The following is a 461,373-nucleotide window of genomic DNA, read 5'->3' as shown; positions in this document are numbered from 1 at the left end:
TACAATGGCTGGTACAACGAGCAGCAATCCCGCGAGGGGGAGCAAAACTTGAAAGCCAGTCCCAGTTCGGATTGTAGGCTGAAACTCGCCTACATGAAGTTGGAGTTGCTAGTAATCGCGAATCAGCATGTCGCGGTGAATACGTTCCCGGGTCTTGTACACACCGCCCGTCACACCATGAGAGCCGGTAACACCCGAAGCCCGTGAGGTAACCGTAAGGAGCCAGCGGTCGAAGGTGGGATTGGTGATTGGGGTGAAGTCGTAACAAGGTAGCCGTAGGAGAACCTGCGGCTGGATCACCTCCTTTCTAGGGAGAATGGAAGCAAAGCTTCCAGACTGGAAACCTGATTCTGTTTAATTTTGAAAGACTAAGTCTTTCAAGAAATTGTTCTTTGAAAATTGCACAGTGATAAAGAAACGAATTAATAAGATTAGAAATAATCTAAACCTAGACACTAATGAAAATTAGTAGATGATGATAGATCAAGCTACAAAGGGCGCACGGTGAATGCCCTGGCACTAGGAGCCGATGAAGGACGCGATAAGCTGCGATAAGCTACATGTAGGCGCACATAGCCTGTGATATGTAGATTTCCGAATGGGGAAACCCATCTAGCTTTGCTAGATACTGTATACTGAATACATAGGTATATGGAGGTACACCTGGGGAACTGAAACATCTAAGTACCCAGAGGAAGAGAAAGAAAATTCGATTCCCTAAGTAGCGGCGAGCGAAAGGGGAAGAGCCCAAACCAGGAACTTGTTCCTGGGGTTGCGGATAGATCACAACGCTTTGATTTCTTTAGTTGAAGAGAGCTGGAAGGCTCCGCCATAGAAGGTAATAGCCCTGTAAGCGAAAAGGAAAGAAAAGTAGATCTACTCCAGAGTACCACGAGACACGTGAAACCTTGTGGGAAGCTGGGAGGACCATCTCCCAAGGCTAAATACTACCTAGTGACCGATAGTGAAGCAGTACCGTGAGGGAAAGGTGAAAAGAACCCCGGGAGGGGAGTGAAATAGAATCTGAAACCGTGTGCCTACAATCGGTCGGAGCACATTAAAGTGTGACGGCGTACTTTTTGTAGAACGGGCCAGCGAGTTACGATGTGCAGCAAGGTTAAGCACTTATGGTGTGGAGCCGAAGGGAAACCGAGTCTGAACAGGGCAACTAGTTGCATATTGTAGACCCGAAACCGGGTGACCTATCCATGGCCAGGATGAAGCGGAAGTAAAATTCCGTGGAGGTCCGAACCACGTTGGCGTTGAAAAGCCATGGGATGAGCTGTGGATAGCGGAGAAATTCCAATCGAACTCGGAGATAGCTGGTTCTCCTCGAAATAGCTTTAGGGCTAGCGTCGGGTAATTAAGTAGTGGAGGTAGAGCACTGAATGGGCTAGGGGCTGACAACAGTTACTGAACCCTATCAAACTCCGAATGCCATATACTTGTACCCCGGCAGTCAGACTACGAATGATAAGATCCGTGGTCAAAAGGGAAACAGCCCAGACCATCAGCTAAGGTCCCAAAGTGTAAGTTAAGTGGGAAAGGATGTGGGATTTCTAAGACAACTAGGATGTTGGCTTAGAAGCAGCCACTCATTTAAAGAGTGCGTAATAGCTCACTAGTCGAGAGATCCTGCGCCGAAGATGTAACGGGGCTCAAACTTACCACCGAAGCTATGGATGTATACTTTGTATACGTGGTAGAGGAGCTTTCTGTACAGGTTGAAGCCATACCGTAAGGAGTGGTGGACAGTACAGAAGTGAGAATGCTGGCATAAGTAGCGAAAAACAAGTGAGAATCTTGTTGACCGAATATCTAAGGTTTCCTGGGGAAGGCTCGTCCTCCCAGGGTTAGTCGGGACCTAAGCCAAGGCCGAAAGGCGTAGGTGATGGACAACTGGTTGATATTCCAGTACCACCATAATGCGTTTGACAAATGGGATGACGCAGGAGGATAGGATGTGCGCACTATTGGATGTGCGTCTAAGCACTTAGGGTGTTAAGTAGGTAAATCCGCTTAACATTAAGCCTGAGGTGTGATGGGGAGTCATTTTTGACGAAGTATCTGATTCCACGCTGCCAAGAAAAGTCTCTATGGAGCAAAATGGTGCCCGTACCGCAAACCGACACAGGTAGATGAGGAGAGAATCCTAAGGTCGTCGGAAGAATTACTGCTAAGGAACTCGGCAAATTGACCCCGTAACTTAGGGAGAAGGGGTGCCTACGAGAGTAGGCCGCAGTGAATAGGCTCAAGCAACTGTTTATCAAAAACACAGGTCTCTGCTAAAGCGTAAGCTGATGTATAGGGGCTGACGCCTGCCCGGTGCTGGAAGGTTAAGGGGAATAGTTAGCGTAAGCGAAGCTATGAACTTAAGCCCCAGTAAACGGCGGCCGTAACTATAACGGTCCTAAGGTAGCGAAATTCCTTGTCGGGTAAGTTCCGACCCGCACGAATGGCGTAATGATTTGAGCACTGTCTCGGCAGTAAATCCGGTGAAATTGTAGTGCAAGTGAAGATGCTTGCTACCCGCGGTTGGACGGAAAGACCCCGTAGAGCTTTACTGTAGCTTAGCATTGAATTTCGGTATTGTCTGTACAGGATAGGTGGGAGACTTAGAAGCCAGGGCGTCAGCTTTGGTGGAGTCATCCTTGGGATACCACCCTGATAGTACTGGAATTCTAACTGGAGGCCATGAATCTGGTCACAGGACATTGCTAGGTGGGCAGTTTGACTGGGGCGGTCGCCTCCTAAAAGGTAACGGAGGCGCCCAAAGGTTCCCTCAGCGCGGTCGGAAATCGCGCGTAGAGTGCAAAGGCAGAAGGGAGCCTGACTGCGACACATACAGGTGGAGCAGGGACGAAAGTCGGGCTTAGTGATCCGGTGGTTCTGTATGGAAGGGCCATCGCTCAACGGATAAAAGCTACCTCGGGGATAACAGGCTGATCTCCCCCAAGAGTCCACATCGACGGGGAGGTTTGGCACCTCGATGTCGGCTCGTCGCATCCTGGGGCTGTAGTCGGTCCCAAGGGTTGGGCTGTTCGCCCATTAAAGCGGCACGCGAGCTGGGTTCAGAACGTCGTGAGACAGTTCGGTCCCTATCCGCCGTGGGCGTAGGAAATTTGAGAGGAGCTGTCCTTAGTACGAGAGGACCGGGATGGACCAACCTCTGGTGCACCAGTTGTTCCGCCAGGAGCACAGCTGGGTAGCTATGTTGGGAAGGGATAAACGCTGAAAGCATCTAAGCGTGAAGCCCACCTCAAGATTAGATTTCCCATAGCGTAAGCTAGTAAGACCCCTGAAAGACTATCAGGTTGATAGGTTGGAGGTGTAAGTACAGTAATGTATTCAGCTGACCAATACTAATAGGTCGAGGGCTTGATCAAATAATTATTATCGCTGTGCAATTTTGAAAGAATAATTCAAAGATTCTTTTAAAATTGTCAACAACAATATAGATTTTATCTGGTGGTAATGGCTTGAAGGTAACACCCGTTCCCATACCGAACACGAAGGTTAAGCTTCAAAGCGCCGATGGTACTGCACTGGAGACGGTGTGGAAGAGTAGGTCGTCGCCAGGTAATGGATCTTTAGCTCAGTTGGTTAGAGCAACCGGCTCATAACCGGTAGGTCCGGGGTTCGAGTCCCTGAAGGTCCACCATTTGGGGGTATAGCTCAGTTGGGAGAGCACCTGCCTTGCACGCAGGGGGTCAAGAGTTCGAATCTCTTTATCTCCACCAAATTAAAAGAGTAGTCAAATATGACTACTCTTTTTTCGTTTGTTCAAATTTATTTAAGTATAGTATAATTTAATTAAGTATATTATAAGGAAGGCAAATATATTATGATTCAGAGAGTAAAACAATTTTATATGGCTATTACATGTAAAATAACTGATGAGGATAAAAAATTTATAGAAACATATTTAAATAAAAATGAAAAAGAAGTGTTTTATAAACTATCAGTAAGTGAGCAATGCCACTGTGTTAGAGTTGCAAAAGATATTAAGAATTGTATGTCTAATAAAACTAATCATTTAAAATATCAACTTTCTAAAGAAGAACTAATTAAAGTTGCATTGCTTCATGACATAGGAAAAATAAACTGTAATTTAAATGTCTTTGAAAAATCTATACTTGTGTTATTAAATAAATTTACAAAAGGAAAATTAAAAAAATTTAATAATATAAAAAAAGTAGATGTTTATTATAATCACGGCATTATGGGAAAAAACATCTTAAATAAAATGCAATATAGTGAAAGATTTTTGTATTTAGTTAAAAACCACCATAATAATGATATAATAGAAGATATGGAATTAGATATGATAAAAAAATGTGACGATAGAAATTAAGGTGGTGAAATAAGTGGATTCAGAAAAAAGAAGACAACACATAAAGGAAATGCTAAATAATAATATTGAGCCTAAAAAAGGTCAAGACATTGCGAGTGAGCTTGGTGTAACAAGGCAAGTTATAGTAAAGGATATAGCAATATTAAGAGCTACAGGTATGAATATAATAGCAACTCCCCAAGGATATGTTATACCTAAATCTCAAAATAATACTATAGAAAAGATAATTGCAGTACATCATGAAAGAGAAGATATAGATGAAGAGATGCAATGTATTGTAAAGTATGGTGGCATTATAAAAGACGTTATTGTGGAACATCCATTCTATGGAGAAATAAAGGCTATGATGATGGTTAAAAACCTATATGATGTTCAAAAGTTTATAAAAAATCTAAATAGCAATAAGGCACAACCTTTATTAGCACTTACTAAAGGAGTTCATTTACATACAATTGAAGTTGATAAAAAAGAAAATATGGATAAAATCATTGAGGAATTGAGTAGCAAGGGGTTTATAATTAAATAACAAGAGGAGGAATTGAATGAGAAAGAACAAGGTACTTATTGGATTATTTTTTTGTATTGCATTAACAGTAATTTTTTTAAAAAAAATTGTTAATGTAATAATTAATATTAAATGGTTTAGGGAAGTTGGATACTTATCTGTATATTTAAAAAGATTTACTTCTGTAATTTCACTATTTATATTAGTATTTTTAATATGTTTTGTAGCTATTAAAACTTATTGTAGAAGTATAAAGAAAAATTTAAGTAAAAATGAATCTTTTATAGATGTGGATATAGAGTCAAAATCTAAAGGGAAAAAGATTATTAATGCTTTAACTTTAATTATATCTTTATTTATAGCTTTAAATTTTTCATTAGGATATTGGGATAAGATATTAGAGTTTATGAATAGTTCTAAGTTTAATGTGAAAGATCCTATTTTCAATATGGATATATCATTTTTTATATTTAAACTGCCATTAATAGAATCAATTTATAACAGTCTATTATCATTATTAATACTTTTAGCTGTTATTACTGTTATTGTATATATGTTTTTAAATATTAAAGATAGGGTTACTTTAGGACACAAAATAGACAGAAATTTTATAAATATCAATAATTTTAAAAGTGGAATCACTAAATTTGCAGGAAAACAACTAGCTATCTTAGGTGCCTTACTTTTATTATGTATATCAGTAGGATATTTAATAAAGGCTTGGAATTTGTCATATTCCCCAAGAGGGGTTGCCTTTGGGGCAAGTTATACTGACACTAAGATAACATTAAAATTTTATATAGCAATATCTATAGTATCTATAATTTCATCCATAATTGTAGCCTTTAGTATATTAAAATCAAAAGTTAAACCAATTATTTCATGTGTTATTTTAATAGCTGTACTGGTAATTTCAGAAAGAGTAGTATCTGGTGCGTGGCAAATGTTAGTTGTTAAATCTAATGAAAGACGTCTTGAAACACCTTTTATAGAATATAACATGAAGTACACTAAAAAGGCTTTTGGAATTGCAAACGTAAAGGAACAGCTATACCCATTAACTAATGTTCTTAATAAGAAATCTTTAGAGAATAATAAAGAAACAATAAACAATATAAAAATAAATTCAGTTGGTCAGGCCTTAGAATTTTATAATCAAGTTGAAAGTAAGAAGAATTATTATATCTTTAATGACATTGATATAGATAGATATAAGATAAATGGAAAATATAATCAAGTGTTTATAGCTCCTAGAGAAATAGATTATGAAAAGCTACAAGAGAAGGCAAATACATGGCAAAATAAGCATTTAACATATACTCATGGATATGGGGTTGTTATGAGCAAGGTTAATTCTGTAACAGCTGAGGGAAAACCTGATTTTGTAATAAAAGATATGCCGCTTGTAAATACCTCTGGAGTTGAAATAAAGGACCCTAGAATTTATTATGGTGAAAAAACTAATGAATATGCAATAGTAAACACTAAATTAAATGAAATGGATTATTTAAAAGATAGTGGAGAAAATGCAACAAAAAATTATGATGGAGATTCAGGAATAAAAATGTCTTTTATTAATAGAATATTATTTGCTATTAATAAGGGGGATATGAAGTTCTTATTATCAAGCGACATAACAAGTGATAGCAGAATTTTAATGAATAGAAACATAGTAAATAGAGTTAAAAAAATAGCTCCATTTTTAAAGTATGATAATAATCCTTATATAGTTATAAATAACGGGAAATTATATTGGGTAATAGATGCTTATACTGTATCAAATGCATATCCTTTCTCAGAACCTATAGGAGATATTAATTACATGAGAAATTCTGTTAAAGTAATAATTGATGCAGTAAATGGAACAACTAATTTTTATATTATAGATAAAAACGACCCTATTATATCTACTTATTCTAAAATATTTCCTGGGTTATTTAAAAATGAAAGCGAAATAAAAGAAGGATTTAGAGAACATTTTAAATATCCACAAGATTATTTTGCTATTCAGTGTAAAGCTATGGAAAGATACCATGTTAAAAATTCAGGCACATTTTTCTCAGGACAAAACGTATGGGATGTTGCAAAGACACAGAAAGATATAGATGGAAAAAAATCAGTAAATGAAGCATCTTATTTAATTATGAAATTACCTGGTGAAAAGAATGAAGAGATGATTTTACTTCAATACTTTAATCAATATCAAAGGGAAAATATGATAGCTTTATTTGGAGCTAGAATGGATAATTCCAACTATGGAAACCTAGTATTATATAAATTCCCAACAACTAAGAGTGAAACTGTAAATAGCCCTATTTTGTTTAAGCAAAAGATTAAGCAAGACACTACAATATCAAAGGAACTTTCACTTTGGGATGCTAAAGGTTCTCAGGTTCAATTTGGGGATACAATGATAATACCTATTGATAATTCTCTTCTTTATGTAGAACCTCTTTATTTAAGAGCAGATTCAGAGAGAAGTATTCCAGAGATGAAAAGGGTAATTGTAGCTTACGGAGATAAGTTAATTCTAGCAGAAAATATAGAAAAGGCACTATCACAGTTATTTGATTATGATAAAAAAAATGATGCTAAAGAAGAGGTAATTTTAAATAAAAAAGAGAGCGTTCCAGATGAGTTAAAAGACGCTAAAGAATTATATGAAAAAGCTATTGAAGCACAGAAACAGGGAAACTGGGCAGAATATGGAGAAAATATAAAGCGACTTGGTGATATTTTAAACAAATTAAACCATCCAAAATAAGTAAAAACAAAGAAAAATATAGTAGATACAAGGAAAAAGTATACGGTTATATACATAAACCGTATACTTTTTATGCGTTTAAGAAACAATTTATAGAAAAATTTTTGGTCTAATGTTAAAATTATATTAAAGAAGGTTTTAGAAAGGAAATCGATATGAAAACTAAAAATTGTTTATATATTGATAATGAAAAACTGAGATTAAAAAAAACATTTATATTTATAAAAGAAGCTGCAATGGAAACTTTAAATGAAGATGGTAAAATTATAGTAATTACGGATAATTCGTTTTTTTATGAAATTAAAGATGCTTTTGAAGATGAAATGAAGAGTTTAATTGAAAATATATATGCTGGAAATATATTTCTTGAGATGTGCAATAATTATGAAATGTATTCTGAACATTTATTAAACTTGGTTGATAGTATTTACAATGTTGACCAGAACATACTTATTATATGGAATTTAGATAATGTTAAACAAGATAAAGTTGTTAGTAAGTTTAGCAATTTAATGTTACATTTTGAGAATAGGAATATAAGAAATTTAGTATACATAAAAAACAAAAAGTATGATTTTGATACATTTTATAAGTTTTCTAATAGTTTTGATGAAATGGTTATATATAACAATAATAAAGAACTTGTATTTAATAAAAAAGAAGAGTTCTATAAAGCTATAAACTTTATATGTTCTTATAGTGAACTTAAATATCAAAATGAGAATTTACTTTTTTTCAATAATCTTATGACTAATATTCCTATGAATTATCATAAAGATGATTTTCAAGAAAATATAATGAGTAAATTAATAGAACTGTGGAATTTGAGTTTTTGTTGTATGTATGTATCAAGTAGAGAGCATGAAAATCTCATAGCTTTAGAGAATTATTATGGTATTACTAAAGAACATAAGTACTATTTAGTTAATGATGAAGATATAATAGCTTTTCAAATTAATACAAATAATAAAATAAAGAAAATAAAAAGTAGCTTATACATAAATGTAAATGATATAAATAATAAAAATGTTAGAGAAAAATTTTTAAAACTTTCTATTAAGGAAATGATAGGGGTTTATGTTCAATACCATAATTATGTTGAAGGTGTAATTTGGATAGGAAAATATAATAACTCAGAAGGCAGTATAAAAAAAGAGTTAGATTACATAGAATCAATTTGTAAAACAGTATTTTCATTAATGCAAGAACAGACGAAGTTTTTTAATCTTAGAAGTAAGTTTATTGAAAATGAAAAACTTAAAAATATGGGGGAAATGGCAGCAGGCATAGCTCATGATATAAATAATATTTTAACTCCTATTATAGGGTCTGTGGAATTATTAAAAGATAGATATGAAGATGATAAGGTAATTTCTAAACAATTAAAGGTAATAGAAATGTGTACTTATGATGTTACAAATATAATTAGTAAATTAAAGAAGTTAACTGTAAGTTACAACAGTGATGATGTTATAGATGTATTTAATGTGAATGAGGTTATTTTAGATGCCATTGCATTAACTAAGAATAAGTGGTTAAATGAAAGTATACTAGATGGTGTAAAAATTAACATATTTACTAATTTGGATTCAAAAGAAAGAATTCAAGGAAATATAACTGAAATAAGAGAAGTTATTATAAACATAATAAGCAATGCTGTAGATGCAATAAAGAAGGACGGTCAAATCAGAATTTCTACAGTAGATGAGAATGGTTTTGTTGTAATGGAAATAGAGGACAATGGTATAGGAATAAATGAAGGTATAGAAAAAAGAATATTCCAGCCATTCTTCACAACTAAAGGGAAAAAAGGTTCGGGTCTAGGACTTAGTATTGCACATAAAATAATACAATCTATTGGTGGGAATATTAGTTGTAAAAGTGCTGAAAACAAGGGTACTAAGTTTATAATAAAAATGCCTATATGTAATATAAAGAAGATAGAAGAAAACAAGGTTTCTAAAAAAGTTTGTGATAGTTTTTCTAAGAATGTACTTGTAATTGATGATAATAAAGATGTACGTAACGTTTTATTTCAAATAATAAAATCTGTTACACAGTGTAAGGTTAGAACTTGTGATGTTAATAGTCTTCAAGATGTTGAAATGGAACTCGCTAGAAGAAAATACGATATTGTTATTTGTGATTTTTCTATGCCAAACATAAATGGACTTGAGGTTGCAAGGAAAGTAAAGGAACTTGATAAAAATATATATTTTTGTTTAATGACTGGGTGGATAGGCAATTTGAATGAGGAAAAAATGATTTTTGTTGATGAAATTTTAAGTAAACCACTTACAAGAGACGTAATTGAAAACTTATTTATTAGGTATGAAAATACATATTCACTTAGTTAGTTTCTTTTGCTTAGGAGGAATATTTATGGATTATGATGTACTTATTTTAGGTGGAGGGCTAATTGGTTGTGCTGTTGCCTATGAACTATCAAAGTATAGTTTAAATATAGCACTTATTGAAAAAGATTATGATATAGCTGATGATGTGGCTCTAGTAAACTCATCAATTATTTTTGATGGTATACAAACTAAAGATAACATAATGTCTAAGCTTGAATATATGGGAATGAATATGATTAAGGATTTAGCTAAGAAATTTGATATTCCCTATAAAAGTGTAGGTTCTCTTATAATCGCTAAAAACGAAAAAGAAGAAAAAGAAGTAAATGAAATTTATAATAAGGCAATAGAAAATGGAATTCCTAATATTCATATGTTACAAAAGGATGAAATAAAAAAGCTTGAACCAAATTTAAATATAAATGCTACAAAGGCTGTATATTCTAAAAACACAGGAGTTATATGTCCATATGATCTTGCTATAGCTTATGGAGAAATAGCTTTTGATAATGGAGTATCTTTTAAGTTAGAAGAGATAGTTGAAGATATAAAGCCTACAAATAAAGGATTTAAAGTCGTTACAAATAAAAATAAATTTACATGTAGAATGGTTATAAACACTACTCCGGAGGATTATAATTTTGATGAGTTTTCGGAGAAGAAATGCAAGCATAAAGGGTATTTAAAGTACTTCTTAATAGAAGGAACTCCGGATAGTAAGCTTAATAATATAATTTTTACTAGAAGGGGAGGAAGTAATGAAATAATTCACACTTACCCTACAGTGCAAGGCAATTATATAGTTTCAGTAAATACAGAGAATAATATTACTTATAGTGAATGTTATAATATTGTTAGTAAACTTATAAAAAATATAAAGCCTGTTGATGTTAACACTTTTTATAATTCACATTTTTATAATGACCTTATAATGATTGATGATAGTTTGGTTGATAAGGGATATATAAAAATTTCAGGGAAAAATTATGCGGAAGTTACTATGACCGCTTCAATTTCAAGAATAATTTGCGAGACTGTAGAGAATAATCTAAAATGTAAGTTAAAGAAAGACTTTAATGATAAAGTTAGAGAAACTTATAAATTTAAAGATATGACAAATGGAGAAAGAAATAATTTAATAAAAGTAGATAAAAACTATGGTAAAATTATATGTGCATGTAACATGGTAACTGAAGGTGAGATTGTGGATGCTATAAGAAGACCTTTAGGTGCTAGAACTGTTGAAGGAATAAAAAGAAGGACGGGTGCAGGAGCAGGTACATGTAATGGTGCTCATTGTTTAAATAAAATAGTATCAATTTTAGCTAGAGAAACTAACAAAAGCATGACTGATATAGTTAAGGATTCAAAAAATTCTAAGATATTATTAAACAGAATAAAAGAGTTTGATGATATGTAATAGGTTGGTGTTAATAGTGTGTGTGGCTAAAAAAATATTTACTTCTGTAGTAAGAATAAAAGGTTCAAAACGTAATGTTGTTCCAGTGAGAAGTAGCGCTCCAATAAGTAAAGATCTTTTAATTGAATGTTCAAAGGCATTAAGTAGAATACACGTTGGAGTACCAATAAAATCTGGAGATATTATATGCAGAAATATTTTAAATACTGGTGTTGATATAATTTGCACAAGAAGCATATGTAGTTAGATTTTTATAAAAAGTCTTTTTATGTAAATAATTTATTGACATTTACAAATATTATACTTATAATTAATTAAAAATTGATATTTAAACCATTGAAGAGAATAGTAGCAATATATTTTAGTTTTAGAGAGTGAATGGGTGGTGCAAATTCATACTAAAAGTTTTGTGAATCCAACTCTGAGGGATTGTGATAAACAATACGGTAAAACCGTTAATATTTAAAGTGGGTTTATTTATAAACCAATTAGGGTGGCAACGCGGAGTCCTTTCGTCCCTACATTAATGTGTAGAGAAGGGCTCCTTTTTTGTGTCATTATATATAATAATACTAGATTTAATGAGGAGGAAATTCATATATGTTAGATTTAAAAAGAATAAGAAACAATCCAGAAGAAATCAAACAAATAATGCAAAACAGAGGAGAAGATTTTGATAATAAATTAATTGATGATGTTGTTGCATTAGATGAAAGAAGAAGACAAATATTAGTTGAGGTTGAACAATTAAAGAGTAAAAGAAATAGCGAATCATCTCAAATTGGTAAGCTTAAAAAAGAAGGAAAAGATACAAGTGCTATAATGGCAGATATGAAAAAGCTTTCTGATGACATTAAAGCATTTGATGTAGAGCTTAATGAAGTAGATGAAAAAATAAAATATATAATGCTTAGAATTCCAAACATTCCAAACCCAAATGTACCAGATGGAGAAACTGATGAAGACAATATAGAAATTAGAAAATGGGGAGAACCAACAAAATTTGATTTTGAATCAAAGGCTCACTGGGATATTGGAACAGACCTTGATATTCTTGATTTCGAAAGAGGCGGAAAAATAGCTGGTTCAAGATTTACAGTTTATAAAGGATTAGGTGCAAGACTTGAAAGAGCTATTATAAACTACTTCTTAGATATGCACACAATAGATCATGGATATACAGAAATACTTCCACCATACATGGTAAATAGAGATAGTATGACTGGTACAGGACAACTTCCTAAATTTGAAGAAGATGCATTTAAAGTAGAAAACAACGGATACTTTTTAATTCCTACAGCTGAAGTTCCTGTAACAAACATGTATAGAAATGAAATATTAAATGGAGATGACCTTCCAATAAAACACGCTGCATATAGTGCATGCTTTAGAGCTGAAGCAGGTTCTGCAGGAAGAGATACAAGAGGACTTGTACGTCAACATCAATTTAACAAAGTTGAACTTGTTAAGTTTGTTAAACCAGAACAATCATATGATGAACTTGAAAAATTAACAAATGACGCAGAAGATGTATTAAAGGGACTTGGATTACCTTATAGAGTAGTTAGAATATGTAAAGGTGATTTAGGATTTACAGCAGCTCTTAAATACGATATAGAAGTTTGGATGCCAAGTTACAATAGATATGTAGAAATATCAAGTTGTAGTAACTTTGAAGATTTCCAAGCAAGACGTGCAAATATAAGATATAAAGAAAATGGAAAAGGAAAACCAGAATTTATTCATACTTTAAATGGATCTGGTGTTGCAATAGGAAGAACTGTTGCTGCTATCCTTGAAAATTATCAAAATGAAGATGGAACAGTAACAATTCCTGAAGCTTTAAGACCTTATATGAGAAATTTAGACGTTATAAAATAAATTTTTAAAAAGTAGTTGACAGTGTGACGATATGTTGTTATAATATATATCGTCGCAGCATGGAGAGATGGTCGAGTTGGTTTAAGGCACCGGTCTTGAAAACCGGCGTGCGTGAAAGCGCACCTAGGGTTCGAATCCCTATCTCTCCGCCATTAAAAAAATAATAAGAAGTTATTGACAAACTTGTATATATATATTATAATATACAAGGAAATACGGAGAGATGGTCGAGTTGGTTTAAGGCACCGGTCTTGAAAACCGGCGTACGTGAGAGCGTACCTAGGGTTCGAATCCCTATCTCTCCGCCATTAATTTTATTACAATGTAGGACTTGGAGAAATACTCAAGAGGCCGAAGAGGCGCCCCTGCTAAGGGCGTAGGTCGGGTAACCGGCGCGAGGGTTCAAATCCCTCTTTCTCCGCCATAACACTCAATATCATATTGAGTGTTTTTTAATGGTGTATAATTCCCATGCAGCATAGGGGCTATAGGTGCATAAACTTAATCTGCAGTAATAGTTTAATGTTTGATTTTTGGTAGTTCCTATGTTAAAATATATATAGATATGCGTGAGTAGCTCAGTTGGATAGAGTAGCTGGCTACGAACCAGTTGGTCGGGGGTTCAAATCCTCTCTCACGCACCACAAGCTCAGTAATCACAATGGTTACTGGGTTTTTTATTTTATATATTAGTGAATTTTACCCCGTTTTTTACCCCTTATAGCTTTTACATATAAAAAAAAGAGGGTTATTTTACCCCCACATTAACGTATAAAGTATCTAGTTTACTTACAGCCTTTTCTTTTAAACTATCCAATACATGAGTATAAGTGTCTAAAGTAATAGAAATATTACTATGTCCTAGTAAGGTCTGAACTGTCTTGGCTTCTTCTCCTAATTCGAATAATCGTGTAGCATATGTGTGCCTTAAATCATGGAATTTCCTATCATTAAGGTTATTATCATTTAATATCTTCTTAAATTTTTTAAGCACATTTCCACTATCCAAATACTTGCCAAATTTATTGCAGAAAATAAGTGTGTTATCTTCATATAAATTAGCTAGTTTTAATTTTAAAGTCTTTTGTAATAATTTATGTTGTTTTAATTTGTCTATTAAATGTACTGGTATAGGCACAAGTCTTATGCTATTACTAGTCTTAGGTGTCTGAATAATATTTTCATATTTTCCTGTAGATATATTCCTTATACTCTTAAATGATTTATTTACGCTTATATGCCTAGTATCTAAATCTATATCATTCCATGTTAATGCAAATAACTCTCCTTGTCTTAACCCAGTATCAAGAGCAGTGAGGAATAACATTTCTAATTCATGCCCTTTAATAGCTTCGATAAATTTAAGTTGTTCTTCTAAAGTAAATGGCTTCACATCACTAGACTTTTTCAACTTGGTATCTTCCTTATCCTTAGGAATTATTATAGCTCTAGAAAAATCCTTCATGATCCTATTACTATCATAAGCGTATCTAATAGATGGAGCTATAAGCTTATGTAAGTTTTTTATACTGGAGATACTTTTCCCTCTAGTAACTAACACATTGTAATAGTTTTGTATATCAGATGGGTTAAGTTCTTTTAATTTAATATCATATATTATACTATCTTCTATGTAGTTTCTAAATATACTATCATATCTTTCAATAGTTGAAGGCTTCTTATTTATCATGTGAGTGTTATATAGCCAGTCCTTAAAGAAAGCTCCAAAGTATTCTTTGTTATTAGTAATGTTATTATCAAGTTCTTTTATTATCATCTTTATTTTGCTATCAAGTTCTTTAACTGTTTTGGCGTATATGTCCTTAGGCTTTTTTAAATTTTTATGTCTTAAGCGATAAAAATAATATTCTTTATTATTTACTGTCTTTTTTCTATAAGTTGTTTTAGCCATAGGTATAACTCCTTTCTTTTTTTTATTTTTGCAAAAACATCTGTACTATCTGTACTATCTGTACTAATCAAGTAATATCAATGGTTTGAAGGCAGTACAGATACAGTACACATCAGTACACAATCTGTACTGTTTTATATATCTCTATTAGAATTAGTGTCATTATTGTATAATATTAACATATTTGTCAAAAAATCATGGAGCATTTTCCCATTCATTATGTTTATCAAACTTTCATCTGTTGAGTTTTGTCTCCAATTTATAAAAAGATAATCAAGTAAATATTTAAAACAATTTAAGGCTTTTTCTGAATCATCATTAGGAACAAATTTAAAATTCTTTAATATATTTTCAGCTTTTTCAATAGCCTTCAAACTTTCTTCATCATTAAATGTTAATCTATATACTGGTATTCCAAGGGCATCAGCTATTTTTTCTAAAACTTGCATTGTCGGTTGTCTGTGACCCTTTTCATATCTTTGAATTGTGTTAGTGGCTAAATGTGTTTTTTCAGCCAATTCGCTTTGTGTTAATCCCTTTTCCTTTCTATACTTTCTAATATTTTCACCAACGTTCATACTTTTCCCTCCTAATGTTATTTAAGTATATTATACACCAATATGAACTAAAATACACCTAAATGGGTTAAAAAAATATATTGACTTATAACCTAAATGGGTGTATTATGTTTTTTAGACAACCAAATGGTTGTGAGTCAATATCATTTATCATGAGTGATATTAAACTAAGTCATATCTTAAGCCAAAATTGGTTTTACTCAATTCTAAGAATAAAAAAATAGGAGGTAATTGCATGGGAAATAATGACTCAATATTAATAAGCCCAACACAGGGTATGAAGGTTTTAGGAGTAGGCAGAAATATGATGTATGGTGATTTGTTAAAAAGAAAAGATTTTCCTTGCATAAGAATAGGGAAAAAACATTTTATAAATCGTGAGCTACTGCAAGAGTGGGCAAATAAACAATGTAACAAAAAGTAGGTGATTATATGGGAAACGAGTTTAATATAATGAAAAACTTATTTCCAAGAGTTCCATTGGTTAATTATTCAAAGATTCCAATTATACCATGGAAAGATGAAAATAACTGGGTAAATAATATTGACGCAGTTCAATCTTTAGGAAGTATATATAAAAAAGAGATAAACGGAGAAACAAAAGGTGGACAACTTACTGGATATTCTCTTTTATGTGGTAAGACTAGCAATATTATTGTAATAGATATTGATGTTAACCATGGGGATAGCTCTATTGATGGAATTCAAAATTTTAAGGAATTTATTAAAGAGTTCTCAAATGAAGATAAAAAAAGGATACTTAATACATTTGTTGTTATAACTCCAAGGGGTGGAATGCATTTATATTTTAAGTATAAAGAAGGATTAAAGAATAAGGCTAATTATATTCCTGGTGTTGATGTAAGAACTGATGGAGGTTTAATTGTACTTCCAGGTAGTCAAGTGAAAGTTGATGGAGAAATATTAGAATATAAGGCAAATGGAAAAGATATTCAATATATGCCACAGGTGTTGTTTGATAAATTATTAAAGTTAGACAAACCTTCTCAGAAAAAAGAAACTTCAAAGAAGATACAAAAAGATTTTAAGGCTGACAAATATTATAAACCAGTTAAAGAAGGAGAAGGACGTGACAATACCTTAATTAGTTGGTTAGGATATATGATTAAAAATAATCCTAATATGAGAACTAAAGAAGCATTACTACCACAGGCAGTTATGTATAACAGATGTTGGTTTGAACCACCATTATCGTTTGAAATAGTGGAGAAAAAGATTGAAAGTGTTATTAAATATGCTCTTCCATCTTATTGTGATGAAAAAGGACATATTAATAACTGGGCATTGGTTCAATACATAATTAAAGAACAACCAAGTTATACAAAGGGGAATCTATGGTTCATATATGATACTGAAAAAGGATTTTATAAATATATGGAGCTTAGAGAAGTTCAAAAGATGTATTTTAAATATGCTTTAAATGATAAAGATAAAACCGTTACAAGGTCAAAGAATTTTGCAGAACTATTAATGTTAAACAGTTCAGATGCAAGGGATATACATGACGAGAAAAAATATATTAATTGTCTTAATGGAATCATTGATATAGAAAGTGATGAACTTTTGCCACATGATCCAAAGTATAAAACAGAAATACAATTTCAAGCTAACTATATAAGTGAGTGGAAAGATAAGTTTAATAACTCAGAGTTTAAAAAGTTTTTAGATACTACACTTGATGAAGGTAGCATAACAACACTACAAGAATCGTGGGGATTGATGTTATCACCACATAGCCGAGAAGTTCAGAATTGTTTTATATATAAAGGAGAGGGCAGTAATGGAAAGTCAGCCACCTTTGATATACAGGAGGCTCTTATAAAGGATAATAAATATATTTGTAGCATAGGTCTAGGTGATTTTGGCGAACCCTTTGTAATTTCAATGGCAGAGGGAAAACACGTTAATATAGTTCGTGATGATGAACTTAGTGGAAAAACGGTTAATAAGTTTTTTAAGTCTATGGTATGTGGAGAGCCAATTCTAGTAAATAGAAAAAATAAGGATTTAGTTAGGTTAGGTTTCAATATGACTATGTTCTTTGGATTAAATAGATTACCAAGTGCAGCAGATAAGTCTACAGGGTTTTTTAGAAGACCTATTATCATTCCTTTTAATGTTTCTTTTGGTACTGAAAAAGAAGTTAAAGAGGGTACTAGAGATAAATTAAAAGATACTCAATTAGCTGACAGAATTATTCAAAATGAGTTAGATTTAGTTTTTATGTGGGCTTATGAAGGATTAAAAAGGGTTAAATCTAATAAGTGGAAAGTTACAGTAAGTGAATCATCAGAGCAAGAAATGGAAGAGTATAGGCAAGAAGTAGACAGCTCGTATGCATTCTTTAAAGAAAAGTTAAAAATTGAGCCTAAGAGTGGAGAAAAGATATTAAAGGATAATGTATATAACAGATACCTTCAATGGTGTTCTGAGAGCGATATAACACCTATGAATAAGGTACAATTTGGAAGGCAGTTTAAGAGTTTTGGGGTTAAAGAAAAGGTTAGTAACAGTAGAAGGTATTGGATAGATATATGTTTTATAGATTTAGAAGAAGTACAAGACGGGAAATATCCATTTAAATAAAAAAAAGTCCATTCCGACAGGAACGAACTAAACTAAAAAACCTACAAGTTTAGTTTAACCTTTTGGAGTGAAAAAAACAAGAGGAGAATGTAAAAAATGAACAAAAAAATAAAGAATATAGTTAATAAGACAATAGAGAATGAATTTCATCATGTAACAGGTAAAATTGATGAATTAAATAAATTTGAGGATTATAAAGAACTTGATTATAAAAATGGGGAAATTCAAAACAAAGTCTTTGAAGTAATTCCAGAACAATACCACGATTTAATAAATGAGCTTATAGAATCATTTACCTTATTAAGTGGAACAGAGTCAAAATTTGCATTTAAAAAGGGAGTCATAGCTGCATTAACAAATTTAAAGTATTTAGAAGAGATAGGGGAAGAAATAATATTAATATAGGAGTGTGATGTAATGGTTAGTTTATATAAATATACAGATAAGGAGTTAAAAGAAATCCTTGATAGTATGGTTGTGCTTATAGATACAAGGGAGCAACAAAATTCACATATTATTAGTTATTTAGAAAAGCAGAAAATAAAGTACAAAATATTAAAACTGGACCATGGAGATTATACATTTTATATTCCTAAAAATATAGAATTGGGAATACATAGAGACTTATATTTTAATGACATTGTAACTATTGAGCGTAAGGGTTCACTTGAAGAATTAAGCAATAATTTTACTGTTGGCAGAGCTAATATTGAGGAAGAGTTTACAAGGAAGAAAGGAAAAATGTATTTGATGATTGAAGATGCCAACTACGATAGCATTGTAAAACATCTTTATAATACTAAATACAACCCTAAAAGCTTTGTGGCAACTCTAAAGACGTTTGAGGCTAGATATAATATAAACACTTGTTTCATAAGTAAGGTGGGTGCCGGGAATTGGATATACTATACGTTCCTGTACCATTTAAGAGAATTTTTAAAACAAGGATTATTCTAAAATAAAGGGGAGATAAAAATGGAGAATGTAGAGAATCAACAAGTTGAAGAAGTTCAACAAGAAATTGATTATAAGGCAGAATATGAAAGAATGATAGCTGAAAGAGAAGAATCAAAATTGAATAGTTTAATAAATGATTTTAATGCCCAATTAAATGATACTTTTACAGATGAATTTTTAAAAATGGTAACTGAAGATTTAAAGACAAAGGATTATGATAGTGCTGAAAAAACAATAAATTTAATCAAGGAAGCATCAGACTTAAAAAATCATAAAACTAAGTTAAGGATTGTGCCTAATAGATTAAATGATGGGGAAGCTTTAGAACCTAACGAAGAAAGAAAAACATTTCAAGATATTATATTGATGGAAAGGAAGAATAGATAATGAGTGGACAAGTATTAAAGGCTGATAAAGATTTTATAATGAATAATTTAATGGGGACTATACCAACAGAAATAGCAAATGACGTTATAAAGGGAATAGTTAAAGAATCAACTGCATTTAGAATATGTAAGCATATACCAATGCAAAGCAATAAGAAAACACTTCAATTATTAACTGATACGGGAACTGCTTACTGGACAGAAGAATCGGAAAGGATAGGAACTTCGGTAATGAATTGGGAATATCCAAAGTTACAGGCTAAAAAATTGGCAGTAATAGTTCCAACAACAAAAGAAAAAATAAAGGATTCAGTTATAAATGTAATGAGTGAAATAAAAGATGGTATAAAAGATGCTTTTACTAGAGCAATAGATTCTGCAATCTTATTTGGAACCAAGAGTCCATTTGATACAAATATATATGATGCAGCTAAAAGTAATAATGTAAAACAAACTGGAAAAATAGATTTAGATATATCAAATGCTATGGCGTTAGTAGAAAATAGTGATATATCAGTAAATGCAATTATAACGCATAATGGAATAAAGAACTCATTAAGAACTTTAAGAGATAGTAATGGTAATGCTTTAATTATTCCAGGTGGATTAAGTGGAACACAAATATATCAAACTCCTATTTATATACCAAGTACAAAATCATTTGATAAAGAAAAGGCTACATTTTTGATAGGAAACTTTGATAATGCACTTATAGGTACTAGAGAAGATATGGAGTATGAGGTTTTAACGGAAGCTACATTATTTGATGAAAAGGGTGTCCCGGTCTTGAACCTAGCTCAAAATGATATGTTAGCCATAAAAGTTACTATGAGATTTGGATTTAATGTAATAACAAATAAAGCATTTTCATGTATAACAGCTAAATAAACCAAAAGGTTTAAGGGGGTCGTCATAAAACCGACTCCTTTTTCAATATAAAAAAATATAGAAAGGAAAATTTTATGTTAACAGATAAACAGAAGTTATTTTGTAAAAATTATTTAAAGACAGGCAATGCCACAGAGGCATATATGAGGGCTTATAAATGCACTTCTAAAACTGCAAATAGTAATGGGAGTAAGTTGTTAAGCAATGATAAAATCAAAGCTTATATTGATGAAATAGAGCGTACTGGTGGCTATGAAGAAGCTACTGAGAAAGAAATAAGACAGTTTTTTACTGAAACTATGAGGGATAAAAAAGCACCTTTACATTTAAGAATGAAATCGGCTGAAATATTAGGTAAAAACTTTGGGTTAACGGTTGAGCAAAAACCACAAAAGACCCAAGTTATAAGAGTTGTTGAGGGTGGTGACATTATAAATGAGTAAAGAAATAGTAATAAAAGATTATATAAATATGATATTGCCAGTATACAGACCATATTTTAAAGATTATTCAACTAGGATAAATGTATTTTATGGTGGAGCTGGAAGCGGTAAAAGTAAATTTGTAGTTCAAAAGATGTTATATAAGTTATTAAATGAAAAAAGAAAATGTTTAGTAACTAGAAAAGTAGGGTCTACAATTAGAGAGAGTATATTTCAGGAATTTAAAACCTTAATAGGTGATTTAGGTATTTATAATCAATGCAATATTAATAAAACAGATATGACTATAGAATTACCCAATGGTAGTACGTTTATTTTTAAAGGATTAGACGATAGTGAAAAAATAAAGTCCATAAGTGATATAAGTGATATTGTCATAGAAGAGGCTACCGAGCTTACATTATTAGATTTTACACAACTAAACTTAAGAATGAGAACTAAACAAAAGAATCAACAAATACATCTAATGTTTAATCCAGTAAACAAGGTTAATTGGGTATATAAAACTTTTTTTGAACAAAAGTATGATGGAGCTTTAATTGTAAAAACAACTTACAAAAACAACCCATATTTACCCAAGGATTATGTAAAGGAGATAAAACAGTTAAAAGAAACTAATTATACTTTGTATAAAATATATGCAGAAGGAGAATTTTCGTCATTAGACAAGAGAATATTTACTAATTGGCAGCCTTTAGATTTTGATATATTAGATATTAAATATGAAAAAGTTAAGAATAAGCTCAAAGAAATGGGGATTGATGATAATATATTAAAATATGTATCAAGTCCTATATTTCAAAAATTACTTAAGGAAAGGGAGTGCTATTTTGGTTTAGATTTTGGCTATACTAATGATCCTAGTGCATTTATAGCTTTTATGGTAGATAAAAAAACAAAAGAAATATGGGTATTTGATGAATTTTACTTGAGTGGATTAACTAATGAAGATATTTTTAAGGAGATAAAGTATAAGGGATATAGTAAGGAAATAATAACGGCAGATAGTTCGGAACCTAAGAGCATAGAGGAGTTAAAAAGATTGGGGTTAACAAGAATTAAGGCTGCAAAAAAGGGAAAGGATAGTATTTTGAATGGAATTCAGTATTTGCAGAGTTATAAAATTTATATTCATCCAAAATGTAAGAATACTATTATGGAATTTGAAAACTATACATGGCAGAAAGATAAGAAGACAGGAGAGTATATTAATAGACCTATAGACAAATATAATCATCTTATAGATGCTTTTAGATATGGAATCGAACAAGCTAAACGAAATAAATGGTTAGTATAAAGTACAGATAAGTACACATCAGTACAGATAGTACAGATAGTACAGTACAGATGAAAAATGTGTACTAATCCACTTATATCAAGGGTTTGAGGGGATTTAAGTACACATCAGTACACATTGATAAGTACAGATAAAAAATGTGTACTAAGCTAGTAATACCAACGGTTTCAAGGAAAAACAGTACAGATAGTACAGATGTTTTTGCAAAACTCAACTTTTTTATGATATTATTATTTTAGGTGCTTTTTTTTCGGGACAATTAATGTCCCATATAATATAAAATTGATGCTATTCTTGCTAGATTATTTTTAAAGGTTGAGATGAGCGAGAGAAAATAAAAAAATTAAAATATTAAAAATTTACCCCCTTTTTTACCCCTTATAGTTTAAACTTAATAGGGAATAAACGGTTCTAATTAAAAAATAGAAGTGACGTTTTATAAGGGTTTAGGGACTATTTAACACTATTTAAATTTTTACGTTGCGACCCAGTTGGCCGGGGGTTCGAATCCTCTCTCACGCACCAGAAACCTTTGAAATATTATATTTCAAAGGTTTTTTTATTACTTAAAAGGAGACTTAAATGGTGAAACATTTCGTAAATGAATTAAAGGGAATGGTTGATGACTTTAAATATGGCTGGAGTGAATTTTTTAAATACGAGATAGTAACAAAGCTTATACTAACTATACTTATAATTCCTATATTTTCGTTCCTTATAAATGTGCTTATGAAAAATAAGGGTTTTTCTGTTATTTCAAATAATCAGATACTAAAATTCGGAATGTCAAAACAAGGTGTTCTTGCTATCTTTATATTTTATATAATGGCTGTTTTTGTGATTTTAATTGAGATAGGTGGACTTATTGTTATAGGAAACCAGATACTAACTAAAAAAAAGAAATATAAATTTTATTCTATATTAGGATTTTGTTTAAAAAAGAGTCCGAAATTCATAGGAATTGGTGGAGTTTATGCAGTATTTTTTTATCTAGTCTTTGCAAACTTAATTGGAATTGAGTCTTATTCTGTTTTTGGGATACCGTTAAAGGTTCCAGGGTTTATACAAAGTTATATTGATGAAAATTTATGGATGTTTATAACTGAGATAATTATATTAGTATTAATATTAATGATTTTTATAAGCTGGATATTTACATTTCACTTTATAATACTTGAAAATAAATCTGCAAAGAATGCTCAAAGGGAAAGCTGGAGACTTATTAAGAATAATTTTAGAATATTTATAAAACACTTTCTCATAATTGCAATCTTTACTGGTTTTATATTTTTAATTTCTTATGTAACATGGATGATAATATTACATCAACTAATGTATAGAGTGAATTACAATGTTTACTTAGGAAAGGTATTTATAATAGCTATAATTTTAATAAGAAAATTTTTAGGAATTTTAGTGTTTTTCATATTAACTCCAATACAAATTCATTGGATAACACGATTGTTTTATATATTAAGAAACAAGGAAGATAAAAACATTATTAACATAGATCTTAAAGTTAAAGAAAGACCAAGCTTATTAGATAAGATATTTTTAAGAAAAAAGATATTTATATTTATTTTAAGCTTAGTGTTAATAATCCTTAGTTTAAGTATAGGTCTTGTAATAGATAGTGCATTAGATATGATGTATGACGTTAAAGTTACTTCCCATAGGGGAAATGTAGAAAGGGCTCCTGAAAATACTCTAGCATCTGTGAGAGAGGCAATTAAAGCTAATGCTGATTTTGCTGAAATTGATGTTGTAGAAAGCAAGGATGGGGAGATATTTTTGTGCCATGATATTAATCTAAAAAAGAATATAGGTATAGATAAGGAAGCGTGGCAACTTAATTATGATGATATAAAGGATTATAATAATAAGGTTAATCCTACTAGAACCTATGAAGATAAAAAAATGCCACTTTTAACCCATTGTATTGACCTTGCAAAGGGAAAAATCAAATTAAATATAGAAATAAAGGCAAGTCCCAATGAAAAAGATATAGTAAAAAAAGTTGTGGATATAATAAAGGAACACAATTTTGAAAAAGGCTGTGTTATAACTTCTCTAGATTATGAAACAATCCAAGAAGTTAAAAGGTTGGATCCTAAAATTAAAGTTGGATATATTATGTTTTTAGCAAAGGGAGATATAGAAAAATTAAACGTAGATTTTTACAGTATGGAAGAATCATTAGTTTCTCCAGATACAGTTTATATAGCTCATTCTATGGGAAGAGAAGTTCATGTTTGGACTGTAAACAACATAAATAACATGAAAAGATTTATAGATATGGGAGTAGATAATATAATTACTGATAAATCAGAGGAACTTATATATCTTTTAAAGGAATTAAAAAGTGATTCGCCCCATGAAAAGTTTTTTAAGATGATAACAAAATAAATATAGTTATATTAAAGCAAGGATATTAGTAAAAACGGGTCCTTGCTTTTAATTTATTTAAACATATGTTATATTTTAAATAATTAAGAATTAATTTCAAAATAAACACACTAAGAAATGTATTCTATAAGAAGTAAATTAGAAAATAGTATAAGCTATTTTGTTTTCCTTTTATATATTAGGGAAGTATATAAATATATTTTAATTAAATACTGGGTTAAAGGAGAGAATTTTATGAAGATAACAGTAGTAGGATACTGGGGAGCATTCCCTGAAAAAGATGAAGCTACAAGTGGATATTTACTTCAAAGTGGAGATCATAACATACTAATTGATTGTGGATCAGGTGTATTATCTAAAGTTCAAAACTATCTGCCGCTTTCAAAAATAGATGCTGTAATACTTTCGCATTATCATGGAGACCATGCAGCTGACATAAAGGCACTTCAATATTCAGCTCAAATTGATATAAAGAATGGAACTCGACAAAATGAACTTCAAATATATTCACATGATTTAAGTGATGATTATAAAAGTTTAACATTAGAAGGTATTTCTAAATGGCACAAAATAGATGATGCTACAGAAATTCAAATAGGAGATCTAAATGTTAGTTTTAAGTGGGGAAAACACCCTGTGCCATCTCTTGCTATGAGATTTGAGGAAAATGGTAAGCTGTTTGTATATAGTGGTGATACTGAATGGTGTAATGGTATTTTAGACATATCAAAAGATGCTGATTTATTTATTTGTGAAACCAACTTTTTAAATAAAGATACTGGACGTGGAAAAGGCCATCTTACATCAGGTGAGGTAGGTAAGATAGCCAATATGAATAATGTAGGTAAATTAGTATTAAGTCATTTACCACATAACACAGATTTAAATGAACTTTTAAATGAAGCAAAAGAAGAATTTAGTGGACAAATTTATAAAGCTTATTCTGGAGAAGTATTTGAGCTATAATTTAGTTCCTATTTTTTCACCCATTAGAACCTTACATTCAAATCCTTTTTGAGTTTGTTCTACAATATCTTTATCCACTATAATTTTATCTTTTTCAAAAAATAAGATTATAGTGGAACCACCAAATTTAAAGTAGCCTTTCTCATCACCTTTTACAACATATTCATTTGGAGTATATGTTTGTATAATAGAACCAACACAAGTTGCACCCACATCAACATATAAAACATCTCCAAAGTGTTTTGAGTGGAATATACTATATTCTCTTTTGTTTTCACAGAATAATTTAGGCACCTTTTCAAGGGCAATTGGATTTACAGAGTAATAAGATCCAGAAATTTTAACGGCTTCTTCGCAAATTCCATCATCTATAAAATGAAATCTATGATAATCAACAGGAGCAAGTCTAAATAAAAGACAAGTACCACCAATATATTTTTCTGCAAGTTCTATGTTTTTTAAAAGCTCATCTAATGAATAAGTAAGACCCTTAACTTGAATTAAGTTATGTATATCTATATTTTCATAGGCAAATAATCTTCCATCAGCAGGGGAGATTAATATATTTTCATCATTAATTATTGGTCTTGCATCATTGTTAAGCTTTCTATAAAAAAAGTCGTTAAAGGATTTAAAATCAGATTTTTTTAAAGTAAATTCCTTTTCATTAATATTAAAATCGTCAATGAATTTAGATACTTTTTTTGCACTGTGCTTTGAATCGCAGTATTTTCCGTATAATTTTGAAAAGAACTTTTTCTTTATCATAAGTTCTAAAAAATTTAGTCCAACTGGAGAAGAATAAATCCATTTTAAATAGTTATCTCCAGCAACCTTTTCAATGTCATATATTTTTTCTTTTCTATTAAAAACTTTTATCATGTCTTTCACCGTATCCTTAATTTAGTTTCAGTATTATATAAATATTAACATAAAAAAATTGTATAATTAAGTTCTGTATTTATTTTTAAAGGGAATATATAGTATATAAAAGAAAAAGAAAAAACTTAACAGGGTAGATATACAAATAAATAATTCATTTTTAGGTATAAAATTAAATGAATATAAATTAGGGTTTTCTCTTAAGTAGCAGTAATTTGAGTTTGTTAGGTAGTTTACTTTTATTGTTACAGCAAAATACAATGAAGTATATATTAATGTCTTTTTTAGTGAATTTAAATTGGGTCTGTATTTGTGGACAAATATCATAAATAAAACTGAGATTACAATACCTCCGTGAGATATAAAAAATTGAATAAATATATAATGAGGAAATGGATACAGGGTAGTATCGTGAAAAATTAAAGCTATACTAGCACCACCAAGTCCCCAAAAGTATAGAATATCAAAGAGGTTTTTAGATTTATTAAATAGCATTATTATTGATAGAATTATGGAAATTCTACAAGGGTATAGTGGAAGACACTCCTGTAGTACAAGTTTGTTGTTTGATATATACCAAGCGTATATAGAAACTTGATGTAGAATTAGGATATATGCTATTGCGTGGGAAATAAATTTTTCCTTTGAGTGTTCCACAAGAGAGTTTCTGTATATATAAATAAAAATACATAACAAAGTAATAATTATTAAACTTATAACATGAGCATGGGAAAAAAGACTTATGCTTTTACTTTCATCTAGTGCTTTCCAAAATACATACAAGTTTTTCAAGCAGGTCACCTCTTAAAAATGTTTATATAGTAAGTATGATAAAATGAAATATTTTTATACTAATTCATATACAGTGAATACTTTCTAAATATACCTATATATATATTATTTTTATAAGGTTGACATTAAATTAAAACTGAATTAAACTAATAGAGTAAAATGCAATGAGCATCCGTAGCTCAGTAGGATAGAGCGTCCCCCTCCTAAGGGGAAGGCCGGGGGTTCGATTCCCTTCGGGTGTACCAGACTGCAACAATTATATTGTTGCAGTTTTTTAATATAAAAAAGGAGTATTTATGGATAAGAAGTTTATGGAAATTGCTTTAGATGAAGCTAAGATAGCAGCTTTAAAAGATGAGGTTCCTGTTGGTGCGGTAATAGTTAAAAATGGAGAAGTTATTGCATCTGCACATAATCTTCGAGAAACTTTAAATGATCCAACAGCTCATGCTGAGATTTTAGCTATAAAAAAAGCAAGTAGTATACTTAAAAATTGGAGACTTAATGAATGTGAAATGTATGTTACTTTAGAACCATGTCCAATGTGTTCTGGAGCCATATTACAATCAAGAATAAGAAAACTTTATATAGGTACAATTGATCCATCTATGGGATGTTGCGGTTCTGTTGTAGATTTAGTGCAAAATAGATACTTAAAAACAGCTTTAGATATTAAGTGGTTTAATGATGATAGATGTAGTAGTATACTAACTAATTTTTTCAGAAGTAAAAGGAAATAAGAAATTATACGATATATAAGTAAATAGTTAATATCATATAATATTTAAAGAGGGTAAAAAAATGAAAAAAGTAATTTCAGTATTAATAACCTTATGTATAACTGCAGTGGCTTTAGTTGGTTGTGGTAACAAAGAAAATCATAAAAATAAGGATCTTGATATAGTAAAACGAAAAATAGAACAAAATGCATCTAATAGTGGAAACAGTGCTTCTACAGGTGGAGGTGTGTCAACATCCATAGTAACATCTAATAATTCTAATAGTGAGGCAGTAAAGAAGTTAAATGATTTTGAAAATACTATTAAGCAAAATAATGAACTTTTAAAAAGTGCATATAAGGATAAAATAGAAGCCGAGAAAAGTTCCATGGAATTAAGACTTAATGAAAAATTACAACTAGATTTACAAAAATTAAAACTTGGTATGGATAAAAGTTTAAAAAAGGATGCAACACTTGAAGATAAAAATAAAAAACAAATTGAATTAAAGGACAAATATAAAGAAGAATTAGATAAACAAAGAAAGTTATATGAAGATAAGAAAAATAATTTAAAAAAGATATTTGATGACTATGATAATAAAATAAAAGATGCAGAAGGAAAAAGAGATTCTGTAATACAAGCAATGAATAGTGAAGAAAAAACTTCAAAAGAAAATGCTGATGTAAACTCTCAAAATAAAGAAAAAGAAGCTAGTGTAGCTGAATTTAAAAAGTATAAAGATAGCATAAATGAAGTGGTTAAATGGAGAAATGGTGAATTAAAAAAGATAAAATAGGTTAATGTTATATAATATAATTTAATATAAAATGTATAAATAAATATAAATTTACATAAAGTTATTAAGGTTAAAAAATTATATCTATTGAAATAAATATTAATAAATAGTATAATAGTCTTTGCTTAATATAATAATATAATAGCAATATCTTATGGAGAGATGTCCGAGAGGTTGAAGGAGCACGCCTGGAACGCGTGTGTAGGGGAAACTCTACCGAGGGTTCGAATCCCTCTTTCTCCGCCAATTGTCGTGCTAGACGGGAAGTTAGCGGTGTCCTGTACCTGCAATCCGCTATAGCAGGGTTGAATTCCTCGTTGAGGCTTTAAAATGGGAGGTCTGGCTTATATAAGTGGCGTTGAGAATTGGGCCCTACGCAATAGGAACTCATGAACCCCGTCAGGTCCGGAAGGAAGCAGCGGTAAGTGAGAACTCCTATGTGCCGTAGGTAAACCTGGTTTGAGTTAACTATATAAGTAACGCTTCTGTTTTACTGTCAATGCGAGGTGCACGACTTTAAAAATGGATACTAAGACGCAGTTTAAGCGTCTTTTTTTTATATAAAAAATTATAAATTAGTATGATATAATATTTAGTAAATAACTAGAATATCGTTTAAATAGATAAGAGGTGTTATAGTGGGGTATACTGCTTTATATAGAGAATGGAGACCTCAAACTTTTGATGAAGTTGTAGGTCAAGAACACATAACTTTAACATTAAAAAATCAAATGAAAAACAACAGAATAGCACATGCATACCTTTTTTGTGGTACGAGAGGAACAGGAAAGACCTCTACTGCAAAGATATTTTCAAAGGCAGTTAATTGTTTAAATCCCCAAGATGGAGAACCATGTAATGAGTGTGAGATGTGCAAAAAAATAAGTGCAGGACTTTCAATAGATGTATCTGAAATGGATGCTGCATCACATAACAAAGTAGATGATATTAGAGATCTTATAGAAGAAGTTAAATATCCACCACAAGAGGGAAGATATAAGGTATATATAATGGACGAAGCCCATATGTTAACTCAAGGTGCAGTAAATGCCTTTCTAAAGACATTAGAAGAACCACCAGAAAACGTGATATTTATACTTGCAACAACAGATCCGCAAAAATTACCTATAACCATATTATCAAGATGTCAAAGGTTTGATTTTAAAAGAATAAAAAGTGACGATATATTAGGTAGACTAATAAAAATAACAAAGGAACAAGGGATTTTCGGTGACAATAAAAGCTTAAAACTTATAGCAAGAATGTCAGATGGTGCTATGAGAGATGCGTTAAGTATACTCGATCAGGCAATATCCATGGGAAATGGTAAGGTTGATTATGAACAAGTAATAAATATGTTAGGTCTTGTTACAAATGAAAATTTAATAAAACTTACAAACACAATAATAGATAAAGATGTTGAAAACTCAATTAGAATTATAGATGATGTAGTTTACGCAGGAAAAGATATAAATTTATTTATAAAAGATATGATTCATCATATGAGAAATTTAATGATGGCAAAAGTAACTCAAAAGCCAGAAGATGTACTTGATATGTCTGAAGAAAATATAAACTTTCTAAAAGAACAAGCAAATAAAATTAGAATAGAAGAAATAATGAGATGTATAAGAATACTTCAAGAATGTGAAGAACAATCAAAGTGGAGTAAACAAGGAAGAATATACTTAGAACTTGCAGTAATAAAAATGTGTAAAATAGAATATGATACATCAAAGGAAGTACTATTATCTAGAATAAATAACTTAGAAAAAGCTATAAAAGAAGGAAATATAACAGTAAACACTAAGACTACAAGTAGTGTAGAAAAACCTAAATTAAATAGTCAAAGTAAAACAATCCAACACAAAAATCAAGTTATAAAGGATACTAATGTAGAAGAAGGAAATGAGGATTCAAAAACTACATTAGATGATGTTAAAAAATCATGGAAAGATATACTTGAGATTTTTAAAGCAAGAAGACATATGGTACTTTACGCATCCTTAGTAACAGGAAAAGTAGAAGATTGTAGTAGAGGCATAATAACAATAAAGTATGATCCTCAATATTCATTTAACATAAGAAGGCTTGAAAAAGAAGAAAATAGAAAAGTAATAGAAGAAATCTTTTCAGAAGAACTAAAAGACAACATAAGAATAAAATATATTGTAGACAAAAAAGAGGAGAAAAAATCTCCTGAAGATATATTAAAAGAGGCATTTGGAGAAGATTTAGTAGAAATAATTGATGAATAAATTACTAAATGATAAAATAAGAAGTATTAGAAAAAAGACTATAGAATAGAAAAAAATAAATGAAATACAGGAGGTAGTAACATGGCAAGAGGTGGATTCCCAGGAATGGGCGGAGGAATGAATATAAATAATTTAATGAAACAAGCACAAAAAATGCAACAACAAATGCAAAAAGTTCAAGGTGAACTTGAAGAAAAAGAATTTGTTGCATCAGCAGGTGGCGGTGCTGTTACAGTTAAAGCAAATGGAAAGAAAGAAATATTAAGCATAAATATAGAACCAGACGTTGTTGATCCAGATGATGTTGAAATGTTACAAGATTTAATATTAGCTGCATGTAATCAAGCGTTAAAAACAGCTGATGAAGAAACAGCAAATGAAATGAAAAAACTAACAGGTGGATTAAACATGCCTGGAATGTTCTAGGCCGAGGTGAATGAATTGGATTTTTATCCTGTAGCTATAGAAAAATTAATAGAGGAGTTTGCAAAATTACCTGGTATCGGGTACAAAACTGCTCAAAGATTAACATTACATGTTTTAAATCTTCCTAGTGATGAAGTTAGAGAATTTGCAAATGCTTTAGTTAAAGCAAGAGGAACTATAAAATATTGTTCTATTTGTGGAAACTATACAGATAGTGATCCTTGTGCTATATGTTCAAATCCTAACAGAGATGAAAGCATAATATGTGTAATTGAACAGCCTAAAGATATAATGTCTTTAGAAAAAATAAGAGAATACAATGGAACCTATCATGTACTTCATGGGGTAATATCGCCAATGTCTGGTAAGGGTCCAGAAGATATTAATCTAAAAGGACTTATAAGAAGAATTAATGAAAATGTAAAAGAGGTTATTGTAGCAACAAATCCAAATGTAGAAGGAGAAGCTACAGCCATGTATATATCAAAGATTCTAAAACCTTTAGGTGTAAAGGTAACAAGAATTGCACATGGGGTACCAGTTGGTGGAGATCTAGAATATGCTGATGAAGTTACCCTATCTAAAGCGTTAGAAGGAAGAGTAGAATTATAGTGATAAATATTAAAACTTCTATTTTATTTTAAAATAGAAGTTTATTTTTTAACCTAATATTAATCATATTACATTTAAACCAGTATAATATAAATGTATAATAATATATAAGGGGAGGTATGTTATGGAATACATAGGAAGTTTTATAGTTGGTATTATATTGTTGTATTTAGTTGTAAAACTATTATCCTGGCCTATAAAGGTTCTATATAAACTTATTGTAAATGGAGTTTTAGGAGCTGTTCTTTTATTTGTTGTAAATTTAATAGGGTCACAAATAGGAATATCAATAGCTATTAATGCTTGGTCTGCCCTAATCGCAGGTTTCTTTGGAATACCAGGAGTTATATTCCTAGTAATATTTAAAATGTATTTATAAATGGTGTATAATAGTTTAAATCTAAAATTTTTAGTTGAAATGAGGTGAATTTTATAATTATATGAACAAGAAAATAAGCAAGGTAGTAGGTATATTTTTAGGTGTATTTATAATCTTTAATATTATTACTGTAATAAGATTTAATAATATAACTGAAGATATAAATAGAAATTTTAATAAGTTAAATTATTTAGAACGAAGCATTGATGAGCTTTCGGAAAATGTAAATAAAATAAATTCAAAACAAGATTGGATTACAAATAAGGATTATAAGGTATTGGAGTTAGATAAGGATTATAAAAATATTACCATTATGATATATGGTAACTTAAAGGAATTAGAGAATAACTCTAAGTTATATCTTTTGTATGGTAAAGTTGGCAAAACAACTTCAGATGAAATTGAGTGGAATAAGGTTCCGTTAGATATATCTTATGGTCTTAAATTTAGTAAAACATTAAAATTACCTTATAACGAAGATTATAGATTTAAAATATTAGCAGAAGGACCTGTAAGATCAAGAAGTGAAGAACTTCTGTATGTTTATTTTAAAAATGAAATAAAAAATAGAATTTCAACTCACATTTTTGAAAATACTAATGCAGATGATAAGGACAATGTAAGACTGGATGTTAACATAGATAATAACTATAAATCACAAGAAAAATTTAAAATTAGAAACATACTAGTTAATGTATATTCAAATAATACATTAAAGGACACTATAAATATCTATTCACAAGGGAAGAGCTTAAAGAATAATAATATAAAAGAAGTACCTATATATGATAAAAATAATAATTTAATAGAAAAAGATGATGGTAAGATAGAAAAATTAAATTATAATTTAAGGATTAAAAAAGATGAGAATAATGCTATCAATAATAGGTTTGAAATTGTAATTGAAGATTATATGGGAGAAAAATTTACAGAAGAGTATCCTAAAAAGAAATAAATAACAGTAAAAATAAGCTGAGAAAGGTAAATTTTCTTGGCTTATTTTTATGCTTCTCCAATTACGCAACCAGGTGTGTCACATACAAAAAAATTAAGAGAAAATAAGTAATGAAAAGTATTTTAAATTTATTTTACGAATATAAGAATATAGTTCAATATTGTATTGTATTTTTGTGATAGTATATTCCTTGTCGTTGAGAGAAACGACAAATTAAATTAGTCAAAACTTAATAAAACAAATTAACTTAAAAAAGTTAAAAAAGTTTTAAAAAAGTTATTGACAAAGATTTTTTAAATTGATATAATGAATAAGCCGTCGAGAGATGGCGAAAGAGAATGGTCTTTGAAAATTAAACAGAATATAGGTAATAAACCAGTCAATAAATTTGAGTAAGATTAAACTTTTAAATTGAGAGTTTGATCCTGGCTCAGGACGAACGCTGGCGGCGTGCCTAACACATGCAAGTCGAGCGATGAAGCTTCCTTCGGGAAGTGGATTAGCGGCGGACGGGTGAGTAACACGTGGGTAACCTGCCTCAAAGAGTGGGATAGCCTCCCGAAAGGGAGATTAATACCGCATAACATTATTTTACGGCATCGTAAAATAATCAAAGGAGCAATCCGCTTTGAGATGGACCCGCGGCGCATTAGCTAGTTGGTGAGGTAACGGCTCACCAAGGCAACGATGCGTAGCCGACCTGAGAGGGTGATCGGCCACATTGGAACTGAGACACGGTCCAGACTCCTACGGGAGGCAGCAGTGGGGAATATTGCGCAATGGGGGAAACCCTGACGCAGCAACGCCGCGTGAGTGATGAAGGTTTTCGGATCGTAAAACTCTGTCATTAGGGACGATAATGACGGTACCTAATGAGGAAGCCACGGCTAACTACGTGCCAGCAGCCGCGGTAATACGTAGGTGGCAAGCGTTGTCCGGATTTACTGGGCGTAAAGAGTATGTAGGTGGGCATTTAAGTCAGATGTGAAATTCCCGGGCTTAACCTGGGAGCTGCATTTGATACTGGGTGTCTAGAGTGCAGGAGAGGAAAGTGGAATTCCTAGTGTAGCGGTGAAATGCGTAGAGATTAGGAAGAACACCAGTGGCGAAGGCGACTTTCTGGACTGTAACTGACACTGAGATACGAAAGCGTGGGTAGCAAACAGGATTAGATACCCTGGTAGTCCACGCCGTAAACGATGAATACTAGGTGTCGGGGGGTACCACCCTCGGTGCCGCAGCAAACGCATTAAGTATTCCGCCTGGGGAGTACGGTCGCAAGATTAAAACTCAAAGGAATTGACGGGGACCCGCACAAGCAGCGGAGCATGTGGTTTAATTCGAAGCAACGCGAAGAACCTTACCTAGACTTGACATCTCCTGAATTACTCGTAACTGAGGAAGTCCCTTCGGGGACAGGAAGACAGGTGGTGCATGGTTGTCGTCAGCTCGTGTCGTGAGATGTTGGGTTAAGTCCCGCAACGAGCGCAACCCTTATTGTTAGTTGCTACTATTAAGTTAAGCACTCTAACGAGACTGCCGCGGTTAACGTGGAGGAAGGTGGGGATGACGTCAAATCATCATGCCCCTTATGTCTAGGGCTACACACGTGCTACAATGGCTGGTACAACGAGCAGCAATCCCGCGAGGGGGAGCAAAACTTGAAAGCCAGTCCCAGTTCGGATTGTAGGCTGAAACTCGCCTACATGAAGTTGGAGTTGCTAGTAATCGCGAATCAGCATGTCGCGGTGAATACGTTCCCGGGTCTTGTACACACCGCCCGTCACACCATGAGAGCCGGTAACACCCGAAGCCCGTGAGGTAACCGTAAGGAGCCAGCGGTCGAAGGTGGGATTGGTGATTGGGGTGAAGTCGTAACAAGGTAGCCGTAGGAGAACCTGCGGCTGGATCACCTCCTTTCTAGGGAGAATGGAAGCAAAGCTTCCAGACTGGAAACCTGATTCTGTTTAATTTTGAAAGACTAAGTCTTTCATTACAAATGTGGGGGTATAGCTCAGTTGGGAGAGCACCTGCCTTGCACGCAGGGGGTCAAGAGTTCGAATCTCTTTATCTCCACCACATGGGTCTATAGCTCAGCTGGTTAGAGCGCACGCCTGATAAGCGTGAGGTCGATGGTTCGAGTCCATTTAGACCCACCACTTTCTTAATTGAATATCTCAATTAAGTGAATTGTTCTTTGAAAATTGCACAGTGATAAAGAAACGAATTAATAAGATTAGAAATAATCTAAACCTAGACACTAATGAAAATTAGTAGATGATGATAGATCAAGCTACAAAGGGCGCACGGTGAATGCCCTGGCACTAGGAGCCGATGAAGGACGTGATAAGCTGCGATAAGCTACATGTAGGCGCACATAGCCTGTGATATGTAGATTTCCGAATGGGGAAACCCATCTAGCTTTGCTAGATACTGTATACTGAATACATAGGTATATGGAGGTACACCTGGGGAACTGAAACATCTAAGTACCCAGAGGAAGAGAAAGAAAATTCGATTCCCTAAGTAGCGGCGAGCGAAAGGGGAAGAGCCCAAACCAGGAACTTGTTCCTGGGGTTGCGGATAGATCACAACGCTTTGATTTCTTTAGTTGAAGAGAGCTGGAAGGCTCCGCCATAGAAGGTAATAGCCCTGTAAGCGAAAAGGAAAAAAAAGTAGATCTACTCCAGAGTACCACGAGACACGTGAAACCTTGTGGGAAGCTGGGAGGACCATCTCCCAAGGCTAAATACTACCTAGTGACCGATAGTGAAGCAGTACCGTGAGGGAAAGGTGAAAAGAACCCCGGGAGGGGAGTGAAATAGAATCTGAAACCGTGTGCCTACAATCGGTCGGAGCACATTAAAGTGTGACGGCGTACTTTTTGTAGAACGGGCCAGCGAGTTACGATGTGCAGCAAGGTTAAGCACTTATGGTGTGGAGCCGAAGGGAAACCGAGTCTGAACAGGGCAACTAGTTGCATATTGTAGACCCGAAACCGGGTGACCTATCCATGGCCAGGATGAAGCGGAAGTAAAATTCCGTGGAGGTCCGAACCACGTTGGCGTTGAAAAGCCATGGGATGAGCTGTGGATAGCGGAGAAATTCCAATCGAACTCGGAGATAGCTGGTTCTCCTCGAAATAGCTTTAGGGCTAGCGTCGGGTAATTAAGTAGTGGAGGTAGAGCACTGAATGGGCTAGGGGCTGACAACAGTTACTGAACCCTATCAAACTCCGAATGCCATATACTTGTACCCCGGCAGTCAGACTACGAATGATAAGATCCGTGGTCAAAAGGGAAACAGCCCAGACCATCAGCTAAGGTCCCAAAGTGTAAGTTAAGTGGGAAAGGATGTGGGATTTCTAAGACAACTAGGATGTTGGCTTAGAAGCAGCCACTCATTTAAAGAGTGCGTAATAGCTCACTAGTCGAGAGATCCTGCGCCGAAGATGTAACGGGGCTCAAACTTACCACCGAAGCTATGGATGTATACTTTGTATACGTGGTAGAGGAGCTTTCTGTACAGGTTGAAGCCATACCGTAAGGAGTGGTGGACAGTACAGAAGTGAGAATGCTGGCATAAGTAGCGAAAAACAAGTGAGAATCTTGTTGACCGAATATCTAAGGTTTCCTGGGGAAGGCTCGTCCTCCCAGGGTTAGTCGGGACCTAAGCCAAGGCCGAAAGGCGTAGGTGATGGACAACTGGTTGATATTCCAGTACCACCATAATGCGTTTGACAAATGGGATGACGCAGGAGGATAGGATGTGCGCACTATTGGATGTGCGTCTAAGCACTTAGGGTGTTAAGTAGGCAAATCCGCTTAACATTAAGCCTAAGGTGTGATGGGGAGTCATTTTTGACGAAGTATCTGATTCCACGCTGCCAAGAAAAGTCTCTATGGAGCAAAATGGTGCCCGTACCGCAAACCGACACAGGTAGATGAGGAGAGAATCCTAAGGTCGTCGGAAGAATTACTGCTAAGGAACTCGGCAAATTAACCCCGTAACTTAGGGAGAAGGGGTGCCTACGAGAGTAGGCCGCAGTGAATAGGCTCAAGCAACTGTTTATCAAAAACACAGGTCTCTGCTAAAGCGTAAGCTGATGTATAGGGGCTGACGCCTGCCCGGTGCTGGAAGGTTAAGGGGAATAGTTAGCGCAAGCGAAGCTATGAACTTAAGCCCCAGTAAACGGCGGCCGTAACTATAACGGTCCTAAGGTAGCGAAATTCCTTGTCGGGTAAGTTCCGACCCGCACGAATGGCGTAATGATTTGAGCACTGTCTCGGCAGTAAATCCGGTGAAATTGTAGTGCAAGTGAAGATGCTTGCTACCCGCGGTTGGACGGAAAGACCCCGTAGAGCTTTACTGTAGCTTAGCATTGAATTTCGGTATTGTCTGTACAGGATAGGTGGGAGACTTAGAAGCCAGGGCGTCAGCTTTGGTGGAGTCATCCTTGGGATACCACCCTGATAGTACTGGAATTCTAACTGGAGGCCATGAATCTGGTCACAGGACATTGCTAGGTGGGCAGTTTGACTGGGGCGGTCGCCTCCTAAAAGGTAACGGAGGCGCCCAAAGGTTCCCTCAGCGCGGTCGGAAATCGCGCGTAGAGTGCAAAGGCAGAAGGGAGCCTGACTGCGACACATACAGGTGGAGCAGGGACGAAAGTCGGGCTTAGTGATCCGGTGGTTCTGTATGGAAGGGCCATCGCTCAACGGATAAAAGCTACCTCGGGGATAACAGGCTGATCTCCCCCAAGAGTCCACATCGACGGGGAGGTTTGGCACCTCGATGTCGGCTCGTCGCATCCTGGGGCTGTAGTCGGTCCCAAGGGTTGGGCTGTTCGCCCATTAAAGCGGCACGCGAGCTGGGTTCAGAACGTCGTGAGACAGTTCGGTCCCTATCCGCCGTGGGCGTAGGAAATTTGAGAGGAGCTGTCCTTAGTACGAGAGGACCGGGATGGACCAACCTCTGGTGCACCAGTTGTTCCGCCAGGAGCACAGCTGGGTAGCTATGTTGGGAAGGGATAAACGCTGAAAGCATCTAAGCGTGAAGCCCACCTCAAGATTAGATTTCCCATAGCGTAAGCTAGTAAGACCCCTGAAAGACTATCAGGTTGATAGGTTGGAGGTGTAAGTACAGTAATGTATTCAGCTGACCAATACTAATAGGTCGAGGGCTTGATCAAATAATTATTATCACTGTGCAATTTTGAAAGAACAATCTGGTGATTATGGCTTGAAGGTAACACCCGTTCCCATACCGAACACGATGGTTAAGCTTCAAAGCGCCGATGGTACTGCACTGGAGACGGTGTGGAAGAGTAGGTCGTCGCCAGGTCTCTTTGGCTCCTTGGTCAAGCGGTTAAGACACCACCCTTTCACGGTGGTAACAGGGGTTCGATTCCCCTAGGAGTCACCATTTAAAAACTTATATGTGCAGGTGTGGCGGAATTGGCAGACGCACTAGACTTAGGATCTAGCGCCTTTGGCATGGGGGTTCGACTCCCTTCACCTGCACCATTTATATTTTATACGCGGGTATGGTTCAATGGTAGAACGTCAGCCTTCCAAGCTGAACACAGGGGTTCGATTCCCCTTACCCGCTCCAAAATTGCGTCTTTAGCTCAGCTGGATAGAGCAACGCCCTTCTAAGGCGTGGGCCAGGAGTTCGAATCTCTTAAGACGCACCATATTATTGGGATATCGCCAAGCGGTAAGGCATAGCACTTTGACTGCTACATGCGTAGGTTCGAATCCTGCTATCCCAGCCAGTTTTTTAAGTTCTTTTATTAAAGAACTTTTTTGCACAGTTAAATATAATTATGGCTTCTTGGTCAAGAGGTTAAGACATCGCCCTCTCAAGGCGGGATCAGGGGTTCAATTCCCCTAGAAGCTACCAAAATCATGCTTTTAAATTTTATAGAAGCATGATTTTTTATTTGCGTAAAGAAATATATATAAAAGTTATACACATTGTTGATAACTTTTTATAATTGTTGTGGAAAGTGAATTAATAATATAGCTATAAAAGAATATTAATTATTGTGGATAAAGTATATAAATCTTATTAAGCTTATATACTGATAAATAAAAAGACTGTGTAACTTAAAAATTAATATGAATTGAGGGGAACGGAATGAAAATAAATAATGTTTTAACAGCAAAGTTTATAAAAAGACCCAATAGATTTGTAGCTTATGTATATTTAAATAATGAAGAAGTAAAAGTTCATGTTCCTAATACGGGAAGATGTAGAGAAATTTTAATACCAGATACAACGGTTGTATTAAGAGAGGGAACAAATCCTAATAGAAAAACAAAGTATGATTTAATTGCAGCATATAAGAATGATAAATTAATAAATATTGATTCTCAAGTTCCTAATGCTGTTGTGGAAGAAGCTTTAAAAAATAAAAAAATACAACCTCTAGTAAAATTTAATAATATAAAAAGAGAGCAGACATTTGGAAATAGTAGATTTGATTTTAAACTATGGGATGATAGTAACAATAAATACTATTTAGAAGTTAAAGGAGTTACTCTTGAAGATAAGGGAAACTGTATGTTCCCAGATGCACCTACAGAAAGAGGAACTAAACATATTTTAGAGCTTATAGAAATAAAGGAATCTCATATGGGAGCTGGTATTTTATTTTTAGTACAACTAAGCGGGGCAAAGACATTTTCTCCACATAAAGAAATGGATAAAAAGTTTTCAGAAGCTTTAACATTAGCACATAAAAAGGGAGTAGATATTTTTTGTTATGACTGTAATGTGGGTGAGGATTATATAGAAATAAAAGACCCTGTTGAGATTATCCTATAAATTCATTAAAAGTGTTACATTAATATAATTAACTATACTAATAAATGTAAATAGACTATAATTAAGTTATAAGTTAACACTTATTTTAGGGGGTAAATGATATGATTTATAAATTTTGTCCTATATGTGGAAACAAACTAGAACTTAGAGATAGTTGGGATGAGGGGTATGTACCTTATTGTCCTGTAGATGATAAAATGTTTTTTGAGTTGCCAAAACCTTGTATAGTTGTTGCTGTATTAAAGGAAGATAAGGTTCTTTTAATGAAACAGAGTTACATATATAAGGATTCTAAAGTGTTAATTTCAGGATACGTAGACATTGGAGAGGAAGTAGAAGATACAGTTATACGTGAGGTTAAAGAGGAAACTGGTATAACGGTGAATAACGTTAGATATTTGGGAAGTGATTTTGTAGAACCAACAGAACTTCTTATGCTTACCTTTAGAGCTGATTATTTAGATGGAGAAATATTAAAATCTGATGAAGTGGAATGGGTAAATTGGGTTCATATAAAAGATGCTTTACCACAAATGACAGAAGATAAAATAGGAAAAAGAGTAATAAGAAAGATCTTAGATGAAGATGGATATAATTAATTTGTAAGTGTTTTGTATATTGGAGGTATGAAGTATGTCAGTTATTCAAAATAACTGTGAAAGATGCACAGAATATAAAAATAACAGATGTGATACAAAGGTAACTGATTGCATGTGCAAGGGATGTCCTAGAAATTTAGGAGAATGTTTGATTACAAGATATTGTAGAGAAACTGAATCAGTTATATGCGATGATGATGAATACTATTATTAAAGATATAGAATAATTTTTCTATATCTTTTTTTATTTATACTAAAGTAAATTAATTTATAATTTTATGGGTTATAGTAAATTTTAATGTAGTAGTGTATTTTTTAGTGACCTTAGGGCAAAATATGTATTAACACAGAATAACATTCTAAGGCGGTGTTAATATATGATATCTAATAGTATGAAGATGATAGTGGCACAAAATTGTGTTGGTTATAATCCTAAGTATACAATTGCATCACTAAGTATGTTAAGTAATTCCGAGAGTTGTTCTAATTGTAAAAATTTTATAGGAGGAAAATGCACCAAGGGATTGTTTGATGAAGTAATAGATGTAATAGGCAGAAATTAGTTCTAATATTAAAATATAAAATAAATGAAAATAAATTTATTTGTATAGTAAAAATAAATTGTGTATAATATTTAATGCTAAATAATTTTTAAACTGCGAAATAATTCGCAGTTTTTTTAGTATAATAAAGGTATGTGGGTACCAAAAAAACATATAGGGGATGAAAAGAACTTATGGGAAATTGGTTAATAAGAACAGAAAAGATATTAGGAGTAGATAATATCGAGACACTAAAGAAATCTAAAGTGGTTATATTAGGTGTTGGGGGAGTAGGAGGATTTGTTACAGAAGGCATTGCAAGAAGCGGTGTTGGAAATATAGTATTGGTTGATAAAGATGTTGTAGATGAGAGTAATATCAATAGACAAATAATTGCTACTACAAGTACTATAGGAAAGTCTAAAGTAGAAGTTATGGAAGATAGAATAAAAGATATTAATCCAGAATGTAATGTAACATCACATAAAGTATTTATAAATCAAGATAATTTAGGGGAATTAATTGATTTAGATACTGACTATGTAATCGATGCTATAGATACTGTAACTTCAAAAATAGCAGTAGCTGTTTGGTGTGAAAAGAATAATATAAAGCTTATAAGTAGCATGGGAACAGGAAATAAACTTGATCCAACAAAGTTACAAGTAAGTGATATATATAAAACCAACGTTTGTCCCTTAGCTAAGGTTATGAGAAGAGAATTAAAAAGATTAAATGTAAAGCATTTAAAGGTTGTATACTCTGAAGAACTACCAATAAAACCACAAATAAGAGAAGAAGAGAAAAACGAGAGAAAACAGTCTCCAGGTAGTGTTTCATTTGTTCCTTCTGTTGCAGGACTTATTATTGCAGGAGAGGTTGTAAAAAATTTAATTAAAAAGGATGAATGATATGACCAAGAAGAGTATTGAAGTAAAAAAGTTTATTCCCATAGTATTTGTTTTTATAATGATGATTTTAGTAGCTATGTATGATAACGTAAGAGGACCTTTTGTACCAGCTATTAAAAGTGATTTTGCTGTTAACAATAAAGAAATTTCATGGACACTTTTAGCATGTTCGCTAGGATATATGGTTTTCACATATCTAGGCGGATTTTTAAGTGAAAATATAGGACATAAAAAGGTTTTTATATTAGGATTTTTATTGATAGTTTTATCGCCAATAGGGTTATTTTTATCTAAAAATTTTGCAATATATATGCTAAATTTATTTATATTAAATGCAGGGCAAGCTCTCATTGCCATAGGCGTAAATACTATGATTCCGTTAATTGCTGTTGGGTTTCAGGCAGTTTTAATGAATTTAACACATTTTTTCTATGGACTTGGAGCAACAATAACTCAAAGATTAACAGGGGTTATGTTATATAATGGAATGACTTGGAGACAAGTTTATTTAATTATTGCAATAATATCAGCTGTTATATTTGTAGGATTTATATTTATAAAGATGCCAAGTGCAACAACTACTACAAAAGCTGAAAAAATAGATTACAAGAGTATATTAACTAACAAGTTAGTTTATTTTTATATGGGAACACTAGGATTTTATATAGCTGCTGAACAAAATACAGGAGCTTGGTTTGTAAACTTTATGTATGACAATTATGGATTTAACGAAAAGAAATGTTCATTTTATGCTGCATTATTCTTTGGAATGTTAACTATTGGAAGACTGCTAGGAGGATTTGTAGTTGAAAAGATAGGATATTTTAAAAGTGTTTTAATTTCCGTAGCTATTGCATTAATATTATATTTATCAGGATTAGTGTTAGGAGAAAGTGGTATAATTATAATATCAATTTCAGGATTATTCTTTGCTATAGTATTTCCTACAATGGTTGTAACTTTAAGCCATGTATTTAAGAAGAATGTATCTTATATTACTGGATTAGTTGTAACTGTAGGATCTTTTATAGGAATGGTTATGAATCTTTTAATAGGATTTTTAAACGATGTCATAGGCGTATATAAGACTTATTATGTAATGCCAACATGTTTATTATTATGTCTTATTTGTGTTTTCTTAATTTATATAAATACTAGAAGCTTAGCGGATAGAGGGTAATAGGAGAGAGAAAAATGTTTAAACAAAATGGTGTTGAAATTATAAAAGCTAATGGGAAAAATACAGAATATATTATAAAAGATACATATGGAATTAATATGGGTAGAATATATATATTAGATTTTAACAAGGAAAATAAGTATTGCTGTATAAGAATGAAATTCTACAAAAAAGATGACAAGTATGAAAACCATTTAAAGCAATCAATTGTTATGATCATAGATAAGATATGCAAAGAGCAATTAGTTCACAAAATGACTTTTATAACTAATGAAGATATAAATGTTTCGCCATTTGTACAACTTGGATTTATGCTAGAGGGTATGATTCAAGATAGTGTAATTAATAATGGTGTATATGAAAATGAATTGCTTTTTGGCATCGATATTAAAACCTTTAAAAATTGTAATAATATAAATGTATTTAGACTTAGGGGAAATAGAATAGAGCTTAAGATTTTAACACCAGAGGATTCTAAAGATGTATACGAGTACTATGTTAGAAACAAAGATTATTTAAAACCATTTGAACCATCTAGAGATGCGGATTTTTATACATTAAAGGGTCAAAGAGAACTTTTAATGGAAGGATACAAACAGTTTTTAAATGGTACAAGTGTTAACTTTGGAATATATAAAGATAAAAAGTTTATTGGGAAAATTCAACTTAGCAATATAGTTTTAGGAGTATTTCACAATGCCTTTGTTGGATATTCTATAGATGAGAAGTATCAAAAGAATGGATATATGAAAGAAGCTTTAAATTTAGTTTTAGATTATGCCTTTGATGATATGGACTTACACAGAATAGAAGCAAGTACATTAGTGGATAATATTCCGTCTCAATGTGTACTAAAAGGTTGTGGTTTTGAGGAAGTTGGAGTTAGTAAAAAGTATTTATTTATTAATGGAAAATGGAGAGATCACAAGATATTTTATATAACAAAAGAATAAATATATTTAATCCCAATGGCATTTTGCTATTGGGATTATTTTTATTAATGTATACTTATCCTGGAGTGTCTATAATATAAATTTTAAGAAAAATGAAGAATCATGGAGAAAAAAAGTTGTAATTTGTCATAATAAATAAATTGTATAAAACATGATAATTATTATTCTGATAAGATATTCCTTGTCGTCACGAGAGACGATACGAAATCAAGGAAACAACTTAATAAATGATTTTAAGAAATTAAAAAAGTTTAAAAAAGTTGTTGACAAAGAGATTTCAAATTGATATAATGAATAAGCTGTCAAGAGATGGCGAAAGAAAATGGTCTTTGAAAATTAAACAGAATATAGGTAATAAACCAGTCAATAAATTTGAGTAAGATTAAACTTTTAAATTGAGAGTTTGATCCTGGCTCAGGACGAACGCTGGCGGCGTGCCTAACACATGCAAGTCGAGCGATGAAGCTTCCTTCGGGAAGTGGATTAGCGGCGGACGGGTGAGTAACACGTGGGTAACCTGCCTCAAAGAGTGGGATAGCCTCCCGAAAGGGAGATTAATACCGCATAACATTATTTTACGGCATCGTAGAATAATCAAAGGAGCAATCCGCTTTGAGATGGACCCGCGGCGCATTAGCTAGTTGGTGAGGTAACGGCTCACCAAGGCAACGATGCGTAGCCGACCTGAGAGGGTGATCGGCCACATTGGAACTGAGACACGGTCCAGACTCCTACGGGAGGCAGCAGTGGGGAATATTGCGCAATGGGGGAAACCCTGACGCAGCAACGCCGCGTGAGTGATGAAGGTTTTCGGATCGTAAAACTCTGTCATTAGGGACGATAATGACGGTACCTAATGAGGAAGCCACGGCTAACTACGTGCCAGCAGCCGCGGTAATACGTAGGTGGCAAGCGTTGTCCGGATTTACTGGGCGTAAAGAGTATGTAGGTGGGCATTTAAGTCAGATGTGAAATTCCCGGGCTTAACCTGGGAGCTGCATTTGATACTGGGTGTCTAGAGTGCAGGAGAGGAAAGTGGAATTCCTAGTGTAGCGGTGAAATGCGTAGAGATTAGGAAGAACACCAGTGGCGAAGGCGACTTTCTGGACTGTAACTGACACTGAGATACGAAAGCGTGGGTAGCAAACAGGATTAGATACCCTGGTAGTCCACGCCGTAAACGATGAATACTAGGTGTCGGGGGGTACCACCCTCGGTGCCGCAGCAAACGCATTAAGTATTCCGCCTGGGGAGTACGGTCGCAAGATTAAAACTCAAAGGAATTGACGGGGACCCGCACAAGCAGCGGAGCATGTGGTTTAATTCGAAGCAACGCGAAGAACCTTACCTAGACTTGACATCTCCTGAATTACTCGTAACTGAGGAAGTCCCTTCGGGGACAGGAAGACAGGTGGTGCATGGTTGTCGTCAGCTCGTGTCGTGAGATGTTGGGTTAAGTCCCGCAACGAGCGCAACCCTTATTGTTAGTTGCTACTATTAAGTTAAGCACTCTAACGAGACTGCCGCGGTTAACGTGGAGGAAGGTGGGGATGACGTCAAATCATCATGCCCCTTATGTCTAGGGCTACACACGTGCTACAATGGCTGGTACAACGAGCAGCAATCCCGCGAGGGGGAGCAAAACTTGAAAGCCAGTCCCAGTTCGGATTGTAGGCTGAAACTCGCCTACATGAAGTTGGAGTTGCTAGTAATCGCGAATCAGCATGTCGCGGTGAATACGTTCCCGGGTCTTGTACACACCGCCCGTCACACCATGAGAGCCGGTAACACCCGAAGCCCGTGAGGTAACCGTAAGGAGCCAGCGGTCGAAGGTGGGATTGGTGATTGGGGTGAAGTCGTAACAAGGTAGCCGTAGGAGAACCTGCGGCTGGATCACCTCCTTTCTAGGGAGAATGGAAGCAAAGCTTCCAGACTGGAAACCTGATTCTGTTTAATTTTGAAAGACTAAGTCTTTCAAGAAATTGTTCTTTGAAAATTGCACAGTGATAAAGAAACGAATTAATAAGATTAGAAATAATCTAAACCTAGACACTAATGAAAATTAGTAGATGATGATAGATCAAGCTACAAAGGGCGCACGGTGAATGCCCTGGCACTAGGAGCCGATGAAGGACGTGATAAGCTGCGATAAGCTACATGTAGGCGCACATAGCCTGTGATATGTAGATTTCCGAATGGGGAAACCCATCTAGCTTTGCTAGATACTGTATACTGAATATATAGGTATATGGAGGTACACCTGGGGAACTGAAACATCTAAGTACCCAGAGGAAGAGAAAGAAAATTCGATTCCCTAAGTAGCGGCGAGCGAAAGGGGAAGAGCCCAAACCAGGAACTTGTTCCTGGGGTTGCGGATAGATCACAACGCTTTGATTTCTTTAGTTGAAGAGAGCTGGAAGGCTCCGCCATAGAAGGTAATAGCCCTGTAAGCGAAAAGGAAAGAAAAGTAGATCTACTCCAGAGTACCACGAGACACGTGAAACCTTGTGGGAAGCTGGGAGGACCATCTCCCAAGGCTAAATACTACCTAGTGACCGATAGTGAAGCAGTACCGTGAGGGAAAGGTGAAAAGAACCCCGGGAGGGGAGTGAAATAGAATCTGAAACCGTGTGCCTACAATCGGTCGGAGCACATTAAAGTGTGACGGCGTACTTTTTGTAGAACGGGCCAGCGAGTTACGATGTGCAGCAAGGTTAAGCACTTATGGTGTGGAGCCGAAGGGAAACCGAGTCTGAACAGGGCAACTAGTTGCATATTGTAGACCCGAAACCGGGTGACCTATCCATGGCCAGGATGAAGCGGAAGTAAAATTCCGTGGAGGTCCGAACCACGTTGGCGTTGAAAAGCCATGGGATGAGCTGTGGATAGCGGAGAAATTCCAATCGAACTCGGAGATAGCTGGTTCTCCTCGAAATAGCTTTAGGGCTAGCGTCGGGTAATTAAGTAGTGGAGGTAGAGCACTGAATGGGCTAGGGGCTGACAACAGTTACTGAACCCTATCAAACTCCGAATGCCATATACTTGTACCCCGGCAGTCAGACTACGAATGATAAGATCCGTGGTCAAAAGGGAAACAGCCCAGACCATCAGCTAAGGTCCCAAAGTGTAAGTTAAGTGGGAAAGGATGTGGGATTTCTAAGACAACTAGGATGTTGGCTTAGAAGCAGCCACTCATTTAAAGAGTGCGTAATAGCTCACTAGTCGAGAGATCCTGCGCCGAAGATGTAACGGGGCTCAAACTTACCACCGAAGCTATGGATGTATACTTTGTATACGTGGTAGAGGAGCTTTCTGTACAGGTTGAAGCCATACCGTAAGGAGTGGTGGACAGTACAGAAGTGAGAATGCTGGCATAAGTAGCGAAAAACAAGTGAGAATCTTGTTGACCGAATATCTAAGGTTTCCTGGGGAAGGCTCGTCCTCCCAGGGTTAGTCGGGACCTAAGCCAAGGCCGAAAGGCGTAGGTGATGGACAACTGGTTGATATTCCAGTACCACCATAATGCGTTTGACAAATGGGATGACGCAGGAGGATAGGATGTGCGCACTATTGGATGTGCGTCTAAGCACTTAGGGTGTTAAGTAGGTAAATCCGCTTAACATTAAGCCTGAGGTGTGATGGGGAGTCATTTTTGACGAAGTATCTGATTTCACGCTGCCAAGAAAAGTCTCTATGGAGCAAAATGGTGCCCGTACCGCAAACCGACACAGGTAGATGAGGAGAGAATCCTAAGGTCGTCGGAAGAATTACTGCTAAGGAACTCGGCAAATTGACCCCGTAACTTAGGGAGAAGGGGTGCCTACGAGAGTAGGCCGCAGTGAATAGGCTCAAGCAACTGTTTATCAAAAACACAGGTCTCTGCTAAAGCGTAAGCTGATGTATAGGGGCTGACGCCTGCCCGGTGCTGGAAGGTTAAGGGGAATAGTTAGCGTAAGCGAAGCTATGAACTTAAGCCCCAGTAAACGGCGGCCGTAACTATAACGGTCCTAAGGTAGCGAAATTCCTTGTCGGGTAAGTTCCGACCCGCACGAATGGCGTAATGATTTGAGCACTGTCTCGGCAGTAAATCCGGTGAAATTGTAGTGCAAGTGAAGATGCTTGCTACCCGCGGTTGGACGGAAAGACCCCGTAGAGCTTTACTGTAGCTTAGCATTGAATTTCGGTATTGTCTGTACAGGATAGGTGGGAGACTTAGAAGCCAGGGCGTCAGCTTTGGTGGAGTCATCCTTGGGATACCACCCTGATAGTACTGGAATTCTAACTGGAGGCCATGAATCTGGTCACAGGACATTGCTAGGTGGGCAGTTTGACTGGGGCGGTCGCCTCCTAAAAGGTAACGGAGGCGCCCAAAGGTTCCCTCAGCGCGGTCGGAAATCGCGCGTAGAGTGCAAAGGCAGAAGGGAGCCTGACTGCGACACATACAGGTGGAGCAGGGACGAAAGTCGGGCTTAGTGATCCGGTGGTTCTGTATGGAAGGGCCATCGCTCAACGGATAAAAGCTACCTCGGGGATAACAGGCTGATCTCCCCCAAGAGTCCACATCGACGGGGAGGTTTGGCACCTCGATGTCGGCTCGTCGCATCCTGGGGCTGTAGTCGGTCCCAAGGGTTGGGCTGTTCGCCCATTAAAGCGGCACGCGAGCTGGGTTCAGAACGTCGTGAGACAGTTCGGTCCCTATCCGCCGTGGGCGTAGGAAATTTGAGAGGAGCTGTCCTTAGTACGAGAGGACCGGGATGGACCAACCTCTGGTGCACCAGTTGTTCCGCCAGGAGCACAGCTGGGTAGCTATGTTGGGAAGGGATAAACGCTGAAAGCATCTAAGCGTGAAGCCCACCTCAAGATTAGATTTCCCATAGCGTAAGCTAGTAAGACCCCTGAAAGACTATCAGGTTGATAGGTTGGAGGTGTAAGTACAGTAATGTATTTAGCTGACCAATACTAATAGGTCGAGGGCTTGATCAAATAATTATTATCACTGTGCAATTTTGAAAGAACAATCTGGTGATTATGGCTTGAAGGTAACACCCGTTCCCATACCGAACACGATGGTTAAGCTTCAAAGCGCCGATGGTACTGCACTGGAGACGGTGTGGAAGAGTAGGTCGTCGCCAGGTAAATATGATTCACTAGCTCAGTCGGTAGAGCACATGACTTTTAATCATGTTGTCCGGGGTTCGATTCCCCGGTGGATCACCAAAAGACGCATCTTTAATTAAGATGCGTCTTTTTTATATAAAAAAATATAATATAATAAATAATATTGTATTATAGGAGGGGAACAATGGACGAAGCACAAGAAGTACTTGAAACTACCGTAAAAACCATAACTATCCTTGGAAGAAGAGTTAGTATAGATACCTTAAAGTACATAGGCATAGGAATAGCAATATTTCTAATGTTTTTAGTATTAAGAAAGTTAATAACAAAACTTATATTAAAAATATCTATAAAAATAAGTAAAAGAACAAAGACGCAATTAAATGTAAAGATAACTGAAGCTTTTCAAGAGCCATTAGGTGTATTCTTTATTGTTATGGGTATATATTTTGCCATATTATATCTAGGAAAAGCATTTTCATATAACTTAGATAGCAATACTCTTTTAAATAGATTGTTAAATTCTTCAGTTATAGCATTAACAAGTTGGGGTTTTTGTAACTTAACAGCAGAATATTCATGGTTATATGATAGATTGTCTGGAAAATTAAATTCTAAATTAGATAAAATAGTATTTTCATTTTTAGCAAGGATAATGAAGTTTATCATAATTAGCTTTACTGTAATTATGATACTAAGCGAATGGGGATACAATGTAAATGGATTTTTAACTGGAGTTGGAATTGGTGGTGCTGCCATAGCTTTTGCTGCTAAAGATGCACTTGCCAATATAATTGCAGGCTTCATGATTATATTAGACAAACCGTTTTCTATTGGGGATTATATAAGAACTCCTAATGTAGAAGGTATTGTTGAGGACATTAACTTTAGAAGTACAAAGGTTAGAGCATTAGATAAAAGTATAATAATTGAACCAAACTCAACTATAGCAAATGGTACAATATTCAACTTAACTAGAAGAAAATCTAGAAAAATATATTTTACAATAGGACTTTCATATAGCACAACTAAAGAGCAAATAGAAATGTGTTTAACTGAAATTAGAAAAGTACTTATTAATAATAAAAATATAAGAAATGAAAATTTATATGTGAATTTTCATGAGTTTGCAGATAGTAGCTTAAATATAGTTATAAATTGTCTTACTAATACAGCAGAATATGCAAAGTATTTAAAAATAAAAGAAGATATAAACTTTCAAATATTAGAGATTGTGGATAGGGTGGGAACATCAATGGCATTTCCAAGTACTAGTATTTATTTTGAAAATCCTTTAGTAAAGGAAGACAAGGAAAAAGACAATTACAACAGCTTAGACAATGATAATATTGAAGAAAAAAATAATGCTAAAGAAATTAATACTGAAGAAACTAGTGAAAATAATAAATAACAATTGATAAAATGAGAATATAGTATATATAGTTTAAGACTTGATGAGTTTCATCAAGTCTTTTTTTAATAAAATAAGTCTTTACTTAAAACATAATGTAGTTTTATGGTAAAATTGTAGATATACATAAAAGTGAGGGGATAACATGAAAAGAGTAAAAGTTGTTTTATTATCTATATTAGTGCTACTTACATTTTCGGCATGTAAAAATAAAAACATAGATAATAAAAATGAAATAGTTTCTAAAAAAGTAGAAGCAAATGCGGCTATGAAAGCATTAGAAAAAGCTAAAACTAATGAAGATATTGAAAAATTAGAGACGGATTCTAAGGAAAAGGAAAAAATACAAGAAGCTAAAGAGGGTAAACAGTTAGAGAAAGAAAATAAAAATGAACAATCTAAAGAAATAAAAGAAGATAAAACTTTAGATAAAGCATCAAAAGTAAAAAATTCAAAAAATGTAATAGTGTTAGATCCTGGTCATGCAAGCAGGGGAGATTCAAATAAAGAACCAGTATCTCCAAATTCATCTGTTAAAAAAGCAAGACAAACAAGCGGTGCAGATGGAGTTGTAACAAAAACACCAGAGTATAAAGTAAACATGGATGTAGCGGTAAAATTAAAAAAATATTTAGAGCAAAAAGGTTTTACTGTTATTATGACGAAAACTGATAATAATAAGACTATGAGTAATATTGAAAGGGCAAAGGTTGGTAACAATGTAAATGCAGCTCTTGTTATAAGAATTCATGCAGATTCTTCAGAAAGTAAGTCTACAAACGGTGCATCAATGTTAATACCATCAAATGGTGGTAGTACAAAAGCTATATACAATCAAAGTAGAGTTTATGGAGAAAAGTTAATAAGCACATTAACAAGAGAAGTTGGAATGAAAAATAGAGGTGTTATAGAAAGAAAAGATTTAACAGGATTTAACTGGTCTACTGTTCCTGTTGTATTAGTTGAAATGGGATTTTTGTCAAATCCAGAAGAAGATAAAAAGTTAAGTACAGATTCCTATAAAGATAAGATAGCTAAATCACTTGCAAATGGAGTAAGTGAAATATTTAAATAAATTAAAAGAAACCGTGAGTAATTCAGGGGGGAGTTATCTACACGGTTTCTTTCATTTCGGGTTTATTTACATTATGTACAGTTACGAAAAAAATATACACTAAATCAAAATAAAAATTTTAAATTCATAATAAAATTTAAGCAGGAGGGATAGTGTGGATAATAAAGAACTATTAAAAAAACTAACTTTAGCTCATGCTCCAAGTAGTAGAGAGGATAAGTTATATTCATTAATAAAAGATAATTTTAGTGAATTTGGCAAAGTTACAATAGATGAAATGAACAATATTATAGTTCATAAAAAAGGCACTAAAAAAGGTAGCATAATGATAATGGCTCATGCAGACGAAATCTTTCTAATTGTAAATGACATATTAGAAAATGGTACTTTAAAATTTAAAGGTGTTGGAGTTGATCCCAAGGCAATAGTAGGTAGAGAAGTTACAATACACGGAAAAGAAGATATACTTGGAGTTATAAATACAAGTAAAGATACGGATAAGGCAGTTACAGCAGATGATTTAGCTATTGAAACAGGGTATTCAAAAGAGAATATAGAAAAAATAGTTCGTATAGGAGACTTTGTAACTATAAATGGAAAGTTTGTAGAGCTTTTAAACAATGAAATTGCCTGCAAGACTATAGATAATAGAGGAAGCATTGTTTCTATGTATCAGTGTGCAAAGGAACTTCAAAATATAGAACATGATTTAGATGTTTATTTTGTATGCTCATGTCAAGAGGAGGTTGGACATAGAGGGGCCAAAATGGTAACTTATAATTTAAATCCTGACATTGGAATAGCAATAGATACAACCTTTGATAGTGGTGCCCTTGGTACTCATGATAGAGAAAATGTAATAGGCAATGGACCTGTAATATGTCATGGACCAAATCTTCATCATAAGTTAAATAAAAAAATTATAGAAATAGGCGACAAATATAAAATACCTTATGGAGTAGAAGTTGAGCCAGGAAATACAGGAACAGATGCATGGGATATACAAGTTACAAGAGAAGGAGTACCCAGTATGCTTGTATCAATTCCAATAAAATATATGCATACTCCAGTGGAACTTGTAAGTATGGATGATATAAATAATACTGGAAAGATTATTGCAAAATTAATAGAAAACTTAAAAAGTGATGATTTGGAGGAATTATTATGCTTCTAGAAAAACTTTGTAATTCAGTGGCACTTCCTTCTTATGAAGATGAAGTTAGAGACTTAATAAAGAATTCAATAAAAGATTTTGTTGACGAAATAAAAGTTGATAGAATGGGCAATATAGTAGCTCATAAAAAAGGTAATGGTAAAACTGTAATACTAGATGCCTACATGGATGAGGTTGGATTTATTATTACTGCATTTAATGATGATGGAACATTAAAATTCACAACACTTGGAAGTGTAGATGAAAAATCTATTCCATGTAAAGATGTTATAATAGGTGATAAAAGAATTAATGGTGTTATAGGATTTAAGGCAATTCATCTTCAAGGAAAAAAAGAAAGAGAAGAAAATATTGATATTGAAAAATTATCTATAGATATTGGAGCAAAATCAAAAGAACAAGCTAAAAAATATGTATCTATAGGAGATTACGTATCATTTACAAGTAAGTTTTCAAAGCTTGGAAATAAACTTGTAAAAGGAAAGGCACTTGATAGCAGAATTCCATGTTATATATTAATAGAACTTTTAAAGGAAAATTATAATGCTGATATATATGCTATATTCTCCGTTCAAAAGCAAGTTGGAAATAGAGGGGCTATTGTATCTTCATATAATAAAAAAAGTGATATTACAATTGTTTTTGAAGGTGGATTAAGTAAGAATAATGATAATGTAATAGATAAAGGGCCTTCATTATCAAGAATAGATGGTAATGTTGTTTGCAATAATGATGTTATTAATGATATAAAGACTATTGGACAAAAAGAAAGCATACCATATGAAATAAAAAATAATAAAAATAAGGGAAATAGCGGAGATTCTTATGTAGAAAATGGTTCAAAGCTTGTTACAGTATCAGTTCCATGTAAATACATGAATTCTGCAATTTCAGTTTCTTCAATAGATGACATTGAAAATACCATAAAATTAATTAGGGGATATTTAAAATCTTTATAATTAAATTGGAGGAGTTATTTTGGAAAAGTGGCAATTTTACTTTATGATAGGTAGTGGAATTTATTTATTATTATTAGGAATAACTATGGTAATAAAAAAGGGGTTATCAAGAGGTATTGGGGTATACAATGTTTTAGTTGGTATATTATCAATAGTTGGAGCGGTAGTTGCAAAGTCTAAAGGTGATTCTAGTGGAAAGATTTTTTCAGTATTTACAGTAGTGTTAGTAGTATCTTTCCTAATGTTCGCTATTTTAAAAGGTGCTATGAAAAAAAGATAATTATTGAAAAGGGTGATTAAGTTATGGATAAATTAATAGAAAGTTTAATAGATTCATTTGGGGTTAGCACTAAAGAAAATAAATTAAAGAGCATAATAAAAGAACAAATAAATTTAATACAAGAAAATAAAAAGGTAAATATAGATGTATTAGAAGATGATATGGGTAATTTAATTGCTAAAATGGGAAATGGCAAGGAGAAACTTATGCTATGTACTCATATGGATAATACAGGACTTATGGCAACTGAAATAGATGATAGAGGATTTGTTAAGGTAATTCCTATAGGAGATGTAAATTTAAAAAATATTTCAGGAAGCTTTTTTAAGACTGAAGATGGAAAAGTTGCAAGAATAGGATTTTTAAAGGAAGATTCATCTAAAGATAACTTATTTGTAGACTTTGGAGTTTCAAACAAAGAAGCTGCAAAATCAAAAATAGCTGAAGGGGAAGCACTTGAAATTTTAGGACAAAAGATAGAGGTTGAAAATAAAATAATAGCACCTAATATTCATAGTAGAATAGCATGTTATGTACTTCTTAAAGTAATGGAAAACATGGATATTTATAAAGTGGATAAGGAAATCTTATTTGTTTTCTCTGTTCAAAAGGAATTAGGGTTTAAGGGTGCAAAAATATCAGCTGTTAATATAAAACCAAATACAGCAATAGTATTAGATTCAATGGAGTCAGGTGATAACAAAGGTGGAGATTTAAAAATATCTCTAGAAAATGGACCTGTTTTATCTGTTTTTGATAGAAGTCTTGTAATTCATCATAAGGTTAAAGAACTTATAGAAACTTCAGCAGAAGATTTAGGAATAAAGCTTCAATATAGTATAGGTATGGGACAAAATGAAGGTGGACTTATACATAAAGAAGTTGGAGGAATAAAAACTGGAATGATAGCATTACCTTGTAGATATATGAATACTTCAGGTGAGATGATGTCATTAAAAGATGTACAAGAGACTATTGATCTATTAGGAAAAATCATAACTAAATAATAAAGATATGAATAATATATAATATTATATTAGAGTATGATGTAAAACATCAAATTAAAATATTTTAAGATTATAAAAAAGAAGCCTTAAAGACTATAAAGTTTTTAAGACTTCTTTTAATTTTAACCAATCATTTTCATACATTGCTTTAAATTCATCATTCTTATTGTAAGTTAGTGCAGATGGGTGATACATAGGGAATACATATCTTTTTAAAGATTCATTATAATAAAGATTTCCGTGGCAATCACCTATGCTTTTAAATTCTGTAAGTCTTTTTAATGGAACATTACCTAAAGTAATGATTATTTTAGGATTTACAAGATTTATCTCATCATCTAAAACTTCACGAAATAAATTAACTTCAGAAACCTTTGGAGGTCTATTACTTACAGTAACTCTACCAGTTTTCCCTGTTTTCCTTTTAATAGGACGAAAAAAGCAAGTGTTAGTTATTCTTATATTACTTCGATCAAGTCCAATAGACTTTAGATAGTTACTAAAAGTTTCCCCTGCCATTCCTACAAAAGGTTTCCCTTGTTCCACTTCATTTTTACCAGGAGCTTCTCCAACAAACAAAATATCACTTGGTATAGGACCATCTCCAGTTATAAAGCCACCAGTTTCATCAGAGTTATATTCTTCAACTATTTTTTCTATTCTAAGTTTTAATTCATCATTAATGTTTATATTAAAAACCTCCTTTGTGAAAATAATGTTATGGTTATTATACACTTTTTTTATTGAAAATAATAATATAAGCATCAGTAATTAACATATAGGTTAAATTAAAAGTGTTTAAAAAATATTCATCAAAACTGTTATAATATAATTTATAGGAAAGAAAGGGGGCGTGCAGATGGATATATTAGATAATATGGGAAATTTAAAAGTAGCAAGTTGTGTAAGCATTATGGAACCTAAGGTTATGGAATACAAAGAAGGAGAAAGTTTAACGCTTTCATTTCCTGTTCTAGAGAAATATTTAAATCCACTAAAGTGTATGCAAGGAGGATTTATAACAGCTGCATTTGACAATACATTTGGGATATTTTTTATAATGGAAAGTGGAGGAGAAGCACTAACTACAATAGATATTTCAACCAGTTATCACAGACCTATATTCTTAGGAGATGAACTTATAATTACAGTATACATAAAGCAAATGGGAAATACTATAGTTCATATGTATGGAGAAGCACATAATAAAGAAAACAAGCTAATTGCAACAGGAAATACTAATATAATGCGTATCCAAAATAGGATTAACAATTAAAACTTTGATATAGGGCTATATGCGCTATATCTTTTTTATATAAAATTTGCAAAGGGTATTGACTAAAAATAACTAGTGTATTAATATATTAATACACTAGTTAAATGTTACGCACATCAAAAGCTTTTGGAGGAAAAATATGAATATAAAATTTGATGAGAAAATTCCTATATATGTTCAAGTTATGGATATTATAAAAAAGGATATTATTTCAGGTAAGTTAAAAAAGGGTGATAAGTTATCATCCGTAAGAGACTTATCAGAGAAATTAAAGGTAAATCCTAATACAGTACAAAGGGCATATAAGGAACTTGAACGGGAAAATCTAGCGTATACCCAAAGAGGTATGGGAACTTTTATAGTTGAAGATGTGGATATAATTAATGATTTAAAAAGGAATACGGCAAAGGATATTATGAAAAAATTTATTGAGAGTATGAGAAGTTTAGGCTTTGAAGATGAAGAAATAATAGATCTCGTAATAAAAAGTTTAAAGGGGGAAAAGTAAAGTTGGATATTATATTAGAAACTAAAGATTTATGTAAAAATTATTTTAACAAGAAAGCTTTAGATAATTTTAATTTAACATTAGAAAAGGGAAAAGTTTTTGGATTACTTGGACCTAATGGAAGTGGTAAAACAACATTTATAAAAATTGCAACTGGGCTTTTAAGACAATCTAGTGGAGAAATCTTAATAGATGGAAATAAGCCAGGTGTTAAAACTAAAGAAATAGTATCATATCTTCCAGATAAAAATTATTTGTATAAATGGATGAAGATAAGTGATGCAATAGAATTATTTAAGGATTTTTATAAGGACTTTGATGAGAATAAGTGTAATGAGCTTTTAGAGTTTATGAAGCTTGATAGAAGTTTAAAGGTAACAGCATTATCAAAGGGTATGCTTGAAAAGTTAAATCTTACTTTAGTGTTATCTAGAAAAGCTAAACTTTATATATTAGATGAGCCTTTAGCGGCAGTAGATCCTGTTGCAAGAGAGCAAATATTAGATGCTATTATAAAAAATTATAATGAAGATAGTTCTATGATTATAACAACGCATCTTGTACATGATATAGAAAGAATTTTTGATGATATTGCATTTATAAAGGATGGAAGTATAGTGCTTCAAGGAAATGCTGAAGATTTAAGATGTCAAAAGGGTAAATCCGTTGATGAATTATTTAGGGAGGTATTTCAATAATGGGGAAGTTAATTAAATATGAGTTAAAAGGAAATTATAAAACATTTTGTGCTTTGTTTGCTATAATTATATTATTACAAGGATTATTTTTAACAAGAATAGGACATTGGAAGTCTGGTTCTATTATAGGTATTACAGTACTCGTAAATACTATTTTATTTATAACTGTATTAATTTTTGTCGAAAAATCTTTTGCAAATGAAATATATGAAGATAGAGGATATTTAACATTTACTTTACCTGTAAGTGGATATAAGGTATTAGGTTCAAAAATTATAATTGGAGTGTTATGGTTTTTAATTTCAGGATTTATAAGTTTTATTTCATTTAAAACTATAATAAATGCTTTAAGCGGAGAAGATTTAATTAAGATTCTAAGTTCAAGAATAGATATAAAACAATTCGTATTAATTGGGATAATATATGCTATCATTGTATTAATAATGTTATTGCTTACAATATATTTTTCTATAACATTAACAAGAGTTGCTTATAAGGGAAAGAAGATAAGTGGATTTATAGGATTTATAGTATTCATAGTTTTAAACTTTGTAATAAGCTATATATCATATAAAGTTGGAGATGTTTTTCCTCATGAGATGAAAATTTCATTGGACATGGTAAATTCATTAGGTTCAACTGGAATTATAAATGATGGAACTGTAACTATTACACCAGAATATTTCACAATAAATATTGCAAGAAGTATATATATGTTAGTTGTTTATATAGGAATGTTCTTTGGAACAGGATATTTATTAGAAAATAAAATGAATATATAGATTTTTAAACTTAATAAATAAGATTAGTAGAACTGCTGGTTTTTATCAGCAGTTTTTTGTTTACATAAAAAATTTTTGTGAAAAATATACATATGGTAATATAGTAATAGTAGGGGGATGAGGTGTTGAATGAGGAATATAATAAATCAGATGCTTTAGTTAAGATTGTTTCATTATGTATTATTTATTTTGTAATTGCTAGTATCTTAATGCAAATTCTTATTAACTTCTTAGGAAAAAATATATTTAATATAGAAGATAATTATGATATGTATTCTAAAGTTACTAAATACCTTTTAAACACAGAAACAGGTACACTATATATTAAAGTATTAGAATCAATTGGTATATTTCTAACTTTGATGTTGTTAATTAGAATTTTTGATAACAAAGGTATTAAGGATATAAGGTTTTTTCAAGGTGTTAATAGAGGGAGAAACATATTAATTGGCTTAGGATTAGGAGCTTTATCAATAACCGCGGTGTTTTTAACTTTAATCTGGACTGGAGAAATAACTCTTAAAAATTCATTGAAGTATCCAAGTATAGATAAGAGTATTTTTTTAGGTGTTATAGTTTTTATTCTAGTGGCAGTAAATGAAGAAGTTTTATGTAGGGGATATATTTTAAATACATTAGACATTAAGAATAAACCTGTAAGGGCATCTATAATATCTTCTTGTTTGTTTTCTATAATGCATACATTAAATCCAAATGTAAAAGTTATGGGACTTATTAATATATTCTTAATAGGAATGTTGTTTTCTTATATGTATATAAAGACGAAAAATCTTTGGATGTCGATTGGATATCATATAACTTGGAACTATTTTCAGGGAAATGTTTTCGGATTTCCTGTCAGCGGACAAAGTCAATTTCATTCTATTTATTTAATTAAATATATTCATGAAAATATAATAACAGGTGGAAAGTTTGGACCAGAAGCAGGAATTTTAGTAACTTTAATTATAGGAATAAACTTTATTATAGTGTGGAAGTTTATAAATTGTAAAAAATAAAAGCATATACTTTGCCTGGAGTATCAATATAAACAAAAGTTAATAATAAGTAGTAATTAAGAGAATACTAGTTATAAATTAATAAAATGATATTTAATGAAAAACATAATGTGACTTATTTTGATAAGATAGTCCATGTCGTCACGAGAGACGGCAAGAAATCAAGTAAACAATTAAAGAATTTAAGTAATTTGAGAAAATTAAAAAATTCAAAAAGTTGTTGACAAAGAGATTTCAAATTGATATAATTAACTAGCTGTCAAGAGATGGCGAAAGAAAATGGTCTTTGAAAATTAAACAGAATATAGGTAATAAACCAGTCAATAAATTTGAGTAAGATTAAACTTTTAAATTGAGAGTTTGATCCTGGCTCAGGACGAACGCTGGCGGCGTGCCTAACACATGCAAGTCGAGCGATGAAGCTTCCTTCGGGAAGTGGATTAGCGGCGGACGGGTGAGTAACACGTGGGTAACCTGCCTCAAAGAGTGGGATAGCCTCCCGAAAGGGAGATTAATACCGCATAACATTATTTTACGGCATCGTAGAATAATCAAAGGAGCAATCCGCTTTGAGATGGACCCGCGGCGCATTAGCTAGTTGGTGAGGTAACGGCTCACCAAGGCAACGATGCGTAGCCGACCTGAGAGGGTGATCGGCCACATTGGAACTGAGACACGGTCCAGACTCCTACGGGAGGCAGCAGTGGGGAATATTGCGCAATGGGGGAAACCCTGACGCAGCAACGCCGCGTGAGTGATGAAGGTTTTCGGATCGTAAAACTCTGTCATTAGGGACGATAATGACGGTACCTAATGAGGAAGCCACGGCTAACTACGTGCCAGCAGCCGCGGTAATACGTAGGTGGCAAGCGTTGTCCGGATTTACTGGGCGTAAAGAGTATGTAGGTGGGCATTTAAGTCAGATGTGAAATTCCCGGGCTTAACCTGGGAGCTGCATTTGATACTGGGTGTCTAGAGTGCAGGAGAGGAAAGTGGAATTCCTAGTGTAGCGGTGAAATGCGTAGAGATTAGGAAGAACACCAGTGGCGAAGGCGACTTTCTGGACTGTAACTGACACTGAGATACGAAAGCGTGGGTAGCAAACAGGATTAGATACCCTGGTAGTCCACGCCGTAAACGATGAATACTAGGTGTCGGGGGGTACCACCCTCGGTGCCGCAGCAAACGCATTAAGTATTCCGCCTGGGGAGTACGGTCGCAAGATTAAAACTCAAAGGAATTGACGGGGACCCGCACAAGCAGCGGAGCATGTGGTTTAATTCGAAGCAACGCGAAGAACCTTACCTAGACTTGACATCTCCTGAATTACTCGTAACTGAGGAAGTCCCTTCGGGGACAGGAAGACAGGTGGTGCATGGTTGTCGTCAGCTCGTGTCGTGAGATGTTGGGTTAAGTCCCGCAACGAGCGCAACCCTTATTGTTAGTTGCTACTATTAAGTTAAGCACTCTAACGAGACTGCCGCGGTTAACGTGGAGGAAGGTGGGGATGACGTCAAATCATCATGCCCCTTATGTCTAGGGCTACACACGTGCTACAATGGCTGGTACAACGAGCAGCAATCCCGCGAGGGGGAGCAAAACTTGAAAGCCAGTCCCAGTTCGGATTGTAGGCTGAAACTCGCCTACATGAAGTTGGAGTTGCTAGTAATCGCGAATCAGCATGTCGCGGTGAATACGTTCCCGGGTCTTGTACACACCGCCCGTCACACCATGAGAGCCGGTAACACCCGAAGCCCGTGAGGTAACCGTAAGGAGCCAGCGGTCGAAGGTGGGATTGGTGATTGGGGTGAAGTCGTAACAAGGTAGCCGTAGGAGAACCTGCGGCTGGATCACCTCCTTTCTAGGGAGAATGGAAGCAAAGCTTCCAGACTGGAAACCTGATTCTGTTTAATTTTGAAAGACTAAGTCTTTCAAGAAATTGTTCTTTGAAAATTGCACAGTGATAAAGAAACGAATTAATAAGATTAGAAATAATCTAAACCTAGACACTAATGAAAATTAGTAGATGATGATAGATCAAGCTACAAAGGGCGCACGGTGAATGCCCTGGCACTAGGAGCCGATGAAGGACGTGATAAGCTGCGATAAGCTACATGTAGGCGCACATAGCCTGTGATATGTAGATTTCCGAATGGGGAAACCCATCTAGCTTTGCTAGATACTGTATACTGAATAAATAGGTATATGGAGGTACACCTGGGGAACTGAAACATCTAAGTACCCAGAGGAAGAGAAAGAAAATTCGATTCCCTAAGTAGCGGCGAGCGAAAGGGGAAGAGCCCAAACCAGGAACTTGTTCCTGGGGTTGCGGATAGATCACAACGCTTTGATTTCTTTAGTTGAAGAGAGCTGGAAGGCTCCGCCATAGAAGGTAATAGCCCTGTAAGCGAAAAGGAAAGAAAAGTAGATCTACTCCAGAGTACCACGAGACACGTGAAACCTTGTGGGAAGCTGGGAGGACCATCTCCCAAGGCTAAATACTACCTAGTGACCGATAGTGAAGCAGTACCGTGAGGGAAAGGTGAAAAGAACCCCGGGAGGGGAGTGAAATAGAATCTGAAACCGTGTGCCTACAATCGGTCGGAGCACATTAAAGTGTGACGGCGTACTTTTTGTAGAACGGGCCAGCGAGTTACGATGTGCAGCAAGGTTAAGCACTTATGGTGTGGAGCCGAAGGGAAACCGAGTCTGAACAGGGCAACTAGTTGCATATTGTAGACCCGAAACCGGGTGACCTATCCATGGCCAGGATGAAGCGGAAGTAAAATTCCGTGGAGGTCCGAACCACGTTGGCGTTGAAAAGCCATGGGATGAGCTGTGGATAGCGGAGAAATTCCAATCGAACTCGGAGATAGCTGGTTCTCCTCGAAATAGCTTTAGGGCTAGCGTCGGGTAATTAAGTAGTGGAGGTAGAGCACTGAATGGGCTAGGGGCTGACAACAGTTACTGAACCCTATCAAACTCCGAATGCCATATACTTGTACCCCGGCAGTCAGACTACGAATGATAAGATCCGTGGTCAAAAGGGAAACAGCCCAGACCATCAGCTAAGGTCCCAAAGTGTAAGTTAAGTGGGAAAGGATGTGGGATTTCTAAGACAACTAGGATGTTGGCTTAGAAGCAGCCACTCATTTAAAGAGTGCGTAATAGCTCACTAGTCGAGAGATCCTGCGCCGAAGATGTAACGGGGCTCAAACTTACCACCGAAGCTATGGATGTATACTTTGTATACGTGGTAGAGGAGCTTTCTGTACAGGTTGAAGCCATACCGTAAGGAGTGGTGGACAGTACAGAAGTGAGAATGCTGGCATAAGTAGCGAAAAACAAGTGAGAATCTTGTTGACCGAATATCTAAGGTTTCCTGGGGAAGGCTCGTCCTCCCAGGGTTAGTCGGGACCTAAGCCAAGGCCGAAAGGCGTAGGTGATGGACAACTGGTTGATATTCCAGTACCACCATAATGCGTTTGACAAATGGGATGACGCAGGAGGATAGGATGTGCGCACTATTGGATGTGCGTCTAAGCGCTTAGGGTGTTAAGTAGGCAAATCCGCTTAACATTAAGCCTGAGGTGTGATGGGGAGTCATTTTTGACGAAGTATCTGATTCCACGCTGCCAAGAAAAGTCTCTATGGAGCAAAATGGTGCCCGTACCGCAAACCGACACAGGTAGATGAGGAGAGAATCCTAAGGTCGTCGGAAGAATTACTGCTAAGGAACTCGGCAAATTGACCCCGTAACTTAGGGAGAAGGGGTGCCTACGAGAGTAGGCCGCAGTGAATAGGCTCAAGCAACTGTTTATCAAAAACACAGGTCTCTGCTAAAGCGTAAGCTGATGTATAGGGGCTGACGCCTGCCCGGTGCTGGAAGGTTAAGGGGAATAGTTAGCGTAAGCGAAGCTATGAACTTAAGCCCCAGTAAACGGCGGCCGTAACTATAACGGTCCTAAGGTAGCGAAATTCCTTGTCGGGTAAGTTCCGACCCGCACGAATGGCGTAATGATTTGAGCACTGTCTCGGCAGTAAATCCGGTGAAATTGTAGTGCAAGTGAAGATGCTTGCTACCCGCGGTTGGACGGAAAGACCCCGTAGAGCTTTACTGTAGCTTAGCATTGAATTTCGGTATTGTCTGTACAGGATAGGTGGGAGACTTAGAAGCCAGGGCGTCAGCTTTGGTGGAGTCATCCTTGGGATACCACCCTGATAGTACTGGAATTCTAACTGGAGGCCATGAATCTGGTCACAGGACATTGCTAGGTGGGCAGTTTGACTGGGGCGGTCGCCTCCTAAAAGGTAACGGAGGCGCCCAAAGGTTCCCTCAGCGCGGTCGGAAATCGCGCGTAGAGTGCAAAGGCAGAAGGGAGCCTGACTGCGACACATACAGGTGGAGCAGGGACGAAAGTCGGGCTTAGTGATCCGGTGGTTCTGTATGGAAGGGCCATCGCTCAACGGATAAAAGCTACCTCGGGGATAACAGGCTGATCTCCCCCAAGAGTCCACATCGACGGGGAGGTTTGGCACCTCGATGTCGGCTCGTCGCATCCTGGGGCTGTAGTCGGTCCCAAGGGTTGGGCTGTTCGCCCATTAAAGCGGCACGCGAGCTGGGTTCAGAACGTCGTGAGACAGTTCGGTCCCTATCCGCCGTGGGCGTAGGAAATTTGAGAGGAGCTGTCCTTAGTACGAGAGGACCGGGATGGACCAACCTCTGGTGCACCAGTTGTTCCGCCAGGAGCACAGCTGGGTAGCTATGTTGGGAAGGGATAAACGCTGAAAGCATCTAAGCGTGAAGCCCACCTCAAGATTAGATTTCCCATAGCGTAAGCTAGTAAGACCCCTGAAAGACTATCAGGTTGATAGGTTGGAGGTGTAAGTACAGTAATGTATTCAGCTGACCAATACTAATAGGTCGAGGGCTTGATCAAATAAATTATTATCACTGTGCAATTTTGAAAGAACAATCTGGTGATTATGGCTTGAAGGTAACACCCGTTCCCATACCGAACACGATGGTTAAGCTTCAAAGCGCCGATGGTACTGCACTGGAGACGGTGTGGAAGAGTAGGTCGTCGCCAGGTAATAAGGCTGGATAGCTCAGTCGGTAGAGCAGAGGACTGAAAATCCTCGTGTCCCTGGTTCGATTCCTGGTCCAGCCACCAAAACACTAGTATAATTACTAGTGTTTTTTTATTGTTTTAAATACTATGATATAAAAATTATACTTTGAAGTTATAAGAGTATTTGTGGAATAAGCGATCATTATTTATATAAATGAATATATAAGATTACCAAAATGGACTAAAGATTAATAACCAAATTAGTTCAAATATAATTGTAGAAATATAATTTTATAAGTGAAAATTCATAGAGGATATTTCATAGAAGATATATTTTAATATTTTATATTATATTTTGTATGCTTAAATGTTAATAAGGAATATAAATAATGTATTTTTTTCGTAAAAGTTAAAAAATATATAAAAAATTAGGATATAATATTGACATATGAATAGAAGTTTGATATAATTTGTACCTGTAGTAACGAAAAAACAAATCTGGTGATTATGGCTTGAAGGTAACACCCGTTCCCATACCGAACACGATGGTTAAGCTTCAAAGCGCCGATGGTACTGCATTGGAGACGATGTGGAAGAGTAGGTCGTCGCCAGGTAATAAGGCTGGATAGCTCAGTCGGTAGAGCAGAGGACTGAAAATCCTCGTGTCCCTGGTTCGATTCCTGGTCCAGCCACCAAAGCACTAGTATAATTACTAGTGCTTTTTTATTATTTAAAATTAAATATATAAGAGCATACTAAAGGAGTATAAAATTATTTTAAGTTTATATAAAATCATATTAATTTTTAATATAATTTTTGTAATAAGATAAATATAATTGGCGTAAAAGCAAGACTGTATGCGGGTTTTAAAAATAAAATAAAATTAATAAAAAGATTATAAAAATATGTTGACATATTAATATAACCTTGATATAATATCAATTGTGTTCGACAGGAACATATATGATTCACTAGCTCAGTCGGTAGAGCACATGACTTTTAATCATGTTGTCCGGGGTTCGATTCCCCGGTGGATCACCAAAACGCATCTTTATATAAAGATGCGTTTTTACTTTTTTTGAATAATAAAATTAACAACGAATTTTATATAAAGTAAATGAATTATTAGTAAGTAAGTTACTTAATGGATATAAATAGGTTATTTATGATATATGACCTATTTTTTTTGTATAACTATATGTTATTATAGAATGGTAGGTCAATGGGCTTAAATAAAATACTTATGTAAAAGGAGTTTAGCTATGGAAAATAAAGTTTTAGCTACAGTTAATGGAAGAGAAATAACAGAAAATGATATTCAAGAATCAATAAAAAGATTTCCAAAAGAACAACAAGCTTATTTAGCAACTGAACAAGGTAAAAAACAATTATTAGAACAATTAATATCTTTTGAGGTTTTCTATAATTATGGAAAAGAAATGGAATATGACAAAACAAAAGAATATACTACTGCTATAGAAATAATGGAAAGAGATGCTTTAACACAATTATCAGTAAACAAAGTACTTTCACAAGTAGAACTTACAGATAAAGAAGTTGAAGACTATTACAATGCTAATAAGTCTAATTTCGTTGTTGGAGAAATGATCTCAGCAAAACACATACTTGTTGATACTGAAGAATTAGCTAAAGAAGTTGCTGAAGAAATAAAAAATGGAATGACTTTTGGTGATGCTGCAACTAAATATTCAACCTGTCCTTCAAAAGCTCAAGGCGGAAACCTTGGAAAATTCGGTAAGGGTCAAATGGTTCCTGAATTTGAAGAAGCTGCATTTAACTTAGAAATAGGAAAAGTAAGTGAACCTGTTAAAACTCAATTTGGATATCATTTAATACAAGTAGAAGAAAAGCAAGAAGCTACTGAAAAGTCATTTGATGAAGTTAAGGATCTAATTAGAACTAACTTACTTCAAGAAAGACAAAAAGTAAAATACGCAACAACTGTAGAAGAATTAAAGAAAAAATATAACGTAGAAGTTAAGTAGTAAAAAATATATTTATTATTATATATAATTTAGTGGTTTAACTAAATTTGAAGAGCTGATTTTTAATTTTATTAGAAATTGGCTCTTTTTACTTTTATAAAAATACAAATGTTTATATATTTTCAATTGTTTTAGAGTATTTCTAAGAAAAAGCTTAGTCAATATAATGCATATGAGAATTTAAGAGCTTATACTTTACCAGGAGTATCAATATGTATAAATATAAGAATTATATAGAAATAAAGAGTATTATAGATTTAATTTAAAATTAAACAGTCAAGTTGTTTTTTACTAGTGAATAATATTTGATACAATACTCCATGTCGTCACGAGAGACGACAAGAAATCAGAAAAACAACTAAAAAACAAAATAGTTTTTAAATGAAAATTTAAAAATAAAAAGTTAAAAAAAGTTGTTGACAAAGAGATTTCAAATTGATATAATTAACTAGCTGTCAAGAGATGGCGAAAGAAAATGGTCTTTGAAAATTAAACAGAATATAGGTAATAAACCAGTCAATAAATTTGAGTAAGATTAAACTTTTAAATTGAGAGTTTGATCCTGGCTCAGGACGAACGCTGGCGGCGTGCCTAACACATGCAAGTCGAGCGATGAAGCTTCCTTCGGGAAGTGGATTAGCGGCGGACGGGTGAGTAACACGTGGGTAACCTGCCTCAAAGAGTGGGATAGCCTCCCGAAAGGGAGATTAATACCGCATAACATTATTTTACGGCATCGTAAAATAATCAAAGGAGCAATCCGCTTTGAGATGGACCCGCGGCGCATTAGCTAGTTGGTGAGGTAACGGCTCACCAAGGCAACGATGCGTAGCCGACCTGAGAGGGTGATCGGCCACATTGGAACTGAGACACGGTCCAGACTCCTACGGGAGGCAGCAGTGGGGAATATTGCGCAATGGGGGAAACCCTGACGCAGCAACGCCGCGTGAGTGATGAAGGTTTTCGGATCGTAAAACTCTGTCATTAGGGACGATAATGACGGTACCTAATGAGGAAGCCACGGCTAACTACGTGCCAGCAGCCGCGGTAATACGTAGGTGGCAAGCGTTGTCCGGATTTACTGGGCGTAAAGAGTATGTAGGTGGGCATTTAAGTCAGATGTGAAATTCCCGGGCTTAACCTGGGAGCTGCATTTGATACTGGGTGTCTAGAGTGCAGGAGAGGAAAGTGGAATTCCTAGTGTAGCGGTGAAATGCGTAGAGATTAGGAAGAACACCAGTGGCGAAGGCGACTTTCTGGACTGTAACTGACACTGAGATACGAAAGCGTGGGTAGCAAACAGGATTAGATACCCTGGTAGTCCACGCCGTAAACGATGAATACTAGGTGTCGGGGGGTACCACCCTCGGTGCCGCAGCAAACGCATTAAGTATTCCGCCTGGGGAGTACGGTCGCAAGATTAAAACTCAAAGGAATTGACGGGGACCCGCACAAGCAGCGGAGCATGTGGTTTAATTCGAAGCAACGCGAAGAACCTTACCTAGACTTGACATCTCCTGAATTACTCGTAACTGAGGAAGTCCCTTCGGGGACAGGAAGACAGGTGGTGCATGGTTGTCGTCAGCTCGTGTCGTGAGATGTTGGGTTAAGTCCCGCAACGAGCGCAACCCTTATTGTTAGTTGCTACTATTAAGTTAAGCACTCTAACGAGACTGCCGCGGTTAACGTGGAGGAAGGTGGGGATGACGTCAAATCATCATGCCCCTTATGTCTAGGGCTACACACGTGCTACAATGGCTGGTACAACGAGCAGCAATCCCGCGAGGGGGAGCAAAACTTGAAAGCCAGTCCCAGTTCGGATTGTAGGCTGAAACTCGCCTACATGAAGTTGGAGTTGCTAGTAATCGCGAATCAGCATGTCGCGGTGAATACGTTCCCGGGTCTTGTACACACCGCCCGTCACACCATGAGAGCCGGTAACACCCGAAGCCCGTGAGGTAACCGTAAGGAGCCAGCGGTCGAAGGTGGGATTGGTGATTGGGGTGAAGTCGTAACAAGGTAGCCGTAGGAGAACCTGCGGCTGGATCACCTCCTTTCTAGGGAGAATGGAAGCAAAGCTTCCAGACTGGAAACCTGATTCTGTTTAATTTTGAAAGACTAAGTCTTTCAAGAAATTGTTCTTTGAAAATTGCACAGTGATAAAGAAACGAATTAATAAGATTAGAAATAATCTAAACCTAGACACTAATGAAAATTAGTAGATGATGATAGATCAAGCTACAAAGGGCGCACGGTGAATGCCCTGGCACTAGGAGCCGATGAAGGACGTGATAAGCTGCGATAAGCTACATGTAGGCGCACATAGCCTGTGATATGTAGATTTCCGAATGGGGAAACCCATCTAGCTTTGCTAGATACTGTATACTGAATACATAGGTATATGGAGGTACACCTGGGGAACTGAAACATCTAAGTACCCAGAGGAAGAGAAAGAAAATTCGATTCCCTAAGTAGCGGCGAGCGAAAGGGGAAGAGCCCAAACCAGGAACTTGTTCCTGGGGTTGCGGATAGATCACAACGCTTTGATTTCTTTAGTTGAAGAGAGCTGGAAGGCTCCGCCATAGAAGGTAATAGCCCTGTAAGCGAAAAGGAAAGAAAAGTAGATCTACTCCAGAGTACCACGAGACACGTGAAACCTTGTGGGAAGCTGGGAGGACCATCTCCCAAGGCTAAATACTACCTAGTGACCGATAGTGAAGCAGTACCGTGAGGGAAAGGTGAAAAGAACCCCGGGAGGGGAGTGAAATAGAATCTGAAACCGTGTGCCTACAATCGGTCGGAGCACATTAAAGTGTGACGGCGTACTTTTTGTAGAACGGGCCAGCGAGTTACGATGTGCAGCAAGGTTAAGCACTTATGGTGTGGAGCCGAAGGGAAACCGAGTCTGAACAGGGCAACTAGTTGCATATTGTAGACCCGAAACCGGGTGACCTATCCATGGCCAGGATGAAGCGGAAGTAAAATTCCGTGGAGGTCCGAACCACGTTGGCGTTGAAAAGCCATGGGATGAGCTGTGGATAGCGGAGAAATTCCAATCGAACTCGGAGATAGCTGGTTCTCCTCGAAATAGCTTTAGGGCTAGCGTCGGGTAATTAAGTAGTGGAGGTAGAGCACTGAATGGGCTAGGGGCTGACAACAGTTACTGAACCCTATCAAACTCCGAATGCCATATACTTGTACCCCGGCAGTCAGACTACGAATGATAAGATCCGTGGTCAAAAGGGAAACAGCCCAGACCATCAGCTAAGGTCCCAAAGTGTAAGTTAAGTGGGAAAGGATGTGGGATTTCTAAGACAACTAGGATGTTGGCTTAGAAGCAGCCACTCATTTAAAGAGTGCGTAATAGCTCACTAGTCGAGAGATCCTGCGCCGAAGATGTAACGGGGCTCAAACTTACCACCGAAGCTATGGATGTATACTTTGTATACGTGGTAGAGGAGCTTTCTGTACAGGTTGAAGCCATACCGTAAGGAGTGGTGGACAGTACAGAAGTGAGAATGCTGGCATAAGTAGCGAAAAACAAGTGAGAATCTTGTTGACCGAATATCTAAGGTTTCCTGGGGAAGGCTCGTCCTCCCAGGGTTAGTCGGGACCTAAGCCAAGGCCGAAAGGCGTAGGTGATGGACAACTGGTTGATATTCCAGTACCACCATAATGCGTTTGACAAATGGGATGACGCAGGAGGATAGGATGTGCGCACTATTGGATGTGCGTCTAAGCGCTTAGGGTGTTAAGTAGGCAAATCCGCTTAACATTAAGCCTGAGGTGTGATGGGGAGTCATTTTTGACGAAGTATCTGATTCCACGCTGCCAAGAAAAGTCTCTATGGAGCAAAATGGTGCCCGTACCGCAAACCGACACAGGTAGATGAGGAGAGAATCCTAAGGTCGTCGGAAGAATTACTGCTAAGGAACTCGGCAAATTGACCCCGTAACTTAGGGAGAAGGGGTGCCTACGAGAGTAGGCCGCAGTGAATAGGCTCAAGCAACTGTTTATCAAAAACACAGGTCTCTGCTAAAGCGTAAGCTGATGTATAGGGGCTGACGCCTGCCCGGTGCTGGAAGGTTAAGGGGAATAGTTAGCGTAAGCGAAGCTATGAACTTAAGCCCCAGTAAACGGCGGCCGTAACTATAACGGTCCTAAGGTAGCGAAATTCCTTGTCGGGTAAGTTCCGACCCGCACGAATGGCGTAATGATTTGAGCACTGTCTCGGCAGTAAATCCGGTGAAATTGTAGTGCAAGTGAAGATGCTTGCTACCCGCGGTTGGACGGAAAGACCCCGTAGAGCTTTACTGTAGCTTAGCATTGAATTTCGGTATTGTCTGTACAGGATAGGTGGGAGACTTAGAAACCAGGGCGTCAGCTTTGGTGGAGTCATCCTTGGGATACCACCCTGATAGTACTGGAATTCTAACTGGAGGCCATGAATCTGGTCACAGGACATTGCTAGGTGGGCAGTTTGACTGGGGCGGTCGCCTCCTAAAAGGTAACGGAGGCGCCCAAAGGTTCCCTCAGCGCGGTCGGAAATCGCGCGTAGAGTGCAAAGGCAGAAGGGAGCCTGACTGCGACACATACAGGTGGAGCAGGGACGAAAGTCGGGCTTAGTGATCCGGTGGTTCTGTATGGAAGGGCCATCGCTCAACGGATAAAAGCTACCTCGGGGATAACAGGCTGATCTCCCCCAAGAGTCCACATCGACGGGGAGGTTTGGCACCTCGATGTCGGCTCGTCGCATCCTGGGGCTGTAGTCGGTCCCAAGGGTTGGGCTGTTCGCCCATTAAAGCGGCACGCGAGCTGGGTTCAGAACGTCGTGAGACAGTTCGGTCCCTATCCGCCGTGGGCGTAGGAAATTTGAGAGGAGCTGTCCTTAGTACGAGAGGACCGGGATGGACCAACCTCTGGTGCACCAGTTGTTCCGCCAGGAGCACAGCTGGGTAGCTATGTTGGGAAGGGATAAACGCTGAAAGCATCTAAGCGTGAAGCCCACCTCAAGATTAGATTTCCCATAGCGTAAGCTAGTAAGACCCCTGAAAGACTATCAGGTTGATAGGTTGGAGGTGTAAGTACAGTAATGTATTCAGCTGACCAATACTAATAGGTCGAGGGCTTGATCAAATAATTATTATCGCTGTGCAATTTTGAAAGAATAATTCAAAGATTCTTTTAAAATTGTCAACAACAATATAGATTTTATCTGGTGGTAATGGCTTGAAGGTAACACCCGTTCCCATACCGAACACGAAGGTTAAGCTTCAAAGCGCCGATGGTACTGCACTGGAGACGGTGTGGAAGAGTAGGTCGTCGCCAGGTAACTTAAAGCACTAAGCTAATCAGCTTAGTGCTTTTTTATTTTTTGAATTTGTAAATAAATAAAATATAAACTTTTAAGTTTATGTATGTATTTATTTCTCTAAGTAAATAATATCTTATATATGTTTTTTTAAACTTGTATATTTTAACAACTTAAGGTATTTACTTAAAGGAGAGAAATTATATGAAAAGAAATTATAAATTTTTATTATGTATATGTTTAGTTTTTGTTGTATTATATTGTATTAATAAAGTTAAAGGAACTGAATCTGTTGAAGCTATTACTTTTAATTTTAATAAAAACATTGAAAGATATATTCCAAAAGGAACAGAACTAAAAAAACCTATGTACCCTAAAAAAGCTAAATATATCATGTATGATGATTTATATGGAGATAAAGAAAAAGAAGTTATAATTACATTAAAGGACAAAAAAGATGAAAATACAGGCGGATTTATAGTTTTAAAAAATTATGGAGATTCCTATAAAGAAGTATTTAAAGAGTATGAAAAAAATAAAAATATATATGAAGTAACTTTTGCAGATTTAGATGGAGATAACAAAGATGAGCTTTTAGTTGGTTTTTCTACTGGAGAACCTTTAAAAAATATATTAAAGGTATACAAATATAATGAAAAAGAAAATAAACTAAAGGAAATAGATAGTTATAAGTATTCTAAATTAGATGTTAAGTTAATGGAAAAGGATAATAGAAAGAGTAATATAAAGAAAATTGCAATTTGGAATAATCTCGATGGTGATGTTTATATTGTAAATGTATTAAAATATGATAAAGGAAAACTTGTAGAATCTAAAGAAGATTATCCTCGTTACTTTAATAAGGTTGTTAGTTATTATAAATCAAAGCTTCGAAAGAATAATAATAAAAATAGTGCAACTATGTGGTACTATTTAGTTGATGCACAGATTAAAGCAAATAAACAAAAGGAAGCTTTAAATAGCATCTATGAAGTAAAAAAAATAAAACCAAATGGATATGAAAACATGGAAGAGATGTTTAAGGCGTTAGAGAAATCCATAGTAGATAATTTTAAATAATATATGAGAACATAAATAAAAATAAAAGTTTTAAATAAAAAATAATTACTTGTTAAAAAATAATAGTTTATTAGAAGTATTAATTATAAGTAATTTAGCACAATAATCAATAGATATGGATTTTGATTAAAAAAACAAAGTAGATGTATAATAAATTAAAGATTTATATATCTACTTTATTTTTATGTGTATAATTATAGTAAAATGGAAAATATAATTAGGAGATGAGTTGTGTGGATAAAATTCAAAAATTAAAAGATATTATTAATGAAAGTTCAAGGATAGTATTCTTTGGTGGAGCTGGGGTTTCAACAGAAAGTAAAATTCCCGATTTTAGATCTGAAACAGGGCTTTATAAAACAAAACATAATTTCACATATTCACCAGAACAGATGTTAAGTCATAGCTTTTTTATGAAAAATACAGAAGATTTCTTTGAGTTTTATAAAAAGAAAATGGTATATAAGGATGCAAAACCAAATGATGCACACATAGCACTTGCAAAATTAGAAGAAATGGGCAAATTAACAGCTGTTATAACTCAAAATATTGATGGACTTCATCAAATGGCTGGTTCTAAAAATGTGTTAGAATTGCACGGTTCTATACTTAGAAACTACTGCATGAAGTGCGGAAAGAGTTTTGATTTAGATTATGTAATGAATAGTAAAGAAGCTATACCTTACTGTGATGCTTGTGGAAAGATTGTAAAACCTGATGTTGTGTTATATGAAGAAGAATTAAATATGGATGTAATGTATAGTGCAATTAAACATATAAAAGAGGCTGATACTTTAATTGTAGGAGGAACATCATTAGTTGTATATCCTGCAGCTGGACTTATACAATATTTTAACGGCAAAAATTTAGTTTTAATTAATAAGGCTGAAACTCCTTATGATGATAAAGCTAACCTTGTAATACATGATAGTATAGGAAAGGTTTTAAAAGAAGCCTTATAAGTTTTATAATGATTTATTGTGTTAATTTTATAAATAAATTTTATCCAATATGAGAGGTTAAAGTATATGTTTATATATACATTTTAACCTCTTACTTTTTAGAAATATCTATTGTATACTATGTAGGTGACTATATTTTTATGAACACATATGGGAGGGAAAAACTTGAAAGAACACAGTAATAGAGAAGGATTTTCATCGGGGCTTGCAGCGTTCTTTGCAACATTAGGTTCGGCTGTTGGATTGGGGAATATATGGAAATTTCCTTACGTGGTAGGTTCTAATGGAGGGGCTGCGTTTTTATTAGTTTATTTTGGATTTATCTTGTTTATAGGACTTCCAATTATGATTAGTGAATTCTACATAGGAAGGAAAACCAGAAAAAATGTTGTTGGAGCTATAGATCAGTTCACAACTAATAAGATTTGGAAGGGAATTGGCGGACTTTCCATATTGGGTGCATATTTTGTATTGTTTTTTTATAGTACAGTAGGTGGATGGGTTTATTCATATGTATTTAAATCTATTAGGGGAGTATTTAATGGGTCAACAACAGAAAGTGTAAGACAAGAATTTTTAGGTACTACAAATGCAATGATTAGTCCAATAGTATGGCAGCTTGTAGTTATAGTTGTTGTTTCTATTATTTTAATATTAGGTGTAAAAAACGGTATAGAAAAAATAACAAAGACACTTATGCCTGTATTGTTTATACTTATTTTGGCTTGTGATATTAAAGCATTAACATTACCTGGTATGGGTAATAGTTTTAAATTCTTATTTAAAGCTGATTTTTCAAGCTTAACTACACAGGGAATTTTAATGGCAATGGGATTGGCTTTCTTTAAAATGTCTGTAGGTATGGGGGCTATGGTTACTTACGGAAGTTATTTTACAAAGAAGGACAATATGATAGGCACTGCAGTTAAGGTAGCGATTTCAGATACTATAGTATCTCTTTTAGTTGGATTAGCGGTATTTTCTGCTGTATTTACTTTTAACATGAAACCAGCAGGAGGTCCTGGACTTTTATTTATGACAGTGCCTCTAGTGTTTACAAAGATACCATTTGGTACAGTATTATTAGTAGCATTTTTTATTTTAGCATCAATTGCTGCAACAATGGCTATGACATCTATGTGTGAGGTTGTTGTTGTTTATCTAGTAGAGCAAAAAGGAATGTCTAGAACAAAATCAGTTATATTAAATGCTTGTATAATTTTTGGATTTGGAATTTTTGCAACACTTTCATCAAATTCGGGTGCTGTATTAGGTGGATTTACAATAGCAGGACTTAGAATTTTTGAGATTTTTGATTATTTATCTTCTAATATAATTTTACCATTGGGAGGATTTTTCATAGCTATATTAATTGGATACTTTATTCCTAAGAAGGACTTTCAAGAGGAACTTTCTAATAATGGTGAACTTAAAAATCGTAAAGTAATAAGCATATGCAGATTTATATTAAGATATATTACTCCAGTGCTAGTTTTAGTTGTATTTTTAAGTTCCATTGGGATAATAAAATAGAGTAAAATAAAAAAAACTTCCTATATGCTAGGAAGTTTCAGATTGTTCAAAAAGCCCCCAACAATTGGGGGCTTTTGTTTACGCCAAAATTCTTTTATGCGATAGCATTCGAAAAATATTTATTATGTATGTTAATTTGGAATAAATTTGAATTAATGTACACAAAAAATAATGCGATAGCACCATGGCTATCTTTTTCATATTCTGAACTGCCGCTGTAAGTAGGCACTGCTCAGAAACATTTTTAATTCCTCGCATGCGACAATAACGTAGCCCATGTAATTCTTTTGAATCAGCAAAGCTACGCTCAATCTTTTCTTTACGTCGTTTGTAAATACTTTTACCTTTTTCTGTTTTAGTAAATCTAAAAATTTGATCTTTATAGTCTTCCCAAACATGACGACGTATAGTTCTATTAATGGATTTATCAGATGTTAAGCAATTATTTTTATATTTGCAATAAGCACAATGCTCCGCATTACTTAAATATTCTTTATAACCTTCCCTCGTAGTAGTTCTATATTTTAAAAAGCAATTATTAATACACACATATCCATCTAATTCTTTAACATACTGAAATCTATATTTTGTATATTTTCCTTTAACATGGGGTCCTAAACGGAACCCAAAAACACCTTGATAATTTTTGTCTGAAATTTGTTTACAAATAGGATTCGTAGAATATCCGGCATCTGCTACTAAATATTTTGTATTAAAATTAAACTTTTCTATTTGAGTTTCTATTCTTTTAACATAAGGATCTACATCGTTTATATTCCCGGGAGTAACATGAACGTCTGTTATAATATTATACTTTCCGTCAACAGTTCTATGATCTAAATAAAAAAAGCCTTTAGGTTTTCCATCTCTAACCATATATCCACTGTCTGGATCAGTTGTACTTACTTTTATTTCCTTAGTTTCAGCTATTTTAGTCTTTTTTTTTAGAGGCTTTTTATTATGATTAATTCTATCTTTATTAATGTCATTCTCTAATTCATCAAAGTATTCCTTTGTGGATTTAGTTATTTCTTTTTTAATAAATTTATGTTTATTAGCGTTAGCTTTTAAGTGAGTAGAATCAGTATATAGAATTTTGCCATCAACCAAGTTTCTATTAATAGCTTGAAATACAATATTATCAAATATTTCTTGATGTATATTTGTATTACTAAATCTTTTTGTTCTATTCTGGCTTATAGTGGAATGACTTGGTATTTTATCAGTAAGTCCATATCCTAAAAACCATCTGTAAGCTACATTTACCTGGATTTCTTTTACAAGCTGACGCTCTGAACGTATACCGAATAGGTATCCTATAAAAAGCATTTTAAATAATACAACTGGGTCTACTGAAGGTCTTCCATTATCAGGACAATATAAATCCTTAGTTAAATCTCTTATAAATGAAAAGTCTATGTATTTATCTATCTTTCTAAGTATGTGATTTTCAGGTACTAAATTTTCTATATAAACTAGTTCTAATTGATTTTGTTTTCTTTCATTATTAGTAAGCATTTTTCCTCCGTATGAGCCCTAACGGGCTAAAAGATTTATTGTTCTAAAATATATATTCTACATAAACACTAAAAATCCTTTTTGTAATAAATGTAAAAAGGCTGTTGACAAATTATGTTTATCAACAGCCTGAAACTTCCTATATGCTAGGAAGTTTTTTATTTTACTACTGGTTCTAATATATATAATTTATTATTGTTACAGTTAATTACACCTCTTGCTCCTATAGGTAGTGTAAGTTTTGGATAATCATGTCCTGACATAAAGTTTGAAATTGTAGGTTTTCCTAAAGATAAAATTTTATCTTCTAATATTTCTTCTAAAGTTAAACTTCTTTCATAGTGAGGTAAAGTACATTTAGTAAATTGACCTATTATAAATCCACTACAATCTTTAAGTTTACCTCCAAGTTCTAATTGGGATAACATTCTATCTATTGAATAAGGCTCTTCGTTTATATCTTCAATAAATAATATATTATCTTTAGTATCTATTTCATATGGAGTTCCCATAGTTGAAGCAATTAAAGATAGATTTCCTCCTACAATTTTTCCTTCTGCTATTCCTGGAATGTTACAGAAAGTATCTATGTTCTCTGGATTAATTAAATCGTAAGGTCTAGTACCAGTCATAAGTGTGGTAAATAAACTATTATATGTTTCCTTATCTTTAAGGTTTGATGTAGCCATAGGACCATGAAAAGTTATAAAATCACAATTTGATGATATTGAGTTTAAAAGAACTGTTATATCACTAAAACCAACTAAGATTTTAGGATTTTCTTTTATTTTTTCATAGTCAAGGTATGGAAGTATTCTCATAGCACCATAACCACCACGAACACAAAGTATCATAGAAACTTCATCATCTAAAAACATATTCATAAAATCTTCAGCTCTATTTTTATCAGTACCTGCAAGATAACCACGTTTATCGTATAGGTGTTTTCCTTCCTTTATCTTAAATCCTTGTTCTTTTAAAAAAGCTATTGATTCTTTAATTTTATCAGGATTTTCTGGACTTGATGGAGAAACAAGACCTATTGTATCCCCAGGTTTTAATTTATTACATAACATATAATCACATCCTATAATATTTACTTGTTAAACAAGTATAGTACACATTAACAATTTATTATTTTATATTTATCTTTAGAACATATTTTTTTTGTTTAAGAAATAAATACTTCCAATAGCACTAATTAAAATAGCACTTATAACTATACTAAAACCATGACCTGCTGGAGCACCTGACCATGGAAGGCCTGTAACGTTCATACCAAATATACCTGAGAATATATCAGGAATGGACATAACTATAGTAACTGATGCTAAAAGCTTCATAACTAAGTTTAGATTATTAGATATAACGTTAGCTGAAGCATCCATAGTAGCATTTAAAATATTTCCGTATATACCAGTCATCTCTATTGCCTGTTTTATTTCTATTATTACATCTTCTAGTATATCTGTATCTTCCTCATATTTTTGCATTATAGAAAGTTTAAGCATTTTCTCTAAGGTTACTTCATTTGCTTTAAGTGAAGTAGAGAAATATACTAAAGAGTTTTGTAGAGATAGTAATTGCATAAGAACTTGGTTTGTCATAGATTTATGTAATCTTTTTTGAATCATTAAACTCTTTTTGCCTATTTGTCTAAGGTATAACAAAAAGTATTTTGAAACCCTATAAAGTATTTGTAATATAAATCTTGAGCGTTTAAATGTATAAAAAGAACGGATATTTCCTTCTATAAAATCTGTTAGTATTTTGCTATTTTTAAGGCATACAGTTATAAGTACGTCTTCTGTATGAATTATTCCAAGGGGGTATGTATCGTATGTTAAAGAGTTTTCCTCCATTTCTGTAAATGGAATATCGAATATAAAAAGAGAATTATTATCTTCAATATCTATACGGGAAGTTTCCTCTTCGTCTAAAGCAGCATTTAGAAATTCTACTGGAACTCCTGTTTTTTTAGAAATTAAAAGAATTTCTTGTTCTGATGGGGATATTAAGTTTATCCAACATCCAGGTTCTATAGAATCTAATTGTTCCAAATGTTTATTTGCATCATTAGATGTTTTATATATACAGATCATAAAGTCAATCCTTTCTAATTGTTATTAAACTTAATTTTAGTCTATATAAATAACACAATTATTTATTATATTATTATAACGTACTATTAAATGTTTCTACAAATAAATTAAGACAATATATTTTAACAAAATAACAACTTAAAGCATGTACTATTACTATAACAATACAGTTTAAGAGGAAAATAAAGTAAAACGAGAAAATGGGTTAAAACACTATCTTTTTATCTATGTAATCGTTAGAAATTATAAAAAATTACCTTAAATCATCATAAAAAGCGAAAAAACAACTTGTAATACTTAATATAAAACTAGTATAATCTCTATGTGAAATGAATCAATTTATGGAGGAGAGAAATGTATAAAGAAACAGTAACAAGAAAAAAGGTATCTAGTATAGTGGTTATAGTAATGTTATTGACTGTTTCTATAGTATTAACGGATATGAGTAGAAATATGAGGTTAGGACAATTTGGATCTATCTTAACAATTTTATTGACTGCATTCATATTTGTGCTTATATTAAAACAAATACACAAATGTAGTATAAAATACAAATACTCTATAATTGCAGATGAATTAATAATTTATAAACTTAAAGGTTATAAAGAAGAAGTAATGGAAAGTATTAAAATAAAGGATATACAATCCATAAAGAAAACAAACAGATTCAATTTACTGATAAACATGATATTAAGTAAAAGCTATAGTGGATTAAATTTAACGCGTGAAATATACGCTTGCAGATATAAAAATAAACACATAAATAAGAAATTTTATTTTGAGCCAAGCAGTAAATTAGTGGAGAAACTTCACTTATTAAGAGAAGGCAATTAATAAAAAGTAGCTAGATGCAATTTATCTAGCTACTTTTTATTATTTAAGAGTTTCTTCTTTTACTTCTTTAAGTAAATTTTCATTGTTTATTAAATCATATCCAGTTAGTGCAAGTGCTTTACTTACATCAATAACCTTGTGTCTAGCAAACTCTGATAATGTTGCCTTTGCAAAGTCTTCAGATGGGAATGAAACTGAATCATCATCTGTTATCTTAACTAAGTATTTTAAAGTTGGTACTATTGAAGATACATTTCCAAGACTTAATCCGTAAGGCACTTCAATGTCCTCATCTAAATCTATAATTCCTGATTCCTTTAAATTGTGTGAAAAAATTCTTGATAAATTACAATTGCCTTTAAAGTTTTCGCAAGGAACTTCTGGCATAGTAATAGATGTTTTTATGTTTAACAATTCTTCTACGTGTTTTATGATTATACTTATTTTTTCTTTAATTTCCTCGGCAATAGCCATACTAGGCGCTTTTATATAGAATGTAGTGATTATATTATTTGGTGGCACAATACGAGCTGAGTGACCATCTATTTTAATTTTATCTATACTACAATCTTTAGCATACCCCTTTACTATTGTGTTTATAGAGTTAAGTGTAAAGAGACAAGCATCAAAAGGAGTAAAAAATTTGTTCTTTTGACATTGACAGTTACAAGAACAATCATACTTTATTGTTATTGGTAATGTTGCTGGAGAAGAACAACAGTTAGCATTAATTATACTAGGGTGAGCGGATAAAACTACATCAATATCATCGAAAGCTCCTTGTTTTGACATTATAACTTTTGAACCACCTAAAAACTCTCCAGGACAACCTAATACTATAACGCTTCCCTTAGTTTTAGGTATTACTTTAGATAGTCCAATAGCAGCACCTATAGACATACTTGATACTAAGTTGCTTCCAACGATGTGACCTTTTTTACATCCACAATCATATTCACAAATATAACAAATCTTAGGGTGACCATCTCCGAATTTCGCCATAAATGCAGTAGGAATATCTAAGAATTTTTCTTTTATTTCAAAGTTGTTTTGTTTAAGGATATTAATTAAGTAATCGTGAGCTTTATGTTCACAAAAGCTTTCTTCAGGATTTTCATATAAATATTTAGATATGTTAAATAAATCATTTTCCATAGAAATTATATGCTTTATAATTTCTTGCTTCATAAAGAAGACACCTCCTTTGTAACGATTATTTATTAGTATACCCTTAGAGAAAAAATATATTGATAGTGGTTAATAAATTCATAAAACTATTGAAAGATATATATAAAAACCATATAATAAGTTGTATGCCTTTAATGGAATAAAATTCAAAAACAAGGAGGTGCATATAATAATGAAAAACTTAGCTAAAAAAATAGCCAAATTATTCATAATGGCTTTTGCTGTAGTTATAGCTGGATTTACAACTAAAGCCTATGCTATATCAGGTATTCCTCAAGTAGATAGAATTGTAGCAGAATATGCAGGAGTACGTGAAGGACAAACACAAACATTTGATTTACTATCAAAAAGTTCTTGTAACATACAATATAGGGTTTGGATATGCAACAAAAATGATAAAGTGTGGCAAGATATAACGAATGGTTTTACACCACCTATGCAACCTAAATCAGTATATAGTGTTAGAACACCTAAATTAAAGGAAGGACAATACACAATTTCTGTTTGGGTAAAAAGATATGGAGTATCAAATACCATAGACAAAAGAGGATTTGATAATTATCTTGCAACTAATATGAACTGTTTAAAGGATGATGGAAAAGGACCATACTTAACTATAAACAACTTTACTCATAACTATGAAGTTGGACAAACTGTATCAATATCAAATAAAAATGGGACAAACTATTTATATAATTATAATGTTTATGATCTTATAAATAGAAGAAATGTTACTACATCTGAAGAATATAAGGATACAGTAGCATGGAAGCCAAGTAAAGAGGGCTTATATCTATTAAAAGTTAATATGAAATCTGCAGAAAAAGTTCCAGTAGAGATAGAAAGTCCAGATGAAAATAAGGATGATGCTAATATTAGCAAAGAAGATGTTAAATCTAATAATGATGAAAGCAATAATATTAATAATAAAAATAAAGAAAATGAATCTTCAAATGTTGATGAAGCTAAAGACAGTAGTAAGGTAGAAGAAAATAATAGCAAAGTTGAAGAAAAATCTGATTCTAACGATGAAGATAAAAATAAAGATGTAGCAGATGATAAGGCTAAAGATAAAAACAAAGAGGCTGAGCAAGCTAAAAAGGAAGTTACAAAGAAAATTGAATATAAAGAAGTTGAAAAAAATACAACTACTTTTAGATTGATAGCTGTAGGAAATCCATATAGAGAATTAATAAAATCATCACAAGTTACACCATCAGCACCAAGAACAAGTTTAACTGGCAAAGGTTCAAATGCTATACATGTTAAATCTTTAGTAGTTGGGAACGCTGGTGAAGGACAAACTATTTATATAAAATCTTCACCAAGCCAAAGAGCTTCTAATGTAGGATACTTCTATGGTAGCTTACAAGGAGTTGATATATTAAAAACTGTAGGAAATTACTACTATATTGAAACAAAAGATTATAAGTCTTTAAACAATGTAAAGGGATATGTATTAAAATCTCAACTAAAAACAATTAGACCAAATCAAACTTACACAATAACAGTTAAACTAGAACAACAAAAGGTTTATATTTATAAGGGAGATAGTTTAATAAAGACATTTACATGTTCAACAGGTAGAGATTCAACACCAACACCTACAGGAGTTTATGTAATAGGTTCTAGAGGAAGCTTATTCTATTCAGGTTCTTCAGTAATCTGTTACAACTGGGTAAGATGGAATAACAATTTCCTATTCCATAGCGTGTTGTATGATAGAAATGGAAACTTAATATTATCTGAGTATAAAAAACTTGGAACAAAAGCTTCTCATGGGTGTATTAGACTTCCTTTAGGAGATGTAAAGTGGATATATAATAATATTCCATCAGGAACTGCGGTTATTATTCAAAGATAAATAATAATTTATAAAAAAACGCTAAATTTATTTTAGCGTTTTTTATTTATAGGATATATTATATGAATGTGGGATTATTGAGGAAGAACTCTTCTAAATATTTCTTCTACCTCATTTGTAAATTCAGAAAAAGGTCTGCCAGATTTTAAGCCTTCTCCTACTTTAGATATTCTTGTAAACACATCTGCATCTGAACTTACAGCAACTGATGTAAGACTTTTGTCTGCTGCTTTAGCTGCCTTTTCAACTTCATTTTTAACCTTATTTGTTTTAGCAGCTTCAATGTTTGATTGCATATTGATTCCTACTAATGCTCTATCACCTGTAATAACTACGGCTGAACTTTTAACTTCTTTTATTTTATTTACTGCATCTTCTACTTTTTTTACTCTTTCAGATGAGTAATCTCCAAGTTTGTTCATTCCGTTTGTGTTACCGTTAGTGTTTTGTTTAACTTCTTGTTTAGTTGTTTCATTAGTAGTATTCTTATTATTTTTTGTTGAATCAGGAGTACCACAACCAATTAAGGATAATGAAAGTACTACAGCTGATACAACAGCTATAATGCCTTTTTTCACAATAATCACCTCAAAAATATTATGCGCAATTTAAAAATTAATATAAGTAAATAAGCAATAATATAAAATTTTAAAAAATAATTTAAAAAATCCATAAAAATTTTTGTGGACAAAATAAAATTACATGTAGTATTGAATAGACTATAGTAAAGGGGCAATAATTTTAGATAGTTTTAGCAATTTATCTAAGGAGGTAATTATGCAAAAACGTAAATGTATCATATGTGGAAAGCCTCTAAATGATGGTATAATGATAAATGGGAGAGGAATATGTAGAAACTGCGAAGAAAGACTTATATATTCTCAGTCGGGAACGGATTTTTATGAATATTATATAAACTGTATAAAAAAGACCATTCCTAGTAATGTCAAAAGGAGAGTGAATTATAAGTGGGGAAATTACCTCTTGTAGAAGGTGTATTAAGATACTTTAATGAAAACAATGTAAGATTTTCTATGCCAGGGCATAAGGGAAAAAGAGGTTTTGAGACAACAGACATAGGAAGAAAAATGATAAAAAATTTTATTGATATAGATATAACTGAAGTTGATGGAGTAGATAATCTTCATGATGCAAAAGAAATAATAAAAGATGCACAAGAGTTATTATCTAATTATTATGGAAGTAAAAAATCTTATTTCTTAGTAAATGGAAGTACCAGCGGAAATTTAACAATGATATTTTCAGCCTTTAACGAAGGAGATAAGTTAATCGTTGAGAGAAACTGTCATAAATCAATATTTAACGGAATTATTTTAAGAAAGTTAAAACCTGTATATATAAAAAATAAAATAAATTACAAATACAATGCTCCTCTTTCTATAGATGAGGAGCATTTTTTAAAAGTTTTAAATGAAAACCCAGATGCTAAGGGGGTCGTTGTAACTTACCCTAATTATTATGGAGTTTGTCCTAATTTAGAATTTATAATAAGTGAGGCAAAAAAGAGAAACATGAAAGTATTAGTTGATTCGGCTCATGGTGCTCATTTTGGAGTAACTGAAAGTTTACCTAAAAGTGCAGTAAGCTTTGGAGCTGATATTGTTGTTATGAGTTCTCATAAAACACTTCCAAGTCTTACTCAAACGGCATATCTTCATGTAAATGATGAGACGATTTTAGATAAGGTTGAATTTTATCTCCATAGCTTTTTAAGTACAAGTCCATCCTATCTTTTTATGTGTACCATGGATTATGCTAGATTTTATTTAGAGGAATATGGCAAGAAAGATTATGATAGTTTAATAAAACTTGCAAATGAGTACAGAGAAAAAATAAATAAAATAGAAGGAATGCACATTATAGGCAAGGAAGATTTAAATGATAGAAGTTTAGATTTAGATGAAACAAGATATGTAATAAGTCTTGAAAAAGGTTATAGCGGTGAAAAATTATCAAAATACCTAAGAAAAAATAAAATCCAAGTAGAGATGAATGATAGTCAAAATGTAGTCCTTATTTTAGGGCCGTTTAATGATGAGAATGACTTTAAAATCTTATATAATGCCCTAAAAAAATGTTCATTGGAACTTCTAAAAGATGAATATTATGATGTATTGAATTATAATATACCAGAGATTAAGTTTACTCCATGTGATGTAATAGATAGAGAAAAAGAGATTATAGATATGGAAGATACTTTAGGTTGTGTGTGTGGAGAGAGTATAGTTCCATACCCTCCAGGAATACCTATAGTGAATATTGGAGAAGTAATAGATAAACAAGTAATAGAGCAAATAAAACACTACTTAAATAGTGGGGTAGATGTAATCGGAGTAAAAATTAAAAATAATAAGATACAAATAAAAGTTTTAAAGGATAAAAGGTAGTCTTTAAAAAATTGGGAGGAAACATCAGTGAACAAAGGAGCATTTATAACATTAGAGGGGCCAGAGGGTTCAGGAAAGACAACAATAGTTAAAATGATAGAAAAGTATTTAAGTGAAAATAATATAGAATATATATCAACAAGAGAACCAGGTGGTATTAATATATCAGAACAAATAAGAGATGTAATATTAAATAAGGATAACGTAGCTATGGATGCAAGAACAGAAGCGCTTCTTTATGTAGCATCTAGAAGACAGCATTTAGCTGAAAGAGTTATTCCAGCTATAAAAGAAGGAAAAGTAGTTATATGCGATAGATTTATAGATTCATCTTTAGCATATCAAGGGTATGCAAGAGGCATTGGTATTGATGAGGTTATGGCAATAAATGAGTTTGCAATAGATGGTTATATGCCTGATTTAACATTATATCTTGATATAGAACCAGAAGTAGGACTAAAGAGAATATCAAAAAACAATGAGAGAGAAGTAAATAGATTAGACCTTGAAGCATTAGACTTTCATAAAAAAGTAAGGGAAGGATATTTTAAACTTTTAGAAAAATATCCAAACAGAATAAAAAAGATCAATGCAAATCAACCAGTAGATAAGGTTTTTGAAGAGGTAAAAGGTTTTTTAAAGTAACCTTTATATGTTAAAATATAAATATAAGTATAAGTATAAGAGTATTTATATTTTAGTGGAGGTATATCTAAGGGGGTATAAAAATGAAACTTGTAATTGCAGTGGTACAAGATAACTACGCTGATGATTTAATTGACGTTATAACAGAGGCTGGACATGGAGTAACTAAACTTGCAACAACAGGAGGATTTTTAAAGTCTGGAAATACAACACTTATGATAGGGGTAAAAAAAGAAGAAGTTGAAAAGGTTATTTCAATAATAAAAGATGTATGCAGAAAAAGAAATCAAGTTATTACAACGCCTTCACCAGTAACTGCAACAACAGGAGTATATGTACCATATACAGTTGAAGTAGAAGTTGGCGGAGCGACAGTATTTGTAGTAGACGTTGATCAATTTATAAAGATATAGTTTTGGAGGTATAAGATGAGTTTTGAGAGTATAATAGGTCATGAATTAATAAAAAAAGAAATAGAAAATTCAATAGATACGGGAAAGTTTTCTCATGCTCATCTTATTGTAGGAGAAGATGGAATAGGAAAAAGTCTACTTGCTAGAGAGATTGCATTAAAGGTTTTAGGAAAAGATGAAGACAGAGATTACGTAGACATAATAAAATGGAAGATAGAAAAAAATAAGCAATCTATTGGAGTAGATAGCATAAGAGATATAATTAAAGAAGTAAACAAGAAGCCTTATGAGGGAGATAAGAAAGTAGTAATAGTATACAATGCAGAAAAGATGACAACAGAGGCTCAAAATGCTTTTTTAAAGACTATAGAAGAACCTCCCAATGGAGTTTTAATAATATTACTTAGTCAAAATTTAGAAATGATGTTAGAAACTATAAGGTCAAGATGTCAAATACATAAACTTAAAAGACTATCATCGAAGGAAATGGAAAGCTACATAAGATGCAATTTCCATGATTTAAGTGAAGATGAGGTAAAACAGATAATAATATTTAGTGATGGTATTCCAGGTCGATGTAGAGTATTTTTAGAGGACCATAGTTTTAAAGATATAAGACAGAGTACCTTAGATATATTATTTTTATTGCAAAAGAAAGATAAATACATTGTAAAAGAGTATGAAAAGTTTTTCTTCAAATATAAAGGTGATTGGCAAGAAATTCTTAGTTCTTTTGTTTCATATATAAGAGATATAATATTATATAAGGAGCTTGGAACTACAGAAATAATTATAAATAACGATGTTGTGGAAAAAATAAAGGAACTTTCAAATATATATTCATTAAAACAGTTAAATAAATTTATAGATGTAATAACAGATGTAAGAAAAAATTTAGAAAACAGGGTAAATCCAGCATTAGCTTTTGATGTAATGTTATTAAATATGCAGGAGGTTTAAGATGATAACAGTTGTAGGAATACGATTTAAGAAATCAGGTAAAATATATTATTTTAGTCCAAATGGAATAGATATAAAAAACGGTGATTGCGTAATAGTAGAAACAGTAAGAGGAGTAGAATTTGGTCATTGTGTTATAGGACCAAAACAAATAACAGAAGAGGCAGTTGTAACACCTCTTAAAAATGTTATAAGAAAAGCAACTGAAGAAGATATAGAAAAAGATAGAGAGAATAAAGAAAAACAAAAAGAAGCCTTAGATATATGTTTAAGCAAAATTGAAAAACATGATCTTCCAATGAAACTTATAGATGTAGAATATACTTTTGATAATAACAAAATTATATTTTATTTTACAGCAGAAGGAAGAGTTGACTTTAGAGAACTTGTAAAGGACTTAGCTTCTGTATTTAGAACTAGAATAGAATTAAGACAAATAGGGGTTAGAGATGAGGCAAAAATGATAGGTGGTCTTGGACCTTGTGGTAGAAGTATGTGTTGCTCATCATTTTTAGGAGATTTTGTACCTGTTTCAATTAAGATGGCAAAAGAACAAAACCTATCTTTAAATCCTACAAAAATATCAGGAATATGTGGAAGACTTATGTGTTGTCTTAACTATGAACAAGAAACATATGAAGAAATTAAAAAAGAACTTCCAAAGGTAGATTCTATAGTAGATACACCATATGGACAGGGATTAGTTGTAGGAAATTCCGTAGTAAACGAAAGTGTTAAAGTTAAACTTAAGGACATTGATGGAGAAGATATAATAAAACAAATAAAGATTAAAGATTTAACTTTAGTATCAGGAGAATATGAGTATTCAAATAACATTAATGATGAAGATATTAAATTAGAAGTTGAAGATATAGAAGATAAATCTATAATAAAGGAACTACTTAAAGAGGACTAGGGAGGAAAAAATATGAGAGAAGTTATTAATGTTTCAAATATTCGTTCCCAAAAAGATGTAGCTAGTATAACAAAATGTTTAGGAAAGAAAGAAGGAATTATTGCTTGCTATGTAAAAAAAGAAAATGGCAAAGTAGATGTAGTATATGATAATTACTTTATAAGCTTAGATGAAATAAGGGAATTGATAGAAGATATGGGATATGCCCTTGTATAAAAATTTATCTTTAAAAAAGTAATGAAACGTGATAGAATGTTAATAGCATGTACATAAAATATGGGCGTGCATTTAAAGTTTTAGGGAGGTGTTTTTCATGGCATTTAAAATAGGTGATTCTTGTGTAAGCTGTGGATCATGTGCTTCTGAATGTCCAGTTGGAGCTATAAGCCAAGGAGATTCTCAATTCGAAATCGATGCAAACTCTTGCATAGATTGCGGAAACTGCGCAAACGTTTGTCCAGTTGGAGCTATCGCAGCTGAAGAATAATATTAAAAAAAGAAGTCGTCTTTTAAGACGGCTTTTTTTATTTTAATATCATATTTATTAAGTTATATATTAAAGGTGCAAGAAACACAGTAGCAAGACCCGCGATTCCAATACATAAGCTACTCATAGCACCCTCTGTTTCTCCAAGTTCAACAGCTTTCGTTGTTCCCACAGCATGAGATGCAGTTCCAATTGCAATTCCGATTGCAATTTTATTTTTAACTCTAACTAGTCCTAAAACAGTAGGTCCGATTACAGCTCCAAGTATACCAGTTAATATAATAGCACCAACTGTTACTGCTGATATACCACCTAGTTGTTTAGAAATTTCAATTCCGATAGGTGTTGTAACAGACTTAGGAAGCATAGATATTGTAATAGGGCTATCAAGTCCAAACAATCTAGATAATAATATTACACTTGTTATTCCAAGACAACAACCACTGCATATTCCAACGAATATAGGTATAATATGTTTCTTTAATAAGTGTATTTTCTTGTATAAAGGTACTGCTAAAACAATTGTTGAAGGTCCAAGGAAAAATGATATTATATGACCTCCTTGATTATAGCAATCTAAACTTATGTGAAACTTAACTAAAAATATCATTGTAAGAATAATACTTATAAGCAATGGATTTAAAATAGTAAGCTTTGTTTTTGAATAAAGCATACATCCAATTTCAAAAGTAATTAACGAAATCAAAACTCCAAAAATAGGACTTGATGTAAGTTCGCTCATTTTGTTCTTCCTTTCATCATAAATTCTACTATTATACCAGTACATGAAATTATAATTACAGTAGATATTAAAGAAACTGATACGATAGCAAGTATTTTACCCTTTAATATAGAAAAACTAGCAAGTAAGCCTACCCCAGCAGGTATGAAGAAGAAAGCTAAATTATCCAATAAAAAATTACTTATCCCTTCAATCATTTCAATCTTAATAATACCAGTACATAATAAAACAAGAAGTATTAGCATACCAATAACACTTCCTGGTACAGGAAGACTAAATGCTCGTTGAATTATTTCACCTAAAAAATAAAGTCCAAGAATTAATGCTGCTTGACGTAATAATTTCAAATCGTCACCTCATTTCTTATTTAATAACCAGAAATAATTGCGAAAAAAATTATTTGGTTAATAAAATATAGTTATATAATATAACTTTTTTTCGTGAAAAGGTCAATTGTTTGAAAAGTAAATAAATAAAATATTTTATTAACAATTTAATAGTATATAGGTTATAATATTACCTAAAAGTAAGATTAGTATAAATTTTTAATAAGTGGTGATATAAGTGGACTTATCTTTAGTAAAAAATGAAGAAACTTTAGACGATTTACAATTAAATGGAATACATGTTATTCAAAAAAAAGAAGGATTTAGATTTGGAGTAGATGCAGTATTACTTGCCAATTTTGCAAATGTAAAAAAAGGATTTAATGTAATAGATTTATGTAGTGGAACAGGAATAGTTCCATTTATTGTTGCTGGAAAAACTGAAGCTTCAAATATAACAGGAATAGAAATTCAAGAAGAAATGGTAGAGATGGCAGATAGATCTGTTAAATTTAATAAATTAGAAGAAAGAGTTAGATTTATATGTGAGGATTTAAAAAACATAGAAGCTTTAAAGAAATTACCTAAAGCAGATGTTGTAACTGTAAATCCACCATATAAGTTAGCAAATTCGGGAATAGTAAACCCTAGTGATAAAATGGCTATAGCAAGACATGAGGTTTGTTGTAATCTAGAAGATGTAATAATAGCCTGTAGAACGCTTTTAAAAGATAATAAAAGAATGTATATGGTACATAGACCAGATAGACTTGCAGATATTATAACGCTTATGAGAAAGCATAAAATAGAGCCTAAAAGAATACAAATGGTTCATCCAAATACAAAAAAAGCACCTAACATTGTTTTAATAGAAGGGCAAAGAGATGGAGGAGCTTTTTTAAAGTGGGAACCACCTATATATGTTTATGATGATAATGGAGGATATTCGGACCAAATTGAGAAGATATATTGTAGAAAATAAAAAAAATATGAGGTGTTTATTGTGAATGGAAAGCTATATGTAGTACCTACCCCTATAGGAAATTTAAAAGATATAACATTAAGAGCTTTAGAAGTTTTAGAAAATGCAGATGTAATAGCAGCAGAAGATACACGTCAAACATTAAAGCTATTAAATCATTTTAATATGAAAAAACAAATGATAAGTTATCATAAATTCAATGAAAATATAAAAAGTGATGACATTATTAATATGTTAAAAAATTGTAAACAAGTAGCGTTAGTTTCAGATGCTGGTACACCTGGAATCTCTGATCCGGGAAGTGTAATTATAAAAAGATGTATAGAAGAAAATATAGAATTTGAAGTTTTAACAGGAGCTACAGCAGTTACTACAGCCCTTGTATATTCTGGGCTTGATACTACTAAGTTTTTGTTTAGAGGATTTCTTCCAAGAGAAAACAAAGACAGAAAACCTATAATTGAGGATTTAAAAAATAGACAAGAAACATTAATATTTTATGAATCACCTCATAGACTTATAAAAACTTTAGAATTTTTGCGTGAAAACCTAGGAAATAGAAGGATTGCAATATGTAGAGAGCTTACAAAACTTCATGAAGAAATACTTAGATTAACTTTAGAAGAAGCAATTGATTACTACAGCGAAAATGAAACTAGAGGGGAATATGTTCTAGTTGTAGAAGGAAAGAGTATAGAAGAGGTAATCAAAGAAGAACAGGAAGCTTGGGAGGAGTTATCAATAGAAGATCATATAAAAAAATACATAGATCAAGGGTTAACTAAAAAAGAATCCATAAAAAAGGTTGCGAAAGATAGAGGGGTTCCAAAATCAGAGATATATAAACATTCTTTGAATTTGTAATAAAAAATTAACAAATATGTATTGTGTGTACTACTTGAAGAAAATTAATATACTATTTCCACTGTAAATGTTGCCTATTTGATGGTATAATAAAGAATAGAGTATATGGAAAATGTAAAAAGATTGGTAGAGGAGATGATTTAAAGTGCATAAGAAAATAGCATCTGTTGTAGCTACAGCGGTATTGTTAGTTACAATGAGTACAACATCAGTTATTGCAAGTCCATTATCTGATAAATTAAAACAACAACAAAATAGCTTACAACAAAATCAAATAAATTATAAAAACGCTCAAGATAAAGTTAGTGCATTAAATTCTAAAATCGAAAGTTATGATAATCAAATAGAAAACTTAATGAGAGAAATCGAAGCAAATAAATCAAAAATAAGCTCATTACAAACTGATATAAATAAATCACAAAAGGATATCCAAAAGGCTAAAGCTGATATCAAAGAAGAACAAGAATTATACAACCAAAGAATGAGAACTATGTACATGAATGGTGGTGTAGGTGGATACCTAGATGTAATTCTTGGAGCTGAAAACCTAGGAGACTTATGCCAAAAGGTACAAGCTGTTAAAAGAATAAGTGATTTAGATAAGAAAATAGTAAAACAACTAAGAACTAAACAAGCAGATTTACAACAAAAGCAGGACAAGCTTAAAGCAGAACAAAATAAGGTTGTTACACTAAACAAAGCTCAAGAAGAAAAAGTTAAAAAGTGTGAACAAGATAAAAAAGCTCAAGATGCAATAATACTACAAGCTAAAAAAGAAGAAGCTTTATATGCTGGAAAATTACAAACAGACCAAGCACAAATAAATTCAACAATGAAAGCAATTGAACAAATGAGACAACAAGCTGCAGCGTCTGCTAGTGTAGCACCAGTAGCAACTAAAAGCTCAACAAGTTCATCTAGTAGTAGCAGAGCACAAGTTAGTTCATCACAAGCTTCAAAACCTGCTTCAAGACCTGCATCAAGACCATCAAGAGGAAGTTCTGCACCAGCTTCAGGAAATGCAATAGTTAGTTATGCATATAATTTCCTAGGAGTACCATATAAATGGGCAGCAAATGGTCCGAATTCTTTTGACTGTTCAGGATTTACTTGTTATGTTTATGCACACTTTGGAATAGGACTTCCAAGAACATCAGGTTCTCAATCAGGTACAGGAAGTTATGTATCAAGAAATAGCTTACAACCAGGGGATTTAGTATTCTTTGGTAGCCCAGTTCACCACGTTGGTATATATGTAGGAGGCGGATGTTACATACATGCTCCAAGAACAGGTGATGTTGTTAAAGTAAGTTCATTATCAGGAAGATCTGACTATGCTTGTGCAAGAAGAGTTATGTAATTAAAGAAAATTAAATATAGTAAAAAAGGTATCTAATATTTTATATTTTAGAATATTAGATGCCTTTTTTGGGTTAATGGTATATAACTCAATAAGTTAAGTAAAGCATAAAAAAATTAAAACCCCTTAATTGAAAAATTAAGGGGTTTTTATAAAAAGATCTATTTAGCTTCTTCTTTTAAAGTTTCTAAGCAGTTTCTGCAGATGTTTTTGCCTTTGTAGTTTATAACATTTCTAGCATCTCCACAGAAAATACAAGCTGGTTCATATTTCTTTAAGATGATTTGTTCACCATCTACATAGATTTCTAATGCGTCTTTTTCAGCTATATCTAAAGTTCTTCTTAATTCTATTGGGATAACAATTCTTCCTAGTTCGTCTACTCTTCTAACTACTCCTGTTGATTTCATTACAAAATCCTCCTTGATATATTTAAATAAGTTTTTTACATAGTTCGACATTGGTCTTTTTAAATAATAACAAATATGACAAAACAAGTCAATATATAAAATGATGTTTTTTTGATTTTGTTACAAATTTCTTATCAAATTCCATCTAAAGTTAATATACTACCAATTTATTCAAAAGTCAATAGAATTTTTATATTAATATACAAAAATTTACTATTGTGTGAAGCCTAGATAAATCAATGATTTGTGAAAAATTTATTAAAAAACTATTAAAAATTAAGTAATATATTGTAAAATCTAATATGTGTGTTTTTGAACGAATAAAATAGTAATTTAATGGATAATGATTTTCGCAATGTCGAAAAAGTAATATTATATGTAAAATAATAGTTTGAAAATAAGGATAAAGTATATACTTATGGAATTTATAGTATATTAACAGGAAATAAATCTCAATAAATTACTGGCAATGCAAACGGTTACACATTGTATATAGTGAACTTTTTGTTAATTGTAAAAAATAAGAAAAATTTTATTTGAAGTTAATAACTAAATAAGAGTAGTTTTGTATAAATTAAGTTGTGTTTTATTATATAAAGGGAACCATATATATTATGGTATAATTAAAAATTATATAATTGGTAGGTGGAAGTATGGTAAATATAATTGAAAACATAAAAAAGGCAGTAAAGGAAGTTGGTGGAGAGGTTTATATAATAGGAGGATACATAAGAGACAAATTATTAAATACAAAGGAAGCCTCAAAAGACTTAGATATTATATATAATGGTGACATTAAATTATTTTTAGATAAATTAACAATGGATGGGTTTCATATAGTTACTTTAAAAGATGAACAACAAATATATAGGGCTATTTTAAATGATATTACTGTTGATATTGCACTGATTAAGGGTGAATCAATAGAAGAAGATTTAAGTAAAAGAGATTTTACTATTAATGCGATAGCTTTAAAGCTTATAGATAACAAAATAATTGATCCCTTTAATGGAAGAAGGCATTTAAATGCTAAACTTATTCATACTGTAAATGAAAATAGTATAAGTGATGATAGTGTAAGGATTTTAAGAGCCTATAGATTTGCTATTAAATACGGCATGCATTTTAGTAAAGAATGTGAAAAACAGATTATAGACAATAAACATAATATAATGAAGTTTCCAAAGGAAAGAATTTTTAATGAATTTATGCAGATTATTAAATGTGATAAATTCGGAAGAGCTTTTGAAGAATTAGATACTCTTGGAGTGTTAAAGAACTTACTTCCATACATAGATGAATTAAAAACTGTGGGAAGATGTAAATATCATATAGAAGACGCATTTACGCATATGAATTTAGTATATAAAAATTCTAAGGCATTATTAAATGGGGAGCTTTTTATAGAAGGATTAGAATTAAATATATTTAATAATAATATAGGAGAGTTTTTAATAAGTGAATATTTTTCCTTTGCAGCCTTTTGTCATGACATAGGTAAGTTTGTTTGTCATAGAGAGAAAGATGGCAGAGTAAGCTTTATAGGTCATGATAAAGAAGGGGCAAAAATTATGATGGATATATGTAATAAATTTGGTTTTCCAAAGGAAGCTAAAAAGTTTATATGTAGTTTAATTGAAGCTCACATGTATCCTTTAGGATTATGTAAAAATAATGTAAAAAACTATAAAAAAAGTTTTTATAAATTCTTTTTACGATATAATAAATATGTAGAATATATTTTAGCACTTTCATTTTGCGATATGCATGCTACTAAAATGTTATATGATCCAAATAATGAAGAAAAAATATTTAAAAGCTTTTTAGAAAGGCTATATAAAGAGTATAATGAATTTAAAGATGCTATAAATTCTGATTGGATAGATGGAAAATTAGTAATCGAACTTACAGGAGCAGAAGGGGAAGAAATAAAAACAATTTTAAACGATGTTTACAAAAAGATGTATTATAAGGAACTAAATAATAAAGAGGATGTTTTAAAATATTTAAATAAAATAAATCTTTAATCAAGAGAGGGGTCTTTATAATGAAAATTTTTATTGATACAGCCAATGTGGAGGAAATTAAAAGAATAAGCAAGTGGGGAATATTAGATGGTGCAACAACTAATCCATCATTAATTGCAAAAGAAGGAAGACAACTTAAAGAGGTTGTAGAAGAAATATGTTCTATTGTAGATGGACCAATAAGTGCTGAAGTTATTAGTTTGAATTGTGATGCCATGGTAAAGGAAGCAAGGGATCTTGCGAAAATTCATAAAAATATAGTTATAAAGATACCCATGTGTGAAGAAGGGATTAAAGCTGTAAATATTTTATCTAAAGAGGGAATAAGAACAAATGTAACGTTAATATTTTCACCTCAACAAGCATTGATTGCTGCAAAGGCAGGAGCAAGTTTTGTAAGTCCTTTTGTTGGAAGATTAGATGATATAGGTATGGATGGGGTAAGCAGTATTAAAGACATAGCAGAAATCTTCAAAATATATGATATAAAAACAGAAATCATAGCAGCAAGCATAAGACACCCTATGCATGTACTAGAAGTTGCAAAAGCAGGATCACATATTGCAACAGTTCCATATAAGGTATTAATGCAGATGATAAAACATCCGTTAACAGATATAGGAATAGAAAAGTTTTTAGAGGATTATAATAAAAGTAAATAACTTTAACTATGAGCCTACACCAAGTGTAGGCTCATAGTTAAAAAGTACATAAGGGATTTTATTGTAAACATTTACTATAAATAGTATACTAGAACTGAATATTGAATTAAATCGACAGAATGGACACAATTATGGGAAAAATGAAAGAGATTACTCAAAATCAATCGAATTATTCCACATTTTTTTAACAAGTTATCCACATTGGGTTGTGGACAATGTGGATAAGTGTATGAAATTTACATATGAAAATATTGGGAAACGTAGTTAATAACAGTTTTGTACAAGTTATCCACATAAAGTGTGAATAACTTGTACAAAAAAGTGAATAATTCATATTAGGAATTTATTGGATGAAAAATGCAATTAATATTTCAAGGTTTAATAAACTTAAATATTATGTTGAATTTTGGATACTATAAAGAAATATAAAAGAAACTTATAAAAACTTGTAATAAGTTTATAATTACCGTACAATATACTTTATATAAATTGTTATTATATACATAAGAACACTTATAATAGATAGGTAATTAGCATAATTATACAGAAGTTTGATTAGCATCATTAGCAAAATAGAAACATGGAGGTATTATAAGTGAAGAATAGTCAAGAAGTTTTAGAAAATATAAGTAAGTTTGCAAAGGAAATATCTAAAAATAGTTTAGTTACATATGAGGACTTACCACAATACTCTTTATTTTTATCTCAAGTTATAGATTATTTAAATGATAGATTTGAAGAAGAAAAGTATACAAATAATATAGTTCAAAATTATATAAAAAATGAAGTAATATCTAAACCGGAAGACGGCAAAAAGAGAGGATATACAAAATTACACTTAACTCAACTGGTTCTTTTGAGTTATATGAGACCTATATTAACTACAGATGAAATAAAAAAGGTATTTGCACTTGCATTTAATCAAATAAATGACAGAAGTGATGATATTATTTCTTGGGAAAAAGCGTATAAAATTTTTGATAAAATACAAAATGATAGTTTTGATAACTTTATAAATGTAGATTTATTTAATGAAGATAAACTTAGAGAATTTATAGGATATGATGAACTAAAAGAAACTGATGAAGAGAGAATATTAGTATTCTTGATAGTAATGAGTTTAATTGCAAAAGCTAGTGCCATAAAGAAGATAGCTAAAAAGATAGTAGATGAATATGGAGAAAAAAATAGTAATTTATAATTAATATGCATACCTACTTTTAGAGGGTAGGTGATAATTTGTGGAAGCTTTAATAGGATTGATAGGAAATGTAGGGTTTCCTATAGGAGTATCTGTTTATTTATTAGTTAGAATAGAAGGAAAATTAGAAAACCTTACATTAAGTATTAATAAATTATCTAATGCTATAAACAAAATATCAAAAACTGATAGTTAATTAAAGAGCCAGAAAGTATCTGGCTCTTTGTTATATAATTAATAAAATTTATTTAAGGGGGCTTTTTAAATGGTAAATTTAAAGGGAAGAAGTTTACTTACACTAATGGATTATTCTAAGGAAGAAATAGAATATCTATTAGATTTAGCACTTAAACTTAAACAGGATAAGAAAAATGGAGTGATTTGTGATGAATTAAAGGGAAAAAATATTGCTTTAATTTTTGAAAAAGATTCAACAAGGACGAGATGTTCTTTTGAAGTTGCAGCACATGATTTAGGGGCAAATACTACATATCTAGGACCACTAGGTTCTCAGATAGGAAAAAAGGAATCTATAAAAGATACTGCAAGGGTACTTGGAAGAATGTTTGATGGTATTGAATATAGAGGATTTGGACAAGAAGTAGTTGAAACCTTAGCTGAGTTTGCAGGGGTTCCCATTTGGAATGGTCTTACAAATGAAGATCATCCAACTCAAATACTAGCTGATTTTTTAACTATAAAAGAGCATATAAATAAGCCTTTAAATGAAGTTTCATTTGCTTATATTGGAGATGGAAGAAACAATATGGCAAATGCACTTATGATAGGAGCCACTAAAGTTGGAATGAACTTTAAGATAATTGCACCAAAAGAATTATTTCCAGATGAAACTTTGGTTAAAAAGTGTATGGATGAAGCTAAAAAATCAGGATCAAATATAGAAGTTACAAATGATATAAATAAAGTAAAAGGAATGGATGTAGTATATACAGATGTTTGGGTATCTATGGGTGAGGAAGAAAGTGTATGGAAGGATAGAATAAATCTTTTAAATCCATATCAAATTAATATGGACATTATAAATAAAACAGAAAATCCTAATATTAAATTCATGCACTGCTTACCAGCTTTTCATAATACAGAAACTGTAATTGGAAAAAAGATATATGAAAAGTTTAAATTGAATGCATTAGAAGTTACAGATGAAGTTTTTGAAAGTAAGTATTCTATAGTATTTGATGAAGCTGAAAATAGACTTCATACAATAAAAGCTATTATACTTGCAACTCTTTAAGGACATTAAAGTTTAAACTAAAGATGAGTATATGCACATATATTATGACTTTTATAATAATAAAGAAGTAAATCTATAAATACAAATGTCTTGTTTAGATTGACACATATGTAAAAAATTAATTATAATTAAAATGAAGTTTAACATAATGGAGTTCTTCTATGGGGCTAACAATGATGAGAATTCACTTAATAGGGGGGTTATTGTTAGAGAGAGGAGTTTAATTGTGTCTAAAGAAAACAAAAGAAGGACATTATCACAAGGTGCATATGAGAAAATACCTGGAAATGAGTATGAACCATATGTATCTGCAAGCTTAAATATGCCAGAACTTACAGTACAAGCTATTATTTTAGGTATGTTTTTAGCTATTGTATTTGGTGCTGCCAATGCATATTTAGGATTAAAACTTGGACAGACAGTTGGTGCATCAGTGCCATGTGCTGTGACTTCAATGGCAATACTTAGAGGAATACTAAAAAGAGGAACTATACTTGAAAATAACATGGTTCAAACTATTGGTTCAGCAGGTGAATCAGTAGCAGCTGGAGTAGTATTTACAGTACCAGCCCTTATGATTTGGGGAATGAAAGTAAATATTTTTAATATAGCTGTAATGGCATTTTTAGGAGGAACTCTAGGTGTTTTAATATTAATACCACTTAGAAAATACTTTGTATCAGATCAGCATGGAGAATTACCTTTCCCAGATGGAACAGCATGTGCTGAAGTTCTAGTAGCTGGAGAAGCTGGAGGAAATTCTGCAAAGGTTCTATTTGTTGGGGGAGGACTTGCTGGTTTATATACGCTTTGTTCTAGCGGATTTCAACTTTGGAAAGAAGAAATTGGAGTTGGAATAAAAGGACTTAAAAATGGATGGATAGGAGCACAAGCTGTACCAGCCCTACTTGGAGTTGGATATGTTATGGGACCTAGAATTTCAGCTGTAATGCTTGGTGGAGCTGTACTTGGATGGTTAGTGCTTATACCTACAATATCTTATTTTGGTTCTGGTGTTGCATCTCCAATAGCACCAGCGACAGATTTAATTTCAACTATGGATGCATATGCTGTTTGGGGAAATTATATAAAATATATAGGAACTGGAACAGTTATATTCGGTGGAGTATGGAGTTTCATTAGAATACTACCAGTTATGATTAATAGTTTTAGAATTGGATTCAAGCAACTTTCAAAAAGTACACATGATTCAGGGGAAAAGGTCATAAGAACAGATGAAGATATCAATATGGGTATAGTATTTATATTAATTGTAGCCATATTCATATTTATAGCCTTTTGTCCACCTCTAAAATTAGGTATTGTAAGAGGATTATTAGTATTAGTATTTTCTTTCTTATTTGTACCGGTTGCCGCTAAGATGACAGGTCTTACATCTAATAACCCAATTTCAGGTATGACAATAGCAACTTTACTTGTAACTTCTCTTATTTTAAAGGGAATGGGAGCTAAAGGTGAAGCTGGAATGGCAGCAACATTAATGGTTGGTATTATAGTATGTATTGCAGTTGGAATAACTGGAGATACATCACAAGATTTAAAGACAGGTTTCCTTGTTGGAGCTACTCCAAGAAAACAACAAATTGGAGAAATTATAGGGGTTTTAATATCAGCTATATTTATAGGAATTACTATAAAAGTGTTAGTAGGTGCATATGGACTTGGAACAAAGGCATTACCAGCACCACAAGCAGTTCTTATGGCATCATTAATTAAAGGAATTTTTACAGGAAACTTACCATGGATACTTATATTTATAGGTGTTGGTATAGGGGTTGTAATAGAAATGATAGGAATTCCTGTACTTCCATTTGCAATAGGATTATATCTTCCAATTTCTCTATCAACTCCTTTAATAATAGGTGGTATAATTAGAGGAATATTAGAAAAGAAGAAGAAAGGATATGAACTTGCATTAAGACGTGAAAGTGGAATATTATTTGCTTCGGGTTTTGTTGCAGGAGACTCATTAATGGGAGTTATTCTTGCTATTTATTCTTACTTTGATACTCAATATAAGCTTGGCAATCCTTTAGCTTTTGGTAAGGATATAGAGATTCTTCATAATGGATGGTTTACTTTAATTCCATATGTATTATTGATAGTTATGTTATATTATTATTCTAATATAAGAAAGCCGGAAGAACTTAATGAACAAGAAGGATAATAATTTATTAGAATTTATACCTTATAAAAATCTTTCTTATATCAGTGATAGGGAAGAGGATAATAATCGTATAACTATTATAATTAAAAGAAATAGTAAAATAGATAAGATTATTTTAAAAATATTTAGAAAAGCGCATAAAGAATTGTATGTTCATCTTGATGAGATTGGAAGTTTCATATGGAGAAATATAGATGGGAAAAAAACAGTATTAAATCTATGTGAAGTTTTCATGAGGGAACATAATGTAGAACAAAGTGAAGCTATAAACAGAACTGTGTATTTTTTGAAAATATTAAAAAATAATAAGTTTATAAAATTTACTGTTAATAGATAATAAAGATTAAGACATCTCAAATGTTATGTTTGAGGTGTCTTTTAATTTATGCGTAAAAAGTATGGTTTTTTATAAATTAATAATTTATACATAAAAAAATTAACATTCTAATAAATAACAATTGTAATATGGAATGTTTTTTGATAATATGTTATATATGCTTATTAAAAATTAATAAATTAATAAAAAAATACTATAAAATAATAAAAATACTAAAGAGGGGGAAGGATATATTGGAACTATTAGCAAAATATATATCATCAATTAACAATATATTATGGTCCTATGTTTTAATAGCGCTACTTATTTTAATGGGACTTTATTTTACTATTAAATCTGAATTTGTTCAAATAAGATATTTTAAAGAAATGTTTAAACTTTTAGGTGAAGGGGCAAGTAAGTCCATGTCATCAAATAAAGAAGAACACCATGGAGTATCATCATTTCAAGCCTTTTGTATAAGTACAGCATCTAGAGTAGGTACAGGAAATTTAGCAGGTGTTGCCATTGCAATTTCAACTGGAGGTCCAGGAGCTGTTTTTTGGATGTGGATTATTGCATTAATCGGAGCAGGTTCGAGTTTTGTTGAAAGTACACTTGCACAAGTATATAAAACTAAAGACAAACACGGTTTTAGAGGCGGTCCTGCATATTACATGGAAAAAGGTCTTAATAAAAGAAAACTTGGAATTGTCTTTTCTATATTAATAACTGTGTCTTTTGGTCTTATATTTAACTCAGTTCAAGCAAATACTATTTCGTTAGCATTTGAAGAAGCATTTGGAATAAAAAGAATAGTATTTGGTGTGATTTTAGTTTCTGTAACTGCATTAATCATATTTGGTGGAATAAAAAGAATAGCTAAAGTTGTAGAAGTTATCGTTCCAGTTATGGCTATAGCATACATATTAGTTGCTTTATTTGTTGTAACTAAAAATATAACGCATATACCTGAAGTGTTTGGACTTATATTTAAAGATGTTGCTTTTGGAATTAGACAAATAGCAGGTGGTACTCTTGGAGCAGCAGTATTAATGGGAATTAAAAGAGGATTATTCTCAAATGAAGCTGGTATGGGAAGTGCTCCAAATGCAGCTGCAACAGCAGGGGTAACTCATCCTGCAAAACAAGGTCTTATTCAAACTTTAGGTGTATTTACAGATACTCTTTTAATTTGTAGCTGTACTGCATTTATAGTTTTAATATCAGGAGCTTATACGGATAAAAAGTTAGAAGGAATAAAACTTACTCAAAATGCATTAAGCTCACAAATTGGACATTGGGGAAATACATTCATTGCATTATGTATACTTTTATTTGCCTTTAGTTCAATAGTTGGTAACTATTATTATGGAGAAAGTAATATAGAGTTCCTTAAAGGTAGTAAAAAGTGGCTTGCAGCATATAGAATTTCAGTTTTAGGAATGGTTCTATTTGGTTCAGTTGCTAAAATTCAAATAGTTTGGGATTTAGCAGATTTATTTATGGGATCTATGGCGATTATAAATCTTATTGCTATTTGGAAATTAAGTCCTTTAGCATTTAAGGTATTAAAAGATTATACAAGACAGAAAAAAGAAGGAAAAGATCCTATATTTAAAGCTAGTCATATAGAAGGATTAGTAAATGCAGAGTGTTGGGAAGACTAAGATAAAAATATATAAGAATAATAAAGATTAAATATATAGTAGGCTGTTGATAAATGTTGTTTATCAATGGTCTTTTTTAATTAATGTAAATTAACTTAAAAATAACACTGTAAATTAGCTTAACCTAATACTTATGAATATTGAATGGTAAAAATTACAAAATGCTATTTACTAATTTTTGGAAATGAATTATAATGGAATAAATTGGAATACACAAACAACATATTATAATCCATTATAGTATATAAAATAAGGGGGATAAAAATTAATGTCAAAAGGAAATAATATTGTAGATTCTTTTTCTGTACAAGTAATTGATGATGGTTATGCAGACACAAAATCTAGGGGAGAAGACACAAATATGATAGTAACACCTTCTTATGTGACATCGTGGAGACCATCATATAATAAGGATAATGATTTGCAGGAAGAAAAGATAGATAAGTTAAGCAGAATAGAAGTTAAGGTCAATGGATCTAAATATTTGGTTGGACAATGTGCTGTAAAGCAGGATAGAAATATTCAGTGGAATGGTGCAGCGGACAAGCATGATGATACTTCCTTCGATATTCTTTTAAAAACTCATTTAAGCCTTTTAAACAAGAAGCCTATGAGTAGAGTAAAACTTGTTATGGGACTTCCTGTAAGTGCTAGTTTAGATAAAGAAAGAATAGAAAAGATGAAAGCTAAGGTGTTAAGACAACATAATTCAGCATTAAGATTATATGGTGACAAGGACTTTCAAAATAAAATAGTAAAGGTAGAAGATTTAATAATAAAAGCACAACCTCATGGTACATTATGTGATCTTATATTAGATAGCTCAGGTAATTTAACAAATAAAGACCTTGCAAGAAAAGTCAATGCAATATCAGATATAGGTGGCAAAACTCATAATTTATATCTAGTAGATGCATTAGAACCATTGTCTGATTTTTGTGATACAAAAAATAGTGGAATGTATATAGCTTATATGTGGATTAAGAATTACATAGAACAAGAGCTTCACTTGAATGTATCAGATGGACAAATTCAATATATAGTTGCAAGTGGACAAATAAAAGGATACGATTTAACACCTGTAATTCAAAAAGCATATAGAAGTCTTGCAAGAAAAATAATACTCGAAATAAGAACTGTTTGGGAAAATGCATTTCCGTTTATAGATAACATTATATTTACTGGTGGAGGGGCAACAGTATTAAAGCCTTATCTTCAAGAAGAATTTAAAAATGCCATGTATTTAACTAGAAATCAAAATGCATCAGGTTTATTTAAGCAAGGAATTAGAAAGTGGAAGAGGAAAGCAGTTTAGGAGGTGGGTGCTATGCAAATTTCTCTGTATATAGGGGAACGAAAAAAAAAGGATAGGATAGTCAATGAAGAACTTCTAAAATATATTGAAGGAGATAGAAGTGACAGAATAAAAGATTTGATATTAAAGGGACTTATATTTGAGGGCAATAAAGGTATAGATGAAAAACTTTTAGATATGAGATATATGTATGGTAGTCATGAGTTTTCAGCTATTACAACATTAGAACCTGAAAGCATGGGAATTACAAGTAAACCACCTATAATGTCAAAGCCCGAAAATGATATAAATGAGGTCAAGCCTGATTTCAGTAACATTAAAGTAACTAGGACGGCAATAGATGATGAAGAATTAGAGAATAGGATATAATTTAGGGTGCATTTGCACCCTAAATTTGTCTTTTAAGGATCTTTTTAAGAGTTTCTTCGTCTATATCAAGATCAACATCGAAATCTTTTGCATAGTTAATTCCCCATGAATAAATAGAATACAACACGGGGATTATATGTTTTCCGTAGTCAGTTAGACTATATTCTACCTTTGGTGGAACTTGAGGGTAAACAGTTCTATTTACAAGCCCATCTCTTTCAAGTTCGCGCAACTGTTGAGTAAGCATTTTTTGAGTTATGCCATCAAGTCTTCTTTTTAATTGACTAAATCTAAGAGTTCTGTTTCTAAGGTGCCATAAGATAACAGTTTTCCATTTACCACCTATTACATCCATGGTTAATTCCATACCGCAAGAATAGGTCTTTTCATATATTTTTGACATTGGATATACCCCCTAAATAATAGTATAGATTATATACTATACAACTTTTTATGTACTATAGTAAAAAAGAATACCTATATTATATATACCACAATAGAAATATAGGTACAAGCCTATATAAAAATCATGTTGTAAAGTTTTTATAAAAAGGTAGATAATTTTTAAGATAAGCATATTTACTACATGAAGGAAGTGGTAGATATGATTAATGTTAGAAATTATAAAAGCTCGTTAGTACTTAAATACCTTGCTGGAGCTGATGAAAAAGGTAGAGATGTTTTTAAAACTCAAAAACTTCAAAAATTAATTCCGGAAGCAACAGATGAAGATGTATTTGATATTGCACTTGAAATAAAGAAACTTTTAAGATTTGAAGATGTTAGAGTTTTTAGAGAGAACAACACTATATTAACTAAAAATTAGATTAAGCTTAAATGACTTTATTAAGGAGGTATGAAAATGAGTAAGTTATTAGTAATGAATTTTATAACTAATAAAGGAAAGAAAATGAATATAAAAGTTAAAGATATAAAGCCTGACATAGAAGAAGAAACAGTAGCAGAAGTTATGAATGCTATAATTGATAAAAATGTATTTTTAAGTGCGGCTGGAAAACCAGTAGAAATAGCTTCAGCGCAGGTAGTAGAAACTACAGTAACAGATATTGATGTATAGAAAAAAAGTCCTTCATGTTGAAGGGCTTTTTTATTTTTCATTTATAAGGCAAATACTTTGACTTGATATGCCAAGCCCTTCTCCTGTAAAACCAAGTCCCTCTTCAGTAGTAGCTTTTATGTTTACTTGATTTTCATTAATACATAATGCAGAGGCTATATTTTTTATCATATCTTTAATATAAGGTGCCATTTTAGGTTTTTGAGCAATTATAGTGGCATCTATATTTATAATTTCATAGGAATTTTCATTAAGTAATTTTCCTACCTCTTTTAAAAGAAGCATGCTTGAAATTCCCTTATATTTATTGTCTGTATCTGGAAAGTGTTTTCCTATATCTCCAAGAGCTGCTGCACCAAGTAAACTGTCCATTATGGCATGTATAAGAACATCTGCATCAGAGTGACCTAAAAGTCCTAGTTCATAAGGAATTTCAATTCCGCCTAATATTAATTTTCTGTTTTCACACAATTTATGGACATCATATCCCATACCAATTCTCATATAAAGATCCTCCTAAAGTTAATTTATATAATTATTAATTATAGTATAAGACAAATTTAATTAATAAGACATAAGGTAATAAAAAAAACTGCAATTACAAAATTGCAGTTTAAAAAGAGTTGGTATACAAATGCGAATGAATATTTTATACTTTTTATTATAACACAAATATACAGAAAATTTAGAAAATAATGAAAATAAATATAAAATTATATAAATATAAAAGCCCTAGTTAGTATTTAACTAGGGCTTTTAAAAGGTTAAAAAGGGAATTACAGAGGTTTTTATACTTCATTATATTTAATAAGCTTGAAAAGTGTTAATAAATATTTTAAAAGTATAAAAATTATTTATATAGAAATTATTAACATATTATACACAGGTTTGTGGACAACTTTATTTATTTTATATAAATTTATATAAAATAAATAAAAATTTAATTAAATACGTTCAAAAATAGAACAAATTGAAATAGGATGTATTAGAAATTAACATAAAATAAACAAGTTATACACAGGTAAAATGTGGATAATGTGGATATGTATATAAAAATTCAGATAAATTATCCTTTTGAGTAATAAAAAATATACAATTAACATAAAATATACAGCTTATCCACAAAAAAATGCAGTAATTGTGGATAACTTTTTAAAATTGATGAAAAATAGTTTTAATTAAATTTTTTTCATTTAACTTACCCTTCTTTTGAATCATTATGTATATGTAGGGGTGGAGAGAAAAAATCTCTCCAATCAAAAAATATTATTTTGATAATTCTGGTTCATAAGGATAAAGAGTAGTAGATGCAATTTCATCATCAATTTTCCATTTACCATTTTCTAAAATTAAATTATAGGTTATTTCTTTTGAGTAAATTTTATTGTATTGTACTCCAGCTTTAGCTAACTCACAATCTTTAGAAAAATGACTATATTCAGATAATCTATTTACTGAAACTTTACAAGTAGTAAAATCTTTATTGAATTGAAGATAATTATAGTTTTCAATTCCAGCAAAGTGTTCTACTATTTCTATCTTCTTGCAAGCATCAATAATTACTTGATTAGCATGTTCCTTACCACCATATTTCTTTTGAAGATTTTTACTATACATTTCAAATTGAGGATCACCTTTTACTGTTTTGTAATCAACATTTTCTCCAATTTTCAAATAATTAAATATAAATTTTGAAATAGCTTTAGCTTCTGGCATATCCATAGTATAGTAAACCTTCTTCTCATTTTTTTCACCGAATACTCTATAGCATGCGGTTTCATTTTTAGTCTCAAACTTTTTTGATTCATTAATTTTTTTAGAACTATCCTCTTTATTAACTTGTTTTTGTTCCTTGTCTTGCTTTTTTACTTGTTCTTGTTTTGTAGGTGCATTAGTGGTTTTAGTTTTCTTGCAACCGGTTAAACCAATACAACTAAAAATAGTTGCTATCATCAAAATTGATACTAAAAATTTCTTGTTCATAATAAAACTTCCTTTCGGTTTAATGTAATGTGTATTTTTACATATTATATCAAATTTAGACTTGTTTGTGTTATTATGTATTTATAATGTAAATTTACAATAATGTGTTATTAAATATTCAAGGAGGTTATACTATGGTTAAAAAAATAATAAATAATATTTTTATACAAAAAGATTTAGTAAATAAAATGATCTTTTCAGTAAGGAGATTTAAAGAATCATTTTAATCACTATTTTTTAATAAATATAAAACTTTTCAAAATATTTTTGATATTAATATGAAGTAGGCTACATTATGATGTTAAAGAAAATGATGAGATCTACAATTTTATTTGTTGTATTATTTATAGGGATATGTACAACAACAAATTATGCTTATACACTTTCAAATGATTGTAAAAAAGGAGTAGATAATCTTTTCATTGATTATCAATTTAAACATTTTGCAGAAAGAAAAAATGGTTTAACTGTTGACAATGATAAAGTATGGACAATAACATTTAATCATAAGATTAAAATAGATAATAATTCTTATAATTTTATTTATATTTTAGATGAACAGAATAAAAAGGTACCAATTGAATTAAAAAATAAAGATGAATATAATATTCAAGTTATTCCTAAAAAATTATATGTTTACGAAAAACAATATAAATTAGTATTGGATAAAGGACTAAAAGGATTTAATAGTATACTTCCTAAAAAAGATGTTAAAAATTTTAGAATTGCTCCTAACGTACAAGCATTTTCTATATATCAGAAACGAGAAACTGTAGATTATGGTGGGACATGCAATGATGATGATTTACAAAATCACTTTAATGATTTTGGAGATACATGTACTTTTATTTTAGAAAAACTAAATAAAAATGATTTTTCTAAAGTTTTACATTGGCCTGTTACTTGGAATGAAGATGATATTAAAAAAATTCCAACTTTTCAATATAAACCTATCCCAACTTTGACATTTACTAGAGTGAAAGCAGGAACTTATTATATACTTGGTGTATTAAGTGGTTTTGATCCAAAATGCTCTAAATTTACACTTATGCAAAAATTAACAATAGAAAAAGAGTAAAAACAAGATTTATATAAATGAATAAAAGAATGTCTTAAAAACGAGAGTACTTTTTTGAACTTACCTAACAATTTTTTAACTTCGTTTCCTGTAAAGTTTAAGTTAAAAAATTGTTAGGTAAAATGTTATTATAGTATATAAATATCATCTATATCATTTCATTACTACATCTACACATTTTTCACAATCCTTAATGCCATGGACTTCGTTATAGGATATGGTTCTTAAAAGTAAATTTGTCGAAGCTATTTTTGAGCTTTTAATTAGTTGATTTCCTTTTCTGATGTGGAGAGAAAAAATCTCTCCTATTAAATATTAATTTTGTGAAGAATTAGGTTGGAAAGGATAAAAAACTTTGGCTACTTTTTCTTTATCAATTTTCCATTCATTATTTTCTCGAATTAAATTAAAAGTTGCTTCATTAGAATAAATTGTATTTAATTTAACATTTGATTTTGCTAGTTTACTTTCTTTTGAGAAATTTTTAAATAAAATCAATCTATCTACAGATACTTTACAAGCAGTAAAGTCTTTATTGAATTCGATACAATTATATCCATTAAAACCAATTAATTTTTCGATTAATTTAATTTCTTTAACACCATTTACATTGTTTTTATCACAATGTTCTTTTCCACCATATTCTTGTTCAAGTCTTTTACTATAGTACGGAAATTGAGAATCATTTTTTACAGTATTGTAATCAACATTATCACCAGCTTTCAAATAAGTTGTTACGAATTTAGTAACTTCTTTAGCTTCTGGCATATCCATAGTATAATAAACCTTCTTTTCATTTTTTTCACCGAATACTCTATAGCATGCGGTTTCATCTTTAGTTTCAAACTTAATTGATTCAGCAATTTTTTTAGAACTATCTTCCTGTTTAACTTGTTTTTGTTCCTTATCTTGCTTCTGAACTTGTTCTTGTTTTGGAGTTGCAGTAGTGGGTTTAGTTTTCTTGCATCCGGTTAAACCAATACAACTAAAAATAGTTGCTATCATCAAAATTGATACTAAAAATTTCTTGTTCATAATAAAACTTCCTTTAGGTTTAATGTAATGTGTGTTTTTACATATTATATCAAATTTAGACTTGTTTGTGTTATTATGTATTTATAATGTAAATTTACAATAATGTGTTATTAAATATTCAAGGAGGTTATACTATGGTTAAAAAAATAATTAAACCAATATTATTATCAATGTTAATGTTACTGTGTATATGTAATAAATCATTTGCATATCAAATATCAGATGATAGTGAAAATATAACAGATACACCTTATTATGTAGACTATCAATATGCTCATTCTGATTATTTGGTAACAAAAGAAAATAAGGTATGGACAATAAAATTAAATGATAAAATAACTATTACTAACAACACTTATAAATGTATTTATGTTTTAGATAATAAAAATAATAAAATACCTATTATTTTAAAAACTAAAAATAATAAAAAAAGTGATAATGAAATTTTAGTGTATCCTAAAACAAATTATTTATTTGAAAACAAATATCTTCTAGTTGTAGATAAAGGACTAGAAGGTGAAAATAATACAGTAACTAAAGAAAAAATAATAAAAAAATTTCAAATAGTACCTAAAGCTACGTATGGTTTTCCACGTGGTTGTGATATATTAAGTAGCAATAGACAATCTTTAAAAGATAGTTTAAAAGAAGATTACGTATATTTGAATTTACCAGAAGGTAATTCTGTATCATGGCTACCGATAGAATGGCATTATGAAGATATTGATCTTATTCCAATTTATTGTACAGATGCTAGAGTTCAAGCATATACAAGTGAAGAAGGAGTTTTTTATATAAGAGGAAGATTAGCCGGATTCGATCCAAAAGAACCTGCATTTAATTTTAAATTTAGAATGAATATAACTCACTAAGTTAATAAGATAAACTTATTCTCTAATTTGTATAAAATATAATACAAAAAAGGTCTGTATGGGTTTTTTACGTACAGACCTTTTTTATAATTATGTAGGTGAAGAGAGATAAATTTCCCCCAATAATTAATTAATGTTTTTCTTTATTTTTTCTATGATATTCATCTAACTTACTTAAATCTACTATAGTATGTCCATTTTTATCTACTCCTATAATAGCGACATCAAAGGAATTTTTTTCTTTAGGGGTATGATCTATTATTCTATAATTTTTTTTGGTATTCTTTATATCTTCATCTATCAATCTTTGTAATTCTCTACGAATTTCTCTTTCTTCTAAATCCGAATTGTTAGCATTTTTATTTGTGGTAATTTTTTTAGAAGTGGATTTTTTTGGAGAAGTTTTTTTAATAATAGGTTTTTTTTGAGTTGTTTTAACAACGTTGTTTGAAATAATAGGTTTTGAATCTTTGATAACTGGTTTTGAACATTTGTTTAAATTAACTTGCTTTAACTTTTGATTTTTTTGATCATTGTTGTTAATTATGCTTTTTTGTTTTGTAACTTTATTTTTGTTATCTACATTCGTATTGTTATTAGTTGCTATTTTAGTATCTAACTTTTGTAATGTTGGTTTGTTATTTAGCTGGTTACTCTTTTTCTTATTTTATTCATAAATAAAACCTCATAGAATTTTATGTAATAATTATGATTTCCTAAAATTCAATTTTATCTTTAATTACCTAACTGCACTAAAATTTAGAACTAATTTATTAAATTAATATTTATATACGATTATTGTAGAATATTATGATATTACATCCCCTTTGGTTGTATAATATCATAATAATTTTAATACATCAATATTTATACTATATAGTTAAATTGTTACATAAAATCTTTGGAAAGTTTTATAACTCAATTAAAGAATATCTATAGTAAGTTAAAGACATCTATTTATTAGGAAAAGTAGTTTAAAACATGTAAATATATTATACTATTTAATGGAATTAATTTATTTATAAAGAAAATAATGTAGTTGATACATAGAAAGGAGACAATAAAAAGATAATATGAAACAACAAAATCAAAAAAAACTTTTTGAAGGAAGTATATTAAGAAATCTACTTAAAATGTCCATTCCTACAATGCTAGGATATTTATTTCAATCTGCTTATGATTTAGTTGACCTTATATGGATTGGAAAGATATCATCCTCAGCAGTTGCAGCGGCAACTATATTTACTACTATATTTTGGACTGTGGATATATTAAATGAGATAATTGGAACAAGCTCTGTTTCTGTAATATCACAAAGCTATGGGACTGGAGATAATGAAAAGACTACCATAGCTATAGAGCAAACATTGATATTTAAAGCTTTAGTAGCGGTTATAGCGGCAATATTAATGTTTATATTTTTAAAGCCACTTATAGGATTTTTTACAAAGGATCCAGTAGTTAAGGAGAGTGCATTACAGTATGGATATATAAGGATATTTTTCCTGCCAATTATGTTTTCATCATTTACAATAAATACTGCTTTTAGATGTATTGGTGATGCTAAAAAGCCTATGATTGTTATGATTGTAGCTGCTATATTTAATGTTATATTAGATCCATTATTTATGTTTGAAAAGATACCTGGGACAAGTATACCAGGACTTAATATGGGCATATTTGGAGCGGCACTTGCAACTGTAATATCTACAACAATTGCTTTTATATTAGCTTTAATTATTTTTATAACACAGGAAAAGCATATAAAATTAAACTTTAAAAGGCTTTTTAAATTAAATTGGAGCATAGATAAAAAACTTTTAACAATAGGAATATCAAGTGGATTTCAGATGTTATCTAAAAATTTAGCAGGAATTATAGTGTTGAAGTTTGTTGCACTATATGGAACGGCAGCTGTAGCAGCTATTGGTATAGGAAATAAGTTAATTAATTTTACCAATATGCCTATAGTAGGGTTAGCAATGGGTTCAAGTGCTATAGTTGGACAATGTCTTGGTGCAAACAAGGTGGACAAGGCAAAGGAATCTGCTACGAAGGCATGTATTTTAGGCGCTTCTATAATGACGGTTTTAGCTATTATCATATTTATATTTCCAGAGTTTATAATGAAGGTATTTATAAATAATGAAGAAGTTATAAATATAGGAATAACTATGCTTAGAATAATAAGTATAGGACTCATTGCCATGGGAGCAACTATGGGTATAGGTTCTGTATTTCCAGGTTCCGGATACAATTTTCCGTACTTTAGTGCAAGTGTCATAGGAAGATGGTGTTGTCAAATTCCACTTTTGTTTATAGTTGTAAAGGTGTTTAAGTTACCTATTATGTGGGTTTGGGTAGTATTTTGTATAGGTGATTTTATTGAAATGTTCGTTGTTTTTATATTCTACAAAATAGGAAAATGGCAAATAAGTAGAGTTTAAATTATGTTCCCATGTATCATAATGTATGGGAATATGCATTAAAGTTGATACCGATTTCAGTAAAGTTTTATAAAAAATTTTTAAAAATACTATTGAATTATTATTAAGAGTTTATTATAATTATACAAAAGCTATGAAGGGTAGCAGTAAATAAACTTTCATTTTAAGAGAGTGGATGTTTGGTGTGAATCCATAATGAAACTTATTGAATCCGACCTGAAGCTGCATTGGAGTAACAACCGATGCCGGAGTTATCCGTTACATAATGAGGCTGCAATAAAGCAGTAAACTAAGGTGGTACCACGTAGATAACTAAGAATATATCTCCGTCCTTGAATTTTCAAGGACGGAGATTTTTGTTTTGGGGCAAAAACATAAATAACATACGAATAGTATTATACAGGGGAAAATATACAAAAATTTAAAAAACAGAATATTAAGAATATACAATTAATTTAAATGGGGGGTTTTATATATGAGTACAAAATTATTAATGACACCGGGGCCAACGAATGTGCCAGATAGAGTTTTAAGAAAAATGGGTGAAGCAGTTCTTCACCATAGAACAAAAGAATTTGGGGCAATGTTTGGAGAAATGAGTGAGAGACTTAAATATATATTTCAAACTAAAAATCCAGTATTAACATTTCCAGCATCAGGAACAGGTGGACTTGAGGCAGCAATTGTAAATATGTTTTCAAAAGGAGATAAAGTTTTAGCTGTATCTTGTGGGGTATTTGGAGATAGATTTATAACAATTGCAAAAATATATGGGGTTGATGTAGAAGTATTAGAAGTTCCATGGGGAACAGGGGTAAAGTTAGAAGAGATACAAAATAGATTAAAAGATTATCATAAAGCACTTATAGTAACTCATAATGAAACATCAACAGCTGTAACTAATAATATTAAAGAAATAGGGCAGTTTATGAAAGGTAAAAAGCAATTATTTATAGTTGATGGAGTTAGCTCTATTGGGGGAATAGAAGCTAAAATGGACGAGTGGAATATTGATGTTTTAATTACAGCATCTCAAAAGGCACTTATGTCACCTCCAGGATTATTCTTTGCAGGGGTTAGTGATAAGGCATGGGAAGCTTGTGAAAAATCAGATATACCAAAATACTATATGGATTTTAAAAGGGCAAAAGAGTTTTTAGAAAAGCCAACACCACAAAATCCATATACACCAGCAGTATCATTAATAGCTGCAACTAATGAAGCACTAAAAATGATACAAGAAGAAGGATTATATAACGTATATAAAAGACATGAAACTTTAGCAAATAAGTTTAGATGTGAAGTAGAAAAAATGGGACTTAATATATATACTGATAAAAATTACTTATCAAATACAGTTACAGCAATAACATTTGATAAGGATGGAATAGCAAATCAAATTAAAACTAGACTTGAAGAAGAGTTTAATATTGTAATAGCCGGTGGACAAGGTGAACTAAAGGGGAAAATGATAAGATTTGGACATATGGGATGTGTCAATGAAGAAATGATAGATGTAAGCTTAGAAGCTTTAAAGAAATGTCTATAATTTTTAAATATTAATCTTAAAATTTTGATATAACGAATATATTTGATAATTAAATAAATAGGGGGTTTTATATATGAATAAAGGAAGAGTATTAATAGCTGAGAGTATTGATGAAGCAGGGGTTAAGCTTCTACAAAAGGAAATGGATGTTGATTTATTAATTGGTATAAAAAGAGAAGATTTATTAGAAAAAATTCACGAGTACGATGGGCTTATTATAAGAAGTGATAATAAAGTAGACAAAGAACTTATGGAAAAGGCACCTAATCTTAAAATTGTTGGAAGAGCGGGAAATGGTGTTGATAACATAGATATAGAAGAGGCAACAAAGAGGGGCATTATAGTTGCAAATACTCCAGATAGTAATACAATTTCTGCATGTGAGATAGCAATTGCACATATGCTTGCTGGGGCAAGAAACTTTACTTATGCAGATTCATATTTAAAGTCAGGAAAATGGGAAAGAGATTTGTTTATGGGAAGTGAACTATATGGCAAAACTCTAGGAATAATCGGACTTGGAAGAATTGGGGCATTAGTAGCTACAAGAATGAAAGCATTTGGAATGAATATAATAGCATATGATCCATATATAGCTGATGAAAGATTTAAAAGATATGGGGTAGACAAAAAAGAAACTTTAGATGAACTTGTACAAGAAGCTGATATTATAACGATTCACACTCCAAGAACTAAAGAAACAATAGGAATTATTGGAGATCGTGAAATAGAACTTATGAAAGATGGGGTTAGACTTGTAAATGCAGCTAGAGGAAAGCTTATGGATGAGGATGCACTTTATAGGGGATTAAAAAGTGGAAAGATAAAAAGTGTTGGACTTGATGTTCATGCTGTAGAACCAAGACATGAAAGTCCATTATACGAATTTCCAAATGTAACTGTAACACCACACATTGGGGCAACTACTTTTGAAGCACAACAAAATGTAGGATTAACTATAGCACAGCAAGTTATTAATGGTATAAAGGGAGAAATAGTTCCTAATGCAGTTAACCTACCTGGAATAAACAGATTAGAACTTAAAGATTTAAAACCATATATTGAACTTGTAGAAAAACTAGGTAAATTATACTATCAATTAAATAGTGAACCTGTAAAATATGTTGATGTAACTTATTGGGGCAATGTTACAAAGTTTGATGTTGATGCTCTTGAGATAGCATTTTTAAAGGGACTTCTTCAACCTGTAAGTAATGATAGAGTTAATTATATTAATGCAAGAATAGTAGCAGAGCAAAATGGAATAGGAATAAAACAGCAAAAGATAGAGGAACAATATAAAAACTATTCAAATCTTATTACTATAAAAATAACTAATAATAAGATGGAAGAATTCACTCTTGCAGGTTCAGTTTCAAGTAATCATGAAGGAAAGATAGTTGAAATTCAAGGATATGAAGTGGATGTTAAACCAAGCACTCATATGGTATTTGTTCAAAACAAGGACGTACCAGGGGTTATAGGTCAAGTTGGTACTATAATTGGAATGGAAGGAATTAACGTTGCTACAATGCAAGTTGGAAGAAAAGCTAAGGGTGAAAATGCTCTTATGATATTAAATGTAGACAGCGAAGTTTCTGATGAATCTATTAAAAAGTTTAAAGAGGTTCAAGACATTATTGAAGTGAAAGCAACAAGAGTATAATAGAAATTAACTTAAATATATAAATTTAAATAGGTATTAGATGTATAAATGTACATCTAGTACCTAAATTATTATTGGGGTGATTAATATGAAAATAGGATATGCTGCATCAGCCGGAGAAACAGAAGTTTTTGATACTATAGATTATGCTTATAAAAATGGATTTTCAGCTGTAGAACTTAATATAAATATGCCTATATTTTTTCCAGAGAAATTTAATAAAGAAAAAAGAGAAGAAATAAAAAACTATAGTAAAGAAAGAAATATAGAAATTACATTTCATGCACCAGAGGATATATCACTTCTTCAACTACAAAGTGAAATTAGAAAAGCTGGTATAAACAGAATAAAAGAGGTAATTGATTTTGGATATGATGTAGGTGCAACTAGAATTACAATGCACATAGGACCTGCTGTTTGTTTTACATTAACAGATAAAAAAGTATATTTAGATGAATTATATTATAATGAATACAAAAATGTATTAGAAGAAAGTCTAAAGGAGCTAATAGAATATTCTAAAGGAAAAATAAAGCTTTGCATTGAGAATTCAGGGCGTTTTCCTGAAAAGTTAGTGCAGGAAACCTTAAATAAGTTATTAGAAACTGAAGAAAATTTATTTTTAACATGGGATATAGGACATTCTTATGAAAACAAATATAATGAAGTGGAATTTTTCCTGAACCATGTAGAAAAAATAAGAACCTGTCATGTTCACGATAATAATGGGGCAAGTGATCATCAAGTAGTGGGAATGGGAAATATAGATTTTAAATATCATTTTGAGAAGATGAAGGATTCAGATATTGTTTATATTATAGAAGTAAGACCAAGAGATAAAGCAAAGGAATCACTTCCTAGATTATTAGAAATAATAAAATAAATACATTATATAAAATCATACCATAGTTTAAGGTATGATTTTGTGTTTTAAAAGAGGATATTATATATAAAAAATGGAATATGTATAATTGTGGATTTTAATGAAAACATTCTTGTATAAAAATACATAAAGTAAATACGATAATACATTATTATATAAAATCATGGGGGGATAAGATGTTGAAAAAAAGAAAAGTACTTTATAAAATGCTAATGACAATAGGCATGTTTTTATGCATTTCTAAGACAAGCTTTGCTGTTGATATTAAGGAAGTACCTGCAAAATCAAATGTAAAGGTAAATAAGGCTTGGTGTGTAAAATTAAATCAAAAGTTAGATGCTTCCACAATTAATACAAATAATATAGTAGTGAAAAGTAGTAACGGAAAGAAACTAAATATATCTGTTTGCAGAGGAAGTGATGCAAATAGTATAATGGTGTATCCTCAAGTTGGAGGATATGTTCCGGGAAAAAGTTATTACTTAGAGCTAGGAACAGGAGTTAAAAGCAGTAGTGGGAAACCACTATCAAAGGTTACAAGGATGACTTTTAATACATCTAAAGAACTAGTAGACTTTACTAACTATGAGTCTTTACCGAGTATAAAAACTGTTGAAATAATAGGAAAACCTGTTATTAAAAATAATAGTACAAGCTTTAAGATTACTTCTAATTTTAAGGAAGCAGTACAATATAGAGTATTTATATTTAAGTATCCTGATGAAATTTTTGATAATGCTAGTAATGAGCGATATTCAAGTGTGTCTTATGAAGAAATTACAAATGGATACAGTTCTAATATGAATCCTTCCAATCCTTATATAGTTAAAAAAGAGCAAGGTTTAGATTCTGGAAAATATAAGGTTATAATTTATGTAAAAGAATCAAATAGACGAGGAATGCACATGGATAGTAATACAGACTACGATAACTATAGTAGTATATATTTTAAAGTGCTTAATAAAAACATAACAAATGAAAAGAATCCAAATGAGATTTTAAAATATACAAATTATAATAAAACAATATCTGAAGCTACTAAAAATCAATTAAAGGATGGAGATCCTAAATATAGTGAGGGAAGTAATTGGATTAGAAGTAGTGAGAGCTTAATTAAGTATTACATGGATTCAAATAATTTTCTTGATGATTTAGGTAAATACCAATTTTTAAACTTAAACTACATGGAAGGTGTTACTCCAAAGGATTTAAATAATATATTAAATGGAAAAGGTATATTAGAAGGAAAGGGAGAAACATTTTTAAAAGCAGCTAAAGAAAGTAATATAAATCCTATTTATTTAGTTTCTCATGCATTACTTGAAACAGGAAATGGAAAGTCTCAGCTTGCAACTGGAGTTCTTGTAAGTTCTGTTGATGGAAAAACTGTTGCACCTAAGAAAACATACAATATGTTTGGGGTTAGGGCAGTAGATAATAATGCACTAAAAGGTGGTTCTGAGTATGCATATAAAAAGGGGTGGTTCACTCCAGAAGAAGCTATAATAGGAGGAGCTGAATTTATAGGAAATGGTTATATAAATAGTCCTAAGTATAAACAAAATACCCTATACAAAATGAGATGGAATATAGATGTTACATGGCATCAATATTGCACAGATATTGGATGGGGTTATAAACAACTTAAAAGAATAAAAGACCTTATGGAACAATGCAAAGATGCAAAGCCTGTATTTGATATTCCAAATTTTAAATAATAGTTTAAACCGGAGATAATATTATCTCCGGTTTATTTTATTCTGTCACTTCCATCATAATTAATTTTATATTTTAGTTTTCTGTCTTTAAGATACTTTTCAAAAGAAGATAAATCCATAGAGTCATTGTTTTTTGATGTGTAGATTATTATGCTATTATCTTTATTTTCTATGTATTTATCATTTAAAACGTCTTTTTCTTTTGCAGAATCTATTATTTTTTCAAGGGCATTATTAAGAGGAAGATTTTTTAATTTAACACCTATTAAGATGTTTCTTCCAGCTTCTTTTGTAGCAGAGGCTTCCACTACTTTATTCCAGTTGTTTACTTTAAGCTGAATTGTAGGAGGAATAATCATTGTAATTACTGCTTTAGGTTTATTGTATATATAAATATTCCTGCAAAATACTACTGCCATTAGTACTATTGCAAGGGCTATAAATATTCTCAATGTTTTAGAGTGATTATGTGCAATATTTCCTGAATATATATCTCCTACATTTGGTGTATAGTCTTTAATTTTAATATTAAAAATTTCTCCGTTTACAGTTTTTATAGAGACATAATTCTTAAAAACTTTAATTACAACACCTGTTTTTCGTTTCATGTATTCACCTACTTATACAAAAAGTTAAATGTTATATATATTATATCAACTTATTGAAAGCTTGTCCTAGAATATTATATTAATAATAAGTTAAAAAATAAGGGAGCAGAATTACTGCTCCTTTTATTATACTAAAGTTATTTTAGAATACGGCTTTTTTTCTATAAAGACTGGAACTGAAGCATCGCCTTTAAACTCTTTACCATTTTCAATTACCACATTTTTATCTATTATTACACCGGTAAGTTTTGCATTTTCTTTGATTTCACAATTGGCAAGAATAATACAGCCATCTACAGAAGCACCTTTGTGGATCACAACTCTTCTTGAAATTATACTATTTTTAACTGAACCTTCTATAATACAACCATTGGCTATAAGAGAGTTTGATACATTTGAGCCATTTTCATATTTAGTAGGAGGTGCATCTGTTACCTTTGTGTAAATTGGACGAGAACCAAAGAAAAGTTCTTTATTTATTTCATAATTTAACATATCCATATTAGTTTTGTAGTAAGAGTCCATTGAATTTATGCATTCTAAGTACCCAGTGTATTCGTAGCCTTTTATATTAAGCGTTAGATTTTTAGAGTATACACAATCCTTTAATGAAGTATAGTATCCTGTGGATATTGATTCATTTATAAGATTTATAAAAGTTTTCTTGCTCATAATAAACATATCCATTGATATATTAGCGTTAGGATTTACTCCTATATTGTTTCCAACACTTATTACATCATTGTCAGAATCTAAATTTAAAACATTGCAGTTCATAAAGCTTGTATTTGCATTGTTTACTTTTTTATATATTATTGTTATATCGGCTTTTTGTTCTTCGTGAAATTTTATTGCTTTTGAATAGTCTATGTTACAAATCATATTTGAAGATGAAAACAATATGTTTTTTTGTTTACTTCTATAGAGATAGTCAATATTATCTTTTAATAAATATATGTCATTAGTTTTTGAATGAGTGAAATTAAAGTTAAATAAAAATAGACCATTTATTTTTCTATCTAAATCCCAAGGTTTCCCGGCTTGAAGATGATGTAGCAATGATCTTGAATTGCTTTGGGTGTATATACCTACATTAGTTATGTTGGAGTTAACCATATTAGATAAGGTAAAATCAATTAGTCTATATCTTCCCCCAATAGGTACTGCTGCAAGAGGTCTACTAGAAGTTAAATTAGTTAAATCTTTATCGTCTTCATTAAGACTTATTATTCCCATATAATCCTTGAACATATAATACCCCCTAATTTTTAATTATAGAGTTTGTCTTTATTTTTTCTCCATCTCCAATAACTGTTATGTCATCGGAGTTCCCAATAACGCTATTGTTTTCTATAATTGTGTTACTTCCGATTATGCATTTTCTAATAATTACGTTCTGTCCAATCTTTACGTTACTCATTATTACGGAATCTTGAATTATACTGTTTGATCCAACTTCAACTTCTGGGAATAGTACAGAGTTTTGAATTTTGCCAAAGACAGCACAACCTTCTACTACAAGGGAATTTTGAATTATAGCGTTTGGACCTGTATATTGAGGAGGTTTTGATGGACTTACAGAGTATATTTTCCAGTTTTTATTATAAATGTCTAGTGGATTTTTAGTATCTAATAAATCCATATTGGCTTGCCATAAGCTTTCTATGGTTCCAACATCTTTCCAGTATCCATTGAAAGAATAGGCATAAAGATTGTAACCTGAATCAAGTAGGCTTGGAATTATGTTTTTACCGAAATCATGATCTGAATCTTCAAGTTCTGAATCTTCAATTAGGAATTCCTTGAGTATTTTCCAGTTGAAAATATATATCCCCATGGAAGCTTTATTGTTTTTTGGTTGTTCTGGTTTTTCTTCAAATTCATATATTTTATCATCATCATTGGTGTTCATTATGCCGAAACGACTAGCTTCTTCTATTGGAACGTCAATAACAGCTATTGTGGCATCTGAGTTTTTTTCTTTGTGAAATTGTAGCATTTTAGAATAGTCCATTTTATAGATATGGTCACCGGATAAAACTAATATATATTCAGGATCATATTTATCTATAAACATTATATTTTGATATATGGCATCTGCGGTACCCATATACCAGTTCCCACCGTCATTTCTCATGTGCGGGGGAAGGATTGAAACTCCGCCTCTTTTTCTATCTAAATCCCAAGGGCTACCTATACCTATATGGGAATTAAGTATGTGAGGTTCATATTGTGTCAATACTCCAATGGTGTCGATTCCTGAGTTAGAACAGTTACTTAAGGTAAAATCTATGATTCTATACTTACCGCCGAATGGTACTGCTGGTTTTGCATTGTTTTTGGTTAAAATTTTTAGTCTAGTACCTTGTCCCCCTGCAAGAATCATGGCTAACATTTCTTTTTTTATCATTAACTTCACCACCATTTATTTTGTTGTTATACTCTTAAAAAAATAAAAATAATTACTTTAATCTATAATTGTATTGGGAATATACGAGGTGAAATATTGAAAAGATTAACAGTAATATATAGATAATATTACAATAATTTGTAAAATATTTCAATAGAAAATCCCCAACTAATATACTTTATATGTATATAAGTGGGGGATATATATTATTCTAATGAGTTTTTAAGTTAAACTTAGAATTGGTTATTTTAAAGTTGTTTTTAATGCCAGATGATACATATACATCATGATTTTTGGTTACAAAAATGGCTTCGGTGTCTTTTATAGACTCTATTAAAGCGAGACCTTTATCAAGCCCTAGGGAAAAGGCTGTTGTTGATAATCCATCTGCGTTTATAGATTTATCGCATATAATAGAAACACTTACAAGTGAATTGTCTACAGGATATCCTGTTTTAGGATTTAAGATATGATGATATCTCTTGCCATCTTTTTCAAAGAAACGTTCATATATTCCTGAAGTAACTATAGATTTATCAGAAATACTTATAGAAGCCCATGGAGGAGCATCAGGAACAAATGGATCTTTAACTCCTATTTTCCACTTATCACCGCTTGGTTTATTTCCTATAGTTACAATGTTTCCACCTAAGTTAATAACAGCATGAGTTACCCCATTTTCTTTAAGAATTCTTTTAACTTCATCTCCTGCATAACCCTTAGCTATTGCTCCAAGGTCAATAAGCATTCCTTTATTTTTTAGCATAACTGAATTATCTTTTTTATTTATAAGTATATTTTTATAGTTTACTAGAGAAAGTCTTGAATTTATTTCACTTTCAGATGGTATTCTGGCCTTATCTGTACCTATATTCCAAAGTTTATCTATACAACCTACAGATATATCAAAAGTGCCTTTAGAAATACTAGAATAATATAAGCTTCTATTTATAACTTCAAGAACGTCACTTGAAACTTTAGTATAGTTTTTGCCAGAAGATAAATTTATCTTTGTAAGTTCCGTTGAAGGTTTATTTATGCTCATTTTATTTTCTATTTCGTTAACTCTAGCATAAGCTTTATCTAATATACTAGGAGATACCTTATCATAAACAGTAATGTTGCATATAGTTCCAAGAAAAGCCCCATCTTTGGAGGTTGGTTTAACATTATCATTCATACAGCCAGTAAATAATAAGAATGATAATATGATTAATGTAATAAATGCCGTAAATTTTCTAAATTTAAACATTGAATCCTCCTAAATACAAAGTAGTTTAATTAGTTTTTTTAATTTTACCTTTTGAAATTATAAAAGTCAATTTTAAGCATTTATAGAAGTGAAAAGTTTCTTTAAATTAAGGTTGTTAAGGTAGTATAATGGATTTATATTTTTAAATTATAATTAAGATAATAATTGATTTAGTTATTTTAATTAGGAGAATTTAATTTAATAAGATAATGTTTAATTGGAGGTTATCTAGCTCTTTAAATTTTAGAAAGGTGGTTAAGGTGTGAAAAAGATAGATAAAATACTTATAGTTATATTTTTAATTATAGCAGGAATTGGGGCTGGAACATTAAAGTATATTTCCAGTAGAAAGTATACTGAAAATTTTGCTGAGATATATGTTAAGGGTAAGCTTTATAAAAAGGTTTCTTTAAATAAGAAGAATCCAAAAGAAGTTTTAAATATAAAGACAGATTTAGGAGAAAACATAATAGAGATAAAAAATGGTGGGGTAAGAATACTTGATGCCAATTGCCATGATAAAGTATGTGTTAAGGATGGCTTTAAAGATAAGGTAGGAGAGGTTTTAGTATGTCTTCCACATAAGGTTGTTATAAAAATTAAGGGGTATGATAATAAGAAAGAATATGATGACATATCACAGTAAGGGGTAAAAAGTTATGAAAACTAAAAAAATGACTTGGATTGCATTACTTGTAGCACAGGGACTTGTTCTTCATGTTATTGAGGGAATGCTACCTATACCATTTATAGCACCAGGTGCAAGGCTTGGACTTACAAATATAATAACCTTAATGGCTCTTTACATGTTGGATTTCAATGAGGTTTTACTTGTTGTGGTTTTAAGAGTATTACTATCTACATTAATAGGGGGAAATATGTCCTCTTTTATGTATAGTATAGCAGGGGGAATTTTAAGTTTCTTTGCAATGTATACATTAAAGAAAGTAGGAAAAGAGAATGTAAGCATTATAGGAATCAGCGTATTGGGTTCAGTATTTCATAATATAGGGCAAGTTATAGTTGCTGGAATAATTATAAATAATGCTATGATTGTATCATATTTACCTATATTACTTGTAGCTGGTATAGGAACGGGAATATTTATAGGTTTTGTAGGAAAATTTTTATTACCTTTTATAAAAAGGTTAAACATAAAAAACTAAAGGCAAAAGAAGCTTATCATTTGCCTTTAGTATATATCTGAGAATTCTATGTTTAACTGATCACTTTTAAATTCATATGGTGATATATCAGAATAGATAAGAATGTCTCTATCTTTTAGTGAAGTCACAGGAAGAGTGATTAAAAATTCACTTCCACGATCAATTTCACTATTTAATTTTATAGAGCCTTTATGTAAATCAACAAAAGACTTTACAAGAGATAGTCCAACGCCACTACCTTCTTGGTTTCTTGATAATGACTTATCAATTTGAAAAAATCTTTCGAATATAATCTCTTGATGACTTTTAGAAATACCAATACCGGTATCCTTTATGGAAATATCAACAAAATCTCCTTTGTCGTATATATTAACTGTTATCTTTCCACCAGGCTTTGTAAATTTTATTGCGTTAGATAGAAGATTTAATATAGTTCGTTCTATTAAATGAGGATCACAAGCTACAATTTTTTCTTCTGTATCTGTATCAAAAACGAATTGTAGATTTTTAGAATTTATATATGAAGAAGAAAATAGACAAATATCTTCAACTACTTCAACTATATTATAATTATCAAAATGAGTTTCAAAGTAACCTGAGTCAATCTTTGTTATATCTAGAAGATTATTTATTATTCTAACCATTCTATAAGAATTATCTTTTATTACATCACCGTATTTATCAAAGTTTGTCCTTAAAAAGTCATCTCCACCTTTTGATTGTAGAAATTGAATTGCACTTAAAATCAAATTAAGAGGAGTTTTTAGTTCATGAGATATATTTGCAAAAAACTTTGTTCTTAATTGATGGTAAGAAATAGTTTCATCTAAAAGTTTTTTGTTTTCCTCAGCTTCAATGCGAGGGGTTAGGTCATGTCCTATAGTAACTAGTCCAGAAGGATTACCATTAGAATCAAATACAGGTATTTTAAATATATCCAAAGTTATTTTAGAGCCGTCATCTAAAAGGAATTCATCTTGATAATTAATCATAGACCTTTTCTCTAAAGTTAAAATGTCAAAAGTTTCGTATTTTTCAAGTCTGTCCTTATGTGTATTTCTTGATTTTATTAATTCTGCTGTGGTTTTGTTTTTCCAATCAATATCCTTAAGGTCAAGAAAATCAATGGTTGCTCTGTTGACTTCAAGCCATCTACAATCACCATCCTTAAGACATATAAAATCAGGCGTAGAATTAATTAATGTCCTAAGTCTTTTTTCACTTTCAATTAAAGCAGTTCTAGTTTTATGTTTTTCATAAATACTAGTGGATAAAAGAAAACATAGTACAATAATGAAAATAACAAACAATAAAACTAATATCTTAGGTATAGTATAAGATAAAGGTTTTAAGTTTATAAATGAACTTTTATAAGGAAGCAGTGTGCTTGGAATATCAAATTTAGTAATAATCTCATAATCAAATTTATAATTTCCAATAGGAGTATTAATTATAGGAATGTTGTTTGGATTTTCACCTTTTAATATTTTAATAGCTATATTTCCTAAAACTTTAGCCTCTTTTTCACGACAAATCATTTTCCCACCTAAGACTCCATGTCCCAAAAACATTTCCCAAATGCTATATATGGGCATATTTAAGTACTTAGTAGATAATACTGTATTGGAATCAATAAAAATATAGTCACTATAATTTGTTGTAAATCCTGATAAAAGCAAAATTACACTATTTTTATGATATTTTTTTAAAAAATCTTTATCATGAAGTAAGTTAACGTTATTTAAAAATATAAAATTAACTTTTCCCTTAAAAATAGGAATAATAGAATTTAATAATTTTTTTAATGATAATCCTTTTAATGAATTATCATTTATAACTATTACATTTTTAGTGTTTTTGTTTAAAGATAATGCCACATCTATAGTTTCTTTAAGAGGTGGACGTTCAATCATACCTGTAAAAAGAGGGTTTCCTTTTAATGTTGATTCATTAATATAATGTGTTCCAGTAAATACTACAGGTGTATTAGGAAATAGTGACTTACTATATTTAGTTAAAAAGTTAAGTGAATCATCATCAATAGAAATAATTAAATCAAATTTCTTGTGGAGAAACTTCTTTTTATAAAATGTATATATATTTTCTATGCACTGACAGTCATTAAAAGATTTAGTATCCATATATTCCACTGTTATATTTAAACATTCATTGGATGATTTTAATATAGGAATTAATGAATCTATCATATATTGTGAACGTTTAATGCATTTATCATATGAGTTAAGTATGAGAATATGCTTTGGCGTTATATCATGTGCAAAAACATCATAATTAAAACTATTAAAAAGGGTAAAAATAAAAAAAAGAATGTAAAAAAATTTAATGAAACTTATTTTGTACTTCATTAACTGAAATCTCCATAAAACAATAAATTTTTGTCATATTTACAAAAAAATAAAATTGTAAATATGTGATAATTCTAGCACTAGAATTATGAGATTTCAATAATTAAATTATTAAAATTAAATATTTTTAAAAATATAATTAAAAATCAATAAAATTTTTATAAAAGTTAATAATATATTAAGAATAGTTATGATAGGAGGGGATTTTTTGAAGAAAAAACTTATATTTTTAATTTTAATGGTATATTTATGTAGTATTTTATCGGGATGTGTTAAAATGTCAAAAAAAATGACATTAGAACTAAAAAAAGGAGAAGCTTTTAGAATGCAAATTGATGGTGATAGAAGTTTTAAAGGACCATCAAGTGAGTCTATAGAATTAAAGAGCAGAGAAGCATTTTTGTGTAGTGTAAATGATGTAAATAATGCTAAGGATATGGAAATAAAAGTAACAATTGATTCTATTGATATTGATGCTTATATTAAAGGAAAAGATTATTTGAAAAAATATTTATCAGATATAGGTATATTTTTAGAGGGAGACAAGTCAATATACTCTAAATTTTTAGGAAAAAGTTTTAAGGTTAAGTTAACGGAAAACGGTAAAGTGGAAAAGGTTATGGGAATTGATGATATAGGAAATGCTGTTTTAAAAGAAGAACAGGATCCAAAGAAAAAGGAACTAATTAAAAATTTTATAAAAAAAGAACTTTCAGAAGAAGTTTTAGAAGAAAAAATACAAAGAATAATAGGATTTTATTCTGATAAAAAAGTTGATACTGGAGATAAATGGGAAAAAACAAATAAAGTATTAGCTAATTTACCAGTGGACGTAGATGAGAAATATACTTTAAAAGAGCGTAAAGAAGGAACCACTGATATTATTGTTAATGGAGAAATAAAGAAAAGAGAATCAGCACAGCCTGTTAAAGCGGACGATGTAGAAATAAGTTATGAAGATATTAAGGGAAAGGAAAAGGGTACTATAACAATAGGGCAAGAAAATAAAATGATTAAAACGGAAGAACTGGATAGTGAATATGAAGGAAAAATAAAGATAATGTTTAAAGATCCAAGCAAGGGTGCTGAGTATGTTCCCGTTTCTGCAAAAGAAAAGATAACAGTAAATGTTTTAAAACAATAGAATGGAGATTCCTGGTTGTAAATTTATTAAAGCTTATTATAATTAATATTAGGATAAAAGCTTTAGGATATTATAAATTTATATAAGGAGAGATGCGTAAATGGAAGCTGTAGTAAACAAGTTTTTAAAGTATATTAGCTTTGATACTAAATCAAATGAAGATTCAAATGCACATCCAAGTACAGAAGGACAAATGGTGCTTGCAAAAGAGCTTGCAAGAGAATTAAAAGAAATGGGAATGATTGATGTATCTGTTGATAGTAAAGCATATGTTATGGCAACTTTACCTGCAAATACAGAAAATCATGTTCCTACAATCGGATTTATAGCACATATGGACACAGCACCAGATATGAGTGGCAAGGATGTAAAACCTCAGTTTGTAGAAAACTATGATGGAAAAGATATTATACTTAACAAGGAAAAAAATATTGTTTTAAAGGTTAAAGATTTTCCGGAAATTAAAGATTATATAGGAAAAACCTTAATAACAACAGATGGAACAACTCTTTTAGGGGCTGATGATAAAGCCGGAGTTGCTGAAATTATGACAGCTATGGAACATCTAATAAACCATCCAGAAATAAAACATGGAACTGTAAAGATTGCCTTTACTCCAGATGAAGAAATAGGTGCAGGAGCGGATTATTTTGATGTTGAAAAGTTTAATGCTGATTTTGCATACACTGTAGATGGCGGAACTGTTGGAGAATTAGAATATGAAAACTTTAATGCAGCAGGAGTTAAGCTAACTATACATGGAAGAAATGTTCATCCAGGTTCTGCAAAAGATAAAATGATAAATTCAATAACAGTAGGTAACGAACTTCATTCAATGTTACCAGAAAATGAAGTGCCAGAACATACAGAAGGATATGAAGGTTTCTATCATATTGTAGCATTTAATGGTACAGTTGAAGAAACTAAAATGCAATATATTATAAGAGATTTTGATAGAAAAAAATTCGAAGAAAGAAAAGCTACAATGCAAAAGGTTGTAGATACTTTAAATAGTAAATATGGTGAAGGTACTGTTGAACTTCAAATGAATGATCAATATTACAACATGAAAGAAAAAGTTGAGCCTGTACATCATATCGTAGATACAGCATTTAAGGCAATTGAAGAAGTTGGATTAGTTCCAAAGGTAGTTCCTATAAGAGGTGGTACTGATGGTGCAAGATTATCATTTATGGGACTTCCAACACCTAACTTATTTACTGGTGGACATAATTTCCACGGAAAATTTGAATTTATACCTACATTTGCAATGAGCAAAGCTGTAGATGTAATTTTAAAAATCATAGAGCTTTATTCAAAATAATTAAATATAAAAAATAAAAAAGGCTAGGATTAACATTTTAATCTTAGCCTTTTTTTAATTAAACTTTTTCTTTACTTCGTTAAAAATATCATCATTTACAAATGGTGCGCAGAACTTAAATATTTTTTCATGTCCACAACTTGGACAAACACAAATGCAAACATTATAAGGAATATTATCTATTATATGTACTTCTAAATTTTCGGCTACATATGAATCACCGCAAATTTCACAAGGAGTAGAGTTAATGATGTTATATTCACTTTCTATATATTTCATAATATCATGTAATACCATATGATGCCTCCTAATATTAAATTGATAAATATATTTAATGGTAGCATTTAAAAAATATAATTTCAAGAAAAAACCATATAAAAGTTTATGATTAGAGTTAAGTAAATATAAGCAAATATACTATCATTTGAAATAAGTGAAAATAAAAATTGCAAAAAATAAAAATTTGTATTGACAATATAGTGAAAAAGTGATAAATTTTATTTAGACAAGTTAATAAAGGAGACATTTAATCCTTCAGGGCAGGGTGAAATTCCCGACCGGCGGTAAAGTCCGCGAGCCACTTTAGTGGTTGATTTGGTGAGATTCCAAGACCGACAGTAAAGTCTGGATGGGAGAATAGGATTAATTTATTAAGAAAGTTAGGATAAATGCTTTTATTTGCTATGATCTTTATTAGTAAATAAAGATTTATTTTAATAATTTTGTAGAATATAACATGCCCTGAAAATTAGTTTTAATTTTCAGGGCTTAATTTTTTAATAAATCTAAAAAACAAATCTTACAGAATATTCTTTAAATAGCAAGTTTGTTAATCAGAAAATTCTCTTAATGTTTAAAATCCCTTTAGGAAAATAAAAAATAGATATTATATAGACAATTAAATATTGCCTTATGGGAGGTGATTTAGTGGAACTCAAATTTATGAAAAAAGCAATTGAGTTATCAAAACTAGGTGTAGGATATACATATCCAAATCCATTAGTTGGAGCTGTTATTGTAAAGGATAACAAGATTATAGGACAAGGTTATCATGAGCGTTTTGGAGGAGCTCATGCAGAAGTGAACGCATTAAAAAATGCAACAGAAGATGTTACTGGGGCAACTATGTATGTAACATTAGAGCCATGTTCCCATTATGGAAAAACTCCACCTTGTGCAAATACCATTGTTAAAAGTGGAATCAAAGAAGTAATAGTTGGAATGAGAGATCCAAACGAACTAGTAGCAGGTAGAGGAATTAATATTTTAAAGGAAAATGGAATCAAGGTTATTGTAGGAGTATTTGAAGAAGAAATAAAAAAGATAAATGAGATTTTTATAAAATATATTACAACAAAAGAGCCGTTTTGTATTTTAAAAACGGCCATGACATTAGATGGAAAGATTGCAACAGTAATGGGAGATTCAAAATGGATAAGTAATGAACTTTCAAGAGAATACGTTCATGAAATACGTCATAGAGTTGCTGGAATTATGGTGGGTATAGGAACAGTGCTTAAAGATGATCCAAGTCTTACAACTAGACTAAAAGAAAAGACTGGACGAGATGCAACTAGAATAATTGTGGACAGTAAAGGAAGAATACCACTAAATTCTAAGGTTCTTAACTTAGATTCTAAAGAAAAAACCATTATAGCCACAACTAAACTTGCAGATAAACTAAAAATAGAAGAAATAAAGAAAAAGGGAGCAGAAGTAATAATAACTCCAATAAAAAATGGAAAAGTTGATCTTAAATTTTTAGTAATTGAACTTGGAAAAATGAATATAGATAGCATCTTATTAGAAGGGGGAGGCACTCTTAATTATTCGGCTTTAAATGAGGGAATAGTTGATAAAGTAATTTCTTTCATAGCTCCTAAAATAATAGGTGGACAAGATGCTAAAACTTCAGTGGCTGGAGAGGGTATAAAAAAGATAAGTGATGCCGTAACTCTTCATGATATAGAAATATCAAATTTTCAAGAAGATGTGGTTATAGAAGGATATGTTAAAAAGGAGAATAAGGTATGTTCACAGGAATAGTAGAGGAAATAGGAACAATAAACTCAATATTTCAAAATCGTGAAAATGCAAGAATAAAAATAGATGCAAATAAGGTTTTAGAAGATGTGAATTTGGGAGATAGCATATGTACAAATGGAGTATGTCTTACTGTAACAGAATATGATAGTAAAAGTTTTACTGTAGATGTTATGGGAGAAACTCTAAGACGAAGTAATCTTGGGGAATTAAAAAAGGGGGATAAAGTTAATTTAGAAAGAGCCCTTGCACTCGGGGGAAGATTTGGAGGACATATAGTTAGCGGACATATTGATGGTGTTGGGGTAATAAAGGAATTTTCAAATGAAGGCAACGCTATATGGATAAGCATAGAAACAAGTAATGATATTTTAAAAAGTATAGTTTTTAAGGGGTCAATAACAATTGATGGGGTAAGTCTTACTGTTGCATATGTGGATGATTATATTTTTAAAGTTTGTATAATACCGCATACTCAAAGTGAGACAATACTCACAAGTAAAAAGACAGGCAACAAAGTTAATTTAGAATGTGACGTTATTGCAAAGTATATTAAAAAGCTTTTAATGGTACAAGAAAAGAAAAAGACAATTGATATAGATTTTTTAAAAGAAAACGGATTTTTTTAAGGGAGGAATAGAAATGGAACAATTTAAATTTAATACTATTGAGGAAGCTATAGAAGATATTAAAAATGGGAAAATGGTTGTTGTAGTTGATGATGAAGATAGAGAAAATGAGGGAGACCTTTTAATGGCTGCTGAAAAGGTTACCCCAGAAGCTATTAATTTTATGGCAAAGTATGCAAGAGGACTTATATGTATGCCAATGACAGAAGAAAAGCTTAAGGAATTAGACTTATACCAAATGGTAATAAACAATACAGATACTAAGGAGACAGCATTTACAGTTTCTATAGATTCAGTTGAAACAACTACAGGTATTTCAGCATTTGAAAGAGCGTTAACAATAACAAAAGCTGTAGAAAAAGGAGCTAAAGCTAAAGACTTTCAAAGACCAGGACACATATTCCCACTAAGAGCTAGAAAAGGTGGAGTGCTAAAAAGAGCAGGACATACAGAAGCTGCTGTAGACCTTGCAACATTAGCAGGACTAACTCCAGCAGGAACTATTTGTGAAATTATGAATGAAGATGGAACAATGGCAAGAGTACCTGATCTTATGAAATATGTAAAGGTACATAATTTAAAAATAGTAACTATAGCAGATTTAATTGAGTATAGAAGAAAGACAGAAAGCTTTATTGAAAGACAAGGAAGTGCAAGTCTTCCAACTAAATATGGTGAATTTGAAATTATAGGTTATGAGGACAAATTAACAGGAAAAGAACATGTAGCATTAGTAAAAGGAGATATAAAAAACGGAGAACCAGTTTTAATTAGAGTTCATTCTGAATGCTTAACAGGAGATGTATTAGGTTCATTAAGATGTGATTGTGGAGATCAATTAGCACAAGCATTAAGACAAATAAACAAAGAAGGTCGTGGAGCATTACTATACATGAGACAAGAAGGTCGTGGCATAGGTTTAATAAACAAAATAAAAGCATATAAGCTACAAGACAATGGAATGGACACTGTTGATGCCAACTTAGCTTTAGGATTCCCAGAGGATTTAAGAGATTATGGAATAGGAGCTCAAATTCTTAAAGATTTAGGAGTTGAAAAAGTAAGACTTATGACAAACAATCCTAAAAAGGTATCAGGAATATCAGGGTATGGAATTGAAATTGTAGAAAGAGTTCCAATAGAAATAGAATGTAACAAGAAAAATGAATTTTATTTAAGAACTAAAAAGGAGAGAATGGGACACATTCTAAACTTTAAAAACATAAAAAAATATGATAAATCAATCAAGGAGGCATAATAATATGAGAGTATATGAAGGAAATTTAATATCAGAAGGAAAGAAATATGGAATAGTAGTAGGTAGATTTAATGAATTTATAGGAAGTAAATTATTATCAGGTGCGTTAGATGCCCTAAAACGTCATGGAGTAAAAGAAGATGAAATAGAAATTTCTTGGGTACCGGGAGCATTTGAAATACCTCTAGTTGCTAAGAAAATGGCTAAAACTAAAAAGTATGATTCAGTAATATGTTTAGGTGCAGTTATAAAAGGTTCTACAGCACACTTTGATTATGTATCAAGTGAAGTATCAAAGGGAATTGCAAATGTATCATTAGATACAGAAGTTCCAGTAATCTTTGGAGTGCTTACAACAGATAATATAGAACAAGCTATAGAAAGAGCAGGAACAAAGGCTGGAAACAAGGGCTATGAAGCAGCGGTAACTGCAATTGAAATGGCTAACTTACTAAGTGAAATATAGTATAAGGTAAGATATTATAAACATAAAAATTGTATTATAATTTTTTAAAATATATAGATTAACATCCTAGATTTATAAAAGTGTAATTAAAAATTAGAATAAGTGATAAAAATAGTCTAAATTATTTTTCTAAAATAGTTTAGGCTATTTTTATTGTGTTTAAGTATAGGTGCAAATAAATATAAACTTTTGTTATAGATTTAGACAACCCCTCATATATATTAAATAGAAAAGTATATGGGTAAATGAGGTGATAATAGATGATAAATATTATATGGTTTGTTCTGCTTGGCATAGGAATAGTTTTTGGACTAGCTACTGGAAATGGAGAAGTTTTATCAAAATCAATAATAAGTTCTACCCAATCATCAGTTAAGCTTGTAATTGGACTTGTTGGAATGATGAGCCTTTGGTGTGGTGTTATGAAGATAGCACAAAAAAGTGGCATTACAGAAAAACTTGCAATTCCATTAAAGCCATTACTTAGATTTTTATTTAAGGATGCATCAAAAAGCAAGGATGCTATGGGAAGTATGATAATGAATTTAACATCTAATATGCTTGGACTTTCTAATGCGGCAACCCCATTTGGAATTAAAACAATGGAAGAACTACAAAAACTTAACCCTAAAAAAGATACAGCAACAAATGATATGGCGTTATTTTTGGTGTTAAATGCAGCTTGTATTCAACTTGTACCAACCTCTGTAATTTCAATGAGGGCAGCCTGTGGATCTCAAAATCCAGGTGTTATAATCCTGCCAGCTATAATGACAACTGGAATTGCAGCTATTATGGGCGTTGTTTATTGCAAGATTTTAGAAAAGTTTTTTTGATACTTGAATAAGGGGGTAAAAAATTGAAATACTTTATAATATCTATAGTACCTATATTAATCGGATTTATTGTCATATATGGCATGATAAAAGGTGTTAAAATATATGAATGTTTTATAGAAGGAGCAAAGGATGGACTAAAGTTATGCGTAAACATATATCCTTATCTTTTAGCAATGTTATTAGCTGTTGGAGTATTTAGAGGTTCTGGAGCTTTAGGATACTTTATAAATTTTGTAAGACCAGTAGTTAAATTTATTGGACTTCCACCAGAAGTTGTTCCTCTTGTTATGGTAAAACCACTATCAGGTAGTGGAGCACAAGGAGTATTTATGGACATATTAAATCAATACGGAGCTGATACATATATTGGACTTGTAGCGTCTATAATAATAGGTTCTACCGAAACAATCTTTTATACACTTACTGTTTACTTCGGGTCTATAAATATTAAAAAGATAAGACATACTGTATGGGCAGCTGTAATGGCAGATTTAACAGCAGTAATAGCGGCAGTTATAATAGCTAGTAGAATATTTGTAAAATAGACAAAAATTGAATACTAAATGTTACAGTTATGAAACCTTTTTAAATAAAATATTATATATAATAAATATAGATGAAAATGTAAAAAATACATATAAAGAGGGGATAATAAATGAAGAAAATATTATTTCAAGATACAGATTCCTTGTTTGAAAAAGCAGGACTTGGAGCTTGTTTAGGAGCTTGTTTTGGATCTGTATTTGGTAATATGATGCTATTTCTAGCATTAGGATTAACAGTTGGAGTAACTTCAGAATTTATTCGCAGCTTAGTATATTATGAAAAGAACAAAATTATTAATCATTAAATAGGAATTAATTAGGGATAACCTAGTTAATTCCTATTTTGTTTATAGTGAAAATTACTTTAAATATGTTATATTCCAATTGTTTGAAAACATCGTAATAATATGTTATTATTAGATAAATTATCTTTTATACATACAAGTGTAGTTTATACACATACAAAAATACGTTTAGGAATTTACTCATTAAAGGGGAGTGTACATATATGATTAAAGTAAAAGTGCCAGGAACAACTGCAAATATGGGACCTGGATTTGATAGTTTTGGAATGGCTCTTGATATTTATAATGAAATAACGGTAGAAGAAATAGAATCTGGATTTGAAATGTTACAAGAAGGAGAGCTATCAGAAATTCCACTAGCAGAAAACTTAATATATACAACATTTTTAAACACATTAAATAAGCATAATTATAAATACAAAGGATTTAGAATAAATTTATCTAAGTGTGATGTACCTATGTCAAGAGGGCTTGGAAGTAGTGCTACATGTATAGTAGGAGGAATTTTTGCTGCAAATTCTATAATGGGAAATGTTATGTCTTTTGATGAAATAATAAAAGAGGCTGTAAGTATAGAAGGACATCCTGATAATGTAGTTCCTGCAATTGTTGGAGGAATGACTGTTTCTATAATGGACAAGGATAATGTAATATATTCTAATGTAACAGTTCCTGATAGATTAAGAGCTTTTGTAATGATACCTAATTATAAACTAGGTACGGAAGAGGCTAGAGGGGTTCTACCAGATAGTTATACAAGAGAAGAATGTGTATTTAACATATCTAGGGCTGCAATGTTAGTAAATGTTATGAACAATGGAGAGATAGAAAAATTAAGATTATGTATGCAAGATAAAATACATCAAAAATATAGAGGGGCTTTAATTAGAAATATTGATGATATATTTAAAAAAGCTTATGAATTTGGCTCTCTTGCAGAATTTATAAGTGGGTCAGGTTCAACCTTAATAGCCTTTATAGATAAAGACAACAATGAATTTTATGATAGAATGAAGAACTTTTTAGATACTTTAGAGGATGAGTGGACAGTACATTTATTAAAGCCTAACTTTACAGGGGCAGAGATTATAAAGAATAGGTAATTCCAAAAGGGATTACCTATTCTTATGTTATAAGTATATTTTTATATATTAGTTTCTAGTTTCTTTAAAGTTTTTCTAAACAATATAAACATAATAGTGCCGTCGATTATCCATTGAATCCCTGTAATCCACCATACATAGACTACAGAAGTTTTTGCAATATATACAAAGTAGAACATAAGAGGCAATCTAATTAGCCAACTAGATATAAGTGATACAATAAAAGGTGTTTTAGTATCACCCATTCCTTTTAATGCCCCTCCAAGTATAAGAGATAATCCCATAGGAATTTGCTCAATTGCAGCAACCATTAGACATAGTGATCCTAAATGAATAACTTGTTTTTCACCTTCAGTTATAAATAATTTAATGAGGAAATTAGGTGCTATTAAAAACATTAATGCACATAAAGCCATAAATATTGTTCCAAGGATTGTGCAAGTGTAAGCGTAATTTTTAGCTTCTTTAAAGTTCTTTTCCCCTATTTTATGACCAATTAGTGTAGTTGCTGCAACTCCAAATCCCCAACCAGGCATAAATGATACAGATTCTATTGTTGTAGTTATCTGATTTGCTGCAAAGGAAGTTTCGCCAAGACGCATTATCATAAATGTACTTAAAAGTCTGCTAACATCAAAGGCAGCTTCTTGAAATGAAGAGGGAATAGCAAGAACCAAAAGTGCTTTTAATTTTGTAAGATTTAAATTTATTATATATTTAAACTTTAACTTTATTTTAGATTTTGTAATTATATAAAAAACAGCAAATAAAAATCCAGAAAGCTGAGCTATAGATGTTGCTATTGCAGCGCCCTTTACTCCAAGTTCAGGAAAGCCTAGCTTACCAAATATTAAAACCCAATCTAAAGGAATATTTATTATGTTTATTATAAGGGAAATAATCAGCGGAGTTTTTGTATTTCCATAACCTCTTAGAACTCCATTTAACATACTGGTTTGCATAGTGAAAAATGAGCCTAAAGCTATGATTTTCATATAAGTATTTCCAAGAAGTATAACATTATTTTTAGCTCCACCAATGCGAAGAATACTGCTTGACTTTGTAAATAATAATAGAGAAATTATAAGTGAAATAATAAGACCTATGAAAAAACCAATAGATGCATATTCTTCAGCTGATTCAAACTCTTTAGCTCCAAAACGTCTAGCAACAATAGAGGTAATACCAATGGATATACCCACAGCTATAAATATGTTGATAAATGTGTATAGTATTTCAACGCTCAATCCAACAGCACTTACAGAATCTTGTCCTCCATATTTTCCAACCATCATTGTATCAAGAACACTTATGGTCATATATAAAATCATTTCTCCTACAGCGGGAAGGGCAAGGGATAGAACGTCTTTAATAGTTTTTTTGTTGAAAGTCATAGTATCACCGTCCTTTGATATATAAATAGAGTGAATTAATATCATTTTATAGGAAATCATTAGAAAATGGAACGTTGTTTTCGGTATAAATTAATTAATTTTTGCATAAAAAAAGAAACTATTAGAAAAATCTAATAGTTTCTCAGGCTGTTGATAAACATAATTTGTCAACAGCCTTTTTACATTTATTACAAAAAGGGTTTTTAGTTTTTATGTAGAATATATATTTTAGACCAATAAATCTTTTAGCCCGTTAGGGCTCCTACGGAGGAAAAATGCTTACTAATAATGAAAGAAAACAAAATCAATTAGAACTAGTTTACATAGAAAATTTAGTACCTGAAAATCATATACTTAGAAAAATAGATAAATACATAGACTTTTCATTTATAAGAGATTTAACTAAGGATTTATATTGTCCTGATAATGGAAGACCTTCAGTAGACCCAGTTGTATTATTTAAAATGCTTTTTATAGGATACCTATTCGGTATACGTTCAGAGCGTCAGCTTGTAAAAGAAATCCAGGTAAATGTAGCTTACAGATGGTTTTTAGGATATGGACTTACTGATAAAATACCAAGTCATTCCACTATAAGCCAGAATAGAACAAAAAGATTTAGTAATACAAATATACATCAAGAAATATTTGATAATATTGTATTTCAAGCTATTAATAGAAACTTGGTTGATGGCAAAATTCTATATACTGATTCTACTCACTTAAAAGCTAACGCTAATAAACATAAATTTATTAAAAAAGAAATAACTAAATCCACAAAGGAATACTTTGATGAATTAGAGAATGACATTAATAAAGATAGAATTAATCATAATAAAAAGCCTCTAAAAAAAAGACTAAAATAGCTGAAACTAAGGAAATAAAAGTAAGTACAACTGATCCAGACAGTGGATATATGGTTAGAGATGGAAAACCTAAAGGCTTTTTTTATTTAGATCATAGAACTGTTGACGGAAAGTATAATATTATAACAGACGTTCATGTTACTCCCGGGAATATAAACGATGTAGATCCTTATGTTAAAAGAATAGAAACTCAAATAGAAAAGTTTAATTTTAATACAAAATATTTAGTAGCAGATGCCGGATATTATACGAATCCTATTTGTAAACAAATTTCAGACAAAAATTATCAAGGTGTTTTTGGGTTCCGTTTAGGACCCCATGTTAAAGGAAAATATACAAAATATAGATTTCAGTATGTTAAAGAATTAGATGGATATGTGTGTATTAATAATTGCTTTTTAAAATATAGAACTACTACGAGGGAAGGTTATAAAGAATATTTAAGTAATGCGGAGCATTGTGCTTATTGCAAATATAAAAATAATTGCTTAACATCTGATAAATCCATTAATAGAACTATACGTCGTCATGTTTGGGAAGACTATAAAGATCAAATTTTTAGATTTACTAAAACAGAAAAAGGTAAAAGTATTTACAAACGACGTAAAGAAAAGATTGAGCGTAGCTTTGCTGATTCAAAAGAATTACATGGGCTACGTTATTGTCGCATGCGAGGAATTAAAAATGTTTCTGAGCAGTGCCTACTTACAGCGGTAGTTCAGAATATGAAAAAGATAGCCATGGTGCTATCGCATTATTTTTTGTGTACATTAATTCAAATTTATTCCAAATTAACATACATAATAAATATTTTTCGAATGCTATCGCATAAAAGAATTTTGGCGTAAACAAAAAAGAAACCATTAGAAAAATCTAATAGTTTCTTTTTATTTAAATTGTAATGTTAACTTACAACTATAAAATATCCAACACAACCATTAATATCTCCTTCACCTAAAGGAGGTGCATATATACACCCTACACCAATTTCTGTAACATTAGGATTATAAATATTTTTTTCTAGTTTTATTGGTGCATGATACTTTTCTTTTGGTACTGATTCTGGATAATATCTCATAACATTTTTTAAATCAAGATTATAATTCGGATTTTTACCTTCATCAAATAATTGCTGTTGTTCCCAATTGCTTATGAAGTCTTTAGCATTTTTGAATATGCAAGAAGATTCACTAATACATTTAACAGGCTTATTATAACCAAATAATTCTTTTGAGTGATCTTCTAAACATATTGCTTTTTGTATACTTGGATTAACATTTTCATTATATTTTTTATTATTTGTATGAACAAATGCATAAGGTATAGTTCCATTAGCCCAACATTTAAAATTACCAGTTAGATTACAAGGTAATTTGTATCCAAGATAATAATAAGAAAAACATAGATAGCTTCTTTTAGCAGAATATTTTCCTATAGCAGTTAAGTCATTGCTTAAAGTTAAAGGTTTTAATCCCTTAGCTTTCCTTCTTTGATTAACTTCTTCTACCATCTGTTTTTCAAGATCTGGTCGCCATATAAATTGGCATAAAGAAAATCCATTACTTTTATCTGTTATAAGGTCAATATTAGCTCTATAATAACCTTTTTCTTTTGTAGATAAAGTAAAGAAAGTAGGACTATAATTTTTAGGAAAATCTTCTTTTATTTTAGAATTAAATTTGTATCTTAAAGAAGAAGCAAGAAATATATTATCATTATTACAATTATTAAAATTAATAGTTAGATTAGGTATTTTTTTGTAATAATCACAGTCTGTAATTTCTTTGTAATTTTTATTTTTATACTTATTATTAAAAGTTTTCATACTAGCAACATAATCATTATAGTGCCAAATATGATATTGGTCTTTAGAAAATTCCTTACGTCTTGTACTATCAAGAAATAATCCTATCCAAAAATCCGGATCTTCACTTTCATAAAAACCTTTTTTTTGGTTTCCAGAACGCTTACCTTCTAAGGTTTTTACTATTGTTTCTATGCTATCTTTTTTAATAGGTTTATTATTATTTATTTTTTCTTGTTTTATTTTTTCTTTTTCAAGGTCCTCTTTACTTTTTACTGTAAAAATCATGACTACTTGTTTTTTTATAACGCTAGAATCTAGTGCTTTTATTCCTTTTTTAATAAGAATAGCATATTGTTCACCTTCAATATAACCTTCTTTTGGTGGCAATACTATTATTGTTTTGTTATCAGTGCAAAGATGAATTTCAGTATTCATTATTTTGCCATTTTTGTCTATAACTATCAAGGTATCTTTAGTTATAGATTCTTCATCAATTTCTTTATTGAAATTGATTGTAAAAATTTTATCTCTAGGTACATCCATTGATTTGAACTTTGAGTAATAACCATTTAGACTTGAATCAATAGGAATATTTTCTCCATATGCTATTATATTATTAAGGTTAGTAAAAAGAGATAATACCAAAATCATTAAAAAATTAATATAAATTATAAAAAGTTTTTTCATAATAACCTCCCTAAAAAAGTCTTATTAATAAATTATACTATAAAAGTTAATATTTGCAAAACTAGGTTTAAATTTATAATTTATTTATTATATTTAGTTAAGTATGGTATTATTTATTTGTATAATAAAGTTTGGAGGGAATTAAATTGCTTCAGTGGAGAGAATTATATAAAGAATGTATTGAATGTCATAATTGTGAACTTGGAGATAAGAGAACTCACATGGTTTTTGGGGAAGGAAATCCAAAGGCTAATTTAATGTTTATAGGAGAAGCTCCGGGAGCGGATGAAGATAGAACTGGAAAACCTTTTGTTGGTAAAGCAGGACAGCTTTTAACTAAGGGATTAATGGCTTTAGATTTATATAGAGATAGGGATTATTATATAACTAATATTTGCAAGTGCAGACCTGAAAATAACAGAAATCCAATGGATCATGAAGCTTATGCATGTATACAATATCTAAGAAATCAAGTTGCTTTGATTAAACCTAAAATTATAGTGTGCTTAGGAGCTGTTTCAGGAAAGTATATAATAGATAAGGATTTAAGGATAACGAGAGATAGAGGAAAATGGATAGAGAAGAAGGGTGTTTATATAATGCCTATATTTCATCCAGCTGCAATTTTAAGAGATGATAATAAAAAGCCATTATTTTGGGGGGATTTAAAGGAAATAAAAAGAAAGTATTTGGAGATTAAATAAAATATGAATAATTATTATATAAAAAGGAAAAGATAACAAAGTAGATTATACTAAGTTATCTTTTCCTTTTTATGATAAACTATTTAGTTTTTGCTGGAGTTGATACTTCTTTAGCCTTTTCGTTAGGAGTGTGAACGCTTGGTAAGTTAACTGGAATGTTACCAGCTTCATCAAGTGTTGCAAATTCATAACCTTGGCTCTTTAAGTATTCAATTACCTTTGGTAGAGCTTCAACAGTAGTACCCTTTGTAGCAGCATCGTGCATTAAGATAACAACATGGTTTTTACCCTTAGTAGAAGATTGAACTCTAGCTAGAAGTTTGTCAGCTGGAACGTGTTGATGTTCAGCATCACCATTTAGAGCATTCCAGTCTACATAAGTGTATCCTGCATCTTTAGCAACTTGTTTGTAAGGAGCACGTTTTTTACCGTAAGAACCACCAGGGAAACGAATAACTTTTCCATCGTAATCACCTAAAACAGCTTTTATTGCAGCTGTGCTTTTAGCAAAGTCTTTTAAGAAATTATCAGCACTGCTATATAAAAGTTTATAATCGTGAGAATAACTATGGTTACAGATAGAGTGTCCTTTAGCTCTTTCTTCTTTTAATAATTCAGGATTTTTTTCAACCATTTGTCCTAAAACGAAGAATGTAGCTTTTGCATTGTATTTATCTAATATTGATAAAATCTTAGGAGTCATTTGTTTTGTTGGACCATCGTCAAAAGTTAAGTAAGCAACTTTTTTGTTAGGGTCAAGTGGTGCTGTAGAACCTTGTGGTGCAGTTGTTTTAGGTTTTTCAGCTTGTGTATTATTTTCAGTTTTAGTTTCTGGGTTTTTAGGCTTATTATCTGAAGTTTTATTTTCAACAGTTTTTGTTGAAGCTGGGTTTATAGATGTCTTAGTCTTTTTATTTCCAGCCATAAAACCAATAGAAAAAACAAATATAAATCCAATGATTGTTGTGAGAACTAGTCTCATATTTTTGCCGAATAATTTTTTCAATGTTATCCCATCCTTTTAATTAAGTTAGTGTTTGATTTTTTTCATTTGGTCATCCCAAGTATTAACATAGCTACCAGTTGCCCATTGAGACATTACCGCAACTTCATTTTTTCTTAGATTTAGCGTCTCAATTGGAGAGGAGGCTAAATCATTATTTATAATGTTATATATAAGTACTTTTGAATTTGTTAGAACTACAACAAAATTCTTATCTGGAGAAGAGTATGCATCTAAAGCATCCGGTATTTTTTTCTTTATTATATTCCAATTAGGAAATAATAAATCATATCCTATAAGTTCTTTGGGTGGAATTATAGGTATATCAAAATCTTCATGAGTTTTGGGTGAAGATTCAATATGATTTTCATAAAAGTAATATAAGCGTCCTTTTAAAACCCACTTACCATTTTTACGAATAACTCCAAATGACTTATCATCAGGATCTGGATTTAAATCTTTTCTTTTATTAAAATCAAGTGAGTTTACATAAGTTGCAGCACCTTGTTTTAATGATTTTAATCCTTGTTGTCCAAGTAATTTCGATATAGATATTGAGTAATCTTTATCGCTATTAAGAGTGTCAATAGGTTCGACCCTTAAAGAATTATCTAAATAAAAGGAGTTATTCTCACTAAGAGAACCCATAGTTGATTCTAAGGATATGTAATCATCCCCAACAAATAAAACATCATCTATAGAATAAGAATTACCAATATTTATTATATCATTTTTTATAGGACTTTCTATTAGTTTTGGGTTATTATTTTTCGTAATAGGGTAAGTTGCAATTTTATAATTTTTATAGTCATTGCTACTAGTATAATTAGTAGTTAAGTACCAAAATCCACTTTTCCTTGCATATACTAAATGATGAATTTCATAAATATTTTCAACTTTTTGTGAGTCGAAGTTAACCCAAATTGTTCTAAATACGGGGCGATAAATTACTTTAGGACTATTCTTTTTATAAACTGTACAACAGGGTACATAGGATTTTAATCCTAATAAAAGTCCACAATCTAAGTTCTTTGGGAATCTATTTTGGTTTTGAAAATTAATATTAGAATTAACTTTTCCATTATTATTTTCACCAGTTATTCCAGATTTTTTTGTGAGTAAAAAGAAGTTATCATCTATTGTAGCAATTAAATTATTATTGTTTAATTTTATAAATGATGTAAAATAATTATCTTTATTAGTCACTGTTATAACTTGAATATCAGCTTGTTCAATGTTAAGTAAACTAGGAGCTATACCATAATTACTGGCAAGATAGCTAGTTGCATCAACTATTTTTATTTTGAAGTTTGGTGATATACAAGTTTTATCTAATAGTTCTAGTTTATCCTTGTCTACATAAATTATTTTGCCAATTTTGTCCTCGGCATTTTTAGAATTACCAGAGGAGGTAGTAGGATAATATTTCTTTATAATCCACTCTCCAGATATAGCTATATCATAATTTTCTGGTGGTATTATTTTTCCTGGAGATATTATATTATTTTTGTTACAACCACTAAGGATAGTGGTTAATATGAGTATCAATAAAAAACTTAAAAAATTTTTTATTTGATGCATTAATAAAACCTCCTAGTTTTTATAAGCAAATATATTTTAATACTCTATAATATATAAAAAGTAACAAAACTATTAAAAAAGCATAGTAAATCATAAATCAACGAAGGGTAGACATACGATAACTTCTGTACCCTTATTTTCTTCACTTAAAATCTGAAGGTTACCGTTATGAAGTGAAATTATTTCATTGCATATGGATAGTCCTATTCCATTCTTTGATTTACTATTTTGTCCTTTATAAAATTTTTCAGTTACCCTAGGAAGGTCATCTAAAGGAATTCCACATCCGTTATCTTTTATACTTATAATTACACTATCTTTATTTGAACTTAATGTTATTTTTACTTCTCCATCAGATGATGTAAATTTAAGTGCGTTGTCAAGTATGTTCATGAAAGATTGTTTAAGTCTATTTATATCTGCATATATATTTGGTATTTCATTTTTACATTCTAAAGATAGATTTATATTATCCTTAGAAGCTCTAGGTTGAAGCTGTTTTTGAAGATATCTTAAAAGTTCATGAATATCTACATAATCTTTTTTTAGCGTTATTTTTCCTGATGATAGTTTCGAGAAGTCTAAGAGTTCTTCTACAAGATTACTTAATCTATCTGTTTCTTCTTCTATTATTTTAAGTCCATCTTCAAATTCGCTTTTGTTATTTGGATCACATAAATTCAATGCTACAGTCCATCCCTTTATTGATGTTAGTGGGGTTCTAAGTTCATGTGAAATTGAAGCTATAAATTCTGTTTTTAATTTTTCGTTTTTAAGAATTTCCTGTGCCATATAGTTTAATGTATCAGCAAGTTTCCCAAATTCATCATTAGAGGATTTTGTTATTTTTTCTTTAAATTTTCCTGATGCGAAAAGCTCCGCTCCTTCTGTAATTTCTTTCAATGGATGAGTTAGTTTTCTTGATATTATTAAGCTTACGATACTGGATATAATAATTACTATTATTGCTACAATCATAAAATAAAAAGCAATAGAACGTATGTGATTGTCAATTTTGTTTAAGGAAGATACAAAACGTAATACACCTTGTATAGTTTCTCCTTTTTTCAATGGCATAGATATACTCATTATATTTTCATTGGAATCGGAAGCCTTATGTATATAAAGTCCTAAATTTCCAAGTAAAGCTTCATTAAAGTCCTTTGATGTTGTTATATCATTGGCGGAGTAACCCATAGAATCCATTAGCATGTTTCCTTTTGTATCTAAAATTTGAACCTCTGCTGAAGTGTTTTTCCAAAATATATCTACATCATTAGCAACATTTTGTTTTAAATCTATAGAAGAAAGGTATGTGTTATAAAACTCCGCTGAAAGAGTTATTTGATTTTTTAACAGCTCTTTTGCGTTGTCATAAAAGTATTTCTTTATAGAAGTTAATACGATTATTTGAGAAATAATAACGGTAAAAATAATTATTCCTATATAACTTAAAGTTACTTTATTTCTTATAGATTTCAAATTAATCTTCCTTCCATATATATCCTACACCCCATACAGTTTGCAAATATTTAGGGTATGAAGGATCATCTTCAAGTTTACTGCGAAGTCTACGAATATTTACATCTACGATTTTAGGGTCACCAACAAAGTTATATCCCCAAGCTAGGTCTAAAAGTTTGTCACGGCTTAAAGAAGTCCCTATGTTTTCCATAAATATTTTTAAAAGTATAAATTCTTTTGGTGTTAGATTTAGTTCTTTATCATTTTTATATGCAATTTTTGAATTTAAATTTACTTTAAATTCACCAGATACCAAAGTGTCGCTTGAAGTATTATTTGAAAAGTTCATTCTTCTAATTAAAGAAGTTATTCTTGCGGCAAGTTCTAATGGATTAAATGGTTTTATCATATAATCATCTGCACCATTTTCTAATCCCTTAATTTTATCGATATCTTGTCCCAATGCAGTTAGCATTATTATGCCAATGCTTGGATAGTTTTTTCGCAGTATTTCACATACTTTAAACCCGTCTATTCCAGGAAGCATAATATCTAAAATCACAACTATTGGATTTTCAGTTGTAACTTTTTTTAAGCCATCTTCTCCTGAAAATGCTTGTATAACTTCAAAGTTTTGTTTCTGTAAAACAAGTTTTATAAATTTACTTATTGATTGTTCATCTTCGATAACTAGTACTTTATGTTTATGTTCCATAATTACACCTCTAAATATTTGATGAAATAATAAAGCATCTTATAATATTATATATTATTTTATACTATTAGGAGAAACAAAACAGTTACTATTTAAAATAAATGTAAATAAATTTACACTTCTATTGTATGTATTAAATAAAAAAATAAACATCATCTATAAGATATTACTAAAATTGAATAAATAATTTTATAAATGATAATAATATTGACATATTAGTGGATTTGTCATAACATTTAATATAAGAATTAAAAATAAGAAAATGCAGTGAAAAGAAGAGTAATATGTGAAAGTGTATAAAGAGAGCCAGGATAGGTGAAAGCTGGTTACATGGAAATATATGAAGATGGTCTTGGAGCATAGTATCTGACTAATTTAGGGTATTACCGGTGCAACGGTTAGAATGCAAAGTGATAAAATTAACTTTTGTTAAGGAGTCACTTATGGAGGTTTATGTTGCAAAGCATAAACAAATTAGAGTGGTAACGCGTATACACGTCTCTAAGTGAGGAAACTTGCTTAGGGACTTTTTTTATTATGAAAATATTTACTATCAAAATAAATTTAATAAAACAGGAGGAGTAAAAATGAATAAAGGTAATTTTTATATAACTACACCTATTTATTATCCATCAGCAAAATTACACATAGGAAATACATATACTACAGTTGCAGCAGATGCAATTGCTAGATTTAAAAGATTAACAGGTTATGACACATATTTCTTAACAGGTACAGATGAACATGGTCAAAAGATTCAAAGACTTGCAGAAGGAAAAGGAATAACTCCAAAAAAGTATGTTGATGAAATCGTAGCTGGAATACAAGATCTATGGAAGGTTATGAACATAAGCTATGATAAATTCATAAGAACTACTGATGATTATCATGTTGAAACAGTTCAAAAAATATTTGAAAAACTATATGATAAGGGGGATATATATAAAGGAGAATACGAAGGACTTTATTGTACACCTTGCGAATCATTCTGGACAGAAACTCAACTTGTAGATGGAAAATGCCCAGACTGTGGAAGACCAGTTGAAAAAACTAAAGAAGAAGCGTACTTCTTTAAAATGTCAAAATACGCAGATAGACTTATTGAATACATAGAATCACATCCTGATTTTATACAACCAGAATCAAGAAAAAATGAAATGTTAAATAACTTCTTAAGACCAGGTCTTCAAGATTTATGTATATCAAGAACTTCATTTGATTGGGGAATTCCAGTAAGTTTTGATGAAAAACACGTTATATATGTATGGATAGATGCACTTTCAAACTATATAACTGCTCTTGGTTACGATCAAGAAAATGATGAATTATATCAAAAATATTGGCCTGCAAATGTTCACCTTGTAGGAAAAGATATATTAAGATTCCACACAATTTATTGGCCAATTATGCTTATGGCTTTAGATTTACCATTACCAAAACAAGTATTTGGACACGGATGGCTTTTAGTTGATGGTGGTAAAATGTCAAAATCTAAAGGAAATGTTGTAGATCCAGTAACTTTAGTAAATGAATTTGGTACTGATCCTGTAAGATACTATCTTCTTCATGAAATACCATTTGGTCAAGATGGAATGTACACAGGAGAAACATTTATAAAGAAAACAAATTCAGACCTTGCAAATGATCTTGGAAATCTTGTCAACAGAACAATTGCAATGATAAATAAATACTTTGATGGAGTTATTCCAGCACCAAAAGCTGAAGAAGATATAGACAATGATTTAATAAGAGTTGCCCTTGAAGCTCCAAAGAAAGTGGAAGGAAAAATGGACGCATTAAAAATTCCTGAAGCATTAGATGAAATTTGGACTTTAGTTAGAAGAAGCAATAAATACATTGATGAAACTATGCCTTGGGCTCTTGCAAAAGAAGAAGATAAGAGAGAAAGACTTGGAACTGTTTTATACAATCTAGTAGAAAGTTTAAGAATAGTTTCTGTAATGCTTTCAGCATTCTTACCTGAAACAAGTAAGAAGATAAATTCTCAATTAAACGTTCAACTTGCAACTTGGGATAGTATAGCATCATTTGATGGAACAAGAGCAGGAACTAAAGTTGGAGAAGCAGTTGCAATTTTCCCAAGAATAGATGTAGAAAAGAAATTAGAAGAACTTGAAAAGATTCAAAAAGAACAAATGGCAAAGGCACAAGAAGCACAAAAACCAGCTATGGAGCCAATTAAAGAAGAAATCACTATAGATGATTTTGATAAAATTGATCTAAGAGTTGTAAAAGTTATATCTTGTGAACCAGTTAAAAAAGCAAATAAACTTCTTAAATTAAAAGTAGATTTAGGTGGGGAAGAAAGACAGGTTATATCAGGAATAGCTAAATACTATAAACCAGAAGAATTAGTAGGAAAACATGTTGTACTTGTTGCTAACTTAAAACCTGTAAAACTAAGAGGAGAATTATCACAAGGAATGATTCTTGCAGCTTCAGATGATAAAGAAAAATTATTTGTAGTAAACCCAGGAGAATTACCAACAGGAAGCATTGTTAAATAATAAATAAAAGAATAAAAGAAAACCCAACTAAATGTTGCTCAAGCATTTAATTGGGTTTTCTTAGTATATGGATTGAGTGCATAAAAAGCTTAAAAACTACTTAAACTTAAAATGGGAATTTTGAACTCTACAATTCCCGATGAATACGGAGCTATTTCATACTGTTGAAAGTATATAATTAGATTGCTCTTATCTAAATTAAAAGAAATATCACCGTAAATTCCCTTAAATGAATCTATAAAATAAACTTCAGGTTTTTTGCTAATTTCATCATATATATATTTGTCTATAGTTTCTTTATAATTAGGAATATTCTTTAATACATCATTAAGATTTAAAACTTTTCCTGTTTTAAGATCTATATTATAAGATTTCCTAAAGGTACTACCATGGGCACCACCAGTTAATTCATAATAATCTATATAAAAACTTATAAAATCATCATTTAGATTAATTACTTTGAATGTAGTGTAAGCTAAATAAGGTAGTAACTCATAATTTTCTTTAATTGATTTATCTTTATTCTTTTTAGCTGCTTTTGAAAGTCTATTTCTAAAAGTGATTACATCATTTTCAATCATGGAATTTATCTGTTTTTCTATTGATTTATCCTTTAATCCCTTTATTACAGGATATTTTAAATCACTTTCAAAGTAGTCGTTTTTAATTTTACATTCTTTTGAAACAACCTTTACTCTAGATCTAAATAAGTTACTTTGTAAATTACTTTTATTAGTTTGGGTAACATATTTACTAGAAGTTATAGTACAAGGAGCGGTACTAGATAATAATGATATTATTAATCCAGTAAAAATGAAATTATTCATTAAATAACCTCCTGTAAGATATAATATTTTATATCTTAATATAATTTTAAACTAAAATATGTAAGTATATACTACAAATTAGTTACAACTTAATATAAACTATTATCCATAGTTTACCCAAAACAAACTTTAAAATTAAAATTAATTATAGTAAAATTACTATTATTAAATAAACAAGGGAGGAAATAGAAATATGCCATATACAAGAGTTTTATTTTCAGCTATTGTTGGGGCTATAATTGGATATATAACAAATTGGCTTGCCATAAAAATGCTATTTAGACCCCACGAGGAAAAAAGAATTTTTGGAATAAAAATACCTTTTACTCCAGGACTTATTCCAAAGGAGCAAAAGAGAATAGCTAAAAGTGTAGGAAATGCTGTAGGAGAACACCTTTTAACTAAAGATACAATGATAGATGCATTAAAAAACAATGAAGTTGATAGTAAGTTTAAAGTTTGGGCAAATAAAAAAGTTAAAGAAGTTATAAAAAAGAATATATCAGTAAAAGAAGAATTAAGAAATTTATTAGGAAATAAAATTTACGACTTCATAAATAGTGTAAGAGTTAAATTATCAAATATAATATTAACTGCTATAAAAAAAGATGAAGTTAAAGTTCAACTAGAAGATATGATAGTAAATTCTATAAAAGAAGAGTTAAAAAAGAATCCTGAAGATATAATAAATAGTTGTTTTTATCAAAATATAACTAAAAATCTACTTGATATGTCCATTGGATTTAAAAATTCTTCAGAATTTAAAAATTATCTAGAAAAGGGTATCCAAAAGAAATTAATTAAATTAGAAAACATAGATAAACCATTAGATGAAGTAATACCAATGGGTGTTATAAGTTCTTTAAAAGTATACATATATAATAAAAACTACGATATTTCCATGGGAATAAAGGGAATACTAAAAGATGAAAAAGTACAATTAAAACTTCAAGGTGTTTTCTCAGAGCTTATAAGTACTAATTTAAATCCTATGGTTGCAATGTTTTTAAATCCTACTACTATATATAACAAGGTTTATTCAGTATTAGATGAATACTTGGATAGAGAAGAAACTCAAAAAGAAGTAGCCATATTCATAAATGATATTATTGATAAGCTTTTAAAACTTAAACTATCTAATATTATGTCACAAATTTCTGAAGATGCTAAAATTAAAAACACAGAAGCTATTTCAGATTTGATATTAAAAAATGTAGTAGAAGACGAATTGTTCCATGAAATCTTATTAAAATTAGAAGAAAAATTCAAAGAACATGAAAGTATAGAAGAATTACTTTCAAAAGCAAATATAAACTCAGACAAGATTTTGAGAGATTTAATAGGAAATAAATTAGAAAAAATCTTAAAATCAAAGGAAACTGAAGAAAAGGTTAAAGTGTATACTGATAGTATAGTAAATAAGATTTTAGAAAGTAAAATATGCGATATAACAAAGGGAAAAGAAGAAGAAATACTAAATGTATGTGATAACTTAGCTGAAACAGGATTTAATAAATTTATTGAAAATGAAGCTTCAGAGTTTTTAGAGGTATTTGATATAAGTAAAATTGTTGAAGATAAAATAAACACTTTTGAAGTATCTTTTGCAGAACAAATAATCTTAGAGATTGCAAGCAAGGAACTAAGTGCAATAACATGGCTTGGTGCATTACTAGGATTTATAATGGGTCTTGTATCATCTATAATATCAAGAATATAATAAAAAGCCTCCAAGAAGTTGGGGGCTTTTTAGTTTTATAAATAAAACATTTTAGATATAAGATCGTGTTTAGTTTTTTTAGAGTTAGGGTAATCATTTATATATTTTAAAATAGAGTCCCTAATTTCTTTATATTGAATGTTGTTTATGTTTTTAGTGATTATAGGAAAACTTTCAGTTGCGTCAAGAGCTAATAATACAGCGGAGATATAATATATAGTATTTTCCTTAGGATTTTTAAGACGGCTCATATAAATAGGTACTAAATATTGATATTCACTATAATCATTATGTAAATAAGAATATAGGATATCCCGTTCTGTACAATATATATAATTTGAGCTTCCTTCTATTTTAAAAATATAACAAGAATTATCTTTACCAGAATACACTCTTACTTCTTTATTATTGTATCTATATTTAGTAAAGGAATAAAAGAAATCATCTTTAGTAAGTTTGCCATGTGAAGAATAAGGCTCATTTTTAATTACAGGTATTTTTTTATCAAGTATTTTGCCAGGTGCCTTTTCGTAGAGTTTATAATAACAATCATCTCGCCAAATATCACAAGTCTCATATACTATAAAAGTTTCATTTTGACTGGTTACCATTTTTATTTTGGTTTTGGTTGGTTGAAATTGTATATAAATAAAAATTATAAATGATATAAATAGTATCACTAGTACAGTTAAAACTTTAGAAATTTGCTTATCCTTTTTTGATCTACTTGGATGATCCATTATAATATCTCCTTTTTATTTATAATAATATCATATTTGCTATAATGGTTCAAAAATGATATGATTTTAAATTTATGTATAATTATACTATTTATATATGATTATTTTATTTATGTAAAAATATTTTGAAATAGTTGTTTACAATTTAACATATTAGTTGTCTTACTTATATAAGGATTTATTAATGTATGGGGAGGGAGAAATGAATAATGATATTTTGCTAGAACTTTATAAAAGACAAGCCAGGATTATATTTGCATATTTAATAAAGTGCGGATGTAAAACTAATGATGCTGAGGATATAGTTCAAGATAGTTTTGTAAAGGCAATAGAATTTATGGATGGAGTAGATGATGATAAAATATGTTCTTGGTTATTTGTAGTTGCCATGAATAACTATAAAAACAGACTAAAAAAGAAGAAAATAGTTACAGAAATCAGTATATATGATGATAAGTTCTATAGGACAATAGTTAGCTGCAATAATGTTCAACAAAAAGTATTACAAGAAGAGAAGAAAAGATATATAGAACATTGTTTAAATAATTTAAAAGAAGAATATAGAATGTTATTGATTTTCAAATATGATTTAGAACTTAGCTATAAAGAAATCTCAAAGTTAATAGGATTTTCAGAAAATGTAGTAAAAACTTATCTATATAGAGCTAGAAATAAATTTAAGGAGATTTGGAGGAAAGAGTATAATGGAAAAAATAGATGATATTCTTGATGATGATAAACTAAATAAAGCTATAAAAAAGGGGAAAAGAAAAAGCAAGTTAAGAATAATTGCAACTTGTATACTGGTATTTATAGTAGGATACTTTATAAATAATCAGATAGTATTTAGAATGAGTATTGCTAATAGACAAAGAGAAGAAAAGAATATAACATTTTCTATACCTAATGGGCGATTAGGTGATGAGACTTGTATTGTTGGATTATTGGGTGGGGTTACTAGTTATAGTGTGTATAAAGAAGTTGGATGGCGACCTGTATTTTTATATAATTCAGCAAGAAGCTTTGGACTAGGATATCATAGCATAATATCATCAGGTGGAGGATATGGAGGACATTCGACAGGTGGTTGGCCTTTGGATTGCTGGGAGAATGGGTATAAAAAGCTTATGTTTTTTCATCCAAATATTAAATACAAAGAGTATAAGAAGGACTTTAGTGAACTTGATAAAATTTCAAATGGAAAGATTATAGAAATGGGATTATCCCTTGATAAAGGATATGAGGCAAGTGAGTTAAGAAGTATAATCCCTAATGCTAATATATCATGGATGTGGTTAGATACTTATACAAAAGAGCAAATGGATCAATATAAAAAGGAAGCTAAAGAATATGATGGAAGATCTACTTATATATCAGAACAAAGTACTTTAGGAGTAAGAACAGAGGGGAATCTTGTGTTAACTCAAATTTATAAAGATAATTATAGTGGATTATTGAATACATTAAGAAAGCAAGGAAACAAAGATTTGTATAGACATCTTAAAGAAAGAAAAAATCCACCAGCTATTATAGGAGTAACGGTATATGGAACACCAAGTGAACTTAAGATTTTAAGTAAAAATCCTCATATTAAAGCAGCTACAATTGGAGTTATGAGGGATAATAATTAATGATTTAAAAAAGCCACCTTATTTAAGGTAGCTCAGATTGTTCAAAAAGCCCCCAACAATTGGGGGCTTTTGTTTACGCCAAAATTCTTTTATGCGATAGCATTCGAAAAATATTTATTATGTATGTTAATTTGGAATAAATTTGAATTAATGTACACAAAAAATAATGCGATAGCACCATGGCTATCTTTTTCATATTCTGAACTGCCGCTGTAAGTAAGCATTGTTCAGAAACATTTTTAATTCCTCGCATGCGACAATAACGTAGCCCATGTAATTCTTTTGAATCAGCAAAGCTACGCTCAATCTTTTCTTTACGTCGTTTGTAAATACTTTTACCTTTTTCTGTTTTAGTAAAGCTAAAAATTTGATCTTTATAGTCTTCCCAAACATGACGACGTATAGTTCTATTAATGGATTTATCAGATGTTAAGCAATTATTTTTATATTTGCAATAAGCACAATGCTCCGCATTACTTAAATATTCTTTATAACCTTCCCTCGTAGTAGTTCTATATTTTAAAAAGCAATTATTAATACACACATATCCATCTAATTCTTTAACATACTGAAATCTATATTTTGTATATTTTCCTTTAACATGGGGTCCTAAACGGAACCCAAAAACACCTTGATAATTTTTGTCTGAAATTTGTTTACAAATAGGATTCGTAGAATATCCGGCATCTGCTACTAAATATTTTGTATTAAAATTAAACTTTTCTATTTGAGTTTCTATTCTTTTAACATAAGGATCTACATCGTTTATATTCCCGGGAGTAACATGAACGTCTGTTATAATATTATACTTTCCGTCAACAGTTCTATGATCTAAATAAAAAAAGCCTTTAGGTTTTCCATCTCTAACCATATATCCACTGTCTGGATCAGTTGTACTTACTTTTATTTCCTTAGTTTCAGCTATTTTAGTCTTTTTTTTTAGAGGCTTTTTATTATGATTAATTCTATCTTTATTAATGTCATTCTCTAATTCATCAAAGTATTCCTTTGTGGATTTAGTTATTTCTTTTTTAATAAATTTATGTTTATTAGCGTTAGCTTTTAAGTGAGTAGAATCAGTATATAGAATTTTCCCATCAACCAAGTTTCTATTAATAGCTTGAAATACAATATTATCAAATATTTCTTGATGTATATTTGTATTACTAAATCTTTTTGTTCTATTCTGGCTTATAGTGGAATGACTTGGTATTTTATCAGTAAGTCCATATCCTAAAAACCATCTGTAAGCTACATTTACCTGGATTTCTTTTACAAGCTGACGCTCTGAACGTATACCGAATAGGTATCCGATAAAAAGCATTTTAAATAATACAACTGGGTCTACTGAAGGTCTGCCATTATCAGGACAATATAAATCCTTAGTTAAATCTCTTATAAATGAAAAATCTATGTATTTATCTATTTTTCTAAGTATATGATTTTCAGGTACTAAATTTTCTATATAAACTAGTTCTAATTGATTTTGTTTTCTTTCATTATTAGTAAGCATTTTTCCTCCGTAGGAGCCCTAACGGGCTAAAAGATTTATTGGTCTAAAATATATATTCTACATAAAAACTAAAAACCCTTTTTGTAATAAATGTAAAAAGGCTGTTGACAAATTATGTTTATCAACAGCCTGAGCCACCTTATTTAAGGTAGCTTTTTTACTTTTTAGTTTTTAATTTTTATAAATAAAACTTTTAAGTAATCTCCTTCAGGAAAGTTTTTAGATATAGTAAAATCTTTAGGTAGAGTATGTTCTTCTAAAATTTCATAAAATTTATGAGATTCTTTAAAAGCAGTATCTATATGTTCTTTGAATTTTTTCATATCAAATAAAGCGCAGTTTGTAGAAGCTAAAATAATTCCGTTATCTTGAGTTACATCTATAGCAAGTTTTACTAAGTCCTTATAATCTTTGTTAGCACTAAAAATATTATTTTTAGATGTTGAAAAACTAGGGGGATCGAGAATTACTACATCAAACTTTAAGTTATTATTTTGAGCATATTTAAAGTATGAGAATATATCATCAACTATTATATTATGTTTTTTATAGTTTATTTTGTTTAACTGAAAATTTTCTATGGTTTTATCGAGACTTCTATTGGCAAGGTCTACACTTGTTGTAATGGCACCACCTTTTGCAGCTGCCATAGAAAAGGCCCCAGTATAAGAAAAAGTATTTAGCACTGTTTTACCTTTAGAATATTTATTTTTAAGAGCATTTCTAACTTCCTTTTGATCTAAGAATATTCCAACCATTGCTCCGTCATTTAAATAAACTGCAAAGTTTACATTATTTTCTTTGATTATAAGAGGTTCAGGAGCTTTTCTTCCACAAACATAGCTGTTTTCATCTACAACCATTCCATTTTCATCAAATCTTTTTTTATCATAAATTCCGTAAAAAGGGACTAAAGATTTTAGTGCTTTTAGTATGAGATCTTTAAAAGCATATATTCCTTTACTATACCAAGTTATAAGGTAAAATCCGCTGAAAAAATCAATGGTAAGCCCACCTATTCCATCTCCTTCACCGTTAAAAACTCTAAAAGCAGTAGTTGTTTTAGAAAAATAAAATTTATCTCGTTTTACTAATGCGTTTTTGATTTTATCATAAAATAGTTTATAATCTAAGGCACTTTTGGGGCTATTACTTAATATCCAACCACAGCCTTTATTTTGCTTTCCGTAGTAGCCCTTACCTAAAAAGTTATTTTTGGTATCTACAAGGGTTATTACTTGTCCTTCATTTTTTAATAGGCTTGTATCTTCTATTGCATCCTTAAATATTAACGGATAACCGTTTTTATATTTTTTTACAAATTGTTTTTTTATAGTAAGTACAGTTTCGTTCATAATTACACCTTTCTATTCTATATTATTATATTTAATTAAAGCTTCATAATGATGTTAACATTAATTTTAAAATTATAAAAGGAATGTACTAAAAAGAAAAAAATACATGTAGCCATATAAGATGAATAATGTGATATAATTAAGATATAAAAGGTTTTCAAAAAAAGGAGGAGTTTTTGTGAAAAAAATAATTAATGATCCAAATTTGGTTGTTGACGAAATGCTCGAAGGTATGGTAGCTGCTCATCCTGAATATATAAAAAAACTAGATAATGCAGATGTTTTAGTTAGAAAAAATAGTCCAGTTAAAGGGAAAGTCGCTTTAGTAAGTGGTGGAGGCAGTGGACATGAACCAGCCCATGGAGGATATGTTGGAGAAGGAATGCTTGATGGGGCTGTTGCAGGAGCTGTTTTCACATCGCCAACTCCAGATCAAATTTACGAAGCTATAAAGGCTGTTGATGGTGGAAATGGGGTATTACTTGTTATAAAAAACTATAGTGGAGATGTAATGAATTTTGAAATGGCAAAAGATATGGCTGATATGGAAGGAATAAAGGTAGAATCAGTTGTAGTTAACGATGATGTTGCTGTTGAAAATAGTACATTTACAGCTGGTAGACGAGGAATTGCTGGAACTGTATTTGTTCATAAGATAGCAGGGGCAAAAGCTGAAAGTGGAGCTTCATTAGAAGAAGTAAAAAATGTTGCAGAAAAGGTAATTAATAATGTTAGAAGTATGGGAATGGCGTTAAGTTCTTGCATTGTGCCTGCAGCAGGAAAACCTAATTTTACACTAGGAGAAGATGAAGTTGAAATAGGTATGGGTATACATGGAGAACCAGGTACTCATAGAGAAAAATTGAGCTCAGCAGATGAAATAACAGAACATCTATTAAATAAAATTTTAGAAGATATGAAAGTAGAAAGTGGTGAAGAAGTAGCGGTAATGGTAAATGGTCTTTCATCAACACCACTTATGGAATTATATATAGTGAATAAAAAGGTAAGTGAACTTCTTAAAGAAAAGGGGATAAAAGTTCATAAAACATTTGTAGGTGAATACATGACATCTTTAGAAATGGCGGGATTTTCAATAAGCTTATTAAAACTAGATACAGAATTAAAAGAGCTTCTAAATGCAAAGGCAGATACACCAGCATTTAAAATGCTTGGATAGGAGGATTTTTATGAGCTTAACAGGAAAACAAGTTATAGATATATTAGGAAAGATAAGTGAAAAAATCGAGGAAAATAAAGAATATTTAACAGAATTAGATGCATCAATAGGGGATGGTGATCATGGGTTAAATATGACTAAAGGTTTTAAGGCTGTAGTAGACAAATTAAAAGATGATGACGGAAGTAATATTGGGAACATATTAAAAAAAGCTGGAATGGCTTTAGTATCAAATGTAGGAGGAGCATCTGGTCCTCTTTACGGAACAGCATTTATGAAAGCTGGAGCTAAGCTAAATAGAAAATCTCAAATTGATATTAATGATTTTTTAGAAGCTTTAAAAGAAGCATTAACAGGAATTAAAATGAGAGGGAAAGCTGATATTGATGATAAAACAATGATTGATACTTTAGTACCAGCAATAGATGTTTTGGAAAAGGCATTAAATGAAGGAAAAAATGATTTAGATATTTTAAAAGATGTAAAGGATGCAGCATTTAAAGGTGTTGAACATACTAAAGAAATTGTAGCTAAAAAGGGTAGAGCAAGTTACTTAGGAGAAAGAAGTATAGGACATCAAGATCCTGGAGCAACATCTTGTGCTTTAATTTTAGAATCTATATATGAAGAAGTTAAAAAGTTACAATAGAAAATACTATAAGGAGGATAGACATGGTAGGAATAGTTTTAGTATCGCATAGCAGTAATATTGTTAATGGATTAAAGGAACTAGCATTACAAATGGCTCCTACAGTTCCTATAGCTTTAGCAGGTGGAACTAATGACGGTGAAATTGGAACAAGTATGGAAAAGATAATGGATGCTGTTGAAAGTGTTTACTCTGAAGATGGGGTTATAGTAATGTTTGATTTAGGAAGTGCCTATATGAATGCTGAAATGGCTATAGAATGCTTAGATGATGAAAAAAAGGGTAATGTAAAAATAATAGATGTGGCTCTTGTAGAAGGTGCTATAACAGCAGCAGTGGAAAGCAGTATAGGTAAAAATATTAAAGAAATTGAAGAAACACTAAAGCCTATGAAACTTGGAAAAATATCATAATAATTCGCAAAAAGAGATAAAAGCTTTATGGCTTTTGTCTCTTTTTTAAATGATATAAATTTAACTAATACATAAATGTAAATTTTATAATATTGTAGCAAGATGATATAATTAAAACTATGAAAAATATATAAAGTTCGGAGGAAAAGTTTATGATTTTCGATTCACATGCACATTATGATGATGAAAGTTTTAACGAAGATAGAGAAAATGTTATAAAGGAAATTAGAAAAAATGGAGTTATAAATGTATTGAATTGTGGGGCTTCAATGGAAGGGGCTAGAGATTCTTTTAAACTTGCAAATAAATATGACTTTTTTTATGCTGCTGTTGGAATACATCCAGAAAATGCCTATGAGCTTACAGAGGAAAATTATGAAGAAATAAAAGAAATGACTAAAAATCCAAAGGTAAGAGCTATAGGGGAAATAGGTCTTGATTACTATTGGGAAGAGAATCCTCCAAGAGAAAAGCAAAAAGAAGTTTTTAGAAAACAAATGAAACTTGCAGAAGAACTTAATATGCCTGTTGTAATTCATGATAGAGATGCCCATGGAGATACTCTTGAGATAATGAAGGAGTTTCCACAGGTTAAAGGAGTAGTACATTGTTTTTCAGGAAGTGTTGAATTTGCTCGTGAATGTTTAAGACTAGGATATTATATTGGTTTTACAGGAGTTGTAACATTTAAAAATTCAAAAAAAATAGTAGAAGTTGCAAAAGAAGTCCCTCTAGACAGAATGTTAGTTGAAACAGATGCTCCATACATGGCGCCAACTCCAAATAGAGGAAAAAGAAATAGATCAGACTATATAAAATTCATAATTAAAAAGATAGCTGAAGTTAAGGAATTATCAGTAGAAGAAGTATCAAATGCAACCATAGAGAATGCTAAAAACTTGCTAAAAATAAAAAGGTAGTGTAGAATAGACTTAAAATTTTTTACAGGCCCAATAAATTTTATAACTTCGAAAGGCAAAACCGCATAGGTGTTTTGGAAGTTAAAAATTTTAAGGACATAAGTAATTAATTTAAAACATAAGTATAAAATTAGTAACATGTAACTATTAAGATGAAACCTATGCCAATAGTGCATTTTTACAAACTAAATTTTAAGGGCAAAGTTGATGAATTTGACGAATGAAGCGATAAAAGGTATAATGGTTAAGTCAATTTTGTCAAGGAGGTTTATGTATGTTCAATAAAATAAAAGACGACATAAGAACCTACTTCTCGAATGGACCTAAAAAAATAGTTTTTGTATCCGTGTTAGTAGCACTGTGCGCAACGCTAGGCGTACTAATGAACATGGAGAAAAGTGTAAATATTGTAGTTGACGGTAAAGAAACTAGTGTAATGACATATAAGAGCAATGTAGCAGATATACTTAACAAAAATAATGTAGTCCTAGGTCCGAAAGATATAGTAGAACCAGACCTACAAAGCAATGTCAAAACAGGAGATACAATAAAGATAAGAAAAGCAATGAGTGTACAGCTAACAGTAGGAAATGACGTAAAGACAATTCTTACAGCTGCAAATACAGTTGGAGATATGTTATCTCAGGAGAAAATAACATTAGGTAAAGAAGATAAAATATCAGTGCCACAACAAACAGAGATAAAAGATGGAGATAAAATCTCTATTACAAGAGTAAGCACTAAAGTAGAAAAGAAACTTCAACCTATTGATTTTGTAACTGAAGTGAAAAAGGACAACTCATTGAAAAATGGTACAAGAAAAGTTGTACAAGAAGGAAAAGCTGGACAAAGAGAAATAAATGAAAAAGTTATATATGAAAATGGCAAAATAGTATCTAGAGAAGTAGTAAATCAAGCAATAATTCAGCAACCAACTAAGAAAGTTATTGCAATGGGAACTCTACAAGAACAAGCAGCACAACCACAAAGACTTTCTCGTGGAGGAAGTATAAATCACTCTAAAGTATACAGAATGAGAGCTACTGCGTATACTGAAAGTTATAATGATACAGGTAAACGTCCTGGGGATAGTGATTTTGGAATAACAGCATCTGGTACAAGAGTTAGAAGAAATGCTAACGGATATAGTACAGTAGCTGTAGACCCTAGAATAATTCCTCTTGGAACAAAGTTATATGTAGAGGGATATGGTTATGCGATTGCTGAAGATACAGGTGGTGCTATTAAAGGAAATAAAATAGACTTATATTTTAATAGTGATAGCCAAGTTTCAAATTGGGGAGTAAGATACGTAAATGTATATATAGTAAATTAGAGCGCTTGCGCTCTAATTTTTTTTACTTATAAGCAATATATATTAGTTTTTTTCTTGACATAATAAATGCAATAGTTAAAAATATTATGTATGGTAGTTTTTATAAAAATATAAATTATAGAATAACTTGAAATTTATATAAAGTTGGAGGCTTTTATTAAAATGATGATAAAAGAAGTTATAGTAGTTGAAGGTAGAGATGATATAACAGCTGTTAAAAGAGCTGTTGATGCAGAAATAATAGCAGTAGGTGGATTTGGAATTAACAAAAAGGTTATAGATAGAATAAAAGAAGCTCAAAAAAGACAAGGTGTAATTGTATTTACAGATCCTGATTTTGCAGGAGAAAAGATACGTAGAATTATATCTAAAAGAGTAAAAGGAATAAAACACGCTTATATAAGCAAAGAAGAAGGACTTAAAGATGATGACATCGGAGTTGAAAATGCATCACCTGAAACTATAAAAAAAGCCCTTGAAAAAGCTAAATGTGAAGTTAAAGAAAAAAGAGATGAATTTGGACCAGAGGATTTATTTTTCTTTGAACTTACAGGAACAAAGGAAGCAAAACAACGCAGAGAAATCTTAGGAAGAGAACTTAGAATAGGTTATTCTAATTCTGCACAATTTATAACTAGACTTAATAATTACGGAATAAACAAAGAAGAATTTATAAAAGCTTTAAATAAAGCTAATAAGGAGATTGAAAATGGAAAAAGTAACGACTAAAGATGTAGTTCAGAAATATAATTTTAAGTTTACTAAAAGCTTAGGACAAAACTTTTTAACAGATCAAAATGTACTAGATGATATAGTAAATGGTTCAAATGTATGTGAGGAAGATTTTGTTATAGAAATTGGACCAGGGGTAGGTACTCTTACTAAGGAATTATTAAAAAAGGCAAAGAAGGTGTGTGCTGTAGAATTAGATTCAGAGTTAATCCCTATTTTAACAGAAGAACTTAAAGATTTTCCTAACTTTGAACTTATACATAAAGATGCGCTTAAAGTTGATTTTAATGAGTTAATTGGAGAAGAAAAAAGCGTTAAAGTAGTAGCAAATCTTCCGTACTATGTAACTACACCAATAATAGCTAGACTATTAAAAGAAGGATATAAATTTAAATCATTAACTATAATGATTCAAAAGGAAGTTGCTGAAAGAATAGCGTCAGAGCCAAACTGCAAAGAATATGGAGCATTATCAATTTTGGTACAATATTATTGCGATACAGAAATATTAAGAAAAGTACCACCAACATGTTTTATACCACAACCTAAGGTAGATTCTATAATTATAAAGTTAGATAGATTAGATGAACCTAGAGTTAAAGTTAAAGATGAAGAATTATTTTTCAAGATAGTAAGACAATCATTTAACATGAGAAGAAAAACTTTAAGAAATGCTATAAAGAGTTTAGGTGACGTTTCTGGTGACCATATAGAGAAGGTATTTAATGATGCTGGAATCGATCCAAGAAGAAGGGGAGAGACCTTAAGTATTGAGGAATTTGGAAAATTAGCTGATAGTATATATGACATAAAAAAAGCTTAGAAGATTAGTAGTTTTAATCTTCTAAGCTTTTTTTTATAAAAATTTTTGTTCATTTTTTGAAAAACTTACATATATTATAATAATGAATAAGTAGAAAGTATTAAGTTTAATAAAGGTGTATTGGAGGGAAACCTGTGACGGCTAAAAGAAATTATAGTAGATACTTTATAATATTACAGGAAGATGAGAAGGGATATTCAGTAGATCCTAATAAATGTCCAACTGGTTATGCAAAGGTTGAAAGAAAGAACAATAAGTGTAAAGTATCTTATTATGTACAAAACTTAAAGAAAAGTAATGATGGTTATTGTATGGTTTTAATATGTGACAGAAAAAAGGATAAGAGACTAGTTAAAGTAGGTGAAATTAACATAGACGCTTATGGAAGGGCAGAAGTATCATATGAATATGATATAAATAATATTGCTAATTGTAATATACCTATGGACAATATAAAGGGTGCATCAATAGTTAGAATTAAGGATTCTAATGTACATGGAATATTAACAGGTTTTGTTAGTGGAGCTAAATTAGATGATTGGAAAAGTTATGTGGTAATTGAAGGGGAAAGTAGAGCTAATAATGAAGAAGTTAAAGAAGAGGTAAATGAAGAAGTAGAAGTAAAAGCAGAAACAAAAGTTGATGTTAAGGTAGAAGTGGAATCACAAGAAAACATATTTGATAAATATGAAAATGATATTGAGAAACATAAAGAATCAGAGGAAGAAGTTAAAAAAGAATTAAGAGAGATAAAAGAGGAATCACCTGAAGAAGAAAATAAGAAAGAAGAAAGTATAGAGTTAGAAAGTAAAAAGAGTGAAAGTGTAGAGTTAGAAGCTAAAAAGAGTGAAAGTATAAAGACTGAAGTAGATGAAGATGACACAAGGGAAGCTGATGTAGTAGAAGAATTAGAGAATGTTGAAAAGAAAGAAAATAAAATTGAAGAAAATATAGAAAGTATTAAAAATGATATTAAGGAAAGAGTTCAAGAAGAAAAAGAAATTGAAGAAGAGTTAGAAGTAGCACAAAACATGCAATTTGATGAAAATGATACTAGAAGATGTGATTGTGACTGCGACTGGGACTGTGAATGCGATTGCGAAGATAAAAAGAAATCAAAGAACAAGAAAGAAGAAAAGAAAAAGGATAAAGAAAAAGAGAAAGAGAAACAAAAAGAAAAGGAAAAAGCCAAAGAGAAAGAAAAAGAAAAGGAAAAGGATAAAAAGAAAGATAAGGATAAAAAAGATAAGTGTCCGTATGAAGAATATTGCCATATGAATTGGGAAAAAGAATACTATAAACATATAGTAGAAGGTTTAAAAGAAGAAAAAGGTATATGTGAAGAGTTAGGAAAATGTCATTGGTATAAGATTGATTACATGGATTTAATACAAATGAAGCCTGGAATAGACTTTAGTAAATATTCAATGATATATTATCCAATGATAAATTACATTTCATATATAATGAGAAAAGGTCATTACTTGATGGGATTTAAATATGACAAAGAAGGAAAAATGAAATATTTAGTATATGGAATACCAGGAACTAAATCAATAGTAGATCAACCATTTAACGGTGCAACTGGATTTGTAACTTGGGTTCCAGAACATGCTAAGGATAATAACAGCAACAATGGATATTGGGTTATGTTCTATGACTTTAAGAAATGTACTGTAGTAATTCCAGTTAAGAAATAATGTTTTAAAAGCTGACTGCTTAAATATTAAGTAGTTAGCTTTAATATTTTTTTGTTTCAAATCATATTATATAATATGTCAAATATATAATGTGGAGGAGTTTTATGAAAGTAATAGTGGTAAACAGAAAAAAACTAAAGCTGGTATGTATTTTATTTTTATTAATGGTATCTATCTTTGGAGTTGGACAAATAGTAAAAGGGAAGTTGAACCCAGTAAGCTTTATGCAAAATGATATAAAGAGTTTAAAAAAGTATACAGCATTAGATGGCAAACTATCTTATGAATTGCCAGAGGAATGGACCTGTAAAACTAAGTCTTTCCCAGGAAATCAGATAATTTATCATAATGAATTTATGGCAAAAGATATGAGTATAACAGGATTTGTACAAGTCTGGCAAGAGAAAGGTGATTTAAAAAATTTCTTAGAAAATAGTAAAGAGGTATCAGAAAAAGCAAATAAGATTAAAAAATATAAAATAAAAAAGTTGGAGTTAGAAGATAGAAGTGGATATCACATTAAATATATTATGGATATAAACGGGAAAGAATATGTAGCCAATGAATACTTTATTAAATATAATAATGGATTTTTAAGATTTTCTTTCTTTAATAAAAAGGAAAACAGTAAAGGAGACATGGATACACTTTACACAGCTATTTTAAAAACAATACAGCTAAAATAATGTTAACGTCATTGATTTACATATACTAAAGTATTATAATTTTTATGAGAATAATAAAAGAAGCCAAGCGCTTCTTTTATTTGTATATGCCATAATATAAAAGAGGTGATAGCATGAAGAAAAAGTTTAAACTTATGTGTTTAGCATTAATGGTCATATTTTCAACTACATTAATGGGATGTTCTAGCGGAAATTCTTTAAAGGTAAAAATGGGATTGAAAAATAATGATTTTGAATACATAAAGGAAGGAAGAATAAGCAAGGTAGTAATACAGAATAATAGAGATAAGGGATTTACATTTATAATTACAGATAAAAGTGCTATAAGTGATTTATATGGAATATTATCAAAGGCTAAAAAGGTAGATCAAAAGATAAAATTAAAACCTGACTATACACTTGAGTTTTATGAAGGACTAGATAAGGTGCATAGATTTAATTATATAGCTGGACTTGATAAAAAAGAAGCCGGAAACCTTTATAGCGATAAACAAATATTTATTGTATCTAAAAGATTAGATGATGATATAATGAAAAACTTTTATAACATAAGAATACCTAATGAGTTTAAAAATGTTTATTATTCATCAATTTTAAATGCCATAAAGGATTATAGAAAAACAATTGGTGATGACAAAAGAATAGGAATAGACCTTAATGATCAGGAAATTGCTAAGTTTGTTTTAACTATGGATGTTGAAGAATTTAAAGATGAACTTGGTAAGAATGAAGAAATAATTACTGACGATAATAGAAATAAGTATGATATAACTATGGATATAACAACTGAAGGATATAAAAAAGATAAATTTAAGTGTATTATAAAGTTTTATGATAAAATAAATAAGAAGGAAACTAAATACTATTTTGTTGATGAGTATTCATTGAACTCATGGAAGTTTAATTTTACTAAAGATAAGATGCCTAAAGATTTTTAATATAAGTTTGTAAGTTGCACTTAAAAATGGTGTTCTTAAAATAAATAAAATTAAAAGTTATTAATTTTACACTTAGGAGGAGTTAAAATGAGCAATTGCGATAGTTGTCCAAGCAAAGGAACATGTAATGAGCAAGAATGTTCAAAGATGTTACCTAAGTATGGTAATGTAAAAAATATAATAGGAATTATAAGTGGTAAAGGTGGAGTTGGAAAGTCTACTGTTACAGGAATACTTGCGGCTGAACTTTGCAAAAAGGGATATAAAGTTGGAGTGTTAGATGCTGATATAACAGGTCCATCTATGCCAAGAATTTTAGGCGTAAATAATGAAAGAGCAAGAATGCTTCAAGTTGAGGGAAAAGAAAATGAACCACAACTAATTCCTGTTGAAACTAAAACAGGAATAAAGGTAATGTCTTTAAACCTATTAATTGAGGGAGAAGATCAACCAGTTATTTGGAGAGGACCTTTAATAACAGGAGTTTTAAACCAAATGTATAGCGATACACTATGGGGAGAACTAGATTATCTTCTTATAGATATGCCTCCAGGAACAGGGGATGTTGCTTTAACTATAATGCAAAGCATGCCTTTAAATGGAATGGTAGTAGTATCAACTCCACAAGATATGGTTTCTATGATAGTTAAGAAAGTTGTAGTCATGATAGAAAAAATGAACATAAACTTACTTGGAATAGTAGAAAATATGGCTTATATACAATGTGGTAGCTGTGGAGAAAAGGTTAGAGTATTTAGTAAAAAACCAGCAGAGGAACATGTTAAATATTTAGGAGCTCCACTTCTTGCAGAAATGCCTATAAACCTTGATATGGTAGAAAGTTTAGAAAAAGGCGAAATGGAAAGCTATATAAGAAATTTTGAAGTATACAATGAACTTGTAGATAACTTTATGAATAACTTAAACAAATAATAATTAAACATTTAAGAAGGCGTTAAACCACTTTTATGAAAGTAAGAGTAATTTAATGCCTTTTTTCTTTGGAAATTGTGATCTATTGGATAAATATAGTTTAATATGGTAAATAATGATATAATATAACATATTATATTATTAAATATGTGTAACTTGTAATTTTATATGATTTGTTAATATAGGATTTAATAAGATGGCAGTTAGGGGGATATAGGGGAAATGAATTGGCATCAAGTATTATTAAGATTAGGAGTTGCTATTGGAATAGGTATGCTTTTAGGATATGAAAGGGAATATAGCAATCGACCTGCGGGACTTAGAACTCACATATTAGTGTGTGTTGGTGCATGTGTTATAGGTATGTTACAAACAAATTTAGGATTTTTTGTTGGAAACAAGATATTAAATTGTCCAGCATTGTCTACAGCAATGAAATCTGATATGGGAAGATTAGGAGCGCAGGTTATATCAGGTGTAGGTTTCTTAGGTGCAGGTACCATAATTCACGATAAAGGATCAGTGAGAGGGCTTACTACTGCAGCCGGAATTTGGACAACTGCATGTATAGGACTTGCTGTTGGATTTGGCTTTCATTTTCTTAGTATTGCATCTGCAATTGGAGTTTTTCTTGTTATAGTTTTTATGAAAAAGTTTGAAATGTGTTTTTTAGATACAACTATACCTGCACGAATTGAGATTACCTATGATAAAAGCATAGATTTAAATGTTCAATTGAAAGAGTATTTTAAGTATAAAAATATAGAAATAAAAGATATAAGATATATAATTGAAAACAATAATAAACATGAAAAGTATAGAAAATGTGAGTATAGCTTATTAGTATCTAGACATGCAAAATTAAATAGATTAAAAAAGGGACTAGAAAAGTATAATTGGATTATAGAAGTTAAAGTAATATAACTTTTAATAGTGTAATTTAATATAATAGATGTTAATTCATTAAAAATAGCATATTATAATTAATTAAAAATAAAAAATTTATACTACTATATTTATTAGGGTTTATCCACATACTAAAGTATAAAATATACTGTGGAGTGGATAACATGAAAAAGATAATAGTTGAGTTTATGAGTATATTATTAATAATTTTTTTTATAAATCCTATAGCTTTTGCATTGGAAAAAGATATGGATAAAGATGCTTATAATGACTTTTTAATTACACTATTAGGTTCAAATATAGTAAGTACGTTAAATGAATACTATGGAGAACCGAGAGTATTTAATTTAAAAGGAGCTAAGATTTTAGAGATAAAAAAAGTTGAGGAAGATGGATTATATTTTGTTGTAACATTAACTGTTAGAAATTCTGACAGAAAAACCAATTCAAAAAATGCAATAGATACTATGATTTTGGCAAGTACAAGTGATGGAATTCATGTAATTGACTTTAAACATATAGATGAGCCAACGTGCAAAACAATCTAAAAAGGTGTGTAGACTTTAAGAAAATAAAGTTTACACACCTCTTATTTATACATATTTTAATTATTTTCTAACTCTTGATTCAAAGTCCTTTTTAAGTTCATGAAGTCTTCTTGTACCATCTTCACGTTGACGTTTTGCATCTTCTTCTATTTGTTTAGTTTCCTCAATACCTTGTACTATAGTTTGCCAAGTCTTTTCTAAAGTATCAATTTGAATTGAGCTTCCAGAGGCAAGTTTTGCAGTTAATTTAGATTGAAGTGCTGTATTTTCGGCATTTCTAAGTAATAATTCATTAGTTTTTTCATCAAGTGCTGCCATTGCTTTTGCTTGAACTGCTTGTCTTTTAAGGGTAATAGCTTGAGTTAAACATTGTTTAAATACAGGAATAGTTACTATAAAAGCAGAATTTATTTTTCTAACTAAGTTATAGTTTCCCTTTTGTATTAATTTTATTTGAGGCATTGTTTGAAGTGATACGTTTTTAGCAAGTTCTAAGTCATAAACCCTTTGTTCAAGCATTTCAAGAACTTGATTTGCATTTGATAGGTTTATTTGGTCTAATTGGTCTGTACTAGTTTGAGCTTTAGCTTCAAGTTCAGGTATAATTTGAGTTTTGAAGTTTTCTACAACTAGATTACCAGCAGCTATGTATTTTTCTAAAGCTTCATAGTAATTCATATTCTTATTAAACATTTCTTCCAAATTTTTATTTGAAACATTTATTTCAGATTCATATTTTTTAAGTTCCACATATACCTTATCAATTTCACCGCCCATAGTATGATATTTTTTAAATAGGGCATCAATAGAATCTTGTGCTTTTTTAAATAATTTAGCGAAGAAACCTTTCTTTTTTTCTTCAGAAAAATCCTTTATATCGAATTTATCCATTATATTATTAAGTTGTATAAGTAATGTACCAGAATCCTCAACTTTAGTAGTTTCAATGGAATGAAGTATTTGATCTGCAAAACGAGATACTTCTGTTGCTGTTTCTTGACCAAAGTTCATAACGCAATCAACATCTTTTACATCAAGATCTTTGGCTATAGCTAAAACTTCTGGAGAGTTTTTAATATTCATTGATATTTCATTAGTTTCTTTTTCTAAATTTACTTCTGAAAAATTTGTAACTTCTAATTGATTTTCATTCATAGTAAATGCCTCCTTATTATTTAAAAAGATTAGACCAAAATGAGCCAGATCTATCCTTAAATTTTTTTATGGAATTTAAGTTAGGTATATTTAAATTAAATTTAATATCTTCTAATTTATAGGTATCATAAAAGTTTTCATTTATATTATTTTCTATATCATTGTAGCCAGTAGGTGTAAAGATAACTATATCAAAGCACATCATATTTAAAAATGCTAGTAATATAACATCAGAATCACTAAGTAGGGTTTCGTTATTATGATATATAACAATTTTCGGTATATTAAATGGATAATCAAACTTTTGTATTAATTCTAATATATCTTTATCTATATTTAATATAGTTATTAGTATTTTTAATTTAAATTCCTCGTCTACACCATTTTTAAATATAGGTAATTTTAGTAATAAATTTATTTTATCCATTATAACATTTTGAAGTGGTGTTTTTAAGTAAGAAAATTTATATAGCCTATGTTTTAATAAGCTTTCCTTATGTAAAACCCCATTTTTAAAACAATAACTTAAACTATACAAGTCATAATTAGAGTAATCATCATGTTTGTGTGGAATTTTATAAATAAACAAAGTGTCTTTAGCATTTTTCAATGTTTTTAAATCATTCCAATATAGATTTAAATCTGAATTAACTCCACTTATCTTTGCGAATAGATTTGGAATGTATACTGTTCCATTTTCAATTTTAAAGCCAGAACGTATTCTAGCTTCTTCATTCCAAAGAAGTTTTAATTCATCGTAAGTAGCCCTTAAAGTTAAAGGAGAAGTTTTGTAATTTTCAAATTGCCAAGGTTTAAAAAGTCCATCTTCTTCACTATATATTACATTTTCAATTTCATTTGAGGCTTTAAAAGCCACTGTTTCATGACGAGTTAGCACTTCTTCTTTTGGAAATTCTCTAATGTCACAAAGATTAGGTAGTGTTGTGACATTTGAAAAAGCATTATTTTTATCAACCATTGAAAAAGTTGTATCATTTTGAGAATTAATATATAAAATATCGCAACCCATTAGGGATAAGAAAATTAAAAAATAAGCCTCATGTTTTTTTATATCTCCGTAGTATAAAATTTTAGGGTTATATACATTAGAACTAGAGGTTTTTAAGTAGTCGAAACCTTTAAATAGTCCAGGTATATATTTATAAATCCACATAAGTTGTTTTAATGTAAAGTTTTTAATTTTGCTTAAATTTATTTGCTTTTCATCAGCAATAAAAAGTTCTAGTATTTTATAAAAACTTTTTATTATAGATGAATTAATCACTGGTTCTTTTAAATCTAAAAAAGCATTAAAATTTATTAAGTTTTCTATTAATAAATTTATAGAAATATTATTTTTAGATTCTTTTTCAAGCTTCGAAAGTTTATTCCACACTGCATATGTTTTGTTTATAATATCTAGGTTGTTTTCTAGTGGAATCTCATTTAAAAATTTTATGTATAAGGAATTAAAGCCTTCAAGGTGTTTATCAAGTCTATATAAACTGTTGAAGTATTCATCTTCATTATCTAAAATTCCAATGTATCTATAAAAATAGCATGGTACTTTAGGAATACTTCCTCCCATAAAGTTTCCTCTTTCATTTAATGATAATAGAATATCTTCAATTATATTAGAGGATATTTTATTTAAAGAATCTATGTAATTTTCATCTAGTGATTTTAATGATGAAGTTACGTCATTTGTATTTTCAATAGAATTATTAAGTATAGGAGGTTCTTCGAGTTTATTAATATCTAATTTTGCTATGTCTAAAGGTTCTTTAATAGGTTCATTAATTATCATAGAGTACATACACTTTGGATCAACTATTGAAAAATCACCCTCTGTTTGTGGGTTTAAATATAATACATCGCATCCTATTTTAGATAGAAAGATTAAAAACAATACTTCATGTTTTTTTATAGTACCAATATATAATACTTTAGGGTTTATAATATCCGAATCTAATTGTTTAGGAATATGAAAGTCTTTAAGTAATTCAGGTATAAAGTTATTTATCCATAGAGATAATTTTATAGAAAAGTTTTTTAGTTTAGTTATGTTTATACTTTTTTCAAAACACATATATAAATTTAAAATATCTATTAAAGATGTTTCAATAGATGAATTTATTAAAGTATCACTGAATTTAGGCAAAAGGTTATTTGAAAAAAGACTTTTTACTAATAGAGTGATAGTTTTTTCATTTATAGATTGTATATTTAAATCGTTAAATAATTTTTGAATAGAGTTTGTTAATTCCATATTGTTTTCTAATGGAATCTCATTTAAAAAGTGAGTATAAAGGTTTTTAAATGATTTAAGATTTTGATTTAATGTGTTTATTTTTTTGTAATAGTCTTGTTTATTAGAAAATCCAATATATCTATAAAAATAAATTGGTGCAATTGGAGATTTACCATTTATGAATCTATTTCTTTTATTTAAAGGTGTAAGTATATCATTAAAGACATCTTTAGATGAAGTTAATGAAGAATTTATAAATTTATTTATATTAATCATCTTATCATGCCTACTTTCATTGAAAATAATGATATTTCAGTATAGTAATATTATACTAGGTTGCTAAATAAATAAAAACATATAAATAAATTATCACTTTATAGTATAATATTTTTAACATAGATTATCATAATCTATAACTATTATTGAGATATATAAAATGAAAGAGAGGATATTATTTAGTAGGAGGTGTTTTTGTGGCTAAATATACTATTTTTCATGGAAGTTATACTGAGGTAAAAAAGCCTGAAATAAGAAAATCAATAAATACCAAAGACTTTGGTACAGGATTTTACTGCACTGTTATAAGAGAGCAAGCTGAAAGATGGGCAAAGAGATATAAAACTCCCACGGTCAATACATATACAGTTAATATGCAATCAGTAGAAAACCTTAAAATAAAAGAATTTGAAGAAATGACAGATGAATGGCTTGATTTTATAATCAACTCAAGAAGTGGAAGTGAACATAATTATGATATAGTCATAGGAGCTATGGCTGATGATCAGATATATAATTACATTTCAGATTACATGGATGGTGCAATTACAAGAGAGCAGTTTTGGATAATGGCAAAATTCAAATATCCTACTCATCAGATTACATTTTGTTCTGAAAAGGCTCTTAAATGCCTTGAATTTTCATGTAGTGAGGTGATAAAGAGTGGAAGGTAGAGTGAGCAGAGTAGATAATGATGTATTTTTTGTTTGTAGTCTTATTGATTATATTTCAAGAAAAACAAAAAATAAAAGAAGCTATGTAGTGAATAAGCTTGGCAAAGATAGGATAGGACATATATATGAACTTGCAGACATTTATCATAGTGACAATATTGATAGAGTAAGTGATGATTTTATAGAGGAATGTAATATTCATGAGGGTGATTTTGATAATGTAGCGACTTGTAAATACACTGTTCCAAGCCATTTTGACATAGGAAAAGTATATAAAAGACTTGTTCTTGGAATTGCAAGGGAAAAGAACATGGATATAGTTGATGCAATCTTTGAGGCATATAATTCCTATGTAAGTGATAAGATAGATGATTATAATAGTAGTTTTTATTATGATTCTCCTCAAAATATACTAAATGCATATATATATGGAATGATTGAGTAAAGATATTTAGTAAGGAAAGATTCTTACATAATATTTAAAATAAAAACAGCGTTTGAAGAACTGTTAATTGCTGAATTCATTACTTACATGTGATATACTAACCTTAATTAGTCATAATTTGACAAAAGGAGAGATGATTTTTATGTTTAATTTTCGAGTACACCAAGAGTTAACTTGTATGGCAGAGGGGGAAGGGCAATTTTTTGCACGTGCTGGTGCTATGATTGCAAGTCAAGGAAGCTTTACTGCGGAGAAAGTTTTACTAGATCCTAATGAAAATAGAAGTATATTAGGTTCTTTTGTAAATCTAGCAGCTAGAAAATTAACAGGTGAGAATATACATATAATGAAGGTAACAGGAAACGGAAAATATTATATGGCAAATAAATCACAACATATTAGTGTAATTAGACTAAATCAAGGACAAAGTATATCAGTTGAAGGGGAAAACTTATTAGCTTTTACTGGACAGTGTAAATATGGAGTTAGATTTATAGGAAGTGGAGTTATTTCTCAAAAGGGTATGTTTACATCTAAGTTAACAGGACAAGGTCCTAATGCAGAGGTTGCTATAACTACTGAGGGAAATCCTCTTATACTTGAAACACCTTGCACAGTCGATCCTGATGCAGTTGTATGTTGGACAGGTTCAGATCCTACTTTTAAAACAGATGTAAGCTGGAAGACACTTATTGGACAAACCTCTGGTGAATCTTATTTTCTTGAGTTTAATAGTTATGGAGAAACTGTAATAGTTCAACCATATGAAAGAGTTAGTGGGTTAAATATAGCTATAGATTAATAAAGGGTGGGAATGTAATGAATCTTAATATAAATGAGAAAAATAAAGCGCCATCTATAGAAAAAAGGTATGGAAACTTAATTGTTGAAACGACTATTAAAGAAGATAGGGGAATTATAGATTTAACTAATCCATCAAGTTATAGAAATACTATGAATTATGCAATAAATGAAGTTGCATCTACAAGGATATCAGAAGATTACAATAGTGAAGTTAAAGTTCATAATGTAAAAAAGCATAAAAAGATAAATACAGTAATCTCAAGTGACAGTAGTATTAAGCTAAAAAGAGGGCAAAAGATAGCCTTAAACAAGGGTTCAAATAAGCTTTCTAAATTAGTAGTATCCTTAGAATGGGATATAAATTATAGTGGAAGCCATGAATTTGATTTAGATACATCTATATTTATGTTAGATATTAATAAGAACACGGCGGAAGATAAATTCATATTTTACGGAAATCCTAAGAGCATAGAAAATAGTGTGGTTTTAGGGGAAGATTTTAATTTAAAACTTAAAGATTATTATGATGAAAGAATAATGATTGATTTAGATTTAGTTCCAGATAATATAGAAAAACTTGCAATAACGGTTACTATATATGATGGAGAAAAAAGAGGACAAAATTTCTCAAGTATATCTAATGGAATTATTAGAATTATAGATAGTCTAGGAAAAGATGAACTTTTTAGTTATGAATTTAATGAGGGATTAAAATTAGAAACAGCGGTAGTTGTAGCTGAGATATATAGACATAATGGACAGTGGAAATTGAATCCTGTAGGAAATGGGTTTAATGGTGGACTTGAAGCCTTATGTGAAAATTACGGAATAAAAGTGCAGTGATATACGAACATTATCACTGCACTTTTACTTTAAAACCCAATTTTATGGGAAAGGTAGCAGAATATTATGAAAATACGTATTTAATTGTTCGTTACAGTCGTTGACTTTAATATTTCCTTTTGTTAATATGGACAAGTGTCAAAAAACTAAAAAGAAGGAGAATTATTATGGAGAAATTTTTTAAATTAAAAGAGAATAATACCACTGTTAAAACTGAAATTTTAGCTGGTATAACTACTTTTATGACAATGGCATATATACTTATTGTAAATCCTGCTATTCTTGGTGATGCTCACATGGATCCAGGCGCAGTATTTACAGCTACAGCAGTATCAGCTGTTATAGCTACATTAATAATGGGATTATATGCGAAGTTACCATTTGCACAAGCACCAGGAATGGGTTTAAATGCATTTTTTGCATACAATATAGTAACTCAAATGGGATATAGTTTTGAGTTTGCATTAACTGCGGTTTTATTAGAAGGAATTATCTTTATATTATTAACTGCATTTAACGTACGTGAAGCTATAGTTGATTCTATTCCAGCAAACTTAAAGAGATCTATTTCCGTTGGAATTGGACTTTTAATTGCTTTTATAGGACTTAGTAATGCAGGTGTTGTATTACATCCAAAGGACAACAGTACAATATTAGCAATTGGAAATATAACATCAGGAGAAGCTTTACTTGCGATTATAGGAATATTAATAAGTGGAATATTACTTGCTAAAAATATTAGAGGGGCTTTACTATTAGGAATAGTTATTACTACAATAATTGGAATACCAATGGGAATAACTCATCTTCCAACAGGGATATTCAGTATGCCACCATCAATAAAATCAATAGCTTTTAAATTCCAATGGCAACATATATTCAGCATAAAAATGGCAATAGCATTATTTACATTATTGTTTATGGATATGTTTGATACAGTAGGAACATTAGTTGGAGTTGCAACAAAGGCTAAAATGTTAGATGAAAATGGAAAAGTTCCAAATGTTAAAAAAGCATTATTTGCAGATGCTATAGGAACTACTTTAGGTGCATGTCTTGGAACAAGTACAGTTAGTACATTCGTTGAAAGTGCATCAGGGGTTGCAGAAGGTGGAAGAACAGGACTTACAGCAGTATCAACAGCAGTAATGTTTGGAATAGCATTATTTCTATCACCTTTATTTGCTATAATTCCATCAGCAGCTACAGCACCAGCACTTGTTTTAGTTGGATTATTTATGATGGAACCTATAAAAGAAATAGATTTAGTAGATTTTACAGAAGCTATTCCTGCTTTCTTTACAATAATAATGATGCCTTTATCATACAGCATATCTGATGGTATAGCATTTGGTATAGTTTCATACATATTCTTAAAAGCATTAACAGGAAAATATAAAGAAGTATCTATTGCAACATATATTGTTGGAGCAATATTCATATTAAAATTCTTTATACATTAATTATAATGAAAAGCACCTAGCTAGTTTAGCTTAGGTGCTTTTAAGATTTTTTGGTATTAATCTAAGTATTATAACTAGATATTAATCTAGGTTTAGACCTTTTCTTTTATTTATAATAATTTCTTCTAATCTATCTGCAGCTTTCATTACATCATCTTCTAATATAAGTTGTCCTCCAGTTAAGTTTACAAGATCCTCTGTTAAGACTTTAGTTACAAGAGGGCTACCAGTTATAAATGGTGGTTTTGCAAGATGCAGTGGTAATCCAAGTGCAAGACCAAAAGCACCATCTGCAAGAGCTTGTTCTTCAAGCCATTGTGGAGCAGATAAAACTAGTGGAAGCTTAGGTAAATCAACATTTAAAAGTTCAGCAAGTTCTGTTGCAACAAGTTCAAGTCTTCCAATTGCAAGACATGGACCAAAGTTTAATACTGGTGGGATTCCAAGTGATGTGCAAACTTCTTTTAGGTTTTCTCCAGCAAGATATGCAGCACTAGGGGACATAAGTCCAACATTTTCAAGTCCACCACTAGAACATCCAGCAGTTAATACTATAATATCTCTTTTTATAAGTTCTTTTGTTAGATTAACGGTGAATACATCATGTCCACCAGAAACTAAACTAGAGCAACCAACAACTCCTGCAACACCTTTAATTTTTCCAGATGCTATAAGGTCAATAAGTGGTTTAAAACTTCCACCTAAGAAATCTCTTAGAGAATCTTCGCTAACTCCTGTAATTGAGTTATCATCTCCGTGATTTTTAGGAAGGTTTATCTCTATTTTGTTTCTTCTGTTAGCATAACTATTAAGAGCTTTATCAATTATATGATTAGTAATGTTTTCTCTTTCATCATATGAGTATTCAACATATTCTGCATTAGCTTTTTTAGCAACATTATCAATACAAACCATAGGAATTTCAAATTTATCTGTTATAGGTTCAATTCCAGGAAGTGTACAGTTAAATTCAGAAACTACAAGGTCAATACTACCAGTTGCAAGCATTGCTTCACTTGTGTAGTTATTGCCAGAGTGTCCTGAGAATACTTCACTGTAGTGTTCTCCTCTTAATTGAAGGTCTTGACCAACACAAGTAGAACCAACAAGTCTAAAGCCCTTAGCGCCTAACTTTTTAGCCTTTGATATTACATCTTCTTTTATAAGTTCATCTTGAAGATGAGCTATCATTGAGTGTTGATGTCCAGTTACCATTATATTTATATAGTCAGTATCAACTACATTAAATCCAACTTTAGCTGGTCTTATTTTTGGTTCTCCAAGCATTACATCATTTAATAGGTTAGTTAGTGTAAGACCATATAATCCTGTTGAGATTCCTAGATTTAGACAGTTTAACAACATGTCTACTGGATCACTGCTTAAATTTGTAGAGCTTTTTACAACTCCATCAAAAACCTCAGACTTAGCGCCGCCAGGAAGTATATTTAGAGATTTCCAGTTTTCAAAACGAGGTGCATAAGCAAGTTTTTCAACTAACTCCATTTTTTCAAATTTAGGTTTGTATAAATCTTTAAGTACAGCATCAGCTACAAGTATAGTTTTCTTGTGTATATCAGTTTCATTTATTCCGAATATGTTACATAATTTATCTAATGCATGTTCTCCTTTTATGATACCTTTTTGCTCACCAGTTGATTTTAAGTTCCAAGCAGTATTTTCTATAACGTGAAGATAGCAACCTGCACCGGCTGAAACTGCACGAAGGAAGTTTCTTGCAACTATAGTATCTGCATCAGCACCACAAACACCTCTAGGGGATTTTGGAGTTATTTTACAAGGTCCGTTGGCACAAAGTTTACAACAAAGACCTTCAAGTCCGAATTTACATTTAATCTTTTGAGCTATAGCTCTATGGTGAGATGTTTCAACATCTAATTCAGAAATAAAACCTTCTAAAACTTTATCTGCTGAGCTACAAGTTGAACATGATGAACAATTTAAACAATTTGACATATGAGAAATCCTCCTAATCTCTACTAAATTAGTGTACTTTTATATAAAAAATAAAGTTTACTAAATTAGTGTACTTTTATTTAAATATATGGACCCATACATATATTATTTTTCATGGGTTGTATTTAATAAATTTTCAAAATTAATAGCCTTTAAATTTGATACTAAAGTGTTTTGAACAGATTCTAGTGCATTATGAATTACGCATGTACTAGAGCGATTTAAGTTACAATATTTAGGATCATATATACATCTATTCATGTAAATAGGGCCATCAATAATTCTTATTATATCTTCTATGGATATATCCTTTGGATACTTATTTAATGCATATCCACCGTTAACTCCTCTATAAGATTCTACTATTCCAGCATGTTTTAGCTTTCTAAGTATCTTTAATAAAAATCTTATTGGGATATTTTCAGTTTCAGATATATTTTTAGCTTCGATTTTTTCACCGTAACCTAACTTACATAGGTATAACACGGTTCTTAGAGCATAATCTACTTCTTGAGTAATTTTCATTATAATTCTCCTATTCAGTAAAGTATACCTGTTTAGTATAGTTTTAATATACTACTATGATATTTATTTGTCAATGTAATTTATGAGTTTTAAATATGTGAGTTTAATACGTAGTGGATTATATGATGAAAATAATATAAAATATAGTTAAAAAGAGTGAAAGAAGGTAGAATTATGGCAGTTAGTTTATCAAAGGGACAAAAGGTGGATTTAACAAAGACAAATCCAGGATTAAAAAAGGTAATAGTAGGACTTGGATGGGATACTAACAAGTATGATGGAGGAAATGACTTTGATTTAGATGCAGCATCATTTTTATTGGGATTAAATGGAAAAGTTGCATCTGATGGAGATTTTGTTTTTTACAATAATTTAAAGCATTCTTCAGAATCTGTAATTCATCTAGGAGATAACCGTACTGGTGAAGGGGATGGAGATGATGAACAAATAGTTGTTGAATTAAATAAGGTACCTTCTAATATAGAAAAAATAGATTTTACAGTAACTATACATGATGCAGAAACAAGACAACAAAATTTTGGACAAGTATCCAATGCATTTATAAGAATAGTAAACGAAGAAACTAATGAAGAATTAATAAGATATGATTTAAGTGAAGACTACAGTATAGAAACGGCTTTAGTGGTTGGTGAATTATATCGTCATAATGGAGAATGGAAATTCAGTGCTATAGGAAGTGGATTTGAAGGGGGACTTGGAGCGCTTTGTGGCAATTTTGGAATAGATGTAGGATAGTAAATTAGAGAATAAAACGTTTAGTTTGGATTAGGAGGATTACTATGGCAATAAATTTATCTAAAGGACAAAAAATAAACTTATCTAAGGAAGCACCTGGATTAAAGGAAGCTATAATTGGACTTGGATGGGATACAAAACAATTTGATGGAGGATTTGACTTTGACCTTGATGCATCTGCATTCTTAGTTGGGGCTAATGGAAGAGTAAATAGGGATGAAGATTTTGTATTTTATAATAATCTAGAACATTCAAGTGGTTCTGTAATACATACAGGCGATAACAGAACTGGAGAAGGGGATGGAGATGACGAATCAATTGTTATTGATTTTTCAAAAGTTCCTGAAAGTATAGAGAAGATAGCTATTGCAGTAACTATTTATGATGCAGAAGGAAGAAGACAAAACTTTGGACAAGTATCCAATGCATTTGTAAGATTAGTAAACAAAGAAAATGGAGAAGAAATTTTAAGATATGATTTATCAGAAGATTTTTCTATAGAAACAGCTTTAGTATTCTGTGAAATATATCGTTACAATGGAGAGTGGAAGTTTAGCGCTGTTGGAAGTGGATTTCAGGGAGGACTTGCAGCTCTTTGCAAAAATTACGGACTAGAAGTTTAGTGACTATAAATTGTATTAGGAGGTCATAGTATGGCTATTAATTTACAAAAGGGACAAAGAATAAGCCTAACAAAGGAAGATTCAAAATTATCAAGAATAATGGTTGGACTTGGATGGGATCCAGTAGAACAGAGTAGAGGTGGAATATTAGGATTATTATTTGGTAGTTCAGCTCCTGCAATAGATTGTGATGCTTCTGTAATTATGTTAAATGAAAATAGTAAAGCAGAAGAAATCGTTTATTTTGGTAATTTAAAAGATAGAAGTTCTAGTGTTATGCATATGGGAGATAATTTAACTGGAGAAGGCGATGGAGATGATGAACAAATTTTAGTTGAGCTTTCAAAGGTTCCAGCAAATATATCAAGATTAGTTTTTGTAGTAAATATTTATAATTGCGTAAAGAGAAATCAACATTTTGGTATGATAAGAAATGCGTTTATTAGAATTTTAGATTTACAAAATAATAAAGAATTACTTAGATTTAATTTAAGTGATGATTACTCTAATAAAACAGGTATTTATGCAGGTGAAATATATAGACACGGAAATGAGTGGAAGTTTGCAGCTATCGGTGAAGGCGATAATGTTACAGGTCTTAAAGATATGTTAGATAAATATAGATAAAAAAACACCTAAATCTCTATTGGGATTTAGGTGTTTTTTATTGGTTATAATGAGAACATACCAATAACTCATCTTATATAATATTATAAGGAGAGGATAGTATGTATAATGATAGAACCAGGGCAGAACAACTTGCTATTGTTGCGGCTTTAGTTAGCATAATAATATCACGAAAACTTACACCTGATGAAATGGGATTAGTAGGAGATTTTTTTGAAATTTTAGGAGATATATTAGATGCCATGCAGGATCAAATTCAATATAGTGAACAGCGACGAGAAAAATTCAAAAAAAATTTGAAAAAGAAAGATAAACAATAATCTAATAATTAATCCTTAGTTTTATCATGAGTTATATGTGTATGATTTTTTAAGTGATTCATACAGTATTCGTAATCTCCTTCACATTTAGAACAATATCTAAATTCCATATAAGGATCATCTTTTTCAGTTATGCCACAAATTGTACACTTATGAATTGTATCAGGTGTAACCATTTTATTTTTAAAAGTTCTTTTTCTAATGTAATTTTTACTTGTATTATTTGCAAAAGTAAATCCGCTTTTACCAAAGAATATAATGTAATTTAGTATAGAAACTAAAGCTGCAACTTTATATTCTAGTGGAGAAAATGCCAATGAATAAACTACATATCCTAATTCTAAAAAACCTAAAAATTTAGCTTTTATAGGCATAAAGAAAAATAAAAGAAATTCATGATCAGGATATAAGTGAGCAAAAGCTAAAACTAGAGAGAGGTTTAAGTAAAATGCAGACATAGGTAAATTAATTACAAAAGCTGCTATAGTAGTAAAAAACATGCCTAGGAAATAATATACATTAAATTTAAAACTACCCCATTCTTGCTCTAGAGAAACACCAATTATATAGTAAAAATAAAGTGTAAATAGTCCCCAAAATATACTTAGGTTTGGGGGAACAAATATATAAGTTACAACACGCCATAATTCACCTTTAAGAACTAAAGAAGGAATTAAAGTAAGCTTGTATATTAGTACAAGAAACCCATTAGGAAGCATATACATAAGGACAAAAATTAAAAAGTTTATTGAAACTATGTACATCATCAAATTTTTAATTGCGAATTTGCGAAATTTTCTTTCAAGATTATTTAACCAATTCATAAATTCACCACCTTTAAAAGTATTATTAAATATATTTTAACAAATAATAACATTAATTTATATATTGATGTTGAAATGAAAAAATTATTAAATTTAAAGTAAATATAATGTTTTATAAGGAGGCTGTATATGTTTAGGAATAGTAGTGCTCAGCAGTTAGCGGCTGCATCATCATTAATAGCTATTATTTTATCTAAAAATCTTAATTTGGAAGAGATAAATGTTCTTGGTAATTTTATAGCTTCTATTGGTGCAACACTATTAACAATAGCAGCTCAATTAGCTGCAGAAGAATCACAAAAAATAAAAGCAGAAGAAAAACAGAAAGAAATTAAAGAAGCAAATAATAAGAAATAGGCTAGATAAAAATATTTTAAGTATTTTTATCTAGCCTTATTTTATGGAGATACATAAAATATAGATTGAATTTCTCTCTCTCCAGTAGATTTGTAAGGTTCACTAATAACTTTTCCGTTGTAATACATAGTAGAAGATGAACCACCATCTAAATTTACAGCGTTATAAGCGCCATATTCATATAGTATGTCCTGTAATTCTCGTAAAGTAACAGCAAGTCTACCTATGTATTTACCATCTATAACTAGAAATAAAATGCTACCGTCTTTTCTTTGACCTATAGCTGTACGAGGAGCAGTACCCCAACCACCGTCACCAGAAGTTATGGTCTTTTGTCCATTTACAATAAGTGCTGGACCAAATGATACAGCATCCTTCACATTTAATTTCATCATTTCATCTAGATTATAGTTTCCTACTAAAAGTATTCCGTCTGCAGTTATTCCTGCTATACATATTTTTTCATTATTTCTTAAATTATTATATACAATTTCGCCGTTTGAAATAAGTATTCCTCCAGGATTTCCATTGGTCTCAGAAGGGTTAGCATCTTTGCTAGATGCATTGTTTGCAACAAAACCTCCCGCATTTATGGCAGCGATTGAGTTATATCTTTTTGCCATTGCACTTGTAGTTTCGCCCTTTGAACCTAAGTGTTCATTATAACCAACTTTTATTTTTTTAGGATTTTTTATAACCAATAGGTGTCCTTTAAACTTATCTCCATGAATTTCACGTTTTTCGATTTCATTTGTATCACTTATTTCGCCTGAGTTAATTTTTTTCCTAAGCTCATCTATATCAGATTGAACTAAAGTGTTAATTTTATTTTTACTTAGAATTTCATCTATATGTTTTCTAGATAAAAATGTTGTCGCTATCCATTGATGGGTTGAAGTTGTCATTGCGGAACCAACTACTGTAGCTTTTACATTCTCAAAGGGACCATAGTAAAGTAAAAATGGTGCACTTATTAGGGTAAAAACAATTTGGAATAATAAGAAAAGTCTCTTTGGTGACTTCTCGCGAATTGATTCTTTATTAAACATGTAAACCACCTTTAATTATTTATTAATATTTTTACTTTAAGTTATAAATAACAAGTGATACTTAAATATAGTTTATATAATAATAAACTATACATACTATTGTATAACTTAATAGATCAAGATGCAATATTTGGAATTAATATTATACATACATATATATTATATAATTAATTTACAAATAAACAACTATAAAGTTTGATGTAATATTGTTAAATTTTAAGTATATGCTAAACTTAATAAGTAGATAATGAATTATTCCTTAAATTAAACAATGAAAGGATGATTGAAATGAGTTATACATTTGATGATTTGTCAAAGGATAAAGTTTTTAAATATTTTAAAGAGATAAGCAATATACCAAGAGGATCGGGAAATGAAAAAGGTATAAGTGATTATTTATTTAATTTTGCAAAAGAACGTAATTTAGAAGTTATACAAGATGAGGCTTTAAATATAATAATTAAGAAAAATGCTACAAAAGGATACGAAAATGCACCAACAGTAATTCTTCAAGGACATATGGATATGGTTTGTGAGAAGAATAAAGATGTAAATCATGACTTTATAAATGATCCAATAGAGCTATTAGTAGATGGGAATTTTATAAAGGCAAATGGAACTACACTTGGTGCTGATGATGGAATTGCTGTTGCTTATTGTCTTACTATTTTAGACAGTGATGATATTTGCCATCCTAAATTAGAAGTTTTAATAACCACTGAAGAGGAAAATGGAATGGGTGGAGTATCAAGGGTAAATGGGAATAATTTATCGGGAAATATTTTAATAAATATAGATTCTGAAAAAGAAGGAGAACTTCTATCATCATGTGCAGGGGGAGTTCGTAGTACAGTTAGGCTTACTGTTGAATTAGAGGATAGAAAAGAAGGATTAAAACCATATAAGATTTCAGTTAAAGGGTTAAAGGGTGGTCATTCAGGTGTTGATATAAAGACCATGAGAGGAAATGCCAATAAGATTATGGGACGTATATTAAATCACATAAATTCAACAATGGGTATTTTTATATCGGATATAAATGGAGGACTAAAATCAAATGCTATTCCAAGAGAAGCTGAAGCTACTATTTTTATAAAGGAAAGAAAAGAAGGAGAGCTAAAAAATATAATAAGCAATTTTAATGAAGTGCTTAAAAATGAATTTAGTGTAGCAGATCCTGATGTTAGTGTGACTTTAGAAGAAATAGATGAAAAGTTATATAGAATATTTTCAAAATCATTAACAAATAAAATAATATTGGTTCTTATGTTTATGCCTCAAGGAGTTCAAACTATGAGCCAAGATATAGAGGGACTTGTGGAGAGTTCTAGCAATTTAGGTGTTGTAGTTACAAATGATGATGAAGTAACATTTGAATGTGCTATAAGAAGTTCTGTTAAGACATTAAAAGAATTTATTGTTAGTAAAATAAAATTGTTATGTGATAATATTGGTGCAGCTTTAACCTTATATGCAGATTATCCAGCTTGGGAGTATAAAAAGGAATCTTATATTAGAGATTTGTTTGTAGATGTTTATAAGGATATGTATCAAGTAGAGCCTAAGGTAACAGCAATTCATGCAGGTCTTGAATGTGGAATACTAAAGAATATACTAGGGGATATAGATATGGTTTCTTTTGGACCTAATATTTATGATGCTCACACACCAAATGAAAGAGTAAGTATTTCATCAGCTAATAAAAATTATAATTATTTACTTGAAGTTTTAAAAAGAATAAAATAGAAAAAACCACAAGTTTTTAAATAGTCTTTTATTAAAAGATTATTTAAAATTAACTTGTGGTTTTATTAATTTAAGCTATTTTAATTTTATTAATAATTCTCCAGATTTAACTTGTTGACCTTCTTTAACTAGTATAGAAGAAACAGTTCCGCTACTTGATGCTGTTATATTAGTTTCCATTTTCATGGCTTCAATTACAACTAAACTATCATTTTCTTTAACTTCATCGCCTTCATTAACAAGAACTTTTAATACTGTTCCAGGAATACTTGAACCTATTTCAAGTGGATTTTCTGGATCAGCCATTTGAATTGATTGTGAAGCTATTTTTGTTGAAGAGAATGAGCTTAAATCTTTTATTGTAATCTCACGTCTATTACCGTTAACTTCAAAGTAAAGAATTCTATTACCATTTGAATCAACTTTACTTATTTCAAGAAGTTTAATTATCATAGTTTTACCTTCGCTAATTTCAACTTCGCAAGTTTCACCTTCGCGTAATCCGTGGAAGAAAATATCACTACCCATTTTGCTAAGGTCTCTATCTTCTTGTATAGATTTTAGATATTCTTCATATACGTCAGGGTACAGTGCATAACTTAAAGCGTTTCTATTGTTTGCTTCCATGTTGAATTTTTCACTTAGGTAAGCTTTTATAGCATCAAAATCTTCAGGTGGAAGAAGTTCGCCTGGTCTACATGTTATAGGTTCTTCGCCCTTTAGTACAATTTTTTGAAGATCTTCTGGGAAACCGCCGTCTGGTTGACCCATCATTCCTTTAAAGTATGCAACTACTGAGTCAGGGAATGCTAAATCTTTACCTTTTTCTAATATATTTTCTGGAGTTAGGTTATTTTTAACCATGAATATTGCAAGGTCTCCAACCATTTTTGAAGATGGAGTTACTTTTACAATATCTCCAACCATTGTGTTAACTTTTTTATACATTTCTTTTACTTCATTAAATCTATGACCAAGTCCAAAGCTTTCAACTTGAGGTTTTAAGTTTGAATATTGACCACCAGGTATTTCATATCTATAGATTTCTGTAGAACCAGATTTTAATTCAGATTCAAATTTTTCATAAACAGGTCTTACAGCTGCCCAGTAATCAGAGATTTGTTGTAGATCACGAGGGTTCATACCTGTAGATCTTTGTGTATTTTCAAGTGCTGCAACAACAGAGTTAAGTGAAGGTTGACTTGTAAGTCCAGCCATACTACTAATTGCAGTATCAACAATATCAACACCAGCTTCTGCTGCCATCATTACTGTAGCAACGCCATTGCCAGTTGTATCGTGTGTATGAAGATGTATTGGCAGTGATATTTCTTCTTTAAGAGCTTTAATAAGTTTAAATGCTGCATAAGGTTTTAAAAGGGCAGACATATCTTTTATTCCAAGTATATGAGCTCCTGTTTTTTCGATTTCCTTAGCTTTTTTAACATAATAGTCTAAAGAATATTTATCTTTATTAGTATTTAAAATATCACCAGTATAACAGATACAAGCTTCTGCAACTTTGTTATTTTTTAATACTTGGTCAATTGCAACTTCCATTCCTTTAACCCAGTTTAGAGAGTCAAATATTCTAAACACATCAATTCCTGAATTTGCTGATTCATCAATTAAATTTCTAATTACATTGTCAGGATAGTTTTTATATCCAACACCATTTGATCCTCTTATAAGCATTTGCAATAGTACATTTGGTATTCTCTTTCTTAATTCTTGTAGACGAATCCAAGGAGATTCTTTTAGGAATCTGTATGCAACATCAAAAGTTGCTCCGCCCCACATTTCAAATGAAAATGCGTCTTTTTCAAGAACAGAAGTTGATTTTGCAATTTTTATCATATCAATGCTTCTCATTCTAGTAGCCATAAGAGATTGATGAGCATCTCTCATTGTTGTATCTGTAATAAGTAGCTTTTCTTCAGATTTTATCCAGTCTACTAATCCTTTAGGACCTTTTTCATCTAATATTTGTTTAGTTCCTTTTAAACCATCTGGAACTATTACTTTAGGTACTACTGGAACGTCAAATTCCTTTTTAACTCCGAAAGTTTCATTAACAACTTTTTCACCAATATATTTAAGAAGATTATATTCTCTATCTGTCTTAGTAAATATCTTAAATAATTCATCATTTTCTTCTATAAAGTTAGTAGTACATTTACCTTCTACAAAAGTAGGGTGATTTAAAACGTTAATTAAGAATCCAACATTTGTTTTAACTCCTGATATTGTAAGTTCTTTCATGGAACGAAGGGATTTTCTTATAGCATCTTCAAAACTTCTTGCCCAAGTTGTTGTTTTTACAAGTAAGCTATCATAATAAGGACTTATTACAGCACCTGTAAATCCATTTCCACCATCAAGTCTTACACCGAAACCTGAACCTGTTCTATAAACGTTAATTTTACCAGTATCAGGGGCAAAGTTGTTTGTTGGGTCTTCTGTTGTGATTCTACATTGAATTGCAAAACCTCTAGGTTTAACATCTTCCTGTGAGTTTATTCCGATTTCAGGGCATGATAAAGGTTTTCCCATTGCAACTAAGATTTGGCTTTGAACTATATCAATACCAGTTGTCATTTCAGTTATAGTATGTTCAACTTGAACTCTTGGGTTCATTTCTATAAAGTAATGATTTCCGTGCATATCAACTAAGAATTCTAAAGTACCTGCACTTCTATATCCAACAGATCTTGCTATTTTTAATGCATCATTACAGATTTCTTCTCTTTTTTCTTTTGGTAATGCAAAAGCTGGAGTAAATTCAATTACTTTTTGATGACGTCTTTGGATTGAACAGTCTCTTTCGTATAAGTGAACTATATTTCCATGTTTATCTCCAATGACTTGAACTTCAATATGCTTAGGATTTTCTAGATATTTTTCTATAAAGATATCATCTATACCGAAAGCTTTTTTAGCTTCGTTTTTAGCGCTTTTAAAAGAAGGAATTAATTCGTCTTTGTTTCTAACGATTCTCATTCCACGTCCGCCACCACCGGCAGCTGCTTTCAACATGATAGGGTATCCACAGTATTCTGCAAATTTAATTGCTTCTTCTTCAGAAGTAACTGGTTTTTCAACTCCTGGGATTGTAGGAACATTTACACTTTGAGCTACAAGTTTAGATTTGATTTTATCTCCGAGTTTTTCCATCATTTCTGCTGTTGGTCCTATGAATTCTATACCTGCTTCTTCACATTTTCTTGCGAATTCAGCGTTTTCAGAAAGGAAACCATATCCAGGGTGGATAGCGTCAACACCTTTTTTTAGTGCTAAGCTTATTATTTCGTCTATGTTTAAGTAAGCTTCAATAGGTCCTTGATTTTTACCTATTAAATAGGCTTCGTCAGCTTTAGTTCTAAAAAGAGAAAATTTGTCTTCTTCAGAGTATATGGCAACAGTTCTTATTCCAAGCTCATTACAAGCTCTGAAAATTCTTATGGCAATTTCTCCTCTATTGGCAACTAAAACTCTTTTGAATTTTCTTATCATATTTTTCACTCCTTTATTTTTGTGTATAAATAAAAATATGTAATGTTGCAATATTTGATTTGCGATAAATTCATAATTTACAATAATACAATTATATATGAGTTAAATAATTATTTCAATTGCATATTTCAAAAAAATCACTTGCAAATTTCATAATCATTAGTGAAAATTTTTTCCATTTACAGTGAAACACAGTTGTTAAAACAATAAAAATGAATAAATATACATAAGACCTTGTAAAAATGTATATTTTATAATATGCTTATATGTTTATAATGTTATATTTTTTATGTTTTTATAACTTAATAAATACAATAGGTTAAGGGACAAACAATAAAATATTGAAGTCACCTTAACCTATTAAAAATATTAATTATTTATTTTTATCTGAAGTGTTAGTTTTTAATTCTTCTATTTTGTCTTTTATTTCACGTAATGAATTTCTAACTTTTAAAACTTCATTACATTCCTTAGTAAGTTCAGGATCAATATAAACATCTTGCTCATATTTGTCACAAATCTTTTCACCTATTTTAGCATACATTTCTAGTAACTTATTTTCTTCTGAATTAACAGATAGCGTAAGCTTAGAAAGTTCTAAAATATCATTGGATTTCTTTGCAACAGTTGCTGAACCTTCTTTTGCAGTTTGTGCTACTGTACTTGCAGTATCCATAGCAGTTTTTTTTATTTTAGATATAGTATTTTTAATATCCATAAAACCAACCCCCTTAAAGATTTTTGGTTTAATTCAATAATAGAGTATAATATGTTTGGTGTCAATATATTCCAAAATACAGTAAAATAAATTATTTATAATATATTAATATATATATATTGGAAATATAGTGTATAATAAAAGTAGATCTAAATACTTAAGATAGGAATGATAAAGTATGAATGTAGCGTTTTTTCTTACACCAAAAAAAGACGTAGTATATGAAAAAATAACTTCAACTATGAGACAAGCATTGGAAAGAATGGAATATCATAGATATACAGCAATACCTATTATTGATGAAGAGGGTAAGTATATTGGTACTATTACAGAAGGGGATATGCTTTGGAAACTAAAAAATACTCCAGAGTTAGATTTTAAGAATACTAATAAGGTTTCACTAAAAGATGTTCCTAGAAATGTAAAAAATTCTCCGGTACATATACGCTCTGATATTGAAGATTTAATTTCACTTGCTGTAAATCAAAACTTTGTACCTGTAGTTGATGATAATGATGTCTTTATTGGGATAATTAAAAGAAGCGAGATTATACAATATTATTATAATAAAAGCTTGAAGGTAAAAGAGTCTTAGACGAAATAGGATAGCATATATATGCTATCCTTTATTAATATAATGAAAAATATATTTATATTATTTTAGTATGATTAACATATAAATGTTGAATGTATAGTAAAAATATGGTAAATTAAAAATGGAATATAAAAATAAAAAAATATAAGCATCAGAAATATGGTTGGGAGGTAGAATTTATGAAAAAAGAAGTAATTTCAACTAGTAACGCACCAGGGGCATTAGGACCATATTCACAAGGAATTAAAGTTGGGGAATTTGTATTTGTTTCAGGACAAATACCTATTAATCCTAAAGATAATTCCATTCCTAAAACTATAAAAGAACAAACTAAACAATCTCTCGATAACATAAAAGCTATTTTAAGTGAAGTTAATTTGGATTTTAGTAACATTGTAAAGACTACAATATTTCTAACTGATTTAAACGATTTCAATGATGTAAATGAGGTTTATGGAACATATTTTGAGGGAGATTATCCTGCAAGATGTTGTTTAGAAGTATCTAAATTACCAAAGGATGTTTCAATAGAAATAGAAGTAATGGCTATAGAAAAATAAATTTTTATAGTTAATGTTATTTTTTATTTATAAAAAGCATTCAATAAAGTTAAAAAGTATCTTAATTAACATACATTATAAAAGTGCAAGATACTTTTTAACTTGTGAATGCTTTTAATTATCTATATGTCTAATAGATTTCTAGTGTAATCTATATATAAGTTTCTTAGCAATAACATTTTAGAATCCATTTCTATTTGAAGGTTTGATACAGCTTCAAGATCTCTTTTGTCAATTGCTTGGCGGATTCTTGAAAATAAAGATTTTGTTGAATAAGAATCTTTCATTAAATATTGTCTTAGTTCAGATACCTTTTGCCATCTAGTAACATCAACGTCATGAGCTTTATTTATATCATGAAGCATTTTATAACTTCTTATGTTATTAGAATGTTTAGGTATTATTCTATATAAAATTTCAGTTATCCATCTTTTTTCAACAGTGCATTTATAACTATTTAAAATTTCGTCTGTAAATACTCCACCTTCTTTAAGAATAGCAACTTTTTCAGGATATTTTTCAAAGGCATTTAAATTTTCATATACTGTAGCAGGAGCTACTCCAAATAACTTATTTCTTTCTTCTTCAGAATAATCTTCAAATACATCTTCTTCACTTCTGTAAGCTCTATCTTTTTCAAGATAATCAGCACTTTCTCCAGCTTTCTTTGAAAGTTCTTTAAGAAGATCATCTTCGGTTTTATTGTTTGTAACTGCATAAGTTATTCCGTCATTACAAGCCATAAACATACTAGCAAGTGCTAAATAAGTGTTTGTATGAGGGTTTGGAGAACGAAGTTCAAATCTTGTAGATAGTGGATTTTCAATATCACGAATAACACCTACTAATATTGTTCTATTTCTAGAAGGGATATCTACAGAATGACCTATTGATGTAACAATACAAATTGGTGCTTCAAATCCAGGTTTTAATCTTCTAAAAGCATCATTATTAGATGATATAAATGGATTTATAACTTCATAATTTTTTAAAACGCCCATTAAAGAAGCATATCCATAAATGCTTAAGAAATGTTTATTTGTAGGTGCAAATAGGTTTATTCTTTTTCCGTTTTTCAATTTTAAAGCGATACTTAAATGAGTGTGTTCACCGCTACCTGCAACACCTTCAACGGGCTTTGCGAGGAAGTTTACATCAAGTCCGTGACGTCTAAAAGTTTCTTTTACAAGAATTCTAACTTGAAGTTCGTTGTCCGCAGCTTGAAGAGCATCTGCATATTTCCAGTCCAATTCTAATTGTTCCATTATGTGGGTTAATTTTCCGCCTTCTCCTAAAGTTGCTTTAACACCACCAACTTCTTTGTGCCCCATTTCAGCTTCAAATCCGTATTTGTCCATAAGTTCCAAAGTGTGCTCAAGAGCAGTTCTAACAGCTCCTTTAGTTCTATTCCAATATTGTTCTTGTAAAACTTCTGAAGTTGAAAGTTGTTCGATTTGAGCTTTTTCCTCAGGAGTTTTAACCCAAAATTCAAGTTCAGTTGCTGCCGTTGCAACAATGTCATCAATATCATCAAAAGTTATTCCATAAACACTTAACAATTCAGGGTATTTTTTATAAAAGTTAAAAAGATTTTTTTCTATATTATAAATAGAAGATTTTAAAATGTGTCTAGAGTCGATAGCTTTTCCATCATGAATTAAGAAACAAGGAATTCTAAGAGTACCTACTGGTTTATTAGTTTTTTCATCTATATTTTCAAAGTTGTAATCAACAAACCAATTGACATCAGTATCAGCAAGCATATCTACTTTAGCGTTGTTTAATGTTGCAATTCCAGGAAATGCTACGGAAGAACCGTCAGTTTGAATAGCACCTTTTAAAAAACCGTCTATATCGTCTAAAAATATTCTCATAGGAATCTTTGCATCGGTATCATTTCCCGATAAATCAATACCTACAAGAGATACAAATTTTATTTCTGGATGATTATTTAATAATTCTTTTAAGAATTTCTCGGAATGGTTATCTTTTGAAATAGTGTAAATCAAATCGTTAAACATTATTTTCCTCCTATTCAATATAAATGTATTATATATGTGAAATATTTTTTAATTATTATAAAATGCCGTTATTTTTTATAAATTATAAAAAATTCTATTATAAAATTAATAAATTGTCAATTGTTTTAAAATGAGTTTATCATAAGTTAAATGGAAATTTACTTTATAATATTCAAATTAAAATTGAAAATAGAAAAATATAATTTATAATTAAAGTATATTTAATAATACATTTCTTGTTGTAGAAATAAATACATGTATGGAGTATAATTTTACTTGTAAAATACGGTGATTAAAAAAGATGAAAATTATACTTATTATTGGAATAATAGATGGAAGGGCTGAGAAACATGGATATTACAAAAATGCCCATAGGTTTTTTTGATTCAGGTGTCGGTGGATTAAGTGTTTTAAGAGAAGCAATTAAAGTGTTGCCTAATGAAGATTTTATATATTTTGGAGATTCGAAAAATGCTCCATATGGTACTAAAACTGTAGATGAGGTAAAGAAGTTAACCTTTAATGCAGTTGAATTTTTGTTGGGACATAATGTTAAAGCGGTTGTTATTGCTTGTAATACTGCAACTAGTGCAGCTATTGAAGACTTAAGAAATTCATACAAAGATATACCTATAATAGGAATAGAACCGGCATTAAAACCAGCAGTAGAGTTGAATAAAAAAGGAAAGATTGTTGTAATGGCAACTCCTATGACTTTAGCTGAAAAGAAATTTAATGACCTTATGGCGAAATATAAAGGTAGATCAGAAATGGTATCTCTTCCTTGCCCAGGCCTAGTTGAGTATGTTGAAAAAGGCATAGTTAAAGGACAGGAACTTAATAATTATTTACAAAAAAAGCTATCTATAATAGATAAAAAAGAGATATCATCAGTGGTACTAGGTTGTACTCATTATCCTTTTATAAAAGAAGAATTATCTAAAATATTAGGAGAAGATGTTGTAATTATAGATGGAAGCTTAGGAACATCAATTCAATTAAAGAGAAAATTAATAAAAAATAAATCTTTAAATTTACAAGATAAAAAGGGAACGGTAAAAATATTTAATTCCTTAGATAATAATGAGGAAATTATAAAAATTTCTAAAAAGTTATTAGGGATAATATAAGAAAATTTATTTAGTTATAAAATAGTATATTATGCTATAATTTAGTGTAGCATAAGTAATAAATATTAAATTATGACAGTAACGAGATAGAGAGGAGAAAATAATATATGAACCCAATAGTTACTATTAAAATGGAAAACGGAGATATAATAAAGGCAGAACTTTACCCAGAAGTAGCACCAAATACAGTGAATAATTTTATTAGTCTTATAAATAAAGGATTTTATGATGGAGTTATATTTCATAGAGTAATTCCTGGATTTATGATTCAAGGGGGAGACCCAGATGGAACTGGAATGGGTGGTCCAGGATATTCAATTAAAGGTGAATTTACAGCTAATGGATTTAAAAATGATTTAAAACACACAAGAGGTGTTTTATCAATGGCTAGAGCTATGAACCCTAACTCAGCAGGAAGCCAATTCTTTATAATGGTTGCAGATGCACCACATTTAGATGGTCAATATGCATCATTCGGTAAAGTAACAGAAGGTATGGAAGTTGCTGATAAGATAGTTAATTCAAAAACTGATTATAGTGATAGACCTTATGAAGATCAAATCATGGAAAAGGTTACTGTTGAAACTTTTGGAGTAGATTATAAAGAACCAGAAGAAGTTTAATAGTTAAATTAAGGAGAATATTATGATTGGACTAAATAGAAAGGTTTTACTTGTATATGGATTTAACGAAGAAGAGAAAAGTATACTAAAGAAGTTGGTAATAGAAAATAAAATACCTAGTTTTAAATGTATAGATAAAAGTATGGCTACAAATTCATTAGAGTGTATATTATGTGATGTAGATAATAGTAAATATTATGGTGAGTTGCCAGAAGAAAAAGTAGTTTTATTCAATAGTTGTAAAGACAAAGAAGTAACTAAAGCTATTAGTACAATTAAAGAAAATATAAGTATGGATGTTATTTTTGCCATGGTAACAGAAACTTCTGTTAAGTGGAGTTTTAAGGAGCTTTTAGAACATTTAATTGAAGAGAGAGAATGGTTCAAAAATAACTCAAAGTAAAACATAATAAATTGAAATATAATAAGTTAAGATATGATAAATTAAAATATAGACCTTGAATTTAAAGATTCAAGGTCTATATTTTATAATGTTTTATTATTAAATGGAAAAAGTATATAATTTGTATTAGAATAAAGTAAATACTATATTTTCAAATGATGCTAATTTGGAGGAATAAACATGAGTAGGGTTGGAAGTAAAATAAGAGACGCTAGATTAAAAGCAAATATGACAGAAAAACAACTTGCTAAAAAAATTGGAGTAGCTGAAAAATTTATAAAAGAAGTTGAAAGTGGAAAGAAAGTTATAAATGAAAGCGTAATGGAGAAAATTTCAAAGGTTCTTGGAAAAGATTTAAATGATGTAACTATGTCTTTTGAAGCTGAAGTTTACGAAGAAGAAAAGGTGCAAACAAAGAAAAACACTAAATTAGAAAGAGTAAATGATGTGTGGGATGATGCACTAGGTTCAGTTTTAAAACCAGTGCCTGTTTACGGATATGATATGGCAAGAATAATTGAAATGAGAAAATTACCTATTATCAATAATAAGGTTGAGGGACACGCTAAAGATAAAGTTTTATACTTAAAAGTAGAAGACGATGATATGATTGGCTCTAGAATAGCTAAAGGAGATATTGCCTTTGGGTATATAACTCATGAGATTATAAATAATTCTCTTTGTCTTGTTGAATACAATGATGAAAGACATATAAGACAAATAAAAAGATTAGACAGTAATAAATTATTACTTATTAGCAATGGAAACAGTCTAAGAACTGAAACTGTAACTGCAAAAGATATTAATGTTTTAGTAAAACTTGAAAGAATTGAAATAAAACTATAGTAATAATAAAAAGAAGCATTAAAAAATGCTTCTTTTTATTATTACTGGTCTATAGGTTTTAAAATTTTAACTTTACATTTACCATCTAATGGAGAGGATATCTTTATATTAGATGATAGTAAATTATCAACATTAATCATATTATTAGTAAAATTATCAACAGAATCTAATTCAAAAGATAGATAAGTTGTCTTATAATGCATAGGTATTATTAGGTGAGGATTTATTGATTTAGCAACTAAAGATGCAGTATTACCATCTATAGTGTATATACCACCTACAGGAATCAATAAAACGTCAATATTGCCTATTTCATCTAAGGTTTCCTTTGATAAGATGTGACCTAAGTCGCCTAAATGACAAACTCTAAGGTTATCAGCTTCAATTACGAATATTGTATTGTTACCACGTTTAGCACCTTTGACTTCATCATGATAAGAAGGAATGCCTTTTATTGATACGCCATGTTTTTCAAATGTTCCACAGCTATCTATTATGTTTGCATTACCCTTTATTTCTTCAATGTAGTCATGATCGTAATGATGGTGACTTATTGTAACTATATCAGCAGTATCTGTATAAGTTTTATACCCAACAGATCTATCAAAGGGATCTGTTAAAATTTTTGTTCCATTAGAATCTTTAATTAAAAAGGATGAGTGACCAAACCAAGTTAATTCCATAAAAAAGACCTCCCTTTCTTTGATTATAAAATATTATATCATAACATAATACTTTACAATTAAATAAAACTTAGCAACTATTGCATTATTTGCTAGGTTAAAATAAAATATAAATATTAATACAATAAATATAGTGAGGTGATATTTTGAGGTATATTAAAAAAATGTTGTTTATGTTTTTGGGGATTATGTTTATTACTTTAGGAACTTACAATAATGTTTTAGCAAGTACTTATAAAAATATGGGACAAAAGTCTAATATAGTACTTAATAAGCATTGGGTTATTAAGTTTAATAAAGATGTGGACAGGAATACAATAAACAATAGTAGCATAGTATTGCAAGATGAAAACAATAATAATATAGCTATTGATGTGTTTTATAACAATAGCAGGCAAGTTACAGTATTTCCTAAAAACGAGTACAAGCCTAATACAAACTATACTTTATCTATAAAGGATAGTGTCAAATCTACTGATGGAAAAAGAATAAAGACTCCTGTAAAATTACAGTTTTCAACTGAAACAGTACATATAAAAACAATTAATGATATAACTGAAGTTACAGGACAAAGAGCTAATTATAATTTACCTAAAACTGTAGAAGCAGTAATGAGTGATGGGAGTATAAAAAATGTACCTGTTAAATGGAACAAAACATCTATAGACACATCAAATGCAGGAACTTTTTCAATTGAAGGAAAAGTTGATGGATATTCAAGAATTATAGTTTTAAAGTTGATAATAAACCCTAAAGAGATAACGGAACCACAAAAGGATTTTAAAGTAGTTATAGACCCTGCATGTGGAGGTAATTTATCAGCTTCAGTTGGACCTACAGGGGTAAATGAAAAGGATGTCAATTTAGCTATAGCATTGAAGTTAGGAAGTATGCTTAAAAATAAAGGGATAGATGTTATATACACAAGAAGTAATGATAATGTTTCTTGGGGAGATAAAGAAGATGATAATAGAAGAATTAAGATAGCTAATGATTCAAATGCAAATTTATTTGTAAGTATAAATTCAAACTCATATAATGCATCAGTTAATGGAGCAGAAACTTACTATTGTGAAGGAAATGCGATGGGATTAAAGCTTGCAAGTGAAGTACAAAATACTTTAGTGCAAGCAACTGGAGCAAGGGATAGAGGAGTTAAAGAGAGAAATTTTGGAATTCTTAAAGGAATAAAAATGCCTGGGATAGTTGTTTATCCTGGATTTATAACAAATGCACGAGAAGAAAAACTTCTTAAAGATGATAGTTATCAAAATAAAATTGCTAAATCTATAGCAGACAATGTATTAGCTAATATGTCAGGTACAAGTTTAAAACCAAGTGATGATGTTTCGCCATCTAAACCGATTGTTACACCAAAGCCACCTGTACCTGTTGAAAAGCCAAAGCCATCTACACCATCTACACCATCTAAAAGAATCAAAGTTGCTATAGACCCAGGTCATGGCGGATATGATTCTGGAGCGGTAGGTCATAATGGCGTACTTGAAAAGAATGTAACATTAGCTGTTTCATTAAAACTTGGGCAAGTATTAAAAAATAGTGGTATAGATGTTGTTTATACTAGAACTAGTGACAAATGCCCTTGGCCAAGTAATAAAAATGCTGAACTTCAAATGCGTTGTGATATAGCCAACAATGCAAATGCAGATTATTTTGTTTCTATACACTGTAATAGTGCAGATACATCGGCTGCCACTGGAATAGAAACATACTATGATAGAGATTCAAAACGAGGAAACATTTTAGCTAAAAATATTCAAAATGAACTTGTAAATGAGTTTGGATATAAAAATAGAGGAATTAAACCTTGTGGTTTCTATGTAGTTAGGCATACAAAAATGCAGGCAGTACTTGTAGAATTAGAATTTATAAGTAATTCTAATAGAGAACAAATATTAAACAATCCAAAATATCAACAAAGATATGCAGAGGCTATTGCTAGAGGAATTAAAGATACAATAGGAAAGTAATATGCATATGTAAAATTTAAACAAAATAATGAAAACTCATGTAAATAAGGTAACATAATAGAAAGGAAGAGATAAATATTATTAAGCGTATTTGTAATATAATGTCTCTTCCTTTATTATATTTATAAATATATAATTTATTACAATAGAAAAAGGAGACAAATCAATGAGAGAAGAGAGAGTTTTTTCGGCTAATTTATTTGGAATGATACTATTAATATTATTTAGTATAGCTCCAGTAGTTTTTGTGCCTGTTTTTAAAATTCTTAATATACCTAAAGGATTAGATATCGTAATTTTACAGATAGCCCTATTATTAGTGCCAACTATAATATACTTTATAATTACTAAGCAATCAGTAAAAGAAGTTTTAAGATTAAACAAAATAAATATAAAAAGTGTTTTTATAATAATTATTATAGGATTTTTAGCACAGCCAATAACGGTTTTTTTATCGTTAATAACTCAATTTATTTTCCCGAATAAAATTGGAATGGTAATTTCACAATTAAATACAATGCCATTAATACTACAAATTGCAATTGTTGCATTAACACCAGCAATATTAGAAGAAGTAACTATGAGAGGAATTGTATTAAGTGGATATAAAAATGTAGACATAAAAAAGGCCGCTATTATAACCGGATTATTCTTTTGTATGATACATAGAGATGGGAATCAATCACTATATACATTTGCATTTGGAATATTATTTGCATACTTAGTTGAGATAACCGGATCAATATTTTCCTCAATGATATGTCACTTTACTATAAACGGAAGTCAAGTAGTTCTAGCTTCTATATTGAATAAGGTTATTAGTGGAGGGGCAGGAGGACAAGAGCCTTATAGTAAAGGTATACATTCAATGTCATATATGCAGTTAACCATAGGAGTGGTCATATGGTTTATTATTGCCGTTGTATTTTTTAAAATACTTATGATTTTTATGAAAAAATTAATAAAAGTAAATAAATATGAGCAAATTAATAACAATAATGAGTATACAAAAAATTATAAAGTATTAAATTGGCCTTTTTATTTATCTTTAGTTATTTATATTATTACGATAATTACAGAGATAGTATATATTTATAAGTAAAAAATAATGTTATAAAATATTTTTGGGAAATATATACTTTATATGTAAAAATATAATATAATTAACTAAGAGAAAATTATATTAAAAAACAAGGGGGGAATGTCTGCATGAGAAATAATATAAATAATATGAACGAAGAAGAATTAAAAATGTTTTTGGATAAGAGGATGGCTACATTAGACCAATTAATAAATCAATATATAAAGTTAATAAAAGAAAAGACTAAGAAGAATAAATTTAAATCCATGAAGCAAAAAGCATACTACATAAACAATATATATAACTATGTGTCCTGGGTTAACGAACAAATAAAGATGAATGACAACGTATCTAGAGATACAAAAGTGATTCCACGAAGGGGAGAAATATGGACTTGTGAATTAGGACAAAACATAGGCTCCGAAGAAAATAAAATAAGACCTGTTATAATAATTCAAAATGATACAGGGAATAAAAATGCTCCTACTACTATAATTGCCCCTATATCCAATAGACCTAAAAAAATTGCCGTACATATAGAATTAAGAGAAAATGATTATAAATTAGAAAATGGTGAGAAAAACCATATAACAGGAACTGTTCTTTTAGAGCAAATTAAAGTTGTATCAAAAGCAAGGCTTGGTAGACATATAGCAACTCTTAATAAAGATTTTATGGAGATTTTAGACTCAAAGATAAAAATTTCTCTTAATTTGTAATTTATTTTTAGAAATTGAGTATAATAATAATATAAAGTACATAAAAACTAAAAAAAATACATAAAATTTTTAGTAAATTGGTAAAAACATATTGATTAACATAGACATTAATGTTACAATAAATTCGTTAATGATTTTACATACCTAATGTAGATTAGGAGATTATATTTCATATGATCCTTTACATAGTAACATACCTAGCTTGGGCTAGGAGATTATATATCATATAAATTGACATATTGGAAGCAAAGAGATTGGTATAAGCCAGTCTTTTTTGCTATAAAAATAAATTTTAAAAAAAGTAATAATAAATTGACAATAGGAAACTAATATAATATAATATGAGTTAAATTAATGAGAAACTTAAAAATATTTACAATTCATTAATAACTATGAACAGGAAAAGTATTTAAGATATATGCTTACAGAGAGTAGGGGATGATGGGAACCCTATAGCTAAACCTTAAAGAAAATCACCTGGGAGTTGAAAACTGAAAAGGCTTTTTGCTGAGTAAGTTTATCCGTGATTTCGCGTTAAGAAATAGAGTATGTTAGTACTTGAAGTGTGAATTTTCATAGGTGGTTATTATGCTACGTCCTTATGGGCGTAGCTTTTTTGTTTATAAAAATTAATTATTATAAAGGTTTTAAAGGGTAATAATTAAACTAGTGAGAAAAGTTAATAGACTTAATTAAAATAATGAAAGGAGAATAAAAACATGTACAATAAGATTGAAACTTCAGGAAATTTTGTTAATATGGAAGAAAAAATAGCAAAGCTTTGGAAGGATAAAGATGTAATTCAAAAGAGCTTTGATAGAAATGAAGATGGAGAATATTTTACATTTTACGATGGTCCTCCAACAGCTAATGGAAAACCACACGTAGGTCATGTTCTTACAAGAGTTATGAAAGACTTAATCCCAAGATATAAGGTTATGAAGGGGTATAAAGTTTTAAGAAAAGCTGGATGGGATACTCATGGACTTCCAGTTGAACTTGAAATAGAAAAGAAACTTGGAATTTCAGGAAAACCACAAATCGAAGAATATGGTGTTGAAAAATTTGTTAAAGAGTGTAAAGATAGTGTATTTAAATACACAAGTCTTTGGAAAGATATGTCTGAAAAACTAGGCTTCTGGGTTGACATGGATAATCCATATGTAACATATCACAACACTTACATAGAATCTGTATGGTGGGCATTAAAGACTATGTGGGAAAAAGATCTTTTATATAAAGGGCACAGAGTAACTCCATATTGTCCAAGATGCGGAACTGCATTATCTTCTCACGAAGTTGCACAAGGATATAAGGATGTAAAAGAAGCAACTGCATTTGTTAAATTTAAGGTTAAGGGAGAAGAAAACAAGTATATATTAGCTTGGACTACAACTCCTTGGACATTACCAAGTAACGTAGCTTTAGCAATTAATAAAGCATACGACTATGTTGAAGTAGAACAAAATGGAGAACACTTAATACTTGCAAAAGACCTTGCAGAAAAAGTATTAGAAGGAGAATATAAAGTAGTTAAGGAGTTCAAAGGTGAAGAATTAGTTGGAACAGAATATGAACAACTATTTAAATTTGAAGTTCCAGATAAAAAAGCTTTCTATGTAGTACACGCAGATTATGTAACATTAACTGACGGTACTGGAATAGTTCACACTGCACCAGCTTATGGTGAAGACGATAATATGACAGGAAAGAAATACGATTTACCACTTATAAACTTAGTTGATGGTGAAGGTAAATTTGTAGATTCAGTTACTCCTTGGAAGGGTATGTTTGTTAAAAAAGCAGATCCTAAAATACTAGAATTTATGAAAGAAAACGGAAGTCTTTATAAATCAGAGAAGTTCACTCACTCATATCCACATTGTTGGAGATGTGACACACCACTTCTTTACTATCCAAAAGATAGCTGGTTTGTAAGAATGACGTCTTTAAGAGATAAATTATTAGAAAACAATAATAAAATCAATTGGAATCCAGACAACATAAGAACAGGTAGATTTGGTAAATTCTTAGAAAATGTTATTGACTGGGGAATTTCAAGAGATAGATATTGGGGAACTCCTCTTCCAATATGGGAATGCGAATGCGGACATAGAGAATGTATAGGAAGTATTGAAGAATTAAAAGAAAAAGGAATTAACGTTCCTGATGATATAGAACTTCATAAACCATATATTGATGGTGTTAAATTAACTTGTCCACACTGTGGAAAAGAAATGACTAGAACAAATGAAGTTATTGACTGCTGGTTTGACTCAGGATCAATGCCATTTGCTCAACATCACTATCCATTTGAAAATAAAGAAGTATTTGAAAAGACTTTCCCAGCTCAATTTATATCTGAAGCTGTTGACCAAACAAGAGGATGGTTCTATTCATTACTTGCAATTTCAACTGCTTTATTTGACACAAATTCATATGAAAACTGTATAGTTTTAGGTCACGTTCTTGATAAACACGGACTTAAAATGTCAAAATCAAAGGGAAATGTTGTTGACCCATTTGATGTACTTCAAAATGAAGGTGCAGATGCTACAAGATGGCACTTCTACACTGCAAGTGCTCCATGGCTTCCAACAAGATTCTCAGAGGATGATGTAAAAGAAACTCAAAGAAAATTCTTAAGCACATTATGGAATGTATATTCATTCTATGTTTTATATGCTGAGTTAGACCAATTTAATCCTCTTGAATACAAAGATTTTGTATCAGAAAATGTAATGGATAAATGGATACTATCTAAACTTAATACTTTAATTAAGACAGTAGAAGAAGATTTAGATAATTACAAAATAACAGAAGCAGCTCTAGAACTTGAAGACTTTGTTGATGAGCTTTCAAACTGGTATGTAAGACGTAATAGATCAAGATTCTGGTCTACAGAACTTACTGATGATAAGATCGGTGCATACAAAACATTATATACAGTATTAACTACAATTGTAAAAGTTGCTGCACCATTCGTACCATTTATGGCAGAAGAAATTTATCAAAACTTAGTAGTTAACTTAGATAAAGATGCTATTGAAAGTGTTCACCTATGCACATGGCCAGAATATGACTTAAGTGTTGTAGATAATGAACTTGAAGGACAAATGGACTTAGCTTATAAAATAGTTAAGCTTGGACGTAGTGCTAGAAACGGAGCTAACATCAAAAACAGACAGCCACTTTCTGAAATGCTTATTAGTACAAAATCTCTTCCAGATTATTATGGAGATATAATAAAAGAAGAGCTTAACATAAAGAAAGTTGAATTTGGTGCAGACCTTTCAAAATACGTTAATTTTGAAATCAAGCCTAACTTACCTGTACTAGGAAAGGCTTACGGAAGATATATTCCTGCTATAAGAAAAGCAATATCTTCAATGGATCAAATGGAACTTGCTCAAAACATAAACAATGGTAAATCTGTATTTATCAATGTAGATGGACTTGATGAACAAATAGAACTTACAGAAAACAACTTACTTGTAGCAATGCAAGGACTTGAAGGATTTGCGTTTGCAGGAAGCAGTGGAGTTGGGGTAATTCTTGAAACAACTATTACAGAGGAACTTAGAGAAGAAGGTTTTGTTCGTGAAATATTAAGTAAGGTTCAAAACTTAAGAAAAGAAAGCGGATTTGAAGTTGCAGATAAGATAAAACTTTATTTTGCTGGAAATGAAACTCTTGAAGTTGTAATTAAGAAGTTTGAAGAACACATAAAGAAAGAAACTTTAGCAGTTTTAATATCTTACAATGAAGATAGAGAATATGTAGATAGTAAGATAAACGGAGAAGAATTAAAAATAGCTGTTGAAAAACAAGATTAATAAATATATTAAAACCCCACTATCAAATTTGGTAGTGGGGTTTATTTAATTACTTAATTCATTCCAGTTTTCTATGATTTCAGTTAATTCTATCATTAGATTATTTTTATCTCTTGCCTTAGCTGCTCCACGTATTCTTGCTATATTTATTTCCATATCATATAGTTGCCCTCTTTCAACGCTAAACTGAATTCTCTTTTGTATCTTTTCCCAAGCATTTTTTATATTATCAGTATCATACTGAACCTGATCCCAATTTTCAGATCTACAATTATCAATAGCTGAGTATACAAAAGACATCATATCATCAGAAGAGTTTCTAGGCTGTTTTAGGTACTTACCACTAAGCATTATTATAATAAATAAAACTAAAAGTGACACTGGAACAAGATACTTAATAAATTTGTTATTCATAAAAACCTCATTCCTTTCCATAAAAGATAATCATGACTTAATATGATCTTTATATAGATCTATGTATAAATTATCTGGTGGACATAAGGAGGCAAGAAAAACATCAGATACTTTAAGATTACGAAGCTTTAATTGTCCTTTTAACCATTCTACATCAGTGTTTGCGTTTTGAAGATTTTTTTCTATTATTACTCCATCATATATAATCTCGAAACTAGGATTTGCAGGAGAAGTAGGTATATTTAAGTCTTTTAAGGTTACATTATTATATTCACTCTTTTTAAGTACAGACAGTGTTCCGTCTTTTTCTAAAAGAGCAAATTTTACTTCATTTAAGTTAAATATATTTTTGCTTCTTAGTTGAGCAAGCAAATCTTCTATTCTATATCTACGTTTTCCCATGGCAGATTCAAGAATTTGACCATCTAACATAATAATAGTAGGTTTGTCATCTATGTAATCTGATGCTGGTTTAGATTTTAATGTTATAAACTGAAATATAACAGCAAGTAGTACCCATATTGTTATTCCAACCCAGTGAGGCCAAGCTCTACTCGTTAAATCTGTAGTTAAACTTGAAGCTGTTGATCCTATTGTTATTCCAATTATATAGTCAAAGAGAGTAAGTTCACTAATAAGTTGTTTCCCAAGCAATCTTGCAAAGATTAGTAGAGTAAAAAATCCAATAATACCTCTAATAACTACCACAAGACCTTCATTCATAGAATCACTCCTATTAATTGTTTATTAAGATATAATTAGTATGCTAAAAAAACAAAATTTTATGAATTTAATATGATTTTAAGAATAATATATGGGGAATAGTAAAAAAATATTTTTAGGTAAAAACACTTACTTGTGTTTTAAATGTTTTATATTGTATAATTGATAATAAGAATAAAATAAAGTAGGAGTTGGTAATATGGCAACTTCAATAAAAGATGTGGCTAGAGAAGCGAATGTATCAATTGCAACTGTATCAAGAGTTTTAAACAATGTGGATGTAGTTAACGAAGATACAAAGAAAAAGGTTTTAGAAGCTATAAAAAAATTAGATTATAGACCTAATATTGTAGCGAGAAGTTTAAAAACACAAAAAACAAGAACTATAGGAATTATAGTGCCGGATATATCTAACCCCATTTATCCTGAAGTTGTAAGAGGCGCTGAGGATGTTTCTAACATCTACAATTACAATATAATACTTTGTAATACAGATTTAGAACCAGATAAGGAATTAGAATACTTAAGGGTACTTGGTGAAAAGATGGTTGATGGAGTTATATATATTAGTAATTCCTTAGAAGAAAGAACTATAAAAACTATAAAAGATAGTAATACTCCATTAGTTCTAATAGAAACTAATGGTAGAGAAACTAATTTTCCGAGCGTAATAATTGACAATAAAGGTGCAGCTATAGATGCTGTCAATTATTTATATAAAAAAGGAAATAGAAAGATAGCTTATATAGGTATTTCTGACGATGTAATAAATGCTAGTGCTATAAGACACGAAGGATATATTGCTGGTCTTGAACAAAATAATTTATCGTATGACAAGAATATAACTTATTTTTGCAATTATTCATTAAAGGCTGAAGATGGATACAAGGCTATGAATAATATTCTAGAAAAATCAACAGATATAGATGCTGTATTTTGTGTTAATGATGAAATTGCTATGGGAGCTATAAATGCTCTTAGAGATAAAAACATTAGAGTACCAGAAGACGTTGATGTAATGGGATTTAACGATACTCATGGTGCAGAATATTTCTATCCAAGACTTACTACAATAGCACAACCATTATATGATATGGGATCTGTTGCAACGAGAATGCTTATTAAAAAAATAAACAATGAACCTTTAGATAAAGAGTTATTTGTTTTGCCATATGAACTTATTGAAAGAGATTCATGTAAATAAAGAAAATCAATGTATGTCGAAAAGGCATGCATTTTTTTTATACACTTAATTGGAATTTTATGGTATAATCAAAAAGCATAAGGTAAAAAATGTAAATGAAAAACAAATTAATTTAGCCTAGGAGGTATGCGTATGGACACCAAAGAAAGGCTGAAAAACATTATTTATTATTTGATGAATGTTAATAATATGAATTCTAAAATTGTAAAAAATATTTTAGAGTATAAAGATTTTCTTTGGGAAAAAAATCTTATAGCACAAGGGTGTATTTTAAAAATAAAAAATAATGGCGCCAAGTATATAGAGATAGAAAAAGAGTATAAAGATTTATATAATACCTTTTCAAAGTTATATATGAAACTTGAAAAAAGCAAAGGCAAATTAGAAATTATTTGGGGATATTGTTTCTTTACATGGAAGATAAAAAATAAAAATATAGCACATCCACTATTTTTTTATAAATGTGATCTTGAGTTTGATGAAGAAAACCAAAAGTACATATTAAAACCTGTTGATAATAAGTTTTGTATGGAAATAGAAATTTTAAAAAATTTGAGTTTTGATCATTTAGAAGAACTTTTAAAAGTAAAAAATAAAATTCAAGATGAATTCATATCTATTGAAAGATTAGATTGTATTGAAAAAGGAATGGAGGTGTTTTCTGAAGCATTAAAAATAAAAAAACCTAAATTAAAGAAAATAGAAGGAGGATTAGTTGATTATAAAGAAATAGAAATTATTGAAGAGATGCAGTTTTATCATGAACCTATAATAATTCTTAGAGAATATAATACAAAAGTATGGAATAAAGAATTAAATGGTCTATTGAAATTTATAAACGGTTCACAAGAGATACCATCTACCTTAGAGGCTTTAGTAGATGATAATTATTTAATGAAAATAGATAAAAACAAAGACTTGTGGAATGATGTTGGACAAGAACCACTTTATTTATTACCAGCAAGTAAAGAACAATTACAAATAGGAAAAAAGATAGCTGATAATTTTGGTGTTGTGGTTGAAGGGGCACCTGGTACAGGAAAAACTCATTCTATAGCAAATCTTATTTGTAATTTTTTATACCACAATAAAAAGATTCTTATAGTAAGCAATAAACAAAATATACTTGAAAAGATTTTTAACACTATACCTGAGAGTATACGGCATTTATGTGCAAACTGCAAAGAAGATACTTTAGAGAATTTATCTTCAATATATAGTTCCATAAATAGTATTATTTATAAAATACACTTAAACTCTAATGAAGATAAGAATACTATAAATAAATTAGAGAATGAATTAAAGTTATGCAGAAAGAAACAAGAAAACGTATATAGAAGAGTAGAAATATCCAAAAATTTAGATAACAGAGAACTTAAATACTTAGGTAAAGATTATAAAATAAGAGGGATAAAAAAGTGGATAGAAAAAAATAGAGCACAGTATTCTTGGATAGAAGACGATATAAGAAACATAAAAGAACCTCCAATTACCGATGCAAAGTTTTCTAAGCTTCTATATGTAATGAGCAATATTACAAAAAAAGAAATTAATGAATTTAATGAAATAGGAGGATTATTATATAATATACCGCCTTATTCAGATTTATTACAAAGAATTAAAAGAAAGTGTGAACTTGAAAGAAACTATAGCAGGTATAAGTTAGCTGTTAAGGATTGGTGTATATCTTATAATTATAAATATGATTATGAAAATATACTTAAACTTTTAAGAAGTACGCAAAATTTTTTAATATCTATAGAAAATACTTGGATAAAAAATATTCTTGCATGTGCTAGAAAAGGAGAAATAGTAAGGGGGGTGTTACAACAAAAAATATTAGAATGTAACTACTATATAAAAAAAATAGGTAGTTTGAAAAAAGAAATTACTGGGTATAAGGTAGAGATTCCATTAGAAATGGACAAGATGTATCTACTAGATAAGTTGGAAGAGGTATATAAGCAGTACAATCAAAAAGGAAAGATAAATAAAATATTTAAACTGCTTCACAGCGAATGTGATGAAATATTAGAAAAGTGTAAAGTGAATTCTAAAGAAATATCAAATAAAAATGAAGTAAAAATAGTAATGATGTTTATAGAGGAGGGATTAATAGAAGAAAAATTAATATCTCTTTGGAACAACTCTATGAGTGAGTATGGATCTAAAAAGATAAAAAATATTAATATAGAGACGCTATCAAATTTAGAGGATTATATAGATAAAATTGATATTATTATAAATTGGAATTCTAAAGTAGTAAACAAGATAAAGAGTTCCATGAAAGAAATAGTATTTTTAAACAAGATTGATTGGTACAATAAAGAGACTTATAGTAAACTTCAAAATGGAGTGTTAAGTATTAAATATATAAGTGAGTATGAAGGCATAAAAAGTTATATTTCAAATATAGAAAAATTAATATCTAAGGTTAAGGGCTTTGAAGAAATAGGAGAGGCAATTAATAGAAAGGATATTGTTTCTTTAAAACAGTGTTATAAGAGGATAGACAGGTTAAAGAGTCTAACTCCAAATATTAGGGAAATGGAGTATATATCACAAACATTAGAAAAGACTTGTCCAAAACTCATAACAAAACTCATAGAAGAAAAAGACAGAATGAATATGCTGACTAAATACAAAAATTTAAGTGTAGCATGGCTTTGGAAACAGCTAAATTACGCAATTGAAGATGAATATGATAAGTTTAAGCTAGAAAATATAAATAGAGCAATACAAGTAGAGAAGGAAAAAGAAAATAATATAATAGAAAATTTAGTTGTAAAAAAAGCTTGGTATAATACTTTATCATCTTTAAAGGAGTATCAAAAGAGAAGCTTATATTCTTTTAAAGAGGCGATTTCTAAACTTGGAAAAGCATCAGGAAAAGATGCATCAATGTATATAAGTTTAGCTAAAGAAGAGATTAAAAAGTTTCAAGAATTTATTCCAGTTTGGATTATGACACCAGAAAATATGATTAGAAACTTAGAAATATCAGAGGATATGTTTGATGTTGTTATATTTGACAATGCAAACGATATGAATTTGTTTTCTATGTCTGCTTTATTTAGAGCTAAAAAAGCTATTGTTTTTGGAGATGAAAATCAAGCAAATATAGAAAAATCAATTCAGGATAATAAAAAGTCAAAATTATTTGCAAAGAAGTATCTTCGGGATATTCCAAATTGGCAATGGCTTAATATGAAGACAAGCATTTATTCAACAGCACTTAGGGTATTTCCAGTTACAGTTTCTTTAAAGGAAAACTTTAGGTCTCCATCTGAAATAACTAATTTTAGTAATAACTTATGTTATTCAGGAAAGGTATTATCGACTAAGTCCCAGGAGGCTTTCGGAGAGCTTTGGTCTCCTATTAAGACTGTAAATATAAATGGAAAAAGAGAAAGAGAAAATCAAATTAATTTAGTGGAAGCAGAAGCTATAGCTGATACGGTAGTTAAGTGTTGTCAGAATCCTTTATATAGAAATATGTCTATGGGAGTTATATCTCTTTTAGGAGATGAACAAGGAGAGGTAATACAGAACTTGTTAGAAAAGAAACTTGGACAAGACAAAATTAGAGAAAGAAACATACTTTGTGGAAACCCGTATACTTTTCAAGGGGAAGAAAGAGATGTTATATTTTTAAGCATGGTAATTAGTAATAATATAAAATTTGCAACGTTAACTAAGGATTCTGATGTAAGAAGATTTAATATAGCTTGTAGTAGAGCCAAAAAGCAAATGTGGCTTTTCCATTCAGTTGAATTAGAGGACATGAGTAAGGATTGTATAAGATACAAATTACTTGATTATTGTAAAAATTTTAAAATTATAAATAAAAAAGGTAATATTAAAATAGCGTAAATTTATAACAAACGGAGGCTTACAAATGAAATGCTATACAATAGGATATTCAGATAGAAAATTAGAAGAATTTCTTGAGTTATTAAGATTATATAATATTGATTGCGTTATAGATGTACGAAATACTCCCTATGCAAGAAATAATAATAGGGTATATGATAAAGAGATTATAGAAAAGCAAATTAAACAGTCTGGGATAAATTATATTTATATGGGAAATCAGTTAAGTATAAAAAATATTTATAGTGAATTAAAAAGAAAAGGTAAGTCTATGAACTTTCATAATGCATTAGAAGACAATATTTTTAATAAAGGTATTAACAAAGTTGTTGAGGGTATTAAAAGAGGACACACAATTGTTTTAATGTGTGAAGAGAAAAATCCGTTTAATTGTAGTAGAGGAATTTTTCTTGGATATGCACTAAAAAAAGAAGGAATTAAATTAGAGCATATAATAACTGATGTTATGCTAAAAAATCAAGATAGAATAGAAGAAGAGATCTATATAACATATGAGCCTTTTTTCCAAGATGAATTTGTAAATTTAACCATTCAAGATATGGTAGAATATGACGATTATGATAAGGTAAATTTTAATTGTATAAAGAAAAGAGTAATAGAAGAAGGATACATTAGAAAGTTTAAACAAATAAAAAGCTAGGTTTATAAGCTCACTCCCCCATAAGAGCATATATATAAAGGACTATTGTGGAATAAGAATTTTCCCGATAGTCCTTACTATTTGTTTAACTTATAGCATTATACAAATCTGCATAGAAGCCATTGTTATTTAAAAGTTCTGTATGAGTACCTCTTTCTTCTATTCCTGTTTCAGTTAATACTATTATTTCATCTGCATTTTTGATGGTTGATAACCTATGTGCAACAATTAAAGTGGTTCTTCCTTTTACAAGTTCATCTAAGGATTTTTGTATTATGGATTCTGTTATATTGTCAAGGGCGGATGTAGCTTCATCTAATATTAATATTTTAGGATTTTTTAAGAAAACTCTTGCTATGGATAATCTTTGTTTTTGACCACCTGAAAGTTTTAATCCTTTTTCTCCTATATAAGTATTATAGTCCTCAGGAAGATTCATTATAAAATCGTGTATATTAGCTTTTTTAGCAGCATTTATAATTTCATCATTACTAGCATTTGGATTACCATATAGTATATTTTCTAAAATAGTACCTGTAAATAAAAATACATCTTGTTGTACTATTCCTATTTGTTTTCTAAGAGATTTTCTTGTAACAGTAGAAATATCTATACCATCTATTGTTATTTTACCTGAGTCAATATCATAGAATCGTGGTAGAAGATTACATAGAGTTGTTTTTCCACCACCGGAAGGACCAACTAAGGCTATAGTTTTTCCAGCTTTTATATGAAGATTTACTCTATTTAATACTCTTTTTTCTTCATCATCATATTTAAATGTAACATTATCAAATAAAATATCGCCTTGAATATCATTTATATCCTTTGCATTAGAAGAATCTTTTTCTTCTTCAACATCCATGATCTCACAAAATCTTTTAAAACCAGTCATACCAGATTGAAGTTGTTCAACAAAGTTTATAAGTCTTTTTATAGGATTCATAAACATAGTTATATAGAGAAGATATGCCACATAATCTCCTAAGTCTATAATACCTTTATATGTAAAATATCCTCCTAAAGATAGTATTGCTAGGTTTAGAAAGTCAATTATAAAGTTCATTCCAGAAAAAAATTCAGCCATTGCTTTATAAGCATATTCTCTAGCTACTTTAAAATTCATATTATCTTTTTCAAATTTTTTTATTTCATAGTCTTCATTTACAAAAGCTTTAGAAACCCTATGTCCTGCAATTGAATTTTCAAGAGAAGCATTGACATTGGCTATTCTTACTCTTGTTTCAGTGAAGGCATCAGACATTTTTATTCTCTTTTTTATTGCAAACCATATTAAAAGTGGTATAAATGCGAAGGTGATTAATGTTAGAGGAATGTTTATAGTACATAAAATAATAAATGAACCTAGTATCATTATTAAAGATATAAACAAATCTTCTGGACCGTGGTGTGCAAGTTCTGATATGTCCATTAGATCATTTACTATTCTAGACATTATTACACCTGTTTTATTTTCATCAAAAAATTTAAATGGTAGATTTTGAAGATGAGTAAATATATCTCTTCTCATGTCAGCTTGCATTCTAACTCCAACAACATGCCCCCAATATTGAAGAAAGTATGTTAATGCTTTTTTAATTAAATAAATTACTAGTAAAACTATACACCATACTATAAGAAAATTTAGCTTTTTATTTGGCACATAGTCATTTATTATGTTCCTAGTTATCATTGGATAAAATAAATCACAAATTGCCATCAAAAAAGCACACAGTAAATCTAAAATAAAAAGCTTTTTATGAGGTGTATAGTATTTTATAAATTTCTTTATCAAAGAAAATACCCCCTTATCGTATAATTAATATTTAATTATAGCATATAAATGTAAAGAATAACCCATAAAGTGCCAATGGATAATAGAAAAAGGGGTTATAAAACCGAAGTATATTTTTAAATGACTAATACAAAGTAAAAAAAATATTATATATTGACAAGCTACAAGGTTTTATAATAATATCTTATTATACCCTATAGGGGTATGGTAAAGGAGGGATATACATGGCGTTAAGGTTATGGAAAAAATACTCATTCATTATTTTATTAATAGTTATAGGTGCGGGATTTTTCAACACTAAGATAGCTATTATAGCTATTATGTGTATGCTAGGACCTATTGTGTTGGCTATAATGGGAAAGGGAAGATTTTGGTGTGGTAATATTTGTCCAAGAGGCAGTTTTTACGATAGTGTACTAAAAAAATTCAGTAATAAAAGACCTGTTCCGAGAGTTTTAAAATCTAAGATTTTTAGATTAGCTGTCATTGTATTTATGTTTTATATGTTTGGCAATGGAGTATATAAAAATTGGGGAAATGCTGAGGGCATTGGTTTAGTATTTTATAGAATGATAGTTATTACTACATTAGTTGGTATATTTTTATCTATGTTTTATAATCATAGATCCTGGTGTAATCTTTGTCCTATGGGAACCATAGCAGCATTTATATCACGATTTAAAAGAAATAGAAAGACACTAAAGGTTAATTCTAGTTGTATGTCATGTAAACTGTGTCAAAAGGAATGTCCTATGGGTATAGTTCCATATGATTATAAAGGAGATATTTTATCACATGTAGATTGTATACAATGTGGAGAGTGTATGAGAAGTTGTCCTAAAAGTTCAATAAAATATTAAATATTATAGATAAAAATAAAAGTCTCTTAAAAGAGCTTTTATTTTTTTATAGAAATATATTTATTTAATTAGGATATTAAAGTGAAAAAACAATATATTAATATATGTTACAATAGATTAGTGAATAATATATGGAGGTTGATTCAATGAATAATAAAACAAAAGCTGTTTTATATATGCTATTATCTGCATTGGGATTTGCATTTATGGGGGCAATGGTAAAGCTTGCAGGAAATTTGCCAGTAATAGAAAAAGTGTTTTTTAGAAATTTTATAAGTTTATTTGTTGCCTTTGGTGCGTTAAAAAAGACTACTGGTCCTATACTTGGAAAAAGGGAAAATCAAAAATATTTATTGGCAAGAGCGTTACTTGGACTTACAGGAATGTTTTTGTACTTCTATTCTATAGATCATTTAAAACTTGCAGATTCAGCTATGTTAAATAAGTTATCACCATTTTTCATAACACTATTTGCTATAATGTTCTTGAAGGAAGAATTAACAAGCATGAAAGTAGTATCAATGATTATTGTATTTATGGGTGCATTACTAGTTATAAAACCTCAATGGGATTTAAGTATTATACCAGCAATTGCAGGATTCTTATCGGCAGCATTTGCAGGGGGAGCATATACTTTAGTTAGATTTTTAAAGGATAGAGAAAATCCATCAACTATAGTTTTTTATTTTTCATTAGTATCTGTACTTGGAGCTTTCCCATTTATGGCAATGAATTTTATTATGCCAACTAAAATTCAATTTTTATACTTAATTCTAACAGGTGTATTTGCCGCTATTGCACAATTTTCCTTAACGTATTCTTATAAGTATGCACCAGCATCAGAAGTTGCAATTTATAATTACGTTAATATAGTTTTTTCAGGAATCATAGGATTCTTTATTTGGAATGAAATTCCAGACAAATTAAGTATTTTAGGTGGGGTTATTATATTAGTGATGGCAACCATTGTGTACTTTTATAATAAGAAAAGATAAAAATAGAGAAGAATTATTCCGTAGGTGTTTATTCCTACGGTTTATATTTTTTTTGGAATAGAACAAAAACAAACAAAATGTGATAAGTACGAACAAAAATTGTTAATTATATAACTATATTGACAAAATAAAACAGGAGCAATATAATGTAATTAACAAAAACAAACATAAAAGATAATAAACGAACAAAATGAGGTGAGGAATTGATACCTGCACAAAGAGAAAGTTATATTATTGAAAAATTAAGTGAAACTGGAACTATAAAGGTTGAAGATTTAGCAAGTGAATTAGGGGTAAGTCTTATGACTATAAGAAGAGATTTAGATAGACTCCAAGATAAAGGGGTTTTATACAGAAGTCATGGGGGAGCAGTTTTAAGAGCTGTTTATCCAATGGAACAATCTTATGATGTAAAAAAAATCAGTAATATAGATGCAAAAAATAAAATTGCAAGTGCGGCGTTAGAGCTTATAAATGAAGGGGATACTATTTTTTTAGATGCTGGAACTACAACTCTTGAATTGGCTAAGTTACTAAAGACAAAGAAAAACTTAACTGTAATAACAGACGATCTAAAAATAGCTTTAGAATTATATAAAAGCAATGTTGAAACTTATATAGTTGGGGGAAGAGTACAAAAGGATACGGCATGTATAATAGGACCTACAGCAGAGGATTTTATTAAAAACATTAAGGTGAATTTATGTTTCTTGGGTACATCTAGTATTACTAGCGATGGATATTTATCAACACCAACTTTTGAAAAGGCATATTTAAAGAGGGAAGTTGTTAGAGCTTCATCATATTCAGTGTTAATGGTGGATTCAAGTAAGTTTAAAAGGGAATCATTCGTAAATATACTATCTATTAAAGAAATAAACTGTATTATTACAAATAAACAGTTTGATGAAGGGGAAATAAGGAATTTAGAGGAAGATAATATAAGAATTATAAATACTTAAATTTGTAGGGGGATGAATATGGCAAATTATGTAGTTGTAGCAGATGATCTTACTGGTGCAAATGCAACAGGTGCTTTGTTAAAAAAGTTAAAACTAAAAACTGTAAATATTATAAACTGCTGTGAAGATAATTGTATAGATAAAGAAAAATATGATACTATAGTTTGCTCAACTGATAGCAGGGCAATAGAAAAAGAAGAAGCTTACAATAGAGTTTTTGAAATGACTAAATTAGTTAAGGATGAATCTATAAAAATATACAATAAGAGAATTGATAGTACACTTAGAGGAAATATTGGAAGTGAAATAGATGCTATGCTAGATGCTTTAGATGATGAGAGAATAGCAATGATAGTACCATCATTTCCAGATGCTAAAAGAATAGCTATTGGAGGGTATCTTATAGTTAACGGAGCTCCACTTGAAGAAAGTGATGCTGCACATGATCCTAAAAAACCTATAAGTACTTCTATAATAAAAACTATAGTAGAAGAACAAAGTAAATATGAAGTTGGAATAGTAAGTTTAAATTCCATAGTAAAAGGACCAGAAGCTATAAAAGAGGAAATACTGAAGCTATACAAGAAAGGTAAACGTTTACTAATATGTGACGCTATGAGTAATAAAGATTTACAAATGATATCAAAAGCTGCATTATCAATGGATATAAAATTTATAACTGTTGATCCAGGTCCATTTACAGCATCAGTAGTAAATGAAATTATTACTAATGAAAAAGCATTATATGTTAATTCAAATAATAAAAAAATATTAATGTGTGTAGGAAGTATTACAAATACAACAAAAACACAATTAGAAAAGCTTGGGAAAGATATGAAGCTTACAAAAGCTAAAATTTGTACAGAAAAATTACTAAATACAGATGAAGAAAAAGAAGAAGAAATAAATAGAGTAACAAATGAAATTATACAAAATCAACATAATTCAAATATACTTTGTATAGAAATTGATTCCATTTACCCAAATGAAAGAGTAGACTTAAACGTTATAGCAAAAGAACAAAATACAACAATAGAAGATTTATCAGTAAAGATAAATGATGCTATTGCAGAGATGAGCTATAGGGTGCTAAAAAAAGCTCCTTGTATTGAAGGAATATTTAGTAGTGGCGGGGATATAAGTGTTGCTATATGTAAGAGATTTAAGTCTGTAGGACTTGAAATTATTGGGGAAGTCATACCTCTTGCTGCTTATGGACAATTCATAGGTGGGGAATTCCCAAATTTAAAGATAGTTAGTAAAGGTGGTATGGTTGGAGATGAAAATGGAATGGAAGTATGTATAAAATATTTGATAGAATCAATAAATAAAAAAGACTTAATAAAATAGGAGGAAAAAATAATGATAAGACCATTAATTGCAGTACCAATAGGAGATCCAGCAGGAATAGGACCAGAAATAGTAGTAAAGGCGTTAAATGACAGGGATGTATACGAAAAATGTAGACCAGTTTTAATTGGGGACAAGGACGTAATAAAACAAGCTATAGGATTTTGTGATTTAAAATTAAATATAAATACTATAACTGATGCTAAAGATGGAAAATACGAAGCTGGAACACTAGATTTAATAGACTTAAACAATGTGAATATAAGTGAACTTGAAATAGGAAAAGTTCAAGCTTTAGGTGGAAAAGCGGCTTTTGAATACATTAAAAAGTCTGTTGATATGGCAATGAACAAGGAAGTAGATGCTATTGCAACAACACCTATAAACAAAGAATCTTTAAAGAAGGCAAAAATAAATTATATTGGACATACAGAAATATTAGCAGATTTAACTGATACACAAGATCCACTTACAATGTTTGAAGTTAGAGGAATGAGAGTATTTTTCTTAACTAGACACGTTTCCCTTAGACAAGCTTGTGACCTAGTTACAAAAGAAAAAGTATTAGATTATATTATAAGATGCACAAAAGCATTAGAAAAATTAGGAGTTAAAGATGGTACTATGGCGATTGCTGGATTAAACCCTCATAGTGGAGAACATGGATTATTTGGTGATGAAGAAATGAAAGAAATCGTTCCAGCTATTGAAGAAGCTAAAAAAATGGGATACAAAGTTGAAGGTCCAATAGGTGCAGATTCAGTTTTCCATTTAGCATTACAAGGAAGATATAATTCAGTTTTATCCTTATATCATGATCAAGGACATATAGCAACTAAAACATTAGATTTTGAAAGAACAATAGCTATAACAAATGGAATGCCAATACTTAGAACTTCTGTTGACCATGGAACAGCTTTTGATATTGCTGGTACAGGAAAAGCAAGCAAGATAAGTATGAAAGAAGCAATTTTACTAGCAGCAAAATATTCACCAAATTTTCAAAGATAAAAAAAGGGCACCTCTTAAATAAATATAAGAAGCCGGGAAGTTTCATTATAAAAAATAAGAGGTACTCGTCTATTATACAAAATTTAAAATTGAAGTCAAATTAAAAAGAGAGTTTATATAAAATTAAATAAGTTAAACGAGGGGGAATGAGAAATGGGAAACACACTATCTGGAAGTCAAATGATAGTTGGACTTGTTATAGGAATTAGTATATTAGTATTTTTAATCATAAAAACAAAAGTGCATACATTTCCAGCTCTTATAATAGCTGCTGCTACAACTGGATTAGTTGGGGGAATGCCTACAAATAAAGTTTTAGATGCCATATCTAAAGGATTTGGTAGTACACTTGGAAGCATCGGTATAATAATTGGTTTTGGCGTAATGATGGGACAAATATTTGAAATATCCGGTGCCGCAGAAAGAATGGCAAAGACCTTTATAAAAGTTTTAGGAAAAAATCACGAAGAATTAGCATTAGCTATAACAGGGTTTATAGTTTCTATTCCTATATTCTGTGATTCAGGATTTATAATATTATCGCCTCTTGCAAAAGCTATATCAAAAAGAACTAAAAAATCAGTAGTTTCACTTGGAATAGCACTTGGATTAGGTCTTGTTATAACTCACAGTTTAGTACCACCAACACCAGGTCCAGTAGGAGTTGCAGGAATCTTCGGTGTAAGTGTAGGAAGCTTCTTATTATGGGGTATCGTATTAGCTATTCCAATGGTTATTGCTGGTCTTATATATGCAAAATATATTGGGAAAAAGATATATCAAATACCTGGAAATGAAGATGATGAGTGGTTAAGACCAGAATATCAAAAACCAGTATACTATTCAGAAATGGAAGATGACAATAAAAATTTACCAAGTACATTTAGAGCTTTTGCTCCTATAATTATTCCAATAATATTAATTTTAATAAGTACAATAATATCTGTTCTTCTAAAAGAAAAAGTTATAGCGGAAAGTACTGTAATTGAAGTGTTTAAATTTTTAGGAGCACCTGTTATTGCTGTAGGAATAGGACTTATAGTATCTATTTATGGACTCGCAGGAAATTTAGATAGAAAAACTGTATTAGAAGAAATGGAAAAGGGAATAAAATCTGCTGGAATTATTATATTAGTTACAGGTGGTGGCGGAGCTTTAGGAATGGTACTTCGTGAAAGTGGTACTGGAGATTATATAGCAAGATTAATCGCAAGTTCTCATATGCCAGGTATATTAGTTCCATTTATAATAGCTTCAATTGTACGTTTAGTTCAAGGAAGTGGAACTGTTGCAATGATTACAGCAGCATCAATAACAGCACCTATGATAACAAACTTAAATGTTAACCCTGTATTTGCAGGACTTGGAGCATGTATGGGATCATTAATATTCTCTTACTTTAATGATAGTTTCTTCTGGGTTGTAAACCGCTCATTAGGTATCAAAGAAGCAAAAGAGCAAATAAAAATATGGTCAGTTACAACAACTATTGCTTGGGCTGTAGGATTTGTAGAGTTAATAGTAATCAATTGTATATTTTAAAATTTAATCTTTGAGAAAACGTTAACATAAATGTGTTGACGTTTTTTTTATTTTGTTTCATTTTATTTAATGGAATTCTGTATAAAAAATGGATATGTGTTCAATAATCAATTAATGGAGTTGTTAATATAATCAAGTAGGAAATAGGGGTGAAATTATGAGAGTTGGAATTCCAAGAGGACTGTTATATTGTAGATATTATCCTTTTATAATCACTTTTTTAGAGGAATTAGGTGCAGATTATATAGTATCTGAAAGTACAAATAAAAGTATCCTTAACGAAGGGGTTAAATATTCAGTTGATGAAGCTTGTCTTCCTATAAAAATATTTCATGGGCATGTGGCAAGTTTAAAGGATAAATGTGATTTTATTATAGTTCCTAGAATAATGAAAGTTGAAGCAAATGAATTTATATGTCCTAAATTTTGTGGACTTCCTGAAATGATAAAAAACTCTATTGATGGACTTCCTGAAATTACAGAACTCCCACTAGATATATCATCAGAAAAAAGTTCATATAATTGGTGCAAATATATTGGACAAAAGCTTAAAGCAAATTCTAAGGACATAAAAGAAGCTTACAATAAAGCACTTGATGATCAAAAGAAAATACAGCTAGGAATAAAAAATATTAATTATAAGATAAATATTGCTTTACTTGGTCATCCATACAATGTATATGATGAGTTTGTAAATATGAATTTAGTAAAGAAGCTAAATAAATTAGGAGTAGGTGTTATTACTGAAGAATTTATAAAAAAAGAGTATATAGACAGGGAAGTTAAAAAGTTATTTAAAAGACCATTTTGGAATTTTGCAAAGAATGCCTATGGTGCTGCTGCAAATTTTTATAAAAATAAAAGTGTGGATGGAATTATATATATATCGTCATTTGCATGTGGAATAGATTCTGTTGTAATAGAACTTATAAAAGATAGAATAGGAAAGTTTCCTCTTTTAGTTTTAAAGGTAGATGAACAAACAGGGGAAGCTGGATTTATGACTAGAATAGAGGCTTTTACAGATATGATAGAAAGGAGAAAGAACTTTGAAAATAACATTTCCAAACTTGGGTAATACATATATTGCAGCTAAGGTTTTGTTTGATGGATTAGGTATAGAATATGTAATTCCACCTGTTAATAATAAAGAGGCTTTAGATATAGGAATTGAGAGTTCACCAGAGGAGATGTGTACTCCATTTAAAATTATGATGGGAAATTATATTCAAAGTATAAGAAAAGGTGCAGATACAGTATTATTAGTTGGAAGTTGTGGACCTTGTAGATTTGGTGAATACTGTGAACTACAGATGAAAATATTAAAAAAGCTAGGGCATGATGTTAAGTTTATAGTTTTAGATAAGCCAGAAGATATAGGAAAAAAAGAACTGTTAAGGCGTGTAGAACTTATATTGTCACAAAGTAAAAAGAGTAAAAGTGAAAAAATATTGGCTATGAAAAGGGCCATTAAAGCTATTAATTTAATTGATTATATAGAAGAAAAAGTCCACTACTTAACTGGATATGAGGTTAACAGGGGAGAATTTAAAAAACTTTTTTATAAGTGTAAAAATGAAGTTATGAATGTAACAAGTGATATAGAAGCTATAAAAATACTGCAATCATATAAAAATGAATTACATAAGATAGTAGTAGACAAGAATAAAAATCCATTAAAAGTTGAAATTATAGGAGAAATATACACAATAATAGATTCTTTTTCAAATCTTAATATAGAAGATAAACTAATGGATTATGGAGTGTGTACAAGAAGAAAATTGACTCCTAGTTGGTGGGTTAAGGATGCTATTATGGGAGTTGTAAATTTAAATTCTATGGATATAAAAAGAGCTTCAAGGGATTACCTTTCGTATTATGTTGGTGGGCATGCAAGAGAATGTGTAGGAGAAGCGGTACTTGCAAAAGAAGATAATTTTGATGGAGCTATTCAAATATTTCCTATGGGATGTATGCCTCAGATAGTAAGTAAAGCTATACTTCCTAAAATATCAAAGGATAAAAACTTTCCTATAATGACGTTGGTTGTTGATGAAATGACAGGGGAAGGTGGATATGTAACTAGAATAGAAGCATTTCTTGATTTAATTGAAAGGAGAAAGAAATATGTATTATATGGGAATTGATGTTGGCTCAGTCAGTACAGATATTGTGCTTTTAGATGAAAATTTACAAGTTGTAGAAAAGATATATTTAAGAACAAAGGGAAATCCCATTAAAGTCATACAAGAAGGTATTAAATTATTAAGTAACAAGTATAAGAGTGAGGAAATTAAAGGAGTAGGAACTACAGGAAGTGGGAGACACATAGCAGGGGCACTTTTAGGAGCTGATGTTATAAAAAATGAAATTACAGCTCATGCAATAGCTTCCCTTAATTTAGATAAAGATGTTAGAACTATAATTGAAATTGGAGGACAAGATTCTAAAATAATAATATTAGAAGATGGCATTGTCACTGATTTTGCAATGAACACTGTATGTGCTGCTGGAACAGGATCATTTTTAGATAGGCAAGCTGAAAGACTAGATATACCTATTGAGAAATTTGGAGATTATGCATTAAGGTCTAATATACCAGTTAGAATTGCAGGAAGATGTGCAGTATTTGCAGAGTCAGATATGATACATAAACAGCAACTTGGATATAATCAAGAAGATATAATCAAAGGTTTATGTACTGCGCTTGTTAGAAATTATCTTAGTAATGTTGGAAAAGGAAAAGAAATTAAATCTAAAGTGTTTTTTCAAGGTGGAGTAGCGGCAAACAAAGGGATAAAAAAGGCTTTTGAAGATGAATTAGGAGTACCTATTTATGTTCCCAAAGATTATGATGTTATGGGAGCAATAGGGGTTGCTATTATGGTTTCAGAGTTATCAGAAAATAAAAAAAGTAACTTTAAAGGATTTGAAATTGGAGAGAGCAAGTTTACATCTACTAGTTTTGAATGTAGTGGATGTGCTAACCAATGCGAAGTTGTGAACATTAAAGAGAATTTAAAAATTGTAGGGTGTTTTGGAGACAAATGTGGTAAGTGGAATGAAAATATCTGAAAATTCAAAAAACTAAGAAAACGTTTTAAAATTAAGAAATTTGTAGTAAAATCATATATTTTATACTAATTTTCCAAGAAAATAAACTTTAATCAAAATTTACATAAAAATTTAATGTTGGTATAATTTAAATGTAAGAAAAATTATTAAGGGGACGATTTCTATGAATAAGTTTTTTAAAAAAGTTATGAGTAAGTTATTATTAGTACCGTTCTTAGTTTTATCTTTGGCAACACCTGTATTTGCTACAGAAAACAGTAGTAAAATGAAAAATAATAACTACCCCATTGTATTAGTTCATGGTTTTATGGGATGGGGTCGTGATGAAGCGTTAGGTTTTAAATATTGGGGTGGATTTAACGACATTCAAGAAGACATGAAAAAAAGTGGTTATAAGGTTTATACAGCTACAGTAGGTCCTATAGCGAGCAACTGGGATAGAGCATGCGAGTTATATGCCTATATTAAAGGTGGACGTGTGGACTATGGAAAAGTTCATTCAGAAAAATATGGACATAAAAGATATGGTAAGACATTTCCAGGTTTGTATCCACAATGGGGAGAAAAAGATCAATATGGAAATATAAAAAAGATTCATTTAGTAGGCCATAGTATGGGAGGTCAAACTATTCGTACCTTAGTTCAACTTCTAAAAGAAGGTTCTAGAGAAGAAATTGCAGGAACTAATCAAAATGAAATATCTCCATTATTTAAAGGTGATAAAAGTTGGGTATGCAGTGTAACTAGTATATCTACACCACATGATGGTACAAGTATATTAGATGATAAAAATTTTGTTATAAATACTGTTGTTCAAAAGATGCTTGGAACTTTAGCATCAGTAACAGGAAACAATAAGAGTTTTATATATGATTTTAAAGCTGATCAGTGGGGACTTAAAAGAGAACCTGGTGAAAGTTATAATAAATATGTTAGTAAAGTTTTAAATAGTGATATTTGGAATACAAAAGATATTGCAAAATGGGATCTTTCACCTCAAGGCGCCAAGGAATTAAATAAGTGGGTAAAAGCTCAACCAGATGTATATTATTTCTCTTGGACAACAAAAGCAACAAAAACTATACCTATAATAGGCAGAGTTGTTCCAGATCCTATATTTATGAACCCAGTATTAATGCCAACTGCAGAGATAATGACTCATCATACTAATAAGGGTGAAGGTGGAATAAAAATAGACTCTAAGTGGTTCCATAATGATGGGGCGGTAAACGTTATCAGCTCTAATGGACCTAAACTTGGATCAAGTGATAAGATTGTTAGACATAAATTCTATGAGGCACCACAGAAGGGGCAATGGACAGATATGGGTATTATTGAAAATACAGATCATATGGACATTGTAGGAATTGCAAATATTAGAGATTTAAGAAGTTTCTATAATAATATAGGAAATCAACTAACATCTTTGCAAAAATAAACGAGAGTATAAGTATAAATTTAAATAAAAATTTAAAAAAGTTTGCATATAATATGTGAGTTAATATAAGGCAATTAAGCTGTTAGATATAATATTTGTATCTAACAGCTTTTTTATTTTTACAAAAATAAAGATTGATATACGTTTACATAAATGCTAAGTTTTGACATTGAATAGCTTTTGTGTTAAACTTAGATTACTCATTTGACAACTTTAATAAAAAATGAAGTTGTCTCTTTGTTTTTGATAAAAAGGGGGAAAATTATGATTGAACTAAAAAATGTAAAAAAGACTTTTCAAAATACTGAAGTTTTAAAAGATATTAACTTAAAAATAGAAAAGGGTGAGCTTGTTGTACTTATAGGTCCTAGTGGGTGTGGAAAAACAACCACTCTAAAAATGTTAAATAAACTTATAAAGCCAACATCGGGGAAAATATATATAAATGGCGAAGATATATCAAAAAAAGATTCAATAAAACTTAGAAGAAATATAGGATATGTAATACAACAAACAGGATTATTTCCACATATGACAGTTGGGGATAATATTGGATTAATACCATATCTCGAGGGATGGGAAGATGAGAAAATAAGAAATAAAACAATAGAATTATTAAATATGGTAGGGATGGAACCTAAAAAATATATAGATAGATATCCAAATGAATTAAGTGGAGGACAACAACAAAGAATAGGTGTTGCAAGAGCCTTTGCTACAAATCCAGAAATAATTTTAATGGATGAGCCTTTTTCAGCTTTAGATCCAATTACGAGGAATCAACTTCAAGATGAGCTTTTTAACATACAAGAAAAGATGAAAAAGACTATAGTGTTTGTTACTCATGATATGGATGAGGCGTTAAAATTAGCAGACAAGATATGCATTATGAAGGATGGAATTGTGCTTCAATATGATACTCCAGAAAACATACTTAAAAATCCATCTCATGGCTTTGTTGAAGAATTTATAGGAAAAAATAGAATTTGGAATCAACCTGAATATATAAAAGCAGAGGATATAATAATAGAAAATCCAGTTAAAGCTGTTGGCAATAGAACTATATTACAAGCATCAGAAATAATGGCTGAAAGACATGTGGATAGTATTTTAGTTGTAGATAGAAACAATACATTAAAGGGAATAGCTACCCTAAAAGATATAAGAAAAAGCAGAGAAAATGATAAAAAATTAATGCTTAAAGATGTTATGAATAGAGATGTAGTATGTGTAAATAAGGACAAGTCTATTGTAGATGTATTAGAAGTTATGAATATTAAAAACGTTGGATATATTCCAGTTGTTGATGAAAATAAAAAACTATTAGGATTAATTACTAGAAGTAGTTTAATTAATGTTTTAAGCGGACAATTTTTAGATGTAGAGGGGGTGGGGATGTAATGAGAGGTTTTCTTATATATGTGTCAGAAAGAAAAAATGAAATTTTAAATTTATTGATTCAACATATAGGACTCACATTAGCTTCTGTAGCTGTTGCAATATTAATTGGAGTTCCACTTGGAATATTGATTTCAAGAAAGAAAAAACTTTCTGGACCAGTAATTGGAGTGGCGAATGTAATACAAGCAGTACCTAGTTTGGCGTTACTAGGCTTTTTGATTCCGATACTTGGAATAGGCAGTACACCAGCTGTGTTTATGGTGTTTTTATATTCCCTGCTTCCAATTATAAAAAATACTTATATAGGTTTGAGCAGTATTAATCCAGATATGTTAGAAGCGGCAGAAGGAATGGGACTTACACCAGCCCAAAAATTAAAAATGGTACAACTTCCATTAGCAATGCCAATTATAATGGCAGGAATTAGAATAGCTGCGGTTACAGCCGTTGGACTTATGACAATAGCTGCATTTATAGGTGCAGGTGGGCTTGGGTATATGGTATTTACAGGTGTTCAAAGGGTAAATAACTATATGATTTTAGCAGGTGCTATACCATCAGGAATTCTTGCACTTTTAATGGACTATATAAGTGGCAAAATAGAGAATTCAGTTATTCCAGAAGGAATAAAGAGTGTGCCAAGTAATAAAAAGAGAAAAGTAAGATCAAGAAAAAGAGAAAAAAGAAACAAAAAAATAGCTATAACTGTTGTAATTATTATATGTACAGTGTTAGGAGGAACTTTAGCTTATAGAATATATGATGACAATAGAAGTATAGTTGTAGGATCTAAAAACTATACAGAAGAACTTATACTTGGAAATATGTATGCCACTTTACTTGAAGAAAATACAGATTTGAAAGTTAAAAGAACAGGTATAAATTTGGGGGGAGCAGGGGTTACATTTCAAGCTTTAAGGTCCGGAGACATAGATTTGTATGTAGAGTATACAGGAGTTGCACTGGTCAATATCATGGGAAGAAAAGCTATAAATGACCCGGAAAAAACATTTAAAATAGTTAAAGATTATTTTAATAAAGAATATGATATTACTTGGATGGACCAAATGGGATATAACAATACTTATGTTTTAGCTGTTGCCAAAGAAACTGCTAAAAAATATGGATTAAAGACTTTAAGTGATCTTGCTAAAGTTAGTAATAACTTAGTGTTAGGATGTACAATGGAATTTTCAGATAGACAAGATGGATATTTAGGTATGAAGGATTTTTATAATATGAATGTTAAGGATGTTAAATCATTAGATGGTTCCCTTAGATATTCAGCGCTTCAAAGTAAGGAAGCTGATGTTATAGATGCTTTTGCAACAGATGGATTATTAAAGGTTTATAATCTTACTAGATTAGAGGATGATAAACACTTTTTTCCACCATACTATGCAGCACCTATTATAAGAAATGATGTGTTAAAGAAACATCCAGAATTAAAGAAAGTTTTAAATATGTTAGCAGGAAAAGTAAGTGAAGATGATATGACAGAACTTAATTATAAAGTTGATAAATTAGGAGAAGATCCAAGAAAGGTTGCAGATGATTTCCTAAGAAAAAGAAAGTTAATAAAATAATAAACAAATAGCACAAATCTTAAAGATTTGTGCTATTACAATTTAACTATCTATCTATATATAAATGAATAATTAGCACCATCCACCATTAGAACAGCAATTATTCATTGGAATACACTGACAGCAGCACATTTCGCATTTGTCATGTTTGTGGTGTTTATGATGTTTGTGATGTTTTTTATGCTTTTTACCTTCGGCACAACAACAACAATCACAGCAATTGCAACAATCACAACATTCACAAGGGTCACAACATTGACAACAGCAACAACAAGGTTTAGCAGGTTCACAACGATAAATTTCGTAAGAACCACAATGTTTACAACACATAGGGCCGCAACCGCAGCATGGGTTAGGTCTTGGAGGGTTGCAACCGCAACCATTACCACGGCCACCTAAACCACATAACAAAGGAAATAATAATGAACCAAACATGATTAACTAACACCTCCATATATTAGGATTGTGTAGCTTGTCTAGGGTGGAGATATTGTGGACCTACTATATTATATTGATTAGTATAAAAAATTGTTAATAAAAAGAAGCTTATTTTTATTTTGGTATTGACATCTTAAAAAATAATAGTATAATTTAACACAACAACTTAACAAATTAATTTTGAATTTAAGTTATTATTATACAGGTTAAAATTAATTAAACTATTAAGTAAATTATTGGAGGATATACAACTATGAAAAATCTTATTAGAAAGGGAATAACAGCAGAATTCTTTTATTACGGAAACTGGAGCTACTTTTTTAGCGCTGGTTATTTTTGCTACTCAAAAACTGAAATTCCTATATCTAATGAGTTAAACAGTATCTAAATATTGTTATATTTCATAAATATATCTAAGAATATATTAAGAAGGCTCATTATGAGGCTTCTTTTTTTTATACATTTTATTAAAATAAATAGGGGGTTATCAAAATGATAATAGTTATGAAAGCTACAGCATCAGAAAAAAGCATTGAAAGAATTAAGGAACAAATTACAGCAAGGGGCATAGGAATTAATGATTCAAAGGGGGATAATTTTCGTATACTTGGTTTAGTTGGGGATACAAGTAATATTGATTCAAATCAAATTCAGGCAAATGAAGATGTAGAAAGAGTGGTGCAAGTGCAAGAACCTTATAAAAAAGCAAATAGAATGTTCCATCCAGATGATTCAATAATAAAGGTTAAAAATACTCTTATTGGTGGAAACAACTTAACTGTAATGGCAGGTCCATGTTCAGTTGAAAGTGAAGAACAAATCGTAAAGCTTGCACAGGATGTTAAAAAATCAGGGGCAACATTCTTAAGAGGCGGAGCTTTCAAACCAAGAACTTCACCATACAGTTTCCAAGGAATGGGATTAGATGGATTAGAACTTTTAAAAATAGCAAGAAAAGAAACAGGATTACCAATAGTAACTGAGATTATGTCACCTAACTTAGTTGATAAGTTTGTTGAAGATGTAGATGTAATTCAAGTAGGAGCAAGAAATATGCAAAACTTCGATCTTTTAAAGGAACTTGGTAAGACAAACAAACCAATACTTTTAAAGAGAGGACTTGCAGCTACAATAGAAGAACTTTTAATGTCAGCTGAATATATAATGGCCGGTGGTAACGAAAATGTTATCCTTTGTGAAAGGGGAATAAGAACATACGAAACATATACAAGAAATACATTAGACTTAAGTGCTATACCAGTTATAAAGAAATACAGTCACTTACCTGTAATTGTAGATCCAAGTCATGCTGGAGGACTTTGGTGGTTAGTTGAACCTTTAGCAAAAGCAGCTGTTGCAGTTGGAGCGGATGGACTTATGATAGAAGTACACAATGATCCTAAAAATGCTAAGAGTGATGGTGGTCAATCACTAAAACCAGAAAAATTCGATACATTAATGAAAGATTTAAGAGCGGTTGCAAAAGCAGTAGGAAAAGAAATCTAATAAGGGGCTTAATAGTGGGGTATTTATTATGGATGAAATAGACTTTAATGTAACTATTGTTGGTTTAGGACTTATGGGCGGTTCTTATGCTTGTGCATTAAGAGAGCTTAATCCGAAAAAAATATATGCTATAGATAAAGATGAAAATGCTTTAAAACTAGGAGAAGAATTAGGAATTATAGATAAAGGATTTAAAGATCCAAGAATTCCTTTAAGGGAGTCTGATTTAGTAATAATTTGTGTTTATCCTAAGATTATAAAAGAATTTATAAAGGATAATATAAAATACTTTAAAAAAGGTGCTATTCTTACAGATGTAACTGGAATTAAAAGCGATTTTGTGGAAGAAATAAACAAAGTTTTAAGAGAAGATATGGATTTTGTTTTTGGACACCCAATGGCAGGAAGGGAATTCAGTGGAGTTAAATATGCATCAAAGGATATTTTTAAAAATGCAAACTATATAATAACTCCCAATGATAGAAACAAAAAAGAGAACATTGAATTTTTAGAGCAACTAGTTAAAAAGATAGGGTTTTCTAGTGTAAAAAAGATAACCCCTGAATTGCATGATAAGGTAGTAGGATTTACAAGTCAACTTCCTCATGTTATAGCAGTTTCTTTAGTAAATAGTGATAATTTAGGAATAGATACAGGAAAATTTACTGGAGATAGTTATAGAGATTTAACAAGAATAGCTAGAATAAATACTAAGTTATGGACAGAACTTTTTATAGGAAATAAGAAAAACTTAATTGATGAAATAGAAGAATTTCAAAATAATATACAAGAATTAAAAATGGCAATTGTCAATGATGATATAAAAGGCTTATGTGAAATATTAGATACTGCATGTAAAAAGAGAGAGGCGATGTGTGAGTGAGAGAACTAAAAATAAGTCTTGGAGAAAATAGTTATTCTATACTTATAGAAAAAGGGCTTATTTCTTCCATAGGTAAAAAAATAAGTGAGATTTATAATGGCAAAAAAGTTGCTGTTGTTACAGATAAAAATGTAGATAAATTTTATGGAGATAAAATAGTAAGTCAATTAGAAGGCAGAGGATTTAACGTAAAAAAAATAGTTTTAAATCCAGGAGAAAAGAGTAAATCAGTAGAGGTTTTACTTAACACATATGATGAACTATTAGATTTTAATATAACAAGAGGGGATCTTATAATTGCTCTTGGAGGAGGAGTAGTTGGAGATTTAACAGGGTTTGCAGCTGCAACTCTTTTAAGAGGAATACCATATATTCAAATACCAACTTCTCTTTTAGCACAAATAGATAGCAGTATTGGTGGAAAAGTTGCAGTAGATTTAAATAGGGGCAAAAATCTAGTGGGAAATTTCTATCATCCTAAAGCTGTTTTTATAGATCCTAATATGTTAAAGACTTTAGATGAAAGATTTTTTTATGATGGTATGGCGGAAGTTATTAAATATGGTTGCATAAGAGATAAACAGCTATTTTATAATTTATTAAATTATAATACAAATGAAGAACTTATAGAAAACATGGAACATATAATTTATTCTTGTTGCAATATAAAAAGAGAAATAGTTGAAAGAGATGAAAAAGATACTGGAGAAAGAATGCTTTTAAACTTTGGTCATACAATAGGTCATGCTATTGAAAAATATTTTAACTTTGAAAAGTATACTCATGGTGAGGCAGTTGCACTTGGAATGTATGCTATAACTAAAAAAAGTGAAGAAATGAAGCTGACTAAAGAAGGTACATCTAACCTTATAAAAGATATTCTAACTAAATATAATTTAAAATATGATATACATCTTGAAGATAAAGAAAGTATATTAAATGCTATATCATTAGATAAGAAAAATAAAGGAGAATTTATGAATATAGTTATTCTAAATGAAATAGGAAAATCTTTTATACACAAAATAAAAAAAGAAAAAGTAAGTGACTTTATATAAGTAAGGGGCTGAAATTATGGAGAATATAAAAATTATTCCCTCAGAGTTAAATGGGGAAATTAATATCCCGCCGTCTAAGAGTTTAGCACATAGGGCTATTATAAGTGCTGGACTTTCAGAGGGGGTTAGCAATATTGAAAATATAATATTTTCAGAGGATATAAAAGCCACAATTAGAGGAATGAAAAGTCTTGGAATTGAAATTGAGGACATTACTAATGAATATAAAAAAGGTTCTGAAAGAAGTACTTTAAAAGTTATAGGAAAAGAGAAGTTAACATTAGAAAATGATACTATAGATTGTTCAGAATCAGGATCAACACTAAGATTTTTAATTCCAATAGCTTTAAGAGCGGAAAAAGAAGTGACATTTACAGGGAGAGGTAAGCTAGTCTCAAGACCTCTTGATGTATATTATAATATATTCGAAAATCAAGGAATCAAGTATAAAACATCTAATAACGAGTTACCATTAACCGTAGATGGAAAGATAAATCCAGGTGAATTTCATGTTAAGGGAAATGTAAGTTCACAATTTATAACAGGGCTTATGTATACACTACCATTTTTAGATGGTGATTCTAAAATTATTATAACTACTGAATTAGAATCAAAAGGATATGTTGATTTAACAATAGATACACTAAAGAAATTTGGAGTAGAAATTGAAAATAACAATTACAAAGAATTTATTATAAAAGGAAATCAAAAAAGTACAAGTAGAGATTATAGAGTGCAAGGGGATTTTTCTCAAGGAGCATTTTTTATAGTAGCTGGAATACTTGGTTCTAATGTTAAAACATTGGATTTAGATATAGATTCTCTTCAAGGAGATAAAGCTATTATAGATATAGTAAAGAAAATGGGTGCTAATATTAAGGTAGGAAGAGATTACATAGAGACTAAAAAATCTAAGACACATGGAATAACAATAGATGCGTCAGAATGTCCAGACCTTGTTCCTATTTTAGCGGTTTTAGGAGCAGTAAGTCATGGAACTACAAAAATTATAAATGCTGAAAGACTTAGAATTAAAGAATGCGATAGATTAAAAGCTATGGCAACAGAACTTTCAAAAATTGGGGCTGATATAAAAGAATTAGAAGACGGACTTATTATAAAAGGAAAGTATAAGTTAAAGGGTGGAGTTGTTGATAGCTGGAATGATCATAGAATAGCAATGGCAATGGCTATAGCGTCAATTAAATGTACAGAACCAGTTATAATACAAAATAGCATGGCTGTTAATAAATCTTATCCTGATTTTTGGAAAGATTTCGAGAAGGTAGGAGGAATTATAGATGAGTGGAGTATGGGGAAATAAAATAAAATATTCTATATTTGGTGAATCTCATGGAAAAGCAATAGGAATAACTATAGATGGACTTCAATCTGGAATAGAAATTGATTTAGATGAAGTTAATAAAGAAATGAGAAGACGTGCTCCAGGAAGAAATAAACTATCTACAGCTAGAGCTGAAAAAGATGAATTTGAAATATTAAGCGGTATATTTAATGGAAAAACAACTGGTACTCCAATATGTGCAATAATAAGAAATTCTGATAAACACTCAAAAGATTACGAAAAAACTAAAAATCTTATGAGACCAGGTCACGCTGATTATACTGGATTTGTAAAGTATGATGGATTTAATGACTATAGGGGAGGCGGACATTTTTCAGGAAGACTTACAGCGCCAATTGTTTTTGCTGGAGCTATTGCAAAACAAGTACTTGCTAAAAATAATATATTAGTAGGAAGTCACATAAAAAGCATAGGAAATATTGAAGAAGAATATTTTAATCCTATAGATATAAAAGAAGATACCTTAAAAACTTTAAAAAATAAAGAGTTTGCAACTATTGATGATTCAAAGGGCAAACTTATGCAAGAAGAAATTTTAAAAGCAAAAGAAGATATGAATTCAGTTGGTGGAGTTATAGAGTGTGCTATTTTAAATCTTCCATCAGGTATTGGCTCTCCGTTTTTCGGTTCTGTTGAAAGTGTATTAAGTAGTTTATTATTTTCTGTACCGGCTGTAAAGGGAGTAGAGTTCGGAACTGGATTTAACATCTCCAAAATGAGAGGAAATGAAGCCAATGATGAATTTTATATGGATGGAGAAAATATAAGAACTTATACAAATAATAATGGTGGTATACTAGGTGGGATTACAAGTGGAATGCCTGTAATATTTAGAACTGCATTTAAACCAACACCATCTATTGCAAAAGAACAACGTACAATTAATATTGAAACTAGAGAAAATACAACTATAAAAATAGAAGGAAGACACGATCCTTGTGTAGTTCAAAGGGCAATTCCTGTAATTGAAGCAGTTGCTGCAATGGGAATACTTGAATTGATTTAAATAGGAGGTATTATAGTGGAAGATTTAAAAAAATTAAGAGATGATATAGATTCTATAGATAAAGAATTAATTGCATTATTCCAAAAGAGAATGGAAACTGTACTTAAAGTTGCTGAATACAAAAAGAAAAACAATATACCTATATTAAATGCAAATAGAGAAGATGAAGTAATAAAGAAAAATTCAAAGCTTATATATAATGAAGATTTTAAAAAACCAGTTGAAGAATTTTTAAAAGATGTAATGAAAATAAGCAAAGATTTACAAGCAAAAAAGATATCAGAATAGGGGTATATAATATGAAGGGATTATATGGACTTATAGGTGAAAAGTTAGGACATAGTTTTTCACCGCAGATACATTCATTAATATTTGAGGAATTAAAAGTAGATGGATACTATCATTTATTTGAAGTAGATAAAAATGATGTTTCAGGTATAATACCAGGATTTAAAACTTTTAAGGTAAAAGGGGCAAATGTAACAATTCCATATAAAGTTGATATAATCAAATACTTAGATGATATATCAGAAGAAGCTAAAAATATAGGTGCTGTTAATACTATTTGTTTTAAAAATGGAAAAACAGAAGGATATAACACAGATTACTTTGGTTTTGGAATGATGTTAAATAAATTTAATATAGATGTAAAGGATAAAAGTGTAGTGATACTTGGAACAGGGGGAGCATCTAAAGCTGTAAGACAATACATATTAGATAATGAGGTAAAAGAAATAACTTTTGTAACTAGGGATGTTAGTGACAAAAAAGATGATTTAAAAGAATTTAAAGTGATTTCTTATGATGATATAAAAAACTTACAAAACCAAGATGTTGTAATAAACTGTACTCCATGCGGAATGTATCCGAAGATTTCTAAATCTCCACTTACAAAAGAAGAAGTATCAAAATTTAAAGCTGTAGTAGATTTAATTTATAATCCAAAAGAAACATTAATTATGAAGTATGCAAAAGAACAAGGGATAAAAGCTATAAATGGATTATACATGCTTGTGGGGCAAGCAGTAAAAGCAGAAGAATTATGGAATGACATAAAAATACAAGACCATATTATAGACAGTATATATGAACGTATTTCAAAGTTAGTTTAGAGAGGAATATTTTTATGAAAGAATTAACTAAAAATATAGTTTTAATAGGTATGCCTGGTTGTGGAAAAACTACAATAGGAAAAAAACTTTCAGAAATATTAAAATGTGATTTTTGTGATGTTGACGAGTATATAGTTAATAGTACAGGAAAGTCCATAAACGAAATTTTTGAAAATGGAGAAGAATTTTTTAGAGATATAGAAAGTAAGTCTATAAAAGAAGTTTCATCTTGTATACCGAAAGTTATATCAACTGGCGGTGGGGCAATTAAAAGGAAACAAAATATAGATTCATTAAAAGAAAAGGGGACAATATTTTTTATAAATAGACCAATAGAAGATATATGTAGTGATGTAGATGTTAAAAGTAGACCATTACTTAAAGATGGTGTTGGTAAAATATATAAATTGTACGAAGAAAGATATGATTTATATAAAAATTATTGTGATTACGAAATAATAAATACGGATATTGATAAGTGCATAAATCAAATTTTAAGATATATTTAATATAGAAAATATATCTACATATAATAATATATACATAAAAATAAAGTATTATATAGGGCAATAAATGATGCGAGATAGTCTTAGATTATCTTGCATCATTTATTTTAGAGGTTACTTTAAAGGTTCAAATGTTGCACAGTCAGTTTGTTCTGAAGAACAAGTGTGTGAATCACAGTTTGATCTTATTTCTATTCCTCTAGCAGTACAACAGTTATCAGTAGCGTGATATTTACAGCTGTTAACAACACATTTTACTCCAGAAATATGGTTTTTATTATTTGAATTATTCATAAAAATGCCTCCTTGTTATATAATATAAATATTACAAAGTATAGTATTAGATAATTAGAAGTATTTATTCATGATTAAAAATATAAATAAATATTCATTTTTCTAATATAATAAATGGAGTTAAACTTTAAGAGGTTTATTTAAGGAGGGATTTTTATGAAAGTATTGCATTGGATAGGTGCAATAGTGGTTTTCTTTTGGGTTCTCGGACTTATATTTAAAATAGGAGGAAGATTAATAAATTTATTATTAGTAGTTTCTGCTATGGTATTTCTTTATGATGTTATTGTTGGAAAGAAAAATGGAAATTAAAAAGTAAAAAATATCTAAAAACAACTTTACGGACATTAATTAGGGTTAAATAAATAATATAAAGTTATAAAATTAACAGGGGTGAATAATAGTGGCAGATAGAGAAACAATGATACTTTTAAAAGAAGAAGAATTAAAAGAATTTTTAGAAAGTATGAAGTATCAATATGGACAGAATTATATGGATTATGAGGAAGTTAGAGGAAGAGTTGAATTTATGGAAAATGTCATAAAGTTATTAAAAGAGGGAAAGATATAACCATTAATATTTCTAAATAAACTAAAAAAATACGAATATTAAAGGAAAAGTTGGAAAACATAATAATATAAATAACTTAATTGCTTAAATTCAATAATACATATGTTTATTGACAATAAAAGTTATATATGATACCATTAATTTAACGTAAAATATGATAAGCTAAATAAGAAGAAGATTAATATTAAGTTATAATATTAGCTTGTTTTTGCTAATTAAAATAGACGACTGACTGTATTATGGGCTTTGAAAATTAATACTAATCCTCCTATGATTAGGTAAGTTTACTTTTAGGTAAGTTTAGCAATGTTTAAGATGGATTGTTAAGTTGTAAGCCGATATTCTTGTTTTATAAATCAAAGGGTATATATTTAATTCAGTTAGGTTATAAGAATTTGTTCTTCTGGTCTTAATTAAAAGATTAATAAGGCTTAGTTTTTTATGATAGCTATAATGGTGTTGTAAAAGACAGTATAAACTAGCTTGTTCATTGATTTTTGTATATCGTAATGTTTGGCATTGCCTTAAGGCAAAAATCTATGTTCATATATTTTAAGGAAATTTTTTTTTAGGAGGATTTTTTAATGAAAACAGGAATAGTTAAATGGTTTAACGCAGAAAAAGGATTCGGATTTATTTCCGTAGAAGGAGAAGATGACGTATTCGTACATTTCTCAGCAATCCAAGGAGAAGGATTCAAAACTTTAGAAGAAGGACAAAAAGTTGAATTCGAAGTAACTGAAGGAGCTAGAGGACCTCAAGCTGCTAACGTAGTTAAACTATAATTTGTATTTAAATAGATTGTTTTAAATACGTTAAATAAAGAGTGGTATTCATTTATGAATACCACTTTTGTTATTTTATTTTGTTATTTTTGGATAATGAAATTCTGGAACTATATCTACTATATCCTTTGAGCAACAATAATTTATATCATCTTTAAGTCCTAAGTTAGATAATATATTATAATGTTTTGCCTTATGTACAAAAGAATGAATATCTTTATTTTCTGAGTATACATAATGAGCTGTTATTGCAATATCAGATAATTCAGCATCTCTATTTTTTAAAATGCAGTCTATAATGTAACCTGCACAAACAAAATCATCTATAGAAAATTCCCCGTTTGTACCTGAGTTTATAATTATTAAATCATTATCAAGTTCTAAAACTTTATTTGCTATAGACCTAGCGTTTATCATAGCACCTATTAAAATGTTTTTAGCGCTCATAGCACCGTGAATTGCTCTAGTTCCGTTGGTTGTTGTCATAACTAATGTTTTATCTTTTACAACATCCTTTGTATAGTCTAGAGGTGAGTTAGAAAAATCAAATCCTTCTATTTTTAATGCGTTTCTTTCCCCGCCTAATATGTATTTTTTTCTATTATCTTTTACAATTTTCATTGCATCTTCTACTTCAAGCACTGGTATTACTTCATTGCAGCCATTGTTTAATGCAGTTACTATAACAGATGTAGCTCTTAAAATATCAATTACAACAACGGTCTTATTTTTAATTTTTTCTTCTTTAATATCACTAGCTGAAATGATTAGATCAATTTTCATAATGAATACCTCCTGATTTTTATGTGAATCAAAGTATAAATTATATTTATTATAACCTATAATAGAATATGGTGCTATAAAACATATATAATAAGAATATGTGTTTTTATGTGGTATAAATATTAAATTGGGGTGATTATTATGAACAAAGAATTTTTTATGAAAAATAGAAAAAGATTAAGTGAAAAACTAGAAGATAATTCTATTATGGTAATATTCGCAGGAAGAGCGCCATATAAGTCAGCAGATGAAACATATCCTTTTACACCTAATAGAAATTTTTATTATTTAACAGGTATAGATAGAGAAAACATAATTATTGTGATGACAAAGAGAAATAATAATGTTAATGAGATTTTATTTATTGAAGAAGAAGATCCAGTAATGGCAAGATGGGTTGGGGAAAAACTTAAAGTTAATGAAGCTATAGAAATTTCAGGAGTTCAGAATATAGATTATACAAAGGGATTTAATGATTTTATAGGAGAGTTAGTTTCAAGATATGGATATGATAAACTTTATTTGGATTTAGAACGTCAAGAGTGGGGTATATCATATACATATGCACAAAACTTTGCTAAAGAAGTAAAAGAAAGATATCCATACTTTACTATAAAAAATATATATAATGAGATAAGTGAACTTAGAACTGTAAAAACTGTAGAAGAAATTGAAAAGATAAAAACAGCAATTGGTATTACAAAACGTGGTATATATGAAATGATGAAGCACGCAAAACCTGGAATGATGGAATATGAAATAGAAGCATACTTTGATTATGTTCTTACATCGGAAGGAGTTCGTGATAAAGCATTTAAAACCATAGCAGCATCAGGGAAAAATGCCACTGTACTTCATTATTCAGAGAACAATTCAAAGTGCGGAGATAATGATTTAATAATGTTTGACCTGGGGGCACAATATCAATATTACAATGGAGACATTACAAGAACTTTTCCTGTAAGTGGTAAATTCACTGAAAGACAAAAAGAAGTTTATAATGTAGTTCTAAGGGCTAATGAAAGAATAATAAAAGAAGCAAAAGCTGGAGTTCCATACTTAAAATTAAATGAAATTGCCAAAGATGTATTAGCTGAAGGGTGCATAGATCTTGGACTTATGAAAGACAAAAATGAGATATCAAAATATTATTTTCACAGTATAAGTCATAGCTTAGGTCTTGATACCCATGATGTTGGAGATAGAGATATAATATTAAAGCCGGGAATGGTAATAACAGATGAACCTGGATTATATATACCAGAAGAAGGAATAGGTATAAGAATAGAAGATGATCTTTTAATTACTGAAGATGGTTGCATAAATTTATCATCAGATATAATTAAAACAGTAGATGAAATAGAAAAATTTATGAAAGAGAATAGAATATAATATATTATATTTAATAAAATAATAAAAGATACAAGGAAAAATTTAACTTGTAAACAGTTGTAATATAAAGAGTTAATAAAGAAAAACCCATAAAATATTGAAGTTTAAATAATGAGTATATTGTAATTTTAAATTACTTTACACTCATTTTTTTTTATATAAAGACTATTCGAAAAATTTTTATAAAGGAATTTTTCAAACTATATAGAATAATATTAGTAATAATAAAATAATATAATTAACAATATTTAGGAGTGATTGACGTGAACGTAGAAGTGGATATTAACAAAAATGATTATTGGAATTATAACAAGTATTTAATAAAGCATATGCCTAAGTTTACTCGTAGCTTTATATTAAATATGTTAAGCATGCCTATAACTGTTTTAATAGTTATGATTATGCTTAAAAAATCTATTATTAGTACTGCTATAATGACCGTGGTAATAGGTGCATTGGGAGATTTATTTCTTATATATATGATAAAGTTGCAAGTTAATAGATCAGCAGCAAAGAGACAAGATATACTAGGAAAGCGCACTTTTGAGTTATACAATAAGGGAATAAAAGAAGTTAGCGAAATAAAAAATCAAATGCGCACTTGGAAAAGTGTAAGGGACATAAAGGAAGATAAAGATAACATTTATATCTTTTTAGGTGGATTTGAAGTTAATTTAATACCTAAAAGATCATTTGAGTCTCAAGAATTATCACAAGAATTTTATGATAAATGCATGGAATACTATGCGAACAGTAAAAACAAGTAAAAATTTTTTTAAAAGATATAATTTTATAAATAAAAACATATATATAATAATGCAAATTAAATAATAAGTAAATTTTATGATTTGGTTATATTTTCAATAAAAAGAAGAATAAGGTTGAGAAAAATTCTTGTAATTGATATAATTTATCTTGTAATATATAGATGAATGAAGTTAGCTATATAAATTAAATTATACAAGCTCTAATAAACGTAAATGTTAGGTAATCACAGATATATATATGATTTTATTTTAAATTAATAGATGGAGAGTGACGAATTATGAGAAACCAATTTTATGACAAGTTAAGTTTAAATCCTATAATTGCTGCTGTTAAAGATTTGAATAAGTTGGATCGGGCTATAAAATCTCCATGTGAAGTTATTTTCTTACTAAAGGGGAATATATGTAATATTAAAGAGCTTGTAGAAAAGGTTAAGGCATCTGGGAAAAGCATATATGTACATATTGACCTTATGGAAGGCTTTGCTAGAGACAAGTATGCCTTACACCATATACAAGAAAAGGTAAAACCGGACGGTATAATCACAACGAAATCAAGTTTGACAAAAATCGCCAAAGAATTAGAGCTTTTTACAATTCAAAGATTGTTTATAATTGATAATTTATCTTTAGAAACAGGAATTACATCTATTAATTCAATTAGACCTAATGCTATGGAAATTCTACCAGGGGTAATGCCTAAGATCATAAAACAAGTTAAAAGTCAGGTGAAAGTACCTGTAATAGCTGGAGGACTAATAAATGACAAGGAAGATGTAATAGAAAGCTTAAAGGCTGGTGCGTTGGGAGTATCAACCAGTAAAGAAATTATATGGCATATGTAACCACAATTTACAAAATATTATGAAATTTGCAAAAAATATGATAAATAAAATATTTAAGTTGACAAAATATGCTTAGATGCTATAATAAAGGTATAAAAAATAATACGAAAAAGGCACAGTTCAGAGAGCCGTAATTTTAGGGTAATACTTTATAATTAATAGTAGTACTTGCTATTGATATATAGTAAACCTTTAAATTACGGCTTTTTTGTTTAGAGGAGGAGGTATAATATGTTTGATGTTACAATTGTTGGTGCAGGTGTTATAGGCTGCAGCATTGCAAGAGAATTATCTAAGTACAATTTAAAAGTATGTGTTCTAGAAAAAGGACCAGACGTAGCAACAGGTACTTCAAAGGCGAATAGTGGTATAGTTCATGGTGGACATGATGCAACACCAGGTACATTAAAAGCTAAATTAAATGTTAGAGGAAATGAAATGTTTGACAAGCTAGTTGAAGAACTTGATTTCCCATTTAAAAGAAATGGTTCATTGGTATTATGCTTTGATGAATCAGAAAAAGAAGGACTACAAAAGTTACTTGAAAAAGGACAAAAAAATGGAGTTCCAAACCTTGAAATCATAGGAAAAGAAAGAATTTTAGAAATGGAACCAAACGTAAATGATGATGTAGTAGGAGCTTTATATGTTCCAACTGGTGGAATCGTATGTCCTTACGAAATGACTATAGCAATGGCTGAAAACGCATACACTAATGGAGTAGAATTTAAATTTGAAACAGAAGTTAAAAATGTAGTTAAAAAAGAAAATGGTTTCACACTTGAAACAAGCAAGGGAAATGTTGAAACTAACTTAGTAATCAATGCTGCTGGATTATTCTCAGATGATTTAAATAATATGGTTAGCAAAAACAAAATCGAAATCATAGCAAGAAAAGGTGAATACTGCCTATTTGATAAAACTGCAGGAGCAATGGCAACAAAAACATTATTCCAATTACCAACTAAAATGGGTAAAGGGGTACTTGTAACTCCAACTGTAGATGGAAACTTACTTATAGGACCAAACGCAGTTGACGTAGAGGACAAGACTGATGTAGATACAACTCAAGAAGGAATAGATGATATCTTAAATAGAGCTAAAAAGACATTCAAACAAATTCCTATGAGACAAGTTATTACTTCATTCTCAGGACTAAGATCACATGATACAGTAAACGATTTTATCATAGGAGAAGCTGAAGACGTTCCAGGCTTTATAAATGTAGCTGGTATTGAATCACCAGGACTTTCAAGTGCTCCAGCAATAGCTGAAATGGTTGAAGGTATAGTTGTAGAAAAATTATCACCAGCTAAAAACGATAAGTTTAACCCAATTAGAGAAGGTATTCCTAAATTCAGAGAAATGACAAACGAAGAAAGAAAAGAACTTATAGCTAAAGACCCAAGCTATGGAAAGATAGTATGTAGATGTGAAACTGTTACTGAAGGTGAAATATTAAATGCTATCAGAAGACCACTAGGAGCTAAAGACTTAGATGGAATTAAGAGAAGAACAAGAGCTGGCATGGGTAAATGTCAATCAGGATTCTGTTCTACAAAAATAGTTGCACTTCTATCAAAAGAACTAGGTATACCAGAAACAGAAGTAACTAAGTTTGGTGGAAAATCAAACTTATTAATTGGAGAGGACAAAGAAATCTAATGTTACAAATAACTCATAAAACATATTTATAAAGTTTGGGGGATTGAAAAATGAGAGAACATGATGTAGTAATTATAGGTGGTGGTCCTGCCGGTCTTGCAGCTGCTATAGGAGCAAGAGAAGAGGGCGTTCAAGATATCTTAATCTTAGAAAGAGATACTTGTCTTGGAGGAATATTAAATCAATGTATCCATAATGGATTCGGATTACACACTTTTAAAGAAGAACTTACAGGTCCAGAATATGCTCAAAGATTTGCTGATAAAGTAAAAGAAATGGAAATACCATACAAATTAAACACTATGGTTATAGATGTAAGCAAAGATAAAGTTATAACAGCAGTTAATGAAGAAGACGGATTAATAGAAATAAAAGCTAAAGCTATAATCTTAGCTATGGGTTGTCGTGAAAGACCAAGAGGAGCAATAAACATACCAGGAAGCAGATGTGCTGGTATATACTCAGCTGGTGCAGCTCAAAAATTTGTTAACATAGATGGATTCATGCCAGGAAAAGAAGTTGTTATCTTAGGATCAGGAGATATCGGTCTTATAATGGCAAGAAGAATGACTTTAGAAGGTGCTAAAGTTAAAGCAGTTGTTGAACTTATGCCATACTCAGGTGGTCTTAAGAGAAACATCGTTCAATGCTTAGATGACTTTGGAATACCACTAAAATTAGCTCATACTGTAACTAACATAAAAGGTAAAGATAGATTAGAAGGAGTTAGCATAGCTCAAGTAGACGAAAACAGAAGACCTATAAAAGAAACTGAAGAATATATCCCATGTGATACTTTATTATTATCAGTTGGTCTTATACCAGAAAACGAGTTATCTACAAAAGCTGATGTAGACCTATCACCTGTTACATCAGGACCATTAGTTAACGAAAGTCTTCAAACTAACATTGAAGGAGTATTCGCATGTGGAAACGTGCTACACGTTCATGACTTAGTTGACTTCGTTACAGAAGAAAGTATTAATGCTGGTAAAAATGCTGCTAAATATTTAAGTGGTAAGAAATTTGAAGGAAATGGAATTGAATTAGTTGCAACTGAAGGTGCAAGATACACAGTGCCAAAAACTATAAATCCTGAAAATATAGAAAAATTAGTAGATGTAAGATTCAGAGTTGGAGATGTATACACAGATAGTTACGTTTCTGTATACTTTGATGATGTTAGAGAAATGCATATTAAGAAGAGAATTATTGCTCCAGGTGAAATGGAAACAGTAAAACTTACAAAAGCTTTATTTGATAAGCATCCTAATTGTAAGAAAATTACTGTTAAGGTGGAAGGAGAGTAGGATATCATGAGTGAAATGAGAGAATTAACATGTATAGGATGCCCTATGGGTTGCTTATTAGAAGTTACTTTAGAAGATGGAAAAGTTGTTGATGTAAAAGGAAACACTTGTTTAAGAGGAAAAACTTATGCAGAAAAAGAATGTACTAATCCTACAAGAATAGTTACATCTTCTGTAAAAGTTAAAGATGGAGAAATAGCAGCAGTTTCTGTAAAAACTGAAGCTGATATTCCTAAAAATGCAATCTTCAAATGCGTAGAAGAGCTTAGAGGAGTTGTTGTACCTGCACCTGTAAAAGTTGGCGATATAGTTGTAAAGGACATAGCAGGAACAGGCGTTAATATAATAGCTACAAAAAGTGTTGCAAAAGCAAATTAACTGTTGCAAAAGCAAAGAACATATAGTAAAATATAATTAAGATAAATGTAAAAAACGTATTTTGTAGAAATTAGTGGAGAGAAAAGAAGTATAATAAATCTGGCGGAGAATAGAGAGAGCCATTATTAATAAGAGGGATGAACACCTCATCTATTAATAATGGCTCTTTATTCTCCTTTTATAAAAAGCAAGTATACAAACGTTTTCAAAACATAATATGCCAGAATTAACAAAGTTTATTAAATCACATTATTTAATGTGAGTTGATAATAAAAAATATATAAGGGGGATGAACTTATGTCTAGATTTATGGCAGAATTTTTAGGAACTATGTTACTTATCATGTTAGGTGATGGTGTAGTTGCATGCGTATCACTTAATAAGAGTAAAGGACAAAATGGAGGATGGATAGTTGTAACAACATCTTGGGCAATAGCAGTTGCTGTTCCAGCACTTATCTTTGGAGCAATAAGTGGAGCTCATTTTAACCCAGCAGTAACAATAGCATTTGCTGCAACAAACTTTGGAGGAATAACTTGGGCAATGGTTCCATCATATATCATAGCTCAAATGTTAGGTGCAATGCTAGGAGCTGCAATTGTATGGATTGCTTACTTACCACATTGGGCTGAAACTGAAGACCCAGCAGTAAAACTTGGAGTATTTGCTACAGCACCAGCAATTAGAAACAGTGCTGCAAACCTTGTAACAGAAATTATAGGAACATTTGTACTTGTATTTACAATTATGGGATTATCAAGAGTTGATCAAGCACCAGGAATTGGAGTTTATTCAGTAGGATTAGTAATATTAGTTATAGGTCTTGCATTAGGTGGACCAACAGGATATGCAATCAACCCAGCCAGAGACTTAGGACCTCGTATAGCACATGCTATATTACCTATCGCAGGAAAAGGCGGTTCAGATTGGGGATATTCTTGGATACCTGTAGTTGGACCAATAATAGGTGGATTAATTGGAGCATTCGTATTCACAATGGTATTTCCAGTTTAATAATTAGAAAAGTTTCAATAAAGTAGTAGGAATAATTGAAAATTAATTTTAATAGTTATTAATTATTAGTAAGTTTGTCAATAAAAGTTTGTAATGATTTTAGTAAGACTGATTCAAGTATCTAATTGTTAAATCTTTAAATTTATAGTTCAAATATAAATTTAATGAAAAATAAATTATTTATACCTTTGAGAGATGGAGAAGGGGAGGAATATTTAATGGAAAAGCAACAATATATAATGGCGTTAGACCAAGGCACAACAAGTTCAAGATGTATTATATTCAACAAACAAGGTGAAATAGTATCAGTATCACAAAAAGAATTTAAACAAATATATCCAAAAGCAGGTTGGGTTGAACATGATCCAATGGAAATTTGGGGAACTCAAGCAGGTGTTGCTAGAGAAGCTTTAGCAGGAGCTGGACTTTATGGAACAGACCTTGCTGGTATAGGTATTACAAATCAAAGAGAAACTACAGTAGTTTGGAACAAAATTACAGGTGTTCCAGTTTACAATGCTATAGTTTGGCAATGTAGAAGAACAGCTGAATATTGTGATACACTAAGAGAAAAAGGATTCGATAAGAAAGTAAAGGAAAAAACAGGATTAATTCTAGATGCTTACTTCTCAGGAACAAAAATAAAATGGATATTAGATAATGTTCCAGGAGCTAGAGAACAAGCTGAAAAAGGCGAATTAATTTTTGGTAATATAGATACATGGTTAATTTGGAACTTAACTAAAGGAAAAGTTCATGTAACTGACCACACAAATGCTTCAAGAACAATGTTATATAATATACATGAATTAAAATGGGATGATGAAATATTAGAAGAATTAAATATTCCTAAATCAATGCTTCCAGAAGTTAAACCTTCAAGCTGCGTTTACGGAAATGCTGATGAATTAATATTCGGAGCACCAGTTCCAATATCAGGAGACGCAGGAGACCAACAAGCAGCATTATTTGGACAACTTTGCTGCAAAGAAGGTATGGCTAAAAATACTTATGGAACAGGTTGTTTCTTATTAATGAACACTGGAGACAAAGCTGTTGAATCTCAAAACGGACTTCTTACAACAATGGCTGCATCATATGCAGGAAAAATTGAATATGCATTAGAAGGAAGTATATTCATTGGTGGAGCTGTAGTTCAATGGTTACGTGATGAATTAAGAATGATCAGAAAAGCATCTGAAACAGAAAGATATGCATTAGATGTAGAAGATTCTAATGGAGTATACCTAGTACCAGCATTCGTTGGACTTGGAGCACCATACTGGGATGCTTATGCAAGAGGAACTATAGTTGGGCTTACTAGAGGAGCTAAGAAAGAGCACTTCATAAGAGCGGCTCTTGAATCTATGGCATATCAAACTCTAGATGTATTAAAAGCTATGGAAGAAGATGCTGGAACAAGCTTAAAAACATTAAAAGTGGATGGAGGAGCTTGTGCAAACAACTTCTTAATGCAATTCCAAGCTGATATGTTAGATAAACCAGTTGTAAGACCAGAAGTTATAGAAACAACTGCTTTAGGAGCTGCTTATCTTGCAGGTCTTGCAGTAGGATTCTGGAAAGACGTTGAAGATTTATCTAGAAGTATAAAACCATCTCAAACATTCTCACCTAAGATGGAAGATATTAAGAGAATAGAATTAATTAACGGATGGCACAAAGCTGTTGAAAGATCTAAAGGATGGGAAAAATAATAAGTTAAATCAATATATTCTACTAAAGGCAAATCTCTATATGGGGGGTTTGTCTTTAGTTTGTTAAAGGAGAATAACTTATGAAAAGACACAAAGACTTTTTTTGTTTTATGATTATTTCAGCGATTATAAATATAGCCTTATATTATCTTATTCCTAACATAAAGATAAATGGAGTTATTATCGCTATAGTAAATATATTAATTTTATATTTTGCAAAAAGAACATTTAATTTTAATGATGTAAAATTGGACAAACATTTAAACAAATACGATATAAAAAATAATGAGTCTAAGGAGAAACAAGATAATAAAATAAAGGAATCTATACTAACTGCTTCAGAAGATATTGCATTTAATTCTCAACAATTATTATGGACTGCGCAAAATAACATTAATGCTTTTAAAAGTATATATGACATGTCCTATAAAGTTGAAAATTATTGCCAGCAGAATGCTGCTAGTTCAGAAGAAATAAATGCTAGCATAAATCAATTTGTAAATTTTTCTAAGAATTTAAATGATAATATAGTTAAAATTAGAGGATATTCTCTTGAGTCTGTTAAGATGTTAAATGACAACAGAAACATAATAGAAAGCATAGGTGTGTTTTTAGAAGAGCTTAATATTGAAATAAGTAGCGCATCTAGCAGAAATGAAGAACTAATGGAATCATCAAATAATATATATTCAATAGTAGATTATATAAAACAAATTTCAGTACAAACAAATTTATTATCTTTAAATGCAGCTATAGAAGCGGCTAGAGCTGGAGAAGCTGGTAGAGGGTTTGCAATAGTAGCTAATGAAATAAAAAAGTTGTCGGAACAAACTCAAGATGCTATAGGCAAAATAGAGGATATAGTTCAAGATATATCTGGTAAAATTGAAAATTCTAATGATGCTATGGACAAATGTAATGATAAACTTGATAAAGTAGAAGAGGTAATGACTAAATCTACAAAGGTAATAGAAAAAATAAAAATAGTTGTAGAAAGTATAGAAGATTCTATAGAAAAACTGGAGAAAGAATCAGAAGAAGGAATAAGAAATGTTACCGAGGTAGAAGTAGCCGTAGAAGAAGTTGCAAACGCAGTAGAAGATACCCATAAGCTAGCTTATGATTCTATGGAAGAGGTTGGGTATGTAAAAGAAAAAAATGAATTAATGATAAAGGCCTTTGACGAATTAATAGATATTTCCGAAAAATTACAAAAGGTTTCATCTAAATTTAAAATGGAAAATGAAATCATATTTGGAGTAAACCCATTCACTGCACCTAAAAATATTAAGAAAATGTATGTACCTATATTAGAAAATGTGTGTAAATCCATGGGATATAAAGCTAGAACTATAATAGTAAAAAATTACGATGCTTTAAGTGACAATATAAAAGAAGATATAATAGATGTTGGTTGGTTTTCACCATTTGCCTATGTAAATGCTCACGAAAAAGCAGGGGTTATTCCTATTGTTACCCCTAAGATAAATGGCAAGGATTATTATAATGGATATATAATAGCAAGAAAAGATAGTGTTATTAAAAAATTATCTGACCTTAAAAATAAAACATTTGCATATGTAGATGAAAATAGTGCATCAGGTTGTATATATGCAAAGCATATTTTAAAATTAAATAATTTAAATCCAGATAGGATATTTAAAAAATCATATTTCTTAGGAAGTCATGATAATGTTATAAATGCTATACTAAATGGCGAAGTGGATGCTGGTGCTACATATGACGAGGCCTTAGATAATGCTAGAAAAGAAGGTGTGCCAGTAGAGGATTTAGTTATACTTGCTAAAAGTGATAATATTCCAAAGGATGCAATTGCGGTTAATAAAAAAATGCCTAAGGAATTAGCGGATAATTTGAAGAAGGAATTCATAAAAGCAAAAAGTTTTGAAAATCTTAATACACCAATAGAAGGATTTATCGAAAGTGTTGATGAAAAGTATGATGTAATAAGAAAAATAAGATAAGACATATATATAATTATAAGGAAATTATATATATGCTACAAATTTAAACTATAACTTATTGGTTTTTCCAATTTAAGTTATAGTTTTTTTATTTATAAAAAGTTATATTAGTTTATTTAAAGATTATGTGTAATAAATAAGATAAAAAAGTCATAGATATAACTGTAGCGAAAATTTTATTTAGTTAAGGGGGAAAGCGTATGTCTAGAATGATGGCAGAGTTTTTAGGGACAATGTTGCTTATCATGTTAGGTGATGGTGTAGTTGCATGTGTATCACTCAATAAGAGTAAAGGACAAAATGGAGGATGGATAGTTGTAACAACATCTTGGGCAATAGCAGTTGCTATTCCAGCACTTATCTTTGGAGCAATAAGTGGGGCTCACTTTAATCCAGCAGTAACAATAGCATTTGCTGCCATAGGTTTTGGTGGAATAACTTGGAGTATGGTACCAGGATATATAATTGCACAAATGTTGGGTGCAATGTTAGGAGCTGCGATAGTATGGATTGCTTACTTACCACATTGGGCTGAAACTGAAGATCCAGCAGTAAAACTTGGAGTATTTGCTACAGCACCAGCAATTAGAAATAGTGCTGCAAACCTTGTAACAGAAATTATAGGAACATTTGTACTTGTATTTGCAATATTAGGATTATCAACAGTTGAACAAGCACCGGGAATTGGAACCTATTCGGTAGGTCTTGTAATTTTAGTCATAGGTCTTGCTCTAGGTGGACCAACAGGGTATGCTATTAATCCAGCCAGAGACTTAGGACCTCGTATAGCACATGCTATATTACCTATTGCAGGAAAAGGAGATTCAGATTGGGAATATTCTTGGATACCTGTAGTTGGACCAATAATAGGAGGAATAATAGGCGCATTATTATTTGCGGCTATATTTTAATTGCATATGTTAAAAATTTTTAAGCGTTTTAGAGATATTATAAATCAAGATCATTATGAGCAAGTAGAAAGTACAGACATAAGTGATTTAGACGTTAATGGAAAGTATATAATGGCATTAGATCAAGGCACAACAAGTTCAAGATGTATTATCTTTAATAGAGCTGGAGAAATGGTATCCGTAGCACAAAGAGAGTTTGCACAAATATATCCAAAACCTGGTTGGGTTGAACATGATCCTATGGAAATATGGGGAACACAACTAGGGGTTGCGCAAGAAGCTTTAAATAAAGCTGGACTAGAAGTTGGTGATATTTGTTCTATAGGAATAACAAATCAAAGGGAAACTACTGTTGTTTGGAATAAGAAAAATGGTAGACCTGTTTATAATGCTATAGTTTGGCAATGTAGAAGAACGGCTGAGTATTGTGATGAGTTAAAAAAAGAAGGGTTCGATAAGATAATAGAGGAAAAAACGGGGCTAATTTTAGATGCTTATTTTTCAGCAACTAAAATAAAATGGATTTTAGATAATGTACCTGATGCAAGAAGATTAGCTGAAAGAGGAGACTTAATGTTTGGAAATGTAGACACATGGTTAATATGGAATTTAACCAAGGGAAGAGTTCATGTAACTGATTACACAAATGCTTCAAGAACTATGCTATATAATATTCATGAATTAAAATGGGATGAAGAGATATTAGAAAAACTAGATATACCAATATCAATGTTACCTAAAGTTAAATCTTCAAGTGAGGTTTACGGAAAAACTCACCCATCAGTAATCGGCGGACTTATACCAATATCAGGAGATGCTGGAGATCAGCAAGCGGCTTTATTTGGGCAAATGTGTTTTAAAGAAGGTATGGCTAAAAATACCTATGGAACTGGCTGTTTCTTATTAATGAATACTGGAGATAAAGCTGTAAAATCAAAAAATGGACTTCTTACAACAATAGCAGCTTCAAGAGGGGAAAAAGTACAATATGCTCTTGAAGGAAGTGTATTTATAGGTGGAGCAGTAATTCAGTGGTTACGTGATGAATTTAGAATGATAAAAACAGCGGCTGAATCAGAAGAATATGCAAGTGCAGTTGAGGATTCTAATGGAGTATATTTAGTTCCGGCATTTGTTGGACTTGGAGCGCCTTATTGGGACGCATATGCAAGAGGAACTATGGTGGGAATTACTAGAGGTGCCAAGAAGGAACATATAATTAGAGCGGCATTAGAGTCTATGGCATATCAAACTTATGATGTTTTAAAGGCTATGGAAGAAGATTCAGGGGTAGAACTAAAAGCTCTAAAGGTAGACGGTGGAGCTTGTGCTAACAACTTTTTAATGCAATTTCAATCAGATATATTAAATGTAAATGTACAAAGACCCGAAATCATAGAGACAACGGCATTAGGAGCTGCTTATCTTGCAGGACTTGCTGTAGGCTACTGGAAAGATAGCGAAGATATAGCGGTTAACTGTAAGATAGCTAGAACTTTTGAGCCTTTAATGGAAAAGGAGAAAAGAGAAAAATTCATTAAAGGATGGCATAAAGCTATTAATGTATCTAAAGGTTGGGAAGGTAAGTAAAAGTACGAGAAGGCCTATTAATTTAGGTCTTCTTTAACATAAAATAAAGGAATAAAAGAATAAATTTGTTAAAAATAAAATAAAAAAACAAAAATATAAAAAATAGTAGTTTCACTATAAAAAACAGTGTAAATGATATATATTTAACAATAAATTCTGAAAAACATGGAAAAAAGAGTTTGAAATATTCTATCAATTTGATGTATAATAATAAATGTAAACAACAAGTAAGTAACCACGGTTGAGAAAAAACGTTGTTACATTAGTAGACTATATATAGTGGATACTTTTGTAGGTGCAAGATTTTTTTTAACTATTAAAGTTAAAAAATTAACAATACATCGAACTATAAGGAGGGAATTTCAATGAAAATATGTGTTCTAGGTGCTGGAACAATGGGATCAGGAATTGCTCAAGCATTTGCTGTAAAAGGACATAAAGTTGTTTTAAGAGACATCAAAGATGAATTCGTAGAAAGAGGACTTAAAGGAATAGACAAAAACCTTTCAAGATTAGTTAAAAAAGGGAAGATGGAAGAAGATAAGAAAAACGAAATCCTTGCTAATATAACTGGAACAGTTGACCTTAATATGGCAGCTGATTGTGACTTAGTTGTAGAAGCAGCAATAGAAAACATGGAAATTAAGAAGCAAATATTTGGAGACTTAGATAAGATATGTAAGGCAGAAACAATCTTAGCTTCAAATACATCTTCACTTTCAATAACAGAAGTTGCATCAGCAACAAATAGACCTGAAAAAGTTATTGGAATGCATTTCTTTAATCCAGCTCCAGTAATGAAGCTTGTAGAAGTTATAAGAGGAATGGCAACATCTCAAGAAACTTTTGATGCTGTTAAACAAATATCAATTGAAATAGGAAAAGAACCAGTAGAAGTTGCAGAAGCTCCTGGATTTGTTGTAAATAAGATATTAATTCCAATGATTAATGAAGCTGTTGGAATATATGCAGAAGGAATTGCATCAGCAGAAGATATAGATACAGCTATGAAACTTGGTGCAAATCACCCAATGGGACCTTTAGCATTAGGAGATCTTATAGGACTAGATGTTTGTCTTGCTATAATGGACGTATTATATAAAGAAACTGGGGATTCAAAATATAGAGCTCATACATTACTTAGAAAATATGTTAGAGCTGGATATCTTGGAAGAAAATCTGGCAAAGGATTCTTTGATTATTCAAAATAATCTTATGAATATATATTATTAATTAGTAGTAAAATGAAAAACAAAAAAATAAGGGGATTAATGGAGGAGATATCATGAAAAATGTAGTTATTGCAAGTGCAGTAAGAACAGCCGTAGGTAAATTCGGTGGAACTTTAAAAAATGTACCAGCTGTTGAATTAGGCGCAATCGTTATTAAAGAAGCTATTAAAAGAGCTGGAATCAAACCAGAAATGATAGATGAAACAATAATGGGAAATGTTATTCAAGCAGGTCTAGGACAAAGCCCAGGAAGACAAGCAGCTGTAAAAGCAGGAATTCCTGTTGAAATACCAGCATTTACATTAAACAAAGTTTGTGGATCAGGATTAAGAGCAGTATCATTAGCAGCACAAATGATAAAAGCAGGAGATGCTGATATCGTAGTTGCAGGTGGTATGGAAAACATGTCTGCTGCACCATATGTTGTACCAGGTGCTAGATGGGGACAAAGAATGTTCGATGGTAAAATAGTTGATGCTATGGTTAAAGATGGTCTTTGGGAATCATTTAACAATTACCATATGGGAATGACAGCAGAAAATATAGCTGCAAAATGGAATATATCTAGAGAAGATCAAGACCAATTTGCACTTGCTTCTCAAAATAAAGCTGAAAAAGCTATAAAATCAGGAAGATTTAAGGATGAAATAGTTCCAGTTGTTATAAAAACTAAAAAAGGTGAAGTTGTATTTGATACAGATGAACACCCAAGATTCGGTGCTGACATAGAAGGATTAAGAAAATTAAAGCCTGCATTTAAGAAAGATGGCGGTACAGTTACAGCAGGAAACGCTTCAGGTATCAATGATGGAGCTGCTGCATTAGTTGTAATGAGCGAAGAAAAAGCTAACGAATTAGGAATTAAACCATTAGCTAAAATAGTATCTTATGGTTCAAAAGGATTAGATCCTGCATACATGGGATATGGACCAGTTGGTGCTACAAAAGTTGCACTTGAAAGAGCTAACTTAGAAGTTAAAGACTTAGACTTAATAGAAGCTAACGAAGCATTCGCATCTCAAAGTTTAGCAGTTGCTAGAGATTTAGGATTCAACATGGATATCGTAAATGTTAACGGTGGAGCTATTGCACTTGGTCACCCAGTAGGATGCTCAGGAGCTAGAATCTTAGTTACATTATTATATGAAATGGAAAAGAGAGATGCTAAAAAAGGTCTTGCTACACTTTGCATAGGCGGTGGAATGGGAACTGCTATGATCGTTGAAAGAATGTAGTTCTTATAAATCGTATAGTTGATGTAGTATAATTAATGTAAATTTAATAGAAAAGAAAGGTTTCTTGATAATATATCAAGAAGCCTTTCTTTTATGTTAAAATTTCGTCACGAAAGGCTAAAACTTACATAATATAGAGTATAAACAATTGAAGTTGGAGTGTGCTAAGGTGATATATGCACTAATTTTAGCCGGTGGAAAAGGGACAAGACTTTATCCATTATCTCGTGAAAAAAGTCCTAAACAGTTTTTAAAAGTTATAAATGAAAAAAGTTTTTTAAGAAATACTGTAGATAGAATTAGCCCAGTTGTAGAGAAAGAAAATACTTTTATTGTTACAAATAAAGATTATATAGATAAAATAAAAGGGGAACTACCTGATATAAATTGCAAAAATATTTTCATTGAACCTGCTAATAAAGAGACCTCTTAATAAACAACATAGGTCATACATTACAAATAAGGCGTTATGTAAAATTATTAAGAAATTAAAGGTAATATATACATAAATTTTATAAAAACCGTTACTAATGTGGAATATAGATTTAATATATATTAAACTTATAATATGAAGCTAAAACATATAAATTTAGGGGGTATATAATATGCGTATATCAGTATTAGAACCATTAGGATTACCTAAAGAAGAAGTTTATTCTATAGCAAAGCCAATTATTGATAAAGGGCATGAAGTTATATTATTTGAAGATAAAGTACAAGATAAAAAAGTTCTTATGGAAAGAGCTAAAGATGCAGAAGTTTTAGTTCTTGCAAATATGCCTTTAGAAGGAGAAGTAATAAAATCAGATGACAAATTAAAAATGATTTCTGTTGCATTTACTGGAATTGATCATGTGGATACAAAAGCATGTACAGAAAAACAAGTTATGGTATGTAATGCCGCTGGATATAGCACTTCTTCTGTAGCAGAACTTACTTATGGACTTATATTTTCTGTCCTTAGAAATATAGTGCCATTAGATAAAGCTACAAGAGAAGGAAAAACAAGAAATGGATTTTCTCAAAACGAAATTTTAGGAAAAACTATAGGAATTGTTGGAACAGGTGCTATTGGAATAAGAGTAGGACAAATTGCAAAAGCATTCGGATGTAATGTACTAGCTTATAGCAGAAGTGAAAGAAAAGAAGCTATAGATACAGGATTTAAATATGTATCTTTAGATGAATTATTATCTAAAAGTGATATAGTTTCATTACATGTACCACTAAATGATGAAACAAAAGGACTTATAAGTAAAGAAAAAATAGAACTTATGAAATCATCATCAATATTAATAAATACAGCAAGAGGGCCTGTTGTGGATAATAGTGCCTTAGCTGAAGCGCTTAAAAAAGGCAAAATTAAAGGGGCAGGAATTGATGTGTTTGAAATAGAACCACCAATTTCAAAGGAGCATCCATTATTTAATGCACCTAATGTTGTTGTAACTCCACATATTGCATTTGCAACAGAAGAAGCTATGTATAGAAGATGTGAAATAGTATTTAAAAATATAGAAAAATGGTTAGATGGAAGCCCACAAAATGTAATGTTATAGAATATATGATAGAATATATATTGTGTAAAATTTTAGGAGGTGAATTCAACAAATGAGTAATGTTGTTATTGAAACTATCAAAAGTAGAAGAAGTATAAGAAGCTATAAAAAAGAACAAATATCAGATAAACAATTACAGGAAATTTTAGATGCAGGTATGCATGCGCCAAGTTCTCATAATAGTCAATCATGGCACTTTACAGTTATCCAAAATGAAAAAGTAATAGAACATATTAGTAATAAAGCTAAAGAAGTAATGATAAGTAGTGGGGATAATAAAATAGTTCAAATTGGAAAGGGCGCAGGAAATATATTTTATGAAGCTCCTACAGTTATAGTGGTTTCAGGAAATCAAAATTCTAATTCAGGTTCCACTGTAGTTGATTGTTCAGCGGCAATTGAAAATATGCTTTTAGCAGCTGAATCTTTAGGACTTGGTTCTATTTGGATAGGTCTTATTAAGTTCTTCTTTACTCTTGATGATGAAGTTAAAAAATTAAATATTCCAGAAGGATATGTTCCACACTATGCAATTGCAGTTGGATATAAACAAGACAATATAGAACTTAAAGAAAAAGTTATAAACAAACATGTTTTAAATTATATAAAATAAATAAAAAACCCTTGGCATATAAATAGAATGATAACTAATATGCTGGGGGATTTTTTATGTCCAAAAATAAGCCAAAAATAAACTTTCACTATGGACAAGAAGATTTAAAAAAGATAATAAAAAATATATTAAAGTATAAACTAAACAGCTATGATACAGAAATAAATAACAAAAATTTTAATGCAATTGCTCCTGATATTAATAAATTAAAAAAAGAAAAGGAGTGATTGCATGAAAAAAGTTTGGAATGTAGCAATATATGCAAGAGTATCTACTGATAAAAAAGAACAATCCGAATCAATACCTGCGCAAATTCAGGGACTTAAAAAATGGATCATGGAAAAGAATAAAAGTGGTAAAGAAGATATATATAATTTAAAAGAAGTATATGAGGATTATGGATTTTCGGGATCAAACTTTAATAGAAAAAGCTTTATAAAAATGAAAGAAGATATAGACTGTGGAAAAATAAATATGGTTTTAACAAGAGATTTATCTAGGTTTGCAAGAAATTATATAGTTGCAGGATATTATCTTGAAGATTATTTTAAAGAAAAGGGAGTAAGGTTTGTATCTGTTTTAGACAATGTAGATACAATAAATGAGGTTGATGACATCGTACCTTTTAAAAACATATTAAATGAAATGTATATTAAAGACTGTTCTAAAAGAACAAGAGATGGATTAAGGCAAAGAATGATTAGAGGTTCTTCAATTGCAAGTAAACCTCCATATGGTTATAAATTTGAGACAACTTATGAAGGAGAAATAAAGAGTATAAAGCTTGTACCTAAAGAAGATGAAACAACTGATATTGTTAGAGAAATATTCAGTTTATATATACAAGGTTATGGTATGGGGAAAATAGCAACATATCTAAACAATAAAGGCATAGAGCCACCTTCTGCTAATGTTAAGAATGCTACTAAAGGTAAATCAAAAAAATGGAGTGGGAACACCATAAGATATATATTAACTAATCCTAAATATGCTGGGATTATGGTTCAAGGAAGATGGAAAAAGGTAAGTTACAAAATCAAAAAAGTAAAGATAACATCAAAAGATCAATGGATTATAGGAAAAGAATTCAAAGGAATAATTTCAAAGAAAACTTTTAAAAAAGTACAAGAAATTATAAATGAAAGAAGGAAAAAGTTTAGGCACAAAGACGGTAATGTGCATTTGTTTTCAGGTGTACTTAAATGTAATGAATGCAAAGGAAGTATGAGCTATAGAACAAAGTTTAAAGGTTATAAATGTACTAATAGCCAAAGAGGTGGAGGGAAATGCACAGCTCATTCCATAAAAGAAGAATACTTAAAAACAGCTATTCTTAATGATTTAAGAAGACATGTCCTGGAAATTAATGATATGGAAGAAGTATATGAATTATTAAGAGAAAAAATAAAGGGCGACAATAATTATGAAAAAAAACTAGAGTGTTTAAATAAGCAACTAGATAAACTTGATGGAAAAATTCAAAAGATATATAATGACAAGCTTAATGGGGCTATTAACTATAGAAACTTTACAATGCTAGTAACCATTATTGAGCAGAAACAAGAAAATATAATAAATAAAAAAAATAAATTAATTAATAAAATTGAATCAAATGATTTTAAAGTTCAGGAACAAGAAATATATAATTATTATAAAAATTTTATAGATGAAATATTATCTTTTAAGGATTTAGATAGGTTTATTTTGGAAAATTTAGTAGACAGAATTGTTGTTTCGGAGGATAAAGAAAGAAAATGTAAAGTTATAGATATATGTTATAAATTTAAAAGCAATGATTTACATTAGTTTATCACAGGTATATTTAATTAAAAAGTAAAATTTACATTTTGGTTCTTATATGGTTTCTATTAGAAATAATAAGGTATTAGAAGAATACTTAAAGACCTATAACCACAAGTAAGAGACCGCTACATGTATAGGGCTTTCTGCAATTAAACTTTTGAAAAAAGATAAAGATGCTATAATGGTGGTGCTTCCATCGGATCACTTTATAAATCAAGAATCTATATTTGTGGAAACTGTAAAACAAGCTGTAGAAATTGCTGAAAGAAGAAGAGGGCTTATAACAATAGGAATAAAACCCACAAGACCCGAAACAGGATATGGATATATTCAAATGGGAAATAGAGTTAGAGGAAATATTCCTACATTTAAAGTAACTAGGTTTACAGAAAAACCTAATTTAGAAATTGCAAAAGATTTTCTCATGGATGGTAATTACTTATGGAATAGCGGGATGTTTGTGTGGAGAGCAGATGTATACTTAAGGGAGATGCAAAAATATCTTCCTGAAATGTATAATTGTCTAATGGAAGTATATAAAACAATAGGAACAGATGAAGAAGAAAAAACTATAAATAGACAATATGACTTAATAGAAGGTATATCAGTAGATTTTGGAATAATGCAAAAGACTAGAAAAGCTTACGTTATTAAAAGTGAGTTTCAATGGGATGATATTGGCAGTTTTTCAGCTATGGCTAGATTTGCTGAGAATTATAGAGGAAATAGTATAAAGGGAAAAACATTTTTAGAGCAAAGTGAAAACTGTTTTGTTTTAGGTAAAGAAAAATTGATAATAGGTTTTGGAATAAAGGATTTGATTATAGTAGATGCAGGTGATGTTCTTTTAGTAATGGATAAAAATCGAGACCAAGAGATTAAACATTTAGTAAATTTATTAAAAGAAAAACATAAATATGATGAATATTTATAAAATAAAAATATTAACTTCTTTAGACATTGTTGCAATTTATTTTCAGCATACCATTTTATAAAAATGGAGAAGATATCATTGTAGACATGATGGCAGGACAAAAGGATTTAGTATTTTAAGTGATTAGAAGGGAGATTTTTACTGATGAATAATGATTATTTAAAAGAAACTAAAGAATTAAATAAGCAATCAGCTCAAAAGGCAGGAACTTCTGCTAATGCAGCTCCTAATATGAATAACATGGCATATGGATCTCCATTAGAAGAAGTTAAACAACAAAATGCTCAATCAGCTGCTAATGCAACAAATTCAATGGCAAACATGAATAATGCATCTATGAATAATTCTGTAACAAATAATGCTATGACATCTTCAGCAGCAATAAGTAATGATGCAAATGTACTTGCACAAGTAAAAGAAGAAAATGCTAAATCTGCAATGAATAAAGGAAATAACCAAATGCAATAAATGTTATAATTAAAATAAATAAAAGCCTTTATTTAGGCTTTTATTTATTTTATCTTAATCTGCTCTCCATCTTTTTATAAGTTCTTTTCTTAAAGCATTTTTTTGTTCTGGAGTTAGTTTCCAATAGTTTTTAGCAAGAGATGATTCCCAATGACCATAAGTTGGATTCGGAAGAACTATAAATTTAGAACCAAATTCAGATTTATGATTATCTACTAAGGAATTACGAGTTTTCATATCTTTATGATATGAGCCAACTGGAAAATCACCTGCATCATCGCCCATATATATTATAACGTTATATTTTTTTTCGATTTCTTGCATTCTAGGTTCTTTGTTTCCTGTAGTTGTTTTTAAGCGCATATGATATTTATCAACGCAAGGGAAACCTACTTTTTCAAGATTTTTCATTGTTCCATCTAAAGAGTTCTCTTCATCTCTACCTGTTACATAAAATATTTCAATGCCTTTACTGTGAGCGTAGTCTAAAAATTCCTTTGCACCAGGCATAGCTTTTCCTTCAGCTGCATTAACCCATTTAGGCCAGTTATCATTATTATGACAATCATTATGATCTATAAATCCAGCATCATATATGCTATTTTCAATAACTGTTTCATCACAATCTGTAATTAATGCTAAGGGCTTATCGCCTTTTTTAAATGAAGATACATTTTGATCCACAATAACTTTAGCAGTGTTATATGCTTGATAACATAAAGCTCTATATTCAGCAGAAGTTTGCATCCATAGTTCTGCCATTACTAATTGTTCATTTAAATCTTTTTGAGTTATTTTTGCTTGTTTAGGTTCTGGTTTGCATACTGGAGCTGGTACTGGTATTTGTGCGTTTTCTTGAAGTTTTAGTATTTGATCTGGGAATATGAGATATGGACTTTTTATGTTATTTAATTTTGCTAAGCGTTTCCAGGTCATATGATACTTTGAACTTATTTTTCTTAAAGTATCACCTGGTTTTACCTTATATGTTGTATCTGTTGCAAATGCTGAGAAGGATGAAAATAATACTGATGAACTTACAATCATAGAAATCAAAAGACTATTTTTCTTTAAAGACATGAGCAGTCCTCCTTAAATTTATATTTTAAAATGGTAATTTAGTAATTCTACAAAAAATTGTAAAATCCTTTTCAAAAAAACCATAATAAAAAAAGCCCCTGATTAAGAGGCTTTTTTTGTTGTTCTAATTATTAATTTTATAACTTCATTTATAACTATTACTAAACAAGAAGTTAGTATAACTTTAATCCACATAATAGGACTTAATGAAACAGCGTTAAAGAATCCTGAGAATAATTCTGTTATAATAATTTGAACTACAGCTGTAATTCCTATTATTTGTAGTGCTACTTTATTGTTTTTGAAGTAAGGGAATATACTGTTTGTACCAAATTCTCTACAGTTAAATGCATTAAATAATGCGTTGAAAGCAAATAGGGCAAATAAAACAGTTTCCATTTCGTTTGGTCCCTTAAATCCTGCTGGAGGAACTTCTGCTCCAAGTGGATTAAATACCATTTGTATCATTATTACTGCTGTTATATATATAGCGTTTAAAATCATAGTTATTAGCATATTTTTAGTAATTATGCTAGAGTTTCTATTTACAGGTTTTCTCTTTAAAACAATATCACGGACAGGTTCAAGTCCTAAAGAAAGAGCTGGAGGACCATCCATTATTATATTTACCCACAACAATTGTATTGTTGTAAAAGGCATTTCAAAGTCAAATATTACAGATAAAATAGCAGTTAAGAAGGCTACTATATTAACTGTGATTTGGAATTGAATAAATCTTTGGAAGTTTTCATATATTCCACGACCCCATTTAATTCCTCTAACTATTGTTCCAAAACTATCGTCTGTTAGTATAATATCAGCTGCATTTTTAGAAACTTCAGTTCCTGCAATACCCATTGCAATACCTACATCGGCTTTTGTAAGGGCAGGGGCATCATTGATACCATCACCTGTAACTGCAACTACTTCATTATTATTTTGTAATGCTTGTACAATTCTCATTTTTGTGTCTGGTTTTGAACGAGCAACTATGGCAATTGTTTTAATTTCTTCTCTTAATTCTTCATCAGATAGGGTATCAATATAACTTGATTCAACAGCTCTTAGACCATTTTCTAATAATCCAAGTTCTTCTCCAATTGCAATAGCAGTGTTTATATTATCACCAGTAAGCATTTTAGTTGAAACCCCAGCTTCTTTTGCTATTCTAACGGCATCTGAAACTTCAGGTCTTAGAGGATCTTTTATACCAACAAATCCTGTAAATACTAAATGATTTTCAATTACACCAGCTTCTGTTGACATTGCAACTTCAGCTTCAATGCTTCTATATGAAAATCCAAGTACACGCATAAATTTCTTTTGAAGACTTTCTATTGCACATAAGATTTCACTTTTTCTCTCATCAGTTAATTTTACTATTTCATTATTTATGTTTTCATAAGCACACAAATCTAAAATAACTTCAGGAGCACCTTTAGTTAAAACAGTACAATTATTTTCTTCATTTATAATTGTAGACATTCTTTTACGCTTTGATGTAAAAGGAATTTGATGCATTATGTTACTATTTTCTCTTTCTTTTATATAATCATAAGAATCATTGTATAAAAGTAATGCACATTCAGTTGCGCTTCCTAAATATTTAACTTCATCATCATTTTTTTCTATATCGGCAGTTGAGTTGATTAAGCAGTTATCTATAAAGTAATTGCTACCTCTGCTTAATTCGTTTCTTTCAACAAATTTACCGTTAACATAAACTTTTTCAACAGTCATTCTGTTTTGTGTTAAAGTACCAGTTTTATCAGAACAAATAACACTAACTGAACCGATTGTTTCACATGCTTCCTTTTTAGTTACAAGGGCATTTATTTTAGCCATTTTTTGCATTGTTATAGCAAGTGTCATATTAATCATTGTTGGAAGTCCTTCAGGAACTGCTGCAACTATTAATGCTACACAAACTACAAATGCAGTTTTTATAGGTTCAATAGAATCAAGGAAAGGAACTATTCCTGATGTATCAATATGTAGAGTATGAGCCATGATTAATTTTACAAGCATTATTATAAAAAGAATACCTGCAATGGCACTAGATACTTTTGAAATTTTTGAACCTAAATCACCTAATTTAACTTGAAGTGGAGTTTCATTATCGCCATCATCAAGGTTTTTCGCAATTCTACCCATTTCAGAAGAATCACCGGTAGCTGTAACTACGAATTTTCCTCTTCCATAAGCAATAAGAGTACCACCAAATACCATATTAATTTGTTTTGCTGGTATTGGGTCTTGTACTATAGTTTTGCCTTTACTTTCAATAGTAGTCATATCAACAGTAATATCTGCTTTTTTAGAAACATCTTCCGATTCACCAGTTAGCATATCTTCTCTAACTTTTAAATCAATACTTTCAATAAGTCTACCATCGGCAGGAACCATATCACCCATTTCAACAAAAACTATGTCTCCAGGAACTAAATCGTTTTTGCTTATTTGAATGATTTTCCCATTACGCATAACTTTAACTTCTATGTTTTCTGTCATTTTTGATAGAGCTTCTGCTGCCTTTTGAGATTTACCTTCAGTTACGATACCAATAGCGATACCAATAGCTACAGCACAAACAATACCAATCGCATCTTGAAATTCTCCAATAATAGCACTTACAACAGCAGCTATTAGAAGAATTATCATCATAGGTTCTGTTAATGCATCTTTAATATCGTCCCAAATAGAACCTTTTTCTTGCTTGGTGAATTCATTAGGGCCGTATTTTTCTAATCTGGATTTAGCTTCCGAATTAGATAAGCCTTTGTCTGAATCTACTTCTAGTTCTTTTAACACATTAGAAGTTTTTTCTTTAAAGTATTTCATATCATCACCCTTTTTTTTAGTGTATAGAATAAATTATAACATGATTGTAATATAAAAAGTAATTTATTGTAACATAAAAAGGTATATAAGGTAATGAATTTATTGTAAATAAATTAGAATAATTAAAAAAATATTGCAATAATAATGATTGTTATGTAATATATAGTATATAATTGCATCATATTGGAATAAATCATAAAGTTTTAACAAATTAGCAATAAATATTAAATATGTTCATTTGAAATATTAATTTATTAGGGGGATAAAAGATGTTTAAATGTTCACAGATTAAATCTCAGTTAAAAGATATAGTAAGTCATTTTAAAAAGTGTGATGAATTAGCATTAGAAAATGAGGAAAAGAAAATAGATAATTCCGATGTATCTAGCATTATAAAAATATTAAAGGGTATACTTTATGGAGCAAAATCAGTAAAAATAATCATAAAAGGTATATTAAATATAACTACTTATATAAGTAATTTTAATGTTAGATTAAATTATCAATCAGAAGAGTTAACAGATATATCAAATATATTAAAAGATTCTAGTGAAAATTTATTATCAGCTATGGAAGAGTGTAGTGCAAGTATAAATGAGTCTGCATCATCAATAGCATCTAACTCTGATGCTATATCTATAATAGCTGATAATTCCAAAAAGGTTTCAAAGTCATTAGATGAGAATGATAAGATACTTAAAAATATGAATATGGCTAATGAAGATATTATTAATAATTCTAAAGTTATGTCAGAAAGTATGGAAAATTTATCATCAATAATTAAAAATATGAGTGAAATTGTAGCTGGTATAGATAAGACAGCATCAGATACTAATTTATTAGCTTTAAATGCTAGCATTGAGGCTGCAAGGGCAGGAGAAAATGGAAAGGGTTTTGCGGTTGTAGCCGAAGAAATAAAAAAATTATCAGAAAATACAAAGGAACAGTTAAAGTTCATTGTAGATTTTATGAAAAAGATAGAAGACGGATATAAGAATAGTAATGAGGGAGTTAAAAATACTCTAAAGTCCATTGATGAAATAAATGAATACACAAATAAAATGTCATTATCATTTAAGGAAAGTAAAGAATTAGTAGAACAAGTAACAGATGAAATTACAGTTATGTCGTCTAATATGGAGGAATTAACAGCAGTAAGTGAGGAAATAGGAGCAACAGTTAGTTCTATTAGTAAGGATACTGAAAATTTAGCTAGTGTAGCAGAGAAGGTAGGTGAAAAATCAAACAAAATAAAGGAAATATCAAATGAATTAGAAGTAATAGAAAATGATGTTTCTGATTTATCTAAGCTCACAGGACAGTTAAATAAAATTGACTATTTTAAGATTTCAAATGAAGATTTAATAGCTAACTTAGACAATGCAATAATTGCTCACGGGAAGTGGGTAGATACTCTTAAAGAGATGGCTAATAGTATGGATATAAAACCACTACAAATAGATGGACAAAAATGCGGATTTGGACATTTTTATCATTCCGTAAAACCTAAAAATGAAGAAATTCTAAAAATATGGAATGAAGTAGATGAAATACATGACAAACTACATGGTATTGGACATATTGTTATGAATGATATAGAAAAAAATAATAAAAAAGATGCACTAAATCATGCTAGTGAGGCTAAAAAGCTATCTGAAGATATTATAAATAAATTTGATAAAATGAAAGAAATATCTAATAAATTAACACAGGAAGGAAAATCAGTGTTTTAAAAATTTTATATAAATTTTTAAATGGTAACATAAGTTACATAAATCTTTTAAAGTACTCCGTATAATAAACTCATGTCACGAGGAAAAAATAATTTGTTTATTATATAGGAGGTAATATTAATATGAGTATGTTTTGTTATCAATGTCAAGAAACAGCTGGATGCAAAGGATGTACTTCAAGAGGGGTATGTGGTAAAACTTCAGATGTTGCAAATCTTCAAGATTTATTAATTTATGTAGTTAAGGGAATTTCAATATATGATTTAAAAGCAGAAGAAGCTGGAATCAAAAATAATGAAGTAAATAAATTTATAATGGATGCATTATTTTCAACAATAACTAATGCAAACTTTAGTAGAGAAGATTTTATAGCTAGAATAAAAGATGCTATAGGGTTAAGAGATTCTATCAAAGATGAGTTAGTTAAAAATAATGTACAAATAGATGATATAAAAGATGATTGTGCATTATGGAAGGGAATAAGCGTAGAGGAATTTGAAGCAAAAGCAGCTACTGTAGGTATACTTGCTACTGAAAATGAAGATGTTAGATCTTTAAGAGAGTTATTAACATATGGAATAAAGGGTATGGCTGCTTATGCACATCATGCTTATAACTTAGGATATGAAAATGAAGAAATCTACACATTTATGAAAAAAGCATTAGTATCCACAAGAAATGCATTATCTGTGGATGAAATGATAGGAATAGTTTTAGAATGTGGAAAATTTGGAGTAGATGTAATGGCATTATTAGATAAGGCTAATACAGAAACTTACGGAAATCCTGAAATAACAAAAGTTAATATAGGAGTTAGAAATAATCCTGCTATTTTAATAAGTGGACATGATCTAAAAGACATGGAAGAACTATTAAAGCAAACAGAAGGAACTGGAGTTGACGTATATACTCACAGTGAAATGCTTGCTGCAAACTACTACCCAGAATTTAAAAAGTATGACCATTTTGTAGGGAACTACGGAAATGCTTGGTGGAAACAAAATGAAGAATTTAAAAGCTTTAATGGACCAATATTAATGACTACAAACTGTTTAGTGCCACCAAAGGAGTCATACAAGGATAGAGTATATACAACAGGTGCCGTTGCATTTGAAGGATTAAAACATATTGAAGATAGAAAAGATGGAAAAGCTAAAGATTTCTCTGAAATTATTGAACATGCTAAAAGATGCGCATCTCCAATGGAAATTGAAAAAGGAGAAATAGTTGGAGGATTTGCTCACAATGCAGTATTATCATTAGCGGATAAAATAGTTGATGCTGTAAAAACTGGAGCAATAAGAAGATTCTTTGTAATGGCAGGATGTGATGGAAGAGCAAAATCTAGAAATTACTATAGTGATTTTGCAAAGGCTCTTCCAAAGGACACAGTAATATTAACAGCTGGATGTGCTAAATACAAATACAATAAACTTGATTTAGGGGATATTGGTGGAATTCCAAGAGTTTTAGATGCTGGACAATGTAATGATTCATATTCATTAGCAGTAATAGCACTAAAATTAAAAGAAGTATTTGAACTTCAAGATATAAATGAACTTCCAATTTCATTTAATATATCATGGTATGAACAAAAGGCTGTAATTGTACTTCTTGCATTATTACATTTAGGAGTAAAAAATATTCACTTAGGACCAACTCTACCTGCATTCTTATCCCCAAATGTAGCTAAAGTTTTAGTTGAGAACTTTGGTATTGCAGGAATTGGAACTGTAGAAGATGATATTAAGTTATTTTTAGGAGAAGCTTAATTTTATTTATGAGTTCAACAGTACATTTTCCATTTCTTCTAGATTAAGTATAGTGATAGATTTTTTTTCATAGTCAATTAGTCCATCGTTTTTCATATTAGAAAGTTCACGAGAAAGGGAAGGACGTGTAATTCCAAAGGAATCAGCCATTTCTTGTCTAGAAGATGAAAGTTTTATTTTTATGGATTTTTGAATTTTATATTCGTTTAAAATAAAGTTACACAGTTTAGCTCTAATGGTTTCATAAGAAATATCACGAAGAATTTTGTTTAATTTAAGTATTCTATTAGAAAGTAATCTCATGAAGTTGTTTAAAAACAATGTATTTGAAGCACACATAGCTAAAATATATTTTTTAGATATAAAGAAAATCTCTGAATTTTCAAAGGCAACTATTGTGGAAGGATATGTATTTTTATTAGAAAAAATAATGGCTTCTCCAAAAACGTTGCCTTTTTTTATACGATTTATGGAAACTATTTTGCCAGAGGAATAATTTTTTTGTACTTCAACACAGCCATTTAAAACAAGTCCAATACTATGAATAGGGTCTCCTTCAATGGCTATGGTTTCTCCTTTTTCGTATTTTGTAATTTTATAATTTATACTGTTTATAGTTTTTAATATATGCTCCTTTTCAAAATTATTAAATAAAAAACATAGACTTAAAGAGTTAATTAAATTATCCATAAAATCCTCCCATATTTTTAAATTAACTTAGTTTCTTTATTGATTTGGTAACTTAGGTTACATATTTATTATTATTATCCTATTATAATAAACTTATGAAATCAAGGGAATACAGAGATTAAGGGGGAAAAACAATGATAAGAAAGATAATATCTATAAATGAAGACAAATGTAATGGCTGTGGAATATGTGCAACTGCATGTCATGAAGGTGCAATTGAAATTATAAATGGAAAAGCAAAATTAATTAAAGATGAGTATTGCGATGGTCTTGGAGATTGTCTTCCTGGTTGTCCTATGGATGCCATAAAGATAATTGAAAGAGAAGCAGATGAATATAATGAAGAAGCTGTTAAAGAAAGAATAAAGGAAAGAGAAGAAAAATCTAATGAAAGCTTACCTTGTGGATGTCCTGGAACTATGGCAAAGAAAATAGTAAGAAAAGTTATAAAAAAGGTTAAACCAGAAGAAAAACAGATTTCAAATAAGGAAGTTGTATCAGAGCTATCTCAATGGCCAATTCAACTTAATTTAATAAATCCACATTCAGAGTTTTTAAGTGATGCAGATTTATTAATAGCAGCAGATTGTACAGCTTATTCGTATGCAAACTTTCATAGAGATTTTATAAAAGGACATATAACAATGATAGGATGTCCAAAACTTGATGACGTTGAATATTACAAAGAAAAACTTACAGAAATATTAAGATACAACAATGTAAAAAGTGTAAAAGTTATAAGAATGACAGTTCCATGTTGTGGAGGAATAGTCAGTGCAGTTAAAGAAGCAATGTTAAATAGCGGAGTAATTGTACCCTATAGTGAGGTTATAATAGATACAGATGGAAGTATAATATAAATAAAATATTACAACAAAAGCTACAGATTAATGAGATTATTCTGTAGCTTTTATATTTACTAAACAATTATATTGGCTAGGTTGTAGAATTCGGTAAAAGTTGTATAATACTAGTGTAAGGAAAAATTTTCTGCCTAAACATAAATTATCATAAGGAGAGAAGAAAAATGAATGATATACTAAAAGAAAATATGGAGGAAGAGGACTTAAAGCTCGAAGATGTTATAGATTTAGACTTTCTCCAAAAATTTCAAAATGCTTTTTCTGATAGTACAAATATATCTAGTGTTAGTGTAGATGGTGAAGGAAAGCCAGTAACTATTCCTAGTAATCACGCTGAGTTTTGTACTATGACTAGAAGAACGGAATTAGGCTTTAAAAGATGTGCAGAGTGTGATAGAAAAGGTGGAGAAGAGGCATTAAAGACAGGAAAGCCATGTGTATATGAATGTCATGCTGGACTAATTGATTTTGGGGCTCCAATTATGTTAGGTGATAAACAAATAGGAAGTATACTTGGTGGACAAGTATTAACAAAAGAAGTTGATGAAAGATACATAAGAAAAGTAGCAAGAGAAATAGGCGTAAATGAAGATGTCTATGCTGAAGAGGTAAAAAAGATAAGAATTATAGATAAAAAGACTATAAAAGCTGCTGCGGATCTTTTATACATAGTAGCTAATACAGTTTCAAATATGGGATATCAACAATATAAATTAAGAAAGTCAATTTCAAAACTTAAAGATGATTTTTCTAAAATATCTGAGACAATGGAAGAAGTTTCGGCAACTTCAGAAGGTGTTTGTCAAAACCAACAAAGTCTTAATGATGAAATATCAAACATAAGAGACCTATCTAATAAAATCAATGAAATTTTAGAAGTTACTAAGAAAATATCAAATCAAATAAAGATTTTAGGATTAAATGCATCTATAGAATCAGCAAGGGCGGGAGAAGTAGGTAAAGGATTTGGTGTTGTTGCAAAAGAAATAAAAAAACTATCGGGAAATTCAAAAGAAACTGCTGATACAATCGGAAAATTGACAGCAGATATGCAAAGTTATATTGATAGAACATTAGAAATATCAAATTCAACTCTTGATACTGTAAAAGAACAAGAAAGAGTTGTATTAGGGGCTGCAACTAGTATGGATGAAGTTTTGAAATTAACTGAGGAATTAAAAGAATTATCAAATAGTAAAATTAGCAAATAACATAGTAAAAATAAAAAGTTTACAGAAGCAGTCTGTAAACTTTTTATGATTGAAATACCTTTTTATATACTTCAAAGGTATTTTTTGCAGTTTTTTGCCAAGAAAACCTAGCAGATTGTTTTAGACTTCGTTTACTAAGAGTTTCTTGAAGTGTTTTATCATTTAATAATTTTACTAAAGAATTAGAAATATCATCTTCGCTATAAGGATTTATAAGTAATCCACTATTTCCAACAACCTCAGGGATAGAAGTTGTATTTGAAGTTATAACTGGAATACCGCAACTCATAGCTTCAAGTGGAGGTAGTCCAAAACCTTCATAAAGAGAAGGGTAAACAAAAGAATCACATGCGTTATAGAATATAGGTAGTTCTTCTTGAGGTATAAATCCAGTAAATTTAATTTTATTAGTTAAACTAGAGTATTTCTTATTTAAATACTCACCTAAATCTTTTCGAGCTCCTGCTATGACTAGGTTATAATCATCATTTAAACTAGAGTGAACCTTTAAAAACGAATTTATTAAAGAAGGAACATTTTTTCTAGCGCTAAATCCTCCTAAGTAAAGAACAAAAGGATTAGTTATATTGTATTTTTCTTTTAATAATGATTTACACATGTTTTTATCCAGTGGTTTATATATACTGTCTGCTGCAAGGGGAGTTACAAATATTTTATCAGGGTCTATAGGGAAAAATTTTAATATATCTTTTTTGGAGTATTCTGATACTGTAATTATTCCATGAACATTTTGAATAATATTAGGCATTTCTTTTAAAAATTTAAGTAAGTAACCTCTACCCACAGTTTCTGGCATAATATAAGGAATTAAGTCATGAACCGTAATTATCTTTTTACACTTTATATTTACATCTAATCCTATCCCATTTTGTGGTACATGATATATGTCCATTTTATTTTTATTTAAATCATTACAAAAATAACTTTGCTCAAAAAATCTTGGGTGTTTTTTTGAGGTTATAAGTAATTCTGTATTTTCCTTATTAAAATCATTATAATTTTGTTCAGACCAATAAAGTCTAAAGTAATCTTTATTATATATATTTATTAAATTTCTAACCAAATTTTCTGTATAAGTACCAATACCAGTGCCTCTATACCAATTGATACCCCTAGCATCAATGGCTATTCTCATTATATCCTCTCCTTAACAGTTCCTATATAGTATTAATATTAAATAAAATTAAAAAGTGTGATATGAATTAATTAATATTTACTATTATTCACACACTAAAAAAAATATTCATATACTAAAATGAGAAAAAGGTTTTGGGGGAGGAACAATTGGAAACGGAAGAATTAAAAAACCTATTACAAAGAGAGTATGGAATTAATATTACAAGCATTGAAAAAGTAAAAAGTATATATAGGATTGTTTCAGATAATAAAGAGTTTTGTCTAAAAGTTATAGAGTATGAATTTGGACATTTCTTTTTTATATTAAATGCTATAAAACATCTTCAAAATAGTGGATTTTCTAAAATACCTAAAATAATTAAAACTAAAAGTGGTTCCGATTATATAAAAATAGGAAATAACTATGCCTATTTTACCCCTTGGATAAAGGCAAGACAAAGTAACTATGATAATCCAATAGATTTAAATATGGCAACTAAGAAACTTGCAGAATTACATTTAAAAAGTAGAGGATTTAATGTAACTGAAAGCATGAATCCGAGAATTGGTTGGTTAACATGGATAAAGACTTATAAAACCAGAAAAAATGAAATATTAGATTTTAGAAATAGAATAAATAAAAGGTATAAGAAATCTAAATTTGATTGTATGTATCTTGGAATTATGGATGAAGAACTTAAAAGAGCCGACATAGCTATTTCTAATTTAATTAAGAGCAATTATATAGAAAAAATGAAAAAAGAAATTTTATATAGAGGATTTTGTCATCATGATTATGCATATCACAATGTGTTAATTGATGATAAAAACTGTGTAAACATAATAGATTTTGATTATTGTATGTTAGATACTCATCTTCATGATTTATCTAGTTTACTTATAAGAAGAATGAAATATGGTAAATGGGATATTAGTAATGCCAGTGAAATACTAGAAATTTATAATACAATTAATAAAGTTTATTCTGATGATATTCCCGTTATGGCAGCCTTTATGGAATTTCCACAAGATTATTGGCAAAGGGGAATCCAGTATTATTGGGAGGAAAAGCCTTGGGGAGAAGAGTTCTTTATAAAAAAACTAGAAAGATATATGGAAGATAGAGAGGAAAAACAACAATTCATTGAGGAATTTAGAAATAAAGGAATTAAAGGACTTTAAATTAAGCAAAAGGTAGATAGAGGTGAATTTGATGACTGTTATATCTAAAAATCCGTTTTTAACCTATATGGAAAGACAAGGGGTTGTTGAAGGTGAATTTAAGGGAAAAGTATCACTTAAAGATCCTGATTTAGAAAAAGAGATTATAAATCAATTGTATATAATAAGTGAGTTTCACAAAAAAGCTATGGGATATAATGATTATATAGGTCATAGGTTAGAAGATAAAAGAGGAAGAACTATAGAACAGTATAAGGTATATATAAAAAGAGTAAAAAGAAAAATTAATGATATAATGCATAATTCACCACAAAATGATTTTGAAGAACTTTTATTGGGATATGGGAAAGATTATTTAAATAGAGCAGAAAAGTCTATAAAAAATATATATGATATTGGGTACTTAGAGATTATGAAAAGAAGTATGGACAGAAATGAAATTTGTTTAGGAAATACTTATTTTAATAGTCTCAGAAAAATAAAATTCATAGAAGCATTAAATCTCGAAAAGTGTTTTTATGACTTAGTAGAAATTGATGCTGCTACTTTTTTTAGAAAGCTTATGAAGAAAAATCTAAAATTAGATTATAAAAAATTAGTGGATAAATTTTGTGAATTTGAAGATTTAGATGATAGAAGCAATGTTTTTTTACAATCACTTATAGCATATCCTACTGAATTTATGAAGTGTTGTAATAAATATATAACCAGCACTAAGTATATGATGTATGATAATAGATTAAACATTAATAAGAGTAAAGACAAATTAAAAAAAATCATAAGATGTGATTATAATATTTTATGTGAAGGGGGTGTAGAAAATTTTACAGAATGTAAGATATAAAGATAAAAAAGCCCTAGTTGAATATGATTTAAATTTAAAAATGTTTGAAGCATATGATTTTAAAATTGAAGAGATTATTCCTGTAAGAAAAGTATATATTTTAATTACTGATAAAGGAAATAAGATTTTAAAGAAAATTGATTATAGTATAAATGAATTAAATTTTATAAATTCAGGAATAAACTATATAAACAAAAATTCCTTCCATAGAGTATTTAATTTTACTAAGACTAAAGATGGAGAAGTTTATGTGAATTGGAACAAAAATATTTATTGTGTCATGGATTTAATTGATGGAAGAGAAAGTGAATATTCAAATCCATTAGATGTAATGGTTGTATCAAGGGGACTTGGACAACTGCATAAAGCATGTGAAGGATTTAGATATAAAAATAAAACAAGGTACCTTTGTGGAACTACAATTGATACATTTAAAAGAAAAGGTGAAGAGTTAAAAATATTTAAAAATGTAGTTAAACTTATAAAGAATAAAACAGAATTTGATGAAATTTTTATAGAGAATGTTGATTATTATATAGGAGAAGTAGATAGAGCTATTGATGTTTTAGAGAGGTCTAATTTTTACAAGTTATGTAGTGAAGAAGATAAAATTATATTATGCCATCATGATCTAGCTCATCACAATGTACTCATCAAAGATGAAGAAGCACATTTTGTGGATTTTGATTATTCTATTATAGATTTAAAGGTTCATGATCTTTGCAATTTTATAAATAAGGTAGAAAAAAGATCAGCATATAATTTTGATGAGTTACATTTTATATTAAATAATTATTATAAACACAATAATCTTACTAAAACAGAAATGGAAGTTCTATATGGCATGATGATATTCCCTCAAGATTTTTATACAGTAGCTAAAGCTTATTATACTAGAAGTAAGGATTGGTCATACGATGTATTTTTAGATAAATTAATTAAAAAGAATGGATTAAAGCAAGATAAGAGAGAATTTTTAGAGAAATTTAGAACAGAGATTATAAAAGAATAGTATTTGTTGATAATATAATGTAAGGTAGTATATAATAACTTTATAAAATTGTATATTAGCTTAGGTGTCTGATTAATTTCAGGTGAAAAGGGAATACGGTGAAAATCCGTAACAGCCCCCGCTACTGTAATGTGGACAAATCTAAAACCACTGGTTTATAACCGGGAAGGAAGAGGAGGATGAAACTAAGTCAGGAGACCTGCCTAAGCTTTGGATAAAGACCTTTCGGTGGGAAAGAGTTGTTATAAGTAGACCTATTTAAAAATTTCATAGGTTTTTTTATGATAATTAAGTACGCTGAAAGGTGTACTTTTTTTATTTATATTGATTATAAGGAGGATACAAATGAAGGGAATAGTAGTATCTTCAAATGCCAGTGGTGGAGGGAAAACCACAGTAACTCTTGGACTTATGAAAGCACTTAAAAATAGAGGCTTTAGTGTTCAAGGATATAAGGTAGGACCAGATTACATAGATACAGCATTTCATAGCAAAATAACGGGAATAGATTCTAGAAATTTAGATTTATTTTTAATGGGGGAAGATGGAGTTAGAGCATCTTTTTCAAGAGGAATGTGTGATTATGCTGTAGTTGAAGGGGTTATGGGATTATACGACGGAAAAGGAATAGACTCAAAATATTCAACTGCCCATGTGGCTAAAACTATAGATTTGCCAGTGGTTTTAGTTTTATCACCAAAGGCACAAGTTGCAACTTTGTGTGCAGAGATAAATGGGATTTTAAATTTTCAGGATATAAATATTGTTGGAATTATATTTAATAATATAACTGAGGGATACTTTAAACTTTTAAAAAAAGCAGTAGAGAAGTTGTGTAACATAAAAGTATTTGGATATTTACCTAAGGATGAAAAACTAGCAATAGGAAGTAGACATCTTGGACTTATTCAAAGTAGTGAGATAGAAATGCTTAATGAAAAAATAAATTATTGTGCGGAGTTAATGGAAAAATATATAGATTTAGATTCTCTTTTGCTTGAATTTAAAAGTTGTATGAGATTTAAAGATGAATTTCATGTTAAAAATAAGGGGTTAAAGATAGCTGTAGCAAAAGACAAAGCTTTTAGTTTTTATTACAAAGAAAATATTGAACTTTTAGAGGAAATAGGAGAAGTTATTTATTTCAGCCCGTTGAAGGATGAAAAACTTCCAGAAGATATAGACTTATTATACATAGGTGGCGGTTATCCAGAGGTATTTAGAGAAGAAATATCAAAAAATAAAAGTATTCTTAAAAGTTTAAAAGAAAAACTAGAGAGTGGTCTTAGATGTTATGCAGAATGTGGTGGGCTTATGTATCTTATGAGTGCTTTTATTGATAAAGGTAATGAAGATGAAACTTATTACAATATGGTAGATTTCTTTAAGGGAAATTCTTATATGACTAAAAGACTTCAAAACTTCGGGTATGCTAAAGTAAATGTTGTAGAGGAAAATCCTATTTTACCTAAAGGATTTAATATAAATTGTCATGAGTTTCATAGATCCAAAATAGAGAGTAATGATACAAAAGCTTATTTAGTTGAAAAAGAAATGTATGATGGAAGTAAAAAGACATGGAATTGTGGATATATTAAAAATAATACATTAGCATCTTATGCTCATATACATTTTTTCGGGAATATTAAATTTATAGATTATTTAACAGAGAACATAAAGGGAGGGAAAATATTTGAGTAACTATATAAAAAGTCCTATGGGAATTGAAAAAAGAAGTTTTGAGATAATTGGAGAGGAAATGGGACCACATAATTTTAGTGAAAGAGAATTTCAAATAGTAAAAAGAGTTATACATACAACGGCAGATTTTGAATATAAAGATTTATTGTATATAAGAGAAGGTGCTATTGATGAAGCTTTAAAACTATTAAAAATGGGAGTAACAATATATACAGATACTAAAATGGCTCTTTCAGGAATAAATAAAAAGGCACTTGAAAAGTTAAACTGCAGGGTAATTTCTTATGTATCTGAAGAAGAAGTAGCAAAAATTGCAAAGGAAAGAGAGATTACACGTTCTATGGCGGCTGTTGAAAAGGCAGTTGAAGACGGAGTTGAATTTTTTGTGTTTGGAAATGCACCTACAGCAGTTTTTAAATTAAAAGAACTTGTAGAACAAGGAAAAGCAAATCCTAAATTTATAATAGCGTGTCCAGTTGGATTCGTTGGAGCGGCGGAATGTAAAGTAGAAATAGAAAAGTTAAACATACCTATGATAACTGTAAGAGGTAGAAAAGGTGGTAGTGGAATTGCTGCATGTATTGTAAATGCACTAATGTATATGTTGGCAAGATAAAAAAGGAAATGAGTGAAAACCATGTTTGAAATGTATGTTGATTGTGATGGTAAAAAACTAAGATGTGGTTATACAACAGGTTCTTGTGCAGCGGCGGCGGCAAAAGCAGCTACAAGGATGTTATATTACGGTGGAAAACTTGAAAAAATCACAATAGATATTCCAAAGGGGATAGAAATTACTGTGCCTATAGGAAACATAGAAGTTGGAGAAGATTATGTTAAATGTTCTGTAACTAAGTTTTCGGGAGATGATCCTGATATAACAAATGGTATAGAAATTTATGCTACTGCAAGAAAAATAGAAAGTGGATATTCTCTAAAAGGTGGCAAGGGTGTAGGTGTTGTAATGGGAGAAGGACTTTATGTAAAAAAAGGAGAACCTGCAATTAACCCTGTGCCAAGACAGATGATACAAAAAGAGGTTATGGAAATTGTACCTAAAGATAAGGGAATAGAAATTACTATTTCTGTACCAAAGGGAGAGGAAATTGCAAAGAAAACTTTTAATCCTAGATTAAATATTGAAGGTGGCATATCAATACTAGGAACTACAGGAATAGTAACCCCTATGTCAGAGGATGCACTTAAAGAGTCTATTGCCCTTGAAATAAAGCAAAAATATGCATCAGGAGTAACTCGTCCTGTACTTGTATTTGGAAATATGGGGGAAGAAAGAGCTAAAGCTTTAGGATTTAATAAAAATGATATGATTATAGTTTCTAATTACATAGGATATGCACTAGACATTTGTAGGCAAAAGGAAATAAAGAGTATTGCTCTTGTTGGACATATAGGGAAGATGTGCAAAATAGCTAGTGGGTGTTTTCAAACCCATAGTAGAGTATGTGATGTAAGAATGGAAACAATAGCTTTAGAATTAGCATTAATGAATGCCCCTTTTCACATAGTAAATGAAGTTTACAATATGAAAACCACAGAAGGTGCTGTGAAGTTTTTAGAGGATAAATATAGTGAGGTATATCTAAGAATAGCACAAAAAATAAAAAGTAGAATTTATACTTATACCTATGACACTATAGATGCTGAAATTGTGATGTTTTCTATGGAAAAGGGTGTTATTGCAAGAGTTAATTAAAAAGAGTGGTGATATATTTTGGATAATAAAAAGGTTTATGTTGTTGGAATAGGACCAGGAAGCCGAGAATATATACTTCCCAAAGCCATAGAAATTATGGAGAATAGCGATATTGTTTTAGCCTTTGAGAGAATAGAAAAAAGTATTAATTTTTTAAATAAACCAATTAATAAAGTAAAAAAGCTTCAAGAAATATTAGATAGTATAAATGATGACAGATATAAAATAGTATCAATTGCTGCAAGTGGAGATCCTAATTTTTATGGAATAACTGATTACATAAAAAGAAATTTTAATGGAAGTGTAGAGGTAGTTCCGGGAATAACATCTATACAATATTTAAGTGGCAAACTAGGAATTGTATGGAGTAAGGCTTATGTTGGAAGTATGCATGGAAGAGAAGAAGATTTTTTAAGCATAGTTAAAAATAATAATGTTTCTATGTGGCTTACAGATAAAAAAAATTCATCACAGGAACTTTGCAAAAAACTGTGCAGTTTAAATGGAAGATATAAGGTATATGTAGGAGAAAATTTATCATATTCAGATGAGAAAATAACAGTTGGATATGCAGAGGAATTAATACATAAAGATTTTTCTCATTTAAGTGTGATGATTATTGAGGATGAATCAAAATGAAATATATAAAGGATGAAGAGTTCATAAGAGGGGAATCTCCTATGACAAAGGAAGAGGTTAGAATTTTATCCATATCTAAAATGGGTGTAGATGAAAATTCCACTGTCTTAGATGTTGGTGCAGGAACGGGTTCAATTAGTATACAGCTAAGTAAAATATGCAATAAAGGTGAAGTTATAGCCGTAGAGAAGGAGGAAAAAGCAGTTAAACTCATAAATAAAAATAAAGAAAAGTTTAGTGCACATAACTTAAAAATAATTAAGGGAGAAGCGCTAGAAGTGTGTGAAAGTATAAAAAGTAAGTTTGATGCTATTTTCATAGGTGGAAGCGGTGGAAACATAGAAGATATAATTTTAAACTATGAAAAAAAGCTGAAAAATAAGGGCAGAATAGTTCTCAATTTTATTACTATAAACAATTTATATAAGGCTATGGAAACATTAAAAAACATAAGTTACAAAGTTGAGTTTATTGAAGTTTCTATAAGTCGTTCATTTAAAAATACTTATATGCTTAAAGCAAATAACCCTATTTTTATTGTATGGGGAGAAAAAAACGAGAAGATGGAGAGATAAAATGGCAAAGTTATATGGAATAGGCGTAGGACCAGGAGATGCAGAGCTTTTAACTATAAAAGCTGTAAAAACTATAGAAAAGTGTGATGTTGTAGTAGCACCATCTGCTATGAAGGGTGGAGAGAGTATAGCGCTTAATGCATCAAAGGATTATATAAAAGAAGGTACAGAAGTTGTAGTTATGCATTTCCCAATGGGAAAAGAAGATACTGACGAGAAGGTAAGAGAAATATATGAATTTATAGCAAACAAATTAAAAGAGGGAAAAAATGTAGCCTTTTTAACTATAGGAGATGCCTATGTTTATAGCACTTATGTGCATCTTTTAAAGTATATAAATGAAAGAGGATTTGAGGTTGAAACAATAGCTGGAGTTCCATCATTTTGTGCATCAGCAGCTATTGCAAATGTACCACTTGTTATGGGAGAAAACTCTTTAAAGATACTCCCAGCATTTAAAGTAGAAGAAATAAAAGATGAAAAATATGTTGTTCTTATGAAAGTGTATCATCATGCTGAAAAAGCACTTGATTTCCTTGAAGCTAAGGGATTTTCCTATGTGTATATAAAAAATGCAGGAAGAGAAGGACAAAAGGTATTAACAAATAGAGAAGACATATTAAAAGAAAAAGGCTATATGAGTTTAATTATAGCAAACAGAGCATAGGAGGAGAGTTATGGTAACTTTTGTAGGTGCAGGTCCAGGAGATGTTGAGTTAATAACAATAAAGGGAAGACGTGCTATAGAGGAAGCGGACATAGTAATATATGCAGGTTCTCTTGTTGCAAAGGAACATTTAGATTTTTGTAAAAATGGAGTGCAAATATACAATTCAGCATCAATGACATTAGATGAAGTAATTGATGTTATAAAAAATAATAGAGAAAAAAATATAGTAAGACTTCATACAGGAGATCCATCTATTTATGGTGCAATAAAAGAACAAATGGATGAACTTGATAAACTAAATATAGGTTACTTGGTAATACCAGGGGTAAGCTCTTTTACAGCAGCGGCATCATCAATAAAAAAGGAGTTCACACTTCCCAGTGTTACTCAAACAGTAATACTTACTAGAGTTGAAGGAAGAACCCCTGTTCCAGAGAAAGAGAAGTTAGAAAAATTAGCTTCAATAGGTGCAAGTATGGCGATTTTTCTTTCTGTATCAATGATTGAAAAAGTAGTGGATAGTTTGAAAAAAGGATATAAAAGAAATGTGCCAATAGCTGTAATACAAAGGGCTACATGGGATGATGAAAAAATAGTTATAGGAACACTTGATGATATAGCTGAAAAGGTGAAAAAAGAAAACATAACAAAAACAGCTCAAATACTTGTAGGAGATTTTATTGATTGTGAATATGAAAAGAGTTTACTGTATGATAAAAACTTTTCTCATATGTTTAGGAAGTGATAAAAATAGTGAAAACAGTAATTATAAGTGTTACAAATAGTGGGGATAAAATCGCTGAAAAGCTTGAAAATTCAATTGTTGTGGATAAATTCTGTGGATATAATGAAGAAAATAAAATAAATGTGGATAAATTTCTAAGAGATGATGTAAAAAACATAGGAATTAAAAATATCACTGAAAAATATTTTAAAAAAGATAACACAATAATTTTTATATCATCTACAGGGATAGCAGTTAGAACTATAGCGCCCTACATAGAAAGTAAGGATAAAGATCCAGCGGTAATTGTAATTGATAGTACGGGAAGATTTGTAATAAGTCTTTTAAGTGGACATTTAGGTGGCGCTAATGATATTACTTTAAAGTTAGCGTCTATTTTAGGGGCAGAGCCAATTATAACTACAGCAACAGATAATCTTAATATAGATGCACCTGATGTTATTGCAAAGGAAAAAGGGTATATTATAGATGATTTAAAGATGGCAAAAGAAATTGCATCAATGCTTGTGAATAATGAAAAGGTAGCTTATATTGAGGATTTTGTAGCCTTTAATAAAAAAATAATAGAAGTGCCTAAAGGATATATAAAATCAGTTAATAGTGCAGAGGGATTAGTTGTAGTTACAGATAAATATAATTTAGATTTTAATAAGCCATATCTTAAACTTATAAAGAAAAATGTAGTTCTTGGAATAGGATGCAAAAAAGGAATTTCGTTTAGTCACATGAAAGAAAAGATATTTAAAGTTTTAAAAATATATAATATAGATAAAAGAGCGGTAAAATCAATAGCTACAGTAGAAATAAAGAAAAATGAAGAAGCTATTTTAAAAATGGTAGATGAACTTAAATGTGACTTTAATGTATTCAAAGTAAAAGATATAAAAAAGGTTGAACATAATTATAAGGGCAGTGAATTTGTAAAAAGTGTAATAGGGGTAAGGGCTGTTGCAGAACCATGTGTAGAGCTTACGGGAGCTACTTTAATTACGGAAAAGTTAAAGCTAGATGGAGTTACCTTATGCATAGGAGTTTTAAATTAGTTCAAAGATTTTTGAGAATAAAAAATTACTATATTTTAAGGAGAGAAACATGAACAATAAAGGAAAATTATATGTTATTGGTATTGGTCCTGGTTCTTTAGATGAGATGAGTATAAGAGCTAAAAAGGCTATAGAAGAAAGTGAAATTATAGTTGGATATACTAAATACATTAAACTTATAGAACCTCTAATTGAAGGAAAAGAAATTTTTTCAACTGGAATGAGAGGAGAACTTGAAAGGGTAGAATATGCACTTAATGAATCAAAGAGTAAGACAGTTTCAATAATTAGTACAGGAGATGCTGGTATATATGGTATGGCAGGTCCTATTCTTGAAATGGCAACAAATGAAGAAGTTATAGTAATCCCAGGAATTACGGCATCATCATCAGCTGCATCATTACTTGGAGCACCTCTTATGCATGATAATTGCAATATAAGTTTAAGTGATTTGTTAACGCCTTATGAAGTTATAAAAAATAGAGTTGAATGTGCAGCAAAGGGAGATTTTATAATATCCTTGTACAATCCAAAAAGCAAAGGAAGACCTCATTATCTAAAGGAATGTTTAAACATTATAAAAAAATATAGAAATGATAACACCCCAATTGGAGTAGTTAAAAATGCACTTAGAGAAGGGCAAGAAATAACAGTTACAACTATAGGAAATTTCAATGATGATATTGTAGATATGATGAGTATAGTAGTTGTGGGAAATAGCAAAAGTTATATAAAAAATAATAAATTTATAACTCCAAGAGGATACGAAAACAAAGCAAAAGGAGAAGTAAAGTGATAGGAGTAGTACTAGGTACTAGTGAAGGCAGGAAAATACTACAAAGGTTAAATGAATTTACAGAAGATATATTTGTATCTACAGCAACAAAGTATGGTGGAGAGTTGCTAGAAGAATACAAATATAAAATTTTAAATACATCACCTTTAGATACATTAGGATTTATAGATGTTATAAAGAAAAATAATATAGAGTTAATTATAGATTCATCCCATCCTTACGCAGTAGATGTAAGTAAAAATATAATGGAAGCTTGTAGGAAATGTAATATCTTATATTATAGATATGAAAGACCGTCTATTATGAGGGAATTTAAGGACAATAAAAACATAATTTCTGTTAAAGACTACGATGAATTAGAAAAAAAATTAAGAAGTGTAAAGGGTAATATACTTGATACTACTGGAAGTAAGAATATAGATAAAATCATTAATATGAAACTAAAAAACAGAGTTATACATAGGGTTCTTCCAAGTAGTGCTGTTATAAAAAAGTGTATTGATTTAGGAGTTAAAATAGATGATTTAATAGGAATAAAAGGACCTACTAGTTATGAACTTAACAAAGCTTTTATAAAAGAATATGATGCTAAAGCGATGATAATGAAGGATAGTGGAATTGCTGGAGGAACATACGAAAAGCTTAAAGCAGTTATAGATATAAATATACAAGGATTTGTTATTGAAAGAGAAAACATAAATTATGAAAATAAGTTTACTGATATAGATAAATTAATTAACCAAGTTAAAGGAGAAAAATATGAAAAATACAAATAAAAGTGCAATACTTGTTGTGAGCTTTGGAACAAGTTACGAAGATACAAGAAAAATTACATTAGATGCTATAGAAGAAAAAATAAGAGAAGAATTTAAAGAGTTTGAAGTTAGAAAAGCATATACATCTAATATGATAATAAAAAAACTAAAAGAGAGAGATGGAATATTTGTTGATACTCCAATGGAAGCTTTATCTAAGTTAAAGGAAGATGGATATGAAAAAATAATAGTTCAGCCACTACACGTAATGCCAGGAGAAGAATACGATAAAATTAAATTATGTGTGCATAGATTTGAAAAAGAAGAAAGTTTTCATAAGATAGTTCTTGGAAAGCCATTACTATATCAAACAAAAGATTATGAAATTGTAATAGAAGCTATGAAAGAAGAACTTGTTGAGAAAAATGAAGATAAAGCTTTAGTGTTAATGGGGCATGGTTCATATCATCATGCAAATTCATGTTATGCTCTTTTAGACTATATGTTAAAAAGCAAAGGATATGAAAATACATTTGTTGCAACAGTAGAAGAAACTCCAACCTTAGAAGATGCTATAAAAAGATTGAAAGATAAAAACATAAAAGAAGTTATATTAAAACCGTTTATGATTGTATCAGGAGATCATGCTAAAAACGATATGGCGTCAGATGAAGAAGATTCATGGAAAACTATACTTGAAAAAGAAGGGTTTAAGGTTAATATAAATCTTCACGCATTAGGGGAGAATGAAAATATAAGACAAATATATATTAATAATATAAAGAGTATAATATAAGAAAAATGAGTTATTGCTTTATGCAATAGCTTATTTTTATAAAAGAAATTGACAAATAATATCAAGTGTAATATAATACGATTAAACTACTCGGAATTAAAATCAGTTGTTTTATTATTTAAGAAGGATTAACATTATTATGTGGCGTATATTATAAAGGGGGAATTTTTATGAAAATAGCAAAAAATTTAATTGAGTTAATAGGGAATACACCTCTTGTTGAACTATCTAAATATAGTAAAAACAATGATTTAAAAACAAACCTTATTGCAAAGGTTGAATATTTTAACCCAGGTGGAAGTGTTAAGGATAGAGCTGGGTATTACATGATAAAAGATGCTGAAGAAAAAGGGATAATAAATAAGGATACAGTAATTATAGAACCTACTAGTGGAAATACTGGTGTTGGTCTTGCTCTTGTAGCAGCAATAAGGGGATATAAGCTTATTATAACAATGCCAGAATCAATGAGTCTTGAGAGAAGAAAAACTCTTAGTGCATACGGTGCAGAACTTATTCTTACTCCAGCTAGTGAAGGAATGACAGGTGCCATAAAAAAAGCAGAAGAACTTGCAAAAGAGATTCCAAATTCTTTTATACCAGGACAATTTGAAAATCCAGCTAATGCAAAAGCACATAAAGAAACAACAGCAAGGGAAATATGGAATGACTTAGATGGAAAAGTTGATATCTTTGTTGCTGGTGTTGGAACTGGTGGAACTTTAACTGGAATTGGGGAAGCCTTAAAAGAAAGAAATCCTAACGTAAAAATTGTAGCAGTGGAACCAGCAGATTCTGCTGTTATATCAGGAGAAAAACCAGGGGCTCATGGAATACAAGGAATAGGAGCAGGTTTTATTCCTGAACTTTTAAATGTTGATATAATAGATGAAACAATAAAAATAAGTAATGAAGAATCTTTTAAAGTAACTAAAGAAATTGTGCAAACAGAAGGAATGTTTGTTGGAATATCTTCAGGAGCAGCTATTGCTGCAGCTAGTAAACTTGCCAAAAGAGAAGAAAATAAGGATAAAAATATAGTTGTATTATTACCTGATACAGGATTAAGATATTTATCAACTCCTGTTTTTGATTAATAATTTTTAATTAATCATCGTAAAAGGTGATTGCAGTATATAAATATGCAATCACCTTTTACATCCTGCAATAGTTTCAAAAGCTTTAACTGTTTCTTGAGCGGTTTTAAGCCAACTAAAATTTGAACTTCTAATTAAAGACTTATTTATTAAGTTAGCTTTTAATAGAGGATCTTCTAAAACTCTTTTCATAGCTTCATAAAGCTCATCAATATTATAGGGATTTATAAGAAGAGCAGCATTCCCTACAACTTCTGGTATTGATGTTAAGTTTGAAGCTATTATTGGAACTCCTGAAGCCATGGCTTCTATTGGAGGTAGTCCAAAACCTTCGTAAAGAGATGGATATACAAAAACTTCACAAGCACTGTAAAATATAGGCATATGCTCTAAAGGTATGAATCCGGGAAATATAACTTTATCTTCAACATGTAATCTTTCAGCTGTGGATTTATAAATTTCATAGGATTTACCTTGTCTACCCACTATAATTAATTTTAAATCACAATAATTCAACTTACTAAAAGCTTCTATTAAACCTACTATATTTTTTCTAGGACTAAAACCACCAACATACAATATATAATTATCATTAATATTATAGTGTTTGCTAAGAAAATTTTTGCACATGTTTTTATCACGAGGAAAATAAATATCTTCGTTGGCTAAGTGAGTTACAAAAATTTTTTCTTCAGGAAAGTTAAAGGTTTTTATTATATCTTGTTTTGAGTAATTGGATACAGTTAGAATTCCATCGCATCTAGAGATTATATTTGGCATTTCCCTTTTAAAAATTTCTAAATATGTTTTACCTACTGTTTCGGGCATTTTACAAGGAATTACGTCATGCAGAGTTATTACAAAAGGTGAGGTTTTGTATTTAGGTAACCCTACGCCATTTTGAGGTACATGATATAAATCTATATCCTTATTTTGTAAGATATTTGGAATGTTTATTTCATTCCAAAATTCACCCTTCATATCCTGAGTTACATTTTTTATTTTGTAATTACTATTGAATTTTATATCATAAGTACTACTTTTTGGCATAAAAATTAAGTATTGATTTAAATAATCAATTTTATTTAATGAATTAACAAGTTGATAAGTGTAGGTGCCAATACCAGTTCCTCTATACCATTTTGCAGCTCGAGCATCAATTCCTATTTTCATAAAGCACCCCTTTAAGAAATAATTACTTAATTTAGTATATTGTTATTAAAGCAAAAATGTTAACAAATGAATATGTATTCTAAATGTAACATATTGTACATATAAATTTATAGGGGAGGCGATAATAATGATGAGGGAGTTTGAAATAGAAAGACAATTTGATATTAGAATTGAAAGTATAAAGCCAAATAAAGGAGTATATTTTTTAAAAACTAATAAAGGAAATAAGTGCCTTAAAAGAATAAACTATGGTGTTCAAAAGTTATGGTTTGTTTATGGAGCTAAAGAGCATCTTATAAATCATGGATTTACAACTGTGGACAAATATAGTTTAAATGTAGAGGGTGATCCTTATGCAATAGTTAATGAGGACATATATACATTATCTGAATGGATTGAAGGTAGAGAGTGTGATTTCCATAATGATGATGATATAAGAAAAGCAGCAAAAGCTCTTGCAAATATGCATATAGCTTCAAAGGACTATGATCCACCTGAAAATAGCAAGTTAAAAACAGACCTTGGAAGATGGCCACATCTTATGGAAAAAAGGGTTAAGGCTTTAGATAAGATGAGAAATATGGCTAGAAAGAAAAATAGAAAAGGTGATTTTGATTTAAATTATATTAAGACAATGGATTTTTACAAGAAGCTTGGTATAAGGGCTTTAAATGTTTTAAATAGTTCAAAATATATGGATATATGTGCATATACAGAGGCTCAAAAAACATTCTGTCATCACGATTTTACTTATCACAATATAATTATAGACAATGATGATCGTGTAAATGTTATAGATTTTGATTATTGTAAGAGAGAAGTTAGAGTTTATGATATTTCAAACTTTATAACAAAGGTACTTAAAAGAAGAGATTGGAATATAGATTGTGCAAAGATAATTATAGATTCTTATAATGAAGTAAGTCCTTTAAATGAGGATGAATATAAGGTATTATTTGCATTTTTATTATTTCCACAACGTTTCTGGAGACTTGGAAATAGATATTATTATAATGAAGTTAATTGGGCAACTAATACTTTCAATAGAAAAATAGAAAATTTAATATCAGAACAAGATAAGTATATGAAGTTTATTGAAGATTTTAAAGAAGTATACAATCAAAAAGAAGATATATGAGTAAATATAGATATTTTAAATAGAACCATATAATATATTAACTTATTTTATATGGTTCTATTATTGTAGTAATAGAAGTTATTTTCTCAAGGATAAATTTAGCTAGTTATACTGTTTTAAATTTGTAAACAATAGTCATACACATACATAATATGAAATTATAACTTTATATCATTGGGGATGATAACGTGAAAGTTGGGGATTTAGTAGTAAGGAAATCTTATGGAAAAGATATTACTTTTAAAATAATAGATATAAAAAATGCAAATGGGAAATATTTATATGTACTTAAAGGCATTAACATGAGGATAATAGCAGATTCTCCAATGGAAGATTTGGAGTTTGCAACAGATGAATTTGTAACTAAAAAACAAATGACTTTTGATAAGAAGGTTAATAATCGAATTAGGAATATTCTCATTGAAAGAAATGCTGGTAATAAATATAGATCTGTAGATGAAAAAAGAGGAAAAAGTAAAACTCAGAAATCTTCTAAAAAAGAAGAAGCAAACATGCTATTTGGGAGACCAGGAAGAGTACTTCACATAGATGGTGATCCTGAATATTTAGATTTATGTTTGAAAACATATAAACAATTAAGTGTTGAGGCCGTTGGATATGTTATAGCTGAAAAAGAGCAACCTATTCGAGTACCGGAGTTAGTAGCCAATATAAAACCTGATATTGTTGTTGTAACTGGACATGATGCTATTATAAAAGGAGCTACTGAATACATGGATTTAAGTAACTATAAAAATTCTAAATATTTTGTACAAACCGTTCAAAAACTTAGAAAATATGAACCAAACTATGATGATTTAGTTATATTTGCAGGTGCTTGTCAATCATGTTATGAGGCCATATTAGATGCAGGAGCAAACTTTGCAAGTTCACCAAATAGGGTGCTTATTCATTGTTTAGATCCTGTTTTTATTTGCGAAAAGATAGCCTATACAAATGTAGGAAAAGTAGTTTCTATACATGATGTTGTTTATAATACCATAACTGGTGTTGAGGGAGTGGGAGGCTTAGAGACAAGGGGGAAGTATAGAGAAGGGTTTCCTAAGTCGAAATATTCCTAAACAATACCAGAATTATATTTAATTATAAAATAATGTATATAAATAATATTATTACACATAATAAAAATAAGAGAATATTCATTAGAATAATTTAATATTAGGAAAGTTTTAATAAAAAGTTAACATAAAATTAATATTGACAAGTAGCGTATATTAGTGATAAAATATTTAGTTACTTGACAATCACTAGGATGTATTATATAATATATAATGTAGAAAGAGGGTGCTAGTGATGGAAGGAAGAAATGTATTAGCGTCCATAAAGGATAAGATGGATGATCATGTAGGAGAGAAAGTGACGCTAAAAGCTAACAACGGAAGAAGAAAGATTGTAGTAAATAGCGGAGTGCTAGAAAAGACATACCCAAGTATCTTTCTTGTTAGATTACAAGACGACACCCAAAGGACGGTCACATATAGCTACTCAGATGTTTTGACAAAAACAGTTCAAATAGACTTCGCAGGATAAATGAGGTACTGAATTATCAGTACCTCATTTTTTTTATTAAAATAATCATATTTTCCATAAAAGAAATATATATATTAGTTAGTAGGTATTTTATGGGAGGTAGAATGGATGGCTATGGAATTGATAAAAGAGAGTATAGAATATAATCAACTATTAGGAAAAGAAATTATCGATAATGTTGTAAAAGAGGAGTACGTTATACCAGATATACAACCAGATGTGGAAAAGATATTGATGCTCGACGCTAAACCAAAAATAACTAGTAAAGAAGTTATGCAAAATAAGGTTTATATAGAAGGTCAAATGATTTGTAACGTACTTTATTTAGCTACCGTAGATGAAGGAAAAGAAATCTTTAATGTAATTTATACAAAGGATTTTTCAACATATGCAGATATGGATGGTGCAAAAGCCGATATGGATTGCACATTGGATTGTAATATTGAACATATAGAATGTAACATAATCAATGAAAGAAAAATAGTTATAGAAGGAATCATACAAATAGAAGCTGCTGTTTATAAAAAATATGAATTTGAAGTTATAAAGGATGTAGATTCATTAGATGATATTCAGTTATTAAAGAATCCATCTTCAATTGATAAAATAGTGGCTAGACCTACAGGGGAATTATTGAGTAAGGCTCATATTCAAGTGCCTATGGATAAACCTGAAATAGGTAAAGTTCTTAATTGTGATGTTAGAGTTCATAAAAGTGATGTTAAGTTATTAGAAGGAAAGATACAAGTTGAGGCATTTACTCAAATACAAGTATTGTATAAAGCTGCTGACAGTAAAGAACTTTGCACTTTAAAAGAAGATATATATGTAAATGATGAAGTGGAATGTTTAGACGTAACTGAATTTATGCAAAGTAATACTGAATTTGTTATAGATGATGTTTCTTTTGATGTTAAAGAAGATGATCTAGGAGAAAATCGTATTATAGATTTAGAAGCTCTAATAAAGTCTGAAACTAAGATTATAAGTAAAGAGCAAATAGATATGATAGAAGATGCTTATTCTCCTTCAAAAATGTTAAAGATGGACAAAAAAGCATACGATCTTAATGCTATGCTAGGTCAAAACAATACTGAGATTATGGTTAAAGAAAATATAGATGTGAATGGAGCTAAACCAACAGAAGTTATAATGGCATTAGGAAATATGTTTATAACAGATAAAAAAATAGTTGAAGATAAAGTTTTAGTTGATGGATTATTAAATGTTAATATACTATATAAAACTGAAGATGAACAAGATAACATTGCTGTAATTAGTGAAGAAATTCCATTTAGTGCAGGTGTAGACGTACCTGGGTCTAAAATAGATATGGAGTGTATTGCAAAGGTTAGCTTAGAAAACTTAGAGGCTGGAGTTGAAGCAGGAACTATTGCTATAAAAGCATTAGGAAAAGTTTATAGTAATGTTAATTACATTACACATAAAGAATTTTTAGTTGATATAGAACCATTGGAAGATGAAGTTGTGGATAAAAAGGCTAGTATAACAATATATGTTGTACAAGATGGTGATACATTGTGGAAAATAGCTAAAAGATATTGTACAACTGTGGAAGATTTAATAAAAATAAATGGTCTTGAAAGTGAAAATATAAATGTAGGGGATAAGATGATTATTCCTGGCAGAGCAATTATATAAAATGTCTCCATACTTAAATTTTTAAGTATGGAGACATTTTTATATAATTAAAAATTTGTGATATAATAAACTAATTAAAATTAAACTATTTTGGGGGAAATACTATGTTTTTTAGAGCATATGCTAAAATAAATATATCATTAGATGTAGTAGGTAAAAGAGAAGATGATTATCATCTACTAGAGATGATAATGCAAAGAATAGAATTATATGATATTTTAGAAGTGACAAAAAATAAAACAGGAATCAATATAAAATGTAATAAAAGTTATGTTCCTTTAGATGAAAGAAATTTAGTTTATAAAGCTGCAAAGTTATTTCTAGATACATACAATTTAAAAGGTGGCGTAGACTTTAATATAATTAAAAATATACCAGTTTCAGCTGGGCTTGCTGGAGGAAGTTCTGATGCTGCAACAACTCTTTTAGCCATGAGAGAGTTATACAATATAGATGTAAGTGATGATGAACTTTGCAAACTAGGATTAAAAATTGGTGCAGATGTTCCATATTGTATAAAAGGCGGTACAGCTTTATGTGAAGGTATTGGAGAAAAGGTTACAAATCTTAAAGGATTTAAAGGACATATATTAGTTTTGGTTAAGCCTAAATTTGGTGTGTCAACTAAAGAAGTATATAAAAGCCTTGATATAAATAAAATATATAGACATCCAAATACAGAAGGATTAATAAAAGCAGTAGAAAATAATGATTTGAGATATGTAAGTGAAAACATGAGAAATGTTTTAGAAAATGTAACATTAAAAAAACATACCATAATAAAAGAAATAAAAGAAAAGATGATTAGAAGTGGAGCCTTAGGTTCTATGATGAGTGGAAGTGGCCCATCTGTTTTTGGATTTTTCGATGATATGTTAAAGGCACAAAGGTGCTATGAATATTTTAAAAGTAAATATAATGATGTATATATTACTAGAACTATATAAAAGAGATTGTACTAAGTGTGCAATCTCTTTTTATATGTATATTTTTAGTGGTTAATACAGAAAATAATTTAAGAAAAATAGGAGTGATAATGTGAAAGTTATAAATTTATTTACTAAATATTTTTTAGCATTGCTATTAATTCAAGGATTTATTGGAGTTGTGTTAGATTCAACAAGTTTTAAAAACGCTGGTATGAATAGTGCATCTAGAAAGGCGAGATTTGTAGGAAAGTGGGCTATGATACTAGGAGCAATTTTATATATATTAAGGTGGGTAGTTGTGAGTTAGTTTAATTGGAAAAGGAAGTGAAAGATTTGAAGGAGAAGGTAGATAAAACTATATCTAGTAATATTGAAAAGAATATTGAGTACATAAAAAATTTACTTGAAAATAACTCAGATATAATATACAGACAGTTTAAATTTAGTCATTTTAAAACAGCCATAATATATATAGATGGAATGGTAGATAGGGATTTATTAAATGATTATGTTCTCGAAAGTTTTATGGAAGGAAACCAAAAAATAGAGGACTTTAATGACATAAAAGATAGAATACTCACTGTATCTGACTTAAAAGAAATAGATGATTTATATGAAGGTATTTCAAGTATTTTAAGTGGAGATACTTTGCTTTTGGTAGATGGTTTTAATGTAGCCTGTGTTATAAGTTCACGTTCCTGGCCAGCAAGGGGCATTGGGGAACCTTCAGGAGAAACCACAATTAGAGGCTCTAGAGATGGATTTTCTGAAACCATAAGATTTAATACTGCATTGGTTAGAAGAAGGGTCAAAGATACAAGGCTTAGAATGGAATCTAAAGTTGTTGGAATTAGATCTAAAACGGATTTAGCAATTACTTATATAGATGATATAGTCAATGTTGGAGTTTTAGAAGAGCTTAAAAGGAGACTGGATAAAATAGATATTGACGCAATACTTGATAGTGGATACATAGAACAGCTCATAGAAGATGATTGTTTATCTCCATTTCCACAAGTGCAAAGTACAGAAAGGCCAGATGTAGTTGCGGCAGCTTTATATGAAGGAAGAGTAGCAGTTCTTGTGGATAACTCACCATTTGCTATTATTGTACCTGCTACAATGCCTAATTTATTGCAGTCACCTGATGATTACTATCAAAGATGGATAAATTCATCAATTATAAGATTACTTAGAACACTTGCAATAATTATGTGTATAACATTTCCGGCACTTTATATTGCAATAACTTCTTTCCATACATCCATTATTCCAGCAAGGCTTGCATATTCTATAGCAGCATCAAGAGAGGGAGTTCCGTTCCCGGCATTTGTTGAAGCTATAATAATGGAAATTAGTTTTGATTTGCTGTTAGAGGCAGTAGTCAGGTTGCCGAGACCTATAGGAGCAACAATAGGTATTGTTGGAGGTTTGATTATAGGACAATCGGCAGTAAGTGCAGGAATTGTAAGTCCAATAATGATAATAGTTGTAAGTATAACAGCTATTACTGAATTTATAACTCCTAACTATGGAGTAACTACGGGACTTAGGATAACCAGAGTATTTTTAACTATATGTTCTGCTATAGTTGGACTTTATGGAATAATATTAGGACTTATTGTAGTATTAGTTCATTTAATAAAATTAAAAAGTTTTGGTATTCCATATTTAGCTCCAGTTGTTAACCCTGATATAACAGATTTTAAAGATGTATTTTTAAGATTACCATTAAAATGGTTTAAAAAAAGACCTGTGTATATGAATACGCAAGATAAAACTAGACAGGAATAGAAAGAGTGGTGAAATGCTCTTATGAAAAAAAATAATATTATAAGCACATATGATTTATTTATATCAATGGTTATTACTGTAGCTGGTACATCTATATTTGCGTATCCAAGAATTTTAGGTGAAAAGGTTGGAACTGATGGATGGATAGTAATAATATTAACTGGATTATTAGTAGTACCGGCTCTTTACATTGTAAAAAAGTCTATTGAAGTAAATGGATATAAGAAATTTACAAATATGCTTGAAGACAATTTTGGGAAAATCTTTGGAAAAGTTATTGCTTTGGTAGTAATACTAAGTGCCATGTTAATAATTTCAATGGAAATGAGAGTTTTTACAGAAGTTTTAAAAATGTATCTTTTAAAGAGGACACCTTCTGAATTTATAATTATATTAGTTATTTTAGTAGGTGCATTTTTAGTAAGGGGAGAAATTGAAAGTGTAATAAGATTTAATGAAATAGCCTTTTGGTTAATGTTTTTGCCTATTTTGGTGGCTATTTTATTTGTTTTAAAAGGATCTGACTTTACAAATATATTTCCGGTTTTAACTCACAAGCCCATAGATTATTTAAGTGGAATCAAAAATAGTGTATTTGCATTTTTAGGGTTTCAAATTGTGTATGTGTTGTATCCTTTAGTTAAAGAAAAAAGAAATATAATGAACATAACATATAAATCTTTAGGATTTATAGTAATTTTCTATATTATAGTGGCGGTAACTACGGTAATTGTATTTTCTAAATCATATATTTCACAGTTGTTATGGCCAACTATAACCATGTTATCAACTGTAGATATTCCTGGAACTTTTGTTGAGCGATGGGAAGGTGCAATTATGGCATTTTGGTTCATATTTTTCTTTACTACATATATAAATTTGTATTACTTTAGTTCAGAAGTGGTGAAGGATGTATTTCATTTAGAAGATATAAAAGTTTCATTAATAATTGTAACTCCTATTATATATTTATTATCTTTATATCCAGAAAATATAGCAGAGGTTTATAGAATAAAAGAAAGGTTTTCTCCATATATAGGGCTAGGCATTATGGTAATATTGCCTCTTTTATTACTTATAATTGGAACTATAAAATCAAGGAGAGTCAAAAATGAAGTATAAAAAGATTATATTTTTTACACTAGTGTTATCATGTTGCTTATTAACTGGATGTTGGGATAAAGTTGAGATAGAGAGAAAGAGTTTTATATCTACAATTGCAGTAGATGTAGGGAAAAGTATAAGTAAACAAGATGAGCTTAAAAAGATAAAATCAGATAAAATATTTAATGAATCAGAATATAAAAAACTTAATATAACCTTTGGATTCCCTAATATAAGCGAACTTGGGCCTACAGATTCTGGGGCAGCCACAGAACAAATTATATCTACAGATGCTTTTTCTATGCAAGACTCTATAAATGAACTAGCGTCAAAAACCAGTAGAATAATATATACAGGACATTCTAAATTGCTTTTATTGAGCAATGAAGTAATACAATATCCTGAAGTATTTAAAGAAATTGTAGACTTTTTTGAAAGGCAAGCAGACATAAACAGAATGATGTTTGTAGTAGTGGTTAATGGAAAAGCACAAGATTATGTTAAATTTGTACCTAGTATGGAGAAGAATATACAGACTTATATAAGTGGGCTTATGGAAAATAGCAGTAATAATTCTTCTATACTACCAGTTACTTTAAATGATATGTTAATATGCCTTTATAATAATAAAAGTATAGCTATTCCAAGCTTAGAATTTGATAAAGATGATAAGAGTAAATTAAATATATCAGGAATGGCCTTAATTAAAGATTATAAAATTGATGGATATTTAACACCAGATGAAACATCATCTCTAGATATTTTAAGAGGAGAAATAAAAGGTGGAAAAGAGACTATACTTAAAAATGGTCATCCAATAGAATTTGAAGTTGGAGGCGTAAAAAGAAGAATAAAAATCGTTGATTCTAATAATATAAAAAAATTAAATGTTAGAATTGATGTAAGTTTAGAAGGACAATTAAAGGGATATAGTGTTTCAGAAAACCTTTTTAACTATGAAGAGTTAGAGAACATTCAGCAGGATTTTGGTCATGTAATAGAAAGAAAATGTGAAAAGGTAGCTAGAATTTTACAAGAACAACATCCTATAGATTTGATAGGATTAAAGGATTATTGTGAAAAGTTTCATCCTGATTTATATAAGAAGATAGGAGATAATTGGGATGAAGTTTACAAAAATGCTAACATAGATGTAAATGTAACCGTTCATGCAAGAAGAGTTGGTATAACAAAATAATTTATAAAACTAATAATTAAAAAATAAATTGAGAAGATTTTATTTTCTCAATTTATTTTTTGTTCAAATTTATTTAGAAATATATTTAAAATATATTTAAAATAAAAGTATATAATATGGGGAATGGTCAATAATCTTAAACATCAGATAATAAAAGGGGATGTTTAAGATGAAAAAGGTACTAGCTATTATGATTTCATTAATAATTTTAACAGGGAGCATATTAGTAATTTCATATATGAAGGCAGATGCAAGTCAAAAATCAATTGCTGAAAAAGTAATAAGATTTCATGTAATTGCAAACAGTGATTCAACAGAAGATCAAGCTTTAAAATTAAAAGTTAGAGATAATGTTTTAAAATATATATCACCAAAATTAAAAAATTCTAAAAGCATAGAAGAATCAAGAGAAATAATAAAAGAAAACAACTATGAAATAAATAAAATAGCTGTAAAAACTATAGAAGAAAATGGATACACTTATACTGTAAAATCAAAGTTATCTCATGAAAATTTTCCAGTTAAAACTTACGGGAATATAACTTTGCCTCAAGGAAATTATGAAGCATATAGAATTATAATTGGAAACGGACAAGGACATAATTGGTGGTGTGTAATGTTTCCTCCATTATGTTTTACAGATATAACAAAGGGTGATGTAGAAGTTAAGAAAACCGATGAAATGATGAAGAAAACACTATCAAAAGAAGAATATGAACTTGTAAATGATGATGTTGAAAAAAATAACTTAGTATTTAAATTTAAAATTGCTGAAAAGATAAAAGAAGCTTGTAAGTCAAAATAAATTATTGGATTATGTATAACCCGAATTATTAAAACAAATACTACTTATATAGATTATAAGAGTAGAAGCGGAGGCATATATACATATGAACAAGAAAAGAGTTATATATACAACCATTGTTGCATTCATAGTTGTTTTTTCAACTACATTTGCTTTTTTAATGACATTAGAGAGAAGGGATTATAAAAATTATTTGCAAGGTGAATATACTAAAAGTATGTATCAATTAATTGATTCTGTAAAAAATCTAAAAGGTAGTCTTGCAAAGTCAGCTATAGTAAATTCTAGAGAAGCTAACATTGTAACTTTCAATAATATATCTAAATACGCTGATATTGCTAATGACAAGATACACTCAATTCCTGTATCTCAAGAATATGTAGATGGTACTAGTAAGTTTTTAGCTCAAATAGGCGATTTTGCACATAGACTTAGTAGAAGTTCTTTTGAAAATGAAAAATTAACAGATAAAGATTATGAAACAATAGAATCATTAAAGGATCAAGCGGACTATTTATTAATACAATTAAATCAAGTCCAAAGGGATATAAATGAAGGAAAATTAAAGTGGGGAGAAATAAGAAAGAAGGCTACTAGTAAATTAGCTAAGAGTTCTGAAAATCTTGCTTCTGATAAATTTAAGGCTATACAAAATCAAGTACTTCAATATCCAACTTTAATAAATGATGGACCATTTTCAGAAAATACATTACAAATAAAACCTAAAGTTACTAGTGAAAAAGAAGTAACAGAACAAGATGCAAAGAATGTTATAAAGAAAATATTTGGAGAAAATAAAATAAAGAATATAACTAGAAAAGATGATCCAAAATCTAAAATACCTTCATACAGATTTGGTGTTAACTTAAATGAAAGATCTGAAGGTGATGAAATAGTTTGTGAGATAAGTAAAAATGGAGGACACATAGTTTATCTAATAGACAATAGAAAAGTTGATAAATCAGCTATTGATTTAAAAAAAGCTAAAGAATTAGGAAGTGTATTTTTAGATAAGTTTGGTTACAAAAATATGAAACCAACTTATACACAAAAATTTGATAACACAGTAACAGTAAGTTATGTTTACAATAAAGAAAATATAAATATATACCCAGATCAAATAAAATTAAAATTGGCATTAGATACTGGAGAAATAATAGGAATAGAATCAGAAAAATATTTAACTTCTCACGTTGAGAATAGAAATATACCAAAACCTAAAGTTTCTAAGGAAACTGCCATGAGCAAGATAGGAAAAAATTTAAAAGTGCAGTCAACAAAACTTGCTATAATTCCAACAGAAAGTAATAAAGAAATTCTTTGTTATGAAGTTGCTGGTAAATGTAAAGATGATGAATTTGTTGTTTATATAAATGCTGAAACTGGTTATGAACAAAGAATATTACAAATTATAAAAACAGCCAATGGAGAACTTGCATTATAGCATTATTAAAAAAGAGAATTAAACTTAACTATAATAAGGAGATATCTGATTTTCAGGTATCTCCTTCCTTATAAAAAAGGGTTCACATATTTAATGGATTGGTATATAATTTGAAGTGCGTCAACATTCAAATTAGAAAATAAATGTATGTTAGCATATATTAATAGATAAAGATTGAAAATATAATTCTTAAATTGTAAGGGGAGAGCATTATGAAGAAAAAGGTAGCTATTCTTTTTGGAGGACAATCTACAGAACATGAAGTTTCACGTGTTTCTGCATCTTCAGTTTTAAAAAATATTGATTTAAGCAAATACGATGTATATCCAATTGGTATAACAAAGGATGGCAAATGGTTTGAATATACTGGAGCTATTGATAAAATAGAATCTGGCGAATGGGAAAAAGATGAATTTTATAAAAATCCAAATGGACAAGAAATTCTTTTCAATAGGGAAGTTGATGTAGTATTTCCAGTTATGCATGGATTATATGGTGAAGATGGTACAATTCAAGGATTATGTAAGCTTTTAACTATACCATGTGTAGGACCTGGAGTTATGTCATCAGCAGTATGTATGGACAAGGTATACACAAAATATGTATTGGAAAACTTTGGGGTAAAACAAGCAGACTATGTAGTAGTAAATGCTCATGATTATAAAAATAACAAAATGGACATAATATCTACAATAGAAAATAAGTTAGGATATGATGTATTTATAAAACCTTCAAATAGTGGTTCGTCTGTTGGTATAAGTAAAGCACACAATAGAGAAGAATTAGAAGCTGGACTTGAAGAAGCTTTAAAATTTGATAGAAAAGTATTAGTTGAAGTTGCTTTAAATGCAAGAGAAATTGAAGTTGCGGTTCTTGGAAATGATGAACCAGTAGCAGCAACTCCAGGTGAAATAGTACCTGCAAATGAATTTTATGATTACGAAGCAAAATATTCAAATGCACAATCAAAACTATTATTACCAGCTAACTTAAGCCCAGAAAAACTTGAAAAAGTTAAAGAATTAGCTGTTAGAATATTCAAGATGTTAGACTGTGCTGGAATGTCTAGAGTAGATTTTCTTGTTGATAAAGAAACAGAAGAAGTTTACTTAAATGAAATAAATACAATACCAGGATTTACAAAGATAAGTATGTATCCTAAGATGTGGCAAGCAGAAGGAAAAGCTTACGGAGAATTAATAAGCGAAATCATAGAACTTGCAGTTGAAAGGGATAATAAATAATAAAGTTTTATGAAAGGAGAACATTATGACAAAAGCGTTAGCACTTATATCAGGTGGACTAGATAGTATATTAGCTGCAAAGTTAATAAAGGATCAGGGAATAGAAGTCATAGGAATATGTTTTAAATCCTACTTTTTTGGACCAGAAAATGCTAAGAGAATGACAAAGCAAATAGATATACCATTGGAGGTAGTTGATTTTTCTAAAGAACATTTTGATATGACTAAATCACCTAAACACGGACATGGAAAGAATATGAATCCTTGTATAGATTGTCATGCCATGATGATGAGATACGCTGGTGAACTTTTAGAAAAGTTTAATGCAGATTTTATTATAACTGGAGAAGTTTTAAATCAAAGACCTATGTCTCAAAATAAATCTTCATTAAATGTAGTAAAAAAAGAATCAGGATTTGCGGACAAAATATTAAGACCTTTATGTGCAAAAGTTTTACCAGAAACAGAAATGGAACTTAACGGTCTTGTTGATAGAGAAAAGTTACTTGGTATAACAGGAAGAGGAAGAAAAGTTCAAATGGAACTTGCTGAAAAATGGGGTATAAAAGATTACCCATCACCAGCTGGTGGATGTAAATTAACAGAACCTAATTTTTCTGTTAGACTTAGAGATTTAGTTAATCATAAAGAGGAAATATCAGAAAGTGATCTTGAATTATTAAAGTATGGAAGACATTTTAGAGTTTCTGAAAATGCAAAAATAATATCTACTAGAACTGCATCTGAAGCATCTCAAATAAAAGCATATCTTACAGAAAAAGATATTGCATTTTTAGTTAAAGATTTTAAAGGTTCTATGGTAGTTATAGTCGGAGATGCTACAGAAGAAGATATAGAGTTTGCAGCAAAAGTATCTGGCAGATATTCAAAAGGTAGAGAAGAAGATAGTCTTAAAGTTATATACGGAAACTATTCTAAACCTTATACTAATTCTATTGAAGTAAAGCCAGCAACTGAAGAAGAACTAAAAGAATTTATGATAGAATAACAGAGGGGGTATTGTATGGGTAAGGAAGCACTTATATCTATAAAGAGTGATCAAGTAGGCGTTGAAGATGGTAAAATAGAAGTTGTGACTAAAGGAAAGTTATATAAAAAAAATGACTTATATTATGCTGTCTACGAAGAAACTGAAATTTCAGGGATGAAAGGCACTACTACCACTTTAAAAATAGGTTCAGATAAGCTTAGCCTTATTAGAATAGGAACTACTAATGCGAAGATAAATTTTAAGAAGGACTATAAAGATTTATCCTTGTACAATACGCCATATGGAATTTTAGAGCTTGAAGTAGATACTAAAAAAATAAATATAGATGTCAATGAAGAGGGTGGAAGTATTTTAGTAAAATACAATATGGTATTGACCGGACATAAGCCAATAAAAACATCATTAAGTATTGATATAAAAACTATGTAAAGTAAAAATAGCGCGTAGTAACTTAGCAACTATGTGCTATTTTTATTTATTTGAAGGCTTGTATGTGTTTAAATTTAACTTCGTTAGACAATAATTCTAATGAGGTGAATTTTATGTATAATTCTAATAAATATGAAAATATAATAAGTGCCATATGTAAGGTTAAGGGTATAACAAAAGAAGAATTATATAAAATATTAAAGGATAAAGATTGTAAATATTTAATGTTTTTATTACTGAACAAAAACAAATGTTTAAATATAGATTTTATAAACAGGGATTTTTCTATAAATAGCAAAAGAATTGTAAATAATAATATAAGAAAAGCTCAAGAAAAATTACTTATAAATAAAGAATTTAGGGAAATTTATTTTGGTTTGCAAGATGAATTAGACAAAAGATGCGACATTTGAAAAATAAAATAAAAATAAATCAAAAAATATATAAAAAAGGGTAGCATAAGAATGGAAAATGTGATATTATCTTTAATATGTTTTAAAAACAGAAATGGAAATAGACGCAATTAGTCTATTTTATAGGGTAATATTTATTATAATTAAGATTATATAATATGTCAACACTTTTTACATAAATTAAAGGAGGAATTATTTTGAGTACTAAGTATGTATTCGTTACAGGAGGCGTTGTATCTTCATTAGGAAAAGGAATAACAGCGGCTTCACTTGGAAGATTATTAAAAAATAGAGGTCTTAAAGTATCAATTCAAAAATTTGATCCATATTTAAATGTAGACCCAGGAACTATGAGCCCATATCAACACGGAGAAGTTTTCGTTACAGATGATGGAGCTGAAACAGATTTAGATTTAGGACACTATGAAAGATTTATAGATGAAAACTTAAGTCAAAACAGTAATGTTACTACTGGTAGAGTATACTGGTCAGTTTTATCAAAGGAAAGACGTGGAGATTATCTAGGAGGTACAGTTCAAGTAATTCCTCACATAACAAATGAGCTTAAAGATAGAGTTTACAGAGTTGCAAAAGAGAAGGACGTAGATGTAGTTATAACTGAAATCGGTGGAACAGTTGGAGATATAGAATCATTACCATTCTTAGAAGCTATAAGACAAATAAAATATGAAGTTGGATTTGAAAATGTATGCTTTATACACTTAACTTTAATTCCTTACTTAGGAAAAGCAGGAGAATTAAAAACAAAACCTACTCAACACTCAGTTAAAGAATTAAGAAGCATAGGAATTCAACCAGACGTATTAGTATGTCGTACAGTAAAACCACTTCCTCATGAAGTTAAAGAAAAGATCGGATTATTCTGTAACGTAGATGCTAATGCGGTAATTCAAAACTTAGATGCAGAACACCTTTATGAAGTACCACTAATGCTTCACAATGAAGGATTAGATACTTTAGTGTGCAAGAAATTAGGATTAGCTTGTGATACTATAGATAATTCTGAATGGACTGATATGGTTCAAAAGATTAAAAACTTAAAAGAAGATGTAACTATTGGACTTGTAGGAAAATATGTAGAACTTCACGATGCTTATATATCAGTTGTTGAAGCGTTAAATCACGGTGGAATACCTAATAATTCAAGTGTACATATTAAATGGATCAATGCGGAACACGTTACTTCTGAAAATGTTGAAACTTACTTAAGTGATGTTGATGGAATATTAGTTCCGGGTGGATTTGGTGATAGAGGAGTAGAAGGAAAAATAGAAGCGATAAAATATGCTAGAGAGAAGAAAGTTCCTTTCCTTGGAATATGTCTTGGAATGCAATGTTCAGTTATAGAATTTGCTAGAAACGTATTAAGCTATACTGATGCTCATAGTTCAGAAATAGATGAAAATACTAAACATCCAGTAATTGATATAATGCCAGATCAAAGAGATATCGATGAAAAAGGCGGTACAATGAGACTTGGATTATATCCATGTAAATTAAAAGAAGATTCAAATGCATTTGCAGCTTACGGAGAACCTGTTGTATATGAAAGACACAGACATAGATATGAATTCAATAATGAATACAGAAAAGAGCTTTTAAATGCAGGACTTGAAATAACAGGATTAAGCCCAGATGATAGATTAGTTGAAATCGTAGAAGTTAAAAATCATCCATGGTTTGTGGCAACTCAATTCCATCCAGAATTAAAATCAAGACCAAACAGACCACATCCATTATTTAGAGACTTCGTAAAAGCAGCTTTAGAAAATAAATAGTATATATTAAATATAAAAGAGTAGTTAATTTATTACATTAACTACTCTTTTTTTACTTTAAAATACAAAAAAAATAAGTCTATTTACAAAAAATTTAATTTATAGATTTATTTATGAAGGAAAAAAGGAAGAAGTATAGAATTTATATATTTAGAAGTTTTTAAAATATGGAGGTGTTTTAAGTGATAATAGATACAGAAATAACAATTGCACTTAAAAATTCGATAGGTCAGTATGATATGAGAAGATTATCCATATTTAAAATAAATGATATAGGAAATATATTTAAAGATTTAGAAGTTATAGAAGTTAGTGAAAAGGAAATTCAATTTAGAATAAAGTGTCCTATATGTGGAGAATACCACTATTATACTTACAAGAGTATGAGTTTTGTAAAGGGTAGTATGACCATTTGTGGTTGTGAAAAGTTGGGAGATCCAATATTCTTTATTGGGCAGAAGGAAAAAGTTGAAGATAAAATAAATAAATATAGAGAAGTTAATGAAAATATCTATGAGATGATTTAAACATCTGAATATAATCAGTGTAATCTGTCAATATTATGGATATATGGATGGATTACTTTTTTCTTGTTGAATTGCTAGATAAAAAAGTAAAAATAGGGTATAATCTAAAAAGTGTTACATTTCAAACATTTCTGTACGAATTATTTCCCAAAATTATTATATAAATAAATATTATTATGGAGGTGCTATTTTGGATAGTAAAGATTTAAGCAATATGACTGTCGTTCAATTGAAAGAATTGGCAAAGGAGTTAAACTTAACAGGTACAAGTAGATTAAAAAAGCAAGAATTAATAGACAGTATTAATGAGGCAATGCAAATATCTATTAACAAAAACGGCGTTATTTTAAAAGAAAATATAACTCCTAAAAAAGTACATAATTCTTCGAATGATAATATGAAAAATACAAAACAAATAAAAGTAAATAAAAATGAATGTATAGAAGAAGAAAATCCACAAGAAAAGGAAAAGAATTTTAAAGAAATGATACATGAATCTGATAGCGCAAAAGGCGTACTAGAAATTATAGAAAATAACAATTACGGTTTTTTAAGAGGGGAAAATTATTTAACTGGACCTAAGGATATTTATGTATCACCATCACAAATAAGAAGATTTAACTTAAAAACTGGGGATGAAGTAACAGGTAAGATTAGAACAGCAAAAGATGGAGAGAAGTTTCAAGCTCTTATATATGTTGAAAAGATAAATGGAGAAAATCCAGAAAAAGCTGTAGGAAGAAAAAGATTTGAAAAGTTAACACCAATCTATCCTGATGAAAGAATAAGATTACAAACAGGTCAAGCAGACTTATCTTCTAGATTAATGGATATAATATCGCCAATAGGTAAGGGGCAAAGAGGACTTATAGTTGCACCACCTAAGGCTGGAAAAACAACTCTTTTAAAGAAAATTGCTCATAGTATATCTAAAAATCACCCAGAATCAAAATTAATAGTTCTTTTAATAGATGAAAGACCAGAAGAAGTTACAGATATGCAAAGATTTATAAATGGAGAAGTTATATATTCAACATTTGATGAAGAACCAGAACATCACACAAAAGTAGCTTACATGGTTCTTGAAAGAGCTAAAAGAATGGTTGAACAAGGACAAGATGTTATTGTACTTCTTGATAGTTTAACAAGACTTACAAGAGCATATAATTTGACTATTAACCCAACAGGAAGAACATTATCAGGTGGTCTTGATCCAGGAGCATTAATAATGCCTAAAAAATTCTTTGGTGCAGCAAGAAACATAGAAGAGGGTGGAAGTCTTACAATACTTGCAACAGCTCTTATTGAAACTGGAAGCAGAATGGATGATATGATTTTTGAAGAATTTAAGGGAACTGGAAATATGGAAGTTCATTTAGATAGAAAGTTAGAAGAAAGAAGAATATTCCCAGCTATAGATATTTATAAATCAGGAACAAGAAGAGAAGACTTATTATTAACTAAGCAAGAATTAGAAGCTTCATTTACAATAAGAAAAGTATTATATAAAGAAAATAATACAGCTGGTGTAACAGAAAAACTTATTAATCTACTTTCAAAAACAAAAAATAACTTTGAGTTTTTAGAAAACTTTAATAAAGAAAAATGGGAAAGATAAAATCTTTCCCATTTTTTAAATTAATTATTTTTGGTTTAAGTTGTATTTCTTCATGAACTTTTCGATTCTTCCGCCTGTATCTAATATCTTTTGCTTTCCAGTATAGAAAGGATGACATTTAGAACAAACATCGACTTTAAGTTCAGCATTAGTTGATCCAGTAGTGAAAGTATTTCCACATGCACATTTAACTACTGCATCATGATGGTATTCTGGGTGTAAACCTTGTTTCATTATTTTCACCTCGCTCGTTTATAATCATTCTTATAGAATAATTCAAACCGAATTGTCAACTCTTAAAATTATATCATAGGGTGCTACAAATAGCAACAATTTTGTACTTGCAATTTAAAGGAATAAACATATAAAATAAGTAGTATGAAAAATAAAATACCAGTTGGTAAAATTGTGGAGGGTATGCTTTAAATGAGTAAATTATATTTTAGATATGGTGCTATGAATAGTGGAAAATCAACAAACTTAATGCAGGTAGCACATAATTATGAAGAAAGAGGCATGAAGGTTATTATTATAAAACCTAAAACAGATTCTAAAGGTGGAGAAAATGTAGTTTCAAGACTAGGAGTTACAAGAAGAGTAGATATGCTTTTAGAAAGTAATGAAAATGCTTATGAAAAAGTAAAAGATATTTGTAATAAAGAAGGAAAAGTAAATTGTGTATTAGTAGATGAAGTGCAATTTTTTAAAAAGGACCAAATAGATCAACTTCTTGAAATAGCTGTTAAATTAGATATACCAACAATATGTTATGGTCTTAGAACTGACTTCCAAATGAATGGATTTGAGGGAAGTACAAGATTACTTCTATTAGCTCATAGTATAGAAGAGTTAAAAACCATTTGCAGATGTGGAAGAAAAGCATTATTAAATGGAAGAAAAATAAATGGAAAGTTTGTTTTTGAGGGAAAACAAGTAGCTATAGACAAAGAAGATAATGTTGAATATGAATCACTTTGTCCTAAGTGTTATTTTGAATTTAGAGATAAATACAACAATAAATAAGATGAAGTTTAGTAAGTTTTAAAGAAGAGGGGTGATCATATGGGAAAAAAGGTTTCAGTTGGAGGGCAGGCAGTAATTGAAGGAGTTATGATGAGAGGTTCTAAGGGAGTGGCTACTGCTATAAGAAAGAGCAATGGAGATATAGAAGTCGAATTTGATGAAATAGAACCACTTACTAAGAAAAATAAAGTGTTTTCACTTCCAATCATAAGGGGATTTGTAACTTTGATTGATTCTCTAATCATTGGAATAAAAACATTAAATTATTCCGCTTCATTTATAGAAGAGGATGAATATGAGGAAAAAGAGCCATCTAAGTTTGATAAATGGATGGAAGAAAAGTTTAAGGGAAAGGCTGCAGATATTGTAATGGCAATTTCATTTATAATATCTATGGCTTTATCAATTTTCATATTTTTCATAATACCTACCTTTGCTGCTAACGGTTTTAAAAGGTTAAATGTAAATAATACTATTGCTCTTAATATATTAGAAGGAATAATAAGAGTTGGAATTTTCCTATCTTATATATATTTAATAAGCAAAATGAATGACATAAAAAGAGTGTTTGAATATCATGGTGCGGAACATAAAACTATATTTTGTTATGAAAGTGGAGAAGAGCTTATTCCGGAAAATGCAAAAAAGCAAGGTAGATTGCATCCAAGATGCGGTACAAACTTCTTGTTTTTAGTTATGATAGTGAGTATAATATTATTTTCATTTACAGGATGGAATTCCATATGGCAGAGAATATTTTATAGAATAATTTTATTGCCGGTAGTATCGGGAGTAACCTACGAAATTATAAAGTGGATGGGAAGTAACAATAATAAATGCACAAAAATATTATCTTATCCTGGGCTTATGCTTCAAAAGCTTACAACTAGAGAACCTGATTTAGAGCAATTAGAAGTAGCAATTGTTTCGCTAAAGGTAGCAGAAGGCATAGAAACAGCTGAAAGTATAAAGGAAAAGTATAATAAAAAATTAGAAGATGAAGATATGAATATTGAAGATACAAAAGATCTAGAAAGTGTTCGGAGAGATATACAATAAATTTTTAGTGGAATTTATTGCAGGAGGTGATTAGATGAACATAGGAGAAGTGTTGAAGTATGCATATGACATATTAAAAAAAGAAAACATAGATACATATATGTTAGATGCACAACTTTTACTTCAAAAGGTTTTAAAAAAAGATAAATTGTTTATAATTTTAAATAGAAATGAAATCTTATCAAAAGATGAAGAAGAAGAGTTTTTGAAATTAATAAACTTACGAAAAGATAAAATGCCTGTAAAGTATATATTGGGTGAATGTGAGTTTATGGGATTAAATTTTTATGTAAAAGAGGGAGTATTAATTCCAAGAGCTGATACTGAGATTTTAGTTGAAGAAGTAATAAAAGAAATTAAAGAAAACAACTATAATAGAATATGTGATGTTTGTTGTGGCAGTGGTGCAATAGGAGTTTCTATAGGTAAATATATGGAAAACTCTACTGTGGATTGTTATGATATATCAGATATAGCAATTGAAGTTACGGGTAAAAATATAGAGAGATTTTTACTTAAGGACAGATTAACTGTTGAAAAAAGTGATTTATTAACTGTAGCAATAAAACAAAATAAAAAATTTGATGTTATAGTATCTAATCCTCCATATATAAAAGAAGAAGTAATTCCAACTTTAATGGAGGATGTAAAAGACTATGAACCATACATTGCACTATGTGGAGGAATAGATGGCTTAGACTTTTATAGAAAAATAACTGTTCAGAGTTTAGAAATATTAGAAAATAACGGACTTCTAGCATTTGAAATAGGATACGACCAGGCGGAAGCTGTAAAAGAGCTTCTTATGGAAAGTGGATTTACTGATGTTAAAGTTATAAATGACCTTGAAGGACTTAATAGAGTTGTAATAGGTAAAATCAATAAGTAAAAAGCTTAAAGTATAAGGTTTAGAGAGGTTATAACACTTAAGAGAAACTTTTTATAAGTTTTTACTAATAAATAATTTTATGTTATAATATTGTAATGTGAAAATACAGATTACGGAGTGATAAATCTATGTTAGATAAATTGGAGTTTACAGAAAACAAGTACGAAGAATTATCGATAAAAATTAGCGATCCATCTGTAATGGCTAATCAAAATGAGTGGAGAAAACTATGTAAAGAGCATGCAGAGCTTGAAACTATAGTTACAAAGTATAGAGAATATAAAACTAATAAAGAAGAATTAGAAGCTAATAAAGAGATGCTTTCAGAAGAAACTGATAAAGATATGAAAGAAATGATTCAAGAGGAAATAAAAACTCTTGAAGAAAGTATAGTAAAAGATCAAGAAGAATTAAAAATATTACTTCTTCCTAAGGATCCTAACGACGATAAGAACGTATTTATAGAAATAAGAGCAGGTGCTGGCGGAGATGAAGCAGCATTATTTGCAGCTAACCTATTTAGAATGTATACAAGATATGCTGAAAGACACGGCTGGAAAACTGAGCTTATGAGTGCTAATGAAACAGACATTGGTGGATTTAAAGAAGTTGTATTCATGTTAAGAGGGGATTGTGCTTATAGCAAAATGAAGTTTGAAAGTGGAGTTCATAGAGTACAAAGAGTACCTGATACTGAATCAAGTGGAAGAATACATACATCTACAGCAACAGTTGCCGTATTACCAGAAGTTGATGACGTTGATATACAAATAGATCCTAATGACATTAGAGTTGATGTATTTAGAGCATCAGGACACGGTGGACAGTGCGTTAATACTACTGACTCAGCAGTAAGAATGACACATATACCAACAGGAATTGTTGTATCATGTCAGGATGAAAAATCACAGCTTAAAAATAAAGAAAAAGCTATGAAAGTATTAAAAGCTAGATTATATGAAAAAGCTGAAGCAGAAAGATCTGCTAGTATATCGGCTGATAGAAAGAGCCAAGTTGGTACTGGAGATAGAAGTGAAAGAATAAGAACTTACAACTATCCACAAGGAAGAGTTACAGAACATAGAATAGGATTAACTCTATACAAATTAGAAGCATTCCTTGATGGAGATATGGAAGAAGTTATAGATGCTTTAATCACAGCAGAACAAGCTGAAAAGATGAAAGCAATGGGAAATAATTAATAGGACATATACTAGTGAATTTAGAGGTGTAACTATGAGTGTAAATAAAGCCATTAGAAAGCAAAAAAAGTCTTATAAGAGATTTATGCTGACTATGAGCTTTATTTTTTTGTTGTTACCTACAATGTTGTATTTTACACATATTTTTTCTCCGTTTTTTATAGTGTATTTAGTATTTATAGAGTTTTTAATAATTCTTGTTATGCTTATTAAAGCGGATAAGGAAAGATTAAAGTTTAAAATAGATACTAAAATGAAAATTGTAAATGGAATTTGGGGTGGAAGATATGTAGTGCCTTGCGACAAGGTTAAAATGGTACACACATATAGAGAAGGAAAAGATTTAAGGATAATAATCATATTAAGAAATAAGTTTAGAAATCCAAAAATAAAAATAATAGGACCTCAATTTATAAGAAAAAATAGATGGATTAAAAAATACTATGAAGAATTAAAAAGTGAGGATATATATAACCAGTGCTACTATTTCATAATATATAAAGGTGGATTTATGAAATACCAGTTACTAGATGACATATATAGAAATTGTGTACAAGCATACTTTACGGAAGATTGCATAAAAAAAATAAAAGAATATAGAAAGTAAAGAATAAACCCTTCATTTAAAAAATAATTATAAATTAAGAATGGAGGGTTTATTTTGAATATTAAATTAATTTTAATTGTAACTTTAGCTAGTATAGTTTCATTAATGGGAACCATAATAGGGGCTTCTATAGGTGTAATTATAAAAAATCCATCTCAGAAGATGATTGGCAATATAAATGGACTAGCAGCAGGACTTATGCTTTCTGTGGTTATGATGGATTTAATACCTGAATCTATAGCAAAGGTGAATATTTTTTATACAGTTATATTTTGCGTATTAGGTGTAGGTATGGTTATGCTTATAGATATACTAACTGGAAATGAAAAAAATATTTTTAGTAATAGTAGCTTAAAGGTTGCTTTTATGGCAGCAATAGGACTTATGATTCACAATTTTCCTGAGGGTATAATTATGGGTGCTGGTTTTCTAGCACAGGCTACTTTGGGTGTGAAAATGAGTATAGTTATAGCTGTTCATGATATACCAGAGGGAATTGCTGTGGCGGCGCCACTTATGGCATCTAAAGTTAAACCTTTTAAAATAATGCTATATGCTTTTATTACAGCTTTCCCTACACTTCTAGGCGCTTGGCTTGGAATGTATATAGGAAATATATCTCAAATAATATTAGCTGAATGTTTGGGTATTGCATCTGGAATAATGCTTTATGTAGTTCTAGGACAAATGATACCAGAGTCTTTTAAAAATGGAGAAAAATTAGGAGTAACAATAAGTAGTTTGTGCGGAGTAATTTTAGGTATTGTAATTACAAATATATTATAATAAAATACATAGTAATGGTTAATTATAAATAAGTAAAGAAGTGAAAAAAATATGAATACAAAAGTTAGTTATTTAGATTTAAATAACTTAGATGAAAAGGTTATGAAAGAAACGGGAGAAATAATAAGAAGTGGTGGACTTGTAGCATTTCCAACAGAGACTGTATATGGTCTTGGTGCTAATGCATTAGACTCTGAAGCTGTAAAAAAAATATTTATAGCAAAAGGAAGACCACAAGATAATCCTCTTATAGTTCATATAGCAGATTTTAATATGGATGATCTAGTTAAAGATATACCAGCTATTGCGAAAAAGATTATGGATAAGTTTTGGCCAGGACCATTAACTTTAATTATGAAAAAATCAGATAAGATACCTGATGTAACAAGTGCAGGACTTGATAGTATAGGTATTAGAATGCCATCAAGCATAGTTGCAAGAGAGCTTATAAAAAAAGCAGGAGTTCCTATTGCGGCTCCATCTGCTAATATATCTGGAAAACCAAGTCCTACTAATATCGAAAGATGTATAGAAGATTTGGATGGGAAAGTTGAAGCCATAATTGGAGGAGAAAAGTGCGATGTAGGACTTGAATCTACTATAGTTGATTGTACTGTAGAACCTCCATGTATATTAAGACCCGGTGGAATAACATTAGAAATGTTAAGAGAAATAGAGCCTAATATATACATAGATCCAGCTATTATGAAAAAAGCAGATAAAAACTTAAAACCTAAAGCTCCAGGTATGAAATACAGACATTATGCTCCAAAAGCGCCTGTTAAAATTGTAGCTGGAAATTTAGAAAAAAGTATTGCAAAAATCAATGAAATGGTGCAAAATTATATAGATGATGGTAAGGTAGTTGGTATTATGTCAACAGATGAGCATAAAGATAACTATTCAAATGCTATAGTAAAGTCATTAGGAAGTAGAAAAGACTTAAACAGTGTAGCTCATAATTTATTTAAAACTTTAAGTGAATTTGATAGTGAAAAAGTAGACATAATAATATCAGAGGCATTTGAGGAAGAGGAAATTGGAATTGCTATCATGAACAGGCTAAAAAAAGCTGCTGGTTTTGATATAGTATATGTAAGTTAAGAGTTTATTAAGTTTTAAGGAGGTGCAGTATGAATATATTGTTTGTTTGTACAGGAAATACATGCAGAAGTTGTATGGCAGAAGTTATTTTCAATGAAATATCAGATATAAAAGAAGTTACGGCATATTCAGCGGGTATTTCAATTGTTCATGGAAGTAAAACATCTTCTAATACTGCAGACCTTATAAAAACTAATTTTAATTTAGATATAAGTAATAGAGTTGCCAAGCAATTAGTGCCTGATGATTTGGAAAAGAATGATTTGATTTTAACCATGACAAAGTATATGGAAGGACTTTTAAAAAATGCTTTTCCTGAGCAGAGTCATAAAATATATAGTTTAAATTCATTAGTTGGTATTGAGTATGATATATCTGATCCATTTGGTGGAAACATTCAAGTGTATCAGAATACTTTTCATTCTCTTAAAAAGAGTATAGAGTTATTGATTAATAAATTAAAAGAAGATAGTGGTAATTAATACTAGTGTCTTCTTTTTTTGCATAAAACATTAAATTAGGAGGAAAAATCTATGAAAATAGCTATAGGATGCGATCACGGTGGAGTGGAGCTAAAGAAAACTGTAATTGAACATTTACAAGAAAAAGGAATAGAAGTTAAGGATTTTGGAACTTACACTGAAGAATCTTGTGATTATCCAGAATACGGACAAAAGGTAGCAGAAGAAGTTGTAGCGAAAAATTATGATTTTGGTATAGTTATATGTGGAACTGGTATTGGTATAAGCATATCTGCAAACAAAGTTCCAGGAGCAAGAGCTGCATTATGTCACGATACATTTAGTGCACATGCAACTAGAGAACACAATAATGCTAACATACTTGCATTAGGAGCTAGAGTAACAGGACCAGGACTTGCTTTAGATATAGTTGATGCTTTCTTAGGAGCAACTTTTGAAGGTGGAAGACACGAAAGAAGAATAGATAAAATATCTGAAATTGAAAAGAAGTATTCAAAATAGTTAAATTAAATAAAATTTATATATAATTTTAAACAATTTATTTTTAGGGGGAATTTTTTATGAGTAAAGTAACACAAATAGCACATCCTTTAATATTACATAAACTAGCTATTATAAGAAATAAAAACACAGGATCTAAAGATTTTAGAGAACTTGTAGAAGAAGTAGCTATGTTAATGGCTTATGAAGTTACACGTGACTTACCATTAGAAGAAGTTGAAATTGAAACACCTATATGTAAGACAAAATGCAAAATGCTTTCAGGAAAGAAAATGGCTATAGTTCCTATATTAAGAGCTGGTCTTGGAATGGTAGACGGTATGTTAAAACTTATACCAGCTGCTAAAGTGGGGCACATAGGAATGTATAGAGATGAAGAAACATTCAAACCTGTAGAATATTTCTGCAAGATGCCTCAAGATATACATGAAAGAGATATAATTGTAACAGATCCAATGTTAGCTACAGGCGGATCAGCAATAGATGCTATTAACGCTCTTAAGAAAAGAGGAGCTAAAAGCATAAGATTAATGTGTTTAATATCTTCACCAGAAGGAATTAAAGCAGTTATGGATGCACATCCAGATGTTGATATATATGTTGGAGATATAGATGAAAGATTAAATGAACATGGATATATAATACCAGGTCTTGGAGATGCTGGAGATAGATTATTTGGAACTAAATAGTCATATAAAAGAGAAAGGGTTAGGGAGATTATGTCCTAACCCTTTCATGCGTTTTGTGGGAAAATTCATAGTATTTATGAAAAATTAATAATAAAGTGTAAGTGGTGTACAGAGTAATACAAAATACATCATAAAACTTAATCTTTTTTTAAACTTCGGCTTTAAATCTTCCAATTATTTAATTTATAGTATAGAATATTATAGGATAGATATATTACAATTATACAAAAGTAGAGGGTTAATATGGAAAGAATAGATAAATGTAATTATTACTTGGATATTTGTCAAACAATATTAGAAAGAGGAACTTGTCTTAGAAGAAATTTTGGAGCTATAATCGTAAAAAATGATGAAATAATTTCTTCAGGATATACAGGTGCGCCTAGAGGCAGAAAAAATTGTTCTGACTTAAAGCGTTGTAGAAGAGAAGAGTTAAATGTAGAAAGAGGAACAAGATATGAACTTTGCAGATCTGTTCATGCAGAACAAAATGCAATTATATCAGCTAGAAGACAAGATATGTTAAATGGTGTTTTATATCTTGTTGGAAAAGAAGTGGCTACTGGAGAATTAGTAAAAAATGCGGCACCTTGTTCTCTTTGTAAAAGATTCATTATAAATGCTGGAATAAGCAAGGTTATTATAAGAGATACAATGACTAATTATAGGGTTATAGATGTAGAAGAGTGGATAGAAAATGATGATTCTCTAAACGGAGACGGCTCATACTAACAAAAGGAAGGTTATAATTAAATTATGGATAGAATAACGGTTTTAACATTAATTGCAGTGTTGATATCATTTATATTGACACCTTTTATGAAAAAGATTGCTTTTTATGTAAAGGCATTAGATGTTCCTAAAGACAAAAGGAAGATACATAAAAAGCCAATTCCTCTATTGGGAGGGGTTGCAATATATTTATCATTTTTAATAACTTTATTGTTGAAAAGTGGTAGTTTGCATAAGTCTGAAAAAGGATTGTTAATTGGAGCTACAATAATTGTTATTGGTGGACTAATAGATGATTTAAAGGATATAAAACCTTGTATAAAACTTTTATTTCAATTAGCTGCGGCTATTTCTCTTGTGGCATTTGATATAAATATAATTAGAATAACCAATCCTTTACCAACAAGTAGAGCATTTTTAGATTTAGGATGGCTCTCAATACCAATAACTATATTTTGGGTGGTGGGAATTACAAATGCATTAAATTTAATTGATGGATTAGATGGCTTAGCAGCTGGGGTGTCCTTTATTTGCTCTGTTACTATATTTATAATAGCTGCATTAAATGGAAGACATGAAGCAGCACTTCTTACTGCAGTGTTAAGTGGAGCTATATTTGGATTTTTACCATATAATTTTAATCCAGCATCTATATTTATGGGTGATACGGGATCACAATTGCTTGGATTTTTACTTGCAGCAATATCTTTAGAAGGAACTATAAAATCAGCAACTGCCTTTGCAATAGCGGTACCAATACTTGCTTTTGGACTTCCTATATATGATACAATGTTTGCTATGATTAGAAGAAAAGTTAACGGAAAACCTATAATGCAAGCTGACAGAGGACATTTACATCACAGATTATTAGATATGGGATTAAGTCAAAGACAGGTTGTTGTAATTATGTATTTAATAAGTGCAGTTCTTGGTGGAATCTCTATTATTGCAATGCAAATAAGCAGTACTAGAGCATACTTCTTGTTAACTGTAGTAATAATTATAATTACATTTGCTGCGTGGAAATATGGATTCTTTAAAAAGAGAGATTAAGTAAAGTTTGGAGGGAAACAAGTGAAAAAGTTAAAAGTAATGAGTGTATTTGGAACTAGACCAGAGGCTATAAAAATGGCACCACTTGTTAAAGAATTAGAGAAAAACAGTAGTATTGAGTCAAAAGTATGTGTTACAGCGCAACATAGAGAAATGTTGGATCAAGTTTTAACTCTTTTTAATATAGTACCTGACTATGATTTGAACTTGATGAAAAGAAAACAAAGTCTTAATAGCATAACTACGGATGTGTTAAATAGCTTAGGTGATATTTTAAGTGCGGAAAAACCAGATATTATTTTAGTACATGGAGATACTACAACTACTTTTGCTTCGGCACTTGCGGCTTTTTATAATAAAATAAAAGTTGGGCATGTAGAGGCTGGACTTAGAACTTATGATAAATATTTCCCTTTTCCTGAAGAAATGAATAGAAAGCTTACAGGAGCTATAGCAGATTTACATTTTGCACCTACTTCTAGAAATAAAGACAATTTATTGAAGGAAGGAGTAGTTGAGAACGATATTTTTGTAACAGGCAACACTGTAATAGATGCCATGAATTATACTATTCAGGAAAATTATACCTTTGAAAATAAAGTCCTAAATAACATTAATTACAATAAAAAAGTAATAATGGTTACTGCTCACAGAAGAGAGAACTGGGGAGAAGGAATAGAGAATATATGTAAAGCCTTATTAGAAATAAAAAAGGGTAATAAGGATGTTGAGATTGTATATTTAGTTCATTTAAATCCCGTTGTGCGAGATGTTGTGTACAAATATTTAGATGGGGTAGAAGGAATACATTTATTAGAGCCACTAGATACTAAGGAAACTCATAATTTAATGAAAAAGAGTTATTTTATAATGACTGATTCAGGCGGAATACAAGAAGAGGCGCCACATTTAGGAAAACCTGTGTTAGTTCTTAGAGATGTAACTGAAAGAATTGAGGCTGTAGAAGCAGGGACTGTAAAAATTGTTGGTGTAAATACTGAAAATATAGTGAAAGAAGCCAATAAATTATTGTCGCATAAAAAAGAATATGAAGTTATGAGTAAAGCTGTTAACCCTTATGGTGATGGTAAAGCTTCTGAAAAAATTGTAGAAAATATAATAAATTACTTCCAAAGCAAATAGATAAAAATTATATATAATTCAAAATATTGGGATAAATTATATATAATTGAAATTCACAAATAAATGTTAAAAAAATAACAAATTTATGTTGAATAAAGACGAATAACCATGTATAATAAAAGAGAAGAAAAAATTATGGAAAATTATATTATGGGAGTTGATATTATGAAGGAAGTAGTTATTGCAAGTGCGGTAAGAACAGCTATAGGAAGTTATGGTGGAGCGTTAAAGGATGTTCCTGCAGTTAAACTTGGTGAAATCGTTGTCAGAGAAGCGCTAAAAAGAGCTAATGTAAAACCTGAACAAGTAGATGAAGTGATTCTTGGACATGTATTACAAACAGCACAAGGACAAAACACAACAAGACAAGTAATAATAAATTCAGGAATTCCTAAAGAAGTAGCAGGATTTACTATAAACAAGGTTTGTGGATCAGGTTTAAGAGCAGTTTCATTAGCGGCTCAACTTATAAAAACAGGAGATGTAGATATAATCGTTGCAGGTGGAATGGAAAACATGTCAGCTACTCCATATGCTTTACCAGGTGGTAGATGGGGACAAAGAATGTTTGATGGAAAAATCATAGATACTATGGTTAAAGACGGTCTTTGGGATGCATTTAACCAATATCACATGGGAATAACTGCAGAAAACATAGCAGAACAATGGGGAATCACTAGAGAAGAACAAGATGCTTTTGCATTAAGATCTCAAAACTTAGCTGAAAAAGCAGTTAAATCAGGAAGATTTAAAGATGAAATAGTTCCAGTTGTTATTAAAACTAGAAAAGGTGAAAAAGTAGTTGATACAGATGAATTCCCAAGATTCGGAACAACTGCTGAGGCTTTAGCAAAATTAAAACCTGCATTCAAAAAAGATGGTGGTACAGTTACAGCAGGAAATGCTTCAGGTATCAATGATGGAGCAGCAGCATTAGTTGTAATGAGTGCTGATAAAGCTAAAGAATTAGGAATAAAACCACTAGCTAAAATAGTATCTTACGGTTCAAAGGGTGTTGATCCAAGCATAATGGGATATGGACCATTTGGAGCAACTAAAAAAGCTCTTGAAGTTGCAGGATTAAAAGTTGAAGATTTAGACTTAATAGAAGCTAATGAAGCTTTCGCAGCTCAAAGTATAGCAGTTGCTAGAGATTTAGGATTTAACATGGATATAGTAAATGTAAATGGTGGAGCTATAGCATTAGGACACCCAATCGGATGCTCAGGTGCAAGAATACTTGTTACACTATTACATGAGATGGAAAAAAGAGATGCTAAAAGAGGACTTGCTACACTTTGCATAGGTGGAGGAATGGGAACAGCTCTTATAGTTGAAAGATAGATTGTTTATATTAAAGTCATATTATAAAAAAAGGGAAGCTTATTTCCCTTTTTTTATATTTTTAATTTAAATATAAAATTTAATTAAAAAATTTTTTATGAAAATATTGAATAAAAAGCAATAAGTTCATTCAAACTATATTTGATGTAGTTAATTAATATATGTATATTCATTGGTATAACAGCAATGTATTTGTTTACATTAAATTTATATGCTAAAATATGCATTTAAAATATTCAGAAAATTATGAAAAAAGGTTAAATGGAAATTAACTTTATCGAAAGCGATAGAAAAATATGTAATTGAGTAGCAATCTCTAATAAATTAAGGATATATGTGTTTAATATTATATCTTTAGAAAATTTAACGATTTATTAAAGTTTTTAAAGTTTGAATGTAAAATTAAGAGTAATATAATTATCCTTATTATATTACTTGTTTAGGAGGAGAAATGAATAAAGACCATGAAGTTTATACTATGATAAAACAAATGAAGTATTTAGATATTGTTGTTTTATCTATACTAGTAATTATTTGTTACATTATAAATAAGAAGTATATTGCAATTTGTACTCTTGGCTTTATGGTTTCAGTTTTAAGTTTTTATTTAAATGCATATGTTACAGAATATGTTTTTAATAAAAATTTAGAAAAAAGTAACCAAATAACAATTTTAAGTTATTATATAAGAATATTTTTAATAAGTATTATAGGAATTGCAGTATTTACATACAATAGATTTAACATAATAGCTTATATATTAGGTTACACATTTCGTTTTTTCTCCTTAATTCTTTATGCTTTAGTTATAAAGAAATAATACTAGAGGGGGTGATGTAATAAATGGAGGAAGGTAAAGTTTTTTACTTGAATCTAGCTAACTATAAGATTGCTATTTCAAATATAGTAGTGATCCAATGGGCGATAATACTAATAACATTATTAATATGTATTATGGTTACTAGAAAGCTTAAAAAGATACCTGGTAAAAGACAAACTGCAGTAGAAATGTTTGTTTCAGGTATCAAGGATATCATAAAAAATATTATGGGAGAAGAAGCAGTAGTATTTACCCCGTATATAGGCACACTAGTTATATTCTTATTAGTAATGAATTTAGCTGGTTTAGTGGGAATAGAACCCCCAACAAAAGATTTTAGTGTAACTTGTGGAGTTGCAGCAATAAGTTTTATAGTAATACAAGCTTATGCAATAAAGAAACAAGGACTAGGAGGTTACTTAAAGGGATATACTAATCCTATTTGGGTGTTGTTCCCTATAAATATAATGGAAAGAGTAATGCTTCCAGTATCATTGAGTCTAAGACTATTTGGTAATATGACAGCTGCTGTAGTCATAATGGACTTGGTTTATAAAGGGCTTTCAAGTTTACCACTTCCATTTGGAATTGCTCAACTTGGAATACCAATTCCATTACATTTTTATTTTGATGTATTTGATGGTGGATTACAGATGATTATATTTACTATGCTTACAATGATAAACATTAAGATAATATCAGAACACTAAAACAAAAATGTAAATTTTTAATTTTTATTTAGGAGGAGTATATTTATGATAAGTTCACAAGCGTTTGTAGCAGGAATGTGTGCAATAGGAGCTGGATTAGCATCAATTGCATGTATAGGTGGTGGTATTGGAACAGGTAATGCTACAGCTAAAGCAGTAGAAGGAGTTTCAAGACAACCAGAAGCTAGTGGTAAAATATTAAGTACTATGATTATAGGTAGTGCGTTATCAGAAGCAACAGCTATATATGGCTTCTTAATAGCTATATTATTAGTATTAAAAATTGGAAATATAGGTTAAAATCAGCTTGGCAACAGATGAGCCTGAAGGGAGGCTTTGGTTATAAATGAATTTTTCAATACCTACATTTGTTTGGACAATAATAAACTTCTTATTACTTCTAGTAGTACTTTCCTATTTCTTATTTAAACCTGTCAATGAAATTATTGATAAAAGAAGTAAGGACATTGAAGGCGATATAGAACAGGCCAGAATAGATAAAGATAAGGCCGAGGAACTTAGAATTGCAAATGAGGAAGAATATAAAGCAGCTAAAAAAGAAGGAAAAATAATAGTTGAAAATTATAAAGCAAAGGCTGAAAATGTTTCAGAGGAAATTATTTCGGATGCCCACAAAGAAGCAGAAATTATTATTGAAAGGGCTAAAAAAGAAATCCAAAGAGAAAGAGAAAAAGCAGAGTATGAAATCAAAAATAAAACTATAGAACTATCTCTAGAGTTATCTAAAAAAGCTTTAGAAAGATCTATAGACGAAAAGATGCATAGAGAGCTTATAGAAGAATTCATTTCTAAGGTAGGAAATTAACTATGTATGAATATTTAGATAGAAGATATGCCCTTGCTTTGTATGAAGTTGCTGAGAAAAATGGGAAAATAGATCAGTATATAGAAGAGTTAAAACAGATTGTTGATTTAATTAAAAACAATGAAGAACTTTCTAAGATAGTGCATCATCCACAAATAACTACATCTAAAAAGAAGAAAATATTTAAAGAAATATTTACTGGAAAGATTGATGATGAGTTACTAGCTTTTCTATTGATACTTATAGAGAAAGATAGAATTTTATATTTAAAAGAAAAAATAAGAGAAATGGAAAAGATTCATTTAGAGAAACAAAATAAACTGGTTGCTCATGTAAAAAGTGTTGTTTCCTTAAATGAAGAAGAAAAACAGAGCCTAATCGATAAGTTATCTAAAAAATATAACAAAACAATAATCCTAAAAGAAGAGTTGGATGAAACTCTTATAGGTGGGGTATATGTAAGAATAGGTGATGATGTGATTGATGGAACTATAAAAGGGAAATTCGAAGAAATAAGAAAAAAAGTAATGAAGAATTAAACGTAGAAAAGAGGTGGAACTATGAATGTTAAACCTGAAGAGATTACTTCAATAATAAAAAAGCAAATAGAAAGTTATGAACATAAAATCCAAACTGTAGACTCAGGTACTATAATCCAAATAGGTGATGGTATTGCAAGAGTATACGGAATTGAGGATTGTATGGAAGGAGAACTTCTAGAATTCCCAAATGATGTTTATGGTATGGCGCTAAACCTTGAACAAGATAACGTAGGTTGTGTTTTGCTAGGACCTGAAAAGGGAATAAAAGAAGGAGACGTAGTAAAAAGAACAGGTAGAGTAGTTGAGGTTCCAGTAGGAGAAGCGTTAATAGGAAGAGTTGTAAATGCATTAGGTCAACCTTTAGATGGAAAAGGACCTATAAAATGCACTCAAACTAGAGCTATTGAACTTGAAGCTCCTGGAGTTATTGAGAGAAAATCAGTAAAAGAACCTCTTCAAACTGGTATAAAAGCAATAGATTCAATGGTTCCAATTGGTAAAGGACAAAGAGAACTTATAATTGGAGACAGACAAATAGGAAAGACTGCAATTGCAATTGATACTATAATAAATCAAAAGGATAAAAATGTTAAATGTATATATGTAGCTATAGGACAAAAACAATCAACTGTAGCACACATAGTTAACACTTTAACTGAAATGGGAGCTATGGATTATACAATTGTAGTATCATCTACAGCATCAGATTCAGCACCACTTCAATTTTTATCACCATATTCAGGATGTAGTATGGCAGAATACTTCATGTTAAAGGGCGAAGATGTACTTATTATATATGATGACTTGTCTAAGCACGCAGTAGCTTATAGAACAATGTCACTATTACTTCGTAGACCACCAGGAAGAGAAGCGTATCCTGGAGATGTATTCTATATTCACTCTAGACTTCTAGAAAGAGCAGCTAAACTTTCAGATAAACTAGGTGGAGGATCAATTACAGCACTACCAATAATAGAAACACTTGCAGGAGACGTTACAGCATATATACCAACAAACGTAATTTCAATTACAGATGGTCAGATATTCCTTGAATCAGAACTTTTCTATGCAGGACAAAAACCAGCAGTTAATGCCGGTATATCTGTATCACGTGTTGGTGGTAATGCTCAAATTAAAGCAATGAAACAAGTTTCTGGAACTTTAAGACTAGAACTTGCCCAATATAGAGAACTTGCGGCATTTGCTCAATTTGGATCAGACCTTGATAATTCATCTAAAGAAAGACTTGAAAAAGGTAAGAGATTAGTTGAAATATTAAAGCAAGATCAATATAAGCCTATGCCAGTAGAAAAACAAATAATAATTTTATATGCAGCTGTTAATAACTACTTATCTGATATAAAAGTTAGTGATATTAGAACTTTCGAAAGAGAATTCTTAGAATATGTAGATACTCACTACAGAGACTTAGGTCAAAAAATATTAGATAAAAAAGAACTAACAGATGATATTAAAGGAGAACTTAATACTGCTATTCAAGAATTCAAAAAAGTGTTCTTGGCATAGAATTATTTTGTAACCTTAGGAGGTGAAGTATGGCGGGCGCAGGGTTAATTGCTATAAAAAGAAGGATTAAATCTATAAATAATACTAAGAAAATAACAAAAGCTATAGGACTTGTTGCCACCTCTAAACTAAGGAAAGCTAGACAAAAGTTAGAACTTAATAATGCTTATTATAGTTCAGTTAATGAAATTATGAATGGAATATTAGCCGATAAGAACTTAGAAAAGGGTATATATTTCAAAGATAATGGAGTTAATAAAAAATTGTATATAGTAATTACCTCAGATTCTGGTTTATGTGGAGGATTTAATGGTAATGTAATTGCAAAAACTTTAGAAACAATATCCGGTGATAGGGAAAATAGTGTCATTATTACTGTAGGTAAAAAGGGAAGAACCTATCTTAAGAAATTTAAGATAGATTCTATTGCCGAATTTGTTGAGATACCTGAAATTCCAACTTTAAAGGAAGTAAAGGCTATCTTAGAAAAAGCTTTAAATCTTTATATGAATAAAGAAATATCAGAAATCAATGTAGTATATACTCATTTTGTAAGTTCTGTAAAGCAAGAAGCTAAAGTTAAAAAGATATTACCAATAACTATGGAAGAGGACAGTGAACAAACAAGTACTTTCGTAGAATTTGAGCCAGATAAAAATATAGTTTTAGAAGGTATTTCAGAGTTATATTTAAAACAAACTTTACTTAACTTAATGTTAAACTCTAAGACAAGTGAAGAATCTGCTAGAATGACTGCAATGGACGGTGCTACAAGTAATGCTAATGATTTATTAGATAAACTTAACTTGCAGTACAACAGAATTAGACAAAGTAGTATAACTCAAGAAATATCAGAAATAGTAGGTGGAGCACAAGCTCAAGAGTAAGGGAGGTATATCATGCCGGATAATAATGTAGGTAGAGTTGTACAGGTAATAGGACCTGTTATAGATATAAAATTTGATTCTGACTGCCTTCCTAATATTTATAATGCTATAGAAATTGATATGGGTGATAGAATTCTTATAACTGAAGTAGAACAACACATAGGAGATGACGTTGTAAGAACTATCGCTATGGAATCTACAGAAGGCTTAAAAAGAGGTATGAAAGCCGTTAATACTGAAAAGCCAATATCAGTACCTGTAGGAAGTGAGATATTAGGAAGATTGTTCAACGTATTAGGAAAAACTATAGATGAAGAGGGCGAATTTAAAGCTGAAGAATATTATCCAATTCATAGACCAGCCCCAACTTTTGAAGAACAATCAGTTGAACCTGAGATGTTTGAAACTGGTATAAAAGTTATAGACTTAATAGCACCTTATCAAAAAGGTGGTAAGATAGGTCTATTTGGAGGAGCTGGAGTAGGTAAAACAGTATTAATTCAAGAATTAATCAACAATATAGCGAAGGAACACGGTGGATTATCTGTATTTACAGGAGTTGGAGAAAGAACAAGAGAAGGTAATGACCTTTACTATGAAATGAAAGAATCTGGTGTTATAAATAAAACAGCACTAGTATTTGGTCAAATGAATGAGCCACCTGGAGCAAGAATGAGAGTTGCTCTTACAGGACTTACTATGGCAGAATATTTCAGGGATCAAGGACAAAACGTACTTTTATTCATAGACAACATATTTAGATTCACTCAAGCAGGTTCAGAGGTGTCAGCTTTACTTGGAAGAATACCTAGTGCCGTTGGATACCAACCAACACTAGCAACAGAAATGGGTGCGCTTCAAGAAAGAATAACATCTACAAAGCATGGTTCTATAACATCAGTTCAAGCAGTATATGTTCCTGCTGACGACTTAACAGACCCAGCACCAGCTACTACTTTTGCCCATCTTGATGCTACAACAGTTTTATCAAGAAGCATAGCTGAACTTGGTATATATCCTGCAGTTGATCCACTAGAATCTACTTCAAGAATATTAGATCCTAGAGTTATAGGACAGGAACACTATGATGTTGCTATTAATGTTAAACATATATTAGAAAGATATAAAGAACTTCAAGATATTATAGCAATATTAGGTGTTGATGAACTTTCAGAAGAAGATAAACTAGTAGTATCAAGAGCGAGAAAGGTACAAAGATTCTTATCTCAACCATTTACTGTAGCAGAACAATTTACAGGTATGAAGGGTAAATTTGTTCCTGTAAAAGAAACTGTTAGAGGATTTAAAGAGATAATAGAAGGTAAATATGATGATGTGCCAGAAGCGGCCTTCCTATTTGTTGGATCTATAGAAGAAGCTTTAGAAAAAGCTAAGACTATGTCATAATAATAGGAGAGATAACTATGGCAAAAACATTTAAATTAAAAATAGTTACTCCAGAAAAGATATTCTTTGAAGGAGAAGCTGAAAAAATTAATTTAGAAACTACTGAAGGCAAAACTGAAATATTAGCTAATCACTCAGCATTCATAGCAATGCTAGTACCAACTAACTCAAAACTTATTACAGACAAAGGAGAGGAAAAGAAATTTTTCTTATCATCTGGAATCTTAAAAGTTAATACAGAGGAAGTTGTAATACTTTGTGATGCAGCAGAGTGGCCAGAAGAAATAGATAAAAAAAGAGCGGAGGAAGCTAAAAAAAGAGCGGAAGAAAGACTATCTAAAAAAGATGGTGTTGATATAAAAAGAGCTGAATTCGCATTAATGAGAGCAATAAAAAGAATAGAGATGGTATAAAGCTATCCAAAAATAAAGTGGTGTAAACGACAAATTGTCATTTACACCACTTTATTTTTGCACATTTTTATATGTAAAATTATATATTAATAGTATATTTTAGGTATATATTACCTGAGGTATGTTAATAATCTAAAGAGAAAACAGGGAGGGGTAAACATGGATAATAAGATAAGAAACATAGTGGTGTTTTTTATAAGCGCAATAGCCATACTTTTAAATTACAAAATATCTTATGCATATAAAAATATAAACTTTTTTGATGAAATAATAGAGACTACTAGAAGTAATGTGGAGGAATATGGAGTTGAAACTCATTTTACAACAAAAATAAATGGACAAGAGTTAATAAGTTACTTTAAGCATGAAATTATTAATAATTATAATGGTCATACTTCTATATGTAAAAATAACGAGAATTGTGATATTAAATTTAGTTATGGAAACAGTACAAAAGGACTTATATCAATAGAAAATTTAAATTCTAATCCATTAGTAAAAATAAGAATTACTGAAAAAGAAAAATACAATAATTTAGAGCAAATAAATAAATGGGTTAAAAACATAGAAAATAAGATATCAGAAGAAGAAAACATAAATTATCAATATTTAAAAGCTAAATTACCTAAATGCAATTTAAATAAAGTAAATGAAAACCTAATAGGATTACTAAAAAGTAAAGGGGCTAAAAATATTGATTCTATAGAGATAAATAATGGATTTACTACTTGTGCATATACTCGTCAATATAAACCTAAGAAAATTAATGGTAAATTGATGGATTTTAATTATGCATTAAGTAATTATTCTTCAGGAGAATATATTACAATCGGAACTCCTGAAATAATTACAACCTACTAGCTAAGCAACAATGAAATGGAGAGGATATAAGTGGAAAAGATATTAATAAAAGGTGGTAAAAAGCTTAGAGGGGAAGTTAATATAAGTTCAGCTAAAAATGCTATTCTTCCAATAATAGCAGCTAGTATATTATGTGCAGATAAATGCACAATAAAAAATACTCCTATGTTAAATGATGTATTTGTAATAAGTGATGTACTAAGAGATTTAAATGCTGATATACACATAAATTGTAAAGATAATGTAATGACAATAGATACTAAAAATGTTATAGATAAAGAACCTAATAGTGAACTTGTAAGAAAAATGAGAGCATCATTTCTTATTATGGGTCCTATGATTGCTAGATTCGGAAAGTTTAGATTATCATTGCCTGGAGGATGTAATATAGGTACTAGACCTATTGATTTGCACTTAAAGGGATTTTCGGCACTAGGAGCAACAATAAATGTTGGACATGGCTATGTAGAAGCCTCAGCAGATAAATTAGTAGGAAATAAGATATATTTAGATTTTCCATCAGTAGGTGCTACGGAAAATATAATGATGGCATCGGTATTTGCAGAAGGACAAACGATAATAGAAAATCCAGCAGGAGAGCCTGAAATACAAGATTTAGCGAATTTTTTAAATGCTATGGGAGCTAAAGTAAAAGGTGCGGGAACTGATAGAATTATAATAGATGGAGTTAAAGAATTAAAAGGAACAGAGTATACTCCTATTCCAGATAGAATTGAAGCTGGAACATTTATGGTTGCTGCAGCAATAACAAAAAGTAAAATAAAATTAAATCATGTAAACATTGCTCATTTAAATCCTATTATAGCTAAGTTAGATGAAATAGGAGTTGGTATTGAAAAGCACAACAATAGCATAATTGTAAATGGAGATAATAACTTAAAACCAGCAGATATAAAGACAATGCCATATCCAGGATTTCCAACAGATATGCAAGCACAAGTAATGAGCCTTTTATGTACAATAGAAGGTACTAGTGTTATAACTGAAACTATTTTTGAAAATAGATTTATGCATGTTTGTGAGCTTAAGAGAATGGGAGCAAACATAAAAATAGATGGAAGGTGTGCAGTTATTGAGGGGGTGAACAAGTTAACAGGGTGTGAAGTTAAAGCAACTGATTTAAGGGCAGGAGCAGCATTAATATTAGCTGGACTTGCGGCAGAAGGATGTACAAAGATAGGAAATATATATCATGTGGACAGAGGATATGTAAATATAGAAAACAAACTTTTAGGATTAGGTGCGGATGTAAAGAGAATACAGGAATAGAAGAATAATTTTTTAATAGTTATAGACTGTGAGTTTATTTATAAATAGAGTATAAATTCGCAGTCTATTTTTATATAAAATTTTAATAATCAGTAATATATGAGTTGTAGATTTAATACAAATATACTAATCTTGCGAAATTTAAAGATAAGGAGAAACTTAATGAAAAAGGTTATTTTAAGTATAGTATTAGTTATAGTATTTATCATGGGGCTTTCAGTGTTTATAGTAGGGGTAGGAACTCATGAGGAAAGTTCAAATACAAATAAAAAGTATGTTCCTAAGGCTGAAAGTAAGATAAAGTCTAGTTACAGTAAAGATGAATTAAAAATGAAGGTGTACATAACAAAAAAGAAGACTATAGATTCAATTGACCTTGAGGACTATGTTAAGGGAGTTGTATCAGCGGAAATGCCAGTAGAATTTCCATTAGAAGCATTAAAATCTCAAGCAGTTGCAGCTAGAACATATGCCCTAGCACACAAAGAAGCTTTTGGTGCAGGAAATGCGCCTAAAGCTCATGGGGGAGACGTAAATGATACTACTGATTTTCAAGTTTTCATGTATAAAGATGAAAGGCTTAAAATGTGGCCTAAAAGTAAAAGAAAAGAATTCTGGGACAAAATTACACAGGCTGTAAAAGAAACAGAGGGTGAAGTTTTATCTTATGATGGAGAATTGGTCATGAGTCCCTATTACTTTTCTACAAGTGGTGGTAAAACAGAAGATGCAGTAAATGTATTTAATAAAGAAATACCATATTTAAAAAGTGTTGATAGTCCTGGAGAGGAAAAAGCACATAAATATATTTCAAGTAAAACAGTTAATTGTGATTATGCAGCTGATAAATTAAATAGTTGGAATTCAAGTTGTAATGTAAAATCAAAAAAATTAAAAAATCAAATAAGCATATTAGAAAAAAGTAAAGCAGGAACTGTAATGAAGATTAAGATTGGGGAAAAAACTATAAGTGGAAGTAAGTTTAGAAGTATTATGGGATTAAATTCATCTAATTTTGATATAGCATTTAAAAATAATAATATGATTATAACTTGTAGAGGATATGGACATGGGGTTGGAATGAGTCAATGGGGCAGTAAAGCTATGGCAAACAAGGGATATGACTATAATGAGATTTTAAAGCATTATTACAAAGGGACTGATGTAATAAAATTAAATGTTAAAAAATAAATAGTATATAGGTTGGATAAGTTTTGGGTTATTGGTAAGAATCATTACTAATAACCTTTTTTATATACATAAAATCGAAATATGTCTAAAAGTAATGGAAAAAGAGGAAAAATTTTTAATAAAAAAATGTATTTTTTATTTGCTAACGGACAAACTACAAAAAGGAGGTGTTTTTATGGAAAACAAGGATAATAAAAAAAGTTTTACTAATTTTTTAAAGAAACAAGGCTTTTATATAGCTCTATTTGTTTGTTTAACTGTATTAGCTGTAGTTACAGCAATAACAGCAAGCAATACTAAAGAAGCTAGAAAGGTTGCCAAAAATGAAGCTACTAATAATGTACAGCAAAAACAAAATCAAAAGATGAACTCAAAAACAAAGGATGCTCTATTACAAGAAGATAAAAAGATAGATAACGCTGTTGAGGTAAAAAATAATTCAAAACAAAAGAAAAATGTTGCAAATAATTCAAAAAAAGAAGTTTCAGTTTCTAAAGTATCACAAACTAATTTCATAAAACCAGTTGAAGGAAAGGTTGCTATGAAATATTCAGAAACACCAGTATGGTGGGAAACTTCAAAATCATATAGACCAAACTTTGGAATAAACATAAATGCAAAAGTAGGTACAGCTGTAAAAGCTATTGCAGATGGAAAAGTTAAAAAGGTAGATAACAATGGTTCTTTTGGAACAACAGTAGTTATTTATCACCCAGAAAGCGGAAAAACTAGTGTCTATGGAAATTTAGATAAAAAACTAAAGGTTAAAAAAGGCGACAAAGTAACACAAGGACAAGAAATAGGATCAATTGGAAAGACTTCCTTAAGAGGTATGTCACAAGAAGTAGGTAGTGATTTCTTACATCTTGAAATACTTAAAAAAGCAGATGGAGATCCTCAATTTGCAAGTGAAAATCCAGAAAAATATATAAAATATTAATTTATCTTAAGTACACATTTAAAAGCCATTTTCCGAGTCTATTCGGAAGATGGCTAAATAATAAGTAGACATAGTAATTTAAAAGAAAATAAATGCATATTTATAAATATATAAGGTTAAGGAGGTAGCAATTACTTTGAAAGATTACATTGAAGAAAGAGTGCTAGAAGTCGCAAAGTATATAATCGAATCTAAAGCTACAATAAGGAAAACAGCTAAAGTTTTTGGCGTAAGTAAAAGTACGATACACAAAGATATGACTGAAAGATTACCTAAAATAAATCCACAAGTAGCCAAAGAGGCTAAGGATGTGTTAGATTTAAATAAATCAGAGAGACATATAAGAGGTGGAAAAGCCACTAGAATGAAATATAAAACATTAGAAGGTTAAAAAAAATCCTGTTTTTATGCGAAATATAAGTAATTTTATGTAATCCTATGGAATAAATCAACATAAACGTATATAATAAGTATAGATAATGTCATAGAGTAGAATATATAGCAAAGAGCAGGAGTGAAAATTGGAATGTTTTTCAGAATGAGTACAGATATGGGGATAGATTTAGGTACAGCCACAGTACTAGTTTATATTAAAGGAAAAGGAATTGTATTACAAGAACCATCAGTTGTCGCTATTGATAGAAATAAAAACAAGGTTTTAGCAGTTGGAGAAGAAGCAAGACAAATGATAGGAAGAACACCAGGAAATATAGTAGCTATTCGTCCTTTGAAGGATGGAGTTATATCTGATTATGATATAACTGAAAGAATGTTAAAACATTTTATTAGAAAAGCATGTGGAAAGAAAAAAGTAGGAGCTCCAAGGGTTGTTATATGTGTTCCATGTGAAGCTACAGAGGTGGAAAAAAGAGCTGTAAAAGATGCAGCAGTAAATGCTGGAGCTAAAAAAGTGTTCTTAATAGAAGAACCTTTAGCGGCTGCTATTGGATCTGGTCTTGATATAACTAAGGCAAGTGGTAATATGGTTATTGATATTGGTGGAGGAACTACTGATATTGCGGTAATCTCATTAGGCGGTATGGTTGTTAGAAATTCAATTAAAATTGCCGGAGATAATTTTGATGAAGATATAATAAAATACATAAGAAAAAAACACAAGCTTATGATAGGCGAAAGAACAGCGGAACAATTAAAAATAAACATAGGTACTGCATTTAAGAGAGAAGAAAATGCAACAATGGATATCAAGGGAAGAGATTTGGTTACTGGTCTTCCTAAGAATTTAACAATAACATCAGAAGAGATGAGAGAAGCTCTAAGTGAATCTGTTAATGCTATTGCAGAATGCACTCACTCAGTACTAGAAAAAACTCCACCAGAACTTGCAGCTGATATAGCTGATAAAGGTATTGTTATGACTGGTGGCGGAGCTTTATTACATGGTTTAGATAAATTAATTGAACAAGTAACAAAAGTTCCTGTATCTGTTGCAGAAGAATCTGTTTCATCAGTGGCACTTGGTACTGGAAATGTACTAAAGTTCTTAGATAAAATAGATGCATCTTATAAAGGAAGAGATATAAACTTAATAGATTAATCTATACTTAATATAAAACGCCCTATAATTTTATTATAGGGCGTTTTATATTCCACTCAATCATTATATCTATTTTTTAGCTGATAAAGATAATATGCATGTATTAAAGAATGTACAATAACTTTTGACATATTAACAATAAGATCTAATCTTATATTTCTATTGGTAAATAGTTCATTAGAATCGCTAGAATCTACAATACCTATTATGGAGGTTTTACCTACGTTAGGAAGTGATTTTCCAACACCTTTTCCAGGGTGAATAGGGGATGTTCTAGCTTGAATTTCTCCTATATTTTTTTCGTTACCTAAACAAGCATCTATGCCTATTATATTGCAATTTGGATATAAATGTTTTATTTCTTTTAATTTTTTATCTATGTTTAAAGCATGTATTGGATTAGAAATTGTTCCGTACACTTTTAGAGGAAAGTTTTTAAGAGTTAACATAGTACCTACTAAAGGTCCTAGACAATCCCCTATACATCTATCTGTACCAATACATACAATAATAGTATCTTCGTTAATGTAATCTTTAAAAAAATAGGCTATTTCATAATAAGATAAATTATCATCATAGTGAACTCGAACTTTATTCAAAAGCCACACCTCCTTGATAATTTATATGTAAGGCTTTTAAACATTATGAAAGTCAAAAAGAAAAAGGTTGAATTTGTATCAACCTTTTATTGTAAAAGAAAAATTTATTTAATTTTTTTATGCCATATATTAAGTTGCTCTATATTTGAAAGTGAATTAAGAAGATTATTTTTTAATCCTGGTATATCTTTTTCAAGAGAATATGTAAGATCCTTCATATATTCTCTTTTAGTAAACCCATTTGCAGGACAAGGGTTTTCAACTATAGGTATATTAGAGTTCTTAATAAATGTTTTTATGTTTTGTTCATCAATGTAAATCATAGGTCTTATTATATGAAGATCTGTACGGCTTAAATATGTGTCAGGTGAAAATGTATTTATACGACCTTCATAGAACATGGACATAAGTAAAGTTTCAATAGCGTCATTTTTATGATGTCCTAAAGCTACTTTATTACAGCCAAGTTTTTTAGCATGATCATTTAGAGAACCTCTTCTTAAATTTGCACATAAAGAGCAAGGGTTAGATTCTTTTCTTATATCAAAAACTATTTCCTTGATTTTAGTTTTAAATAAATAATATGGAACATTTAATTCTTTACAAATTCTTATCATTTCAGAAAAGTCTGCCCCAGCACCTGGATCTAAAGTGATTGCTATTAGCTCAAAAGGTTCTGGAGAAAATCTTTTGTATGCGTTAAGTAAATATAATAAAGTTATGCTATCCTTACCACCGGATAAACCTACAGCTATTTTGTCACCAGCTTGAATTAAATCAAAATCGACTACAGCTCTACGTAGTCTGCTTAATAATTTTTGCATATGTATCCTCCAAATTAAATGAAATTATGAACCTTATTATAATATAGTAAACTACACAAATAAAGAGGGGAAAATATGAATATTTAAAATCAAATACATGAGTAAAAATGAGAATAATGGTGAAAAATGAATAAAATAAAAGAAAATCTGTTTAAATAGATAAAAATGACGTTTGAAATAAATTAAATATCAATGTATACTAATATTCGTTGGCGCGGGGAAGTGTCAACGAGAAAACAAAAGATAAAGTAAGCTGGCATGGCTCAACTGGTAGAGCAACTGACTTGTAATCAGTAGGTTCCGGGTTCAAGTCCTGGTGCCAGCACCAACAAGGAGGAATTCCCGAGTGGCCAAAGGGGGCAGACTGTAAATCTGTTGCGTTTCGCTTCGATGGTTCGAATCCATCTTCCTCCACCATTTATAAATGGGCGCATAGCTCAGCTGGGAGAGCATCTGCCTTACAAGCAGGGGGTCACAGGTTCGAGCCCTGTTGTGCCCACCATTTATAAAACAGTTGGCATAGATATTTCAAAACTAAATATGGAGGAATTCCCGAGTGGCCAAAGGGGGCAGACTGTAAATCTGTTGCGTTTCGCTTCGATGGTTCGAATCCATCTTCCTCCACCATCTAAGAGACATTAATATGTCTCTTATTTTATTTTGCATTAAAATATATATTATAAATTTGTATTAGTTTGTTATTATAACTTACAAATAACAGTATACTATTATTGACATAGTAATGTGTATATGTTAATATTAAATTCGAAAATTCAATATTGGATAAGTAACATCTTATCAAGAGAGGTGGAGGGAATGGCCCTATGAAGCCCGGCAACCAGTATATAAATAAATACTAAGGTGCTAATTCCTGCAGTATAATCTGCAAGATAAGAATTTAAAGTGATTAAACAACCTCTTCTTTTAAATTCTAAGAAGAGGTTTTATTTTTGGGAGGTATATATAAATGAGAAGATTATTTACTTCGGAGTCCGTTACAGAAGGACATCCAGATAAAATGTGCGACCAAATTTCTGATGCTATATTAGATGCTATATTAAAAAATGACCCAAATGGAAGAGTTGCTTGTGAAACAGCAGTAACTACAGGAATGGTTATGGTTATGGGAGAAATATCAACTAATTGTTATGTTGATATTCCTAAAGTTGTAAGAGAAGTTATTTCAGATATCGGATATACAAGAGCAAAATATGGCTTTGATGCAGAAACTTGTTCTGTATTAACATCTATAGATGAACAATCACAAGATATAGCTATGGGTGTTGATGAAGCTTTAGAATCAAGACAAGGACAAAAAGACGATGTAGAAGCAATTGGTGCTGGAGACCAAGGTATAATGTTTGGTTTTGCTACAAACGAAACAAAAGAATATATGCCACTACCAATTAACATGGCTCATAAACTTTCAAGAAAATTAGCTGAAGTTAGAAAGAATGGTACATTAGCATATTTAAGACCAGATGGTAAAACTCAAGTTACAGTTGAATACGAAGATAACAAACCAGTTAGAATAGATGCAGTAGTTGTATCTACACAACATGATCCAGAAGTTACTCAAGAACAAATTCAAAAGGATATTATGGAACATGTAATAAAGACTGTTGTACCTAATGAATGGTTAGATGACGAAACAAAATATTACATTAACCCAACAGGAAGATTTGTAATAGGTGGACCTCATGGAGATACAGGTCTTACAGGAAGAAAAATAATAGTTGATACATACGGCGGATCAGGAAGACACGGCGGTGGTGCTTTCTCTGGAAAAGACCCAACAAAGGTTGATAGATCAGCAGCTTATGCAGCAAGATGGGTTGCTAAAAACTTAGTTGCAGCAGGTGTTGCAGATAAGATCGAAATAGGTCTTGCTTATGCTATAGGAGTTGCTCGTCCAGTATCACTTTTAGTAAATACTTTTGGTACAGAAAAAATTGAAGATAGCAAAATAGTAGATATCGTAAATAAAGTTTTCGATTTAAGACCAGGAGCAATTATTAGAGATTTAGAATTAAAGAGACCAATATACAGGCAAACAGCTGCATACGGTCACTTTGGTAGAACTGATGTAGAACTTCCATGGGAACAATTAAATAAAGTTGACGAAATAAAAAAATACATCTAATTATATAAATGATTATAGAAAGACCAATGCCGAGTAGGTATTGGTCTTTTATTAGTTGAGAATAATATAGCTATATCTTATAATTAATTTAAATGAATTAAGTTTAGGAGAGGGTTTGCTATGACTGAGTTAAATGGAACTGTAGAAGGTATAGTATTTAAAAATGAAGAAAATGGTTATGTAGTAGCTCATGTAAAATCTAATAAAAAGAGAATAACTATAACAGGGTGTATACCATATGTAATGGAAGGTCAAAATCTAAAATTACAGGGTCAGTGGGTTAATCATCCTCACTTTGGACAGCAATTTAAAGTTACATCTTGCGAAGAAATAGTTCCAAATTCTTTAGAAGGAATAGAAAAATACTTATCTTCAGGTATTATATCAGGAATAGGACCTGTAACTGCGAAAAAAATAGTAGAACATTTTGGAGAAAAAACACTAGATGTATTAGATGAAGATATTGAAAAACTTAAAGAGATTGATGGGATAGGTACAAAAAAGATTGAAACCATAGCTAAATCATACTCAAAACAAAGAGAAGTAAGAAACATAATGGTGTTTTTACAGACTTATGGAGTAACAGCAAAGCAGTGTGTAAAGATACATAAAAAATATGGTCATGATTCTATTGCAGTTGTGAAACAAAATCCTTATACACTAACGGAAGATATATCAGGAATAGGATTTAAGACAGCAGATAAAATAGCCAGAAGCTTAGGGATTGAATCCAATTCACCTTTTAGAATTCAATGTGGTATAAAGTACATAGTAAATCAATTTTGTGGTATGGGAAATACATGTATGCCATTAGAAAAGTTATTAAAGCAATCAGTAGATGTGCTTGGGGTTAATGAAGAAGAAATTATGAATAACATTCAAGAGACAGTATTAAATGGAAAATTAAAAATTGAGACTATAAATAATGAAGAATATGTATTTACAATGCCTTATTATTACTGTGAATTGTCTGTTACAAGTAAAATATTGACTTTAAGCACAAGTGATTATGGAAAGTTAAATATAGATGTAGATGATAAAATACAAGAGTTCGAAAAAGATAATAATATAAGCTTTGCGCCTACTCAAATACAAGCTATAAAGGGTGCATTTGAAGGTGGAATTGAGATAATAACAGGGGGACCTGGTACGGGAAAAACCACTATAATAAAATGTATTACAGAGATATTTGAAAATGCCTCTATGACTGTATTTATGGCAGCTCCAACAGGAAGAGCAGCTAAAAGAATGAGTGAAGCTACAGGAAGAGAATCTAAAACAATACATAGATTATTAGAACTTGGATTTAGTGATGATGATAATATGGAATTTCTAAAAACAGAAGAATCGCCACTTCAATGTGATGTTGTAATAGTAGATGAAGCCTCAATGATAGATATACTGCTTATGAATAATCTCCTAAAGGCTATACCTATGGGAACTAGACTTATAATTGTGGGAGACGCAGATCAGTTACCGTCAGTTGGACCTGGAAATGTTCTTCGTGATCTAATAGAGAGTAAATGTATAAATGTAGTTAGATTAAGAGATATATTTAGGCAGGCTGAGGAAAGCATGATTGTAGTTAATGCACATAAAATAAACAATGGTGAAATGCCTATACTAAATAAAAAAGGAAAGGATTTTTATTTTTTAAACTCTCAAGAGTCGGACAAAATATTAGATACATTGGTGGGACTTATAGATAAAAGACTTCCTAACTTTAATCAAAATTGGAACAAAATAAAGGATATCCAAATACTATCTCCTATGAGAAAGGGACTTTTAGGAATAGAAAATTTAAATTTGAGACTTCAAGAAGTATTAAATCCTAAAGCTAAAGATAAAGACGAATTGGAATTTAGAGATGTAACATTTAGAGTTGGAGACAAGGTGATGCAAACAAAAAATAACTATAATCTAAAATGGACATCTATATATGATCATAGTGAAGAAGGGGTTGGAGTATTTAATGGGGATGTTGGATATATATTATCCATAAATGATGATAAGGTAACAGTGGTCTTTGATGAGGATAAAAAAGTTGTATATGATAATATGTATTTAGATGAATTAGAACTTGCTTATGCTATGACAGTTCATAAAAGTCAAGGAAGTGAATTTCCTGTAGTTATAATGCCGGTGTTTATGGGACCGCCGCTTCTTATGAACAAAAATTTATTTTACACAGGAATTACAAGAGCTAAACAAATGGTAGTTTTAGTTGGGATAAATAAAGCAATTCACTTTATGATAAATAATAATAGAAGTTTTGACAGATATTCAGCTTTAAAATGGAGAATATTAAACATATTAGAAGAAAATTAAAAATATAAATAAGGAGGGCAGATATGTATACTATAAATAAAAATAATATAGATGTTAAAAATATAATAATTAATAAAATACTCAGATGGAGTTTATCTGAAGAAAAATTTTTAAATATAGTATCGCCACCTTATAATTTTTCTGAAATATTTTTAAAAGTTATAATGTTCTTTGTAAGAAATAAAAAAAGAGTTTTATATATAACTAATGAAAACCCTAGCAACATAGTTATAATAAACAACATAAAAAAGTATACAAATTTTACAGATTACACTTATTATAGTGGTTGCGATGATTTAAATAAAAGTGCCCTAGTTATAACGCCTTCATATAAAGCTAAAAATATAAATGATAAATTTGATTTAGTCATTTATGATGATATAAAAAGTTTTTCAGATGATACTATGGAAGATATTTTAGAAATTGCAATAAACTTATGTGATAAACAGGGAAAAATAATAACATATGTAATTGAAAAAATATTTCATAATAATAATGAAGTAACTTTTCCTATAAGGGATAATTTTATACCAATAATTGAACCTAAATTTATAGAAACTAAAATAGATATAAATAAGGACATACCATATGTAATTTATGAGTATATAAAATGGTCTATAAAAGATAATCATAAAATGATAATTTTTGTTCCAGATGAAAAGAAGGTAGAAAATGTTTATAAATATTTATATAAATACTGCAAAGATTTAACGCCAAATACCATTAAATATATAAATGGAAAGAGTTCTAGTAAAGTTTTATATAATATAAAGGATTTAAATGATTGTATAGTCATAACAAATAATATTAGTAATATAGATTTTAAATTTAAAAGCTTAAATGTCATGGTGTTTTTTGCAAATAGTGAAGAATTTAATTATAAAAAGTTAGTATATCTTTGTGGTAAAGTGGGTATAAATGAAAATAGACATAATGGAGAAGTAATATTCCTAGGAAATTATGAAACAGATAATATTGATAAGGCAAAAAAAATAACGAGGTATTTTAATAAAGAAGCATGGGAAATGAATTTGTTAAAAATATAAAATACTATATAAATTGTTTTCTTGATGTAATCTATAGCGGAAAAGAAAAATGTATAATTTGTGAAGAAATTTCAGAAGCTAATAGAGTGTTATGTTTAGATTGTATTAGAAATATGAAGCTGTGCAATAAAAAGACAGTAATTAATAAGGGTGCATATAAGTTTTGGTGTTATAGTTCATTATATTATAGTGGAATTACAAAAGAGTTAATATTAAATTTAAAATATAAAGGTCAATTTTTAGCAGGGAAAGAACTTTTAAGATATCTTATAAATACTATAGAACTTTATGATATAAAATTTGATATTGTTACATATGTACCATCTTCTAAAAATAAGTTAAAAGAGAGAGGATACAATCAAAGTAAGTATTTAGCTAAGTTAGTAGCTGAGAAAACGGAAAAGAAACTTTTAAATACTTTAAAAAAAAGCAAAAGGACACAAGATCAAATAGGTTTGGGAAAGTATGAAAGATGGGAAAATTTAAAGGAATCATTTATATATGTAGGGAATGGTAAACTTAAAAAACAAAAGGTCTTACTAGTAGATGATGTTTTAACTACAGGGGCAACTACTTTTTATTGTGCAAAAGAGTTAAAGAAAAATGGTGCTGAGGATGTTATTATATTAACTGTAGCTAAAAGTAATTTTTAAACCCTCTACACTACATTATAGCATATAACTAAAAAAATATCCTTTAGAGGTTACTATATTAACATTATGATATATAGAGAGAAACAAGTTTCTTACAGTAAAAATTGACTAAATTTTCAGTAAACTAATGTTGGATTAGTTGTTAATATTTTAAATAGGTTATAAAATATATATATAAAAGATAATAAATTATATCTTCCAAACATTAATTATAAGATGTTAAAACTAGAAGATATGCATGAAAGGGGCTGGCTTTATGAACATAAAGGTTAATGGAAAAAATATTCAAGTAACAGAAGGATTGAGGGATGCAGTAGAAAGAAAGTTATCTAAATTAGATAAATATTTTGATCCTAATGTAGAAGTCATTACTACCCTAAGTGTACAAAAGAATAGTCAAATTGTAGAGGTTACAATACCTTTTAATGGTGTTATATTAAGAGCTGAAGATTCTAATAGTGATATGTACGCTGCTATAGATATAGTTTTAGAAAAATTAGAAAGACAAATAAGAAAGCAAAAAACTAAATTACAAAGAAGAAAACATGGAGATGCATTAAAGTTTCAATTTATACCTGAATATGTCCCAAAAGATGATGAGGATAATATAGAATCAAAAATAGTAAAAACAAAAAGATTTGCAATAAAGCCAATGAGCAGAGAAGAAGCAGTTCTTCAAATGGAGTTATTAGGACATAACTTCTTCGTATTTACAAATGCAGAAACTGAAGAAGTAAATGTGTTATATAAAAGAAAAGACGGTCAATATGGATTAATAGAACCAGAATTTTAGAAGAGTTTAGAATGATTTAAAAAGGAGGCTATAAAGTCTCCTTTTGTTTTTTAAAAAAATTTAAAAAATGCTCAAAATCTTTAAATGCTATATTTGCTTCATATTCTGAGTTTATATAGTCTTTAAGAGTGAAATCATCATTTAAAATTAATATTACTTTACGACCATGCTTATAAGCTAAAGCATATTCGGCAGTAAGCTTATTTACTACTAAAATTAAGTTCCTAGAATGCATATTTAATTTACTAAAAGCATTAGACGAAGTAGTTAATATATGTCTATCAGGAACTAATATTCTGTCACTAAAAGTGTTGATTATATATTCAAGAATACATTTATTTTTGCAAACATTACACTTCATGTTGCCTGAACGACATAATTTATAAGAAAATGATATAATACTCTTAGTATTTTTTAAAAATGCTAAATCATAAGAGGATAATTTTGTTGTGTTTATAAATATAAAGTTTGGGTTTACGGTATTCACTGGAATTTTTAATTCTGTAAAATCATGTATATCCTTAGAATTGCTTATTGAAGATGCAGAGAAATTTCCATATATTTTTTTTATGTATTGTATTAAAACAAAGTTTGGAGATAATATATTGTTGTATTTACATGAAAAATTACTATTTATAAGTTTTTCATAACAAGAATGATGACTTATATCACATTCATCTGTGAAAAAAAAACAATTATATGGTGAAATATTATTTATGAATTTTAATGCAGCTACATCTACAGTATTATTTTTAAATAGCATATCTATATTAAATAAAAAGCACGGTTCATTAGGCAGCATAATAAAAATCCTTCCATATTAATATATAAACTTTTACAAATAGTATATAAAAAAATACATAAAAAAACAAGAAAATACATAAATATAATTTATAATACAGGAGAAAACTTTGCCAATACAAACAAAAACTATTTAAAAAGTATAATATTGAACGGTTTATAAATAGGTGATATAATCATAAAGTATAACAAAGTATAATAGCGAAAAAATATAATTTAGTGAGGATGAAAGTAATGGGATTGTTTGAAAAGATATTTGGTACATATAGTAGTAGAGAAATAAAAAAGATTATACCAATAATTAATAAAATAGATTCTTATGAAGAAGAGTTTAAAAAATTAACAGATGAAGAGTTAAGAAATAAAACAGATGAATTCAAAGATATGTTAGCGAAGGGTAAAACATTAGATGATATATTACCAGAAGCGTTTGCTGTAGCAAGAGAGGCTTCAGCTAGAGTTCTTGGTATGAGACACTTTAGAGAACAGCTTATAGGTGGTATTGTTCTTCACCAAGGTAGAATTTCGGAAATGAAAACAGGTGAAGGTAAAACATTAGTTGCAACACTTCCAGCATACTTAAATGCATTATCAGGCAAAGGTGTTCATGTAATTACAGTAAATGACTACTTAGCTAAAAGAGATAGAGATCAAATGTCACAACTGTATGGATTTTTAGGATTAACTACAGGAGTTATAGTTCATGACTTAGATAATGAACAAAGACGTGAAGCTTATAATTGTGATATAACTTATGGAACAAATAATGAATTTGGATTTGACTATTTAAGAGATAACATGGTTATTTATAAAGAAGAAAGAGTTCAAAGAAAGCTAAACTTCTGTATTGTGGACGAAGTTGACTCTATTTTAATTGATGAAGCTAGAACTCCACTTATAATATCAGGAGAAGGAGATAACTCCACTGACTTTTACAAAGTTGCAGATTTCTTTGCTAAAACTTTAAAAGAAGATGATTATACAGTAGATGAAAAGACTAACTCAGTTATTTTAACTGAACAAGGTATTGAAAAGGCAGAAAAATTCTTCCATATAGATAACTATGGTGATGGAGATAATATGCAAATTCAACACCACGTAGTTCAAGCGTTAAAGGCTAATTACACAATGAAACGTGATAAGGACTATATGGTTAAAGATAATGAAGTTATAATAGTCGATGAATTTACAGGAAGACTTATGGAAGGTAGAAGATACAGTGACGGTCTTCACCAAGCTATAGAAGCTAAAGAAAATGTTAAAATTCAAAAAGAGTCAAAAACTCTTGCAACAATAACATTCCAAAACTACTTTAGAATGTATACAAAGCTTTCTGGTATGACAGGTACTGCTCAAACAGAAGAAGCTGAATTTAGAGAAATATATGGACTTGATGTAATAGTTATTCCTACACATAGACCAATTGCAAGAATAGATGCTCCAGATGTAGTTTATAAATCTGAAAAAGCTAAATTTAAAGCTATAGTTAATGAAATTGCTGAAACGTATAAAAAGCAACAACCAGTTCTTGTTGGTACAGTAAGTATAGAAAAATCTGAACTTCTATCAGATATGTTAAAGAGAAAAGGAGTCCCACATCAAGTATTAAATGCTAAGTATCATGAAAAAGAAGCTGAAATAATTTCTCATGCTGGTGAAAAAGGTATGGTTACTATAGCTACTAACATGGCTGGTCGTGGTACTGATATTAAACTTGGAGAAGGCGTTGAAGAAGTAGGCGGACTTAAAGTAATAGGTACAGAAAGACACGAATCAAGACGTATAGATAACCAATTAAGAGGACGTTCTGGTCGTCAAGGAGACCCTGGATATTCTAGATTCTATGTATCATTAGAAGATGATCTAATGAGAATATTTGCGTCAGATAGATTACAAGGCGTTGTTGAAAAATTAGGATTAACTGATGAAGATGCAATTGAAAGTAGAATGGTTAGTAATGCAATAGAAAACGCTCAAAAGAAAGTTGAAGGAAATAACTTTGATGTAAGAAAGAGCGTATTACAATATGATGATGTTATGAATCAACAAAGAGAAGTTATTTACAAACAAAGATCACAAGTTCTTGAAGGTGAATCTTTAAAAGAAGATATTCAAGAAATGATAAGATCTGTTATATCTGAAGCTGTTGATGCTCATATGAGTGGACTTGATGAAACTTTAGAAGAAGATTTAGAAAAATTATTAGCTTATCTACAAGAAATTTATTTACCAAAGAATGTTGTAACTGTAGATGAACTTAAAATAAAATCTGATGATGAAATAAAAGAAATTTTAATTGATATAGCAGAAAAAATGTATAGTGAAAAAGAAGAAGAAGTAACTCCAGAAAGAATGAGAGAAATAGAAAGTGTAATTCTTCTAAGAATTGTTGATACTAAGTGGATGGATCACATTGATAATATGGATCATTTAAGACAAGGTATGGGACTTAGAGCTTATAGACAACAAGATCCAGTTCAAGCATATCAATTTGAAGGTAGTGAAATGTTTGATGAAATGATCAATGGAATAAAAACTGATACTGTAAAATACTTATTCCATATTCAAGTTGAAAAGAACATTGAAAGAGAAAGAGTTGCAAGAGAAACTTCTACTAATATAAATGATGGTGAAGGCGGAAGTCATGAGCCAATAAAGAGAAAAGAAGAAAAGATTGGTAGAAACGATCTTTGCCCATGCGGAAGTGGAAAGAAATATAAAAATTGTTGTGGAAGATAGATAAATTAAAAAATCCAGTATAACTGGATTTTTTAATTTATTAATTATTGTTTATAGAAAGGGTGATTTTATGATAATTCAGTTAGAAGAAGCAAATAACAAAGTTACTGAATTAAACTCAAATTTAGACGAAGTGAGGGTTTCACTTTGACATCGCTAAGATGGAAAAAAGACTTGGAGAACTTGAACATAAAATGCAGGAAAGTGATTTTTGGGACGATATAAATAAAGCTCAAGAAATTACTCAGGAAGCAAAAGGTATAAAAGACAGAATTGATGGATATAACTCTACAAAAACACGCATAGAAGATTTAGAAGTGTTAATAGAAATGAGTATTGAAGAAGAGGATGAATCTTCTATAGAAGAAATATTAAATGAAGTAGAAGAAATTGAAAGTATAATAGATAACTTTAAAGTGGAAATTTTACTTTCAGGTGAATATGATAAAAACAATGCAATAGTAACTCTTCATTCTGGAGCTGGTGGAACTGATGCTCAAGATTGGACTGAAATGCTACTAAGAATGTATACAAGATGGGCAGAAAAAAGAGGATATAAAGTAGATGTACTGGATATACTTCCTGGAGATGAAGCTGGAATTAAAAGTGCAAATCTTAAAATAACAGGTGAATTTGCTTATGGATATTTAAAGGCTGAAAAAGGAATCCACCGTTTAGTTAGAATATCTCCTTTTAATGCTAATGGAAAAAGACAAACATCATTTGCATCATTAGAAGTAATACCTGAACTTAAGGAAAATCAAGACATAGAAATAAAAGCAGATGATTTAAGAATAGATACTTATCGTGCTAGTGGAGCTGGTGGACAGCACATAAACAAAACAGATTCAGCAGTTAGAATAACTCACATTCCAACTGGAATTGTAGTACAAAGTCAAAGTGAAAGAAGTCAATTCCAAAATAAAGATACTGCCATGAGTATGCTTAAATCTAAACTTGTTGAACTTAAAGAAAGAGCTCATAAAGAGAAAATAGAAGACCTTTCAGGAGACTTAAAAGAAATAGGTTGGGGAAGTCAAATAAGATCATATGTATTCCAACCATATACTATGGTAAAAGACCATAGAACTAACACTGAAATGGGAAATGTTGATGCAGTTATGGATGGAGATATAGATATATTTATATTAGAATATTTAAAGGCTAATAATTAAAATTTAATATGAGTAATTAAAAAGGACATATAAATGGAACTTGGGTTCCCTTTATATGTCTTTTTATTGTTTTACAAATCAGCAAATTGAACAGCAATCATCATGTTCTTCTTCACATACATCGCAAGTATCTGGTTTTGGAATTGGCTTTGGTTTTGGTAAAGGTTTTGGTCTACTTACCTTTGCTAGAGTATATATGATTTGATTGCAACAGTTATCCATAGTTTGTGTACTTACTATTTGATATCCATATCCAAGAAGTTTAGATAGAGCATAGGCGCAGTTTGAACCTCTAGGAATTCTCCTATCACTGGAATAAGAAACGTATATGTCATTACAGTGACACCAACCACTACTTTGTTCGCAAATAAGAATTATTACTTTTGCATTATTTTTCATTTAAAAGTGAACCTCCTTGTAATCTTCAGAAATATTGTAAAAGGTAACAAGCTATAAAGCTTGTCTCTTTAATATATTATGTAAAATAATGGATATGTGTTACATTATATAATTTTATTTATAAAAATTATATAATTGTATACTTATGTTTTTATGGTAAAAATGTCATTATTAAAAGCTCTAATATTTTTAATATATTGGGTTAAACTATTAATGTTAAAAATCAAGCAAGAACAAGGGAGGAATTTTAAATGCCAACAGGAACAAAACTAGAACAAGCGGTAGCTTCAGCTAAAGGGTTATCAGCTGATTTAAAAACATTCTCACTAGATACAGATAACCAAGAGGCTAAACAAATGTTTAAACAATTATCAACAACTGTTGAAAATGTTGCTCAAACTATTCAAGGAAGACTTGATTTCGTTAAACAAGAAGAACCTCAATACAGAGACTAAAATTAAGATAAAAAATCCTATGTTTTAGAATTTAAACTAAAGCATAGGATTTTTTTATTTTAAATATATAGTTCAGACAAGAAATTTAAATAAAAATACCTATATACATAATAAATATTGTGGATTGGACTTTTGATTTATATTAATGTAAAATTATGAGAGCGAGAGCAACTATATTTAAAGATAGGATGGAGGAAACCATGACGAATATTAATGATAAATTAGCAAAGGAATTTAATATTAAATTAAAACAAGTAGACAGTGTTATTGAGCTTTTAGATGGAGGAAATACTGTCCCGTTTATAGCTAGATATAGAAAAGAAAAAACTGGTGGACTTGATGATGTGGTTTTAAGAAATCTTGCTGAAAGACTTACATATTTAAGAAACTTAGAAGAGCGAAAAAAAGATGTAATAAGAATAATTGCAGAACAAGAAAAGTTAACAGATGAATTAGAATCAAAAATTAATAAGTGTGAGACTTTAACAGAGGTTGAGGATATATATAGACCATTTAAACCTAAAAAAAGAACTAGAGCTACAATAGCTGTTGAAAAGGGATTAAAACCTCTTGCAGAAGTTATATTAAGTGGTGAATTCACTGGAAATATAGAAGAGTATGCAAAAGAGTTTATAAACGAAGAAAAAGAAGTTATGACTATTGCTGATGCTTTAAATGGAGCTAAAGATATAGTAGCTGAAGCAATTTCAGATGAAGCTGAATACAGAAAGTGGATAAGAGAATACGTTAGAAAAAATGGAGTTATTGAGTGCAGTGGAAGTAGCGACGAACCAACTCCATATGAAATGTACTATGAATATTCAGAAGCTGTATCTAAAATACCTTCTCATAGAATACTTGCAATAAATAGAGGAGAAAAAGAAAAAATCTTATCTGTAAAGGTAGTATGTGATACAGATAAAATAATAGATTATTTAAATAAAAAATCTAAAAAAGATAATGAAATTACAGATAAGTTCATTGAGGAAAGTGTAGAAGATTCATTAAAAAGACTTATATATCCATCAATTGAAAGAGAAATAAGAGCAGAACTTACTGACAAAGGAGAAGAAGGAGCAATTGAAGTTTTTAAGGCTAATTTAAGTGCGCTTTTAGTGCAGGCTCCAATAAAAGGTAAGGTTGTATTAGGATATGACCCTGGATTTAGAACAGGATGTAAAATAGCAGTTCTAGATGATACAGGAAAGCTTTTAGACACTGCAACAGTATATGCAACTGCTCCACAAAATGATGTAGAAGGTTCAATTAAAATACTTAAAGAACTTGTTTATAAACATGATGTAGATGTTGTTTCACTTGGAAACGGAACAGCAAGTAGAGAATCAGAAGAAGTTTTAGCAAGACTTATTGATGAAGTGAAGAAAGAAACAGGGAAAGACTTGTTTTATGTTGTAGTATCAGAGGCAGGAGCATCTGTATATTCGGCATCAGAACTTGCATCAAAAGAGTACCCTGACATAAATGTATCAATAAGGGGAGCAATATCAATAGGACGTAGACTTCAAGATCCTATGGCTGAACTTGTTAAAATTGATCCAAAATCTATAGGGGTTGGGCAATACCAACATGATGTTGCACCTAAGAGACTAGATGAATCTCTAAGTGGTGTTGTGGAAGATGTAGTAAATAGTGTTGGAGTAGATTTAAATATAGCAACACCTTCACTTTTATCATATATTTCAGGAGTTAATTCAACTATTGCAAAAAACATTGTTGAATATAGAGAAGAAAATGGTAAGTTTAAAAATAGAAAAGAGTTATTAAAAGTAAAGAGACTTGGACCTAAAGCCTTTGAGCAATGTGCAGGTTTCTTAAGAGTTACAGAAAGCAATGAAGTTCTTGATAATACAGCTGTTCACCCAGAATCTTATAAAGCCACTAAAGAATTTTTGAAGATGTTAGGGTATACAGAAGAAGACATAAAAAACGGAAAGTTAGATGATATAGATGCTAAAGTTAAAGAAAGTGGAATAGAAAACTTAGCTAAAGAATTAGAAGTTGGAGTGCCAACTCTTAAAGATATTATTAAAGAAATTAAAAAGCCAGGTCGTGACCCAAGAGAAGAACTTCCAAAACCAATATTTAAAAAGGGAATAGTAGATATAAATCAACTAAAACCAGGAATGATGCTTACTGGTACAGTAAGAAATGTAGCCGATTTTGGAGCTTTTGTTGATATTGGAGTGCATCAAGATGGATTAGTGCATATAAGTCAGCTATCAGATAAGTTTGTAAAGAATCCACTTGATATAGTTAAAGTAGGAGACATAGTTGAAGTTAGAGTATTAGAGGTAGACGAGAAAAGGGGAAGAATATCTCTTTCTATGAAGAAGTAGATATTGAATTTTCTGAAAAGTAATAGTATAATTAATTTAAGAAAATAAATAAGTTAATAGTATCTTCAGGGCAGGGTGTAATTCCCGACCGGCGGTTAAAGTCCGCGAGCTATACTTGGTATGGCTGATTTGGTGAGATTCCAAAACCGACAGTAAAGTCTGGATGAGAGAAGGTATAGATAGAGTTTTAATATGATTTTTTGCCCTGATAACTTTATGTTATTAGGGCTTTTTGATTGCAGCTCTACCCATAACCTTGAAGATAGCAAAACAAGGGGGTTTATTATGAGACATAATAATTTAAACAAAATGATCAAAATTTCATTATTATCTGTAATGGCATTTATACTAATGTTCTTTGAATTATCAATACCTATTTTTCCTGAATTCTTAAAAATAGATATAAGTGACCTACCAGCACTTTTAGGTGCTTTTGCACTTGGACCTATAGAAGGAATAGGAATTGAGTTATTTAAAAATGTACTAAAAGTAATATTCAAAGGAACTGCTACTGGATTTGTAGGCGAACTTGCAAACTTTATAGTAGGAGCAGTGCTTGTTGTAGTAGCTGGATATATATATAAATATAAAAAATCTAGAAAAACAGCAGTTTTAGGATTAATAGCAGGTTCAGTTGTAATGTCAGTTGTTGCAGCAGTATTAAATTACACAGTATTTTTACCACTATTTGCTGTAGCTTTCAAAGCTCCAATAGAAGCATTTGTTGCAGCAGGAACAAAGGTTAATTCACATATACACACTTTAAAAGATTTAGTAATGTGGTCTATACTACCATTCAATTTATTAAAGGGCGCTATAGTATCAACAATAACTTTAGTAATGTATAAGAGTGTATCACCAATATTACATAAAGAAGAGGTTTTACACCAAAGTGGAAATGCAACACCTGTAAAAAGTGAAAGATAAAATTGAATTTAAAAAGGCACTAAAAACTATGAGTTTTAAGTGCCTTTGTTTTATTATAAAGTTATTTATTTTAAAATATCTTTTTTCCACATAATGATTCCGTTTATATTTGGACCATAATAATTTTTGCGAAGTCCTTCCTTAGTAAATCCGTACTTTTCATATAGTTTTATAGCAGATATATTATTTTCTCTAACTTCAAGTGTTAAGTTAGGAATATTTTTTTCTTTGCAAATTTCTAATATTTTGCCCATTAAAATATTGCTATATCCATTGCCACGAAAGTCCTTGTAAATAGCTATATTAGTAATATCAGCTTCATCAAACATAAACCATAGACTTGCATATCCGAGTATAATATTTTTATCTGTATCTTTAAGCACTATATATTTGTAGGCATTATCGTTAAATTCACTTTTAAGAGAATCAATACTAAGTGGGCTTGTGAAACTCGAATTATTAATCTTTAATACATCATCAAGATGTTTTTCGGTCATGTCCTCAACAGTTAAATTATGCATTCTTTTGAGTTCCCATCTTTTTTTCATATTCTCTTTCAGCCTGAGATTTTCTAAGATATATAGGTGCAAATGTAAGAGGATCATCAGCTAAACCTTCTTTTATTCTGCTAAGTCCTAGTTCTCCAAGAGATGATGCACGAGCTAAGTTAACGTTGTTTGGTGCGAAGTTTACTTTTTCAAAACTAGATGAAAGCTTTTCTTTAAATTTAGGAATAGCATCTCCAATGAAGCTTACAGAATCGTAATTTCCGTTCTTTATAGTGGATATTAAATCATCAATATGTATAGCCATATAATCAGTTAATCTTTCAAGTTTACCATTTTTAAAAGAATATAAAGCTGTATAAACATTATCTCTTAAAGCATCAATAATAGGGCATACAACACCATCTGTATAAGCTAAATTAAAGGCAAGTGCATCTAAAGAGGAAACCCCTATAAAAGGCTTATTAGTAGCTGATGCAAGACCTTTAGCAGTAGCCATACCAATTCTAAGACCTGTAAATGAGCCAGGACCGCTAGATACTGCAAATGCATCAATGTTATCTAAAGATAATTTTAAATCTGTTAATAAGTTATCTATTAAAGGCATTAATATAACAGAATGTTGCTTTTTTCCGTTTAAATTAACTTCACCTAATAATTTATCTTCTTCTAAAATAGCGCAAGAAGCACTAGAAGTAGAAGATTCTATGCTAAGAATTTTCATAGTTTAATCTCCTTTACATAATTGTATTTGTCGCCATTAGGAGTTAAAGTTATTTTTCTAAAGTTTTCTCCAAGTTCAGGCATTTTCTCTATTGTAACATTTAAATATTCTTCAGGAATTAATTCTTCTATATAGTTGGCCCATTCAATTATGCTAACTCCATCTCCAAATATATACTCATCAAATCCAATAGCTTCTATTTCATCAGGGTCATTTACTCTATATACATCAAAATGATATAATTTTAAATTTCCTTCATATTCATTTACTATATTAAAAGTAGGACTAGTTATATGTTCATCTATTCCAAGTCCCTTAGCTATACCTTTTGTTATATGAGTTTTACCAGTTCCAAGATCACCAATTAAACATATAATATCTCCGCTATTTGCAAGTTTTCCTATTTGATATCCTATATCTACAGTTGAATCTACATTATTAACTACAAATTGCATTTATATCAACTCCTAAGATTTAATACATTAAAAATAACTAATGAAATTCTAATTCATTAGGAATTAGTAATTCATTAGTTATTTTATACTAAATATAAGAAAAATAAAAGCATCTAAAGGGCTTATTCATTGTAATAGTGCTATTTAGTGAAATAAAATTAAGTTATGATAAAGCTTCTTTTAAATTATTAACAGCTTTTTTGCAAATAAAATTTTTTTCAACCATATTATCTAGAATTTTATAGGCTTCTTCATTGTTTAGTCCTTTTCTATAAGGTCTATCCTCGGTTAACGCCTGAAATATATCGCAAACGGCAAGTATTCTACATTCTTCACTTAAATCTTTAGCGGAATATCCATTTGGATAACCTGTACCATTTAGTTTTTCGTGGTGATTTGAGGCCCAGTTTTTTATATCAGGGATATCGCCTATTTTGGATAAAATTATATTAGTGTAATATACATGAGATTTTATTATAGAGAATTCTTCGGGTGTTAGTTTGCCGTTTTTATCTAATATAGATGAAGGGATAGCGAGTTTACCTATGTCATGTAATAGCCCAGCTATTTTTATCTTGTGACATTTTTCATTTGAGTAGCCTAAATATTTTGAGATTTTAAATGCGAGTTTTGCAATTTCACGAGAATGAGTAGCTGTAAAGGTGCTTTTGGAATCTATTATATTTGAAAATATATATGCTATAGATTCAAATTGTTCTAAATTTAGGTATATACCTAGTTTAGGCGCTATATTATCTAAGATAGAATCAATAAAAGATATATTTTCAAGGTCAAACCAAAATACATCCTTAGAGGACACTTTAACAAAAGCATTACATATTTTTGGAGAAAATATATCCCCAGAGTGAGACATTACCCAGTTTATTATGTAATCACGTTGTTTAAATATAGGAATTTCTGCGTTATATAGAAGTTCTACCAAATCAGATAATCTTATGATTTGACTTTCTATTGGAATTTCATCCATTTTTAAGTTAAGAGGGCCTGTTCCATTAAAGTTTTCATGATGATTTAAAATTATGTGAGAAAGATTATTAAATATAGGAAACCCTTGTAGTATTTCAGAACCATTAATACAATGTTTTTTTATAAAATCAGTTTGGGTATGACTAATTTTTAAACTGTTAGTAGCACCTATATCATGTAAAAGTGTTGATAAATATAAATATTTTTTAGAAGAATCGCTGAGATTTAAATAATTAGCTAAGGATAATGATATATAGGTTGCTCTTTGAGAATGATTCATAAAGTTGTGTTTTGAATAGTTTATATTAGATATATTTTCAATTATATTTTTATTTTCAACTGAACTAATCTCTGCTAAATCTAAGGCAAGAGAGATTGAACGAATTGTTTTATCAAGACTTATTTTCATTTTAATGCTCCTTCTTAAATGGAATTGGTTATCATTTATCATAATTTTAACATAATATATATATATTGTGAAATAATTAAAAATAAAGTAATAAAAAATTTTTAATAAAATACTTGCATATATCTAATTGCCATGATATAATTAATATCGTTCCATAGGGGTATGGCTCAATTGGTAGAGTAGTGGTCTCCAAAACCATTGGTTCTGGGTTCGAGTCCTAGTGCCCCTGCCAGATAAAAGTCAGTAATCATAATGATTACTGACTCAGGCTGTTGATAAACATAATTTGTCAACAGCCTTTTTACATTTATTACAAAAAGGATTTTTAGTGTTTATGTAGAATATATATTTTAGAACAATAAATCTTTTAGCCCGTTAGGGCTCCTACGGAGGAAAAATGCTTACTAATAATGAAAGAAAACAAAATCAATTAGAACTAGTTTATATAGAAAATTTAGTACCTGAAAATCACATACTTAGAAAGATAGATAAACACATAGACTTTTCATTTATAAGAGATTTAACTAAGGATTTATATTGTGCTGATAATGGCAGACCATCAGTGGATCCAGTTGTATTATTTAAAATGCTTTTTATAGGATACCTATTCGGTATACGTTCAGAGCGTCAGCTTGTAAAAGAAATCCAGGTAAATGTAGCTTACAGATGGTTTTTAGGATATGGACTTACTGATAAAATACCAAGTCATTCCACTATAAGCCAGAATAGAACAAAAAGATTTAGTAATACAAATATACATCAAGAAATATTTGATAATATTGTATTTCAAGCTATTAATAGAAACTTGGTTGATGGCAAAATTCTATATACTGATTCTACTCACTTAAAAGCTAACGCTAATAAACATAAATTTATTAAAAAAGAAATAACTAAATCCACAAAGGAATACTTTGATGAATTAGAGAATGACATTAATAAAGATAGAATTAATCATAATAAAAAGCCTCTAAAAAAAAAGACTAAAATAGCTGAAACTAAGGAAATAAAAGTAAGTACAACTGATCCAGACAGTGGATATATGGTTAGAGATGGAAAACCTAAAGGCTTTTTTTATTTAGATCATAGAACTGTTGACGGAAAGTATAATATTATAACAGACGTTCATGTTACTCCCGGGAATATAAACGATGTAGATCCTTATGTTAAAAGAATAGAAACTCAAATAGAAAAGTTTAATTTTAATACAAAATATTTAGTAGCAGATGCCGGATATTCTACGAATCCTATTTGTAAACAAATTTCAGACAAAAATTATCAAGGTGTTTTTGGGTTCCGTTTAGGACCCCATGTTAAAGGAAAATATACAAAATATAGATTTCAGTATGTTAAAGAATTAGATGGATATGTGTGTATTAATAATTGCTTTTTAAAATATAGAACTACTACGAGGGAAGGTTATAAAGAATATTTAAGTAATGCGGAGCATTGTGCTTATTGCAAATATAAAAATAATTGCTTAACATCTGATAAATCCATTAATAGAACTATACGTCGTCATGTTTGGGAAGACTATAAAGATCAAATTTTTAGCTTTACTAAAACAGAAAAAGGTAAAAGTATTTACAAACGACGTAAAGAAAAGATTGAGCGTAGCTTTGCTGATTCAAAAGAATTACATGGGCTACGTTATTGTCGCATGCGAGGAATTAAAAATGTTTCTGAGCAGTGCCTACTTACAGCGGCAGTTCAGAATATGAAAAAGATAGCCATGGTGCTATCGCATTATTTTTTGTGTACATTAATTCAAATTTATTCCAAATTAACATACATAATAAATATTTTTCGAATGCTATCGCATAAAAGAATTTTGGCGTAAACAAAAGCCCCCAATTGTTGGGGGCTTTTTGAACAATCTGAGTCAGTAATCATAATGATTACTGACTTTTTTATTTTTTGATAAGTATAGAACATGGTAATTTTTTTATGATATCAAAATAATACATCATATTGTAATCTATATAATACAAAAATAAGTCGAAATAGTCAAAAAAATTTAACTTCTTTAAGACTACAATTTAAGTATGGGAAATAACATGGATAAAATACAAAGTAGTTATAACAAGGAGGAATTATAATGAATGATATTTTGGCTAGAAATTATTCGTCTATACCTAAAGAAAGAATAAATATATTAATTGAGGATCTTTATTCGGTTACTCCAGAAATTGAAGCAGATAGAGCAGTTTTAATTACTGAATCATTTAAAGAAACAGAATCAATGCCTATGGTTATTAGAAGGGCTAAGGCTTTAGAAAAGATACTAAGCGAAATGCCTATAGTAATTCGTGATAGTGAATTAATAGTGGGAAATCTTACTAAAAAACCAAGAGCAGCTCAAATATTTCCTGAGTTTTCAAATAAATGGTTACTGGACGAATTTGATAGACTTGCAAATAGAAAAGGTGACGTATTTTTAATTTCAGAAGATACAAAAGATAAATTGAGAGAAGTATTCAAATACTGGGATGGAAAGACAACAAATGAATTCGCAACTGAAATTATGTTTGATGAAACAAAAGAAGCAATGGATGAAGGGGTATTTACAGTAGGTAATTACTATTTCAATGGTGTTGGACATATATGTGTAGACTATGCTAAAGTTTTATCAAAAGGTTTCAATGGAATAATTCAAGAAGTACAAGAGGAAAGGAAAAAAGCAGATAAGGGAGATCCTAATTACATAAAGAAGGATCAATTTTTAACATCTGTAGAAATAACATGTAAGGCCGCTGTTAAGTTTGCAAAACGTTTTGGAGAAGAAGCAAAAACTCTTGCAAGTAGAACAATGGATTCAAAGAGAAGAGAAGAATTATTACAAATAGCTCATAATTGTGAATGGGTACCAGCAAATCCAGCAAGAAACTTCTATGAAGCATTACAAGCTTTCTGGTTTGTTCAAGCTATAATTCAAATAGAGTCAAATGGACATTCAATTTCTCCTATGCGTTTTGATCAATATATGTATCCTTATTTTAAGAATGATATAGAAAGTGGAAGAATTGATATGTCAAGAGCTCAAGAACTTCTTGATTGTCTGTGGGTAAAATTTAATGATGTAAATAAAGTTCGTGATGAAGGTTCCACAAAAGCATTTGGCGGATATCCTATGTTTCAAAACTTAATAGTTGGTGGACAAACCATATATGGTGAAGATGCAACAAATGAATTATCATTTATGTGCCTTGAAGCTACAGCACATACAAAATTACCTCAACCATCAATATCAATAAGGGGTTGGAACAAAACTCCAGATGAATTGTTATTTAAAGCTGCTGAAGTTAGTCGTCTAGGATTAGGTATGCCAGCTTATTATAATGATGAAGTTATAATTCCATCTTTACTTAATAGAGGACTTTCCATGGAAGATGCTAGGGATTATGGAATTATAGGATGTGTTGAACCTCAAAAGGGTGGAAAAACAGAAGGATGGCATGATGCTGCATTTTTTAATATGGCAAAAGTTCTTGAAATCACTATGAATAATGGTATGTCAAATGGAAAACAACTTGGACCTAAAACTGGAGATGTTACATTATTTAATTCTTTTGAAGAATTTATGAATGCATATAGAGAACAAATGAAGTATTTTGTAAAACTTTTAGCTAATGCAGATAACTGTGTTGATGTAGCACACGGAATGAGAGCACCTTTACCATTCTTATCTTCAATGGTTTATGATTGTATAGGAAAGGGAAAATCACTTCAAGAAGGTGGTGCGCATTATAACTTTACAGGTCCACAAGGTGTTGGAGTTGCAAATACCGCCGATTCTCTTGAAGTTATTAAAAAGTTAGTTTTTGAAGAAAGATTAGTTTCAATGGGAGATTTAAAAGAAGCTCTTGATACTAACTTTGGAGAATGTAATTCAAGTAACAGCTTAAATTTAAATAGTATAAATAATATAAATCCAGAAAATTTAAATAGAGAAACAATTATGGCTGTAATTGAAAAACTTTTATTTAAAGAAAGTAATATATCAGTAAATAATTTAAATAGTAATATTAACTTAGGAAACTATCAAGGAAAAGAAAGTCTTCGTCAAATGCTTATAAATAGAGCGCCTAAATATGGTAATGATATTGATGAGGTTGATAATTTAGCTCGTGAAGCAGCATTAATTTATTGTAAAGAAGTTGAAAAATATACAAATCCACGTAATGGTAAATTCCAACCTGGATTGTATCCAGTTTCTGCAAATGTTCCTATGGGTGCTCAAACAGGGGCTACTCCAGATGGAAGAAAAGCTGGAGAACCACTAGCAGATGGTGTATCACCAGTTTCAGGCAGAGATCAAAATGGGCCTACTGCTGCTGTCAACTCAGTTGCAAAATTAGATCATGCTATAGCATCTAATGGAACATTGTTTAATCAAAAATTCCATCCATCTGCACTTCAAGGTGAAGCAGGGCTTAGAAACTTATCTGCTTTAGTTAGAACATTCTTTGAAAACAAAGGAATGCATGTACAATTTAATGTAGTTAGTAGAGAAATGCTTTTAGATGCTCAAAAAAATCCAGAGAAATATAAGAGCCTAGTAGTTCGTGTAGCAGGATATAGTGCTCATTTTACTTCACTTGATAAGTCAATACAAGATGATATTATAAAGAGAACAGAACATCAACTATAATTTAAGAAAAATAAGGAAGAGTTACACACCCTTCCTTATTTTTTAAGTAATAATAAAGGGGGAGACTTTTAATGGAAGGTATTGTTTTTGATATACAAAGGTTCTCTGTTCATGATGGTCCTGGGATACGCTCATTAGTGTTTTTAAAGGGATGTCCTCTTTCATGCTTATGGTGTAGTAATCCAGAATCCCAAAAGCCTAATCCTCAAGTAATGTTCATTTCTCGCAATTGTATACAATGTGGCAATTGTGCTAGAGCCTGTAAAGTTGGAGCAATAGATGTTATAAATAGAAATGGAATAGATAAAAACAAATGTATAAACTGTGGAAAATGCGTAGAGACTTGTTATGCTAATGCATTAAATATGGCTGGTACATCAAAAAAAGTAGAAGAGATTATAGAGGTTTTAAGAAAAGATAATAGTTATTATAGAAGATCTGGTGGAGGTATAACCTTATCTGGTGGAGAACCGCTATATCAAGGTGATTTTGCAATAGAACTTTTAAAAGCTTGTAAAGATAAAGGATGTCATACAGCTGTTGAAACAACGGCATTTGTTAATAGAGAAGTGCTAAAAAGAGCTTTAAAGTATTTAGATTTAGTTATGGTTGATGTAAAGAGCATGGATTGCATAAAACATAAAAAATATACTGGACAAGATAATGAAATTATATTAGGTAATATAAAATTTATTTCAGAATTTGGAGTACCAATTGTAATCAGAGTTCCTGTTATACCAGGAGTTAATGATGATGAAGAAAATATAAGGAATACTGCAAAATTTGCAATGAGTTTAAATGGGGTAAAAGAAGTTAACTTATTACCGTACCATAGATTAGGTGAAAATAAATATGATTACTTAGGATATGAATATAAAATGAAAGATTTAGAAGTTCCAGGGGATGACAATATAAATAAACTAAAGTCTATTGTAGAACAATATGGATTAAATTGCAAAATAGGTGGTTAAAATAAAAGTTAAGGAGTTTTAATATTCCTTAACTTTTATTTTTATATAAAAGAAGCTTTGTATTTACAAGGAGATTTTTTTTCTGATTTATAAAAAACTTTACTAAAGTAGGCTGGATCTATATAACCAACCTCTAGTGATATTTGAGTTATAGATTTATCTGATGTTGCAAGAAGTTTTTTTGCTTTATCAATTCTTAGTTTTGTTATATATTGAGTAAAAGTATAACCTGTTTTAGATTTAAAATATCTACTGAAATATTGAGGATTTAAGTGTACTAAATTTGCTACTAAATTTAATGTAAGCTGTTGAGTGTAATTGTCATTTATATATTTTATTGCAGCTTTAATAGGGTTTTCTTCAGTTCCACTTAAAGTTTTCTTACTAATTTTTGATGAAGTTTCTTTATTTATAAGATTAAGTGCCTTATTTATAGAGTTTTTTAAATCTGATGGACGAACGGGTTTTAAAAGATAGTCTATAACATTATATTTTATAGCTGTTTGTGCATAATTAAAATCACCATAAGCAGTTAAGATAATTGTTTTTACATTTGGCAAAAATGATATTATTTGTTTTTGTGCATCTAAACCAGTTTTTTCAGGCATTCTAATATCCATAAGTATAATATCAGGTTTATTTAATCGGGCGTTTTTAATAGCTTCTATACCATTTTTAGCATCATCTATAACTTCTATATTAAAAAAATTTTTTTCTAGTATAATTCTAAGAGCCCTTCTTTCTAACGGTTCATCTTCTGCAATCATTAGCTTATACATATAGTAACACCCCTTAATAATTATTTTATTTGTGGTATTTTTATATAAACTGTAGTTCCTATATTTAATTGGCTTTCTATTTTAAGTCCATAATTTTCTCCAAAGTAATGTCTTATTCTGTTATGAGTATTTTGAATTCCGATTCCAAAAATATCCTTATCTAAGTTATCTAAATTGTTTAATATTCTAAGAACAGCAGAGTCTATTCCTTTTCCGTTATCAGAAACTTTTATTATTAAATCATTATGTCCAGTTAGTTTTCCGGTAATTTCTATAGTTCCGCCATCTACTTTTGTCTCTAGACCATGAACTAAACAATTTTCAACTATTGGTTGTAATGTCATGGTTGGAATCCTAAAGTCCAATACTTCCTTATCTATATTAATTTTATAGAATATTCTGTCACTATAGCGTAATGATTGAATAAAAAGATATCTTTCTATGTTTTCCATTTCATCTTTTATTTTAGGAAGTACTTCTAAATTTCTAAGATTATATCTTAAAAGATCAGATAAATTATATATTAATTCTTCTGTTTTGGGAGCATCTTCAATAAGAGCCATTCTTGCTATTGTGTTAAGTGTGTTAAAAAGAAAATGAGGATTAACTTGCGCTTTTATAGTTTTAATTTGGGCTTTTTTGGCTTGTTGTTCAAGTTTTATTTTTTCCTTACTTTCTTTTAATAATTGTTCTTGGGTTAGACGCACCATTCCTAAATGAGCTATATAATTAGCTAAAAGCCTATAGAAACTTACGCAATCTTCAACATATTGAGAATCAACTATAGGTATGGTTTTAGCAATTTCTTTTAATTTTTTCAAAGGAATATTACATTCCTTTGATATTTTTTCAAGATCTAAAGAATTTATATCTTTTTCACCTCGTACAAGAACTTGTCCACCTAAAACAGATCCTAAATATAAATCGTTTACAATAATCGGAGCTGCGCAATCAATAAGTCCTGTATGACAGTTGTAATGTCGTGGTTTTTTCTCGCGTATTGCAATAAACCCAGCTTGTGAATCACAAAGAATACACTTTTTTCTACCCTCTGGAGATGAACGAATTAATCTACAAAACGGAGTAAAGTTATTTTCTTCACATACAGGTATACCATTTATATCTACTGTAATTGTAGGGAAATTAATAAGTTTTGCTAATTTATTTTGAATATCTCTAAGAGTATTAATGTCTATGATATCTGCAAATTGTACATTTTTTAACAAATTCATTTTCAAACACCTACTATAGGTAAATTTATACTATATCAAAATAGTACAACATTTTTTTATATATATAGTACAAAATTTAGTCGAATTTGTCAAAAAATTTAATCAATTTTTATAATAAAATTTTATTTAGAAAAGCAATTAATAAATATTATAGATTTTTGGAGGTGCTACTTTATGGGACAAGAAGCATTAGGAATGATAGAAACAAAAGGATTAGTAGGCGCAATAGAAGCAGCGGATTCTATGGTAAAGGCAGCAAATGTTGCGTTGATTGGATATGAAAAGATAGGATCAGGACTTGTAACTGTAATGGTAAGAGGAGATGTTGGGGCAGTCAAAGCAGCTACTGATGCAGGTTGTGCAGCTGCAAAAAGGGTTGGAGAAGTTGTTTCAGTTCATGTAATTCCAAGACCACATACAGATGTAGAAAAAATATTACCTTGTTTAAACAAATAATATAGATTAGAGGTGTTACTATGAACGAAGATTTAATAAATAAGGTTATAGAAGAATTAAAGGGAAGAATGAATTTAGATAATAGTAGTAAAAATACAACAAATAAAAATGAAAATATAGTTAAAGAAGAGGAAGTCAAAAAAGTTTTAAAAAATGATGAAGAGAGGGAAAGTGCTATGTTTAATGATGTACCAACAATAACAGAGTATGTAGGAAGTGCTATTGGGGATACTGTAGGCTTAGTAATTGCAAATGTAGATGGATATTTACATGAAAAAATGGGATTAGATCCAAAATATCGTTCAATCGGATTGTTAAGCGCAAGAACTGGTGCAGGTCCACATATTATGGCAGCAGATGAAGCTGTAAAAGCTACAAACACTGAAATTGTATCTATAGAACTTGCAAGAGATACAAAAGGTGGAGCAGGACATGGTTCTTTAATAATATTTGCTGCTGAAGATGTTTCAGACGCAAGAAGAGCTGTTGAAATTTCATTAAAAGCTTTGGAAAGAACATTTGGAGATGTATACGGATGTGATGCAGGACACGTGGAACTTCATTATACAGCTAGAGCAAGTTATGCTTTAGAAAAAGGATTTGGAGCTCCTGTTGGAAAATCATTTGGTATCATAGTTGGAGCACCAGCTGCTGTAGGAGTTGTAATGGCTGATACTGCTTTAAAAACTGCAAATGTAGAAATGATTTCTTATGCAAGCCCAAGCCAAGGAACTGCTAACTCAAACGAAGTTATAATAACAATAACAGGTGATTCTGGTGCTGTAAGACAATCAGTTATGGCAGCAAGAGAAGTTGGACTTGGAATATTAAGATCTATGGGTCAAAATCCAGTATCAACAACTGAACCTTATATTTAAAATATAGTTTTATAATTGGACTTTAAAATAGAGGTTAATTCATATCCTTATATTTGAATAGTGTATAGGGATATGAATTACAAACCTTGAGGGAGGGTGAAAAATGCATAGAGAAGCCCTTGGATTTATAGAAACTTTGGGCATGATTCCAGCAGTGGAGGCTGCTGATAGTTGTGTTAAGTCTGCTAATGTAAAGTTTTTGGGGTATGAACGCTCAACTGGGGGACTTGTTACCATAAAAATTGAAGGAGACGTTGGGGCTGTAAAAGCAGCAATCGATGCTGGAAAAGCTAGTGCACAAAAACTTGGAGTTGTAATTTCCACTTTAGTTATACCAAGACCGGCAAATGATATTGATTATATGGTAAGTGGTGACAAAGAAATAAAAAAAGAAGTAAAAGATAATAAGGATGAAAATAAAGAAGAAATTAAGGCTGAAGCTAATAAAGAAGAAGTAAAACAGGTTGAAACAAAGGAATTACAAAAAATACAAGAGACAGAAGATATAGAAGAAAAGATTAAAGAAGATAGAGACAATAGTAAAGAAGAATTACAAACAAGTATCGATGATAATGAAATTAAAAAAAAAAGAAATGTTTGTAACTTATGTTATGACCCTAAATGCACAAGGAAAAAGGGACAACCAAAAACATTGTGTATACACTACAAAAGTAAGTAACTAGAAAGGGGGAGAAGGATGAATGTGGAAGAGCAATTAGTTCAAGATATAGCTAAAGAAATTTTTCAAAAATCTCAAGTTAAAGATAGAAGTTTAAGTATTCCGGTAGGTGTATCTAATAGGCATATTCATTTAAATAAAGAAGATTTGAGAATTTTGTTTGGTGAAAATTATGAACTTAAAGTAAAAAGTAAAATAAGTCAAGTTGGTCAATTTGCGGCTGAAGAAACAGTTTGTATAGCTGGTCCCAAAGGATGTTTTACAAAAGTTAGAGTACTAGGGCCCATTAGAGAATATAGTCAAATTGAATTATCTAAAACGGATTCTTATACATTAGGAATAAAAGCTCCAGTTAGAGTTTCTGGAGATATAGAAGGTTCAGCTAATTTATGTGTAATTGGACCTAAAGGAATGAAAGTGTTTAATGAAAAAGTAATTTGTGCAAAAAGACATGTTCATATGTTACCTAAAGATGCTGATAAGTATGGAGTTAAAGATGGTGACTTAGTAGATGTTGAAACTATAGGAGATAGAAGTGTGGTATTTAAAGATGTATTAGTTAGAGTCACAAATAAGTCTGCTTTAGAAATGCATATAGATACCGATGAAGCAAATGCATCTGGAGTAAAGAGTAAGGATATGGTGAGAATTATTAGGATAAATAGGTGATAAATATGCTTAAAGTAGCCAATAATATTATCAAAAATATGGAATCAAAACTAATAAATAATAATTCGGATATAGAAATAGATAAAAATATTTTAAAGGAAAAGTTAAAAGTTGGAGTAGATTTAGGTACTAGAAATATTGTTTTAACAGTTTTAGATAAAAACAATAATCCAGTAATAGGAGCTATGGAAACTGCAAATGTAGTAAAAGATGGAATAGTAGTTGACTATATTAAAGCTGTAGATATAGTGTGTAAATTAAAAAGTATGGTAGAAGAAAAGTTGAAAATTAATCTTAACTATGCAGCTACCGCAATACCTCCAGGAATTATTGAGGGAAATGTGAGAGTAATTCAAAATGTAGTGCAAGGTGCAGGATTTGAAATTATAAATGTTATTGATGAACCTGAGGCAGCTTCAAAAGTATTAAAAATAAAAAATGGTGCAGTTGTAGATATAGGTGGAGGCACTACAGGTATTTCAATTCTTCAAAATGGAAAAGTTGTTTTTTCAGATGACGAGGCTACTGGAGGTACACATTTAACTCTTGTAACTTCAGGGAATTTCAATTTGTCTTTTGAAGAAGCTGAGAAATATAAATTAGATCCTAAAAATCATGATAAAGTATTTTCTTTAGTAAGACCTGTCATAGAAAAAATGGCTAACATAACTTTAAATTGCATATCTAGATTTGATGTAAATTCTATTTACCTAGTTGGTGGTACTTGTTGTATAGATGGTATTGAAAATGTTTTTGAAAAATATACAAAGGTAAAAACATTTAAGCCATACAATCCATTATTAGTAACACCTATTGGCATTTCGATGAGTATCCAATAATGAGGTGAACCTATGAATATAGAAGAAATGATACAAGCTATTGTAACTCAAATGATGCCCTTATTTAATAAAAAGGTAGTACTTTTTGTAAGTGGGGGAAATGTAAATGTTGAAAAAATCATAAAGATATTATCAAAATTTAATTTAGCAAATTATAGCATAGTTTTTTCAGAGAATGCTAAAGAAATATTAGAAAATAAATTTGTTGAAAAATTAAAAGCAAATATTATAAATGATACAGAAAAGGTAATGGAAGATTTAATAGATTGTGATATTGTACTTATTCCAGTTATGACAAGAAATACTTTAAGTAAAGTTGCATTAGGTATATCAGATAATATTTTAACTACAGGTATTTCAAGAGCAATAATGTTAAAGAAAGAGATTATTGCTCTTAGAGATAGTTTTTGTAGTGAAAATCCTATAAATATAGCAAAAGGATTTTCTAAAAATAAAAACTATAATTTAATGATTTCAAACTATGAGAAAACATTAGAATCTTTTGGAGTAAAATTTGTGGATTCAGAGGAATTCAAAGATTCGTTACAATATAAATTTAATAACTTTTTATCAGAGGATAAACAAGATTTAAAAATAAATAGTGAACTTTCAAATATGTCAATAAAAGAAATTAATAAAACCCAAGAACAAGACTTAAAAGGCATAAAAATATTCAAAGAATCTATTTTAACGGTGAAAGATATAAGTAAGTTTTTAGTGGGGAAAGAATTAAACTTAACTAAGGACAGTATTATAACACCTCTTGCTAAGGATTTTATTTATAATAACAAAATCAAAATAAATTATTGTTAATGATGTAATTATTAAAAATTTAGGAGGTAAGTGACTATGGAAATGTTAGATAATGATTTAAAGTCAATACAAGAAGCCAGAATCTTAGTAGCAAAAGCAAAAGAAGCACAAGCAATATATAGAGAATTTTCAGAAGAAGAAATTAATAAAGTTATAGAAAATATTGTAAGAGTCATTGATAAAGAAGCAATTAGACTTGCAAAACTTGCTAACCAAGAAACTGGTTTTGGAAAATGGGAAGATAAAGTAATAAAAAATAAATTTGCAAGCAATATAGTTTATAACCATATAAAAGATATGAAAACTATTGGAATTTTAAATGATGATAAAGAAAATAAAATAATGGAAGTTGGTGTGCCAGTAGGAGTTATTGCAGGATTGGTACCATCTACAAATCCAACAGCTACAACTATATATAATTCATTAATAGCTTTAAAATCTGGAAATGCAATAATATTTTCACCACATCCAACTGCTAAAAACTGTATTCTTGAAACTATTAAAGTTATAAAAAGAGCAGTAGTTGAAGCGGGAGCACCAGAAGGTATAGTAGATGGAATGAGTGTTCTTTCAATGGAGGGAACTTCAGAATTAATGAAACATAAAGATGTATCATTAATCCTTGCAACTGGTGGAGAAGCTATGGTTAAAGCAGCATATAGTTCGGGAACTCCAGCTATAGGAGTAGGACCAGGAAATGGACCTGCCTTCATAGAAAAATCAGCAGATATAGCCAAAGCTGTTAAAAGAATCATAGATAGTAAGACTTTTGATAATGGTGTTATCTGTGCATCGGAACAATCTATAGTAGTGGAAAGATGTACAAGAAATCAAGTTATAGAAGAATTAAAGAGACAAGGTGGATATTTTTTAAATGCTGAAGAATCAGAAAAACTTGGTGAATTTATTTTAAGATCTAATGGAACAATGAATCCTCAAATAGTAGGAAAAGATGCACAAACTTTGGCAAACTTTGCGGGATTTACTATACCTGAAGGAACAAAAGTATTAATTTCGGAACAAACAACAGTTGGAAAAAGCAATCCATATTCAAGAGAAAAATTAACTACAATTTTAGCTTTTTATTGTGAAGAAGATTGGGAAAGTGCTTGTAATAGATGTATAGAATTATTAATGAATGAAGGTAAAGGACATACATTGATACTTCACTCCAATAATGAAGAAATAATAAAAGAATTTGCCCTTAAAAAACCAGTTTCAAGATTACTTGTAAATACTCCAGGAGCGCTTGGAGGTATTGGAGGAACTACAAATCTTGTACCAGCCTTAACATTGGGTTGTGGAGCTGTAGGTGGAAGTGCAACTTCAGACAATGTAGGACCTATGAATTTAATAAATATAAGAAGAATTGCCTACGGTGTAAAAGAGTTAGAAGATTTAAAAGGAAATAAAAGTGAAAATGTTGCATTATCAGATGATATTTCAAAAGAATGTTTAGAAGATATAATAAAAACTATAATGAAAAGATTAAGTTGCTAGATTAAGGAGAAGGAACATGTTTATTGCAAAAGTTGTTGGTAATGTAGTGTCAACTCAAAAAAATGAAAAATTAATAGGAACAAAGTTATTATTAGTAAAACCTATTGATGATAATGGGAGCACCATAAAAAATGGTGAAGTTATTGTAGCTGTTGATACTGCAGGAGCAGGAAAAGGTGAACTTGTATTAGTAGCGAAAGGTAGTGCAGCAAGACATGTTTATGATAATAAAACAATTCCCTCAGATGCTGCAATCGTAGGAATAGTTGATTCTATTGAATGCACAATAAAGTAAATTTATATTTACAAATAGGAAAGAAGTGAGAAAGAGTGAATAGATTTAGTGTTAAACCGGAAGTGTATTTTAATGAAGGTTCTATAGAATATTTAAAAACATTAAAAATAGATAAAGCTTTAATAGTTACTGATGATATGATGGTTCAAGTAGGAGTTGTTGATAAGGTTGCCGAGGTTTTAAAATCCAACTGCAATGAATATAAAGTTTTTTCAAAAGTTAAGCCAGATCCACCAGTTGAAATTGTAGCTATGGGAGTAAAAGTTATGACTTCTTTTAATCCAGATATAGTTATTGCTTTAGGGGGAGGTTCGTCTATTGATGCTGCTAAAAGCATAATAATATTTGCAGCTAATATGATGAATAAAATAGGTACAAGCTATAAAAAACCTTTATTTATTGCAGTTCCTACTACTAGTGGCACAGGTTCAGAGGTAACAAACTTTTCTGTAATTACAGTTGAAGATAAAAAGTTTCCAATTATTACAAACGAACTTATACCTGATGTTGCAATAGTTGATGCAGACTTTGTAAAAACAGCACCTCCTAAAATTACTGCAGATACAGCTATAGATGCATTAACACATGCCATTGAAGCTTATGTTTCAACAAAAGCTAGTGATTATACAGATGCGCTTTCGGAAAAAAGTGTAAAGTTAATTTTTAAGTACTTACTTTCTGCATATAAAGATGGAACAAATATAAAAGCGAGACAAAAATTACACAATGCATCTTGTATGGCGGGTATGGCTTTTACAAATGCTTCTCTAGGATTAAATCATGGTATGGCTCATGCGCTAGGTGGAGCTTTTCATATACCACATGGTAGAGCTAATGCAATATTACTTCCATATATAATTAAATTTAATGCAAACATTGAATTGGGAGTTGAAAATGAGGTTGCAAGAAGATATGCTGAACTCTCTAGAATTTTAGGACTACCTTCATCAAATGTGAAAGAAGGAGTAGAAAATTTAATATTTTCAATAAAAGTTTTATTAAGAGAGACAAGTACTCCGTCAACATTAAAAGAAGTTAGAATTAATAAAGAAGAGTTTTTGGAAAAGATTGAAGTTATGGCTAATAATGCTATGAAAGATAGATGTACAATTACAAATCCTAGAATAGTATGTTTGAAGGATATAATTAAATTATATTTAGAAGCATATGAAGGCTAATAACTATTTTAGTTGCCACATTAGGTTATAAATACTAGTGTGGCATATTTTTATAATAGTTATAAGGTGTTAGAGATATTTCTAACACCTTATTTTTATATAAATGATTTAAATGATCAACCTTAAAAAGAAAAATAATGAGAATTTAGGGTTATTTGTATAAAAATTCAAATAAGATTAGTTACATAAAGTGATTTATGTAATAAAGTGACAAAATATGAAAAAGATAATATAATATAATATGACAATTAACATTTAGGAATTATGGACGTACTAAAAGGAGTGTAAGATATGCTAGATAATATAAAAGTTAAAGGAAAAATTTTATTGATGACAGGAATCATGGCTTTAATAGCTATTATTGTTGGTATTATTGGACTTTTTTATTTAGGAAAGGCTAATAATACTATGGAGGATATGTATAGTGAAAATATAGTTTCTATAAATTTATTATTAAATGCAAGAAATAATGTTAACAGAATAACTATGGATATGTTAAATCTTTGTTTAGAAAATGGACAAACAGAATATGAAGCAAAAGTAATGAAGGATGCTGAGGAAAATTTACAAGAGCTTTCAACAAAGCTAAAAAAATATACTTTAACAACAGTAGATTCTAATGAAAAAATTATGTTTGACAATATAAAGAGTATAGAAAATAAATATGAAAAAGTTGTAAGGGAAGTTCTAGAATTAGCAAACAATGATAAAAATGAAGAAGCGTATAAGATTTTGAAAGATAATAGTAAAGTTATCGAAGATTTTAAAGATGAAATTATTAAACTAGGTGATTATAATATAGAAGATGCAGAGAAGACAAAAATAATAAATAATAATCAATATAAAAGTGCATTTAAGTCTATAATATTAATTTTAATTATGGCTATAATTTTAGGAATAGGAGTTTCTATATTAATTGCTAGAACTATAGTTAATCCATTAAATGAAATTGGACTTTATATAAAGAGAATTGGACAAGGAGATTTTTCAGAGAAGGTTAATGAAAAACACATAAAAAGAAAAGATGAAATTGGTGACTTAATTAGAGGAACTAATGGTATGAGAGAAACTAGTATAGAGTTAATAGGAAATATACTAAATGAATCTGATGCATCTATAAGTGTTACAGAAAGTGTTTTTAATATTGTATCAGAAGTAAATGCAAGTTCTCAAGAAATTCTAGCCACTACTGAAGAATTATCAGCGGGTATGGAAGAAACGGCTGCTTCGGCTGAAGAAATGAATGCATCTGCAAGAGAAATTGAATCGTCAGTTCAAAATGTATCTAATAGGGCAGAAGATTTATCTGAAAAATGTATGGAAGTAAATGAAAGAGCTAAAAATCTTACTAAGAGTGCTAAGGATTCCATGGAAGATGGATTAAATTTATATGAAAAAAATAAAAAAGAATTAGTAAAATCTATTGAAAATTCTAAATCGGTTACAAAAATAAATGTTTTATTAGATAGTATAATTGAAATCACTGAGCAAACTAATTTGTTAGCATTAAATGCTGCAATTGAGGCTGCAAGGGCAGGAGAACATGGAAAAGGATTTGCTGTTGTTGCGGAGGAAGTAAGAAAGCTTGCAGAAGAATCATCGGACACAGCAGGTAAAATTCAGTTGATTATTAAAGACACTATTAAATCCGTAGAAGAATTGTCAGGCAACTCTCAAGTAATTTTAGATTTTATAAATGATAAGGTTCTTAATGACTATAAAAATTTTGTGGAAGTTGGAAAGGTATATAGTGATGATGTTGATTACTTTAATAGTGTAGTAACTGAATTAAAGTCAGTATGTGAAGATGCTCTTAATTCTACAAAGAATGTAATGGAAGTTATAGATAATGTTACTTTAGCTACCAATGAAGGTGCAGAGGGAACAAGTAATATTGCTAATAAAGTTGGTATTTCTCAAAAGTATATAAATCAATTAATGGAAATGGTAGTAAAAGCTAAAAATAGTTCGGAAGAATTGGGCAAGTCAGTTTCTAATTTTAAAATATAACATTTTAATAAGTAACATAGGAAGTTATTGAAATTTAGGTTTCAGTAACTTCCTATTTGATTTAAACTAAAATATTAAAGAAAAGGATATGATATAATTATATTATATATATTTAAAGAAGGTGATTAAGTGAGTAGGAAACAAAGTTTTCGTACCTATATGGAAATGTTCATTATCTTTTTTAAGATAGGTGCATTTACCATTGGGGGAGGATATGCAATGCTTCCTTTAATCGAGAGAGAAATAGTTGATAAAAAGTCGTGGATAGAAAAAGAAGAATACTTAGATATGATAGCACTTGCACAATCATCTCCAGGACCTATTGCCGTAAATACTTCCGTGTTTGTTGGATATAAAATAGGAGGAGCATTAGGTGTTTTAGCAACAACATTAGGAGCAGTATTGCCATCTTTTTTAATAATACTATTAGTTGCCTCATTTTTCGTTGGACTTCAAGATAACCCTATAGTAGAGAGAGTTTTTAAAGGTATAAGACCAGCTGTTGTGGCACTTATAGCAGCACCTGTTATAAGAATGGGTAAAGATGCAAAGATAAATAAAAAAACAGTAATAATACCTATAGTAGTTGCAATTTTAGTTGGATTTTTAAAGGTTACTGCAATAATTGTTATAATCATTTCAGCTCTACTAGGTGTTATATACACCATATATAAAGGAGGGAAAAAAGATGATGCTGCTTAGTCTTTTTATAACTTTTTTTAAGATAGGGCTTTTTAGTTTTGGTGGAGGATATGCTATGTTATCAATGATACAACAAGAGGTTGTATCTAAACATACATGGGTTTCACCAGGGGAATTTATAAATATGGTAGCAATATCACAGGCGACACCAGGACCAATTGCTATAAATATGGCAACTTATGTAGGGTTTAAAGTAAATAGCGTATTAGGTTCTACATTTGCAACTTTAGGAGTTGTAATGCCATCAGTTATTATAATGGTAATCATAACTAGATTTTTTGTTAAATTTAAAGATAATAAATATGTAGAAGGAGCTTTTAAGGGACTTAGACCTGCCACTGTAGGACTTGTTGCAGCTGCGGCAATACTAGTATCATCAGGAACTTTTATAGATTATAAAAGTATAGTGATTTTTGTAGTTGCATTTATATTATCATTTAAATATAAGTTTGATCCAATACTTATGATAATAATATCAGGTGTTGTAGGTTTTATATTATATAAATAAAAATCACACAACAACCAACAATTTGTAGGAAGTGTGTGATTTTTTATTTATATTAAGATTATTTTAGAACTGATTTAAAGGTATTTGTCATTTTTTCTAAGTTTTCAATATAGTTAGGGTCAAGTGGAGCTAGTTGTTCCGCTTTTCCACCAATTTCAGTAGCAAAAGTTTTGGCTTGCTTACTATCAGTTTCAGCTTGATAGAAGATAGTTTTTACTTCTTTTGACTTAGCAAAATCAATGATCTTTTGCATGTCTTGAGGAGTAGATTCTTTACCTTCTTTTTCTAGTGCAATCATTTCTAATCCATAATCATCTGTAAAATATCCGAATGCAGGATGATATACTATTATGGCTTTAGTTTTTAGATTTTGTAAAGAAGATTTAATATTCGTATCAGCTTTATCTAATTTATTTATATATTCTGATGCGTTTTTTTCATATGTAGCTTTATTTGTAGGATCTAAAGCTGAAAGTTCATTTTTTATTGAATTTATCATAATTTTTACTCGCTTTGGAGATAACCATATATGAGGATCACGTTCTCCAGGAGAGAATTCTCTATCTTTGTATGTTTTTCTAACCTCGCTAGGTAAATCAATTATCTTAACATTAGGGTTAAAATCCTTTGATTTAGGTAATATTGAGTTAGTTTCTGAAGGAACATTCATAGTAAAGTATATTTTCGCTTTACTAAATCTCTCTAAAAGCTCTGGTGTAGGTTCAAAAGTTTCAGGACTTTGACCAGATGGTATCATTGTAATAACATTAACTAAATCACCAGCAACAGCTTTTACAAAAGTTTCTTCAGGAACAATTGATACAGCTACTGTAGGTTTATTATTTTCATAATCATTATTTGGTGGTGTATTAGCAGGTTTATTTATACAACTAGTTAGTAAAAATATACAAGTGATAGCTGACATAATGATTATAGTTTTAAATATTTTTTTCATGATATCGCTCCTTTAATTTAAAATGCAAATCATTTGCAAAAACAAAATTATTATATCATTTAATCAAAATTAAATCAATCTATTAATATAAATAATATTTTACAATTATGAATATTATTATTACTAAGTAGACATTGATATGTCTAAGTGGTATAATGACAATGTTTTTCATATATGATAATAATATTAGAGGAGAATTAGTATGAAAAGAATATTAACGCTTATGCTAATTTCATTTATTTTTTTATTTACGGGCTGTGGTATACAAAAGAACCAGAACTCTTCTAATAATAGCCTAAAAGATAAAAATGTGCCTAAAGTTAATCAAAAATATAGTTTTGGACCTCTAGCGGATTTAGCAAAAATTAATGATAAGAAAAAGGAAGAACTACAAAATGTACTAAATAATTTAGGTGATATTTCAAAGGATCAAGTATCATTTAATCCAATCAATGCTAGATTTAATCAGGATGGAAGCTTAATCGTTGATTTGTTTATTCGCAATGGCCATGAAGAATCTATATTTAATATAGATGTTCGTTTAAATCTTATAGAAAATGGAAGAGTAGTGGCGTCAGCTCCTTTTAGTTTTACTAAAGAAGAATTTGGTGTTCTTGAATCAAATAACTCAAGACCTTGGAGTATATTGTATTATCCTGAAGATTTAAAAGAAAAGAACATTAAAATTGACAGCATCTCAATAGAAGGAGAAAACATTCAATACGAATACTAGTAATTATCTTGATTTCGCCCTAGTTATTAGGGGATAAATCAGGATTTTTTTATGTAAAAAATTATGATAAAATAATCTATGTAAGGTATTGGAATGGAGGATGTTACCGTGTATCAATATGATGTAGTAGTAATAGGGGGAGGAACAGCGGGACTTTCAGCTGCCATTAAAGTTAAAGAAAGTGGAATTGATAGTATATTAATATTAGAAAGAGAAGATTGTCTTGGGGGTATACTTAATCAGTGTATACATAGTGGTTTTGGTATTAATGTATTTAATGAGGAACTTACTGGACCCGAATATGCAGAAAGATTTATAAATAAAGTAAAAGAATTAGGAATAGAATATAGACTTAATACCTGTGTTTTTGATTTTAATGATGATAAAATAGTAACGGCTGTTAGCAAAGAGGGTATAATTAAAATAAAAGCCAAGGCTATAATATTAGCAATGGGATGTCGTGAAAAGCCTAGAGGACTTATAAATATAGCTGGTAGAAAAAGTGCTGGTATTTTTACAGCAGGTTGTGTTCAAAAATTTATTAATCTTGAAGGATATATGCCAGGAAAGGATATAGTCATTTTAGGATCAGGAGACTTAGCGTTGCGTATGGCAAAAAGACTTAAATTAGAAGGGGCAAATGTTAAAGCCATTGTAGAGGTTTTACCTTATGCAGAGGGAAAAGAAGAACTGGTTAAGGAATGTATGGAAGATTTTAAAATACCATTTATATTTTCACATACAGTAACTTATGTAAATGGTAAAGAGAGAATTGACAGTATTATAATATCAGAAGTAGATAATGATAGAAATATAATAAAAGGAACAGAGAAAGAAATACAGTGTGATACGGCTGTGTTATCAGTTGGATTAATTCCTGATAATGAAGTTGCTAAAAAGGCAGGGGTAGATATATCGGTGTCTACTAAGGGAATTAGAGTGAATAAATATATGGAAACAAATATTGAAGGAATATTTGGATGTGGGAATGTAGTTTTTAATAATAATGGTATAGATGATATAGCTTGCGAAGGTGTTAAAGCTGGAGAAAATGTAGCGTTATATATAAAAAAACAAAATGAAAAGCCTAAAGGTTAAAAGAAAACCATAGGCTTTTTCTAAAATAGTTTACCAAAGCAAGATTTGCATATCAGAGTTTTGCCTTTATTTGCTGATATTGAATCTTCTTTATTTTTTAATGGTTTTCCACAAATATCACATAACATAATTGAAGAATTTGAGGATAAGTTACTAGGTATGATTTTATCTTCTTTAGAGGCTAATGATTTTTTGTTAGAAGATTTTTTATTTGGTGGTGGATTATAGTTTATAGGTTCATTTATAGTTTCATTTTTAGATACTTCATAATGAACGTTATATGTACTTTCTCCAAATAATTCTAACTCAAATCTAGGATTTTCATTATCATAGTGTTCTTCAATAATAAGTTGTCTTATTTGAGCATCGTTAATGATAATGCCACTTTTTTCTACACCGTCAAATATACTTTTAGGTATATTTGTTGTATCAGGATGTCTTTTTTTACTTTTATAATAAACTTTTAAAATAGCAATAAGAGATTCTGTAAGAAATACATTGGGATTTTGAATTTTAGCTTCATAAGATATTAATTCTTCATATACACCATATCTATCGTGATATTTGCCAGAATTAAATGGAAGAATTGCTCTACCCTTTACATTAGATAATTTAAAATTTGATTTTGTAATTGGTGATCCATGAACTATAATTTTGGCATAAGATTTACACATAATTTTAACTCCTTAACTAATAAAATCAATATTACATAGTTATTATAGCACGTATGTTCGAAAGAATAAATAATAAGAAAGAGGGAAGAACATGAGTAAAGATATAAAAATTCTTGCAATAGAGAGCAGTTGTGATGAGACAGCAGCAGCGGTAGTTGTTAATGGAAGAGATGTTTTATCAAATGTTATAGCATCACAAATAGATATACATACTAAATTTGGTGGGGTAGTACCTGAAGTTGCATCAAGAAAACACATAGAAGCCATTGGAATTGTGGTTAAAGAAGCTTTAGAAGAAGCTAATGTTACTTTTGATGATATAGATGCTATTGGAGTTACATATGGTCCAGGGCTTGTTGGAGCATTACTTGTAGGAGTACAATATGCAAAAAGTCTTGCTTATGCACTTAAAAAACCATTAATTGGGGTAAATCATATTGAAGGACATATAAGTGCAAACTTTATTCAATATAAAGATTTAAAACCTCCATTTGTGTGCCTTGTAGTATCTGGTGGACATACTTTTATAGTTCACATGAAAGATTACGGAGAATTTGATATTCTAGGAGAAACTAGAGATGATGCTGCTGGAGAAGCTTTTGATAAAGTTGCAAGAGCAATTGGACTTGGATATCCAGGTGGTCCTAAAATAGATAAGATATCAAATGAGGGAAATGAAAATGCAATAGTATTTCCAAAAGCTAATTTCCACGATAAAGATTGCTTAGATTTTTCATTTAGTGGTGTAAAATCAGCAGTTCTAAATTATATAAACAAAATGAATATGAAAAATGAAGAAATAAATAGAGCAGATGTTGCTGCGTCTTTCCAAAAGTCAGTTGTAGATGTTTTAGTTGATAATGTAATTAAAGCTTGTAAGTTAAGAAATGTAGATAAAATTGCTATAGCTGGAGGTGTTGCCTCAAACACACATCTTAGAGAAGCTATGATAAATGCAGGAAAGAAAAATAAAATAGATGTACTATTCCCAGCACCGATTTTATGTACTGATAATGCTGCTATGATAGGAAGCGCTGCGTATTTTGAATATTTAAAGGGAAGAGTAGCACCGCTTGAATTAAATGCTATACCAAATTTAAAACTTGGAGAAAGATAATTAAATTATTTAAAGGTTTTATTTTGTAAGGTTAATATCATAAACATAATAATGAGTTTTAGTATAAAAAGGAGATTGATAAACTGTGAAAAAAAGGTTTATTGTAATTCTTATCATTATTATGTCATTGATATTAACCTTATTTTTATATAAAGATAATTTTGATTTTCTTAAGGAATCTAAAAAGATGGTTGTAATAGCGGAAAGTTTTGAGCCTTTAACTTTAGATCCAGCTTATGCAAATGATAGTGAATCAATTAAAATCATAGCAAATTTATATGAAGGACTTGTAAGATATAAAGATAATTCTAAGGATATAAAGCCAGGTCTTGCTACTAGTTGGGATATTGATGAAAGCAAAAGAGAGTACACTTTTCATCTAAGAAAAGGGGTAGAATTTCATGACGGGTCAGAGTTTAATTGTTATGTAGTTAGAAAAAATATACAAAGACAACTACAAAAAGGTGATCAAAATGCTTGTTTTAATAAAGTATTTAAGGATGTAGTTGAATTTAAAATCATTGATGATTATACTGTTAAATTTATTTTAGCCAAGGAAAACCCAGAGTTTTTAAGGGATTTAGCAAATCCATGTGCAGCAACCATGGTAAGTCCTAATTCAATAAAAAAGTGTAAAGACAAGCATTTCAATCACCCAGCTGGTACAGGACCCTTTGAATTTGTAAAGTGGAACAAGGGAGAATCAATGGTTATCAGAAGAAATAATAAGTATTGGGGAGAAAAATGCAAAGTTGATAAAATAATTATAAAGTTTATAAACAAAAGTTCACAAAAGGTGGATAAGTTTATAGGTAATAATGTAAATATTGTGGATAACTTAGATTGTCGAAGTGTTATTGATATACAGAAAAATGGAGGTAAGATATTAGAGCAAAAGGGTGAAAATATAAATTATATGAAATTTAATCATCTGAAAAGTCCATTTAATGATGCCAAAGTGAGAAAAGCTATATGTGAGAGTATTAATAGGGATGAAATTATAAAGAAATTATATCAAGGATATGCTGCTAAAATAGAAGATGGCATTAATTATAATACACATGGAAATATAGATGAATTAGAAAAGGTGAGAGAACAAAATAATATTATAAAAATTATAATTTATTCAAATCCTACATCTTACAATAATGTAGGAGAAAAATTAGCTGAGTATATTCAGAAGGATTTATTAAACATAGGAATTAAGTCCACTATAGAAGTGACAAGTTTAGATAAATATGATGATAAAATTAAAAGCGGTAATTGGGATATTATGTTTTGTGGAGAAGTTGGAGAGGATATTTTTAAAATAGAAAGAGATAACTTAAACAAAAATATAATATTTCCTATATGTAATTCAAAGTTTATGGCAGCTTATGATAACTCCATAGTAAACTTTAAGTATCATCCCACTGGAATTTTATTTTTAGATAAAATTGATATTAAGAAAAAATAGAAACAGTATATTAATTTTAGTAGAAAACCCCTATAACATGATGTTATAGGGGTTTTTAAGTTTAGAGCATTTCTTCCCATTGCTCATATAATTGTTCAAGTTCAGTTTCTTTATCTAAAAGTTCTTTATTAACTTCTTCACTTTTAACAGGATCGGAATAGATTTCTTCAAGACATAGTTTTTGCTGTAAATCTTCTATGTTTTTTTCTAAGTCTGCAATACTTTGTTCTAGATTTTTAACTTTTAGTTTTTTCTGTTTTTCAATTTTAGCTTCTTCACGTTTCTTTTTCTTTTCAGTTTGAATTTGTGTTTTAGTTTTTCCTTGAGCTTCTTCTAATTGTTGAAATCTAAAAGGATTTTTTTTCTTTTCAACATAATAGCTATAGTTACCAAGGTAAGTTTTAATACCATCTATGTTTAGTTCATGAATTTTTTCTACTACTTTATTTAAGAAGTATCTATCATGGGATATAACAAGGACAGTACCATCATAATCCATTATTGCATCTTCTAGGGCTTCACGTGACATAATATCAAGGTGGTTAGTAGGTTCGTCCAATAATAAGAAGTTAGATTTTGAAAGTATTATTTTAAGTAGATTTATTCGACACTTTTCTCCACCACTTAATTTTTCGACTTTTTTAAATACATCATCACCAGTAAATAAAAATGCAGCTAGAACATTTCTAATTTCAGTTGTGGTCATCTTAGGAAAATCATCCCAAACTTCATCTATAATAGTTTTATTTGGGTCTAAATTAGATTGTTCTTGATCATAGTAACCTATAAATACATTTTTCCCTAGAGAAAAAGTTCCTTCATCTTGCTTGATTTTATCCATAAGGATTTTAAATAGAGTAGTCTTTCCACGTCCATTTTCTCCAATTAAAGCAACGTGTTCTCCACGTTTTATATCTAAATTTAAGTTTTCAAATAGTAACTTATCTTCATAGCGTTTAGATAAATTTTCGGCGTACAATACGTCATTACCGCTCTTTATCTTAGCTTCAAATTTAAATTTGTGCATTTTCTTATCATTAGTAGGAGAGTCAAGTCGCTCAACCTTATCTAATGCCTTTTGTCTACTTTCAGCGGCTCTAATACTTTTTTCTCTATTAAAAGAGCGATATCTTTCAATGATTTCTTCTTGGCGTTTGATTTCTGCTTGTTGAAGATTGTATGCCTTTAGCTTTTCTTCATATGCTTTTTTCTTTAAATCAATAAATGCGGTATAGTTTCCGTTATAAACATCTAACTTTCCATTTATAAGTTCAAAGGTTTTAGTTGTTATACAGTCTAAGAAAAATCTATCGTGGGAAATTATAATTATAGTTCCTTTGTAACCTTTAAGATATTCTTCAAGCCATTCAATTGCATCTAAATCAAGATGGTTTGTAGGTTCGTCTAGTAGAAGTATATCAGGGTTAGATAAAAGAAGCTTACACAGGGCAACTCTAGTCTTTTGACCGCCACTTAAAATGTTTATAGATTTATCATAGTGTTCTTCAGTGAAGCCAAGTCCCTTTAATACTTTACCTATTTCTGCTTTATAAAGATATCCACCGCGATTATTATAAAGTTCTGATAAGTTTGTGTAGTCTTTTATAACTTTATTATGATAATCTGCATTTGAAGGATCATAAGGTTTATTCATTTCTTGTTCTAATAAAGCAAGCTTATTTTCCATATCAATTAAATCTTGAAAAACTAAAAGAGCTTCATCATATATAGAATTTTCACTATCTAAAGATAGATGCTGAGAAAGATAACCTACTTTTTTATTTTTATCTAAAAATAAATCACCACTATCATAATCTAGGGTTTTAGTTAATATCTTAAATAATGTAGATTTACCTGCACCATTAGCACCAACAAGGCCTACGCGTTCTCCTTCGTCTATATTAAATGTTATATTTTTTAGTATTTCATCTATTCCATAACTTTTTTTTAAATTTTTACAACTTAAAACGATCATAAATGTTCACCTTCCTGAGTATATTTTACTATGTAAGTGTAAATTTTTGTAGTCAAATTTTTTGCTAAAAATTTATCATTATAGTTAAGTATTTAACATAGTTTTAGTTAAAATGGTTGATAATAGCCCATATTTTACGAAAATTTCGAAAAATAGCAACAATAGTATAATCTGCAATTATGCATTATATTAACATAAACTATAAAATTATGATTAAATAGTTATAATTAGTTTAAAAAATAGGATAAAAAATAGAATTTTAAGGGAATACTATTATTGTATAAATAAAATAACTATAGTAAAATAATTAATAGCAATTAGTGTTGGAAATATTATAAGTATTAAGCAATATACTATTTCTTTTACTGAAATTAAAATGAGGAGTGTAACTAAGTGGAGAAAAAAAGAAATATTTCGATGGCCGTTATCAGGAGATTGCCTAAGTACTATAGATATTTAGCGGAGCTTATGGATAATGACGTAGATAGGATATCATCTAAGGAATTAAGTGAAAAAATAGGGTTTACAGCATCACAAATACGACAAGACCTTAATAACTTTGGAGATTTTGGACAACAAGGATACGGTTACAATGTAAAGGATCTATATAACGAGATAAGGTCTATACTAGGATTAGATGAGAATTATAACATAGCTATTATAGGTGCTGGAAATATAGGTCAGGCAATTGCAAACTATACGAATTTTGATAAAATGGGGTTTAATTTAAAAGGAATTTTTGATGTTAATCCTAAATTACTAGGATTAAAAATAAGGGATGTAGAAATCAGGGATATTGATCAATTAGAAAGCTTCCTGCAAGAAGAGAAGATTCATATAGGTGTTATTTGTGTAACTAAGAGCAATGCTCAAGACGTATGCAATACACTTATAAAAAATGGGGTTAAAGGGATATGGAATTTCGCACCGATTGATTTAAATGGTGCAGACAATGTAGTTATAGAAAATGTTCATTTAAGCGAAAGTTTACTTACACTTACTTACCTTTTGAATGGTTTTAACTAAACAAAAAAGGAAAATTTAATGACATTTTGAAAAATCTTATATTTATATTATTGAAAAATGTAGATATAAGTTATATAATTATAATTGTAAGTTTTGTCTTGGGGTAATCATACCTAAATTTTTTTAAGTTTAATTGTTACTATATTAACAATATGCTAGTTAAAATTTATGGGTGCAATATAAAATGATGGGGAGGATTATTATGGAATTCAAAAATGTTTTGTTACAAAAAGAAGGTAGCCTAGCTATCGTAACTATCAACAGACCTAAGGCTTTAAATGCTTTAAACACAGAGACATTGAATGAATTAGATTTAGTTCTTGATGAAATCGAGAATGATGACAATGTCTATGCAGTTATAGTAACAGGTGCTGGTGAAAAAGCATTTGTGGCTGGTGCTGATATTTCTGAAATGAAAGACAAAAGTGTACTAGAAGCAAGAAAATTTGGACTTTTAGGAAACAGAATATTCAGAAAAGTTGAAACATTAGGAAAACCAGTTATAGCAGCTGTTAACGGTTTCGCTTTAGGTGGAGGTTGTGAACTTTCAATGTCTTGTGACATAAGAATAGCTTCTGAAAAAGCTAAATTTGGACAACCAGAAGTTTCACTTGGAATTACTCCTGGATTTGGTGGAACTCAAAGACTTGCAAGACTTGTAGGTATGGGAATGGCCAAAGAATTAATTTATTCAGCTAAAAACATAAATGCTGAAGAAGCTTTAAGAATAGGACTTGTAAATAAGGTAGTTGCACCAGAAAACTTAATGGAAGAAGCTAAAAAATTAGCAAATCAAATTGCGGGAAGAGCTCCTATTGCTGTAAGACTTTGTAAACAAGCTATAAACAGAGGAATCCAAGTAGATATAGATACAGCAATTAATATAGAAGCTGAAATCTTTGGGGAGTGCTTCTCAACAGAAGACCAAAAAGATGCAATGACAGCGTTCGTAGAAAAGAAAAAGTTAGACGGATTTAAAAACAGATAGGCTTTAAAAACAGATAGGAGGTTAAGAAAATGAAGTTAGAATTTACTAGAGAACAAGAATTAGTAAGACAAATGGTTAGAGAGTTTGCTGAAAATGAAGTTAAACCAATGGCAGCTGAAATTGATGAAACTGAGGCGTTTCCAATGGAAAACGTTAAAAAAATGGCTAAGTACGGAATGTTTGGAATTCCATTCGCTAAAGAATATGGTGGAGTTGGTGGAGACTACTTATCTTATATATTAGCAGTAGAAGAATTAGCTAAAAAGTGCGGAACAACAAGTATAATACTTTCTGCTCATGTATCACTTTGCGCTTCTGTAATCGATGCCTTCGGTACAGAAGAACAAAAAAAGAAATACCTTCCAGATTTATGTTCAGGAAAAAAACTAGGAGCATTCGGATTAACTGAACCAAATGCCGGTACTGATGCATCAGGACAACAAACTGTAGCAGTTAAACAAGGAGATAAATATATCTTAAATGGACAAAAAATATTCATAACAAATGGTGGAGTTGCTGATGTATTTATAGCATTTGCTATGACTGATAAATCAAAAGGAACAAAAGGAATCTCAGCATTTATAGTTGAAAAAGGATTCAAAGGATTCTCAATAGGTAAAGTAGAAGACAAGCTAGGAATTAGAGCATCATCAACTACAGAACTTATTTTTGAAGATTGTGAAGTTCCAGCTGAAAACTTAATAGGAAAAGAAGGAAAAGGATTCGCAATAGCTATGAAGACTCTTGATGGAGGAAGAATAGGGGTATCTGCTCAAGCATTAGGTATTGCTGAAGGAGCTTTAGAAGAAGCTATTGAATACATGAAAGAAAGAAAACAATTCGGAAAACAATTATACAAATTCCAAGGTATGGGATGGATGGCTGCAGAATGCAAAGCTAAGATAGAAGCAGCTAGATATTTAGTATACAAAGCAGCTTATAACAAAATGACAGGAAAACCTTATACTGTTGAAGCAGCTACAGCTAAATTATTTGCAGCAGATACTGCAATGGAAGTTGCAACTAAGGCTGTTCAAATGTTTGGTGGATATGGATACACTAAGGACTATCCAGTAGAAAGAATGTTTAGAGATGCTAAGATCACTGAAATCTACGAAGGAACATCTCAAGTTCAAAAGATGGTTATTTCAGGAGCATTATTCAGATAATACATGAATTTAAGGAGGAAGAGAACAATGAAAATAGTTGTTTGCTTAAAGCAAGTTCCAGATACAAATCAAGTTAAAATAGATCCAGTTACAGGAACACTTGTAAGAGAAGGAGTTCCATCAATAATAAACCCAGAAGACAAAAATGCTTTAGAAGAAGCATTAAGATTAAAAGATGAAAATGGAGCAACTGTTACAGTAATAAGCATGGGACCTCCACAAGCAGAAGCTGCTTTAAGAGAAGCTATGGCTATGGGAGCTGATGATGCAATATTAATATCTGACAGAGCATTCGCTGGAGCAGATACACTTGCAACTTCATATGCCCTTGCAGGAGCATTAAAGAAATTAGAATATGATTTAATATTAGCAGGAAGACAAGCTATCGATGGAGATACTGCACAAGTTGGACCAGAAATAGCTGAACATTTAGGAATCCCTCAAATCACTTATGTAGAAAAAGTAGATGTTGAAGGAGATACATTAAAAGTAAGAAGAGCTTTAGAAAATGGATATGAAATATTAAAAGTTCAAACTCCATGTCTTTTAACAGCAATCAAAGAATTAAATGAACCAAGATATATGAGCATGAAGAATATATTTGGAGTATTCGATAAAGAAGTTAAAGTATGGTCAGCTGATGATATAGATGTTGATAAAGCTTTATTAGGATTAAAAGGATCTCCAACTAAGGTTAAAAGATCTATGACTAAAGAAGCTAAAGGACAAGGTGAAGTAGTTAATATGCCAGTTAAAGAAGCAGCAGCTTACGCAGCTTCAAAATTAAAAGAAAAACACTACATTTAGTATATATAGAGTAGAAGTGGAGGGATAAGTAATGAATATAGCAGATTTCAAAGGCGTTTGGGTATTCGCAGAACAAAGAGATGGTGAGTTACAAAAAGTAGCTTTAGAATTACTTGGAAAAGGTAGACAAATTGCAGATAAATTAGGAGTAGAACTTACAGCAGTTTTACTAGGAAGCAAAATAGATGCTATGGCAAATGATTTATTAGCACACGGAGCTGACAAAGTTCTATATGCTGATGATGAAAGATTAGCACACTATACAACAGGAGCTTACACAAAAGTAATTTGTGATTTAGTAGAAGAAAAGAAACCAGAAGTATTATTCATAGGCGCTACATTTATAGGAAGAGATTTAGGACCTAGAGTAGCTGCTAGATTAAAAACTGGTTTAACAGCAGACTGTACTGCATTAGACACTGAAGAAGGAACAGGTCACTTATTAATGACAAGACCAGCATTCGGTGGAAACTTAATGGCAACAATCATGTGTACAGAAAACAGACCACAAATGTCAACTGTAAGACCTGGTGTTTTCGATAAATTAGAAGAAGACAAATCAAGAGTTGATGCAGCTAAAGTTGAAAAAGTTGCAGTTAACTTAACTGAAGCTGACTTAAAGGTAAAAGTTGAAGAAGTTGTTAAAATAGCTAAGGAAGTTGCTGATATCGGAGAAGCTGATATTCTAGTAGCAGGTGGTAGAGGAGTTGGAAGCAAAGAAAACTTCGCTAAACTACAAGAACTTGCTGATGCATTAGGTGGAACAGTAGCAGGATCAAGAGCAGCTGTAGATAACGGCTGGATAGATCACGCATTACAAGTTGGACAAACTGGTAAAACTGTAAGACCTAAATTATACATTGCTTGCGGTATTTCAGGAGCAATCCAACATTTAGCTGGAATGCAAGACAGTGATTACATCATCGCTATTAACAAAGATGCAGATGCTGCAATCATGAAAGTTGCTGATCTTGGATTAGTTGGAGACTTAAACAAAATAATCCCAGAATTAATAGCTCAAGTTAAAAGCTATAACTAATAAGTAAAATGTAAGTTAATGTTTACTCTGTTATTTAGAGTAAACATTAACTATATTAAAATAAACATAAATATAAATATAGGATAATCGAGGAGGCAAAAATTATGAAAAAGGTATGCGTTCTTGGTGCTGGAACAATGGGAGCAGGAATTGCTCAAGCATTTGCTGTAAAAGGCTATGAAGTTGTTCTAAGAGACATCAAAGATGAATTTGTAGAAAGAGGACTTAAAGTAATAGACAAAAGTCTTTCAAAATTAGTTTCAAAAGGAAAAATGGAAGAAGCTAAAAAGGAAGAAATACTTTCTAATATAACTGGAACAGTTGATCTTAACATGGCAGCTGATTGTGACCTAGTTGTAGAAGCAGCAATAGAAAATATGGAAATCAAGAAACAAATTTTTGCTGATTTAGATAAGATATGTAAAGCTGAAACAATCTTAGCTTCAAACACATCTTCACTTTCAATAACAGAAGTTGCATCAGCAACAAACAGACCTGAAAAAGTTATTGGAATGCACTTCTTTAACCCAGCTCCAGTAATGAAGCTTATAGAAGTTATAAGAGGAATGGCAACATCTCAAGAAACTTTTGAAGCTATAAAAGAACTTTCTGTAGCAATAGGAAAAGAACCAGTAGAAGTTGCAGAAGCTCCTGGATTTGTTGTAAACAGAATATTAATTCCAATGATCAATGAAGCTGTTGGAATATATGCAGAAGGAATTGCATCACCAGAAGATATAGATACAGCTATGAAACTTGGTGCTAATCACCCAATGGGACCTTTAGCATTAGGAGATCTTATAGGATTAGACGTTTGTCTTGCTATAATGGATGTATTATATAAAGAAACTGGAGATTCAAAATACAGAGCTCATACATTACTTAGAAAATATGTTAGAGCTGGATACCTTGGAAGAAAAACAGGAAGAGGATTCCACAACTACGCAAAATAATATAGGATTTAATAAATTTTGTATAAAAGAGCCCTTGAGATTCAATATCTTAACTAGGCTCTTTTTTTATACAAATATAAAGATTTATATATAAATACAATGATTATTAGGGTAATATTTATAGTATAAAATATACACTTTTGATAATTAGGGGGATTCAAATGAACTATAAAAAAAATTTACATAGTGAAATAATAAAGAAATCTCATATTAGATCATTAACTTATGGAATAGAAAAAGATAGGGTAGTTTCTAAAAAGATATTAAGAGGAAGAGACTGTGTAATGAATATAAGGAAAAATGAAAAACTCATTAAAGCAGCTGTTCCCATGATGAATATATTACAAGAAATATTACAAGGTTCCGGTTTTTTTATAGTACTGACAGATGAAGAAGGGTGTATTTTAAATACTATAGGAGACTCAGATATTTTAAGAATAGCCGAAGAGATGAATATGGTAACGGGTGCGTATATGGATGAAAAAAGTATAGGAACAAATGCCATGGGGGTTACAATACAGGAAGATATGCCAATACAAATTTCATCAAGTGAACACTTTATAAATGCATATCATAAGTGGACATGTTCTGCTGCCTGTATACATGATATAGATGGCAACATAATAGGAAGTATAAATTTAACAGGAGCTTGTGATAAAGTACATCCACATACATTAGGACTTGCAGTAGCAGCTGTAAGATCTATTGAAAATCAGTTAAAAGCAGATGAAATCAATAAAAAACTTATAGAATCATATGAATATATGAATACAATAATAGATTCCATGCCCTCGGGAATATATACAATTAATTCAGAGGGAATACTCCAAAGCATTAACAAATATGCTTGTAAGGTTTTAAAAGTAAAAGAAGAAGATGTAATAAATAAAAGAGTAGATGAAATGCTCCCAGATTGGCAAGAAATTTTAGGAAAATTAAATAATGGTGAAAGTATTAGAGACAAAGAAACCGTTTTAAATGGAGATGTAAATGGGAGATATAATATAAATGCCACACCGATAAAAATTCAAAATGAAGTTGTGGGAATGATTGTTTTATTTAAGGAGATACAAAATGTATATAATCTTATAAACAAGTACAGTGGAATGAGAGCTAGATATACATTCAACGATATTATTGGAAAAAGTGAAGAAATAAATAGTGTTATAGAATTTTCAAAGACAATAGCAAATAGTCCATCAACTGTTTTAATACATGGTGAAAGTGGTACAGGAAAAGAACTGTTAGCACAAGCTATTCATAATTATGGCTCAAGGAAAAATAAAAGTTTTATAGCTATAAATTGTGGAGCTATACCCAAAAGTTTAATAGAAAGTGAACTTTTTGGATATGAAGAAGGTGCTTTTACAGGTGCTAAAAGTGGAGGACATCCTGGAAAATTTGAACTCGCAAGTGGTGGAACACTATTTTTAGATGAAATAGGAGAAATGCCACTAGATATGCAAGTGAAGTTATTAAGGGTGCTTCAAGAGGGATATGTTACAAGAGTAGGTGGAAATGAAATAGTACCAGTTGATGTTAGAATAATAGCCGCTACTAATAAAAACTTGGAAGATGAAGTGTACAAGGGCACATTTAGAGAGGATTTATATTACAGACTAAGAGTAATACCAATAAAACTCCCATCTCTAAGAGAAAGAAAAGGAGATCTTGAAATATTAATTAAACATTATTTAAAATTAAAGGCCAGTAAGTTAAATAAAGAAGTGCCTAAAATAGATAAACAAATAATGAATGATATGATTAGGTATAATTGGCCAGGAAACATAAGAGAACTAGAAAACTATATAGAAAATTTGGTTAATTTAAATGGAAAGACCACATTTAAATTAAAAGTAAAAGAAAATAGAAATGCATTAGAAGAAAATAGTTATGACTTAAATAATGATGTATGTTCCATTGAAGAAATGGAAATTAGACTCATAAAAAAATGTTTAAAAAAATGTAATGGAAATATGTCACAAACTGCTAAGACTCTAGGGATTGGACGCAATACTTTATACTCAAAGATAAAAAAATATAATATTTTAGTATGAAGTATAAATCCAGATATGTACTAAAATTGAACAGTGTATTGAAATTGAACATATATAGGGTAAAAAAGTGTTCAAAAAAAGAACATAAAAATTTATGATTTAAATTTATTCGCTGAAGATGGCTTTATTACTACAGTATAGCATGTACAAAAAGTTGGCACGAAAGTTGCTTAATATATTATTGTTAATAAAATAACAACTTAAAGGCAAATTACAAATCATGAATAATAGGAGGTCATACTATGGCAAGATTCACATTACCAAGAGATATTTATTTTGGGGCAGGATGCTTAGATGTACTTAAAACAATTAAAGGAAAGAGAGCTGTAATAGTTATAGGTGGAGGATCTATTAAAAGATCTGGATTTTTAGATAAAATTGAAGGATATTTAAAAGAAGCTAATATAGAAACAAAATTAATAGAAGGTGTTGAACCAGATCCATCAGTTGAAACTGTAATGAATGGTGCAAAGGTTATGAGAGAATTTAACCCAGATTTAATAATAGGTGTAGGTGGAGGTTCTCCAATAGATGCTGCTAAAGCAATGTGGATATTCTATGAATACCCTGAATTCACATTTGAAAAAGCAGTAGTACCTTTTGGACTTCCAGATCTAAGACAAAAGGCTAAATTCATAGCAATTCCATCAACAAGTGGTACAGCAAGTGAAGTTACAGCATTTTCTGTAATAACTGATTATAAAGCAAAAATCAAATATCCTTTGGCTGATTTTAATTTAACACCGGACATAGCTATTGTTGATTCTGATATTGCACAAACTATGCCACCAAAATTAGTAGCGCATACTGGAATGGATGCTTTAACTCATGCAATAGAAGCATATGTTGCAGGAGCAAGATCAGCAATTTCAGATCCACTTGCAATGCAAGCTATTGTTATGGTTAGAGACAACCTAGTTAAGTCTTTTGAAGGCGATAAAAAAGCAAGAGATGAAATGCACATAGCTCAATGTTTAGCTGGAATGGCTTTCTCAAATGCATTACTAGGAATTACTCATAGTATGGCTCATAAAATAGGTGCAGTATTCCATATTCCACATGGATGTGCAAATGCAATCTTCCTTCCATATGTAATTGAATATAACAGAAAAGCATGTGAAAATAGATATGCTACAATAGCAAGAACATTAGGATTACAAGGAAATACAGATAAAGAATTAGTTGATTCATTAATTGGATTAATTAATGAGTTAAATGTTAAATTAAATATTCCATCAACTATTAAGGAATGGGGAGTAAGTAAAGAAGATTTCCTAAAACATGTTGATTTTATGGCTCATAATGCAGTATTAGATGCATGTACAGGTGCTAACCCAAGAGAAATTGATGATAAGACTATGGCTAAATTATACAAATGTGCATTCTATGGAGAAAAAGTTGATTTTTAAGCTACATTGAATTATATCAAAACTAAAGAAAACTCTCTTTACGGAGAGTTTTTTATTAGTTATAATTTAATAAACATATCAAGGTACATAAACTGATAAACAATTAATAGCATTATATTTTTAAGGACATGCATATTATTAAAACGGGTAAGAAAAATTCAAAATTATAATGTAGATATGGGAGGATAGCGAATATGTTTAAAATTGTAAAAAAAGAACAATTAGTTCCTAATATATATCTTATGGATATAGAAGCTCCAAGGGTAGCAAAATCAGCTAAGCCTGGACAATTCGTAATAGTAAAAATAGATGAAAAAGGTGAGAGAATACCCCTTACAATCTGTGATTATGATAAAGAAAAGGGAACAGTAACTATAGTATTCCAAGCTGTTGGTCGTTCTACTGAAGAAATGGCAATGTATGAAGAAGGACAATACTTTATGGATTTTGTAGGACCTCTTGGAAGACCATCTGAATTTTTAAGTGAAGATATTAATGAATTAAAAAATAAAAAAGTATTATTTATATCTGGAGGAGTAGGTGCAGCACCTATATATCCACAGGTAAAATGGTTCCATGATCATGGAATGAAAGCAGATGTTATTATGGGGGCTAGAAATAAGGATTTATTAATCTTAGAAGATATGATGAAGGAAGTTGCTGATAATCTATATGTAACAACAGATGATGGTTCATATGGATTTAAAGGACTTGTTACAGAACAATTTAAAGATTTAATGGACAATCAAGGTAAAAAATATGATTTTGTAGTAGCAATAGGACCAATAATAATGATGAAATTTGCATGTCTTGCTACTAAACCTTATGGCATAAAAACAATAGTAAGTATGAATCCATTAATGGTTGATGGTACTGGAATGTGTGGAGCATGTAGAGTATCTGTAGGAAATGAAACTAAGTTTGCGTGTGTTGATGGTCCTGAATTTGATGGACATTTAATCAATTTTGATGAAGCTCTTAGAAGACAAGCTATGTATAAGACTGAAGAAGGAAGAGACAAACTTAGAGAAGAGGAAAAACACTTAGAACATCATCACCACGAAAATGGTGGCGGATGTGGATGTTGCGGAGGTGACAAATAATGGATAGAATGAAAAGAGTTCCAGTAAGAGAACAACGTCCAGAAGTTAGAAGAGAAAATTTTAAAGAAGTTTGTTTAGGATATTCTGAAGAAGAAGCAGTTAAAGAGGCTAGTAGATGTTTAAACTGTAAAAATCCACAATGTGTTAAGGGATGTCCAGTTTCAATAAATATACCAGAATTCATTGAACATGTTAAAAATAGAGAATTTGAAATGGCTGCAAAAGTTATAGCAAAATATAGCTCACTTCCAGCTGTATGTGGAAGAGTATGTCCTCAAGAAACTCAATGTGAAGGTAAATGTGTTCTTGGAATAAAAGGAGAGCCTGTATCAATAGGTAAACTTGAAAGATTTGTAGCAGATTGGTCAAGAGAAAATAATATAAATTTATCACAAACAGAAGAAAAGAAAAACATGAAAGTTGCAGTTATAGGAAGTGGTCCATCAGGACTTACTTGTGCAGGAGATTTAGCTAAAAAGGGATATGACGTTACAATATTCGAAGCGCTTCATGAACCAGGTGGAGTTTTAGTGTATGGTATTCCTGAATTTAGACTTCCAAAAGATACTGTAGTTAAAAATGAAATTGAAAACATTAAAAAGCTAGGTGTTAAACTAGAAACTAATGTTATAGTAGGTAGAACTGCAAACATAGATGAGTTAATGGAAGAAGAAGGATTTAAAGCTGTATTTATAGGTTCAGGTGCAGGACTTCCTAAATTCATGGGAATTGATGGGGAAAATGCTAACGGAGTATTTTCAGCAAATGAATTTTTAACAAGAGTAAACTTAATGAAAGCTTACAAAGAAGATTACGCAACTCCAGTTAAAGTTGGAAATAAAGTTGCAGTTGTAGGTGGAGGAAATGTTGCTATGGATGCAGCTAGAACAGCATTAAGACTTGGAGCTGAAACTCACATAGTATACAGAAGATCAGAAGAAGAACTTCCAGCAAGAGTTGAAGAAGTTCATCATGCTAAAGAAGAAGGAATAATATTTGATCTTTTAACTAATCCAGTTGAAATTTTAGAAGATGAAAATGGATGGGTTAAAGGAATGAAATGTGTGAGAATGGAACTTGGAGAACCTGATGCATCTGGTAGAAGAAGACCACAAGTTATAGAAGGCTCAGAATTTATAATGGATGTAGACACTGTAATTATGTCACTTGGAACTTCACCAAACCCATTAATTTCTTCAACAACAGAAGGACTTGAAACAAATAAATGGGGATGTATTGTTGCCGAAGATGCAACAGGTAAAACATCTAAAGAAGCGGTATATGCAGGAGGAGATGCAGTAACAGGTGCTGCAACTGTAATACTTGCTATGGAAGCAGGAAAGAAAGCTGCTAAAGCTATAGATGAATATTTAGTAGGAAGAGCTTAATATTTAAACTACTATATATAATTATATAAGTGATATATAGTTTTATTAGTATAAATTTAAAAAGATTAATATTCTTTGAAAAAACATAAAAATAAAACCTTAAAAGACATATAAATAATTTTATGATCTTTTAAGGTTTTTTATTTATGATATTTTAGACTATAATAATAATTAAAAAGATTTATATAACAAATTTGGCGTATAATAATATTAATAAAAACTATAAGAAAAGAGGAAATTACATGGATTTTAATTATGTTGAATCAATAGATAATGGAATAGTAATAAAAGACGTAATAAATTTTGAACTTCCACATATATTTGATTGTGGACAGTGTTTCAGATGGAATAGACAGGAGAATGGTAATTATATAGGAGTTGCATTTAATAAAGTAATTGAAGTTGAAAAAAAAGAAAATGATGTAATAATTTATAATACAAATGAGAAAGAATTTAAAGAAATTTGGTGTGAGTATTTTGACTTATATAGGGACTATTCAACTATAAAAGATATTTTAAAAAAGGATCCACTTTTAAAAAAATCAGTAGAATTTGGTCATGGAATTAGACTTTTAAAACAAGATCCTTTTGAACTTGTAATATCATTTATTATATCAGCAAACAACAGAATTCCTATGATAAAAAGAGCTATTTTAAATATATCAAAAAAGTGGGGAAATGAATTAGAGTATAAAGGAAAAACCTATTATTCTTTTCCAAATGTACAACAATTGAAAGATTCCACAATAGAACAATTATCTGAGTGTGGAGTTGGGTTTAGAGCGAAGTATATATATAAAACAATACAAGATATCATAGAAGAAACTATAGATTTAGACTATATAAAGTCTTTAAATGATGACGAATGTCATAAAGAATTACAAAAAATCAGCGGAGTAGGACCTAAGGTAGCGGACTGTATAATGCTGTTTTCTATGGAAAAATATACAGCTTTTCCAGTGGATGTATGGGTAAAAAGAGCTATGCAGCATTTTTATTTAGCTCCTGATGTATCGTTAAAAAAAATACGAGATTTTGGTAGGGATAAGTTTGATCCATTTTGTGGATTTGCACAACAATATTTGTTCTATTATGCTAGAGAAAACAACATAAAGCTTTAAAAGTCAGTTATTTCAAATAATTCACAAAATAATAAAATTTCAAAATTCTGTTTCAAATATTTTACTAATTTAGCGAAAAACATGTTACATATTTAACAATAATCTGTTATAATAGGGTTGTCTAAAACGTAATAATGGTAATAGAAAATACATTTTAAAAAATTAGGGAGGAAATAAGGTGAAGTTTGAAACAGAACTAAATAGAGTAAAATATGAAGTCCTAAAAGAAGTTGCCATACTTGCTAAAGAGGATAGATTAGATAAGGAAAATGTTGAAAACATATCTTATAACTTAATAAAGGGAGATAAACCTCAGTATAGATGTTGTGTTTATCATGAAAGAGCAATAGTAAAAGAGAGAGCAAAACTTGTAGCGGGATATATACCAAATGGAGATAGTCCAAAGTATATAAAACAAGATGATAATGACGGAAAAATAATGTATGTTATAGAAGCTGCATGTGATAGATGTCCTATAAATAAATACACAATAACAGAAGCATGTAGAGGTTGTGTACAACATAAATGTATGGAAGTATGTCCAGTCAAAGCTATTACAAAAATCAATGGAAGAGCATATATAAATCAGGATGTATGTAGAGAATGTGGAATGTGTAAACAAGTATGTCCATATAATGCTATATCTGAGGTTATGAGACCTTGTAAAAAAGTATGTCCTACTGAAGCTATATGTATATCACCACAAGATAGAAGAGCGGAAATAAATGATGAAGAATGTATAAGTTGTGGTGCTTGTATGAAAGCATGTCCATTTGGAGCAATATCAGATAAAAGTTATATAGTACCTGTTGTAGAAGCGATTAAAAACAATAAGAAGGTATATGCATTAGTAGCTCCAGCAATAACAGGACAATTTGGACCTAAAGTAACAGTTGGACAAGTTAAAGATGGATTAAAGAAAGCTGGATTTGTAGACATGATAGAAGCTGCTTGCGGTGCAGATGCAGTTACATGTCACGAAGCTGAGGAATTTGTTGAAAGAATGGAAAAAGGGGACAATTTCATGACAAACTCTTGTTGTCCTGCATTTGTATCATATATTGAAAAGAAATTCCCAGACCAGGTAGAAAAGATTTCAGGAACTGTATCACCTATGATTGCAACTGGAAGATGGATAAAGAAGAAAGAAGAAGATGCAATAGTAGTATTTGTAGGACCATGTACAGCTAAAAAATCAGAAATCGGAAGAGAAGGCTTAAAAGATGCTGTAGATTATGTATTAACTTTTGAAGAAATAGCAGCTATTTTCGGGGCTTATAATGTAGAAGTTGAAGAATGTGAAGATTTAGAGGTTGAGGATGCTTCAGCTTTAGGAAGAGGATTTGCTCAAGGTGGCGGACTTAGTGCTGCAGTAGAAAACTATATTAGTAGCAAAAATATTGAAGTTGAATTTAAACCAGTAAAAATTAGTGGACATCAAAATCTTAGAAAGTTTATGATGTTAGCTAAAAATAATAAGTTACCAGGAAACTTCTTTGAAGGTATGATGTGTGAAGGCGGATGTATTGGAGGTGCTGCATCAACAGCTCCTCAAATGAAGACAAAAATGGCTTTAAATAAATTTGTAAAAGAATCTAAAAAACAACAAGTAATAGATAATGATAAATTAGATGAATATAAAGATATAGAATTAGAAAGATAAATCTTAATAAAAGGTCTAAGGGTAAGTGCTCTTAGACCTTTTTATACAATTAGGGAAGATTAGGGGGAGGTGGTATAAACCATTGGTTGTAAGGAATAATATAAATTAGAGAAAAAATAAGGATGAAAGCGATATATATAAATAAATGACGTAAATCAAATTTAACAATGCTATAAGTTAAAATGTGGAATTTGCTATTAAATATAGTATAAATTATTATAATAAATATATTAGCACTCGATGTTATTGAGTGCTAACAGAAAAAGATAATAATAAAATTAAAATAAATTATACATTGAGGAGGTTTTGACTATGAGAATAAAACCACTTGGAGACAGAGTTGTAATTAAAAGATTAGAAGCAGAAGAAAAAACTAAAAGCGGAATAGTATTACCAGGAAGTGCTAAAGAAAAACCACAGGAAGCAGAAATTGTTGCTGTAGGACCTGGTGGATTAGTTGATGGAAAAGAAGTTAGAATGGAAGTTAAAGTTGGAGACAAAGTATTGTTCTCTAAATATTCTGGAACTGAAGTTAAACTTGATGGAGAAGAATACACTATATTAAGACAAAATGACATATTAGCAATAGTTGAATAGTATTAACTATAATAGCTAATACATACAAAATAGTATAGGTTAGTTATTAGGTTAAGTTAGGAATTAATTCATAATTACATTCAAATATTTTAGGAGGTATTAGAATGGCTAAGAGTATTTTATTTGGTGAAGAATCAAGACGTGCTATGCAAGCAGGAGTAGATAAATTAGCAAATGCAGTTAAAGTAACATTAGGACCAAAAGGAAGAAATGTTGTTTTAGATAAAAAATTTGGAGCACCACTTATAACTAATGATGGTGTAACTATAGCAAAAGAAATAGAACTTGAAGACATGTATGAAAACATGGGAGCTCAACTTGTTAAAGAAGTTGCAACTAAGACTAATGATGTAGCTGGAGATGGAACAACAACTGCTACATTACTTGCTCAAGCAATCATAAGAGAAGGACTAAAAAATGTAACAGCAGGTGCTAACCCAATGCTTATAAGAAAAGGTATAAAATTAGCTGTAGATACTGCTGTTGAACAAATTAAAAAATCATCAAAACAAGTTGATGGAAAAGAAGATATAGCTAGAGTTGCTGCAATATCAGCTGCTGATCCTGAAATCGGAAAATTAATAGCAGATGCTATGGAAAAAGTAGGCAACGAAGGAGTTATCACTGTAGAAGAATCAAATACAATGGCTACAGAACTTGAAGTTGTTGAAGGAATGCAATTTGATAGAGGATACTTAAGTCCTTACATGGTAACAGATGCAGAAAAAATGGAAGCTGTATTAGAAAATCCATATATCCTTTTAACTGATAAAAAGATAAGCAATATACAAGAAATACTTCCAATACTTGAACAAATAGTTCAACAAGGAAAGAAATTATTAATTATTGCAGAAGATATAGAAGGAGAAGCATTAGCTACTTTAGTTGTTAACAAATTAAGAGGAACATTTACTTGTGTAGCTGTTAAAGCACCTGGATTTGGTGACAGAAGAAAAGAAATGCTTAGAGATATTGCTATATTAACTGGTGGAGAAGTTATAAGTGAAGAAGTAGGCAGAGAATTAAAAGATGTAACTTTAGATATGCTTGGAACTGCTGAAAGCGTTAAAATAAGCAAAGAAAACACTACAATAGTTAACGGAAAAGGAAACAAAGAAGTTATTGCAGATAGAGTAGGTCAAATAAGAAGACAAATAGAAGAAACATCTTCAGAATTTGATAAAGAAAAACTTCAAGAAAGATTAGCAAAACTTGCTGGTGGAGTTGCTGTTGTTAAAGTTGGAGCAGCTACTGAAACTGAATTAAAAGAAAGAAAATTAAGAATAGAAGATGCTCTAGCAGCTACTAAAGCAGCTGTAGAAGAAGGTATAGTTGCAGGTGGTGGTACAGCATACCTAAGAGCTATAAAAGAAGTAGAAAAGTTAACTGATGATAATGCAGAAGTAAGACTTGGAATAGCTATTATAAGAAGAGCACTTGAAGAACCAGTAAGACAAATAGCTGCAAATGCTGGACTTGAAGGATCAGTAATAATAGATAAAATTAAAAACAGTGAAGACGGAATAGGTTTTGATGCTTTAGAAGGAGAATACACAAACATGATGCAAAAAGGTATCGTTGATCCAGCTAAAGTTACAAGATCAGCACTTCAAAATGCTGCATCAGTTGCATCAACATTCTTAACAACTGAATGTGTTGTAGCAGAAATACCAGAAAAGAACCCAATGCCAGCAGCACCAGGAATGGGCGGCATGGGAATGGACGGAATGTACTAATAAAAAATTAGTAACGTTTAAATGAAGCTAAATATAAAGATAAGAGGGTACCTTAATTTAGGTATCCTCTTATTTTTGTTTCCATATATTTTTTAAATCAACATTTGAAAGTGATGTAATAATATTTCTTTGAGCATCAGGATAAATTTTTTCAAGTGATATAAGTAAATTTTTCATATCTTCTCTAGTAGTTTTTTTATCCATAGGACAAGGACTTTTAATTACAGGAAGTTCATATTTTTCTGTGAGTTTTTCAATTAAATCTTCCCTTAAATATATTAAAGGACGTATTATACTAATATCCTTATCATCAAAATGTATATTAGGATGAAAAGTACCAAGTTTACCTACCTTTAAAACGTTCATAAATAGGGTTTCAATAACGTCATCGCTATTATGACCTAAAGCTATCTTATTCATATTATTTGCTCTAGCAACTCTAATTAAGGCACCTTTTCGTAGCTTTGAACATAAAGAGCAAGGCTTTTTCTCTTTTCTATCCTCAAATACCACTTCGGCTATATTAGTTGTTTCTACTATTATAGGAATGTTGTTATTATTGCAAAAATCAACTAGAGGTGAAATATTTAATTCAAAACCTAAATCAATATTTATTCCAACTAGTTCAAAATCTTTTATAGAGGTCAATTGTATTAATTTTAGAGCAAAAAGTAAAAATATGCTATCCTTACCCCCTGAAAGTCCGACAGCTACTTTATCACCGGGAGAAATCATATTATATTCTTCTATTGATTTTCTTAAATACCTTAAAAACTGTCTATTATATTCTTTTTTGAAGGTTATCATGGTTATCCTCCTTTATAGTGTACAATAACATATTATACTACAAGATAATATGTTTTTTGCAAGTTTATTATCAAAAATAACAGAAATAAATTGACAAAATTCAAAAACTCAAATAAAATAGATATAATAAAAAACGCAGAGAAATAAAATATCACTTATATATACCCTGGATATGGCAGGGAGTTTCTACCGGAAACCTAAAATTTCCGACTATGAGTGAGTGGACTTGTTGCATCAATTTCACTCCTTATAATAAAGTAGACAAACGCTACAATTATAAGTAGAGGAAATTGATGCTTTTTGATTATATTTTATCATTAAAATGCAAAATATATTGAATATTATTAATAATAAAATGAGAAGGGAAGTTGATTATAGTGGCAGTAATTTTAAAACAAGCTTATACTTTTGATGACGTATTATTAGTACCAAATAAATCTGAAATATTACCAAAGGATGTTTCTTTAAAAACAAATTTAACAAAAAAGATTAAATTAAATATTCCAGTTTTAAGTGCGGGAATGGATACAGTTACTGAATCTAAAATGGCAATAGCAGTAGCAAGAGAAGGTGGAATAGGAATAATCCACAAAAACATGAGTATAGAAAAACAAGCAATGGAAGTTGATAGAGTTAAAAGACAAGAAAATGGAGTAATAACAGATCCATTTCATTTATCACCAGAAAATACAGTTCAAGATGCATTAGATTTAATGGCTAAATATAGAATATCAGGTGTACCTATAACTGAAAGTGGAAAATTAGTAGGAATAATTACAAATAGAGATATTGCTTTTGAAACAAATTACGCTCAACCTATAAAAAATATTATGACTAGCGAAAATCTTATAACAGCTCCAGAAAACACAACAGTTGAAGAAGCTAAAGAAATTTTAAAAGGTCATAAAATAGAAAAACTTCCTTTAGTAGATAAAGAAAATAATTTAAAAGGACTTATCACAATTAAAGATATAGAAAAAGTTAGAAAGTTCCCTAATGCAGCAAAAGATGATAGAGGTAGATTACTTTGTGGTGCAGCAGTTGGAGTAACAGCTGATATGATGGATAGAGTTGATGCATTAGTAAAAGCTAAGGTAGATGTTATCACAATTGATACAGCTCACGGACATTCAAAAGGAGTTTTAGTTGCAGTAAAAGAAGTTAAAGCAAAATATCCTGAACTTCAAGTAATAGCAGGAAACGTAGCTACAGCAGAAGCAACAAAAGATCTTATAGAAGCAGGAGCAGACTGTATAAAAGTTGGTATAGGACCAGGATCAATATGTACAACAAGAGTTGTTGCAGGTGTTGGAGTTCCTCAACTTACAGCAGTTATGGATTGTGTTGAAGAAGCAAACAAATATGGAATACCAGTTATTGCAGATGGTGGAATCAAGTATTCAGGAGACATGGTTAAAGCTTTAGCAGCAGGTGCTACAACAGTTATGATGGGTTCTATGCTTGCAGGATGCGAAGAAGCTCCAGGATCAATAGAAATATTCCAAGGAAGAAGTTATAAAGTTTACAGAGGAATGGGATCACTTGCAGCTATGGAAAGTGGAAGTAAGGATAGATATTTCCAAGAAGATAATAAAAAATTAGTTCCAGAAGGTGTTGAAGGAAGAGTACCATTTAAAGGAACTGTCATAGATACAATATATCAATTAATGGGTGGATTACGTTCAGGAATGGGATACTTAGGATCAGCTACATTAAAAGATTTATATGAAACTTCTAGATTTGTAGTTCAAAGTTCAGCAGGACTTAGAGAAAGTCATCCACACGATATTTCAATTACTAAAGAAGCACCTAACTACAGTGTTCAAGGATAATATAAAATTTATATTGTGTAGTAAATAAATAGACATAACTAATAAAAAGCTTATAACATATGACTTATAAATTAGGTAATACTAATTATGATATATTAAAATAATATCATAGTACAAAATGTAAAATTAGGCGCTAGAATAAGAAAATAACAATATAAAAATCTAGCGCCTTTAATTAATAAAGATATATTTAGAAACTAGGAGGATAAAGAATGGCTATAGAACGTGAATTAGTTTTAGTAGTGGACTTTGGTGGACAATATAACCAGCTTATCGCAAGAAGAGTTAGAGAACACAATGTATATTGCGAAATAATACCATACACTACTTCTGTTGAAGATATAAAAAAGAAAAATCCAAAAGCTATAATATTTACTGGAGGACCTAACAGTGTTTATGGTGAAGGAACTCCAAGAGTAGAAAAAGAAATATTTGAACTTGGAGTACCTGTACTTGGAATATGCTATGGACATCAATTAACAGCTTATACATTAGGCGGAAAAGTTGAAAGTCCAGATATAAGAGAGTACGGAAAAACAGAAGTTAAGATTGATAACAAATCACCTTTATTTGATGGAATAAAAGAAGCAGATCAATCATGGATGAGCCATACTGACTATGTATCAGAAATTCCAGAAGGATTTAAAATAATAGCAACAACAGATCAATGTCCTGTAGCTGCAATGGCAAACGAAGAAAAGAAAATATATGGGGTTCAATTCCATCCAGAAGTTGAACATACATTATTCGGACAAAAAATGCTTGGAAACTTCTTATTTAAAGTAGCTGGTCTTAAAGCAGATTGGTCAATGGCATCTTTCGCTGAAGAAAAGATAAAAGCTATAAAAGAACTTGTAGGAGACAAAAAAGTGCTTTGTGCATTATCAGGTGGAGTTGATTCATCAGTTGCGGCAGTACTTGTTCATAAAGCAATTGGTAAACAATTAACTTGTGTATTTGTTGATCACGGTTTACTTAGAAAAGATGAAGGAGATCAAGTTGAAGCTATATTCAAGAAGCAATTTGATATGAACCTTATAAGAGTAAATGCAGGAGAAAGATTCCTTGGAAAATTAAAAGGAGTAAGCGATCCTGAAACAAAGAGAAAGATAATCGGAGAAGAATTCATAAGAGTGTTTGAAGAAGAAGCTGGAAAACTTGGACAAATAGACTTCCTAGTTCAAGGAACTATATACCCAGACGTAGTTGAAAGTGGAACTAACACATCAGCTACAATAAAGAGTCACCACAATGTTGGAGGACTTCCTGAAGACATGCAATTCTCTTTAATAGAACCATTAAGAGAACTATTCAAAGATGAAGTTAGAGCAGTTGGAGAAGAACTTGGAATCCCTCACAAATTAGTGTGGAGACAACCATTCCCAGGACCAGGTCTTGCAATAAGAGTTCTTGGAGAAATAACAGAAGAAAAATTAGAAATAACAAGAGAAGCAGATGCAATATTCAGAGAAGAAATTGCACTTGCAGGACTTGAAGAAAAGATATGGCAATACTTTGCATGTCTTCCTAACATTCAATCAGTTGGTGTTATGGGAGATGAAAGAACATACTGCCACACAATAGCATTAAGAGCGGTAACATCAAGTGATGCTATGACTTCAGATTGGGCAAGAATCCCATACGAAGTATTAGACAAAGTAAGTCGTCGTATAGTTAATGAAGTTAAGGGAGTAAACAGAATTGTTTATGATGTAACTTCAAAACCACCAGCAACTATTGAGTGGGAATAAAAATAGAATATTAGTTTGAATTTTAAAGCCTGTTTTGTAGTAGTTATTTTAATTAATAATCTATAAAATAGGCTTGTTTTATATGATTTACAATTTAAAAGATTTAGAAGTATTATTTTACTATCATAAAATATACTTAGATGACACTATGATAAATAGATCTTTTTATAAATTAACACTTATGATATCATTAATTTAGTAATTATAATAAATTTAGGAAGGGGGGGAAAGTTATTTTCAGTTTTTTATTTAATAGAAAAGTATTATCGTTTAAAAATATTGTAGAGTTTATTGGGTATGTTTGTATTTTTATTTTTTTGAATATAAACATATATTTTATTATGAAATATTTTAGAGCTAATGAGTATTTTATGTGGATTCCATTGATATTATGTTTTATTGCTCCAAAGTTAGGTTTGGTTTTTAAGTATAATTTTTCGATGAATATGAGTCTAATAGTATCATTAACTACATTAATTATTATATATATATCAAAGTCTAGCTCGCTTATAAAAACTTTTTATGATAAAAATAATAATTTTATTTTGGTTACATTGATTATAGCCTTTTTAATCAGTAGAATTATATCTTTTAACTATAATATAGACAAAAGATATAGTGAGGAAAATAAAAATGAATCAGAATTATTCAATTTATTATATGTAAACATATCCAAAGTACACGAAATAGCAATGTTAATAGACAATAAGGTAATGCAAAAAGTAGAAGAAGAACAAGTATCTGAAGAACTACTAAAATCATCATATTCATATGGTATGAAAGCAAACGTAGCAACATCGGATGCCCATATTCAAAAAGAAGAAAATACCAAAAAAAGAGTATATGAAAATTTTGATGTTAAGACAACAAAATCTATAATGCTTAGAAAAATATATGATAAAGTAAAACAAAATAATAATGAAAATAACGCAAATCTTAAAACGGGACAGCTAACTATGTTTAAGGAAATAGCTTTGCAGAGAAGAAATGTTGATGACACAGTTTTGATGTTAAATGTTCTCCAAGATAGTAAGATAAAAAATCAAGGCGATGATAACATAGAAATTAATATGAATAAAATGATGGAAAAAATGCTAGATGATTTTACAATAGATTATGTATTTGAGCAAAAAATGGGACAAAATGAGTCAAACTCTAAGTATATATTTCAATTACCGTATAAATCAAATGAAAATTTTGAAAATGGGTATCAACATAATGATTTACAACTTGGAACGCTTAGTTTAATTGGAATTTATAGAGGAGAAATTGATTTTTCAAAGAGGGAAAGTGTATCATCTAAATTTCTTGAGATGATGTCTGATTCTTATAATAATTCTAAAGTTATACCGAGTGATGATGTTATGAAAAGTAGCATTGTACAAGAAAGTCAACAATTATGTCCATTTGAGTTTAAACATAATAAGTTGAATGAAAAATATCATTTAATTGATATTATAGCTATTATCCAGGAGTTAAATATAGAGGAGTCTGAATAGTGTGAAAAAAATATTATATGTTTATAGCAGTGAAAATTTAGAAGATTTAAAAAAGGATTTCGCTAAAAGTAATTTTACTAGTATAAGTTTAATTTTAAACATGGCACGGAATTTAAATGATCTTGAGAATGAAAATTTTGATGATTTTTTAATTGATATTACGGCTTTAGCATTTGATAACATATATTATAAGATATTTCTAGATCAATATTTGGATAAACTTACAGATGAATTTACAAATGCTGTTTTCTTGTTAAATTATTTACATAGAGAAGCTTTTATTGATAAATTTCCATATATATTTGATTATATAGATGATAAATATGTCAAAAGGTTAGATGAAAGCTTAAATACAAATAAAAATATACAATCTATAGATAATAGAAATATTGAACCTATGCCATTATTGATGTATAGCAAATCTATGCTATATAAATGCCTAGAGAAATATAAGGTTATATCCATTGGTAGTCTTTTTAGTGGAATTGATAATAATAGTTATAGTTTTAATATAGAAAGTATAAAAGATTTTTTTAGTTCTAATAAAATACAGTATATTGATATTACCCAATTAATTGATTTATTTGTATCAAGAAAGGATTTGATATTAACTTTTGAAATTTTACTTAGACAAATTTTTATTTATAAAAAAAATATTAAATTTTTAGTTTGTGATGAAAAGTTAGAGGATATAAAGACTTATCTACCATTTACATTTAAAATAAATAAGGATTTTTTTTATAATGAGAAAGTAGTATCTACACCTGAAAAAACTAGTGGTAATAAATATAATGTTGAAGAAATATTTTACATAATTAATGATAGATTAAAAGGTCATGATGATTTTAAAAGTGATTTTAAATTTAATTTAAAAAAGTATATATTTCTAAATGAATTGGGAGAGCGTAAGATATTTTCTATTTTTTTAACTGGAAAATCAGGAATAGGTAAAACAGAATTTGCTAAAATGCTATCAGAAACAATATATCCATCAGAAAAATTAATAAAAATTAATTTTGGAAATTATTCAAATGAAGGGGTATTAAATAGTTTGATTGGTTCACCTTTAGGTTATCTTGGCAGTCAAGAAGGTGGAGAGCTTATTAATAAAATGAAAATTTCAAAGTCTAAAATAATTCTTATTGATGAATTTGAAAAAGCAACTCCAAGTGTATTTCATTTCTTTTATGAGCTTTTGGAAGATGGTAAATTTACTGACCGACATGGGGTAGAACATAATATGGATGGATATATTATTATATTTACTTCTAATATGTCACGAAAAAAATATATTAATGATGTTCCAAATCCTTTAAAGTCAAGATTTGATATGGTTTATTGTTTTGTTGATTTGCCTAAAGAAGAAAAGAAAAAATTTGCTATAGAAATAGCACAAAAATTAATAGAAAAAATCTATAAAAATACAAAGATAGAGATAGTGTTTAATTCTATAGAAAATGAGTTATATCAACTAAGTGAAGACAATAATTTACGTAGCATAAAAAGAAAAGTTGAGGATGTAGTAATAAGAGAATATTACAAATCTATAGATAACAAATTTAACTGATAGTAATTATTATGATTTCTAAAAAAATAATATTTAAGAAGCTTTTATTGTTTAAAGGCTTCTTTTTTATTTATTCTTAAAAATAAAAAAATATTGATTTGAAGCGAAGTGAAGTATTGCAATTAGGTCAGTAAAAAAAGATTTTGAAAAGTTTATATTAGTTTGATTAAAGTGAGATTTTTTATGTTATTTGAAAACTAAATAAAAAATAGAATTTAAAAGAAGAGCAGTTAATGGAGACAATTAACGAAAAATTAGATTATATGTATGATGATATATTTTCTAATGATGAATATGTTGGTGATAAAAATAATGAAGCGTTTGATAAATTTGATGATGAATTGAAATTTTATTACTAATAGAAATGAGAAAGTAATAAAGAAAAGAATAATTAGAGTATTTTAAAGAGAACCACTAAAAATATTTAAATGTAATTTATTGTAACTAAAAAATATGAAGGAGATTAATTATGGGGAAATTTAGTGATTATAAGAATTATTTTTTAGAGTATTGGTAATTTTAATATTATTTGCGTTGTTATATAGAATATAATTTATGCTAGTTATATTTTGATAAAAACTTTATTTTTCCTTATAAATCTTATTAGTGAAGGATTATTTAATCATTATATTGATAGAATGGCTTGTTGTTATTTTACTTTAGCCATAAGTTTAATATGTTGTTTCTTATCTCAAATACTTTTTTCTGTATTAAAATTTGCATATTCAAAGTTAAAAGTATATAGGAGAAAATATTTATGATAGAAAATTTTTTAGAATGATAATGAAGAAGGAAATTTGCGGGGATCTATTTAAAAGAATTAATTGAGAATGGAAAACAAAAAATAAATGTAGCGGATAGAACTTTAATAGACCAACGTATTTTAGAGTTAATAAATGAAGAAGAATATTGATATACAGAAGGGAGAGTAAAAGATGGGTGTTACTGTATGTAAAGATGATTTAATGAGAATGGGATATAAAAAATATCAAGCTATATCTTTAGTTAGACAAGCTAAAGCTATTATGGTTCAAAGAGGTTGTCCGTATTACAATAATAAACGTTTGGGAAGAGTGCCAAGAGAAGTTGTTGAAGAAATTTTAGGAGTTTCTTTTGAAATAGAAAAGAGTGGTATTAATGAATAAAAAAACACAATATACAACGAAGTATCCAGGCGTTTATGTAGATAATAAAGGAAGATTTTTTTATCAATCAGAATTTGGAATTGATAAGATTACTGGAAAAAGAATAAGAAAAAAAGGAAGAAAAGATAGGAATGGAAAGCCATTTTCTTCCGCTTTAGAATCTAATAAAGAGTTAACTCGTTTAAAAAGAGAATATCATAAAGCTGAAAGTTATTCAAATTATAAAATGACTTATGAGAGAAGTATATATTTCATATTATAGAACAGATGTTGAGGAAAGTACTTTTAGTACTAGAAAAGCAATATTTAATAAACTAATTAAAAGATTTGGCGATATTCAACTTAGAAATATTGCAATAGAAGATATTCAAAATTATAGGAAATTTATATTAACTGATAAAGAAAGTGGTGGAGAAGGATTTTCACAAGGGTATTGTAGTATTTTATTTGGAACTTTAAGAAAAAGTTTAGATAAAGCAGTTGAAATGCAATACTTAGAAAAGAATGTTTCAAAAAAAGTCAAAGCTATATCTAAAGGTAAAACTATAGTTCCATATTGGACTAAAAAAGAGTTTGAAAAAGTTATTAATCAAATTTATATAAAAGATTTTTATGAGCATTTAAATTTTGTAATGTTATGGGTTTATTATATGACTGGAATTAGAGTTAACGAAGGAACTGCTCTATATTGGAATGATGTAGATTTAGAAAAGAAACGTTTAAAAGTTCATCATATGTTGATAGTTAAAAATAGAAAAGAGTGGAGAAAAAATTCTTATACAAAAACAGAAGATGGTAAAAGAATAATTGCTTTAGATGATGATACAGTAAAGATTTTAAAAGATTGGAGAAATAGACAAAGATAGATTGGGTTAGGGGGTGAAGAATGCTTTGTATTTTCTTATGATGGTAGTCCCATGATTAAGTCAACTATATATAGGATAATTACTAGATATTCAAAATTAGCGGTAGTAAAGAAGATACAAGCAAAGGGATTAAGTCACTCTCATGCTTTGTACCTAATTAATAAATTTAATGTATTGGTTCTTGTTTTATCACAATGTATGGAGCATTCTAGTCCAGAGATTACTCTTAAACATTATTCACATTTATGGAGTGGAGCAGATATTGAAATAGCTAAAAAGATAAGTGGAAATATAAAAATTGATATTGCTAAGTTAACTAAACTTAAATTTAATGGAAATCAATCGGTTAATAATAAGATGAGGTTGATTTAGTTGTTTAATGGAAAATGCCCGTAGGGTTTACCATTTACAGTGAGTAGGAGCATGATAACCTAGTTATGGTATGAGCCTTTTTCTAGGATAGGCGGTAAGGTCAAAGAATTATGCTCCGAGAGCCTAACTGTAAATTGCATTTGGAATGGACTTTGAAATTAATAATTAGATATAATTAACTTAAAAAGTGGATATTTGAAATTTAAACGATTATTAAAATAGAAATGACTTATTGAATTATGGTTTCTCATAAGAAATTGTTATTGCAGTTGAAATATTAACTAAGCCTAAGAATCAAAAGTATATGGATTATATAGAAAATTATCTGAAATATATGATAATGATTTAAAACGTACTATGAAGTATTTTGAAGCATGTAAAAAGTTAATTAGTGATTTTTAAATAAAAAGTATATGTAATTATGGAAAAAGTGCTTAGTATTCTTTCAAAATAATTTTTCTAGAAGAAAGTTATTATGATTATAAGAAAGTAAAATTAATGGAAGGATTAAGGTGTAAACATGGATTAAATTATACGGGAAGTGGCAAGGTATATCTCAATGACCAAGAGTATAGATGTGATCTTTATATAAATGAAAATGAAGGTGGTATATTAATAAATATTAATATAGCAAAAGCACGAGCAAGTTTATTGGATTTACCTATGAATATTGATTTTTTAGTAGGAGAGCTTAGTACAGGATTTAAATTTTCATTAATTAGCTGTAAAAGACAAGGTATGAGTAATAATATATCGGAAGGGAGAAGTGTTTATACTTATCATTCTAAATATTTGGTTAAAGGTGTAGGAGAAAAAACGGATAAAAAGTTAGAACTTAGTAGGATGAATTTTAGAATGGCTAATATATTGGCATGGGGAGGTATTTCTGCATATAAAATTAGCGATAATTTTGAATTGTCACATAATGGTGATGTAAAAAAAGAAGTTTATAAAAATGATGAATTTGTTGTTGAATATTGGGTGAGTAATAGTATGTTACCAGTTGTTTCACATGACCTTTTAAAAGAAAACATAGTTCTAAATCAGAGTGGTAATATAGCAATTATCTTTAAAAATGAACAATCAATTGATAAGTTTGTAGAAATATTTAATAAGATAAAAAGATTAATGGAACTTTCTACATTAAGAAATATATATCCAAGTAAATTAACAGGAATGTCCAATAATATTTATGATATGTATGATAAAAAGAAAGTAGAAAGACTAATTGAAATTATTAGTTGTGATTTAAATAATGAGGAAAGTAAAGTAGATTACGTAGAAACTATGAAATGGATTAATCTTTCTGAGTTAATTAATAACGATAGTTTTTCAAAGTATTTTTCAAAGTACGAGACATTTGAACCAGTTATAGAATTATATTTAGAAATTATATACTCTAAAACAATTTCTAATATACGAGTTTTCTTAAATATAGTTCAAGCATTAGAGACATATCATTCTAGGTTTAAAACAAATAATTTAAGTGATTTTAAAGAAAGAATAAAAACAAAAATTTTAAATAATAGACCTAAAGAATGGGTTGAAAAGGATACAACTTTTTTGATAGCAAATTCTTATAAGTTTATTACGTTAGAAAGTAGATTAGCAGATTTATTATTAGCTGAATTTCAAATACACTTCGATACAGGAGATATTAAATATTATGATTTTCCAAAGGTAATTGCTAATACTAGAAATTATTATATACATTATGATGAAGCAATTAAAGAAAGAAGTAGAGTTTTAACAGAAAGTGAACTATCTATATACAATAGAAGTTTACTTTATATATTAGAATATTATATTTTGGTAGAATTAGGTTTTACTGATGGATTGAAGATAATAAAAAAATTAAATGAGAGATGGGGGAGAATTTCTGAAACTCTTTCAATTATTAATGCTCAAATGAAAATACAAAGAAAGAGATAAAATAATTATATAGAATTAGTCAAATAGTATTTTTATATTTTATGAAAAATATTATTATAATAAATAAAATTTCCCACCATAAACACCACCAAAATAAGAATAATTTTTGGAATGATTGATTATAAGTGGATTTTAATAAGAATAAAGTTCTTGAGTGGGAATAAAAATAGAATATTAGTTTAAATTTTAAAGCCTGTTTTGTAGTAGTTATTTTATCAATAACCTACAAAATGGGCTTATTTTATAATTATAATTAAAAAAGGTTGGTTAACTTTGCTTATTATTTTAAAATGTAATTGACATATAAAAGTTATAAAAGGAAGGTAAAAAATAATATGACAGAATCAATAGAATTGTTAGTGTTATGTAATTCTAAAACATATGGGAAAGAAATTTTTAAATGTGATTCAGAATTTGAAGCATATAAAAAATACAAAGAACTTGAAAGTTTGAAGGGGATAAGAAGTATTATTAAAGCTAAAGTGTACAGAAGGAATGTTTTAAATACCTCTTTCATTGTAAAATATGAAGTACTTGAAACTATTCTGTAAAAAGGAATATAAATGTGTAACTTCAAAACCACTGGCAACTATTCAGTGGCTATCAGAATAAAAAACCTTGGATGCATAATTTATTATGGCTTCTAAGGTTTTTTATTCTGATATATTTTATTTTTAAATCTCTATTATTAAAGTAATGATATTGAAATATTTTTTAAAATATATATGATTTCAATAACCACACGAATAACATACAAACAACAAATGATATGAGACAACATATAAAAACTGCTAGAAACTTTTGATATGGTCTTTTGCCATATTCTTGTGCCCTTTCAATTTCGTCTAGTCTCTTTCCTTTAGTAAATTCTACAATTTCTTTATATGTTTGAATATCATTATTCTTTTTATATATCTCAAGTCTATGACCATAGAACATTGATATAATCCATATTATACCTGAAATAAATAGGCCGTAATAATGGAAAAATACAGCTAGTGGGACGCTAGACACAATTAATACTATTAATAATATTGTAAATACTGATCCATCACGATTGAATTTTTCAAGTTCACTTTTATTAATTTGTTCTTTCATAATCTTTATATCTCCTTTGATTAATTGATCAAGAGATATATTGAATAATGAACTTAGTAGAAGAAGACTATGAATATCTGGGTAACTTTTATTGTTTTCCCAATTAGAAATAGTTTGTCTAGTGACGTAAACTTTTTCTGCTAGTTCTTCTTGTGACAAGTTCAAGTTTGTTCTATATTTCTTTATTTGAGTATGAAGATTCAAGACATTACCTCCTTTATGTTGTTTTTGTTTCTCTTGATCTAAAGTTATCATATAACCTTCAAGAGAAATAGGCTATCAAAGGGCTTTTACATAGTGAGAAAAAAGGGATGTAAAAGGTATTTTACATCCTAATTGTAATAGTATATATGGCTTCTTAATGCCGTTATTTATTCGTAAAAATACAATTATTAGTTTTTATTTTTGTAGTTTTTTATTTCCCAAAAGTTTTACAAAGTTATTGATGTATTAATAATATCATAGAGGCGGAGTATTAAGGAATAAGTGTTTTTATATTGAAATTATATGAAATTTATGATGAAGTGGAAAAATCAATTCCAACAGCAGAAGAAATTTAAAATACAACAATTGAAGATATAAGCATACAGGATTTAGAGGATTTTTATAAAATTCAGTTTATAGATTATAATATAACAGTCTAGTTTTTAGGCTATTTTTCTTGTGTTGTTTTTAGTAGAGAGATTAAACTGAAATTGGAACTTGAAAAATTAGCCAAGAGTAAAAGGTTTAATATAGGTAAGTTATAATATATAATATAAACAATAATAGATAACATATCTTATGGGTAATAAGGAGTGATATTTTATATGTTATATCATGCTTCAGGGGAGATTGTTAAATTGCCTTAAATTTGAAAGAGGTGAAATTATTGATTAGTGATGAATTAAAAAATGATTTATTCTATGTATGTTCTCTTATAGAATTTATAGGGAGAAAAACTAAAAATAGAAGGTCAACAATTGTTCAAATTTTAGGTAAGAAAGAACTACAAAGACAATTAGAAATTGCAGAGGTTAATCATTGTTTATCATTTGAACAAGTTTCAGATGAAATAATAGAATATTTTAATATACAAGAGGGTGATTTTGATACTGTTGCGTTATGTGAATATAATGTTCCAAGTGTTGAGTCTATCGGAAAAGTGTATCAAAGATTAATAGTAAGTGTACTTTCAGAGCAAAATAATTTGGTGGATGTTTTATTTGAAGTATTTAACTCATTTATAAGTGATGAAATATCAGATTTTAATTCATCTGTATATTACAGTAATCCACAATACTTACAGTATTCTTACTTAGAGGGTAAGTTGCTTGATTAATACGTTTATGTGAAATTTAAGGTTAAGGGGATGTAAATACAACATACAAAAGAAAAGGTGATTTATAAGTGTACAAATTAATAGCAATTGATATGGATGGAACATTATTAAATAGTGATAAGAAGGTATCTAAAGAAAACATAGCTACAATTAATGAAGCTATGAAAAGAGGTATAAGAGTAGCTATATGTACTGGAAGACCTTACAGTGGAATAGAACCTTATGCAAAGGAAATTGGGTTGTGCAAAGATGATGAATACATCATAAGCCAAAATGGAAGCTATGTTAGTAATGGAAATGACACTAAAACTATATCTGCTAAATATTTAAATGTGGAAGAAACAAATAAAATTTTGAGCTATCTTGAAGACAAAGAAATAGGTGTAGTATTAGTAACAGACAAGGATTATTTAGCTTATAATTGTGAAATCAATGAAGAGATGAAACGTGATGCAGATTTAGTATTTAAAACAATAAAAATGTTTGATAAAAGCAAAGACAGTATAGAAAACTTAAAGCTTGTAAAAATTATGATTATGGATAACTCTCACAAAATTGATAATATAATTGAAAACATGGATAAAAATATTATAAACAGTTGCTATGTAGTTAGAAGTATGCCTTATTTAATTGAAATAATGGCTAAGAATGTAGACAAAGGTTATGGATTATCTAAATTAGCAGAGCATTTAAATATAGATCATAAAGATATCATGGTTATTGGCGATGAGTTAAATGATATAGGTATGTTTAAGGTGGCAGGTCTTGGTGTTGCTATGGCAAATGCAAATATAGAAATAAAGAGATTAGCAGATTTTATTACTTTATCAAATGATGAAAATGGAGTTAGCTACGCTATAGACTATTTTATGAAATAAATAATTTAAAGTTTAACAGCCTAGTTTTTAGGCTGTTTCATGCTGTTGATAAACATAATTTGTCAACAGCCTTTTTACATTTATTACAAAAAGGGTTTTTAGTTTTTATGTAGAATATATATTTTAAACCAATAAATCTTTTAGCCCGTTAGGGCTCCTACGGAGGAAAAATGCTTACTAATAATGAAAGAAAACAAAATCAATTAGAACTAGTTTATATAGAAAATTTAGTACCTGAAAATCATATACTTAGAAAAATAGATAAATACATAGATTTTTCATTTATAAGAGATTTAACTAAGGATTTATATTGTCCTGATAATGGCAGACCTTCAGTAGACCCAGTTGTATTATTTAAAATGCTTTTTATCGGATACCTATTCGGTATACGTTCAGAGCGTCAGCTTGTAAAAGAAATCCAGGTAAATGTAGCTTACAGATGGTTTTTAGGATATGGACTTACTGATAAAATACCAAGTCATTCCACTATAAGCCAGAATAGAACAAAAAGATTTAGTAATACAAATATACATCAAGAAATATTTGATAATATTGTATTTCAAGCTATTAATAGAAACTTGGTTGATGGCAAAATTCTATATACTGATTCTACTCACTTAAAAGCTAACGCTAATAAACATAAATTTATTAAAAAAGAAATAACTAAATCCACAAAGGAATACTTTGATGAATTAGAGAATGACATTAATAAAGATAGAATTAATCATAATAAAAAGCCTCTAAAAAAAAAGACTAAAATAGCTGAAACTAAGGAAATAACAGTAAGTACAACTGATCCAGACAGTGGATATATGGTTAGAGATGGAAAACCTAAAGGCTTTTTTTATTTAGATCATAGAACTGTTGACGGAAAGTATAATATTATAACAGACGTTCATGTTACTCCCGGGAATATAAACGATGTAGATCCTTATGTTAAAAGAATAGAAACTCAAATAGAAAAGTTTAATTTTAATACAAAATATTTAGTAGCAGATGCCGGATATTCTACGAATCCTATTTGTAAACAAATTTCAGACAAAAATTATCAAGGTGTTTTTGGGTTCCGTTTAGGACCCCATGTTAAAGGAAAATATACAAAATATAGATTTCAGTATGTTAAAGAATTAGATGGATATGTGTGTATTAATAATTGCTTTTTAAAATATAGAACTACTACGAGGGAAGGTTATAAAGAATATTTAAGTAATGCGGAGCATTGTGCTTATTGCAAATATAAAAATAATTGCTTAACATCTGATAAATCCATTAATAGAACTATACGTCGTCATGTTTGGGAAGACTATAAAGATCAAATTTTTAGCTTTACTAAAACAGAAAAAGGTAAAAGTATTTACAAACGACGTAAAGAAAAGATTGAGCGTAGCTTTGCTGATTCAAAAGAATTACATGGGCTACGTTATTGTCGCATGCGAGGAATTAAAAATGTTTCTGAACAATGCTTACTTACAGCGGCAGTTCAGAATATGAAAAAGATAGCCATGGTGCTATCGCATTATTTTTTGTGTACATTAATTCAAATTTATTCCAAATTAACATACATAATAAATATTTTTCGAATGCTATCGCATAAAAGAATTTTGGCGTAAACAAAAGCCCCCAATTGTTGGGGGCTTTTTGAACAATCTGTAACAGCCTAGTTTTTAGGCTGTTTCTTATTTTATTAAGTGTTATAATTTATATATAGGAAATATAAATTATAAAGGGGAATTAATATGGAGTTAATTAATGAGATATTAACGATAATTGCGGTAATGTTTTTTATACCTATAAGTATATGGTTTGTGAAAAAAGCAGTTTGTATTATTAAAAATATAAAATTTTTTATAATAGATAAGCTTTGGCATATAGAAAAATCATTTTGGAATAAAATTAAATAAAAGTTTGGGAGGATTATTAATGAATATTCAGGGAGTTTTAATTGGACTTAGTGCTTTTTTAATTATAGGGGCATTTCATCCAATAGTTATAAAAGGGGAGTATTACTTTGGAAAAGGAATATGGCCTATATTTTTGGTTGTAGGAATTGTATTTTTGACCGCTTCTATAGTTACTAAAAATCAAATGGGTAGTGCCATTTTGGGTGTTATAGGATTTTCTTGTTTATGGAGTATAATAGAAATATTTGAGCAAGAAACACGTGTAAAAAAGGGTTGGTTTCCTAAAAACCCTAAAAGATTAAATAAAAAAACAGGTAGACATTAGTAAGGGGGATACAATCTAATGTCTACCTTAAATTTTATCTATTTTTTATGATATTCTAGAAATTCAAGTTCATTAGATATACTTATATTGTATATATAAGAAATACTAATTTCATTCAAGAATTTTTCTTGCATTGATTCTGATAAATTAAGGGCATTTAATTTACCATGATATTGCATTACAAATTGTCTAAAGTCTTTAATTTGGGGGAATACATAGTAATTAAGACTTTCATCTTCAAGTTTGTAATGTTTTTTTATTATTTCTAGAATAGTCCTTCCACCAAACAAATCTGCTAGATATCTAGTGTAAGCATGAGCTATAAGTAACTCAGGATCACTATTACCTATGAAATTTATTCTATTAACAAATACCTTTGTACTCATTAATAGAGGAACTTTTTCATAATCCTCTCCAAGTATGCTTTTAACATCTTTTGAAATTTCTTCAGAACGATAAACATCAGGTAATGCAAAATTAGCTACATTTTCATTAGATTTATTCTTTTCTAAATTATCTTCAATAGCTTTATATACATGATAAAGATTGTAGATATACTTTCCGTAAGTTTCCTTACTTGCATTTCCTTCGATTAATCTATTTATAAAACCTGTGTGTTCAGCCATATCATGTAGGCTTTCACTTTCAAAACGTATTTTTTTCATAAATTCATTTATCATAATTATCGCCTCTTAATATTAGTATGGATTATATTAAGTATTTTATTACAAACAATAAAAATAGTCAACTAATAATTATTATTCTTTAAAAAGATATTGTGCATTTTATTTTTAAAGTATTTTAGGTAATTAATGAACACTGTTAAGAATATATTTTATAGGCTCATCACGGCGTATATTAACGTGCATTTTAGGATTACATTTAATATCAGGGATAGTTTTATGTTCGAAGTTACAAGTCCCATCTGAAATCATACCTAAGTCTAATGGAAAACGGAATATATAGCCACTGTTTGGTAGGGAACATATAGCTGGATCAAAACCAATACCATCTCCACCAGTAGGTTCTCCGATTAAAGTTGCAAAACCAGTGCTTTGTGCAAATACACTAAATGCTTCAGAAGCAGAAAATACTTTTTTATTGGTAATTAAATAAATTTTGCCCTTAAATCCTATAGGGTATTGTGGATGAATTATATACACGTCTTTTTTGTAGTACTTGAATTTATTTTCTAGTTCAGGTGGTGTGTTTGATAGATTTTCTTCTTTAATTTTAGATATATTATCAAGGGAGTCATATTTTTTATTAAATCTATTTTCAATAAAGTTTTCGCTAAATTTACCACCTCTAAAAGCTAAATAGGTATTATATACTACTGTTTTATTAAGGAGTGGTGATACAATATTTTCCTGCCAATAATTATCGCTACCTCCACCGTTGTTTCTTATATCTATTATTAATACTTTATAATCTTTAATCTTTTGCAAAAATTTATAAATCATTTTTCCATCTGAATCTATATTATAGTAGTTAAATGATTTTATATATAAATATGCAACTTTGTCTTTTTCTAATATTTCAGTTCTAAAATTATTAGCAGTAGGCTTTTTATAAATATTGGGATTAGTTTTTTTATTTATATTGTCATTATTAGCAGAGTATCTTTCTAAAGATTTAGGTTTATTTAATTCATCAAGCCACGCTTTATTAAGGTCAGTACGTTCAGTGTATAGTGATGCAAAGGGAGAGTAAAATTTCTCTGGCATAATATCAGTATGTCCATTATTTAATTCTTTTAATATATTGTGAAGAGTGTTAAGAAATTCTTTATCGTTTTTAGTTGTTTTTATCATTGAAATATAGTCATTTTTTTTGTTTAACCAGTCTACTTTATTTTGTCTTTTATTTACTTCGAAATATGGATAATTTTCTTTTAGGATATTATACATATAATTAAAATCATCTATTTTTTCTTTTGTACTTAATTGTTTTGGTGCTGAACTATCTTTTGATAGGTTTTGGTATGGATGACTACAACTAGTAAAACATATCATAAGTAAGGTTAAAAAAAGTCCCCATAAATATTTTTTCATTTTATATAGCCTCCTTAAAGTATTTAATTTATAAACTATATAAATTAAGTGATGTAATAATAATACAATAATGAGGATATATTTTCAAAATATTACATAATAATGAATAATATACAATATTCTTGGATAATTTTAAAATTCATAGTTTTTCCTAATGAATAAATATAAAATAAAAATACCTACAATTATTTTAATCATAGGTATTTTAAAATTATTCAACTAAATTTTTGAATTTTGGATCATTGCGAACAGGATCAAAGTCACGTTCGGATTTTATAGTATCTTTTATTGTAGAATCCATACTAAGTGCTATTTTTAAATATTTAATGGTATTATCAACATCCCCAAGTCTTCCGTATATACTAGCTTTTCCGTAATAACTCCAAATATAATTTTCTACTTCAAGGGCTTTATCGTACCATTTTAATGATTCATCATAGTACCCATATAGTTCGTAGGCAAGGGCTTTATTAAATCTTCCATATGGAAAATTTGGGTTGATTTCTAAAGATTTATTTATGTTTTTAAGACCATTTTCAAAATCGTTTAGAAAACAAAGTGATATTCCCTTGGTGGTATATGCTTTATAGAATTTGGAGTCTTTTTTTATTATTTCATCACAAATTTTTATAGATTCTTCATATTTGTGCTGAAAGAATAAGGTGTATGCTTTTATATACTCTTTTTCAAATGTAGCCTCATCATTTCCTTTAATGTCTGTAGTATTTTTGGCTCTATAGACAGAAGTAGGCTTTGAAACTACAGATTTATTATTAGAAGTATTTTGCTTTGGTTGTTTTGAGCAACCTATATGGAAAATTAAACATGATGTCATAAGAATAAAAAAGAACTTATTTTTTGTGGAACATTTTATCATCATAACACCCCATAATAATATTAATTAAAATCGTAATTTGGATTAGTAATTCTTTCTTTAAATGTATTCATATTGTGGAATCCACTTATAAATACTCTATCTAGAGTAAATATGCCATCAGATTTATCTGACCATTTTCCATCAGTTGAAACTGCCATTTTATAACCAGCATTTTCTACAGCTTTAACAGTATCGTTATTATATTTACCACAAGGATAAGCTATGTATTTAACTTTCTTATTTAGTAATTTTTCTAATCTCTCTTTAGATTTTGCAATTGTATCATATTGTTTATCATAAGAAAGTTCTGTTAGAGTTGAATGATCAGCAGTATGACTTTGAACATCAAAACCGTTTTTGTCCATTTCTTTAAGCTGATCTTCTGTTAAATATTCTCCTGTGCCTATGTAGTCTGTTATCATAAATACTGTTGCTTTAAAACCGTATTTTTTTAGTATAGGATAAGCAGTGTTGTAGTTGTCCTTATATCCATCATCAAAAGTTAAAACTACTGATTTTTTTGGAACAGGAATATTTTTTTCAAAGAAATCATATAATTCATCTAGGGTAAGTGTTGTATAATTATTATCTTTTAAATATTTCATTTGTTTTTCAAAATTTTCTTTTGGAAGTCTTACACAGTTATCTTTTTCATATTTTATTGAATGGTACATTATAACTGGTACTCCCTTATCATTATGTTTTAAATCTTTTTCACTTAGTTTTGGTTTAGGATTATTTTGTTTAATTTCATTGTTTTTTGTTATATTTTTTGATATTGTAGTATTTTCTTTAGGAGATACAGCTTGTTTATTTTGGTTTTTTGAACAACCAATAAAGGGTAAAGAAAATATTATAATACTAGCTAAAGCTAAGGTTTTTTTCATGGTTTTGCCTCCTAATATAGTTGTTATTTTACTATTAAAGTATATATATATTAAATATATATTGCAATATTTAAGAGGGGTTATGGAAATATTAGACTGTGAAATTAGTTCAATAATGTGGTAATATGTACATATAGGTTAACAATTAAGAGAATAATTAATAGTAAATTAAGTTTCTAACTTAAATATATAAATAAAATATCTTTATTGGAGGTAGTGAAATGTATAAAAGCTTAAGCCTTGATTTAACAAAAACAAAGCCATTTTTAAATGATTATGAAGTAGAGCAACTTCAACCAATGGTAAGCGCAGCACATAAATTATTGCATGAAAAAACAGGAGCTGGAAACGATTTTTTAGGATGGATAGACCTACCTGTTAATTATGATAAAGATGAATTTGCTAGAATTAAAAAAAGTGCAGAAAAGATTAGAAACAATTCAGAAGCTCTTATAGTTATAGGAATTGGTGGTTCATACTTAGGAGCAAGAGCTGCAATTGAAATGTTAACACATACTTTTGGAAACGTAGCATCAAAAGAAGCTAGAAAAGCACCACAAATATTCTACGCAGGAAACAATATTAGTTCTACATACATGGCAGACCTAATAGAAACTGTAAAAGATATGGATTTCTCAGTAAATGTTATATCTAAATCAGGAACTACAACTGAACCTGCAATTGCATTTAGAATATTTAAAGATTTATTAGAAAAGAAATATGGAAAAGAAGGAGCAAAAGAAAGAATTTTTGCTACAACTGATAAAGCAAAGGGTGCATTAAGAACTTTAGCTGATTCAGAAGGATACGAAACTTTTGTAATTCCTGATGATGTTGGTGGAAGATATTCTGTATTAACAGCAGTTGGTTTACTTCCAATAGCTACAGCAGGTGTTGATATAGATGAAATGATGAAGGGTGCTGCAGATGCTAGAGAAGAATATAGCACAGATGATTTAAGCAAAAACACTGCTTATAGATATGCAGCAGCAAGAAATGCTTTATACAATAAAGGCAAAAATATAGAAATGATGGTTAACTTTGAACCATGCCTTCACTACATTGGAGAATGGTGGAAACAATTATTCGGAGAAAGCGAAGGAAAAGATCATAAAGGAATATTCCCAGCAGCAGCAGATTTCTCAACTGATTTACACTCAATGGGACAATACATCCAAGAAGGTTTAAGAACATTAGTTGAAACTCACTTAAATGTTGAAAAACCAAGAAAATCAGTAATAATCGAAGCAAACGAAGATAATCTTGATGGATTAAATTTCTTAGCTGGAAAAGACATGGATTACGTTAATAACCAAGCATTCAGAGGAACTGTAATTGCTCATAACGAAGGTGAAGTTCCAAACATGATAATTAACATTCCAGAACTTACACCATACTATTTTGGATATTTAGTATACTTCTTTGAAAAATCTTGTGCATTAAGTGGATACTTATTAGGAGTAAATCCATTTAACCAACCAGGTGTTGAAGCATACAAGAAAAACATGTTTGCTTTACTTGGAAAACCAGGTTATGAAGACATGAAAGCTGAAATAGAAGCAAAACTTCAATAATATTTTAAAATAAAATATTTTAAAGTGAATTATAAAAACCCTAGAAAATAAAAATTTTTCTAGGGTTTTTTTGTTATGAATTATGAGATAATTATAGAAGAAAAATAAGGGGAGGAAAGTTATGAGAATAATAGTAGATGCAGATGCATGTCCAGGAAGAAATTTAATAGAAAAAGCTGCAATAGAAAATAGTGTAGAAGTTATAATGTACTGTGATATAAATCATGAACTTAAAAGTGATTATAGTGAAGTAAGAGTTGTAGATAGTGGATTTCAAAGTGTCGATATGAAAATCATTAATGAAGCAAAAGAAAATGACATAATAGTTACTCAAGACTATGGGGTTGCAGCTATGGTTCTAGGAAGAAAAGCTTTTGCAATAAGTCCAAAGGGATATATTTATGATGATGATAATATAGATAGGCTTTTATTTGAAAGACATTTATCTGCAAAGGCAAGACGTGGAGGAAAGAAAACATTTAATCCTAAAAAAAGAACTGATGAAGATAATTTAAGATTATATAATAATATTTTAAAATTAATAAATAAAGCTAAAGAAAAATCCAACTAAAGTTAATTTTAGTTGGATTTTTTTAAGTAAATATTTAAGCTTATTGGTTCTATATTTACTTTATTTGATGTAATAGTGGATATTATATTTTTATCTACAGAGTATTTATTTACGATTTGATTCCAAGTTCCTTGTGGAATATTAATATCTACATTATATATATTTGAATTATATACAACTAATATAGTTTTAAAATCATCATTATTAGCATTATTTTTTAATAAAAATGCTACAGTATTTTTAGGGGTATCCTCAATAAATTCTAGATTAAGGTTTATATCTTCCTTTAAAGCCATTCTAAAAGCAGGGTGATTTTTTCTTAAATTTATTAGTGATTTTATATAATAAAAAACATCTTCAAATTGAGATTTTCTATTGTAGTCTATGCTATTTATTTCATCAGGAAGATTAAAGCTATTTGAAATACCTTGTTTTGTTCTGCAAAACTCAGCTCCACAATGAATAAATGGTACTCCCTGGCTACATAAAAGTATTCCAAGAGCAAGTTTTACCATAGATTTTTTATCTTTTATAGAATCATCTGGATTTGTTAGTTGTAGCTTATCCCAAAGAGTATGATTATCGTGACAAGATACATAATTTATGCTTTGAGAAGGAGATTTATATATAGCTTTAAAATTGTTATAATCTAAAGCACATCCCATAGTACAAAACTTAATTAAATCTTCTAAGTTTTCTTTTCCATTTACAAATCCATTATCTTTACTTGAAAAAATACTTCCTTTTAATGAATCACGAATGGTATCATTAAAAAATCCTATTTGTGGTGTTTTAATTGAGTTTTCTTGTATGGTTCTATTTTCCTTTGGAAGAGTAGTTTCAAGATTCCATCCTTCACCATAAACTATAGCATTTTTGTTTATTTCTTTTAATTTAGAAATTATAAGATTCATGGTATCAACGTCGTGAAGTCCCATAAGGTCAAATCTAAAGCCATCTATATGATATTCTGTTGCCCAGTAAATAACTGAATCTAAAATGAATTTTTGTACCATTTTATGTTCAGAAGCAACATCATTACTACAACCACTTCCATTAGAAAGTTTATTATTTTCATCATATCTAAAATAATAAAAAGGGAAAATTCTTTCAAAATTTATAAAATGTTTATGAAACATATGATTAAAAACAACATCCATATTTATGCCTATGTTATTTTCATGGAGTTTTTGAATGAGTTTTTTTAATTCAAAGATTCTACACATGGGATTATAGGCATTTGATGAATAACTTCCCTCTGGAACATTATAATTTTGTGGATCGTATCCCCAGTTGTAGTTTAGGGGATTTTTTTCATCTACGCTAATATAGCTATAATCAAAAAAGGGCATAAGTTGAAGGTGAGTTATTCCAAGTTCTTTTATGTGAGACAAGCCTGTTGTTAAACCACTATTTGAATGTGTGTTTTCCTCTGTAAGTCCTAAAAATTTACCCTTATTTTTTATATTACTAGTAGGGCTTGAGGATATATCGCGAATATTAGCTTCATATATTATAGCATCTGTATAGTTTGAAAGTTTAACAAAATTATCATTATTCCAATTAGGTGGATTACTTTCTTTCAAATCTATTATGGCACCTCTTAGTCCATTTACTCCAACTGTTTTAGCGTAAGGGTCAATAACTATATTTGTATTTCCGTAAACTGTAACCTTGTAGTTATAGAATTTTCCTTTTAAATCATTGGGTATAGTAATTGTCCAAACACTATCTATTTCTTCCATTTTAAATTCTTGTGGAGTTTCATAAATTGAAGTATCTCCATTTTCATATATTAAAAGATTAACTGATTTAGCGGCAGGACTCCATAGGGTAAAAGTAGAATATTCTTGGGTATAGTAAAGTCCTAAATCACCATCATAATAATATCTATTGTTAAATTGAGAAGAAGCAAATAATTTGTAGTAACTAGCTGTTATTTGATGGTTTTTATATATAATGAAACATTGTTCTTTTATGTTTATAACTTCATTTAAAAATATAAGAACAGAATTTTCACTATTAAAGGATCTATTAGAAATGGTAAGTAGTTTATCACCGTTTTTTATTGATACATCATTAATATCTAAAAGTTCTGAATTATCAAACTTTAAGGAAACTGTTTTGAAATCCAGAACATTTGCAAATAAGTCACACATAAATACCCTCCTAGTAAGTAATTATTTTTGTTATATCTCCGAAAATAAATAAAACGTATATTTGCCAATATTAACATTATACTAAAAATTAGAAAAAAATTCTTTTACAAAAATTGGAATTATAGTATAATATACAGTAAACCGGGTTGAAAGTAAATTATGTTAGGAGATGAATTTTGGTGAATGAAATTATTATTGGGTGTTGTGAAAAATCTCCAAAACACAAAAACAGAAGGATAACCATTGAAATATTAAGTGAGCCTGAAAAAGATCTATTTTATAAGTTTATAGTAGGATATGATGGGACTTGGGAAACGTTAAAAGATTTTGGGAGGGAAAAAGAAATATTATGGCAGCCTAAAAAAGGAGGCAAGTATATAATAATGGTACAAGCTAGGAAAGAAAATAGTGATAAAGCTTTAGACTATGTATCAAAAAAGGAAGTTTTTTTAAAGGATCATAATGAAAGACTAATCAAAAATATTATTTTAGATAAATATAAATTAAATATAGGGGAAAAACTTCATATAAATGTTGAAATGAACAATGAAACAACTGATGAAGGACTTATATTTAGATATATGATAAATAAAAATGAAAATTGGTTATTGTTAAAGGATTATTCATTGGAAAAGAATTTCGTATGGAGTGCTAATATACCTGGTAAATATGAAATTTTAGTTCAATGTAAATATATAAATTCAGAGAAAAATTTTGATGATGCAATGAAAGTTGGATTTGAAGTTAAAAAAGTACAAGAATTAGAGATTTCTAATTTTAAGTGTTTAAATTCAGCTATTTTAAAAGATGATGAGCTAGTTTTTGAAGTTGATGCAAAATGTGATGAAGATAGGACAAGCTTATATAAGTTTGTTAAATTAGATGAACAAGGCAAAGTAACCTGTCTACAAGACTTTTCTACTAAAAAAACTCTAAGTTACACGGAAAGCAAAAGTGGTAAATATAAATTACTATGTTTAGCAAAAGATATGTATTCTCCTAAAAAATATGATGATAGAGCAATTTTATATTATAATGTAAAGCCTTATGCAGAGGTAAAAATAGAAAACTTTTCATCTAATATGAGTTCCCCTCAATTAGTAAATCAAAATATTGAATTCAATGCTAATGCTGTTGGGGGAAAAGATTTAAGATATAGATTTATAATTGAAGGAGAAGAAAATCAAGATAGTGGATATATAAAAAATAATTCATTTAATTGGAAGCCTACTAAGTGTGGAAAATACAAAGTAATTTTGTGGGTTAAGGATATATCATGTAATGAAAAGTATGAAGCTATAAAAGAAATTGAGTATAAGATTGATGAAGTTCCAAGGGAACCAGTAAAAATAACTGACATATTAGTAAGCAAGAGAGAAGACATATTAGTTGGAGAAAATATAAAACTAAAAGTAATGGCAAAAGGCGGAATGAAACTTTCCTATAGTTTTATAATTAAGAAAGATGGACAGCAAGTTGAAAAAATAGTTTATAAAAAGCATAGTTATTTAAATTTTATTCCTAAAGAAAAAGGAAACTATGAAATAGAGGTTAGGGTTAAAGATAAATATTCAAAGAAAAAGTTTGATGCCTCTAGTATAGTTTCTTTAAAAGTTTATGAATATATACCAGGGAGAATTGATTATATATTGGTAGATCCAAAAGAATACTACTTAATTGGAGAGCAAATAGTTGTAAATGTTATAACGAGAAATACAAAGGATATACTTCTAAAGTATTCTCTTATTATAAATGGACATACTGTTGAAAAAACTGATTATATAAAGAGTAATAGATATATATTAACTCCAAGGTGTAGTGGAAAATACACAATAAAAGTTTATGCTAAAAATGAGAAAAGTAACAAAGAATTTGATAGTGCCAAGGAAATAACAATGGAGGTTAAAGAAGCAACCCCTATAAGAAATACTATCTTAAAATGCGACAAAGTAGAGTTTTTCTGTAATGAACCAGTAACTATAACGGCAGAAGGTGACGGGGGAAAAGATGTTATATATGAGTTCTATCTCATGGAAAAAGGGGAATGGAACTTAGTGCAACAATATAGCAAAAAAGAATACTACTCTTTTATACCTTTTGCAAAGGGTGTATATAAAGTATTAGCCCTATGTAAAAGCAGTAATAAAAAAGTATCATATGAAGATTACTGTATGATAGAAATAAAGGTTGGGGAAAGAATAGAAAGTAATAGCGGAATTTTGAAGGAATTACAGGATTTAAATTACGCAATTTAAAATAAAAATATATGATTATATGCAAATGTAAATTAAATTTGATAAAATAGGAGAATATAAAACACTATATGAGGAGTGAAGTGCTTTGGAAAGACTAGACAAAGTTTTATCAAATTTAGGATACGGTTCTAGAAAAGAAATAAAGGCTTTTGTTAAAAAAGGTGAAATAGAAGTTGATGGAAAAGTTGTTAAGGACAATGGAATAAAAGTTGATCCTAATAAATCTATAATCAAGGTAAATGGTGAAGAAATAAATTATAGAAAATATATTTACATTATGATGAACAAACCAGCTGGAGTAGTTTCAGCTACATTTGATAATTACGATGAAACTGTTATAGATTTATTAGATTACGAATACACAGTTTTTGATCCGTTCCCTGTAGGAAGATTAGATAAGGATACAGAAGGATTGTTACTTATTACTAACGATGGAGAACTAAATCATAGACTTACATCTCCAAAATGGCATGTAGATAAAACTTATTATGCTGAAATAGATAAAATGGTAGATGAGAAAGATGTTGAAAAGTTTAAAAAGGGAATAACACTAGATGATGGATATAAATGCTTACCTGCAAAACTTGAAATATTATCATCAGATGAAAACGGATCAGAAGTAAACATAACTATACAAGAAGGAAAATTTCATCAAGTAAAAAGAATGTTTGAGGCAAGAGGTAAGAATGTTGTTTATCTAAAAAGACTTACAATGGGAAATATATCACTAGATGAAGAGTTAGACGAAGGAACATATAGAGAGTTAACAGAAGAAGAAATTGAAATTTTAAAATCTATTTAAAAAAAATAATATTTATAAATAAATTCATAATAGTTTATTAACAAATAATTATGCAAAATACCTTGCATTTTATGAAGTTATTTAATATAATAACTTTTGTAAGGGAAAATAAAAAGAATGAATAGCCCCCTTTTTATTTAAGACTGTCCAGCCCCAGGATTAGTCTTACCCTATATAATACTTAAAAACACTATCAACCGGTGATAGTGTTTTTACTTTTTTGTATAAATTATAATGAATTAATAAATTTAATAATTAAAATATATCACAAGAAAATAATCAAATTTCAGACAATTTAGAAAAAACCAATGTATTATTCTTAAAAAATGATTTTATTGAATATGTCATTGTAAAGTATTAAAATATAAAGATGTGCAAATTTTATAGAGAAAAAAGCTATAAAATGATAGAATTTAATTATGGAATAATATTACTGTAAAATTTTATTTTGTAATTAATAAATTAGGGGAGTGGACTTCTATGTCTGAATATAAATCAAAATTAGAATCTAAACAAATGGATTACTTATGTAAAGCGATACTTTCTTTAGAAACTACAGAAGAATGTTATAGATTTTTTGAAGATATATTTACAATAAATGAATTAAAGTCAATAGAACAAAGACTTCAAGTAGCAAAGATGTTAAAACAAAAGAAAACTTATACAGAGATAGCAAAGGAAACGGGAGCTAGTACAGCTACTATAAGTAGGGTTAATAGGTGTTTAAATTATGGTAGCGATGGATATAATGTGGTATTAGAGAGAATAAAGTGGGAATAATACATAGTGAACTTCAAGAGGAGGGGTTATATGGATTTAAAGAAACTACTAAATAAAGAGCAATATGAAGCAGCTACAGCCATAGAAGGTCCAGTTCTTGTATTAGCAGGAGCGGGTTCAGGAAAGACTAGAGTATTAACATATAGAATAGCTCATATGATAGAAGATTTAGGAATTCCTCAATATAATATATTAGCTATAACTTTCACTAATAAAGCAGCTGGAGAGATGAAAGATAGAATAAAAAAATTAGTATCTAATAATATTGATAGTATGTGGGTATCAACTTTCCACTCTTCATGCGTAAGAATTTTAAGAAGAGAGATAGACAAACTAGGATATAATAAAAATTTTGCTATATACGATAGTACGGATCAAAAAAACTTAGTTAAACAATGTATGAAGGAACTTAACATAAGTGACAAAGACATTAACGAAAAAGAGATAATATCTAAAATAGGAAAACAAAAGGATAACTTAATAACAGCAGAAGAATATAAAAAGAGAAATGAAAAAGACTTTAGAAAAAATAGAATTGCTGATGTTTATCTTTTGTATCAAAAGAAATTAAAAAATAGTAACGCGTTAGATTTTGATGATTTAATTTTTAAAACAGTTGAATTATTTAAAAAGCATCCTGAAGTTTTAGAGTTTTATCAAAATAAGTTTAAGTACATAATGGTAGACGAATATCAAGATACCAACAAAACTCAATATCAACTTGTAAAGATGTTAGCAGCTGCACACAGAAATATATTTGTAGTTGGTGATGATGACCAATGTATATATCAATGGAGAGGTGCAGACATTAAAAATATTTTGGATTTTGAAAAGGATTATCCAGAAGCTAAAGTTGTAAAACTAGAAGAAAATTATAGATCAAAAGCTAACATACTAAATGCAGCAAATACAGTTATAAAACATAATTCTCAAAGAAAAAATAAAGTTCTTAGAACTCAAAATGAAAATGGAGAAAAAATTAAAATCTATAGAGCTTATTCAGATATGGATGAAGGACTTTTTATCTCAAATGAAATAAAAAGACTTATTAAAAAAGAAAATAGAAGCTATAAGGATTTTGCAATATTATATAGAACCAATGCTCAATCAAGAGTATTTGAAGATGTATTTATGAAAAGAGATATACCTTACAGAATAATTGGTGGATTAAAATTCTACGATAGAAAAGAAATAAAAGATATAACTGCTTATTTAAAATTCATAAACAATCTTCAAGATGATATAAGCTTAAAAAGAATAATAAATGTTCCAAAGAGAGCTATAGGTGCAGCTACAGTATCGAAAATACAAGATTTTGCAAATTACATGGATGAATGCATGTATAGTGTACTTTTAGATGTAGAAAACATTCCAGGACTTTCAAAGAGAAGTATTTCTTCTATAAATAAATTTACAAGCCTTATAAATGGTTTTACAAGAACAAAAGATAAGGTAAGTGTATCAAATCTTATACAAGAAATATTAGAGAGTACAGGCTATATGAAAGAGCTTAAAGATTCCAATGAAATAGAAGACATTAGTAGAATAGAAAACATAAAAGAATTAGTGTCTGCTGCTGTTGAATTTGAAAATACTTCAGAGGATAAGTCTCTATCAGCATTTCTTGAAAAAATAACATTAGTATCTGATGTAGATAACTATGATGAAGATACAGATACTACAGTTATGATGACACTACATAGTGCAAAGGGACTTGAATTCCCAGTAGTATTTATGGTAGGTATGGAAAATGGAATTTTCCCAGGAGCTCAATCTTTAGAGAATTTTGCTGAAATGGAAGAGTCAAGAAGACTTTGTTATGTGGGTATCACAAGAGCAAAAGAACAACTTTATATGACTTCAGCTAGTACAAGAAAAGTTTTTGGAAGAAGCGTTGCGTATAGTGAATCAGATTTTATAAATGAAATATCACCAAATCTAAAAGAAATGGTGAGAGAAGGAAGAACTGAAAGTGCGGTTAAGTCATCAACTGTAAGATTAAACAGTGTGGCAAATGGTGCTACTATAAGTTCTCATTCATTATCTAGTTTTGGTGTAAAAAAAGCTGAAAAAACTATAAATTCCATATTGAGCAACAGCTATACATCACAAGGTTCCAATGAAAAGGGAAATAAAAAGGATTTAAATTTGGATGAAATAACAGTGGGAAGAAAAGTTAGCCATGATAAATTTGGTGTTGGTACAATAGTTAGTGCTACAAAAACCAATAATGACGTAAAAGTGACCATAGCTTTTGATAATATGGGAATAAAGCAATTAATGTTCAGTATGGCACCAATAAAGCTTATTTAAGGCATAAAATTACAATAAATGTTAATGGAAACTAAACTTATAATAGGTTATACTAGAGTAGGTTTAGTTTCTAATTAGGTAAAGGAAGGTAAATTGAAATGGAAGATAAAAAGCTATTAATTTATGAACTTGTAGAAGAGCTTAATAAATTAGCTTATGAATATTATGTGCTTGATAATCCTAGCGTATCAGATAAGGATTATGATAAAAAATATGATAAATTAGTAGAGCTTGAAAAGGAAACGGGATTAGTTCTTCCATATTCGCCAACTCAAAGAGTAGGTGATGTAGTATTATCTAAATTTGATAAATACACTCACAAGGGAAAGCTTTGGAGTCTTGGGAAAGCACAAAGTTTAAAAGAAGTAGAGGATTGGCATAACAAGAATGTAAAAGCTGTAAATGAGTATAACTTAACGCATGATGATAAATTACCCCCTATAAAATATATAATTACTAAGAAATTTGATGGGCTTACTATAAATTGTACATATAATGAAGATGGAATATTGGTTACAGCAGCAACAAGGGGTACAGGGGAAATCGGCGAGGAGATTACAGCACAAGCTAAAACTATAAAGACAATTCCTCTAAAAATAGATAATGATGCCGTAATAGAGGTGCATGGTGAGGCTATAATGACAAAAGAAGCCTTTGAAGAATATAATAAAGTAGCAGTAGTTCCTCTAAAAAACTTAAGAAACGGGGCTGCAGGAGCTCTTAGAAATTTAAATGTAAAAGAGACGGCAAGAAGAAATTTGTCAGCTTTTTTCTATGACATAGGTTATAATGAGGGAACTCCATTTAAGACTTATGGTGAAATGCTAAAGTTTATAAAAGACCATGGAATTCCTATGGATGACTATGCTATGGAATGTTCTACAATAGAGGAAATAGAAAAAGAAATTAATTATATAGAAGAAATAAGAAATAAATTAAATTATGATATAGATGGAGCAGTAATTGCAGTAGATGATATGAAAACTAGGGAGCTTCTAGGTTATACAGTAAAATTTCCTAAGTGGGCATTAGCTTATAAATTTGAAGCACAAGAAGCCACTACTAAATTACTTGAAGTGGAATGGAATGTAGGAAGAAGCGGAAGAGTTACACCTACAGCCATACTAGAACCAGTGGAAATTGGAGGAGTTACTGTAAAAAGAGCAACTCTTAACAATATGGATGACATAGAAAGAAAAGGTGTTAAGTTAGGTAGCACAGTATTTCTTCGTCGTTCTAATGATGTAATACCAGAGATTATGGGTGTAGTTGAAGAATCCTTAGAAGGATCAAAGGATATAGAAGCACCTACTACATGCCCTTATTGTGGAAGTGAAATTGTGCAAGAAGGTGTTCACTATTTTTGTGAGAATACACTTTCATGTAAACCTCAATTAGTTAAATCTATTGTTCATTTTGGAAGCAGAGAAGCTATGAATATAGCAGGTTTTAGTGAAAAAACAGCAGAACAATTATTTGAAGAATTAGAAATAAAGTCTATATCGGATTTATATAGAATAAAAAAAGAAGATTTATTAAAATTAAACCGTTTTGGAGAAAAGAAAGCTCAAAACTTAATTGATGCCATAGAAAGCAGCAAAGAGTGTGATTTACCTTCATTTATATATGCATTAGGTATTCCTAATGTAGGTAAAAAAACTAGCACGGATTTATGCAAAAAATTTAAAACCCTAGATAATTTAAAAAAGGCTAAATTTGAAGAACTTGTATCTGTAGAAGACATCGGAGATATTGTGGCACAAAGTGTATTAGACTTTTTTAATGATGAAACAATACTTAAAAGTATAGATGAACTTTTAAGTCTAGGGGTAACTCCTAAATTTAAAGAAGAAGAAATAAAGGAAAATATATTTAATGGTAAAACTGTAGTAGTTACGGGTTCATTGAGTTCATTTAGTAGAAATGAAATAAAAGAAAAACTTCAATCCTTAGGGGCTAAGGTAGCAGGCAGTGTAAGTAAAAAGACTGATTATGTCTTAGTTGGAAAAGATCCAGGTTCAAAATATGAAAAAGCTCTTCAGCTTAATATTAAAATTATTAGTGAAGAGGATTTTAAAAACATGATAGGATAGGACCTTTGGTAAAATGGAGGAGAAAAAAATGAAGAAGTTTATAAGTGCATTGGCGTGGATATTTGTTATTATAACAAGTCTATGTTTAGTGTTTACTATGCTTTCAACTTGTAAAATTTTAAATATAAGTTATTTCAACAATTACTATATGTTTCAAGGCAGTATAGTTATTACTATGATTTTATGGAGTATTAAACAAATTCCTATAAGAAATGACGGATGGACTAATTCAATCCTGTGTATGTTTATGGGTGTTGTAACTATGGTTTTTATGTTTATGAAGGTTTATTAAGTATAATAAAGGGACATATTCACAAATATTTGTTATATTTGTGAATATGTCCTTAATTTTTATAATTAATTGTGGATAAATATATAAAAATCATGTTTATTTGCATACAAGTATGTAGTAGAATTTTGAAAAAGATTGTGATAATCTAGAAGAATAGTATATATATCAAAGTTTATAGTATATTATCTATACATGGAGGGGTAAGTATGAATAACAAAATAAAAGTTGGAATAGTGGGCTATGGAAATCTTGGAAAAGGAGTAGAACTTGCATTAGCTCAAAATGAAGATTTTGAGTTAGAAGCTATATTTACAAGAAGAGATCCAAGTAAATTAAATGCAAATTCTAAAATGGTACATATATCAAATATTGAAGACTATAAAGGAAAAATTGATGTTATGATTCTTTGTGGAGGTTCTGCATTAGACCTTCCGAAGCAAGGGCCAAAAATAGTAGAGCATTTTAATACAGTAGATAGTTTTGATACTCATGCAAGAATTCCTAAATATTTTAAAAATGTGGATGAAGTAGCTAAAAAATCAGGAACAATAGGACTTATATCTATAGGATGGGATCCAGGTTTATTTTCTCTAAATCGTATATTATCAGAAGCTGTTCTTCCAAATGGTAAGGATTATACATTCTGGGGAACTGGAGTAAGCCAAGGTCATTCAGATGCTATAAGAAGAGTTGAAGGTGTTAAAAATGGAGTACAATACACAGTACCTGTGAAAAATGCAATAGAAAGAGCTCGTTCTGGGGAAAATCCTGAACTTGCTGTAAGTGAAAAACATAATCGTGTATGCTATGTAGTTCCAGAAGAAGGAGCAGACACTAAAAAGATAGAAGAAGAAATAAAGAATATGCCAAACTATTTTGCAGATTATGATACAGAAGTTCATTTTGTAACTGAAGATGTTTTAAAATCTCAACACTCAGGAATGCCACATGGTGGATTTGTTATAAGAACTGGAAATACATCAGATGGAAATAATCAAAGAATAGAATTTAGTTTAAAACTTAGTAGTAATCCTCAATTTACAGCAAGTGTTATAGTTGCTTATGCAAGAGCTGTATACAGACTTTCAAAAGAAGGTAAAAAAGGAGCTCATACAATATTTGATATTCCATTATCATATATATCACCTAAATCACCAGAAGAGTTAAGAGCGGAATTATTATAATAGATGTCCAGTAAAGCCCACAGGGGTTTTGCTGGATTTTTTTTTATAAAGGAATGATATAATATAAATGGCACTAAATAAAGAAAAGAAGGTGTAATTAATGATTTCAAGAGAAGATATAAAATATATAGCGAGACTTTCAAAGTTATCCTTTGATGAGAATGAGGAAGAAAAGATAATAGAACATTTAAACAAAGTATTAAAGGATATAGAAAAAATAAATGAATTAAAAACGGATGATGTAGAAATAACAGTTAATCCTTATTATATAGAAAATGAATATAGAGAAGATGAAATAGAAGAATCTCTTAAGTTAAAAAAGGTACTAGAAAATGCTCCAGAATCTAATAAAGAGTATATAGTTGTACCTAAAGTTATAGAGTAAAGGTGGTTATGAAAATATGGAGTTATTTAATAAAACAGCCCATGAACTTATAGATATGATTAAAAGTAAAGAGGTAAAGGTAGAAGAAGTTGTTAAAAGTTATATAGCTAGAACAGAGTGTATTGATGAAAAAATAGGAGCTTATTTATATTTATCAAAAGAATCCGCTTTAAAAGAAGCAAAGCTTTTAGATGAAAAAATACAAAGGGGAGAAAAGCTTAAAGGATTATGGGGAGTTCCAGTAGGAATTAAAGATAATATAAGTGTTAGTGGAATGCAAAATACATGTGCTTCTAAAATCCTTGAAAATTATATATCTCCCTATGATGCTACAGTAATATCAAGGTTAAAAGAAAACAATGGAATTATATTAGGAAAATTAAATATGGATGAGTTTGCTATGGGTTCATCCAATGAAAATAGTGCTTTTAAAATTGTTAGAAATCCATGGGACTTAGAAAGAATTCCAGGTGGTTCATCTGGAGGTTCCACAGCAGCGGTGGCATCAAGAGAAATTCCATTATCATTAGGAAGTGAAACAGGAGGATCCGTAAGGCAACCAGCAGCATTATGTGGAGTGGTGGGACTCAAACCAACTTACGGAAGAATATCAAGATATGGAGTTATATCATTTGCATCAACTCTTGATCAAGTAGGAACTATAGGAAGGGATGTTACAGATTGTGCTATTTTAACAGAAGTCATAAGTGGCTTTGATAAAAGAGATAGCACAAGTGCTAGGGTAGCTGTTCCAAATTATAAAGAGAGTTTAAAAAAGGATTTAACAGGCATAAGAATTGGATTGCCCAAAGAGTTTTTTAAAGAAGATTTAGATGAGAGTATTAGAAAGCAAATTGAAGATGCCATAAAAATTTTAGAGAAAAATGGAGCGGAAATAAAAATTTGTTCATTGCCTTTAGCGGAGTATTCTCTTTCAGCATACTATATAATTTCCACGGCGGAGGCTTCATCAAACCTTGCAAGAATAGATGGAATAAGATATGGAAGAAGAATAAATACATTAGACAAACATGAAGATATATATATTCAATCAAGAAATGAAGGATTTGGGGAAGAAGTAAAAAAAAGAATTATGTTAGGGACATATGTATTATCTAAAGGATGTTATGAAAAATATTATGAAAAAGCTTTAAAGGTTAGAACTTTAATAAAGGAAGATTTTAAAAGAGTATTAAAAGAAGTTGATGCTATAATAACTCCAACATCTAAAGTTACAGCATTTAAATTTGGAGAAAGAACAAAAGAAGTTTTATCAATGTATTCTTCAGATGAATATACAGTACCTGCCAGTATTGCTGGACTTCCTGCAATATCAATTCCGTGTGGATTTAGTAAGGGGTTACCTGTTGGATTTCAACTTATAGGAGATTATTTTAGAGAAGATATACTATTTAATATAGGATATAGTTATGAACAATCTACAGATTTTCATAAAATAATGGCTAAATTATAGGAAGAAAAGAGGGATAATATGAATTATGAAGCAATTATAGGTCTTGAAGTGCATTGCGAATTACTGACAAAAACTAAAGCTTTTTGTGGATGTAGTACAGAATTTGGAGCAAAACCTAATACTCATGTTTGTCCTATATGCTTAGGGCTTCCAGGAGCATTACCCAAGTTAAATAAAAAAGTAGTTGAATATGGAATGAAGGCGGGAATTGCTCTAAACTGCTCTATAAATAAGTTGTGCAGAATGGATAGAAAAAATTATTATTATGTAGATTGTCCTAAAAATTATCAAATTACTCAAAGTGAATATCCGCTATGTAAAGATGGATATATAGAAATTTCTTTAGAAAATGGAGAAGCCAAAAAAATATCAATAGAAAGAATCCACATAGAAGAAGATGCAGGAAAACTTATTCACAATTCACAGGGGACCTTTGTGGATTTTAATAGAGCTGGAGTTCCGCTAATTGAAATAGTATCCAATCCTGATATGAGAAATTCGAAAGAAGCTGTAGAGTATCTTATTCATCTTAGAAGTGTACTTAAAGCCATTGGCGTTTCTGATTGTAAAATGGAGGAAGGTTCTCTAAGATGTGATGCTAATATTTCAGTAAGGGAAAAAGGAAATAAGGAATTTGGAGTTAAATGTGAAATTAAAAATATGAATTCATTTAAGGCATTAGAAAAAGCCCTTAATTATGAATTTGAAAGACAAATAGAGGTATTAAAAAATGGGGGAAAGGTAATCCAAGAAACTAGAAGATGGGATGAGGAAAATAATAAAACTGTAGTTATGAGAAGTAAAGAAGATGCTAATGACTATAGATATTTCCCAGATGGAGATTTAGTTAGTATAAATATTTCAGATAATTGGATTGAAGAAATAAAAGAAAGTATTGGAGAGCTTCCTCATGAAAAAGAAAAAAGATTTATAGAACAATATGAGATTCCAAAATATGATACTAAAATTATAACATCAAGTTTAGAAATGGCAGAGTTTTTTGAAGAAGCAACTAAGATAAGTAAAAATGCAAAGGCGGTATCCAATTGGCTTATGGGAGACATATCAAGACTTTTAAATAAAAATAACATTAAAATAGAAGAAATTAAATTTTCGCCAAAGGATTTAGGAGAATTTATAAAACTTATAGATAAAAAAATAATATCTAATTCCATAGGAAAAGACCTTATAGAAGAAATGTTTCTAACAGGAAAATCACCAAAGGATATAGTAGAAGAAAAGGGATTAGTTCAAAATAATAATAAAGAAGAAATTTTAGAGATAGTAAAAAAGGTTTTACATGATAATCCCGAAAATGTTACTAGTTATAAAAATGGGAAAACTAAGCTTCTTGGATATTTTGTAGGTCAAGTTATGAAAATTACAAAAGGAAAAGCAAATCCTAAGATTGTAAATGAAATTATTCTAAAAGAATTAAATATGTAAAAAACAAGGAACAACCATTAAGAGTCTAGAATATTATATATTAGGCTCTTTTACAATTTTTATAAAAAATGATATAATATAGTAATAAATGGTATTGCGTATCATATAACATGGTTATAGGATGGTGAATTATATATGATTAAGAATATATTTAATAAAATATATTTTCAAAGGAAAAGTGAAGAAATTAGAAGAGGAAGAAGTAAATTAAGGAGAATGAAAATTGATTCTATCCTGAGAATTTTGGATAAAAATTGTAAAGTAAAAGGGGTAGAATATAATATTTTAGAAAAAGACTACAATAGTATTTTAGTTCATCTAAAGGGAAAATATAAAGAAAATTTATTTAAATATCACAGAATAGATATGGTCTTTAAGGAAGATTACGAAGAATTTTTAAATGCCATGAAAAATCAAGGAATAAATAAGGGTATATATATAACAACAGGAGTTTTTGAAGCTGGACTTCACAAGAGAGAAAATAGAACTTGGTTTTTTAAAAAAATTGTATTAGAAGATTATAGATATTTCTTTAAAAGACAACTAGGATTAAAGGGAAGAGTTTCAGATTTGTTTAAAAATAAGAAAATAAATTTTTATAAATATTTGCCCGATTAAAACAAAGTTTTGTTATTAAAAATTAACAAAACTTTGTTTATTTTTTTATATATGGTTAATAATTAAGATATATATCATTTAACAGAATGGATGGAAAATATGAAAAAAAAATTATATATATATTTAGTAGTTGTACTTTTATTTATTGGATTATTTATAGAAAAAGGATGTATAACTAAAAAAGTATATAATGAAAATGTGAGAGATTATTTAGTTTACAGTGTAAATTCTATGCCACAAGATTTATTGTTATTGGATGACAATAGTATACGTAAGAAAGATTTGCAAATAGCACTCTTTGATGGACTTGTATCAATGGATGAGAAAGGCAAAATAGTGCCTAGTCTTGCAAGTAGTTGGAGTGTATCTAAAGATAAATTAAGTTATACATTTAAAATAAGAGAAGATGCAAGGTGGAGCAATGGAGAAAAAATAGCACCACAAGATTTTGTGGAATTTTTTTCGAGAATTTTAAAAGAAAAAGATAATACATATGCACATGAGCTTCAATGCATTTTTGGGGTGAAAGAGTATTTAGAAGGCGAGAAAAGTTTTCAGCAAGTTGCTATAAATCCAGGAAAAGATAATACATTAGAAATTAGATTAAATTATCCATGTGATGATTTTATTAAAATATTAAGTAAACCTGTTTTTACATTAAAGCGAAATTTTTATAATTTAAAAAATTGGAGAAGTGAATATAAAAACATAGATTATTCCGGAGCTTTCTTTATAGAAAATATATATGATGATGGAGAAATAAGTTTAAAAAAGAATAATATGTATTGGGATGAAAAGAATGTAGTTAGTAATAGAATACATATAAAAGAAAGTAAAGTTATGGCTTCTACTTTGGCTCAATATAAATCAAATAGGGTAGATGTATTTTGTGATTATAATGTATTACAAAATGGAGATATAGAAGATGAAAAAAAATATACAAAACAACTAATAGGTGATGGAATAAGCTTAAATTTTAATTTAAACAAAGATAATTTTGTGAAAGATATTAAGTTTAGAAAAGCAATAAAATGTGCTGTAGATAAAGAGGAAATAAAAAAAGAACTAGGAGAAGTATTTAAGGAAACCTACGGTTATTTACCTAATTCCAGTTTAAATTCTACTAATAGAAGTTATAATATAAAAAGTGCAGAAGAACTTTTAAAGGATAGTAAATACAATGGAGAAGTAGTAAAGATTGTTTATGCAAATAATGAAGACAACAATAAAAAAGTCATAAATTCTATTGAAAAAAATTTAAAAAAAGCAAAAGTAAATGTAGATATTCAGGGATACTCTAAACAAGAATTAAAAAATATTATTGATAAAGGTAATTATGATATAGCTTTACTTAACTACAGTGGAGACTCTACAATGCCACTAACTTATTTAGAAAAGTGGATTAGTAATTCTAAACAAAATTTATTTGGATATAAGAATATAAATTTTGATAATTGTATCTTGAAGGCAAAAGTAAGTGAAAATAAATTAGAATCTCAAAAGAAATTTAATGAAGGAGAAAAAGTTATTTTAGAGGACATAGCTACAATTCCAATAGGAGTTTATAAATTTATTGTGTGCAGAAAAGAATATGTTGAAGGATTAGAGGTAAATAGTAGAGGAAATGTTATCTTAAAAAAAGCCTACATCTTGGATAAAAATAAAACTTCCCATTAACTTTGGGAAGTTTTATTTAGTAAATGTAGTATTAAGAAAAATAAATTAAAATTTTTCCTGCTATCAAATGTAGACTTACTAGCTTTAAATGTATTGCTACTTCTACTAAAGGTTACATTTTTAATAAACACAGGTGCAAGTTCAGCAAGTTCTGGTGTTTGAATATTTGCCATTTTAAAATATTGATCATCTAGCAAGTTTTCAGGTTTTGATTCGAAATTCTTATAATGTTCAACATCATCTAATGTTGGTATATCAGGCCAACTAAGAATTACTCCTGAATCTACAAGTTGATATTTAAAAATATTGCATATTATTTTTTTATCAATATCATTAGAAGATAAATTATATAATAAAGATATAAGATATAAAACTATTTCTTCAGAAGAGAATTTAATGTCTTTATCTTCACTTTCTTTAACGAATATACCTAAATCTTCATTATAGTATTCAAGAAGAGATTCTAAAAGCTTATCACTTATTTTCTTAAATTTAAACATATTTGTATGTTCAAACAACATTGCAGAGTTTAAGTACATAAGTGAAATATCAGTTATGCTATCTTTTAATAAAGTATTATATTCTTCATAAATTAAATCAAAAATATCCAAAAGTAGAGGTTTAACCTCCTCCATTTGGGAATAAGTATAAAATACATTTAGATTAAAGCAAAGGTTGCATTTTTCACTAAAAGAGATATTGTAAAGTTCATCTTTAAAGTCAAAGAACATTTTTAATATATCCAGTGAAAATGTCTTAAATGCATCTTTAATATCACCTTCTAAAAAAGTGGAGCATTTATAAAAACCATTCATTAGCAATGCTTGTTCGGAAAATCTAAATGGTTTATTTTTAGGTTTAAGTTGGATTTTCCCTGTTAGAGGATCAGTTGAATCTTTTTTATCTACAAATAGACCTGACTCGTCTCTCATGTGTGATACAAAAAATTCTAATTGATTTCTTGCTATTTCTGTATAAAGAATACTCATATTATATTTTTTTTCATCTATATTTTTAAAGGTTTTATAATAATCAACAAGTTCTAATAGGGATAAAGCCATATAGCCATTGCTGAATATATTAATATCTTTCTTTTGTTTGCCATCATCCCAACATAATTTATTGTTTTTATTTTTAAGTTTTGCACTGGATTTTTTATAAACACATAAAAGTGGAGAAATTGATTTCAATGTGTTAATATCAGTACGAGGTAGGTTTTTCAAATTAAGTTTTTTATGATCTATTACAATACCAAACTTTGAAGATAGAACAAGACTTTTAATAGATTCTTTAGATAAGTGAAATAGTTGGCTTTGTATTTGATCTATACTTAGTTTATTCATTCGTAGGAAAGGCCCTATATATCTTAACATATTTACACCACCATAAATTAATCCTTATAAAATAATATGAATAGATATACTAAATGATGATAGTTTTATTTTAATAAAGGGGAGAATTTTATGAAAACAGGTAAGCTTGAATGGAAAGATTTAAAAAGTATTATAAATGAAAATAGAGGAATAAAAAGAGAAGAAGTTAGGATAAGAAGTGGAATTGGAGAAGATTGTAGTGTGGTTGATTTTGGAGAAAATGAATGCGTACTATCTACAGATCCAATAACAGGAGCTATCTCTAATATAGGAAAATTAGCTGTGCATATAAATTGTAATGATGTAGCATCTAGTGGAGTTGAACCTTTAGGAATATTGGTTACTATATTAGCACCTCCAAGTTCAACTTTAGAAGATATTAAAAATATAATGAAAGAAATTAGTGAAGAAACTAAGGTGTTAAATGTGGAAATATTGGGTGGACATACTGAGGTTACTGATGCTGTAAATAAGATTATAGTATCATGTACTGTAATAGGAAAAACTAAAAGTGGAAAGGCGGTGTCTACTGGAGGTGCAAAGGAAAGTGATGATATAATAGTAACAAAACAACTTTGTCTTGAGGGAACTTCTATTTTAGTCAATGATTATTGTGAAAGAGCAAGAAAAGTTTTAACTGACAAAGAAATTAATGAAGCTAAAAGTTATATAAATTATATAAGTGTTATAAAGGAAGGAAAAATTTCAGGAGAGTTTGGAGTTAATTCTATGCATGACATAACTGAGGGGGGACTTCTAGGAGCATTGTGGGAAGTTTCAGAAGGAAGTGGGTTAGGTTTTAGAATATATAAGGATAAATTACCTATCACCAATATAACTCAAAAGCTATGTGATTTATTTAAGATAGATCCTTTAAAGTTTATATCTTCAGGAAGTATGCTTATAACATGTAGAAATGGACAAAAATTAGTTGAGAAATTAAAAGGAAATGGAATAAAGGCTTCTTTAGTGGGTAAAATCATAAAAGAAGGTAAGATATTAGTTGAAAATGAAAAAGAAATAAAAATTCATTCTGTTGAAAGAGATGAACTTTTTAAAATATAAAAACATAATTAACTTTAATTGGGGGAGTATTAATGAAGAAACTTATTGTAGCAAGTAATAATCAACATAAAATAGAAGAAATTAAAGAGATGTTAAAAGAATTTGATTTAGATGTAATTTCTCTAAAAGAAGTAGGCATTGATATAGATGTAGAAGAAAACGGAACAACATTTGCAGAAAATGCTCATATTAAAGCATATGAAATATTTAAAATAGTAAAAGACGCTATGGTACTTGCAGATGATTCAGGGCTTATGGTAGAGGTTTTAAATGGAGAACCAGGAGTTTATTCTGCAAGATATGCTGGAGAACATGGAAATGATAAAAAAAATAATGAAAAATTACTTTCTAAATTAAAAGAAGTTAAATTTGAAGATAGAAAAGCAAAATTTGTTTGTGCAATGGAACTTATTATTGATGAAGCTAGAACAATAACAGTACAAGGTGAGGTTAAAGGGTACATATTAGAAGAGCAAAGAGGGGAAAATGGATTTGGCTATGATCCTTTATTTTATGTGCCTGAATACAAGAAAACAACAGCGGAAATGACACCTAAAGAAAAAAATTCTATAAGTCATAGAGGAAAAGCTTTAAAAAATTTAAAAAAAGTATTGACGTATTATAAAATATAGTGTAGAATAATCCATGTCGTTAAGGCACAAAACATTTCCGAGAGAAAACAGGAAATGTTGCAACGGGGTATAGCGCAGATGGTAGCGCGCGTGGTTTGGGACCATGAGGCCGCGGGTTCAAGTCCTGCTACCCCGACCACTTTTAAGCGGGAGTGGCTCAGTGGTAGAGCGTCACCTTGCCAAGGTGAACGTCGCGAGTTCGAATCTCGTCTTCCGCTCCAAGTATGCGGGTATGGTTCAATGGTAGAACGTCAGCCTTCCAAGCTGAACACAGGGGTTCGATTCCCCTTACCCGCTCCAAAGTATGCGTCTTTAGCTCAGCTGGATAGAGCAACGCCCTTCTAAGGCGTGGGCCAGGAGTTCGAATCTCTTAAGACGCACCATAAAATGCGCCATTAGCTCAGATGGTAGAGCAACTGACTCTTAATCAGTGGGCCCTGGGTTCGAGTCCCCGATGGCGCACCATAAACATGGTGGACGTAGTTCAGTTGGTAGAGCGCCAGATTGTGATTCTGGTTGTCGAGGGTTCAAGTCCCTTCGTTCACCCCAGTATTGGGATATCGCCAAGCGGTAAGGCATAGCACTTTGACTGCTACATGCGTAGGTTCGAATCCTGCTATCCCAGCCATTTTGATTCACTAGCTCAGTCGGTAGAGCACATGACTTTTAATCATGTTGTCCGGGGTTCGATTCCCCGGTGGATCACCAATTTATTATTTAAACTTTATACGTGCAGGTGTGGCGGAATTGGCAGACGCACTAGACTTAGGATCTAGCGCCTTTGGCATGGGGGTTCGACTCCCTTCACCTGCACCATAAGCGGGAGTGGCTCAGTGGTAGAGCGTCACCTTGCCAAGGTGAACGTCGCGAGTTCGAATCTCGTCTTCCGCTCCAAATATGCGGGTATGGTTCAATGGTAGAACGTCAGCCTTCCAAGCTGAACACAGGGGTTCGATTCCCCTTACCCGCTCCAAAGTATGCGTCTTTAGCTCAGCTGGATAGAGCAACGCCCTTCTAAGGCGTGGGCCAGGAGTTCGAATCTCTTAAGACGCACCATAAAATGCGCCATTAGCTCAGATGGTAGAGCAACTGACTCTTAATCAGTGGGCCCTGGGTTCGAGTCCCCGATGGCGCACCATTTATGTAAAAAATCAATATAACTTATAACGGGGTATAGCGCAGATGGTAGCGCGCGTGGTTTGGGACCATGAGGCCGCGGGTTCAAGTCCTGCTACCCCGACCAAATACGCGGGTATGGTTCAATGGTAGAACGTCAGCCTTCCAAGCTGAACACAGGGGTTCAATTCCCCTTACCCGCTCCAATATGCGTCTTTAGCTCAGCTGGATAGAGCAACGCCCTTCTAAGGCGTGGGCCAGGAGTTCGAATCTCTTAAGACGCACCATAAATGGTGGACGTAGTTCAGTTGGTAGAGCGCCAGATTGTGATTCTGGTTGTCGAGGGTTCAAGTCCCTTCGTTCACCCCAGTATTGGGATATCGCCAAGCGGTAAGGCATAGCACTTTGACTGCTACATGCGTAGGTTCGAATCCTGCTATCCCAGCCATTTTGATTCACTAGCTCAGTCGGTAGAGCACATGACTTTTAATCATGTTGTCCGGGGTTCGATTCCCCGGTGGATCACCAATTTAAATAATTTAATATGTATTTTAAAATGCATTCTGTGCGGGTATGGTTCAATGGTAGAACGTCAGCCTTCCAAGCTGAACACAGGGGTTCGATTCCCCTTACCCGCTCCATTTTTATTTTTTGTTTTGTGCGCTTATAGCTCAGCTGGATAGAGTTACGGACTTCGAATCCGGAGGCCACAGGTTCGAATCCTGTTAGGCGCACCATAATACCTTCCTTCGTTACAGGAAGGTGTTTTTAATTATAGGGATAAATGGTCATGAAAAATAGATAAAATGTGTAGTTTAATAATTTTATTGAACAATTATTAAACAAATGTTATAATATCATGACCAAAATTATTAAAATTAAATATATGAGGTGGATAACAGATGAAAAAAACTAAAAAGATATCTTTAGCTGTAAAGATACTTTTGGCTTTAGGATTGGGAATATTATTTGGAGTAATTGCAAATATATTTTTCCCAAAGGAAATCAATGATAGCTTAAGTAAGTGGGTGCTATCTCCACTAGGTGAGATGTTTTTAAGATCAATAAAAATGTTAGTAGTACCGCTTGTTTTATGTTCTTTAATATGTGGTGTTGCTAGTATTGGAGATGTTAAAAAGTTAGGTAGAGTTGGAGTAAAGACCATAATATATTTTCTTTTCACTACAGCTTTTGCAATAGTTTTAGCGATGATAGTTGCAAACTTTATGAACCCTGGAATGGGGACAGGCATAAGTTTAGCTTCTCAAGCAACTTCAGCAGTTAAGACAAGTAAACCGCCATTTATAATGGATATGTTTGTAAACATGATTCCTACTAATCCAATAGATGCTATGGTAAAAGGAGATATGTTACAAATAATAGTATTTGCTATTTTATTTGGGGTATGTATTACATTAATAGGGGAAAAAGCAAAGCCTCTTTCTAATATAATATCTCAAATAAATGAAGTATTATTAAAAATGATCAATGTTATTATGCTTGCTGCACCAGTTGGTGTATTTGCATTAATATCAAAGGTTATTGTTTTCCAAGGTATAAATGCATTAATTCCATTACTAAAATATCTTATTACAGTTTCGGTAGCATTAGCACTTCAAATTATAATAGTGTATGCACCTTCACTTAAATTCTTAGGTGGAGTAAATCCGATAACTTTCTTAAAGAAATTTTGGCCGGTTATGTTAGTTGCATTTAGTACATCTAGTAGTAATGCATCTATTCCAATGAGTTTAAAAACTTGTGAAGAAAAGATGGGTGCATCAAAAGGAATTGCAAGTTTTACAATTCCATTAGGTGCTACAGTTAATATGGATGGTACTTCTATAATGCAAGGGGTAGGAACTATATTCATAGCTCAATTAGTTGGAGTTAATCTATCAATGCATCAAATGCTAATGGTAGTTTTAACAGCTACACTAGCATCTATAGGAACAGCTGGAGTGCCAGGAGCAGGAGTAGTAATGTTATCTATGGTGCTTGAACAAGTTGGACTTCCACTTGAAGGAATAGCCCTAGTATTAAGTGTAGATAGAATAGTAGATATGCTAAGAACTGTAGTTAATGTTACAGGAAATGCAGCAACTACAATAATAATGAGTAATTCAGAAAAAGAATTGGATTTAGAAGTTTATAATAGTAAATAAATTAAATATAAAAAATTCTAGGTATAATTTTAAATTTATCTAGAATTTTTTATTTGACTCTTGCTTTTTGTAGAAATTTGAATTATCATATTTAATATAAATCAATGTATCGAATGATTTTTATAAAAAATTAAATAATGTTCGTAAATTCGTATATGATCGAAAATATGGTTCGATTGTTTCTACCAAATGGCCTTAAACTATTTGACTACGGGTGTTTATATTCATGTATTATTATATTGAATTTATCATATGTATATAGTAGTATTTTTTACATATGTTCTTATAATATAATAGTATATGATTAGAAAGATTATAAGCTCCCTTGTTAAATAAAGGGAGTTTTTTTATTTACTAATAAAGAATAGGAGAAGGTATATTATATGGAATTATTAAAAAAAAGAATTTTAGAAGATGGGAATGTATTTGGAGAAGATGTATTAAAGGTAGATAGCTTTTTAAATCATCAGATAGATGTCAAGTTATTAAATGAAATAGGGAAAGAGTTTAAGAGAAGATTTGAAAATAAGGAGATAACAAAAATACTTACAATAGAAGCATCTGGAATAGGAATAGCGTGTATAGCAGCTCAATATTTTAATGTTCCTGTTGTATTTGCAAAAAAACATCAAGGAAGTAATATGGACGAGAATACTTATGAATCAGAAGTTTTTTCTTTTACAAAAAATAAATCTTATAAGGTTAGGGTATCTAAAAAATATATAAATACTGAAGATAAAGTTTTAATTATAGATGATTTTTTAGCTAATGGAAATGCAGCTTGTGGTCTTATAGACATAGTAAGAGAAGCAAACGGAGAGGTACAAGGTGTGGGTATTGTAATAGAAAAAGGATTCCAAAATGGACGAAAAACTATAGAGAATAAAGGTGTAACTGTAGAATCTTTAGCTATAGTGGAATCCATGAAAAATGGTAAGGTTATTTTTAAAAATTAATATAAATTTAATTTCATAAGGGGGATATGTTAATGAAAAAGATAACTTCAATATTATTGATTTTAGTTTTTACTATAGGAACATTATTAACTGGATGTGGAAATAGTAAAGCAACCAATAGTGATGAAAATAAGGGAAAAAAATTAAGTTATGAAGACATTAAAGTTGGATTTTTGTATGTTGGACCAGTGGGTGATGGTGGTTGGACATATTCTCATGATCAAGGAAGAAAGTATTTAGAAAAAGAACTTGGAATAAAGCCATCCGTAATTCAGGAATCAGTAAAAGAAGATGATGCTGAAGTTCAAAACACAGTTGAAAGTATGATTGATCAAGGATGTAATGTAATAATTGGAACAAGCTTTGGTTTTCTTAATGGAATGTTAAAATCATCCAAAGATCATCCAGAAGTTAAATTTATGCATTGTTCAGGAAATAAAGTGGCTGACAACTTATCAAATTATTTTGGAAGAATATATGAAGCAAGATATCTATCAGGTATAGTTGCAGGAATGAAGACTAAAAGCAATGTAATTGGGTATGTAGCAGCACACGAAATGCCAGAAGTAGTTAGAGGAATAAATGCTTTTACATTAGGAGTTAGATCTGTAAATCCTAAGGCTGTAGTAAAAGTTAAGTGGACTAACACTTGGTATGATCCTGCAAAAGAAAAAGAAGCAGGCAAAGCACTATTAGATGAAGGTGCAGATGTAATTACTCAACATCAAGATACAGCAGGACCTCAACAAGCAGCAGAAGAAAAAGGTGCATTTTCAATAGGATATAACACTGATATGGAAAGTAAAGCACCAAAAGCATATATGACAGCTCCTGTGTGGAACTGGGGACCATTCTATGTAAAACAAATAAAATCTATTGTAGATGGTACATGGAAAAATGATAGCTATTGGGGAGGACTTAAAGATGGAATAGTTGATCTTTCACCTCTTACAAAAAATGCACCTAAGGAAGCAGAAGAAAAAGTAAAACAAGTTAAAGAAGAAATAATTTCAGGAAAGAACAAGATATTTGAAGGTCCTATTAAGGATAATAAAGGTGCAGAGAAGATTTCCAAAGGAAAAGTTATGACAGATCAAGAGTTATTACAATTTGATTGGTTTGTAGAAGGAGTTCAAAATGGAGCAAAATAAAATTCCATATATAAAAATGAACAATATAACTAAAAGATTTGGAAAAGTTATAGCTAATAATAATATAAATTTAGAAGTTTACGGTGGAGAAGTTCATGCTCTTTTAGGGGAAAATGGAGCAGGAAAAAGTACATTAATGAACATGCTATCAGGGGTATATACCCCTGATGGTGGTTCAATACTAGTACATGGAAAAGAGGTTAAATTTGCATCACCAAAAGATGCTATAGATTCAGGAATAGGAATGATTTATCAGCATTTTAAGTTAGTTGATAATATGACAGCTGTTGAAAATATAATATTTGGACAAAAGGGGAAGTTGTTCTTAAATAAAAAGAAAAATATTCAGAAGATACAGAATATAATAGACAAATTTAATTTGGAAGTTGAACTTAATAAAAGTGTTTATGAAATGTCTGTTGGCGAAAAGCAGAATTTAGAAATATTAAAAGTATTATATAGGGGAGCTAACATATTAATACTAGATGAACCTACAGCGGTTTTTACTCCTCAAGAAAGTGAAAAACTTTTTAAAATAATTGATAAGATGAAAAGTGAAGGGTGCGCTGTTATTTTTATAACTCATAAAATGGATGAGGTTATGAAAATGGCAGATAGGATAACTATTTTGAGAAAAGGCGAAACAATAAAAACAGTAAATAAAAAAGATAGTAATCCAAAAGAATTAACGGAACTTATGGTTGGACGTTCAGTAGAATTATCAATAAAAACAGTTCCATTTAAAAAGGAAAACAAACTTTTAGAGGTAAAAAATCTAAAGGTATTAAATGAAGATAAATTAGAAATTATAAAGAATATTAATTTTGATGTGTTTAAAGGAGAAATTTTGGGGATTGCTGGAGTAGCAGGTAGTGGACAAAAAGAACTATGTGAAGCTATAGCTGGTATTCACAAAATAAAAGATGGGGAGATAATTTTTGAAGGTGAAAATATAGAAGGGCAAAACCCAAGAGACATAATAACAAAGGGTATAAGCATGAGTTTTATACCAGAGGATAGACTGGGAATGGGACTTGTTGCTTCTATGGATATGGTAGACAACATATTACTTAAAAATTATCAAAGCCAAAAGGGTATGTTTATAAAAAGAAAACCAATTGAAGCAAAAGCTAAAGAAATGGTATCAACATTAGAAATAAAAACTCCTAGTATAAATTACCCAATAAGATATTTGTCTGGCGGAAATATTCAAAAAATATTACTTGGAAGAGAGCTTAGTTTAAATCCTAAACTTCTTATAATGGCCTATCCTGTAAGGGGATTAGATGTTAATACATGCTATACAATATATGAACTTATAAATGAAGAAAAGAAAAAAGGAAGTTCAATAATTTATATAGGAGAAGATTTAGATGTATTAATGGAACTGTGCGATAGAGTTATGGTTATGTACAATGGGGAGATTACAGGAATTCTTAATGCTAAAAATACATCAAGAGAAGAAATAGGAATGCTTATGGTAGGTAAAAAATTAGAGGAGGAGGCTTTAGATGCTTAAAATTGTAAAGAAAAGTGAAATTAGTAGAAGTGAAAGTATAAGAATAAGAATTTTAGCTATTATTTTGGCACTTGTCTTAGTTGGAATTTTTATATCTGTGTTAGGACTTAATCCTATAAATGTTTATTCATCTATGATGAAAGGCTCTATTGGCTCTGAATATAAAATAAAACAAACAATAATAAAAGCAATTCCACTTATAATATCTTCTCTTGGAATAGCTGTAGCTTTTAAAATGAAGTTTTGGAACATTGGTGGAGAAGGACAAATTATTATGGGTGCATTTTTAGCATCATTTGTAGCCTTGCATTTTTCAAATTTACCACAGATAGTGTTACTTAGTGCTATGGCTATTGCTGGAGTTATAGGAGGGGGACTTTGGGCGTTTATACCTGCGTATTTTAAATCAAAGTTTGGTACAAATGAAACAATAACAACTTTGATGATGAATTATATAGCAATAAGTTTTGTCACATATCTTCAATATGACTTGTGGAAAGATCCCAGTGAAATGGGATTTCCTAAAATAAAAAACTTTACTGATAATGCAATACTTCCAAAGGTTTTAGGAATTCATGCAGGATGGATTATTGCAATAATTCTTGTGATTTTAATGTATATATTTATGGAATATACTAAAAAAGGATATGAAATAAGTGTCCTTGGAGAAAGCGAAAAAACAGCTAAGTATGCTGGAATTAACATAAAAAAGACAATACTTGGTGCTATATTTTTAAGTGGTGGACTTTGTGGACTTGTAGGAATGATACAAGCATCGGCTATAAATAACACATTGTCAGTAGAAGTTGCAGGGGGAGTTGGATATACGGCAATAATTGTAACATGGCTTGCATCTTTAAGTGCTCCTTTAATTTTATTAGTTTCAATATTGTTCGCAGCTTTGCTTCAAGGTGGAGCTTATATACAAACTGCATTTGGAATTCCAGATGCTGCGGCACTTGTTATACAAGGAACAATATTATTCTTTGTTTTAGGAAGTGAATTCTTTACTAAATATAAAGTACAATTTTCAAATAATAAAAAAGTTAATGAGAAGAAAAATAAACAAGTGGCGAAGGAGGTTTAAATATGGATTTAATGATATCATTTTTAAATGCGGCTGTAGTTGCAGGAACTCCTTTACTACTAGCTACACTTGGAGAAATATTAACTGAGAAGGTTGGAAATTTAAACTTAGGTGTAGAAGGCATGATGCTTATGGGCGCAGTTATGGGTTTTGCAGTAAGTATAAAAACTCAAAGTCCAGTTTTATCAATTATTGCAGGTGCCTTAGCTGGAACAATTGGAGCTTTAATATATGCATTTTTAACAGTAGGACTTAAAGCTAATCAAGTAGTTTCAGGACTTACATTAAGTATATTCGGAACTGGATTTTCAAGTTTAGTTGGAAAAGGGCTAAATTTAATTGGACAAAAAACACCTGAAGCTGTAAAAGGATTTTTTCATATATATCCTATACCTATTTTAAGCAAAATACCGTTTATAGGACCTATATTATTTAATCATGACATATTCGTTTATATATCTTATGTACTTGCTATAATTCTTGGAATATACATTTACAATACTAGAATAGGATTAAATTTAAGAGCTGTTGGAGAAAACCCAGCCTGTGCAGATGCATCAAGTATAAGTGTAAGTCTATATAAATATGTAAATATTCTTATAGGTGGAGCATTATGTGGGCTTGGTGGAGCATACCTTTCACTTGTATACATTCCTTCATGGCAGGAAAATGTAACAGCAGGTAGAGGATGGATTGCTGTAGCTTTAGTAATTTTTGCAGCATGGAATCCATATAAAGCTATAATAGGATCTTACCTTTTTGGAGGGCTTGGTATAGTGGCCTTTAGATTTGAAATATTAACAGCCCATGTATCACAATACTTAATAGACATGCTTCCTTATGTGGTAACTGTAATTATACTTGTTGCATTATCAATTAGAAGTAATAAAAAGAATGCACCGCCAAACTGGCTTGGAAATGCATATTATAGAGAAGAAAGATAGAAATGTACTCGTGAAAATATTATGTTTTCATGAGTACATTTCTTATTATAGTAAAAACAAATAATTTATTTAGATATTATTGCAATAAGTAACCTTATTATGTAATTATATATATTGTGGGAATATATAAATTTAAAACTATTTGTAGAAAGGATAATCAATGTGGGGACATTTGGCATTAACAAAACATTAAACAAAGAAGAAAGTGCTAGGGAAGTTTTAGATACTATTCTAGACATTAGTTATGATGGCATTGTGGTTGTGGACACAAATGGATACATAACTATGTTAAGTAAAGCTTATGCTGAATTTTTGGAGGTGGATAGAGATAAGATTATTGGAAAACATGTTACTGATGTAATCGAAAACACAAGGATGCATATAGTAGCAAAAACAGGTGTAGCTGAATCTTCTGAAATCCAAAAGATAAGAGGGGGATATACCATAGCAACAAGAATACCTATATTTAAAAATAATGAAGTTCAAGGAGCTGTTGGTAAAGTATTATTTAGAGATACAAAAGATTTTAATTTGTTATATAAGAAAATAAGTAGTTTTGAGGAAAATCCTAAAAAACATAATAAAAATAATAAAAATAATAAATTAAAAAAGAAAAACTCAGCTATATATTCTTTTGAGAATATAATTGGCGAAAGTCCTAAGATTCAAAAAGCTAAAGAGTTAGCAAAAAAAGCAGCTCTTACAAAATCAAATGTATTATTAATAGGGGAAAGTGGTACTGGAAAAGAATTATTTGCCCATGCTATACATAAATCTAGCAACAGAGCTTATGAGAATTTTGTAAAGGTTAACTGTGCCGCTATTCCAGGGGAACTTCTTGAATCCGAATTATTTGGATATGAGAAGGGAGCGTTTACAGGAGCTAAAAAAGAAGGAAAAATGGGTAAAATCGAAATTGCAGATGGTGGAACTATATTTTTAGATGAAATCGGCGATATGCCATTACATATGCAAGCTAAGTTATTGAGATTCCTTCAAGAAAAGGAACTTGAAAAAATAGGAGCAGAATCTTGTAAAAAAATTGATGTAAGAGTGATTGCTGCTACCAATAAGAATCTATCTAAGATGGTTAAAGAAGGTAGTTTTAGAGAGGATTTATATTATAGATTAAATGTAGTTACAGTTAATATACCTGCACTACGAGATAGAATAGAAGATATAGTTCCATTGACAACGTTTTTATTAGATAAAATATGTACAAAACTTGATAAAGAAGTTCAAGGAATTTCAAGTAAAGCTATGAAAAAGCTAATGTCTTATAGCTGGCTTGGAAATGTGCGTCAGTTAGAAAACGTTATAGAAAGAGCAGTAAATATTGTAGAATACGATGAAAAAATAAGTTTGAAGCATTTACCATATGATATAGTGGGGAGAGTTACTGAATTTTCTGTAGAAAAATTAGAAGATGTCATAAAGAAGACTGAAAAAGAAACCATATTAAATGCCATTACAGCTTTTAATGGAAACAAGACTAAAGCAGCTAAAGCTTTAAAATTAAATAAATAGAATAATGTAAAAATAAAAAAGAAGTGATTATTTAAGTAAAAATAGGTCTAAAATTAAATAAATTCAAAAAAATGTTTATAAAATAATAAAGTTGGCACAGTTATTGCTAATATAAAATAGTGTTCATTGAAAATACTATTTTACATTCTAACTTAAAAAATTAAATCATTAAGTTAGTAAAAAATGATTAATAACATTATAAACTCCCCATGTAAATTATAATGTTGTTATATATAGAACTATAAAAATTGGTTAATGATTAGATTTAATGAAATCACCTCTACATTATTGTGTAGAGGTGATTTCATCAGGCTGTTGATAAACATAATTTGTCAACAGCCTTTTTACATTTATTACAAAAAGGATTTTTAGTGTTTATGTAGAATATATATTTTAGAACAATAAATCTTTTAGCCCGTTAGGGCTCCTACGGAGGAAAAATGCTTACTAATAATGAAAGAAAACAAAATCAATTAGAACTAGTTTATATAGAAAATTTAGTACCTGAAAATCACATACTTAGAAAGATAGATAAATACATAGACTTTTCATTTATAAGAGATTTAACTAAGGATTTATATTGTGCTGATAATGGCAGACCATCAGTGGATCCAGTTGTATTATTTAAAATGCTTTTTATAGGATACCTATTCGGTATACGTTCAGAGCGTCAGCTTGTAAAAGAAATCCAGGTAAATGTAGCTTACAGATGGTTTTTAGGATATGGACTTACTGATAAAATACCAAGTCATTCCACTATAAGCCAGAATAGAACAAAAAGATTTAGTAATACAAATATACATCAAGAAATATTTGATAATATTGTATTTCAAGCTATTAATAGAAACTTGGTTGATGGCAAAATTCTATATACTGATTCTACTCACTTAAAAGCTAACGCTAATAAACATAAATTTATTAAAAAAGAAATAACTAAATCCACAAAGGAATACTTTGATGAATTAGAGAATGACATTAATAAAGATAGAATTAATCATAATAAAAAGCCTCTAAAAAAAAAGACTAAAATAGCTGAAACTAAGGAAATAAAAGTAAGTACAACTGATCCAGACAGTGGATATATGGTTAGAGATGGAAAACCTAAAGGCTTTTTTTATTTAGATCATAGAACTGTTGACGGAAAGTATAATATTATAACAGACGTTCATGTTACTCCCGGGAATATAAACGATGTAGATCCTTATGTTAAAAGAATAGAAACTCAAATAGAAAAGTTTAATTTTAATACAAAATATTTAGTAGCAGATGCCGGATATTCTACGAATCCTATTTGTAAACAAATTTCAGACAAAAATTATCAAGGTGTTTTTGGGTTCCGTTTAGGACCCCATGTTAAAGGAAAATATACAAAATATAGATTTCAGTATGTTAAAGAATTAGATGGATATGTGTGTATTAATAATTGCTTTTTAAAATATAGAACTACTACGAGGGAAGGTTATAAAGAATATTTAAGTAATGCGGAGCATTGTGCTTATTGCAAATATAAAAATAATTGCTTAACATCTGATAAATCCATTAATAGAACTATACGTCGTCATGTTTGGGAAGACTATAAAGATCAAATTTTTAGCTTTACTAAAACAGAAAAAGGTAAAAGTATTTACAAACGACGTAAAGAAAAGATTGAGCGTAGCTTTGCTGATTCAAAAGAATTACATGGGCTACGTTATTGTCGCATGCGAGGAATTAAAAATGTTTCTGAGCAGTGCCTACTTACAGCGGCAGTTCAGAATATGAAAAAGATAGCCATGGTGCTATCGCATTATTTTTTGTGTACATTAATTCAAATTTATTCCAAATTAACATACATAATAAATATTTTTCGAATGCTATCGCATAAAAGAATTTTGGCGTAAACAAAAGCCCCCAATTGTTGGGGGCTTTTTGAACAATCTGAATATAAGTAGAACAACCCTGTATGAAAAGATGACAAAACATCATATATTATTTTAAATTGTACGGAAAACCATACAAAAAAATTCAAATAATAAGTGTAGTGTACGGAAAATATTACACTTATTATTTATTTGTTTCAAAAAGTGTGCGAAAAACTGTACACTTTTAATTTTTTACAGAATTATGTTAGGATGAAATCACCTCTACATTATTGTGTAGAGGTGATTTCATGTTTTATATTGATTTTAAGTTTTTATTATGGTATAATTACCTAAAAGTTAATAAGCGTGCCTTTAATTCAGTACGAGATACTGGAAAGGGTAGACAAAGGGTTTTTGTCTTTATAAGTATATAGAGCGTATTTTATTATATATTAGTATACTCATGCCTTTCCAAAATCTTGGAAAGGCATTTTTTATTATACCTTTTAAATTGGTCCAGTGAGACTATAAAGGAGGAATAGAGATGTTACAAGGAAGAAATTTAATTGACCCAATGGATTTTTCTGTAGAAGAATTAGAAGAAGTATTCTCTTTAGCAGATAAGATTATAGAAAATCCAAAAAAATATTCAAAAGTTTGTGAAGGAAAACTATTAGCTACACTATTTTATGAGCCAAGCACTAGAACTAGATTAAGCTTTGAAGCTGCTATGTTAAGACTTGGTGGAAAGGTACTTGGATTTTCAGATGCTAACTGTAGTTCAGTATCAAAAGGTGAAAGCTTAGAAGATACAATAAAAATAGTTTCAGGTTATACAGATGTTATAGCAATAAGACATCCAAAGGAAGGTGCAGCAGAAGTTGCAAGTAAACATTCTTATGTACCTATCATAAATGCAGGTGATGGTGGACACCAACACCCAACTCAAACATTAACAGATCTACTTACCATTAGAAGGATAAAAGGTGATTTTTCTAATCATACAATTGGACTATGCGGAGATTTAAAATTCGGTAGAACAGTGCATTCTTTAGTTAAAGCATTATCAAGATATGAAAATAATAAATTCATTTTAATCTCACCAAAAGAATTAAAAATTCCAGATTATATAAAAGAATTCTTAAATGAAAGAAATATAGAGTTTAAAGAAGTTGATAAGTTAGAAGATGTAATAGGCGAACTTGATATTCTTTACATGACAAGAGTTCAAAAAGAAAGATTTGAAGATAAAGAAGAGTATATAAGACTAAAAGACACTTATGTACTAGATAAAGAAAAAATGAATGTGGCAAAAGAAGACATGATGGTTCTTCATCCATTACCTAGAGTAAATGAAATATCAACAAATGTAGATGATGATAAAAGAGCATGTTATTTTAAACAAGCAAGGTTTGGAATGTTTGTAAGAATGGCATTAATAGCTAAGGTATTGGGGGTAGAGTAAATGGAATTATTAATAAAGAATGTAAGAATTGTTGATTGGGCGCAAGATTTCTATGGAGATGTTTATATATACAAAAATAAAATTTACGATATCGGAAAAAACCTATCAAAAGATTGTGAAATTATAAATGGAAAAGGTAAAGTTTTAATGCCAGCATTTATAGATTTACATGCACATTTTAGAGATCCAGGATTCACTAATAAAGAAGATATTATAACAGGAAGTAGGGCTGCTGTAAGAGGAGGATATACAACGGTTAATCTTATGGCAAATACAAATCCTGTATGTTCAGATATGGAAGTTGTTAATTATGTAAAAGAAAAAGCACAATCAGTAGGACTTATAGAGGTAAATCAGATAGTATCAATTACAAAGGATTTAAAGGGAGAAGATATATCTCATTTAGATAAATTACCATGTAGTACTAAGTTTATATCAGATGACGGAAAAGGTGTTAAAGATAATAAAATAATGATGGAAGCAATGATAAAGGCGAAATCAAAAGGTATAACTGTAATTTCTCATGCAGAAAGTCCTGAGATGAGCAATGTTGATATGAGAGTTGCAGAAAATTTAATGACTTGGAGAGACATAGCACTTTGTAAATTTACAGGTTGCAATCTTCATATGGCACATATTAGTACAAAAGAAGCAATCAAATATGTAAAAGAAGCTAAGGAAAATGAAGTAAAAGTAACTTGTGAGGTAACCCCTCATCACTTAGCTTTAGTAGGAGAAGATGTTTATAGAGTAAATCCTCCAATTAGAGAAAGAGAAGATGTGGATGCATTAATAAAAGGAATAAAAGATGGAACTGTAGATGTAATAGCAACAGACCATGCACCACATACAAAGGAAGATAAAAAGAAAGGTTCTCCAGGAATTTCAGGAATAGAAACTTCATTCCCAGTATGTTATACAAAGCTTGTTCGTGAAGAAAATATATCACTAAATAAGTTATCAGAGCTTATGTCAAAAAGACCTGCTGAGATAATGGGGGTAAATAAAGGACAAATAACTCTAGGATTTGAAGGAGATTTAGTATTAGTTGACTTAGATAAACAGTATACAATAAATTCTAATGACTTTGAATCTAAAGGAAAAAACACACCGTTTGATGGCAAAGAAGTTTGGGGTGATGTAGTCATGACCATTAAAGGTGGACGTGTTGTATATGAAAAGGTAACTAATTAATAAAGGGGGAAATGGTTTTGATTATAGATAGATTATATGAAGAAGTAAATAAAAAGGGAAATGTTTGTGTAGGATTAGATACGGATTTAAGTTATATACCACAAAGATTTTTAAAGAATTATGAAAATATTGAGGATGCAATATTTCAGTTTAATAGAAAAATTATAGATGCAACACATGATGCTGTAGCTTGTTACAAAGTTCAAATTGCATATTATGAGTCTTTCGGATTAAAAGGACTTATGGCTTATAAGAGAACACTTGAATATATAAAAAAGGTTGGATGCATAGCAATATCAGATGTAAAAAGAGGAGATATTTCAAAAACAGCTGAAATGTATGCAAAAGCTCATTTTGAGGGAGATTTTGAAACAGATTTTATAACTGTAAATCCATATATGGGAATGGATAGTATAGAACCATACATGCCATACCTTCAAAATAAAGAAAAGGGATTATTTGCACTAGTTAGAACATCCAATCCTGGCTCAAAAGATTTTGAATATATTCAAAGTGGTTCTGGAAGAAGAGTTTATGAAATTGTTGGAGAAAAGTTAGAAAGACTAGGAGAAAAAGTTATGGGGCAATGCGGATACAGTTCCATAGGTGGAGTTGTTGGATGCACAACATTAGAAGACGGAAAAGAGATAAGAAAAAACTTTGGTAAAACATTTTTCCTAATACCAGGATTTGGAGCGCAAGGTGGTGGAGCAAAAGAAGCCAATGTATATCTTAAAGATGGAAATGGTGGAGTTGTAAATTCATCAAGAGGAATTCTTCTTGCATATAAAAAATATGAAAATGGAGAAAAGAATTTTGATGAATGTTCAAGAAAAGAAGTATTAAAAATGCAAAAAGAGCTTGGAAGGGAGTAGTTTAAGTGGAATATTCAAAGGAAAAAGTAAAGGAAAATATAGAAATTTCCGACGGGATATTTAAACTTACTGTAGAAGGAAAGTTTGATACAGTACCAGGTCAATTTTATATGTTAAAGGCTTGGGAAGAAGGACTAGTTCTTCCAAGACCAATAAGTATTCATGATTGCAGAGATAATGAAATAGAGTTTCTTTATGCAGTAGTAGGAAAAGGAACAAAGAAACTAAGTGAATTAAAGAAAGATGATGAAATTGATATTATGGGTCCTTCAGGAAATGGATTTGAGGTAGATTCAATAAAAGGAAAAGTTGCTATAGTAACTGGTGGAATAGGAATAGGACCTATGAAATATTTAATAAAAGAACTTAAAGATTGCAAAGTAGATTTATATTCTGGATTTAGAAATATAGATTATGGAATAGATGAATTAGAAAATTATGTTCAGTCGATTAATATATCAACAGAAACTGGAGAGAAGGGCTACAAGGGATATGTAACAGACTTACTAGTTCCAGAAAAATATGATGTAGTTATATGCTGTGGGCCTGAAGTGATGATGAAAAAGGTTGTTAAAATGTGCAATGAAAAAGATGTTACAGTGTACGCATCAATGGAAAATAGAATGGCATGTGGAGTTGGAGCATGTTTAGTATGTACTTGTAAAACTAAAGGTGGAAATAAGAGAACTTGTAAAGATGGTCCAGTTTTCAGTGGAAAGGATTTGGTTTTTGATGATTAATGTAAATGTATGTGGAGTTGATTTAAAAAATCCTGTAATTGCAGCATCAGGAACTTTTGGATTTGGAGAAGAGTATGAAGAAATCTTCGATGTTGAAAGATTAGGCGGAATTTCAACAAAGGGACTTACTATAAATCCTAAAGAAGGTAATGATGGCATTAGAATATGGGAAACTCCAAGTGGAATTATGAACAGTGTAGGACTTCAAAATCCAGGAGTTGAAGCATTTATAAAAGATAAACTTCCTAAAATGAGAAAATTAGATACAGCTATCTTTGCAAATCTTGGTGGGGGATCTGTTGAAGACTATCTAAGGGGAATTGAAAAATTAAATAACACAGATGTAGATATAATTGAACTGAATATATCTTGTCCAAATGTAAAATCTGGGGGTATGGCATTTGGAATAAAATCAAATGTGGCTTATGATGTAGTATCTAAAGTTAGGGAAATATGCAAAAAACCATTGGTTGTAAAGCTATCACCTAATGCAGAAAACATAATAGACATGGCAGAAAAGTGTTGCAAAGCAGGAGCGGACGGAATTTCACTTGTAAATACTTTTAAAGCTATGGCAATAGATATAAACAAAAGAAAACCAGTATTTAACAATGTATACGCAGGACTTTCAGGACCAGCAATAAAACCAATAGCACTTAGAATGGTTCATGAGGTTTGTAAAAATGTAGATGTGCCAGTAATAGGAATGGGTGGAATTGTATCATCAGAAGATGCTATAGAATTTATAATGGCAGGAGCAACTGCGGTGCAAATAGGAACAGCAAATTTTATAAAGCCAAACATAGCACTAGATATAATAGATGGAATAGAAAAGTTTATGGTTAGAGAAGGAATTAAAAACATAGAAGAAATAAGAGGGATTATTTAAAAGACAAGGTGAAAAAAAACAACAGATAAATAAGAAACAAGGGAATTGCAAAGTAAAGGCAGTAGGAAAAGAATAAGAATTTGAGAGTTGATAATTGTAAATTGTTAATTGAATAAAATGAATATATAAATTGGAGGAATATAAAATGAGTAATAATGTAAATGTTATAGAAGTATTAAAAGAGGTTGAAGCACTATTAGAAGGACACTTTTTATTATCATCAGGAAGACACAGTAACAGATATGTACAATGTGCGAAATTATTACAATATCCAGACAAGGCAGAAAAAGTATTAAGCGTAATTAAAGATAAAGTTGAAAATTTAGATTTTGATATAGTTTTAGGACCTGCAATGGGTGGGGTAATAGTTGCGTATGAACTTGGACGTCAACTTGGAAAACCAGCAATATTTACCGAAAGAGTAGATGGAAAGATGACATTAAAACGTGGATTTGAAATAAAAAAAGGACAAAAAGTTTTAATAACTGAAGATGTAGTAACAACAGGAAAATCATCAATGGAAACAGCAGAAGTTATAAAAAGCTTAGGTGGAGAAGTTATAGGAATTGCTTGTATAGCAGATAGAAAAAGCAGCCATATAGATTATCCAATATACAGTGCTATAGAACTTGAAATCGAAAGTTATGAAAAAGAAAACTGTCCACTATGTAAACAAGGTATACCATATGTAAAACCAGGTAGCAGAAAAATAAAATAGTAAATAAAAATAAAACTCTCCAATAATATATGGGGAGTTTTACTTATTATTTACATTGTATCTTTATGTTTCCTGTTGAACTATCATTTATTAAAAATTTAGTTCCATCTTTGCATTGGTTTATATTATCGTCTATTTTAATTTTATTATTTTTAGATTCTAAATTAATTTTACTGTATTTAGGAAGTGTTATTGTGGTGTTTCCTACATGATTTTTAAAAGCATAAACATGATCTTTATTAAGATTATCTACATTAAAATCAATGTTTCCAACGTCAGAGGAAATATTAGCATTTTTACTGGAACCATGAAAATGTATATTTCCTACATTTGAAGCTATGAGTAAGGTATTACTAGAACTAGCAATGTTTATATTGCCAACATCACTGGCAATGTTAATAGATTTATAAGAATCTTTAATGGAAGTATTTCCAGTGGTATTAATTATTTTAATATTTTCTATGAAGTCTGGTATTTCTATATATGTTTGAAGATTCAAATTATTTACTTGATTGCCTTGTAATTTAGGATAAGAAGAATTTAGTGTAAGCTCACCATTGGTATTTTTAATATTATAATTAATTTTTTTATAAAAGTCTTTAACTGAGGCTTCATTTTTACCACCAACTGTTTTGTGACAAGTAACATTTATAGTGTGAATAGGTTTTTTTACAATAGTTAAGCTACTATTAGAGTCATTAATTGTAAGGGATTTTTGATTTTGAGTTTCAAAAGTTTTGGTGAGTGATCCTTCTTCTTTATAAGGTGCCGATGAATCTATTGCTATAGAAACACCACATGAAGTACAAAACATTATACATAATATAAAAATAAAAAAAATAAATAATTTACGAAATTTCATAACAAAAAAGCACATCCTTTTGCATATAATTATGGTGTATATTTACTATATTACCATAATCATATGCAAAAATGAATTATAACTTGAAATATATTACATTATATAATGGGTCTAGTTAGATGTGTTACCTACTTTAAATTTACCCAATCTATTAAATGGATAGATTATAATTTGTGCTTTACCCTTAATATCTTCCCATTGAATATAAGGATTATTCCATCTTCTTGAGTCAAAGGAGTTATTTCTGTTGTCACCCATAAAAAAGTAGCAATTATCAGGTACTTTAAATTTTCCAAAGGCACCACCGTTATAAACTACATAAGGTTCATCTATTTTTTCATTGTTAATATAAACTTCACCATTTTCAGTAATATTAATGTCATCTCCAGGAAGTCCTATTAACCTTTTGATCATATATTCATTTTCCTCTTTGGAATTAAATACCACAATATCTCCACGATGTAAACTTTTTTGACTATGCAAAATAGAAACCATAATTCTATCACCAGGTTTAATAGTTGGGTACATTGACATTGATGGTACTCTAACTTGAAAAAGTAAAAAACGAGATATAACAAAGTAACAAATTACTCCAATAAGTATTGGTGATATATAGTTAATAAAAAACTTTTTTATATTCACTATAAATTATCCTCCCTTATTATTAATTTAAAATTTAAATTAATAATAACATTAATAGGTTATTAGATAAATATGGTTAGAAAAATTTTTACGTAATATTGGTATGAATTTTATATAGTGATAACTTGACATAGGTTATCAAAAAAAGGTAATGTTAAGATAATAATTAAGCCTAGAAAGGAGAAATTTACTTGTGGACAAGGATTTAAAATTAAATTACCTAATAGATTCCAAATTATTGAAGGATATACAAGGGAACATGGCTAAGATAACTAACCTAGCTTATAACATAATAGATTTTACAGGAAATCCCATAAATAAGTATTGTAATTTTTCTACTTTTTGCAAAAAAATGAGGAGTACGCCACAAGGAATGAAAATGTGCTATAGTGCAAATGCTCATGCGGGATTAGAAGCTGCAATAAGAAAAGAACCATATATATTTAGATGTCATGCAGGACTTGTTGATGTAGCGGTGCCTATAATTGTTAATGATAATTACTTAGGGGCTATTCTATTTGGACAAGTAGTTATGAAGGATACAAAGTATTCATCAATAAAAGAGGTAGATTATAATTTTAATACTGAAACAATAACTGATAATATAAAAAAATATTATGGTGAAATTATATCAATGGAATATGACAAATTGATGGCTATAGCTAATGTTGTCCACTTAGTAGTAAATCAACTAGTTGAAAAGTCTCAATTATTATTAATAAAGGATGAATTAAACTTTGCAAATGTAAAACTAGCAAAGGAAAAAGAAGAAATGGCTAAATTAGAGGAAACACTAAAAAATTATAAGGTAAAGATAATACAATCTAATTTAAATCCAAATTTATTACTGAATACGTTAAACTCTATATCAAGACTTGCTATAATTGAAAATGCAAATAGAACGGAAGAGATTACTTACTTATTAGCTACTTTAATAAGATATGCTTATAAAAACAGTGGAAATAAAGTAACAATACAAGAAGAGTTAGAAAATACTTGTGTCTATTTAAAAATACAAACTATTATTTTTGAAAAAAAGATTAGGTATAAAATAGATGTAGATGAAAATATGAAAAATTTAAAGATACCATCAATGGTTATACAAAGTCTTGTTGAAAATGCTGTAATAAATGGGTTGCATCCTAAAAAAGAAGCGGGAGTAGTTTATATAAAAGGTTACTTTATAAAAAATACTATTGTTATTGAAATAAGGGATAATGGAGTTGGAATTCCTGAAAATAAACTATATGCGCTTTCAAACTTAAAAAGTAATAATGAGGATTGCGTATGGAAACAAATTTATAATGTTAATGAAATAATGCATTCTTACTATGGAAAAAATTATAATATGGATATAAAAAGTAAGGTAAATAGAGGGACACTTATAAGTTTAAAAATTCCTTTTATAGATCAAAATTCGCATAAAAAAGTTTAGGGGTAATAAATGGGGGTGGTAATTAGCATGTGTAGAGTGATGCTTGCAGATTGTGAACACTTAGAAATTGAAGCTTTAAAATTAATTATAGATAGAAATGTTAAACTAGCTAAAGTTATAGGAAAAGCGCAAGATGGGGAAGAAGCAATAAAGATGAGTGAAGAATTAGATCCTGATGTTATATTTTTAGGGTTTGCAATGCCAGGGATCAATGGACTTGAAGTTGCAGATAGAATAAAGAAAAAGGATAAAAATAAAAAAATTATACTTATGAGTGTATATGATGATTTTAAATTTGTCCAAAAGGCATTAAGAATAAAAGTTGATGATTATTTGTTAAAACCTATAAGACCTCAAAAGATAGTTGATATATTAAATGAGTTTATAAAGGACAATAAAAAAAGAATAGAAGAAAGCAATAAAAATTGTACAGAAGAATTTCAAGAGGTTGTGGAATATATAGATAAAAATTTTAAAAATGATATAACCTTAAAAGATGTTGCTGATCATGTTAATTTTAGTAGCAGTTATTTAAGTAAATTATTTAAAAAAGAAATGGGGATAAATTTTAATAGGTATATTACAAAGATAAGAATAGATAAAGCAAAAGAAATACTTATAAATTCTAATATAAGTATAAATGAAATTGCATTTAGTGTTGGATATAATGAACCTAACTATTTTTGTAAGGTATTTAAGAAAATAGTTAATATGACTCCTTCTGAATATAGAACTAATTCACGATTTTAGCATAAAAATATACTTAAATGATAAGAAAGTATAATAGATAAATAATTAACATAAAATGTGAATTTATATGTTCAAATAATTATATAAAATAGATAAAAAAATATTAAATATAATTTTAAAATAGTTGTATTATATTGATATGGACATGAGAACAGAAAACTACATGTAGCTCATGTAATCGTTTTACTTATAAAATAACAAAGTTCATATTTTAATATTAGGGGGAGAGAAAATGGATGTTTTAGCAAGAGGATTTAGTATACCAACTAAGAGAGTTGAAAAGTTAAAAGAACAAATACTTTCAGCAACTCCATGTATAGAAGTAGAGAGAGCAAGATTACTAACTGAATCATTCAAGGAAACAGAAAATCAACCTATAATTATTCGTAAAGCTAAGGCATTAGAAAAAATCTTAAATGAAATGCCAATAGTTATTAGAGAGGGTGAACTTATAGTAGGTAGCTTAACTAAAAATTCTAGATCAGCTCAAGTATTTCCGGAATTCTCAAATAAGTGGCTAGTTGAAGAATTTGAAAAGCTTCCTAAGAGAACATCCGATTCATTTCAAATTTCAGAGGAAGTAAAATCAGAATTAATAGATATATTTAAGTATTGGGAAGGAAAAACAGTAAGTGAACTTGCAACTTCTTATATGCCTAAAGAAACTTTAGAGGCAATGGGAGCTAAAGTGTTTACTGTAGCAAATTATTATTTTAATGGACTTGGACATATATCAGTAGACTATAAAAAAGTTTTAGAACTTGGATTTAAAGGAATAATTGAAGAAATTAAAGCTAAGATGGATAGTGCAGATAAAAGTGATCCTGAATATATAAAGAAAAGAACGTTTTGGGAAGCTGTAATAATATCTTGTGAGGCGGCTATTGATTATGCTAGAAGATATGCTAAATTAGCTAAAGAATTATCAGAAAATACAGAAGATTGTAAGAGAAAAGAAGAATTATTAAAGATAGCTGAAATATGTAGTAAAGTACCTGAAAATCCAGCAACAACATTTTATGAAGCATGTCAATCATTTTGGTTTGTTCAAGCTATAATAAGTTTAGAATCTAATGGTCATGCCATCTCTCCAGCAAGATTTGACCAATACATGTATCCATATTTTAAGAGTGATGTAGACAATAATGTTGTAACTAAGGAAGAAAACAGAGAAATTCTTCAATGCTTATGGGTTAAATTTAATGATCTTACTAAGGTTCGTGATGAAACTACTACAAAAGCTTTTAGTGGATATTCAATGTTCCAAAACTTAATAGTTGGTGGTCAAACAGAAGAAGGAAAAGATGCAACTAATGAATTATCATATATGTGTCTTGATGCTACAGGTAGTTTAAAACTTCCTCAACCATCTCTTTCAGTTAGAATATGGAGCAAAACTCCAGAAGAATTCTTAATAAGAACTTGTGAGCTAACACGACTTGGAACAGGTCTTCCAGCATTTTATAATGATGAGGTTATAATTCCTATGCTTGTTAACAATGGAATGACTTTAGAGGACGCAAGAGACTATGCTATTGTAGGATGTGTTGAGCCACAAAAACCAGGAAAAACTGATGGATGGTATGATGCAGCATTCTTTAATTTAGCTCAAATATTAAAATTGACTATAGATAATGGTAAGATGGACGGAAAACAAGTTGGTCCAAAGACAGGGGAATTTGAAGAATTTAAGGATATAGATGAAGTCATAGAAGCATATAAAAAACAAATGGAGTATTTTGTAGCGCAAATGGTTTCAGCAGATAACTGTGTTGATATAGCTCACAGGGAAAGAGCGCCACTTCCATTCTTATCAGCAATGCTTGATGATTGTATAGCTAAAGGAAAATCAATTCAAGAAGGTGGCGGACATTATCGTTTTTCAGGTCCACTAGGAGTTGGTATTGCAAATGTTGGAGATTCATTTATGGCAATTAAAAAGCTTGTATTTGATGATGAAAAAATAACTTTAGATAAATTAAAACAAGCACTTGATGGTAATTTTGGTAAAGATGAAAAAGATGAAGGTAAGAAAAATGAATTACAGGGAATAAAACAAATGCTTCTTCATAGAGCTCCTAAGTTTGGAAATGATATAGATGAAGTTGATGAATTTACAAGGGAAGGAGCATTAATATATTGTAATGAAGTATTAAAACATTTTAATCAACGTGGAGGAAAATTCTTACCAGGATTATATCCAGTTTCAAATAATGTTCACTTAGGAAGTCTAGTTGGTGCAACACCAGATGGAAGAGAAGCATATCAGCCTATAGCAGATGGAGTTTCTCCAACTAGAGGTGCAGATGTTAACGGACCTACTGCCGCTGCAAATTCTGTAGCAAAATTAGAACATTATGCAGCACCAAGTGGAACTTTATTTAATCAAAAATTCAATCCTAGTTCTTTAAAAGGAGACAATGGTCTTAGAAATTTAGGAACTTTAATACGTAGTTATTTTGATCATAAAGGAATGCATATACAATTTAATGTAGTTGATAAAAATGTATTACTTGATGCACAAAAACATCCAGAAAAATATAGAGATTTAATAGTTAGAGTTGCAGGTTATAGTGCTCAATTCATTTGCTTAAATAAGGAAATTCAAGATGATATTATAAAGAGAACAGAACAAGAATTATAAAATATATTTATGAATTTACTTTAAGGCTTGAGTTATTATTCAAGTCTTAAAGTTTATTTAAAAGGGAGAGAGGGGTGTACTATGCTAAAAACTAATGTTAACTATGAAGAAAAAGGAAATGTTTTTAATGTACAAAGATTCTCAGTAAATGATGGACCGGGTATTAGAACTATAGTGTTTTTAAAAGGATGTCCACTATCTTGCCATTGGTGTAGTAAT

413 protein-coding genes, 46 tRNA genes, 16 rRNA genes, 1 other RNA gene, 1 pseudogene, 6 riboswitches and 4 other annotated features (2 of these 487 cut by a window edge) are annotated in these 461,373 nt (G+C 30.0%); of the genes and pseudogenes, 398 read left to right on the top strand and 79 right to left on the bottom strand.

The features are described from left to right. From NT01CX_RS11880 to NT01CX_RS11805, 16 genes are all read left to right on the top strand, one after another. Positions 1 to 307, top strand: a 16S ribosomal RNA gene (locus NT01CX_RS11880) (it extends 1,206 nt beyond the left edge of the window). Between the two features lie 174 nt (positions 308 to 481). Continuing rightward, positions 482 to 3,386 (top strand): 23S ribosomal RNA (locus NT01CX_RS11875). 78 nt (positions 3,387 to 3,464) lie between these two features. Then, positions 3,465 to 3,581: ribosomal RNA gene (rrf, locus tag NT01CX_RS11870) — 5S ribosomal RNA — on the top strand. Together the 16S, 23S and 5S rRNA genes with 2 tRNA genes alongside form the textbook arrangement of a ribosomal RNA operon. 3 nt (positions 3,582 to 3,584) lie before the next feature. Then, positions 3,585 to 3,661, top strand: a tRNA-Ile gene (locus NT01CX_RS11865). A 3-nt stretch (positions 3,662 to 3,664) separates the two neighbouring features. After that, positions 3,665 to 3,740: transfer RNA gene (locus NT01CX_RS11860), tRNA-Ala, on the top strand. Between the two features lie 104 nt (positions 3,741 to 3,844). Then, on the top strand, positions 3,845 to 4,354 hold the full coding sequence (locus tag NT01CX_RS11855) for an HDIG domain-containing metalloprotein (RefSeq protein ID WP_011723262.1): 510 nt from the start codon (positions 3,845 to 3,847) through the stop codon (positions 4,352 to 4,354). A 13-nt stretch (positions 4,355 to 4,367) separates the two neighbouring features. Then, complete coding sequence (locus NT01CX_RS11850; RefSeq protein WP_011723261.1) at positions 4,368 to 4,880, top strand: transcription repressor NadR; 513 nt, start codon at positions 4,368 to 4,370, stop codon at positions 4,878 to 4,880. 16 nt (positions 4,881 to 4,896) lie between these two features. Then, the gene (locus tag NT01CX_RS11845) at positions 4,897 to 7,623 is read left to right on the top strand and encodes a UPF0182 family protein (RefSeq protein WP_011723260.1); all 2,727 of its coding nucleotides are present in this window, start codon (positions 4,897 to 4,899) and stop codon (positions 7,621 to 7,623) included. 155 nt (positions 7,624 to 7,778) lie between these two features. Further along, complete coding sequence (locus NT01CX_RS11840; protein WP_080504863.1) at positions 7,779 to 9,980, top strand: ATP-binding response regulator; 2,202 nt, start codon at positions 7,779 to 7,781, stop codon at positions 9,978 to 9,980. A 25-nt stretch (positions 9,981 to 10,005) separates the two neighbouring features. Beyond that, positions 10,006 to 11,400 carry an NAD(P)/FAD-dependent oxidoreductase gene (locus NT01CX_RS11835; RefSeq protein ID WP_011723258.1) on the top strand — a complete coding sequence of 465 codons (1,395 nt, stop codon included), beginning with the start codon at positions 10,006 to 10,008 and terminating at the stop codon, positions 11,398 to 11,400. Further along, positions 11,390 to 11,647 (top strand): DUF1667 domain-containing protein, encoded by a 258-nt coding sequence (locus tag NT01CX_RS11830; protein WP_011723257.1) that lies wholly within the window; start codon positions 11,390 to 11,392, stop codon positions 11,645 to 11,647. The genes NT01CX_RS11835 and NT01CX_RS11830 overlap by 11 nt, the downstream gene beginning before the upstream one ends. 80 nt (positions 11,648 to 11,727) lie before the next feature. Continuing rightward, positions 11,728 to 11,923, top strand: a binding site (T-box leader). A 77-nt stretch (positions 11,924 to 12,000) separates the two neighbouring features. After that, entirely contained in the window at positions 12,001 to 13,281 is a 1,281-nt protein-coding gene (gene serS, locus NT01CX_RS11825; RefSeq protein WP_011723256.1) for a serine--tRNA ligase, read from the top strand. Between the two features lie 61 nt (positions 13,282 to 13,342). Continuing rightward, a tRNA-Ser gene (locus NT01CX_RS11820) sits at positions 13,343 to 13,433 on the top strand. Positions 13,434 to 13,498: 65 nt separating this feature from the next. Beyond that, positions 13,499 to 13,589: transfer RNA gene (locus tag NT01CX_RS11815), tRNA-Ser, on the top strand. 25 nt (positions 13,590 to 13,614) lie between these two features. Continuing rightward, a tRNA-Ser gene (locus NT01CX_RS11810) sits at positions 13,615 to 13,705 on the top strand. A gap of 143 nt (positions 13,706 to 13,848) precedes the next feature. Next, a tRNA-Arg gene (locus NT01CX_RS11805) sits at positions 13,849 to 13,925 on the top strand. A gap of 104 nt (positions 13,926 to 14,029) precedes the next feature. On the opposite strand, the gene NT01CX_RS11800 is transcribed toward NT01CX_RS11805, so the two are convergent. After that, a complete protein-coding gene (locus tag NT01CX_RS11800) occupies positions 14,030 to 15,193 on the bottom strand; it encodes a tyrosine-type recombinase/integrase (protein ID WP_011723255.1) in 1,164 nt (387 codons plus the stop codon). A gap of 134 nt (positions 15,194 to 15,327) precedes the next feature. Continuing rightward, positions 15,328 to 15,771: a helix-turn-helix domain-containing protein gene (locus NT01CX_RS11795; RefSeq protein WP_011723253.1), complete on the bottom strand. Its 444-nt coding sequence runs from the start codon at positions 15,769 to 15,771 to the stop codon at positions 15,328 to 15,330. A gap of 235 nt (positions 15,772 to 16,006) precedes the next feature. On the opposite strand from NT01CX_RS11795, the gene NT01CX_RS11790 reads away from it, so the two are divergent. The 10 genes from NT01CX_RS11790 (at position 16,007) to NT01CX_RS11745 (ending at position 25,721) form a co-directional block, all read left to right on the top strand. Beyond that, positions 16,007 to 16,195 carry a helix-turn-helix domain-containing protein gene (locus NT01CX_RS11790; RefSeq protein ID WP_039243296.1) on the top strand — a complete coding sequence of 63 codons (189 nt, stop codon included), beginning with the start codon at positions 16,007 to 16,009 and terminating at the stop codon, positions 16,193 to 16,195. An 8-nt stretch (positions 16,196 to 16,203) separates the two neighbouring features. Beyond that, positions 16,204 to 18,378 carry a phage/plasmid primase, P4 family gene (locus tag NT01CX_RS11785; protein WP_011723252.1) on the top strand — a complete coding sequence of 725 codons (2,175 nt, stop codon included), beginning with the start codon at positions 16,204 to 16,206 and terminating at the stop codon, positions 18,376 to 18,378. A 96-nt stretch (positions 18,379 to 18,474) separates the two neighbouring features. After that, positions 18,475 to 18,783 (top strand): hypothetical protein, encoded by a 309-nt coding sequence (locus NT01CX_RS11780; protein ID WP_011723251.1) that lies wholly within the window; start codon positions 18,475 to 18,477, stop codon positions 18,781 to 18,783. Between the two features lie 12 nt (positions 18,784 to 18,795). Beyond that, the gene (locus NT01CX_RS11775; RefSeq protein ID WP_011723250.1) at positions 18,796 to 19,335 is read left to right on the top strand and encodes an ERCC4 domain-containing protein; all 540 of its coding nucleotides are present in this window, start codon (positions 18,796 to 18,798) and stop codon (positions 19,333 to 19,335) included. An 18-nt stretch (positions 19,336 to 19,353) separates the two neighbouring features. After that, positions 19,354 to 19,722, top strand: a complete 369-nt coding sequence (locus NT01CX_RS11770; protein ID WP_011723249.1) for a hypothetical protein — start codon at positions 19,354 to 19,356, stop codon at positions 19,720 to 19,722. Continuing rightward, entirely contained in the window at positions 19,722 to 20,609 is an 888-nt protein-coding gene (locus NT01CX_RS11765) for a phage major capsid protein (RefSeq protein WP_011723248.1), read from the top strand. Before NT01CX_RS11770 ends, NT01CX_RS11765 begins: the two co-directional genes overlap by 1 nt. Positions 20,610 to 20,683: 74 nt before the next feature. Next, entirely contained in the window at positions 20,684 to 21,052 is a 369-nt protein-coding gene (locus tag NT01CX_RS12010; RefSeq protein ID WP_011723247.1) for a terminase small subunit, read from the top strand. Then, positions 21,045 to 22,349 carry a PBSX family phage terminase large subunit gene (locus tag NT01CX_RS11755; RefSeq protein ID WP_011723246.1) on the top strand — a complete coding sequence of 435 codons (1,305 nt, stop codon included), beginning with the start codon at positions 21,045 to 21,047 and terminating at the stop codon, positions 22,347 to 22,349. The genes NT01CX_RS12010 and NT01CX_RS11755 overlap by 8 nt, the downstream gene beginning before the upstream one ends. Positions 22,350 to 22,931: 582 nt before the next feature. Beyond that, a complete protein-coding gene (locus tag NT01CX_RS11750) occupies positions 22,932 to 24,755 on the top strand; it encodes a glycerophosphodiester phosphodiesterase (protein WP_011723245.1) in 1,824 nt (607 codons plus the stop codon). 234 nt (positions 24,756 to 24,989) lie between these two features. Then, positions 24,990 to 25,721, top strand: a complete 732-nt coding sequence (locus NT01CX_RS11745) for an MBL fold metallo-hydrolase (protein WP_011723244.1) — start codon at positions 24,990 to 24,992, stop codon at positions 25,719 to 25,721. Here the strand turns inward: NT01CX_RS11745 and NT01CX_RS11740 are convergent. Both NT01CX_RS11740 and NT01CX_RS12125 read right to left on the bottom strand, forming a co-directional pair. Then, on the bottom strand, positions 25,716 to 26,603 hold the full coding sequence (locus NT01CX_RS11740) for a phosphatidylserine decarboxylase (RefSeq protein ID WP_011723243.1): 888 nt from the start codon (positions 26,601 to 26,603) through the stop codon (positions 25,716 to 25,718). The two genes, NT01CX_RS11745 and NT01CX_RS11740, sit on opposite strands and share 6 nt — an antisense overlap. 66 nt (positions 26,604 to 26,669) lie before the next feature. Further along, on the bottom strand, positions 26,670 to 27,404 hold the full coding sequence (locus tag NT01CX_RS12125) for a YwaF family protein (RefSeq protein ID WP_011723242.1): 735 nt from the start codon (positions 27,402 to 27,404) through the stop codon (positions 26,670 to 26,672). Between the two features lie 159 nt (positions 27,405 to 27,563). On the opposite strand from NT01CX_RS12125, the gene NT01CX_RS11735 reads away from it, so the two are divergent. From NT01CX_RS11735 to NT01CX_RS11555, 38 genes are all read left to right on the top strand, one after another. Next, positions 27,564 to 27,640: transfer RNA gene (locus NT01CX_RS11735), tRNA-Arg, on the top strand. A gap of 51 nt (positions 27,641 to 27,691) precedes the next feature. Beyond that, complete coding sequence (locus NT01CX_RS11730; protein WP_011723241.1) at positions 27,692 to 28,135, top strand: nucleoside deaminase; 444 nt, start codon at positions 27,692 to 27,694, stop codon at positions 28,133 to 28,135. Between the two features lie 61 nt (positions 28,136 to 28,196). Continuing rightward, positions 28,197 to 28,913 carry a hypothetical protein gene (locus NT01CX_RS11725; RefSeq protein ID WP_011723240.1) on the top strand — a complete coding sequence of 239 codons (717 nt, stop codon included), beginning with the start codon at positions 28,197 to 28,199 and terminating at the stop codon, positions 28,911 to 28,913. 156 nt (positions 28,914 to 29,069) lie between these two features. Continuing rightward, positions 29,070 to 29,159: transfer RNA gene (locus tag NT01CX_RS11720), tRNA-Ser, on the top strand. 4 nt (positions 29,160 to 29,163) lie between these two features. Beyond that, positions 29,164 to 29,427: signal recognition particle sRNA large type (gene ffs / locus NT01CX_RS12120), an RNA gene on the top strand. Between the two features lie 124 nt (positions 29,428 to 29,551). Continuing rightward, positions 29,552 to 31,171, top strand: a complete 1,620-nt coding sequence (dnaX, locus tag NT01CX_RS11715) for a DNA polymerase III subunit gamma/tau (protein WP_011723239.1) — start codon at positions 29,552 to 29,554, stop codon at positions 31,169 to 31,171. Positions 31,172 to 31,252: 81 nt separating this feature from the next. Next, positions 31,253 to 31,597 (top strand): YbaB/EbfC family nucleoid-associated protein, encoded by a 345-nt coding sequence (locus NT01CX_RS11710; protein ID WP_011723238.1) that lies wholly within the window; start codon positions 31,253 to 31,255, stop codon positions 31,595 to 31,597. A gap of 15 nt (positions 31,598 to 31,612) precedes the next feature. Next, the gene (gene recR, locus NT01CX_RS11705; protein ID WP_039226842.1) at positions 31,613 to 32,209 is read left to right on the top strand and encodes a recombination mediator RecR; all 597 of its coding nucleotides are present in this window, start codon (positions 31,613 to 31,615) and stop codon (positions 32,207 to 32,209) included. A gap of 124 nt (positions 32,210 to 32,333) precedes the next feature. Next, positions 32,334 to 32,588, top strand: coding sequence for a pro-sigmaK processing inhibitor BofA family protein (locus NT01CX_RS11700; RefSeq protein WP_011723236.1), 255 nt, complete (start codon positions 32,334 to 32,336; stop codon positions 32,586 to 32,588). 61 nt (positions 32,589 to 32,649) lie between these two features. After that, positions 32,650 to 33,543: a hypothetical protein gene (locus NT01CX_RS11695; RefSeq protein ID WP_011723235.1), complete on the top strand. Its 894-nt coding sequence runs from the start codon at positions 32,650 to 32,652 to the stop codon at positions 33,541 to 33,543. A gap of 407 nt (positions 33,544 to 33,950) precedes the next feature. Beyond that, a 16S ribosomal RNA gene (locus NT01CX_RS11690) occupies positions 33,951 to 35,463 on the top strand. An 83-nt stretch (positions 35,464 to 35,546) separates the two neighbouring features. After that, positions 35,547 to 35,622 (top strand) — tRNA-Ala (locus NT01CX_RS11685). A gap of 3 nt (positions 35,623 to 35,625) precedes the next feature. Beyond that, a tRNA-Ile gene (locus tag NT01CX_RS11680) sits at positions 35,626 to 35,702 on the top strand. A 127-nt stretch (positions 35,703 to 35,829) separates the two neighbouring features. Next, positions 35,830 to 38,734 (top strand): 23S ribosomal RNA (locus tag NT01CX_RS11675). A gap of 35 nt (positions 38,735 to 38,769) precedes the next feature. Then, a 5S ribosomal RNA gene (rrf, locus tag NT01CX_RS11670) occupies positions 38,770 to 38,886 on the top strand. Positions 38,887 to 38,892: 6 nt separating this feature from the next. Continuing rightward, positions 38,893 to 38,967, top strand: a tRNA-Glu gene (locus tag NT01CX_RS11665). A gap of 17 nt (positions 38,968 to 38,984) precedes the next feature. Continuing rightward, positions 38,985 to 39,068, top strand: a tRNA-Leu gene (locus NT01CX_RS11660). A 14-nt stretch (positions 39,069 to 39,082) separates the two neighbouring features. Further along, positions 39,083 to 39,156 (top strand) — tRNA-Gly (locus NT01CX_RS11655). Between the two features lie 5 nt (positions 39,157 to 39,161). After that, positions 39,162 to 39,238, top strand: a tRNA-Arg gene (locus NT01CX_RS11650). A 6-nt stretch (positions 39,239 to 39,244) separates the two neighbouring features. Next, positions 39,245 to 39,319 (top strand) — tRNA-Gln (locus NT01CX_RS11645). Between the two features lie 53 nt (positions 39,320 to 39,372). Beyond that, a tRNA-Glu gene (locus tag NT01CX_RS11640) sits at positions 39,373 to 39,447 on the top strand. Positions 39,448 to 39,684: 237 nt separating this feature from the next. Then, a complete protein-coding gene (gene sfsA / locus NT01CX_RS11635) occupies positions 39,685 to 40,374 on the top strand; it encodes a DNA/RNA nuclease SfsA (protein ID WP_011723234.1) in 690 nt (229 codons plus the stop codon). A 101-nt stretch (positions 40,375 to 40,475) separates the two neighbouring features. Next, positions 40,476 to 40,973: an NAD(+) diphosphatase gene (locus NT01CX_RS11630; RefSeq protein ID WP_011723233.1), complete on the top strand. Its 498-nt coding sequence runs from the start codon at positions 40,476 to 40,478 to the stop codon at positions 40,971 to 40,973. A 34-nt stretch (positions 40,974 to 41,007) separates the two neighbouring features. Continuing rightward, positions 41,008 to 41,187 carry a hypothetical protein gene (locus tag NT01CX_RS11625; protein ID WP_011723232.1) on the top strand — a complete coding sequence of 60 codons (180 nt, stop codon included), beginning with the start codon at positions 41,008 to 41,010 and terminating at the stop codon, positions 41,185 to 41,187. Positions 41,188 to 41,350: 163 nt separating this feature from the next. Next, entirely contained in the window at positions 41,351 to 41,536 is a 186-nt protein-coding gene (locus NT01CX_RS11620) for a hypothetical protein (RefSeq protein WP_011723231.1), read from the top strand. A 173-nt stretch (positions 41,537 to 41,709) separates the two neighbouring features. Next, positions 41,710 to 42,426 carry a tRNA threonylcarbamoyladenosine dehydratase gene (locus tag NT01CX_RS11615; protein ID WP_011723230.1) on the top strand — a complete coding sequence of 239 codons (717 nt, stop codon included), beginning with the start codon at positions 41,710 to 41,712 and terminating at the stop codon, positions 42,424 to 42,426. A 1-nt stretch (position 42,427) separates the two neighbouring features. Next, a complete protein-coding gene (locus NT01CX_RS11610; protein WP_011723229.1) occupies positions 42,428 to 43,606 on the top strand; it encodes an MFS transporter in 1,179 nt (392 codons plus the stop codon). A gap of 14 nt (positions 43,607 to 43,620) precedes the next feature. Beyond that, positions 43,621 to 44,559 (top strand): GNAT family N-acetyltransferase, encoded by a 939-nt coding sequence (locus NT01CX_RS11605; protein ID WP_011723228.1) that lies wholly within the window; start codon positions 43,621 to 43,623, stop codon positions 44,557 to 44,559. A gap of 391 nt (positions 44,560 to 44,950) precedes the next feature. Then, positions 44,951 to 46,463, top strand: a 16S ribosomal RNA gene (locus tag NT01CX_RS11600). A gap of 174 nt (positions 46,464 to 46,637) precedes the next feature. Continuing rightward, positions 46,638 to 49,542, top strand: a 23S ribosomal RNA gene (locus NT01CX_RS11595). Between the two features lie 35 nt (positions 49,543 to 49,577). Beyond that, positions 49,578 to 49,694, top strand: a 5S ribosomal RNA gene (gene rrf, locus NT01CX_RS11590). A 6-nt stretch (positions 49,695 to 49,700) separates the two neighbouring features. Next, positions 49,701 to 49,776 (top strand) — tRNA-Lys (locus NT01CX_RS11585). A gap of 85 nt (positions 49,777 to 49,861) precedes the next feature. Next, positions 49,862 to 51,088 (top strand): mechanosensitive ion channel family protein, encoded by a 1,227-nt coding sequence (locus tag NT01CX_RS11580; protein ID WP_011723227.1) that lies wholly within the window; start codon positions 49,862 to 49,864, stop codon positions 51,086 to 51,088. 145 nt (positions 51,089 to 51,233) lie between these two features. Continuing rightward, positions 51,234 to 52,163 (top strand): N-acetylmuramoyl-L-alanine amidase family protein, encoded by a 930-nt coding sequence (locus NT01CX_RS11575; protein WP_011723226.1) that lies wholly within the window; start codon positions 51,234 to 51,236, stop codon positions 52,161 to 52,163. Positions 52,164 to 52,317: 154 nt separating this feature from the next. Continuing rightward, entirely contained in the window at positions 52,318 to 53,337 is a 1,020-nt protein-coding gene (locus tag NT01CX_RS11570; RefSeq protein WP_011723225.1) for a M20/M25/M40 family metallo-hydrolase, read from the top strand. Next, on the top strand, positions 53,328 to 54,296 hold the full coding sequence (locus tag NT01CX_RS11565; RefSeq protein ID WP_011723224.1) for a M42 family metallopeptidase: 969 nt from the start codon (positions 53,328 to 53,330) through the stop codon (positions 54,294 to 54,296). The genes NT01CX_RS11570 and NT01CX_RS11565 overlap by 10 nt, the downstream gene beginning before the upstream one ends. 19 nt (positions 54,297 to 54,315) lie before the next feature. Beyond that, complete coding sequence (locus NT01CX_RS11560; RefSeq protein WP_039227151.1) at positions 54,316 to 54,576, top strand: hypothetical protein; 261 nt, start codon at positions 54,316 to 54,318, stop codon at positions 54,574 to 54,576. Positions 54,577 to 54,599: 23 nt separating this feature from the next. Next, positions 54,600 to 55,583: a peptidase M42 gene (locus NT01CX_RS11555; RefSeq protein WP_011723222.1), complete on the top strand. Its 984-nt coding sequence runs from the start codon at positions 54,600 to 54,602 to the stop codon at positions 55,581 to 55,583. Between the two features lie 93 nt (positions 55,584 to 55,676). Here the strand turns inward: NT01CX_RS11555 and NT01CX_RS11550 are convergent, their stop codons facing one another. Continuing rightward, a complete protein-coding gene (locus tag NT01CX_RS11550; RefSeq protein WP_141639529.1) occupies positions 55,677 to 56,273 on the bottom strand; it encodes a uracil-DNA glycosylase in 597 nt (198 codons plus the stop codon). A gap of 169 nt (positions 56,274 to 56,442) precedes the next feature. Here NT01CX_RS11550 and NT01CX_RS11545 point away from each other — a divergent pair, with 169 nt between their 5' ends. From NT01CX_RS11545 to NT01CX_RS11455, 19 genes are all read left to right on the top strand, one after another. Beyond that, positions 56,443 to 56,859, top strand: a complete 417-nt coding sequence (locus tag NT01CX_RS11545) for a PaaI family thioesterase (RefSeq protein WP_011723220.1) — start codon at positions 56,443 to 56,445, stop codon at positions 56,857 to 56,859. A gap of 139 nt (positions 56,860 to 56,998) precedes the next feature. Beyond that, positions 56,999 to 57,367, top strand: coding sequence for a GntR family transcriptional regulator (locus NT01CX_RS11540; protein WP_011723219.1), 369 nt, complete (start codon positions 56,999 to 57,001; stop codon positions 57,365 to 57,367). A 2-nt stretch (positions 57,368 to 57,369) separates the two neighbouring features. After that, positions 57,370 to 58,065 carry an ABC transporter ATP-binding protein gene (locus NT01CX_RS11535; RefSeq protein WP_011723218.1) on the top strand — a complete coding sequence of 232 codons (696 nt, stop codon included), beginning with the start codon at positions 57,370 to 57,372 and terminating at the stop codon, positions 58,063 to 58,065. Beyond that, the gene (locus NT01CX_RS11530; RefSeq protein WP_011723217.1) at positions 58,065 to 58,847 is read left to right on the top strand and encodes an ABC transporter permease; all 783 of its coding nucleotides are present in this window, start codon (positions 58,065 to 58,067) and stop codon (positions 58,845 to 58,847) included. Before NT01CX_RS11535 ends, NT01CX_RS11530 begins: the two co-directional genes overlap by 1 nt. A 122-nt stretch (positions 58,848 to 58,969) precedes the next feature. After that, positions 58,970 to 59,866, top strand: a complete 897-nt coding sequence (locus tag NT01CX_RS11525; RefSeq protein WP_011723216.1) for a CPBP family intramembrane glutamic endopeptidase — start codon at positions 58,970 to 58,972, stop codon at positions 59,864 to 59,866. A gap of 348 nt (positions 59,867 to 60,214) precedes the next feature. Continuing rightward, positions 60,215 to 61,727: ribosomal RNA gene (locus NT01CX_RS11520) — 16S ribosomal RNA — on the top strand. A 174-nt stretch (positions 61,728 to 61,901) separates the two neighbouring features. Next, positions 61,902 to 64,806, top strand: a 23S ribosomal RNA gene (locus tag NT01CX_RS11515). Positions 64,807 to 64,842: 36 nt separating this feature from the next. After that, positions 64,843 to 64,959: ribosomal RNA gene (gene rrf, locus NT01CX_RS11510) — 5S ribosomal RNA — on the top strand. Between the two features lie 5 nt (positions 64,960 to 64,964). Next, positions 64,965 to 65,040 (top strand) — tRNA-Phe (locus tag NT01CX_RS11505). A gap of 395 nt (positions 65,041 to 65,435) precedes the next feature. Beyond that, positions 65,436 to 65,552 (top strand): 5S ribosomal RNA (gene rrf, locus NT01CX_RS11500). A 5-nt stretch (positions 65,553 to 65,557) separates the two neighbouring features. Next, positions 65,558 to 65,633, top strand: a tRNA-Phe gene (locus NT01CX_RS11495). Between the two features lie 270 nt (positions 65,634 to 65,903). Beyond that, a tRNA-Lys gene (locus tag NT01CX_RS11490) sits at positions 65,904 to 65,979 on the top strand. Positions 65,980 to 66,200: 221 nt separating this feature from the next. Beyond that, positions 66,201 to 66,944 carry a peptidylprolyl isomerase gene (locus NT01CX_RS11485; RefSeq protein ID WP_011723215.1) on the top strand — a complete coding sequence of 248 codons (744 nt, stop codon included), beginning with the start codon at positions 66,201 to 66,203 and terminating at the stop codon, positions 66,942 to 66,944. A 544-nt stretch (positions 66,945 to 67,488) separates the two neighbouring features. Then, positions 67,489 to 69,001, top strand: a 16S ribosomal RNA gene (locus NT01CX_RS11480). Positions 69,002 to 69,175: 174 nt separating this feature from the next. Next, positions 69,176 to 72,080: ribosomal RNA gene (locus NT01CX_RS11475) — 23S ribosomal RNA — on the top strand. A 78-nt stretch (positions 72,081 to 72,158) separates the two neighbouring features. Beyond that, a 5S ribosomal RNA gene (gene rrf, locus NT01CX_RS11470) occupies positions 72,159 to 72,275 on the top strand. A 184-nt stretch (positions 72,276 to 72,459) separates the two neighbouring features. Then, positions 72,460 to 73,335 carry a hypothetical protein gene (locus tag NT01CX_RS11465; protein WP_011723214.1) on the top strand — a complete coding sequence of 292 codons (876 nt, stop codon included), beginning with the start codon at positions 72,460 to 72,462 and terminating at the stop codon, positions 73,333 to 73,335. Positions 73,336 to 73,559: 224 nt separating this feature from the next. After that, positions 73,560 to 74,297, top strand: a complete 738-nt coding sequence (locus tag NT01CX_RS11460; protein ID WP_011723213.1) for an NAD-dependent protein deacylase — start codon at positions 73,560 to 73,562, stop codon at positions 74,295 to 74,297. Between the two features lie 165 nt (positions 74,298 to 74,462). Continuing rightward, on the top strand, positions 74,463 to 75,830 hold the full coding sequence (locus NT01CX_RS11455; RefSeq protein WP_080504862.1) for a sodium-dependent transporter: 1,368 nt from the start codon (positions 74,463 to 74,465) through the stop codon (positions 75,828 to 75,830). A gap of 78 nt (positions 75,831 to 75,908) precedes the next feature. Here the strand turns inward: NT01CX_RS11455 and NT01CX_RS11450 are convergent, their stop codons facing one another. The 3 genes from NT01CX_RS11450 to NT01CX_RS11440 form a co-directional block, all read right to left on the bottom strand. Beyond that, on the bottom strand, positions 75,909 to 77,348 hold the full coding sequence (locus NT01CX_RS11450; protein ID WP_011721628.1) for an IS1182-like element ISCno1 family transposase: 1,440 nt from the start codon (positions 77,346 to 77,348) through the stop codon (positions 75,909 to 75,911). A 158-nt stretch (positions 77,349 to 77,506) separates the two neighbouring features. Continuing rightward, a complete protein-coding gene (locus tag NT01CX_RS11445) occupies positions 77,507 to 78,424 on the bottom strand; it encodes a S66 peptidase family protein (RefSeq protein ID WP_011723211.1) in 918 nt (305 codons plus the stop codon). A gap of 75 nt (positions 78,425 to 78,499) precedes the next feature. Continuing rightward, entirely contained in the window at positions 78,500 to 79,450 is a 951-nt protein-coding gene (locus tag NT01CX_RS11440; protein WP_011723210.1) for a magnesium transporter CorA family protein, read from the bottom strand. 354 nt (positions 79,451 to 79,804) lie between these two features. Here NT01CX_RS11440 and NT01CX_RS11435 point away from each other — a divergent pair, with 354 nt between their 5' ends. Continuing rightward, positions 79,805 to 80,284 carry a hypothetical protein gene (locus NT01CX_RS11435; protein WP_011723209.1) on the top strand — a complete coding sequence of 160 codons (480 nt, stop codon included), beginning with the start codon at positions 79,805 to 79,807 and terminating at the stop codon, positions 80,282 to 80,284. 39 nt (positions 80,285 to 80,323) lie between these two features. On the opposite strand, the gene NT01CX_RS11430 is transcribed toward NT01CX_RS11435, so the two are convergent. Next, entirely contained in the window at positions 80,324 to 81,472 is a 1,149-nt protein-coding gene (locus NT01CX_RS11430) for an amidohydrolase (protein WP_011723208.1), read from the bottom strand. Between the two features lie 172 nt (positions 81,473 to 81,644). Here NT01CX_RS11430 and NT01CX_RS11425 point away from each other — a divergent pair, with 172 nt between their 5' ends. Then, entirely contained in the window at positions 81,645 to 83,336 is a 1,692-nt protein-coding gene (locus NT01CX_RS11425; RefSeq protein WP_011723207.1) for a L,D-transpeptidase, read from the top strand. A 74-nt stretch (positions 83,337 to 83,410) separates the two neighbouring features. Here NT01CX_RS11425 and NT01CX_RS11420 read toward each other — a convergent pair whose 3' ends face one another. Then, positions 83,411 to 83,914 (bottom strand): YhcN/YlaJ family sporulation lipoprotein, encoded by a 504-nt coding sequence (locus tag NT01CX_RS11420; protein WP_011723206.1) that lies wholly within the window; start codon positions 83,912 to 83,914, stop codon positions 83,411 to 83,413. Between the two features lie 199 nt (positions 83,915 to 84,113). Here NT01CX_RS11420 and NT01CX_RS11415 point away from each other — a divergent pair, with 199 nt between their 5' ends. The 8 genes from NT01CX_RS11415 to NT01CX_RS11380 all read left to right on the top strand — a co-directional run bounded on the left by NT01CX_RS11415 (position 84,114) and on the right by NT01CX_RS11380 (position 89,165). Beyond that, positions 84,114 to 84,326: a sigma factor G inhibitor Gin gene (locus NT01CX_RS11415; protein ID WP_039223935.1), complete on the top strand. Its 213-nt coding sequence runs from the start codon at positions 84,114 to 84,116 to the stop codon at positions 84,324 to 84,326. After that, complete coding sequence (locus tag NT01CX_RS11410) at positions 84,305 to 85,744, top strand: aminotransferase class I/II-fold pyridoxal phosphate-dependent enzyme (RefSeq protein ID WP_011723205.1); 1,440 nt, start codon at positions 84,305 to 84,307, stop codon at positions 85,742 to 85,744. The genes NT01CX_RS11415 and NT01CX_RS11410 overlap by 22 nt, the downstream gene beginning before the upstream one ends. A 27-nt stretch (positions 85,745 to 85,771) precedes the next feature. Continuing rightward, positions 85,772 to 86,389 (top strand): dTMP kinase, encoded by a 618-nt coding sequence (tmk, locus tag NT01CX_RS11405; RefSeq protein ID WP_011723204.1) that lies wholly within the window; start codon positions 85,772 to 85,774, stop codon positions 86,387 to 86,389. Between the two features lie 83 nt (positions 86,390 to 86,472). Continuing rightward, positions 86,473 to 86,802 (top strand): cyclic-di-AMP receptor, encoded by a 330-nt coding sequence (locus NT01CX_RS11400; protein ID WP_011723203.1) that lies wholly within the window; start codon positions 86,473 to 86,475, stop codon positions 86,800 to 86,802. Between the two features lie 15 nt (positions 86,803 to 86,817). Then, the gene (locus tag NT01CX_RS11395) at positions 86,818 to 87,762 is read left to right on the top strand and encodes a DNA polymerase III subunit delta' (protein ID WP_011723202.1); all 945 of its coding nucleotides are present in this window, start codon (positions 86,818 to 86,820) and stop codon (positions 87,760 to 87,762) included. Position 87,763: 1 nt separating this feature from the next. Next, the gene (locus NT01CX_RS11390; RefSeq protein WP_011723201.1) at positions 87,764 to 88,678 is read left to right on the top strand and encodes a PSP1 domain-containing protein; all 915 of its coding nucleotides are present in this window, start codon (positions 87,764 to 87,766) and stop codon (positions 88,676 to 88,678) included. Positions 88,679 to 88,690: 12 nt separating this feature from the next. After that, on the top strand, positions 88,691 to 88,894 hold the full coding sequence (locus NT01CX_RS11385) for a heavy-metal-associated domain-containing protein (RefSeq protein ID WP_011723200.1): 204 nt from the start codon (positions 88,691 to 88,693) through the stop codon (positions 88,892 to 88,894). Positions 88,895 to 88,991: 97 nt separating this feature from the next. Then, positions 88,992 to 89,165 carry a DUF362 domain-containing protein gene (locus NT01CX_RS11380; RefSeq protein ID WP_003379724.1) on the top strand — a complete coding sequence of 58 codons (174 nt, stop codon included), beginning with the start codon at positions 88,992 to 88,994 and terminating at the stop codon, positions 89,163 to 89,165. Positions 89,166 to 89,202: 37 nt separating this feature from the next. Here NT01CX_RS11380 and NT01CX_RS11375 read toward each other — a convergent pair whose 3' ends face one another. Together NT01CX_RS11375 and NT01CX_RS11370 are read right to left on the bottom strand one after the other, a co-directional pair. Further along, entirely contained in the window at positions 89,203 to 89,907 is a 705-nt protein-coding gene (locus NT01CX_RS11375; protein ID WP_011723199.1) for an LrgB family protein, read from the bottom strand. Next, positions 89,904 to 90,254, bottom strand: a complete 351-nt coding sequence (locus NT01CX_RS11370) for a CidA/LrgA family protein (RefSeq protein ID WP_011723198.1) — start codon at positions 90,252 to 90,254, stop codon at positions 89,904 to 89,906. Before NT01CX_RS11370 ends, NT01CX_RS11375 begins: the two co-directional genes overlap by 4 nt. A gap of 217 nt (positions 90,255 to 90,471) precedes the next feature. Between NT01CX_RS11370 and NT01CX_RS11365 the strand changes: the two genes are divergently transcribed. From NT01CX_RS11365 to NT01CX_RS11355, 3 genes are all read left to right on the top strand, one after another. Continuing rightward, on the top strand, positions 90,472 to 91,215 hold the full coding sequence (locus tag NT01CX_RS11365) for a tRNA1(Val) (adenine(37)-N6)-methyltransferase (RefSeq protein WP_011723197.1): 744 nt from the start codon (positions 90,472 to 90,474) through the stop codon (positions 91,213 to 91,215). A 21-nt stretch (positions 91,216 to 91,236) separates the two neighbouring features. Continuing rightward, a complete protein-coding gene (rsmI, locus tag NT01CX_RS11360) occupies positions 91,237 to 92,079 on the top strand; it encodes a 16S rRNA (cytidine(1402)-2'-O)-methyltransferase (protein ID WP_011723196.1) in 843 nt (280 codons plus the stop codon). Between the two features lie 145 nt (positions 92,080 to 92,224). Next, positions 92,225 to 93,439 carry an NlpC/P60 family protein gene (locus NT01CX_RS11355; RefSeq protein ID WP_011723195.1) on the top strand — a complete coding sequence of 405 codons (1,215 nt, stop codon included), beginning with the start codon at positions 92,225 to 92,227 and terminating at the stop codon, positions 93,437 to 93,439. Between the two features lie 161 nt (positions 93,440 to 93,600). Here NT01CX_RS11355 and NT01CX_RS11350 read toward each other — a convergent pair whose 3' ends face one another. Next, complete coding sequence (locus NT01CX_RS11350; RefSeq protein WP_011723194.1) at positions 93,601 to 93,849, bottom strand: AbrB/MazE/SpoVT family DNA-binding domain-containing protein; 249 nt, start codon at positions 93,847 to 93,849, stop codon at positions 93,601 to 93,603. A 653-nt stretch (positions 93,850 to 94,502) separates the two neighbouring features. On the opposite strand from NT01CX_RS11350, the gene NT01CX_RS11345 reads away from it, so the two are divergent. The 10 genes from NT01CX_RS11345 (at position 94,503) to NT01CX_RS11305 (ending at position 104,852) form a co-directional block, all read left to right on the top strand. Further along, entirely contained in the window at positions 94,503 to 95,876 is a 1,374-nt protein-coding gene (locus tag NT01CX_RS11345) for an HD domain-containing protein (protein WP_011723193.1), read from the top strand. 20 nt (positions 95,877 to 95,896) lie between these two features. Next, positions 95,897 to 96,538 carry a fructose-6-phosphate aldolase gene (gene fsa / locus NT01CX_RS11340; RefSeq protein ID WP_011723192.1) on the top strand — a complete coding sequence of 214 codons (642 nt, stop codon included), beginning with the start codon at positions 95,897 to 95,899 and terminating at the stop codon, positions 96,536 to 96,538. A gap of 595 nt (positions 96,539 to 97,133) precedes the next feature. Beyond that, the gene (locus NT01CX_RS11335; protein WP_011723191.1) at positions 97,134 to 97,739 is read left to right on the top strand and encodes a DUF1836 domain-containing protein; all 606 of its coding nucleotides are present in this window, start codon (positions 97,134 to 97,136) and stop codon (positions 97,737 to 97,739) included. A 40-nt stretch (positions 97,740 to 97,779) separates the two neighbouring features. After that, complete coding sequence (locus NT01CX_RS12115; RefSeq protein WP_011723190.1) at positions 97,780 to 97,935, top strand: YvrJ family protein; 156 nt, start codon at positions 97,780 to 97,782, stop codon at positions 97,933 to 97,935. Between the two features lie 69 nt (positions 97,936 to 98,004). Next, positions 98,005 to 98,994, top strand: a complete 990-nt coding sequence (argF, locus tag NT01CX_RS11330) for an ornithine carbamoyltransferase (RefSeq protein ID WP_011723189.1) — start codon at positions 98,005 to 98,007, stop codon at positions 98,992 to 98,994. Positions 98,995 to 99,127: 133 nt separating this feature from the next. Next, on the top strand, positions 99,128 to 101,182 hold the full coding sequence (locus NT01CX_RS11325; protein WP_242648495.1) for an OPT family oligopeptide transporter: 2,055 nt from the start codon (positions 99,128 to 99,130) through the stop codon (positions 101,180 to 101,182). After that, positions 101,166 to 101,519 (top strand): PqqD family protein, encoded by a 354-nt coding sequence (locus tag NT01CX_RS11320; RefSeq protein WP_011723187.1) that lies wholly within the window; start codon positions 101,166 to 101,168, stop codon positions 101,517 to 101,519. The genes NT01CX_RS11325 and NT01CX_RS11320 overlap by 17 nt, the downstream gene beginning before the upstream one ends. 233 nt (positions 101,520 to 101,752) lie before the next feature. After that, positions 101,753 to 103,168 (top strand): alanine/glycine:cation symporter family protein, encoded by a 1,416-nt coding sequence (locus tag NT01CX_RS11315; protein WP_011723186.1) that lies wholly within the window; start codon positions 101,753 to 101,755, stop codon positions 103,166 to 103,168. A gap of 268 nt (positions 103,169 to 103,436) precedes the next feature. Further along, positions 103,437 to 104,483, top strand: coding sequence for a ParM/StbA family protein (locus tag NT01CX_RS11310; protein ID WP_011723185.1), 1,047 nt, complete (start codon positions 103,437 to 103,439; stop codon positions 104,481 to 104,483). Positions 104,484 to 104,495: 12 nt separating this feature from the next. After that, on the top strand, positions 104,496 to 104,852 hold the full coding sequence (locus NT01CX_RS11305; RefSeq protein ID WP_011723184.1) for a hypothetical protein: 357 nt from the start codon (positions 104,496 to 104,498) through the stop codon (positions 104,850 to 104,852). Positions 104,853 to 104,871: 19 nt separating this feature from the next. Here the strand turns inward: NT01CX_RS11305 and NT01CX_RS11300 are convergent, their stop codons facing one another. Beyond that, entirely contained in the window at positions 104,872 to 105,255 is a 384-nt protein-coding gene (locus NT01CX_RS11300; protein ID WP_011723183.1) for a winged helix-turn-helix transcriptional regulator, read from the bottom strand. A gap of 183 nt (positions 105,256 to 105,438) precedes the next feature. Between NT01CX_RS11300 and NT01CX_RS11295 the strand changes: the two genes are divergently transcribed. Both NT01CX_RS11295 and NT01CX_RS11290 read left to right on the top strand, forming a co-directional pair. After that, positions 105,439 to 105,678 (top strand): DUF1659 domain-containing protein, encoded by a 240-nt coding sequence (locus tag NT01CX_RS11295; RefSeq protein WP_242648494.1) that lies wholly within the window; start codon positions 105,439 to 105,441, stop codon positions 105,676 to 105,678. A 36-nt stretch (positions 105,679 to 105,714) separates the two neighbouring features. Further along, on the top strand, positions 105,715 to 105,930 hold the full coding sequence (locus tag NT01CX_RS11290) for a DUF2922 domain-containing protein (RefSeq protein WP_011723181.1): 216 nt from the start codon (positions 105,715 to 105,717) through the stop codon (positions 105,928 to 105,930). Between the two features lie 30 nt (positions 105,931 to 105,960). Here NT01CX_RS11290 and ispF read toward each other — a convergent pair whose 3' ends face one another. Together ispF and NT01CX_RS11280 are read right to left on the bottom strand one after the other, a co-directional pair. Continuing rightward, positions 105,961 to 106,434 carry a 2-C-methyl-D-erythritol 2,4-cyclodiphosphate synthase gene (ispF, locus tag NT01CX_RS11285; protein WP_011723180.1) on the bottom strand — a complete coding sequence of 158 codons (474 nt, stop codon included), beginning with the start codon at positions 106,432 to 106,434 and terminating at the stop codon, positions 105,961 to 105,963. Between the two features lie 762 nt (positions 106,435 to 107,196). After that, positions 107,197 to 107,913: a hypothetical protein gene (locus NT01CX_RS11280; protein ID WP_011723179.1), complete on the bottom strand. Its 717-nt coding sequence runs from the start codon at positions 107,911 to 107,913 to the stop codon at positions 107,197 to 107,199. A 295-nt stretch (positions 107,914 to 108,208) separates the two neighbouring features. Between NT01CX_RS11280 and NT01CX_RS11275 the strand changes: the two genes are divergently transcribed. Beyond that, positions 108,209 to 108,991, top strand: a complete 783-nt coding sequence (locus tag NT01CX_RS11275) for a hypothetical protein (RefSeq protein ID WP_011723178.1) — start codon at positions 108,209 to 108,211, stop codon at positions 108,989 to 108,991. A gap of 315 nt (positions 108,992 to 109,306) precedes the next feature. On the opposite strand, the gene NT01CX_RS11270 is transcribed toward NT01CX_RS11275, so the two are convergent. Further along, on the bottom strand, positions 109,307 to 110,026 hold the full coding sequence (locus NT01CX_RS11270) for a hypothetical protein (protein WP_011723177.1): 720 nt from the start codon (positions 110,024 to 110,026) through the stop codon (positions 109,307 to 109,309). Positions 110,027 to 110,160: 134 nt separating this feature from the next. On the opposite strand from NT01CX_RS11270, the gene NT01CX_RS11265 reads away from it, so the two are divergent. Next, positions 110,161 to 110,898 (top strand): hypothetical protein, encoded by a 738-nt coding sequence (locus NT01CX_RS11265; RefSeq protein WP_011723176.1) that lies wholly within the window; start codon positions 110,161 to 110,163, stop codon positions 110,896 to 110,898. 130 nt (positions 110,899 to 111,028) lie between these two features. Here NT01CX_RS11265 and NT01CX_RS12360 read toward each other — a convergent pair whose 3' ends face one another. Next, a complete protein-coding gene (locus NT01CX_RS12360; RefSeq protein ID WP_011723175.1) occupies positions 111,029 to 111,202 on the bottom strand; it encodes a hypothetical protein in 174 nt (57 codons plus the stop codon). A 769-nt stretch (positions 111,203 to 111,971) separates the two neighbouring features. Here NT01CX_RS12360 and NT01CX_RS11260 point away from each other — a divergent pair. The 5 genes from NT01CX_RS11260 to NT01CX_RS11240 all read left to right on the top strand — a co-directional run bounded on the left by NT01CX_RS11260 (position 111,972) and on the right by NT01CX_RS11240 (position 119,161). Beyond that, positions 111,972 to 113,345: an MATE family efflux transporter gene (locus NT01CX_RS11260; RefSeq protein WP_011723174.1), complete on the top strand. Its 1,374-nt coding sequence runs from the start codon at positions 111,972 to 111,974 to the stop codon at positions 113,343 to 113,345. 124 nt (positions 113,346 to 113,469) lie between these two features. Continuing rightward, positions 113,470 to 113,682, top strand: a binding site (T-box leader). Between the two features lie 138 nt (positions 113,683 to 113,820). Beyond that, entirely contained in the window at positions 113,821 to 114,894 is a 1,074-nt protein-coding gene (locus tag NT01CX_RS11255; protein WP_011723173.1) for a pyridoxal-phosphate-dependent aminotransferase family protein, read from the top strand. Between the two features lie 73 nt (positions 114,895 to 114,967). Further along, on the top strand, positions 114,968 to 116,560 hold the full coding sequence (gene serA, locus NT01CX_RS11250; RefSeq protein WP_011723172.1) for a phosphoglycerate dehydrogenase: 1,593 nt from the start codon (positions 114,968 to 114,970) through the stop codon (positions 116,558 to 116,560). 88 nt (positions 116,561 to 116,648) lie between these two features. Beyond that, complete coding sequence (locus NT01CX_RS11245) at positions 116,649 to 117,443, top strand: sugar phosphate isomerase/epimerase family protein (protein WP_011723171.1); 795 nt, start codon at positions 116,649 to 116,651, stop codon at positions 117,441 to 117,443. A gap of 176 nt (positions 117,444 to 117,619) precedes the next feature. Then, positions 117,620 to 119,161 carry a glucosaminidase domain-containing protein gene (locus NT01CX_RS11240; protein ID WP_011723170.1) on the top strand — a complete coding sequence of 514 codons (1,542 nt, stop codon included), beginning with the start codon at positions 117,620 to 117,622 and terminating at the stop codon, positions 119,159 to 119,161. Between the two features lie 32 nt (positions 119,162 to 119,193). Here the strand turns inward: NT01CX_RS11240 and NT01CX_RS11235 are convergent, their stop codons facing one another. From NT01CX_RS11235 to NT01CX_RS11220, 4 genes are all read right to left on the bottom strand, one after another. Continuing rightward, the gene (locus tag NT01CX_RS11235) at positions 119,194 to 119,769 is read right to left on the bottom strand and encodes an anti-sigma-I factor RsgI family protein (protein ID WP_011723169.1); all 576 of its coding nucleotides are present in this window, start codon (positions 119,767 to 119,769) and stop codon (positions 119,194 to 119,196) included. A gap of 126 nt (positions 119,770 to 119,895) precedes the next feature. Next, on the bottom strand, positions 119,896 to 121,020 hold the full coding sequence (glgD, locus tag NT01CX_RS11230) for a glucose-1-phosphate adenylyltransferase subunit GlgD (protein ID WP_011723168.1): 1,125 nt from the start codon (positions 121,018 to 121,020) through the stop codon (positions 119,896 to 119,898). 10 nt (positions 121,021 to 121,030) lie between these two features. Continuing rightward, positions 121,031 to 122,179, bottom strand: coding sequence for a glucose-1-phosphate adenylyltransferase (locus NT01CX_RS11225; protein ID WP_011723167.1), 1,149 nt, complete (start codon positions 122,177 to 122,179; stop codon positions 121,031 to 121,033). A 211-nt stretch (positions 122,180 to 122,390) separates the two neighbouring features. Further along, positions 122,391 to 123,431, bottom strand: a complete 1,041-nt coding sequence (locus NT01CX_RS11220) for an FAD:protein FMN transferase (RefSeq protein ID WP_011723166.1) — start codon at positions 123,429 to 123,431, stop codon at positions 122,391 to 122,393. Positions 123,432 to 123,693: 262 nt separating this feature from the next. Between NT01CX_RS11220 and NT01CX_RS11215 the strand changes: the two genes are divergently transcribed. Then, entirely contained in the window at positions 123,694 to 124,077 is a 384-nt protein-coding gene (locus NT01CX_RS11215; protein WP_011723165.1) for a NusG domain II-containing protein, read from the top strand. Between the two features lie 13 nt (positions 124,078 to 124,090). Continuing rightward, the gene (locus NT01CX_RS11210) at positions 124,091 to 124,597 is read left to right on the top strand and encodes a Gx transporter family protein (RefSeq protein ID WP_011723164.1); all 507 of its coding nucleotides are present in this window, start codon (positions 124,091 to 124,093) and stop codon (positions 124,595 to 124,597) included. 26 nt (positions 124,598 to 124,623) lie between these two features. On the opposite strand, the gene NT01CX_RS11205 is transcribed toward NT01CX_RS11210, so the two are convergent. Beyond that, positions 124,624 to 126,804 carry a sensor histidine kinase gene (locus NT01CX_RS11205; RefSeq protein ID WP_242648492.1) on the bottom strand — a complete coding sequence of 727 codons (2,181 nt, stop codon included), beginning with the start codon at positions 126,802 to 126,804 and terminating at the stop codon, positions 124,624 to 124,626. 367 nt (positions 126,805 to 127,171) lie between these two features. Between NT01CX_RS11205 and NT01CX_RS11200 the strand changes: the two genes are divergently transcribed. Both NT01CX_RS11200 and pepT read left to right on the top strand, forming a co-directional pair. Beyond that, positions 127,172 to 128,107, top strand: a complete 936-nt coding sequence (locus NT01CX_RS11200) for a DUF6263 family protein (RefSeq protein ID WP_039223903.1) — start codon at positions 127,172 to 127,174, stop codon at positions 128,105 to 128,107. Between the two features lie 100 nt (positions 128,108 to 128,207). Then, positions 128,208 to 129,431, top strand: a complete 1,224-nt coding sequence (pepT, locus tag NT01CX_RS11195) for a peptidase T (protein ID WP_011723161.1) — start codon at positions 128,208 to 128,210, stop codon at positions 129,429 to 129,431. A 54-nt stretch (positions 129,432 to 129,485) separates the two neighbouring features. Here pepT and NT01CX_RS11190 read toward each other — a convergent pair whose 3' ends face one another. Continuing rightward, positions 129,486 to 129,728 carry a hypothetical protein gene (locus tag NT01CX_RS11190; protein ID WP_011723160.1) on the bottom strand — a complete coding sequence of 81 codons (243 nt, stop codon included), beginning with the start codon at positions 129,726 to 129,728 and terminating at the stop codon, positions 129,486 to 129,488. Between the two features lie 229 nt (positions 129,729 to 129,957). Beyond that, positions 129,958 to 130,077, top strand: a riboswitch (FMN riboswitch). A 281-nt stretch (positions 130,078 to 130,358) separates the two neighbouring features. Between NT01CX_RS11190 and ribD the strand changes: the two genes are divergently transcribed. The 8 genes from ribD to thrB all read left to right on the top strand — a co-directional run bounded on the left by ribD (position 130,359) and on the right by thrB (position 136,619). Next, positions 130,359 to 131,477 carry a bifunctional diaminohydroxyphosphoribosylaminopyrimidine deaminase/5-amino-6-(5-phosphoribosylamino)uracil reductase RibD gene (gene ribD, locus NT01CX_RS11185; RefSeq protein ID WP_039223897.1) on the top strand — a complete coding sequence of 373 codons (1,119 nt, stop codon included), beginning with the start codon at positions 130,359 to 130,361 and terminating at the stop codon, positions 131,475 to 131,477. Continuing rightward, positions 131,462 to 132,103 carry a riboflavin synthase gene (locus NT01CX_RS11180; protein ID WP_011723158.1) on the top strand — a complete coding sequence of 214 codons (642 nt, stop codon included), beginning with the start codon at positions 131,462 to 131,464 and terminating at the stop codon, positions 132,101 to 132,103. Before ribD ends, NT01CX_RS11180 begins: the two co-directional genes overlap by 16 nt. Positions 132,104 to 132,116: 13 nt before the next feature. Further along, positions 132,117 to 133,361, top strand: a complete 1,245-nt coding sequence (locus tag NT01CX_RS11175) for a bifunctional 3,4-dihydroxy-2-butanone-4-phosphate synthase/GTP cyclohydrolase II (protein WP_011723157.1) — start codon at positions 132,117 to 132,119, stop codon at positions 133,359 to 133,361. Between the two features lie 4 nt (positions 133,362 to 133,365). After that, on the top strand, positions 133,366 to 133,827 hold the full coding sequence (gene ribE / locus NT01CX_RS11170; protein WP_011723156.1) for a 6,7-dimethyl-8-ribityllumazine synthase: 462 nt from the start codon (positions 133,366 to 133,368) through the stop codon (positions 133,825 to 133,827). A gap of 260 nt (positions 133,828 to 134,087) precedes the next feature. Next, on the top strand, positions 134,088 to 134,663 hold the full coding sequence (locus tag NT01CX_RS11165) for a nucleoside recognition domain-containing protein (protein ID WP_011723155.1): 576 nt from the start codon (positions 134,088 to 134,090) through the stop codon (positions 134,661 to 134,663). A gap of 23 nt (positions 134,664 to 134,686) precedes the next feature. Continuing rightward, the gene (locus NT01CX_RS11160) at positions 134,687 to 135,211 is read left to right on the top strand and encodes a spore maturation protein (RefSeq protein ID WP_011723154.1); all 525 of its coding nucleotides are present in this window, start codon (positions 134,687 to 134,689) and stop codon (positions 135,209 to 135,211) included. A gap of 110 nt (positions 135,212 to 135,321) precedes the next feature. Next, positions 135,322 to 135,516, top strand: coding sequence for a hypothetical protein (locus NT01CX_RS11155; protein WP_039223888.1), 195 nt, complete (start codon positions 135,322 to 135,324; stop codon positions 135,514 to 135,516). 203 nt (positions 135,517 to 135,719) lie between these two features. Continuing rightward, a complete protein-coding gene (gene thrB, locus NT01CX_RS11150) occupies positions 135,720 to 136,619 on the top strand; it encodes a homoserine kinase (protein ID WP_011723151.1) in 900 nt (299 codons plus the stop codon). A gap of 41 nt (positions 136,620 to 136,660) precedes the next feature. On the opposite strand, the gene NT01CX_RS11145 is transcribed toward thrB, so the two are convergent. Further along, positions 136,661 to 138,013 carry an MATE family efflux transporter gene (locus NT01CX_RS11145; protein WP_039223885.1) on the bottom strand — a complete coding sequence of 451 codons (1,353 nt, stop codon included), beginning with the start codon at positions 138,011 to 138,013 and terminating at the stop codon, positions 136,661 to 136,663. A gap of 275 nt (positions 138,014 to 138,288) precedes the next feature. Between NT01CX_RS11145 and NT01CX_RS11140 the strand changes: the two genes are divergently transcribed. Next, positions 138,289 to 139,727, top strand: a protein-coding gene (locus NT01CX_RS11140) for an IS1182-like element ISCno1 family transposase (protein WP_148195533.1) whose coding sequence is annotated in 2 segments (ribosomal slippage) — positions 138,289 to 138,859 and positions 138,859 to 139,727 — 1,440 coding nt in all. Because the reading frame shifts where the segments join, the coding sequence is not laid out codon by codon here. A gap of 56 nt (positions 139,728 to 139,783) precedes the next feature. On the opposite strand, the gene NT01CX_RS11135 is transcribed toward NT01CX_RS11140, so the two are convergent. Beyond that, positions 139,784 to 141,373, bottom strand: a complete 1,590-nt coding sequence (locus tag NT01CX_RS11135; RefSeq protein WP_011723147.1) for an Ig-like domain-containing protein — start codon at positions 141,371 to 141,373, stop codon at positions 139,784 to 139,786. 146 nt (positions 141,374 to 141,519) lie between these two features. Here NT01CX_RS11135 and NT01CX_RS11130 point away from each other — a divergent pair, with 146 nt between their 5' ends. Next, a complete protein-coding gene (locus NT01CX_RS11130; RefSeq protein ID WP_039243336.1) occupies positions 141,520 to 142,077 on the top strand; it encodes a uracil-DNA glycosylase in 558 nt (185 codons plus the stop codon). A gap of 79 nt (positions 142,078 to 142,156) precedes the next feature. Here NT01CX_RS11130 and NT01CX_RS11125 read toward each other — a convergent pair whose 3' ends face one another. From NT01CX_RS11125 to NT01CX_RS11110, 4 genes are all read right to left on the bottom strand, one after another. Next, entirely contained in the window at positions 142,157 to 143,083 is a 927-nt protein-coding gene (locus NT01CX_RS11125; protein WP_223316910.1) for a polysaccharide deacetylase family protein, read from the bottom strand. A gap of 24 nt (positions 143,084 to 143,107) precedes the next feature. Continuing rightward, positions 143,108 to 144,661 (bottom strand): hypothetical protein, encoded by a 1,554-nt coding sequence (locus tag NT01CX_RS11120; RefSeq protein WP_011723144.1) that lies wholly within the window; start codon positions 144,659 to 144,661, stop codon positions 143,108 to 143,110. 90 nt (positions 144,662 to 144,751) lie between these two features. Further along, positions 144,752 to 146,143, bottom strand: coding sequence for a HAMP domain-containing sensor histidine kinase (locus NT01CX_RS11115; protein ID WP_011723143.1), 1,392 nt, complete (start codon positions 146,141 to 146,143; stop codon positions 144,752 to 144,754). Position 146,144: 1 nt separating this feature from the next. Next, the gene (locus tag NT01CX_RS11110) at positions 146,145 to 146,840 is read right to left on the bottom strand and encodes a response regulator transcription factor (RefSeq protein WP_011723142.1); all 696 of its coding nucleotides are present in this window, start codon (positions 146,838 to 146,840) and stop codon (positions 146,145 to 146,147) included. 258 nt (positions 146,841 to 147,098) lie between these two features. Continuing rightward, positions 147,099 to 147,346: a binding site (T-box leader), on the top strand. Between the two features lie 39 nt (positions 147,347 to 147,385). Between NT01CX_RS11110 and metG the strand changes: the two genes are divergently transcribed. Beyond that, complete coding sequence (gene metG, locus NT01CX_RS11105; protein WP_256995293.1) at positions 147,386 to 149,368, top strand: methionine--tRNA ligase; 1,983 nt, start codon at positions 147,386 to 147,388, stop codon at positions 149,366 to 149,368. Between the two features lie 89 nt (positions 149,369 to 149,457). Here the strand turns inward: metG and NT01CX_RS11100 are convergent, their stop codons facing one another. Next, positions 149,458 to 150,195, bottom strand: coding sequence for a DUF3298 and DUF4163 domain-containing protein (locus tag NT01CX_RS11100; RefSeq protein WP_011723140.1), 738 nt, complete (start codon positions 150,193 to 150,195; stop codon positions 149,458 to 149,460). A gap of 193 nt (positions 150,196 to 150,388) precedes the next feature. On the opposite strand from NT01CX_RS11100, the gene NT01CX_RS11095 reads away from it, so the two are divergent. Continuing rightward, positions 150,389 to 151,915 (top strand): DUF445 domain-containing protein, encoded by a 1,527-nt coding sequence (locus NT01CX_RS11095; protein ID WP_011723139.1) that lies wholly within the window; start codon positions 150,389 to 150,391, stop codon positions 151,913 to 151,915. 35 nt (positions 151,916 to 151,950) lie between these two features. On the opposite strand, the gene NT01CX_RS11090 is transcribed toward NT01CX_RS11095, so the two are convergent. Beyond that, on the bottom strand, positions 151,951 to 152,655 hold the full coding sequence (locus tag NT01CX_RS11090) for a hypothetical protein (RefSeq protein ID WP_011723138.1): 705 nt from the start codon (positions 152,653 to 152,655) through the stop codon (positions 151,951 to 151,953). 202 nt (positions 152,656 to 152,857) lie between these two features. On the opposite strand from NT01CX_RS11090, the gene NT01CX_RS11085 reads away from it, so the two are divergent. Both NT01CX_RS11085 and NT01CX_RS11080 read left to right on the top strand, forming a co-directional pair. After that, on the top strand, positions 152,858 to 153,376 hold the full coding sequence (locus NT01CX_RS11085) for an RNA polymerase sigma factor (protein ID WP_011723137.1): 519 nt from the start codon (positions 152,858 to 152,860) through the stop codon (positions 153,374 to 153,376). After that, on the top strand, positions 153,360 to 154,286 hold the full coding sequence (locus NT01CX_RS11080; RefSeq protein ID WP_011723136.1) for an anti sigma factor C-terminal domain-containing protein: 927 nt from the start codon (positions 153,360 to 153,362) through the stop codon (positions 154,284 to 154,286). Before NT01CX_RS11085 ends, NT01CX_RS11080 begins: the two co-directional genes overlap by 17 nt. Positions 154,287 to 154,359: 73 nt before the next feature. Here the strand turns inward: NT01CX_RS11080 and NT01CX_RS11075 are convergent, their stop codons facing one another. Then, positions 154,360 to 155,799: an IS1182-like element ISCno1 family transposase gene (locus NT01CX_RS11075; RefSeq protein ID WP_011721056.1), complete on the bottom strand. Its 1,440-nt coding sequence runs from the start codon at positions 155,797 to 155,799 to the stop codon at positions 154,360 to 154,362. Between the two features lie 164 nt (positions 155,800 to 155,963). After that, positions 155,964 to 157,154 (bottom strand): class I SAM-dependent rRNA methyltransferase, encoded by a 1,191-nt coding sequence (locus NT01CX_RS11070; RefSeq protein WP_011723135.1) that lies wholly within the window; start codon positions 157,152 to 157,154, stop codon positions 155,964 to 155,966. 178 nt (positions 157,155 to 157,332) lie between these two features. Here NT01CX_RS11070 and dhaK point away from each other — a divergent pair, with 178 nt between their 5' ends. The 13 genes from dhaK to NT01CX_RS11005 all read left to right on the top strand — a co-directional run bounded on the left by dhaK (position 157,333) and on the right by NT01CX_RS11005 (position 168,918). Then, a complete protein-coding gene (gene dhaK, locus NT01CX_RS11065) occupies positions 157,333 to 158,334 on the top strand; it encodes a dihydroxyacetone kinase subunit DhaK (protein WP_011723134.1) in 1,002 nt (333 codons plus the stop codon). Between the two features lie 10 nt (positions 158,335 to 158,344). Next, positions 158,345 to 158,983 carry a dihydroxyacetone kinase subunit DhaL gene (dhaL, locus tag NT01CX_RS11060; RefSeq protein WP_011723133.1) on the top strand — a complete coding sequence of 213 codons (639 nt, stop codon included), beginning with the start codon at positions 158,345 to 158,347 and terminating at the stop codon, positions 158,981 to 158,983. Between the two features lie 23 nt (positions 158,984 to 159,006). Next, on the top strand, positions 159,007 to 159,396 hold the full coding sequence (gene dhaM / locus NT01CX_RS11055) for a dihydroxyacetone kinase phosphoryl donor subunit DhaM (protein WP_011723132.1): 390 nt from the start codon (positions 159,007 to 159,009) through the stop codon (positions 159,394 to 159,396). 152 nt (positions 159,397 to 159,548) lie between these two features. Next, entirely contained in the window at positions 159,549 to 160,316 is a 768-nt protein-coding gene (locus NT01CX_RS11050) for a TatD family hydrolase (RefSeq protein ID WP_011723131.1), read from the top strand. 274 nt (positions 160,317 to 160,590) lie between these two features. Beyond that, the gene (locus NT01CX_RS11045) at positions 160,591 to 161,652 is read left to right on the top strand and encodes a 3D domain-containing protein (RefSeq protein WP_011723130.1); all 1,062 of its coding nucleotides are present in this window, start codon (positions 160,591 to 160,593) and stop codon (positions 161,650 to 161,652) included. Positions 161,653 to 161,814: 162 nt separating this feature from the next. Beyond that, positions 161,815 to 162,381, top strand: a complete 567-nt coding sequence (rnmV, locus tag NT01CX_RS11040) for a ribonuclease M5 (RefSeq protein ID WP_011723129.1) — start codon at positions 161,815 to 161,817, stop codon at positions 162,379 to 162,381. Next, positions 162,362 to 163,207: a 16S rRNA (adenine(1518)-N(6)/adenine(1519)-N(6))-dimethyltransferase RsmA gene (gene rsmA / locus NT01CX_RS11035; RefSeq protein ID WP_011723128.1), complete on the top strand. Its 846-nt coding sequence runs from the start codon at positions 162,362 to 162,364 to the stop codon at positions 163,205 to 163,207. The genes rnmV and rsmA overlap by 20 nt, the downstream gene beginning before the upstream one ends. 134 nt (positions 163,208 to 163,341) lie before the next feature. After that, positions 163,342 to 164,907, top strand: a complete 1,566-nt coding sequence (locus NT01CX_RS11030; RefSeq protein ID WP_011723127.1) for a hypothetical protein — start codon at positions 163,342 to 163,344, stop codon at positions 164,905 to 164,907. Between the two features lie 104 nt (positions 164,908 to 165,011). After that, the gene (locus NT01CX_RS11025) at positions 165,012 to 165,593 is read left to right on the top strand and encodes a hypothetical protein (RefSeq protein WP_011723126.1); all 582 of its coding nucleotides are present in this window, start codon (positions 165,012 to 165,014) and stop codon (positions 165,591 to 165,593) included. A 113-nt stretch (positions 165,594 to 165,706) separates the two neighbouring features. Continuing rightward, positions 165,707 to 166,531 (top strand): hypothetical protein, encoded by an 825-nt coding sequence (locus NT01CX_RS11020; protein WP_011723125.1) that lies wholly within the window; start codon positions 165,707 to 165,709, stop codon positions 166,529 to 166,531. Between the two features lie 87 nt (positions 166,532 to 166,618). Further along, on the top strand, positions 166,619 to 167,464 hold the full coding sequence (locus tag NT01CX_RS11015) for an Mrp/NBP35 family ATP-binding protein (RefSeq protein WP_011723124.1): 846 nt from the start codon (positions 166,619 to 166,621) through the stop codon (positions 167,462 to 167,464). A gap of 222 nt (positions 167,465 to 167,686) precedes the next feature. Next, positions 167,687 to 168,388, top strand: a complete 702-nt coding sequence (locus NT01CX_RS11010; RefSeq protein WP_011723123.1) for an MgtC/SapB family protein — start codon at positions 167,687 to 167,689, stop codon at positions 168,386 to 168,388. Positions 168,389 to 168,534: 146 nt separating this feature from the next. Beyond that, the gene (locus NT01CX_RS11005; protein ID WP_011723122.1) at positions 168,535 to 168,918 is read left to right on the top strand and encodes a DUF3888 domain-containing protein; all 384 of its coding nucleotides are present in this window, start codon (positions 168,535 to 168,537) and stop codon (positions 168,916 to 168,918) included. 60 nt (positions 168,919 to 168,978) lie between these two features. Here the strand turns inward: NT01CX_RS11005 and NT01CX_RS11000 are convergent, their stop codons facing one another. Next, positions 168,979 to 170,073 carry a toxic anion resistance protein gene (locus NT01CX_RS11000; RefSeq protein ID WP_011723121.1) on the bottom strand — a complete coding sequence of 365 codons (1,095 nt, stop codon included), beginning with the start codon at positions 170,071 to 170,073 and terminating at the stop codon, positions 168,979 to 168,981. A gap of 16 nt (positions 170,074 to 170,089) precedes the next feature. After that, on the bottom strand, positions 170,090 to 172,600 hold the full coding sequence (locus tag NT01CX_RS10995) for a YceG family protein (RefSeq protein WP_011723120.1): 2,511 nt from the start codon (positions 172,598 to 172,600) through the stop codon (positions 170,090 to 170,092). Between the two features lie 197 nt (positions 172,601 to 172,797). Between NT01CX_RS10995 and NT01CX_RS10990 the strand changes: the two genes are divergently transcribed. The 5 genes from NT01CX_RS10990 (at position 172,798) to NT01CX_RS10970 (ending at position 176,829) form a co-directional block, all read left to right on the top strand. Beyond that, positions 172,798 to 173,274 (top strand): DUF3990 domain-containing protein, encoded by a 477-nt coding sequence (locus NT01CX_RS10990; RefSeq protein ID WP_011723119.1) that lies wholly within the window; start codon positions 172,798 to 172,800, stop codon positions 173,272 to 173,274. Further along, complete coding sequence (locus NT01CX_RS10985; RefSeq protein WP_011723118.1) at positions 173,264 to 173,719, top strand: hypothetical protein; 456 nt, start codon at positions 173,264 to 173,266, stop codon at positions 173,717 to 173,719. Before NT01CX_RS10990 ends, NT01CX_RS10985 begins: the two co-directional genes overlap by 11 nt. 142 nt (positions 173,720 to 173,861) lie before the next feature. After that, the gene (locus tag NT01CX_RS10980) at positions 173,862 to 174,521 is read left to right on the top strand and encodes an AIM24 family protein (protein WP_011723117.1); all 660 of its coding nucleotides are present in this window, start codon (positions 173,862 to 173,864) and stop codon (positions 174,519 to 174,521) included. 17 nt (positions 174,522 to 174,538) lie between these two features. Further along, positions 174,539 to 175,366 carry a TerD family protein gene (locus tag NT01CX_RS10975; protein WP_011723116.1) on the top strand — a complete coding sequence of 276 codons (828 nt, stop codon included), beginning with the start codon at positions 174,539 to 174,541 and terminating at the stop codon, positions 175,364 to 175,366. A gap of 167 nt (positions 175,367 to 175,533) precedes the next feature. Then, positions 175,534 to 176,829, top strand: coding sequence for an NCS2 family permease (locus tag NT01CX_RS10970; protein ID WP_011723115.1), 1,296 nt, complete (start codon positions 175,534 to 175,536; stop codon positions 176,827 to 176,829). A gap of 81 nt (positions 176,830 to 176,910) precedes the next feature. Here the strand turns inward: NT01CX_RS10970 and cooS are convergent, their stop codons facing one another. Together cooS and NT01CX_RS10960 are read right to left on the bottom strand one after the other, a co-directional pair. Further along, positions 176,911 to 178,806: an anaerobic carbon-monoxide dehydrogenase catalytic subunit gene (cooS, locus tag NT01CX_RS10965; RefSeq protein WP_011723114.1), complete on the bottom strand. Its 1,896-nt coding sequence runs from the start codon at positions 178,804 to 178,806 to the stop codon at positions 176,911 to 176,913. Between the two features lie 105 nt (positions 178,807 to 178,911). Further along, positions 178,912 to 179,331: an RrF2 family transcriptional regulator gene (locus NT01CX_RS10960; RefSeq protein WP_011723113.1), complete on the bottom strand. Its 420-nt coding sequence runs from the start codon at positions 179,329 to 179,331 to the stop codon at positions 178,912 to 178,914. A gap of 174 nt (positions 179,332 to 179,505) precedes the next feature. On the opposite strand from NT01CX_RS10960, the gene NT01CX_RS10955 reads away from it, so the two are divergent. The 4 genes from NT01CX_RS10955 to NT01CX_RS10940 all read left to right on the top strand — a co-directional run bounded on the left by NT01CX_RS10955 (position 179,506) and on the right by NT01CX_RS10940 (position 181,657). Further along, positions 179,506 to 180,087, top strand: a complete 582-nt coding sequence (locus NT01CX_RS10955; protein WP_011723112.1) for a TerD family protein — start codon at positions 179,506 to 179,508, stop codon at positions 180,085 to 180,087. Positions 180,088 to 180,131: 44 nt separating this feature from the next. After that, entirely contained in the window at positions 180,132 to 180,710 is a 579-nt protein-coding gene (locus tag NT01CX_RS10950) for a TerD family protein (RefSeq protein WP_011723111.1), read from the top strand. A gap of 30 nt (positions 180,711 to 180,740) precedes the next feature. Next, positions 180,741 to 181,337 carry a TerD family protein gene (locus NT01CX_RS10945; protein ID WP_011723110.1) on the top strand — a complete coding sequence of 199 codons (597 nt, stop codon included), beginning with the start codon at positions 180,741 to 180,743 and terminating at the stop codon, positions 181,335 to 181,337. Positions 181,338 to 181,438: 101 nt separating this feature from the next. After that, positions 181,439 to 181,657 (top strand): hypothetical protein, encoded by a 219-nt coding sequence (locus NT01CX_RS10940; protein WP_011723109.1) that lies wholly within the window; start codon positions 181,439 to 181,441, stop codon positions 181,655 to 181,657. 8 nt (positions 181,658 to 181,665) lie between these two features. Here NT01CX_RS10940 and NT01CX_RS10935 read toward each other — a convergent pair whose 3' ends face one another. After that, on the bottom strand, positions 181,666 to 182,481 hold the full coding sequence (locus NT01CX_RS10935) for a rhomboid family intramembrane serine protease (protein WP_011723108.1): 816 nt from the start codon (positions 182,479 to 182,481) through the stop codon (positions 181,666 to 181,668). A 129-nt stretch (positions 182,482 to 182,610) separates the two neighbouring features. On the opposite strand from NT01CX_RS10935, the gene NT01CX_RS10930 reads away from it, so the two are divergent. Further along, positions 182,611 to 182,838, top strand: coding sequence for a hypothetical protein (locus tag NT01CX_RS10930; protein ID WP_011723107.1), 228 nt, complete (start codon positions 182,611 to 182,613; stop codon positions 182,836 to 182,838). A gap of 41 nt (positions 182,839 to 182,879) precedes the next feature. Here NT01CX_RS10930 and NT01CX_RS10925 read toward each other — a convergent pair whose 3' ends face one another. Next, on the bottom strand, positions 182,880 to 183,887 hold the full coding sequence (locus tag NT01CX_RS10925; RefSeq protein ID WP_011723106.1) for a phosphodiester glycosidase family protein: 1,008 nt from the start codon (positions 183,885 to 183,887) through the stop codon (positions 182,880 to 182,882). 288 nt (positions 183,888 to 184,175) lie between these two features. On the opposite strand from NT01CX_RS10925, the gene NT01CX_RS10920 reads away from it, so the two are divergent. After that, positions 184,176 to 185,633: an aminoacyl-histidine dipeptidase gene (locus NT01CX_RS10920; RefSeq protein ID WP_011723105.1), complete on the top strand. Its 1,458-nt coding sequence runs from the start codon at positions 184,176 to 184,178 to the stop codon at positions 185,631 to 185,633. Between the two features lie 75 nt (positions 185,634 to 185,708). Here the strand turns inward: NT01CX_RS10920 and NT01CX_RS10915 are convergent, their stop codons facing one another. Together NT01CX_RS10915 and NT01CX_RS10910 are read right to left on the bottom strand one after the other, a co-directional pair. Continuing rightward, positions 185,709 to 189,146: a pyruvate carboxylase gene (locus tag NT01CX_RS10915; RefSeq protein WP_011723104.1), complete on the bottom strand. Its 3,438-nt coding sequence runs from the start codon at positions 189,144 to 189,146 to the stop codon at positions 185,709 to 185,711. A gap of 373 nt (positions 189,147 to 189,519) precedes the next feature. Continuing rightward, the gene (locus NT01CX_RS10910) at positions 189,520 to 189,864 is read right to left on the bottom strand and encodes a hypothetical protein (protein ID WP_011723103.1); all 345 of its coding nucleotides are present in this window, start codon (positions 189,862 to 189,864) and stop codon (positions 189,520 to 189,522) included. A gap of 178 nt (positions 189,865 to 190,042) precedes the next feature. On the opposite strand from NT01CX_RS10910, the gene NT01CX_RS10905 reads away from it, so the two are divergent. Both NT01CX_RS10905 and NT01CX_RS10900 read left to right on the top strand, forming a co-directional pair. Further along, positions 190,043 to 190,459 carry a CBS domain-containing protein gene (locus NT01CX_RS10905; RefSeq protein WP_011723102.1) on the top strand — a complete coding sequence of 139 codons (417 nt, stop codon included), beginning with the start codon at positions 190,043 to 190,045 and terminating at the stop codon, positions 190,457 to 190,459. Between the two features lie 179 nt (positions 190,460 to 190,638). After that, positions 190,639 to 191,019 carry a RidA family protein gene (locus NT01CX_RS10900; protein ID WP_011723101.1) on the top strand — a complete coding sequence of 127 codons (381 nt, stop codon included), beginning with the start codon at positions 190,639 to 190,641 and terminating at the stop codon, positions 191,017 to 191,019. A gap of 122 nt (positions 191,020 to 191,141) precedes the next feature. On the opposite strand, the gene NT01CX_RS10895 is transcribed toward NT01CX_RS10900, so the two are convergent. Then, entirely contained in the window at positions 191,142 to 193,040 is a 1,899-nt protein-coding gene (locus NT01CX_RS10895) for a glutamine synthetase (protein WP_011723100.1), read from the bottom strand. A gap of 350 nt (positions 193,041 to 193,390) precedes the next feature. Here NT01CX_RS10895 and murI point away from each other — a divergent pair, with 350 nt between their 5' ends. From murI to NT01CX_RS10875, 4 genes are all read left to right on the top strand, one after another. Beyond that, on the top strand, positions 193,391 to 194,170 hold the full coding sequence (gene murI, locus NT01CX_RS10890; protein WP_011723099.1) for a glutamate racemase: 780 nt from the start codon (positions 193,391 to 193,393) through the stop codon (positions 194,168 to 194,170). Between the two features lie 107 nt (positions 194,171 to 194,277). Then, the gene (locus tag NT01CX_RS10885; RefSeq protein WP_011723098.1) at positions 194,278 to 194,793 is read left to right on the top strand and encodes a peptidylprolyl isomerase; all 516 of its coding nucleotides are present in this window, start codon (positions 194,278 to 194,280) and stop codon (positions 194,791 to 194,793) included. A gap of 22 nt (positions 194,794 to 194,815) precedes the next feature. After that, complete coding sequence (locus NT01CX_RS10880) at positions 194,816 to 195,196, top strand: DUF3783 domain-containing protein (RefSeq protein WP_011723097.1); 381 nt, start codon at positions 194,816 to 194,818, stop codon at positions 195,194 to 195,196. Positions 195,197 to 195,376: 180 nt separating this feature from the next. Next, positions 195,377 to 196,042 carry a S24 family peptidase gene (locus NT01CX_RS10875; RefSeq protein ID WP_011723096.1) on the top strand — a complete coding sequence of 222 codons (666 nt, stop codon included), beginning with the start codon at positions 195,377 to 195,379 and terminating at the stop codon, positions 196,040 to 196,042. Positions 196,043 to 196,083: 41 nt separating this feature from the next. Here the strand turns inward: NT01CX_RS10875 and NT01CX_RS10870 are convergent, their stop codons facing one another. Beyond that, positions 196,084 to 196,725 (bottom strand): MBL fold metallo-hydrolase, encoded by a 642-nt coding sequence (locus tag NT01CX_RS10870; protein WP_011723095.1) that lies wholly within the window; start codon positions 196,723 to 196,725, stop codon positions 196,084 to 196,086. A gap of 173 nt (positions 196,726 to 196,898) precedes the next feature. Between NT01CX_RS10870 and NT01CX_RS10865 the strand changes: the two genes are divergently transcribed. The 4 genes from NT01CX_RS10865 (at position 196,899) to ileS (ending at position 204,352) form a co-directional block, all read left to right on the top strand. After that, the gene (locus NT01CX_RS10865; protein WP_011723094.1) at positions 196,899 to 198,716 is read left to right on the top strand and encodes an N-acetylmuramoyl-L-alanine amidase; all 1,818 of its coding nucleotides are present in this window, start codon (positions 196,899 to 196,901) and stop codon (positions 198,714 to 198,716) included. Between the two features lie 166 nt (positions 198,717 to 198,882). Next, positions 198,883 to 199,818 (top strand): CPBP family intramembrane glutamic endopeptidase, encoded by a 936-nt coding sequence (locus NT01CX_RS10860; protein WP_011723093.1) that lies wholly within the window; start codon positions 198,883 to 198,885, stop codon positions 199,816 to 199,818. Positions 199,819 to 199,925: 107 nt separating this feature from the next. After that, positions 199,926 to 200,516 carry a type II toxin-antitoxin system PemK/MazF family toxin gene (locus NT01CX_RS10855; RefSeq protein ID WP_011723092.1) on the top strand — a complete coding sequence of 197 codons (591 nt, stop codon included), beginning with the start codon at positions 199,926 to 199,928 and terminating at the stop codon, positions 200,514 to 200,516. A 383-nt stretch (positions 200,517 to 200,899) separates the two neighbouring features. Continuing rightward, positions 200,900 to 201,120 (top strand) — a binding site (T-box leader). Between the two features lie 115 nt (positions 201,121 to 201,235). Continuing rightward, positions 201,236 to 204,352 (top strand): isoleucine--tRNA ligase, encoded by a 3,117-nt coding sequence (ileS, locus tag NT01CX_RS10850; RefSeq protein ID WP_011723091.1) that lies wholly within the window; start codon positions 201,236 to 201,238, stop codon positions 204,350 to 204,352. A 45-nt stretch (positions 204,353 to 204,397) separates the two neighbouring features. Here ileS and NT01CX_RS10845 read toward each other — a convergent pair whose 3' ends face one another. After that, on the bottom strand, positions 204,398 to 204,766 hold the full coding sequence (locus NT01CX_RS10845) for a DUF4363 family protein (RefSeq protein ID WP_011723090.1): 369 nt from the start codon (positions 204,764 to 204,766) through the stop codon (positions 204,398 to 204,400). A 30-nt stretch (positions 204,767 to 204,796) separates the two neighbouring features. Further along, positions 204,797 to 205,489: a DUF421 domain-containing protein gene (locus tag NT01CX_RS10840; RefSeq protein WP_011723089.1), complete on the bottom strand. Its 693-nt coding sequence runs from the start codon at positions 205,487 to 205,489 to the stop codon at positions 204,797 to 204,799. Between the two features lie 199 nt (positions 205,490 to 205,688). Between NT01CX_RS10840 and NT01CX_RS10835 the strand changes: the two genes are divergently transcribed. The 3 genes from NT01CX_RS10835 (at position 205,689) to NT01CX_RS10825 (ending at position 211,227) form a co-directional block, all read left to right on the top strand. Beyond that, positions 205,689 to 206,693: a LacI family DNA-binding transcriptional regulator gene (locus NT01CX_RS10835; RefSeq protein ID WP_011723088.1), complete on the top strand. Its 1,005-nt coding sequence runs from the start codon at positions 205,689 to 205,691 to the stop codon at positions 206,691 to 206,693. A gap of 132 nt (positions 206,694 to 206,825) precedes the next feature. Then, entirely contained in the window at positions 206,826 to 210,566 is a 3,741-nt protein-coding gene (locus tag NT01CX_RS10830; RefSeq protein ID WP_011723087.1) for a DEAD/DEAH box helicase, read from the top strand. A gap of 25 nt (positions 210,567 to 210,591) precedes the next feature. Continuing rightward, entirely contained in the window at positions 210,592 to 211,227 is a 636-nt protein-coding gene (locus NT01CX_RS10825) for a DUF488 domain-containing protein (protein WP_011723086.1), read from the top strand. 85 nt (positions 211,228 to 211,312) lie between these two features. Here NT01CX_RS10825 and NT01CX_RS10820 read toward each other — a convergent pair whose 3' ends face one another. Beyond that, on the bottom strand, positions 211,313 to 213,022 hold the full coding sequence (locus NT01CX_RS10820) for an ABC transporter ATP-binding protein (RefSeq protein ID WP_011723085.1): 1,710 nt from the start codon (positions 213,020 to 213,022) through the stop codon (positions 211,313 to 211,315). A 224-nt stretch (positions 213,023 to 213,246) separates the two neighbouring features. Here NT01CX_RS10820 and NT01CX_RS10815 point away from each other — a divergent pair, with 224 nt between their 5' ends. From NT01CX_RS10815 to NT01CX_RS10760, 12 genes are all read left to right on the top strand, one after another. Continuing rightward, positions 213,247 to 213,882, top strand: a complete 636-nt coding sequence (locus NT01CX_RS10815; protein WP_011723084.1) for a 4Fe-4S binding protein — start codon at positions 213,247 to 213,249, stop codon at positions 213,880 to 213,882. Between the two features lie 146 nt (positions 213,883 to 214,028). After that, positions 214,029 to 214,877 carry a DMT family transporter gene (locus NT01CX_RS10810; RefSeq protein WP_011723083.1) on the top strand — a complete coding sequence of 283 codons (849 nt, stop codon included), beginning with the start codon at positions 214,029 to 214,031 and terminating at the stop codon, positions 214,875 to 214,877. Between the two features lie 203 nt (positions 214,878 to 215,080). Further along, positions 215,081 to 215,839 carry a DeoR/GlpR family DNA-binding transcription regulator gene (locus NT01CX_RS10805; RefSeq protein ID WP_011723082.1) on the top strand — a complete coding sequence of 253 codons (759 nt, stop codon included), beginning with the start codon at positions 215,081 to 215,083 and terminating at the stop codon, positions 215,837 to 215,839. Positions 215,840 to 215,857: 18 nt separating this feature from the next. Next, positions 215,858 to 217,189 carry a four-carbon acid sugar kinase family protein gene (locus NT01CX_RS10800; protein WP_011723081.1) on the top strand — a complete coding sequence of 444 codons (1,332 nt, stop codon included), beginning with the start codon at positions 215,858 to 215,860 and terminating at the stop codon, positions 217,187 to 217,189. Positions 217,190 to 217,201: 12 nt separating this feature from the next. Next, positions 217,202 to 218,200, top strand: coding sequence for a 4-hydroxythreonine-4-phosphate dehydrogenase PdxA (gene pdxA / locus NT01CX_RS10795; protein WP_011723080.1), 999 nt, complete (start codon positions 217,202 to 217,204; stop codon positions 218,198 to 218,200). 153 nt (positions 218,201 to 218,353) lie between these two features. After that, positions 218,354 to 219,742 (top strand): GntP family permease, encoded by a 1,389-nt coding sequence (locus NT01CX_RS10790; RefSeq protein WP_011723079.1) that lies wholly within the window; start codon positions 218,354 to 218,356, stop codon positions 219,740 to 219,742. 157 nt (positions 219,743 to 219,899) lie between these two features. After that, entirely contained in the window at positions 219,900 to 220,820 is a 921-nt protein-coding gene (locus NT01CX_RS10785) for an acyl-CoA dehydratase activase-related protein (protein WP_011723078.1), read from the top strand. After that, positions 220,792 to 221,889 carry an acyl-CoA dehydratase activase-related protein gene (locus NT01CX_RS10780; protein ID WP_011723077.1) on the top strand — a complete coding sequence of 366 codons (1,098 nt, stop codon included), beginning with the start codon at positions 220,792 to 220,794 and terminating at the stop codon, positions 221,887 to 221,889. The genes NT01CX_RS10785 and NT01CX_RS10780 overlap by 29 nt, the downstream gene beginning before the upstream one ends. After that, a complete protein-coding gene (locus NT01CX_RS10775) occupies positions 221,870 to 222,817 on the top strand; it encodes an acyl-CoA dehydratase activase (RefSeq protein ID WP_011723076.1) in 948 nt (315 codons plus the stop codon). Before NT01CX_RS10780 ends, NT01CX_RS10775 begins: the two co-directional genes overlap by 20 nt. A gap of 163 nt (positions 222,818 to 222,980) precedes the next feature. Further along, positions 222,981 to 224,255: an esterase/lipase family protein gene (locus NT01CX_RS10770; RefSeq protein ID WP_011723075.1), complete on the top strand. Its 1,275-nt coding sequence runs from the start codon at positions 222,981 to 222,983 to the stop codon at positions 224,253 to 224,255. A gap of 264 nt (positions 224,256 to 224,519) precedes the next feature. Then, positions 224,520 to 225,656, top strand: a complete 1,137-nt coding sequence (locus NT01CX_RS10765; RefSeq protein WP_011723074.1) for a betaine/proline/choline family ABC transporter ATP-binding protein — start codon at positions 224,520 to 224,522, stop codon at positions 225,654 to 225,656. After that, on the top strand, positions 225,656 to 227,242 hold the full coding sequence (locus NT01CX_RS10760) for a glycine betaine ABC transporter substrate-binding protein (protein WP_011723073.1): 1,587 nt from the start codon (positions 225,656 to 225,658) through the stop codon (positions 227,240 to 227,242). The genes NT01CX_RS10765 and NT01CX_RS10760 overlap by 1 nt, the downstream gene beginning before the upstream one ends. A gap of 104 nt (positions 227,243 to 227,346) precedes the next feature. On the opposite strand, the gene NT01CX_RS10755 is transcribed toward NT01CX_RS10760, so the two are convergent. Next, complete coding sequence (locus NT01CX_RS10755; protein WP_039243067.1) at positions 227,347 to 227,625, bottom strand: hypothetical protein; 279 nt, start codon at positions 227,623 to 227,625, stop codon at positions 227,347 to 227,349. Positions 227,626 to 228,172: 547 nt separating this feature from the next. Between NT01CX_RS10755 and aroF the strand changes: the two genes are divergently transcribed. The 8 genes from aroF to NT01CX_RS10715 are packed head-to-tail and all read left to right on the top strand — an operon-like array spanning position 228,173 to position 235,120. Next, entirely contained in the window at positions 228,173 to 229,186 is a 1,014-nt protein-coding gene (aroF, locus tag NT01CX_RS10750; RefSeq protein ID WP_011723072.1) for a 3-deoxy-7-phosphoheptulonate synthase, read from the top strand. A 28-nt stretch (positions 229,187 to 229,214) separates the two neighbouring features. After that, complete coding sequence (locus tag NT01CX_RS10745) at positions 229,215 to 230,069, top strand: prephenate dehydrogenase (protein WP_011723071.1); 855 nt, start codon at positions 229,215 to 229,217, stop codon at positions 230,067 to 230,069. After that, on the top strand, positions 230,066 to 231,127 hold the full coding sequence (gene aroB, locus NT01CX_RS10740; protein ID WP_011723070.1) for a 3-dehydroquinate synthase: 1,062 nt from the start codon (positions 230,066 to 230,068) through the stop codon (positions 231,125 to 231,127). The genes NT01CX_RS10745 and aroB overlap by 4 nt, the downstream gene beginning before the upstream one ends. A 16-nt stretch (positions 231,128 to 231,143) precedes the next feature. Further along, positions 231,144 to 232,451, top strand: coding sequence for a 3-phosphoshikimate 1-carboxyvinyltransferase (aroA, locus tag NT01CX_RS10735; protein ID WP_011723069.1), 1,308 nt, complete (start codon positions 231,144 to 231,146; stop codon positions 232,449 to 232,451). Beyond that, entirely contained in the window at positions 232,429 to 233,499 is a 1,071-nt protein-coding gene (aroC, locus tag NT01CX_RS10730) for a chorismate synthase (protein ID WP_011723068.1), read from the top strand. The genes aroA and aroC overlap by 23 nt, the downstream gene beginning before the upstream one ends. Before the next feature lie 15 nt (positions 233,500 to 233,514). After that, the gene (locus NT01CX_RS10725) at positions 233,515 to 233,787 is read left to right on the top strand and encodes a chorismate mutase (RefSeq protein WP_011723067.1); all 273 of its coding nucleotides are present in this window, start codon (positions 233,515 to 233,517) and stop codon (positions 233,785 to 233,787) included. Positions 233,788 to 233,798: 11 nt separating this feature from the next. After that, positions 233,799 to 234,611, top strand: coding sequence for a shikimate dehydrogenase (aroE, locus tag NT01CX_RS10720; protein ID WP_011723066.1), 813 nt, complete (start codon positions 233,799 to 233,801; stop codon positions 234,609 to 234,611). A 14-nt stretch (positions 234,612 to 234,625) separates the two neighbouring features. Continuing rightward, on the top strand, positions 234,626 to 235,120 hold the full coding sequence (locus NT01CX_RS10715; RefSeq protein WP_011723065.1) for a shikimate kinase: 495 nt from the start codon (positions 234,626 to 234,628) through the stop codon (positions 235,118 to 235,120). A gap of 111 nt (positions 235,121 to 235,231) precedes the next feature. On the opposite strand, the gene NT01CX_RS10710 is transcribed toward NT01CX_RS10715, so the two are convergent. Further along, positions 235,232 to 235,411 carry a DUF1540 domain-containing protein gene (locus NT01CX_RS10710; protein WP_039224231.1) on the bottom strand — a complete coding sequence of 60 codons (180 nt, stop codon included), beginning with the start codon at positions 235,409 to 235,411 and terminating at the stop codon, positions 235,232 to 235,234. Between the two features lie 156 nt (positions 235,412 to 235,567). Between NT01CX_RS10710 and NT01CX_RS12180 the strand changes: the two genes are divergently transcribed. The 3 genes from NT01CX_RS12180 (at position 235,568) to NT01CX_RS10705 (ending at position 236,767) form a co-directional block, all read left to right on the top strand. Next, positions 235,568 to 235,723, top strand: coding sequence for a lmo0937 family membrane protein (locus NT01CX_RS12180; RefSeq protein WP_011723064.1), 156 nt, complete (start codon positions 235,568 to 235,570; stop codon positions 235,721 to 235,723). A 91-nt stretch (positions 235,724 to 235,814) separates the two neighbouring features. Beyond that, a complete protein-coding gene (locus NT01CX_RS12355; protein WP_011723063.1) occupies positions 235,815 to 235,982 on the top strand; it encodes a hypothetical protein in 168 nt (55 codons plus the stop codon). Positions 235,983 to 236,566: 584 nt separating this feature from the next. Then, positions 236,567 to 236,767, top strand: a complete 201-nt coding sequence (locus NT01CX_RS10705; protein ID WP_011723062.1) for a cold-shock protein — start codon at positions 236,567 to 236,569, stop codon at positions 236,765 to 236,767. A gap of 75 nt (positions 236,768 to 236,842) precedes the next feature. Here NT01CX_RS10705 and NT01CX_RS10700 read toward each other — a convergent pair whose 3' ends face one another. Then, positions 236,843 to 237,550: a 2-phosphosulfolactate phosphatase family protein gene (locus NT01CX_RS10700; protein ID WP_011723061.1), complete on the bottom strand. Its 708-nt coding sequence runs from the start codon at positions 237,548 to 237,550 to the stop codon at positions 236,843 to 236,845. 141 nt (positions 237,551 to 237,691) lie between these two features. Between NT01CX_RS10700 and NT01CX_RS10695 the strand changes: the two genes are divergently transcribed. The 20 genes and pseudogenes from NT01CX_RS10695 (at position 237,692) to NT01CX_RS10605 (ending at position 258,966) form a co-directional block, all read left to right on the top strand. Then, the gene (locus NT01CX_RS10695; RefSeq protein ID WP_011723060.1) at positions 237,692 to 238,942 is read left to right on the top strand and encodes an aminopeptidase P family protein; all 1,251 of its coding nucleotides are present in this window, start codon (positions 237,692 to 237,694) and stop codon (positions 238,940 to 238,942) included. Positions 238,943 to 239,205: 263 nt separating this feature from the next. Continuing rightward, a complete protein-coding gene (locus NT01CX_RS10690) occupies positions 239,206 to 239,709 on the top strand; it encodes a YcxB family protein (RefSeq protein WP_011723059.1) in 504 nt (167 codons plus the stop codon). A gap of 278 nt (positions 239,710 to 239,987) precedes the next feature. After that, the gene (locus NT01CX_RS10685; RefSeq protein ID WP_011723058.1) at positions 239,988 to 240,554 is read left to right on the top strand and encodes a glycerol-3-phosphate responsive antiterminator; all 567 of its coding nucleotides are present in this window, start codon (positions 239,988 to 239,990) and stop codon (positions 240,552 to 240,554) included. Between the two features lie 231 nt (positions 240,555 to 240,785). Then, complete coding sequence (locus tag NT01CX_RS10680) at positions 240,786 to 242,219, top strand: NAD(P)/FAD-dependent oxidoreductase (protein ID WP_011723057.1); 1,434 nt, start codon at positions 240,786 to 240,788, stop codon at positions 242,217 to 242,219. A 50-nt stretch (positions 242,220 to 242,269) separates the two neighbouring features. Further along, positions 242,270 to 243,529 carry an NAD(P)/FAD-dependent oxidoreductase gene (locus NT01CX_RS10675; RefSeq protein ID WP_011723056.1) on the top strand — a complete coding sequence of 420 codons (1,260 nt, stop codon included), beginning with the start codon at positions 242,270 to 242,272 and terminating at the stop codon, positions 243,527 to 243,529. 6 nt (positions 243,530 to 243,535) lie between these two features. Further along, complete coding sequence (locus tag NT01CX_RS10670) at positions 243,536 to 243,907, top strand: DUF1667 domain-containing protein (RefSeq protein WP_011723055.1); 372 nt, start codon at positions 243,536 to 243,538, stop codon at positions 243,905 to 243,907. A gap of 297 nt (positions 243,908 to 244,204) precedes the next feature. Further along, positions 244,205 to 244,921, top strand: coding sequence for an MIP/aquaporin family protein (locus NT01CX_RS10665; protein WP_011723054.1), 717 nt, complete (start codon positions 244,205 to 244,207; stop codon positions 244,919 to 244,921). A gap of 218 nt (positions 244,922 to 245,139) precedes the next feature. Further along, the gene (gene glpK / locus NT01CX_RS10660) at positions 245,140 to 246,636 is read left to right on the top strand and encodes a glycerol kinase GlpK (protein ID WP_011723053.1); all 1,497 of its coding nucleotides are present in this window, start codon (positions 245,140 to 245,142) and stop codon (positions 246,634 to 246,636) included. Positions 246,637 to 246,716: 80 nt separating this feature from the next. Beyond that, positions 246,717 to 248,621 (top strand): phosphate/phosphite/phosphonate ABC transporter substrate-binding protein, encoded by a 1,905-nt coding sequence (phnD, locus tag NT01CX_RS10655; RefSeq protein ID WP_011723052.1) that lies wholly within the window; start codon positions 246,717 to 246,719, stop codon positions 248,619 to 248,621. Positions 248,622 to 248,821: 200 nt separating this feature from the next. Further along, positions 248,822 to 249,532, top strand: a complete 711-nt coding sequence (locus tag NT01CX_RS10650) for an MIP/aquaporin family protein (RefSeq protein ID WP_011723051.1) — start codon at positions 248,822 to 248,824, stop codon at positions 249,530 to 249,532. A gap of 111 nt (positions 249,533 to 249,643) precedes the next feature. Continuing rightward, positions 249,644 to 251,122 (top strand): glycerol kinase GlpK, encoded by a 1,479-nt coding sequence (gene glpK / locus NT01CX_RS10645; RefSeq protein WP_039224241.1) that lies wholly within the window; start codon positions 249,644 to 249,646, stop codon positions 251,120 to 251,122. Positions 251,123 to 251,487: 365 nt separating this feature from the next. Then, positions 251,488 to 252,333 (top strand): 3-hydroxybutyryl-CoA dehydrogenase, encoded by an 846-nt coding sequence (locus tag NT01CX_RS10640; protein ID WP_011723049.1) that lies wholly within the window; start codon positions 251,488 to 251,490, stop codon positions 252,331 to 252,333. Positions 252,334 to 252,407: 74 nt separating this feature from the next. After that, positions 252,408 to 253,589, top strand: coding sequence for an acetyl-CoA C-acetyltransferase (locus tag NT01CX_RS10635; protein ID WP_011723048.1), 1,182 nt, complete (start codon positions 252,408 to 252,410; stop codon positions 253,587 to 253,589). Positions 253,590 to 253,758: 169 nt separating this feature from the next. Further along, the gene (locus tag NT01CX_RS10630; protein ID WP_011723047.1) at positions 253,759 to 254,022 is read left to right on the top strand and encodes a sugar phosphate nucleotidyltransferase; all 264 of its coding nucleotides are present in this window, start codon (positions 253,759 to 253,761) and stop codon (positions 254,020 to 254,022) included. Positions 254,023 to 254,194: 172 nt separating this feature from the next. Next, positions 254,195 to 255,148 carry a 2-hydroxyacid dehydrogenase gene (locus tag NT01CX_RS10625; RefSeq protein ID WP_011723046.1) on the top strand — a complete coding sequence of 318 codons (954 nt, stop codon included), beginning with the start codon at positions 254,195 to 254,197 and terminating at the stop codon, positions 255,146 to 255,148. Positions 255,149 to 255,200: 52 nt separating this feature from the next. Continuing rightward, positions 255,201 to 255,761, top strand: coding sequence for a nitroreductase family protein (locus NT01CX_RS10620; protein ID WP_011723045.1), 561 nt, complete (start codon positions 255,201 to 255,203; stop codon positions 255,759 to 255,761). Positions 255,762 to 255,817: 56 nt separating this feature from the next. Further along, positions 255,818 to 255,988, top strand: a complete 171-nt coding sequence (locus NT01CX_RS12350; protein WP_011723044.1) for a hypothetical protein — start codon at positions 255,818 to 255,820, stop codon at positions 255,986 to 255,988. A gap of 4 nt (positions 255,989 to 255,992) precedes the next feature. Further along, a complete protein-coding gene (locus tag NT01CX_RS10615; protein ID WP_011723043.1) occupies positions 255,993 to 257,567 on the top strand; it encodes a recombinase family protein in 1,575 nt (524 codons plus the stop codon). Between the two features lie 115 nt (positions 257,568 to 257,682). After that, a pseudogene (locus tag NT01CX_RS10610) lies at positions 257,683 to 258,498 on the top strand (mannose-1-phosphate guanylyltransferase); the annotation flags it as partial. A 144-nt stretch (positions 258,499 to 258,642) separates the two neighbouring features. Further along, a complete protein-coding gene (locus NT01CX_RS10605) occupies positions 258,643 to 258,966 on the top strand; it encodes a hypothetical protein (protein WP_011723040.1) in 324 nt (107 codons plus the stop codon). 54 nt (positions 258,967 to 259,020) lie between these two features. Here NT01CX_RS10605 and NT01CX_RS10600 read toward each other — a convergent pair whose 3' ends face one another. Both NT01CX_RS10600 and NT01CX_RS10595 read right to left on the bottom strand, forming a co-directional pair. After that, positions 259,021 to 260,046: a 5'-nucleotidase, lipoprotein e(P4) family gene (locus tag NT01CX_RS10600; protein ID WP_011723039.1), complete on the bottom strand. Its 1,026-nt coding sequence runs from the start codon at positions 260,044 to 260,046 to the stop codon at positions 259,021 to 259,023. 102 nt (positions 260,047 to 260,148) lie between these two features. Beyond that, positions 260,149 to 262,887: a calcium-translocating P-type ATPase, PMCA-type gene (locus NT01CX_RS10595; protein ID WP_011723038.1), complete on the bottom strand. Its 2,739-nt coding sequence runs from the start codon at positions 262,885 to 262,887 to the stop codon at positions 260,149 to 260,151. A gap of 269 nt (positions 262,888 to 263,156) precedes the next feature. Here NT01CX_RS10595 and NT01CX_RS10590 point away from each other — a divergent pair, with 269 nt between their 5' ends. Both NT01CX_RS10590 and hcp read left to right on the top strand, forming a co-directional pair. Beyond that, positions 263,157 to 264,620 (top strand): methyl-accepting chemotaxis protein, encoded by a 1,464-nt coding sequence (locus tag NT01CX_RS10590; RefSeq protein ID WP_011723037.1) that lies wholly within the window; start codon positions 263,157 to 263,159, stop codon positions 264,618 to 264,620. A gap of 122 nt (positions 264,621 to 264,742) precedes the next feature. Continuing rightward, entirely contained in the window at positions 264,743 to 266,392 is a 1,650-nt protein-coding gene (gene hcp / locus NT01CX_RS10585) for a hydroxylamine reductase (protein ID WP_011723036.1), read from the top strand. A gap of 6 nt (positions 266,393 to 266,398) precedes the next feature. Here hcp and NT01CX_RS10580 read toward each other — a convergent pair whose 3' ends face one another. Further along, entirely contained in the window at positions 266,399 to 267,082 is a 684-nt protein-coding gene (locus NT01CX_RS10580) for a Crp/Fnr family transcriptional regulator (RefSeq protein WP_011723035.1), read from the bottom strand. Between the two features lie 134 nt (positions 267,083 to 267,216). Between NT01CX_RS10580 and NT01CX_RS10575 the strand changes: the two genes are divergently transcribed. Both NT01CX_RS10575 and NT01CX_RS10570 read left to right on the top strand, forming a co-directional pair. Next, complete coding sequence (locus tag NT01CX_RS10575; protein WP_011723034.1) at positions 267,217 to 267,942, top strand: ATP-binding protein; 726 nt, start codon at positions 267,217 to 267,219, stop codon at positions 267,940 to 267,942. Positions 267,943 to 268,109: 167 nt separating this feature from the next. After that, the gene (locus NT01CX_RS10570) at positions 268,110 to 269,156 is read left to right on the top strand and encodes a PocR ligand-binding domain-containing protein (RefSeq protein ID WP_011723033.1); all 1,047 of its coding nucleotides are present in this window, start codon (positions 268,110 to 268,112) and stop codon (positions 269,154 to 269,156) included. 43 nt (positions 269,157 to 269,199) lie between these two features. Here NT01CX_RS10570 and NT01CX_RS10565 read toward each other — a convergent pair whose 3' ends face one another. Next, positions 269,200 to 270,312: a glycosyltransferase family 4 protein gene (locus NT01CX_RS10565; protein ID WP_011723032.1), complete on the bottom strand. Its 1,113-nt coding sequence runs from the start codon at positions 270,310 to 270,312 to the stop codon at positions 269,200 to 269,202. 149 nt (positions 270,313 to 270,461) lie between these two features. Here NT01CX_RS10565 and NT01CX_RS10560 point away from each other — a divergent pair, with 149 nt between their 5' ends. The 15 genes from NT01CX_RS10560 to cysK all read left to right on the top strand — a co-directional run bounded on the left by NT01CX_RS10560 (position 270,462) and on the right by cysK (position 283,862). Then, entirely contained in the window at positions 270,462 to 271,475 is a 1,014-nt protein-coding gene (locus tag NT01CX_RS10560) for a CotS family spore coat protein (protein ID WP_011723031.1), read from the top strand. 31 nt (positions 271,476 to 271,506) lie between these two features. Then, the gene (locus tag NT01CX_RS10555; protein ID WP_011723030.1) at positions 271,507 to 272,319 is read left to right on the top strand and encodes a spore coat protein; all 813 of its coding nucleotides are present in this window, start codon (positions 271,507 to 271,509) and stop codon (positions 272,317 to 272,319) included. A gap of 40 nt (positions 272,320 to 272,359) precedes the next feature. Next, positions 272,360 to 273,331 (top strand): CotS family spore coat protein, encoded by a 972-nt coding sequence (locus NT01CX_RS10550; RefSeq protein ID WP_011723029.1) that lies wholly within the window; start codon positions 272,360 to 272,362, stop codon positions 273,329 to 273,331. Between the two features lie 45 nt (positions 273,332 to 273,376). Continuing rightward, positions 273,377 to 273,553: riboswitch (cobalamin riboswitch) on the top strand. A 123-nt stretch (positions 273,554 to 273,676) separates the two neighbouring features. Further along, entirely contained in the window at positions 273,677 to 275,032 is a 1,356-nt protein-coding gene (locus NT01CX_RS10545; protein ID WP_011723028.1) for a cobyrinate a,c-diamide synthase, read from the top strand. Continuing rightward, entirely contained in the window at positions 275,025 to 275,648 is a 624-nt protein-coding gene (locus NT01CX_RS10540; protein ID WP_011723027.1) for a precorrin-8X methylmutase, read from the top strand. The genes NT01CX_RS10545 and NT01CX_RS10540 overlap by 8 nt, the downstream gene beginning before the upstream one ends. A 21-nt stretch (positions 275,649 to 275,669) precedes the next feature. Beyond that, complete coding sequence (cbiD, locus tag NT01CX_RS10535; protein ID WP_011723026.1) at positions 275,670 to 276,746, top strand: cobalt-precorrin-5B (C(1))-methyltransferase CbiD; 1,077 nt, start codon at positions 275,670 to 275,672, stop codon at positions 276,744 to 276,746. Between the two features lie 18 nt (positions 276,747 to 276,764). Next, on the top strand, positions 276,765 to 277,385 hold the full coding sequence (gene cbiE / locus NT01CX_RS10530; RefSeq protein ID WP_011723025.1) for a precorrin-6y C5,15-methyltransferase (decarboxylating) subunit CbiE: 621 nt from the start codon (positions 276,765 to 276,767) through the stop codon (positions 277,383 to 277,385). Continuing rightward, positions 277,382 to 277,960, top strand: a complete 579-nt coding sequence (gene cbiT / locus NT01CX_RS10525) for a precorrin-6Y C5,15-methyltransferase (decarboxylating) subunit CbiT (protein WP_011723024.1) — start codon at positions 277,382 to 277,384, stop codon at positions 277,958 to 277,960. Before cbiE ends, cbiT begins: the two co-directional genes overlap by 4 nt. Position 277,961: 1 nt before the next feature. Beyond that, positions 277,962 to 278,627, top strand: coding sequence for a cobalt-factor II C(20)-methyltransferase (locus tag NT01CX_RS10520; RefSeq protein ID WP_011723023.1), 666 nt, complete (start codon positions 277,962 to 277,964; stop codon positions 278,625 to 278,627). A gap of 10 nt (positions 278,628 to 278,637) precedes the next feature. After that, a complete protein-coding gene (gene cobM / locus NT01CX_RS10515) occupies positions 278,638 to 279,375 on the top strand; it encodes a precorrin-4 C(11)-methyltransferase (RefSeq protein WP_011723022.1) in 738 nt (245 codons plus the stop codon). A gap of 8 nt (positions 279,376 to 279,383) precedes the next feature. Then, positions 279,384 to 280,418 carry a cobalt-precorrin 5A hydrolase gene (gene cbiG, locus NT01CX_RS10510; RefSeq protein ID WP_011723021.1) on the top strand — a complete coding sequence of 345 codons (1,035 nt, stop codon included), beginning with the start codon at positions 279,384 to 279,386 and terminating at the stop codon, positions 280,416 to 280,418. A gap of 49 nt (positions 280,419 to 280,467) precedes the next feature. Continuing rightward, positions 280,468 to 281,214, top strand: coding sequence for a precorrin-3B C(17)-methyltransferase (cobJ, locus tag NT01CX_RS10505; RefSeq protein WP_011723020.1), 747 nt, complete (start codon positions 280,468 to 280,470; stop codon positions 281,212 to 281,214). Next, positions 281,211 to 281,990 carry a cobalt-precorrin-6A reductase gene (locus NT01CX_RS10500; protein ID WP_011723019.1) on the top strand — a complete coding sequence of 260 codons (780 nt, stop codon included), beginning with the start codon at positions 281,211 to 281,213 and terminating at the stop codon, positions 281,988 to 281,990. The genes cobJ and NT01CX_RS10500 overlap by 4 nt, the downstream gene beginning before the upstream one ends. After that, positions 281,974 to 282,765, top strand: coding sequence for a sirohydrochlorin cobaltochelatase (locus NT01CX_RS10495; protein WP_011723018.1), 792 nt, complete (start codon positions 281,974 to 281,976; stop codon positions 282,763 to 282,765). Before NT01CX_RS10500 ends, NT01CX_RS10495 begins: the two co-directional genes overlap by 17 nt. Before the next feature lie 170 nt (positions 282,766 to 282,935). Continuing rightward, positions 282,936 to 283,862, top strand: a complete 927-nt coding sequence (cysK, locus tag NT01CX_RS10490) for a cysteine synthase A (RefSeq protein WP_011723017.1) — start codon at positions 282,936 to 282,938, stop codon at positions 283,860 to 283,862. A gap of 51 nt (positions 283,863 to 283,913) precedes the next feature. Here cysK and NT01CX_RS10485 read toward each other — a convergent pair whose 3' ends face one another. Then, positions 283,914 to 285,035, bottom strand: coding sequence for a glycosyltransferase family 4 protein (locus NT01CX_RS10485; protein ID WP_011723016.1), 1,122 nt, complete (start codon positions 285,033 to 285,035; stop codon positions 283,914 to 283,916). Positions 285,036 to 285,162: 127 nt separating this feature from the next. On the opposite strand from NT01CX_RS10485, the gene NT01CX_RS10480 reads away from it, so the two are divergent. From NT01CX_RS10480 to rho, 18 genes are all read left to right on the top strand, one after another. Continuing rightward, the gene (locus NT01CX_RS10480) at positions 285,163 to 286,173 is read left to right on the top strand and encodes a CotS family spore coat protein (protein ID WP_011723015.1); all 1,011 of its coding nucleotides are present in this window, start codon (positions 285,163 to 285,165) and stop codon (positions 286,171 to 286,173) included. A 188-nt stretch (positions 286,174 to 286,361) separates the two neighbouring features. Further along, positions 286,362 to 287,255, top strand: coding sequence for a sporulation peptidase YabG (gene yabG / locus NT01CX_RS10475; protein ID WP_011723014.1), 894 nt, complete (start codon positions 286,362 to 286,364; stop codon positions 287,253 to 287,255). 232 nt (positions 287,256 to 287,487) lie between these two features. Then, a complete protein-coding gene (locus NT01CX_RS10470; RefSeq protein WP_039224201.1) occupies positions 287,488 to 287,724 on the top strand; it encodes a Veg family protein in 237 nt (78 codons plus the stop codon). Positions 287,725 to 287,832: 108 nt separating this feature from the next. Further along, complete coding sequence (locus NT01CX_RS10465; RefSeq protein WP_011723012.1) at positions 287,833 to 289,386, top strand: DUF3794 and LysM peptidoglycan-binding domain-containing protein; 1,554 nt, start codon at positions 287,833 to 287,835, stop codon at positions 289,384 to 289,386. Between the two features lie 104 nt (positions 289,387 to 289,490). After that, positions 289,491 to 290,333 carry a 4-(cytidine 5'-diphospho)-2-C-methyl-D-erythritol kinase gene (ispE, locus tag NT01CX_RS10460; RefSeq protein ID WP_011723011.1) on the top strand — a complete coding sequence of 281 codons (843 nt, stop codon included), beginning with the start codon at positions 289,491 to 289,493 and terminating at the stop codon, positions 290,331 to 290,333. 91 nt (positions 290,334 to 290,424) lie between these two features. After that, the gene (locus tag NT01CX_RS10455; protein ID WP_011723010.1) at positions 290,425 to 290,622 is read left to right on the top strand and encodes a CLC_0170 family protein; all 198 of its coding nucleotides are present in this window, start codon (positions 290,425 to 290,427) and stop codon (positions 290,620 to 290,622) included. Between the two features lie 26 nt (positions 290,623 to 290,648). Beyond that, positions 290,649 to 292,109, top strand: a complete 1,461-nt coding sequence (locus tag NT01CX_RS10450) for a spore germination protein (protein WP_039243101.1) — start codon at positions 290,649 to 290,651, stop codon at positions 292,107 to 292,109. Positions 292,110 to 292,130: 21 nt separating this feature from the next. Then, positions 292,131 to 293,231, top strand: a complete 1,101-nt coding sequence (locus NT01CX_RS10445) for a GerAB/ArcD/ProY family transporter (RefSeq protein WP_011723008.1) — start codon at positions 292,131 to 292,133, stop codon at positions 293,229 to 293,231. Then, entirely contained in the window at positions 293,221 to 294,411 is a 1,191-nt protein-coding gene (locus tag NT01CX_RS10440; RefSeq protein ID WP_011723007.1) for a Ger(x)C family spore germination protein, read from the top strand. Before NT01CX_RS10445 ends, NT01CX_RS10440 begins: the two co-directional genes overlap by 11 nt. Before the next feature lie 169 nt (positions 294,412 to 294,580). After that, positions 294,581 to 295,216, top strand: a complete 636-nt coding sequence (gene spoIIR / locus NT01CX_RS10435; protein ID WP_011723006.1) for a stage II sporulation protein R — start codon at positions 294,581 to 294,583, stop codon at positions 295,214 to 295,216. Between the two features lie 85 nt (positions 295,217 to 295,301). Then, complete coding sequence (gene ypeB, locus NT01CX_RS10430) at positions 295,302 to 296,660, top strand: germination protein YpeB (protein WP_011723005.1); 1,359 nt, start codon at positions 295,302 to 295,304, stop codon at positions 296,658 to 296,660. A 212-nt stretch (positions 296,661 to 296,872) separates the two neighbouring features. Next, the gene (locus NT01CX_RS10425; protein ID WP_011723004.1) at positions 296,873 to 297,904 is read left to right on the top strand and encodes a D-alanine--D-alanine ligase family protein; all 1,032 of its coding nucleotides are present in this window, start codon (positions 296,873 to 296,875) and stop codon (positions 297,902 to 297,904) included. A 25-nt stretch (positions 297,905 to 297,929) separates the two neighbouring features. Continuing rightward, entirely contained in the window at positions 297,930 to 298,913 is a 984-nt protein-coding gene (locus NT01CX_RS10420) for a DUF814 domain-containing protein (RefSeq protein WP_011723003.1), read from the top strand. Between the two features lie 15 nt (positions 298,914 to 298,928). Next, positions 298,929 to 299,345, top strand: coding sequence for a DUF1934 domain-containing protein (locus NT01CX_RS10415; RefSeq protein WP_011723002.1), 417 nt, complete (start codon positions 298,929 to 298,931; stop codon positions 299,343 to 299,345). A gap of 113 nt (positions 299,346 to 299,458) precedes the next feature. Next, entirely contained in the window at positions 299,459 to 299,758 is a 300-nt protein-coding gene (locus NT01CX_RS10410; protein ID WP_011723001.1) for a hypothetical protein, read from the top strand. Between the two features lie 197 nt (positions 299,759 to 299,955). Beyond that, complete coding sequence (locus NT01CX_RS10405) at positions 299,956 to 301,557, top strand: CTP synthase (RefSeq protein ID WP_011723000.1); 1,602 nt, start codon at positions 299,956 to 299,958, stop codon at positions 301,555 to 301,557. Positions 301,558 to 301,739: 182 nt separating this feature from the next. Further along, positions 301,740 to 302,084 carry a hypothetical protein gene (locus NT01CX_RS10400; RefSeq protein WP_011722999.1) on the top strand — a complete coding sequence of 115 codons (345 nt, stop codon included), beginning with the start codon at positions 301,740 to 301,742 and terminating at the stop codon, positions 302,082 to 302,084. 190 nt (positions 302,085 to 302,274) lie between these two features. Next, positions 302,275 to 303,702 carry a transcription termination factor Rho gene (rho, locus tag NT01CX_RS10395; RefSeq protein ID WP_011722998.1) on the top strand — a complete coding sequence of 476 codons (1,428 nt, stop codon included), beginning with the start codon at positions 302,275 to 302,277 and terminating at the stop codon, positions 303,700 to 303,702. A gap of 24 nt (positions 303,703 to 303,726) precedes the next feature. On the opposite strand, the gene rpmE is transcribed toward rho, so the two are convergent. Continuing rightward, complete coding sequence (gene rpmE, locus NT01CX_RS10390; protein WP_011722997.1) at positions 303,727 to 303,936, bottom strand: 50S ribosomal protein L31; 210 nt, start codon at positions 303,934 to 303,936, stop codon at positions 303,727 to 303,729. 192 nt (positions 303,937 to 304,128) lie between these two features. Here rpmE and NT01CX_RS10385 point away from each other — a divergent pair, with 192 nt between their 5' ends. The 29 genes from NT01CX_RS10385 (at position 304,129) to NT01CX_RS10245 (ending at position 329,288) form a co-directional block, all read left to right on the top strand. Continuing rightward, the gene (locus NT01CX_RS10385; RefSeq protein ID WP_011722996.1) at positions 304,129 to 304,725 is read left to right on the top strand and encodes a thymidine kinase; all 597 of its coding nucleotides are present in this window, start codon (positions 304,129 to 304,131) and stop codon (positions 304,723 to 304,725) included. 39 nt (positions 304,726 to 304,764) lie between these two features. After that, on the top strand, positions 304,765 to 305,784 hold the full coding sequence (locus NT01CX_RS10380; RefSeq protein WP_011722995.1) for a DUF1385 domain-containing protein: 1,020 nt from the start codon (positions 304,765 to 304,767) through the stop codon (positions 305,782 to 305,784). Positions 305,785 to 305,818: 34 nt separating this feature from the next. After that, positions 305,819 to 306,673 (top strand): peptide chain release factor N(5)-glutamine methyltransferase, encoded by an 855-nt coding sequence (prmC, locus tag NT01CX_RS10375; protein WP_011722994.1) that lies wholly within the window; start codon positions 305,819 to 305,821, stop codon positions 306,671 to 306,673. A 128-nt stretch (positions 306,674 to 306,801) separates the two neighbouring features. Further along, positions 306,802 to 307,875 carry a peptide chain release factor 1 gene (prfA, locus tag NT01CX_RS10370; protein ID WP_011722993.1) on the top strand — a complete coding sequence of 358 codons (1,074 nt, stop codon included), beginning with the start codon at positions 306,802 to 306,804 and terminating at the stop codon, positions 307,873 to 307,875. 202 nt (positions 307,876 to 308,077) lie between these two features. Further along, positions 308,078 to 308,482: a hypothetical protein gene (locus NT01CX_RS10365; protein ID WP_242648491.1), complete on the top strand. Its 405-nt coding sequence runs from the start codon at positions 308,078 to 308,080 to the stop codon at positions 308,480 to 308,482. Between the two features lie 54 nt (positions 308,483 to 308,536). Next, positions 308,537 to 309,268 (top strand): ZIP family metal transporter, encoded by a 732-nt coding sequence (locus NT01CX_RS10360; protein WP_011722991.1) that lies wholly within the window; start codon positions 308,537 to 308,539, stop codon positions 309,266 to 309,268. Between the two features lie 51 nt (positions 309,269 to 309,319). Beyond that, complete coding sequence (locus tag NT01CX_RS10355) at positions 309,320 to 310,372, top strand: L-threonylcarbamoyladenylate synthase (RefSeq protein ID WP_011722990.1); 1,053 nt, start codon at positions 309,320 to 309,322, stop codon at positions 310,370 to 310,372. A gap of 29 nt (positions 310,373 to 310,401) precedes the next feature. Further along, positions 310,402 to 310,854, top strand: coding sequence for a low molecular weight protein arginine phosphatase (locus NT01CX_RS10350; RefSeq protein ID WP_011722989.1), 453 nt, complete (start codon positions 310,402 to 310,404; stop codon positions 310,852 to 310,854). A gap of 51 nt (positions 310,855 to 310,905) precedes the next feature. Beyond that, positions 310,906 to 311,355, top strand: a complete 450-nt coding sequence (gene rpiB, locus NT01CX_RS10345) for a ribose 5-phosphate isomerase B (protein ID WP_011722988.1) — start codon at positions 310,906 to 310,908, stop codon at positions 311,353 to 311,355. Positions 311,356 to 311,414: 59 nt separating this feature from the next. Continuing rightward, complete coding sequence (upp, locus tag NT01CX_RS10340; protein WP_011722987.1) at positions 311,415 to 312,044, top strand: uracil phosphoribosyltransferase; 630 nt, start codon at positions 311,415 to 311,417, stop codon at positions 312,042 to 312,044. A 243-nt stretch (positions 312,045 to 312,287) separates the two neighbouring features. Continuing rightward, complete coding sequence (locus NT01CX_RS10335; RefSeq protein ID WP_011722986.1) at positions 312,288 to 312,776, top strand: deoxycytidylate deaminase; 489 nt, start codon at positions 312,288 to 312,290, stop codon at positions 312,774 to 312,776. Between the two features lie 24 nt (positions 312,777 to 312,800). Then, positions 312,801 to 313,829, top strand: a complete 1,029-nt coding sequence (locus tag NT01CX_RS10330; protein WP_011722985.1) for an MraY family glycosyltransferase — start codon at positions 312,801 to 312,803, stop codon at positions 313,827 to 313,829. A gap of 21 nt (positions 313,830 to 313,850) precedes the next feature. Next, positions 313,851 to 314,972, top strand: coding sequence for a non-hydrolyzing UDP-N-acetylglucosamine 2-epimerase (gene wecB / locus NT01CX_RS10325; RefSeq protein WP_011722984.1), 1,122 nt, complete (start codon positions 313,851 to 313,853; stop codon positions 314,970 to 314,972). Between the two features lie 165 nt (positions 314,973 to 315,137). Further along, positions 315,138 to 316,316: an acetyl-CoA C-acetyltransferase gene (locus NT01CX_RS10320; RefSeq protein ID WP_011722983.1), complete on the top strand. Its 1,179-nt coding sequence runs from the start codon at positions 315,138 to 315,140 to the stop codon at positions 316,314 to 316,316. Between the two features lie 451 nt (positions 316,317 to 316,767). After that, complete coding sequence (locus NT01CX_RS10315; RefSeq protein ID WP_011722982.1) at positions 316,768 to 317,136, top strand: ATP synthase subunit I; 369 nt, start codon at positions 316,768 to 316,770, stop codon at positions 317,134 to 317,136. Between the two features lie 23 nt (positions 317,137 to 317,159). Beyond that, positions 317,160 to 317,846 carry a F0F1 ATP synthase subunit A gene (locus NT01CX_RS10310; RefSeq protein WP_011722981.1) on the top strand — a complete coding sequence of 229 codons (687 nt, stop codon included), beginning with the start codon at positions 317,160 to 317,162 and terminating at the stop codon, positions 317,844 to 317,846. A gap of 45 nt (positions 317,847 to 317,891) precedes the next feature. Next, positions 317,892 to 318,146 carry an ATP synthase F0 subunit C gene (gene atpE, locus NT01CX_RS10305; RefSeq protein ID WP_003364672.1) on the top strand — a complete coding sequence of 85 codons (255 nt, stop codon included), beginning with the start codon at positions 317,892 to 317,894 and terminating at the stop codon, positions 318,144 to 318,146. 46 nt (positions 318,147 to 318,192) lie between these two features. Then, positions 318,193 to 318,672 carry a F0F1 ATP synthase subunit B gene (locus NT01CX_RS10300; RefSeq protein ID WP_011722980.1) on the top strand — a complete coding sequence of 160 codons (480 nt, stop codon included), beginning with the start codon at positions 318,193 to 318,195 and terminating at the stop codon, positions 318,670 to 318,672. A gap of 2 nt (positions 318,673 to 318,674) precedes the next feature. Next, on the top strand, positions 318,675 to 319,211 hold the full coding sequence (locus NT01CX_RS10295; protein WP_011722979.1) for a F0F1 ATP synthase subunit delta: 537 nt from the start codon (positions 318,675 to 318,677) through the stop codon (positions 319,209 to 319,211). A gap of 21 nt (positions 319,212 to 319,232) precedes the next feature. Then, positions 319,233 to 320,741, top strand: a complete 1,509-nt coding sequence (gene atpA, locus NT01CX_RS10290; RefSeq protein WP_011722978.1) for a F0F1 ATP synthase subunit alpha — start codon at positions 319,233 to 319,235, stop codon at positions 320,739 to 320,741. A 29-nt stretch (positions 320,742 to 320,770) separates the two neighbouring features. After that, a complete protein-coding gene (gene atpG, locus NT01CX_RS10285) occupies positions 320,771 to 321,628 on the top strand; it encodes an ATP synthase F1 subunit gamma (RefSeq protein WP_011722977.1) in 858 nt (285 codons plus the stop codon). Between the two features lie 12 nt (positions 321,629 to 321,640). Continuing rightward, on the top strand, positions 321,641 to 323,035 hold the full coding sequence (gene atpD, locus NT01CX_RS10280; protein ID WP_011722976.1) for a F0F1 ATP synthase subunit beta: 1,395 nt from the start codon (positions 321,641 to 321,643) through the stop codon (positions 323,033 to 323,035). Positions 323,036 to 323,052: 17 nt separating this feature from the next. Then, entirely contained in the window at positions 323,053 to 323,448 is a 396-nt protein-coding gene (locus tag NT01CX_RS10275) for a F0F1 ATP synthase subunit epsilon (RefSeq protein ID WP_011722975.1), read from the top strand. 159 nt (positions 323,449 to 323,607) lie between these two features. Next, complete coding sequence (locus NT01CX_RS10270; protein WP_011722974.1) at positions 323,608 to 324,309, top strand: YwmB family TATA-box binding protein; 702 nt, start codon at positions 323,608 to 323,610, stop codon at positions 324,307 to 324,309. Positions 324,310 to 324,339: 30 nt separating this feature from the next. Continuing rightward, positions 324,340 to 325,599, top strand: a complete 1,260-nt coding sequence (murA, locus tag NT01CX_RS10265) for a UDP-N-acetylglucosamine 1-carboxyvinyltransferase (RefSeq protein ID WP_011722973.1) — start codon at positions 324,340 to 324,342, stop codon at positions 325,597 to 325,599. Positions 325,600 to 325,761: 162 nt separating this feature from the next. After that, positions 325,762 to 326,790, top strand: a complete 1,029-nt coding sequence (gene spoIID, locus NT01CX_RS10260; protein ID WP_011722972.1) for a stage II sporulation protein D — start codon at positions 325,762 to 325,764, stop codon at positions 326,788 to 326,790. A 175-nt stretch (positions 326,791 to 326,965) separates the two neighbouring features. Next, positions 326,966 to 327,730: a M23 family metallopeptidase gene (locus tag NT01CX_RS10255; RefSeq protein ID WP_011722971.1), complete on the top strand. Its 765-nt coding sequence runs from the start codon at positions 326,966 to 326,968 to the stop codon at positions 327,728 to 327,730. 136 nt (positions 327,731 to 327,866) lie between these two features. Further along, the gene (spoIIID, locus tag NT01CX_RS10250) at positions 327,867 to 328,121 is read left to right on the top strand and encodes a sporulation transcriptional regulator SpoIIID (RefSeq protein WP_003364190.1); all 255 of its coding nucleotides are present in this window, start codon (positions 327,867 to 327,869) and stop codon (positions 328,119 to 328,121) included. A gap of 135 nt (positions 328,122 to 328,256) precedes the next feature. Further along, the gene (locus tag NT01CX_RS10245) at positions 328,257 to 329,288 is read left to right on the top strand and encodes a rod shape-determining protein (RefSeq protein WP_011722970.1); all 1,032 of its coding nucleotides are present in this window, start codon (positions 328,257 to 328,259) and stop codon (positions 329,286 to 329,288) included. A 56-nt stretch (positions 329,289 to 329,344) separates the two neighbouring features. On the opposite strand, the gene yyaC is transcribed toward NT01CX_RS10245, so the two are convergent. Together yyaC and NT01CX_RS10235 are read right to left on the bottom strand one after the other, a co-directional pair. Then, complete coding sequence (yyaC, locus tag NT01CX_RS10240; RefSeq protein WP_039243354.1) at positions 329,345 to 329,887, bottom strand: spore protease YyaC; 543 nt, start codon at positions 329,885 to 329,887, stop codon at positions 329,345 to 329,347. A gap of 104 nt (positions 329,888 to 329,991) precedes the next feature. Beyond that, complete coding sequence (locus tag NT01CX_RS10235; RefSeq protein WP_011722968.1) at positions 329,992 to 330,711, bottom strand: tRNA 2-thiocytidine(32) synthetase TtcA; 720 nt, start codon at positions 330,709 to 330,711, stop codon at positions 329,992 to 329,994. Between the two features lie 252 nt (positions 330,712 to 330,963). Here NT01CX_RS10235 and NT01CX_RS10230 point away from each other — a divergent pair. The 9 genes from NT01CX_RS10230 (at position 330,964) to hpf (ending at position 337,674) form a co-directional block, all read left to right on the top strand. Beyond that, positions 330,964 to 331,039, top strand: a tRNA-Thr gene (locus NT01CX_RS10230). A gap of 4 nt (positions 331,040 to 331,043) precedes the next feature. Continuing rightward, positions 331,044 to 331,128: transfer RNA gene (locus NT01CX_RS10225), tRNA-Tyr, on the top strand. A gap of 9 nt (positions 331,129 to 331,137) precedes the next feature. After that, positions 331,138 to 331,213: transfer RNA gene (locus tag NT01CX_RS10220), tRNA-Val, on the top strand. Between the two features lie 40 nt (positions 331,214 to 331,253). Beyond that, positions 331,254 to 331,338, top strand: a tRNA-Tyr gene (locus NT01CX_RS10215). 165 nt (positions 331,339 to 331,503) lie between these two features. Then, positions 331,504 to 331,608: riboswitch (SAM riboswitch) on the top strand. A gap of 70 nt (positions 331,609 to 331,678) precedes the next feature. Continuing rightward, positions 331,679 to 332,854 carry a methionine adenosyltransferase gene (metK, locus tag NT01CX_RS10210; protein ID WP_011722967.1) on the top strand — a complete coding sequence of 392 codons (1,176 nt, stop codon included), beginning with the start codon at positions 331,679 to 331,681 and terminating at the stop codon, positions 332,852 to 332,854. A 120-nt stretch (positions 332,855 to 332,974) separates the two neighbouring features. Then, positions 332,975 to 335,182: an SF1B family DNA helicase RecD2 gene (locus tag NT01CX_RS10205; protein WP_011722966.1), complete on the top strand. Its 2,208-nt coding sequence runs from the start codon at positions 332,975 to 332,977 to the stop codon at positions 335,180 to 335,182. A gap of 23 nt (positions 335,183 to 335,205) precedes the next feature. Beyond that, entirely contained in the window at positions 335,206 to 336,228 is a 1,023-nt protein-coding gene (locus NT01CX_RS10200; protein WP_011722965.1) for a hypothetical protein, read from the top strand. Continuing rightward, positions 336,201 to 336,881: a ComF family protein gene (locus tag NT01CX_RS10195; protein WP_011722964.1), complete on the top strand. Its 681-nt coding sequence runs from the start codon at positions 336,201 to 336,203 to the stop codon at positions 336,879 to 336,881. The genes NT01CX_RS10200 and NT01CX_RS10195 overlap by 28 nt, the downstream gene beginning before the upstream one ends. 256 nt (positions 336,882 to 337,137) lie before the next feature. Beyond that, on the top strand, positions 337,138 to 337,674 hold the full coding sequence (gene hpf, locus NT01CX_RS10190) for a ribosome hibernation-promoting factor, HPF/YfiA family (RefSeq protein WP_011722963.1): 537 nt from the start codon (positions 337,138 to 337,140) through the stop codon (positions 337,672 to 337,674). A gap of 28 nt (positions 337,675 to 337,702) precedes the next feature. Here hpf and NT01CX_RS10185 read toward each other — a convergent pair whose 3' ends face one another. After that, positions 337,703 to 338,476, bottom strand: coding sequence for a hypothetical protein (locus tag NT01CX_RS10185; RefSeq protein ID WP_011722962.1), 774 nt, complete (start codon positions 338,474 to 338,476; stop codon positions 337,703 to 337,705). Positions 338,477 to 338,709: 233 nt separating this feature from the next. Between NT01CX_RS10185 and secA the strand changes: the two genes are divergently transcribed. Beyond that, entirely contained in the window at positions 338,710 to 341,214 is a 2,505-nt protein-coding gene (gene secA / locus NT01CX_RS10180; protein ID WP_011722960.1) for a preprotein translocase subunit SecA, read from the top strand. A 70-nt stretch (positions 341,215 to 341,284) separates the two neighbouring features. After that, a protein-coding gene (prfB, locus tag NT01CX_RS10175) for a peptide chain release factor 2 (protein ID WP_141639440.1) occupies positions 341,285 to 342,389 on the top strand; the annotation gives its coding sequence in 2 pieces (ribosomal slippage) (positions 341,285 to 341,362 and positions 341,364 to 342,389; 1,104 coding nt in all). 78 nt (positions 342,390 to 342,467) lie between these two features. On the opposite strand, the gene NT01CX_RS10170 is transcribed toward prfB, so the two are convergent. Then, a complete protein-coding gene (locus NT01CX_RS10170; protein WP_039227369.1) occupies positions 342,468 to 342,788 on the bottom strand; it encodes a hypothetical protein in 321 nt (106 codons plus the stop codon). Positions 342,789 to 343,039: 251 nt separating this feature from the next. Between NT01CX_RS10170 and NT01CX_RS10165 the strand changes: the two genes are divergently transcribed. The 3 genes from NT01CX_RS10165 (at position 343,040) to NT01CX_RS10155 (ending at position 346,527) form a co-directional block, all read left to right on the top strand. Further along, entirely contained in the window at positions 343,040 to 343,243 is a 204-nt protein-coding gene (locus tag NT01CX_RS10165) for a DUF1657 domain-containing protein (RefSeq protein ID WP_011722958.1), read from the top strand. 200 nt (positions 343,244 to 343,443) lie between these two features. Next, positions 343,444 to 345,600, top strand: a complete 2,157-nt coding sequence (locus NT01CX_RS10160; RefSeq protein WP_011722957.1) for a Tex family protein — start codon at positions 343,444 to 343,446, stop codon at positions 345,598 to 345,600. Between the two features lie 57 nt (positions 345,601 to 345,657). Next, a riboswitch (FMN riboswitch) is annotated at positions 345,658 to 345,779 on the top strand. A 106-nt stretch (positions 345,780 to 345,885) separates the two neighbouring features. Next, positions 345,886 to 346,527, top strand: coding sequence for an ECF transporter S component (locus tag NT01CX_RS10155; protein WP_011722956.1), 642 nt, complete (start codon positions 345,886 to 345,888; stop codon positions 346,525 to 346,527). A gap of 65 nt (positions 346,528 to 346,592) precedes the next feature. On the opposite strand, the gene rimI is transcribed toward NT01CX_RS10155, so the two are convergent. The 4 genes from rimI to NT01CX_RS10135 all read right to left on the bottom strand — a co-directional run bounded on the left by rimI (position 346,593) and on the right by NT01CX_RS10135 (position 349,608). Beyond that, positions 346,593 to 347,075, bottom strand: a complete 483-nt coding sequence (gene rimI, locus NT01CX_RS10150) for a ribosomal protein S18-alanine N-acetyltransferase (RefSeq protein WP_242648490.1) — start codon at positions 347,073 to 347,075, stop codon at positions 346,593 to 346,595. After that, positions 347,041 to 347,757 (bottom strand): tRNA (adenosine(37)-N6)-threonylcarbamoyltransferase complex dimerization subunit type 1 TsaB, encoded by a 717-nt coding sequence (tsaB, locus tag NT01CX_RS10145; RefSeq protein ID WP_011722954.1) that lies wholly within the window; start codon positions 347,755 to 347,757, stop codon positions 347,041 to 347,043. Before tsaB ends, rimI begins: the two co-directional genes overlap by 35 nt. Next, positions 347,754 to 348,212, bottom strand: coding sequence for a tRNA (adenosine(37)-N6)-threonylcarbamoyltransferase complex ATPase subunit type 1 TsaE (gene tsaE / locus NT01CX_RS10140; RefSeq protein WP_011722953.1), 459 nt, complete (start codon positions 348,210 to 348,212; stop codon positions 347,754 to 347,756). The genes tsaB and tsaE overlap by 4 nt, the downstream gene beginning before the upstream one ends. A 163-nt stretch (positions 348,213 to 348,375) precedes the next feature. Continuing rightward, on the bottom strand, positions 348,376 to 349,608 hold the full coding sequence (locus NT01CX_RS10135) for an HD-GYP domain-containing protein (protein ID WP_011722952.1): 1,233 nt from the start codon (positions 349,606 to 349,608) through the stop codon (positions 348,376 to 348,378). Between the two features lie 156 nt (positions 349,609 to 349,764). On the opposite strand from NT01CX_RS10135, the gene NT01CX_RS10130 reads away from it, so the two are divergent. The 4 genes from NT01CX_RS10130 to NT01CX_RS10115 all read left to right on the top strand — a co-directional run bounded on the left by NT01CX_RS10130 (position 349,765) and on the right by NT01CX_RS10115 (position 355,227). Continuing rightward, a tRNA-Trp gene (locus tag NT01CX_RS10130) sits at positions 349,765 to 349,840 on the top strand. Positions 349,841 to 350,005: 165 nt separating this feature from the next. After that, positions 350,006 to 351,445: an IS1182-like element ISCno1 family transposase gene (locus tag NT01CX_RS10125; RefSeq protein WP_011722045.1), complete on the top strand. Its 1,440-nt coding sequence runs from the start codon at positions 350,006 to 350,008 to the stop codon at positions 351,443 to 351,445. A 258-nt stretch (positions 351,446 to 351,703) separates the two neighbouring features. Further along, complete coding sequence (locus NT01CX_RS10120) at positions 351,704 to 354,256, top strand: glycyl radical protein (protein WP_011722951.1); 2,553 nt, start codon at positions 351,704 to 351,706, stop codon at positions 354,254 to 354,256. 71 nt (positions 354,257 to 354,327) lie between these two features. Beyond that, positions 354,328 to 355,227, top strand: a complete 900-nt coding sequence (locus NT01CX_RS10115; RefSeq protein WP_011722950.1) for a glycyl-radical enzyme activating protein — start codon at positions 354,328 to 354,330, stop codon at positions 355,225 to 355,227. A gap of 41 nt (positions 355,228 to 355,268) precedes the next feature. Here the strand turns inward: NT01CX_RS10115 and NT01CX_RS10110 are convergent, their stop codons facing one another. Both NT01CX_RS10110 and NT01CX_RS10105 read right to left on the bottom strand, forming a co-directional pair. Beyond that, on the bottom strand, positions 355,269 to 356,006 hold the full coding sequence (locus tag NT01CX_RS10110; RefSeq protein ID WP_011722949.1) for a response regulator transcription factor: 738 nt from the start codon (positions 356,004 to 356,006) through the stop codon (positions 355,269 to 355,271). A 20-nt stretch (positions 356,007 to 356,026) separates the two neighbouring features. Continuing rightward, a complete protein-coding gene (locus NT01CX_RS10105; protein ID WP_011722948.1) occupies positions 356,027 to 357,238 on the bottom strand; it encodes a sensor histidine kinase in 1,212 nt (403 codons plus the stop codon). Positions 357,239 to 357,412: 174 nt separating this feature from the next. Between NT01CX_RS10105 and eutM the strand changes: the two genes are divergently transcribed. From eutM to NT01CX_RS10045, 12 genes are all read left to right on the top strand, one after another. Then, complete coding sequence (gene eutM / locus NT01CX_RS10100) at positions 357,413 to 357,694, top strand: ethanolamine utilization microcompartment protein EutM (protein ID WP_011722947.1); 282 nt, start codon at positions 357,413 to 357,415, stop codon at positions 357,692 to 357,694. A 20-nt stretch (positions 357,695 to 357,714) separates the two neighbouring features. Continuing rightward, positions 357,715 to 358,572 (top strand): propanediol utilization microcompartment protein PduB, encoded by an 858-nt coding sequence (gene pduB, locus NT01CX_RS10095; protein WP_011722946.1) that lies wholly within the window; start codon positions 357,715 to 357,717, stop codon positions 358,570 to 358,572. A gap of 103 nt (positions 358,573 to 358,675) precedes the next feature. Further along, on the top strand, positions 358,676 to 359,251 hold the full coding sequence (locus NT01CX_RS12555) for a BMC domain-containing protein (protein WP_011722945.1): 576 nt from the start codon (positions 358,676 to 358,678) through the stop codon (positions 359,249 to 359,251). Between the two features lie 18 nt (positions 359,252 to 359,269). Continuing rightward, entirely contained in the window at positions 359,270 to 359,920 is a 651-nt protein-coding gene (locus tag NT01CX_RS10085; protein ID WP_011722944.1) for a phosphate propanoyltransferase, read from the top strand. 5 nt (positions 359,921 to 359,925) lie between these two features. Then, positions 359,926 to 360,759: an ethanolamine utilization protein EutJ gene (gene eutJ, locus NT01CX_RS10080; protein ID WP_043878478.1), complete on the top strand. Its 834-nt coding sequence runs from the start codon at positions 359,926 to 359,928 to the stop codon at positions 360,757 to 360,759. A 12-nt stretch (positions 360,760 to 360,771) separates the two neighbouring features. Next, positions 360,772 to 361,572 carry a flavoprotein gene (locus NT01CX_RS10075; RefSeq protein ID WP_011722942.1) on the top strand — a complete coding sequence of 267 codons (801 nt, stop codon included), beginning with the start codon at positions 360,772 to 360,774 and terminating at the stop codon, positions 361,570 to 361,572. 36 nt (positions 361,573 to 361,608) lie between these two features. Next, the gene (locus NT01CX_RS10070) at positions 361,609 to 363,072 is read left to right on the top strand and encodes an acetaldehyde dehydrogenase (acetylating) (RefSeq protein ID WP_011722941.1); all 1,464 of its coding nucleotides are present in this window, start codon (positions 361,609 to 361,611) and stop codon (positions 363,070 to 363,072) included. Positions 363,073 to 363,088: 16 nt separating this feature from the next. Beyond that, the gene (locus NT01CX_RS10065) at positions 363,089 to 363,367 is read left to right on the top strand and encodes a EutN/CcmL family microcompartment protein (RefSeq protein ID WP_011722940.1); all 279 of its coding nucleotides are present in this window, start codon (positions 363,089 to 363,091) and stop codon (positions 363,365 to 363,367) included. Positions 363,368 to 363,402: 35 nt separating this feature from the next. Then, positions 363,403 to 364,545, top strand: a complete 1,143-nt coding sequence (locus NT01CX_RS10060; protein WP_011722939.1) for a 1-propanol dehydrogenase PduQ — start codon at positions 363,403 to 363,405, stop codon at positions 364,543 to 364,545. A gap of 291 nt (positions 364,546 to 364,836) precedes the next feature. Then, a complete protein-coding gene (locus NT01CX_RS10055; protein WP_011722938.1) occupies positions 364,837 to 366,555 on the top strand; it encodes a methyl-accepting chemotaxis protein in 1,719 nt (572 codons plus the stop codon). A gap of 159 nt (positions 366,556 to 366,714) precedes the next feature. After that, positions 366,715 to 367,257 (top strand): chromate transporter, encoded by a 543-nt coding sequence (locus tag NT01CX_RS10050; protein ID WP_039243155.1) that lies wholly within the window; start codon positions 366,715 to 366,717, stop codon positions 367,255 to 367,257. Next, positions 367,244 to 367,765 carry a chromate transporter gene (locus NT01CX_RS10045; RefSeq protein WP_011722936.1) on the top strand — a complete coding sequence of 174 codons (522 nt, stop codon included), beginning with the start codon at positions 367,244 to 367,246 and terminating at the stop codon, positions 367,763 to 367,765. The genes NT01CX_RS10050 and NT01CX_RS10045 overlap by 14 nt, the downstream gene beginning before the upstream one ends. Positions 367,766 to 367,823: 58 nt before the next feature. On the opposite strand, the gene NT01CX_RS10040 is transcribed toward NT01CX_RS10045, so the two are convergent. Then, entirely contained in the window at positions 367,824 to 368,720 is an 897-nt protein-coding gene (locus NT01CX_RS10040; protein ID WP_011722935.1) for a metal ABC transporter solute-binding protein, Zn/Mn family, read from the bottom strand. 223 nt (positions 368,721 to 368,943) lie between these two features. Here NT01CX_RS10040 and NT01CX_RS10035 point away from each other — a divergent pair, with 223 nt between their 5' ends. Both NT01CX_RS10035 and NT01CX_RS10030 read left to right on the top strand, forming a co-directional pair. Then, positions 368,944 to 369,453: an SLAP domain-containing protein gene (locus NT01CX_RS10035; RefSeq protein WP_223316918.1), complete on the top strand. Its 510-nt coding sequence runs from the start codon at positions 368,944 to 368,946 to the stop codon at positions 369,451 to 369,453. A gap of 108 nt (positions 369,454 to 369,561) precedes the next feature. Beyond that, entirely contained in the window at positions 369,562 to 370,551 is a 990-nt protein-coding gene (locus NT01CX_RS10030) for an NAD(P)/FAD-dependent oxidoreductase (RefSeq protein ID WP_039243148.1), read from the top strand. A 20-nt stretch (positions 370,552 to 370,571) separates the two neighbouring features. Here the strand turns inward: NT01CX_RS10030 and NT01CX_RS10025 are convergent, their stop codons facing one another. Then, complete coding sequence (locus NT01CX_RS10025) at positions 370,572 to 371,225, bottom strand: RusA family crossover junction endodeoxyribonuclease (RefSeq protein ID WP_011722932.1); 654 nt, start codon at positions 371,223 to 371,225, stop codon at positions 370,572 to 370,574. Positions 371,226 to 371,316: 91 nt separating this feature from the next. Between NT01CX_RS10025 and tsaD the strand changes: the two genes are divergently transcribed. Beyond that, complete coding sequence (gene tsaD, locus NT01CX_RS10020; protein ID WP_011722931.1) at positions 371,317 to 372,342, top strand: tRNA (adenosine(37)-N6)-threonylcarbamoyltransferase complex transferase subunit TsaD; 1,026 nt, start codon at positions 371,317 to 371,319, stop codon at positions 372,340 to 372,342. 121 nt (positions 372,343 to 372,463) lie between these two features. Then, positions 372,464 to 373,798, top strand: a complete 1,335-nt coding sequence (locus tag NT01CX_RS10015) for an ABC transporter substrate-binding protein (RefSeq protein WP_043878504.1) — start codon at positions 372,464 to 372,466, stop codon at positions 373,796 to 373,798. A gap of 61 nt (positions 373,799 to 373,859) precedes the next feature. On the opposite strand, the gene abc-f is transcribed toward NT01CX_RS10015, so the two are convergent. Next, positions 373,860 to 375,773 (bottom strand): ribosomal protection-like ABC-F family protein, encoded by a 1,914-nt coding sequence (gene abc-f / locus NT01CX_RS10010; RefSeq protein WP_011722929.1) that lies wholly within the window; start codon positions 375,771 to 375,773, stop codon positions 373,860 to 373,862. A 393-nt stretch (positions 375,774 to 376,166) separates the two neighbouring features. On the opposite strand from abc-f, the gene NT01CX_RS10005 reads away from it, so the two are divergent. From NT01CX_RS10005 to groL, 14 genes are all read left to right on the top strand, one after another. After that, a complete protein-coding gene (locus tag NT01CX_RS10005; RefSeq protein WP_011722928.1) occupies positions 376,167 to 376,799 on the top strand; it encodes a redox-sensing transcriptional repressor Rex in 633 nt (210 codons plus the stop codon). 202 nt (positions 376,800 to 377,001) lie between these two features. Next, the gene (locus tag NT01CX_RS10000; RefSeq protein ID WP_011722927.1) at positions 377,002 to 377,787 is read left to right on the top strand and encodes a short-chain-enoyl-CoA hydratase; all 786 of its coding nucleotides are present in this window, start codon (positions 377,002 to 377,004) and stop codon (positions 377,785 to 377,787) included. 29 nt (positions 377,788 to 377,816) lie between these two features. Next, on the top strand, positions 377,817 to 378,956 hold the full coding sequence (locus NT01CX_RS09995) for an acyl-CoA dehydrogenase (RefSeq protein WP_011722926.1): 1,140 nt from the start codon (positions 377,817 to 377,819) through the stop codon (positions 378,954 to 378,956). A 27-nt stretch (positions 378,957 to 378,983) separates the two neighbouring features. After that, on the top strand, positions 378,984 to 379,763 hold the full coding sequence (locus tag NT01CX_RS09990; protein ID WP_011722925.1) for an electron transfer flavoprotein subunit beta/FixA family protein: 780 nt from the start codon (positions 378,984 to 378,986) through the stop codon (positions 379,761 to 379,763). 31 nt (positions 379,764 to 379,794) lie between these two features. Beyond that, positions 379,795 to 380,802: an electron transfer flavoprotein subunit alpha/FixB family protein gene (locus NT01CX_RS09985; protein ID WP_011722924.1), complete on the top strand. Its 1,008-nt coding sequence runs from the start codon at positions 379,795 to 379,797 to the stop codon at positions 380,800 to 380,802. Between the two features lie 104 nt (positions 380,803 to 380,906). Next, positions 380,907 to 381,755 (top strand): 3-hydroxybutyryl-CoA dehydrogenase, encoded by an 849-nt coding sequence (locus NT01CX_RS09980; protein WP_011722923.1) that lies wholly within the window; start codon positions 380,907 to 380,909, stop codon positions 381,753 to 381,755. Positions 381,756 to 381,916: 161 nt separating this feature from the next. Continuing rightward, positions 381,917 to 383,812: a sigma-54-dependent Fis family transcriptional regulator gene (locus NT01CX_RS09975; protein WP_011722922.1), complete on the top strand. Its 1,896-nt coding sequence runs from the start codon at positions 381,917 to 381,919 to the stop codon at positions 383,810 to 383,812. 242 nt (positions 383,813 to 384,054) lie between these two features. Next, complete coding sequence (locus tag NT01CX_RS09970) at positions 384,055 to 385,221, top strand: iron-containing alcohol dehydrogenase (RefSeq protein WP_011722921.1); 1,167 nt, start codon at positions 384,055 to 384,057, stop codon at positions 385,219 to 385,221. Between the two features lie 194 nt (positions 385,222 to 385,415). Next, positions 385,416 to 386,324 carry a sulfide/dihydroorotate dehydrogenase-like FAD/NAD-binding protein gene (locus NT01CX_RS09965; protein ID WP_011722920.1) on the top strand — a complete coding sequence of 303 codons (909 nt, stop codon included), beginning with the start codon at positions 385,416 to 385,418 and terminating at the stop codon, positions 386,322 to 386,324. Next, entirely contained in the window at positions 386,324 to 387,712 is a 1,389-nt protein-coding gene (gene gltA / locus NT01CX_RS09960; RefSeq protein WP_011722919.1) for an NADPH-dependent glutamate synthase, read from the top strand. The genes NT01CX_RS09965 and gltA overlap by 1 nt, the downstream gene beginning before the upstream one ends. Before the next feature lie 242 nt (positions 387,713 to 387,954). Beyond that, the gene (locus NT01CX_RS09955) at positions 387,955 to 388,833 is read left to right on the top strand and encodes a DNA-3-methyladenine glycosylase family protein (RefSeq protein WP_011722918.1); all 879 of its coding nucleotides are present in this window, start codon (positions 387,955 to 387,957) and stop codon (positions 388,831 to 388,833) included. Positions 388,834 to 389,011: 178 nt separating this feature from the next. Beyond that, on the top strand, positions 389,012 to 390,496 hold the full coding sequence (locus NT01CX_RS09950; RefSeq protein ID WP_011722917.1) for a 4Fe-4S dicluster domain-containing protein: 1,485 nt from the start codon (positions 389,012 to 389,014) through the stop codon (positions 390,494 to 390,496). Positions 390,497 to 390,808: 312 nt separating this feature from the next. After that, positions 390,809 to 391,093, top strand: coding sequence for a co-chaperone GroES (gene groES / locus NT01CX_RS09945; RefSeq protein ID WP_003364549.1), 285 nt, complete (start codon positions 390,809 to 390,811; stop codon positions 391,091 to 391,093). A 104-nt stretch (positions 391,094 to 391,197) separates the two neighbouring features. Next, positions 391,198 to 392,829 (top strand): chaperonin GroEL, encoded by a 1,632-nt coding sequence (groL, locus tag NT01CX_RS09940; RefSeq protein ID WP_011722916.1) that lies wholly within the window; start codon positions 391,198 to 391,200, stop codon positions 392,827 to 392,829. Between the two features lie 69 nt (positions 392,830 to 392,898). On the opposite strand, the gene NT01CX_RS09935 is transcribed toward groL, so the two are convergent. Then, entirely contained in the window at positions 392,899 to 393,636 is a 738-nt protein-coding gene (locus NT01CX_RS09935) for a tRNA 2-thiocytidine(32) synthetase TtcA (RefSeq protein WP_011722915.1), read from the bottom strand. 135 nt (positions 393,637 to 393,771) lie between these two features. Beyond that, positions 393,772 to 393,869: riboswitch (purine riboswitch) on the top strand. A gap of 144 nt (positions 393,870 to 394,013) precedes the next feature. On the opposite strand from NT01CX_RS09935, the gene guaB reads away from it, so the two are divergent. From guaB to NT01CX_RS09895, 11 genes are all read left to right on the top strand, one after another. Beyond that, positions 394,014 to 395,468, top strand: a complete 1,455-nt coding sequence (gene guaB, locus NT01CX_RS09930; protein WP_011722914.1) for an IMP dehydrogenase — start codon at positions 394,014 to 394,016, stop codon at positions 395,466 to 395,468. Between the two features lie 218 nt (positions 395,469 to 395,686). Beyond that, positions 395,687 to 397,219 carry a glutamine-hydrolyzing GMP synthase gene (gene guaA, locus NT01CX_RS09925; RefSeq protein WP_039224299.1) on the top strand — a complete coding sequence of 511 codons (1,533 nt, stop codon included), beginning with the start codon at positions 395,687 to 395,689 and terminating at the stop codon, positions 397,217 to 397,219. Positions 397,220 to 397,659: 440 nt separating this feature from the next. Next, positions 397,660 to 398,718, top strand: a complete 1,059-nt coding sequence (locus NT01CX_RS09920; RefSeq protein WP_242648489.1) for a hypothetical protein — start codon at positions 397,660 to 397,662, stop codon at positions 398,716 to 398,718. A gap of 1 nt (position 398,719) precedes the next feature. After that, positions 398,720 to 400,285, top strand: coding sequence for an AAA family ATPase (locus NT01CX_RS09915; protein WP_011722911.1), 1,566 nt, complete (start codon positions 398,720 to 398,722; stop codon positions 400,283 to 400,285). Between the two features lie 233 nt (positions 400,286 to 400,518). Next, positions 400,519 to 400,644 carry a hypothetical protein gene (locus NT01CX_RS12550; RefSeq protein ID WP_011722910.1) on the top strand — a complete coding sequence of 42 codons (126 nt, stop codon included), beginning with the start codon at positions 400,519 to 400,521 and terminating at the stop codon, positions 400,642 to 400,644. Positions 400,645 to 401,220: 576 nt separating this feature from the next. Beyond that, a complete protein-coding gene (locus NT01CX_RS09910; protein WP_011722909.1) occupies positions 401,221 to 401,430 on the top strand; it encodes a DUF3173 domain-containing protein in 210 nt (69 codons plus the stop codon). Beyond that, the gene (locus NT01CX_RS12505) at positions 401,423 to 401,692 is read left to right on the top strand and encodes a hypothetical protein (RefSeq protein WP_011722908.1); all 270 of its coding nucleotides are present in this window, start codon (positions 401,423 to 401,425) and stop codon (positions 401,690 to 401,692) included. Before NT01CX_RS09910 ends, NT01CX_RS12505 begins: the two co-directional genes overlap by 8 nt. Next, positions 401,664 to 402,296 (top strand): tyrosine-type recombinase/integrase, encoded by a 633-nt coding sequence (locus NT01CX_RS12500; RefSeq protein WP_011722907.1) that lies wholly within the window; start codon positions 401,664 to 401,666, stop codon positions 402,294 to 402,296. Before NT01CX_RS12505 ends, NT01CX_RS12500 begins: the two co-directional genes overlap by 29 nt. Before the next feature lie 51 nt (positions 402,297 to 402,347). Further along, entirely contained in the window at positions 402,348 to 402,668 is a 321-nt protein-coding gene (locus tag NT01CX_RS12495; protein ID WP_242648488.1) for a hypothetical protein, read from the top strand. A gap of 498 nt (positions 402,669 to 403,166) precedes the next feature. Further along, entirely contained in the window at positions 403,167 to 404,600 is a 1,434-nt protein-coding gene (locus tag NT01CX_RS09900; RefSeq protein ID WP_011722906.1) for a HEPN domain-containing protein, read from the top strand. A gap of 335 nt (positions 404,601 to 404,935) precedes the next feature. Then, a complete protein-coding gene (locus NT01CX_RS09895; protein WP_039226370.1) occupies positions 404,936 to 405,151 on the top strand; it encodes a hypothetical protein in 216 nt (71 codons plus the stop codon). Between the two features lie 163 nt (positions 405,152 to 405,314). Here the strand turns inward: NT01CX_RS09895 and NT01CX_RS09890 are convergent, their stop codons facing one another. Continuing rightward, positions 405,315 to 405,902: a helix-turn-helix transcriptional regulator gene (locus NT01CX_RS09890; RefSeq protein ID WP_039226378.1), complete on the bottom strand. Its 588-nt coding sequence runs from the start codon at positions 405,900 to 405,902 to the stop codon at positions 405,315 to 405,317. A 670-nt stretch (positions 405,903 to 406,572) separates the two neighbouring features. On the opposite strand from NT01CX_RS09890, the gene NT01CX_RS09885 reads away from it, so the two are divergent. From NT01CX_RS09885 to NT01CX_RS09870, 5 genes are all read left to right on the top strand, one after another. Continuing rightward, the gene (locus NT01CX_RS09885) at positions 406,573 to 407,019 is read left to right on the top strand and encodes a hypothetical protein (RefSeq protein WP_039226375.1); all 447 of its coding nucleotides are present in this window, start codon (positions 406,573 to 406,575) and stop codon (positions 407,017 to 407,019) included. A gap of 68 nt (positions 407,020 to 407,087) precedes the next feature. Next, on the top strand, positions 407,088 to 407,897 hold the full coding sequence (locus NT01CX_RS09880; protein WP_011722903.1) for a Cof-type HAD-IIB family hydrolase: 810 nt from the start codon (positions 407,088 to 407,090) through the stop codon (positions 407,895 to 407,897). A gap of 170 nt (positions 407,898 to 408,067) precedes the next feature. Beyond that, positions 408,068 to 409,507 carry an IS1182-like element ISCno1 family transposase gene (locus tag NT01CX_RS09875; RefSeq protein ID WP_011721582.1) on the top strand — a complete coding sequence of 480 codons (1,440 nt, stop codon included), beginning with the start codon at positions 408,068 to 408,070 and terminating at the stop codon, positions 409,505 to 409,507. A gap of 126 nt (positions 409,508 to 409,633) precedes the next feature. Further along, complete coding sequence (locus NT01CX_RS12345; RefSeq protein ID WP_187146696.1) at positions 409,634 to 409,798, top strand: hypothetical protein; 165 nt, start codon at positions 409,634 to 409,636, stop codon at positions 409,796 to 409,798. Positions 409,799 to 409,817: 19 nt separating this feature from the next. Continuing rightward, positions 409,818 to 410,123 carry a DUF4491 family protein gene (locus tag NT01CX_RS09870; RefSeq protein ID WP_011722902.1) on the top strand — a complete coding sequence of 102 codons (306 nt, stop codon included), beginning with the start codon at positions 409,818 to 409,820 and terminating at the stop codon, positions 410,121 to 410,123. Between the two features lie 38 nt (positions 410,124 to 410,161). Here NT01CX_RS09870 and NT01CX_RS09865 read toward each other — a convergent pair whose 3' ends face one another. From NT01CX_RS09865 to NT01CX_RS09850, 4 genes are all read right to left on the bottom strand, one after another. Then, the gene (locus NT01CX_RS09865) at positions 410,162 to 410,803 is read right to left on the bottom strand and encodes a heme oxygenase (biliverdin-producing) (RefSeq protein ID WP_011722901.1); all 642 of its coding nucleotides are present in this window, start codon (positions 410,801 to 410,803) and stop codon (positions 410,162 to 410,164) included. Positions 410,804 to 410,932: 129 nt separating this feature from the next. Next, positions 410,933 to 412,177: a S41 family peptidase gene (locus tag NT01CX_RS09860; RefSeq protein WP_011722900.1), complete on the bottom strand. Its 1,245-nt coding sequence runs from the start codon at positions 412,175 to 412,177 to the stop codon at positions 410,933 to 410,935. A 211-nt stretch (positions 412,178 to 412,388) separates the two neighbouring features. Beyond that, positions 412,389 to 413,054 carry a tetratricopeptide repeat protein gene (locus NT01CX_RS09855; RefSeq protein WP_011722899.1) on the bottom strand — a complete coding sequence of 222 codons (666 nt, stop codon included), beginning with the start codon at positions 413,052 to 413,054 and terminating at the stop codon, positions 412,389 to 412,391. Between the two features lie 20 nt (positions 413,055 to 413,074). After that, positions 413,075 to 413,941: a polysaccharide deacetylase family protein gene (locus NT01CX_RS09850; RefSeq protein WP_011722898.1), complete on the bottom strand. Its 867-nt coding sequence runs from the start codon at positions 413,939 to 413,941 to the stop codon at positions 413,075 to 413,077. A 221-nt stretch (positions 413,942 to 414,162) separates the two neighbouring features. Here NT01CX_RS09850 and NT01CX_RS09845 point away from each other — a divergent pair, with 221 nt between their 5' ends. Beyond that, positions 414,163 to 415,515, top strand: coding sequence for a glucose-6-phosphate isomerase (locus NT01CX_RS09845; protein WP_011722896.1), 1,353 nt, complete (start codon positions 414,163 to 414,165; stop codon positions 415,513 to 415,515). Between the two features lie 121 nt (positions 415,516 to 415,636). After that, positions 415,637 to 416,086, top strand: a complete 450-nt coding sequence (locus NT01CX_RS09840; RefSeq protein ID WP_011722895.1) for a YaiI/YqxD family protein — start codon at positions 415,637 to 415,639, stop codon at positions 416,084 to 416,086. Between the two features lie 8 nt (positions 416,087 to 416,094). On the opposite strand, the gene pulA is transcribed toward NT01CX_RS09840, so the two are convergent. Then, a complete protein-coding gene (gene pulA, locus NT01CX_RS09835) occupies positions 416,095 to 418,245 on the bottom strand; it encodes a type I pullulanase (protein WP_011722894.1) in 2,151 nt (716 codons plus the stop codon). 179 nt (positions 418,246 to 418,424) lie between these two features. Between pulA and NT01CX_RS09830 the strand changes: the two genes are divergently transcribed. The 12 genes from NT01CX_RS09830 (at position 418,425) to NT01CX_RS09775 (ending at position 433,564) form a co-directional block, all read left to right on the top strand. Beyond that, the gene (locus tag NT01CX_RS09830; protein WP_011722893.1) at positions 418,425 to 420,500 is read left to right on the top strand and encodes a triple tyrosine motif-containing protein; all 2,076 of its coding nucleotides are present in this window, start codon (positions 418,425 to 418,427) and stop codon (positions 420,498 to 420,500) included. A gap of 85 nt (positions 420,501 to 420,585) precedes the next feature. Continuing rightward, on the top strand, positions 420,586 to 421,302 hold the full coding sequence (locus NT01CX_RS09825; protein ID WP_011722892.1) for a pseudouridine synthase: 717 nt from the start codon (positions 420,586 to 420,588) through the stop codon (positions 421,300 to 421,302). A 480-nt stretch (positions 421,303 to 421,782) separates the two neighbouring features. Further along, a complete protein-coding gene (locus NT01CX_RS09820) occupies positions 421,783 to 422,082 on the top strand; it encodes a YerC/YecD family TrpR-related protein (protein ID WP_011722891.1) in 300 nt (99 codons plus the stop codon). Between the two features lie 30 nt (positions 422,083 to 422,112). Next, positions 422,113 to 424,395 (top strand): DNA helicase PcrA, encoded by a 2,283-nt coding sequence (gene pcrA / locus NT01CX_RS09815; RefSeq protein ID WP_011722890.1) that lies wholly within the window; start codon positions 422,113 to 422,115, stop codon positions 424,393 to 424,395. A gap of 98 nt (positions 424,396 to 424,493) precedes the next feature. Next, the gene (gene ligA / locus NT01CX_RS09810; protein ID WP_011722889.1) at positions 424,494 to 426,488 is read left to right on the top strand and encodes an NAD-dependent DNA ligase LigA; all 1,995 of its coding nucleotides are present in this window, start codon (positions 424,494 to 424,496) and stop codon (positions 426,486 to 426,488) included. A 28-nt stretch (positions 426,489 to 426,516) separates the two neighbouring features. Beyond that, on the top strand, positions 426,517 to 426,780 hold the full coding sequence (locus tag NT01CX_RS09805; protein WP_039226344.1) for a hypothetical protein: 264 nt from the start codon (positions 426,517 to 426,519) through the stop codon (positions 426,778 to 426,780). A 206-nt stretch (positions 426,781 to 426,986) separates the two neighbouring features. Next, positions 426,987 to 427,964, top strand: a complete 978-nt coding sequence (locus NT01CX_RS09800; protein WP_011722888.1) for a diaminopimelate dehydrogenase — start codon at positions 426,987 to 426,989, stop codon at positions 427,962 to 427,964. Positions 427,965 to 428,064: 100 nt separating this feature from the next. Beyond that, on the top strand, positions 428,065 to 428,349 hold the full coding sequence (gatC, locus tag NT01CX_RS09795; RefSeq protein ID WP_011722887.1) for an Asp-tRNA(Asn)/Glu-tRNA(Gln) amidotransferase subunit GatC: 285 nt from the start codon (positions 428,065 to 428,067) through the stop codon (positions 428,347 to 428,349). A gap of 16 nt (positions 428,350 to 428,365) precedes the next feature. Next, positions 428,366 to 429,823, top strand: a complete 1,458-nt coding sequence (gene gatA / locus NT01CX_RS09790) for an Asp-tRNA(Asn)/Glu-tRNA(Gln) amidotransferase subunit GatA (RefSeq protein WP_011722886.1) — start codon at positions 428,366 to 428,368, stop codon at positions 429,821 to 429,823. Positions 429,824 to 429,841: 18 nt separating this feature from the next. After that, a complete protein-coding gene (gene gatB / locus NT01CX_RS09785; RefSeq protein ID WP_011722885.1) occupies positions 429,842 to 431,269 on the top strand; it encodes an Asp-tRNA(Asn)/Glu-tRNA(Gln) amidotransferase subunit GatB in 1,428 nt (475 codons plus the stop codon). 135 nt (positions 431,270 to 431,404) lie between these two features. Then, positions 431,405 to 431,887, top strand: coding sequence for a hypothetical protein (locus NT01CX_RS09780; protein ID WP_039226334.1), 483 nt, complete (start codon positions 431,405 to 431,407; stop codon positions 431,885 to 431,887). A 99-nt stretch (positions 431,888 to 431,986) separates the two neighbouring features. Next, a complete protein-coding gene (locus tag NT01CX_RS09775; RefSeq protein ID WP_011722883.1) occupies positions 431,987 to 433,564 on the top strand; it encodes a peptide ABC transporter substrate-binding protein in 1,578 nt (525 codons plus the stop codon). Here NT01CX_RS09775 and NT01CX_RS09770 read toward each other — a convergent pair. Continuing rightward, entirely contained in the window at positions 433,561 to 434,907 is a 1,347-nt protein-coding gene (locus NT01CX_RS09770) for a hypothetical protein (RefSeq protein WP_242648487.1), read from the bottom strand. The two genes, NT01CX_RS09775 and NT01CX_RS09770, sit on opposite strands and share 4 nt — an antisense overlap. A 120-nt stretch (positions 434,908 to 435,027) precedes the next feature. Here NT01CX_RS09770 and NT01CX_RS09765 point away from each other — a divergent pair, with 120 nt between their 5' ends. The 37 genes from NT01CX_RS09765 (at position 435,028) to pyrE (ending at position 454,821) form a co-directional block, all read left to right on the top strand. Further along, positions 435,028 to 436,002: an AIR synthase family protein gene (locus tag NT01CX_RS09765; RefSeq protein ID WP_011722881.1), complete on the top strand. Its 975-nt coding sequence runs from the start codon at positions 435,028 to 435,030 to the stop codon at positions 436,000 to 436,002. Between the two features lie 32 nt (positions 436,003 to 436,034). Next, complete coding sequence (locus NT01CX_RS09760; protein ID WP_011722880.1) at positions 436,035 to 436,634, top strand: XTP/dITP diphosphatase; 600 nt, start codon at positions 436,035 to 436,037, stop codon at positions 436,632 to 436,634. A 63-nt stretch (positions 436,635 to 436,697) separates the two neighbouring features. Beyond that, a tRNA-Pro gene (locus NT01CX_RS09755) sits at positions 436,698 to 436,773 on the top strand. A gap of 7 nt (positions 436,774 to 436,780) precedes the next feature. Further along, a tRNA-Gly gene (locus NT01CX_RS09750) sits at positions 436,781 to 436,855 on the top strand. A gap of 5 nt (positions 436,856 to 436,860) precedes the next feature. Beyond that, positions 436,861 to 436,934 (top strand) — tRNA-Gly (locus tag NT01CX_RS09745). 6 nt (positions 436,935 to 436,940) lie between these two features. Beyond that, positions 436,941 to 437,017 (top strand) — tRNA-Arg (locus tag NT01CX_RS09740). Between the two features lie 6 nt (positions 437,018 to 437,023). After that, positions 437,024 to 437,099 (top strand) — tRNA-Lys (locus NT01CX_RS09735). An 8-nt stretch (positions 437,100 to 437,107) separates the two neighbouring features. Further along, positions 437,108 to 437,183, top strand: a tRNA-His gene (locus tag NT01CX_RS09730). 4 nt (positions 437,184 to 437,187) lie between these two features. Further along, positions 437,188 to 437,262, top strand: a tRNA-Gln gene (locus NT01CX_RS09725). Positions 437,263 to 437,266: 4 nt separating this feature from the next. Continuing rightward, positions 437,267 to 437,342: transfer RNA gene (locus NT01CX_RS09720), tRNA-Lys, on the top strand. Between the two features lie 24 nt (positions 437,343 to 437,366). Beyond that, positions 437,367 to 437,450, top strand: a tRNA-Leu gene (locus NT01CX_RS09715). A gap of 3 nt (positions 437,451 to 437,453) precedes the next feature. After that, positions 437,454 to 437,528 (top strand) — tRNA-Gly (locus NT01CX_RS09710). Between the two features lie 5 nt (positions 437,529 to 437,533). Further along, positions 437,534 to 437,607, top strand: a tRNA-Gly gene (locus tag NT01CX_RS09705). Positions 437,608 to 437,613: 6 nt separating this feature from the next. Then, positions 437,614 to 437,690, top strand: a tRNA-Arg gene (locus NT01CX_RS09700). Between the two features lie 6 nt (positions 437,691 to 437,696). Further along, a tRNA-Lys gene (locus NT01CX_RS09695) sits at positions 437,697 to 437,772 on the top strand. A gap of 29 nt (positions 437,773 to 437,801) precedes the next feature. Continuing rightward, positions 437,802 to 437,877, top strand: a tRNA-Pro gene (locus tag NT01CX_RS09690). 5 nt (positions 437,878 to 437,882) lie between these two features. Beyond that, positions 437,883 to 437,956: transfer RNA gene (locus tag NT01CX_RS09685), tRNA-Gly, on the top strand. A 4-nt stretch (positions 437,957 to 437,960) separates the two neighbouring features. Beyond that, positions 437,961 to 438,037 (top strand) — tRNA-Arg (locus NT01CX_RS09680). Positions 438,038 to 438,043: 6 nt separating this feature from the next. Then, positions 438,044 to 438,119 (top strand) — tRNA-His (locus NT01CX_RS09675). Between the two features lie 4 nt (positions 438,120 to 438,123). Then, a tRNA-Gln gene (locus tag NT01CX_RS09670) sits at positions 438,124 to 438,198 on the top strand. 4 nt (positions 438,199 to 438,202) lie between these two features. Next, a tRNA-Lys gene (locus NT01CX_RS09665) sits at positions 438,203 to 438,278 on the top strand. Between the two features lie 39 nt (positions 438,279 to 438,317). Beyond that, a tRNA-Gly gene (locus tag NT01CX_RS09660) sits at positions 438,318 to 438,391 on the top strand. A gap of 19 nt (positions 438,392 to 438,410) precedes the next feature. After that, positions 438,411 to 438,487, top strand: a tRNA-Arg gene (locus NT01CX_RS09655). Between the two features lie 165 nt (positions 438,488 to 438,652). Beyond that, a complete protein-coding gene (locus NT01CX_RS09650) occupies positions 438,653 to 439,915 on the top strand; it encodes a dicarboxylate/amino acid:cation symporter (protein WP_011722879.1) in 1,263 nt (420 codons plus the stop codon). 129 nt (positions 439,916 to 440,044) lie between these two features. Then, positions 440,045 to 440,146: riboswitch (purine riboswitch) on the top strand. 152 nt (positions 440,147 to 440,298) lie between these two features. Next, the gene (locus NT01CX_RS09645) at positions 440,299 to 440,871 is read left to right on the top strand and encodes a xanthine phosphoribosyltransferase (RefSeq protein ID WP_011722878.1); all 573 of its coding nucleotides are present in this window, start codon (positions 440,299 to 440,301) and stop codon (positions 440,869 to 440,871) included. Between the two features lie 32 nt (positions 440,872 to 440,903). Then, on the top strand, positions 440,904 to 442,022 hold the full coding sequence (locus NT01CX_RS09640) for a BMP family ABC transporter substrate-binding protein (protein WP_011722877.1): 1,119 nt from the start codon (positions 440,904 to 440,906) through the stop codon (positions 442,020 to 442,022). After that, a complete protein-coding gene (locus tag NT01CX_RS09635; protein ID WP_011722876.1) occupies positions 442,009 to 443,541 on the top strand; it encodes an ABC transporter ATP-binding protein in 1,533 nt (510 codons plus the stop codon). The genes NT01CX_RS09640 and NT01CX_RS09635 overlap by 14 nt, the downstream gene beginning before the upstream one ends. Beyond that, complete coding sequence (locus NT01CX_RS09630; RefSeq protein ID WP_011722875.1) at positions 443,534 to 444,628, top strand: ABC transporter permease; 1,095 nt, start codon at positions 443,534 to 443,536, stop codon at positions 444,626 to 444,628. Before NT01CX_RS09635 ends, NT01CX_RS09630 begins: the two co-directional genes overlap by 8 nt. A 2-nt stretch (positions 444,629 to 444,630) precedes the next feature. Further along, the gene (locus tag NT01CX_RS09625; protein ID WP_011722874.1) at positions 444,631 to 445,572 is read left to right on the top strand and encodes an ABC transporter permease; all 942 of its coding nucleotides are present in this window, start codon (positions 444,631 to 444,633) and stop codon (positions 445,570 to 445,572) included. Between the two features lie 162 nt (positions 445,573 to 445,734). Next, a complete protein-coding gene (locus NT01CX_RS09620; protein ID WP_011722873.1) occupies positions 445,735 to 447,099 on the top strand; it encodes a sigma-54 interaction domain-containing protein in 1,365 nt (454 codons plus the stop codon). Positions 447,100 to 447,539: 440 nt separating this feature from the next. Next, positions 447,540 to 448,979: an IS1182-like element ISCno1 family transposase gene (locus NT01CX_RS09615; protein ID WP_011722872.1), complete on the top strand. Its 1,440-nt coding sequence runs from the start codon at positions 447,540 to 447,542 to the stop codon at positions 448,977 to 448,979. Positions 448,980 to 449,484: 505 nt separating this feature from the next. After that, positions 449,485 to 450,405, top strand: a complete 921-nt coding sequence (gene pyrB / locus NT01CX_RS09610; protein WP_011722871.1) for an aspartate carbamoyltransferase — start codon at positions 449,485 to 449,487, stop codon at positions 450,403 to 450,405. Further along, positions 450,406 to 451,599 (top strand): dihydroorotase, encoded by a 1,194-nt coding sequence (locus NT01CX_RS09605; RefSeq protein ID WP_011722870.1) that lies wholly within the window; start codon positions 450,406 to 450,408, stop codon positions 451,597 to 451,599. A gap of 17 nt (positions 451,600 to 451,616) precedes the next feature. Continuing rightward, positions 451,617 to 452,474, top strand: a complete 858-nt coding sequence (gene pyrF / locus NT01CX_RS09600) for an orotidine-5'-phosphate decarboxylase (RefSeq protein ID WP_039238291.1) — start codon at positions 451,617 to 451,619, stop codon at positions 452,472 to 452,474. A 5-nt stretch (positions 452,475 to 452,479) separates the two neighbouring features. Continuing rightward, a complete protein-coding gene (locus NT01CX_RS09595; RefSeq protein WP_011722868.1) occupies positions 452,480 to 453,214 on the top strand; it encodes a dihydroorotate dehydrogenase electron transfer subunit in 735 nt (244 codons plus the stop codon). Continuing rightward, positions 453,207 to 454,103: a dihydroorotate dehydrogenase gene (locus NT01CX_RS09590; RefSeq protein WP_039243165.1), complete on the top strand. Its 897-nt coding sequence runs from the start codon at positions 453,207 to 453,209 to the stop codon at positions 454,101 to 454,103. The genes NT01CX_RS09595 and NT01CX_RS09590 overlap by 8 nt, the downstream gene beginning before the upstream one ends. Before the next feature lie 145 nt (positions 454,104 to 454,248). Beyond that, positions 454,249 to 454,821: an orotate phosphoribosyltransferase gene (pyrE, locus tag NT01CX_RS09585; protein ID WP_011722866.1), complete on the top strand. Its 573-nt coding sequence runs from the start codon at positions 454,249 to 454,251 to the stop codon at positions 454,819 to 454,821. A gap of 46 nt (positions 454,822 to 454,867) precedes the next feature. On the opposite strand, the gene NT01CX_RS09580 is transcribed toward pyrE, so the two are convergent. Together NT01CX_RS09580 and lepB are read right to left on the bottom strand one after the other, a co-directional pair. Then, on the bottom strand, positions 454,868 to 455,635 hold the full coding sequence (locus NT01CX_RS09580; protein ID WP_242648486.1) for a hypothetical protein: 768 nt from the start codon (positions 455,633 to 455,635) through the stop codon (positions 454,868 to 454,870). A 159-nt stretch (positions 455,636 to 455,794) separates the two neighbouring features. Then, positions 455,795 to 456,325: a signal peptidase I gene (gene lepB / locus NT01CX_RS09575; protein ID WP_011722864.1), complete on the bottom strand. Its 531-nt coding sequence runs from the start codon at positions 456,323 to 456,325 to the stop codon at positions 455,795 to 455,797. A gap of 193 nt (positions 456,326 to 456,518) precedes the next feature. Here lepB and NT01CX_RS09570 point away from each other — a divergent pair, with 193 nt between their 5' ends. The 4 genes from NT01CX_RS09570 to NT01CX_RS09555 form a co-directional block, all read left to right on the top strand. Next, positions 456,519 to 457,760 (top strand): PocR ligand-binding domain-containing protein, encoded by a 1,242-nt coding sequence (locus NT01CX_RS09570; protein WP_039243162.1) that lies wholly within the window; start codon positions 456,519 to 456,521, stop codon positions 457,758 to 457,760. Between the two features lie 27 nt (positions 457,761 to 457,787). Continuing rightward, complete coding sequence (locus tag NT01CX_RS09565) at positions 457,788 to 458,510, top strand: response regulator transcription factor (protein ID WP_039225859.1); 723 nt, start codon at positions 457,788 to 457,790, stop codon at positions 458,508 to 458,510. Positions 458,511 to 458,742: 232 nt separating this feature from the next. Next, positions 458,743 to 461,154 (top strand): glycyl radical protein, encoded by a 2,412-nt coding sequence (locus tag NT01CX_RS09560; RefSeq protein WP_011722861.1) that lies wholly within the window; start codon positions 458,743 to 458,745, stop codon positions 461,152 to 461,154. A gap of 81 nt (positions 461,155 to 461,235) precedes the next feature. After that, on the top strand, positions 461,236 to 461,373 hold the start of the coding sequence (locus NT01CX_RS09555; RefSeq protein WP_011722860.1) for a glycyl-radical enzyme activating protein. It continues 795 nt past the right edge of the window; 138 of the gene's 933 nt are visible here — the first part of the coding sequence; it begins with the start codon at positions 461,236 to 461,238; its stop codon lies beyond the right edge, outside the window.

It is taken from the genome of Clostridium novyi NT (assembly GCF_000014125.1).
Lineage (GTDB): Bacteria > Bacillota > Clostridia > Clostridiales > Clostridiaceae > Clostridium_H > Clostridium_H novyi.
Note: the sequence above shows the minus strand (reverse complement) of the source record. Positions and strands in the feature narration are given on the sequence as shown.

Excerpts from the sequence above, each read along its gene's own strand:
- NT01CX_RS11855 (WP_011723262.1), top strand. The coding sequence starts at position 3,845 with ATGATTCAGAGAGTAAAACAATTTTATATGGCTATTACATGTAAAATA.
- NT01CX_RS11845 (WP_011723260.1), top strand. The coding sequence starts at position 4,897 with ATGAGAAAGAACAAGGTACTTATTGGATTATTTTTTTGTATTGCATTA.
- NT01CX_RS11840 (WP_080504863.1), top strand. The coding sequence starts at position 7,779 with ATGAAAACTAAAAATTGTTTATATATTGATAATGAAAAACTGAGATTA.
- NT01CX_RS11835 (WP_011723258.1), top strand. The coding sequence starts at position 10,006 with ATGGATTATGATGTACTTATTTTAGGTGGAGGGCTAATTGGTTGTGCT.
- NT01CX_RS11830 (WP_011723257.1), top strand. The coding sequence starts at position 11,390 with ATGATATGTAATAGGTTGGTGTTAATAGTGTGTGTGGCTAAAAAAATA.
- serS (WP_011723256.1), top strand. The coding sequence starts at position 12,001 with ATGTTAGATTTAAAAAGAATAAGAAACAATCCAGAAGAAATCAAACAA.
- NT01CX_RS11800 (WP_011723255.1), bottom strand. The coding sequence starts at position 15,193 with ATGGCTAAAACAACTTATAGAAAAAAGACAGTAAATAATAAAGAATAT.
- NT01CX_RS11795 (WP_011723253.1), bottom strand. The coding sequence starts at position 15,771 with ATGAACGTTGGTGAAAATATTAGAAAGTATAGAAAGGAAAAGGGATTA.
- NT01CX_RS11790 (WP_039243296.1), top strand. The coding sequence starts at position 16,007 with ATGGGAAATAATGACTCAATATTAATAAGCCCAACACAGGGTATGAAG.
- NT01CX_RS11785 (WP_011723252.1), top strand. The coding sequence starts at position 16,204 with ATGGGAAACGAGTTTAATATAATGAAAAACTTATTTCCAAGAGTTCCA.
- NT01CX_RS11780 (WP_011723251.1), top strand. The coding sequence starts at position 18,475 with ATGAACAAAAAAATAAAGAATATAGTTAATAAGACAATAGAGAATGAA.
- NT01CX_RS11775 (WP_011723250.1), top strand. The coding sequence starts at position 18,796 with ATGGTTAGTTTATATAAATATACAGATAAGGAGTTAAAAGAAATCCTT.
- NT01CX_RS11770 (WP_011723249.1), top strand. The coding sequence starts at position 19,354 with ATGGAGAATGTAGAGAATCAACAAGTTGAAGAAGTTCAACAAGAAATT.
- NT01CX_RS11765 (WP_011723248.1), top strand. The coding sequence starts at position 19,722 with ATGAGTGGACAAGTATTAAAGGCTGATAAAGATTTTATAATGAATAAT.
- NT01CX_RS12010 (WP_011723247.1), top strand. The coding sequence starts at position 20,684 with ATGTTAACAGATAAACAGAAGTTATTTTGTAAAAATTATTTAAAGACA.
- NT01CX_RS11755 (WP_011723246.1), top strand. The coding sequence starts at position 21,045 with ATGAGTAAAGAAATAGTAATAAAAGATTATATAAATATGATATTGCCA.
- NT01CX_RS11750 (WP_011723245.1), top strand. The coding sequence starts at position 22,932 with ATGGTGAAACATTTCGTAAATGAATTAAAGGGAATGGTTGATGACTTT.
- NT01CX_RS11745 (WP_011723244.1), top strand. The coding sequence starts at position 24,990 with ATGAAGATAACAGTAGTAGGATACTGGGGAGCATTCCCTGAAAAAGAT.
- NT01CX_RS11740 (WP_011723243.1), bottom strand. The coding sequence starts at position 26,603 with ATGATAAAAGTTTTTAATAGAAAAGAAAAAATATATGACATTGAAAAG.
- NT01CX_RS11730 (WP_011723241.1), top strand. The coding sequence starts at position 27,692 with ATGGATAAGAAGTTTATGGAAATTGCTTTAGATGAAGCTAAGATAGCA.
- NT01CX_RS11725 (WP_011723240.1), top strand. The coding sequence starts at position 28,197 with ATGAAAAAAGTAATTTCAGTATTAATAACCTTATGTATAACTGCAGTG.
- NT01CX_RS11710 (WP_011723238.1), top strand. The coding sequence starts at position 31,253 with ATGGCAAGAGGTGGATTCCCAGGAATGGGCGGAGGAATGAATATAAAT.
- NT01CX_RS11700 (WP_011723236.1), top strand. The coding sequence starts at position 32,334 with ATGGAATACATAGGAAGTTTTATAGTTGGTATTATATTGTTGTATTTA.
- NT01CX_RS11695 (WP_011723235.1), top strand. The coding sequence starts at position 32,650 with ATGAACAAGAAAATAAGCAAGGTAGTAGGTATATTTTTAGGTGTATTT.
- sfsA (WP_011723234.1), top strand. The coding sequence starts at position 39,685 with ATGAAAATAAATAATGTTTTAACAGCAAAGTTTATAAAAAGACCCAAT.
- NT01CX_RS11630 (WP_011723233.1), top strand. The coding sequence starts at position 40,476 with ATGATTTATAAATTTTGTCCTATATGTGGAAACAAACTAGAACTTAGA.
- NT01CX_RS11625 (WP_011723232.1), top strand. The coding sequence starts at position 41,008 with ATGTCAGTTATTCAAAATAACTGTGAAAGATGCACAGAATATAAAAAT.
- NT01CX_RS11620 (WP_011723231.1), top strand. The coding sequence starts at position 41,351 with ATGATATCTAATAGTATGAAGATGATAGTGGCACAAAATTGTGTTGGT.
- NT01CX_RS11615 (WP_011723230.1), top strand. The coding sequence starts at position 41,710 with ATGGGAAATTGGTTAATAAGAACAGAAAAGATATTAGGAGTAGATAAT.
- NT01CX_RS11610 (WP_011723229.1), top strand. The coding sequence starts at position 42,428 with ATGACCAAGAAGAGTATTGAAGTAAAAAAGTTTATTCCCATAGTATTT.
- NT01CX_RS11605 (WP_011723228.1), top strand. The coding sequence starts at position 43,621 with ATGTTTAAACAAAATGGTGTTGAAATTATAAAAGCTAATGGGAAAAAT.
- NT01CX_RS11580 (WP_011723227.1), top strand. The coding sequence starts at position 49,862 with ATGGACGAAGCACAAGAAGTACTTGAAACTACCGTAAAAACCATAACT.
- NT01CX_RS11575 (WP_011723226.1), top strand. The coding sequence starts at position 51,234 with ATGAAAAGAGTAAAAGTTGTTTTATTATCTATATTAGTGCTACTTACA.
- NT01CX_RS11565 (WP_011723224.1), top strand. The coding sequence starts at position 53,328 with ATGCTTCTAGAAAAACTTTGTAATTCAGTGGCACTTCCTTCTTATGAA.
- NT01CX_RS11555 (WP_011723222.1), top strand. The coding sequence starts at position 54,600 with ATGGATAAATTAATAGAAAGTTTAATAGATTCATTTGGGGTTAGCACT.
- NT01CX_RS11545 (WP_011723220.1), top strand. The coding sequence starts at position 56,443 with ATGGATATATTAGATAATATGGGAAATTTAAAAGTAGCAAGTTGTGTA.
- NT01CX_RS11540 (WP_011723219.1), top strand. The coding sequence starts at position 56,999 with ATGAATATAAAATTTGATGAGAAAATTCCTATATATGTTCAAGTTATG.
- NT01CX_RS11530 (WP_011723217.1), top strand. The coding sequence starts at position 58,065 with ATGGGGAAGTTAATTAAATATGAGTTAAAAGGAAATTATAAAACATTT.
- NT01CX_RS11485 (WP_011723215.1), top strand. The coding sequence starts at position 66,201 with ATGGAAAATAAAGTTTTAGCTACAGTTAATGGAAGAGAAATAACAGAA.
- NT01CX_RS11465 (WP_011723214.1), top strand. The coding sequence starts at position 72,460 with ATGAAAAGAAATTATAAATTTTTATTATGTATATGTTTAGTTTTTGTT.
- NT01CX_RS11460 (WP_011723213.1), top strand. The coding sequence starts at position 73,560 with ATGAGTTGTGTGGATAAAATTCAAAAATTAAAAGATATTATTAATGAA.
- NT01CX_RS11450 (WP_011721628.1), bottom strand. The coding sequence starts at position 77,348 with ATGCTTACTAATAATGAAAGAAAACAAAATCAATTAGAACTAGTTTAT.
- NT01CX_RS11445 (WP_011723211.1), bottom strand. The coding sequence starts at position 78,424 with ATGTTATGTAATAAATTAAAACCTGGGGATACAATAGGTCTTGTTTCT.
- NT01CX_RS11440 (WP_011723210.1), bottom strand. The coding sequence starts at position 79,450 with ATGATCTGTATATATAAAACATCTAATGATGCAAATAAACATTTGGAA.
- NT01CX_RS11435 (WP_011723209.1), top strand. The coding sequence starts at position 79,805 with ATGTATAAAGAAACAGTAACAAGAAAAAAGGTATCTAGTATAGTGGTT.
- NT01CX_RS11430 (WP_011723208.1), bottom strand. The coding sequence starts at position 81,472 with ATGAAGCAAGAAATTATAAAGCATATAATTTCTATGGAAAATGATTTA.
- NT01CX_RS11425 (WP_011723207.1), top strand. The coding sequence starts at position 81,645 with ATGAAAAACTTAGCTAAAAAAATAGCCAAATTATTCATAATGGCTTTT.
- NT01CX_RS11415 (WP_039223935.1), top strand. The coding sequence starts at position 84,114 with ATGCAAAAACGTAAATGTATCATATGTGGAAAGCCTCTAAATGATGGT.
- NT01CX_RS11400 (WP_011723203.1), top strand. The coding sequence starts at position 86,473 with ATGAAACTTGTAATTGCAGTGGTACAAGATAACTACGCTGATGATTTA.
- NT01CX_RS11395 (WP_011723202.1), top strand. The coding sequence starts at position 86,818 with ATGAGTTTTGAGAGTATAATAGGTCATGAATTAATAAAAAAAGAAATA.
- NT01CX_RS11390 (WP_011723201.1), top strand. The coding sequence starts at position 87,764 with ATGATAACAGTTGTAGGAATACGATTTAAGAAATCAGGTAAAATATAT.
- NT01CX_RS11385 (WP_011723200.1), top strand. The coding sequence starts at position 88,691 with ATGAGAGAAGTTATTAATGTTTCAAATATTCGTTCCCAAAAAGATGTA.
- NT01CX_RS11380 (WP_003379724.1), top strand. The coding sequence starts at position 88,992 with ATGGCATTTAAAATAGGTGATTCTTGTGTAAGCTGTGGATCATGTGCT.
- NT01CX_RS11375 (WP_011723199.1), bottom strand. The coding sequence starts at position 89,907 with ATGAGCGAACTTACATCAAGTCCTATTTTTGGAGTTTTGATTTCGTTA.
- NT01CX_RS11350 (WP_011723194.1), bottom strand. The coding sequence starts at position 93,849 with ATGAAATCAACAGGAGTAGTTAGAAGAGTAGACGAACTAGGAAGAATT.
- NT01CX_RS11345 (WP_011723193.1), top strand. The coding sequence starts at position 94,503 with ATGGTAAATATAATTGAAAACATAAAAAAGGCAGTAAAGGAAGTTGGT.
- fsa (WP_011723192.1), top strand. The coding sequence starts at position 95,897 with ATGAAAATTTTTATTGATACAGCCAATGTGGAGGAAATTAAAAGAATA.
- argF (WP_011723189.1), top strand. The coding sequence starts at position 98,005 with ATGGTAAATTTAAAGGGAAGAAGTTTACTTACACTAATGGATTATTCT.
- NT01CX_RS11325 (WP_242648495.1), top strand. The coding sequence starts at position 99,128 with ATGAAGTTTAACATAATGGAGTTCTTCTATGGGGCTAACAATGATGAG.
- NT01CX_RS11320 (WP_011723187.1), top strand. The coding sequence starts at position 101,166 with ATGAACAAGAAGGATAATAATTTATTAGAATTTATACCTTATAAAAAT.
- NT01CX_RS11310 (WP_011723185.1), top strand. The coding sequence starts at position 103,437 with ATGTCAAAAGGAAATAATATTGTAGATTCTTTTTCTGTACAAGTAATT.
- NT01CX_RS11305 (WP_011723184.1), top strand. The coding sequence starts at position 104,496 with ATGCAAATTTCTCTGTATATAGGGGAACGAAAAAAAAAGGATAGGATA.
- NT01CX_RS11300 (WP_011723183.1), bottom strand. The coding sequence starts at position 105,255 with ATGTCAAAAATATATGAAAAGACCTATTCTTGCGGTATGGAATTAACC.
- NT01CX_RS11295 (WP_242648494.1), top strand. The coding sequence starts at position 105,439 with ATGAAGGAAGTGGTAGATATGATTAATGTTAGAAATTATAAAAGCTCG.
- NT01CX_RS11290 (WP_011723181.1), top strand. The coding sequence starts at position 105,715 with ATGAGTAAGTTATTAGTAATGAATTTTATAACTAATAAAGGAAAGAAA.
- ispF (WP_011723180.1), bottom strand. The coding sequence starts at position 106,434 with ATGAGAATTGGTATGGGATATGATGTCCATAAATTGTGTGAAAACAGA.
- NT01CX_RS11280 (WP_011723179.1), bottom strand. The coding sequence starts at position 107,913 with ATGAACAAGAAATTTTTAGTATCAATTTTGATGATAGCAACTATTTTT.
- NT01CX_RS11275 (WP_011723178.1), top strand. The coding sequence starts at position 108,209 with ATGATGTTAAAGAAAATGATGAGATCTACAATTTTATTTGTTGTATTA.
- NT01CX_RS11270 (WP_011723177.1), bottom strand. The coding sequence starts at position 110,026 with ATGAACAAGAAATTTTTAGTATCAATTTTGATGATAGCAACTATTTTT.
- NT01CX_RS11265 (WP_011723176.1), top strand. The coding sequence starts at position 110,161 with ATGGTTAAAAAAATAATTAAACCAATATTATTATCAATGTTAATGTTA.
- NT01CX_RS11260 (WP_011723174.1), top strand. The coding sequence starts at position 111,972 with ATGAAACAACAAAATCAAAAAAAACTTTTTGAAGGAAGTATATTAAGA.
- NT01CX_RS11255 (WP_011723173.1), top strand. The coding sequence starts at position 113,821 with ATGAGTACAAAATTATTAATGACACCGGGGCCAACGAATGTGCCAGAT.
- serA (WP_011723172.1), top strand. The coding sequence starts at position 114,968 with ATGAATAAAGGAAGAGTATTAATAGCTGAGAGTATTGATGAAGCAGGG.
- NT01CX_RS11245 (WP_011723171.1), top strand. The coding sequence starts at position 116,649 with ATGAAAATAGGATATGCTGCATCAGCCGGAGAAACAGAAGTTTTTGAT.
- NT01CX_RS11240 (WP_011723170.1), top strand. The coding sequence starts at position 117,620 with ATGTTGAAAAAAAGAAAAGTACTTTATAAAATGCTAATGACAATAGGC.
- NT01CX_RS11235 (WP_011723169.1), bottom strand. The coding sequence starts at position 119,769 with ATGAAACGAAAAACAGGTGTTGTAATTAAAGTTTTTAAGAATTATGTC.
- glgD (WP_011723168.1), bottom strand. The coding sequence starts at position 121,020 with ATGTTCAAGGATTATATGGGAATAATAAGTCTTAATGAAGACGATAAA.
- NT01CX_RS11225 (WP_011723167.1), bottom strand. The coding sequence starts at position 122,179 with ATGATAAAAAAAGAAATGTTAGCCATGATTCTTGCAGGGGGACAAGGT.
- NT01CX_RS11220 (WP_011723166.1), bottom strand. The coding sequence starts at position 123,431 with ATGTTTAAATTTAGAAAATTTACGGCATTTATTACATTAATCATATTA.
- NT01CX_RS11210 (WP_011723164.1), top strand. The coding sequence starts at position 124,091 with ATGAAAACTAAAAAAATGACTTGGATTGCATTACTTGTAGCACAGGGA.
- NT01CX_RS11205 (WP_242648492.1), bottom strand. The coding sequence starts at position 126,804 with ATGATAGATTCATTAATTCCTATATTAAAATCATCCAATGAATGTTTA.
- pepT (WP_011723161.1), top strand. The coding sequence starts at position 128,208 with ATGGAAGCTGTAGTAAACAAGTTTTTAAAGTATATTAGCTTTGATACT.
- NT01CX_RS11190 (WP_011723160.1), bottom strand. The coding sequence starts at position 129,728 with ATGGTATTACATGATATTATGAAATATATAGAAAGTGAATATAACATC.
- NT01CX_RS11180 (WP_011723158.1), top strand. The coding sequence starts at position 131,462 with ATGTTCACAGGAATAGTAGAGGAAATAGGAACAATAAACTCAATATTT.
- NT01CX_RS11175 (WP_011723157.1), top strand. The coding sequence starts at position 132,117 with ATGGAACAATTTAAATTTAATACTATTGAGGAAGCTATAGAAGATATT.
- ribE (WP_011723156.1), top strand. The coding sequence starts at position 133,366 with ATGAGAGTATATGAAGGAAATTTAATATCAGAAGGAAAGAAATATGGA.
- NT01CX_RS11165 (WP_011723155.1), top strand. The coding sequence starts at position 134,088 with ATGATAAATATTATATGGTTTGTTCTGCTTGGCATAGGAATAGTTTTT.
- NT01CX_RS11155 (WP_039223888.1), top strand. The coding sequence starts at position 135,322 with ATGAAGAAAATATTATTTCAAGATACAGATTCCTTGTTTGAAAAAGCA.
- thrB (WP_011723151.1), top strand. The coding sequence starts at position 135,720 with ATGATTAAAGTAAAAGTGCCAGGAACAACTGCAAATATGGGACCTGGA.
- NT01CX_RS11145 (WP_039223885.1), bottom strand. The coding sequence starts at position 138,013 with ATGACTTTCAACAAAAAAACTATTAAAGACGTTCTATCCCTTGCCCTT.
- NT01CX_RS11135 (WP_011723147.1), bottom strand. The coding sequence starts at position 141,373 with ATGAAAAAACTTTTTATAATTTATATTAATTTTTTAATGATTTTGGTA.
- NT01CX_RS11120 (WP_011723144.1), bottom strand. The coding sequence starts at position 144,661 with ATGCATCAAATAAAAAATTTTTTAAGTTTTTTATTGATACTCATATTA.
- NT01CX_RS11110 (WP_011723142.1), bottom strand. The coding sequence starts at position 146,840 with ATGGAACATAAACATAAAGTACTAGTTATCGAAGATGAACAATCAATA.
- NT01CX_RS11100 (WP_011723140.1), bottom strand. The coding sequence starts at position 150,195 with ATGAATAATTTCATTTTTACTGGATTAATAATATCATTATTATCTAGT.
- NT01CX_RS11095 (WP_011723139.1), top strand. The coding sequence starts at position 150,389 with ATGCCATATACAAGAGTTTTATTTTCAGCTATTGTTGGGGCTATAATT.
- NT01CX_RS11090 (WP_011723138.1), bottom strand. The coding sequence starts at position 152,655 with ATGGATCATCCAAGTAGATCAAAAAAGGATAAGCAAATTTCTAAAGTT.
- NT01CX_RS11085 (WP_011723137.1), top strand. The coding sequence starts at position 152,858 with ATGAATAATGATATTTTGCTAGAACTTTATAAAAGACAAGCCAGGATT.
- NT01CX_RS11080 (WP_011723136.1), top strand. The coding sequence starts at position 153,360 with ATGGAAAAAATAGATGATATTCTTGATGATGATAAACTAAATAAAGCT.
- NT01CX_RS11075 (WP_011721056.1), bottom strand. The coding sequence starts at position 155,799 with ATGCTTACTAATAATGAAAGAAAACAAAATCAATTAGAACTAGTTTAT.
- NT01CX_RS11070 (WP_011723135.1), bottom strand. The coding sequence starts at position 157,154 with ATGAACGAAACTGTACTTACTATAAAAAAACAATTTGTAAAAAAATAT.
- dhaL (WP_011723133.1), top strand. The coding sequence starts at position 158,345 with ATGAGCTTAACAGGAAAACAAGTTATAGATATATTAGGAAAGATAAGT.
- dhaM (WP_011723132.1), top strand. The coding sequence starts at position 159,007 with ATGGTAGGAATAGTTTTAGTATCGCATAGCAGTAATATTGTTAATGGA.
- NT01CX_RS11050 (WP_011723131.1), top strand. The coding sequence starts at position 159,549 with ATGATTTTCGATTCACATGCACATTATGATGATGAAAGTTTTAACGAA.
- NT01CX_RS11045 (WP_011723130.1), top strand. The coding sequence starts at position 160,591 with ATGTTCAATAAAATAAAAGACGACATAAGAACCTACTTCTCGAATGGA.
- rnmV (WP_011723129.1), top strand. The coding sequence starts at position 161,815 with ATGATGATAAAAGAAGTTATAGTAGTTGAAGGTAGAGATGATATAACA.
- rsmA (WP_011723128.1), top strand. The coding sequence starts at position 162,362 with ATGGAAAAAGTAACGACTAAAGATGTAGTTCAGAAATATAATTTTAAG.
- NT01CX_RS11025 (WP_011723126.1), top strand. The coding sequence starts at position 165,012 with ATGAAAGTAATAGTGGTAAACAGAAAAAAACTAAAGCTGGTATGTATT.
- NT01CX_RS11020 (WP_011723125.1), top strand. The coding sequence starts at position 165,707 with ATGAAGAAAAAGTTTAAACTTATGTGTTTAGCATTAATGGTCATATTT.
- NT01CX_RS11015 (WP_011723124.1), top strand. The coding sequence starts at position 166,619 with ATGAGCAATTGCGATAGTTGTCCAAGCAAAGGAACATGTAATGAGCAA.
- NT01CX_RS11010 (WP_011723123.1), top strand. The coding sequence starts at position 167,687 with ATGAATTGGCATCAAGTATTATTAAGATTAGGAGTTGCTATTGGAATA.
- NT01CX_RS11005 (WP_011723122.1), top strand. The coding sequence starts at position 168,535 with ATGAAAAAGATAATAGTTGAGTTTATGAGTATATTATTAATAATTTTT.
- NT01CX_RS11000 (WP_011723121.1), bottom strand. The coding sequence starts at position 170,073 with ATGAATGAAAATCAATTAGAAGTTACAAATTTTTCAGAAGTAAATTTA.
- NT01CX_RS10995 (WP_011723120.1), bottom strand. The coding sequence starts at position 172,600 with ATGATTAATATAAATAAATTTATAAATTCTTCATTAACTTCATCTAAA.
- NT01CX_RS10980 (WP_011723117.1), top strand. The coding sequence starts at position 173,862 with ATGTTTAATTTTCGAGTACACCAAGAGTTAACTTGTATGGCAGAGGGG.
- NT01CX_RS10975 (WP_011723116.1), top strand. The coding sequence starts at position 174,539 with ATGAATCTTAATATAAATGAGAAAAATAAAGCGCCATCTATAGAAAAA.
- NT01CX_RS10970 (WP_011723115.1), top strand. The coding sequence starts at position 175,534 with ATGGAGAAATTTTTTAAATTAAAAGAGAATAATACCACTGTTAAAACT.
- cooS (WP_011723114.1), bottom strand. The coding sequence starts at position 178,806 with ATGTCAAATTGTTTAAATTGTTCATCATGTTCAACTTGTAGCTCAGCA.
- NT01CX_RS10960 (WP_011723113.1), bottom strand. The coding sequence starts at position 179,331 with ATGAAAATTACTCAAGAAGTAGATTATGCTCTAAGAACCGTGTTATAC.
- NT01CX_RS10955 (WP_011723112.1), top strand. The coding sequence starts at position 179,506 with ATGGCAGTTAGTTTATCAAAGGGACAAAAGGTGGATTTAACAAAGACA.
- NT01CX_RS10950 (WP_011723111.1), top strand. The coding sequence starts at position 180,132 with ATGGCAATAAATTTATCTAAAGGACAAAAAATAAACTTATCTAAGGAA.
- NT01CX_RS10945 (WP_011723110.1), top strand. The coding sequence starts at position 180,741 with ATGGCTATTAATTTACAAAAGGGACAAAGAATAAGCCTAACAAAGGAA.
- NT01CX_RS10940 (WP_011723109.1), top strand. The coding sequence starts at position 181,439 with ATGTATAATGATAGAACCAGGGCAGAACAACTTGCTATTGTTGCGGCT.
- NT01CX_RS10935 (WP_011723108.1), bottom strand. The coding sequence starts at position 182,481 with ATGAATTGGTTAAATAATCTTGAAAGAAAATTTCGCAAATTCGCAATT.
- NT01CX_RS10930 (WP_011723107.1), top strand. The coding sequence starts at position 182,611 with ATGTTTAGGAATAGTAGTGCTCAGCAGTTAGCGGCTGCATCATCATTA.
- NT01CX_RS10925 (WP_011723106.1), bottom strand. The coding sequence starts at position 183,887 with ATGTTTAATAAAGAATCAATTCGCGAGAAGTCACCAAAGAGACTTTTC.
- NT01CX_RS10920 (WP_011723105.1), top strand. The coding sequence starts at position 184,176 with ATGAGTTATACATTTGATGATTTGTCAAAGGATAAAGTTTTTAAATAT.
- NT01CX_RS10915 (WP_011723104.1), bottom strand. The coding sequence starts at position 189,146 with ATGATAAGAAAATTCAAAAGAGTTTTAGTTGCCAATAGAGGAGAAATT.
- NT01CX_RS10910 (WP_011723103.1), bottom strand. The coding sequence starts at position 189,864 with ATGGATATTAAAAATACTATATCTAAAATAAAAAAAACTGCTATGGAT.
- NT01CX_RS10905 (WP_011723102.1), top strand. The coding sequence starts at position 190,043 with ATGAATGTAGCGTTTTTTCTTACACCAAAAAAAGACGTAGTATATGAA.
- NT01CX_RS10900 (WP_011723101.1), top strand. The coding sequence starts at position 190,639 with ATGAAAAAAGAAGTAATTTCAACTAGTAACGCACCAGGGGCATTAGGA.
- NT01CX_RS10895 (WP_011723100.1), bottom strand. The coding sequence starts at position 193,040 with ATGTTTAACGATTTGATTTACACTATTTCAAAAGATAACCATTCCGAG.
- murI (WP_011723099.1), top strand. The coding sequence starts at position 193,391 with ATGGATATTACAAAAATGCCCATAGGTTTTTTTGATTCAGGTGTCGGT.
- NT01CX_RS10885 (WP_011723098.1), top strand. The coding sequence starts at position 194,278 with ATGAACCCAATAGTTACTATTAAAATGGAAAACGGAGATATAATAAAG.
- NT01CX_RS10880 (WP_011723097.1), top strand. The coding sequence starts at position 194,816 with ATGATTGGACTAAATAGAAAGGTTTTACTTGTATATGGATTTAACGAA.
- NT01CX_RS10875 (WP_011723096.1), top strand. The coding sequence starts at position 195,377 with ATGAGTAGGGTTGGAAGTAAAATAAGAGACGCTAGATTAAAAGCAAAT.
- NT01CX_RS10870 (WP_011723095.1), bottom strand. The coding sequence starts at position 196,725 with ATGGAATTAACTTGGTTTGGTCACTCATCCTTTTTAATTAAAGATTCT.
- NT01CX_RS10865 (WP_011723094.1), top strand. The coding sequence starts at position 196,899 with ATGTTTTTGGGGATTATGTTTATTACTTTAGGAACTTACAATAATGTT.
- NT01CX_RS10860 (WP_011723093.1), top strand. The coding sequence starts at position 198,883 with ATGAGAGAAGAGAGAGTTTTTTCGGCTAATTTATTTGGAATGATACTA.
- NT01CX_RS10855 (WP_011723092.1), top strand. The coding sequence starts at position 199,926 with ATGAGAAATAATATAAATAATATGAACGAAGAAGAATTAAAAATGTTT.
- ileS (WP_011723091.1), top strand. The coding sequence starts at position 201,236 with ATGTACAATAAGATTGAAACTTCAGGAAATTTTGTTAATATGGAAGAA.
- NT01CX_RS10845 (WP_011723090.1), bottom strand. The coding sequence starts at position 204,766 with ATGAATAACAAATTTATTAAGTATCTTGTTCCAGTGTCACTTTTAGTT.
- NT01CX_RS10840 (WP_011723089.1), bottom strand. The coding sequence starts at position 205,489 with ATGAATGAAGGTCTTGTGGTAGTTATTAGAGGTATTATTGGATTTTTT.
- NT01CX_RS10835 (WP_011723088.1), top strand. The coding sequence starts at position 205,689 with ATGGCAACTTCAATAAAAGATGTGGCTAGAGAAGCGAATGTATCAATT.
- NT01CX_RS10830 (WP_011723087.1), top strand. The coding sequence starts at position 206,826 with ATGGACACCAAAGAAAGGCTGAAAAACATTATTTATTATTTGATGAAT.
- NT01CX_RS10825 (WP_011723086.1), top strand. The coding sequence starts at position 210,592 with ATGAAATGCTATACAATAGGATATTCAGATAGAAAATTAGAAGAATTT.
- NT01CX_RS10815 (WP_011723084.1), top strand. The coding sequence starts at position 213,247 with ATGGCGTTAAGGTTATGGAAAAAATACTCATTCATTATTTTATTAATA.
- NT01CX_RS10810 (WP_011723083.1), top strand. The coding sequence starts at position 214,029 with ATGAATAATAAAACAAAAGCTGTTTTATATATGCTATTATCTGCATTG.
- NT01CX_RS10800 (WP_011723081.1), top strand. The coding sequence starts at position 215,858 with ATGGCAAATTATGTAGTTGTAGCAGATGATCTTACTGGTGCAAATGCA.
- pdxA (WP_011723080.1), top strand. The coding sequence starts at position 217,202 with ATGATAAGACCATTAATTGCAGTACCAATAGGAGATCCAGCAGGAATA.
- NT01CX_RS10790 (WP_011723079.1), top strand. The coding sequence starts at position 218,354 with ATGGGAAACACACTATCTGGAAGTCAAATGATAGTTGGACTTGTTATA.
- NT01CX_RS10785 (WP_011723078.1), top strand. The coding sequence starts at position 219,900 with ATGAGAGTTGGAATTCCAAGAGGACTGTTATATTGTAGATATTATCCT.
- NT01CX_RS10775 (WP_011723076.1), top strand. The coding sequence starts at position 221,870 with ATGTATTATATGGGAATTGATGTTGGCTCAGTCAGTACAGATATTGTG.
- NT01CX_RS10770 (WP_011723075.1), top strand. The coding sequence starts at position 222,981 with ATGAATAAGTTTTTTAAAAAAGTTATGAGTAAGTTATTATTAGTACCG.
- NT01CX_RS10765 (WP_011723074.1), top strand. The coding sequence starts at position 224,520 with ATGATTGAACTAAAAAATGTAAAAAAGACTTTTCAAAATACTGAAGTT.
- NT01CX_RS10760 (WP_011723073.1), top strand. The coding sequence starts at position 225,656 with ATGAGAGGTTTTCTTATATATGTGTCAGAAAGAAAAAATGAAATTTTA.
- NT01CX_RS10755 (WP_039243067.1), bottom strand. The coding sequence starts at position 227,625 with ATGGTTGCGGTTGCAACCCTCCAAGACCTAACCCATGCTGCGGTTGCG.
- aroF (WP_011723072.1), top strand. The coding sequence starts at position 228,173 with ATGATAATAGTTATGAAAGCTACAGCATCAGAAAAAAGCATTGAAAGA.
- NT01CX_RS10745 (WP_011723071.1), top strand. The coding sequence starts at position 229,215 with ATGGATGAAATAGACTTTAATGTAACTATTGTTGGTTTAGGACTTATG.
- aroA (WP_011723069.1), top strand. The coding sequence starts at position 231,144 with ATGGAGAATATAAAAATTATTCCCTCAGAGTTAAATGGGGAAATTAAT.
- aroC (WP_011723068.1), top strand. The coding sequence starts at position 232,429 with ATGAGTGGAGTATGGGGAAATAAAATAAAATATTCTATATTTGGTGAA.
- aroE (WP_011723066.1), top strand. The coding sequence starts at position 233,799 with ATGAAGGGATTATATGGACTTATAGGTGAAAAGTTAGGACATAGTTTT.
- NT01CX_RS10715 (WP_011723065.1), top strand. The coding sequence starts at position 234,626 with ATGAAAGAATTAACTAAAAATATAGTTTTAATAGGTATGCCTGGTTGT.
- NT01CX_RS10710 (WP_039224231.1), bottom strand. The coding sequence starts at position 235,411 with ATGAATAATTCAAATAATAAAAACCATATTTCTGGAGTAAAATGTGTT.
- NT01CX_RS12180 (WP_011723064.1), top strand. The coding sequence starts at position 235,568 with ATGAAAGTATTGCATTGGATAGGTGCAATAGTGGTTTTCTTTTGGGTT.
- NT01CX_RS10705 (WP_011723062.1), top strand. The coding sequence starts at position 236,567 with ATGAAAACAGGAATAGTTAAATGGTTTAACGCAGAAAAAGGATTCGGA.
- NT01CX_RS10700 (WP_011723061.1), bottom strand. The coding sequence starts at position 237,550 with ATGAAAATTGATCTAATCATTTCAGCTAGTGATATTAAAGAAGAAAAA.
- NT01CX_RS10695 (WP_011723060.1), top strand. The coding sequence starts at position 237,692 with ATGAACAAAGAATTTTTTATGAAAAATAGAAAAAGATTAAGTGAAAAA.
- NT01CX_RS10685 (WP_011723058.1), top strand. The coding sequence starts at position 239,988 with ATGAGAAACCAATTTTATGACAAGTTAAGTTTAAATCCTATAATTGCT.
- NT01CX_RS10680 (WP_011723057.1), top strand. The coding sequence starts at position 240,786 with ATGTTTGATGTTACAATTGTTGGTGCAGGTGTTATAGGCTGCAGCATT.
- NT01CX_RS10675 (WP_011723056.1), top strand. The coding sequence starts at position 242,270 with ATGAGAGAACATGATGTAGTAATTATAGGTGGTGGTCCTGCCGGTCTT.
- NT01CX_RS10670 (WP_011723055.1), top strand. The coding sequence starts at position 243,536 with ATGAGTGAAATGAGAGAATTAACATGTATAGGATGCCCTATGGGTTGC.
- NT01CX_RS10665 (WP_011723054.1), top strand. The coding sequence starts at position 244,205 with ATGTCTAGATTTATGGCAGAATTTTTAGGAACTATGTTACTTATCATG.
- glpK (WP_011723053.1), top strand. The coding sequence starts at position 245,140 with ATGGAAAAGCAACAATATATAATGGCGTTAGACCAAGGCACAACAAGT.
- phnD (WP_011723052.1), top strand. The coding sequence starts at position 246,717 with ATGAAAAGACACAAAGACTTTTTTTGTTTTATGATTATTTCAGCGATT.
- NT01CX_RS10650 (WP_011723051.1), top strand. The coding sequence starts at position 248,822 with ATGTCTAGAATGATGGCAGAGTTTTTAGGGACAATGTTGCTTATCATG.
- glpK (WP_039224241.1), top strand. The coding sequence starts at position 249,644 with ATGGCATTAGATCAAGGCACAACAAGTTCAAGATGTATTATCTTTAAT.
- NT01CX_RS10640 (WP_011723049.1), top strand. The coding sequence starts at position 251,488 with ATGAAAATATGTGTTCTAGGTGCTGGAACAATGGGATCAGGAATTGCT.
- NT01CX_RS10635 (WP_011723048.1), top strand. The coding sequence starts at position 252,408 with ATGAAAAATGTAGTTATTGCAAGTGCAGTAAGAACAGCCGTAGGTAAA.
- NT01CX_RS10625 (WP_011723046.1), top strand. The coding sequence starts at position 254,195 with ATGCGTATATCAGTATTAGAACCATTAGGATTACCTAAAGAAGAAGTT.
- NT01CX_RS10620 (WP_011723045.1), top strand. The coding sequence starts at position 255,201 with ATGAGTAATGTTGTTATTGAAACTATCAAAAGTAGAAGAAGTATAAGA.
- NT01CX_RS12350 (WP_011723044.1), top strand. The coding sequence starts at position 255,818 with ATGTCCAAAAATAAGCCAAAAATAAACTTTCACTATGGACAAGAAGAT.
- NT01CX_RS10615 (WP_011723043.1), top strand. The coding sequence starts at position 255,993 with ATGAAAAAAGTTTGGAATGTAGCAATATATGCAAGAGTATCTACTGAT.
- NT01CX_RS10605 (WP_011723040.1), top strand. The coding sequence starts at position 258,643 with ATGAATAATGATTATTTAAAAGAAACTAAAGAATTAAATAAGCAATCA.
- NT01CX_RS10600 (WP_011723039.1), bottom strand. The coding sequence starts at position 260,046 with ATGTCTTTAAAGAAAAATAGTCTTTTGATTTCTATGATTGTAAGTTCA.
- NT01CX_RS10595 (WP_011723038.1), bottom strand. The coding sequence starts at position 262,887 with ATGAAATACTTTAAAGAAAAAACTTCTAATGTGTTAAAAGAACTAGAA.
- NT01CX_RS10590 (WP_011723037.1), top strand. The coding sequence starts at position 263,157 with ATGTTTAAATGTTCACAGATTAAATCTCAGTTAAAAGATATAGTAAGT.
- hcp (WP_011723036.1), top strand. The coding sequence starts at position 264,743 with ATGAGTATGTTTTGTTATCAATGTCAAGAAACAGCTGGATGCAAAGGA.
- NT01CX_RS10580 (WP_011723035.1), bottom strand. The coding sequence starts at position 267,082 with ATGGATAATTTAATTAACTCTTTAAGTCTATGTTTTTTATTTAATAAT.
- NT01CX_RS10575 (WP_011723034.1), top strand. The coding sequence starts at position 267,217 with ATGATAAGAAAGATAATATCTATAAATGAAGACAAATGTAATGGCTGT.
- NT01CX_RS10570 (WP_011723033.1), top strand. The coding sequence starts at position 268,110 with ATGAATGATATACTAAAAGAAAATATGGAGGAAGAGGACTTAAAGCTC.
- NT01CX_RS10565 (WP_011723032.1), bottom strand. The coding sequence starts at position 270,312 with ATGAGAATAGCCATTGATGCTAGGGGTATCAATTGGTATAGAGGCACT.
- NT01CX_RS10555 (WP_011723030.1), top strand. The coding sequence starts at position 271,507 with ATGACTGTTATATCTAAAAATCCGTTTTTAACCTATATGGAAAGACAA.
- NT01CX_RS10550 (WP_011723029.1), top strand. The coding sequence starts at position 272,360 with ATGTTTGAAGCATATGATTTTAAAATTGAAGAGATTATTCCTGTAAGA.
- NT01CX_RS10545 (WP_011723028.1), top strand. The coding sequence starts at position 273,677 with ATGAAGGGAATAGTAGTATCTTCAAATGCCAGTGGTGGAGGGAAAACC.
- cbiD (WP_011723026.1), top strand. The coding sequence starts at position 275,670 with ATGTTTGAAATGTATGTTGATTGTGATGGTAAAAAACTAAGATGTGGT.
- cbiT (WP_011723024.1), top strand. The coding sequence starts at position 277,382 with ATGAAATATATAAAGGATGAAGAGTTCATAAGAGGGGAATCTCCTATG.
- NT01CX_RS10520 (WP_011723023.1), top strand. The coding sequence starts at position 277,962 with ATGGCAAAGTTATATGGAATAGGCGTAGGACCAGGAGATGCAGAGCTT.
- cobM (WP_011723022.1), top strand. The coding sequence starts at position 278,638 with ATGGTAACTTTTGTAGGTGCAGGTCCAGGAGATGTTGAGTTAATAACA.
- cobJ (WP_011723020.1), top strand. The coding sequence starts at position 280,468 with ATGAACAATAAAGGAAAATTATATGTTATTGGTATTGGTCCTGGTTCT.
- NT01CX_RS10495 (WP_011723018.1), top strand. The coding sequence starts at position 281,974 with ATGAAAAATACAAATAAAAGTGCAATACTTGTTGTGAGCTTTGGAACA.
- cysK (WP_011723017.1), top strand. The coding sequence starts at position 282,936 with ATGAAAATAGCAAAAAATTTAATTGAGTTAATAGGGAATACACCTCTT.
- NT01CX_RS10485 (WP_011723016.1), bottom strand. The coding sequence starts at position 285,035 with ATGAAAATAGGAATTGATGCTCGAGCTGCAAAATGGTATAGAGGAACT.
- NT01CX_RS10480 (WP_011723015.1), top strand. The coding sequence starts at position 285,163 with ATGATGAGGGAGTTTGAAATAGAAAGACAATTTGATATTAGAATTGAA.
- NT01CX_RS10470 (WP_039224201.1), top strand. The coding sequence starts at position 287,488 with ATGGAAGGAAGAAATGTATTAGCGTCCATAAAGGATAAGATGGATGAT.
- NT01CX_RS10465 (WP_011723012.1), top strand. The coding sequence starts at position 287,833 with ATGGCTATGGAATTGATAAAAGAGAGTATAGAATATAATCAACTATTA.
- ispE (WP_011723011.1), top strand. The coding sequence starts at position 289,491 with ATGTTTTTTAGAGCATATGCTAAAATAAATATATCATTAGATGTAGTA.
- NT01CX_RS10445 (WP_011723008.1), top strand. The coding sequence starts at position 292,131 with ATGAAAAAAAATAATATTATAAGCACATATGATTTATTTATATCAATG.
- NT01CX_RS10440 (WP_011723007.1), top strand. The coding sequence starts at position 293,221 with ATGAAGTATAAAAAGATTATATTTTTTACACTAGTGTTATCATGTTGC.
- spoIIR (WP_011723006.1), top strand. The coding sequence starts at position 294,581 with ATGAAAAAGGTACTAGCTATTATGATTTCATTAATAATTTTAACAGGG.
- ypeB (WP_011723005.1), top strand. The coding sequence starts at position 295,302 with ATGAACAAGAAAAGAGTTATATATACAACCATTGTTGCATTCATAGTT.
- NT01CX_RS10425 (WP_011723004.1), top strand. The coding sequence starts at position 296,873 with ATGAAGAAAAAGGTAGCTATTCTTTTTGGAGGACAATCTACAGAACAT.
- NT01CX_RS10420 (WP_011723003.1), top strand. The coding sequence starts at position 297,930 with ATGACAAAAGCGTTAGCACTTATATCAGGTGGACTAGATAGTATATTA.
- NT01CX_RS10415 (WP_011723002.1), top strand. The coding sequence starts at position 298,929 with ATGGGTAAGGAAGCACTTATATCTATAAAGAGTGATCAAGTAGGCGTT.
- NT01CX_RS10410 (WP_011723001.1), top strand. The coding sequence starts at position 299,459 with ATGTATAATTCTAATAAATATGAAAATATAATAAGTGCCATATGTAAG.
- rpmE (WP_011722997.1), bottom strand. The coding sequence starts at position 303,936 with ATGAAACAAGGTTTACACCCAGAATACCATCATGATGCAGTAGTTAAA.
- NT01CX_RS10385 (WP_011722996.1), top strand. The coding sequence starts at position 304,129 with ATGAGTAAATTATATTTTAGATATGGTGCTATGAATAGTGGAAAATCA.
- NT01CX_RS10380 (WP_011722995.1), top strand. The coding sequence starts at position 304,765 with ATGGGAAAAAAGGTTTCAGTTGGAGGGCAGGCAGTAATTGAAGGAGTT.
- prmC (WP_011722994.1), top strand. The coding sequence starts at position 305,819 with ATGAACATAGGAGAAGTGTTGAAGTATGCATATGACATATTAAAAAAA.
- prfA (WP_011722993.1), top strand. The coding sequence starts at position 306,802 with ATGTTAGATAAATTGGAGTTTACAGAAAACAAGTACGAAGAATTATCG.
- NT01CX_RS10365 (WP_242648491.1), top strand. The coding sequence starts at position 308,078 with ATGCTTATTAAAGCGGATAAGGAAAGATTAAAGTTTAAAATAGATACT.
- NT01CX_RS10355 (WP_011722990.1), top strand. The coding sequence starts at position 309,320 with ATGAATACAAAAGTTAGTTATTTAGATTTAAATAACTTAGATGAAAAG.
- NT01CX_RS10350 (WP_011722989.1), top strand. The coding sequence starts at position 310,402 with ATGAATATATTGTTTGTTTGTACAGGAAATACATGCAGAAGTTGTATG.
- rpiB (WP_011722988.1), top strand. The coding sequence starts at position 310,906 with ATGAAAATAGCTATAGGATGCGATCACGGTGGAGTGGAGCTAAAGAAA.
- upp (WP_011722987.1), top strand. The coding sequence starts at position 311,415 with ATGAGTAAAGTAACACAAATAGCACATCCTTTAATATTACATAAACTA.
- NT01CX_RS10335 (WP_011722986.1), top strand. The coding sequence starts at position 312,288 with ATGGAAAGAATAGATAAATGTAATTATTACTTGGATATTTGTCAAACA.
- NT01CX_RS10330 (WP_011722985.1), top strand. The coding sequence starts at position 312,801 with ATGGATAGAATAACGGTTTTAACATTAATTGCAGTGTTGATATCATTT.
- NT01CX_RS10320 (WP_011722983.1), top strand. The coding sequence starts at position 315,138 with ATGAAGGAAGTAGTTATTGCAAGTGCGGTAAGAACAGCTATAGGAAGT.
- NT01CX_RS10315 (WP_011722982.1), top strand. The coding sequence starts at position 316,768 with ATGAATAAAGACCATGAAGTTTATACTATGATAAAACAAATGAAGTAT.
- NT01CX_RS10310 (WP_011722981.1), top strand. The coding sequence starts at position 317,160 with ATGGAGGAAGGTAAAGTTTTTTACTTGAATCTAGCTAACTATAAGATT.
- atpE (WP_003364672.1), top strand. The coding sequence starts at position 317,892 with ATGATAAGTTCACAAGCGTTTGTAGCAGGAATGTGTGCAATAGGAGCT.
- NT01CX_RS10300 (WP_011722980.1), top strand. The coding sequence starts at position 318,193 with ATGAATTTTTCAATACCTACATTTGTTTGGACAATAATAAACTTCTTA.
- NT01CX_RS10295 (WP_011722979.1), top strand. The coding sequence starts at position 318,675 with ATGTATGAATATTTAGATAGAAGATATGCCCTTGCTTTGTATGAAGTT.
- atpA (WP_011722978.1), top strand. The coding sequence starts at position 319,233 with ATGAATGTTAAACCTGAAGAGATTACTTCAATAATAAAAAAGCAAATA.
- atpG (WP_011722977.1), top strand. The coding sequence starts at position 320,771 with ATGGCGGGCGCAGGGTTAATTGCTATAAAAAGAAGGATTAAATCTATA.
- atpD (WP_011722976.1), top strand. The coding sequence starts at position 321,641 with ATGCCGGATAATAATGTAGGTAGAGTTGTACAGGTAATAGGACCTGTT.
- NT01CX_RS10275 (WP_011722975.1), top strand. The coding sequence starts at position 323,053 with ATGGCAAAAACATTTAAATTAAAAATAGTTACTCCAGAAAAGATATTC.
- NT01CX_RS10270 (WP_011722974.1), top strand. The coding sequence starts at position 323,608 with ATGGATAATAAGATAAGAAACATAGTGGTGTTTTTTATAAGCGCAATA.
- spoIID (WP_011722972.1), top strand. The coding sequence starts at position 325,762 with ATGAAAAAGGTTATTTTAAGTATAGTATTAGTTATAGTATTTATCATG.
- NT01CX_RS10255 (WP_011722971.1), top strand. The coding sequence starts at position 326,966 with ATGGAAAACAAGGATAATAAAAAAAGTTTTACTAATTTTTTAAAGAAA.
- NT01CX_RS10245 (WP_011722970.1), top strand. The coding sequence starts at position 328,257 with ATGTTTTTCAGAATGAGTACAGATATGGGGATAGATTTAGGTACAGCC.
- NT01CX_RS10235 (WP_011722968.1), bottom strand. The coding sequence starts at position 330,711 with ATGCAAAAATTATTAAGCAGACTACGTAGAGCTGTAGTCGATTTTGAT.
- metK (WP_011722967.1), top strand. The coding sequence starts at position 331,679 with ATGAGAAGATTATTTACTTCGGAGTCCGTTACAGAAGGACATCCAGAT.
- NT01CX_RS10205 (WP_011722966.1), top strand. The coding sequence starts at position 332,975 with ATGACTGAGTTAAATGGAACTGTAGAAGGTATAGTATTTAAAAATGAA.
- NT01CX_RS10200 (WP_011722965.1), top strand. The coding sequence starts at position 335,206 with ATGTATACTATAAATAAAAATAATATAGATGTTAAAAATATAATAATT.
- NT01CX_RS10195 (WP_011722964.1), top strand. The coding sequence starts at position 336,201 with ATGGGAAATGAATTTGTTAAAAATATAAAATACTATATAAATTGTTTT.
- hpf (WP_011722963.1), top strand. The coding sequence starts at position 337,138 with ATGAACATAAAGGTTAATGGAAAAAATATTCAAGTAACAGAAGGATTG.
- NT01CX_RS10185 (WP_011722962.1), bottom strand. The coding sequence starts at position 338,476 with ATGCTGCCTAATGAACCGTGCTTTTTATTTAATATAGATATGCTATTT.
- secA (WP_011722960.1), top strand. The coding sequence starts at position 338,710 with ATGGGATTGTTTGAAAAGATATTTGGTACATATAGTAGTAGAGAAATA.
- NT01CX_RS10170 (WP_039227369.1), bottom strand. The coding sequence starts at position 342,788 with ATGAAAAATAATGCAAAAGTAATAATTCTTATTTGCGAACAAAGTAGT.
- NT01CX_RS10165 (WP_011722958.1), top strand. The coding sequence starts at position 343,040 with ATGCCAACAGGAACAAAACTAGAACAAGCGGTAGCTTCAGCTAAAGGG.
- NT01CX_RS10160 (WP_011722957.1), top strand. The coding sequence starts at position 343,444 with ATGACGAATATTAATGATAAATTAGCAAAGGAATTTAATATTAAATTA.
- NT01CX_RS10155 (WP_011722956.1), top strand. The coding sequence starts at position 345,886 with ATGAGACATAATAATTTAAACAAAATGATCAAAATTTCATTATTATCT.
- rimI (WP_242648490.1), bottom strand. The coding sequence starts at position 347,075 with ATGAAAAAAAGATGGGAACTCAAAAGAATGCATAATTTAACTGTTGAG.
- tsaB (WP_011722954.1), bottom strand. The coding sequence starts at position 347,757 with ATGAAAATTCTTAGCATAGAATCTTCTACTTCTAGTGCTTCTTGCGCT.
- tsaE (WP_011722953.1), bottom strand. The coding sequence starts at position 348,212 with ATGCAATTTGTAGTTAATAATGTAGATTCAACTGTAGATATAGGATAT.
- NT01CX_RS10135 (WP_011722952.1), bottom strand. The coding sequence starts at position 349,608 with ATGAAAATAAGTCTTGATAAAACAATTCGTTCAATCTCTCTTGCCTTA.
- NT01CX_RS10125 (WP_011722045.1), top strand. The coding sequence starts at position 350,006 with ATGCTTACTAATAATGAAAGAAAACAAAATCAATTAGAACTAGTTTAT.
- NT01CX_RS10120 (WP_011722951.1), top strand. The coding sequence starts at position 351,704 with ATGAATGATATTTTGGCTAGAAATTATTCGTCTATACCTAAAGAAAGA.
- NT01CX_RS10115 (WP_011722950.1), top strand. The coding sequence starts at position 354,328 with ATGGAAGGTATTGTTTTTGATATACAAAGGTTCTCTGTTCATGATGGT.
- NT01CX_RS10110 (WP_011722949.1), bottom strand. The coding sequence starts at position 356,006 with ATGTATAAGCTAATGATTGCAGAAGATGAACCGTTAGAAAGAAGGGCT.
- NT01CX_RS10105 (WP_011722948.1), bottom strand. The coding sequence starts at position 357,238 with ATGAATTTGTTAAAAAATGTACAATTTGCAGATATCATAGACATTAAT.
- eutM (WP_011722947.1), top strand. The coding sequence starts at position 357,413 with ATGGGACAAGAAGCATTAGGAATGATAGAAACAAAAGGATTAGTAGGC.
- pduB (WP_011722946.1), top strand. The coding sequence starts at position 357,715 with ATGAACGAAGATTTAATAAATAAGGTTATAGAAGAATTAAAGGGAAGA.
- NT01CX_RS12555 (WP_011722945.1), top strand. The coding sequence starts at position 358,676 with ATGCATAGAGAAGCCCTTGGATTTATAGAAACTTTGGGCATGATTCCA.
- NT01CX_RS10085 (WP_011722944.1), top strand. The coding sequence starts at position 359,270 with ATGAATGTGGAAGAGCAATTAGTTCAAGATATAGCTAAAGAAATTTTT.
- eutJ (WP_043878478.1), top strand. The coding sequence starts at position 359,926 with ATGCTTAAAGTAGCCAATAATATTATCAAAAATATGGAATCAAAACTA.
- NT01CX_RS10075 (WP_011722942.1), top strand. The coding sequence starts at position 360,772 with ATGAATATAGAAGAAATGATACAAGCTATTGTAACTCAAATGATGCCC.
- NT01CX_RS10070 (WP_011722941.1), top strand. The coding sequence starts at position 361,609 with ATGGAAATGTTAGATAATGATTTAAAGTCAATACAAGAAGCCAGAATC.
- NT01CX_RS10065 (WP_011722940.1), top strand. The coding sequence starts at position 363,089 with ATGTTTATTGCAAAAGTTGTTGGTAATGTAGTGTCAACTCAAAAAAAT.
- NT01CX_RS10055 (WP_011722938.1), top strand. The coding sequence starts at position 364,837 with ATGCTAGATAATATAAAAGTTAAAGGAAAAATTTTATTGATGACAGGA.
- NT01CX_RS10050 (WP_039243155.1), top strand. The coding sequence starts at position 366,715 with ATGGAAATGTTCATTATCTTTTTTAAGATAGGTGCATTTACCATTGGG.
- NT01CX_RS10045 (WP_011722936.1), top strand. The coding sequence starts at position 367,244 with ATGATGCTGCTTAGTCTTTTTATAACTTTTTTTAAGATAGGGCTTTTT.
- NT01CX_RS10040 (WP_011722935.1), bottom strand. The coding sequence starts at position 368,720 with ATGAAAAAAATATTTAAAACTATAATCATTATGTCAGCTATCACTTGT.
- NT01CX_RS10035 (WP_223316918.1), top strand. The coding sequence starts at position 368,944 with ATGCTAATTTCATTTATTTTTTTATTTACGGGCTGTGGTATACAAAAG.
- NT01CX_RS10025 (WP_011722932.1), bottom strand. The coding sequence starts at position 371,225 with ATGTGTAAATCTTATGCCAAAATTATAGTTCATGGATCACCAATTACA.
- tsaD (WP_011722931.1), top strand. The coding sequence starts at position 371,317 with ATGAGTAAAGATATAAAAATTCTTGCAATAGAGAGCAGTTGTGATGAG.
- NT01CX_RS10015 (WP_043878504.1), top strand. The coding sequence starts at position 372,464 with ATGTCATTGATATTAACCTTATTTTTATATAAAGATAATTTTGATTTT.
- abc-f (WP_011722929.1), bottom strand. The coding sequence starts at position 375,773 with ATGATCGTTTTAAGTTGTAAAAATTTAAAAAAAAGTTATGGAATAGAT.
- NT01CX_RS10000 (WP_011722927.1), top strand. The coding sequence starts at position 377,002 with ATGGAATTCAAAAATGTTTTGTTACAAAAAGAAGGTAGCCTAGCTATC.
- NT01CX_RS09995 (WP_011722926.1), top strand. The coding sequence starts at position 377,817 with ATGAAGTTAGAATTTACTAGAGAACAAGAATTAGTAAGACAAATGGTT.
- NT01CX_RS09990 (WP_011722925.1), top strand. The coding sequence starts at position 378,984 with ATGAAAATAGTTGTTTGCTTAAAGCAAGTTCCAGATACAAATCAAGTT.
- NT01CX_RS09985 (WP_011722924.1), top strand. The coding sequence starts at position 379,795 with ATGAATATAGCAGATTTCAAAGGCGTTTGGGTATTCGCAGAACAAAGA.
- NT01CX_RS09980 (WP_011722923.1), top strand. The coding sequence starts at position 380,907 with ATGAAAAAGGTATGCGTTCTTGGTGCTGGAACAATGGGAGCAGGAATT.
- NT01CX_RS09975 (WP_011722922.1), top strand. The coding sequence starts at position 381,917 with ATGAACTATAAAAAAAATTTACATAGTGAAATAATAAAGAAATCTCAT.
- NT01CX_RS09970 (WP_011722921.1), top strand. The coding sequence starts at position 384,055 with ATGGCAAGATTCACATTACCAAGAGATATTTATTTTGGGGCAGGATGC.
- NT01CX_RS09965 (WP_011722920.1), top strand. The coding sequence starts at position 385,416 with ATGTTTAAAATTGTAAAAAAAGAACAATTAGTTCCTAATATATATCTT.
- gltA (WP_011722919.1), top strand. The coding sequence starts at position 386,324 with ATGGATAGAATGAAAAGAGTTCCAGTAAGAGAACAACGTCCAGAAGTT.
- NT01CX_RS09955 (WP_011722918.1), top strand. The coding sequence starts at position 387,955 with ATGGATTTTAATTATGTTGAATCAATAGATAATGGAATAGTAATAAAA.
- groES (WP_003364549.1), top strand. The coding sequence starts at position 390,809 with ATGAGAATAAAACCACTTGGAGACAGAGTTGTAATTAAAAGATTAGAA.
- groL (WP_011722916.1), top strand. The coding sequence starts at position 391,198 with ATGGCTAAGAGTATTTTATTTGGTGAAGAATCAAGACGTGCTATGCAA.
- NT01CX_RS09935 (WP_011722915.1), bottom strand. The coding sequence starts at position 393,636 with ATGATAACCTTCAAAAAAGAATATAATAGACAGTTTTTAAGGTATTTA.
- NT01CX_RS09920 (WP_242648489.1), top strand. The coding sequence starts at position 397,660 with ATGAATATGAGTCTAATAGTATCATTAACTACATTAATTATTATATAT.
- NT01CX_RS12550 (WP_011722910.1), top strand. The coding sequence starts at position 400,519 with ATGGAGACAATTAACGAAAAATTAGATTATATGTATGATGATATATTT.
- NT01CX_RS09910 (WP_011722909.1), top strand. The coding sequence starts at position 401,221 with ATGGGTGTTACTGTATGTAAAGATGATTTAATGAGAATGGGATATAAA.
- NT01CX_RS12505 (WP_011722908.1), top strand. The coding sequence starts at position 401,423 with ATGAATAAAAAAACACAATATACAACGAAGTATCCAGGCGTTTATGTA.
- NT01CX_RS12500 (WP_011722907.1), top strand. The coding sequence starts at position 401,664 with ATGAGAGAAGTATATATTTCATATTATAGAACAGATGTTGAGGAAAGT.
- NT01CX_RS12495 (WP_242648488.1), top strand. The coding sequence starts at position 402,348 with ATGATTAAGTCAACTATATATAGGATAATTACTAGATATTCAAAATTA.
- NT01CX_RS09900 (WP_011722906.1), top strand. The coding sequence starts at position 403,167 with ATGGAAGGATTAAGGTGTAAACATGGATTAAATTATACGGGAAGTGGC.
- NT01CX_RS09895 (WP_039226370.1), top strand. The coding sequence starts at position 404,936 with ATGACAGAATCAATAGAATTGTTAGTGTTATGTAATTCTAAAACATAT.
- NT01CX_RS09875 (WP_011721582.1), top strand. The coding sequence starts at position 408,068 with ATGCTTACTAATAATGAAAGAAAACAAAATCAATTAGAACTAGTTTAT.
- NT01CX_RS12345 (WP_187146696.1), top strand. The coding sequence starts at position 409,634 with ATGGAGTTAATTAATGAGATATTAACGATAATTGCGGTAATGTTTTTT.
- NT01CX_RS09870 (WP_011722902.1), top strand. The coding sequence starts at position 409,818 with ATGAATATTCAGGGAGTTTTAATTGGACTTAGTGCTTTTTTAATTATA.
- NT01CX_RS09865 (WP_011722901.1), bottom strand. The coding sequence starts at position 410,803 with ATGATAAATGAATTTATGAAAAAAATACGTTTTGAAAGTGAAAGCCTA.
- NT01CX_RS09860 (WP_011722900.1), bottom strand. The coding sequence starts at position 412,177 with ATGAAAAAATATTTATGGGGACTTTTTTTAACCTTACTTATGATATGT.
- NT01CX_RS09855 (WP_011722899.1), bottom strand. The coding sequence starts at position 413,054 with ATGATAAAATGTTCCACAAAAAATAAGTTCTTTTTTATTCTTATGACA.
- NT01CX_RS09850 (WP_011722898.1), bottom strand. The coding sequence starts at position 413,941 with ATGAAAAAAACCTTAGCTTTAGCTAGTATTATAATATTTTCTTTACCC.
- NT01CX_RS09845 (WP_011722896.1), top strand. The coding sequence starts at position 414,163 with ATGTATAAAAGCTTAAGCCTTGATTTAACAAAAACAAAGCCATTTTTA.
- NT01CX_RS09840 (WP_011722895.1), top strand. The coding sequence starts at position 415,637 with ATGAGAATAATAGTAGATGCAGATGCATGTCCAGGAAGAAATTTAATA.
- pulA (WP_011722894.1), bottom strand. The coding sequence starts at position 418,245 with ATGTGTGACTTATTTGCAAATGTTCTGGATTTCAAAACAGTTTCCTTA.
- NT01CX_RS09820 (WP_011722891.1), top strand. The coding sequence starts at position 421,783 with ATGTCTGAATATAAATCAAAATTAGAATCTAAACAAATGGATTACTTA.
- pcrA (WP_011722890.1), top strand. The coding sequence starts at position 422,113 with ATGGATTTAAAGAAACTACTAAATAAAGAGCAATATGAAGCAGCTACA.
- ligA (WP_011722889.1), top strand. The coding sequence starts at position 424,494 with ATGGAAGATAAAAAGCTATTAATTTATGAACTTGTAGAAGAGCTTAAT.
- NT01CX_RS09805 (WP_039226344.1), top strand. The coding sequence starts at position 426,517 with ATGAAGAAGTTTATAAGTGCATTGGCGTGGATATTTGTTATTATAACA.
- NT01CX_RS09800 (WP_011722888.1), top strand. The coding sequence starts at position 426,987 with ATGAATAACAAAATAAAAGTTGGAATAGTGGGCTATGGAAATCTTGGA.
- gatC (WP_011722887.1), top strand. The coding sequence starts at position 428,065 with ATGATTTCAAGAGAAGATATAAAATATATAGCGAGACTTTCAAAGTTA.
- gatA (WP_011722886.1), top strand. The coding sequence starts at position 428,366 with ATGGAGTTATTTAATAAAACAGCCCATGAACTTATAGATATGATTAAA.
- gatB (WP_011722885.1), top strand. The coding sequence starts at position 429,842 with ATGAATTATGAAGCAATTATAGGTCTTGAAGTGCATTGCGAATTACTG.
- NT01CX_RS09780 (WP_039226334.1), top strand. The coding sequence starts at position 431,405 with ATGATTAAGAATATATTTAATAAAATATATTTTCAAAGGAAAAGTGAA.
- NT01CX_RS09775 (WP_011722883.1), top strand. The coding sequence starts at position 431,987 with ATGAAAAAAAAATTATATATATATTTAGTAGTTGTACTTTTATTTATT.
- NT01CX_RS09770 (WP_242648487.1), bottom strand. The coding sequence starts at position 434,907 with ATGAATAAACTAAGTATAGATCAAATACAAAGCCAACTATTTCACTTA.
- NT01CX_RS09765 (WP_011722881.1), top strand. The coding sequence starts at position 435,028 with ATGAAAACAGGTAAGCTTGAATGGAAAGATTTAAAAAGTATTATAAAT.
- NT01CX_RS09760 (WP_011722880.1), top strand. The coding sequence starts at position 436,035 with ATGAAGAAACTTATTGTAGCAAGTAATAATCAACATAAAATAGAAGAA.
- NT01CX_RS09650 (WP_011722879.1), top strand. The coding sequence starts at position 438,653 with ATGAAAAAAACTAAAAAGATATCTTTAGCTGTAAAGATACTTTTGGCT.
- NT01CX_RS09645 (WP_011722878.1), top strand. The coding sequence starts at position 440,299 with ATGGAATTATTAAAAAAAAGAATTTTAGAAGATGGGAATGTATTTGGA.
- NT01CX_RS09640 (WP_011722877.1), top strand. The coding sequence starts at position 440,904 with ATGAAAAAGATAACTTCAATATTATTGATTTTAGTTTTTACTATAGGA.
- NT01CX_RS09635 (WP_011722876.1), top strand. The coding sequence starts at position 442,009 with ATGGAGCAAAATAAAATTCCATATATAAAAATGAACAATATAACTAAA.
- NT01CX_RS09630 (WP_011722875.1), top strand. The coding sequence starts at position 443,534 with ATGCTTAAAATTGTAAAGAAAAGTGAAATTAGTAGAAGTGAAAGTATA.
- NT01CX_RS09625 (WP_011722874.1), top strand. The coding sequence starts at position 444,631 with ATGGATTTAATGATATCATTTTTAAATGCGGCTGTAGTTGCAGGAACT.
- NT01CX_RS09615 (WP_011722872.1), top strand. The coding sequence starts at position 447,540 with ATGCTTACTAATAATGAAAGAAAACAAAATCAATTAGAACTAGTTTAT.
- pyrB (WP_011722871.1), top strand. The coding sequence starts at position 449,485 with ATGTTACAAGGAAGAAATTTAATTGACCCAATGGATTTTTCTGTAGAA.
- NT01CX_RS09605 (WP_011722870.1), top strand. The coding sequence starts at position 450,406 with ATGGAATTATTAATAAAGAATGTAAGAATTGTTGATTGGGCGCAAGAT.
- NT01CX_RS09590 (WP_039243165.1), top strand. The coding sequence starts at position 453,207 with ATGATTAATGTAAATGTATGTGGAGTTGATTTAAAAAATCCTGTAATT.
- pyrE (WP_011722866.1), top strand. The coding sequence starts at position 454,249 with ATGAGTAATAATGTAAATGTTATAGAAGTATTAAAAGAGGTTGAAGCA.
- NT01CX_RS09580 (WP_242648486.1), bottom strand. The coding sequence starts at position 455,635 with ATGTTTTGTACTTCATGTGGTGTTTCTATAGCAATAGATTCATCGGCA.
- NT01CX_RS09565 (WP_039225859.1), top strand. The coding sequence starts at position 457,788 with ATGTGTAGAGTGATGCTTGCAGATTGTGAACACTTAGAAATTGAAGCT.
- NT01CX_RS09560 (WP_011722861.1), top strand. The coding sequence starts at position 458,743 with ATGGATGTTTTAGCAAGAGGATTTAGTATACCAACTAAGAGAGTTGAA.